At 66.1% G+C, this 446430-nt stretch carries 466 protein-coding genes, 5 tRNA genes and 1 other RNA gene (2 of these 472 running past the window's edge); 217 read left to right on the top strand and 255 right to left on the bottom strand.

Annotated features, from left to right (window positions below; genetic code table 11):
* Positions 1–1146, bottom strand: partial view of a phosphoribosylformylglycinamidine synthase subunit PurL gene (gene purL, locus LT970_RS05445; protein ID WP_232688452.1) — the 5' portion only. It extends 966 nt beyond the left edge of the window; 1146 of the gene's 2112 nt are visible here — the first part of the coding sequence; its start codon is at positions 1144–1146; its stop codon lies beyond the left edge, outside the window.
* A 167-nt stretch (positions 1147–1313) separates the two neighbouring features.
* Here purL and LT970_RS05440 point away from each other — a divergent pair, with 167 nt between their 5' ends.
* Both LT970_RS05440 and LT970_RS05435 read left to right on the top strand, forming a co-directional pair.
* Positions 1314–1997 carry a PHP domain-containing protein gene (locus tag LT970_RS05440; RefSeq protein WP_232688451.1) on the top strand — a complete coding sequence of 228 codons (684 nt, stop codon included), beginning with the start codon at positions 1314–1316 and terminating at the stop codon, positions 1995–1997.
* Entirely contained in the window at positions 1997–3085 is a 1089-nt protein-coding gene (locus LT970_RS05435) for an asparagine synthase C-terminal domain-containing protein (protein ID WP_232688450.1), read from the top strand. The genes LT970_RS05440 and LT970_RS05435 overlap by 1 nt, the downstream gene beginning before the upstream one ends.
* Positions 3086–3109: 24 nt before the next feature.
* On the opposite strand, the gene LT970_RS05430 is transcribed toward LT970_RS05435, so the two are convergent.
* Together LT970_RS05430 and LT970_RS05425 are read right to left on the bottom strand one after the other, a co-directional pair.
* Positions 3110–3574, bottom strand: a complete 465-nt coding sequence (locus LT970_RS05430; RefSeq protein ID WP_232688449.1) for an NUDIX hydrolase — start codon at positions 3572–3574, stop codon at positions 3110–3112.
* 71 nt (positions 3575–3645) lie between these two features.
* Complete coding sequence (locus tag LT970_RS05425; RefSeq protein ID WP_232688448.1) at positions 3646–4623, bottom strand: transcription initiation factor IIB; 978 nt, start codon at positions 4621–4623, stop codon at positions 3646–3648.
* Positions 4624–4806: 183 nt separating this feature from the next.
* On the opposite strand from LT970_RS05425, the gene gatC reads away from it, so the two are divergent.
* Positions 4807–5082 carry an Asp-tRNA(Asn)/Glu-tRNA(Gln) amidotransferase subunit GatC gene (gatC, locus tag LT970_RS05420; protein WP_232688447.1) on the top strand — a complete coding sequence of 92 codons (276 nt, stop codon included), beginning with the start codon at positions 4807–4809 and terminating at the stop codon, positions 5080–5082.
* Complete coding sequence (gatA, locus tag LT970_RS05415) at positions 5083–6354, top strand: Asp-tRNA(Asn)/Glu-tRNA(Gln) amidotransferase subunit GatA (protein ID WP_232688446.1); 1272 nt, start codon at positions 5083–5085, stop codon at positions 6352–6354.
* A 27-nt stretch (positions 6355–6381) separates the two neighbouring features.
* Here the strand turns inward: gatA and LT970_RS05410 are convergent, their stop codons facing one another.
* From LT970_RS05410 to LT970_RS05395, 4 genes are read right to left on the bottom strand one after another with little or no spacing between them, the layout of a single operon-like run.
* Positions 6382–6666, bottom strand: a complete 285-nt coding sequence (locus LT970_RS05410) for a DUF7967 family protein (RefSeq protein ID WP_232688445.1) — start codon at positions 6664–6666, stop codon at positions 6382–6384.
* Positions 6667–6720: 54 nt separating this feature from the next.
* Positions 6721–7170 carry a DUF7992 family protein gene (locus LT970_RS05405; protein ID WP_232688444.1) on the bottom strand — a complete coding sequence of 150 codons (450 nt, stop codon included), beginning with the start codon at positions 7168–7170 and terminating at the stop codon, positions 6721–6723.
* Positions 7171–7206: 36 nt separating this feature from the next.
* On the bottom strand, positions 7207–7452 hold the full coding sequence (locus tag LT970_RS05400; protein WP_232688443.1) for a DUF2061 domain-containing protein: 246 nt from the start codon (positions 7450–7452) through the stop codon (positions 7207–7209).
* 39 nt (positions 7453–7491) lie between these two features.
* Positions 7492–7950, bottom strand: a complete 459-nt coding sequence (locus LT970_RS05395; protein ID WP_232688442.1) for an acyl-CoA thioesterase — start codon at positions 7948–7950, stop codon at positions 7492–7494.
* A 141-nt stretch (positions 7951–8091) separates the two neighbouring features.
* Between LT970_RS05395 and LT970_RS05390 the strand changes: the two genes are divergently transcribed.
* The 4 genes from LT970_RS05390 (at position 8092) to purM (ending at position 11700) form a co-directional block, all read left to right on the top strand.
* Positions 8092–8373 (top strand): hypothetical protein, encoded by a 282-nt coding sequence (locus tag LT970_RS05390; protein WP_232688441.1) that lies wholly within the window; start codon positions 8092–8094, stop codon positions 8371–8373.
* Between the two features lie 95 nt (positions 8374–8468).
* Positions 8469–9983 carry a TraB/GumN family protein gene (locus tag LT970_RS05385; RefSeq protein WP_232688440.1) on the top strand — a complete coding sequence of 505 codons (1515 nt, stop codon included), beginning with the start codon at positions 8469–8471 and terminating at the stop codon, positions 9981–9983.
* Positions 9984–10002: 19 nt separating this feature from the next.
* Positions 10003–10599 (top strand): zinc metalloprotease, encoded by a 597-nt coding sequence (locus LT970_RS05380; protein ID WP_232688439.1) that lies wholly within the window; start codon positions 10003–10005, stop codon positions 10597–10599.
* A 39-nt stretch (positions 10600–10638) separates the two neighbouring features.
* Positions 10639–11700, top strand: a complete 1062-nt coding sequence (gene purM / locus LT970_RS05375) for a phosphoribosylformylglycinamidine cyclo-ligase (RefSeq protein ID WP_232688438.1) — start codon at positions 10639–10641, stop codon at positions 11698–11700.
* Between the two features lie 18 nt (positions 11701–11718).
* Here the strand turns inward: purM and LT970_RS05370 are convergent, their stop codons facing one another.
* Positions 11719–12333: a hypothetical protein gene (locus LT970_RS05370; protein ID WP_232688437.1), complete on the bottom strand. Its 615-nt coding sequence runs from the start codon at positions 12331–12333 to the stop codon at positions 11719–11721.
* Between the two features lie 64 nt (positions 12334–12397).
* Positions 12398–12937 (bottom strand): CBS domain-containing protein, encoded by a 540-nt coding sequence (locus LT970_RS05365; RefSeq protein WP_232688436.1) that lies wholly within the window; start codon positions 12935–12937, stop codon positions 12398–12400.
* A gap of 110 nt (positions 12938–13047) precedes the next feature.
* Here LT970_RS05365 and LT970_RS05360 point away from each other — a divergent pair, with 110 nt between their 5' ends.
* Positions 13048–14142: a dipeptidase gene (locus tag LT970_RS05360; RefSeq protein ID WP_232688435.1), complete on the top strand. Its 1095-nt coding sequence runs from the start codon at positions 13048–13050 to the stop codon at positions 14140–14142.
* A 62-nt stretch (positions 14143–14204) separates the two neighbouring features.
* Here the strand turns inward: LT970_RS05360 and LT970_RS05355 are convergent, their stop codons facing one another.
* Positions 14205–14564 carry a DUF555 domain-containing protein gene (locus LT970_RS05355; RefSeq protein WP_232688434.1) on the bottom strand — a complete coding sequence of 120 codons (360 nt, stop codon included), beginning with the start codon at positions 14562–14564 and terminating at the stop codon, positions 14205–14207.
* A gap of 259 nt (positions 14565–14823) precedes the next feature.
* Between LT970_RS05355 and LT970_RS05350 the strand changes: the two genes are divergently transcribed.
* Positions 14824–14991: a hypothetical protein gene (locus LT970_RS05350; RefSeq protein WP_232688433.1), complete on the top strand. Its 168-nt coding sequence runs from the start codon at positions 14824–14826 to the stop codon at positions 14989–14991.
* Between the two features lie 142 nt (positions 14992–15133).
* A complete protein-coding gene (psmB, locus tag LT970_RS05345) occupies positions 15134–15865 on the top strand; it encodes an archaeal proteasome endopeptidase complex subunit beta (protein ID WP_232688432.1) in 732 nt (243 codons plus the stop codon).
* A gap of 49 nt (positions 15866–15914) precedes the next feature.
* Here psmB and LT970_RS05340 read toward each other — a convergent pair whose 3' ends face one another.
* Positions 15915–17444, bottom strand: coding sequence for a glutamate-cysteine ligase family protein (locus LT970_RS05340; RefSeq protein ID WP_232688431.1), 1530 nt, complete (start codon positions 17442–17444; stop codon positions 15915–15917).
* Positions 17445–17685: 241 nt separating this feature from the next.
* Positions 17686–17787 carry a C2H2-type zinc finger protein gene (locus LT970_RS14690; RefSeq protein ID WP_432419605.1) on the bottom strand — a complete coding sequence of 34 codons (102 nt, stop codon included), beginning with the start codon at positions 17785–17787 and terminating at the stop codon, positions 17686–17688.
* 212 nt (positions 17788–17999) lie between these two features.
* On the opposite strand from LT970_RS14690, the gene ligA reads away from it, so the two are divergent.
* The gene (gene ligA / locus LT970_RS05335) at positions 18000–19757 is read left to right on the top strand and encodes an ATP-dependent DNA ligase LigA (RefSeq protein ID WP_232688430.1); all 1758 of its coding nucleotides are present in this window, start codon (positions 18000–18002) and stop codon (positions 19755–19757) included.
* Between the two features lie 35 nt (positions 19758–19792).
* On the opposite strand, the gene LT970_RS05330 is transcribed toward ligA, so the two are convergent.
* Together LT970_RS05330 and LT970_RS05325 are read right to left on the bottom strand one after the other, a co-directional pair.
* Positions 19793–21130 carry an alkaline phosphatase family protein gene (locus LT970_RS05330; RefSeq protein ID WP_232688429.1) on the bottom strand — a complete coding sequence of 446 codons (1338 nt, stop codon included), beginning with the start codon at positions 21128–21130 and terminating at the stop codon, positions 19793–19795.
* On the bottom strand, positions 21127–22365 hold the full coding sequence (locus LT970_RS05325; protein ID WP_232688428.1) for an inositol-3-phosphate synthase: 1239 nt from the start codon (positions 22363–22365) through the stop codon (positions 21127–21129). The genes LT970_RS05330 and LT970_RS05325 overlap by 4 nt, the downstream gene beginning before the upstream one ends.
* Before the next feature lie 182 nt (positions 22366–22547).
* Between LT970_RS05325 and LT970_RS05320 the strand changes: the two genes are divergently transcribed.
* The 4 genes from LT970_RS05320 (at position 22548) to LT970_RS05305 (ending at position 26162) form a co-directional block, all read left to right on the top strand.
* The gene (locus LT970_RS05320; protein ID WP_232688427.1) at positions 22548–23348 is read left to right on the top strand and encodes a TatD family hydrolase; all 801 of its coding nucleotides are present in this window, start codon (positions 22548–22550) and stop codon (positions 23346–23348) included.
* Between the two features lie 49 nt (positions 23349–23397).
* Positions 23398–24228: a sugar phosphate isomerase/epimerase family protein gene (locus LT970_RS05315; RefSeq protein WP_232688426.1), complete on the top strand. Its 831-nt coding sequence runs from the start codon at positions 23398–23400 to the stop codon at positions 24226–24228.
* Positions 24229–24305: 77 nt separating this feature from the next.
* Positions 24306–25271, top strand: coding sequence for a UbiA family prenyltransferase (locus LT970_RS05310; RefSeq protein ID WP_232688425.1), 966 nt, complete (start codon positions 24306–24308; stop codon positions 25269–25271).
* Positions 25272–25313: 42 nt separating this feature from the next.
* The gene (locus tag LT970_RS05305; protein WP_232688424.1) at positions 25314–26162 is read left to right on the top strand and encodes a sugar phosphate isomerase/epimerase family protein; all 849 of its coding nucleotides are present in this window, start codon (positions 25314–25316) and stop codon (positions 26160–26162) included.
* Positions 26163–26408: 246 nt separating this feature from the next.
* Here LT970_RS05305 and LT970_RS05300 read toward each other — a convergent pair whose 3' ends face one another.
* Both LT970_RS05300 and LT970_RS05295 read right to left on the bottom strand, forming a co-directional pair.
* Positions 26409–27506, bottom strand: a complete 1098-nt coding sequence (locus LT970_RS05300; RefSeq protein WP_232688423.1) for a DNA topoisomerase IV subunit A — start codon at positions 27504–27506, stop codon at positions 26409–26411.
* On the bottom strand, positions 27499–29931 hold the full coding sequence (locus LT970_RS05295; protein ID WP_232688422.1) for a DNA topoisomerase VI subunit B: 2433 nt from the start codon (positions 29929–29931) through the stop codon (positions 27499–27501). The genes LT970_RS05300 and LT970_RS05295 overlap by 8 nt, the downstream gene beginning before the upstream one ends.
* 202 nt (positions 29932–30133) lie before the next feature.
* On the opposite strand from LT970_RS05295, the gene gyrB reads away from it, so the two are divergent.
* Both gyrB and gyrA read left to right on the top strand, forming a co-directional pair.
* Positions 30134–32053, top strand: a complete 1920-nt coding sequence (gyrB, locus tag LT970_RS05290; protein ID WP_232688421.1) for a DNA topoisomerase (ATP-hydrolyzing) subunit B — start codon at positions 30134–30136, stop codon at positions 32051–32053.
* Position 32054: 1 nt separating this feature from the next.
* Positions 32055–34589 (top strand): DNA gyrase subunit A, encoded by a 2535-nt coding sequence (gyrA, locus tag LT970_RS05285; protein ID WP_232688420.1) that lies wholly within the window; start codon positions 32055–32057, stop codon positions 34587–34589.
* A 197-nt stretch (positions 34590–34786) separates the two neighbouring features.
* Here gyrA and rocF read toward each other — a convergent pair whose 3' ends face one another.
* Positions 34787–35692 carry an arginase gene (gene rocF / locus LT970_RS05280; RefSeq protein ID WP_232688419.1) on the bottom strand — a complete coding sequence of 302 codons (906 nt, stop codon included), beginning with the start codon at positions 35690–35692 and terminating at the stop codon, positions 34787–34789.
* 92 nt (positions 35693–35784) lie between these two features.
* Between rocF and LT970_RS05275 the strand changes: the two genes are divergently transcribed.
* Entirely contained in the window at positions 35785–36102 is a 318-nt protein-coding gene (locus tag LT970_RS05275) for a hypothetical protein (RefSeq protein WP_232688418.1), read from the top strand.
* Positions 36103–36195: 93 nt separating this feature from the next.
* Here LT970_RS05275 and LT970_RS05270 read toward each other — a convergent pair whose 3' ends face one another.
* Positions 36196–37113, bottom strand: coding sequence for an NAD-dependent epimerase/dehydratase family protein (locus LT970_RS05270; RefSeq protein WP_232688417.1), 918 nt, complete (start codon positions 37111–37113; stop codon positions 36196–36198).
* A gap of 117 nt (positions 37114–37230) precedes the next feature.
* Here LT970_RS05270 and LT970_RS05265 point away from each other — a divergent pair, with 117 nt between their 5' ends.
* From LT970_RS05265 to LT970_RS05250, 4 genes are all read left to right on the top strand, one after another.
* Positions 37231–37764 (top strand): Rrf2 family transcriptional regulator, encoded by a 534-nt coding sequence (locus LT970_RS05265; protein ID WP_232688416.1) that lies wholly within the window; start codon positions 37231–37233, stop codon positions 37762–37764.
* Between the two features lie 93 nt (positions 37765–37857).
* The gene (locus LT970_RS05260) at positions 37858–39027 is read left to right on the top strand and encodes an NAD(P)/FAD-dependent oxidoreductase (RefSeq protein ID WP_232688415.1); all 1170 of its coding nucleotides are present in this window, start codon (positions 37858–37860) and stop codon (positions 39025–39027) included.
* Positions 39028–39094: 67 nt separating this feature from the next.
* On the top strand, positions 39095–39253 hold the full coding sequence (locus tag LT970_RS05255; RefSeq protein ID WP_232688414.1) for a hypothetical protein: 159 nt from the start codon (positions 39095–39097) through the stop codon (positions 39251–39253).
* A gap of 3 nt (positions 39254–39256) precedes the next feature.
* Positions 39257–39775, top strand: a complete 519-nt coding sequence (locus LT970_RS05250) for a GrpB family protein (RefSeq protein ID WP_232688413.1) — start codon at positions 39257–39259, stop codon at positions 39773–39775.
* Positions 39776–39954: 179 nt separating this feature from the next.
* Here LT970_RS05250 and LT970_RS05245 read toward each other — a convergent pair whose 3' ends face one another.
* The 8 genes from LT970_RS05245 to LT970_RS05210 form a co-directional block, all read right to left on the bottom strand.
* Positions 39955–40776, bottom strand: coding sequence for a nucleoside phosphorylase (locus tag LT970_RS05245; protein ID WP_232688412.1), 822 nt, complete (start codon positions 40774–40776; stop codon positions 39955–39957).
* An 81-nt stretch (positions 40777–40857) separates the two neighbouring features.
* Positions 40858–41325 (bottom strand): cytidine deaminase, encoded by a 468-nt coding sequence (cdd, locus tag LT970_RS05240; RefSeq protein WP_232688411.1) that lies wholly within the window; start codon positions 41323–41325, stop codon positions 40858–40860.
* Positions 41326–41393: 68 nt separating this feature from the next.
* Positions 41394–42479, bottom strand: a complete 1086-nt coding sequence (locus tag LT970_RS05235; RefSeq protein ID WP_232688410.1) for an ABC transporter permease — start codon at positions 42477–42479, stop codon at positions 41394–41396.
* The gene (locus tag LT970_RS05230; RefSeq protein WP_232688409.1) at positions 42472–43704 is read right to left on the bottom strand and encodes an ABC transporter permease; all 1233 of its coding nucleotides are present in this window, start codon (positions 43702–43704) and stop codon (positions 42472–42474) included. The genes LT970_RS05235 and LT970_RS05230 overlap by 8 nt, the downstream gene beginning before the upstream one ends.
* On the bottom strand, positions 43701–45221 hold the full coding sequence (locus LT970_RS05225; protein ID WP_232688408.1) for an ABC transporter ATP-binding protein: 1521 nt from the start codon (positions 45219–45221) through the stop codon (positions 43701–43703). The genes LT970_RS05230 and LT970_RS05225 overlap by 4 nt, the downstream gene beginning before the upstream one ends.
* Positions 45222–45242: 21 nt before the next feature.
* Positions 45243–46295, bottom strand: coding sequence for a BMP family lipoprotein (locus tag LT970_RS05220; RefSeq protein WP_232688407.1), 1053 nt, complete (start codon positions 46293–46295; stop codon positions 45243–45245).
* Between the two features lie 262 nt (positions 46296–46557).
* Positions 46558–47919, bottom strand: a complete 1362-nt coding sequence (locus LT970_RS05215; protein WP_232688406.1) for a phosphopentomutase/phosphoglucosamine mutase — start codon at positions 47917–47919, stop codon at positions 46558–46560.
* Positions 47920–48012: 93 nt separating this feature from the next.
* A complete protein-coding gene (locus LT970_RS05210) occupies positions 48013–48486 on the bottom strand; it encodes a DUF5793 family protein (protein ID WP_232688405.1) in 474 nt (157 codons plus the stop codon).
* Between the two features lie 142 nt (positions 48487–48628).
* Here LT970_RS05210 and LT970_RS05205 point away from each other — a divergent pair, with 142 nt between their 5' ends.
* The 9 genes from LT970_RS05205 to LT970_RS05165 all read left to right on the top strand — a co-directional run bounded on the left by LT970_RS05205 (position 48629) and on the right by LT970_RS05165 (position 59680).
* Positions 48629–48790 (top strand): hypothetical protein, encoded by a 162-nt coding sequence (locus LT970_RS05205; protein WP_232688404.1) that lies wholly within the window; start codon positions 48629–48631, stop codon positions 48788–48790.
* Complete coding sequence (locus LT970_RS05200; RefSeq protein WP_232688403.1) at positions 48783–50453, top strand: sodium/proline symporter; 1671 nt, start codon at positions 48783–48785, stop codon at positions 50451–50453. The genes LT970_RS05205 and LT970_RS05200 overlap by 8 nt, the downstream gene beginning before the upstream one ends.
* Positions 50450–50983, top strand: coding sequence for a hypothetical protein (locus LT970_RS05195; RefSeq protein ID WP_232688402.1), 534 nt, complete (start codon positions 50450–50452; stop codon positions 50981–50983). Before LT970_RS05200 ends, LT970_RS05195 begins: the two co-directional genes overlap by 4 nt.
* A 50-nt stretch (positions 50984–51033) precedes the next feature.
* Entirely contained in the window at positions 51034–52683 is a 1650-nt protein-coding gene (locus tag LT970_RS05190; protein WP_232688401.1) for a type II/IV secretion system ATPase subunit, read from the top strand.
* Position 52684: 1 nt separating this feature from the next.
* Positions 52685–54805: a type II secretion system F family protein gene (locus LT970_RS05185; RefSeq protein WP_232688400.1), complete on the top strand. Its 2121-nt coding sequence runs from the start codon at positions 52685–52687 to the stop codon at positions 54803–54805.
* Complete coding sequence (locus LT970_RS05180) at positions 54802–55515, top strand: class I SAM-dependent methyltransferase (protein WP_232688399.1); 714 nt, start codon at positions 54802–54804, stop codon at positions 55513–55515. Before LT970_RS05185 ends, LT970_RS05180 begins: the two co-directional genes overlap by 4 nt.
* A 220-nt stretch (positions 55516–55735) precedes the next feature.
* Positions 55736–55806, top strand: a tRNA-Gly gene (locus tag LT970_RS05175).
* A gap of 504 nt (positions 55807–56310) precedes the next feature.
* Positions 56311–57129, top strand: a complete 819-nt coding sequence (locus LT970_RS05170; RefSeq protein ID WP_232688398.1) for a CAP domain-containing protein — start codon at positions 56311–56313, stop codon at positions 57127–57129.
* A gap of 133 nt (positions 57130–57262) precedes the next feature.
* Positions 57263–59680: a methyl-accepting chemotaxis protein gene (locus tag LT970_RS05165; protein WP_232688397.1), complete on the top strand. Its 2418-nt coding sequence runs from the start codon at positions 57263–57265 to the stop codon at positions 59678–59680.
* Positions 59681–59721: 41 nt separating this feature from the next.
* Here LT970_RS05165 and LT970_RS05160 read toward each other — a convergent pair whose 3' ends face one another.
* Positions 59722–61014: an MFS transporter gene (locus LT970_RS05160; RefSeq protein ID WP_232688396.1), complete on the bottom strand. Its 1293-nt coding sequence runs from the start codon at positions 61012–61014 to the stop codon at positions 59722–59724.
* Between the two features lie 153 nt (positions 61015–61167).
* Between LT970_RS05160 and LT970_RS05155 the strand changes: the two genes are divergently transcribed.
* Positions 61168–62259, top strand: a complete 1092-nt coding sequence (locus LT970_RS05155; RefSeq protein ID WP_232688395.1) for an aminopeptidase — start codon at positions 61168–61170, stop codon at positions 62257–62259.
* A 214-nt stretch (positions 62260–62473) separates the two neighbouring features.
* Here LT970_RS05155 and LT970_RS05150 read toward each other — a convergent pair whose 3' ends face one another.
* Positions 62474–63289: an HD domain-containing protein gene (locus LT970_RS05150; RefSeq protein WP_232688394.1), complete on the bottom strand. Its 816-nt coding sequence runs from the start codon at positions 63287–63289 to the stop codon at positions 62474–62476.
* A gap of 196 nt (positions 63290–63485) precedes the next feature.
* Here LT970_RS05150 and LT970_RS05145 point away from each other — a divergent pair, with 196 nt between their 5' ends.
* From LT970_RS05145 to LT970_RS05130, 4 genes are all read left to right on the top strand, one after another.
* Positions 63486–64097: a DUF1405 domain-containing protein gene (locus tag LT970_RS05145; protein WP_232688393.1), complete on the top strand. Its 612-nt coding sequence runs from the start codon at positions 63486–63488 to the stop codon at positions 64095–64097.
* An 85-nt stretch (positions 64098–64182) separates the two neighbouring features.
* Positions 64183–64467: a Sec-independent protein translocase subunit TatA/TatB gene (locus LT970_RS05140; RefSeq protein WP_232688392.1), complete on the top strand. Its 285-nt coding sequence runs from the start codon at positions 64183–64185 to the stop codon at positions 64465–64467.
* Positions 64468–64507: 40 nt separating this feature from the next.
* Positions 64508–64580 (top strand) — tRNA-Arg (locus LT970_RS05135).
* Positions 64581–65033: 453 nt separating this feature from the next.
* Complete coding sequence (locus tag LT970_RS05130) at positions 65034–66368, top strand: DUF7289 family protein (RefSeq protein WP_232688391.1); 1335 nt, start codon at positions 65034–65036, stop codon at positions 66366–66368.
* 24 nt (positions 66369–66392) lie between these two features.
* On the opposite strand, the gene LT970_RS05125 is transcribed toward LT970_RS05130, so the two are convergent.
* The 12 genes from LT970_RS05125 to LT970_RS05070 form a co-directional block, all read right to left on the bottom strand.
* Entirely contained in the window at positions 66393–67193 is an 801-nt protein-coding gene (locus tag LT970_RS05125) for a DUF7289 family protein (RefSeq protein WP_232688390.1), read from the bottom strand.
* Positions 67186–67680, bottom strand: coding sequence for a DUF7266 family protein (locus tag LT970_RS05120; RefSeq protein WP_232688389.1), 495 nt, complete (start codon positions 67678–67680; stop codon positions 67186–67188). Before LT970_RS05120 ends, LT970_RS05125 begins: the two co-directional genes overlap by 8 nt.
* Complete coding sequence (locus tag LT970_RS05115; RefSeq protein ID WP_232688388.1) at positions 67668–68249, bottom strand: DUF7288 family protein; 582 nt, start codon at positions 68247–68249, stop codon at positions 67668–67670. Before LT970_RS05115 ends, LT970_RS05120 begins: the two co-directional genes overlap by 13 nt.
* Position 68250: 1 nt before the next feature.
* Positions 68251–68715 (bottom strand): DUF7287 family protein, encoded by a 465-nt coding sequence (locus tag LT970_RS05110; RefSeq protein ID WP_232688387.1) that lies wholly within the window; start codon positions 68713–68715, stop codon positions 68251–68253.
* Positions 68716–68717: 2 nt separating this feature from the next.
* On the bottom strand, positions 68718–70730 hold the full coding sequence (locus tag LT970_RS05105) for a type II secretion system F family protein (protein ID WP_232688386.1): 2013 nt from the start codon (positions 70728–70730) through the stop codon (positions 68718–68720).
* The gene (locus tag LT970_RS05100) at positions 70727–73738 is read right to left on the bottom strand and encodes an ATPase, T2SS/T4P/T4SS family (protein ID WP_349292242.1); all 3012 of its coding nucleotides are present in this window, start codon (positions 73736–73738) and stop codon (positions 70727–70729) included. Before LT970_RS05100 ends, LT970_RS05105 begins: the two co-directional genes overlap by 4 nt.
* Before the next feature lie 76 nt (positions 73739–73814).
* Positions 73815–75062, bottom strand: coding sequence for an ABC transporter permease (locus LT970_RS05095; protein WP_232688385.1), 1248 nt, complete (start codon positions 75060–75062; stop codon positions 73815–73817).
* A 40-nt stretch (positions 75063–75102) separates the two neighbouring features.
* Entirely contained in the window at positions 75103–75825 is a 723-nt protein-coding gene (locus LT970_RS05090; protein ID WP_232688384.1) for an ABC transporter ATP-binding protein, read from the bottom strand.
* A 202-nt stretch (positions 75826–76027) separates the two neighbouring features.
* Positions 76028–76594, bottom strand: coding sequence for a hypoxanthine/guanine phosphoribosyltransferase (hpt, locus tag LT970_RS05085; protein ID WP_232688383.1), 567 nt, complete (start codon positions 76592–76594; stop codon positions 76028–76030).
* A gap of 256 nt (positions 76595–76850) precedes the next feature.
* On the bottom strand, positions 76851–77216 hold the full coding sequence (locus LT970_RS05080) for a VOC family protein (RefSeq protein WP_232688382.1): 366 nt from the start codon (positions 77214–77216) through the stop codon (positions 76851–76853).
* Positions 77217–77346: 130 nt separating this feature from the next.
* A complete protein-coding gene (locus tag LT970_RS05075; RefSeq protein WP_232688381.1) occupies positions 77347–78399 on the bottom strand; it encodes a DUF7350 domain-containing protein in 1053 nt (350 codons plus the stop codon).
* Positions 78392–79663: a DUF7405 family protein gene (locus LT970_RS05070; RefSeq protein WP_232688380.1), complete on the bottom strand. Its 1272-nt coding sequence runs from the start codon at positions 79661–79663 to the stop codon at positions 78392–78394. Before LT970_RS05070 ends, LT970_RS05075 begins: the two co-directional genes overlap by 8 nt.
* Positions 79664–79765: 102 nt before the next feature.
* Between LT970_RS05070 and LT970_RS05065 the strand changes: the two genes are divergently transcribed.
* On the top strand, positions 79766–80905 hold the full coding sequence (locus LT970_RS05065; RefSeq protein WP_232688379.1) for a hypothetical protein: 1140 nt from the start codon (positions 79766–79768) through the stop codon (positions 80903–80905).
* On the opposite strand, the gene LT970_RS05060 is transcribed toward LT970_RS05065, so the two are convergent.
* The 3 genes from LT970_RS05060 to LT970_RS05050 form a co-directional block, all read right to left on the bottom strand.
* Positions 80894–81403, bottom strand: coding sequence for a winged helix-turn-helix transcriptional regulator (locus LT970_RS05060; RefSeq protein ID WP_232688378.1), 510 nt, complete (start codon positions 81401–81403; stop codon positions 80894–80896). The two genes, LT970_RS05065 and LT970_RS05060, sit on opposite strands and share 12 nt — an antisense overlap.
* Positions 81403–81735, bottom strand: a complete 333-nt coding sequence (locus LT970_RS05055; RefSeq protein WP_232688377.1) for a DUF7471 family protein — start codon at positions 81733–81735, stop codon at positions 81403–81405. Before LT970_RS05055 ends, LT970_RS05060 begins: the two co-directional genes overlap by 1 nt.
* 100 nt (positions 81736–81835) lie before the next feature.
* Positions 81836–83050: a trans-sulfuration enzyme family protein gene (locus LT970_RS05050; RefSeq protein WP_232688376.1), complete on the bottom strand. Its 1215-nt coding sequence runs from the start codon at positions 83048–83050 to the stop codon at positions 81836–81838.
* A 180-nt stretch (positions 83051–83230) separates the two neighbouring features.
* On the opposite strand from LT970_RS05050, the gene LT970_RS05045 reads away from it, so the two are divergent.
* The 3 genes from LT970_RS05045 to LT970_RS05035 all read left to right on the top strand — a co-directional run bounded on the left by LT970_RS05045 (position 83231) and on the right by LT970_RS05035 (position 84432).
* The gene (locus LT970_RS05045) at positions 83231–83599 is read left to right on the top strand and encodes a hypothetical protein (RefSeq protein WP_232688375.1); all 369 of its coding nucleotides are present in this window, start codon (positions 83231–83233) and stop codon (positions 83597–83599) included.
* Between the two features lie 99 nt (positions 83600–83698).
* A complete protein-coding gene (locus tag LT970_RS05040; protein ID WP_232688374.1) occupies positions 83699–84160 on the top strand; it encodes a hypothetical protein in 462 nt (153 codons plus the stop codon).
* Positions 84161–84186: 26 nt separating this feature from the next.
* Entirely contained in the window at positions 84187–84432 is a 246-nt protein-coding gene (locus LT970_RS05035; RefSeq protein ID WP_232688373.1) for a PD-(D/E)XK family putative nuclease, read from the top strand.
* 135 nt (positions 84433–84567) lie between these two features.
* Here LT970_RS05035 and LT970_RS05030 read toward each other — a convergent pair whose 3' ends face one another.
* The gene (locus LT970_RS05030; RefSeq protein ID WP_232688372.1) at positions 84568–84936 is read right to left on the bottom strand and encodes a hypothetical protein; all 369 of its coding nucleotides are present in this window, start codon (positions 84934–84936) and stop codon (positions 84568–84570) included.
* 494 nt (positions 84937–85430) lie between these two features.
* Here LT970_RS05030 and LT970_RS05025 point away from each other — a divergent pair, with 494 nt between their 5' ends.
* Entirely contained in the window at positions 85431–85790 is a 360-nt protein-coding gene (locus LT970_RS05025) for a hypothetical protein (RefSeq protein WP_232688371.1), read from the top strand.
* A gap of 217 nt (positions 85791–86007) precedes the next feature.
* Here the strand turns inward: LT970_RS05025 and LT970_RS05020 are convergent.
* Positions 86008–86079 (bottom strand) — tRNA-Ala (locus LT970_RS05020).
* A 242-nt stretch (positions 86080–86321) separates the two neighbouring features.
* Here LT970_RS05020 and LT970_RS05015 point away from each other — a divergent pair.
* The 4 genes from LT970_RS05015 to LT970_RS05000 are packed head-to-tail and all read left to right on the top strand — an operon-like array spanning position 86322 to position 88776.
* A complete protein-coding gene (locus tag LT970_RS05015) occupies positions 86322–86786 on the top strand; it encodes a 30S ribosomal protein S15 (RefSeq protein ID WP_232688370.1) in 465 nt (154 codons plus the stop codon).
* On the top strand, positions 86787–87917 hold the full coding sequence (locus tag LT970_RS05010) for a hypothetical protein (RefSeq protein WP_232688369.1): 1131 nt from the start codon (positions 86787–86789) through the stop codon (positions 87915–87917).
* Positions 87914–88153 carry a KEOPS complex subunit Pcc1 gene (locus tag LT970_RS05005; protein ID WP_232688368.1) on the top strand — a complete coding sequence of 80 codons (240 nt, stop codon included), beginning with the start codon at positions 87914–87916 and terminating at the stop codon, positions 88151–88153. The genes LT970_RS05010 and LT970_RS05005 overlap by 4 nt, the downstream gene beginning before the upstream one ends.
* Positions 88150–88776 (top strand): 30S ribosomal protein S3ae, encoded by a 627-nt coding sequence (locus LT970_RS05000; RefSeq protein ID WP_232688367.1) that lies wholly within the window; start codon positions 88150–88152, stop codon positions 88774–88776. Before LT970_RS05005 ends, LT970_RS05000 begins: the two co-directional genes overlap by 4 nt.
* Before the next feature lie 203 nt (positions 88777–88979).
* Here LT970_RS05000 and LT970_RS04995 read toward each other — a convergent pair whose 3' ends face one another.
* A complete protein-coding gene (locus LT970_RS04995; protein ID WP_232688366.1) occupies positions 88980–89429 on the bottom strand; it encodes a plastocyanin/azurin family copper-binding protein in 450 nt (149 codons plus the stop codon).
* Positions 89430–89622: 193 nt separating this feature from the next.
* Between LT970_RS04995 and LT970_RS04990 the strand changes: the two genes are divergently transcribed.
* From LT970_RS04990 to LT970_RS04980, 3 genes are all read left to right on the top strand, one after another.
* Entirely contained in the window at positions 89623–90312 is a 690-nt protein-coding gene (locus LT970_RS04990) for a protein sorting system archaetidylserine synthase (protein ID WP_232688365.1), read from the top strand.
* Between the two features lie 23 nt (positions 90313–90335).
* On the top strand, positions 90336–91649 hold the full coding sequence (locus LT970_RS04985; protein ID WP_232688364.1) for a HEAT repeat domain-containing protein: 1314 nt from the start codon (positions 90336–90338) through the stop codon (positions 91647–91649).
* A gap of 106 nt (positions 91650–91755) precedes the next feature.
* Positions 91756–93315, top strand: coding sequence for a phospholipase D-like domain-containing protein (locus LT970_RS04980; RefSeq protein ID WP_232688363.1), 1560 nt, complete (start codon positions 91756–91758; stop codon positions 93313–93315).
* 13 nt (positions 93316–93328) lie between these two features.
* Here LT970_RS04980 and han read toward each other — a convergent pair whose 3' ends face one another.
* Positions 93329–95224 (bottom strand): Hef-associated nuclease, encoded by a 1896-nt coding sequence (han, locus tag LT970_RS04975; protein ID WP_232688362.1) that lies wholly within the window; start codon positions 95222–95224, stop codon positions 93329–93331.
* 193 nt (positions 95225–95417) lie between these two features.
* Between han and LT970_RS04970 the strand changes: the two genes are divergently transcribed.
* Together LT970_RS04970 and LT970_RS04965 are read left to right on the top strand one after the other, a co-directional pair.
* On the top strand, positions 95418–95900 hold the full coding sequence (locus LT970_RS04970; protein ID WP_232688361.1) for a JAB/MPN domain protein-containing protein: 483 nt from the start codon (positions 95418–95420) through the stop codon (positions 95898–95900).
* Positions 95897–96349 carry an FAD synthase family protein gene (locus LT970_RS04965; RefSeq protein WP_232688360.1) on the top strand — a complete coding sequence of 151 codons (453 nt, stop codon included), beginning with the start codon at positions 95897–95899 and terminating at the stop codon, positions 96347–96349. The genes LT970_RS04970 and LT970_RS04965 overlap by 4 nt, the downstream gene beginning before the upstream one ends.
* Before the next feature lie 91 nt (positions 96350–96440).
* On the opposite strand, the gene LT970_RS04960 is transcribed toward LT970_RS04965, so the two are convergent.
* Together LT970_RS04960 and LT970_RS04955 are read right to left on the bottom strand one after the other, a co-directional pair.
* The gene (locus LT970_RS04960) at positions 96441–96617 is read right to left on the bottom strand and encodes a hypothetical protein (protein ID WP_232688359.1); all 177 of its coding nucleotides are present in this window, start codon (positions 96615–96617) and stop codon (positions 96441–96443) included.
* Between the two features lie 82 nt (positions 96618–96699).
* Positions 96700–97842, bottom strand: a complete 1143-nt coding sequence (locus LT970_RS04955) for an acyl-CoA dehydrogenase family protein (RefSeq protein ID WP_232688358.1) — start codon at positions 97840–97842, stop codon at positions 96700–96702.
* 168 nt (positions 97843–98010) lie between these two features.
* Here LT970_RS04955 and LT970_RS04950 point away from each other — a divergent pair, with 168 nt between their 5' ends.
* Both LT970_RS04950 and LT970_RS04945 read left to right on the top strand, forming a co-directional pair.
* The gene (locus LT970_RS04950; protein WP_232688357.1) at positions 98011–98865 is read left to right on the top strand and encodes an RIO1 family regulatory kinase/ATPase domain-containing protein; all 855 of its coding nucleotides are present in this window, start codon (positions 98011–98013) and stop codon (positions 98863–98865) included.
* A gap of 114 nt (positions 98866–98979) precedes the next feature.
* Complete coding sequence (locus LT970_RS04945) at positions 98980–100497, top strand: aldehyde dehydrogenase family protein (protein WP_232688356.1); 1518 nt, start codon at positions 98980–98982, stop codon at positions 100495–100497.
* A 30-nt stretch (positions 100498–100527) separates the two neighbouring features.
* Here the strand turns inward: LT970_RS04945 and LT970_RS04940 are convergent, their stop codons facing one another.
* The 5 genes from LT970_RS04940 to LT970_RS04920 form a co-directional block, all read right to left on the bottom strand.
* Positions 100528–101118, bottom strand: a complete 591-nt coding sequence (locus LT970_RS04940; RefSeq protein WP_232688355.1) for an NUDIX domain-containing protein — start codon at positions 101116–101118, stop codon at positions 100528–100530.
* A 357-nt stretch (positions 101119–101475) separates the two neighbouring features.
* Positions 101476–102300, bottom strand: coding sequence for a nitrilase-related carbon-nitrogen hydrolase (locus LT970_RS04935; RefSeq protein WP_232688354.1), 825 nt, complete (start codon positions 102298–102300; stop codon positions 101476–101478).
* Entirely contained in the window at positions 102301–102732 is a 432-nt protein-coding gene (locus LT970_RS04930) for an SRPBCC family protein (RefSeq protein ID WP_232688353.1), read from the bottom strand.
* A 71-nt stretch (positions 102733–102803) separates the two neighbouring features.
* Positions 102804–103028 (bottom strand): DUF7123 family protein, encoded by a 225-nt coding sequence (locus tag LT970_RS04925; protein WP_232688352.1) that lies wholly within the window; start codon positions 103026–103028, stop codon positions 102804–102806.
* Between the two features lie 39 nt (positions 103029–103067).
* Entirely contained in the window at positions 103068–103253 is a 186-nt protein-coding gene (locus tag LT970_RS04920; RefSeq protein WP_232688351.1) for a DUF7525 family protein, read from the bottom strand.
* Between the two features lie 122 nt (positions 103254–103375).
* Between LT970_RS04920 and LT970_RS04915 the strand changes: the two genes are divergently transcribed.
* Positions 103376–104542: an LEA/WHy family protein gene (locus tag LT970_RS04915; RefSeq protein WP_232688350.1), complete on the top strand. Its 1167-nt coding sequence runs from the start codon at positions 103376–103378 to the stop codon at positions 104540–104542.
* A gap of 157 nt (positions 104543–104699) precedes the next feature.
* Here the strand turns inward: LT970_RS04915 and LT970_RS04910 are convergent, their stop codons facing one another.
* Positions 104700–104960 carry a hypothetical protein gene (locus LT970_RS04910; RefSeq protein ID WP_232688349.1) on the bottom strand — a complete coding sequence of 87 codons (261 nt, stop codon included), beginning with the start codon at positions 104958–104960 and terminating at the stop codon, positions 104700–104702.
* Here LT970_RS04910 and LT970_RS14665 point away from each other — a divergent pair.
* Positions 104871–105224 carry a DUF7528 family protein gene (locus LT970_RS14665; protein ID WP_349292253.1) on the top strand — a complete coding sequence of 118 codons (354 nt, stop codon included), beginning with the start codon at positions 104871–104873 and terminating at the stop codon, positions 105222–105224. The two genes, LT970_RS04910 and LT970_RS14665, sit on opposite strands and share 90 nt — an antisense overlap.
* 127 nt (positions 105225–105351) lie before the next feature.
* Here LT970_RS14665 and LT970_RS04905 read toward each other — a convergent pair whose 3' ends face one another.
* The gene (locus LT970_RS04905) at positions 105352–105612 is read right to left on the bottom strand and encodes an antibiotic biosynthesis monooxygenase (RefSeq protein WP_232688348.1); all 261 of its coding nucleotides are present in this window, start codon (positions 105610–105612) and stop codon (positions 105352–105354) included.
* A 125-nt stretch (positions 105613–105737) separates the two neighbouring features.
* Positions 105738–106766: a phosphate uptake regulator PhoU gene (locus LT970_RS04900; RefSeq protein ID WP_232688347.1), complete on the bottom strand. Its 1029-nt coding sequence runs from the start codon at positions 106764–106766 to the stop codon at positions 105738–105740.
* Between the two features lie 166 nt (positions 106767–106932).
* On the opposite strand from LT970_RS04900, the gene LT970_RS04895 reads away from it, so the two are divergent.
* Entirely contained in the window at positions 106933–107106 is a 174-nt protein-coding gene (locus tag LT970_RS04895; RefSeq protein ID WP_232688346.1) for a DUF5786 family protein, read from the top strand.
* 86 nt (positions 107107–107192) lie between these two features.
* Here the strand turns inward: LT970_RS04895 and LT970_RS04890 are convergent, their stop codons facing one another.
* A complete protein-coding gene (locus LT970_RS04890) occupies positions 107193–108272 on the bottom strand; it encodes an ATP-NAD kinase family protein (protein ID WP_232688345.1) in 1080 nt (359 codons plus the stop codon).
* A gap of 80 nt (positions 108273–108352) precedes the next feature.
* On the opposite strand from LT970_RS04890, the gene LT970_RS04885 reads away from it, so the two are divergent.
* Entirely contained in the window at positions 108353–108721 is a 369-nt protein-coding gene (locus tag LT970_RS04885) for a DUF7522 family protein (RefSeq protein ID WP_232688344.1), read from the top strand.
* Between the two features lie 313 nt (positions 108722–109034).
* Here the strand turns inward: LT970_RS04885 and LT970_RS04880 are convergent, their stop codons facing one another.
* The 6 genes from LT970_RS04880 to LT970_RS04855 all read right to left on the bottom strand — a co-directional run bounded on the left by LT970_RS04880 (position 109035) and on the right by LT970_RS04855 (position 113167).
* Positions 109035–109715 carry a competence/damage-inducible protein A gene (locus LT970_RS04880; RefSeq protein ID WP_232688343.1) on the bottom strand — a complete coding sequence of 227 codons (681 nt, stop codon included), beginning with the start codon at positions 109713–109715 and terminating at the stop codon, positions 109035–109037.
* 117 nt (positions 109716–109832) lie between these two features.
* On the bottom strand, positions 109833–110528 hold the full coding sequence (locus LT970_RS04875; RefSeq protein WP_232688342.1) for a DUF5803 family protein: 696 nt from the start codon (positions 110526–110528) through the stop codon (positions 109833–109835).
* Positions 110529–110568: 40 nt separating this feature from the next.
* Positions 110569–111234, bottom strand: a complete 666-nt coding sequence (locus tag LT970_RS04870) for a DUF2110 family protein (RefSeq protein WP_232688341.1) — start codon at positions 111232–111234, stop codon at positions 110569–110571.
* Positions 111234–111752: a transcription factor gene (locus tag LT970_RS04865; protein ID WP_232688340.1), complete on the bottom strand. Its 519-nt coding sequence runs from the start codon at positions 111750–111752 to the stop codon at positions 111234–111236. The genes LT970_RS04870 and LT970_RS04865 overlap by 1 nt, the downstream gene beginning before the upstream one ends.
* 285 nt (positions 111753–112037) lie before the next feature.
* Positions 112038–112574 (bottom strand): tRNA (cytidine(56)-2'-O)-methyltransferase, encoded by a 537-nt coding sequence (locus LT970_RS04860; protein ID WP_232688339.1) that lies wholly within the window; start codon positions 112572–112574, stop codon positions 112038–112040.
* A 74-nt stretch (positions 112575–112648) separates the two neighbouring features.
* On the bottom strand, positions 112649–113167 hold the full coding sequence (locus LT970_RS04855) for a hypothetical protein (protein WP_232688338.1): 519 nt from the start codon (positions 113165–113167) through the stop codon (positions 112649–112651).
* Positions 113168–113314: 147 nt separating this feature from the next.
* Here LT970_RS04855 and LT970_RS04850 point away from each other — a divergent pair, with 147 nt between their 5' ends.
* The gene (locus LT970_RS04850) at positions 113315–114214 is read left to right on the top strand and encodes an SDR family NAD(P)-dependent oxidoreductase (protein ID WP_232688337.1); all 900 of its coding nucleotides are present in this window, start codon (positions 113315–113317) and stop codon (positions 114212–114214) included.
* Positions 114215–114280: 66 nt separating this feature from the next.
* On the top strand, positions 114281–115219 hold the full coding sequence (locus LT970_RS04845; RefSeq protein WP_232688336.1) for an NAD-dependent epimerase/dehydratase family protein: 939 nt from the start codon (positions 114281–114283) through the stop codon (positions 115217–115219).
* A 96-nt stretch (positions 115220–115315) separates the two neighbouring features.
* Here the strand turns inward: LT970_RS04845 and LT970_RS04840 are convergent, their stop codons facing one another.
* Positions 115316–115618: a PadR family transcriptional regulator gene (locus LT970_RS04840; RefSeq protein ID WP_232688335.1), complete on the bottom strand. Its 303-nt coding sequence runs from the start codon at positions 115616–115618 to the stop codon at positions 115316–115318.
* Between the two features lie 160 nt (positions 115619–115778).
* Complete coding sequence (locus LT970_RS04835; protein ID WP_232688334.1) at positions 115779–116495, bottom strand: GAF domain-containing protein; 717 nt, start codon at positions 116493–116495, stop codon at positions 115779–115781.
* A gap of 399 nt (positions 116496–116894) precedes the next feature.
* Here LT970_RS04835 and LT970_RS04830 point away from each other — a divergent pair, with 399 nt between their 5' ends.
* From LT970_RS04830 to LT970_RS04815, 4 genes are read left to right on the top strand one after another with little or no spacing between them, the layout of a single operon-like run.
* The gene (locus LT970_RS04830) at positions 116895–118952 is read left to right on the top strand and encodes a PrkA family serine protein kinase (RefSeq protein ID WP_232688333.1); all 2058 of its coding nucleotides are present in this window, start codon (positions 116895–116897) and stop codon (positions 118950–118952) included.
* Positions 118953–119005: 53 nt separating this feature from the next.
* Positions 119006–121219, top strand: a complete 2214-nt coding sequence (locus tag LT970_RS04825) for a PrkA family serine protein kinase (RefSeq protein ID WP_232688686.1) — start codon at positions 119006–119008, stop codon at positions 121217–121219.
* Positions 121210–122499 carry a YeaH/YhbH family protein gene (locus LT970_RS04820; RefSeq protein ID WP_232688332.1) on the top strand — a complete coding sequence of 430 codons (1290 nt, stop codon included), beginning with the start codon at positions 121210–121212 and terminating at the stop codon, positions 122497–122499. The genes LT970_RS04825 and LT970_RS04820 overlap by 10 nt, the downstream gene beginning before the upstream one ends.
* The gene (locus tag LT970_RS04815) at positions 122489–124465 is read left to right on the top strand and encodes a SpoVR family protein (protein WP_232688331.1); all 1977 of its coding nucleotides are present in this window, start codon (positions 122489–122491) and stop codon (positions 124463–124465) included. The genes LT970_RS04820 and LT970_RS04815 overlap by 11 nt, the downstream gene beginning before the upstream one ends.
* 219 nt (positions 124466–124684) lie before the next feature.
* Here LT970_RS04815 and LT970_RS04810 read toward each other — a convergent pair whose 3' ends face one another.
* Entirely contained in the window at positions 124685–125131 is a 447-nt protein-coding gene (locus LT970_RS04810) for a universal stress protein (protein ID WP_232688330.1), read from the bottom strand.
* A gap of 135 nt (positions 125132–125266) precedes the next feature.
* Here LT970_RS04810 and LT970_RS04805 point away from each other — a divergent pair, with 135 nt between their 5' ends.
* Complete coding sequence (locus LT970_RS04805; RefSeq protein WP_232688329.1) at positions 125267–125617, top strand: YrdB family protein; 351 nt, start codon at positions 125267–125269, stop codon at positions 125615–125617.
* Positions 125618–125691: 74 nt separating this feature from the next.
* Positions 125692–126339 carry a cyclase family protein gene (locus tag LT970_RS04800; RefSeq protein ID WP_232688328.1) on the top strand — a complete coding sequence of 216 codons (648 nt, stop codon included), beginning with the start codon at positions 125692–125694 and terminating at the stop codon, positions 126337–126339.
* Positions 126340–126393: 54 nt separating this feature from the next.
* On the opposite strand, the gene LT970_RS04795 is transcribed toward LT970_RS04800, so the two are convergent.
* Positions 126394–126603: a DUF8142 family protein gene (locus LT970_RS04795; RefSeq protein WP_232688327.1), complete on the bottom strand. Its 210-nt coding sequence runs from the start codon at positions 126601–126603 to the stop codon at positions 126394–126396.
* A gap of 76 nt (positions 126604–126679) precedes the next feature.
* The gene (locus LT970_RS04790; protein ID WP_232688326.1) at positions 126680–127384 is read right to left on the bottom strand and encodes a helix-turn-helix domain-containing protein; all 705 of its coding nucleotides are present in this window, start codon (positions 127382–127384) and stop codon (positions 126680–126682) included.
* A 244-nt stretch (positions 127385–127628) separates the two neighbouring features.
* Here LT970_RS04790 and LT970_RS04785 point away from each other — a divergent pair, with 244 nt between their 5' ends.
* Together LT970_RS04785 and LT970_RS04780 are read left to right on the top strand one after the other, a co-directional pair.
* On the top strand, positions 127629–127922 hold the full coding sequence (locus tag LT970_RS04785) for a hypothetical protein (RefSeq protein WP_232688325.1): 294 nt from the start codon (positions 127629–127631) through the stop codon (positions 127920–127922).
* 76 nt (positions 127923–127998) lie between these two features.
* Positions 127999–128433: a DUF7112 family protein gene (locus tag LT970_RS04780; protein WP_232688324.1), complete on the top strand. Its 435-nt coding sequence runs from the start codon at positions 127999–128001 to the stop codon at positions 128431–128433.
* 79 nt (positions 128434–128512) lie between these two features.
* Here the strand turns inward: LT970_RS04780 and LT970_RS04775 are convergent, their stop codons facing one another.
* Positions 128513–130639 (bottom strand): PAS domain S-box protein, encoded by a 2127-nt coding sequence (locus LT970_RS04775; RefSeq protein WP_232688323.1) that lies wholly within the window; start codon positions 130637–130639, stop codon positions 128513–128515.
* A 4-nt stretch (positions 130640–130643) separates the two neighbouring features.
* Positions 130644–131228, bottom strand: a complete 585-nt coding sequence (locus LT970_RS04770; protein ID WP_232688322.1) for a response regulator — start codon at positions 131226–131228, stop codon at positions 130644–130646.
* A 380-nt stretch (positions 131229–131608) separates the two neighbouring features.
* Here LT970_RS04770 and LT970_RS04765 point away from each other — a divergent pair, with 380 nt between their 5' ends.
* Both LT970_RS04765 and LT970_RS04760 read left to right on the top strand, forming a co-directional pair.
* Positions 131609–132583, top strand: a complete 975-nt coding sequence (locus LT970_RS04765; RefSeq protein WP_232688321.1) for a transcription initiation factor IIB — start codon at positions 131609–131611, stop codon at positions 132581–132583.
* A 202-nt stretch (positions 132584–132785) separates the two neighbouring features.
* Positions 132786–133490, top strand: a complete 705-nt coding sequence (locus LT970_RS04760; protein WP_232688320.1) for an SOS response-associated peptidase — start codon at positions 132786–132788, stop codon at positions 133488–133490.
* A gap of 39 nt (positions 133491–133529) precedes the next feature.
* Here the strand turns inward: LT970_RS04760 and LT970_RS04755 are convergent, their stop codons facing one another.
* Complete coding sequence (locus LT970_RS04755) at positions 133530–134072, bottom strand: DUF1684 domain-containing protein (RefSeq protein WP_232688319.1); 543 nt, start codon at positions 134070–134072, stop codon at positions 133530–133532.
* Between the two features lie 97 nt (positions 134073–134169).
* On the opposite strand from LT970_RS04755, the gene rtcA reads away from it, so the two are divergent.
* Entirely contained in the window at positions 134170–135174 is a 1005-nt protein-coding gene (rtcA, locus tag LT970_RS04750) for an RNA 3'-terminal phosphate cyclase (protein WP_232688318.1), read from the top strand.
* On the opposite strand, the gene LT970_RS04745 is transcribed toward rtcA, so the two are convergent.
* The 4 genes from LT970_RS04745 to LT970_RS04730 all read right to left on the bottom strand — a co-directional run bounded on the left by LT970_RS04745 (position 135166) and on the right by LT970_RS04730 (position 138406).
* The gene (locus tag LT970_RS04745) at positions 135166–135639 is read right to left on the bottom strand and encodes a carotenoid biosynthesis protein (RefSeq protein ID WP_232688317.1); all 474 of its coding nucleotides are present in this window, start codon (positions 135637–135639) and stop codon (positions 135166–135168) included. The two genes, rtcA and LT970_RS04745, sit on opposite strands and share 9 nt — an antisense overlap.
* A gap of 52 nt (positions 135640–135691) precedes the next feature.
* Complete coding sequence (locus LT970_RS04740) at positions 135692–136462, bottom strand: ABC transporter permease (RefSeq protein WP_232688316.1); 771 nt, start codon at positions 136460–136462, stop codon at positions 135692–135694.
* Positions 136459–137424, bottom strand: coding sequence for an ABC transporter ATP-binding protein (locus tag LT970_RS04735; RefSeq protein ID WP_232688315.1), 966 nt, complete (start codon positions 137422–137424; stop codon positions 136459–136461). Before LT970_RS04735 ends, LT970_RS04740 begins: the two co-directional genes overlap by 4 nt.
* A gap of 85 nt (positions 137425–137509) precedes the next feature.
* A complete protein-coding gene (locus tag LT970_RS04730) occupies positions 137510–138406 on the bottom strand; it encodes a DUF7261 family protein (RefSeq protein WP_232688314.1) in 897 nt (298 codons plus the stop codon).
* Between the two features lie 125 nt (positions 138407–138531).
* On the opposite strand from LT970_RS04730, the gene LT970_RS04725 reads away from it, so the two are divergent.
* Positions 138532–139467 (top strand): ketopantoate reductase family protein, encoded by a 936-nt coding sequence (locus LT970_RS04725; protein WP_232688313.1) that lies wholly within the window; start codon positions 138532–138534, stop codon positions 139465–139467.
* Here LT970_RS04725 and LT970_RS04720 read toward each other — a convergent pair whose 3' ends face one another.
* The 3 genes from LT970_RS04720 to LT970_RS04710 all read right to left on the bottom strand — a co-directional run bounded on the left by LT970_RS04720 (position 139468) and on the right by LT970_RS04710 (position 141712).
* Positions 139468–140136 carry a DUF6663 family protein gene (locus tag LT970_RS04720; protein WP_232688312.1) on the bottom strand — a complete coding sequence of 223 codons (669 nt, stop codon included), beginning with the start codon at positions 140134–140136 and terminating at the stop codon, positions 139468–139470. It lies immediately after the preceding gene.
* 231 nt (positions 140137–140367) lie between these two features.
* Entirely contained in the window at positions 140368–140634 is a 267-nt protein-coding gene (locus tag LT970_RS04715) for a hypothetical protein (protein ID WP_232688311.1), read from the bottom strand.
* 148 nt (positions 140635–140782) lie between these two features.
* Positions 140783–141712, bottom strand: coding sequence for a winged helix-turn-helix domain-containing protein (locus LT970_RS04710; RefSeq protein WP_232688310.1), 930 nt, complete (start codon positions 141710–141712; stop codon positions 140783–140785).
* Positions 141713–141883: 171 nt separating this feature from the next.
* Between LT970_RS04710 and LT970_RS04705 the strand changes: the two genes are divergently transcribed.
* Positions 141884–142990, top strand: coding sequence for a M24 family metallopeptidase (locus LT970_RS04705; RefSeq protein ID WP_232688309.1), 1107 nt, complete (start codon positions 141884–141886; stop codon positions 142988–142990).
* 258 nt (positions 142991–143248) lie between these two features.
* A complete protein-coding gene (locus tag LT970_RS04700) occupies positions 143249–143917 on the top strand; it encodes a phosphoglycolate phosphatase (protein ID WP_232688308.1) in 669 nt (222 codons plus the stop codon).
* 35 nt (positions 143918–143952) lie between these two features.
* Here LT970_RS04700 and LT970_RS04695 read toward each other — a convergent pair whose 3' ends face one another.
* The 9 genes from LT970_RS04695 to LT970_RS04655 all read right to left on the bottom strand — a co-directional run bounded on the left by LT970_RS04695 (position 143953) and on the right by LT970_RS04655 (position 152829).
* Complete coding sequence (locus LT970_RS04695) at positions 143953–144273, bottom strand: hypothetical protein (protein ID WP_232688307.1); 321 nt, start codon at positions 144271–144273, stop codon at positions 143953–143955.
* A gap of 43 nt (positions 144274–144316) precedes the next feature.
* Positions 144317–145798, bottom strand: coding sequence for a lipopolysaccharide biosynthesis protein (locus tag LT970_RS04690; RefSeq protein ID WP_232688306.1), 1482 nt, complete (start codon positions 145796–145798; stop codon positions 144317–144319).
* 293 nt (positions 145799–146091) lie between these two features.
* Positions 146092–147009: a diacylglycerol/lipid kinase family protein gene (locus tag LT970_RS04685; protein WP_232688305.1), complete on the bottom strand. Its 918-nt coding sequence runs from the start codon at positions 147007–147009 to the stop codon at positions 146092–146094.
* 75 nt (positions 147010–147084) lie between these two features.
* Positions 147085–147747: a DUF4396 domain-containing protein gene (locus LT970_RS04680; RefSeq protein ID WP_232688304.1), complete on the bottom strand. Its 663-nt coding sequence runs from the start codon at positions 147745–147747 to the stop codon at positions 147085–147087.
* Between the two features lie 79 nt (positions 147748–147826).
* Positions 147827–148477, bottom strand: a complete 651-nt coding sequence (locus LT970_RS04675; RefSeq protein WP_232688303.1) for a DUF7546 family protein — start codon at positions 148475–148477, stop codon at positions 147827–147829.
* 6 nt (positions 148478–148483) lie between these two features.
* Positions 148484–149305 carry a cytochrome c oxidase subunit 3 gene (locus tag LT970_RS04670; RefSeq protein ID WP_232688302.1) on the bottom strand — a complete coding sequence of 274 codons (822 nt, stop codon included), beginning with the start codon at positions 149303–149305 and terminating at the stop codon, positions 148484–148486.
* Complete coding sequence (coxB, locus tag LT970_RS04665; RefSeq protein WP_232688301.1) at positions 149295–150278, bottom strand: cytochrome c oxidase subunit II; 984 nt, start codon at positions 150276–150278, stop codon at positions 149295–149297. The genes LT970_RS04670 and coxB (LT970_RS04665) overlap by 11 nt, the downstream gene beginning before the upstream one ends.
* Positions 150275–152128, bottom strand: a complete 1854-nt coding sequence (locus LT970_RS04660) for a cytochrome c oxidase subunit I (RefSeq protein WP_232688300.1) — start codon at positions 152126–152128, stop codon at positions 150275–150277. The genes coxB (LT970_RS04665) and LT970_RS04660 overlap by 4 nt, the downstream gene beginning before the upstream one ends.
* Positions 152125–152829 (bottom strand): plastocyanin/azurin family copper-binding protein, encoded by a 705-nt coding sequence (locus LT970_RS04655; RefSeq protein ID WP_232688299.1) that lies wholly within the window; start codon positions 152827–152829, stop codon positions 152125–152127. Before LT970_RS04655 ends, LT970_RS04660 begins: the two co-directional genes overlap by 4 nt.
* A gap of 393 nt (positions 152830–153222) precedes the next feature.
* Between LT970_RS04655 and LT970_RS04650 the strand changes: the two genes are divergently transcribed.
* The 4 genes from LT970_RS04650 (at position 153223) to LT970_RS04635 (ending at position 156085) form a co-directional block, all read left to right on the top strand.
* On the top strand, positions 153223–153534 hold the full coding sequence (locus LT970_RS04650; RefSeq protein ID WP_232688298.1) for a hypothetical protein: 312 nt from the start codon (positions 153223–153225) through the stop codon (positions 153532–153534).
* On the top strand, positions 153531–153923 hold the full coding sequence (locus LT970_RS04645; RefSeq protein ID WP_232688297.1) for a hypothetical protein: 393 nt from the start codon (positions 153531–153533) through the stop codon (positions 153921–153923). The genes LT970_RS04650 and LT970_RS04645 overlap by 4 nt, the downstream gene beginning before the upstream one ends.
* Positions 153924–154104: 181 nt before the next feature.
* Complete coding sequence (gene aceA, locus LT970_RS04640; protein WP_232688296.1) at positions 154105–155181, top strand: isocitrate lyase; 1077 nt, start codon at positions 154105–154107, stop codon at positions 155179–155181.
* Complete coding sequence (locus LT970_RS04635) at positions 155174–156085, top strand: HpcH/HpaI aldolase/citrate lyase family protein (RefSeq protein WP_232688295.1); 912 nt, start codon at positions 155174–155176, stop codon at positions 156083–156085. Before aceA ends, LT970_RS04635 begins: the two co-directional genes overlap by 8 nt.
* A 39-nt stretch (positions 156086–156124) precedes the next feature.
* Here the strand turns inward: LT970_RS04635 and LT970_RS04630 are convergent, their stop codons facing one another.
* Positions 156125–157486: an NAD-dependent succinate-semialdehyde dehydrogenase gene (locus tag LT970_RS04630; RefSeq protein WP_232688294.1), complete on the bottom strand. Its 1362-nt coding sequence runs from the start codon at positions 157484–157486 to the stop codon at positions 156125–156127.
* Positions 157487–157680: 194 nt separating this feature from the next.
* On the opposite strand from LT970_RS04630, the gene LT970_RS04625 reads away from it, so the two are divergent.
* A complete protein-coding gene (locus tag LT970_RS04625) occupies positions 157681–159282 on the top strand; it encodes an acetolactate synthase large subunit (protein WP_232688293.1) in 1602 nt (533 codons plus the stop codon).
* 489 nt (positions 159283–159771) lie between these two features.
* On the opposite strand, the gene LT970_RS04620 is transcribed toward LT970_RS04625, so the two are convergent.
* The 3 genes from LT970_RS04620 to LT970_RS04610 all read right to left on the bottom strand — a co-directional run bounded on the left by LT970_RS04620 (position 159772) and on the right by LT970_RS04610 (position 163118).
* The gene (locus tag LT970_RS04620) at positions 159772–160518 is read right to left on the bottom strand and encodes a ribonuclease H-like domain-containing protein (RefSeq protein ID WP_232688292.1); all 747 of its coding nucleotides are present in this window, start codon (positions 160516–160518) and stop codon (positions 159772–159774) included.
* A gap of 81 nt (positions 160519–160599) precedes the next feature.
* On the bottom strand, positions 160600–162267 hold the full coding sequence (locus tag LT970_RS04615; RefSeq protein ID WP_232688291.1) for a helix-turn-helix transcriptional regulator: 1668 nt from the start codon (positions 162265–162267) through the stop codon (positions 160600–160602).
* A 212-nt stretch (positions 162268–162479) separates the two neighbouring features.
* Complete coding sequence (locus LT970_RS04610) at positions 162480–163118, bottom strand: DUF7344 domain-containing protein (RefSeq protein WP_232688290.1); 639 nt, start codon at positions 163116–163118, stop codon at positions 162480–162482.
* Positions 163119–163309: 191 nt separating this feature from the next.
* On the opposite strand from LT970_RS04610, the gene LT970_RS04605 reads away from it, so the two are divergent.
* Positions 163310–163627 (top strand): EthD family reductase, encoded by a 318-nt coding sequence (locus tag LT970_RS04605; RefSeq protein WP_232688289.1) that lies wholly within the window; start codon positions 163310–163312, stop codon positions 163625–163627.
* Between the two features lie 387 nt (positions 163628–164014).
* Here LT970_RS04605 and paaE read toward each other — a convergent pair whose 3' ends face one another.
* The 5 genes from paaE to LT970_RS04580 are packed head-to-tail and all read right to left on the bottom strand — an operon-like array spanning position 164015 to position 166738.
* Positions 164015–164179: a 1,2-phenylacetyl-CoA epoxidase subunit PaaE gene (gene paaE, locus LT970_RS04600; RefSeq protein ID WP_232688288.1), complete on the bottom strand. Its 165-nt coding sequence runs from the start codon at positions 164177–164179 to the stop codon at positions 164015–164017.
* A gap of 43 nt (positions 164180–164222) precedes the next feature.
* Entirely contained in the window at positions 164223–164663 is a 441-nt protein-coding gene (paaD, locus tag LT970_RS04595) for a 1,2-phenylacetyl-CoA epoxidase subunit PaaD (RefSeq protein WP_232688287.1), read from the bottom strand.
* The gene (gene paaC / locus LT970_RS04590) at positions 164660–165478 is read right to left on the bottom strand and encodes a 1,2-phenylacetyl-CoA epoxidase subunit PaaC (RefSeq protein ID WP_232688286.1); all 819 of its coding nucleotides are present in this window, start codon (positions 165476–165478) and stop codon (positions 164660–164662) included. The genes paaD and paaC overlap by 4 nt, the downstream gene beginning before the upstream one ends.
* Complete coding sequence (gene paaB / locus LT970_RS04585; RefSeq protein ID WP_232688285.1) at positions 165478–165798, bottom strand: 1,2-phenylacetyl-CoA epoxidase subunit PaaB; 321 nt, start codon at positions 165796–165798, stop codon at positions 165478–165480. Before paaB ends, paaC begins: the two co-directional genes overlap by 1 nt.
* Position 165799: 1 nt before the next feature.
* The gene (locus tag LT970_RS04580; RefSeq protein ID WP_232688284.1) at positions 165800–166738 is read right to left on the bottom strand and encodes a Phenylacetic acid catabolic protein; all 939 of its coding nucleotides are present in this window, start codon (positions 166736–166738) and stop codon (positions 165800–165802) included.
* An 82-nt stretch (positions 166739–166820) separates the two neighbouring features.
* Between LT970_RS04580 and LT970_RS04575 the strand changes: the two genes are divergently transcribed.
* On the top strand, positions 166821–167456 hold the full coding sequence (locus LT970_RS04575) for a helix-turn-helix domain-containing protein (protein ID WP_232688283.1): 636 nt from the start codon (positions 166821–166823) through the stop codon (positions 167454–167456).
* An 18-nt stretch (positions 167457–167474) separates the two neighbouring features.
* Here the strand turns inward: LT970_RS04575 and LT970_RS04570 are convergent, their stop codons facing one another.
* Positions 167475–168632 carry an outer membrane protein assembly factor BamB family protein gene (locus LT970_RS04570; protein ID WP_232688282.1) on the bottom strand — a complete coding sequence of 386 codons (1158 nt, stop codon included), beginning with the start codon at positions 168630–168632 and terminating at the stop codon, positions 167475–167477.
* An 83-nt stretch (positions 168633–168715) separates the two neighbouring features.
* Between LT970_RS04570 and LT970_RS04565 the strand changes: the two genes are divergently transcribed.
* The 3 genes from LT970_RS04565 to LT970_RS04555 all read left to right on the top strand — a co-directional run bounded on the left by LT970_RS04565 (position 168716) and on the right by LT970_RS04555 (position 170949).
* Positions 168716–169483, top strand: a complete 768-nt coding sequence (locus LT970_RS04565) for an enoyl-CoA hydratase/isomerase family protein (protein ID WP_232688281.1) — start codon at positions 168716–168718, stop codon at positions 169481–169483.
* Between the two features lie 106 nt (positions 169484–169589).
* The gene (locus LT970_RS04560; protein WP_232688280.1) at positions 169590–169814 is read left to right on the top strand and encodes a DUF7972 family membrane protein; all 225 of its coding nucleotides are present in this window, start codon (positions 169590–169592) and stop codon (positions 169812–169814) included.
* Positions 169815–169917: 103 nt separating this feature from the next.
* Positions 169918–170949, top strand: coding sequence for a DUF7972 family membrane protein (locus LT970_RS04555; protein WP_232688279.1), 1032 nt, complete (start codon positions 169918–169920; stop codon positions 170947–170949).
* A 118-nt stretch (positions 170950–171067) separates the two neighbouring features.
* Here the strand turns inward: LT970_RS04555 and LT970_RS04550 are convergent, their stop codons facing one another.
* The 5 genes from LT970_RS04550 to hutU all read right to left on the bottom strand — a co-directional run bounded on the left by LT970_RS04550 (position 171068) and on the right by hutU (position 177269).
* Positions 171068–171634, bottom strand: a complete 567-nt coding sequence (locus LT970_RS04550; protein ID WP_232688278.1) for a GNAT family N-acetyltransferase — start codon at positions 171632–171634, stop codon at positions 171068–171070.
* 71 nt (positions 171635–171705) lie between these two features.
* Entirely contained in the window at positions 171706–173286 is a 1581-nt protein-coding gene (gene hutH / locus LT970_RS04545; protein ID WP_232688277.1) for a histidine ammonia-lyase, read from the bottom strand.
* Positions 173273–174550: an imidazolonepropionase gene (gene hutI / locus LT970_RS04540; RefSeq protein ID WP_232688276.1), complete on the bottom strand. Its 1278-nt coding sequence runs from the start codon at positions 174548–174550 to the stop codon at positions 173273–173275. Before hutI ends, hutH begins: the two co-directional genes overlap by 14 nt.
* Before the next feature lie 17 nt (positions 174551–174567).
* Positions 174568–175485, bottom strand: a complete 918-nt coding sequence (gene hutG / locus LT970_RS04535) for a formimidoylglutamase (RefSeq protein WP_232688275.1) — start codon at positions 175483–175485, stop codon at positions 174568–174570.
* Entirely contained in the window at positions 175482–177269 is a 1788-nt protein-coding gene (hutU, locus tag LT970_RS04530) for a urocanate hydratase (RefSeq protein WP_232688274.1), read from the bottom strand. Before hutU ends, hutG begins: the two co-directional genes overlap by 4 nt.
* An 86-nt stretch (positions 177270–177355) precedes the next feature.
* Here hutU and LT970_RS04525 point away from each other — a divergent pair, with 86 nt between their 5' ends.
* Complete coding sequence (locus tag LT970_RS04525; RefSeq protein ID WP_232688273.1) at positions 177356–178000, top strand: helix-turn-helix domain-containing protein; 645 nt, start codon at positions 177356–177358, stop codon at positions 177998–178000.
* Here the strand turns inward: LT970_RS04525 and LT970_RS04520 are convergent.
* The 4 genes from LT970_RS04520 to LT970_RS04505 form a co-directional block, all read right to left on the bottom strand.
* Positions 177997–179427, bottom strand: a complete 1431-nt coding sequence (locus tag LT970_RS04520; protein ID WP_232688272.1) for a YjiH family protein — start codon at positions 179425–179427, stop codon at positions 177997–177999. The genes LT970_RS04525 and LT970_RS04520 overlap by 4 nt on opposite strands.
* Before the next feature lie 164 nt (positions 179428–179591).
* Entirely contained in the window at positions 179592–180461 is an 870-nt protein-coding gene (locus LT970_RS04515; RefSeq protein WP_232688271.1) for an amidohydrolase family protein, read from the bottom strand.
* Between the two features lie 184 nt (positions 180462–180645).
* Positions 180646–183570: a hypothetical protein gene (locus LT970_RS04510; RefSeq protein ID WP_232688270.1), complete on the bottom strand. Its 2925-nt coding sequence runs from the start codon at positions 183568–183570 to the stop codon at positions 180646–180648.
* A 255-nt stretch (positions 183571–183825) separates the two neighbouring features.
* Positions 183826–184293 carry a MaoC/PaaZ C-terminal domain-containing protein gene (locus tag LT970_RS04505; RefSeq protein ID WP_232688269.1) on the bottom strand — a complete coding sequence of 156 codons (468 nt, stop codon included), beginning with the start codon at positions 184291–184293 and terminating at the stop codon, positions 183826–183828.
* 125 nt (positions 184294–184418) lie between these two features.
* Between LT970_RS04505 and LT970_RS04500 the strand changes: the two genes are divergently transcribed.
* From LT970_RS04500 to LT970_RS04450, 11 genes are all read left to right on the top strand, one after another.
* The gene (locus LT970_RS04500; protein ID WP_232688268.1) at positions 184419–185579 is read left to right on the top strand and encodes a thiolase C-terminal domain-containing protein; all 1161 of its coding nucleotides are present in this window, start codon (positions 184419–184421) and stop codon (positions 185577–185579) included.
* On the top strand, positions 185576–187081 hold the full coding sequence (locus LT970_RS04495) for a zinc ribbon domain-containing protein (protein WP_232688267.1): 1506 nt from the start codon (positions 185576–185578) through the stop codon (positions 187079–187081). The genes LT970_RS04500 and LT970_RS04495 overlap by 4 nt, the downstream gene beginning before the upstream one ends.
* 72 nt (positions 187082–187153) lie before the next feature.
* The gene (locus LT970_RS04490) at positions 187154–188449 is read left to right on the top strand and encodes a 5'-deoxyadenosine deaminase (protein ID WP_232688266.1); all 1296 of its coding nucleotides are present in this window, start codon (positions 187154–187156) and stop codon (positions 188447–188449) included.
* Between the two features lie 78 nt (positions 188450–188527).
* Positions 188528–189415 carry a 3-hydroxyacyl-CoA dehydrogenase family protein gene (locus LT970_RS04485; protein ID WP_232688265.1) on the top strand — a complete coding sequence of 296 codons (888 nt, stop codon included), beginning with the start codon at positions 188528–188530 and terminating at the stop codon, positions 189413–189415.
* Positions 189412–190239 carry an enoyl-CoA hydratase/isomerase family protein gene (locus LT970_RS04480; protein WP_232688264.1) on the top strand — a complete coding sequence of 276 codons (828 nt, stop codon included), beginning with the start codon at positions 189412–189414 and terminating at the stop codon, positions 190237–190239. The genes LT970_RS04485 and LT970_RS04480 overlap by 4 nt, the downstream gene beginning before the upstream one ends.
* Before the next feature lie 117 nt (positions 190240–190356).
* Positions 190357–191469 carry a helix-turn-helix transcriptional regulator gene (locus LT970_RS04475; RefSeq protein WP_232688263.1) on the top strand — a complete coding sequence of 371 codons (1113 nt, stop codon included), beginning with the start codon at positions 190357–190359 and terminating at the stop codon, positions 191467–191469.
* A gap of 109 nt (positions 191470–191578) precedes the next feature.
* Positions 191579–192832, top strand: coding sequence for a Glu/Leu/Phe/Val family dehydrogenase (locus tag LT970_RS04470; protein WP_232688262.1), 1254 nt, complete (start codon positions 191579–191581; stop codon positions 192830–192832).
* Between the two features lie 169 nt (positions 192833–193001).
* The gene (locus LT970_RS04465; protein ID WP_232688261.1) at positions 193002–193700 is read left to right on the top strand and encodes a ribulose-1,5-bisphosphate 5-phosphatase; all 699 of its coding nucleotides are present in this window, start codon (positions 193002–193004) and stop codon (positions 193698–193700) included.
* Positions 193700–194326: a ribulose-1-phosphate aldolase gene (locus LT970_RS04460; protein WP_232688260.1), complete on the top strand. Its 627-nt coding sequence runs from the start codon at positions 193700–193702 to the stop codon at positions 194324–194326. The genes LT970_RS04465 and LT970_RS04460 overlap by 1 nt, the downstream gene beginning before the upstream one ends.
* Before the next feature lie 95 nt (positions 194327–194421).
* Positions 194422–196887, top strand: coding sequence for a penicillin acylase family protein (locus tag LT970_RS04455; RefSeq protein WP_232688259.1), 2466 nt, complete (start codon positions 194422–194424; stop codon positions 196885–196887).
* Positions 196887–197225, top strand: a complete 339-nt coding sequence (locus LT970_RS04450; RefSeq protein WP_232688258.1) for a DUF1440 domain-containing protein — start codon at positions 196887–196889, stop codon at positions 197223–197225. The genes LT970_RS04455 and LT970_RS04450 overlap by 1 nt, the downstream gene beginning before the upstream one ends.
* Here LT970_RS04450 and LT970_RS04445 read toward each other — a convergent pair.
* Positions 197203–197403 carry a hypothetical protein gene (locus LT970_RS04445; RefSeq protein WP_232688257.1) on the bottom strand — a complete coding sequence of 67 codons (201 nt, stop codon included), beginning with the start codon at positions 197401–197403 and terminating at the stop codon, positions 197203–197205. The genes LT970_RS04450 and LT970_RS04445 overlap by 23 nt on opposite strands.
* A 105-nt stretch (positions 197404–197508) precedes the next feature.
* On the opposite strand from LT970_RS04445, the gene LT970_RS04440 reads away from it, so the two are divergent.
* Both LT970_RS04440 and LT970_RS04435 read left to right on the top strand, forming a co-directional pair.
* Positions 197509–198186, top strand: a complete 678-nt coding sequence (locus LT970_RS04440) for a class I SAM-dependent methyltransferase (protein WP_232688256.1) — start codon at positions 197509–197511, stop codon at positions 198184–198186.
* Positions 198187–198243: 57 nt separating this feature from the next.
* Entirely contained in the window at positions 198244–198798 is a 555-nt protein-coding gene (locus LT970_RS04435; RefSeq protein WP_232688255.1) for a DoxX family protein, read from the top strand.
* Between the two features lie 33 nt (positions 198799–198831).
* Here LT970_RS04435 and LT970_RS04430 read toward each other — a convergent pair whose 3' ends face one another.
* Positions 198832–200136 (bottom strand): oxidoreductase, encoded by a 1305-nt coding sequence (locus tag LT970_RS04430; protein ID WP_232688254.1) that lies wholly within the window; start codon positions 200134–200136, stop codon positions 198832–198834.
* An 87-nt stretch (positions 200137–200223) separates the two neighbouring features.
* On the opposite strand from LT970_RS04430, the gene LT970_RS04425 reads away from it, so the two are divergent.
* The 6 genes from LT970_RS04425 (at position 200224) to LT970_RS04400 (ending at position 203988) form a co-directional block, all read left to right on the top strand.
* Entirely contained in the window at positions 200224–201612 is a 1389-nt protein-coding gene (locus tag LT970_RS04425) for an NAD(P)/FAD-dependent oxidoreductase (protein ID WP_232688253.1), read from the top strand.
* Between the two features lie 80 nt (positions 201613–201692).
* Positions 201693–202379, top strand: coding sequence for an AzlC family ABC transporter permease (locus LT970_RS04420; RefSeq protein WP_232688252.1), 687 nt, complete (start codon positions 201693–201695; stop codon positions 202377–202379).
* A gap of 67 nt (positions 202380–202446) precedes the next feature.
* Positions 202447–202764, top strand: a complete 318-nt coding sequence (locus tag LT970_RS04415; protein WP_232688251.1) for an AzlD domain-containing protein — start codon at positions 202447–202449, stop codon at positions 202762–202764.
* 31 nt (positions 202765–202795) lie between these two features.
* Positions 202796–203251, top strand: a complete 456-nt coding sequence (gene bcp / locus LT970_RS04410) for a thioredoxin-dependent thiol peroxidase (RefSeq protein WP_232688250.1) — start codon at positions 202796–202798, stop codon at positions 203249–203251.
* A gap of 90 nt (positions 203252–203341) precedes the next feature.
* Positions 203342–203719: a nucleoside triphosphate pyrophosphohydrolase gene (locus tag LT970_RS04405; protein WP_232688249.1), complete on the top strand. Its 378-nt coding sequence runs from the start codon at positions 203342–203344 to the stop codon at positions 203717–203719.
* Between the two features lie 59 nt (positions 203720–203778).
* Complete coding sequence (locus LT970_RS04400) at positions 203779–203988, top strand: DUF7543 family protein (protein WP_232688248.1); 210 nt, start codon at positions 203779–203781, stop codon at positions 203986–203988.
* Between the two features lie 45 nt (positions 203989–204033).
* On the opposite strand, the gene LT970_RS04395 is transcribed toward LT970_RS04400, so the two are convergent.
* From LT970_RS04395 to LT970_RS04380, 4 genes are all read right to left on the bottom strand, one after another.
* Positions 204034–204693: an O-methyltransferase gene (locus LT970_RS04395; RefSeq protein ID WP_232688247.1), complete on the bottom strand. Its 660-nt coding sequence runs from the start codon at positions 204691–204693 to the stop codon at positions 204034–204036.
* A 64-nt stretch (positions 204694–204757) separates the two neighbouring features.
* Positions 204758–205327 carry a thioredoxin family protein gene (locus tag LT970_RS04390; RefSeq protein WP_232688246.1) on the bottom strand — a complete coding sequence of 190 codons (570 nt, stop codon included), beginning with the start codon at positions 205325–205327 and terminating at the stop codon, positions 204758–204760.
* Positions 205328–205413: 86 nt separating this feature from the next.
* Complete coding sequence (locus LT970_RS04385; protein ID WP_432419612.1) at positions 205414–206361, bottom strand: MBL fold metallo-hydrolase; 948 nt, start codon at positions 206359–206361, stop codon at positions 205414–205416.
* A gap of 31 nt (positions 206362–206392) precedes the next feature.
* Positions 206393–207037, bottom strand: a complete 645-nt coding sequence (locus tag LT970_RS04380) for a uracil-DNA glycosylase family protein (RefSeq protein ID WP_232688244.1) — start codon at positions 207035–207037, stop codon at positions 206393–206395.
* Between the two features lie 159 nt (positions 207038–207196).
* Here LT970_RS04380 and LT970_RS04375 point away from each other — a divergent pair, with 159 nt between their 5' ends.
* Together LT970_RS04375 and LT970_RS04370 are read left to right on the top strand one after the other, a co-directional pair.
* Complete coding sequence (locus LT970_RS04375; RefSeq protein ID WP_232688243.1) at positions 207197–207499, top strand: hypothetical protein; 303 nt, start codon at positions 207197–207199, stop codon at positions 207497–207499.
* 86 nt (positions 207500–207585) lie between these two features.
* Positions 207586–207957 (top strand): winged helix-turn-helix transcriptional regulator, encoded by a 372-nt coding sequence (locus tag LT970_RS04370; RefSeq protein ID WP_232688242.1) that lies wholly within the window; start codon positions 207586–207588, stop codon positions 207955–207957.
* Between the two features lie 48 nt (positions 207958–208005).
* On the opposite strand, the gene LT970_RS04365 is transcribed toward LT970_RS04370, so the two are convergent.
* From LT970_RS04365 to LT970_RS04340, 6 genes are all read right to left on the bottom strand, one after another.
* Entirely contained in the window at positions 208006–208290 is a 285-nt protein-coding gene (locus LT970_RS04365; protein ID WP_232688241.1) for a MarR family transcriptional regulator, read from the bottom strand.
* A gap of 124 nt (positions 208291–208414) precedes the next feature.
* A complete protein-coding gene (locus LT970_RS04360) occupies positions 208415–208708 on the bottom strand; it encodes an archaellum operon transcriptional activator EarA family protein (protein WP_232688240.1) in 294 nt (97 codons plus the stop codon).
* 142 nt (positions 208709–208850) lie between these two features.
* Positions 208851–209828 carry an aldo/keto reductase gene (locus LT970_RS04355; RefSeq protein WP_232688239.1) on the bottom strand — a complete coding sequence of 326 codons (978 nt, stop codon included), beginning with the start codon at positions 209826–209828 and terminating at the stop codon, positions 208851–208853.
* Between the two features lie 39 nt (positions 209829–209867).
* Complete coding sequence (locus LT970_RS04350; RefSeq protein ID WP_232688238.1) at positions 209868–211130, bottom strand: M61 metallopeptidase family protein; 1263 nt, start codon at positions 211128–211130, stop codon at positions 209868–209870.
* 100 nt (positions 211131–211230) lie between these two features.
* The gene (locus LT970_RS04345; RefSeq protein WP_232688237.1) at positions 211231–211641 is read right to left on the bottom strand and encodes a DoxX family protein; all 411 of its coding nucleotides are present in this window, start codon (positions 211639–211641) and stop codon (positions 211231–211233) included.
* Positions 211642–211781: 140 nt separating this feature from the next.
* On the bottom strand, positions 211782–212558 hold the full coding sequence (locus tag LT970_RS04340) for a helix-turn-helix transcriptional regulator (RefSeq protein ID WP_232688236.1): 777 nt from the start codon (positions 212556–212558) through the stop codon (positions 211782–211784).
* 393 nt (positions 212559–212951) lie between these two features.
* Here LT970_RS04340 and LT970_RS04335 point away from each other — a divergent pair, with 393 nt between their 5' ends.
* The gene (locus LT970_RS04335) at positions 212952–213221 is read left to right on the top strand and encodes a hypothetical protein (protein WP_232688235.1); all 270 of its coding nucleotides are present in this window, start codon (positions 212952–212954) and stop codon (positions 213219–213221) included.
* Between the two features lie 130 nt (positions 213222–213351).
* Here the strand turns inward: LT970_RS04335 and LT970_RS04330 are convergent, their stop codons facing one another.
* From LT970_RS04330 to LT970_RS04320, 3 genes are all read right to left on the bottom strand, one after another.
* A complete protein-coding gene (locus LT970_RS04330) occupies positions 213352–214197 on the bottom strand; it encodes a class 1 fructose-bisphosphatase (protein WP_232688234.1) in 846 nt (281 codons plus the stop codon).
* The gene (locus LT970_RS04325) at positions 214198–214989 is read right to left on the bottom strand and encodes a class I fructose-bisphosphate aldolase (protein WP_232688233.1); all 792 of its coding nucleotides are present in this window, start codon (positions 214987–214989) and stop codon (positions 214198–214200) included.
* 73 nt (positions 214990–215062) lie between these two features.
* Positions 215063–215737, bottom strand: coding sequence for a DUF7409 domain-containing protein (locus tag LT970_RS04320; RefSeq protein WP_232688232.1), 675 nt, complete (start codon positions 215735–215737; stop codon positions 215063–215065).
* A gap of 111 nt (positions 215738–215848) precedes the next feature.
* Here LT970_RS04320 and LT970_RS04315 point away from each other — a divergent pair, with 111 nt between their 5' ends.
* Entirely contained in the window at positions 215849–216709 is an 861-nt protein-coding gene (locus LT970_RS04315; RefSeq protein ID WP_232688231.1) for a 3-hydroxyacyl-CoA dehydrogenase family protein, read from the top strand.
* Positions 216710–217181: 472 nt separating this feature from the next.
* Here the strand turns inward: LT970_RS04315 and LT970_RS04310 are convergent, their stop codons facing one another.
* The gene (locus LT970_RS04310) at positions 217182–218555 is read right to left on the bottom strand and encodes a uracil-xanthine permease family protein (protein ID WP_232688230.1); all 1374 of its coding nucleotides are present in this window, start codon (positions 218553–218555) and stop codon (positions 217182–217184) included.
* 170 nt (positions 218556–218725) lie between these two features.
* The gene (locus LT970_RS04305) at positions 218726–219769 is read right to left on the bottom strand and encodes a phytoene/squalene synthase family protein (RefSeq protein ID WP_232688229.1); all 1044 of its coding nucleotides are present in this window, start codon (positions 219767–219769) and stop codon (positions 218726–218728) included.
* Positions 219770–219860: 91 nt separating this feature from the next.
* Between LT970_RS04305 and LT970_RS04300 the strand changes: the two genes are divergently transcribed.
* The gene (locus LT970_RS04300) at positions 219861–221003 is read left to right on the top strand and encodes an acyl-CoA dehydrogenase (RefSeq protein WP_232688228.1); all 1143 of its coding nucleotides are present in this window, start codon (positions 219861–219863) and stop codon (positions 221001–221003) included.
* An 85-nt stretch (positions 221004–221088) separates the two neighbouring features.
* Positions 221089–222117, top strand: a complete 1029-nt coding sequence (locus LT970_RS04295; protein ID WP_232688227.1) for a hypothetical protein — start codon at positions 221089–221091, stop codon at positions 222115–222117.
* A gap of 23 nt (positions 222118–222140) precedes the next feature.
* Here the strand turns inward: LT970_RS04295 and LT970_RS04290 are convergent, their stop codons facing one another.
* A complete protein-coding gene (locus LT970_RS04290; protein ID WP_232688226.1) occupies positions 222141–222455 on the bottom strand; it encodes an AzlD family protein in 315 nt (104 codons plus the stop codon).
* Positions 222448–223260, bottom strand: coding sequence for an AzlC family ABC transporter permease (locus LT970_RS04285; protein WP_432419604.1), 813 nt, complete (start codon positions 223258–223260; stop codon positions 222448–222450). The genes LT970_RS04290 and LT970_RS04285 overlap by 8 nt, the downstream gene beginning before the upstream one ends.
* 134 nt (positions 223261–223394) lie before the next feature.
* Between LT970_RS04285 and LT970_RS04280 the strand changes: the two genes are divergently transcribed.
* The 3 genes from LT970_RS04280 (at position 223395) to LT970_RS04270 (ending at position 225289) form a co-directional block, all read left to right on the top strand.
* Positions 223395–223670, top strand: coding sequence for a DUF7111 family protein (locus LT970_RS04280; RefSeq protein WP_232688225.1), 276 nt, complete (start codon positions 223395–223397; stop codon positions 223668–223670).
* A 75-nt stretch (positions 223671–223745) separates the two neighbouring features.
* Positions 223746–224912 carry a thiolase domain-containing protein gene (locus tag LT970_RS04275; RefSeq protein ID WP_232688224.1) on the top strand — a complete coding sequence of 389 codons (1167 nt, stop codon included), beginning with the start codon at positions 223746–223748 and terminating at the stop codon, positions 224910–224912.
* Complete coding sequence (locus tag LT970_RS04270) at positions 224909–225289, top strand: Zn-ribbon domain-containing OB-fold protein (RefSeq protein ID WP_232688223.1); 381 nt, start codon at positions 224909–224911, stop codon at positions 225287–225289. The genes LT970_RS04275 and LT970_RS04270 overlap by 4 nt, the downstream gene beginning before the upstream one ends.
* A 39-nt stretch (positions 225290–225328) precedes the next feature.
* Here the strand turns inward: LT970_RS04270 and LT970_RS04265 are convergent, their stop codons facing one another.
* From LT970_RS04265 to LT970_RS04245, 5 genes are all read right to left on the bottom strand, one after another.
* Entirely contained in the window at positions 225329–226270 is a 942-nt protein-coding gene (locus LT970_RS04265; protein ID WP_232688222.1) for an alpha/beta fold hydrolase, read from the bottom strand.
* 25 nt (positions 226271–226295) lie between these two features.
* On the bottom strand, positions 226296–227054 hold the full coding sequence (locus LT970_RS04260) for a hypothetical protein (RefSeq protein WP_232688221.1): 759 nt from the start codon (positions 227052–227054) through the stop codon (positions 226296–226298).
* A complete protein-coding gene (locus LT970_RS04255; RefSeq protein WP_232688220.1) occupies positions 227044–227829 on the bottom strand; it encodes a hypothetical protein in 786 nt (261 codons plus the stop codon). Before LT970_RS04255 ends, LT970_RS04260 begins: the two co-directional genes overlap by 11 nt.
* A gap of 111 nt (positions 227830–227940) precedes the next feature.
* Positions 227941–228918: a methylmalonyl Co-A mutase-associated GTPase MeaB gene (gene meaB / locus LT970_RS04250; protein WP_232688219.1), complete on the bottom strand. Its 978-nt coding sequence runs from the start codon at positions 228916–228918 to the stop codon at positions 227941–227943.
* A 1-nt stretch (position 228919) separates the two neighbouring features.
* Complete coding sequence (locus LT970_RS04245) at positions 228920–229336, bottom strand: cobalamin B12-binding domain-containing protein (protein WP_232688218.1); 417 nt, start codon at positions 229334–229336, stop codon at positions 228920–228922.
* Positions 229337–229456: 120 nt separating this feature from the next.
* Between LT970_RS04245 and LT970_RS04240 the strand changes: the two genes are divergently transcribed.
* On the top strand, positions 229457–230065 hold the full coding sequence (locus tag LT970_RS04240) for a DUF420 domain-containing protein (RefSeq protein WP_232688217.1): 609 nt from the start codon (positions 229457–229459) through the stop codon (positions 230063–230065).
* Between the two features lie 116 nt (positions 230066–230181).
* Here LT970_RS04240 and LT970_RS04235 read toward each other — a convergent pair whose 3' ends face one another.
* From LT970_RS04235 to LT970_RS04220, 4 genes are all read right to left on the bottom strand, one after another.
* A complete protein-coding gene (locus tag LT970_RS04235) occupies positions 230182–230928 on the bottom strand; it encodes an ABC transporter permease (protein WP_232688216.1) in 747 nt (248 codons plus the stop codon).
* Positions 230925–231881 carry an ABC transporter ATP-binding protein gene (locus LT970_RS04230; protein ID WP_232688215.1) on the bottom strand — a complete coding sequence of 319 codons (957 nt, stop codon included), beginning with the start codon at positions 231879–231881 and terminating at the stop codon, positions 230925–230927. Before LT970_RS04230 ends, LT970_RS04235 begins: the two co-directional genes overlap by 4 nt.
* A gap of 71 nt (positions 231882–231952) precedes the next feature.
* Positions 231953–232603 (bottom strand): DUF7546 family protein, encoded by a 651-nt coding sequence (locus LT970_RS04225; protein WP_232688214.1) that lies wholly within the window; start codon positions 232601–232603, stop codon positions 231953–231955.
* 1 nt (position 232604) lies between these two features.
* Positions 232605–233948 (bottom strand): heme o synthase, encoded by a 1344-nt coding sequence (locus tag LT970_RS04220; protein WP_232688684.1) that lies wholly within the window; start codon positions 233946–233948, stop codon positions 232605–232607.
* Positions 233949–234108: 160 nt separating this feature from the next.
* Between LT970_RS04220 and coxB (LT970_RS04215) the strand changes: the two genes are divergently transcribed.
* Positions 234109–234834, top strand: coding sequence for a cytochrome c oxidase subunit II (coxB, locus tag LT970_RS04215; RefSeq protein WP_232688213.1), 726 nt, complete (start codon positions 234109–234111; stop codon positions 234832–234834).
* Positions 234835–235582: 748 nt separating this feature from the next.
* On the opposite strand, the gene LT970_RS04210 is transcribed toward coxB (LT970_RS04215), so the two are convergent.
* Positions 235583–236446, bottom strand: a complete 864-nt coding sequence (locus tag LT970_RS04210; RefSeq protein WP_232688212.1) for a cytochrome c oxidase subunit 3 — start codon at positions 236444–236446, stop codon at positions 235583–235585.
* Between the two features lie 177 nt (positions 236447–236623).
* Between LT970_RS04210 and LT970_RS04205 the strand changes: the two genes are divergently transcribed.
* The 7 genes from LT970_RS04205 to LT970_RS04175 all read left to right on the top strand — a co-directional run bounded on the left by LT970_RS04205 (position 236624) and on the right by LT970_RS04175 (position 242352).
* Positions 236624–238057, top strand: coding sequence for a hypothetical protein (locus tag LT970_RS04205; RefSeq protein ID WP_232688211.1), 1434 nt, complete (start codon positions 236624–236626; stop codon positions 238055–238057).
* Positions 238054–238320 carry a DUF7410 domain-containing protein gene (locus tag LT970_RS04200; RefSeq protein WP_232688210.1) on the top strand — a complete coding sequence of 89 codons (267 nt, stop codon included), beginning with the start codon at positions 238054–238056 and terminating at the stop codon, positions 238318–238320. The genes LT970_RS04205 and LT970_RS04200 overlap by 4 nt, the downstream gene beginning before the upstream one ends.
* Positions 238321–238437: 117 nt before the next feature.
* Positions 238438–238794, top strand: a complete 357-nt coding sequence (locus LT970_RS04195; protein WP_232688209.1) for a DUF7541 family protein — start codon at positions 238438–238440, stop codon at positions 238792–238794.
* Between the two features lie 41 nt (positions 238795–238835).
* A complete protein-coding gene (locus LT970_RS04190) occupies positions 238836–239075 on the top strand; it encodes a DUF6684 family protein (RefSeq protein WP_232688208.1) in 240 nt (79 codons plus the stop codon).
* A gap of 145 nt (positions 239076–239220) precedes the next feature.
* Complete coding sequence (gene ctaD / locus LT970_RS04185; RefSeq protein WP_232688683.1) at positions 239221–240984, top strand: cytochrome c oxidase subunit I; 1764 nt, start codon at positions 239221–239223, stop codon at positions 240982–240984.
* A gap of 230 nt (positions 240985–241214) precedes the next feature.
* Positions 241215–241511, top strand: coding sequence for a DUF7520 family protein (locus LT970_RS04180; protein ID WP_232688207.1), 297 nt, complete (start codon positions 241215–241217; stop codon positions 241509–241511).
* Between the two features lie 94 nt (positions 241512–241605).
* The gene (locus tag LT970_RS04175; RefSeq protein WP_232688206.1) at positions 241606–242352 is read left to right on the top strand and encodes a GNAT family N-acetyltransferase; all 747 of its coding nucleotides are present in this window, start codon (positions 241606–241608) and stop codon (positions 242350–242352) included.
* 55 nt (positions 242353–242407) lie between these two features.
* Here the strand turns inward: LT970_RS04175 and acs are convergent, their stop codons facing one another.
* The 20 genes from acs to LT970_RS04075 all read right to left on the bottom strand — a co-directional run bounded on the left by acs (position 242408) and on the right by LT970_RS04075 (position 265408).
* Positions 242408–244402 carry an acetate--CoA ligase gene (acs, locus tag LT970_RS04170; protein ID WP_232688205.1) on the bottom strand — a complete coding sequence of 665 codons (1995 nt, stop codon included), beginning with the start codon at positions 244400–244402 and terminating at the stop codon, positions 242408–242410.
* A gap of 100 nt (positions 244403–244502) precedes the next feature.
* Entirely contained in the window at positions 244503–246206 is a 1704-nt protein-coding gene (locus LT970_RS04165) for an acyl-CoA mutase large subunit family protein (protein WP_232688204.1), read from the bottom strand.
* Positions 246207–246464: 258 nt separating this feature from the next.
* Positions 246465–247277, bottom strand: a complete 813-nt coding sequence (locus LT970_RS04160; RefSeq protein WP_232688203.1) for an ABC transporter permease — start codon at positions 247275–247277, stop codon at positions 246465–246467.
* Positions 247274–248356 carry an ABC transporter ATP-binding protein gene (locus LT970_RS04155; RefSeq protein ID WP_232688202.1) on the bottom strand — a complete coding sequence of 361 codons (1083 nt, stop codon included), beginning with the start codon at positions 248354–248356 and terminating at the stop codon, positions 247274–247276. The genes LT970_RS04160 and LT970_RS04155 overlap by 4 nt, the downstream gene beginning before the upstream one ends.
* A gap of 326 nt (positions 248357–248682) precedes the next feature.
* Positions 248683–249501, bottom strand: a complete 819-nt coding sequence (locus LT970_RS04150; RefSeq protein WP_232688201.1) for a CBS pair associated ParBc domain-containing protein — start codon at positions 249499–249501, stop codon at positions 248683–248685.
* An 86-nt stretch (positions 249502–249587) separates the two neighbouring features.
* Positions 249588–250997, bottom strand: coding sequence for a DHH family phosphoesterase (locus LT970_RS04145; protein ID WP_232688200.1), 1410 nt, complete (start codon positions 250995–250997; stop codon positions 249588–249590).
* A gap of 151 nt (positions 250998–251148) precedes the next feature.
* Positions 251149–252630 carry an NADH-quinone oxidoreductase subunit N gene (locus tag LT970_RS04140; RefSeq protein WP_232688199.1) on the bottom strand — a complete coding sequence of 494 codons (1482 nt, stop codon included), beginning with the start codon at positions 252628–252630 and terminating at the stop codon, positions 251149–251151.
* A complete protein-coding gene (locus LT970_RS04135) occupies positions 252630–254183 on the bottom strand; it encodes a complex I subunit 4 family protein (RefSeq protein ID WP_232688198.1) in 1554 nt (517 codons plus the stop codon). Before LT970_RS04135 ends, LT970_RS04140 begins: the two co-directional genes overlap by 1 nt.
* Entirely contained in the window at positions 254184–256259 is a 2076-nt protein-coding gene (gene nuoL / locus LT970_RS04130; RefSeq protein WP_232688197.1) for an NADH-quinone oxidoreductase subunit L, read from the bottom strand.
* A 1-nt stretch (position 256260) separates the two neighbouring features.
* Positions 256261–256563 (bottom strand): NADH-quinone oxidoreductase subunit NuoK, encoded by a 303-nt coding sequence (gene nuoK / locus LT970_RS04125; protein WP_232688196.1) that lies wholly within the window; start codon positions 256561–256563, stop codon positions 256261–256263.
* The gene (locus LT970_RS04120; RefSeq protein WP_232688195.1) at positions 256563–256895 is read right to left on the bottom strand and encodes an NADH-quinone oxidoreductase subunit F; all 333 of its coding nucleotides are present in this window, start codon (positions 256893–256895) and stop codon (positions 256563–256565) included. Before LT970_RS04120 ends, nuoK begins: the two co-directional genes overlap by 1 nt.
* Entirely contained in the window at positions 256892–257146 is a 255-nt protein-coding gene (locus tag LT970_RS04115) for an NADH-quinone oxidoreductase subunit J (RefSeq protein WP_232688682.1), read from the bottom strand. The genes LT970_RS04120 and LT970_RS04115 overlap by 4 nt, the downstream gene beginning before the upstream one ends.
* Before the next feature lie 54 nt (positions 257147–257200).
* Positions 257201–257662 (bottom strand): NuoI/complex I 23 kDa subunit family protein, encoded by a 462-nt coding sequence (locus LT970_RS04110; RefSeq protein WP_232688194.1) that lies wholly within the window; start codon positions 257660–257662, stop codon positions 257201–257203.
* On the bottom strand, positions 257659–258714 hold the full coding sequence (locus LT970_RS04105) for a complex I subunit 1/NuoH family protein (RefSeq protein ID WP_349292236.1): 1056 nt from the start codon (positions 258712–258714) through the stop codon (positions 257659–257661). Before LT970_RS04105 ends, LT970_RS04110 begins: the two co-directional genes overlap by 4 nt.
* Entirely contained in the window at positions 258715–260382 is a 1668-nt protein-coding gene (locus tag LT970_RS04100; RefSeq protein ID WP_232688193.1) for an NADH-quinone oxidoreductase subunit D, read from the bottom strand. It lies immediately after the preceding gene.
* Positions 260379–261086: an NADH-quinone oxidoreductase subunit B gene (locus LT970_RS04095; protein ID WP_232688192.1), complete on the bottom strand. Its 708-nt coding sequence runs from the start codon at positions 261084–261086 to the stop codon at positions 260379–260381. Before LT970_RS04095 ends, LT970_RS04100 begins: the two co-directional genes overlap by 4 nt.
* Positions 261076–261483, bottom strand: coding sequence for an NADH-quinone oxidoreductase subunit A (locus tag LT970_RS04090; protein WP_232688191.1), 408 nt, complete (start codon positions 261481–261483; stop codon positions 261076–261078). The genes LT970_RS04095 and LT970_RS04090 overlap by 11 nt, the downstream gene beginning before the upstream one ends.
* A gap of 309 nt (positions 261484–261792) precedes the next feature.
* Positions 261793–262422, bottom strand: a complete 630-nt coding sequence (gene purE, locus LT970_RS04085; RefSeq protein ID WP_232688190.1) for a 5-(carboxyamino)imidazole ribonucleotide mutase — start codon at positions 262420–262422, stop codon at positions 261793–261795.
* Positions 262423–262435: 13 nt separating this feature from the next.
* On the bottom strand, positions 262436–263653 hold the full coding sequence (locus tag LT970_RS04080; RefSeq protein ID WP_349292235.1) for a 5-(carboxyamino)imidazole ribonucleotide synthase: 1218 nt from the start codon (positions 263651–263653) through the stop codon (positions 262436–262438).
* 57 nt (positions 263654–263710) lie between these two features.
* Positions 263711–265408: a flippase activity-associated protein Agl23 gene (locus LT970_RS04075; RefSeq protein WP_232688188.1), complete on the bottom strand. Its 1698-nt coding sequence runs from the start codon at positions 265406–265408 to the stop codon at positions 263711–263713.
* 149 nt (positions 265409–265557) lie between these two features.
* Here LT970_RS04075 and ribH point away from each other — a divergent pair, with 149 nt between their 5' ends.
* Complete coding sequence (ribH, locus tag LT970_RS04070; RefSeq protein ID WP_232688187.1) at positions 265558–265959, top strand: 6,7-dimethyl-8-ribityllumazine synthase; 402 nt, start codon at positions 265558–265560, stop codon at positions 265957–265959.
* Position 265960: 1 nt separating this feature from the next.
* Positions 265961–267103, top strand: coding sequence for a pyridoxal phosphate-dependent aminotransferase (locus tag LT970_RS04065; RefSeq protein WP_232688186.1), 1143 nt, complete (start codon positions 265961–265963; stop codon positions 267101–267103).
* 23 nt (positions 267104–267126) lie between these two features.
* Here the strand turns inward: LT970_RS04065 and LT970_RS04060 are convergent, their stop codons facing one another.
* Both LT970_RS04060 and LT970_RS04055 read right to left on the bottom strand, forming a co-directional pair.
* Complete coding sequence (locus LT970_RS04060; protein WP_232688185.1) at positions 267127–268380, bottom strand: Glu/Leu/Phe/Val family dehydrogenase; 1254 nt, start codon at positions 268378–268380, stop codon at positions 267127–267129.
* Positions 268381–268494: 114 nt separating this feature from the next.
* On the bottom strand, positions 268495–269379 hold the full coding sequence (locus LT970_RS04055; RefSeq protein WP_232688184.1) for an HpcH/HpaI aldolase/citrate lyase family protein: 885 nt from the start codon (positions 269377–269379) through the stop codon (positions 268495–268497).
* Between the two features lie 528 nt (positions 269380–269907).
* On the opposite strand from LT970_RS04055, the gene LT970_RS04050 reads away from it, so the two are divergent.
* Entirely contained in the window at positions 269908–270372 is a 465-nt protein-coding gene (locus LT970_RS04050; protein WP_232688176.1) for a MaoC family dehydratase, read from the top strand.
* Positions 270373–270374: 2 nt separating this feature from the next.
* A complete protein-coding gene (locus LT970_RS04045) occupies positions 270375–270815 on the top strand; it encodes a DoxX family membrane protein (protein ID WP_232688156.1) in 441 nt (146 codons plus the stop codon).
* Between the two features lie 225 nt (positions 270816–271040).
* Here LT970_RS04045 and LT970_RS04040 read toward each other — a convergent pair whose 3' ends face one another.
* The 3 genes from LT970_RS04040 to LT970_RS04030 all read right to left on the bottom strand — a co-directional run bounded on the left by LT970_RS04040 (position 271041) and on the right by LT970_RS04030 (position 274514).
* Positions 271041–271385 (bottom strand): DUF5658 family protein, encoded by a 345-nt coding sequence (locus tag LT970_RS04040; protein ID WP_232688152.1) that lies wholly within the window; start codon positions 271383–271385, stop codon positions 271041–271043.
* A gap of 204 nt (positions 271386–271589) precedes the next feature.
* Positions 271590–273422 carry an acyl-CoA carboxylase subunit beta gene (locus LT970_RS04035; RefSeq protein WP_232688149.1) on the bottom strand — a complete coding sequence of 611 codons (1833 nt, stop codon included), beginning with the start codon at positions 273420–273422 and terminating at the stop codon, positions 271590–271592.
* 396 nt (positions 273423–273818) lie between these two features.
* Positions 273819–274514 (bottom strand): DUF7282 domain-containing protein, encoded by a 696-nt coding sequence (locus LT970_RS04030; RefSeq protein ID WP_232688141.1) that lies wholly within the window; start codon positions 274512–274514, stop codon positions 273819–273821.
* A gap of 272 nt (positions 274515–274786) precedes the next feature.
* Here LT970_RS04030 and LT970_RS04025 point away from each other — a divergent pair, with 272 nt between their 5' ends.
* From LT970_RS04025 to LT970_RS04005, 5 genes are all read left to right on the top strand, one after another.
* Positions 274787–275338, top strand: coding sequence for a peroxidase-related enzyme (locus tag LT970_RS04025; RefSeq protein WP_232688680.1), 552 nt, complete (start codon positions 274787–274789; stop codon positions 275336–275338).
* 125 nt (positions 275339–275463) lie between these two features.
* Positions 275464–276219: a DUF2797 domain-containing protein gene (locus LT970_RS04020; protein ID WP_232688139.1), complete on the top strand. Its 756-nt coding sequence runs from the start codon at positions 275464–275466 to the stop codon at positions 276217–276219.
* Between the two features lie 73 nt (positions 276220–276292).
* The gene (locus tag LT970_RS04015) at positions 276293–276727 is read left to right on the top strand and encodes a hypothetical protein (protein WP_232688130.1); all 435 of its coding nucleotides are present in this window, start codon (positions 276293–276295) and stop codon (positions 276725–276727) included.
* A gap of 227 nt (positions 276728–276954) precedes the next feature.
* Entirely contained in the window at positions 276955–277728 is a 774-nt protein-coding gene (locus tag LT970_RS04010) for an NAD(+)/NADH kinase (RefSeq protein ID WP_232688117.1), read from the top strand.
* 45 nt (positions 277729–277773) lie between these two features.
* The gene (locus tag LT970_RS04005) at positions 277774–278211 is read left to right on the top strand and encodes a DUF7313 family protein (protein WP_232688115.1); all 438 of its coding nucleotides are present in this window, start codon (positions 277774–277776) and stop codon (positions 278209–278211) included.
* 522 nt (positions 278212–278733) lie between these two features.
* Here LT970_RS04005 and LT970_RS04000 read toward each other — a convergent pair.
* The 8 genes from LT970_RS04000 to LT970_RS03965 all read right to left on the bottom strand — a co-directional run bounded on the left by LT970_RS04000 (position 278734) and on the right by LT970_RS03965 (position 283929).
* Positions 278734–278994 (bottom strand): DUF7314 family protein, encoded by a 261-nt coding sequence (locus LT970_RS04000; protein WP_232688108.1) that lies wholly within the window; start codon positions 278992–278994, stop codon positions 278734–278736.
* Positions 278987–279280, bottom strand: coding sequence for a DUF7315 family membrane protein (locus LT970_RS03995; protein ID WP_232688106.1), 294 nt, complete (start codon positions 279278–279280; stop codon positions 278987–278989). The genes LT970_RS04000 and LT970_RS03995 overlap by 8 nt, the downstream gene beginning before the upstream one ends.
* Before the next feature lie 129 nt (positions 279281–279409).
* Positions 279410–280171 (bottom strand): cytochrome b family protein, encoded by a 762-nt coding sequence (locus tag LT970_RS03990; RefSeq protein WP_232688103.1) that lies wholly within the window; start codon positions 280169–280171, stop codon positions 279410–279412.
* A 5-nt stretch (positions 280172–280176) separates the two neighbouring features.
* Positions 280177–280989: a cytochrome b gene (locus tag LT970_RS03985; protein ID WP_232688101.1), complete on the bottom strand. Its 813-nt coding sequence runs from the start codon at positions 280987–280989 to the stop codon at positions 280177–280179.
* A gap of 1 nt (position 280990) precedes the next feature.
* Positions 280991–281830 (bottom strand): ubiquinol-cytochrome c reductase iron-sulfur subunit, encoded by an 840-nt coding sequence (locus LT970_RS03980; RefSeq protein WP_232688100.1) that lies wholly within the window; start codon positions 281828–281830, stop codon positions 280991–280993.
* Between the two features lie 2 nt (positions 281831–281832).
* Positions 281833–282219 (bottom strand): DUF7318 family protein, encoded by a 387-nt coding sequence (locus LT970_RS03975; RefSeq protein ID WP_232688098.1) that lies wholly within the window; start codon positions 282217–282219, stop codon positions 281833–281835.
* Entirely contained in the window at positions 282219–282908 is a 690-nt protein-coding gene (locus LT970_RS03970) for a plastocyanin/azurin family copper-binding protein (protein WP_232688096.1), read from the bottom strand. The genes LT970_RS03975 and LT970_RS03970 overlap by 1 nt, the downstream gene beginning before the upstream one ends.
* 103 nt (positions 282909–283011) lie before the next feature.
* Positions 283012–283929, bottom strand: coding sequence for a DUF7319 domain-containing protein (locus tag LT970_RS03965; RefSeq protein WP_232688077.1), 918 nt, complete (start codon positions 283927–283929; stop codon positions 283012–283014).
* Positions 283930–284056: 127 nt separating this feature from the next.
* Here LT970_RS03965 and LT970_RS03960 point away from each other — a divergent pair, with 127 nt between their 5' ends.
* Positions 284057–284539: a DUF7321 family protein gene (locus LT970_RS03960; RefSeq protein ID WP_232688075.1), complete on the top strand. Its 483-nt coding sequence runs from the start codon at positions 284057–284059 to the stop codon at positions 284537–284539.
* Between the two features lie 36 nt (positions 284540–284575).
* Here the strand turns inward: LT970_RS03960 and LT970_RS03955 are convergent, their stop codons facing one another.
* Together LT970_RS03955 and nth are read right to left on the bottom strand one after the other, a co-directional pair.
* The gene (locus LT970_RS03955; RefSeq protein ID WP_232688066.1) at positions 284576–285220 is read right to left on the bottom strand and encodes an ArsR/SmtB family transcription factor; all 645 of its coding nucleotides are present in this window, start codon (positions 285218–285220) and stop codon (positions 284576–284578) included.
* Positions 285221–285339: 119 nt separating this feature from the next.
* The gene (nth, locus tag LT970_RS03950) at positions 285340–286023 is read right to left on the bottom strand and encodes an endonuclease III (RefSeq protein WP_232688064.1); all 684 of its coding nucleotides are present in this window, start codon (positions 286021–286023) and stop codon (positions 285340–285342) included.
* Positions 286024–286295: 272 nt separating this feature from the next.
* Here nth and mvaD point away from each other — a divergent pair, with 272 nt between their 5' ends.
* From mvaD to LT970_RS03915, 7 genes are all read left to right on the top strand, one after another.
* A complete protein-coding gene (gene mvaD, locus LT970_RS03945; protein WP_232688060.1) occupies positions 286296–287276 on the top strand; it encodes a phosphomevalonate decarboxylase MvaD in 981 nt (326 codons plus the stop codon).
* 72 nt (positions 287277–287348) lie between these two features.
* Positions 287349–288509, top strand: a complete 1161-nt coding sequence (locus LT970_RS03940; RefSeq protein ID WP_232688058.1) for an NAD(P)/FAD-dependent oxidoreductase — start codon at positions 287349–287351, stop codon at positions 288507–288509.
* A 391-nt stretch (positions 288510–288900) separates the two neighbouring features.
* Positions 288901–293682, top strand: a complete 4782-nt coding sequence (locus tag LT970_RS03935) for a CAP domain-containing protein (protein WP_232688055.1) — start codon at positions 288901–288903, stop codon at positions 293680–293682.
* 450 nt (positions 293683–294132) lie between these two features.
* Positions 294133–294690, top strand: coding sequence for a DUF1801 domain-containing protein (locus tag LT970_RS03930; RefSeq protein WP_232688044.1), 558 nt, complete (start codon positions 294133–294135; stop codon positions 294688–294690).
* 189 nt (positions 294691–294879) lie between these two features.
* Positions 294880–295677, top strand: coding sequence for an alpha/beta fold hydrolase (locus tag LT970_RS03925; protein ID WP_232688043.1), 798 nt, complete (start codon positions 294880–294882; stop codon positions 295675–295677).
* A 383-nt stretch (positions 295678–296060) separates the two neighbouring features.
* Positions 296061–296246 (top strand): hypothetical protein, encoded by a 186-nt coding sequence (locus LT970_RS03920; RefSeq protein WP_232688038.1) that lies wholly within the window; start codon positions 296061–296063, stop codon positions 296244–296246.
* 361 nt (positions 296247–296607) lie between these two features.
* A complete protein-coding gene (locus LT970_RS03915) occupies positions 296608–297096 on the top strand; it encodes a PH domain-containing protein (RefSeq protein ID WP_232688032.1) in 489 nt (162 codons plus the stop codon).
* 522 nt (positions 297097–297618) lie between these two features.
* On the opposite strand, the gene LT970_RS03910 is transcribed toward LT970_RS03915, so the two are convergent.
* Genes LT970_RS03910 through LT970_RS03885 form a run of 6 tightly spaced genes read right to left on the bottom strand, consistent with a single transcriptional unit; the run spans position 297619 to position 300473 of the window.
* Positions 297619–298659 carry a tyrosine-type recombinase/integrase gene (locus LT970_RS03910; RefSeq protein ID WP_232688031.1) on the bottom strand — a complete coding sequence of 347 codons (1041 nt, stop codon included), beginning with the start codon at positions 298657–298659 and terminating at the stop codon, positions 297619–297621.
* Positions 298652–299242, bottom strand: a complete 591-nt coding sequence (locus LT970_RS03905) for a J domain-containing protein (RefSeq protein WP_232688028.1) — start codon at positions 299240–299242, stop codon at positions 298652–298654. The genes LT970_RS03910 and LT970_RS03905 overlap by 8 nt, the downstream gene beginning before the upstream one ends.
* On the bottom strand, positions 299239–299484 hold the full coding sequence (locus LT970_RS03900; RefSeq protein ID WP_232688025.1) for a hypothetical protein: 246 nt from the start codon (positions 299482–299484) through the stop codon (positions 299239–299241). Before LT970_RS03900 ends, LT970_RS03905 begins: the two co-directional genes overlap by 4 nt.
* Positions 299477–299674 (bottom strand): hypothetical protein, encoded by a 198-nt coding sequence (locus tag LT970_RS03895; RefSeq protein WP_232688023.1) that lies wholly within the window; start codon positions 299672–299674, stop codon positions 299477–299479. The genes LT970_RS03900 and LT970_RS03895 overlap by 8 nt, the downstream gene beginning before the upstream one ends.
* Entirely contained in the window at positions 299674–299970 is a 297-nt protein-coding gene (locus tag LT970_RS03890) for a MarR family winged helix-turn-helix transcriptional regulator (protein WP_232688021.1), read from the bottom strand. Before LT970_RS03890 ends, LT970_RS03895 begins: the two co-directional genes overlap by 1 nt.
* Positions 299970–300473 carry a hypothetical protein gene (locus tag LT970_RS03885; protein ID WP_232688019.1) on the bottom strand — a complete coding sequence of 168 codons (504 nt, stop codon included), beginning with the start codon at positions 300471–300473 and terminating at the stop codon, positions 299970–299972. Before LT970_RS03885 ends, LT970_RS03890 begins: the two co-directional genes overlap by 1 nt.
* A gap of 236 nt (positions 300474–300709) precedes the next feature.
* Here LT970_RS03885 and LT970_RS03880 point away from each other — a divergent pair, with 236 nt between their 5' ends.
* The 3 genes from LT970_RS03880 to LT970_RS03870 all read left to right on the top strand — a co-directional run bounded on the left by LT970_RS03880 (position 300710) and on the right by LT970_RS03870 (position 303933).
* Positions 300710–300985 (top strand): ArsR family transcriptional regulator, encoded by a 276-nt coding sequence (locus tag LT970_RS03880; RefSeq protein WP_232688017.1) that lies wholly within the window; start codon positions 300710–300712, stop codon positions 300983–300985.
* A 222-nt stretch (positions 300986–301207) separates the two neighbouring features.
* Entirely contained in the window at positions 301208–302674 is a 1467-nt protein-coding gene (locus LT970_RS03875; protein WP_232688015.1) for an SIR2 family protein, read from the top strand.
* Positions 302675–302799: 125 nt separating this feature from the next.
* Entirely contained in the window at positions 302800–303933 is a 1134-nt protein-coding gene (locus LT970_RS03870) for a DNA cytosine methyltransferase (RefSeq protein ID WP_232688011.1), read from the top strand.
* A 14-nt stretch (positions 303934–303947) separates the two neighbouring features.
* Here LT970_RS03870 and LT970_RS03865 read toward each other — a convergent pair whose 3' ends face one another.
* Positions 303948–306836, bottom strand: coding sequence for an ATP-dependent helicase (locus LT970_RS03865; protein ID WP_232688004.1), 2889 nt, complete (start codon positions 306834–306836; stop codon positions 303948–303950).
* A 479-nt stretch (positions 306837–307315) separates the two neighbouring features.
* On the opposite strand from LT970_RS03865, the gene LT970_RS03860 reads away from it, so the two are divergent.
* The gene (locus tag LT970_RS03860; protein WP_232687994.1) at positions 307316–307693 is read left to right on the top strand and encodes a homing endonuclease associated repeat-containing protein; all 378 of its coding nucleotides are present in this window, start codon (positions 307316–307318) and stop codon (positions 307691–307693) included.
* 152 nt (positions 307694–307845) lie between these two features.
* On the top strand, positions 307846–308391 hold the full coding sequence (locus tag LT970_RS03855) for an HhH-GPD family protein (RefSeq protein ID WP_232687992.1): 546 nt from the start codon (positions 307846–307848) through the stop codon (positions 308389–308391).
* Here LT970_RS03855 and LT970_RS03850 read toward each other — a convergent pair.
* Positions 308388–309509, bottom strand: a complete 1122-nt coding sequence (locus LT970_RS03850) for a hypothetical protein (protein WP_232687990.1) — start codon at positions 309507–309509, stop codon at positions 308388–308390. The genes LT970_RS03855 and LT970_RS03850 overlap by 4 nt on opposite strands.
* 235 nt (positions 309510–309744) lie before the next feature.
* On the opposite strand from LT970_RS03850, the gene LT970_RS03845 reads away from it, so the two are divergent.
* Positions 309745–310953, top strand: a complete 1209-nt coding sequence (locus LT970_RS03845) for a DNA cytosine methyltransferase (protein WP_232687988.1) — start codon at positions 309745–309747, stop codon at positions 310951–310953.
* A 28-nt stretch (positions 310954–310981) separates the two neighbouring features.
* Here the strand turns inward: LT970_RS03845 and LT970_RS03840 are convergent, their stop codons facing one another.
* The 5 genes from LT970_RS03840 to LT970_RS03820 all read right to left on the bottom strand — a co-directional run bounded on the left by LT970_RS03840 (position 310982) and on the right by LT970_RS03820 (position 315300).
* Positions 310982–311290 (bottom strand): DNA adenine methylase, encoded by a 309-nt coding sequence (locus tag LT970_RS03840; protein WP_232687980.1) that lies wholly within the window; start codon positions 311288–311290, stop codon positions 310982–310984.
* Positions 311287–311751, bottom strand: a complete 465-nt coding sequence (locus LT970_RS03835) for a DNA adenine methylase (protein ID WP_232687978.1) — start codon at positions 311749–311751, stop codon at positions 311287–311289. The genes LT970_RS03840 and LT970_RS03835 overlap by 4 nt, the downstream gene beginning before the upstream one ends.
* Positions 311752–311973: 222 nt before the next feature.
* Positions 311974–312996, bottom strand: a complete 1023-nt coding sequence (locus LT970_RS03830; RefSeq protein ID WP_232687973.1) for a Cdc6/Cdc18 family protein — start codon at positions 312994–312996, stop codon at positions 311974–311976.
* 41 nt (positions 312997–313037) lie between these two features.
* The gene (locus LT970_RS03825; protein ID WP_232687964.1) at positions 313038–313811 is read right to left on the bottom strand and encodes an HNH endonuclease; all 774 of its coding nucleotides are present in this window, start codon (positions 313809–313811) and stop codon (positions 313038–313040) included.
* 91 nt (positions 313812–313902) lie between these two features.
* Positions 313903–315300, bottom strand: coding sequence for a ParB N-terminal domain-containing protein (locus tag LT970_RS03820; RefSeq protein ID WP_232687958.1), 1398 nt, complete (start codon positions 315298–315300; stop codon positions 313903–313905).
* 199 nt (positions 315301–315499) lie between these two features.
* On the opposite strand from LT970_RS03820, the gene LT970_RS03815 reads away from it, so the two are divergent.
* From LT970_RS03815 to LT970_RS03805, 3 genes are all read left to right on the top strand, one after another.
* Complete coding sequence (locus tag LT970_RS03815) at positions 315500–317566, top strand: ATP-binding protein (RefSeq protein WP_232687956.1); 2067 nt, start codon at positions 315500–315502, stop codon at positions 317564–317566.
* Between the two features lie 223 nt (positions 317567–317789).
* Positions 317790–318047 (top strand): DUF7692 domain-containing protein, encoded by a 258-nt coding sequence (locus LT970_RS03810; RefSeq protein WP_232687948.1) that lies wholly within the window; start codon positions 317790–317792, stop codon positions 318045–318047.
* Between the two features lie 43 nt (positions 318048–318090).
* On the top strand, positions 318091–318801 hold the full coding sequence (locus LT970_RS03805; protein ID WP_232687943.1) for a hypothetical protein: 711 nt from the start codon (positions 318091–318093) through the stop codon (positions 318799–318801).
* Positions 318802–319672: 871 nt separating this feature from the next.
* On the opposite strand, the gene LT970_RS03800 is transcribed toward LT970_RS03805, so the two are convergent.
* From LT970_RS03800 to LT970_RS03775, 6 genes are all read right to left on the bottom strand, one after another.
* Positions 319673–320464 carry a winged helix-turn-helix domain-containing protein gene (locus LT970_RS03800; RefSeq protein WP_232687941.1) on the bottom strand — a complete coding sequence of 264 codons (792 nt, stop codon included), beginning with the start codon at positions 320462–320464 and terminating at the stop codon, positions 319673–319675.
* The gene (locus LT970_RS03795; RefSeq protein ID WP_232687939.1) at positions 320461–321432 is read right to left on the bottom strand and encodes a hypothetical protein; all 972 of its coding nucleotides are present in this window, start codon (positions 321430–321432) and stop codon (positions 320461–320463) included. Before LT970_RS03795 ends, LT970_RS03800 begins: the two co-directional genes overlap by 4 nt.
* Positions 321429–321773: a hypothetical protein gene (locus LT970_RS03790; protein WP_232687937.1), complete on the bottom strand. Its 345-nt coding sequence runs from the start codon at positions 321771–321773 to the stop codon at positions 321429–321431. Before LT970_RS03790 ends, LT970_RS03795 begins: the two co-directional genes overlap by 4 nt.
* Positions 321770–321970 carry a hypothetical protein gene (locus LT970_RS03785; RefSeq protein WP_232687935.1) on the bottom strand — a complete coding sequence of 67 codons (201 nt, stop codon included), beginning with the start codon at positions 321968–321970 and terminating at the stop codon, positions 321770–321772. Before LT970_RS03785 ends, LT970_RS03790 begins: the two co-directional genes overlap by 4 nt.
* Entirely contained in the window at positions 321967–322170 is a 204-nt protein-coding gene (locus tag LT970_RS03780; protein WP_232687928.1) for a hypothetical protein, read from the bottom strand. Before LT970_RS03780 ends, LT970_RS03785 begins: the two co-directional genes overlap by 4 nt.
* 182 nt (positions 322171–322352) lie before the next feature.
* Positions 322353–322427 (bottom strand) — tRNA-Arg (locus LT970_RS03775).
* Between the two features lie 125 nt (positions 322428–322552).
* Between LT970_RS03775 and LT970_RS03770 the strand changes: the two genes are divergently transcribed.
* From LT970_RS03770 to LT970_RS03760, 3 genes are all read left to right on the top strand, one after another.
* On the top strand, positions 322553–323401 hold the full coding sequence (locus LT970_RS03770; protein ID WP_232687925.1) for a geranylgeranylglycerol-phosphate geranylgeranyltransferase: 849 nt from the start codon (positions 322553–322555) through the stop codon (positions 323399–323401).
* Positions 323402–323510: 109 nt separating this feature from the next.
* On the top strand, positions 323511–324155 hold the full coding sequence (locus tag LT970_RS03765) for an RAD55 family ATPase (protein ID WP_232687914.1): 645 nt from the start codon (positions 323511–323513) through the stop codon (positions 324153–324155).
* A 69-nt stretch (positions 324156–324224) separates the two neighbouring features.
* Positions 324225–324635 carry a CoA-binding protein gene (locus LT970_RS03760; RefSeq protein ID WP_232687912.1) on the top strand — a complete coding sequence of 137 codons (411 nt, stop codon included), beginning with the start codon at positions 324225–324227 and terminating at the stop codon, positions 324633–324635.
* 61 nt (positions 324636–324696) lie between these two features.
* Here the strand turns inward: LT970_RS03760 and LT970_RS03755 are convergent, their stop codons facing one another.
* Genes LT970_RS03755 through LT970_RS03745 form a run of 3 tightly spaced genes read right to left on the bottom strand, consistent with a single transcriptional unit; the run spans position 324697 to position 327131 of the window.
* Positions 324697–325677: a PLP-dependent cysteine synthase family protein gene (locus tag LT970_RS03755; protein ID WP_232687910.1), complete on the bottom strand. Its 981-nt coding sequence runs from the start codon at positions 325675–325677 to the stop codon at positions 324697–324699.
* A 27-nt stretch (positions 325678–325704) separates the two neighbouring features.
* Positions 325705–326001, bottom strand: a complete 297-nt coding sequence (locus LT970_RS03750) for a DUF5798 family protein (protein WP_232687908.1) — start codon at positions 325999–326001, stop codon at positions 325705–325707.
* 56 nt (positions 326002–326057) lie between these two features.
* Positions 326058–327131, bottom strand: a complete 1074-nt coding sequence (locus LT970_RS03745; RefSeq protein ID WP_232687906.1) for a nucleotidyl transferase family protein — start codon at positions 327129–327131, stop codon at positions 326058–326060.
* 103 nt (positions 327132–327234) lie between these two features.
* Here LT970_RS03745 and ffs point away from each other — a divergent pair.
* Positions 327235–327548: signal recognition particle sRNA (gene ffs, locus LT970_RS03740), an RNA gene on the top strand.
* 281 nt (positions 327549–327829) lie between these two features.
* Here ffs and LT970_RS03735 read toward each other — a convergent pair.
* The 3 genes from LT970_RS03735 to LT970_RS03725 all read right to left on the bottom strand — a co-directional run bounded on the left by LT970_RS03735 (position 327830) and on the right by LT970_RS03725 (position 329302).
* Positions 327830–328702, bottom strand: a complete 873-nt coding sequence (locus tag LT970_RS03735; protein ID WP_432419611.1) for a mechanosensitive ion channel family protein — start codon at positions 328700–328702, stop codon at positions 327830–327832.
* On the bottom strand, positions 328699–328941 hold the full coding sequence (locus tag LT970_RS03730; protein WP_232687902.1) for a YhbY family RNA-binding protein: 243 nt from the start codon (positions 328939–328941) through the stop codon (positions 328699–328701). The genes LT970_RS03735 and LT970_RS03730 overlap by 4 nt, the downstream gene beginning before the upstream one ends.
* Before the next feature lie 85 nt (positions 328942–329026).
* Positions 329027–329302 carry a ribonuclease P protein component 4 gene (locus tag LT970_RS03725; protein ID WP_232687900.1) on the bottom strand — a complete coding sequence of 92 codons (276 nt, stop codon included), beginning with the start codon at positions 329300–329302 and terminating at the stop codon, positions 329027–329029.
* A 71-nt stretch (positions 329303–329373) separates the two neighbouring features.
* Between LT970_RS03725 and LT970_RS03720 the strand changes: the two genes are divergently transcribed.
* Positions 329374–330423, top strand: coding sequence for a glycosyltransferase family 4 protein (locus LT970_RS03720; RefSeq protein WP_232687898.1), 1050 nt, complete (start codon positions 329374–329376; stop codon positions 330421–330423).
* 1 nt (position 330424) lies between these two features.
* A complete protein-coding gene (locus tag LT970_RS03715; protein WP_232687895.1) occupies positions 330425–331606 on the top strand; it encodes a glycosyltransferase in 1182 nt (393 codons plus the stop codon).
* Positions 331607–331711: 105 nt separating this feature from the next.
* Here the strand turns inward: LT970_RS03715 and LT970_RS03710 are convergent, their stop codons facing one another.
* Positions 331712–333013 carry a M28 family peptidase gene (locus LT970_RS03710; RefSeq protein ID WP_232687886.1) on the bottom strand — a complete coding sequence of 434 codons (1302 nt, stop codon included), beginning with the start codon at positions 333011–333013 and terminating at the stop codon, positions 331712–331714.
* A gap of 482 nt (positions 333014–333495) precedes the next feature.
* Positions 333496–334176, bottom strand: a complete 681-nt coding sequence (locus LT970_RS03705) for a hypothetical protein (RefSeq protein ID WP_232687884.1) — start codon at positions 334174–334176, stop codon at positions 333496–333498.
* A gap of 45 nt (positions 334177–334221) precedes the next feature.
* Between LT970_RS03705 and LT970_RS03700 the strand changes: the two genes are divergently transcribed.
* Together LT970_RS03700 and LT970_RS03695 are read left to right on the top strand one after the other, a co-directional pair.
* Complete coding sequence (locus tag LT970_RS03700) at positions 334222–334458, top strand: DUF8593 domain-containing protein (protein WP_232687877.1); 237 nt, start codon at positions 334222–334224, stop codon at positions 334456–334458.
* A gap of 212 nt (positions 334459–334670) precedes the next feature.
* A complete protein-coding gene (locus LT970_RS03695; RefSeq protein WP_232687875.1) occupies positions 334671–335105 on the top strand; it encodes a four-helix bundle copper-binding protein in 435 nt (144 codons plus the stop codon).
* A gap of 82 nt (positions 335106–335187) precedes the next feature.
* On the opposite strand, the gene LT970_RS03690 is transcribed toward LT970_RS03695, so the two are convergent.
* Positions 335188–335445 carry an MTH865 family protein gene (locus LT970_RS03690; protein WP_232687874.1) on the bottom strand — a complete coding sequence of 86 codons (258 nt, stop codon included), beginning with the start codon at positions 335443–335445 and terminating at the stop codon, positions 335188–335190.
* Between the two features lie 142 nt (positions 335446–335587).
* Between LT970_RS03690 and LT970_RS03685 the strand changes: the two genes are divergently transcribed.
* Positions 335588–336136 carry a plastocyanin/azurin family copper-binding protein gene (locus LT970_RS03685; protein WP_232687872.1) on the top strand — a complete coding sequence of 183 codons (549 nt, stop codon included), beginning with the start codon at positions 335588–335590 and terminating at the stop codon, positions 336134–336136.
* 9 nt (positions 336137–336145) lie between these two features.
* On the opposite strand, the gene LT970_RS03680 is transcribed toward LT970_RS03685, so the two are convergent.
* Positions 336146–336742: an SRPBCC family protein gene (locus LT970_RS03680; RefSeq protein WP_232687861.1), complete on the bottom strand. Its 597-nt coding sequence runs from the start codon at positions 336740–336742 to the stop codon at positions 336146–336148.
* 243 nt (positions 336743–336985) lie between these two features.
* Here LT970_RS03680 and coaBC point away from each other — a divergent pair, with 243 nt between their 5' ends.
* From coaBC to LT970_RS03660, 4 genes are all read left to right on the top strand, one after another.
* Positions 336986–338143 (top strand): bifunctional phosphopantothenoylcysteine decarboxylase/phosphopantothenate--cysteine ligase CoaBC, encoded by a 1158-nt coding sequence (coaBC, locus tag LT970_RS03675; protein ID WP_232687860.1) that lies wholly within the window; start codon positions 336986–336988, stop codon positions 338141–338143.
* A 232-nt stretch (positions 338144–338375) separates the two neighbouring features.
* Positions 338376–339608, top strand: coding sequence for a digeranylgeranylglycerophospholipid reductase (locus LT970_RS03670; protein WP_232687850.1), 1233 nt, complete (start codon positions 338376–338378; stop codon positions 339606–339608).
* 41 nt (positions 339609–339649) lie between these two features.
* Positions 339650–339817 (top strand): hypothetical protein, encoded by a 168-nt coding sequence (locus LT970_RS03665; RefSeq protein WP_232687845.1) that lies wholly within the window; start codon positions 339650–339652, stop codon positions 339815–339817.
* 67 nt (positions 339818–339884) lie between these two features.
* Positions 339885–340712, top strand: coding sequence for an aldo/keto reductase (locus LT970_RS03660; RefSeq protein WP_232687843.1), 828 nt, complete (start codon positions 339885–339887; stop codon positions 340710–340712).
* A 538-nt stretch (positions 340713–341250) separates the two neighbouring features.
* Here the strand turns inward: LT970_RS03660 and phoU are convergent.
* Genes phoU through LT970_RS03635 form a run of 5 tightly spaced genes read right to left on the bottom strand, consistent with a single transcriptional unit; the run spans position 341251 to position 346543 of the window.
* Complete coding sequence (gene phoU, locus LT970_RS03655; protein WP_232687834.1) at positions 341251–341931, bottom strand: phosphate signaling complex protein PhoU; 681 nt, start codon at positions 341929–341931, stop codon at positions 341251–341253.
* Positions 341932–341936: 5 nt separating this feature from the next.
* On the bottom strand, positions 341937–342791 hold the full coding sequence (pstB, locus tag LT970_RS03650) for a phosphate ABC transporter ATP-binding protein PstB (RefSeq protein ID WP_432419610.1): 855 nt from the start codon (positions 342789–342791) through the stop codon (positions 341937–341939).
* A gap of 11 nt (positions 342792–342802) precedes the next feature.
* The gene (gene pstA / locus LT970_RS03645; protein WP_232687821.1) at positions 342803–344446 is read right to left on the bottom strand and encodes a phosphate ABC transporter permease PstA; all 1644 of its coding nucleotides are present in this window, start codon (positions 344444–344446) and stop codon (positions 342803–342805) included.
* The gene (pstC, locus tag LT970_RS03640) at positions 344447–345457 is read right to left on the bottom strand and encodes a phosphate ABC transporter permease subunit PstC (RefSeq protein WP_232687804.1); all 1011 of its coding nucleotides are present in this window, start codon (positions 345455–345457) and stop codon (positions 344447–344449) included. It lies immediately after the preceding gene.
* A gap of 54 nt (positions 345458–345511) precedes the next feature.
* Positions 345512–346543, bottom strand: a complete 1032-nt coding sequence (locus LT970_RS03635) for a PstS family phosphate ABC transporter substrate-binding protein (RefSeq protein ID WP_232687796.1) — start codon at positions 346541–346543, stop codon at positions 345512–345514.
* Between the two features lie 214 nt (positions 346544–346757).
* On the opposite strand from LT970_RS03635, the gene LT970_RS03630 reads away from it, so the two are divergent.
* On the top strand, positions 346758–347762 hold the full coding sequence (locus tag LT970_RS03630) for a phosphate signaling complex PhoU family protein (protein ID WP_232687794.1): 1005 nt from the start codon (positions 346758–346760) through the stop codon (positions 347760–347762).
* 48 nt (positions 347763–347810) lie between these two features.
* A complete protein-coding gene (locus LT970_RS03625) occupies positions 347811–348782 on the top strand; it encodes a phosphoadenosine phosphosulfate reductase family protein (RefSeq protein ID WP_232687779.1) in 972 nt (323 codons plus the stop codon).
* A gap of 248 nt (positions 348783–349030) precedes the next feature.
* Here LT970_RS03625 and LT970_RS03620 read toward each other — a convergent pair whose 3' ends face one another.
* Positions 349031–349438: a glutaredoxin family protein gene (locus LT970_RS03620; protein ID WP_232687773.1), complete on the bottom strand. Its 408-nt coding sequence runs from the start codon at positions 349436–349438 to the stop codon at positions 349031–349033.
* A gap of 72 nt (positions 349439–349510) precedes the next feature.
* Positions 349511–350146 (bottom strand): transcriptional regulator GfcR, encoded by a 636-nt coding sequence (gfcR, locus tag LT970_RS03615; RefSeq protein ID WP_232687771.1) that lies wholly within the window; start codon positions 350144–350146, stop codon positions 349511–349513.
* Positions 350147–350276: 130 nt separating this feature from the next.
* Here gfcR and LT970_RS03610 point away from each other — a divergent pair, with 130 nt between their 5' ends.
* The gene (locus tag LT970_RS03610) at positions 350277–351494 is read left to right on the top strand and encodes an HAD family hydrolase (protein WP_232687761.1); all 1218 of its coding nucleotides are present in this window, start codon (positions 350277–350279) and stop codon (positions 351492–351494) included.
* Positions 351495–351654: 160 nt separating this feature from the next.
* Here the strand turns inward: LT970_RS03610 and LT970_RS03605 are convergent, their stop codons facing one another.
* The gene (locus LT970_RS03605; protein ID WP_232687757.1) at positions 351655–351948 is read right to left on the bottom strand and encodes a ubiquitin family protein; all 294 of its coding nucleotides are present in this window, start codon (positions 351946–351948) and stop codon (positions 351655–351657) included.
* Between the two features lie 99 nt (positions 351949–352047).
* Between LT970_RS03605 and LT970_RS03600 the strand changes: the two genes are divergently transcribed.
* Together LT970_RS03600 and LT970_RS03595 are read left to right on the top strand one after the other, a co-directional pair.
* Positions 352048–352962: a dihydrodipicolinate synthase family protein gene (locus tag LT970_RS03600; RefSeq protein WP_232687755.1), complete on the top strand. Its 915-nt coding sequence runs from the start codon at positions 352048–352050 to the stop codon at positions 352960–352962.
* Positions 352963–352999: 37 nt separating this feature from the next.
* Positions 353000–354235 carry a mandelate racemase/muconate lactonizing enzyme family protein gene (locus tag LT970_RS03595; RefSeq protein WP_232687746.1) on the top strand — a complete coding sequence of 412 codons (1236 nt, stop codon included), beginning with the start codon at positions 353000–353002 and terminating at the stop codon, positions 354233–354235.
* Positions 354236–354337: 102 nt separating this feature from the next.
* Here the strand turns inward: LT970_RS03595 and LT970_RS03590 are convergent, their stop codons facing one another.
* Positions 354338–354667: a 2Fe-2S iron-sulfur cluster-binding protein gene (locus tag LT970_RS03590; RefSeq protein WP_232687734.1), complete on the bottom strand. Its 330-nt coding sequence runs from the start codon at positions 354665–354667 to the stop codon at positions 354338–354340.
* 108 nt (positions 354668–354775) lie between these two features.
* Between LT970_RS03590 and LT970_RS03585 the strand changes: the two genes are divergently transcribed.
* A complete protein-coding gene (locus tag LT970_RS03585; protein ID WP_232687729.1) occupies positions 354776–356146 on the top strand; it encodes a geranylgeranyl reductase family protein in 1371 nt (456 codons plus the stop codon).
* Positions 356147–356307: 161 nt separating this feature from the next.
* Here LT970_RS03585 and LT970_RS03580 read toward each other — a convergent pair whose 3' ends face one another.
* Complete coding sequence (locus tag LT970_RS03580) at positions 356308–356886, bottom strand: plastocyanin/azurin family copper-binding protein (RefSeq protein WP_232687723.1); 579 nt, start codon at positions 356884–356886, stop codon at positions 356308–356310.
* Between the two features lie 102 nt (positions 356887–356988).
* Positions 356989–358269, bottom strand: a complete 1281-nt coding sequence (locus LT970_RS03575) for an amidohydrolase (protein ID WP_232687716.1) — start codon at positions 358267–358269, stop codon at positions 356989–356991.
* 144 nt (positions 358270–358413) lie between these two features.
* On the opposite strand from LT970_RS03575, the gene LT970_RS03570 reads away from it, so the two are divergent.
* Both LT970_RS03570 and LT970_RS03565 read left to right on the top strand, forming a co-directional pair.
* Positions 358414–359985 (top strand): Na+/H+ antiporter NhaC family protein, encoded by a 1572-nt coding sequence (locus LT970_RS03570; protein WP_232687706.1) that lies wholly within the window; start codon positions 358414–358416, stop codon positions 359983–359985.
* Positions 359982–360248, top strand: coding sequence for a DUF7513 family protein (locus LT970_RS03565; RefSeq protein ID WP_232687704.1), 267 nt, complete (start codon positions 359982–359984; stop codon positions 360246–360248). Before LT970_RS03570 ends, LT970_RS03565 begins: the two co-directional genes overlap by 4 nt.
* A 358-nt stretch (positions 360249–360606) precedes the next feature.
* On the opposite strand, the gene LT970_RS03560 is transcribed toward LT970_RS03565, so the two are convergent.
* Complete coding sequence (locus LT970_RS03560; protein WP_232687702.1) at positions 360607–360942, bottom strand: uS10/mL48 family ribosomal protein; 336 nt, start codon at positions 360940–360942, stop codon at positions 360607–360609.
* Positions 360943–361067: 125 nt separating this feature from the next.
* On the opposite strand from LT970_RS03560, the gene LT970_RS03555 reads away from it, so the two are divergent.
* Both LT970_RS03555 and LT970_RS03550 read left to right on the top strand, forming a co-directional pair.
* Complete coding sequence (locus tag LT970_RS03555) at positions 361068–361496, top strand: bis(5'-nucleosyl)-tetraphosphatase (RefSeq protein WP_232687684.1); 429 nt, start codon at positions 361068–361070, stop codon at positions 361494–361496.
* A gap of 85 nt (positions 361497–361581) precedes the next feature.
* Entirely contained in the window at positions 361582–362610 is a 1029-nt protein-coding gene (locus LT970_RS03550; RefSeq protein WP_232688679.1) for a DUF5787 family protein, read from the top strand.
* A 54-nt stretch (positions 362611–362664) separates the two neighbouring features.
* Here LT970_RS03550 and LT970_RS03545 read toward each other — a convergent pair whose 3' ends face one another.
* Positions 362665–363156 carry a DUF5797 family protein gene (locus tag LT970_RS03545; RefSeq protein ID WP_232687676.1) on the bottom strand — a complete coding sequence of 164 codons (492 nt, stop codon included), beginning with the start codon at positions 363154–363156 and terminating at the stop codon, positions 362665–362667.
* An 82-nt stretch (positions 363157–363238) separates the two neighbouring features.
* On the opposite strand from LT970_RS03545, the gene LT970_RS03540 reads away from it, so the two are divergent.
* The gene (locus LT970_RS03540) at positions 363239–364009 is read left to right on the top strand and encodes an enoyl-CoA hydratase/isomerase family protein (protein WP_232687667.1); all 771 of its coding nucleotides are present in this window, start codon (positions 363239–363241) and stop codon (positions 364007–364009) included.
* Between the two features lie 48 nt (positions 364010–364057).
* Here the strand turns inward: LT970_RS03540 and LT970_RS03535 are convergent, their stop codons facing one another.
* Positions 364058–365323: an MFS transporter gene (locus LT970_RS03535; RefSeq protein ID WP_232687652.1), complete on the bottom strand. Its 1266-nt coding sequence runs from the start codon at positions 365321–365323 to the stop codon at positions 364058–364060.
* A 118-nt stretch (positions 365324–365441) separates the two neighbouring features.
* Between LT970_RS03535 and LT970_RS03530 the strand changes: the two genes are divergently transcribed.
* A complete protein-coding gene (locus LT970_RS03530; RefSeq protein ID WP_232687648.1) occupies positions 365442–365699 on the top strand; it encodes a DUF5789 family protein in 258 nt (85 codons plus the stop codon).
* A gap of 124 nt (positions 365700–365823) precedes the next feature.
* The gene (locus LT970_RS03525) at positions 365824–366138 is read left to right on the top strand and encodes a transcription factor S (RefSeq protein WP_232687639.1); all 315 of its coding nucleotides are present in this window, start codon (positions 365824–365826) and stop codon (positions 366136–366138) included.
* Between the two features lie 84 nt (positions 366139–366222).
* Here LT970_RS03525 and LT970_RS03520 read toward each other — a convergent pair whose 3' ends face one another.
* The 3 genes from LT970_RS03520 to LT970_RS03510 form a co-directional block, all read right to left on the bottom strand.
* On the bottom strand, positions 366223–366942 hold the full coding sequence (locus LT970_RS03520; protein ID WP_349292234.1) for a methyltransferase domain-containing protein: 720 nt from the start codon (positions 366940–366942) through the stop codon (positions 366223–366225).
* Positions 366939–367349 (bottom strand): nascent polypeptide-associated complex protein, encoded by a 411-nt coding sequence (locus LT970_RS03515; protein WP_232687624.1) that lies wholly within the window; start codon positions 367347–367349, stop codon positions 366939–366941. Before LT970_RS03515 ends, LT970_RS03520 begins: the two co-directional genes overlap by 4 nt.
* Positions 367350–367460: 111 nt before the next feature.
* Positions 367461–367934 carry a PUA domain-containing protein gene (locus LT970_RS03510; RefSeq protein ID WP_232687614.1) on the bottom strand — a complete coding sequence of 158 codons (474 nt, stop codon included), beginning with the start codon at positions 367932–367934 and terminating at the stop codon, positions 367461–367463.
* 89 nt (positions 367935–368023) lie between these two features.
* Here LT970_RS03510 and LT970_RS03505 point away from each other — a divergent pair, with 89 nt between their 5' ends.
* Positions 368024–368212, top strand: coding sequence for a hypothetical protein (locus LT970_RS03505; protein WP_232687612.1), 189 nt, complete (start codon positions 368024–368026; stop codon positions 368210–368212).
* 26 nt (positions 368213–368238) lie between these two features.
* Here the strand turns inward: LT970_RS03505 and LT970_RS03500 are convergent, their stop codons facing one another.
* Together LT970_RS03500 and LT970_RS03495 are read right to left on the bottom strand one after the other, a co-directional pair.
* The gene (locus LT970_RS03500; protein WP_232687594.1) at positions 368239–368736 is read right to left on the bottom strand and encodes a LabA-like NYN domain-containing protein; all 498 of its coding nucleotides are present in this window, start codon (positions 368734–368736) and stop codon (positions 368239–368241) included.
* Positions 368737–368841: 105 nt separating this feature from the next.
* The gene (locus tag LT970_RS03495; protein WP_232687593.1) at positions 368842–369483 is read right to left on the bottom strand and encodes a metallophosphoesterase family protein; all 642 of its coding nucleotides are present in this window, start codon (positions 369481–369483) and stop codon (positions 368842–368844) included.
* 253 nt (positions 369484–369736) lie between these two features.
* Here LT970_RS03495 and dapA point away from each other — a divergent pair, with 253 nt between their 5' ends.
* The 7 genes from dapA to LT970_RS03460 are packed head-to-tail and all read left to right on the top strand — an operon-like array spanning position 369737 to position 376051.
* Entirely contained in the window at positions 369737–370651 is a 915-nt protein-coding gene (dapA, locus tag LT970_RS03490) for a 4-hydroxy-tetrahydrodipicolinate synthase (protein WP_232687581.1), read from the top strand.
* A gap of 29 nt (positions 370652–370680) precedes the next feature.
* Positions 370681–371439 carry a 4-hydroxy-tetrahydrodipicolinate reductase gene (dapB, locus tag LT970_RS03485; protein ID WP_349292250.1) on the top strand — a complete coding sequence of 253 codons (759 nt, stop codon included), beginning with the start codon at positions 370681–370683 and terminating at the stop codon, positions 371437–371439.
* On the top strand, positions 371436–372269 hold the full coding sequence (locus LT970_RS03480; protein ID WP_232687576.1) for a 2,3,4,5-tetrahydropyridine-2,6-dicarboxylate N-succinyltransferase: 834 nt from the start codon (positions 371436–371438) through the stop codon (positions 372267–372269). Before dapB ends, LT970_RS03480 begins: the two co-directional genes overlap by 4 nt.
* Complete coding sequence (gene lysA / locus LT970_RS03475) at positions 372266–373561, top strand: diaminopimelate decarboxylase (RefSeq protein WP_232687575.1); 1296 nt, start codon at positions 372266–372268, stop codon at positions 373559–373561. Before LT970_RS03480 ends, lysA begins: the two co-directional genes overlap by 4 nt.
* A gap of 25 nt (positions 373562–373586) precedes the next feature.
* The gene (gene dapF / locus LT970_RS03470) at positions 373587–374405 is read left to right on the top strand and encodes a diaminopimelate epimerase (RefSeq protein WP_232687574.1); all 819 of its coding nucleotides are present in this window, start codon (positions 373587–373589) and stop codon (positions 374403–374405) included.
* Positions 374398–375489 (top strand): M20/M25/M40 family metallo-hydrolase, encoded by a 1092-nt coding sequence (locus LT970_RS03465; RefSeq protein WP_232687573.1) that lies wholly within the window; start codon positions 374398–374400, stop codon positions 375487–375489. The genes dapF and LT970_RS03465 overlap by 8 nt, the downstream gene beginning before the upstream one ends.
* A 31-nt stretch (positions 375490–375520) precedes the next feature.
* Positions 375521–376051, top strand: coding sequence for a VIT1/CCC1 transporter family protein (locus tag LT970_RS03460; RefSeq protein ID WP_232687572.1), 531 nt, complete (start codon positions 375521–375523; stop codon positions 376049–376051).
* A gap of 27 nt (positions 376052–376078) precedes the next feature.
* Here LT970_RS03460 and purB read toward each other — a convergent pair whose 3' ends face one another.
* Positions 376079–377455, bottom strand: coding sequence for an adenylosuccinate lyase (purB, locus tag LT970_RS03455; protein ID WP_232687571.1), 1377 nt, complete (start codon positions 377453–377455; stop codon positions 376079–376081).
* Positions 377456–377623: 168 nt separating this feature from the next.
* Between purB and LT970_RS03450 the strand changes: the two genes are divergently transcribed.
* On the top strand, positions 377624–379285 hold the full coding sequence (locus LT970_RS03450) for a formyltransferase family protein (protein WP_232687570.1): 1662 nt from the start codon (positions 377624–377626) through the stop codon (positions 379283–379285).
* A gap of 139 nt (positions 379286–379424) precedes the next feature.
* On the opposite strand, the gene LT970_RS03445 is transcribed toward LT970_RS03450, so the two are convergent.
* Positions 379425–380258 carry a hypothetical protein gene (locus tag LT970_RS03445; RefSeq protein WP_232687569.1) on the bottom strand — a complete coding sequence of 278 codons (834 nt, stop codon included), beginning with the start codon at positions 380256–380258 and terminating at the stop codon, positions 379425–379427.
* Positions 380259–380532: 274 nt separating this feature from the next.
* Between LT970_RS03445 and folP the strand changes: the two genes are divergently transcribed.
* Positions 380533–382968 (top strand): dihydropteroate synthase, encoded by a 2436-nt coding sequence (gene folP, locus LT970_RS03440; protein ID WP_232687568.1) that lies wholly within the window; start codon positions 380533–380535, stop codon positions 382966–382968.
* A gap of 16 nt (positions 382969–382984) precedes the next feature.
* Here folP and LT970_RS03435 read toward each other — a convergent pair whose 3' ends face one another.
* Positions 382985–384052: a glycosyltransferase family 4 protein gene (locus tag LT970_RS03435; RefSeq protein ID WP_232687567.1), complete on the bottom strand. Its 1068-nt coding sequence runs from the start codon at positions 384050–384052 to the stop codon at positions 382985–382987.
* 394 nt (positions 384053–384446) lie between these two features.
* On the opposite strand from LT970_RS03435, the gene LT970_RS03430 reads away from it, so the two are divergent.
* The 3 genes from LT970_RS03430 (at position 384447) to LT970_RS03420 (ending at position 388210) form a co-directional block, all read left to right on the top strand.
* Positions 384447–386291, top strand: a complete 1845-nt coding sequence (locus LT970_RS03430; protein ID WP_232687566.1) for a S9 family peptidase — start codon at positions 384447–384449, stop codon at positions 386289–386291.
* Between the two features lie 161 nt (positions 386292–386452).
* Positions 386453–387580 (top strand): M48 family metallopeptidase, encoded by a 1128-nt coding sequence (locus LT970_RS03425; RefSeq protein ID WP_232687565.1) that lies wholly within the window; start codon positions 386453–386455, stop codon positions 387578–387580.
* A gap of 144 nt (positions 387581–387724) precedes the next feature.
* Positions 387725–388210: a DoxX family membrane protein gene (locus LT970_RS03420; protein WP_349292232.1), complete on the top strand. Its 486-nt coding sequence runs from the start codon at positions 387725–387727 to the stop codon at positions 388208–388210.
* Between the two features lie 27 nt (positions 388211–388237).
* Here the strand turns inward: LT970_RS03420 and LT970_RS03415 are convergent, their stop codons facing one another.
* The 5 genes from LT970_RS03415 to proS form a co-directional block, all read right to left on the bottom strand.
* Positions 388238–389296, bottom strand: a complete 1059-nt coding sequence (locus LT970_RS03415; RefSeq protein WP_232687564.1) for an NAD(P)-dependent glycerol-1-phosphate dehydrogenase — start codon at positions 389294–389296, stop codon at positions 388238–388240.
* A 31-nt stretch (positions 389297–389327) separates the two neighbouring features.
* Positions 389328–389798, bottom strand: coding sequence for a GNAT family N-acetyltransferase (locus LT970_RS03410; RefSeq protein ID WP_232687563.1), 471 nt, complete (start codon positions 389796–389798; stop codon positions 389328–389330).
* A gap of 166 nt (positions 389799–389964) precedes the next feature.
* Positions 389965–390954 (bottom strand): SDR family oxidoreductase, encoded by a 990-nt coding sequence (locus LT970_RS03405; RefSeq protein ID WP_232687562.1) that lies wholly within the window; start codon positions 390952–390954, stop codon positions 389965–389967.
* A 107-nt stretch (positions 390955–391061) separates the two neighbouring features.
* On the bottom strand, positions 391062–391577 hold the full coding sequence (locus LT970_RS03400) for a hypothetical protein (protein ID WP_232687561.1): 516 nt from the start codon (positions 391575–391577) through the stop codon (positions 391062–391064).
* An 89-nt stretch (positions 391578–391666) separates the two neighbouring features.
* Positions 391667–393169, bottom strand: coding sequence for a proline--tRNA ligase (proS, locus tag LT970_RS03395; RefSeq protein WP_232687560.1), 1503 nt, complete (start codon positions 393167–393169; stop codon positions 391667–391669).
* A gap of 769 nt (positions 393170–393938) precedes the next feature.
* Here proS and LT970_RS03390 point away from each other — a divergent pair.
* Positions 393939–395126 (top strand): acyl-CoA dehydrogenase family protein, encoded by a 1188-nt coding sequence (locus tag LT970_RS03390; RefSeq protein WP_232688676.1) that lies wholly within the window; start codon positions 393939–393941, stop codon positions 395124–395126.
* Between the two features lie 245 nt (positions 395127–395371).
* Here the strand turns inward: LT970_RS03390 and LT970_RS03385 are convergent.
* The 3 genes from LT970_RS03385 to hpt (LT970_RS03375) form a co-directional block, all read right to left on the bottom strand.
* Positions 395372–395446: transfer RNA gene (locus tag LT970_RS03385), tRNA-Met, on the bottom strand.
* A gap of 68 nt (positions 395447–395514) precedes the next feature.
* Complete coding sequence (locus LT970_RS03380; protein WP_232687559.1) at positions 395515–396195, bottom strand: type 1 glutamine amidotransferase domain-containing protein; 681 nt, start codon at positions 396193–396195, stop codon at positions 395515–395517.
* Positions 396196–396357: 162 nt separating this feature from the next.
* A complete protein-coding gene (gene hpt, locus LT970_RS03375; RefSeq protein ID WP_232687558.1) occupies positions 396358–396924 on the bottom strand; it encodes a hypoxanthine/guanine phosphoribosyltransferase in 567 nt (188 codons plus the stop codon).
* Between the two features lie 107 nt (positions 396925–397031).
* Between hpt (LT970_RS03375) and mbhE the strand changes: the two genes are divergently transcribed.
* The 7 genes from mbhE to mnhG are packed head-to-tail and all read left to right on the top strand — an operon-like array spanning position 397032 to position 403075.
* Entirely contained in the window at positions 397032–399392 is a 2361-nt protein-coding gene (gene mbhE / locus LT970_RS03370) for a hydrogen gas-evolving membrane-bound hydrogenase subunit E (RefSeq protein ID WP_232687557.1), read from the top strand.
* A 14-nt stretch (positions 399393–399406) separates the two neighbouring features.
* Entirely contained in the window at positions 399407–399874 is a 468-nt protein-coding gene (locus tag LT970_RS03365; protein WP_232688675.1) for an MnhB domain-containing protein, read from the top strand.
* A complete protein-coding gene (locus tag LT970_RS03360; RefSeq protein ID WP_232687556.1) occupies positions 399871–400296 on the top strand; it encodes a sodium:proton antiporter in 426 nt (141 codons plus the stop codon). Before LT970_RS03365 ends, LT970_RS03360 begins: the two co-directional genes overlap by 4 nt.
* On the top strand, positions 400293–401897 hold the full coding sequence (locus LT970_RS03355; RefSeq protein ID WP_232687555.1) for a complex I subunit 5 family protein: 1605 nt from the start codon (positions 400293–400295) through the stop codon (positions 401895–401897). The genes LT970_RS03360 and LT970_RS03355 overlap by 4 nt, the downstream gene beginning before the upstream one ends.
* Positions 401898–401899: 2 nt before the next feature.
* A complete protein-coding gene (locus LT970_RS03350) occupies positions 401900–402478 on the top strand; it encodes a Na+/H+ antiporter subunit E (RefSeq protein ID WP_232688674.1) in 579 nt (192 codons plus the stop codon).
* Positions 402471–402749 (top strand): MrpF/PhaF family protein, encoded by a 279-nt coding sequence (locus LT970_RS03345; protein WP_232687554.1) that lies wholly within the window; start codon positions 402471–402473, stop codon positions 402747–402749. The genes LT970_RS03350 and LT970_RS03345 overlap by 8 nt, the downstream gene beginning before the upstream one ends.
* On the top strand, positions 402746–403075 hold the full coding sequence (gene mnhG / locus LT970_RS03340) for a monovalent cation/H(+) antiporter subunit G (protein WP_232687553.1): 330 nt from the start codon (positions 402746–402748) through the stop codon (positions 403073–403075). Before LT970_RS03345 ends, mnhG begins: the two co-directional genes overlap by 4 nt.
* Positions 403076–403183: 108 nt before the next feature.
* Here mnhG and LT970_RS03335 read toward each other — a convergent pair whose 3' ends face one another.
* The 3 genes from LT970_RS03335 to LT970_RS03325 form a co-directional block, all read right to left on the bottom strand.
* Positions 403184–403822, bottom strand: a complete 639-nt coding sequence (locus LT970_RS03335) for a 2'-5' RNA ligase family protein (RefSeq protein ID WP_232687552.1) — start codon at positions 403820–403822, stop codon at positions 403184–403186.
* Between the two features lie 212 nt (positions 403823–404034).
* A complete protein-coding gene (locus tag LT970_RS03330) occupies positions 404035–404904 on the bottom strand; it encodes a 2-oxoacid:ferredoxin oxidoreductase subunit beta (RefSeq protein WP_232687551.1) in 870 nt (289 codons plus the stop codon).
* Positions 404901–406646, bottom strand: coding sequence for a 2-oxoacid:acceptor oxidoreductase subunit alpha (locus LT970_RS03325; protein ID WP_232687550.1), 1746 nt, complete (start codon positions 406644–406646; stop codon positions 404901–404903). The genes LT970_RS03330 and LT970_RS03325 overlap by 4 nt, the downstream gene beginning before the upstream one ends.
* Before the next feature lie 258 nt (positions 406647–406904).
* Between LT970_RS03325 and LT970_RS03320 the strand changes: the two genes are divergently transcribed.
* The 3 genes from LT970_RS03320 (at position 406905) to LT970_RS03310 (ending at position 408775) form a co-directional block, all read left to right on the top strand.
* Positions 406905–407546 (top strand): FAD-dependent oxidoreductase, encoded by a 642-nt coding sequence (locus tag LT970_RS03320; RefSeq protein ID WP_232687549.1) that lies wholly within the window; start codon positions 406905–406907, stop codon positions 407544–407546.
* 65 nt (positions 407547–407611) lie between these two features.
* Entirely contained in the window at positions 407612–408178 is a 567-nt protein-coding gene (locus tag LT970_RS03315; RefSeq protein ID WP_232687548.1) for an NUDIX domain-containing protein, read from the top strand.
* Between the two features lie 60 nt (positions 408179–408238).
* Positions 408239–408775: an NUDIX hydrolase gene (locus LT970_RS03310; RefSeq protein ID WP_232687547.1), complete on the top strand. Its 537-nt coding sequence runs from the start codon at positions 408239–408241 to the stop codon at positions 408773–408775.
* Between the two features lie 39 nt (positions 408776–408814).
* Here the strand turns inward: LT970_RS03310 and mce are convergent, their stop codons facing one another.
* Complete coding sequence (gene mce / locus LT970_RS03305; RefSeq protein WP_232688673.1) at positions 408815–409204, bottom strand: methylmalonyl-CoA epimerase; 390 nt, start codon at positions 409202–409204, stop codon at positions 408815–408817.
* 83 nt (positions 409205–409287) lie between these two features.
* On the opposite strand from mce, the gene LT970_RS03300 reads away from it, so the two are divergent.
* Positions 409288–409437 (top strand): hypothetical protein, encoded by a 150-nt coding sequence (locus tag LT970_RS03300; protein WP_232687546.1) that lies wholly within the window; start codon positions 409288–409290, stop codon positions 409435–409437.
* Positions 409438–409489: 52 nt separating this feature from the next.
* On the opposite strand, the gene LT970_RS03295 is transcribed toward LT970_RS03300, so the two are convergent.
* Positions 409490–411172: an acyl-CoA mutase large subunit family protein gene (locus LT970_RS03295; protein WP_232687545.1), complete on the bottom strand. Its 1683-nt coding sequence runs from the start codon at positions 411170–411172 to the stop codon at positions 409490–409492.
* Positions 411173–411285: 113 nt separating this feature from the next.
* Positions 411286–411861, bottom strand: a complete 576-nt coding sequence (locus LT970_RS03290) for a GNAT family N-acetyltransferase (RefSeq protein ID WP_232687544.1) — start codon at positions 411859–411861, stop codon at positions 411286–411288.
* Between the two features lie 146 nt (positions 411862–412007).
* On the opposite strand from LT970_RS03290, the gene LT970_RS03285 reads away from it, so the two are divergent.
* Positions 412008–412250, top strand: coding sequence for a DUF7127 family protein (locus tag LT970_RS03285; protein WP_232687543.1), 243 nt, complete (start codon positions 412008–412010; stop codon positions 412248–412250).
* A gap of 91 nt (positions 412251–412341) precedes the next feature.
* Entirely contained in the window at positions 412342–414351 is a 2010-nt protein-coding gene (locus LT970_RS03280) for an AMP-binding protein (RefSeq protein ID WP_232687542.1), read from the top strand.
* Between the two features lie 29 nt (positions 414352–414380).
* On the opposite strand, the gene LT970_RS03275 is transcribed toward LT970_RS03280, so the two are convergent.
* From LT970_RS03275 to LT970_RS03230, 10 genes are all read right to left on the bottom strand, one after another.
* Complete coding sequence (locus LT970_RS03275; RefSeq protein WP_232687541.1) at positions 414381–414794, bottom strand: NUDIX hydrolase; 414 nt, start codon at positions 414792–414794, stop codon at positions 414381–414383.
* 79 nt (positions 414795–414873) lie between these two features.
* Positions 414874–415254, bottom strand: coding sequence for an NUDIX hydrolase (locus LT970_RS03270; RefSeq protein ID WP_232687540.1), 381 nt, complete (start codon positions 415252–415254; stop codon positions 414874–414876).
* Positions 415255–415293: 39 nt separating this feature from the next.
* The gene (locus LT970_RS03265; RefSeq protein ID WP_232687539.1) at positions 415294–415857 is read right to left on the bottom strand and encodes a GNAT family N-acetyltransferase; all 564 of its coding nucleotides are present in this window, start codon (positions 415855–415857) and stop codon (positions 415294–415296) included.
* A complete protein-coding gene (locus LT970_RS03260; RefSeq protein ID WP_232687538.1) occupies positions 415857–416423 on the bottom strand; it encodes a GNAT family N-acetyltransferase in 567 nt (188 codons plus the stop codon). The genes LT970_RS03265 and LT970_RS03260 overlap by 1 nt, the downstream gene beginning before the upstream one ends.
* Positions 416423–416989 (bottom strand): GNAT family N-acetyltransferase, encoded by a 567-nt coding sequence (locus tag LT970_RS03255; RefSeq protein ID WP_232687537.1) that lies wholly within the window; start codon positions 416987–416989, stop codon positions 416423–416425. The genes LT970_RS03260 and LT970_RS03255 overlap by 1 nt, the downstream gene beginning before the upstream one ends.
* Positions 416989–417528, bottom strand: coding sequence for a GNAT family N-acetyltransferase (locus LT970_RS03250; RefSeq protein WP_232687536.1), 540 nt, complete (start codon positions 417526–417528; stop codon positions 416989–416991). Before LT970_RS03250 ends, LT970_RS03255 begins: the two co-directional genes overlap by 1 nt.
* A gap of 57 nt (positions 417529–417585) precedes the next feature.
* A complete protein-coding gene (locus LT970_RS03245) occupies positions 417586–418269 on the bottom strand; it encodes an acyl-CoA synthetase family protein (RefSeq protein ID WP_232687535.1) in 684 nt (227 codons plus the stop codon).
* Between the two features lie 398 nt (positions 418270–418667).
* Positions 418668–419843, bottom strand: coding sequence for a molecular chaperone DnaJ (gene dnaJ / locus LT970_RS03240; RefSeq protein WP_232687534.1), 1176 nt, complete (start codon positions 419841–419843; stop codon positions 418668–418670).
* Positions 419844–419934: 91 nt separating this feature from the next.
* Positions 419935–421878, bottom strand: coding sequence for a molecular chaperone DnaK (gene dnaK, locus LT970_RS03235; RefSeq protein ID WP_232687533.1), 1944 nt, complete (start codon positions 421876–421878; stop codon positions 419935–419937).
* 200 nt (positions 421879–422078) lie between these two features.
* Entirely contained in the window at positions 422079–422759 is a 681-nt protein-coding gene (locus LT970_RS03230) for a nucleotide exchange factor GrpE (protein ID WP_232687532.1), read from the bottom strand.
* Between the two features lie 194 nt (positions 422760–422953).
* On the opposite strand from LT970_RS03230, the gene LT970_RS03225 reads away from it, so the two are divergent.
* The gene (locus LT970_RS03225; RefSeq protein WP_232687531.1) at positions 422954–423136 is read left to right on the top strand and encodes a glycine zipper domain-containing protein; all 183 of its coding nucleotides are present in this window, start codon (positions 422954–422956) and stop codon (positions 423134–423136) included.
* A gap of 252 nt (positions 423137–423388) precedes the next feature.
* Positions 423389–424723, top strand: a complete 1335-nt coding sequence (locus tag LT970_RS03220) for a DEAD/DEAH box helicase (RefSeq protein WP_232688672.1) — start codon at positions 423389–423391, stop codon at positions 424721–424723.
* Positions 424724–424805: 82 nt separating this feature from the next.
* Here the strand turns inward: LT970_RS03220 and LT970_RS03215 are convergent, their stop codons facing one another.
* Complete coding sequence (locus LT970_RS03215) at positions 424806–425153, bottom strand: hypothetical protein (protein ID WP_232687530.1); 348 nt, start codon at positions 425151–425153, stop codon at positions 424806–424808.
* 517 nt (positions 425154–425670) lie between these two features.
* Between LT970_RS03215 and LT970_RS03210 the strand changes: the two genes are divergently transcribed.
* Genes LT970_RS03210 through LT970_RS03200 form a run of 3 tightly spaced genes read left to right on the top strand, consistent with a single transcriptional unit; the run spans position 425671 to position 428252 of the window.
* Positions 425671–427188, top strand: a complete 1518-nt coding sequence (locus tag LT970_RS03210; RefSeq protein ID WP_232687529.1) for a DUF790 family protein — start codon at positions 425671–425673, stop codon at positions 427186–427188.
* A 60-nt stretch (positions 427189–427248) separates the two neighbouring features.
* The gene (locus LT970_RS03205; protein ID WP_232687528.1) at positions 427249–427875 is read left to right on the top strand and encodes a SatD family protein; all 627 of its coding nucleotides are present in this window, start codon (positions 427249–427251) and stop codon (positions 427873–427875) included.
* The gene (locus tag LT970_RS03200; RefSeq protein WP_232687527.1) at positions 427872–428252 is read left to right on the top strand and encodes a hypothetical protein; all 381 of its coding nucleotides are present in this window, start codon (positions 427872–427874) and stop codon (positions 428250–428252) included. The genes LT970_RS03205 and LT970_RS03200 overlap by 4 nt, the downstream gene beginning before the upstream one ends.
* A 65-nt stretch (positions 428253–428317) precedes the next feature.
* Here the strand turns inward: LT970_RS03200 and LT970_RS03195 are convergent, their stop codons facing one another.
* Together LT970_RS03195 and LT970_RS03190 are read right to left on the bottom strand one after the other, a co-directional pair.
* Positions 428318–428821: a DUF7122 family protein gene (locus LT970_RS03195; protein ID WP_232687526.1), complete on the bottom strand. Its 504-nt coding sequence runs from the start codon at positions 428819–428821 to the stop codon at positions 428318–428320.
* A complete protein-coding gene (locus LT970_RS03190; protein WP_232687525.1) occupies positions 428818–429729 on the bottom strand; it encodes an RsmB/NOP family class I SAM-dependent RNA methyltransferase in 912 nt (303 codons plus the stop codon). Before LT970_RS03190 ends, LT970_RS03195 begins: the two co-directional genes overlap by 4 nt.
* 93 nt (positions 429730–429822) lie before the next feature.
* Between LT970_RS03190 and LT970_RS03185 the strand changes: the two genes are divergently transcribed.
* The 5 genes from LT970_RS03185 (at position 429823) to LT970_RS03165 (ending at position 434190) form a co-directional block, all read left to right on the top strand.
* Positions 429823–430569: a proteasome assembly chaperone family protein gene (locus LT970_RS03185; protein WP_232687524.1), complete on the top strand. Its 747-nt coding sequence runs from the start codon at positions 429823–429825 to the stop codon at positions 430567–430569.
* A 257-nt stretch (positions 430570–430826) separates the two neighbouring features.
* On the top strand, positions 430827–431162 hold the full coding sequence (locus LT970_RS03180; protein WP_232687523.1) for a DsrE family protein: 336 nt from the start codon (positions 430827–430829) through the stop codon (positions 431160–431162).
* A gap of 62 nt (positions 431163–431224) precedes the next feature.
* Positions 431225–432346 (top strand): pyridoxal phosphate-dependent aminotransferase, encoded by a 1122-nt coding sequence (locus LT970_RS03175; RefSeq protein ID WP_232687522.1) that lies wholly within the window; start codon positions 431225–431227, stop codon positions 432344–432346.
* Positions 432347–432456: 110 nt separating this feature from the next.
* Positions 432457–433308 (top strand): UbiA family prenyltransferase, encoded by an 852-nt coding sequence (locus LT970_RS03170; protein WP_232687521.1) that lies wholly within the window; start codon positions 432457–432459, stop codon positions 433306–433308.
* 93 nt (positions 433309–433401) lie between these two features.
* On the top strand, positions 433402–434190 hold the full coding sequence (locus LT970_RS03165; protein ID WP_232687520.1) for a class I SAM-dependent methyltransferase: 789 nt from the start codon (positions 433402–433404) through the stop codon (positions 434188–434190).
* A 98-nt stretch (positions 434191–434288) separates the two neighbouring features.
* Here LT970_RS03165 and LT970_RS03160 read toward each other — a convergent pair whose 3' ends face one another.
* Complete coding sequence (locus LT970_RS03160) at positions 434289–435470, bottom strand: redox-regulated ATPase YchF (protein WP_232687519.1); 1182 nt, start codon at positions 435468–435470, stop codon at positions 434289–434291.
* 102 nt (positions 435471–435572) lie between these two features.
* On the opposite strand from LT970_RS03160, the gene LT970_RS03155 reads away from it, so the two are divergent.
* Positions 435573–436637: a CNNM domain-containing protein gene (locus LT970_RS03155; protein ID WP_232687518.1), complete on the top strand. Its 1065-nt coding sequence runs from the start codon at positions 435573–435575 to the stop codon at positions 436635–436637.
* Between the two features lie 74 nt (positions 436638–436711).
* On the opposite strand, the gene LT970_RS03150 is transcribed toward LT970_RS03155, so the two are convergent.
* Positions 436712–437557 carry a polymer-forming cytoskeletal protein gene (locus tag LT970_RS03150; protein WP_232687517.1) on the bottom strand — a complete coding sequence of 282 codons (846 nt, stop codon included), beginning with the start codon at positions 437555–437557 and terminating at the stop codon, positions 436712–436714.
* 281 nt (positions 437558–437838) lie between these two features.
* On the opposite strand from LT970_RS03150, the gene LT970_RS03145 reads away from it, so the two are divergent.
* Positions 437839–438033 carry a DUF5800 family protein gene (locus tag LT970_RS03145; RefSeq protein ID WP_232687516.1) on the top strand — a complete coding sequence of 65 codons (195 nt, stop codon included), beginning with the start codon at positions 437839–437841 and terminating at the stop codon, positions 438031–438033.
* Positions 438034–438169: 136 nt separating this feature from the next.
* Positions 438170–438307, top strand: coding sequence for a hypothetical protein (locus LT970_RS03140; RefSeq protein WP_232687515.1), 138 nt, complete (start codon positions 438170–438172; stop codon positions 438305–438307).
* A 186-nt stretch (positions 438308–438493) separates the two neighbouring features.
* Here LT970_RS03140 and pan1 read toward each other — a convergent pair whose 3' ends face one another.
* Positions 438494–439708 (bottom strand): proteasome-activating nucleotidase Pan1, encoded by a 1215-nt coding sequence (pan1, locus tag LT970_RS03135; protein ID WP_232687514.1) that lies wholly within the window; start codon positions 439706–439708, stop codon positions 438494–438496.
* A 119-nt stretch (positions 439709–439827) separates the two neighbouring features.
* Here pan1 and LT970_RS03130 point away from each other — a divergent pair, with 119 nt between their 5' ends.
* From LT970_RS03130 to rad50, 3 genes are all read left to right on the top strand, one after another.
* Complete coding sequence (locus LT970_RS03130) at positions 439828–440070, top strand: MarR family transcriptional regulator (protein ID WP_232687513.1); 243 nt, start codon at positions 439828–439830, stop codon at positions 440068–440070.
* A gap of 128 nt (positions 440071–440198) precedes the next feature.
* Positions 440199–441485 (top strand): DNA double-strand break repair protein Mre11, encoded by a 1287-nt coding sequence (gene mre11, locus LT970_RS03125; RefSeq protein ID WP_232687512.1) that lies wholly within the window; start codon positions 440199–440201, stop codon positions 441483–441485.
* Positions 441482–444160, top strand: a complete 2679-nt coding sequence (gene rad50, locus LT970_RS03120) for a DNA double-strand break repair ATPase Rad50 (RefSeq protein ID WP_232687511.1) — start codon at positions 441482–441484, stop codon at positions 444158–444160. The genes mre11 and rad50 overlap by 4 nt, the downstream gene beginning before the upstream one ends.
* 39 nt (positions 444161–444199) lie before the next feature.
* On the opposite strand, the gene LT970_RS03115 is transcribed toward rad50, so the two are convergent.
* From LT970_RS03115 to LT970_RS03105, 3 genes are read right to left on the bottom strand one after another with little or no spacing between them, the layout of a single operon-like run.
* Entirely contained in the window at positions 444200–444619 is a 420-nt protein-coding gene (locus LT970_RS03115) for a DUF7346 family protein (RefSeq protein ID WP_232687510.1), read from the bottom strand.
* A 53-nt stretch (positions 444620–444672) separates the two neighbouring features.
* Positions 444673–444963, bottom strand: a complete 291-nt coding sequence (locus LT970_RS03110) for a DUF7322 domain-containing protein (protein ID WP_232687509.1) — start codon at positions 444961–444963, stop codon at positions 444673–444675.
* 39 nt (positions 444964–445002) lie between these two features.
* The gene (locus LT970_RS03105; protein ID WP_232687508.1) at positions 445003–445197 is read right to left on the bottom strand and encodes a DUF7331 family protein; all 195 of its coding nucleotides are present in this window, start codon (positions 445195–445197) and stop codon (positions 445003–445005) included.
* Between the two features lie 348 nt (positions 445198–445545).
* On the opposite strand from LT970_RS03105, the gene LT970_RS03100 reads away from it, so the two are divergent.
* Positions 445546–446430, top strand: the 5' end (the start) of a protein-coding gene (locus tag LT970_RS03100) for a DNA-directed DNA polymerase (RefSeq protein WP_432419603.1). 1848 nt of this gene lie beyond the right edge of the window; 885 of the gene's 2733 nt are visible here — the first part of the coding sequence; the start codon lies at positions 445546–445548; the stop codon falls past the right edge of the window.

Here is a 446430-nt window from a genome sequence, read left to right as displayed (position 1 = left end):
CTCGTCGAGCGAGACGTCTGGAAGGTCGGTTGCGGGCGGTTCTGGTTCCTCCCGGTCGAGGTCGTTCATCGGCGCGCCGTCCGCGAGGAATTCCGGCGGGGCGTCGACGACCGTCTCGCCGCCCAGTTCGCAGACGTAGTTCCCCGCCGTGACTTCCCCGATGACGGAACAGCCGAGGTCGAAGCGGTCTGCGACGTCGCGCACTGCGTCCACGTCCTCTGGACGGACCTCGTAGCACATGCGCTCCTGGGACTCTGCGAGCAGGATTTCGGGCGCGTTCATGTTCGGTTCGCGCTGGTGGACGGCGTCGAGGTCGATGCGCGCGCCGAGTCCGCCCTTCGCCACCATCTCGGAGGACGTGCCGCCGAGGCCCGCGGCGCCGAGGTCACGCGCGGCGAGCACGAGGTCGCGGTCGACGAGTACCTCGTTCGCCTCCACGAGCAACTTCTCGGTGTACGGGTCGCCGACCTGCACGGCGGGTCGGTCCTCGGTTTCGGCGTCCTCGGCGAGGTCCTCGCTGGCGAAACTCGCGCCGCCCAGGCCGTCGCGTCCGGTGGCGTTTCCGACGAGCACGAGTTTGTTTCCGGCTTCTTTCGCGTCCGCGGTGACGAGTCGGTTCTCGGGGAGTAGACCGACGCACGCGACGTTCACGAGTGGGTTGCCCTCGTACCCCTCGTGGAACTGCGTACTCCCGGCGACAGTCGGGACGCCAATGGCGTTCCCGTAGTCGCTGATACCCTCCACGACGCCCTCGAGGAGGTACCGGGAGTGTTCGTTCGCGAACTCCCCGAAGTAGAGGGAGTCCGCGAGCGCGATGGGGTACGCCCCCATCGAGAGGGTGTCTCGGACGATGCCGCCGACGCCCGTCGCGGCGCCGTCGTAGGGGTCGACGTAGCTCGGGTGGTTGTGGCTCTCGACGCCGAACGTCACGAACAGTCCATCGGCCACCTCGACGACTGCTGCGTCGTCGCCCGGGCCGACGACGACGTCCGCACCATCCGTGTCGAATGCACCCAGGAGGGGTTGTGAGGATCGGTACGCGCAGTGTTCGCTCCAGAGGTTCTCGAACAGCGCGGCCTCAGCGGGCGTCGGGTCGCGGCCGAGTTCCGCCGTCACGAGTCGGCGGTCCGGGTCGTCGAGACTCATTCACTAACTTGGTTCTTCTTCGGGTGTTTAGTCGTTTCTATGCACACGTTCGTGCATCTACAACGGCAGAGGGCGAGTTATCGGCCCGGCACACGGTGAGACCGAATTTTTGTGACACCTGTCCGTCGACCGATTCGTTTTTGGCGCGTCCACCGAAACTGACGGTCGTGCTGTCCGTCGAGTTCCACACCCACTCGTCCGCGTCCCACGACGGCCGTGATTCCGTCGAGATGCTGCTCGAGCAAGCCCAGGCCGTCGGTCTCGACGCGATCGCCGTCACGGACCACGACGAGTTCGAGGCGAGTGAACGAGCCGCCGACCTCGCGTCGGAGTACGATCTCGTCGGCATCCCCGGGATGGAGGTGACGAGTGCGGCCGGTCACGTGCTCGCAATCGGCATCGACGAAGCCGTCCCATCGGGTCGCTCTTTCGCCGAGACGATTGACGCCATCCGGAAACGCGGCGGCGTCGCCATCGTTCCACACCCGTTCCAGTCCTCGCGGAGCGGCGTCGCGGCGAACATCTCGCGTGGCGAACTCGCGGACGCGGACGCCATCGAGGTGTACAACTCCCGCCTCCTGACCGGGCGCGCGAACCGCCGCGCCGAGGAGTTCGCGCGCGACAACGGTCTCCCGATGACCGCGGGAAGCGACGCCCACATCGCGGAGATGGTGGGGCAGGCGGTGACCCGCGTGAACGCCGAAGAGGCCTCCCTGTCCGCCATCCTGGACGCCGTGCGCGCGGGCGAGACGACCGTCGAAGGGAAGCGCACGCCGTGGCGGATCAGTTTCCGGCAGGCCGCCGGTGGCGCGAAGCGTCGCGTGAAGAACCGCCTCGGGCAGTTCTTCTGATGGACGACGGGGTCGCGGAGGTCGCCCGTGACGCGCTCGCGAGCGGCGACCCGCTTCCCGGAACGTGCGGGTTCGCGGGTGAACTCGACGGGCGACTCGTGCGGGACGTTCTGGGCCGAGACCTCTGTTACGTCGAGGCGGACGCCGCTGAACTAACGAGCGACGCGTGGAGTCACGACCCCGACGACCTCGAGTCGCCGACGCTCATTCCCGCTGGACACGTCTGGCAGAACGGCGAGACGCGCCGCGCGTGGTCACTGCCCGACCCGCCAGCGAACCGCGAGCGAGTTGTCGAACGCGTTCGAGACGCCATCCTGGACGCGGTGACCCGCTCCCTCGACGACACCGCCAACCTCGCCGTCGCGTTCTCGGGCGGCGTGGACTCCGCATTGCTCGCCGCCCACGCCGACGCACCCCTGTACGTGGCGGGCTACGGCGACGCGACCGACGTCGAGTCAGCGCGGGAGTCGGCGGACGCAATGCGGCGACGCGACGACCTCCGGGTCTGTGACCTCTCGCTCGACGACATCGAGGCCGCGGTGCCCGAGGTGGCGCGAGCCATTGGACGCACGAACGCGATGGACGTCCAGATAGCGCTGCCGCTGTACCTCGTCGCGACGCGGGTCGCCGCGGACGGCCACGACCACCTGGCGCTCGGCCAGGGCGCCGACGAACTGTTCGGCGGGTACGCGAAGGTGGCGAACGCGCCAGACGACGACCGCGTCGAGGCCGACACCGTGCGTGGCGCGCGCCGGGAGGTGCTCGCGACGCTCCCCGACCAACTGGAGCGTGACGTACGCGCAATCCGCACGGCGGGGGTCGAACCTGTGACGCCGCTGCTCTGCGACGACGTCGTTCGCGCGGCGCTAACGCTGCCCGGCGAGTGGCTGGTCGAGAACGGCGTGCGGAAGCGCGCGCTCCGCGAGGCCGCCAACGAGTGGCTGCCAGACTGCGTGGCGAACCGTGAGAAGAAAGCGGTCCAGTACGGCAGTCTGGTCGCCCGTGAGGTCGACCGACTCGCGCGGCAGGCAGGATTCAAGCGTCGGATGGACGACCACGTCACGAAGTACGTGGAGAGTAGACTGTAGCGCGGCGCCGCGTGTTGAGCCGGGTCAGTCCACGGCCTCGATGGCTTCGATGGCGATGCGGGTAGTGTCGGCGTCGACGTCGCTTTCGCGTAGCTCTGCGGGTGTGTACCAGTTCCACGCGTCCGGCGGTTCCTCCCCCGGAGCGGGGTCGATGTCGCGGGTCGGCGCGCGAGCGAAGTAGACGTGGTCGACGTGCTGGTGGCCGACCTCGCCGTTCTCGTGGACGTTGATGTCGTACAGCATCTGGTAGCGCGGCGTCGGCAGCGCCTTTCCGTCGGGCGCCGGCACGTCGGGCGCGCTCCCGAGTAGCGTCGCGTCCAGGCCGGTCTCCTCGCGGACCTCGCGAAGACCGGCCTCGTGGGGAAGTTCGTCGCGGTCGACGTGGCCGCCCGGCGGAATGCGGATGCCGAGACGGGCGTGCTCGTGGAGCGCCGCGGCGCCGTCGTTGACGACGTAGACGGTCGCGGTGAAGTGGCGGGTCGTCTCCATGACGGCGACTCTGGCGAGTCGGCGGAAAGCGGTTACGGAACGGCCAGGACAGTGCTCTGACTCTCGTCGCGTTACGCCTCGACGGAGACGTCGTTCTCGGCTTCGAGGAGTTCGTGGTAGCGGTTCCGGATGGTAACCTCGGAGATGCTCGCCACGTCGCTCACGGCGCTCTGCGTGACGCGCTCGTTCGTGAGGAGGCTGGCCGCGTAGACGGCCGCCGCGGCGAGGCCGACGGGGCTCTTCCCGGACGTGATGCCGGCCTGTTGGGCGCTGCCGAGGAGCGAACGGGCGCGGCGCTCGCACTCCTCGCTCAGCCCCAGGTCCGAGCAGAACCGCGGGACGTACTGCGCGGGGTCGGCGGGCGCGACCTCGAGGCCGAGTTCGCGGGCGACGTAGCGGTACGTGCGCGCGATCTCGTCTCGCTCGACGCGAGAAACGTTGGCCACCTCGTCGAGACTCCGTGGCGTGTTCGCCTGCCGCGCGGCGGCGTAGAGGGCGCTGGTGGCGACGCCCTCGATGGAGCGGCCGGGCAGCAGATTCTCGCTCAGAGCGCGGCGGTAGATGACCGACGCGGTCTCCCGGACGTTCTTGGGGAGGCCGAGCGCGCTCGACATCCGCTCGATCTCGCCGAGGGCCTGCTTGAGGTTGCGCTCCTTGGAGTTGCGCGTGCGGAATCGCTCGTTCCACTTCCGGAGCCGCTGCATCTTCTGGCGCTGTTTCGAGGACAGGGAGTTGCCGTAGGCGTCTTTGTCCTGCCAGCCGATGTTCGTGGACAGCCCCTTGTCGTGCATCATGTTCGTGGTGGGTGCGCCGACGCGGGACTTCTGGTCCTGCTCGCTCGCGTTGAACGCGCGCCATTCGGGGCCGCGGTCGATCTCGTCTTCCTCGACGACGAGGCCACAGTCAGCACAGACGGTCTCGCCGCGCTCCTCGTCGGCGACGAGGTCACCGCCGCACTCCGGGCAGCGTTGTTGCTCGTCGCGCTCCTGTTGCTCCCCACCCCTGGTCTCCTCCTCGTCGGCTTCCCGTCTCGTTCTGGTGTTGCTCATGCTGGAGAACCGGCCACAATTCTGTGGCCAGCAAAGCGTCTAATAGCAGTGAAAACGGGCCGGCGGCACAAAAGCGCTTTGGCCTCGACGGCCGTCTACGGCCCAGAACGACGGTAAATCGGGGCGTACCCTCGAAACCGAGGCATCGAAACCCTTACCGAGGCCACGCGCGTTCCGCCGGACATGAGCGATTCCGTGGACCGGGAGGACGTCCAGCACGTCGCAGACCTCGCTCGCGTCGATCTGGACGACGAGGAGGTCGACGCGTTCGTGGGCCAGTTCGCCGACATCCTCGAGCACTTCGAGGCGCTCGAGGACGTGCCCGAGGTCGAGGCCGAACCCGACCTCGTGAACGTGATGCGACCCGACGAGGAACGCGACTGTCTGAGCCAGGAGGAAGCCCTCCAGAACGCGACCGAGACCGAGGACGGCCAGTTCAAGGGCCCGAAGGTGTCGTAGATGGGGCTGAACGCGTTCATCACCGAGGAGACCATCGAGAGCGACGAAGACGGCATCCTCGACGGCCGAACGGTCGCCGTCAAGGACAACATCTCGACCGAGGGCGTGCGGACCACCTGCGGGTCACGGATGCTCGAGGAGTACGTCCCTCCGTACGACGCGACCGTCGTCGACCGCCTGAAGGACGCGGGCGCGACCATCGCCGGGAAGGCGAACATGGACGAGTTCGGGATGGGTACGACCACGGAGACGTCGTACTTCGGGGCGACGAAGAATCCCGTCGACGAGAACCGGGTTCCCGGCGGTTCCTCCGGTGGCTCCGCGGCCGCCGTCGCCGCCAACGAGGTCGACCTCGCGCTCGGTTCGGACACTGGCGGCTCCATCCGCTGCCCGGCGGCCTACTGCGGCGTCGTCGGCATCAAGCCCACCTACGGCCTGGTCTCGCGGTACGGCCTCGTCGCGTACGCGAACAGCCTCGAGCAGATCGGCCCGATCGCACCGACCGTCGAGGAAGCCGCCGAACTGCTCGACGTCGTCGCCGGACCGGACGAGAACGACGGTACGACGCGCGAAAAGGCCGAGGACAGCGACTACGCCGGCGCGGCGAACGGCGACGTCGACGGCCTGACTGTCGGCGTACCCACGGAACTGGTCGAGGGAGCGGACGACCGCGTCGTCGAACGCTTCGAGGCGACCCTCGACGACCTGCGCGACCAGGGCGCGAGCGTCGAGCAGGTCAGTCTGCCCTCCGTCGAGTACGCCGTGGCCGCGTACTACGTCATCGCGATGAGCGAGGCGTCCTCGAACCTCGCGCGCTTCGACGGCGTGCGCTACGGCCACAGCGGCGGGTACGACGGCAACTGGAACGAGTCGTTCTCGGACGCGCGCGCCGAGGGCTTCGGCGACGAGGTCAAACGCCGCGTGCTGCTCGGGACCTACGCGCTCTCGGCGGGCTACCACGACAAGTACTACAAGCAGGCCCAGGAGGCCCGGTCGTGGGTGAAACAGGACTTCGACGAGGCGTTCGAGTCCGTGGACGTGCTGGCGTCCCCGACGATGCCGATGCTCCCGCCGGAACTCGGCGAGAGCCTCGACGACCCCCTCCAGATGTACCTCGCGGACGCGAACACGGTCCCCGTGAACCTCGCGAACCTCCCCGCCATCTCCGTGCCGGCGGGCGAGGCGGACGGCCTGCCGGTGGGTTTCCAGCTGGTCGGCCCGGCGTTCGGCGAGGAGACCATCATCGACGCGGCCGCCGCGGTAGAGAACTGAACGCCGCAGCGCGTCTGTCGGTTCTCCTCAGATGACGTCGTCGGGGTCGTGTTCGTCCCGCATCCGCGTTGCCTCGGTGGCGTACTGCTCCCGGAGGTCGGAGTCCTCGACGTCGCCGAGGTTGTGGGGCTCAGCGTCGACGGCCGCTGTGGTGTCCCGGACGTCCGAGAACGAGGTGAGCGCGCGCTCCTTCCGGAAGTACTGGCGTCCGTCGGGCGTCGCGTACGTGAGGATGATGAGGTTCTGCTCGTCGTCGGAGTACGTGCGTTCGACCAGCCACACACGGACGACGTCGCTCCCTGAGTCGGTCATGCGCGCACCCACGTAGACGAGAAACTTCAATCCAGTCGGTGGGAGCGACCGCGCTCAGAAGTCCGGCAGGTCGTCGGGCGCGTCGTATTCGGCCTCCCAGTCGACGTAGTCGGCTTTCAGCACGCGCGCGACCTCTGAACCGAGTTCCGCGAGCGACGCGTTGATGGCCGACACCGTCTCCCACGAGTCCAGGTCGGGATGGATGTCGCGTTCCTTCCAGGTCTCCGGGAGTCCGGGCGCGTGGTAGCCGACGCGGTCCGCGAAGTCGTCCCAGAAGAAGTCGAACTCCTCGAACAGGCCGAGATCGACCGCGATGTCGAATGCCTCGCGGTCGAGGTCGGTGTCCGTAGTCCACGAGTCGAAGGCGTCCCGCCACGCGCCCTCGCGGAGGAACCGCTCTAGGTCGTCGCGGTGGTAGTCGGTCCCCTGTACAGTAACGTCCTCGTACTCGTCGGGGTCACCCGCGAGACTCGGCGGGTCGGGAAGCGGCGCGTCTAGGGGCACACTCGACGTAGGTCGGGGGCGATGAAAAGCGTAGTCCTACTCCCCGGTCGACGCCTCGACGCCCCACGAGACGTGGTCCCAGGCGCGCTCGTAGACGTAGTAGGTCCCGGTCTTGAGGAGGTTCGTCGCGACGCCGATGTTGACGGCCTGACTCAGGTCGTGCGTGAACGCGAGCGCAACGCCGAACGTGATTGCGACCATGAACAACCGGTACACGACGGTCTTCGTGACGGCCCGCGTCCGTTCCTGAAGCGGCGAGCGCGTGAACGTGTCCCCGAGCATCTGCCTTCCCTACGTCTACAGTGGGCTTAAAATTCGACGTCAGTCGCGCTGCTTCACACGGTCCTCGAGGGCAGCGTTCCGCAGGCTCTCTTCGGCCTCGCTCTCGCACTCGAGGCGCGGCACCTCCGTGGGCTTTCCGTCGTCGTCGAGCGCGACGAACGTGAAGTACGACGTCGTGGTCTTTCGCTCGGTGCCCTCCCGGGGGTCCTCGGCGTGCACGTCCACCTTCACGTCGACGCTCGACGTGCCAACGTCGAAGACGTACGCCTCGACGACCGCGACCTCCCCCATCTCGATGGGGCTGATGAAGTCGACGTGGTCCATCGACGCGGTGACACACTGGTTGCCGGCGAACCGCATCGACGCGATGGCCGCACAGATGTCCATCCAGTGGAGCACCGCACCCCCGAGGGCGCGCCCGAGGTTGTTCGTGTCGTTGGGCAACAGCAACTCGGTCATCTCCGTGTACGAGTCCATCAGTCGCGCGGAGTCAGCCATAGGCGGGCCAACGAGTCGCGCCCTATGAAACCTTGCGAGTGACGACCCACGTCTCCCCGTCGTCCAATCAGATCCACCCCCACCCACCAAACCTACATAAATTCTATGTGGTTTCGAGTGGAACTGTTGGATAGAACATCGATGACTGGTCTTCGACGCGCTCTCGTCGGGAAGACGACGGTCGCAACGTTCGTTATCCTGGGCGCGGCGATGGCCACGATACCCGGATTCGTCCTCACCTATTACCCCATCGCGCTGGCGACGTTCGTCCGCAACAGCTACGCGCCGGGGATCGAGATGGGGCCGGCCTTCTATCTCATCGCCCTCCTCGGTGTGTACGTCGAAGCGGTCGTTCTTGCCGCGCTGTTCCGTGTCGGACACCGCGGATACGAGATGGTAAACGAACGGTCCAAAGCAGCGTAAGCATGCGTACGCCTCGAACGGTGTGGTCAAACGTTAGCGTTTGATACCACACCCTTCCGACAAGCGTAAGGGCCGCCCGCCGAATTTCGAAGGCAATGAGTGAGGAGCACGCGGCGACCCACGAGGGTTCTGTTCGGGTCGTCGGCACCGCTCACGTCTCCTCGGACAGCGTCGAGGAGGTCGAGCGCGTCGTCGAGGAGGAACAACCGGACACGGTCGCCGTGGAACTCGACGAGGGGCGCTTCCGCCAGATGCAGGGCGAGGCGCCCGAGGACCTCGACGCGAGCGACGTCCTGAAGGGGAGCATGGCAGTCCAGTTCCTCGCGTACTGGCTGCTCTCGTACGTCCAGAAGCGCCTCGGGGACCGCTTCGGCATCGAACCCGGCGCGGACATGAAGGCGGGCATCGACGCCGCTGATGCGGCCGGCGCGGACGTCGCGCTGGTCGACCGCGACATCCAGATGACCATCCAGCGCTTCTGGGCGCGGATGACGAGCACGGAGAAACTCCGCCTCGTCGGGGAACTCGCGCTCGGCGTCACCGACAGTCGAACGCTCGGGCTCGCGGTGGGTGGCGTCGTCGGCTTCCTCGTCGGCGTCGTCGCAGAACTCGTCGCCGGCCCGTTCGTCCTCCCCGCAGCAGCGAGCGCGCCGGCGGGAATCGGCGTGCTCGGCATCGTCGTCGCGGTCCTGACTGGACTCTCCGAGGCAATCGGCTTCGCGTTCGTCGGCGCACTCGCCGTTGGAACCCTGTTCGCGGTGCTGTTCGCGCGCACAGAACCCGAGGACGTCGAAGAGTTCTCCATGGAGGAGTTGACTGACGCGGACGTCGTGTCCGCGATGATGGAGGAGTTCCGGCGGTTCAGCCCGGAGGGCGCGAACGCGCTCATCGACGAGCGGGACGCCTTCATCGCGCACAACCTCGTTGGCCTGCGAGAGCAGGGCAAGCACGTGGTGGCTATCGTCGGCGCGGGCCACCGCGAGGGCATCGAGCACTACCTCGCCCATCCCGAGGAGTTGCCGCCGATGGAGAGCCTGGTCGGCGTCGAGGAGCGACGGTTCTCCCTGTTCAAGGCGCTCGGACTGCTGATCACGCTCGGCTTCCTCGTCTTCTTCGCGCTGCTCGTGATGGCGGGCGTGAGCAACACGGTGCTGCTGAAGGTGTTCGGCGCGTGGTTTCTGTTCAACGGCGTGATCTCGGCGGGCGCGGCGAAACTCGGCGGCGCACACTGGACGAGCGCGGGCGTCGGCGGCGCGGTGGCGTGGATGACGAGCATCAACCCCCTGCTCGCTCCCGGGTGGTTCGCTGGCTACGTGGAGATGCGCTACCTGGACGTGAACGTCTCGGACATCTCGACGCTGAACGAACTCTTGGACGACGAGGAGACACCGATTCAGGACCTCGTCGAGCAGATGCTCGACGTGCCGTTGTTCCGACTCATCGCCGTCGTGGCGCTGACGAACGTCGGGAGTTTCGTCGCGAGCGTGCTGTTCCCGTTCGTCGTGCTGCCGCTGATCGGCGGCCCCTTCGACAGCCTCGCGGCGGTCACCGACGCGATGGTGCGGGGAGCACAGAACAGCGCGGACGCCATCTGGGGGCTGGTGCAGTGAGCGCCCGGAGGCCGGACCGATGAACGTCAGCAGACGAGAGGTGCGGGACCTCACGGTGGCGTGGCTGGCCCTCGGTCTCGCGTTCGCGTTCTTCGAGAGCCGCGTGTCGGCGGCGACCATCGCGGACGTGGTCACCACGACGGCGTTCGTCGAGGAGATACTGTTGAGCCTCGCGACGGTTGGCGTGGCGTTCCTGCTCCACGAACTCGCGCACAAGGTCGTCGCGCTCCGCTTCGGCCAGCACGCGGAGTTCCGCGCGGACTACGGAATGCTCGCGCTCGCAGTGGCCGGCGGCCTCGCCGGCTTCCTGTTCGCCGCGCCGGGCGCGGTCCACCACCGCGGGTACATCACGCCGCGGGAGCACGGCCTCATCGCGCTTGCCGGCCCCGCGACGAACGTCGGCCTCGCGGTCGTCTCGCTGGGGCTCTTCCCGTTCGCGCCGAGCATCGCGGCCCGCGGCCTGTTCATCAACGTCCTGCTCGCGGGATTCAACATGATCCCCTTCGGCCCGCTCGACGGCGCGACGGTTCTGGAGTGGAGCACTGCGGCGTACGCTGTCGCGGCGGTGTTCACCATCGGCCCCGCGCTGTGGTTCTTCTTCGGCGTCGGTGTATAGACCGGCACGCTTTTCGCCCAGAACTACACACGACCGTGTATGAGCGAGGGCGGGGAGCGATCTGACGAGCGAGACGAGGAGCAGACGAACGAACGGGACGACGAGCAGACGAACGAGCAGAACGACGAGGGACTGACCTACGCCGACGCTGGCGTGGACGTCGACGCGAGCGAGGCCGCGACGGCCGCGCTCGTCGGCGCGGTGTCGGACCTCGGAAACACGACCAACTACGCGGGGTTCGTCGACGTCGGCGACCGCCTGCTGGCGCTGGCGACCGACGGCGTCGGCACGAAACTCCTTGTCGCGGAGGCGATGGACGACTTCTCCACCATCGGCATCGACTGCGTCGCGATGAACGTCAACGACCTCGTCGCGGCGGGCGTGCCGCCAGTCGCGTTCGTGGATTATCTCGCTGTGGACGAACCCAGCGAAGCGCGTTCCGAGCAGGTCGGTGAAGGACTTGCGGCCGGCGCAGAAGAGGCAGGGATGGCGCTCGTCGGCGGCGAGACAGCGGTGATGCCAGAGGTCGTGAAGGGCTTCGACCTGGCCGGCACTGTCGCCGGTCTCGCGCCGAAGAACGCCGTCTTCCCGGGCGAAGCGGAGGGCGGCGATGCGCTCGTCGGCTTTCCGTCCTCGGGCATCCACTCGAACGGTCTGACGCTCGCCCGCGAGGCAGCACAGCGCGCGGGCGGGTTCGACGAGCCGTTCCCCGGTGACGGCTACGAGACGGTGGGCGACGCGCTGCTCGAACCGACGCGCATCTACACCTACTTGCTCGACGCGCTGGGCGAGCACGACGTACACGCCGCCGCGCACGTCACGGGCGGCGGGTGGACGAACCTCGAACGCATGGGTGAGTTCCGCTACGACGTGACCGACCCGCTTCCCGCGCAGGACGTCTTCGCGTTCGTGCAGGACGCCGGCGACGTGAGCGACGAGGAGATGCACCGGACGTTCAACGTGGGCACCGGGTTCGTCGTCGCGCTCCCCGAGGACGAGGCGGCATCGCTCGCGGGCGAGACGGACGGAGAAATCATCGGGCGCGTCGAGGACGTGGCAGAAGGGAGCGAGGAAGTGGCGATTCGCGGCCTGTCGCTCTGAGGAATCGGGCTCGCTGGCTCACTCGCTGTCGTTTTCTTCTCGGACGGCGAGCGGGACGTGGGCGTCCCAGACGACGAACGCCGGATGGGTTCGCGTCGCCGTCTGTCCGGAAAACCCGACTGTGGCAGTGATACTGCTGGGAGTGGCTTCGACGAGACGCGAGACAGAAACATCGGGCTTTCCGATTACGTCTCCCGACTCGTCAAGTAGGGTCCGGTGACTGACAGAGACCTGGAGTGGTTCCCCCTCGGGATTGCTGATGCCGGCGGACACGAATCTCGTGTTCTCGAAGCGTTGTGCGAAGCGATTCCGGACGGCTTGCGCTGCGACGGACAGTGTCTCCACGTCCGCCCACTTCTCGAAAGGGGCGTATCCGTAGTTGTCGACTTCACCGCCGGACATCGTCGCCGGATATCTGACAGTGTCGTTCGAGGGGAGGTACTCATAGTCGGCATCCGTTACGGTTCGCTCGACGGATATCGGGTCAGCTTCGCCGCGCGTCTTCCCGTCCTGAGGGCGCGTCGCGTGGACGTCTGCGACGGGTGCGCCGCCGGAAACCGGCGCGGCAACACAGCCGGACGTGGTCGTGAGTGCGGCGGCGGCGAGACCGAGCACGCGTCGTCTGGAGGGCATCACCAGAGACGTGCGCGTCGAAGCGAGAAATGTCTTGTGCGGGTGTGAGAGCGAGAACAGTCGTTCAACTGACGCGGGCGGCGACGTCCGCCTGCGTGATGATGCCGACTGTATCGCCGTCGTCGGTCACCATCACGGCCTTGTAGTGGTCGAGCAGGCTCGAAATCTCTTCCAGAGAGGCGTCCTCGGAGACGGTCGGGAAGCTCTCGCTCATCACCTCGCGGACCGGGTGGTCGCCGACGTCCTCGCCGGCGTGGACGACGTCGCTATCGCTGATGGAGCCAACCGGGACGCCGTTCGTGATGACCGGAAGCTGGGAGTAGCCCGCCTGTTGCATGCGCTCGACGGCGTCGCTGACGGCGTCGTCCGGCGCGACGCTGATGACCTCGCGGTGCATGAGCGTCTGCGCGCGGACCACGTCGCCCTCGGCCTCGTCGAGGGCTTCGACGATGCGCCGGAGCGTGGAGAGTCGCGGGTCGACGTCGCCGCCCTCGATGCGGGCGATGAGCGGCTGTGAAACCTCCGCGCGTTCGGCGAGCTCGCTCTGCGTGAGTTCGAGCGAGGTCCGACGCTCGCGGAGGTCCTGTGGCGTCGGCAAGTGCATACCCGCCGATAACCAGGGGTTATCAATAAAGGTTCCCACGTCAGCGCTCCGACGGGATGGCGCACTGCCGGGAGCAAACAGTTAGGAAGACGGCGTGAAAACGCCGAGTCGTGCCCGATACGCCACACGTCTTCGACGGCCACAACGACACGCTGCTCGACCTCCACCGACGCACGGCAGGCGAGGACGTGGCCAGCGACGAGGACGGGTCCCGCGAGCGCTCGCTGTTCGAGTCGACCGAGCGCGGTCACCTTGACCTCCCGCGCGCCCGAGAGGCGAACTTCGGCGGCGGACTGTTCGCCATCTTCGCTCCGAACGACCACGACCCAGTGGTCGAGGAGACAGAGGACGGCTACGAGGTGACGTACGCGTCCGCCGTCGACCACGAGTACGCGAAGTCGTTCACGTACGACCTGCTCGCCGACCTGCACCGACTCGAACGCGAATCCGGCGAGCGAGACGACTGCGTCGACTTCCGGGTGGCGCGCTCCGCCGAGGACGTCCGTGCGTGTCTCGACGGGGACGCCGTCGCCGCCGTCCCACACCTCGAGGGCGCGGCGGCGGTCGCACCCGACCTGTCGAATCTCGACTTCCTCTACGCCGCGGGCGTGCGCTCCATCGGGCTGACGTGGAGTCGCCCGAACGAGTTCGGTCGAGGCGTCCCCTTCCAGTATCCGCGTTCGCCCGACACCGGATCCGGACTCACGGACGCCGGCCACGCGCTCGTCGACGCTTGCAACGAGCGTGGCATCCTCGTGGACCTCGCGCACCTCAACGAGGCCGGTTTCTGGGACGTCGCCGAGCGCTCGACCGACCCGCTGGTCGTCAGCCACGCTGCCGTCCACGATATCTGTGCGTCGACGCGGAACCTCACCGACGAACAACTCGACGCTGTCGCCGCGTCCGGCGGCATCGTAGGCATCACGTTCAGCGCCTCCGACCTCCGCCCCGATGGTGGACGAGCCACGGACGTGCCGCTGTCGGTCGTCGCGGACCACGTCGAGTACGTCGCCGACCGCGTCGGCGTCGACCACGTTGCGCTCGGCTCTGACTTCGATGGGACGGCGATCGTGGACTCTGTCGGCGACGTGACCGGCCTCCCCCGTCTGTTCGACGCGCTCCGGGAACGCGGGTTCGGTGAAGACGGTCTGGAAGCGGTCGCACGAGAGAACTGGCTCCGCGTCCTCGAATCGACGTGGGGGTGACTCCGGCAGGAAGAAGGCGGACTCCGCAGTGCCGGTGGACGCGACCGTTCAGAGGGGTGGTGTCACTCGTCTTCGTCTTCGTCCTCCTCGATGACCTCGATGACCTCCAGGGGGACGTCACGGAGCGCGCCGCCGACCTCGCTCTTGGCGATGCGCTCGGCGTGCTCCTCACCCTCCGCGTTGAACACGGTGAGTTCCAAGACGAGGCCGACGAGCGCGGTGTTCGCGGCGAGGAACGCGGCGTCCAGCGGTTCGTTACACGCCGGACACGCCGTGAGCCCCGCCTCCACCTCGACGTAGTCCAGGTCCTGATCGTTCAGTCGCTTACCAGCCTCGCTCACGGCGACGCCGATGGCGTCGTCGGAGTTCTCGACGTCACGGACCAGCCACGCGGCCTCCATCGCAACGACGTAGTTGCTCATACTCACCAATACAGACGCGGCAAGTCGTTCTTTGTGGTTCGCGCGTCCGACGACGCCGGCGGACGTGACTGAAACCATCGTCATAACTTACAGGTTAGCGTCGGCTCGCCCACACCACGCCTACACCGGAGTGTCTCTCTCCCGGCCAGGGGTTGGAGTTTCGTCCAACACTCGAGAAATCACCCGACTGCGCCCGATTCCCCCACCATCCCCACCCGAAACCTATTTATACTGGCTACGTATTTCCCGTGAGCACCCGATGTTCGACCGCATCACCCGACTCGGACTGTTCGCGCTGTACCAGTCCAGCCTCGCGCTCGGCCTCCTGTTGCTGCCAGTCGCACTCGTCGCCCGGCAGGCAGGTATCACGCTACCGTTCGGCCGACTCGTAGAGCGCACCGAACGAGCGTACCGGGCGGCACACTGAGCGCCGTCTCCAGCGACGGCCCGCACAGCCGTTCCACACACCTGCATTACGCAGCGTTAGACACTCGTTGTTCTGCGTTCAGAGGAGTTCGTAATCCCCGGAAAAGATGGTTTTATCAGTGGCGGGGCGGTATCCACAGGTAATGTTCAACCCGAACGACGGCTCCGAGTTCGCTCGCAACCGGGCGAAATTCGACGGCGTCCAGAACCCGTACGAGCCGGAACTCGGCTCGCTGCCCGACAACGACGTATCCCGGGGCGACTCGGACAACATCAACAAGACCGGAACCACCATCGTCGGCCTCGCCACCGAGGACGGCGTCGTGATGGCCTCGGACCAGCGCGCGAGCCTCGGCGGCCGCGTCATCTCCAACAAGAACGTCCAGAAGGTCGAGGAGATCCAGCCGAACGCCGCGCTCTCCATTTCCGGGTCCGTCGGCGGCTCCCAGTCCTTCGTCCGCTCGCTGCGCGCGGAGGCGAACCTCTACGAGGCGCGCCGCGGCGAGTACATGTCCATCAACGCGCTCGCGACGATGGCGTCGAACCTCCTGCGGGGCGGCCCCTTCTTCCTCGTCGTCCCCATCCTCGGCGGCGTCGACGAGGACGGCGCGCACGTCTACAGCCTCGACCCCGGCGGCAGCGCGATGACCGACAAGTACACCGCGCAGGGCTCCGGGATGCCGTACGCGCTCGGTGTGCTCGAACAAGAGTACGACGAGGAGATGTCGATGGACGAGGCCGTCACCGCCGCCGCGCACGCCATCCAGTCCGCCAGCGAACGCGACACGGCCTCGGGCAACGGCATCCACATCACGAAGATCACCGAGGACGACGTCGAGATCGTCGGCTACAAGACCTTCGACGAGCTGCTGTAGTCGGGTTCTCAGCTGCTGTAGTCGCTTCTTCGAACGTTCTTCCGGCCAGTTATTCCAGTTCGCCGCCGCGTCCCACCCAGTCCGCGAAACTCCCCGAGAGCAGGGTCTCGCGCTGGTTCTCGATGTACTCGAACTGCATCGAGTACACGGCGTTCTCGAACCCACTGCCCTCGTCGAGCGCGTCCCGGACGCGCTCGCGTTTCCACGCTGCGGGCGTGACCGCGTGCCGGGCGCGCTGTCGGAGCGGCCAGAGGTACTTCGCGGCTTCGTCACTGGAGAGGCCGCGGCGCTGGAGTCCCGCGTTGGCCTGCTCGAAGAGGTCGGCGTACAGTTCCTTCGTGTCGGTGACGCGGTCGCCGTCGGCGTCGACCCACTCGAGGTCGGCGTCCAGGCCGTTCCGCGCGGCGTCGTAGAACGAGTCGCGGGCGTCTGCCCACTCGAGTTCGTACAGCGGGTGTTCGGTCCGCGGCAGGTTCTCGAGTAGTCCGGCGAACGCCGCCTGGAACGAGATAGTGTCCCTGACCGTCGGCTGGCCGGGAATGGGGCGGAACTCGATTCGGGCGTTGGCCTCCTCGCGCGAGGCGCCGCCGAACACCGGTCGAATCCACCGCCAGTACGTGCCGTGCTTGCGCCGCCAGTGCGCGAACTCGTCGTCGAACCGGCCGCCCTCGGAGACCGGCATCGGGACGATGGTGTTGTCCTCGGCGACGCGGTCGACGGCCTCCGAGACGGATTCGAGGTCCTCCGGAAACGCGACCTTCTCCTGTATGCCGGGCACGTTCAACACCGTCTCGAAGACGTCGATGCGGCCCTCCTGCCAGCCGTCGGTGAGAATCTCCTCGGCGGTGGCGTCCTCGTCGTAGAGGTCCGGCGGGAACAGTGGGGCGTTCACCCCGAGCGCGAGCAGCGGCGCAGCGAACCGAAGCGCGTACCGGAAGTACGTCGGCAGGTCGACGGCCTGGGGGACCTGGTAGTGGGGCTGGATGGACGTGATGAGTGCCTCGGGCATCACCGTGTCAGCCTGCATGTCGACGTGGGGGGCGTCGAGTCGCATCCCCGCCGGCTGACCGGTGTTCGCCATCGCGTGGTAGCGCCGGGACGCGCTCATGTTCGTCGCGACCTGGATGCCGTCCTGTTCGACGCTGTCCGTGAGGTACTCCCGGGCAGTCTCGCCCTCCGGGGGTATCGTCCACATGCCGTCACTGACGAGGTGGAGGCCCTCGGCGTCCATCGGGGAGAGCGCGGCGTCGAGACGCGCCTGCACCTCGGCTTCCTGAGCCCGCAGTCCGTACTGGTTGAGGGGCTGGGGGCTCGTCGACATCTCCGCGTTGTGGAGGCCGAGTTCCTTCTCGAAGCCCACAAACTCGAGGACGCGTCGAGGGACGCGCGCGAGCGACCCGTCGTCGCTCACCGCGTAGAACTCGTACTCGAGGCCGACGATGGCCTGCGGATTGTCGAAGGTGCCCCCCGCTATCTCCTCTTTGATGACCTCGGCGTCAGCTCGAACCTGCTCCTCGAAGGCGTCCACGTCGACAGCCAGTACGTCTTCAACGTCGTCGACGAGGTCCGAACTTGTCATGGCCTGCCGTTCGTCCCCCCGTGCCTAATAAGCGACGGCACGCCGGGAAGCGCTGATGGCGTGTGGACGACGGCCCACCACAGTCGGACTGCACGCTCGAGTCACTCCTCTCGTGGACGCACTCGGCCGAACAACGAGAATCTGGCGGGTTCGAGCGGTGAACACTCGGGCTGGTCCGGGTCAGGTCACGACGTGGCAAGCGGTCCGGCGGCCGCCGCTCGGCGCGCCGCCGTTCCGCCGGCTACATCTGGTCGCTGTGTTGTTCCTCGTTGTGCTCCTGAAGTTGCTCCTCGGTGTCGAACGTCGCGCCACACATGTCACACTCGTGCTGGTCAGATGACATACGATATCTAACACGACGGGCGAAGGCATAAAACTCCGTTCTCGGCGGGGTAACGTGGTGTCATCTGGTAGCCACACGTTGGCTTCGGGCCAGCAAGGAGTAAATTCACCGGCGCAATCGGTTCTGCTCTCCTGCTCGATTCTGACCACCATTCGCGTGGACACGGGACCGGTCCGCTCGTTTTAACTGCGGCAGGGGGCAACCCTCGAACGATGAACTTCGGGTCGTTCGCCGCGCACGCCGCCGACGTCGAGGCGGAGTCCGCGGACCTCGACGTCGTCGCGCTGGTCACCGACCTGTTCCTCGAAGCCGACGACGACCTCGCGGTCGTCGCGCGGTTCGTCCAGGGGCGGGTGTTCCCGGCGCACGCGGAGACCAAACTCGACATCGGGCCGCGCCTCTGCTACGAGGCGCTGGCGAGGGCGGCAGGCACGAACGTCACCGCCGACGACGTCGAGGGCCGACTTGCGGAGACCGGCGACGTCGGTGAGGTTGCTGCGTCCCTCGACCTCGGAGGGCAGGCCGGACTCGCTGCGTTCGGAAACAACGGAAACGACGGCAGTGGAGCGTCTGGCCTGTCAGTTCGGGCGGTGTACGAGAAGTTGACGGCGCTCGCGAACGCGACGGGCGACGGCAGCCAGGACGAGAAGGTGACCCTGCTGTTCGGCCTGTTCAATCAGTGTTCGAGCGAGGAGGCTCGGTACCTCGCGCGACTCGTGCTCGGGGAGATGCGCATCGGCGTCGGCGAGGGAACCGTCCGGGACGCCATCGCAGAAGCCTTCGATGTGCCCGTGGAGGCCGTCGAACGCGCGCTCCAGGTGTCCAACGACTACGGCCTCGTAGCGGCGACGGCCCGCGAGGAGGGCGTCGAGGGCATCGACGCGATGCACCTGGAAGTCGGCCGGCCGGTACAGGCGATGCTCGCGCAAGCGGGCACCGTCACGTCGGCGCTCGACGACTGGGGCGAGGCGGCCGTGGAGACGAAGTTCGACGGGGCTCGCGTCCAGGTCCACTGGGACGGCGAGGACGTCGCGCTGTACTCCCGGAACATGGAGGACGTAACGGCTGCGCTCCCAGAACTCGTGGAGTTCGTCGAGAACAACGTCGAACCGCCGGTCATCCTCGACGGGGAGGCGGTGGCGGTGGCCGACGACGGCACGCCGCTGCCGTTCCAGGAGATACTCACGCGGTTCCGCCGCAAGCACGACGTCGAGGCGATGCGCGAGGAGGTCGCGGTAGAACTGAACGCCTTCGACTGCCTGCACGCGGGGGTTCCGACCTCTCACGAGGACTCGAGTGCTCGACAGACTCCGGCTGACGGTGGCGAGGACCTCCTCGACGAACCGTTCCGCGAGCGCCACGCGCGCCTCGAGTCGGTCGTCGACGACGAGTCAGCGGTCTCGGACGTGTTGTTCTCCGAGGACCCCGACGAGATCGCGGCGTTCGACGAGCGAGCGCTCGAATCCGGCCACGAGGGCATCATGCTGAAAGACCCGGATGCCGCATACACCCCCGGAAATCGCGGGAAGAACTGGTTGAAGCGCAAGCCGGACGTGGAGACCCTGGACCTCGTGGTGACGGGCGCGGAGTGGGGCGAGGGTCGGCGCGCTTCCTTCCTCGGGACGTTCCTGCTGTCGGCGCGCGCCGCTGACGGCGAGACCGGCGACGCGTCCGGGAGCACCGAACGCTTCAAGACCATCGGGAAGGTTGCGACCGGCATCACGGACGAGGAACTCGCGGAACTCACGGAACTGCTCGAACCCTACGTCCGTACGGAGGACGGCCAGGAGGTCGACATCGAACCGGCGGTCGTCTTCGAGGTGGGCTACGAGGAGATACAGGCGTCCCCGACGTACTCCTCGGGGTACGCGCTCCGATTCCCGCGGTTCGTCACCGTACGCGAGGATAAGGAACCCGGGGATGCGGACACGCTGAATCGCGTCGAGCGACTCGCCGACAGCCAGCGCTGACCACGCCAGTCGGCGCTCCTGCGACAGTCAGGTTCTCAGTCCTCGAGCAGACTCGGCGCTTCGAACGCGATGTCGACGGCCTCGTGGACGCCGAGCAGTTCTGCGACCGTCGGGGCGACGCTGCGCGCGTCCACTGCGTCATCGAGGTCGATCTCGGGTGCTGCGGGACCGCCGAGGCCGAAGAACGCGGGGACGTCGGTTCGTCCATGTGACCCGCCGACCTTCGATGCGTCCGTCGAGACGTCGCCGTTCTCGTCGAGGAACAACTCACAGGGGTCGAAGCCGGGTTTCGCGTGGATGTCCATCTCGGTTGCGTACGGCGGCGCGTCCGCGGGGTCGCGCCACCAGTAGTACTGGAACCACGCGTCGGGGTCCGCCACCAGCACCAGGTCGCCCGCGTTCGGGTGGTCGATGTCGCGCTCGCGCTTCCCCTCGTCGTCAAGTACGTCGTCGATGTCCGGGAGGGATTCGAGCACGTCGCGGGCGGCCTCCAGTTCGTCCGCGTCGGCGTACACGTGCGCCACCTGATGGTCGACCATCGCGAACGCCGCCGACGCCGGGATGTCGACGTCGCCGTCCGCGTCCGTCTCCAGGAGGCCGGCCTCCCGGAGCGCGCGGTTCGGGAACGTCACCTCGTCCACGTCGTGGAACCCGTACTCGCTGACGACTGCGAGCGCCGTCTCCTCCCAGCGGTCGTCCTCGCGCAGGTCATCGAGGAAAGCGCCGACCATGTCGTCGACCTCCGGAACGTCCACCCGTGCGCCGTTGGGTCCGTCCTCGAGACCGGCGTAGTCGAGATGGGGGACGTACACCCAGAGCATGTCGAGGTCGAAGCGCTCGGTGACGATGGACGCGGCGTCGAGTATCCACTCGGTCCCCTGCTCGTTGGCCGCCGGGCCCCAGTAGTTGAACAGCGGGAAATCGCCGAGTTCGTCGCTGAGGTCGTCGTAGAGGTCGTCGGGGTTCGTCCAGCAGTCCATCTCCAGGAAGTTGTTCTCCTCGTCCTCGATGGGCGACGGCGTGACGACGACGTCAGCGGTCGACCCGATGAGGTGCTGGAAGTTCAGCACGCCCGTGGTGAGGCCGGCGTCGCTCGCGGCCTCCCAGAGCCGGGTCCGGTCGCCACGGTCGCGCTCCCAGAACACGGCCTCGTCCCGCTCCCGGTCGAACTCGCCGCTGGCCACGTCGCCGTGCGTTCCCGGCCCCTGTCCTGACGCGAGCGTGGTCTGCATCGGTACCGTTAGCGCCGGAAACGCCGGTTCGAGCGGCCCGGACGCGTCGAGCGCGTCAGCGATGTGTGGCGCGTCGGGGAGGAACGACGGCTGGAACCCGACGACGTCGAGCACGACGACGCGGTCGGCGGCGCCGGTCATCGGTCCACCTCCCGCTCTGCCTCGTCTCGCGCAGTGACCCCGTCAGCCTCCAGATGCCGTCGAGCGTACGCCTCGAGGCTGTCGAACTGTCGTGAGAGGTCGTGTTCGTCGACGCCGAGCGGGGCCTTGAAGAAGGAGGCGAGGTGTGGCTGGAGGCCGCCTTCGCCGTGGGCGTCGGCGTGGGCGACCAGGCGCACAAGGTCTAACACGAGTGGGGCAGCGAGCGCGGAGTCCGAGCCTTCCCAGGTGAACTGCATGGTCATCTCGGTTTCGAGGAATCCTCCGAAGTGGATGTAGTCCCACGCCGTCTTCCAGTCCCCCAGCGACGGCGTGTAATCGATTCGGACGCGGTTGTGCGGGTCGCCGGGGAGCAGTCGGTCGAGGATGTCGCCTTTGGTGTCGAGTTTCCCCTGTTTGTTGGCGTCGTCCTCGAGGACCTCCCCGTCGGTGTTCCCCAGGATGTTGTGCCCCTCCCAGGACAACACTCGGAGATTCCGTCCCGCGAACATCGGCGCAAGCGCGGATTTCACGAGCGTCTCCCCAGTTTTGGCGTCCTGTCCGGCGTGCGGTACGTCGTTTGCCTCGGCGAGTTCCCTGAGACCGCCGAGGGAGGCGCCGGTGCTCGGCGTGAAATTCACGTACGGGCATCTCTCCTGGAGCGCGGCGTACGCGTACAGCGAACTCGCCGGCAGATCTGCGTCGTCGCGCTGGAGCGCCGCCTCGAACGCCTCGAGGTCGTCGTAGCGCTCCGCGTCCGGAATCGGCGCCTCCGTCGAAGCGACGTTCACGACGACGACGCGCTCTACGTCCTGTTCCCGACGGAACGCCGCCAGGTCGTCGCGTATCTGGTCGACCACGTCCGTGAGTGACCGGTCGGCGTCGAGCGTGTCGTCCGCGAGCGCGTCGACCGTCCGCCCGCAGTTCCTCGCCGTACCCGTCCGGACCCGCGAATCGATCTCCTGGAGGTCCTCGGCCACCGCGTCGAGCGTGTCCTGGTCCGGCGGCCCGCGCTCTGCCATCTCGCGGGCCGTCTCCAGAATTCTCGTTTCCTGGACGTCGTGACCGCCGAAGACGAGCGAATCGACGCCGGGAAGGTCGAGTTGCGAGACTGGCGGTCGCGCGGTGACCATTCCCGTCGTGTTCGTCTCCCCGCGAGCGACCGCCCGCGCTCCCACCATCGCCGTCGTGGCGACGTTCCCGCGCGCTCCGACGAGCCAGACACCCGTGTCTTCCATGCAGGCAACAGAGCGAACTCGCGCGTTTTGTTATAGGGGGCTTGGCCGGATAGCCCACGCACACCTACCTCGCGCGGACAACCATCACTCGGGGACCGGTTCGAAGTAAGACCGGTGTACTGGTGGTAGACGCGGATGTAACCGTGTTATAACAAGCCGTCCGTGGTGCGTGGTCCGAGGTGATGCGCGTCATCGACCCGCACATGCACATGGTCTCTCGCTCGGCGAACGACTACCGACGGGCGCGTCGGGCAGGCGTCGAGTGCTGTATCGAACCCGCGTTCTGGAGCGGCACGGACAAACAACACGCCGGGTCGTTCTTCGATTACTTCGAACAGATCACGGAGTTCGAGACGGAGCGCGCGGACCGCGCCGCCGGCATGGACCACTACGTCACCATCGGCCTCGAACCGAAGGAGGCGAACTACCCGGAGATGGCCGAGAAGGTCCTCGACCGGATTCCCGAGTATCTCGAGCGCGAGAACGTCGTCGGCGTCGGCGAAATCGGCTTCGACCAGGTCACCCCCGAGGAGGAGGAGGCGTTCCGTCGACAACTCCGCATGGGCGAGGAACACGAACTCCCCGTCCTGATCCACACGCCACACGAGGACAAGCCCGCGGGAACCGAGCGGATCGTCGAGATCATCCAGGACGAGGACCTCACCGAGGAGCGGATCGTCATCGACCACAACACCGAGGACACCATCGACGTCAGCCTGCGAACCGACTGCTGGCTCGGGTTCACGCTCTACCCGGGGAAGATCGAGGACGAGGCGGCCATCGACCTCTTGGAGGAGTACGGCACCGACAAGATGCTGTTCAACAGCGCCGCCGACTGGGACCCCTCGGACCCGCTGGCGGTCCCGAAGGCCCGGGACAAGATGATCGACCGGGGCTGGGACCGCGAGGAGGTCCGGAAAGTGGTGTTCGAGAACCCCCTCGAGTTCTTCAGTCAGTCACCGAACTTCGACTACGAGCCATGACCACGGAAAGCGCACTCCGGAGACGATTCTCGACCGGTGAGGACGAGGCATGAATCTCGGCTTCTCCGCGAACGCGTTCCGGGAGTACGGCGTCCTGGACGCCATCGACGTGCTCGCTGACGCGGGATACGACGGCGTCGAACTCCTCTTCGACCAGCCACACCTCTACCCACCAGACACCGACGAGAACGACGCGCGAGCGGTCCTCGACCACCTCGATAGCCGGAACATGGAAATCAGCAACTGCAACGCGTTCATGCTGACCGCCATCGAGGGGTTCCACCACCCTTCCTACATCGAGGAGGACGCCGAGTACCGCCAGAAGCGCATCGACTACACCCGCGGCGCCCTGGAGTTGGCCGACGAACTCGACGCGGACTACATCTCCGTCGAACCGGGTGGCCCGGTCCCCGAGGGGCGGTCCCACCGGTGGGGGATGGAGACGTTCTCCCAGAGTCTCCGGGAGGTCGTCCCGACCGCCGAGCGCCTCGGCGTCGACCTGCTCGTGGAACCCGAACCCGACCTGCTCATCGAGACGACCGACCAGTTCCTCGACTTCATGGACCGCATCGATTCGGACGCGGTCGGCTGTAACTTCGACGCTGGCCACCTGTTCTGCGTCGGCGAGGACCCCGCCGAGCAGGTCGAGACGCTCGCGGAGTACACCGAGCACTACCACCTGGAGGACATCCCCGCCGACCACAGCCACGAGCACACCCAACTCGGCGAGGGCGCGATGGACATCGACGGCTTCCTCCAGGCGGTCGAGGACACCGACTACGACGGCTTCGTCACGGTCGAACTCTACCCCTACGAGGAGACGGCCGCCGACACTGCGCGCGGCGCGATGGCGTACCTCGAGGAGCACGGCTGGACCTGAGGAGATGACACCATACGAGGGGCTGAGCGGAACGAAGGAGATGACACGGAATCGAGGGGCAGAGCGGAACTGAGACGATGGCCCAGGACACACAGAACGCGCAGACCGCACCGAACCCCGGAATCTCGGGCACGCTCGCGGCGTACGCCGAACTCGTCCGCGTTCCGAACCTGTTCACTGCGCTCCCGGACGTGTTGCTCGGCGCGGCGCTGGTCGCTGCCGCGGGTGGCGACCTCACCGCGTCCACCGTCGCCGGCCTGTCCGTCGCGTCGGCGCTCGTCTACGCCGCCGGGACGACCCTGAACGACTACTTCGACGCGTCCCGGGACGCCCGCGAGCGTCCGGAACGACCGATTCCATCCGGACGAGTGTCCCGGCGCGCGGCGGCGACACTCGGCGCGGCGCTGCTGGTGACCGGCGTCGCCGTCGCGTTCGCCGCCGCCGGCCTGGCCGCGACCGCCGTCGCGAGCACCCTCGTGGCGGCCGTCCTGCTGTACGACAGCGTCCTGAAGGGGAGCGCGGTCGGCTTCCTCACGATGGGGGCTACTCGCACGCTCAACGTGGTCCTCGGCATCACGGCGGCGCAGTCGTTGTCGGCACCGCCGTTCCGGTTCGACGCGTTCCCACCCGAGGTTCTCGTCGTCCCCCTGATCGTCGGCGGCTACATCGCGTCGGTGACGTACATGGCCGCCGAGGAAGCGACCGGAACGGAACGCCGGGCGGTGCTGACCGCGGGCGCTGGAACCACCGTCGCGGGGCTAGCGGCGCTCGCGTCGCTGTGGCTGACCAACCCCGGTCCGCTGGCGCTCGCCGCAGGCGTGGCGCTCGTCGGCGCGTTCCTCGCGTGGACCGGCCGGGCGCTACGGTCTGCGTACGCCGACCCCGCGCCGGACACCGTCGGACCGGCGGTCGGCACCTGCATCCTCGCGCTGGTCGTCCTCGACGCGGCGTTCGCGGCGGTCGCCGGTGTCGCGTGGACCGTCGTCACGGTCGCGTTCCTCGTTCCGGCGGTCGGTCTCTCCCGCGCGTTCGATGTCTCGTGATAAGCGCTCGCTAACAAACCGGTTCTCCGGCGAATCGCCTGCATGGCCGAGTTGGCCTTCTCCACGAACGCGTACACCCGCCACTCGCTCCCGGAGGCCGTCGGGCGCGTCGCTGACCACGGCTACGCAGGCGTCGAAGTTCTCGCCGACGAACCGCACGCCTACGTCCCGGAGTTCGGGGACGAGGACCGCGACGCCCTCTCCGAAGCGCTCGAGGAGACGGGGCTCGCCGTCGCGAACGTCAACGCGAACACCGCGATGGGGTACTACGACGACGCGCCACCGGAGGCGTTCTTCGAACCGAGCGTCGCCACCGCGGACGACGACGCCCGCGAGTGGCGCGTCGAGTACACGAAGCAGGCCATCGACCTCGCCGACGCCGTCGACTCGCCGGCGGTCTGTCTCGCGAGCGGTCGACCGCTCCCCGCCAATCCCCCGGAGCAAGCCTACGAACACCTGCTCGGCTCGCTCCACGAGATTCTCGACCACGCAGAGGCCCGCGGGGTGGACGTCGGCATCGAGTTCGAACCGGGGTTGCTCGTCGAGTGCACGGACGAAGTGCTCTCGCTCATCGACGACGTCGGCCGCGACTCCCTCGGCGTGAATCTCGACGTCGGGCACGCCGCCGTCTACGGCGAGAACATAGCGGAGTCGATTCACCGGAGCGCTGGGCACATCACGGGCGTCCACCTGGAGGACATCGTCGGCGGCACTCGAGGAAAGCACTACCACCGCATCCCTGGCGAGGGCGACATCGACTTCCGGGCCGTCTTCGACGCGCTGGACGACGCCGGCTACGACGGCTTCGCCACCCTCGAACTGTACACGTACCCCGACGAACCTGACCGCGCCGCCCGCGAGGCGTACGAGGCGCTTGCCGAGTACGTGTAGCTTAGAACACCAAGAGGCGACGAGCATCCGCCGACCGAGCGGGCCGAAGTCCTCGTTCGTTTCACTCACGAGGACTTGCGAGAGCGAAGCTCTCGCAGCGGCCCCGGAAGGTCGGCGGTTCACTGCGCGAACGAGTGTGGCGAGTGAGCGCAGGCCGACGAGCGAGGGACGAACGGACCGAGCGAGGAGTGCTTTTGGCCGAGCTTTTACCGAGCGAGCGAAGCGAGCGCAGAGTAAAAGGTCGTTTTAGATGACGCCCATCTCGTCGAGTCGGTCCGGGAGGTAGGTGTCGGTGACGAAGTCGAGGCCGCGGGACGCGAGCGCCTGCTGTTCTGCCTTCTTCTCGATGTCGAGTTGGAGTTCGATCTGTTCGGTCCAGAAGTCGCTCTGGAAGCGCGGGTCCTCGAGTTCGGATTCGAGGGCGTTGACGTCCGAGTCGCTCAGTGGGTCGGTCGGGAGGTCGTAGTCGACGATGTCCTGGGGCGTGATGCCGAGGTACCGGGCGTCGGGGGTGGCGAGGTATTCCGAGAGGTGTGCGGACTTGATGGAGCCGTAGGAGACGGAGCCGAAGATGCGGTAACTCCACGGGTCAGCGTCAGTGAACACCATCACGGGGAGGCCAACTTCGTCGTGGAGGCGCTTGGTCAGTCGGCGCGTCGCTCGCGCTGGCTGGCCGCCGAGGTGGACGACGAGGGCGTCGTGTTCCTCGTCGAAGCCGTTCTCCACGAGGCGGTCGCGCATACCACCGGTCTCCACGCACATCACGAACTCGGCGTCGCACTCCACGAACTCGATAGTGTCCGGGTTGTTCGGAATCTGGTAGCCGCCCTGCCCGACGTCGTGCTGGCAGTGGATCTCCCGGTCGCCGCGATTGGTCTGCTCGCGGAGGAGCAGTGGCCCCATGACCTTCGCGCCGGACTCCTCGGGGCGCATGTGGAAGTCCTCGCGTTTCACGCCGGAGACGATCTCTAAGTCCTCGATGAGTTTGTCGGACTCGCTTTGCTCGTTGAACTTGGCTTCCTTCTCGTCCCAGGACTCCGAGAGGTAGTACAACTCACGCAGCGTCGACGAGCGGTCGTCGTCCAGTTGGTGAGCGAGGAAGTCGATGGTGTAGACGGCTTTCAGTAGTTTTCGAGCGCCGCGCACGGAGTTCGCGGAACGGGTGCTTTCGCCGTCGCCGTACACCCAGACGCCCGCGTCCTCGTCGAAGACGATGTTGGATTTCGAGCGCGTCGGCAGGCTCATGCGGGGAATCTCCCCGTCGTCGAACTGGTCGTAGAACTCTGCGGCCATGTCGATGAGGCGCTCGCGGGCGTCCGCGTCGCCGGATTCTGCGTCACTCATTGGTGTTGGTTCCGTTGTTCACGGTGAGTCGAGCGTCCTCGACCCCCTGTACGGAGAGGTCGAACGTTGCGTCCTCGCCCACCTCGTAGGTGAGCGTCTCGTCGTCGTCGCCGGAGACGGAGGGAGACCACTTCACGAACCACTCGCCGTCCATCTCGACGACGTTCGCGTCCTCGGCGTCGACGCTCGTCGGTTCCGCGGAGACGATGTCGGTGACCTCGAGGTCCGCGGATTTGCTGCCGTGGTTCTCCACGCACAGCGACACCGTCCCGTTCTCCGTCTCGCGCTCGACGAGCACGTTGTTCATGATGCGTGCGAGGGAGTCCTCGACGGCGAGTTCCTCGCGGTCGGTCATCTCGCTGACCTTCGTCGCCATCTTTGGGAGGATGTCCATGATGACGTTCTGTTTCTGCTGGCGCTTGCGCATCGAGCGGCGCTGCTTGAGGAACGACTTGAGGTCGCGGGCGGCCTCCCGTACCGCGAGTTCGATTTCGTCCTCGATTTCGGGGACGTTCGCGACAGCGTCCTTCGACTCGCTGGTGAACGGCACGTTCGTGGACGCGACGTGTATCATGATGACACAGGGGCCGTTCGGGACGCCGGAGCCACCTGGCTGGTCGAGGTTGTAGTTCCGCCAGCCGATGTTCCGGATGACGTCCGTGGTGGCACACGCGCCGCGCTGGTAGACCAGTGGAACGCGGTTCGCAAAGCGCATCAGGTCCACCTTCCCCTCGGCCTCGAGTTCGCCGCCGTACGCGATGCCGGCTTCGACGACGAACGGGTCGCCGCCGTGGACGTCGGCGTCGCGGGTGGCGGCGGCGTAGAACTCGGCGTCGAACTCCTTCTTGAGACCGGCCTCGATGAGGCTGTCGTCGATGGGTGAGAGACACGACGTCGGCGGCGCCATCACGTCGACGGTTTCCATCGCGTCGAGCAGGTCACTGGCGGCGTCTCGGTCGCCAGCCAGTTCTCGCGTGAGCGGCGGGTCGTCGGCGACGCCAGCCATGTCCGCCCAGAGCTCTCGAATGACGTTCTCGCGAGCGGTTTCACCGATGGTCACGTCGTCGTACTCCTCGGTTTTCTCCGCCGAACGGTAGACGTACTCTTCCAGGTCTGCACGCGTCGCGCGGTCCCTGTCGTCGCCGTCCTCGAACTTGTTCGCGATGCGTTCGGCGAGTCCTCGCACCGTCGCGTCGTCTTTCTTGTTCGTCGTCGCGGCGTCCACGGCGACGAACACGTCCCCTGCTCGGTCCTCTGTGATGGTGTTCCAGACGGCGTCGACGACGTTCTCTTGAACGGTGTCACCGAACGTCGTGCCGGTGTTCGATTCCACGTCCTCGGCGACGTCCGCGACGGTGTCCTCGACTTCCGTGTACGACACTCGTTCGGCGTCGTCCACGCTGTCGACGACCTGCTCGGCGAACATCTTCGTGTGCGTCGCGTCCTTGTTCGAGACGGCTGCCACGACCGCCGTTTCGAGGTCGGTCTCGGACTCGATGCCGGGCGGCCGCCACCGCATCTCGCGGCCGTAATACTGGTCGCGGAACGCGTTCTCGATGTTCTCGGCCGTCTTCTTCCCGACGCGAGTGAACTCGGCCTGCAGGAACCCCGAGATGGAGTGGGAGTCCGTGTCCGAGAGCATCTTGATGAGCGTCCCCAGTTCGACGCCGTGGGGGTGTGGCCGAATCTCCTCGGTTTCGGCGGGGAGACCGGCGTTGTCCGCGCGTTCGGCCTTGATTTCGCCGTTTGGCTCCTGCAGTTCGATGCGCGCGTGGGGGTTCACGACCGCGGTGTGCTTGATGTAGTCGTGGAGTTGGCCGCGGGCGCGCATGTTCGCTTCCATGTCCATCTCGATGCGCGTTCCGTGGGTCCCGCGAAGGTCGCTCTCGGCGGCGGAGAGTTTCTTCTCCACGTCGATCTCGGGTTCGTTGGTGTCCGTGTCGATGATGAGTTCGTAGTAGTGAGAGACGTCGTTGCCCTGGGTCCGGCTCTCGATGCGAACCGGCTTCCCCGAGGTCAACTGGGAGTACAGCACGGCCGCCGAGATGCCGATTCCCTGCTGCCCGCGTGACTGCTCGCGGGCGTGGAACCGCGACCCGTACAGCAGTTTCCCGAAGATCTTCGGGATCTGTTCTTTGGTGATGCCGGGGCCGTTGTCCTCCACGGTGAGCGTGTAGTAACTCCCCGTGTCCTCGATGTCGACGAGGAGGTCCGGGAGGATGCCAGCTTCTTCGGTGGCGTCGAGGGCGTTGTCGACGGCCTCCTTGACGGCCGTGACGAGCCCTCGCGCCCCGCTGTCGAAGCCGAGCATGTGCTTGTTCTTCTCGAAGAACTCGGCGATGGAGATCTGGCGCTGGCTCGCGGCGAGTTCTTCCGCGATTCCCTCGCCGTCCCCCTCGCTGAGGGTAGACTGGAAGGACGTCATTCGGTGTCTCCTCTTGTCCGGCGTCTCATAAAGGCCTCTCGATACCGGGGTGAAAGTGAAACGAGCTAGTAGTCCGAGCGTATCCATCAGTAGTTCGCTCGCTACCACCCTGGCTGAAATATAATCGACATTTGTCTGACACACGCGTGCGCGCGTGCGAGCCTTTTTTACGGCCCGGTCGTCTACTACGTAGCAACCCATTATGTCCGAGCAAAGCGAGTACAGCGCAGGCCAGATCCAGGTCCTCGAGGGCCTGGAGGCGGTGCGGAAACGGCCCGCGATGTACATCGGCTCTACTGACTCTCGAGGCCTCCACCATCTGGTCTACGAGGTCGTCGACAACTCCATCGACGAGGCACTGGCCGGCTACTGCGACCACATCGAGGTGACCCTCCACGAAGACGGGTCCGTCAGCGTCTCCGACGACGGCCGAGGAATCCCCATCGACACCCACGAGGAGTACGACCGCCCGGCGGTCGAAGTCATCCTCACCGTCCTCCACGCGGGCGGAAAGTTCGACAACAAGTCCTACCAGGTGTCCGGCGGCCTCCACGGCGTCGGGGTCTCCGTGGTGAACGCCCTCTCCGAGAACCTTGAGGTCGTCGTCGACCGCGACGGCGGAGAGTACCGCGAGAAGTTCGAGGGCGGCGAACCCGTCACCGACCTCGACCGCATCGGCGACAGCGAGGGATCCGGGACGACGATTCGATTCAGCCCGGACAGCGACATCTTCGAGACTCTGGAGTTCGACTTCTCCACGCTCGAGACCCGTCTCCGGGAACTCGCGTTCCTGAACTCCGGCGTCGAGATCACGCTCCGCGACGAGCGCGGCGAGGGCGACGAGGACCGGATTGCCTCGTTCATGTACGAGGGCGGCATTCGGGAGTTCGTCGAGTACCTCAACGAGACGCGACAGGCGCTCCACGACGACATCATCTATTTCGAGGACGAGGAAGACGACATCCACGTCGAAATCGCGATGCAGGCTTCCGACGACCTGCAGTCCTCGACCCACGCGTTCGCCAACAACATCAACACCCGCGAGGGCGGCACCCACCTCACCGGGTTCAAAACTGCGCTCACGCGCATCGTCAACGACTACGCGAACGACCGCGACATGCTCTCGGAACTCGACGGCGAGAACCTCACAGGCGAGGACATCCGGGAGGGTCTCACCGCGGTCATCTCCATCAAACACCCCGACCCCCAGTTCGAGGGGCAGACGAAGACGAAACTCGGCAACAGCGAGGTCCGAGGCATCGTCGAGTCGACGGTCCACGAGGGTCTGGGGACCTACTTCGAGGAGAACCCTGACACCGCACGAGCAGTCATTCGGAAGGCTGTCGAGGCCGCGAAGGCCCGGAAGGCCGCCAAGAAGGCTGAGGAGTTGACGCGCCGGAAGAGCGCGCTCTCATCGACGAGTCTTCCCGGAAAACTCGCGGACTGCCAGTCCAAGGATCCCGACGATTCGGAGTTGTTCATCGTGGAGGGCGACTCCGCGGGCGGGTCCGCCAAGCAGGGCCGGAACCCCGAGTTCCAGGCCATCCTGCCCCTCGGCGGGAAGATCCTGAACGTCGAGAAACACCGGCTCGACCGGATTCTCGAACACGACGAGATTCGACACATCATCACTGCACTCGGCACGGGCGTCGGCGACGAGTTCGACATCGAGGACCTCCGCTACAAGAAGATCGTGATGATGACGGACGCCGACGTCGACGGCGCGCACATCCGTACCCTCCTGCTCACGTTCCTCTACCGGCACATGAAGCCGCTCATCGAAGCGGGGTACGTGTACGCCGCGCAACCGCCGCTCTACCGCATCCGGTACCGCGGCGAGACGTACGACGCGATGACCGAGGAAGAACGCGAGGAGATCATCGAGGAGAAGTGCAACGGCAACCCGACGCAGGTCCAGCGATTCAAGGGTCTCGGGGAGATGAACCCCCAGCAGCTCTGGGACACCACGATGGACCCCGAGAACCGCATCCTCAAGCGCATCACCGTGGAGGACGCCGCCGCGGCGGACAAGATGTTCTCCGTGCTGATGGGGGACGCCGTCGAACCGCGCAAGCGATTCATCCAGGACCACGCCCAGGACGCAGAGTGGGTGGACATCTAACATGAGTTCGGAATCACCAGACGTACCAGACGACGTCGCAGACCGTGTGAAGAACGTGCGCGTCGACGAGGAGATGGAGCAGTCGTACATCGACTACGCGATGAGCGTCATCGCGGGTCGCGCGCTGCCCGACGTGCGGGACGGCCTCAAGCCGGTTCACCGCCGCATCCTCTACGCGATGCACGAGGCAAACATCACGAGCGGGTCGAGCCACCGGAAGTCCTCGAACATCGTCGGGGACACGATGGGTGACTACCACCCGCACGGCGACTCCCCCATCTACGACGCGCTCGTGCGGATGGCCCAGGACTTCTCGATGCGCTATCCGCTCGTCGACGGGCAGGGGAACTTCGGCAGCGTCGACGGTGACCCGGCGGCGGCGATGCGGTACACGGAGGCCCGCATGTCGCCCATCTCGGAGGAACTGCTGACGGACATCGAGAAGGACACGGTCGACTACCAGTCGAACTACGACGACCGTCTGATGGAGCCGACCGTGCTGCCGTCGGCGTTCCCGAACCTCCTCGTCAACGGATCCTCTGGCATCGCCGTCGGGATGTCGACGAACATCCCGCCGCACAACCTCGGCGAGGTCATCGACGCGACCATCGAACTCATCGACAACCCCGAGTGTACGGTCGTCGACCTGATGGAACACGTGAAGGGGCCGGACTTCCCGACGGCCGCGAACATCGTCGGGCGCTCGGACGTCAAAGAGGCCTACCAGACCGGTCGCGGGCGACTCCGCGTTCGCGCGGAGTACCACATCGAGGAGGGGTCGAACGGTGACAGCATCGTCATCACGGAACTCCCCTACCAGCAGAACAAGTCCCGACTCGTCGAGCGCATCGCGGACGACGTCCGGGACGGAAAACTGGAGGGCATCACCGACCTCCGCGACGAATCCGACCGAAACGGCGTGCGCGTCGTCGTCGAGTTGAAGCGCGGCGCGAACACGGACGTCGTGGAGAACCAGCTCCTCGAATCCCGCCTCGAGCGCACGTTCAGCGTCATCAACCTCGCGCTCGTGGACGGCCAGCCGAAGGTGCTGACGCTGAAGGAGACCCTCGAGGAGTACGTCTCTCACCGCCGCGAAGTGGTGCGGCGGCGCTCCGAGCACGACCTCGCGGAGGCCGAGGACCGCGCGCACATCCTCGAAGGCCGCCTGAAGGCCCTCGACCACGTCGACGAGGTCGTCGACACTATCCAGAACTCCGAGGACCGAGACGCCGCGAAGGCGGCGCTCCGTGAGACGTTCGACTTCACCCAGGAGCAGGCCGAGCACATCGTCCGGATGCAACTCGGCAGCCTCACCTCCATGGAGTCCGCGGAGATCGAAGAGGAGTACGAGGACGTCACCGCGACCATCGAGCGCCTGGAGGAGATCCTCGCCAGCGAGGACGAACTGATGAGCGTCATCAAGGACGAACTCCGCGAAGTTAAGGACGAGTACGCGGACGAGCGCCGCACATCGTTCGTCGAGGACACGGGCAACGTCACCGACGAGGACCTCATCCCCGAGGAGGACGTCGTGGTCGTGCTCTCCGAGGGCGACTACATCAAGCGCGTGCCCGCCGAGACGTTCAAACCCCAGCACCGCGGCGGGAAGGGCATCATCGGCACCGACCTCAAGGACGAGGACAGGGTGTCGACGGTGTTCACCGCGAGCACCCACGACTACCTGCTCTGCTTCACGAATCAGGGCCGCGTCTACCGCCTGAAGGTCTACCAGGTGCCGGAGATGTCCCGGACTGCTCGCGGAACGTCCGCCGTGAACATCCTCAACCTCGACGACGACGAGGAGATATCCGCCGTCGTCACCGCCGACGACCTCGACATCGACGGCATCGCCGACGACGATGCCGCGGACCCCGACAGTGACTCCGCCGAGGAGGACGAGTTCCTGACGATGGCGACCCGGGACGGCTACGTGAAGCGCACGGACGTCACCGAGTTCTCGAACATCCTCTCGACGGGTATCATCGCCATCTCGCTGGAGGACGGTGACGAACTCGCAGACGTCGTGGTGACGGACGGCGAGAGCGACGTCGTGCTCGGCAGCGAGAACGGGATGGCCATCCGCTTCGACGAGAACGACGTGCGCCCGATGGGCCGCAACGCGCGCGGCGTCCGCGGCATGGACCTGGAGGGCGAGGACCGCGTCGCCGGCATCGCGCCCGCCCGCCCGGACGACGACCGCTCGCTCCTGACGGTGACCGAGTACGGCTACGGGAAACGCACGCCACTCTCCGAGTACCGACCGCAGTCACGGAACGGCAAGGGCCTCGTGGACATCAAGACCGGCGACCGAAATGGCGACGTCGTCTCCCTGGACACCGTCGAGTCCGGCGACCACGTCGTCGCGATGAGCGAGTCCGGCCAGATCATCCGCATGCCCGTCGACGAGGTGTCCTCGGTCGGTCGGAACACGAAGGGCGTGAAGGTGATGGGCGTAGAGGAGGGCGACGAACTCGCCGCTGTCAGCGTGTTCACGCCCAAGGAGAACGAAGACGACGAAGCGGAAGACGACGAGTAGCGCTACGTCACCCAACCAATTTTCTGGCGGCTCCCAGCGTCGGCGAGCGAGCGGTTCGAAGAACCCGAGCGACGCCGTTCACCGCGCCGTAGGCGCGGGCCGACGACCGAGCGGAGTGAAACGAAGCGAGGGAGGAGTGCTTTTAGTGCAGGTTTTGCCAGAGCGCGCCGGAGGCGCGCTCGCAGCAAAACGTGCGTTTACAGGATCCGTTTCCCCATGGCGCTCGCCGCGAGTTCGGCGGCGATGTCGGCGGTGCGGTTGGTGTCGTCGAGGATGGGGTTGACTTCGACGAGTTCCATCGAACGGAGGACGCCGTCGCTGCGGTGGCGTTCGGCGACGGCTTCGAGGGCGGCGTGGGCTTCGCGGTAGGTGGCGCCGCCGCGGACTGGGGTGCCGACGCCGGGGGCTTCGTCGGGGTCGAGCCAGTCGACGTCGAATGAGACGTGGACGCCGTCGGTGCCGGCGCTGGCGACGTCGAGGGCGTCCTCGGTGACGGCGGTGATGCCGCGTTCGTCGATCTCGCTCATGGGGAACGCGGTCATGTCGCTGTCGCGGATGGCGCGTCGTTCGTGGTCGTCGAGTTTCCGGAGGCCGACGAGCGCGACGTTCTCCTCGCTGAGGCCGGGGGCGTTCGCCCACGGCATCTCCGCGAAGTCGCCCTGGCCGAGCGCGGCGGCGAGTGGCATGCCGTGGACGTTCCCGCTGGGGCTGGATTCGGGGGTGTTGAAGTCGCCGTGGGCGTCGAACCAGACGACGCCGACGTCGGCGTCGCGCGCGCTGCCGGCGATGGAGCCGATGGCGACCGCGTGGTCGCCACCGAGGACTAGCGGGAGGTTATCCTCGGCGATGGCGCCAGCGACTTCGTCCGCAAGGCGACTACAGACGTCCTCGATCTCGGGGAGGAACTTGGCGGCTTCGTCGCCGGGGTCGCGTTCTTCTGCGCGCGGGACGAGCAGGTCGCCGGAGTCGGACGGATCGACGCCGGCTGAGCGGAGTTTTTGGGCAAGGTCGGCGTAGCGGATGGCTGAGGGTCCCATGTCGACGCCGCGTCGGTCGGCGCCGTAGTCCATCGGCGCGCCGATGATCTGGACTGGTCTGGTCATGGACGTTGGTAGGGCGAGCAGCCCTTAGTAGGCCCGGAAGTCGCCGTGGTTACCATCAAGTTTTATGGTAATAGTTGACGCATACCGAGTGTATGCCCTCCAAACGAAGAGAGTTCACAAACCTCGCGCAGTACGTGTTTGCGCGGTTCGTATGGCTCTTTCTGGCGAGGAATCCCAGGGGCGGAGCGTACGCCGAACTGAAGCGGCTTCGCATCACGGAGTGGGTGGTGTTACTGATCCCGTTCGGGATGTTGGTCTCGGCCGGAGTCTGGCTGCACCTCTTCTTACCCCGGAAACTGGTCCCGCTCGCCGGGGCAGTGATGGGTCTCAGCCTCCTGGTCGGGGTGGCGCTTGCTGCGTCGACAGTAGTGCTCGCTTGGCTGGTGGACTGGCACCACTACTACCTCTGACGCCCTCCCGAACCACGCAGCCCCGGCCTGCCGTCGCTTCGCAGCATCTACTGAGCCTGACGGAGAGAAACACGACGTAAGCGACTTCAGCCGCTACTCCTCTCGGTACGGCGCGACGACCTGTTCGACGCCGTCCTCGAAGTCGACGGTCGGCTCCCAGCCGGTCGCCTCGTGCATCTTCGAGGGGTCGGCACAGGTGTGGAAGACGTAGTTGTCGAGAGGAACGGGTTCGTACTCGGGTTCGACGTCCGTCCCGAGGGCGTCGTTGATCAACTCGACCATCTCGTTGAACGAGTACGTGTCGCCGGTGCCGAGGTTGTAGACGCCGTCGAGTTCGTGTTCGGCGGCGAGTTCGAGGCCGCGCACGATGTCCGAGACGTGCGTGAAGTCCCGGGTCTGGGAACCATCGCCCCAGAGTACGGGGGCTTCACCACTCGCGATCTCGTCGGTGAACTGCGAGAGCGTGTTCGCGAACTCGCCCTTGTGTTCCTCGTTGCCGCCGTACCCCTGATAGACGGAGAAAAAGCGCATGCCGGCGAGCGTGAGGTCGTGGAAGTCAGCGAAGTACTCGGCGTAGCGTTCGCGGCCGAGCATCGAGGCGTCGTAGCCCGTGGACGCCTCGACGGCCATGTCCTCCGAGCACGGGTCGCGCTGGCTGCCGTAGATGGAGGACGTGGAGGCGTAGACGAAGGTGTCACAGCCGTCGTCGCGGGCCTGCTCGACGACGTTCACGAACCCCTCGATGTTGACGCGAGCACCCTCCCGAGGGTTCTCCTCGAGCATCTGCCGAGAAGAGAGCGCGGCGAGATGGAAGACGACGTCGACGTCTGTCGGCAGGTCGTCGTCGAGCACGTCAGCCTCGACGAACTCCACATCGTCCGAGAGGTTCTCGGCGGTGCCGAGGTAGCCGTTGTCGAGGGCGACGACGTCGTTCTCCGCGGCGAGATGGTTCGACAGGTTCGATCCGATGAATCCAGCCCCGCCCGTGACGAGCACACGGTTGCCGTTCATACCCGGTGGTTGACGCTCTCCCGGTAAAGCCTACCGCTTCCGGACCTCCTGGGAAGTGAACCCGCAAACACCGTACCCATCGGGGGATTTAAGAAATTCAGTTGCGAACAAACATGCATGTCATCGATTGAATTGACCTCCAGCCAGAAGACTATCCTGCGCTCACTGGTAGATCTGTATACGCAGCAAGAGCAGGCAGTCAAGGGGGAGGACATCGCCGAGGAGGTAGACCGGAACGCGGGAACCATCAGGAATCAGATGCAGAGCCTGAAAGCACTCCAGTTGGTCGAGGGTGTGCCGGGACCGAAGGGCGGGTACAAGCCCACGACGAACGCCTTCGAAGCCCTCGAGATACAGCAACTCGACAGCGCCGCCGAGATTCCGATTCTCCACGAGGGCGAGGAGGTCGCGGACGTGAACGTCCAGGAGATAGACCTCACGAGCGTCCACCACCCCGACCTCTGCCGCGCCGAGATCCACCTCCGGGGATCGATCAAGGACTTCCACGAGGGCGACCGGGTGACCGTCGGCCCGACACCGCTGTCGAAGCTCGTCATCGAGGGCACGCTCGACGGGAAGGACGACACCAGCAACGTCCTGATCTTGAAGATCGTCTCGATGGAGGCCCCCGCCGAGGAACCGGCGCACTGACCGGCGGCGATGTTGACGGCGATCGGACAGGAACCCTGATTCTGGCGGGGTCGTTTCAAAGGCTTTGTATCACCGGAATGCCCACCCGTAGATATGACTACGAGAGTCGTCGTTCTCGGTGCTGGCTACGCGGGCGCCGGCGCGATACCAAAACTCGAATCCGAACTCGGCGCCGACGCCGAGCTCACCTGGATTTCGGACACTGACTACCACCTCGTCCTCCACGAGGCTCACCGCGTCATTCGAGACCCCGGCGTGGCTGAGAAGATTACGGTGCCCACAGAGGACATCAAGTCCCCGAGCACGACGTTCGTTCAGGGCAGTGTCGAGAACGTCGACGTCGAAGAACGCGTCGTCGAACTCGCAGACGGCGAGGACGTCGAGTACGACTACGCGCTCGTCGGCATCGGGTCGGACACCGCCACCTACGGCATCGACGGGATGGGCGAGCACCCGCTCACGCTGAAGAGCCTCGAGGACGCCCGAGAGATCCACGACAAGGTCAAGGAGGCCGCGCGCGAGGCGACCCGCGAGGACCCCGCGACGGTCGTCGTGGGCGGCGCCGGCCTGTCGGGCATCCAGAGCACGGGCGAGATCGCCGAGTTCCGCGACCGCCACAACGCGCCCATCGACATCTACCTGGTAGAGGCGCTGCCGGAGATCTTCCCGCCGGGCGACAGCGAGATCCAGGGCGCGCTCCGTCACCGTCTCGAAGACCGCGACATCGAGATTCTGACTGACGACCCCATCACGGCCGCGAACGAAGACAGCATCGAGTTCGACGAGCGCGACGTGCTCGACTACGACGTGTTCCTGTGGACGGGCGGCGTCACCGGGCCGAGCGAACTCGGCGAGGTCGACGTGGACAAAGAGCACAACCGCCTGAACGCGGAGTCGAACCTCCAGACGGCGGACGACCGCGTGTTCGCTGTCGGTGACTGCGCGATGGTCGAGCAGGCCGACGACGAGGTCGCGCCGCCGACCGCACAGGCAGCGTGGCAGGCCGCCGACGTCGCCGCGGAGAACATCGCGCGAGCGATCGAGGGCCGCCGGCTGAAGACGTGGACGTACGAGGACCAGGGAACGCTCATCTCCGTCGGCGAGACCGCGCTCGCCCACGAAGTCCAGATGAACGGGTTCTCCTCGCCGGTTCGCACGTTCAACGGCACGCCCGCGAAGGTGCTGAAGAAGGGCGCGGCGGCGCGCTGGATCGCAAAGATCACGTCGTGGCCGACGGCGTTGCAGTCCTGGGACGCGCTGTAGGCCGACTGGGCTCCCGACTCGGTCTCGCGATAACAGATTTGAATAGCGAGTGCGCCAGTGTACCGGTATGGTCGCCGAACTAGTCGGTATCGCCGTTATGACCCTCGTCGGAATCACGTTCATCGCGATCGGCGCGTACATCGGCGCGCTTCGCGCACTCGACACCTTCTACTCCGGGGAGGACAGCATCTTCCTCTCTGACGATGCCGGTCCCCGAGGCCAGTAGACGATGGTCGGACTCGAGCGCGGCACGGTCGAACTCGAGCCCTACGACCCGGCGTGGCGTGAGGCGTACGAAACAGAAGTCGAGTGTCTTCGCACCATCGTTGGTGGCCGCGTCCGCTCGTTCGAACACGTCGGTAGTACTGCGGTCGAAGGACTGCCCGCGAAACCAGTTGTCGACCTGCTAGCGGTCGTCGACGACCCCGACGAGACCGACACTCTCGTCGACGTGCTCGAGTCGAACGGCTACGAACACCGACCGAACGACGACGTCCCCGACCGCGTGTTCCTCGCGAAAGGACCGCCCGAGAATCGCACGCACTACCTCTCGCTCGTGGAACGTGACAGCGACTGCTACCGGGAGCAGGTCGCGTTCCGCGACCACCTCCGCGAGCATCCGAACGTCGCCGAAGAGTACGCCGGACTCAAACGGGAGTTGGCAGCCGAACACGGCGACGATAGGGCGGCGTACACCGCCAAGAAAAGCGCGTTCGTGGAGCAGATACTGGACGACGCGACGGAGTGAGTCGCCCAAACGCGATGCCGAATCTCAGTCCAGGCTCAACCCCGCGTGCCACCGATCCACGCCCGCTTCGCGCTTCTTTTCGTCGGCATGCACCTTTTTCCGGTTCGGGTGTGCTGCGCACACCACTCAGCGCAAAAATCTGCACCAAAAAACTCGCGAACGCGAAGCGTTCGCGTAAATTACTCCAGGCTCAGCCCCGCGTGCCACCGATCCACGCCCGCTTCGCGCTTCTTTTCGTCCATCTTCGCGAGCAGTTTCACCGCGAGGCTCGCCGTCTCGACGGCGCGGTTCTCGCCCTCGGTGAGGAACTCCCCGGTCTCGCGGTTCGCGAACACCGAGCAGACGGCGCCCGCGCGCAGGCCGTAGATGTTCGCGAGCGTCAGGATGGCGGCGGCCTCCATCTCGATGTTCTTCACGTTCGTGTCCCGGAGTTCGTCGAGCATCCCCTCCGCATCGCGCGCCTCGAACCCATCGAAGCCGGGGCGACCCTGCCCCGCGTAGAAGCTGTCCGAACTCATCGTGAGGCCGACGTGGTAGTCGTGACCGAGGCGTTCGGCGGCGGCGACGAGCGCGGAGACGACCTCGTGGTCCGCGACCGCAGGGTAGTCCTCGCGGACGTACTCGTCGCTCGTTCCCTCCTGACGGACGGCGCCGGACGTGATGACGAGGTCCCCCGGTTCCATGTTGGCCTGGAGCGCGCCACACGAACCTACGCGGATGAAGGTGTCAGCGCCGACGCGCGCGAGTTCCTCCACGGCGATGGCGGCCGACGGCGACCCGATGCCGGTCGACGTGACCGAGATGGGGGTTCCATCGTACTCGCCGGTGACGGTGCGGTACTCGCGGTGGTACGCCTTCTCCTCGTGGTCGTCCCAGACAGGCGTCACCTTCTCGATGCGCTCGGGGTTCCCGGGGAGCAAGACGGCGTTCGCCACGTCGCCCTCCCCGACTTCGATGTGGTACTGGACCTCGTCGTTCGGGTCCTCGCTGTTACCGGGCATACCCTGGAATTCTCCGCCGGGGGCTAAATGCCTCCGCATTGCCCGCGGGCGACTCCGCGCAGCGTCCACCAGCGAACGGGTTCAGCGCTCGACCATCTCCCGCGTGATGGTGTTCGGGAGCAGTTCCCCGAGCGTGTACTCCACGAGGTCGCCGTCCTCGTCACAGAGCACCGGGAACGTCTCGGTGCAGAACTCAGCGAGCGTCTGCCGGCACATCCCACAGGGCGTGACGCCGTCGCGTTCGCCGGACGCGACGACGAGTTTCGAGAACTCCGTGTGGCCCTCGGCGACCGCCCGGGAGAGCGCGACCTCCTCGGCGTGGAGGCTGTTCGAGTAGTTCGCGTTCTCGATGTTACACCCGGTGTACACGTCGCCGTCGGCGGTGACCAGCGCCGCGCCGACCGTGTACTCGGAGTACGGCACGTAGGCGTCCGCGAGAGCGCCGCGAGCAGCGTCCAGCAGTTCGTCGTTCGTCGGCCCGTCGGCCGCCACGTCGCTAGTCGAACCGCCGTCTGCGGGATTGCCACTCGAGGAGTCAGCGTCGTCCATGCACGTTGGTTCGTGGACGCGCGTGAAAAAGTCGCCGTCCGCGGCCGCGGACGACACACTGCGGCCAGCTAGCTGTCCTCGCCGGTGTCGTAATGCTCGCCCGCCGAGTCCGGCGTGCGAGTCCGGCCGACGAGCACGAGTACGAGCACGACCGTCACGTACGGGATGCTCTGGATGAGCTGGGACGGGATGTCGTACGGCGTGAACTGCTGGATGCCGATCTGGAGGGAGTCCAGACCGGAGAACAGCATCGCTGCGGCGAACGTCCCGAGCGGGTTGTAGTTCCCGAACAGGTACGTCGCGATGGCGATGAACCCCTTGCCGTCGATCATCGTCGTGCCGTTCCCGACGAACGACCCGACGTGGCCGACGGAGAGGGATGCGCCGCCGATGCCGGCGAGCACGCCGGAGATGAGGACGCCCGCGTACCGCACGTGGTGGACGCTCACCCCCGCGGTGTCCAGGGCTTTCGGGTTCTCCCCGGCTGCCTCGATCCACCGCCCGAACGCGGTGTACTCGAGGACGTACCAGGACGCCGCGACCGCCGCGAACATCAGGTAGACGATGGGGTTCGCGCGGAGCAACACCTGTCCGACGTACTCCAGTGGCGCAACCCCCGAGTTCACGAACAGGTCGTGGAGAACGGGCACCGTCCACTCGCTGAACCGGCTGATGGAAGCCGTGTTCTTGCTCCCGAACACGACCGTGGACGCGAACGGTGCGAGACCCAGCGCGACCAGCCACACCGCGAGGCCCGCGATGATCTGGTCGGCCTCGTACTCGATGCAGACGACCGCGAACAGGCCGGCGAGCAGGACGCTCGCCAGCACGCCGACGAGGAACCCGACCCAGAGGTCGACGGACGTGTCCCCGCCGAGCGCCCACGCGGCGAGCACCGCGGTGAACGCGGAGATGATGAGCAGGCCCTCGAGGCCGATGTTGATGACGCCGGACTTCTCCGCGAAGATGCCTCCGAGCGCCGCGAGCGTGATGGGGACCGCGAGTCGGAGCGCGATCTCGGCCATGATGGGCCGGGACGCGATGTCCACGAGTTCGCCCGCCGCGCTGCGCGGGAACAACACGCCGAGTACGACGACCGCGACGGCGAACGCGACGAGGGCGCTCGCGATGGTAGAGCGCTCGGGTTTACGCATCGACGTCACCCCCGACGCCGAGGCTGGCGCCGATCATCCTGAAGAACTCCGGCATCGCCACGAACAGGATGACGAGGCCACGCAGGACGTCCACGAGCGACGGCGGGACGTCCGTGCCGAACCCGATGGCCGCAGAGCCACTCTTGAGCACGCCGAACAGGAGCGCGGCGAATCCGACGCCGAGCGGGTTGTTGCCCGCGAGGATGGAGACGGTGATGCCGTCGAACCCGAGTTGCGGGAGGTTCGCGAGCCACCGGCCCTGCACCATCATCACGAGCACGGCGCCACCGACGCCGCCGAGTGCGCCCGAGAGCGTCATGCTCGCGACCATCGTCTGCTTCTCGCTGACGCCGCCGTAGGCCGCGGCCTCGGGTTGTTCGCCGCTCGCGCGGAGGTCGTATCCGAACACGGTGCGCGCGAGCAGGTACGCCACGCCGACCACGAGCGCGACGGCGAACAGGAGACCGAGCAGACTGAAACTGTCCCGTGGCTGGAACGCGAACGGGACGGTCGGGATGTACGCTGCCGTCGGGATGTTCGCGGTCTGCACGAGCGAACTGTCCGGCGGCGTGAACCACGACGAGACGACGACGTACGCGAAGTTCGCGGCGACGAAGTTCAGCATGATAGTGGTGATGACCTCGTTCGCGTCGGCGTACGCCTTCAGCGCGCCGGGAAGCGCGCCCCAGAGACCGCCCGCCACCGCACCAGCGAGAACGCCGACGGGGACGAGCACGAGCGTGCCGAGCACGCCGCTGGGCGCGACGCCGCCGAGGTGGATGGTCGCGAGGGCTGCCGCAAGCGCGCCAAGCACCATCTGGCCCTGCACGCCGATGTTGAACATGCCGGCGCGGAACGACACCGCGACCGCGAGGCCGGTGAACACCAGCAGGGTGGCGTTCTGGAGGGTCACCGCCATCCGGAAGTGCAGCGGCGTCCAGTTGCCGCTCAACGGGTGGCCGATGGCGCCCAGGAACAGTTCGTGGTACACCGCGACCGGGTCGTAGCACAGCGGCGTCGGCACGCCGAGGACGGTCGCCTTCGTCGCGCACGTTGCGGCGAGCCCCGCGAGCACGACGATGACGAATCCGACGGCGACGGCGAGCACGAGCGCCGCGACGCTGATGACCATGCGTTCTTTCGCCGACGCGTCGACGAGACGCGACAGCGTCCGCCGCCACCGGGGTTGGGATTCGGTCGTCGCCCGCGGCGAATCGTCGTTCATCGGGCCTCCGGCCGCTGGCCGGCCATCAGGAGTCCGAGTTCCTCTTCGGTCACGTCGTCCGGGTCCACTTCGTCCATGAATTCGCCCTCGTACATCACTGCGAGTCGGTCGGAGAGACTCGTCACCTCGTCGAGTTTCGAGGAGACGAGCAGCACCGCCGTACCGTCGTCGCGCAGTTCGAGCAACCGCTCACGAATGAACTCCGTCGACCCGATGTCGACGCCCCGCGTCGGGTGCGTGACGACGACCAGGTCTGGGTCGCGTTCGAACTCGCGGCCGACGATGAACTTCTGCTGGTTGCCGCCGGAGAGGGAGACGGAGTCGGCGTCCACGTCCCCCGGTCGGACGTCGTAGGTGTCCACGACGTGCTCTGCGTGGTCGCGTGCGCGCTGCCAGTCGATGCGGCCGTCGTCGGCGAACGCGGGGGCGTGCTGGCTGCCGAGGATGCCGTTTGCCACGAGGTCGAAGTCCATCACGAGACCGCGTTCGTGGCGGTCCTCGGGGACGTAGGACATGCCGGCGTCGATGTGTTCTCGGCGGGACGCGTCCGTCACGTCCTCACCGTCGAACTCGACGGAGCCCTCGTCGGGAACCTGGAGGCCGGTGATGGCTTCGACGAGTTCCGACTGACCGTTCCCGTCGACGCCCGCGATGCCGTACACTTCGCCCGCCCGCACGTCGAGTGAGACGTCTTCGACGCGGTCGATGCCGTCCGAGTCCGTGACGGTGAGGTTCGAGACGCCGAGAACCGTCTCACTTGGGTCGCCGGCCGACGGTTCGATGTCGAGGAGCACCTCCCGCCCGACCATCAGTTCCGCGAGTTGCTCGCGGGTCGCGTCGGCAGCGGGCAGCGACCCGACGTTCTTCCCGTCTCGGAGCACGGTGACGTCGTCGGCGGCGTGCAGCGCTTCGCCGAGTTTGTGCGTGATGAAGATTATCGTCTTCCCCTCCGCGGTGAGCTCCGAGAGCACGTCGAAGAGGTCCTCGACCTCCTGGGGCGTGAGCACCGCCGTCGGCTCGTCGAGGATGAGCACGTCTGCGCCGCGGTACAGCGCCTTCAGAATCTCGACGCGCTGCTGGACGCCCACGCTCACGTCCTCGACGCGGGCGTCCGGGTCGACATCGAAGCCGTACCTGTCACAGAGGTCCTGGACGGCGTCCCGGGCAGCGTCCCGGTCGACCCTGAGCCCGCCCCACTTCCGGGGTTCGTTGCCGAGCACGACGTTCTCCGCGACCGTCATCGGGTCCACGAGCATGAAGTGCTGGTGGATCATCCCGATGCCGGCGTTGATGGCGTCCCGCGGCGAATCGAACGTCCGGGGCTGACCGTCGACCTCGATGGTCCCCTCGTCGGCCTCGTAGAGACCGTACAGGACGTTCATCAGCGTCGTCTTTCCCGCGCCGTTCTCGCCGAGCAGGGCGTGGACAGTTCCCTCCTCGACGGTGATCGATACGTCATCGTTCGCGACAACGCCGGGAAACCGCTTGGTGATTCCCGACAGGGAAATCGAAGTCATCAGTTCGGTCGTCGAGCGGTGCTACTGGGGCTGGGTGGGAACGCTGATGTCTCCCGCGATGATGGATTCTCGCGCCTGGGAGAGCGCGTCCTTGACGTCCTGGGGGATTTCGGAGCCGAGCTGGTCGCCGTACGCGACCTCGACGCCGTTGTCGTTCAGGCCGAGGCGGGTCGTGGTACCGCCCTTGAAGTTGTCGTCAACGACCGCCTTGATGGAGTTGAAGATGGCCGTGTCGACGCGCTTGACCATGCTCGCGAGGATGACGTCCGCGAAGTCCGGCTGCGTGACGGACTGCGCGCGGTCGACGCCGATGGCGAACTTGCCCAAGTCCTGTGCCGCGCGGAAGACGCCGACGCCGGTCGCGCCGGACGCGTGGTAGATGATGTCGGCGCCCGAGTTGTACATCGAGCGTGCCTGGGACTGGCCCGCGGCCGGATCGTTGAAGCTGCCGACGTACGAGGACAGCATCTCGATGCTGTCGTCAACGCTCTTCACGCCGGCCTGGAAGCCAGCCTCGAACTTCTTGATGAGTGGGGATTCGATGCCGCCGACGAAGCCGACGGTGTTGGTTCCCTGCGTGGTCGCACCGGCGCCCGCGCTGAAGTCACGCTGCGTGAGCATTCCGGCCATCTTCCCGACGAGGTACGATCCGGTCTCCTCGCGGAAGCGGTAGCTCGCGACGTTGTCCTGGTCGACCGACTCGTCGATGATGGTCCACTTCTGCTCGGGGAACTCCTTGGCGTTGGCCTGGAGGGCTTCCTTCTGCGCGAAGCCGATGCAGTTCACCAGGTCGAAACTCCCGTTCTGGGCGTACTGCTGTTGCATCGACGCGAACTCGGAGTTGTTCTCGGGCTGGGACTCCTCGTACGCAATGCCGAGTTCCTCCTTGGCCTTGATGAGTCCCTGCTGGGCCTGGTCGTTGAACGACCCGTCACCGAGGCCGCCCGTGGCGTACACCATTCCGACCTTCGTGCCGTCGCTGCCACTACTGTTCCCGGTACAGCCCGCGAGTAGTGACGCCCCAACTGTGCCCCCAGTCGCCTTCAGGAAGTCGCGCCGGTCGAAGTCCACCATACTTGCCAGTAAGGCAGTCCCTGAGTGTGATAAACGTGCCGTTTCCGAGAACTGTCGGCGGTCGGATATCCAGGTATTCGAACATCCTGACGGTCGAACGCCCTCGGCAGTTCCCACCATCCTGCCAACTCGCAATCCCTCGAACTACTGACTCGCAGCCCCCCGGACACCGGCTCACAGTCCCCCGGACCACCGGCTTGCAGCCTCTCGGTTCGCGACCGCCTGGTCGCGCCCAGCCGAACGGGCGTCCGGCCGGAGACTTTCAGCTCTCCGCGACTGCGTCCTCGACGACGCCGGCGACCGCCTCGACGAGCTCGTCGACGTCGTCGCTCTCGGCGTACACGCGAACGTAGGGCTCGGTCCCGCTTGGTCGGACGAGCGTCCACGACGAGTCGTCGAACTCGAGGCGGACGCCGTACTCCGTCTCCACGGCGGCGTCCGGGAACCGCTCCGGGAGACGTCGTTCGAGACGTTCCATCACCGCTGCCTTCGCGTCGTCCGGACAGGACACGCTCACCTTCCGGTACGGGCGCTCGGTCACGGGGTCTCGCAGCGGGCCGAGTCCGCCCGCGTCGGCGACGAGTCGGGACAACACTGCGGCCGAGGCCACGCCGTCAATCCACCCGCCGAACGCGGTGTGGATGTGCTTCCACGGTTCCGCCGCGAACACCACGTCACCGCCGTCCTTCCGGGCCGCCGCGATTCCCTCGTGGAGCGCGCCGAGCCGAACACGCTCCACGCGCCCGCCGGCTTCCCGGACGCGTTCGTCGATGCGCGCCGACGCGTTCGGCGTCGTGACGACAACCGGGTCCCCGGATTCGCTCTCCCGCGCGTAGTGCTCTGCGAGTATCGCCAGCACGGTGTCCTCGTGGACGACCTCGCCGGCCCTGTCCACGAGCACGATTCGGTCAGCGTCGCCGTCGTGTGCGATGCCGAACGCCGCGTCCCCACCAGCCACGAACTCGCGGAGGTCGGTCACCGTCTCGGGCGTCGGCTTGCTCGGTCGTCCGGGGAAGTGGCCGTCGACGTTGGCGTTCAGCGTCACGACGTGCGCGCCCAGTTCTCGCAGTACGTAAGGAGTCGCGATGCCCGCCATCCCGTTCCCGCAGTCGACAGCCACCGTCAGTCCGTCTAGGGGCGCGCCGTGGTCGCTCGCGTACGCGGTGACCGCCTCCCGGTAGTCGGCAAGCACGTCCACGTTCTCGCTGTCACCCCACGCAGACCAGGTCGCGTGGTCAGCGCCTTCGTCCACACGAGCTTCGACAGCACGCTCCTGCTCGCGGTCGTACTCCGAGCCGTCCACGAACAGTTTGATGCCGTTGTCCTCAGATGGGTTGTGGCTCGCCGTCAACTGCACGCCGCGTCGGCCCCGAGAAGCGTACGCGAGCGCTGGCGTCGGGAGCATTCCCGCGCGGTAGACGGTGACGCCCGCGGCCTCGAGTCCGGCCTCCATCGCCGCGGCGAGCGCCGGCCCCGTCTCGCGCCCGTCGCGCGCCACCACGAACTCGGTGTCGCCGCCTTCGCGCGCGATGGCGCCCGCCGCCGCGCCGACCGAGAGCGCGAGCTCCGGATTCACGAGGTCGGCGGCGTCACCCCGGATCCCTGCCGTGCCGAAGAGGTCCATGCAGAGAGCGAGCGAACGCGTTCACTTAGCTTCCGCGTTTCCGATAGTGGGAAAGAGCGTCGGACTGGCCGGAGTTCCACGCCGTCCGACCCGTCAGAGTTCCACGCCGCTCGGAATCAAAGACTGCGAACGAAGCAGGTCGCCGTCCGCGCTGTACACGAGGAACGTCGACTTCTCGTAGACAACGAGTTCGTCGCCGTCGACGCGCAACTCCACGCGGTAGCGTCCGTCGCCGTCGTCCGTTGCTTCGCCGTAGCGGCGCGCCGCCTGGATGAACTGCAGGACGTCCTCGGCGTCCTGATTCAGTTCCAGAACGAAGTCGCCGGTGAGGCGGTTGGTGACCGCGACGACGCCGCCGGCGTTCGATTCCGCCGAGTCGTCCGTGAGGCGGAAGGTGACGTCGGTGTCGTCGGCGTCGAGCAGGTTGTCGTCGTGGTCGGTCAGCCTGTCCCGAAGGTCCACCGTCGGACCGGTGAACTCGATGACCACGTTCGGCTTGCTCGGATCGCCGTCCTCGTCGACCCAGTCGATGTTCGACACGTCCAGTTCGAAGTAGTCCCGACGCATTCCGTGCGAGTGACTACGACAGAGGGGGAAATGAACGTAACGCTGATTTCGGCCTCCGGACTACCCGCGGACCCACTGAACCGCTCCGGGGATGGGTCATTCCACACCGTTATTTGATTGTAGTTCACTGCTGGAGACACAGATGGTAGTCAACACGCTCGACTGGGTCGCACTCGTCGTCCCGTTCGTCGTGTACTTCCTCATGCTGATCGTGTACTACGTCTGGGAAGGACGGCGCGAGCAACGCCTCCGTGAACAGTACGACGAAACGAACACTGACGAGACGGGGGAGGCCCATGGCTAACGGCATCGCGGGCGGCGCCGGCGCCTGGGTCATCGGCACGTTCGCCGCGTACCTCCTGGTTCTCGTCGGAATCGGCGTGTGGGCGACCCAGTTCATGGACTCCGTCGGGGACTACGTCATCGGCGGGCGCGAAATCGGACCGGTCGTCACCGGGTTCTCCGAGCGCGCCTCCGAGATGAGCGGGTGGCTCACGCTCGGCGTCCCGGCCGACGCGTACAGCACCGGCGTGATGGCGTTCTACAACGGCCTGGGGATGATTCCGGCCGACCTGTTCGCGTGGGCCGCCCTTGCCAAGCGCCTCCGGAAGTACTCCGAAATCGTGCGCGCGGTGACGCTGCCGACGTTCTTCGCTACCCGACTGCGCGACGACACGGGAATCGTCAAGGGCGTCTCCTCGGTGGTGCTCATCCTCTTCGAGGGCGGCTACGTCGGCGCCCAGATCGTCGCCGCCGGCACCCTATTGCGCGTGCTCACCGGCGTCGAGATGTGGATCGGCATCGTCGCCGGCGGCGTCATCGTCGTCGGGTACACGATGCTCGGCGGCTACGTCGCGGTGGCGTGGTCGGACTACTTCCAGGGCGCCATCATCCTCGCGGCGTTCATGGTGCTGCCGATTCTCGCGTACACTACCTGGGGTCTTCCATTCGACGAGGTCGCGGCGAGTCAGGGCGGCGCCGCGCTCACGAGCATCACCGCCGGCGCGACCGGGTGGGCGGCGCTGTTCGGCATCATCTCGTACGCCGCGATCGGTCTCGGCGTCCCGGGGAACCCCCACATCATGGTGCGGTTCATGGGCATCGACCGCGTGAAGAACGTCCGGAAGGCCGCGCTCGTCGCCCAGCTGTTCATGTTCGCCGCGTACATCGGCGCGGCGTTCGTCGGCCTCTACGCCATCACGCAGTTCGGCGGTCTCGAGAACACGGACAACGCGATGCCGCTGGTGACCCTCGAGTTGCTGCCGAGTGTCATCGCCGGGGTCGTGCTCGCCGCCGCGCTCGCCGCGATGATGTCGAGTGCGGACTCCCAGTTGCTCGTCGCGACCAGTGCCGTCGTGGAGGACGTCTACCACGGCTTCCTGAACCAGCAGGCTTCCGAGGAGAGACTCGTCGCGTACTCCCGGTACGTCACGCTCGGCATCGGGTTTGCGTCCATCGGCTTCGCGTACCTCGCGCGCGAGACGCCCATCTACACGCTCGTCCTCGACTACGCGTGGGGCGGCCTCGGCGCCGCACTCGGCCCGCTGCTCATCGCGACGCTCTGGTGGAAGCGCGTCACCGCAGAGGGCGCCGTCGCGAGCATGGTTACGGGCGCCCTGACGATGGTTCTCTGGACCCAGTGGTCGACCATCCTCGGCCCGGCGTTCATCGAGCAACTCCACCCCGCCGTCTCCGGACTGCTCACCGTCTATGGCCTGTTCCCGGCGTTCGTGCTGTCGGCGGCCGTGCTCGTCGCGGTGTCGCTGTCGACGAAACCCCCCGACCAGGACGAACTCGAAGACGACTTCTCGGTGATGCACAAGCCCCTCTCGGCTGTCACCGGCGACGGTGACGAGCGGTCCTCCGGGCCGGTCGCCGACGGCGGTCGCCCCGAACCACGAGCGGTCACCGAGATGGACAACGTCCGCGCCCAGGTCGCTGACAGCGACTACTGGACCGAAGAATGACCGGAGCCGAATCCGCCGAAAATCCGGCCACGCCTGGCGAACACGGTCGTGAACACGACGACGAACGCGTTCGCGGCACAGAAACCATCGACGTCGTCGAACCGGCCGTCGAACGCGAGGACGTCGACGCCACCGGCCGCGTCGGCGCCGTCGCGTACCCCTACCTCGTCTATCAGGCGTCCGTCTCCATCCCCCGACGGTTCGGGGGCGACCGCGAAACGGAGTACGTCGTCAGCCTCGATTGCTCTCGGCGGATGGCGCTTCGCGCCGACCAGCGTCCGGAGACGGAGACGCGCACCGTCGAGGACGTCCTCGTGTTGCCCGCCGAGATAGACGAGACGCAGGCCCACGAGATGGCCCGGCGGTCGGCGTTCGACTGGACGCTGCGGACCGTCTCGCTGTCGAGTTCCCCGGAGATCGAACTCGGGGAACCGGTCGCGGCGTACAAACTGTTCTGGCTGGCGTCCAGACCCGACGGCGATGTCGTCGTGGACAGCGTCCGCGGAACCGAGCGACCGCTCGCCGAGTGACGAGCGGGCAGTCTTTAAGGGGCCGGGTGAGAACCACCGGATAGCAATCGATGTCGACGGAACTCCTCGCGGACCTCGAACGACGACTCGACGACGTCCGACAGCGCGCCGCGCGCGTCGCCGAGGTGCTCCGCGGGGCCGACATCGACATCGACGAGTACGACCCCGACGCCCACGGCCCCCTGGTCACGTTCGACGGACTGGAGGGGTACGAGGAAGTCGACCGATACTGGGTGAACGCCCCGTACGCGTTCGTCTACGTCGGCCACGACCCCCAGGAGAACGAACACCGCTACCACGTCGTCGAACCCGAACTCGACGAGTTCGAACGGGAGCTACTCGACACCCTCTACGACGACATCCGGGACTCGCTCATCTACGACGCCGAGTACGACCCGGAGAACCCCGAATCCGTGCTGAAGACGCAGATCCGACGGCTGCTCGAAGAGTACGGCGTCGTCCTCGACGAGAACGCCTTCTACCGGTTGTTCTACTACCTCCACCGCACGTTCGAGGGGTACGAGAAACTCGACCCCGTGATGGCCGACCCTCGCATCGAGGACGTGTCGTGTGACGGCTACGGAGTCCCGCTGTTCGTCTACCACCAGGAGTACGGCGACGTCGAGACGAACATCTCCTACGAGAAAGCGGAACTCGACAGTTTCGTCGTTCGACTCGCCCAGCAGTCCGGGCGCCACATCTCCATCGGCAACCCCGTGACCGAGACGACGCTCCCGGACGGGTCGCGCGCCGAACTCGCGCTGGGCGAGGAAGTCACCCCGCGAGGGTCGGCGTTCACCATCAGGAAGTACGCAGAAGACCCGTTCACGCCCGCCCACCTCGTCGACCTGAACACGTTCGACCTCGACCAGATGGCGTACCTCTGGCTTGCCATCGAATCCAACAAGAGCCTGCTGTTTGCGGGCGGTACGGCCTCGGGGAAGACCACGTCGATGAACGCTATCTCGATGTTCATTCCGCCGCGCTCGAAGGTGCTCAGCATCGAGGACACGCGCGAGTTGACGCTCTACCACGACAACTGGCTGTCCTCCGTGACGCGGGACGCCACCGGCGAGAACGACGACATCACGATGTACGATCTGCTGCGGTCGGCGCTCCGCCACCGCCCCGAGTACATCGTCGTCGGCGAGGTGCGCGGCGACGAAGCGATGACGCTGTTCCAGGCGATGAACACCGGCCACACGACGTACTCCACGATGCACGCGGACAGCGTCCAGACGGTCATCAACCGCCTCGAGAACGACCCGATCAACGTGCCGCGCGCGATGATCCAGAGCCTCGACATCCTCTGCGTGCAGACGCTCACGTACGTCGGCGACGAACGCGTCCGCCGGAACCGCGTCGTCGCGGAGATCGAAGGAATCGACCAGCGCACGGGCGACCTCGACTACTCGACGGCCTTCGAGTGGCAGGCCGAGAGCGACGAGTTCGCCCAGCGCGACTCCCACGTCCTCGAGGAGATTCGCGAGGAACGCGGGTGGTCGCGCGCCGAACTCCTCCGGGAACTCCGGAACCGGAAACGCGTCCTCCAGTACATGTGCGACCAGGGCGTCACGGACTACCGGCGGTTCACTGCGCTCGTCAACGAGTACTACGCGCACCCCGAGCGCGTCGTCGACCGCGTCACCGACGAACTGACCGACGACGTCGCCGTCGACGCGCCGGGTGTCGGAAAGTAGTATGGCGCTCGCGTATCTGCCACTCGTGCTCGTCTTCGCGGTGGTCACAGTGGTCGCACTCACACCGTTCGTGGACCAACTCGACCGCCTGCTGAGTCGGGTCGCGCTCGCCACGTTCGGTCGGTTCGCCCGGGACCGCGAGTCCGCGAATCCACAGCAAGTGCGCTCGCTCCACGGCGCGCACGTCGGCACGACCTACCGCGTGTACGCCGCCAGAACCTACCTCTACGCCACGGTCGCGGCGCTCGCCGGGAGCATCCTCGGGGTCTATCTCGTCGCGGGCGCGCTCGTCTTCCTCGGGACGGTGACCCCCGAGTTCGCGGCGCAACTGCCCGCGCCCCTGGGACCCCTCGTCGCCGGTGGCCGACCGGGGTTCGACCTCCTCGAACTGTTCGGCTTGTTCCTCCTGTCGAGTGCGACCCTCGGCGTCACGTCGGCGTTCGCCACCCACCAGGTCCGGTGGCTGCTTCCGAAGTACGAGGCCGCCGAGCGCGCGCGCCGCATCAACGCGTCGATGGAGCGAACGGTCGCGTTCATGTACGCGCTCTCACGGAGCGGCATGGCGCTCCCCGAGGTGCTTCGAATTCTCGCCCGGAACCGCGAGGTGTACGGCGAGAGCGCGCGCGAGATGGCGGTCGCCGTGAAGGACGTCGACGTGTTCGGCGCGGACATCCTGCGCGCGCTCGAGCGACTCGGCGACCGAACGCCCAGCGATGAACTCGCGGAGTTCACGGAGAACCTCACGAGCGTCCTCCAGAGCGGCCAGAACCTCCCGTCGTTCCTCCACAACGAGTACGAGTACTACGCCGAGGAGGCAGAAGCCAGGCAGTCCCAGTTCCTCGAACTGCTGGCGACGCTCGCGGAGGCGTACGTCACTGTGCTCGTCGCCGGCCCGCTGTTCCTCATCACGATCCTCGTCGTCATCGGGTTGACCCTCGGCGGAACCCTCGGCTTCCTCCGGCTCACGGGCTACCTCCTCGTCCCGCTGGCAACTGCAGGGTTCGTCGTCTACCTCGACAGCATCACGGAGACGGCGATCGCGAACACGACGAACGATGACGAACGCGAGGCGTCAATGGTCAGGTTCGTCGACGTGCCGACTGCTGATGGGGTAGCTCGCAGTGACGGCGGGGCGACAGATCTCGGCGGGAAGTCGGCTTCGGGCGTCCCACGGGAGACGAATCGCGAACGCTTCGACACCCACGAGTGGCTGCGGCCCATCCTCTATCGACTCCGCCATCCGTTCGCTGTCGTTCTGGAGTCACCGAGCGTGGTGTTCTGGGTGACCACGCCGCTCACGCTGGGCTACCTCGTCGTGCGCTGGTGGCCACTCGCGTCGAACGGCGTCACCGACGTGAGCGCCTACGACGACCCGCTCGTCCACGCCGCGTTATTCGTTCTCGGGACGTTCGCGCTGGCGTACGAACTCCACCGCCGACGCCTCGGGGCCATCGAAGCCGGGGTTCCGGACTTCCTCGACCGGTTCGCTAGCACGAACGAAGCGGGGATGGCTGCCGTTCCGAGTTTCGGTCGCGTCGTCGACAGCGATCTCGGTGCGCTCACACGGGAGTTAGAGCGCACCTGGGCGGACATCCAGTGGGGCGCGCGCATCGAGAACGCACTCCACCGCTTCGGGCAGCGCGCACAGACACCCGCCATCTCCCGCGTGGTGGCGCTCACGACGAACGCGATGCGCGCGAGCGGCGACCTCGGCCCCGTCCTGCGGATCGCTGCGGACGAAGCGAAGGCGACGCGGCGACTGGAGCGCGATCGTCGGAACGAACTGCTCACCTATCTGGTCGTCATCTACGTCTCCTTCTTCGTGTTCCTCGCCATCATCGTGGCCCTCGACACCGTCTTCATCCCGAATCTGCCGTCCGGCGGCCTCGGCGGCGCGGCCGCCGGGTCCAGTGTCCCGACCGGTCCGTTCTCGCGCGCCGCACAGCTGACCGAGGCGAAGAAGGACGCGTACAGCCTCGTGTTCTTCCATACAGGACTGGTGCAGGCCATCTGCTCGGGGCTCGTGGCCGGACAGATGGGTGAGAACAGCGTGAAGGCGGGCGCGAAACACGCCACGGTTATGCTCCTCGCGTCGTACGGCACGTTCGTGCTCATCGGATGACTCGCCGAGACGTCCGCCGGACCTACGACCGCATCGCGGAGCACTTCGCCCAGACTCGCGAGTACGCGTGGCCGGAGGTCGAGGAGTTCCTCGACGACTGGGCCCACTCCACCAGGAGTCCCAGCGCTGGCGGTGACGCCGCCGTCGCGCTCGACGTCGGCTGTGGGAACGGCCGCCACAGCGAGGTGCTCGCCGCGCACGCCGACCGAGTACTCGCGCTCGACGCAAGCCGCGGCCTCCTCGGAACTGCACGCGACCGCGCAACCGACCACGGATTCGACGCCGACCTACTGCAAGGTGACGCCTCTCGTCTTCCTCTCTGTGACGGCGTCGTCGACGTCGCGGTGTACGTCGCAACGCTCCACCACCTGCCGAGTCGTGAGTCGCGAGTCGCCAGTCTCGACGAACTGGCGCGCGTGCTCGCGAAGGGAGCTACAGCGCTGGTCAGCGCGTGGAGCACCGAACACGACAGATTCGAGAGCGAGGCGCATAGCGCTTCGGACAGTCGAACGGCCGAAGGCTGTGAGACGGAAAGCGAGGGCTTCGACACCACGGTCGACTGGACGCTCCCCGGCGGCGACACCGTCGACCGGTTCTACCACATCTACGCCCCCGACGAGTTCCGCGCAGACCTCCAGACCAGTTCACTCGCCGTGCGCGAGGTCTTCGTCTCGAGCGGTAACTGTTACGCCGTCGTCGCGTCCGAATAGGGCTTACAGACGGGCCTCCTCTCGGTCACGCGGCACGCCCGCCGTTTTCGCTCCGCCGCGTGACCCGACAGTCAGGACACGCCCCGGGTTGGTTCCTCCCTGACACTTGAACTCTCGGGCGAAGGGAAACGCCCATAAATACCGACCGGGAAAGTGGTATCAAGCACCGGTGGTGAGCCGAACGGAGTTCGGCGATGCACGGTGTGAGCGGACGAAGTGAGCACCGGTGGTCTAGTGGCAGGACCTGAGCCTTCCAAGCTCATGGCCCGGGTTCAAATCCCGGTCGGTGCACTCCTTCCGGTCGTTTCCGACCGACGTCTCGTTCGCTTCGCTCACGAGACTCCCGGTCGGTGCACTTTCAACATCCTTCGTGGTGGTTCTCCGAGCCTTCCAAGCTCATGGAAGCAAAACTGAGCGAAGCGAAGTTTTGCGACCTCGGAAGACCGAGCGAAGCGACGGTCTTCCGGTGGCCCGGGTTCAAATCCCGGAAGACGCGTCGCGTCTTCCGACGTTCGCAGTCCGCCGGACTGCTCACTCCCGGTCGGTGCACTCCCTCCGGTCGTTTCCGACCGACGCCAGTCCTGGTCGACTAGGGCTGTCGTTCAGTCGACAGTGACGACTCCCACTCACGCTCCGCCGGCGTTCCCGTTCGCAGTTCTCAGCGGTGAAACCGCCACCCCGACGTTTATGTGTGCGTTCGTCTCGAACTCCGTCAATGCTGATTTGGTGTACTCTCCGTGGACCGGCGGCGAGAACGTCGGAACCAGCCAGGAGAGAACGGGAGGGCGCCCGAAATTGAGCCGACGTTGTCCCGCGTGCGACGCAGCAGTCGCCGATCAGGAGCGGTGCCCCGCGTGCGACACGCCTGTTCCCGTTCCGTCGGGGACCGAGACCGCGGTCGAGGAACCCATCGACGTCGAGTGGGATTGCTCTGAGTGCGGGCGGACCCACGTCAAGAACAGTCCGCCGTGTTCCAGGTGCGGGCACACAGTACTGGAAAAGCGACCTGTCTACCCCTCGGACGTAGCGTTCGACAGCGACAGCGAGACGTCACCGTCCCGCCGCGGGTACCTCAAGTACGTAGCGGGCATCGGCCTGGCAGTGCTCGGCGGTGGGTTCCTCTACGTCGATGGGACGAGCACGCCCGCGATGCCCGACGCGTCGGGCCACGCCGACAGCGCGAAGGGTATCGAGTTCGCGGCGGCCGAGACGCGACTTCGCAAGCGAGTGAACGACGAACGCTCGAGCGACGGGGTTTCGCCCCTGCAGCACGCCGACGCCCTCGACAGCGGCGCGACCTACAACACGCGGTACATGGTCGCCAACGGATTCGGTGACACGCCGGACATGACCGAGATCCTCCGGGAGTTCGGCGCGACGAACTACGACGAGGCGGTGCTCGCTGTCGACCAACTCGGGAGCAACGCCGTGCCGTCCGACCCGCTTGCCTCCGTCGAGTCAGCGACGGAACTGGGCGACCGGTTCGCGTCGCGGTGGCTGGACAGCGCGGGGTATCGTGGGTCGCTCCTTAGCCCTCGGTACGCAAGCATCGGCCTCGACATACACGTCGACGTGGACGGGTTTGTCTACCTCACCGGCATCCTGACGGACTAACTCCCTGTCCGGACTGCCGCCCCGGACCGACTGCCTCCACACAGCGCGTCCACCATCGACAGCCTGCCGCGGTTCTCAGCACTGAAATCTCCGACCGTACCTTTATGTGTGCGTTCCTCCCGGTACTGATTCAATGTCGATTCGTTCTCTCTTTGCTCGCGTCGGCCGGCGCCTGACGCCAGGGCCGGTCCGGCGGAGCTACCTCGCGAAGTTCGGGGGTGCGTTGCTCGTGGTGATGCTCTGCATCGGTGCCGTTGGCGCGTACACGTACGTCGAGACGTCCGACCAGCTCGAATCCCAGGCCCGGGCCGAGTACACCACGGCCGCGGAGTTGAGCGCGTCGGCCATCTCGGAGTGGCGCGTCGAGCGGACGAACAACGCCCGGATGCTCGCCCAGTACGACGTGCTCGTCGGGGGGAACTACACCCGCATCCAGTCGTTCCTCGAGACAGAACTCGCGCGGATGCCCGGCGACCTCCAGGACCTCCACTACGTGAATCTGCTCGACCGGTCCGTCGCCGCGAGCACGAACAGCAACATGCAGAGCCAGCAGCTCTCCGCAGAGAACGCGCCGTGGTCCACGCAGGACATCACGTACGGCGACGACGGCGTGTTCGTCTCGGAGCCCTACGTGAAAGACGGCTCGACGCGACTCGCGTACGTGGCCCGGATCCCCTCCGAGTACGGGTCGCGGAAGGTAGTCGTGATGACGACGAATCTCGGCGCGGTGACGTCGAGTTTCCGGCGCCCGACGGCCGACAGTTTCACGCAGGTCGTGAGCGCGTCCGGGAACGTCGTGGCGGACGACCACGCCGTCGCGCGATTGGACGCGTACGCACCGAACGCGACCGACACCTCAGTCGTCGCCGCGGCGAGCGGCGGGTCGGCTGGCTTCCGGAGCGAGACCGCGGTCGAGCAGTCCCTCGAGACCGACCACGTGGTGGCGTACGCGCCAGTTTCGGGGACCGACTGGGCGGTCGCACTACACGTCCCGACGAACGAGGCGTACGCGTTGCGCTCTACGGTGACGACCCAACTGCTCGTGATGCTCGCAGTGGCGTTCGCGGGCCTCGGATTCATCGCGCTGACGCTCGGCCGAGGGACCGTGGTGTCGCTGAACGTGCTGAGTCGGAAGGCGGAAGCGCTCGAACGCGGCGAGTACGACACCGACCTGTCGGTGTCACGCAAAGACGAGATCGGGGGGTTGTTCGCGTCGTTCGCGAGTCTCCGTGACACCGTCCAGAGCCGGATTCGAGAGGCAGAGCAGGAGCGCCAGTCTGCCGAGGCGGCGAAGGCGGAGGCCGAAACCGCGCAGGCCGAGGCGGAGCAGGCCCAGGAGCGCGCGGAGGAGGCCAGACGCGAGTCCGAGGAGCAGGCGCGCCGCTTAGAGCGGACGGCAGCGGACTACTCGGCGGCGATGGAGGCGTACGCGGACGGCGACCTGACGGTCCGCCTCGACGAGGACGCCGCGGACGACGCGATGACGGACGTCGCGGCGGCGTTCAACGACATGGCGAGCGACATGGAGGAAACGGTCGCCGGCGTCGCGTCGTTCGCCGACGAGGTGGCGGACGCGAGCGACGAGGTGACCGCGCGCGCCGAGGCCGTCGAGCAGGCGGGCCGCGAGGTGTCCACGTCGGTCGACCGCATCAGCGAGGGGACCGCAGAGCAGCGCGACCGCCTGGAGTCCGTGGCGGTGGAGACCGACGACATGTCCGCGACCATCGAGGAGGTCGCGGCGTCCGCCGACCAGGTGGCGGACACGTCCCGCTCGGCGGCGTCGCTCGGCGACGATGGCCGGGACGCGGCAGCGGACGCGGTCGATGAACTGCGGGAGATCGAGACGGAGACCGAACGCACCGCGACCGCGGTCGAGGAACTCGAGTCCCAGATGGCGGAGATAGACGACATCGTGGACGTCATCTCGGGCATCGCCGAGCAAACTCACATCCTGGCGTTGAACGCGAGCATCGAGGCGGCGCGCGCCGGCGAGGCGGGCGACGGCTTCGAAGTCGTCGCCGAGGAAGTGAAGGGGCTCGCGGCGGAGACAAAGGAGTCCGCGGGCGACATCGAGGCGCTCATCGAGGACGTGCGCGCGCAGACCGACGAGAGCGTCGACGCGATGGACGACATCCAGGAGCGCGTGACCGACGGCGTGGAGACCGTCGAGGAGACCCACGACGCGCTCGAATCCATCGTGCAGCGCGTCGAGGAGGCGGACAGCGGCGTTCAGGAGATCAGTCGCGCGATGGACGAGCAGGCGGGTTCGGTCGCGGAGGTTGCTGGCGCCGTCGACGACGTGGTGCAGAACGGCGAGGAGACCGCCAGCGAGGCGGAGACGGTGGCGTCGGCGGCCGAGGAGCAGGCGTCGACGCTGTCGGACGTCACCGAGCAGGCGCGGTCGCTGTCCGAGCGCGCGACCGCGCTCAGCGAGCGCGTGGACGCCTTCGAGGTGGACGCTGACGGCGAGACGTTCGAGGCGGCGGTCGAGGACGACGCGAGCGAGCGGCGCGCTCGAACGGACGGCTTCGAGTGGCCGAACGCGGAGTAGCCGGCCCTTCTGGATGATGTTCTGTGGTCCGCTCGATAGTGTCAGTTACTCGGTGTGGACTGTGGTTCGACGGCGAGCGCGCGCGAACGGACGACCACGAACACGCCCGTTGCCACGACGATGAACGCGGCGGCCGTGAAGAACGCTATCTCGGGGGTGGTGAAGTCCTTGATGGCGCCGACCGACAGCGGGCCCGCTATCTGGCCGGCCTTCCAGGAGATCGAGCGCAGACTCATACTGGAGGCGACGGAGTCGAATCGTTCGCCCTCCTTGACGAACAGCGACATGCTCGCGGGGAGGCGGACGGAGTCTGCCACACCCAGAATCAGGTACGCCACGAACAGCGTGACGGCCGGACCCGTGACGGTGTACGCGCGACCGAAGCCGGCGACGGTGAATGGAGCGATGGCGTCCTCGGCGACGGCGGCGAACGGAACGAACGCGACGCCGAACGCGTACAGGACCGCGCCGGCGAGCACGAACCGGTGTTCGCCGCCGAGTCGGTCGGTGAGGTCGCCCATGTACCCCTGGAGGATGGTCTTCGCGAGTTTGCCGCCGGCGAGGATGATTCCGATGGCGAACGCGTTCACGCCGAATCGGGTGCTCGCGTAGATGGGGAGGAAGATGATGATAGACATCTTCCCGACGCTGAACGCGACGCGGAACACGACGAGCGAGCGGACCATCGGCCGCTCGAGGAGGCGACGAAGCGTCTCGGCGCCGGTGCGCTTTTCGGCGTCGGCGCTGCCGCCGGGGTTGTCCCGGAGCGCGACGAACAGGAGTACCGTCGCGGCGATGGTGATGCCCGCGAGGAAGACGTACGTGAACGTGAAACCACGAGTGAACAACAGATACCCACCGACGAGGTCGCCGAGGAACGAGGAGAACGCGGCGACCTGGTTGTAGACGCCGAGCCATCGGCCGCGAGCGCCGGTCTCCGCGATTTCGCCGACGACCGTCGACCCGGTTATCCAGAGGATGCTCGCGCTCACGCCCTGCACGATCCGCACGAGCACGACGTGGACGGGGTTCGAGACGAAGATGAATCCGGCGAACACGACCACGTTGACGAGCAGCCCGGCGAGCAGCCAGCGTTTCGCGTTCCCGGTGTCGATGGCCCGCCCGAGCGGCAACACGATGAGCGCCTGCACGACCGCAAAGCCCGTCACCCACAGTCCTTCGACGACGCCGGTGGTGTCGAACGCCTTCGCGTAGAGGGAGAGGGCGATGATGACCGTCGAGTACGCCTGCGCTCGGGCGAACGCGGTGCCCGAGAGCGCGAGGAACTCGACGTTCCGGAACAGAGAGACGGGACTACTGGATTCGGACGACACTGTTACGAACCGAAATACCCGAGGGCGCTTCTTAACTCACTCGACACGCGGAAAGATTGCCGGGACTTCGTCGAGCGGCCGAGCGCGTTGCGAGAGATCCGGCAAGGCACACGTTCCCACAGGCTTTTGCCCGTGCGCTCGACCGTCTCCTCCATGGACGAACGAGTTCGACGGCACGCCGAGGTGCTCGTCGACAAGTGCGCGGAGGTCGAGCAGGGAGATATGGTGGAGGTATCGGCGTCGCCCGTCGCCGAGGAGTTGGTCGAGGCAATCTACGAGCGACTCGGCGAGATCGGCGCGCGACCCTCCCTCTCGTGGCAGAGTTCTCGAGCGAGTCGAGCGTACGCACGAGCTATGGACGAGGACGACTACTCGCTCCTCGAGCATCGACTCGCGGCGGTCGAGTCGACGGACGCGTACATCGGCATCCGTGGGTCGCGCAACATCGCAGAGATGAACGACGTTCCGCCGGAGAACACGACCGCTGCTCGCAACGCCAACGAGGAACTGCAGCAGGCGTTCGACGACCTGAACTGGGTCGGCACGCAGTACCCGGCTGCCGGCAACGCACAGAAGGCAGGGATGAGCATCGAGGCGTACGAGGACTTCGTCTATCAGGCGGTAGACCGCGACTGGGACGAACAACGCGAGTTCCAGGCCCAGATGGTAGAGATTCTCGACGACGCGAGCGAGGTCCGAATCGTCTCTGGCGACGAGACGGATCTCAAGATGTCGGTGGATGGGATGATCGCGGAGAACGACGCCGACGACGCGAACATGCCGGGCGGCGAAGCGTTCACCGCGCCCGTGCCGGACAGCGTCGAGGGGACCGTCCTGTTCGACCAGCCGCGGATGTGGCGCGGCGAGGAGATTCTGGACGCTCGCCTGGAGTTCGAAAACGGCGAGGTCGTGGAGTACACCGCCAACCAGAACGAGGACGCACTCGACGAGATTCTGGAGACAGACGACGGTGCAAAGCGCATCGGCGAACTCGGCATCGGGATGAATCGGGGAATCGACCGATTCACGTACAACATGCTGTTCGACGAGAAGATGGGCGACACCGTCCACCTCGCACTCGGCCGCGCCTACGAGGAGAGCGTCGGCTCTGACTGCGAGCGAAACGTTTCGAGCATCCACGTCGACATGATCACGGACATGAGCGAGGACTCGTTCATCGAGGTCGACGGCGAGGTCGTGCAGCGGAACGGGATGTTCGTATTCGAAGACGGGTTCGAGGAATAGCTGTCGCTGTCACGGAAGCGGTCGGCGGAGGCAGTCTGTCGTAGCGGTCGGACAAACGTACTCGGCAGAGCGTAGAGACGCCGAGTTTCGCTCCGCGAACGTAGTGAGCGGAGGCGCCGAGGACCCCCGCAGGGGGGTCCGACGGCGCTTTTTCCGCAAGTTTTTGCCGAATGGGGCGCGCGAAGCGCGCCCCATGCAGAGCAAAAAGTGCGTCTTAGAGCTCGATGCGTTCGACGAGTTGGCTGTCGTCGCCGCTGGTGTTGAGCGCGACGATGCGGACGTCGTCCTCGAGGCCGGAGCGGTGAAGTTTGTCCTTGAGGAGTTCGTCGACCTGGTAGACGCCTGCGGCGTTGTGCATCTTGATTTCGACGAGCACAGGAGTGCCGTCTCCCTCGTGGAGGGAGACGGATTCAATTGCCTGACTGGAGATGGTGTTGATGCCGCGGCCGCCGCGCTCGTACGGGAGCCGTGAGCGTCCGCGTTCCATGTCGAGGCCGTCCGCGATGCGGATGACGCCGGCTTCCGTGGTGAGGGGGTCTTCCTCGGTGTGGTGACAGAGGATGGCGTGGAGGACTTCGCCCTTGACGCGCACGCGAGTGCCGACGTCGTCGTAGAACTCGGGGAGGAGTCGGTCGAGGAGGTCGGCGGCGAGCGGGATGGAGTAGTAGGCGTGGTCGTCGCGATGGACGACGTGCCCGATGTCGTGGATGGTGGCGGCGAGGGCAATGATGACGGATTCGTCGGCTTCGTCGAGGCCCTGGTCGCCCGCACCGTTGAATTCGACGTCGCCTCGTTTGAGGAGTTCGTAGAGGCGGAGCGCGCGGTTCCGAACGATCTCGATGTGCTTCGTGCCGTGGTCGTTGTACCCCTTTCGCGCGACGGGGTTGACGTTCTGGGCTTCGAGGTAGGTCGTAATCTCGGGGTCGTTCTCGATGTACTCAAGTACGGCGTTCAGGCGGTGGTCTGGGAACGCGTGGTCGGCGTCCGGGTCGTACTCGTAACTACTGCTCGACGCTTCAGCTTCACTCATAGGTGATAGTCGTCGCTCAAGAGGAAAAACTGTGTGGCCACGGTAGGGTTCGCGGCAGGTGGCCACTTCCTGACAGTCTGCCGGCCCGCCACCAGTCAGTCGACGGTGTGTCTCTCCATGACCGGGCGCGAATCTGCTGTTGGTGTGGCGATTCACCTGGAAAGGTCTATGCGTCTCGCTTTCCCTCTTCCGGATAATGCGGACACTCATTCCGGAGTCGGTAGCGACTCCTTACCTCGAGGAGGACGCGTCGCGGGCGCTGCTCATCCTCGCGAACTGCGTCGTCGTGCTCGTCGGCATCGACTTCTACCTCCCGCAACTCCTCGAACACCGGAACGTGTTCCTCTGGCCGGTCATCTTCGATAGCCCGCTGGCGGCTGCGTGGGTGACGTTCAGCCTGCTCACGCTATCCGGCGCGGGGAGCATCGCCGCCTACCGGAACTCCCGGGTGCACGTCCTCCTGAACACCATCGCGTTCGTCAGCGTGCTCAAGTACGGCGTCTGGACGCTGTTCACGCTCAACTACTTCTTCACCGCGTACTACCCGGACCCCGTGTCGTACTTCGGGAGTCTGTTCGTCCACGCCGTCATGGCCCTGGAGGCGTTCCTCCTGCCGTACTACGCGAAAACCACCATGTGGGCGCTCGGCGTCGCGCTCGTCTGGCTCCTCGTCGGGGACGTCGTCGATTACGGGTTCGGGCTGTACCCCCATCTTCGCGTGGAGCAACTCGGCGTCCTTCCAGGGGTCACGGCGTTCTTATCGTTTGCGTCGGTCGCCACCGCGTGGTACTGCCTCGACACCGAGTGAGCGCCATCCCGCTCGGCGACCTACCAGACGCCAGGTAGAAAGAGCATAAAGCCTATAATTGCGAGTAGACAAGGAACGATTAGCGATGTTCACCATAACCCCACTGTTCGGCGCGCTCCCCGGCGGCATGGAGTGGGCAGTCATCCTGCTCATCGCCGTGTTGCTGTTCGGCGCGAACAAGATCCCGAAGCTCGCCCGATCCACCGGTCAGGCGATGGGTGAGTTCCAGCGCGGCCGTGAGGAGATCGAGGACGAACTTCAGGACATGCGCGGCGAGGAGACGGAGTCCACCGAAACGGACACTGCCTCGACCACCTCCGAGGCCGAAACCTCGAGCGAGTCCACGTCCGACTCCAAGTCGACCAACTAACGCAACGGTTTTTCTGCCCGCGCCCAGTTCTTCGATAGCGGGGCGTGTGGCCAAGCGGATACGGCGAGAGGTTCCTAACCTCTAGATCGCGGGTTCGAGTCCCGCCACGCCCGCTCACTCGCGTTGCTCGTTCGCGGGCGTGGCGACCTTCGCAAACGCAAGCGTTTGCTCAGTCCCGCCACGCCCGTCGAGAGACGGACCGAATGGAGCGTCTCCGAATGTGCGAGCGGTGAACGGAGTGAGCCGCGAGCATGCAAGGAGGAGCGAAGCGACGACTGAACCGGCATGGCGGGACTCTAATCAGGGAGGGCGTGCGCAGCGAAGCGAGCACGTCCGACCGTGGTTCGAGTCCCGTCACAGCCGCTCACTCGCTACGCTCGTTCGCGGACGTGACGACGTTCGCAGACCTTCGGTCTGCTCACTCCCGTCACGCCCTGGTTTACACGTTAGTCGGGTCACGCCGCGCCCGTTTTTGCCGAGTGAAACAGAACCGGCATCTTCTGACGGTTCGGTTACCAGTTGTCCGTCAGATTCTTGCCCGAGTGGTTCGTACGAATATAGAATCAATGGCGCGCGGACAATCGGAAGTGCTGGGGATGGTGCTGTTACTCGGCATGACAGTCGCGGGGGCCAGCGTCGTCGTCGTCACCGCGAGCTCCGCGATGGACGGCGCCCAGCAGACTTCCGCAGTGCAGCGCGCCGAACACTCGATGAGTCTCCTCGACGCTCGGGGCGCGCTCGTCGCACTCGGCCAGACCACCGGCCAGACCGTCTCGCTCGCGAACTCGGGGGACGGCAGCTACAAGGTCCGTCCGAACAGCGGACGCATCGTGGTTTCACAGCAGAAGAACAACAACACGACCGAGTACGTGAACACGACGCTGGGGGCCGTGGTGTACGAGAACGGCGACACGAGCGTCGCGTACCAGGGCGGCGGCGTCTGGAAGTCACAGGGAGCGGGCGCGACGATGATCTCCCCGCCGGAGTTCAACTACCGCGGCGCGACGCTGACGTTCCCGATAATCCGCATCGTGGGCGGTCGGTCCTCGGCGACCGGCGGCGCGACGGTGCACCTCTCCCCGGACGAGGTCGACGAGTCCGTGTTCCCGACGCAGAACCAGTCGAACCCCCTCCAGGGCGGGAACGTCACCGTGACGGTGCACAGCGACTACTACCTCGGATGGGCGTCGTTCTTCGAGGATCGCACCACGGGGAACGTGACCGTCTACCCCGAGCAGTCGAAGGTCAGCCTTCGGCTCATCGCCCGCGGAACGGGCGGCACGTTCAGTCTCGACAACATGCCACGGCAGATCCGCGGACTCTCTGACGGGGACGACGACGCGGTCCAGTCCCTGGAGTTCACGCTCGAATCGAGCAAGAGTTCCGACTTCAGCGACCTCGACTGGGCACTCGTCGCCGAGGAGGGGCCACAGCGAATCGAGATGCACATCGGCAGCGGCAATCCGTGCAAAGATAACGGAAAGTCCCCCACAGTAACAGTCACCTACGCGAACGGCGACACCACTCACCGGTGGGAGAATACGTCGGCGTTCAAAAAGTCCAACTCGGCGTTCACCTACGAGTGCCCTGGGGACAACGATAAGGACCCGGTCCTACACTTCAACTTCGCCGGCGATACGAACCTCACGTACATGGGCGAAAGCGATAGTTCTCCGCTCTCGAACCGGTCTACGGGGTACATCACGAACCACTACCTCACGAAGATGGGGCCGAACGTGGAACTCTTCGTGGAGACGAAGGGCAGTCAGGAATCGCACGGGAACTCCGGCAGCGTCGCCCTCGAACAGTCGACCGGGTCGGTCGAATACTCGGCGTCGAGCGCGAACGTCGTCACCTATCTCCACATCACGAAGAACACGGTGAACGCGACGGTTACGTGACGACGCCGCCTGGATGGCCAGTAGCTACGTGAACGAGACTGCCACGCTCACGTCCTGGATGTAGACGTCACCCGGGGGCAGACGGCAGGTCACTTCGCCGCTGACTCCGTCCTCCGGCCCAGTACAGGTGAGTCCGACGTCGTCCTCGAGGTAGCGCTCCCACGCGCTCGCTCGCGGCGACGTGATGGTGAGGTTCGCTTTCGCGTTCTCGAACCGGGCGACGTTCCGACCGCTTACCTGCGTTCGAACGAGCAAGCGGCGGGTGTCGAGCGCGCTGACCCCGCTGCTCGCGTCGTCGGTCGCCACGAGCGGAATCAGCGTCCGATTGCCAGTGATGATCCGCGGCGGGTCGAACATGACCGCGCGGTCGCCGTACTGCCGGAACAGCGCGCCGTTCGCGTAGACGAGTTCGCTGCCGTCGTCGGTGCGGTAGACAATCGGTCGTATCGAGCGCTGGTACCACCTGCCGGACTCGGTGGTGACGTTGAACGACACCGGCGGCCCGAACCCGATGGAGGCATCGGCGAGGCGGATCTCGGTCGCGCGACTCGGCGCGCCGCGCAGCGCGAGGTCCTCGACGTTCGCGTCGAGCACGTCGAATGCGCGCTCGGCGTTGTCGAAGCGCTGCACGTCCCGGGCTTCGGTGAGCGCGTCGAACCCGCCGACGTAGACGACCGCGACGGTCGACACGACGATGCCGAAGATGAGCACGAACCCGAGGACGTCGCTGAGCGCTCGCCCCAGCCGCGAGGCGTCGTCCGCGCTCCGCGGTCCTGAGGCGGCGTCCACGCGACGCGCGCTCGGGGCGTCGCCCGTGCTACGCATCCTCGATCACCAGTTTCGTGTCGTTGTAGACGATGACGAAGGCGCCACTGGGCTGGATCGTGGCGGGCACCGTCGTCTCGCTGTCGAAGGGAACAGTCACCCGCACGTCGGGGTCGCTCGCGACGAGCACCACGCGCTCGTCGCCGGTCTGGTTCACCCGTATCTCGTAGGTCGACCCGACGACGCGCTCGGGAACCCGAACGACGAGGCGGACGGTCCCGCCGTCGCTGGCGCGCGCGAGCTGGTCGGCGGTGGCGAGGTCCGAGGCGACGCGCTCGCCGACCACGCTGAGTTCGGTCCGCGCGGCCGCCTGGCGCTGGTTCTCGACGAGCGTGCCCGCGGAGAGCAGCAGCGTCGTCACGAGGATGGTAGCGACGCCGAGGTTCAGGACGTAGCCGACCGTCGTGGAGACGGCTCGACTGTCGCCCGCGCCGGGGACGGGAACGCTGGGGGCGCTCGCCGTCAACCGGTCGATCACATCCGCCATACGACCACCTCCACCTCGACGACGCTGTACACGGGCCCGGGAACAGTCGGCGCCTGGGGTTCGAGGTACGACGCGTTCTCGACCGCGATGGTGCGGCCGTTCTGGTTCGTGAACGTCTGGTCGTCGAACAGCGTGACGACGCGAGTGGCGGCGACGGCGTCGGAACTCGGTGCGCCGTGGTAGACCACTCGGCGGGTCTGGCGGTTGCCGTTCGGGCCGACGTAGTAGATGTTCACGTTGTACGCGACCGCGGAGTCGTCGAAGGCCTCCTCGAGCGTGTTCCCGAAGGTGGTGTTGGGTGGGTCGCCGACATAGTATCCCTCGTCGTCCGCGTGCTGGAAGGTCGCAGAGGAGTTGTTCCAGTACAGCAGCGTCTCCGTGAGTTCGCCGTCCTCGCGAGCAGTCTCGAGCAGGCCGTTGAGGGCGCGCTCGTGCTGGGTTTCGATGTGCTGGCTCGCTGTACTTGCGGTGAGCGGCGTCACCGCCGTGGACTGGAGCGCGAACACCACGGCGAGCACGACGACGAGCGACGCGGCGACTCCCTCGAGGGTGTGGGCTTGCGCGCGCATCTCACCACACCCTCACGATCAGGTCGGCGCGTTCTCCCCGGTAGGACACCGTCCGCCACGCGGTTGTGACGCTGGCGTCGTCGGGAACCTGGTCACCCGCCGCTGCGACGACCGCGGGGCCGTCCATCGTGGTGTTGTTCTCGAGGACGACGCGCACGGAGTCCCGGTCCTGCACGGCGAGTTTCTCCTCGATTGACGGCGGCTCGTCGAAGAACGTCTCGACGGCAGTCTCGTTCAGCGCGTACGGGTTGTCCGGGCTCGCGAGTCGGTCGGACGCGAGTTCGTCGGCGAGGCGGTTCGCGGTGACGGGGTTCGCGACGTCGCCGCCGTCGAACGGTTCGACGATTCCGGGGACGAACGCGAACGCGAACGCCACGGTGACGAGGAAGATGCTGATGCCCGCGGCGAAGTCCATGGTGGTCTGCCCCCGGGGTACGCCGTCAGGGGTGGGTTGTGTCCGTCGCATGGTCACGTGAACGCGAAGGCGAACAGCGCGACGGTCGGCAACACGACGGCGAACTTCACGCCCGAGAGCAGACTCGCGTCACGGATGTAGCCCGCGATGAACCCCGAGAGGACGCCCTGGACGGTGACCGCGTGGAAGAACAGCGCGCCGAGCAATTCGACGTTCAGGTTCGCGCCGAGGCTCATACTGCTCGGACCGCTCGATCCGCCTGCGGCGCCCGCGGACCCCGACAGGCCGCCAATCGTCCCGAGGAACTTCACCTTCAGGATGACCATCACCGCGAGCAGCGTGAAGTACGTCATCAGGATGATGACGACCTGCATCCGCGCCCGGGAACGCCGCTCGCGCTCGATGTCGTCCTGGTTCTCGCTGGCCTGGGCGGCGGTCGTGAGCACGGACGTGATCTGGCTCGACGCCTCCTGGGCCTTCGTGATGAGCTTCACCGTGCGCGCGAGCCGCGGCATGTGGTACTTGTTGTTGAACTCGACGAGCGCGCTCCGCAGACTCGTGCCGTAGTTCACCTTCGCGTGCATCACCTCGAACTCCCGGCCGAGTTTCCCCGAGGACGTCTCCGAGACCATCTTGATCGACTCCAGGAGCGTCATCCCGGTGTCGTTCGCCGACGACAACTTCCGGAGGTTGTCCGAGAGCTTGTTCGTGATGCGCCGCCGCGAGCGCACGTTCCACTCGCGGAACACCGCGAGGGGAACGCCGACGAGGTACAGCGGGAAGTACGCGTAGATGAACGTCCCCCAGATGGGGCGCGCGATCATCCCGTCTGGCGTGGTCGGGGCGACGCCGCCGAGTACCGCGCTGACGATGGCGACGAGCGCCACTGGCACCGTGAACGCGAGTGTGAACAGCGGGTTGTCCCGGAAGAACATCGCGGGGTGGCGGAACAACTCCTTTGTCTCGTGGGTCCCTTCGCGACTCTTCACGCGGTCGAAGACGGCGTGTTCACCGGTGAACCGCTCGACGAGGCCGAGGTTCAGCAGGCCGGGTTCCCGCCGCCCCTCGCCGCTCCTGTCGAGGTAGCCGTCGCCGGGGTCGTCCTGTTTGACCGTGGAGACGAGCACGAGAAAGCCCACGCCAACGATGGGGATGAGCAGGTAGACGGTGACGTAGAGCAAGAGCAGTTGGGCCTGCCCGAGCATCCGCATGATGACGAGGATGATGATGAGGAGGAGCGGGAACAGCGAGAGGGTCATGTACATCTCGCCGAACAGTTCGAGGGTCTCGAGGGTGAGTTCCTGTTGTTGCTTGGCGGTGCGCATGTGCTTGTCCTTCTTGTCCGAGAGGAACTCCGTCATGTCCCCGCCGGAGTTGACGATGGAGAGCATGTCCGTCAGGAACTGCGCGAGTTCGTCACTCGGGGTCTCCAGGGAGCGGTTCCGCATCGCCGTCCGGTAGTCGGTGTCGAAGTACTCGGTCTCCTGGACGATGCTCCGGAACTCCATGGACACCTCGCCGTAGGTGTCGTCGGCCTTCGCCATCGCCTCGAGGATCTCGAGTTGGTTCAGGCCGCCGATGGACAGCGCGTACATGAACGAGACGGCGTCCGGGAGCAGCATGTTTATCTCCCGCTCGCGTCCGCTCGAGCGCATGTACGGCACGCTGACGAGCGCGCCGAAGCCGGTGGCGAACCCGACGACTCCGGAGACGAGTCCGGTGACGATGACGAGCGCGGGCACCTTCACGACCTGGATGAAACGCAACACCGCCTGGTTCGGGACGGGCACGCCGATGATCGTCTCCGTGGCGATCACACCCGTGTAGAACAGCACGTACCCGACGAGGAGCCCGAGCACCCAGAGGACGACACCGAGGAGCGCCCCGACGCCCATGGCCCGTGAGAGGAACAGCTCCACGGGGTCGTCCATGCGAGCTTCCGCGAGTTTGATCTCCACGTCCGCGACGAAGTCGCTGCGCTCGGAGAACGCCCACTTGTACAGCGGGAAGAACGCGTCGGCGAGCGCGTCCGCGCCCTCGCCGAACGAGCGGGACCCCGTGCTCACGGCTCATCGCCCCCGTCGACGGCGTCGTCGCCGGACTCGTCTCTCTCGGTCTGGGCGTCCGCTTCGGTCCCGTCCGACTCGGTCACGTCGTCCGAAGGCCCGTCAGTGTCGTCGTCGGTCGACGACTCGACGGCAGGGTCGAAGCCGAGTTCCTGGAGGTCTGTTGCCTCGGAGACGACGACGTCCTCGTTGCCGTCGTCGTCCGGCTGGAGCGCCACCGCCAGCGAGTCCGGCGTGCGGCCCTCGTACTCCGCGAGCAGACCGCCGTCGCGGGCGTTCGCGAGGATGGACTCGGCCTCCTCGCGGACGGAGTCGGTGGGGTCCGGGCGCGGCACGAGTTCCTCCTTGTCCTCGTCGACGTCGATGAGCACGCTCTCCATCCCGCGGAGGTCCGCGAGCGCGTCGGAGAGGGTGCCGTTGGCGACGAGCGTGAGGATGGTCTCCGAGTCGTTGATGTACGCCTGCGCGGTCGCCGCGACCTCCGCGTACTCGTTGAGTCCCTCCGTGATGAGGTACGCGAGGATGACGCGGCGCTCGTCGATCTGTCGCTCGAGTTCCGCCTGGGACCACCCGCGGTCGAACTTGATCTGGTCGAGCGTCGAGGAGTCCGAGGCCCGCCGGTAGGTGTCGTCCTCGGGCTCCCACTGGAACACGTCGTTGACGTTGATCTCGTCGTTCTCCGCGTCGTAGCGGTTGATCTCCGTGATGGAGCGGTTGCGTCGGACCTTCCGCCCGCGGACCCTGGTCTGGGTCTGGATGGAGACCAGGTCGAGGGCGGTGAACAGCGTCTTCGAGACGTTGATGGGCTCCGTGGTGAAGCGCTTGAGCACCTCGCCGACGTTGTCCGCGTGGAACGTCGTGTACGTGGTGTGTCCCGTGCTCATCACCTGGAACAGCGTTCGCCCCTCCTCGCCGCGCACCTCGCCCATCACGATGTAGTCCGGGCGCTGGCGGAGCGCGGCCTCCAGCAGGTCGAACTCGTCGATGTCACCGGACTCGTCCTCGCCGAAACTCGGACGCGTGACGGAGGCGATCCAGTTGCGCTGCGGGAGTTCGACCTCCCGGGTGTCCTCGATGGAGACGATCTTCGTGTTGCTCGGGATGAACAGCGAGACGGCGTTCAGGCTCGTCGTCTTCCCTGACGCGGTCCCGCCAGCGAACACGATGCTCTTGTGGGATTCGATGGCGAGCCAGAGGAACGCCATCTCGTCGAGCGAGAACGTCTGCCAGTTCACGAGGTCAACAGGAGTAAACGGCACGTCCTTGAACTGGCGGATGGTGTAGTTCGTGCCGTGGTCCGACACCTCCTTCCCGAGCGTGAGTTGGGCGCGCGACCCGTCCGGGAGCGTGGCGTCGACCTGAGGCTGGCGTTTCGAGATGCCCTTCCCGGAGCGCTGGGCGAGTTTCACGACGAAGTCGTCGAGACTCTCCTTGCCGTGGTGGACGTTCGTGATGATGTTCTCGTAGTCCGTGTGGTAGACGAACACCGGGGAGTCGTAGCCGTCACACGAGATGTCCTCGACGTTGATGTCGTGTTTCACGCCATCGATGCGTTCGTAGCCGACGAAGTTCCGCTGGAGGACGTACAACAGCGTCTCGACCTGGTACTCGGTGAGTGTCTCGGCGTCCTCGGCGAGCACGGCGGGTTCGGGGCGGGCCATGATGCCGTCGAGGCCCGACGATACGTCCGTCTCGAGGGGGCCGCGCTGGCCGATGGCGACCAACAGGCGGTCGAGCAGTGTCGCGTCCGCGTCCTCCGGGTCGTCGTAGAGGTCGTACCTGTCGAGGAGTTTGCGCGCCTCGCGCTCGATGACGGTGCGGCGCTCTGACTCGTCGCCGTCGGTCAACACCTCGTCGCTGGCGTACTTGATGGCGGTGCGGAGTTTGTCCGTGAGGAACGCCTGGAGGTCCTCCTCGATGGCGTTGCGGTACGGTTCGACCAGGTAGTACTTCTTCTCGTTTTCCTGCTCAGAGTGGTAGATGACGACGAACGAGTAGGGCTCGTTGACCCAGTAGCGCTCGACCTCCCGGAAGTGGCGCTTTTTCTCCATCGGCACCGCCTTCTCGAGGTCGTAGCGGTTCGCGATGGTGGTCTCGCCGTCGAGCGTCGAGAAAAAGGCCTCCTCGTCAATCTCCGGGTTGACGTTCACGGTGCGCTCGTCCTCGAGGTCGAGCATCTCGTCGGCTGCGTCGTCTTTCACGGAGAGCCACGCCTCGAGGTTCTCGGGGTGGAAGCCGAGGTGTTCCGCCTGATCGAACCGGATTATCTCGCCGTCGTCGTCGCGCGGCCGCGACCCGTCCTCGTCGTAGTAGTAGATGCGCTTGTAATGCTCCCACAGCCACTCGTCCTTCTCGACGGGCGTGGTCTCGGGGTTGCAGAACTCCTCGAAGTACGCCTGGAAGTTCACCGCGTCCGTGATGGCGTCTTCGAGGACGTCGTCGCGCTCCTCGGGGTGGAAGCCGAGCGCGTCGCTGGGGTCGGCGTCGACGTCGTCCCAGTCTGGCTGGGGCGGGTCCGCGGCGAGTTCGTCCCAGTCGGGGTACGGCGGTTCGGGGTCGCTCCAGCCGGACTCCTCGTGGGCCTGCTCCTCGCGTTCGCGGTCGCGTGCCTGGCGAACGCGGTCGGCGTCGCGCTCGCCGTGGTACTCCTCGAGATACTCGACCCAGGTGTAGTCGCCGACGGTCGCGCCGGAGTCCTCCTCCGTCGCCGTCTCGGACTCCGTGTGCTCGCCTGCTGTCTCGGACTCGGCATCCTCCTCTTCCGGCGGGGTATCGGGCTCGGCGTGCTCGTCCGCCGCTGACTCGTCGGCGTTCGACTCTGCGTCGGCGTTCGCCTCGTCGTCGCTCGACTCGCCCGCGGGGGCGTCGCTACTCCCGAACGCCACGTCGGACTGCTCGGTAGCGCTCGTCGCGTCCTCCGACGACGGCTCGGTCGCGCCACCGTCGGGCGATGTCTCGTCCGCTCGTTCACCGGCGTCCCCCTCGTCGCCGGACGTGTCCCTGACCATTACCACGTACTGGCCACCCTGCAAGAAAAAGCCTTGCGACGAATTACCATGCAGTTGTGGCGCTGATACGTTCCCGCTACTCGTATCGGAGCGCGTCGATCGGGTCGGTGCTAGCGGCGTCCCACGCCGGGTAGAGGCCCGCTGCAACGCCGACGACCACCCCCACGACGACGGCGACGCCGGCCCACACGATCGGGAATGTCATCGGCAGTCCGACGTACCGCGTGGCCGCGTATCCACCCAGCACGCCGACGACCACGCCCGCTATCGAACCAACGAAGCCGAGAATCACAGCCTCCGCGAGGAACAACTCGAGGACGTCGCGGTTCTGCGCGCCGACGGCTTTCATGATGCCGATCTCGCGGGTGCGCTCGGTGACGCTGACGAGCATGATGTTCGCGATGCCGATGGCGCCGACGACCAGCGATATGACCGCGACGCCCGTGATGAACGCCGTGAACGTGTCCAAGATGGAGAGCACCTGGTCGACGACGTCCTGGGCCGTTATCGCCGAGAACTCGTACGCCGACGGCGTGAGGCGACGCGCATCCGATTCCGTGCGGAGGTACTCGAGCACTCGCTCCTGGGTGGGTTGGATGATGCCGAAGTCGGAAGCGATGACCGTCAGTGTCGGGTAGACGCGCTGTCGTTCACCCGTCGTCGGACTCTGCAGTCGCGTGTCGTAGAACGGATCGACCGGCCCGTACACCTGGGGCGCCGCGAAGTCGTCGAACGGACCGGTGGCGGCCTCCACGACTCCAGCCACGGTCGCGTTCACGGTGTCGCCGTTCGGGCGGACGATGGTGACGGTGTCTCCCGCCGTGACGTTGCGCTCGAACAGGGTGGCCGCCGGTTCGTTCAACACGAGTTCGCGCTCACCCATCGTGAAGGGCTCCCCGCTCGAGAACACGGCCGTCGTCTGGTACCGGAAGTACGGCGGCGTCGTGGCCGTGAACCGGTTGTACGCGAGCGTCTGATTCCCGTATCGTATCCCCGAGATGGCGACGCCACCGCTCGGAATGACCTCGGCGACACCCTGCACGTCGTGGAGTTCGCGGACGTCGTGTTCGGTGAACACCGCCTGGCCGCTGCCGCCGAAGGACATCCCCGGGCCGTCCGAGGCCGGGCCCGAGACCACCTGCATCGCGGGTGACTGTTCGCCGGTGATCTCCCCGACGACCTCCGTCTGCAGGCTCGCGCCGAGCGTGACGAACGTGATGACGGCGGCGACCCCGATGACGATGCCGAGCGTCGTCAACACCGCGCGGAGTCGGTGGCCGCGGATAGCGCGAAGGCTCATCCGCAGACTCTCCGAGGCGTTCACTCCCACTCACCCCGAAGCGCGGACAGCTGGCCGCGCAGCGTCACGCCACGTCCCCCGTGGTTCGGCGCGGTCGTTCGACGACTTCCTCGCGTTCGAGTTCGCCGTCGAGAAGGTGGACGATTCGGTCGGCGTGCTCCGCGATGTGACGCTCGTGGGTGACGAGCAACACCGTGTTCCCGGCGGCGTTGAGTTCCGCGAACGCGTCCATGATGGTCCCGCCGGTGTCGGTGTCGAGGTTGCCGGTGGGTTCGTCGGCGAGCAGGAGCGTGGGGTCGTTCGCGAGCGCGCGGGCGATGGCGACGCGCTGGCGTTGCCCGCCCGAGAGTTCGTTCGGCCGGTGGTCCGCCCGTCCCTCGATGCCTACGCGCTTGAGCAGCACGCGCGCTCGCGCCACGCGCTCGTCACGGGGGACGCCCCGGAACACCATCGGGAGCGCGACGTTCTCCGCGGCGGTGAGGCGCGGCATCAGGTTGAACGTCTGGAACACGAATCCGATTTCGCGCCCGCGGAGCGACGTTCGCTCCCGCTCGGAGAGACCCGACACCTCCTCGTCGTCCACGAAGATCTCTCCCGATGTCGGCGTGTCGAGGCAGCCGACGAGGTTCATCAGCGTGCTCTTTCCGGAGCCACTCGGCCCCATGACGGCGGTGTAGGACCCACGCGGGAGCGACAGCGAGACGTCTCGGAGCGCGTGTACGGGTTGGCCGACGTGGTACGTCTTCGTCACTGCCGAAAGTTCGACGGCGTTCGACGGTCCGGTCATGGCTCCCAGAAGTTGTCGGTGCGGTCGCTGGTCACGTACGCCAGTACGACGCGCTGCCAAGTAACGCTAGGGCAGCAGTACAGGCCGTTTACTTCCCACAAACGGGCACCTTACCGATTCGGAGGTGACTCACCGGTTCGGCGTTAACTCACCAGTCCAGCAGTGACTCACCAGTTCGACGATGACTCACTCCGCGATGCCGTCACCGGTACTCGTCGACGACCGTGACCGCTCCGTCCGCGACCTCGATATCGACGAGCGACGTGACGTTGTGGGGGGAGTCCGCCATCGCGCTCTCGGAACCCACCTTCCGGATGACGACGACGACGTCCGCGACGTCCGCGCCGATGTCGTCGAGGCTGTCGGTGAGCGCTCGCAGCGTGCCACCCGTCGACAACAGGTCGTCGAGGACGAGCACGCGGTCGCCCTCGTTGACGTCGTTGATGTACATCTCGCCCTCCGAGTACCCAGTCTCCTGGTGAAGAGACACCTCGCCGGGGAGGCCGTACTCCCGCTTGCGGACGACCGTGAGCGGGATGTCGGTCTGGAGGCTGACAGCCGTCGAAATGTGGATGCCCATCGCTTCCGGGGTGACGATCTTGTCGACGTCCGCGAGTTCCGCGACACGCGTGACGCCGACCACGACCTCGCGCAGCAGTTCGGGTTCGAGCATCGGCACGCCGTTGCTGATGGGGAGCACGACGTACTCGTAGCCGCCTTCTTTCTCGATGACGGGCGCCTCCTGGAAGGACTCGCGAAGTCGCTCCATACTGTGTATTCAAGAACGCAGACTAAAGAGTAGCGGAACGCAGGCGGATGGGCACGTTCGTGGCAAGCCGCCTCGTCAAGGGAAGACTCGCTCGCCCTCGGCCACCAGCCATTCGCCGGTCTCCTAGTCAGTCTCGACGTCCTCGAAGTAGAGGTGGAACGTCACCGAGAAACCAGCCCAGGGGTGGACGACAGTCACGATTCGGAAGACATCTTCCAATCCCGGGGGCGAGAATCCAGAGGGGCTGGGAGTCGTCTCACTCGAGGTCCATAATCTCGAACTCGTGACCCCACGAGTTCTGGACTGTCGCAACCGTCCCGACCCCGATGTCGATTGGTCCGTGGACGACCTCGTAGTCGTGGTCGGCGTAGTACTCGATGGCACGTTCGGCGTCCTCGACGAGGTAATGCACCAGGCCGTCGGGGACGTCTGTGTCCGTCGAGAGCACGATTTCACCGACGCCGTCCGCGTGCTGTTCGAGTTTGTAGCCGACCTGCCCGTCTCGTTCCCAGACCCGGTCCAGCCCGAGAACAGTCTCGAACTCCTCTTTCGCCGCGTCCAGTTCAGCGTCCGGAACAGTGTACAGAATGCAGTCGATCGCCTGGAGATCTGGGGCGTCCATCACCCTGCCCGACGGAGAAGTGGTACTTATGAAACGCGTTTGAAATTCAGCGGCCTCGGCCACCGGCGTCGCTCAGCGGCCGCGACAATCAGCGTCGCCGCTCGCTCGACGTCCGCGACGACTGGATCGCTCAGACCGTCACCGAGTCCATCCCGAAGAACGCCGTCTCGTACCCCTCGTGGCGCGTGAGTTGGGGCGGCGCGTCCACGGTGACTGTCACCTCATCGGCGTCGCCCAGCGACGGCACCGCGGCAGCGTAGTGGTAGCCGAGTTCGCTGTCGAGGGTTGCGACGAGCGGTCCCGAGTGCCGCGTCTCTCCGTTCCGCGTCACGGTCGCGGAGAGCGACGCGGCGGGGAGCGCAAAGCGGTTGTACGGCGTGCGGAGCGACGCGACGAGGTACGACTCGTCGCTCCCGGTGGCGAGTTCGCCGCGTTCGTCCGCGCTCGCCACGACGACGTCGGCGTCACCCGTTGTTCCGGTGCCGCGAACGGACATCGGGAACGAGGCGGCTGCGGGGACCTGGGACAACTGGACCGGCTTCATCCCCATCGGGTCGACCGCTCCCTTCGTCCCCTCCCGGTTCGACGGCACGTCAGTGAACGACAGTTCCTCGAGTGCGCTCCGACGGTAGTCCATGGAGAAGGAGAACTCGATGGGGCCGCCCGAGGCCGCGGACGCGGTCGTGCGGCGCGTCGAGGACGGCGCAGCCTTGACCGTCACGTCGTACGTTCCCTCCGGGCCGAGGCCGACGTTGTCGCCGTGGTGGACGCCCATCGGCTGGGAGAGCATCTGCCACGGGACGAACGACCGCGGTTTGTCGTCCGGACCCACGAGTTCGATCTGCGGGCTCGCGTCCGGGACGAGCGCGCCGGCCTCGGCGTCCCACACGGACGTCATCAGGTGGAGGTCGCCAGCCACGTCCACGCGCTGGGTCTCCTCCCTGGTCACCAGCCAGAATCGATGCGGGAAGGTGTACGAGAGCGCACACCGGTACCGGCCCTTCGACTGCGTGCCGACCATCTTCATCCCCTCGGTGTGGGACGGCAGGTAGACCGCGTTCGGGCGGTTCGCGGGAAGCGGGGGTTCGACGTTCGCGCGCTGGGTCTCCAGCAGTCCAGCACACCCTGCGCTCGCAGCGAGTCCAGTCACGCCCGTTGCGGCGAGGAATTCGCGTCTACGCATCGACACCACCGGGAGACGGGAGCGCACGCGCAGAGCGCGGCGGCAGCAGGTAGTTTCCGCGGTGAGTCACCGAGAGATACTGGCGGATGCCGTTGTTGCGGCGGCGCCCGACCGCCGACCGCTCGGTGACGTCCCCGCCGTTCATCGCCTCGCGGGTGTCCACGAAGTCCGAGATGCTGCGCTGGAGCGAGACGAAGTGGACGCCCGCGTGGCCACCGTCCGTCGAATCGAAGTCCCGGCGCAGAATTATCGGTCGGTCGTTTTCCCGAACCGACTCGAGTTTCTGGGAGTGCCCGACGACGCCCTTCTCCCGCGCCGCGTCTTCGGCGTCCGCGCAGTCGTCGAGTTGGGGGCTATCGCCGAGGTTCTCGCCAACTCCCTCCACCGCGCCGGACTCCGCGTGCGCTGGACAGAACATCTTCGCGACGCGCTCCTCGCGGCCGTCCTGCTCGTACCACTGCTGGAGGTTCAGGTCGATGTGGGAGGCGTGCTGGGTGGTTCCCCCCTCGAACGGTCCGGACTGGATGGTGACGCGGTCCTCGGTTGCCTGGCTCTTCTCGAAGGTCGATTTGAACCCCATGTACAGCGGCGCGTCCTCGGGTACCGGGTCGGAGTCGGGGACGCCGCCGGTGTCCTGGTGGTCGGCGGGGAGACCAGCGCCGACGAACCCCGTCCGCCGGTCAGCCACCGTGAACGCGTCGGTCAACGCCGCCTCCATCGGTTCGCCGTTCAGCGCGTCGTTCTCGCCGCGGAGCCCTTGGCCCGCCCGCAGGACGACCTTCGCGCGGTCGCTCGCGAGGTGGACGACGGCGTCCGGGGTGTCGAGTTCCGGGTCCTCGAGGTCCGAGAGCGCGCGCGGCGCGGGGAGGTCGACGCCTACCGGCGACCCGCCCAGCGTTTCGAAGTACGACGGCGAGTAGCCGAGCGTGAACACGAGGCCCTCGTTCGAGAACTCGTAGGCGCGTTCGAGGCTCCGGAGGGCGTCTTCGACCGTCTGGCGCTCGCGCTCGGTCGGCGAGTCGCCGTCGTACTCGAGGTGGAGGAGGACGTGGTGGCGGGGCGGAATCGTGTTCCCGGCGTCGTCCTGCGCGAGGAACTGCTGCCACGCGTGCTGGCGCTCGGGCAGCGAGGACGGGTTCTCGGTACCCGCCGGCACGGGTTCGGGGTCGCGTTCCGCGCAGGCGGCGAGCGCGCTCGCGCCCCCGATGGCGACAGCCGATTTGAGGAACGCGCGGCGCGGAATGCCGCGGTCGTCCGAGTGCATGGACCGTGGTACGGCGGTCCCGTGAAAAGGGGTTCTGGTGCGGCCGTCGAATTCGACGCGCGAACCAGAACCCGAAAGAGGACGTAATCGAAACACTCGACCATGCAGACGATTCGAGGGGTCGCGCGGGCCGGCGGCGTCGCGCTCGCGCTCGCCGGACTCGCCACCCCCGCGGCGGCCCACTCCGGGACCACGCACGCCGGCACCCCCCACTGGCTGTTGTTCGTGCTCGCGCTCGTCGGCGGCGCGCTCGTCGCCGGGAGCGCCACCGCGTACCGCCGCGGCAGCCTCGGCGGGACCCTCGGCGCGTCCATCGCTTTCGCGGGCGTCGTCGTCGGCGCGTTCGGCCTCGTCGGCCTCGTCGAACTCCAGGTCGTCGCGGACGCCGCGCCGGAACTCACAGCAATCTACCCGACGCTGAGCCTCGCCGTCGGTGCGGTGATGGCGACCGGGAGCCTCGTCGTCGGCCGCGTGAAGTGGCCCGAACGCCCACGCTACGCCGCGCTCGGCATCCTGCTCGCCGCGTGGGTCGTCTACCCCGTCGTGATGACGAACGGCGGGACGTATCACCCCGCAGGGTACGCGCTCGTGTTCGCCGTGCTCGCCGCCATCGCGTACGTCCTCCGGCGTGACGCGTGGGGCGTCGTCCAGAGTCTCCGCCTCGACCGGCGGCCGCTCGCGGCGGGCCTGCTCTCTGGCGTCCTGTTCTCCGTGTTCTTCGCGTTCTCGTCCGGAACGGTGACGCTCAACCCCGACAACGGCGTCGGCCTCCCGACGGACCCGCTGGTCGTCGTCATGCCCGTCTCGGACCCGCTCGTCGCGTGGCCGGCCGTCGAGTTCGTCTTCCCGTCGATTCCGCTCGCAGGCTACGTCTCCGTTGGAACGCTCCTCTTGATGGTGATCCTCGGCGGTCTCGTCGCGCTCAACGTCGGCGTACTCGCCCAGCAGTGGCGGGCCACCGCGGCGCGCCGAGCGAGCGAGGCCGACGGCACACGGACCTCCGCACTCGGGATGCTCGCCACCACGGGAGCGACCGCGTGCTGTTGTTGTGCGCCGGCGTTCTACGGCGTGCTCTCCGTGCTCCTTGGCGCGTCGGCGACCCCGGTCTACTGGGCGTTCCTCGACCCCTCATCTCCCGTCGGGGGGACGTTCTTCGCGGCGAGCGTGCTGTTGTTGCTCGGGAGCATTGTGCGCGCGACCGGCGGCCGCAGCGAGTCGGGCGCCAGTTCGTCACTCCAGTAGGCCGTCGACGAGTCGCTCGAAGCGGTCGACGAACCGCTCGGGCGCGGACGGCTGCACAACCTCGAGTGCGCGCACCGTCTCCTCGGGTCTCGTGAGCGCGAGCGTCACGCGATTCCGCTGGTCGCGGCGCTTCTCCACGACGCCACACTCCACGAGGTGACCGAGGTGGTGTTCGAGCGTGCTGCGAGCGACACCGACGCGCTCGGCGACGTCGTCGGGACGTGACGGCCCCTCGTCGAGCAGGCAGTAGAGCGCGTCCCGTGCGGTCTCACGACGGGCGAGCGCGAGCGCGCCGCGCTCCCACTCCCCGCACTCGGGCGGGAAGTAGTGCGTGCGGCCGTAGTACTCCTCTGCGTCGAGTGCTTCGTTCCGGCGGAGTCGCCGGACGTGGTACTGCACCTGCCCGGGCGCGAGGTCGAGGTCGCGCGCGACGGCGCTGAAGTGGACGCCGGGCTGCTCGGCGACGTGGTCGGCGATGCGCTCCCTGACTGCGGACATCATCGCTCACCCCCGGTGGGACTGCCCGACACCGAGCGCGCGTAGTACACCGCTGCGACGACGAGCGCGGCCATCACGACGTCGAGGCCGTGCTCGAGGACGTGGTGGACGTCGCCGGCGAGCAAGCCCGTGAGACTCGCGCTGGCGACGACGGTTCGTGCGAGCAGCGCCGCGAGCGCGAGCGCGACGAGCAGGTACGAACGGGAGCGCCGCCGCAGGAAGACAGCGAGCGCGGTGCCGGTGAGCACCGCGGACCCGAGCGCCGCGAGCGACAACGCGACCACGAGCGGCCACGCGAGCGCGGCTGACTGGACGTGCGCGACGGGCGACATATCGGGCGGTTGTGGCCGAGCGACCCTGAAGGGACCGGTTCGTTGCGGGTTCACGCCACCACGCCGTTAGTGTAGCAGTGCAGGTCTCCCCGGGAGGCGATTACCGATTCGCCGGCGCGCGCTGCATCGCGTCGAACCCGCGTTCGAGGTCCCGCACGAGGTCGTCGACGTGCTCGATGCCCACCGACATCCGGACCAGCGTGTCGGTGATTCCCTGGGCCTCGCGTTCGGCCTTCGGAATCGGTTCGTGGGTCATCGCCGCCGGGAGTTCGACGAGGGACTCGACGCCGCCGACGCTCACCGCGAGACTGAACTCCTCTAAGGCCTCGAGGAAGCGCTTTGCGTCCTGCAGGTCGCCCGCGAGTTCGAACGAGAAGATGCCGCCGTAGCCGGACTGCTGGATCCTCGCGAGGTCGTGTTGCGGGTGGGATTCGAGACCCGGATAGTGGACGGCCTCGACCTCGTCACGTGATTCCAGGTGCTCCGCGATGGCGAGCGCGTTCGCCTCGTGGTCGCGCATCCGCGGCGCGAGCGTCTTCGTCCCCCGGAGCACGAGGTAGGCGTCGAACGGCGCGAGCACGTTCCCGAGGCCGACCTGCTGGAGGAAGCCGACCTCCTCGGCGAACGCGTCGTCGCTGGTGACGAGCGCGCCGCCCACGGAGTCCGAGTGGCCGTTGAGGTACTTCGTCGTGGAGTGCGCGACGACGTCCGCGCCGAGTTCGAGGGGGCGCTGGAAGTACGGGCTGAGGAACGTGTTGTCGACGCCGAGGCGCGCGCCGGCGTCGTGCGCGAGGTCGGCGATGGCTTCGACGTCACAGAGTTTCAGCAGCGGATTCGTCGGCGTCTCCATCCAGACGAGCGTGGTCTCCGGGCGGAGCGCGTCCGCGACGTTCTCGGGGTCGGTGGCGTCCACGAACGAGACGTCGACGTCGAAGCGGTCGCGCAGGAGCGTCTCGAACATCCGTCGAGTGCCGGCGTAGAGGTCGTCGAACGCGACGACGTGGTCGCCGGGTTCGACGCAGGCCATCGCCGCCGTAGCGATGGCGGAGGTGCCGGACGCGAACGCGAACCCGTGGTCGCCGCCCTCGAGCGCGGCGAGTCGCTGTTCGAGCGCGTGTCGTGTCGGATTGTTGAGTCGGGAGTAGAGAAACTGGCCGTCTGCAGGGTCGACGTCCTCGAGACTGAGGTCGGCGTCGAGTTCGGGGAGCGCGAACGTCGACGCGAGGTGGATCGGCGAAACCACGTCGCCGCGGTGTGTTTCCCCGGGGTCCTCGCCGTGCCCGACCGCGAGCGTCTCGATGCGCGAATCGTCCATGATTGTACATTGCGGTTGGCCGTGAAATACGTTCTGTTCGTTTGATAATTTTCCCGGCCGGAGAGATTATCCTGGCGAATATTGCTGGTTGATGGTGGTGGTGACGCGACGTTACCGGCTGCTGGCCACTCCCACCCAGGAGCGAAATGTTCACTACTGGTCCCACGCGAGTCACCGCCGATGCCCGACGAACCGCACCCACGAAGACTCGTCGCCACGCTCTCCCTTCTCACGCCCGGACTCGGACACGTCTTCCTCGGTGCGTGGCGCCGCGTCTGCCTCTGGCTCCCCGTCGGCGTCCTCACGACGGCCTTCGTGCTTCCCGGCTGGGGGTTCCGGGCCGGCGTGCTCGCGATGCTCCCCGCTCCCGTCTCCGAACTCCAGGTCGTCGTGGCGCTCGCCGGCGTCGCGCTCGCGCTCCGACTCGCCGCAACTGTCGACACCGTTGCCTCGCTCGCCGACCGGTCGAACCGCGTCTGCGACGCGTGCACGCGAGAGACCATCGACGGCGTCGACTTCTGTCACTGGTGTCTCGAAGAGCGGAAGTGACACACACGGTCTCCCGCGCTCAGCGCCCGACGCCCGCTTGCGCTCGTTCTATCTTCACGCCAAAGAACTAAGTTATAGTTCTCGAACAAGAGTGCAACGATGGTGCCGAATCCAACGCGGCGGAACGTCCTCCAGAGCGGTAGCGTTCTCGCGACGACGGCGCTCGCGGGCTGCAGCGGCCTTCTCGGCGGTGGTTCGAGCGATCCGGATGCCGGGAACGACTCCTACGGAATTTTGCTCCTGAACGAGATGGACCAGACGCATACGGTGACGGTGAAAGCGAGTCCGCTGGGCGGCAGCGAACTGATTTTCGAGAAAACGGCGGAAATCGAACCGGGCAAAGAGAAGGAGTGGGAAGAGGTGTTTACCGGCGACCGGAAGCAGTACCGCGTCACCGCCACGCTCGGCGTCGACAACTTCTACACGAACCAACAGCAGAATCAGGCGACGGTGAGCGTCGGCACCGAAACCGCGCCGGACATCGAGAACATCATCGTGAAAGTCGCGCCGTACTTCGACACGCTGACCGTGTGGGTCAATCAGTCGGCGGAACAGCCCTGAAGTGAGCGACGCCTCACGAGTACGAGATGGCGGTGCACGGATGCGCCGACGGCCAGCCAGGGACGTTCAAAATCTACCGCCAGTACCACGAGAAGCTACAGCGAGAAGGCGGGTACTACGTGTTCGCGGTGTACTGGATTCGCGGGAGAGGCGTGCAGGTGCTCACACATGGGCGGCATCAAGCGTCCCGACTGCCGACGGTTCGAGGGCACGGTGGCGGCGACCATCTCGGGCCGCAACGGGCTAAGATTCCCATTTCTGCAGTTCTCTGACAGCGGTTGCTAGCGCGAGTTCTTCATTTGCCGTTGGAATGGAATGCCAGGTTGCGACGTGCAGATCGACTGGCCGCTGTTCCTCCGTGCAGATCGCCAGACAGTGCGACAAAAACCGTATCTGAACAGTGCTCTCTATAGGTTCCCAACCGTCAGGCCAGTCAGTGCCACCATGAGACCGAGAGTGAACAACACCAGTTTGACCAGAGCCGTGTTCCCCCACCGCTCCACGCGGTCAGCCCGGAAATCTGGGTCTGAGACCGACGGGTCGTCCATGAGGGCGGCGACATCGCCAACGGAGTCCGCAACCATCGAGGGGCCGCTACTGGCCGCCCCGAATCCAGTGAGGATGGCGGCCCCTGCGAACACGTAGAACAGCACCGTGCCGAACGTGGCCCCGACCTGCGTACTCACGGCGTACGCCCCCGCTACTGCAAGGCCGGGATAGAGAACTCCGTACCGGCCCACGATTGCACCGAGAACTCGGACTCGCTGCTGGGCCATGACGATAGCTGCAACTCCGGGGTAGAAAAATCTTAGTCAGGCTGACAGCCGTCAGGCTGCTCTTCGAACTGCTCTACTTAGCCGGAGGACAGGTCGTCTGAGCACGACATTACTCGTAGTCGCCTCGGTTTCGGCGACCGCGAAACGACGATGAGCGTCGTCATCGGTGACGCGAGATGTGTGCGCGACCGAGCGCGTCTCGTGTGCATATTCAGGAATGGATTCTCGGCGTGCGTAACCTCGTGCGATGGTTGTAAACTCAGGTCAAACCGGGCTCTGCAAATAGGTTAAAGTGGACAGTATGTATCCACAGAAGCGATGACAGATGAAGACCAACTTAGTCTGATTTTAACAGAGTATGAACAGGCGGGTGAAGAATACCGAACTCGACACCAACTCCTCCATAACTCATACTATCTATTTGTTATTTTTCCCCCAGTATTTGGTGGTGCAGCAATCAACGTTCTCGACGACCCACTCAAATTAGGCCTAATATGCCTACTTGGGGGATAGCGTCGTTTGTCCTCGGATTTGCAATACTAACCCACTACGTTGAACGGCAATCAGCTGGAGTGCTTCGAACAAGAGCAGAGAGAGCAATCGAGAATATCAGTAACGAGGGGATAAACCACGATCTAAACATCCAACGCCCCATTTCTATCCAATACTATATGGTCGGACAGAACGCGAAAATGGACGAGTCAGGTGAGGCAGCTCTTCGAGACGGAAATTTTAGTGTAATATGGACAAGTCCAGACTTTTCGGCTAAAGGTCTTGGCCAGGGTGTTCTTTTTCTCTCTATGGCGCAGGCCCTTGCTGGGGCGTATCTTCTCGGAAACGCGGCATTTTTCTAGCGCTTTACCCCGAGGGACAGCATCGAACCTCCGTAGCTTGTACCCGGTGTGTCCGCTGTTCTGGCGGACAGCGGTGCGGAGTGTTTTGAATTTTGGTGGCCTTAGCCACACCCCTTACTCATGAATGCCCTAGACTCGTCGGGACTGAGCGAACGCGGAGCGTTCGCGAAGGTCGACGAGTCCATTGACTGGAGCGAACGAAGTGAGCGAAAGGAAATGGACTCGTCGGGATTTGAACCCGAGGCCTTCCCCGTGCCAGGGGGATGATCTACCACTGATCTACGAGCCCTCGTCTGCATCCGTTCGTACCCGTGGGTGAATGATAAACCCCGCGATTGAGAGCGCGACGCAGATGGAAACCCTTTACGTGCCGGCGCGACTTGCTGGCCGTAGGGAGCCACACGGCCGCAGATCTGACGTGCCGCGCGACTCGCCTGGTTCGCTTCGAATCGGGCTGGCGTGGCTTGGGACTGCGGTAGTGTCGCGGCGCGAGAGCGCCGTACAGCGTTTCGTGTAGTTCCAATCCGAACAATGGCACGAATGCACACACGCCGTCGCGGGTCGTCCGGTTCGGACCGCCCGACGGCAGACGAACCACCGGAGTGGAGCGACGTCGACGCGGACGCCATCGAGGACCGCGTCGTGGAACTGGCCGAGGAGGGGTACGACCCCGCACAGATCGGTCTGAAACTGCGCGACGAGGGCGTTCAGGGCACGGCAGTTCCCGACGTCAAACTCGCGACCGGGAAGAAGGTCACCGAGATCCTGGAGGAGAACGACGCAGACGGTGACCTGCCCGAGGACCTCCGCAACCTCATGGAGAAGGCTGTCCGCCTGAACGAGCACATGGAGGACAACGGCCAGGACCACCAGAACCGTCGCGCGCTTCAGAACACCGAGTCGAAGATCCGTCGCCTCGCGGAGTACTACCGCGGCGACAAGATCGATTCGGAGTTCGAGTACTCCTACGAGGACGCGGCCGAACGACTCGAATAGATGGCGACGACGGGCCGCACTGCCGAACCGACCGACGCCGATGCCGCGTCGGTGCTGTCGAGCGCGACGTTCGTTCGCGTGACGGCGGCGCCGACCGGCGGGAGCCTCGCGGCCGCCGCGATGCTCGCGACGGCGTGCGCGGAGCGCGACGTACCCTACCAGGTGCGCGTCTCCCGGACGCCAGCGTCGGACGGACCGGATGCGACCCACGTTGCGATCGGATTCGAGGCGTCCACCACGAAGTCCACAGACGGCGCGTTCGACGCCGACGCGGTGCTCGGCTCGGACGCGCCGAACACGGCGTTCGAGACGGCCCGCGAACTCGGCGGGTCGCCGGACCCGGTGCTCGCGTTCGCTGGCGCGCTTGCCGACGGCGTCGAGCCGTCGAGTGCGGTGCGCGACGCGGCGAACGTGGAGCGCCGTCCCGGCGTCGGAATCCCGACCGCGGACCTCGCGACGGGGCTCGCGCACTCGACGCGCGTGGTCGCGTCGTTCTCGGGGGACGAGCAGGCGGCGGGCGCGACGCTCGCCGAACTCGACCTGCCGGCGGAACTCGACGAGTCGGCGCGCCGCCGACTCGCGTCCGCCGTCGCGCTCGACGCTGTCGACGACGCGACGGCCGGAACGCCGGGGAAGGCGACCGAGCACGCGGCCGACGCGGTGTCGGCCGTCCTTCGCCCGCACGTCACTTCCGACGGCCCGTTCGAGACGGCCGAGGGGTACGCCGACGTGCTCGCCGCGCTGGCCTGGGACGCCCCGGGTCTCGGAACGGCGTTCGCGCTCGGCAACCTCGGTCGCTCGGCGGCCCTCGACGCGTGGCGCGACCACGCGGTGGCGGCCCATCGAGCAGTTCGCTCGGCAGACCTGTCCCGGCACCGGGGCGTGGTCACCGCGCGCGTCGAGGACGCACAGCCGACCGTCGCGCGCCTCCTACGTGACTACCGATCGCCGGAGTCGGCGGCGCTCGTCGTCGGGGACCGAATTGCCGCACTCGCGACGACGGACGCGAACGCGCGAGACGTACTCGGGAGCGCCGATGAATCGCCGGGTGGCGCGGGCACGCGAACGCTCGCCGTCACCGAATACGACGACGAGGACGCGCTCGTATCGGGCGTCCGGGAGGCGCTATGACGCGCACAGCGACCGTCCGCACGGACGTGGAGAATCCCGAACTCGTCGCCGCGGCGGTTCGTCCGGACAACACGTCCGAGATGGAGACGCGAGTGGAGACCGGCTCAGTCGTTACGCGCATCGAGCGCGAGGACACGAGCGGCCTGCACTCGACCGTCGACGACTACGTGGTGAACCTCACGGTGGCAGTCGAAGTTGCACAGCACGCCAACCGACACACGACACACGAACCATGAGCGAACGTTCAGTATCCAAGCAGAACCAGGAGAAGCGGTGGTACACGGTGCTCGCGCCGGAGCAGTTCGACCGGCAGGAGCTCGGTGAAACCCCCGCTGACGAACCCGAACAGGTGTACAACCGAACCATCGAGACGACGCTCGGCGACCTCACGGAGGGCGGCGAGAACAACGTCAAACTCAAATTCCAGGTGAACGACGTCGGCGGTGACTCCGCGCACACGGAGTTCCAGAAGGCCGAACTCACCCGGGATTACAAGCGCAGTCTGGTGCGCCGCGGGTCCTCGAAGATCTCCGCGACCATTGTGCTCCTCACGACGGACGACTACCGCGTGAAGGTACAGCCGGTCGCGTACACGACCCAGCAGGCCGACCAGAGCCAGCAGAAGGCCATCCGCCGCACGATGATCGACCTCGTGGAGGAGGCCGCAGAGGACCGCACGTTCGAGGGCCTCATCGACTCCATCGTCGAGGGCCGTCTCTCGTCGGCGATCTACAGCGAGGCCAAGACAATCTACCCGGTCCGCCGCGTCGAGGTCCAGAAGACGACCCTCGAGGCACACCCCGAGGAGGTCCACGAAGAGGAGGAGACCTCCGTGGACGTCGAGGACGACGAAGAGTAACCTCTTCGACGAACCCATTTTCTCGCGCTTGTAGTCAGAACCACCGTACCGGAGCGACTGCTATCGGAGCGACGGGTATCGGAACGACGGCTATCGAGGCGACGGGTATCGGAACGACGGCTATCGAGGCGACGGGTATCGGAACGACGGCTATCGAGGCGACGGGTATCGGAACGACGGCTATCGGAGCGGCGGAGGCGGCGTCACTCGGTGACGACGACCTTCCCGATCATCCCCGCCGACTCGTGGGGGATGCAGAAGTAGTGGTAGTCGCCCGGCACCTCGAAGGTGTGTTCGTACGTCTCGCCGGGGCTGACGTTGCCAGCGTCGGCGATGTGTTCGCTCCACGCGTCGCGGGCGGCCTGCTCGGAGTCGAAACCGCCTGACGCGAAGTACGCCGCGTCGTCTGGAATACCACTTCCGTAGGCAGTGACGGTGTGGTTCCGTGAACCCGTGTTCGCCCAGATGACGGTGTCCCCCACGGCGGCTTCGAACGTCGGGCGGTCGGCACCCGCTACGGGGTCGTCGGGCAGGAAGGCGTTGGACTGCATCCCGATGTCGTACTCCGATTCCGCGAACGACGGCCCGATGCAGCCGGCGACCGCTGCGAGCGCGGTCGCGGACCCTGTGGCGAGGAACGTCCGGCGGTGCATGCGTGAGTCTCCGAACGGCGTCCATTTAGGCGGCTTGGTACGGCGGTCGAATGTTCGCTCAGAGGAGGGTCGGCGCGGCGAACGAGCGACAGTCGGTACAGTGGACGAGCGACAGTCGACCAGTAGCGACACCGTCGCGGTGCGCCGAGTCCGGGATGTAAACACGTAAGGACGCCTGCAGTCATGTGCGGATATGCGCCCCCGATTCGCCGGACGCCTTGGCATCGCGGACGCCGTCACAGCGGCGAACGCGGGGGTTGGATTCGTGGCGGTGGTCGCGGCGACGGTCGACCCCGAACTGGCCGCGCGACTGGTTCTGCTGGCGGCCATCGCGGACGGACTCGACGGCCTGCTCGCGCGCCGATACGGCGGCACGGCGGCGGGCGAGCACCTGGACTCGCTGGCCGACGTCGCGTCGTTCAGCGTCGCGCCAGCGTTCGTCGTCGTGACGCTAGCGACGAACGAGTGGGGGTACGACGGCGTCCGTTCGACGGTCGCCGTGGGCGTCGGCGCGCTGTTCGTCGCCGCGGGCGTGGTGCGCCTCGGGATGTACACCGCCTACGACACCGGGAACGATCACACCGAGGGCGTCCCGACCACGCTCGCCGCGACGCTACTTGCCGCAGGCGTTCTCGCGGGCGTCACGGGCCCGACGGTCGTCGTCGCGTCGGCGGCCGTGCTCTGCCTGCTAATGGTCTCAACCGTGACGTACCCTGACCTCTACCCGAGGGACGCGCTGGCGATGGGTACAGTGCAGGCGGGCGCGGTGCTCGTCCCCGTGGTGTTCTCCCGGGTCTTCCCACGCGCGTTGCTGGCGTGGGCGGTCGCGTACCTCGCACTCGCGCCGCAGTTCTACTGGCGGACCGAAGGGAAACGCTCATAGGCGCGCTGGCGGAACAATCTCGTATGAGCGACGGGGACGAGGAACCCGATGAGACAGCCGAGGAATCGGCCACCGAATCGGCGGACGTGCCGGCGAAGAAACTCGACGAGGAGACGCTTTCGGCCCGACTCGACGACGCCGAAGCCGACCTCGAGAGCGCCGAGACCGAGAGCGACCTCGACGACGTAGAGGCCCAACTCGACGACGTCGAGAGCGACATCGAGGCCGCCGACCTCCCGGAGGCCGAGGACGACGACGAGGACGACCCTCAGGAGACACTCGAGTCCCGCCTCTCGGACCTCCGCGACGACCTCGAAGCCCAGCGCGGGCCGTACGCCGAGGACGTCGTTGCGGACGTCGAGGACGCCCAATCCACGATGCGGGATACGCGCTGGACCGAGCAGGGCGAACGCGACCTGCAGGACGCGGTGAGCGCGTACCTCGACGACGTGAGCGAGATTCTCGACGAGTCGCTCGGGGGCGGGGATGAGCCAGACACGGACGCGCTCGCAGACGACCTCGACGCGGCCGTCGACGCCATCCAGAGCGCGAACCTCGACCCGGACGAGGACGCCGACACCGTCGAGGCGCTGGTCGAGGCGACGGACGAGTTCACCACCGACGTCGAGGACGCCCAGGGCTGGGACGACCTCTCCGTCCGACAGAAACTCGAAGCGGAGGGGTACTACGACGTCATCAACCAGAAGCACAAGGACTTCCCGCCGGAGTGGACCGCGCTCAAGGAGTGGGAGCAGCGCGAGAACATCGAGATGATCCTCCTGGTGCTCGACCTCATGGGCGGCACGGAGTTCATGGAGCGCCACTGCCTCGAGGCGCTCCGCCGCATCGGCAGCGAGGAGGCCCTGGAGGAGGTCGGCCAGCGCGCCGCGCGCCGCGACGAGATGGCCATCGAGATCGTCGGGAAGACCGGCAGCGAGGACGGTGTCGAGCACGTCGAGGACTACGTGGACTCGGACAGCAACCCCTCGCTCCAGAAGACCGCCATCAAGGCGCTCGGCGAGATCGGTAGCGAGGACACCACCCAGGCCGTCGCGGACCAACTGGTCGCGGAGAACGACGGCGTGCGCAGTCAGGCCGCGCGCTCGCTCGGCCTCATCGGTGACGCGCGCGCCATCGACCCGCTCGCGGACGTGCTCGCTGACGACGACTCGGAGACGGTGCGCACGTCGGCCGCGTGGGCGCTCGTCCAGATCGGCACGGAGCGTGCCCTCGAGGCCGCCGCCGAGTACGCCGACGCGCGCTCGTACATCATCCAGCAGGAGGCTGAGAAGGCCGTCGACGCACTCGACGACGATACCGCGGAAGCCACAGCGTAACGACCGACGCAGCCACAGTCGCAGTCTGTTCTCTCCTACACTCTCGATTCGCTTGGCAGTGTACTGAGCCGAAAGTTCAAATACGAGAGCGGGACCAACCCGGTGCGTGCTGGTCCGTCTCGCGCTCGTCGCGCTCCTCGCGTCCACCTCCATCGTCGGCGTCGCGCCCAATCCAGCGACCGACGGCGATGTCGGGGAGTTCGTCACCGTCCAGTTCTCGGAGCCGACGAACACGACGGGGTGGGCGCTCGACGACGGAGAGTCCGCCGCATCCCTTCCGAATCGAACGCTCTCGGGAACGGTCGCTCTTTCGACGGACCCGGTGACCGCGCGCAACCGTACCGACAGACGCGTGGTCGGTCTCCAGGGGTCGCTGTCGCTCTCGAACGCCGGCGAGTGGGTGGCGCTCCGGGCTGACGGCCGAACCGTCGCGAACGTCACGTACACGAGCGCGCCGACCGCCGAACGGTGGACGAACGAGTCGTGGACGCCGCTCGGCGCGACCGACTTCCCACCGTTCACCGCCGAGAACGTCAGCGTATCGGCGTTCACGCTCCCAGACGACCCTGGGCGGCCGCTGGCTGCCGTTCGCGGGGCAGAGACGCGACTCTACCTCGCAGGGTACACGCTCACGTCAGAACGCGTCACGCGAGCGCTCGTGCGGGCTGCCCGCCGCGGCGTCGACGTGCGCGTGCTCGTGGAAGGCGGCGTCGCTGGCGGCGTCCCGGCACCCGAGGCCGCACGCCTCACGTCGCTCGCGGACGCCGGCGTCGACGTGCGCGTCATCGACGGCGAACGCGCCCGCTACAGTTTCCACCATCCGAAGTACGCCGTCGCGGACGACCGCGTCGTGGTGCTCTCCGAGAACTGGAAGCCGTCAGGGACTGGCGGGCACGCGAACCGCGGCTGGGGCGTGACCGTCCGTGACGGCCGCGTCGCCGACCACCTCGCGCGCGTGTTCCGCGCGGACACTGGCTGGGCGGACGCGGAGTCGTGGCGCGAGGTCCGCCCGGACGTCACGCTCGTCGGGTCGGACCCAGCGACCGAGACGTATCCGATGCGGTTCCCGCCCGTGCACGCGAACGCCGAGCGCGTCCGCGTGCTGCTCGCGCCTGACAACGCACGGCGCGGCGTCCGGAAACTCGTCGCGTCCGCGGACGAGTCGCTGCTCGTCGAGCAAGTGAGCATGGACGAGCACAGCGCGTTCGTGAACTGGACCATCGACGCGGCGCGACGCGGCGTCCGCGTTCGCGTGCTGCTCTCGGGGACGTGGTACACCGAAGCGTCGAACCGGAACACGACCCAGCGCCTCAACCGGGTCGCCGCTGAGGAGAACCTCGACCTGCGGGCGGCCCTCGTCGACCCGCGCTCGCGCTTCGAGAAAATCCACGTCAAGGGCGCCGTCGTCGACGGCGAACGCGCGCTCGTCGGGAGCCTCAACTGGAACGAGCACGCCGCGACGGAGAACCGCGAGGTCGTCGTCCTGGTCGAGGACAAGCGGGTCGCCACCTACTACGAGCGGGCGTTCCGCGCGGACTGGCGCGGCGGTGCGTGGCGACTCCCGATCGGACTGAGCGGCGTGGTGGCTTCGGTCGTCGTTACTGCCGGCGTCTGTGCGTCGAGAATCGAGTTCCGCGGTACGGACGCTGGGGGGACCCAGCGTTGAGCCACAACCGGAACTACCGCTTGGGTGCGCTGTGAAGTTCTTCGTCGAGTTCCGCGTCCGCCATCTTCTCGATGAGCGCGTCGAGGACCTCCTCGCGCATCCCCGGGACGAAGCGGATGGAACCGACGACGAGGTGGCCGCCGCCGGAGACGCCGGCGCCGGGCAGTTCCTCGTTCAGGTCCTCGACCATCGTCGGGATGTCGAGGCGCACGCCGTCGGAACGCAGCACCGCGAAGTCCGGGCCGTAGCCGATGGTGATGACGGGTTCGCCGGTCTCCTCGACTTTGCGGTCGTGGATCTCGCCGGTCGTCTTGCCGGGCGCCGGGTACGTGAATCGGTGGGCGTGGTTCTCCACGTCGATGCGGTAGAGGTTCGCACCGTTCGCGACGCGCTCGTGTTCGACGTGGGGCATCGCGGCGTCGAGTTGCTCCTCGACGTCGGCTTCCGCACGGTCGGCCAGGAACGGCACGAGGTTTCGGTGGCGGTCCCCGTCGCCGTCGACGTTCAACACGTCGTTGATCAGGTGCGTCCCGGGGTCGTAGCGGAGCATGTACGCCTCGTAGTCGAGAGCTTCGCTGATCTCCTGGAGGAACGACTCGTCGTAGCCAGCGTCGCGGGCGAGGTCGAGGTAGTCCTCCATCTCGTCGGCCTTCGAGCGGTCCGAGAGGCCAGCGACGGCGGGAACGTGTTCGAGTTCCTCGGTGAGTCCCGGGTAGATCATCCGGGCGAGTTCGACACAGAGCATCCCCGTGGTGATGCGGTAGTCCTCGCCGTGGAGGTAGGGGTTGACGTGTTCGTCGACGAACGGCTCGACCGCCTCGGGGTCGGGGTGGTGGTGGTCGACGACCACGATGGGGATGTCGTAGTGGTCGAGCGTCTCGTAGGCAGGCGTGTCCTCCTCCGTGCTGCCGTTGTCCAACATCAGGACGAGCGGGAGTTTCTGTCCGTGGCGGGCCTCGTCCTCGAGCGCGAAGTTGAGGTCGCGCGTGGCGTCCTCCATCTCGTAGTACGGTGCCTTCGAGGGGAGGCGCCGGAGCAGGTGCCGGGGCGCGTCGACGTCCTGGTGGGCGTCCTCGATGAACTTCTCGAGGGCGTACTGGACCGGCACACTCGCGCACATGCCGTCGCCGTCGGCGTGGTGGCGCATTCGGATCGGGCGTCCCTCGAGGACGGCGCGACGGAGTTCCCGGGCGACCGATTCGAGACCCGGCATCATCTCTGCGAGCGCCGGCCAGTCGACGAGCGGGTCGACGTCGATTGGCTCCGAGCGCTCCGCGAGCGCAGCATCGAGGCGGTCGGAGACGGTAGCGGCGGCCTCGCCGTCCAGGACGTCGAGCGTCGACACTTCGACCTGGTAGGTTCCGTCGCGCTCTTCGACCTCACCCTCGACGTGGACTACGTCGCCGATCTCGACTTCGGGGTAGGCGCGAACGCCGGCCTCCTCGAAGGCAGTACAGGGGACGGCGATGGTCTCGTCGCGCACCTGGAAGATTGTGGGGCCGCTTGTCTGCTTGATTTGTACGACTTCGCCCTCGACGTGGACGGTGTCGCCGACGCGTTCGTCGACGGTGCCGGCGGCGACCCGCTCGTAGTCGTGGGCGCGCTCCTCGGTCTCGTACTCCTCGGGTTCTGCGAGTTCGAAACTCAGGTCGCCGTTCTCCCGGATCTCGGTGAGGTGGACGACGACGTCGTCGTCGACTTCGAGGTCACGGTCGCCGTCGAACGTGGACTCGTGGACGAGCCCGGAGACGTTCTCGGAGACGTCGACGAAGACCCCGTACTCGACGACGCCGTTCACGGTCGCGTGGTAGTGTTCGCCGGCGGAAACGTCCTGCGCGGTGCAGGCAGAGTGGAGACGAACGACGACGGGCCGGTCCTCGGTCCCGTCGGCAGCGTCAGTAGCAGTCATCTTGCACTGAAATTTGGCTTCGGCGTTTTTAACTCTTTACAGGCGCGCACGGGTAGCGTCCCGGAACCGGGTGGGCGACGTGCCGGAGTCCAAGTAGATGGCGTCCGGAAAAGACCGAGTGGACAGCGCCGAAAGAGTCCGAGTGGACGGCGTTCCGGAAGCCTCAACACACGCGAACGACGATGCACGTCGTATGGTGTTCGGTGGGAAACCCTCGGTGCTCGGCATCGCCGCCGAGGCGCTCGAGTTCGCCACGGAGGCCGCAGAGGACACCCACCCGAACGAGTACCTCGGACTGCTGCGAGCGACGCCAGCGTCCGACCTCGGCGTCGCCGAGAGGGGGTACGTCATCACGGACGTGCTGGTGGTTCCCGGCACGGAGACGAACCCGGTGAGCGCGACGTTCGGGTCGAGTCAGGTCCCGAACGACATGCGCACGGTCGGAAGCATTCACTCGCACCCGAACGGGGTGCTCGCACCGTCTGACGCCGACCGCGCGATGTTCGGGAAGGGCGAGGTCCACGTCATCCTCGGCGCGCCCTACGGCCCGGACCGCTGGCGGGCGTTCGACCACGAGGGGGAGCCCCGGAGCCTCGACGTCCTGGACGTCGAACTGCCGGACGACGAAGCGTTTTTCGACTTCACGCAGGAAGACATCGACGAGGAACTGGAATGACACGCGCGACAGCGGAGGACACGAGTCGCGTCGTCGCGCAGGGGACCTTCGACCTCATCCACCCGGGGCACGTCCACTACCTCGAGGACGCTGCCGAGATGGGCGAGGAGTTACACGTCATCGTGGCGCGACGCGAGAACGTCACGCACAAGCAACCGCCGCTGCTGCCGGACCGCCAGCGGCGGGACGTGGTCGCCGCCCTCGACGTGGTGGACGAGGCGCGCGTCGGCCACCCCTCCGACATCTTCGCGCCCATCGAGGAGATAGAGCCGTCGGTCATCGCGCTGGGCTACGACCAGCACCACGACGCCGACGCCATCGAGGACGCGCTCGCGGAGCGCGGCGTCGACTGCGAGGTGCGGCGGGCGTCGTCCCGCGAGAAGAACTACGAGGGCGAACTGCTTTCGACGGGGAACATCATCGACCGGATTCTCGACGAACGCTGCTAAAATGGCGCGTAGCGCGGCCGGAACGCTCGAACGGCGCGACTGAATCCTCGAACGGCGCGGCTGACGGCGTTCGCGGCGGCCGGTACTGACGCTACGTCCGCTTCTTCAGCGAATCCTCGGCCTTGTCGAGGTACTCCTGGGCCGTCTCGATGGCCTGTTCTTTCTTCCCGGACGCATCGCGTTTTGCTTCCTGGAGTTCCTCGCGCAGGGTGTCGGTAGCGTTCTGGACGGCGTCTGTCCCCCAACTATCGTCGTCACTATCGGACATTTCTCGGGACATTGTGGTCGGTAGTGTCGGACGGAAACGACAAGAATCTGATGGCGGCCGGGGGTCGAGGGCTACACGGCCGTCAGAGTCCGAGTTCGCGGCCGATGACGAGGTGCTGGATCTCGCTGGTACCCTCGCCGATTTCCATGAGTTTCGCGTCCCGGAAGAACCGCTGAGGCGCGAAGTCCGTGGTGTAGCCGTAGCCGCCGAGCGTCTGGACGGCGTCCTCGGCGACCTCGCGGGCGGCCTCGCTGGCGTCGAGTTTGGCGAGCGCGGACTCTCGGGCGACGCTCTCGCCGTCGTCGTACTTCGACGCAGCCCTGTGGGTGAGGAGGCGGGCGCGCTCGGTCTTCCGATGCATCGAGACGAGTTTGTTCCGGATGGCGTCGAACTTCGCGATGGGCTGGCCGAACTGCTCGCGTTCGAGCGCGTAGTCGTGGGCGGCCTCGTAGGCGCCCTGCGCGAGACCGGTGGAGAGCGCGGCGATCGAGATGCGGCCGCCGTCGAGGGTCTTCTTCGTCTGCTCCCAGCCCTCTCCCTCCTCGCCGAGCAGTCGGTCCTCGGGAATCCGGCAGTCCGAGAACTGGATCTCGCAGGTCGGGGAGGCGTTCAGCCCCATCTTGTCCCACTCCGTGGTGACCTCGAAGCCGTCGTCGTTCCGTGGGTCGACGATGAACGTCGAGATGCCGTCGTATCCCGCGTCGGGGTCTGTGACGGCTTTCACGAGCACGCTGCCGGCGACCGATGCGTTCGTGATGAACTGCTTGGTGCCGTTGAGCACGTACTCGTCGCCTTCCTTCTCGGCGGTGGTGTCCATGTCGCTGGCGTCGCTCCCGCTGCCGGGTTCGGTGAGCGCCCACGACCCGAGATACTCGCCCTCCGCGAGCGGGCGGAGCCACTTCTCTTTTTGCTCTTCGGTGCCGAACAGCTCGATCGGTTTCGACGCGAGCGAGATGTGCGCGGCGTACGAGAGGCCGATGGATCCGGAGACGCGGCCGAGTTCCTCTGTGACGAGCGCGTACATCAGTTGGTCGCCGCCGAGGCCGCCGTACTCTTCGCTGATGGGGACGCCCATCACGTCGAGGTCAGCGAGTTCGTCGAAGATTTCCTCGGGGAAGCGGTGTTCCTCCTCGATGTCCCACGCGATGGGTTCGATCTCCGCCTCGCTGAACTCCCTGACGGTGTCCCGAATCATCCGGTGTTCGTCGGGAAGGTCGAAGTCCATACGTGCAAATCTTCCAGCGGTCGCATAAACACACCGGAACGACCGTGTAGAACGCTACCAGAACGCGCCCGGACTGGCGAGCGTCGTCCAGTTCTCGGCCGTCGTCGTCTATTGAATCTGACGCGTCGGCCGCCACGCTTTATAGTAGCCGCTCCCGTCAGTGGGTTCGTGAGCATCCGTCGGTTCGTCCGCGGGACAGTTCCCTGGGACCAACTCGAGGCCGTCGCCAGCGAGGTCGGAGAGCGCTACGGCCAGGAGGCGGTCCGTGTGGAGTTCCTCGACGCGGACAACTGGCTGTCGACGCCGTGCGTGATGAACGAACGGTGGTTCGTGAAGGTCGTCACCGGGCAGAACGCGCTCGTCCACGCGCTGTTCACGGGCGCCCGAAACCTCGGCGCGTTCTCCAGTGGCACCGAGGGCTTCTTCGAGCCATTCGACGGCCCCGTGGAGATGGCCGAGCACGAACTCGAAGCAACCCGAAAACTCCGTGCTCTCGGCCTGAACGCGCCCCGCCCCGTGGAGGCATTCGAGGTCGACGGGCTCGGCGTGCTCGTCCTGGAGTATCTGCCGGAGTTCGAACCGCTCGACGCGCTCCCCCCAGACGAGGTCGAATCCCACCTCCCGGAACTGTTCGAGGCGCTCGCCGTGATGCACGCGAACGGCGTGGCCCACGGCGACCTGCGCGGCGAGAACGTCCTCGTCTACGAGGGAGACCTCTACTTCATCGACGCGACGAACGTCGCCGAGGACGGCCTCGCCGGGGCGCGAGCGTACGACCTCGCGTCCGCGCTCGCGGCACTCGAACCGCTCGTCGGCGAGAAGGCCGTCGTGGAGGCCGCTCTGGAGCACTACGACCCCGGGGGCGAGCAGTCGCGGACGCGCTCGGAGAACGCGACCGCGCTCCTCGAGGCCGAGGACTTCCTGAGTTTCGTCCAGGTTCGCCCGGACCACACGTTCGACGCCACCGCGTTGAACGGCGAGATAGAGAAGGCGGCGAGCGCCGACGAGCACGCCTCCCGGTAGTTCGCTGGCCAGTCAGGCAACGCCTCGAACTCAGTCGGCGCCTTCTGGGACCCCCACACTCGGTGGCGTACCGGCGGGCTTTTTTACCCCTCGAGCCGCAGTTTTTGCCGAACGATGACCACCTACGAACACTACATCGACGGCGAGTGGGTCGAGGGTGACGGCAGCGAGACCTTCGAGTCGAAGAACCCCGCGACCGGCGAGACGCTGGGTGAATTCCACCGCGGCACCGAGTCGGACGTCCGTGAAGCGACGGCGGTCGCCGACGAAGCCGAGGAAGAGTGGCAGGCGCTCTCACACATCGACCGCGCCGAGTATCTCTGGGACATCTACCAGGAACTCAAGGACCGCCACCAGGAGCTCGGCGAGATCGTCACCAAGGAGTGTGGCAAGGAGATCAGCGAGGGGAAGGCCGACGTCGCGGAGGCCTGGCACATGGTCGAGTGGGCGGCCGGCGACGCCCGCCACCCGAAGGGCGACGTCGTCCCCTCGGAGATCCCGAGCAAGGACGCCTACATGCGCCGCAAACCCCGCGGCGTCGTGGGCTGTATCACGCCGTGGAACTTCCCGGTCGCCATCCCGTTCTGGCACATGGCGGTCGCGCTCGTCGAGGGCAACACGGTCGTCTGGAAGCCCGCCGAGCAGACGCCGTGGTGTGGCCAGATCATCGCGGAGATGTTCGAGGACGCCGACATCCCGGACGGCGTCTTCAACATGGTGCAGGGCTTCGGTGACGCGGGCGCGGCCATCGTGGACGACGAGCGCGTCGACACCGTGCTGTTCACGGGGTCCGCGGAGGTCGGCCAGGAAGTCGCCCAGGAGGTTGCCCAGCAGCCGGGCAAACTCGCGGCCTGCGAGATGGGCGGGAAGAACGGCATCGTCGTCACGGAGGAGGCGGACCTCGACATCGCCGTCCACTCCGCCGTGATGAGTTCGTTCAAGACGACCGGACAGCGCTGTGTCTCCAGTGAGCGCCTCATCGTCCACGAGGACGTCTACGACGAGTTCAAGGAGCGCTTCGTCGACGTCGCACAGGACGTCGCGGTCGGCGACCCGCTCGACGAGGGCACGTTCATGGGTCCCGCCATCGAGCCAGAGCACGTCGACAAGATATCGAACTACAACGACCTCGCGCGCGAGGAGGGCGTGAACGTGCTCGTCGACCGCACGGAACTCGACGACAGTGAGATTCCCGAGGGCCACGAGGACGGCAACTGGGTCGGCCCGTTCGTCTACGAGGCCGACTACTCGCCCGACCTGCGCTGCATCAAGGAGGAGGTGTTCGGCCCACACGTCGCGCTCATCGAGTACTCCGGTGACATCGAGCGCGCGGTCGACATCCACAACGACACGCCGTACGGTCTCGCCGGCGCCGTCATCAGCGAGAACTACCGCCAGATCAACTACTTCCGCGACAACGCGGAGGTCGGCCTCGCCTACGGCAACCTGCCGTGTATCGGCGCTGAGGTTCACCTGCCGTTCGGCGGCGTGAAGAAGTCCGGAAACGGCTACCCGAGCGCCCGCGAGGTCATCGAGGCCGTCACGGAGCGCACCGCGTGGACGCTGAACAACTCAAAGGACATCGAGATGGCTCAGGGGCTGTCGGCGGACATCAAGACCCAGGACGAGTAACGAACTGCGTCGGTTGCGTAACGGACCGCCTCAGTTCCGCTGTTCGTCCATCTTCTCGCGCAGTTCGATGGCGCGTTTCGACTCCTCGAGTAGCCACGGCAGACTGTCCTCGCCGAACCGGTCGACGTGCGTCTCTTTTATCGAGTGGTCGGACGCTGCGAACTCCTCGGGCGTGAAGAATCGGGCGTCCGTCGCGTCCGAGGCGGCTTCGACGGTGCCGGTCGTCTTCGAGCGCGAGACTGCGTAGTCGATGCCGACCATGTACTGCTCGGGCACCGGTTCCCCGGCCTCGTCGTAGAAGCAGGTGAGGTCCTCGGCGTCGACGGCGAGACCGGTCTCCTCCTCGAGTTCGCGCGCGACACCCTCCCGTGGGCTCTCGCCAAGGTTCATCCGACCGGACGGGAGTTTCCACTCGCCCGACGTGCGGAAGTCCTCCACGAGGAGTAGGCTGTCGCCGTCCACCACGACGGCGCTGCCACCGGGTGTGGGGTTGTAGAACACGTAGTCGTCACACGATTCACACCGGTAGATCATCGGGGTGTCGACGACGCCGGACTCGGCACCCTCGACGGGGCCGACCGGGTCGCCGCAGTACGGACAGTGCTCGGGTGGCTGGTTCATCGCTACCGGCCACCACGGACCCCCGTGTAGTAACGCTGCCGTCGAATCGTTCGTGACAGAAAGCGGTGTTCGTAGCAGAAACCGGGGTCAGAACGAACGCGAGGGTAGGCGGTGCTGGGTGGCGTGGAAACGAGGGATGGACGAGGTGGGTGTGGACCCTTCCGGGAGAGGGTCCGCTCCGGTGTTGGCGACCGGAGATTGGTGGCGGATGCGGAGTCGAGGTGCGGGCGTTGTTGGTTCGCCAACGCGACACGAGAAAAGCGTCTCGCGTCGGCAACTGAATGTATTCACGCGTGGTGTTTAACCCTTTCTACACCGGCATCGTCTCTGATGGGGAACGACCCGCGTCGTTCGGTGTCAGCGACGATCCCCGAGCGCGGGGAACTCCTCGCGGACGCTGTCGACGCGGTCCGGATCGACGTCGGCGAACACCAGGTCAGGGCGGTCGTCGGTGCTGGCGAGGACGTTCCCCCACGGGTCGTACACCGTCGAGCGCCCGAGCAGTTCCGCATCCTCGAACTCGCCGCTGCCGTTCACCGCGGCGACGTACGCGAGATTCTCGATGGCGCGGGCGCGTGGCAGCACCTGCCAGTGCTCGACGCGGGGATAGGGCCACGCGGAGGGGACGAGCACGAGGTCGACACCCGAGTCGATGAGGTCTCGGTAGAGTTCCGGGAAGCGCAGGTCGTAGCACGTCGTGACGCCGACGGTGAACCCGAGGAGGTCCGCAGTGGGCAGCGTTTCGCCCGACGTTAGCAGTCTCGCTTCAGCGGACTCGTACCCGAACAGGTGGTGTTTTCGGTAGACGAGGCGGCGTTCGCCGTCGGCGTCGAACAGCACGCTCGTGTTCGCGAGTCCGCTGTCGGCGGGCTTGCTGATGTCGGCTGTCCCGCCAGACGGTTCTTCCATAGACGCACCCAGGTCCTCGACGATGCTTCCCGCGAGCACCGCGACGTCGTGTTCGACGGCCGCGTCGCTGACGGCAGTGAGCGTCGACCCGTGGAGCGCTTCGGCGGAGCGCTGGTAGGCGTCGAACGCGAAGAAGCCGACGTTGAACAGTTCCGGGAGACAGACCAGGTCCGCGCCGCGGTCGGCGGCCGCCGCGATGGCGTCGAGGGCGCGCTCCGTGTTCGCGTCCACGCTAGCTTCCTCGACGTAGAGTTGGGCGAGCGCGAGGCGCACTCACTCCTCACCCGCGGACTCGTCTTCGGTCTCCAGGGCACGCTCTAAGTTGTCGAGTTCGTCGTCGAGGTTGCGCTCGAAGAAGGATTCGACGCCCGGAACGGCGCCCTCCACGACGAACTCGTTGACGAGTCGCGACCCGGAGTCCGTCTCCTCGATGGTGTGCTCGCCGGTGACGTGAAAGACTCTCGACTTCCCGACGAACTTGACGTGCGTCGGCGGGTCGCGTTCGACCTCCCGGGTTTCTACGGAGACGGTGCTCCGGACGACTGGAATCGGGAGGCGGACGTGCCACGTCGTCACGTCGCCGTCGCGTTCGTAGCTATCGACGACGCTGATGGCGCTCGCGCGCTTCTCCGGGTCCGAGATGAACGCCCAGACGTCCTCGGGGGGAGTGGACAACTCGAACGCTCGCTCGACCCGAACGGTCATACAGAGCGTTGCCCGTCCGACAGCAAAAAATCGCCGGTTGTGTCGGCCGTCACGGTCTCGACAGTCGCCGGTTACGTCGGTTCGACGCGCCACGTCGTGGACTTCGACCGACTCCACTTCTCGATATCCACGTCTTCCGTCTTCTCCGCGAGTTCCGGCAGTCGTACACCGACTTGCTTGGAGGAGAGTCCGAGGTGCTTCGCGATGTTCTTCGCGCGGAAGTAGCGCTCACCGCGCTCTACGCTCTCGCGCAAGTGGTCGAGGATGCGTCGTTCCTCGTCGGTGTAGTCGCTCATCGAAGAGGAGTAGGGACTCGTCGCGTTTAACGGTTTCCGCTACGACCAGACGTGGATCGCGCCGACGCAGAGTACCGCGAGCGTCACCGCCGCCCCGAATCCGAGCGCCGTCTCGAACTGGCCTTGCGCGACGAACGCGTAGACGCCCGCCGCAACCGTCAGTAGTCCGAGTGCGAGACCGATGCCGACGCCCATGTCCGTCTCCTGTGCGGAGCCAGTCGCCATGCCCGGGGTTTGCCGGGGCCGTCCCTTAACTCGTTCTACTCGTCGCCGGATGCTGTCGGCGAACCGACCTCTGTGCGCGGGGAGACGACAGATTTTCCTCCCGCCGGCGTCCGCAGGCGAGTATGGACGTGCGCGCACTCCTGCTCGGTAGCACTCTTCGCGTCGCCGTGACGTCGATACTCGGCGTCGGCCTCGTCGTCAGTGGCGCGTTCTTCGCGGGCATCCTCGGCGTGCCGAGCGTCGCGACCATCGACAACGAATTCGGCGCGGTGAACGAGAGCCGGACCGCCATCCAGACAGACCTCGTGGTCCACAACCCGAACCCAATCGGGGTTCGGCTGGGTGACCTCACCGTCGAGTACGCGGTGGCGATGAACGGCATCGAGATGGCATCCGGAGCGAAACACGGCATCGGCATCGGCACCGGGAACTCGACGGTGAACCTCACCACCGACCTCCAGAACGAACGAATCCCGGACTGGTGGGCGAGCCACGTGAAAAACGGTGAGCGAACGAACCTCACCATCACGGCGACGGCGCACTCCGGACTGCTCGGTCGCTCGGCGACGTTCCAGCCCGCACCGAAAACAATCCGGACGGACGTCATCAGCCAGTTCAATTCGAGCGAGGACCGTCCGGTGAACGCGGGTGTCCCGCTCGTCGAGGACCCCATAATGGTCATCGAGGAGACCAACGCCTCGTGGGGCACCGTGACCAAAAGCGAGACGCCCATCCAGATGGAGTTCGACGTCTACAACCCGAAGACGGCGCCGGTTGCGGTCACGAACGTCGGCTACAACATCACGATGAACGGCGTGCTCGTCGGCCAGGGAGAGGTCTCCCAGACGGAGTCGATTCCGGGCCACACCAGGCGGACCATCGAGACGCCGACAGTCATCGACAACGAACGCCTCGACGAGTGGTGGGTAAGCCACCTCCGGAACAACCAGACGACGGAGTTGCGCATCGACTTCTACGCGGAGGTGGAACCCCCCGGGACGACCGAACCCGTTCGCGTGCCGCTTCGCGAGTTGACGTACACGCGCACCATCGAAACAGACATCTTCGGGTCGAAGGCGGCGGGCGACGCGTCGAGCGACGGCACCGAGAACTCGACCGGCGACGGCCAGTCGACGACCACGGACGAATCGACGACTACAGCCGAAGAAACCACGACTAGCGACACGACCACCCAGGAGACCACGACTAGCGACACGACCACCCAGGAGACAACGACCAGCGACACGACAACGACGACCGACGACGGCGTCCTCGCGAGACGAAGTTGAGCGAGGGCTCGATGAGCGAAGCTCATCGGCGTCCTCCGGAGTGGTAGCGACGGAGGGCTCGCTGGAACTTGTTCCAGCGGCGTCCTCGTGAGCTTGCGAACGAGGACTTGTGGAGCCGTGCTCCACAAGGCCTCGCGAGACGAAGTTGAGCGAGTAGTCACCGCAACGGCCGACACACCAGATACCTTTTTAGGGGCGCGTCCACTCCGCTGGCGTATGCAGCGGAGTACTCAGGCTCCTGATCGAGTTCTCGGACTGTGAACAGTCCATCACTGCCAGCGTAGACGACGGCGAGATTCGCGTCACTGTCGACGGCGAAACCCTCTCGCTGTCCCGCGAACACGCCGCGGAACTCCGCGACGTAGTCGGGGACGCCCTGGCGCGTCGGGAGGAGTTCTTCCGCACCGCCTGCGAGCACCGCGAAGATGGTAGTTTCGTCGTCGAACGGCGCGGTGCGGACTCCACGGGCAACTCGACGGTTTTCGACAGCTTCGCCGAAGCGCAGCAACTGTTTGACCGCCTGCCCGCGTCGTTCGACGCCGACGCCCTGTCGTCGTCGGGCATCACGGGGTCACGTCGCCACATGCTGGTGCGACACTTCGCCGAGCATCCGGCGTTTCCGTGTACGCTGGCGTCACGAAATCCACTGCAGGCCGAGAAGGCCAGCACGGACGGAAGCTGACCGGCGACTCGCTGGAGTATCCGGTTTCCGGAGGCGTCCCGACTCCCGTAACCATCCCCAATCCGGTAGCCATCCCGACTCCCGTAGCCGTTCCGTTCACGCTCCGGCAGTGGGTTCCCGGGACAGCCTAGCTGACCTGCTCGAAGTAGGACAGTTCTGGTTGCCCCTCCACGCCCGCGTCCGCCAGTCGTCCGCGCATCTCGTCAGACTCGAACAGCTTCCGGGCGTTCTCACGGTCGTCCCACTCGAAGAGGACGACCACGTCCTCGGGGTCGTCCGACGACCGGAAAATCTGGTAGCCTCGCTGTCCGTGTTCCGTTCGGAGGGAGTCGTTTTGGTCGAAGTTCTCTCTCCACGCGTCGAAGTCCGCTACGTGTGTTTTGCCCATAACGTGAACCATGTTGTACACCAGACGAGAGGACGCACTCCGGAAGCAAAGCCCTATTTGCTCGATTAGAACGGGCAGGTCGCGGAGTGAGGACGCTATTCGTACGCTTCGAAACCGAGACGTGGTCAGTTCAGCGTGGTGTGGTCGGACTGCTCGTTGAGCGCCAGATTCGCCGCGATTTCGGCGTTCCGCATGGCGTACTGGGCGGTCTGCTGGAGGCTGACGAGGACCTCACGAACCTCGAGCAGGTCCTCGTTCTCGAGTTCCGGGAGGTCCGCGAGGATGTCGCCCTCGCGGTCGCCGATCTCCGCGAACAACTCGCGGGCCTCGATGGTGGCGTCGTAGTTCCGGGTGACGACGGCCTCGACGGCTTTCGCGGTGATCTCGTCGACCTGGTCGGTGAACTCGCGGATGCGGCGCATCGTCGCCTGCTCGACGTCCAGCGAGTGGCCGTCGGTCTCCAAGACGATCTCGGCGATGTCCTCGGCGTTGTCCGCGGTGAGTTCGAGGTTCTTCGCGACGCTCCGGTAACCCACCAGCGGGAAGCCGTCGTCGAGACCGACGGCGCGCGCGAGCGTCGGGTTCTGGAACGCCGTGAAGATGAGGCGCAGGCAGAGCACGAATATCTTGTTCGCCTGCCGCTCGCGGTTGAGCGCGCGCTGGGCGAGGTCGGCGTTGCCGTGCGCGAGCGCCTTGACCGCCTCGCCGCGCATCGTCGATCCTGTGTTCTCGAGGCGCTCCAGCAGGTTGTCCAGGTCGAAGTCCTCGGGGTCGACGCTGCACCGGATGGTGATGCGCTCGGGCGTCTCCTCGACGACGCCGAGTCCCATGAGCTGGGTCTCGGCCTGGTAGACCGCGTTGATGTGCTGGGAGTCGAGTGCGTCCTCGCTCTCGACGTGGATGATGCGTCGACCGAGCACGTACTGCCCGACGATGGCGCGTTCGACGGCGTCAGCACCGAAGTTTTCTGCGTGGATGGTCGCCTCCGAGTCCTCGCCGTGTGCGGACTCCGGAGTGACCGTCAGTGGCCCCTTCCCGCTCTCGCGGACGGTGACCTCGTCGCCCTTCTCGACGTTCTGTTCTCGCGCCCACTCCGCGGGCAGCGTCATCGCCAGCGTCGACGGACCGAGGCGCTGGACCTTTCGCGTCTCCATGCGAGTACCACTCGTCCGAACGACCTTAGTATTGCGCCGCTATCCTAATACGTACCCTAGGCCGTTTGACGCGTTCCGCGTCGCGGAACTCGCAATCGGGTCGTCCGAACGCACCTATCGGGAACACCGGTACACTTTTTCCCGGGCCGCCCCTACGCTGTTTCCCATGGGTTTTGGTAGCTACGACGAGTCCGAGCAGGAGGACCAGAACACCGAGATCGACGAAGACGCCGCCGTCAACGTCCACGAGAACGACCACGACGGCGACGCCAACTTCGAACCGGGCGCGAGCAGCGACGAACTCATCGACCAGCTCGAGTCGATGAAATCCGACGAGTAACCGAGCGATACGCGCCGAATCCTTCCAGTCGACGATTCATCGTCCGGTCCTCACAATCGGACGTTCTCCGTCGTCCGTTCTTCGATTCAGACGACCTTCATCATCCGTTCTTCGAAACGGCCAGTCTTGACGCGCGTCCACCCGCGCAGTGACTCGTCGACCGCCTGGTCGCCGGTGTCGACTCGCAGCGCGCCGACGTCGTCGAGTTTACTGGCCGAGGCGACAACCCGGACGTCGCTTCGCTCGATGACCGCGGGCGATATCTGGTGGTTACCGCGGCCGAACACGAACCCCTGTCCGCCGATGGGGGAGACGAACACGACGTTCTCGTCGCCGAGCGCCGACAGAATCTCGTCCTCGCTGCCGTCCTGGACGACGAGTTCTCCGTCCCGGTAGACGTCGACGCCGAGCGGTGACCCGTCGACTCCGAGCGCGTCCGTGATTGCGCCGAGCGTTCCGCCCGGCCCGAGTACGTACGTCACGCCCGTTTCGATGTCGTCGACGACCCCCGCGGCGAGTCCCTCCACGCTCCCGGCGTGGGTCTGTTTCGCGGACTGAAGGTCCGACGCCACCGGTACCTCGACGACGCCGCGGAGGGTGGTCCGCACTTCCCCGCCACGGTAGGCGTCCTCGTCGATGTCGCTGACCTCGCGCGCCTCGGTCGCGTCGAAGTCCGCGGCGACCCGACCCGCGGCTTCCGGGGTCACCGCGAACACCGCAGAGTACACCTTCACACCCGCGGGGACACCGAGAACAGGGATGTCCGTCGCCCGCTCGGTTTCCGCCGCGTCGAGGGCCTCGGCGACGTCCGTCGCGGTGCCGTCGCCGCCGACGAACAGAATCAGGTTGACGCCACGGTCCGCGAACTCGCGGACCGCGCGCCGGGTGTCCGCCGCGGACGTGTCGTCCCCCGAGGGCTGTCCGATGACCTCGGGGTCGAATCCGGCTTCCCTGGCCTCGTCTGCCCCCATCACACCGCCGTACGCGAGCAGTTCCGTCTCCGGCGCTCGCTCCCGGAGCGCGGTGAGCGCTGCCGTTGCGCGCTCCGGAGCGCGGGGTTCTGCTCCTCGCTCCCTGGCTTCGGCGGCCTTCCCATCGGTTCCCTTCAGGCCGACCCGCCCGCCCATGCCCGCGATAGGGTTCACGACGACGCCGACGGTTCGCATACCCGCCGTTGGGTTGGCGTCCCAAAAAGTCGAGCGGTCGCGTCGAAAAGATGAATACGGCATACCGTCACGGCCAGTGTATGCCCCGAACCGACGACGAACTCGTCGACGCCCTCCAGGAGCACGTCGGAGACAAGTTGCGTGTGGTCGGACGCCACGACGCCGACTCGTGGGCGGTCTCGTTCATGCGCGACGACGTACAGGCCAACTACAGAAGCGACGAGGTGGACGAAATCGCTGGTGACCTCGCGCTCTCCGAGATGGGCGCGACGCGACAGGAGGACCTCTACGAACTCGGGTCGCTGCGCGCGACGGTTCGACTGTTCGAGGATGGGTTCGTCGTCCACGTCTCGACCGGCGAACGGTCTGGCCGCCTCATCTCCATCGACGACGACGCCACCGTGATGGGACGGGACGTCGTCCAGATCGTTCGGCGAGTGGTGGAGTGAGCATCGCAACGGTGCGCGACCACGCCGGAACACCGGTGCGTGAATCAAGAGTTAAGAGCGCGCCCCGGGAAGGCCGATGCATGTTCGCGCTGCTCGCCGCCTCGGAGGGTGTATCGCTGCCGATGAACGCGGTCGGCTGGACCGTCACGGTGCTCGGACTGCTCGCCGCCGGCGTGTGGACGGCGTACCTCTACCGGTGACTCGAGCCGAGTCACTCTTCTCTCGGCGACTCGAGTCGCTGGTTCTCCCGTAGTGACTCGAACCCGACTGATTCACTCGCAGTGACTCGAATTCGGTCTGTTCTCCCTCGTCGTCACGCCACTCTGTCAGTGAGCCAGTCGGCTGCCGCCCGCGCTGTCTCCGGGTTCTCGTGTCGGATCTTCACCCGGACGTCGTCGCCGGGATAGCTGCCGACCTCGACGTCGTAGCGCTCGCGAAGTTCCGCGATTACGTCAACCAACGAACTCTCCGGTCGGTCGACGCGGACCGTCTCGACGTGCAGTTTCGTCCCGCCGAACTCCCCCGCGACCGCGTCGAACATCGCCTCCATCTCCGTCGGGACGCCCGGTAACACGTAGACGTTCTCGACGACCGCACCCGGCGCGACACCGACCTCGTTTTCGAGCACTCGCGCGTCCGCGGGCAACTCCGTCGTGCCGTCCGCGAGGTCGCTCCGCTGGTACTGCTCGTGTTCCTCGAAGTACGCCACAGCGTCCGGGTGCTCGATCATCTCGCGGTCGAACGCCGCAGCGACGCCCGCCATCGTGAGGTCGTCGTGGGTCGGTCCGAGGCCGCCCGTGACCAGTACAGCGTCGTACACGTCCGCGAACGCCGCTACTTCGCTCGCGATGACGTCGACGTCGTCGGGCACGACGAGTACGCGTTCGACGGTCGCGCCGCGCTCCGTGAGCCGCGCGGCGAGCCACGTCGCGTTCGTGTTCTCGGTGTCGCCCGCGAGCAACTCGTCGCCGACGGTCACCAGCGCAACCTGCATAGAGTGTCGTACGAACCCGCGTGGCAAAAGTAGCCTCCCTGCGGGCCGCGAGCGTTCGAGTCGCCCGACAACTCCGGCCTGCGGCCGAGAGTCGCTACTCGCGTTCAGGTCGAGGCCTTACTCGCGCTCCAGGTCGAGGCCCGCCTGCTCGCGGTTGCGTTCGAGCTGTCGAATCTGCAGTCGGAAGTAGACGACGCCCAGGAGCGCCAGCACCACAAGCACGCCGACGATACCGCCGAAGATGTAGAGGTCACGCTGGAGGTAGAACTCCGCGTTCACCGCGTCGGCGGACACCGACCCCCAGCGCAGGTGGACGCGGTCGGCGGCGACGCGCTTCTCGTAGCCACCCGGTGACACCGCGCCGAACACCGGGAATGCGGTGCGCATCCCCTCGGGCAACACGACCTCGTAGGAGCCGTCGAACGCTGTCGGGACGGTGACCGACCGACTACCCGCGCTCGCGGTGAACGCGAACGTGCCGTTACTCGCCGGGAACTCCACGGTGGTCTGCGTGTTGCTCGTGCTGACCGAGATTGCGTCCGCACCGACGACGGTGCCGTTCGGGTACCGGAACTCGACGGCGGAGAGGCGGACCGGATGGCGTCCACCGAGCGCGCTCGTCGACGACAGCGTCACCGAATCCCGGCCGGAGACGTCCGCGACTGCCTGGTACTCGCTCCCGTTGACCGTGACGGTGACGTTCGCGTCGGTCGTCCAGTCGTAGTCGGCGTCTCGAGAGAGCTCCTCCTGGCTGGGTCCGGACGAACCGACGCACCCGGCGCTGACGGCGAGCGCGACCACCGCCAGTGTCACCAGCAACTTCCTCATGACGCGATATAGAGCAGATCCGTTCTCATGGTACGACGCAGAGCAGTTCCGCGGGGAGGTACTCGCCGACCGCCGAGAGCAGGCCGGGCGGATCTGTCCCCTCCTTGCAGATGACGCTCTGCTCGAGCAGGCCGAGGCGCTCGACGGTGACGATGTCACGAGCGTGGCCGGCGCGGTTGACCGTCGCGCGCACCTCGCCGCGGGTCGCACTGTTCACGTTCAGCCGACCGTTGCCCCGAGTCCACTCGTAGAGCCGGTCTTGCTCCTCGTCCGCGAGCTGCGATGGTTCGCCGTACGTGAACTCGAGGGGGATGTGCTGCACGAGGCCGAAGCGATTCCGAATCTGCTCGGGCGTCCCCGGGCCGAGACCGATCTGGTCGGCGGGAATCTGTACGTTTTCGCCCGCGTCGAGCACGAAGCCGTCGTCGTCCCAGGATTCGAGCGTCCCAGTGTAGGTTTCGCCGTCCTCGAACACTTCGGTGATTTCGCCCCACGTCTCCGCGAGCACGTTGCGCGCGGCCACTTCGTCTGGCCCGTCGAGTGTCACGGACGGGAAGTCGTCGCGGCGCACGCCGATCTCGTATTCGACGTCGAGTTCGCCGACGTCGTTGTCCACGAGCGACCGCAGACCGTCGAGTGATCGCTCGCGAGCATCGCCCTCTACGTACAATTTCGTGGCGAGAACGACCATTATGCCTTCACACCGAGGTCCGAGCGGAGGTTCCCGATGCGTTCCTCCATCGCGTCGACGAGGTCCGTGTTCTCCATCGCCTCGACCGGCGACCCGCACTCCGGACACTCGAAGCCCAGGTCCATCGCTTCGCCGAACTCGAAGCGGATCGAACACACCTCACAGAGGTAGAACTCGTTCTCGAGTTCGTACTCCCGTCGGTCCTCTAAGGCGTCGAGCAGGCGGTCCATCTCCTCGTGGAGGTTCTCCGGGATGTTGTCGTAGTCGAACGTCCAGAGGTACGTGAGCCACCCCGAGTCCTCGTCTCGGACCCGGCGGTAGGTCGCGAGGTCGTTCTCGTAGAGGATGAACAGCGCGCGTCGCACGTCGTTCAACTCCAGGTCGAGGCGCTCGGCTAACTCCTCGTCTGTCACCTCTCCGTCCGGGGGTGACACTGCCACCGGCATCCCCTTCGGGCCGACCAACTCGTGGAGGTACTTCTGGACCACGGGTGCCTCCAGCAGATCCTCAAAAGCCATTGTCCAAAAGGCGGGTCGGAGCGCCATTAAGTCTTGTCACTCCGGCGGAGGAACGGTCCGAACTGGCTGATTCCACCGAGGTCGGTTCGTCCAGTCACGTTTCGAGGGTTCAGGGGCAGACGCCCAAAACGACGTCTGAGAGGGGTCCGAGTACCACCACCACCACGTCGGAAACCATCGAACTGGCAAAATGGTAAGTACAATCGGGTCATTCTTCCGGTATGAACCGGCGTCGAAACACTACGGCACGCCGATAGCGACCCTGATCCGGCGCTCTGATAGCGGCTACTCCAGTTCCTCGACGCGTTTCCCGCACTCCTGAGGAATCACGCGACTCCGGGCGTCCTCGTACTCCTGGCTCAGTTCTCGGCCCTCGAACAGGCTATCGAGGAACACCGCGAGGCCGGCGACCTCTGAGTGGGGCTGATTCGTCACGGCGACGTTCCAGTCGGCCTCCTCGTACACCTCACCAGGGACCTTCTCACCACCCACGACGACGAGCAGCGGGTCGGACTCGCGGGCGTCCTGAACGTCCCCGATCACGTCCTGGACGGGTTCGCCGTACATCGTGAGGTGGACGACGACGCCCTCCCAGTCGCGCACGGTGGCGGGGAGTTCCTCGGTCGACTCGACCTCGAACGGCCCGCCGAACCGGTCCGTGATGTCCGCGACCGTCTCCTCGGACTGACTCGCGTTCCCCGGAAGGATGGCGCGGTCCGCGCCGAGCGCGCGCGCCGTCAGGCCGACGTGCGTCGTCATGCGGTCGTCGCGCCCCGGCCGGTGGCCGTACCGGAGCACCGCGACCTCGGGTTCGCCCTGCATATGTGTGGGGAGACGCTTGCCCGTGGTACGCGTTTCGGAAGCTAGGCGTCTCCGCGTCGAGGTGGTAGAGGAGGCTAGAACTCTGCAGTGAATCGCGTGGCGTAGTTTCGGACTGGGCCATCACCGACGCTTCCCGGGAAGAAGAACACGTACTCGGTTCTGGATTCGTCAGGGGGAACGATAGTGTAGGGGGACGACCCAGAATCGTCTGTCGAGAACGCGAATGTCAACTGGGTCGACTGGCTGGGCTGGAGCACAACGGCGTCCAGCGAGCGTTCTTCGGGACCAACTCGCTTCCACTCTCCAGACTCGGTGTGTCTGCGGAGTTGCCAGGGGCCGACCTGTAGAAACGTCTTGTCCGTCCGGTTGTAAAGAGTGAGCCTGATTGTCTCCGATTCCGGTGTTACGGTCGAACGAGAAGGAAGGACAACCACTGAATCCACGACATTCTCCGTGCATCGTATCTCTCGATCCCCGAATACGGGGCAGTCATCCTGCGAGTCAGTGTTCTCAGAAAGTAGCGTCGTGCAGCCCGCAATACCCCCGAGGAAAGTCGTTCCGGACAGGCCGAGGAATTTTCGTCGGGAGACCATTGAGTAACTTCCACAGAGCAGAATAATATATCGGTTTTCATTTTTGTCGTGCAACAAACTAGCGCTTCGGAAGACGAAGTATCGCTGAGCATGTAGAGACGACCACCCCGGACACCACTTATGCGGCAAGCAGACGAACCCCAGACCATGACACTCCCGGAAGCCAGGGCAGGCGTACAAGACGTCGACCTCTCAGAGTCCACCGTGTTCGTCACGGGCGCGACCAGCGGTATCGGGCGCGAGACGGCGCTGGCGCTCGCTCGCCTGGGCGCGACCGTCCACATCCACGGTCGAGACGAGGAGGACGGCCTCTCGGTGCGCGACGACCTCCGAGACCTCGGGAGCGAGAGCGTGTTCTACCGGGCGGACTTCGCCTCTCGGTCGGCGGTCCGGGACCTCGCGGCGGACGTCGCTGGGCGGGTGGACGAACTCGACGTGCTGGTGAACAACGCCGGCGCGCACTTCGACGAGGGACATCTCGTCTGGGACGGCGCCGAGGCGACGTTCGCGGTAAACCACCTCGCACCGTTCGTGCTCACACACGACCTGCGGGAGGTGCTGGCAGCTGATGGCCGGGTCGTCACGACGGCGTCGGAGGTCCACCGGCGCGCGAGCGCGAGCGAGTTCGAGAACGTGCAGTCCGTCGAGGACTACGACGGCTTCGACGCCTACGCCCGGTCGAAACTCGCGAACGTGATGTTCACGGCGGGGCTGGCGCGGCGACTCGACGACCAGACGGCGAACTGCTTCCACCCTGGGTTCGTCCCGGGGAGCGGCCTCTGGCGGAACGCCCCGCTGCTGGTGCGGGCGGGCACCCGCCTCGCGTACGTGCTCCCGGCGGCGCTCACCGGCGGCGTGACCGACACCTCGCGCAGCGCCGCACGGAACGCCGTCTACCTCGCGGCGTCCCCGGACGTCGCGGACGTGACGGGCGCGTACTTCGACGACTGCGAGCGCACGCCGCCGTCGTCGGCGGCCAGCGACGTGCTCGCCCAGCGCGACCTCTGGGCGAAAAGCGAGGAACTGGCTGGCGTTCGCTGGAGTTGAGGCCGGATTCTGGACTGTTGCAACCCAGACCAGAACGCACTTGCCGAATCCCGGAAACCACCCTGTATGGAACTCTCCGACTCTCGCGTCGTGGTCACCGGCGCGGCGGGCCTGGTCGGGTCGCATCTCGCCGCGCGACTCAGCGAGGACAACGACGTGGTCGCGGTGGACAACCTCTCGAAGGGGACCCGCGAGCGCGTCCCCGACGGCGTGGAATTCGTGCAAGCAGACATGTGCGATGCCGTCGACGTGGCCGAAGTGATTACCGAGGACGTGGACGTCGTCTTCCACTTCGCGGCGTACACGGACACGAACTACGAGAACCCCCGCGTGTTGTTCGAGGAGAACGGCGAGATGACGTACAACGTCCTCGAGCGCATGGACGAGGTGGGCGTCGACAAACTCGCGTTCACCTCCTCCTCGACGGTGTACGGCGAGGCGCCGATGCCGACGCCCGAGGACTACGCGCCTCTCGAACCCATCTCCATCTACGGCGCGAGCAAACTCGCGGACGAGGGCCTCGTCTCGACGTACGCGCACTCCCACGGCATCCAGACGTGGATGTACCGCTTCGCGAACATCGTCGGCCCGAAACAGCGCGGGAACGTGATTCCGGACTTCATCGAGAAACTCCTCGAGGACCCGGAGACGCTCACCATTCTCGGGAACGGCCGCCAGGAGAAGTCCTACCTTCACGTCGAGGAGTGCATCGACGCGATGATCCACGTCGTGGAGCACGCAGACAACGACCTCAACACGTACAATCTCGGCACGCGGACGACGACGTCAGTGAACGCCATCGCGGACATCGTCGCCGACGAGATGGGCCTCGACCCCGAGTACGAGTACACGGGCGGTGACCGAGGGTGGACCGGCGACGTGCCGAAGATGCGCCTCTCCATCGAGAAACTCTCCGCGCTCGGGTGGGAGCCGTCGCAGTCCAGCGACGAGTCGGTGCGGAAGGCGGCACGGGGCCTGATAGCGGAACTGCGCGACGAGCAGTAGGGAAACGGGTGGCCAGGCCGCGAAGGTAGTCAGGGCGCAAAAGTGTCCAAGACGCGATAGTGGTCAGGCCGCGAACTGTCGGCACGTCGCGGGTCGTCACTCGACGACCGCCGTCGTCTCGTCGTCGGCGTCGAGGTACTGGTCCTCCCAGTCGCGTCGGGCGTCGAGTTCGCGGCGGCCGCGGCCGGTGACCGTGTAGTAGTTGGTGCGCTGGTCGGCCTCACCCTTGTCGACGAGGCCCTTCTCGACGAGCGTGTCGAGGTTCGGGTAGAGCCGTCCGTGATTGACCTCGGACTCGTAGTAGCCCTCGAGTTCGTCTTTCACGTCGAGTCCGTTCGGGTCGTCCATCCCCGCGATGACCACGAGCAGGTCACGCTGGAAGCCAGTGAGGTCGTCCATGTCTGGTTTCGTACAGACAGCCGTCTGGGATAAGTGCAGCGAACGTAAGTCGGTTGATACGTTGGCGCTGGTCCAGCCTTACTGCGTGGTACGCACCGGGCGCCGCGCCACAATCAGCACAGAGCGTGGATTCAGGCCTCGATAGATTATTGCAGGGGAGTCACGCCTCGACGCGCGGCGGGGAGAGCAGACGCGAGTCGGCGAGTTCGGCGCACGCGCCGACGATGGCGAGCGTGCGGTCGTCGTCGAAGAAGTCGGGTTCGTGGGCCTCGGCGTCGACGATGCCGACGACCTCACCGTCGGAGCGGATGGGACAACAGAACTCGCTCGCGACGCGGTCGTCGCACTCGTAGTACGGGCCGTCGTGGTCGGTGACGTCGTTCACGAGCACCGCTTCGCCAGTGAGTCCGACCGTCGAGTTGTTCGAGCGCTCGGCGAACGACTCCGTGAGTGGGAACTCCGCGCGCGAGTGGTCGCCGACGTAGGCCTCCTTCACGAGCACTTCCTCGCCGTCCGGGTTGGTGGCGCGGCGGTAGACGCCGAGCCAGTCGGCGTCGGTCTCCGCCACGAGGTTCTCGACGGTCTCGTGGAGCGCGACGAGTCGGGCCGTGTTCGGGTGGTCCCGGAGTTGTTCCTGGTCGTACTCCAGCCCACAGATCGGCGCGAGATTGTAGGGGTCGTCCGCGAGGCCGACGCCGCACGCGCCGTCCTCCCCGAGTTCGGGGACGAGGTACTCGTAGCGGTCCGCAACCGTCTCCGCGTCCACAGTAGCGTGGGGTGGGTGGGCGACGAGCGAGGCGCCACGCTGGAGAGCGTCCGAGTCGTCGTCTCCGAGGTCCGACAGTCCCACAGAGCGCAGGTAGGCTTCGTGACTCATGTTGTGGCGTGATTAGCTCTGCGGACGTAAAGAATCGTTCACTCCGGCAGGTCTGCCAGGGCGGCGTCGGCGCCGACCTCGTCGCACACGCTATCCGGGAGACCAGTTCCAGTGGCTGGGCGCCGGCCACCGTGACCCTTAAAGTAGTTGGCGAACCACTCTGAACAATGCCAACACATACCAATACATTACCAGTTCGTTGTCCGTCGATTTTTGGGATTGTTGGCCAGTCGGAGGCCGCTTCCATGCGACAATCGCCGGAATGCTTATAGTCAACCGAACCGGAAACTGAAAGTAGTGCCGGTGTGACGCCGGACCACCGTCAGTCCTCGCCGCCAGAGAAGAGCGACACCCAGTAGCACCCCGGCGTGGCATCTGGCCACAATAACCACGAACAACATGACGGAAACCCTCGAACGCCTCAGCGACCAGTACAAGGCATCGGTCCCGTCCGACCTGCGGGACGCCCGCGGGTTCGACTGGTACCTCGAAACGCTGTACGACGACCCGAAGGTCGCGCGAAACGCCCACCAGCGTCTCGCCGACATGTTCGATTTCTACGGGTCAACCACCGACGACGACGGCGTCGTCGAGTACGAACTGGCATCCGAGGACCCACTCGGCGAGGGTGCAAACACCTTCTTCGGCCGCGAAGTCCACGAATCCATCCACGAGTTCGTGAACAAGGTGAAAAGCGGCTCCCGTGGCCTCGGACCTGAGAAACGCATCATCCTGTTGCTCGGCCCCGTCGGCTCCGGGAAATCCGACGTCGACCGACAGATACGCCGCTACTACGAGGACTACACCGCCCAGGAGGAGGGACGACTGTACACGTTCCGGTGGACGAACCTCTGTTCGGTCATCGACGACCAGGACCCGAACGACGACACGGTCACGTCCCCGATGCACCAGGACCCTCTCGTGTTGCTCCCGCAGGAACAACGCAAGGAGGTCATCGCGGAACTGAACGAGCGCCTCGACGCGCCGTACACGCTCAGAAACGAGCAGTCACTCGACCCCGAGAGCGAGTTCTACATGGACGAACTGCTCGCGCACTACGACGACGATCTCAAGAGCGTGCTCACGAACCACGTCGAAGTCGTCCGACTCGTCGCGAGCGAGAACCGGCGCGACTGCATCGAGACGTTCGAACCCAAGGACAAGAAAAACCAGGACGAGACGGAGTTGACGGGTGACGTCAACTACTCGAAACTCGCGGTGTACGGCGAAAGCGACCCGCGGGCGTTCGACTTCGCCGGCGCGTTCTGTAACGCCAACCGCGGCATCTTCTCCGGCGAGGAACTCCTCAAACTCCAGCGCGAGTTCCTCTACGACTTCCTTCACGCCACGCAGGAACAGACCATCAAACCGAAGAACAACCCACGGATCGACATAGACCAGGTCATCGTCGGGCGGACGAACATGCCCGAGTACCGGGACAAGCGCGCAGACGAGAAGATGGAGGCGTTCAACGACCGCACCAAGCGCGTCGACTTCCCGTACGTCCTCGAGTACGAGGAGGAAGCCAACATCTACGAGAAACTCCTCCAGAACGCCGACGTGCCGGACATCCACGTGGAACCCCACACGCTCACAATGGCGGGTCTGTTCGGCGTGCTGACCCGCATCCGTGACCCGGACAACGACACCGTCGACCTGCTCGAGAAGGCCAAGGCGTACAACGGCGAACTCGACGAGACCGAAGACGTCGACGCCGAGAAACTCCGCGAGGAGGCCGAAGAGACCGGCGAACGCGAAGGGATGGCGGGCGTCAGCCCGCGATTCGTCGGCGACGAGATCGCCGCCGCCATCATGCAGTCGATGGACCGTGACCGCGAGTTCCTCTCGCCGCTCACGGTGTTCAACCGCCTCGAGGACCACGTCGGCCAGCACGGATCGATCGCCGAGGAGGACGTCGAGGAGTACCGCCGGCACCTCGAACTCGTCCGCGAGGAGTACAGGGAACGCGCCATCGAAGACGTGCGCCACGCGCTCGCCTACGACCTGGACGAGATCCAGCGCCAGGGCGAGAAGTACATGGACCACGTGATGGCGTACATCGACGACGACACCGTCGCGGACACACTCACCGGCCGCGAGCAGGAACCAGACGAGACGTTCCTGCGCGCCATCGAAGAGCAACTCGGCGTCCCCGAGGACCGCAAGGACGACTTCCGCCAGGAGGTGTCGAACTGGGTGAGCCGGCGCGCCCGCGAGGGCGAGCCGTTCGACCCCCAGGACAACGACCGACTGCGTCGCGCGCTCGAACGCAAACTCTGGGAGGACAAGAAACACAACATCAACTTCTCGGCACTCGTGTCGAACGCGGAGTTCGACGAAGACGAGGGCAACGACTGGGTGACCGCGCTCGTCGAGCGCGGCTACTCGGAGGAAGGCGCTCGGGAAGTACTGGAGTTCGCGGGTGCCGAGGTGGCGAAAGCGGAACTGGAATCGTGACAGACTTCGTCTCCCGGGCGGACCGCGCGCTCCGGGACGCCTACGACGAGCCGATGAGCCTCGAGGAGTACGTCGAGTTCGTCTTCGAGAACCCGCTCGCGGCCGCCCACGCCAGCCGGTACCTGCTTGCCGCCATCGAGGACGCGGGCACGCGCCCGGTCGTCGAGGCGGGCGAGGAGCTCCAGCGCTACCGCTTCTTCGACGACCCCCACAACGACGGCGAGCACGCGGTGCTCGGGAACACGAGCATGCTGAACGCGTTCGTCGACGACCTGCGCGCGGTCGCCGCCGGGCGCGGGAAGGCAGAGACCATCCTCTGGTTCGCCGGCCCCACCGCGACCGGGAAGTCCGAGTTGAAGCGGTGCCTCATAAACGGCCTCCGGGAGTTCTCGAAGACCCCGCAGGGCCGCCGGTACACCGTGGAGTGGAACGTCGCCGGGGCGGAGGACTCCCCGGGACTGACGTACGGCGACGGCCGCGTGGAGAGCGAGGACGACTGGCACCAGAGCCCCGTGCAGACGAGTCCGCTCTCGGTGTTCCCGACCGACGTCCGGCAGGAACTGCTCTCGGAGTTGAACGACGAGCGCGACGAGACCGACCAGTTGCGCGCGGACGCCGACCTCGACCCGTTCAGCCGCGAAGCCTACGACTACCTCGAGGAGGCCTACCGCCGCGACGGCCGGACTGACCTGTTCGCCGCGGTCACGAACGAGAAACACCTGCGCGTGAAGAACTACGTCGTAGACCGCGGCCGGGGCGTCGGCGTGCTCCACTCCGAGGACACCGGCAGTCCGAAAGAGCGTCTCGTCGGGTCGTGGGTCGCGCCGCTGCTCGCGCAACTCGACTCGAAGGGCCGAAAGAACCCCCAGGCGTTCAGCTACGACGGCGTGCTCTCCCAGGGCAACGGCGGTCTCACCGTCGTCGAGGACGCAAGCCAGCACGCCGACCTGCTCCAGAAACTCCTGAACGTCCCCGACGAGCGCAGCGTGAAACTCGACAAGGGCATCGGGATGGACCTCGACACCCAGCTGGTCGTCATCTCGAACCTCGACCTCGAGGCACAACTGAACAAGCACGACGACCGGCAGGGGTTCGACCCGCTAAAGGCGCTCAAGCGCCGGCTCTCAAAACACGAGTTCGGCTACCTCACGAGCGTCAGCCTCGAAACACAGCTCCTGCGCCGAGAACTCACGGACGACAGGAGTGTGTGGACCGAAACCGACCCCGGGGCGCTCGCGGACCGCACCCGGGAGGCCGTGACGGTCCCCGTCCGCGACCGCGAGGGCGTCGAGGAGCGCGAACTCGCCCCGCACGCACTCGAAGCGGCGGCGCTGTACAGCGTCGTGACGCGCCTCGACGCGGGCGACCTGCCGGAGCCGTTGAGTCTCGTGGAGAAGGCACTGCTGTTCGACCGAGGGTACGTCGGCACCGGGGAGGACCGCCGGGAGGCCGACGAGTTCGACTTCGACGACGACGCCGAGGACGGCGGGAACGGCATCCCGGTGACGTACACCCGAGACGTGCTCGCGGACCTCCTGCACGCCGATAGCGACCGCTCGCACCCCGACCTACCGGTGGAGTGTGTCATCACCCCCGGAGACATCCTCGACGCGATGGTCGACGGACTCGCCGACGCCCCCGTGTTCTCCAGCGCCGAGCGGGCCGAGTTCGAGGATCGCCTCGTCCACGTCAAGGACTACGTCCACGACCAACAGGAAGAAGACGTTCTCGACGCGCTGCTCTCCGGCGAAGGCGCCGACGAGTCGGACGTCGAGACGTACGTCGAACAGGTCCACGCGTGGGCGACCGACGGCACCGTGACGAACGACCGCGGCGAGGCGGCGCAACCGGACCCGCTCGCGATGAAGGTGTTCGAGACAGAGACCCTCGGCAGGTTCGACGACGCCGACTACCGCGGCAACGACCCGCGACAGACCGTCCGCGAGTTCCGCGAGGACACCGTGATGACCGCCGTCACGCGCCACGCGTGGGAGCACCGCGACGAGACGTTCCGCGCTGGCGACGTCGACCTGTCCTCGATTCCCGTGCTCCGGGACGTGCTCGCCGGCCACGACTGGGACGACGTTCGGCGCGTCCACCCGGACCTCGACCCCCACCAGTGGTCCGACCCACCCGAGAACACCGCCACCGCCGAACTGAAAGCACAGACCATCGAGTTCCTGACGGACGAACGCGGCTACTCGCCCGCGAGCGCCGAACTCGCGAGTCGCAGCGTCCTCGACGAGGTGGCCCACCGATGGGACTGAGAGACGACCTCGAGCGGTTCCGCGAGGTCGGCGAGGCGCGCAGGCAGGACCTCGCGGAGTTCATCCAGTACGGCGACCTCTCCGGGAGCGAACCAGACGCCGTGAACGTCCCCGTGAAACTCGTCGACCTCCCGGAGTTCCAGTACGACAAACTCGACATGGGGGGCGTCGGACAGGGCGACGCCGACCCCGGCGACCAGGTCGGCGAACCCCAGGAAGGTGATGGGGACGGCGACGCGGGCGAAGACCCCGGGGAGCACGAGTACTACCAGATGGACCCCGAGGAGTTCGCCCAGGAACTCGACGAGCGACTCGGCCTCGACCTGGAGCCGAAGGGCAAGCGCGTCGCCACCGAGACCGAGGGCGCGTTCAACGACACCGCGCGCCGCGGCCCGCGCAGCACGCTCGACTTCGACCACCTCTACAAGCAGGGCATCAAGCGCCAACTCGCGGTGGACTTCGACGAACAGTACGTCACCGAGGCGTTGCGCGTCGAGGGGTGGGGGCCGGACGAGGCCTTCGAGTGGGCGCGCGAGAACAACGTCCCCGTTTCGAAGGCGTGGCTCGCAGAGCGTTACCGCGACGTCGAGGAACGCGACCGCTGGTCGTCCATCCACGCGATGGAGCGCGAGGTCGAACGCGAACCGACCCGCGACCGCATGCGACGCGGCGACGTCGGGAAGGTGCCGCTTCGCCGCGAAGACGAACAGTTCCGCCACCCGGAGATCGTCGAGGAGCGCGAGCGCAACGTCGTCGTCGTGAACATCCGGGACGTCTCCGGGTCGATGCGTGAATCCAAGCGTGAACTCGTCGAGCGCACGTTCACACCCCTCGACTGGTATCTCACCGGGAAGTACGACCGCGCGGAGTTCATCTACGTCGCCCACGACGCCGACGCGTGGACGGTCGAACGAACGGAGTTCTTCGGCATCCGATCGGGCGGCGGCACCCGCATCTCCAGTGCGTACGACCTCACGGAGACCCTGCTAGAGGACTACCCGTTCAGCGAGTGGAACCGCTACGTGTTCGCCGCCGGCGACGGCGAGAACAGCCACAACGACACCGAGGAGAACGTCATCCCGTTGATGCGGAAGATCGACGCGAATCTCCACGCGTACGTCGAAACCAGGCCCAGCGAGAGCCTGCGGACCGGAACGCACGCCTCGGAGCTACGCGACGCCTTCGGGGACAGCGACGGCGTGGCCGTCGCCACGGTCACCGGCGAGGACGACGTTCTCGACGCTATCGAAACCATCCTCAGCACCGAAGATGACGACTGAACCCGAGAAACAGCGGAAAGCCCAGGAGCTGACCGAGCCGGCGCGAGAAGCCACCGCGCTCGCGCAGAAACTCGGCCTCGACCCCTACGATGTCCAGTACTGGGTCGTCGACCACGACGAGATGAATGAACTCATCGCGTACGACGGCTTCCAGACGCGGTACCCGCACTGGCGGTGGGGGATGAAGTACGAGCGACAGCGCAAGCAGCGCCAGTTCCTCGGCGGGAAGGCCTTCGAGATCGTGAACAACGACGACCCGTCGAACGCGTTCCTCCAGCAGTCGAACTCCCTGGCCGACCAGAAAGCCGTCATCACGCACGTCGAAGCCCACGCCGACTTCTTCGCGAACAACCGCTGGTTCGGACTGTTCCGCGAGGACGGCCCGAACGCCGCCGCGATGCTCGAACGCCACGCGCGACGGGTCGAGGACGTCCTCTCGGACCCGGACGTCGACCGCGAAGCCGTCGAGGCGTTCATCGACACCGTGCTCTCCATCGAGGACAACGTCGAGTACCGGCGCGCGTTCGACCGGTCGACCGAGGGCGGCGAACCCGACGAAGTCGACGACACGCTCGACGAACTCGGCGTCAGCGACGAGGTGAGATCCGAGGTGTTCGACGACGACTGGCTCGCAGACCTCGACGCGGACGCCGACGACGCGTCGGTCCCAGACGAACCCGTCTACGACCTGCTCGCGTTCCTCAGGGAGCACGGACAGTCATACGACGAGGACGCCGAGAAGGCCGTCGAGTTCGAGGACTGGCAGCGCGATGTCCTCGAGTTGCTGCGCCGCGAAGCGTACTACTTCGCACCCCAGCGCACCACGAAAGTGATGAACGAGGGGTGGGCGGCGTACTGGGAGTCGATGATGATGGGCGAGGAGGCGTTCGCCGGCGTCGAGGAGTTCCTCGACTACGCCGACCACCAGGCGAAGGTGCTCAACAGCCCCGGCTTCAACCCGTACAAACTCGGCAAACAGCTCTGGGAGTACGTGGAGAACACCACGAACCGACGGGAGCTCCTGGAGCGCTTGCTCCGCGTGCGGGGCGTGACGTGGCGGAACTTCCACGACTCCATCGATTTCGAGGCGGTGACCGAGGCGCTCGAACCGCCGGACGCGCTCGACCGAATCTCGAGTGACACGCTCGAGGCCGTCGCAGCGCTCCCGGACGAGTACGTCGACGAAGACGCGCTCGCGGCGGCCCGAGACGGGGACGTCGACGTCGACCGCTACCCCTGGAAGGTGCTCACCTACGAAGGGCTGGCGCGCCGCCACTTCTCGCTCGCCAAACCCCAGTTCCGGGGGTTCCTGGGCCGCGTCTCCCGGGAGGAACTCGAGCGTGTGAGCCGGTATCTGTTCGAGGACGAGCAGTACGCGTCCGTGAGTGACGCACTCGAGGACGTGGAGTTCACGGCGGGGTGGGACCGCATGCGGTCGGTGCGCGAGAGCCACAACGACGTGACGTTCATCGACGAGTTCCTCTCCCAGGAGTTCGTCGACGCCAACGACTACTTCACGTACGAGTTCAGCCGTGCTCGCGGCGACTACCGCGCCACCAGCACGGACGCCGCGGACGTGAAGAAGAAACTCCTGCTCCGCTTCACGAACCTCGGGAAGCCGACGGTCGGCGTCTACGACGCGAACCACGAGAATCGCGGCGAGTTGCTGCTGTGCCACGAGTACAACGGCGTGATGATGGACCTGGAGGACGCCGAGGAGACGCTCAAGCGCGTGTTCGAGTTGTGGGGCCGGCCGGTGGTCCTCCACACAATCACGAAACGCGTGTCCGAGCGCGAGCAGGAGCGAGCCCGGCGCCGCAACCGCGAACCGGAACCCGAGGAGGTGGGGGTGGAAATGCGGTACAACGGCGAGGAGTTCGAAGTCGAGGAGTTGTCCTGGCAGGCGGTCGCAGAACTGTCCGCCGACGAACTCGACTACGACACGAAGCCCGACGACTGGCTGTGACCGCTCGGGGAGGGCTGACAGGCGGCGTTCGGTTGCCGGCGTGCTGTGCCGCGCTATCGAATCCGGGCACGCCGGGCGAGACTCAGGTCACGGCCGGGGATGGTCGCGTTCTCCTACTTGAACCTGTGCGGGGTCCCGTAGCGCGGCAAACAGCGCGGCTGCTACGTGCTAGAGGGTTGCTAAACGAGAAGTCGCCGAGAGAATCCAGTGGTCGACCGGTCAGCTCGTGACGACAGTGACCGCGCCGTCGAACTCGAGGATGACGCGCTGCGTGACGTCGCCGAAGATGGCCTTGCCCGTCGGCGAGCGCTTGCGGCCGGCCATGAAGATGTGGTCGGCGTCGCGTTCGTCGGCGACGGCGAGAACTTCGTCGCCCTTCTCGCCGAGTCGGGCGACGGCCTCGTAGTCCACGTCGACGTCTGAGAGGACCTCGCGGCCGATGTCCGCGGCGAACTTCCTGGCGCCGTCGACGGCCTCGTCGACGGTGTAGTTCACGTCGAAGTCTGTGATGGTGGACATCGACTCGCGGCTCTCGGCGTACTCGTTCTCGGTGATTCCGTACACGAGGAGGAGTTCGGCGTCGACGCCGGCGGCGAGTTCGCCGGCCTCCCTGACGAGGTCCTTGGCGGCGTCCGTGGCTTCGACGACTGCGATGGCGCGCTCCATGTGCCACGAGGGTCGGGCAGACAGCATAAAGGTAGGGGCTGGCGACTGAACGGACTCGTCGCCCTCGCGGCGGGAGAACTGACGTTCCACACCCCACGAACAATTTTGCCGCCGGGCGTGGTGAGTTCACAGAACGTGAGCACGGCCTCGACGCCGCTCGGGTGGGTCGTCGTCGGCGTTCGCTTTCTCCTGGAGATGTGCGTGTTGCTGGCGCTCGGATACTGGGGGTACGAGACGGGGACGGGTGGACTACGGTACGTTCTCGCGGTCGCTGCGCCGCTCGCGGCGGCGGTCGTCTGGGGCGCGGTTGTCGCGCCGAAAGCCGCGTTCTCCGTTCCGCCGGCCGTTCGACTCGTCGTGTCGCTCGTCGTCTTCGCCGCGGCCGCGGGTGCGCTGTACGCCGTCGACCGTCCCGTGCTCGCGGTCGCGTTCGCCGCGGTGGTCGTCGTCGACACCGCGCTGGTGTACGTGCTCGGACTCGACTGAGCGCTCTGGGCTGTAGGGGACGTCGTGTGGTTTTCGGCGGAAACGTTCAGGGCACTCCGGCGTGCACGTCCGGTATGCAACTCCGAGACTGCTCGCACGACCTCGAATCCGGGCGCCCGTACCCCGGCGACCCGCCGGTCTCCGTCACGCCACACGCGAGTTTCGAGGCGGACGGCTACCGCGTCGCGGACATCTCGTGTAGCACGCACTCCGGAACGCACGTCGACGCGCCGAGCCACATGCTCGCCGACGGGAAGTTCCTCGACGAGTTCAGCGTCGAGGAGTTCCAGTTCGACGCGCACCTCGTGGACTGCACGGACCACGGGGAGCGCGAGGCCGTCGGCGCCGACGCGATTCCCGGGGCCGCCGGGAGCACGGACGTCGACCTGCTTGTCTTCCACACGGGGTGGAGCGAGCGGTGGGGACGGCGGGAGTACTTCGACCACCCATACCTGACCGAGCGCGCCGCGGAACGCTGCGTCGACCTCGACTGCGACGTTGGCCTGGACACCGCGAGCGTCGACCCGACCCCCACGCGGAACGCGAGCGACGACGAGCCCAGCGGCTATCCGGCCCACGCCGCGCTCCTGGGCGCGGACAGCCTCGTCGTGGAGAACCTCACGAATCTCGCGGGATTGCCCGAGCGGTTCACGCTGCACGCGTATCCGATTCCGGTCGCCGCGGACGGCGCGCCCGTGCGAGCGGTCGCGGCGTTCGAGTAATTGAGGGGAGTTCGGCGTTCGAGACGGTGTTCCGTCGGGTGACGTTCGGGCGTGTTACTGGTCGACGAACCCGGTCGTGAACGCGATCCATCCGATGACGCTGATGAACAGGATGGGCGGCAGAATGACGAACCCCCATAGCGGGTTCAGCCCCCAGAACAGCAGTAGGACGACGTCCGCGAGGCCGAGCAGGACGAACGGCAGAATCGCGACGAACGCCTCTCTCCGGTTCCCGCGGTCGACGTCCGGGGTGGGAACGGCCATGCGTGACGGTTCGACCCGGACGTCCTAAAGCCACTCGTTCGACGGCGGTGCAAGCAGAACCGTGCAGCCAAACCGCTCACCGGACGGGCCGGCCACCGGTCGCGGCGAGGTGCTCGCCGAGCTCGGTCATCACCTTCCGCTCCGCTCTCGCCAGATGCTCCCAGGCCGTCGTGGACGCCACGCCGACGGAGTCCGCCACCGTCTCGATGGCGGTGTCCGAATCGGGGCCGTAGTACCCCATCGCGATAGCGGTGGCGAGCACCTCCGCCTGGCGTTCGGTGAGCGCGTCGATCATGCGGCCGAGTGCGAACTGCTCCGGCCCGTCCACGGTGTCCGTTCTCACGTCGCGCACGAGATCGACCTCACTCCCAGACGCCTCTAGGGACCTGACGAGCGCGCCGAGGTCGTCGCCGTCGTCCAGGTAGAGCGTCCAGTGTTCCCAGCCCGCCTGCATCGTGAACTCCCCTCGAAAGTGGACACCGAACTGGCGGAACCGGTCGACGAGGCCGCGCCAGTCGGCGGGGTACGTGAGCGCGACGTGAGCACCGCTGTCGTCCAAATCACCGAGAGGCTTCACGTTCTGCACGTCAGCGTCGTCCCCGAGTTCGCGGACGAACGAGCGGACGTTCTCGGTTGGGCCAGTGAGTTCGACGATGCGCTTCCGACGCCGCGCCGAACCAGTGACGGAGGTGACCGACTGCACGACGACGTCGGGGTGAGCGGCGCTGGTGTCGCTCTCGGGTTCGCCGTACTGCCGGATGCGTAGCGTCACCTCGCGCATTGATAGGTGGCACACTCCCCCGACGGTTATCCTATTCGGTCGGGGGTAGCAGTGATGTCAAACTCGTTATCACGTGGTCTCCACGACCTCGCGTGGCGCCGCCGTTGACAGCGGTCTCTCCCGGTGGAAGCGCGGACTGACAGCGGCCTGGATTTGCGGCGAATTCGTTTCCAGTTTGGGAGACTCTTCGGGCGGACAACTCACCCAAAGGGGTTTACGTACGTCCCCCAATGCCCCGAACGTAATGAGCCCGTACGACTCCGACAACACGGCGGTCTCGAATCAGGCCGACACGGAGTTGGGGGACGCCTACGAGGGTGCAGACAGGATTACCCAGAAGTACAGATTCCCGCTGAAGATCGGCGCGCTGTACACGAGCATGCTCGTGGTTGGGTACCTCCTTCATCTGGTGGCGCCCAATCAGTTCGTGAACACGATCGGTGCGCTGCTGGTGTACTTCACGTTCATCTTCGCCGCCGTCACGGTGTTCGTCGGCGTGCTGTTCAAACTGACCGAAGTGGTACGGTCGGACTGGTGACGAGCGGACGCGTTTCGCCGAGCAGCACTCCGATGTGACCGCCTCGCTTTTGTGACCGACCGCCGATAGTCGGCGTATGGCCGAATTCGTTTCCAGCGAGACCGTCCCCTCAGTGGTCGGGACGCTCGTGCGCCGTGGTGGCACGCAGCGCCCAGCGATAGCGCTCCCCGCGGAATCCACCGACCGGTTCCCCAGCGACGACGTCGTTCGCCTCGTTCTCGACGGAAGTGAGCACCGGACGAGACTCGTACACGACGCGGACGGTGCGCCCGCGATCCGGGGCGCCTACGAGACGAACGAACTCGCGCGGAGTCCCGGCGACGGTGAGAACGCGCTCCCCGAGTGGGTCGACGCGCACGGACTCGACATCGGTCGCTCAGTCCACGTCGACGTCGTCGTGCCAGAGTTCAAGTACGGCGTCAGGGCGCCCGGGGAGACGACGACCTACGAGGCGACCGAACCCCCGAAGTCGAGTCTCGCGGACATCGCCGAGTCCATCGACGGCAAGTAGACCGGGCCAGCGACGGCTGGGAGACCGGAATCGTCGACAGACAGTAGTCCGTACCTCGTTGGCGACCGATGCGGGCGTTCTATTCGACCCGCCGGCATCCCGTCACGTCGAAGCACGCACCCGACTCAGCGGGGACGGCCTCGATGGCCCACCCGTGCGCCTCGGCGATGTCCTCCACGATAGCGAGTCCGAACCCCGTCCCGTTCTCGCTCGTGGTGAACCCACGCTCGAAGACCCGTTCGAGTTCGTTGTCCGGAATCCCCGGTCCGTCGTCGGCGACGCGGAACCCATCCGGGAGCAGGTCGACGGTGACCGTGACCGTACTTCGGGCGTCCTCCGGAGCGGTAGCGACGGAGGGCTCGCTGGAACTTGTTCCAGCGGCGTCCTCGTGAGCTTGCGAGCGAGGGCTTGTGGAGCCGTGCTCCACAGCGTCCTCGGGAGCGTCAGCGACCGAGGGCTCGGCGGACGCGGGTTGTCCGCCGGCGTCCTCGCGAGGCGGAGCCGAGCGAGGACTCGTCGAACTGTGTTCGACGGCGTCCTGCCGAGCCTGCGAGGCAGGGTTCGTGGAGCCGTGCTCCACTGAGTTCCGGAACAGATTCTCGAGCAGTTCTCGGAGTCGCATCGGGTCGGCGGAGACGACCGCCGTGTCGAACGACGCGTCGAGTGTCGCGTCCGGTGCGTCGACCGTGTTCCACGCGTCCGCAACCGCCTCGCCGAGCTCGACCTGCTCCGTGTCGTCGACGAGTTTCCCCTGTCGGGCGAGGTCGAGGATGTCCTCGACGAGCGTCTCCATCCGGTCGAGGGCGGCGTCCGCTCGCTCGAAGTGCTCGTCGTCGCCGGTCTCCCGCGCGAGGTCGACGCTCCCCCGGACTACGTTGATGGGGCTGCGGAGGTCGTGGCTGACGACGCTGGCGAACTCCTCTAAGCGTTCGTTCTGGCGCTCGAGTTCCCGCTCGTGTTCCTTTCGTTCGGTGATGTCCCGTATCGAGGAGAGCAACGCCGTGTCGTCCTCGTAGGTGATGCTCGTGGTGCTGAACTCGCAGTACCGCACTTCGCCGTCGGGGCGGCGGATGCGGGCCTCGAAGGTCCGGTGTCGGCCGAGCTCCGCGAGCAGTTCCTCGTCCACCCGCTCGACCGTCTCGTGGTCGTCCTCGTGGATGAGCTCCCAGGTCGCTGCGTCGAGCAGTTCCTCGCGCTCGCGGCCGTACAGTTCGCAGGCGCGCTGGTTCACGAACTCGTAGGCCGCGTCCCGAAGGATGGTGACTGCGTCGTGGCTCTGCTCTATGAGCGTCCGGTATTTCTGTTCGCTCTCCCGGAGCGCGGCGTCCGAGCGGAGGCGCTTGAGCGTCTCCGCGACGTGGGCCATCAGGAGTTCCGCGAGTTCGGCGTCGTCCTCGGAGAACGCCGCGAGTTCGACGGAGCCCGCCTGGAAGACGCCGAGGTCGCCGACGGGAACGCTGAGTACGGAGCGGTAGTCCGGGTTTGTCGGTTTGGCGTTCTCGTAGGATCGCACGTCGTCGACGATGATCGTCCGGGATTCCTGGAAGGTCTCCCCCGCCACCCCGCTGTCGTCGGCAGTGCGCTCGAAGTTCTCGGGGTTCATACTGGTCGACGTGGCCTTCGGCACGAGGAACTCGTCTTCCGCGATGTCGATGCCGCAGATGTCGAACTGGAGGATGTTCTCCGCCGCGTCGATGGCGAGTTCGTAGATGCTCGATTCGGACTCGCAACTCACCATGCGCGCAGCGACGCTGTGGAGTTTCTCGACCTGCCGTCGTTCCGTCCGGAGCGCTCCCTCGACGCGCTCTCGTTCCCGGGACTGCCGCATGCTGGCGATGCCGTGCCCGACGGCGTTGCCGACTGTCTCGAGGCGTTCTCGTTCCGCCTCGGCTGGCGCGTCTGCCACGCCGAGCGCGAGCGTGCCGTACCGTTCGCTGTCGTACGTCACTGGAACGAGGACGCGGTCGTCGCCGTTCGCGTCGGTTTCCACGGTGACTGTGTCGGGCGCGTCTCCCTCGAATGGATCCTCGGTGTTCGCCGCTGGTGGCTCCTCGGGTGTGCGAGAACCGGTGGCGACGGCGAACTTAGGGTCACGGTAGCCGGCGTCGGCGGCGGCAGCACACACCCGGATTCGGAGGGAAGACTGTCCCTCGGCGGCGTGGATGGCGTCGGTGACCGAGTGGAGCAGCGAACGCTCGGGGGCCATGCACTCAGTCGCCTCCGGTGTTCTCGTCGGGGAGGTCGCGGAACGCCACCCGGAAGTCGTCGAAGCCGAACTCGGTCACAGTGTCGTCGGTGCGCTCCCGGAGTTCCTGGATGCGGTTCACGAGATCCTGATAGGAGCCGTCGAGTTCAACGTCGCCGCGTTCGGCTTCGGTCTCGAGGAGCGCTCGCTTGGACGCGAGCGCGTACAGTTCCTGAAGGTCGTCGTCGTAGGTAGATCGGTCGACGAGGGTGTTCACGACGGTGTGGAGTTCGTCCCGGTCGACGGGTTTGATGAGGTACTCGTCGAATCCGAGATTGATGACGTCACGGGACGGGCGAACGCCCGTGACCATGGCGACCCGGCAGTCGTACTCGGCGCGGCGGATGCGCGTGAGCACCTCCTCCCCGGAGAGTCCGGGCATGCGCCGGTCGAGGAGGACGACGTCGACGGCGGCAGTGAGGTTGTTCAGCGCTGCTTCGCCGGTCGTCGCGGTTTCGACCGCGTACCGCTCGGACAGCCAGGCGGCATACACGTCGGTGAGTGCTTCGTCGTCGTCGACCACGAGTACGTGGGCCCCTTCGTCAGTCATGGAGAACCGGTGTTCGCGTTACATCGATATGCTGACCGGATAAAGGTTTCTCCGGTCGTTTGTCGTATGTGATTCGGGTGGTCGACCGGCGTCCGTAGTGATGCGGTCACGCTCATCCCGCCATCCGACTGACCTGGCCACCTCGCCATATCCCGAAAGGTATTTAATGTAGATTCTTGCCGCAATCAGACCAGAGCCCATTACTTAGGCCGGCCAAAAGCACGCGTTGTTGGGGCATATGAGCCCCATGAGGCGCGTTTCCTGTGTGTCAATACCCCACACAACCGCGAAACATTTAAGTGTCTGTCGCTCTTACCCATAGTCACCGTAAGCCGGGCGAGGGACGTTATTTCCTCCCCTTCGTCCGTCACAGCCCAACCATGAGCGATACAAGAATCCGAACCTACACCGGCGAGCACCAGCAGACCGAACAAGAGGATGAGACCACCGGACAGGAAGAGACCATCACGTGTCCGGAGTGTGGCGGACAAGTCCTGAGCGACGAGGAGCGCGGCGAATCCGTCTGTGCTGACTGTGGGCTCGTCGTCGAGGAAGACGAGATCGACCGCGGCCCCGAATGGCGCGCGTTCGACTCCGCCGAGAAAGACCAGAAGTCCCGCGTCGGTGCACCGACCACGAACATGATGCACGACAAGGGGCTGTCGACGAACATCGGCTGGCAGGACAAGGACGCCTACGGCAACTCCCTGTCCTCGAAACAGCGCCAGAAGATGCAGCGCCTGCGCACCTGGAACGAGCGATTCCGCACGCGCAACTCCAAGGAGCGCAACCTCAAGCAGGCCCTCGGCGAGATCGAACGCATGGCCAGCGCGCTCGGCCTCCCGAAGGACGTTCGAGAGACCGCGTCGGTCATCTACCGCCGCGCTCTGAGCGACGATCTGCTTCCCGGCCGCTCCATCGAGGGCGTCGCCACCAGCGCCCTCTACGCCGCGGCCCGGCAGATGGAGACGCCGCGCTCCATCACCGAGGTGGCCAACGTCAGCCGCATCGACGAGATGGAGTTCAAGCGCACGTACCGTTACATCGTGCGCGAACTCGGCCTCGAGGTCGCGCCCGCCGACCCCGCGAGCTACGTGCCGCGGTTCGCGTCGGACCTCGACCTTCCCGAGGAGGTCGAGCGCCGCGCCCGCGAACTCCTCTCGAGCGCCCAGCGCGAGGGCGTCACGAGCGGGAAGTCCCCGGTCGGCCTGGCCGCCGCGGCCATCTACGCCGGAAGCCTGCTCACCAACCACAAGGTGACCCAGAGCGACGTCAGCGACGTCAGCGACGTCAGCGAGGTCACCATCCGGAACCGCTACCAGGAACTGCTCGAGACGACCGACGTCCCGGCGTAAACTGACGGCTGGCGCACCGACGTCCCGGCCTGATGGGCCTGCACGCCGGTAGCTCGTTCGGTTCGGCGGTTCACTCGAGTCGCTCTTTTCTAACACGTCACTACGAGTCAGTAGCGGTGCTATCGGAACCGGGGGACCACAGGCCAGTGGCGACGCCGTGGTGACCGGGGAGTTGACCTTCCCCGGGCGCGAAGCATACCGTATGTGCGGTCGAACCAGTCTCGCCGTGCCCGTCGACGTCCTCTCGGAACGATTCGACGCCACAGCTACGGACGCCGTCGAGGCCTACCTCCCGAAGTACAACGTCGACCCAGGCGACGGTCTCGTGACCATCACGAACGAACAGCGCTCGGTCGCGGACGTCTTCGAGTGGGGGTTCGTCCCAGAGTGGGCGGACGACCCCGACGAGGGGCCGACACCGATCAACGCGCGCTCTGAGAGCGTGACCGAGTCGAATCTGTTCCGAGACGCGTTCGAGGAGCGGCGCTGTCTCGTGCTCGCCGACGGGTTCTACGAGTGGCAGGGCGAGCGCGGCAGCAAACAGCCCTACCGGGTGGTCCGTCGGGACCGCGGGCCGTTCGCGTTCGCGGGCCTCTGGAGCCACTGGGAGTCCGAAAGCGGGGCCGACCCGTCGCGCGATACGGTGACGATTCTGACGACAGAGCCGAACCACGTCGTCGAATCGATCCACGACCGAATGCCCGTCATGCTCGAACGCGACGAGGAGACGCCGTGGCTCGAGGGCGACGCCGCGGACGCGATGGACGTCCTCGACCCGTACCCGTCGAGTGACATCGAGGCGTACCCCGTCTCGAAGCAGGTGAACAACCCGGCGGCGGAGTCCCCCGCCCTGTTCGATGCCATCGACGTCGACGAGCAGAGCGGCCTCGACGACTTCGCGTCCTGACCGGCCTCACCAGTTCAGTGACGTCGACAGTAGGGAGGGTCAGACGCGCTCTCCGGCGCGCACCTCGACGTCGAGTTCGTTCTCCGCGGGTGGAACTGCACACGAGAAGTTGTCGTCGTACGCGCAGAACGGACTGTACGCGAGGTTGAAATCGAGTGCGACCGTCTCCCGGTCGTCCGCGCCGGCAGCGTCGACGTCCAGATAGCGACCCTGTCGGTACGTCTCGTCCCCGCTGGTCTCGTCGGTGAACGGCACGAACAGCGACTCGGCGCCCTCGACGCGGAACGCCGCGAGCGTGTGGTGGTCGCCGTCCAGTTCGAAGCCGAAGACGCCGACGCGCTCGTAGGACTGGGGCGGGCCGCGCGTCGACGCCAGTTTCTCCACGTCCGGCGAGTGCGCGCGCTCGAAGCGAGCGAGAACGCGGTACGCCGGGTCGAGGTCGAAGTACTCCAGCCCCGAGAACGCCTCGCGCTCCCCCTCTGGAATCGGAGACTGGGGGTGGCCGGCGAGGAAGTCGTCTTTGTCCTCGCGGTGAGTGCGGAGCCGGTCTCGCCACGCGCTCTCGTCGAAATCGCCATCCATACCCCGTCTTCTCCCGCCACAGTGGAGAATCTGACGGAGACGTTCGGGCTTCGACGGTGACGAACGGTTTTTCCCCTCAGACATTCTCGTAGTGGATATGCACTTGCTCGACGGCAGCGCCGGTGGCGGACAACTCGTCCGCACCGCGCTTACACTGTCTGCGGTTACTGACGAACCGTTCAGGATGCGTCACGTTCGTCGCGCGCGCTCGAACCCTGGACTCCAGGCCCAGCACTGTGCAGCCGTGGAGGCCGTCGCCGCCGCCTGCAACGCCGAGACGGACAACGTCGAGGTCGGGGCCGAGGAGTTCAGCTTCGAACCGAACGCGCTCGACGAGGAAGACGAACAACAACAGGTGTCGGTCGAGGTCGGCACCGCCGGGAGCGTTCCACTCGTCTTCGACGCGCTGCTCCCCATCGGTGTCGCGCTCGAGGAACCGTTCACCGCGCACCTCGAGGGCGGCACGGACGCGATGTGGGCCCCGCCGTTCGACTACTTCCAGCACGTCAAGTTCCCGCTACTGGAGGACCACGGCGTCGAGGCGTCTGCCTCGGTGAAGCGCCGCGGGTTCTACCCACGCGGCGGTGGCAAGGCCTCGCTCACGGTGAACCCGTTCTCCGCGTCGCCGCTCGAACTCACCGAGCGCGGCGAACGAACGTCGCTGACCGTTCACTCCGTCGCCGAGGAGTCACTCGAGGACGACGACGTCGCACAGCGCCAGGCCGACGCCGTCCTCGAACGCGTCGGAGACGCCGAGCAGTCGGTGTCGTACGCCGAGGCCGACTCGCCTGGCTCCGCGGTCGTCGTCGACGCGGAGTACGAGCACTCGCGGGCCGGGTTCGCGGTGCTCGGGGAGCGCGGCAAGCCGGCCGAAGAGGTCGGCGAGGAGGCCGCCGACGCGTTCGAGGCGTTCGAGACCGGGAACGCGGCGGTGGACGAACACCTCGCCGACCAGTTGATCCCGTACCTCGCGCTCGGCGGCGGCGAGGTTCGAATCCCGCGCGTGACGAACCACGTCGAGACGTGCGTGAACATCGTCGAGGAGTTCGGGTACGACGTGAGCGTCGAGGACGACGACGACACGGTCATTCTCTCAGGGTAAGTACTGGAGCGCGAGCGCAGCGGTGCTCGCGCTGACCGCGAGCCACCCTGCGTAGTTCCACCACGGGACGTCGCGGTGGCGCGGGCCGGGCAGGTCGTCGGTGTACGTCCAGTGGCCCTCCGCGACGCCGCGAGGGTCCGAGAGGACGTCGAGGGCCGTCGCGAGTACGGCAGCGAGCGCGACGGCAGCCCACCCCGGGGTCACCAGCAGAGCGACCCGGAACGACACGTACACGACGCCAGTCCAACCGAACAGTACGTACAGCGGAACGCCCAGCAGTTTCGGGCCGACGTGGTGGTCGAGCCACCCTAGCTGGACGACGACTGCTTCTGCGACGAACGCGACGAGTGCGCCACCACCGAACAGCGCAAGCGTGGCCTGGCGTGGCCACGTCCAGAGCGCGTGTGCGAGTGAGAGAAGACCGAGCGTGACGACAGACACAGCGTAGGCACGGCCGCGTTCCATGGTGGAGCGTCGAAATGCAGGGAGAAAAGCGAGGGGGTGGATTCGCGTTCAGTCAGTCCGTGAGCCCGTAGCCGCGCTGGAACAGCCACACGTCGATTCCGAGCACGACGATTGTCAGCCCCGAAAGCACGGCGAGCGCGGCAGTCGGGTCGATGTCCGAGACGCCGATGACGCCGTACCGAACGCCGTTGACCATGTACACCATCGGGTTCAGCAGGCTGAGCGTACGGAACGGTTCGCCGAGCGCGTCGAGGCTGTAGAACACGCCGCCGAAGAACACGAGCGGTCGGAGGATGAACTGGTTGAGCACCGTGAGGTGGTCGAAGTCCTCCGCGACGAGGCCGCCGATGACGCCGAACGCGGCGAACAGCGTCGTGATGACGAGCATGAACGCGACGGCGTACAGCGGGTTCGCGAGCGAGTGAACGGGCGTGAACACGGCGCCGATTGCGGCGATGAGGGTGCCGATGATGACCCCCCGGAGCGCGGAGGACGCGACGTACGCCACCACCATCTCCCAGTACGCGAGCGGACTCGTCAGCGCCTCGTGGATGTACATGTTCCATCTCCCGTGGAAGATGGAGAAGGAGGCGTTCTCGAAGGCGTTCGACACGGCGCCGAGCACGACGAGGCCCGGGAGGATGAACTGGATGTACGGGACGCCGCCGACGTCGTCGATGCGCGCGCCGAGGATGACGCCGAACACGCTGAAGTAGAGGACGTTCGTGATGAGCGGCGGGAGGAACGTGTTGTACGGGCGGCGCACGAAGCGCAGTATCTCGCGCTCGGTGAGCGCCTTCAGACCGTTGGAGAGCGCGCTCATACGGTCACCTCGACCGAATCCTCACCGCGCTCCTCGGTCGCTTCCTCCTCGCGGCGCGTCATGTCCACGAACACCTCCTCGAGGCTCGTCCGCGAGATGTCGACGTCGACGACGCGATGGCCGCCGGCCTCCAGTCGACGCACTGCGGTGGGGACCGCCTGGCTCCCGTTGCCAGCACGGAGTTCGACCGTGTCGCCGTCCACGTCGGCCTGTTCGATGCCGTCGCCGGTGACGTCGGGGATCGAACTGGTCGGCTCCTCGAGCGCGAGGCGGACCGTGTCGGTGCCGCGCTGGGTGAGTTCGTCGGGCGTCGCGACGGTGACCTTCCGCCCCGAGTCGACGATTGCCACCTCGTCGCAGAGGCGTTCTGCCTCCTCGATGTAGTGCGTGGTGAGGAGAATCGTGGTGCCGTCGTCGTTCAGGCGCGTGATGACGTCCCAGAGGTCGCGGCGCAACTCGACGTCCACGCCAGCCGTCGGTTCGTCGAGGATGAGCAGGTCGGGGTCGGTGACCATCGCGCGGGCGAGCATGAACCGCCGTTTCATCCCGCCGGAGAGCCAGTCGAACCGGGTTTCGGCCTTCCCGTCGAGGCCGACGAGTTCGAGCGCCTCGGCGGCGCGTTCGGCGGCCTCGTCCTCGGGCACGCCGTGGTAGCCCGCCTTGTGCATCAACACCTCCCGGATGGGGAAAAAGCGGTCGACGTTGAACTCCTGGGGCGCGAGGCCGATGGCGTCCCGCGCTTCGCGGTAGTCGTCTTCGACGTCGTGTCCGAACACTTCAGCGCTCCCGTTGGTCTTGCGCGCGAGGCCGACGAGCGTGTTGATGAACGTCGTCTTCCCCGCGCCGTTCGGCCCGAGCAGCCCGAAAAAGGAGCCCTCGGGAACGGTGAGCGAGAGCCCGTCGAGCGCGCGGACGTCCCCGTACTCCTTCACGAGGTTGTCGGTGCGTATCGCTGGCGGCATTTACACAGTAGAAGTCGACTGCCGCGGTTAAGGGTGCTGGAACCGGTCGATTCCACGCGTGGCGACCGACCGAAGACGGCCGATTCTACCCGTCGAGCGCGTACGTCTCGTTCCCCGGCGGGTCGCTGGGCGCGACCGACACGTTCGACTCGTAGGTGAGTGCGTCCGTCCGCACGGAGATGTCGACGTACGCGCGATAGATAGCTGGCGTCGCCGTTGGCGCGTCCGTCGTCAGGTCGCTCACTTGCTCGTCGACGAACAGGACGTACTTCCCGGTCGTCTCGCCGTCGCCCGTGACCGAAATCGTGTACGGCGCGTCCACGCCCCCAGCGAACGTCCAGTTGGCGACGCGCGTACCGTTCACGAGTCCCTCCGTCAGGTCGACCTCGACTGTGTTCGACTTCGTCGTGTTCTGCGCGACGACATCCCCGTTCTGGCTCACGACCACGTCCGTCCATGACGGGTTCTCCGTACTGTTCGAGACAGTAACGCTCCACAAGTCGTCGTCGCCCGCAACCTCGACAGTCACGCCCGTCGCCGACTCCGGCGTGACGAACAACTGGAAGCGCCGCGTCTCGCTCACGTCCACGGCGAGGTCCCCGGTAGCCAGTTTGCCGGTGCTCGGGCGCGCGAGTCGCGTTCCGTTCTCGACGCCCGCGAGCGACCCATTCCGGAGGCTCCCGCGGGCCGCCGAGAGCAACGTGGCGTTGTCACTCCACTGCGGTATCGACGCGTTGAGTTCGGCCTGAAGCGAGACGTAGGTGGCGCTCTCGTTGTCGTTCACTTCCGAAACTATCCCACCGACGCCCTGCTCGACGGCGCCCTCGAACGCCAGCGCTTCGTCCGTCCGGTCGTGGTTCCGCGTGGCGAGGTTCTCCGTGAACACGACGGTGTTCAACACGAGCGCGAGCGCGACGAACGCGACGGCGAGACCGAACCCCGCGACGAGGATGAGCTGGCCGCGCCCGTCTCGTGAGTCCATGTTTTCGGGCGTCGTAGCCCCACGGTAAAAGAATTGTCGCGCTCAGAAAACACGAACCGCCTGCATCGATCCGGGCCGGCGCCTCGACCCGCACGGCTTTACCGGGGCCGTTCGTACGGCAGACCATGCGCGTGGTGGTGCTGGGCGCCGGGTCGCTCGGGTCGCTCGTCGGCGGACTCCTCGCGATGACGGATGCGGACGTGACGATACTCGGCCGCGAAAGCGAGCACGTCGAGGCCGTTCGGGAGCGCGGTCTTCGAGTCGTCCATCCGGACGGGACCGACTCCACAGTCGACGTCCCCGTCGCGACGGACGCCGCGGCCGCGGCGGACGCCGACCTGCTCGTCGTCTGCGTGAAGAGTTACGACACCGACGAGGCGGTCTCCGGGGTCGCGAGCCACCTCGACGAGACGGACGTGCTGACGCTCCAGAACGGACTCGGGAACGCCGAGACCATCGCCGCCGCCGTCCCCGAGGAGCGCGTGATTGCGGGGACGACGACCCACGGCGCGGTCATCGAGTCGCCCGGCGTCGTGCGACACGCGGGTCGCGGTGACACGACCATCGGCCGGTGCTTCGCTGTGAACGACGACCGGGTCCAGGCCACTGCGACGCTGCTCTCCGACGCCGGGCTCTCGGCCACCGTCACGGACGACCCGAAGGCGGCAGTCTGGGAGAAGGTGCTCGTGAACGCGGGAATCAACGCTGCGACAGCGCTCGCGCGCGTCCCGAACGGCGCGCTCGTAGAGTCCGAACCGGGCGAAGGACTACTCGAACGAGCGGTCTGGGAGGGAGTTCGGGTCGCGCGAGCCGAGGGCGTCGACGTTCCGGAGGACTGCGTCGAGCGCACGCGCGAGGTGGCCGAGCGCACCGCGACGAATCACTCCTCGATGCGGCAGGACGTGGAAGCCGGAAAGCAGACCGAGATCGAGGCGCTGAACGGCGCTCTCGCCCGCCGCGCCGACGACCACGGCGTCGACGCGCCTGTGAACGAGACGCTGGCCGACCTCGTCCGGTTGACCGAACGGCCCTCCGAGAGCGACGACCAGCTACACGACTGACTACGCGTCCGACGGGCGCGGGCAGTCGTAGGTGTCGCGCACGGTGTCCGCGAGAACAGAATCCCGGTGGAGGACGAGGTAGACGACGACGAAGTCGTGCTCGACGGGCCGCATCACGAACACTTCGTGGGCGCAGTCCTCGTACTCGTCGAGGCGGTCGACGAGCGGTTCTAGCGGGAGCGAGCCGGTGCGAATCTCCTCGAAGACGTCGCGCTCACCCGCCTGCTCGGCGAACGCGTAGACGGCGCCGTTGGGTTCGTCGTCCGTGCTGAACGTCGGGCGGCCGTGGACGCCGACGCCCTCCTGGTGGGCTTGTTCCATGACGTCGAGGGCTGCCTCGAACATGCCGGAGGCAGCCCCGACGTACGTGAACAACGTCCGTTTCTGAATCTCACACGCCTCGAATCGAGCGTCGCCGTCGCTCCAAGAGAGCGTCGCGGTCACGAGATAGCCCGGGGAGAGCGCGTCGACCGACTCCGCGAGCGCGCCGTCGTACCCGCCGCCGTCGACGCGTACGGGCTCCTGGTCTGCGCGGTCGAGCAACAGCAGGTCACCGTCGAACTCGCTTCGCTCGCTCGACGAGCTCCCAGTCACTTCACTCCCGGGAACCCCCTCGCGCCCCGGTGCCTTTCCGAGCACGCGAAACGCCCCCTCCGTGGTGGTCTCCATGAGAGTGAGTTGGAATCGAGCGGACAAAAGGCCGTCCGTATCGCTCGGCTCGTCGGTGGCCGTGCCTCTGAAAGCCGGCGTGGTTGGTTCGCACTCCGCGCGGTTAACAGCGAGTGAGACGGCATCCGACGCCGGTATTACCACTGAGTTCGACAACGAGGTGGCAGGGGCGGATTTCCGGGTGACGCGAATGCGTCGTCGGTCCAGAGTGGAGCCCAGGACCGATGACGCTCAGAGGCGACCTGCAAGTTCGGCGCCGGCGCGGGCGACGCCGAAGGCGAGTGCCACACCGAACGCGACTGCCGCGGGCACGCCGAGCAAGACGAACGCGAGCGTCGGGCTGGCGAGACTGAACAGGATCAGCCCCAGTACCGCGAGTGCTGGTAAGAGCGCAGCGAGCGTCTCGGCGACGGAGACGAGGTTCGCGCGCGCTGCCGCGGTGGCCGTCGTTTGTTCCCGTGACCGTGCACCGAGTCGGCTGCGAGTGTTGGTTGGCATCTCTGTCCTCGTCTGTACGGACATACCCCACCCAGATAGTTGATTCCTGAATTACATTTCTGTCCGGCTCCGGACTGAAATCCAATTCTGTCGACATCTAGACAACAGTGTGGGCTCGAGATGCCGAGACCCCGAGAGAAACGTCGAGTCAGTCCGCCGCCATCCGCGCGTCGTCGCTACTCGCGTTGGCACAGCGGCGCTCGGTGCTCACGACCTGCAGATCGCCGTCGAGAGTCACGTCCATCGCCTCGCCATCGAGTACGATGGTGACGGCCACGCGGACCGGGTCCGCCTCGTACTCCGTGGTCTCGTCGGTGACACACCAGCGAAGCGTCCAGTGCGCCCGCTCGTTGAGGTCGACGTCGTGCTCCGCGTGGAACGCCACGACGCGAGAATCGTCCAACAGGGAGAGACCGACGGGCGACGAAATGGTGTGACGGCACTGCTCGCACGTGTGGTCGACGCGCACCTCCAACCCCAGCGCGTCCTCGTCGTCCGGGACGACGTCGGTGCTCATCCGACCGCCACACTCCGGACAGACACCGTCCGCGGCGAGACAGTGGAGGTGGCGCACGCGCTGGTCGAACGCCGACTCCACTTCGGTCGTGGTGCGGTCGCGCAGTCCACCCGGCGGGAAGCCGTACCGCCCGAACGTCTCCCCGCAGTCAGTGCAGTGGACGCCGAGTCGCTCGTCCGCGTATCGGCCCTCCAGTGACCCGCCACACGAGAAGCACGCGCCCTCGACCGGGAAGTCGAGCGCTACCTGGTCCGTGAACGTCCCCGCGAGAATCGCCCTGACGACCTTCTCGCCGGCGTACCGGAACTCGTACCCCTCGTCTGTGCGGCGCACGAACTGGTCCGTGAGCTTCGAGAGGTGGTAGTTGAACTGCGCGCTGTCCCGCATCTCGACGCGCTTGCGCAGGTCCGAGAAGGACACGGGGTGCTCGGGCGCGCGCCACAACTCCTGGAGGATTGTGATGCGCGTCTCGTTGCCGAGCAGCGCGAACGCCTCCGCCGGCGGCAACCCGTCCTCGGGGAGTCCGTCGGCGCCGTCGAACGCCTGGTTCGAACCGCTCATACGAGCAGGTAGAACGAACGCAGGGATAAGTGTTCACGCAAACACGTTTTTGTACTCGATCTGTTACTTCTGGCACTCGGTCGTGCGTTCGACGAACGAGAACGGTGCGGAGACGTGACAGTCGCCGACGCGTCGCAGGGAGTTAAGGGAATCCACAGAGTCCACCCGGATATGACCGTCTTCGAGGAGCGAACGCGTCGCTGCCAGGCGCTGCTCCGCGACCGAGACGCGGCTGGCGCCGTGTTGTTCCCGAGTCCGAACTGCTACTACCTCACCGGATTCCAGGAGACGCCGAGCGAACGCCACCTCCTGTTGTTCGTCCCAGCCGACGGTAATCCGGCGTTCGTCGCGCCTGAGATGTACGACGAGCAGTTGCGGGAAGCGTCCTGGGTGTCCGACGTTCGGCTGTGGGCCGACGGCGACGACCCGGTCGAACTGGTCCGCGAGGTGGGGTCGGACCTCGGCGTGGCGTCGGGAGAGCTGTTGCTCGACCCGACGATGTGGGCGCAGTTCACTCAGGACCTCCGTGACGCCTTCCCGGATGCAGGGTGGGGTCTCGCAGACGAGGTGATCGGCCCGCTCCGGGTGCGGAAGGACGACACCGAGCTGGCCGCGCTGCGTCGCGCTGCGGACGCCGCGGACGCCGCAGTCCGGGACGTCAGGGCGCTCGGAGAGGACGCTATCGGCATGACGGAGACGGAACTCGCCGACCACGTCGAGGACCGACTCGAAGCCAACGGCGGAACCGGAACGTCCTTCGAGACCATCGTCGGGAGCGGACCGAACGGCGCGAAGCCACACCACCACCGGACCGACCGCGAGATACAGCGTGGAGAGCCGGTGGTGCTGGACTTCGGGACGCGCGTCGACGAGTACCCGAGCGACCAGACGCGAACGGTCGTGTTCGCGGGCGACCCACCCGAGGAGTACGAGGCGGTCCACGAAACCGTCCGAGAAGCACAGCAGGCAGCCGTCGACACAGTCGAACCAGGCGTCGCCGCCGAGGACGTGGACGCCGCTGCGCGCGACGTCATCGAACGCGCGGGCTACGGGGAGCAGTTCACTCACCGCACCGGCCACGGCGTCGGACTCGACGTCCACGAGGAACCGTACGTCGTCGAGGGCAACGAGCGGGAACTGGAACCAGGGATGGTGTTCTCCGTGGAGCCCGGCGTCTACCTGTCCGGGGAGTTCGGCGTGCGAATCGAGGACCTCGTCATCGTCACCGAGGACGGCTGCGAGCGCCTGAACGACACCGACCGCGGGTGGCAGGCATAACGCTGCGGGAGTTCGGCGTCACTACTCAGGCAGGAGTTTGACGTCGTTGGCGGGATAGAAGACGGTGTCGCTCCGGCGACATTCGTCGCTCCGAGAGCAGGGGCGTGCAGGCGGCGAACCTCGTTCCAGTGCGCTGTGCCGCCGTTCCGAATCCGGGCGCACTGGACGGGTTTCAGGTCACGGTTCGGGGTGGTCCTGCTCTGGTACTTGAACGTTCGGCGTCGCAGGCCATTTATCGGGGCCGGGGCTACTCGGGGTATGGTTCCACCGCTCGCCGTCGACATCGACGGCACACTGAGTCGCCCGGACGGGTCCATCGATTCCAGAGTCATGGACGTGCTCCGGGAGTGGGACGCGCCGGTGGTGATTGCGACCGGGAAGGCGCTCCCGTATCCGGTGGCGCTCTGCCGGTTCGTCGGCATCGAGACGCGCGTCATCGCGGAGAACGGCGGCGTCGCGTTCGCGAACGACGATATCTTCTACTTCGGCAGTCGCGAGGTTGCGGACGACGTGACCCGGGAGTTCGAGGCCGCAGGCCACGAGCTCGGCTGGGGCGACGCCGACCTCGTGAACCGGTGGCGGGAGACCGAGGTCGCGGTGAACCGGAACCAGCCACTCGACGCGCTCACCGAACTCGCCGCGGAACACGGCCAGGAGGTCGTCGACACCGGGTACGCGTACCACGTCAAGGCCCCGGAGATGAGCAAGGGCGCGGCGCTGCGAACCGTCGCTGCGGAACTGGACCTCGACCCGGAGGCGTTCACCGCGGTGGGGGACTCGGAGAACGACGTGGAGTTGTTCGGCGTCGCGGGCGAGTCGTTCGCGGTGGCGAACGCGGACGACGCGGCGCGGGCGGCCGCCAACGAGGTCGTGGCGGAGTCCTACGCGGATGGCTTTCTGGCGGCCGTCGAGCGCATCAGCGAGTGATCACCGACAGCGAGAAGCAGGGCTTCCGAGTGTGGCTACGACACGAGCGACCGGAGCCACGCGACCACGCCGCCGCCGGTCCGGCGTTCCTGTTCGAAGGCGTCGTGGAGTTCGTCGAGTAGGTCGCGCCGCGAGTCGAACCGGACGCGTCCCGTTCGGTCGAGGACGGTCGAGAGCGCGATGTCGTGGGCGTTCGGACCGCACGCAACGTCCGGGTCGTCGAGCGCGGTAGACACGTCCTCCGGCGTCGCGGGATACGAGATGTCTGCGGCCGAGAGGTAGTCGTCGACGGCCGCGATGCCGAACACGGCCGGCTCACGCGGTTCGTCGTCGGACTGCGGTGGGCGCGCCGCCATGGACGCGGGTTGTGGCTGTTCGCCCAAAAATCCCCGCATCGAATCAGACGTCCCCGCTGCGAACTGAGGTGGCGCTGCCGAGGAACCGAGCGACGTCACGGACCGTTCGGATCGACCCGTTCCGGAAGTGCTCGCTCGTCAGCGCGAAGAGGCCGTAGTGAACGGCCGCGCCGACCGCGAGCACGAACCCGAGCGTCGACGCGTTCGCCACGTCGAAAGTGTTGCTCGCGGCCCAGACGAACGCGCCGGCGACCGCCGCCGCGCCGAACTGGAGGTGGAGCGTGTTCGGGACGACGAACCGGTCGAACGCGTGGTACGCGGCTATCTCGGAGAACACGACACCGCCCAGTTCCATCGCGACGAGCACGAGAACGACGCTCGCCAGACCGCCTCCGGCGGCAGCGAGGGCGACCGCGGGGGCGCCGACAAGGAGCGTCGCGACGGTGACGTAGAACACGTACTGGGGTTCGTCGACGCCGCGGATCGCCGCCGATATCGGCGTCATCATCCCGGAGAGGACGTGGATCGCGGCGACGCCGACGAGCACCAGGCCGCCGGTGGCGTACTCCGGGCCCGCGATGACTGTGAGCAACTCGGTGGTGACGGGCGCCATCAGGAACACGACGGGGATGGCGACGCTGGGCGTGTAGTCGAGGGCGAGTTCGACGTAATGCATCACCTCTTCGTCCGCGGAGCCGATGGCGCTCGCCTTCACCAACAGCGGGTCGTTGATGCAGGTCGCGAGGTACGCGCCGACCATCGTCACGCGCTTTGCCGTCTCGTACAGCGCGACCGCCGCGCCGCCGAGGAGCACGCCCATCAGCAGCGGCGGGGCTTGCTCCCAGAGGTAGCTCGCGACGCCGTTCGGGAAACTCCACTTCCCGAACTCGAACCCGCTCGTGAGCGAGTCCCGCGAGGGGACGCGCGGGACCACGCCGACGACGAGGTAGATGACGAGCGCGGTCAGGAGGTGGATGCCGGCCGCCGTGAACAGCACCGACTGCGGCGTGGCGACGCCCTGCCAGACGAGCCCGGCGACGCCGCCGAGGAACACGGTCTCGCGGACCGACTGCACGATCATAGACGCCCCGGGGCTCCCGACGGCGTCGTAGAGCCGCGTCGACATCGCGGACTGCGTGAGAACGGCCGTGTAGACGCCGAAGGCGACCACCGTTGCGTGGGAGAGCGGTGTGTACGTTACGATCACGGGAGCGGCGAGCGCGAGCGCGCCGGCGAAGCCGAGCAGATAGAAGAGGGTGCCGGCCTGCGCGAGGCCGAAGAACTCGCCCGTGTCGGAGTCGCTCTCGCTCGCGCGCTTCCGCATGATGTTGCTTAGCTCCCGAGAGGGGATGATCGCTATCAGCGCCGCCGACAGCACGTAGAAGTAAGCGCCCAGGCCCGAGGGGTTCAGGGCTCGCGTGAGAAGCCCCAGAGTGCTCAGGTGGACGACGACGAGGACCACGTTCGACGCGGCCGAGAGCAGCGATTCGCGTCTGATGTTCAGTTCTGCCGTGCTTGCAGCCATCGAGTAGGACGGCGTTACCACCTGAAACATTTAGTTACTCTGGATGGAGCGCCCAATTTATCAGAATATTACAGAAAGGTTTTGCGTCGCAGTACCCTGATTTCCCCATCTCTAATCGTTCCCAAATAGGTTCATCTGGGCACCAGATGTGAGCCATTCCAGTTGGTCGGACGCCGGGGTCAGTAACGCAGTCGTACTGACGACGGTCTGGTCGGTGGTTCCCGAGACGCCCGGTTCTCGCTTCGCTTACCGGACGGTAACTGCGGATTACAGGGTCTCGTAGCCGCCATCTATCACTCGGTCGGAGTCTGCTCGTAGTTGTCGCCCACGCAGACGGTGACCGCACGCGGCCGGTTGTACAACACGAGTCGGTCGTGCGCGCTGAGTTCGCCGTCGATGCTGAAGTCGATCGGTTCGTCGTGGAGTCCGTCAATTTCCAACTGACTCGCCTGGACGTGAACGACGTGCTCGGTGTCCTGTCCGAACAGTCGCTGCGCGACGGCTTCGGTGACGATGTTGGTCGCGGGCATCTGCTCGATGAGCACTACGTCGAAGAGACCGTCCTCGACGTTCGCCTGCCCGCCCTCGTTCACGAACCGGCGGACGTTCCCGACGAGCGCACACAGTACGTCGCCCGACCACGTCGTCTCCTCGCCGTTCGACACCGCGGTGAGTTCGATGTAGAGGCCGTCGAACCCCGCGGCCGCCTCGACGCCCGCGATGACGAACGCGATCGCTCCGAATCGCTCCTTTCGTTCGTCGGAGGTCGCCACGCTCGCGTCGGCGGGAAGCCCCGCGATACAGGACATCACGAACGGTTCGTCGCCCGCGAATCCGACGTCGAGATTTCGTCGGCGCCCGTTCTCTGCGACGTCGAACCCGCCCTCGATGGTCTCGACGCCGACGTTCGTCGCGAAGAGGTTCTGGGTCCCCGCCGGAATCACGGCGAGTGGCACGGCTCCGAGCGCGTCAGCGTCCGCGAGCCCCTGGAGGACCTCGTGGAGCGTCCCGTCGCCGCCGGCGACTGCGAGCAGTTCAGCGTCGTTCGCAACCGCTTGCTCCGCAATGTCGGCGGCGTGACCGGCTGCCTCGGTCTCCTCGACGCGGTACTCGCGCTCTGCGGCGAGTTCGCGCACCTGCTCGACGTGGTCGGCGGTGCCGCTCGTCGGGTTCACGACGAGCCAACGCCCGCTCTCGGGGCTGTCGTCCATGGAGTCAGTTGGACGCGGAGCTACTACAATCACGCTGCCGACCCAGAGGGTCGTCGAGTCGGTCGCTGGCTTCCGTCATCCCATCTCCGCGGGATTCATCATCCCTTCCTTGACGCCGAACTCGATGAGGAGGACGTTCACGGGGTACGCGGCGACGAGACCTAGCGTGAGCGAGAACACGAGCGCGGTCCAGAACAGCACGTCGCTCATCGCCGCCTCACCGGCCAACCAGATGTCCGTGCCGATGGCGACGACTTCCATCACGGTGATGCTCGCGGTCTCCGAGTAGAAGGCGTCCTTCACTGCTTCACCGAAGGGAACGCCGTCCTCCATCAGCGGGCCGACGGTCAGGGCGTAGCCGAGAATGTACGCGAACGTGAACGTCACCACGGCTACCCAGAGCGTCTCGAGCGCGAGCAGGCCGACGGCGATGACGACGCCGGTCACCTCGCCGGAGCCACACCCCGAGTAGCAATGAGAGACGGAACGGAACCCCTTCCGCCAGAGCGAATCGTGTGCGATCTGCGTGCGCCCCGACCACCAGTAGCCCGCGAGTCCGAGCGGGCCCGAGTACAGCACCGTGAACCCCCAGACGAACTTCATCAGGCGGCCCAGTTCCTCGTTGTTCTTCCACAGGTCCCAGACGAGAATACTCAGCGAGATAGCTACGAGCACGCCCCAGATGGTGAGGTACGTCGGGTTCGTGAGGAAACTCTGTAACGTCGACTGGATGCTCATGTCGGACGCAGACGGGTTCGCGTCGTATCTGCGTTTGGGCCTCGACAGTCGGACCGTGGGCGCGCCCCACGCGAGAGGTTCACTGCCGGTCGAGCGCTCGCACGAGGAGTGCCACGGTGAGCACGAAGACCACCGTCGTGAGGTCGTACGACCAGTTGTAGAGGACCGCGCCGACGGCGGACCCGCCAGCGATGAACGGCGCGACGAGCGTCCACGCGCAACCGACACAGGAGACCAGTCCGAGCGTGCCGGAGACCGCGGCCCGCGTCGCGTCGAGGATCGTGGCGTACAGCAGGTACGAGAGCGCGGCGTACCCGATGACCTGGAAGGGGACGACGTAGAGGCGTATCCATGCGTTCTGGTAGGCGACCATCGGCCCCCATCCGGGCGCCGCGGAGACGACGCGGAGGCCGGTCATCGACGCGTGGCCGTGCCCGAGGAATCCCGCGACGTACAACAGGACGGCGAAGTACGTCGTTCCGACGAACGCCGCCAGTACGCGAGTGCGTAGAGGTCCCGACCGGGGAGCGACGCGTAACACCGCCCACGCGGCCACGTTCATCCAGACGAACGGGTAGACGAGGTACCGGACGGACGTGATGTCGGTCCCGGAGAGGCTGGCGTACGCGGCCAGCGTCAGGGCCTGCACGGCGAACACCGCGAACCACCTGGTGTCGATCTCCGAGACGAGTTCGGCAGGCGACGCGCCACGGGAGTGTGTCCGACTCATGGGTGTTCAGAAGTAGATGAAGACCATGATGAGCAGCCAGATGGCGTCCACGAAGTGCCAGTAGTACGACGCGGTCTTCACGAAGAGGTGTCTGTTCTCGTCGAAGTGGCCGCGGAGCCACGCCCGCGCGCCGACGACGCCGAGCAGCACGAGGCCGAGGACGACGTGCGCCCCGTGGGTCCCGGTGACGAGGTAGAACGTCGACCCGTACGCGCCGGCCCACGGCGTCAGCCCCTCGCTGACCATCTGGCTGTACTCGTAGGCCTGCCCGGCGAGGAACAGCAGCCCCAGGATGATGGTGGCCGCCAGCCCGTAGTTGAACGTCTGCCTGTTCCCGCGCTCGAGGCCGCGCCGCGCGATGTATAGCGTGACCCCACTGGAGATGAGAATGGCGGTCAAGCCGAGCGCGTACACGAAGTCCAGGTGCGGAAGGCCCCGGGGCGGCCACGGGCCGTGGTCCGCCTCGAGGTAGAAGTACGAGAGGAAGAGGCCGGCGAACAACAGCCCCTCGGTCACGATGAACAGCCAGGTCGCAATCGTCCCGCTCTCCATCCCGAGGAGCTGGCGCTTTTGTTCGGGAATCACGTCGTCCTCGTAGTCGCCGACCGCGTACTCGAGTGTCCAGCCACCGACGCCCCACAGCGTGACAGGGGCGCCGACGAGAACCGTGAACAGCGGCGACGGCCACGCGAGACCGAAGCCGAGGAGCGTGAGGCCGAGCGTGACCACCAGGGGGTACTTGCTCTCGTGGGGGAACCCCTCGGTCTTCTCGCCGACGGTGACCTCTTCGGGCACCTCGGAGTACACTTCGTCGTCCTCACCGAGCACGCGCGCTCACCCCGCTGGCCGTGGCGCGACGAACCACGTCGAGTTCCGAACGAATGACTGTGTCGGGACCCGGACGGGCAGCTGTGCCGAGCTCCGAACGGGCGACCGTGTCGGCGTCCGGGCGGGCGATGCTCGCGTTACCGGTCGTCGTGTTCGCGGTCGTGGTGTTTCGGGTCACGTTGATGCTCTCGAACGGGTTGGTACCGCCGTGCTCGACGACCCACTCGGCGTACTCCTCGCGGGGCATCACGACGAGCGTCGGCGTCATCTTCGAGTGGCCGGCGCCACAGAGTTCCGCGCAGTTGATCTGGTAGCGGCCCGTCTCCTTGGCGACGAACCAGTAGTCGTTCGTCTGGCCGGGGACGGCGTCCTTCTTCACGCCGAAGGCCTGGATGGCGAAGCTGTGGATGACGTCCTTCGACGTGATCTCTAAGTGTATCGTGGTGTTCGCCGGGACGCGGATGACGCGGCGCATCGCGAACCCGAGGAAGTTCGGGTTGACCGGCTTGACCATCCACGTCCACTGGACGCCGACGACCTTGTAGGTGAGTGACCCCGCGGTGTTCAGTTGGTTCCCCTGGGAACTCGTGGGAGCGGGGCCGCTGTCGACTGTCATCAGGGTGGTCGCTCCGACGGTGGCTGTCACGAGCAGGACGCCGATGACGATTGCTAGCCACGCGACGAACGACCGCTGGCGCCACTTCACCGGCATCCGCTCGGGCGCACGCACGAAGCTATCGGAGTACCGGATTGCGGCGTAGATGAACGCCAGAAGCGTCCCGCCGCCGAGGACGATGACGAGCGAGAACATCGCGACGTCGAGTCGGTGGATGAACGCGATCGGGAGGTTCCCCGACACCGGAAGAGTGTGGAGGATGCTCGTTCCGAACTCCCAGACCAGACCGATGGGGCCGACGAGCAACACGAGCGCCATCACTGCGGTTTCGAGTCGGCTCTGCCCGTCGTCAGTCATCGGCCGTCACCCCCGTCTACAGCGCCACCGTCCTGCTCCGCGTTGTCCGGCTCTACATTGTCGTCCGACTCCACGCCTCCGTCCGACTCCACGTCGTCGTTCGTCACGCCGTCGTTCGTCACGCCGTCGCTGCGGCCGTCGGCGTCGCGGTGGTCGCTCTGTTCGACGAACTGGCCGCCGTCGGACGTGGCGCGGTCGTCGTCACCCGGTCCGCCTGCGGTGCCGTCCGCCTGTCCGCCGGGGGACGTGGCCTCCGGGTTGACGACGTTGCCGGGCGTCGGTGGCTCGTACGGGAACCCGTCCCACTCCGGCGAGGGCATGTCCTGACCCGCGAACAGGTCATCCCACGGATTCTCCACCCGGTCGCCGTTGTAGAGGCTCCACAGCAGGTTTCCGGCGAACACGAGCTGGGCCGCGCCGAGGATGAACGCGGCGGCGGTGCCCAGTATCTGGAGGTTCTGGAGCGACGGCATGTACGTGTACGTCGCGTACCGCCGGATCATCCCGAGTTCCCCGAGTTTCCCCATGATGAAGAAGAGGCTCGTCGCGAACACGAACGTGAACGCGAAGTGGACCTTGCCGAGGAACTCGTTGTACATCCGTCCGGTCATCCGCGGGTACCAGTAGTAGAGCCCGGCGAACAGGCCGAGGATGCTCGAGAAGAGCGTGAAGTGGAAGTGCCCGACGACGAACCAGGTGTCGTGCATCACGATGTTGTTCGGCACGATGCCGAGCAGGATGCCGTCGAGGCCGGAGATGATGAGCATCATGAAAAAGCCCATCGCGAACAGCATCGGCGTCTTCAGGCGGATGCGGCCGCGCCACATCGTCGCCGCCACCGAGAAGATGATGACGGCGAAGCCGACGACGATGCCGAGTGACGTGAACATGAACGCGAAGCGTCCGCCGCCGGTCCCGATGGTGAACATGTGGTGGAGCCAGACCAGGTTCGAGAGGAACGTGATCCAGAGGATTCCCCCGAGGACGAGATTCCGGCCCCAGAGCGGGCGACCGGTGAACCGCGGAAGCATCATCAACACCGCTGTGAACCCCGGGAGCAGGACGAGGTACACCTCGGGGTGTCCGAACAGCCAGAACAACTGGGCGTACAGCGTCGGTGAACCGCCCAGCGCGGGGTTGAAGAACGCAAGGCCGTGGGCCATCTCGAGGTACGCGAGTCCCATCGCCGCGGTGAGCCACGGGAGTCCGTAGAGCGCCAGCAGGCCGGTGACGAAGATGCCCCAGACGAACAGCGGCATGTCGAGGAGGTCGAGGCTCGGGCGGCGCTCGTTCAGTAGCGTCACGATGAAGTTGATGAACGTTCCCGTCGAGCCGATCGTCAGCATGATGATTGCGAGTGGCCACGTACGCGCGCCGACCGTCGTGAGCGTCGTCGACATCGGCGCGTAGCCGAACCACCCGCCGTAGAACGGGAGTCCGGTGAGGCTGAGGCCGTACGTGGTGACCGGCCACCACAGGAGGATACCGCCACCCCACACGATCCACGCGCCGAGCGCGTTCAGCCGTGGGTACGCCATCTCGTCGGCGCCGACCAGCAGGGGGAGCATGAAGTTCCCGAACGCGCCGCCGAGCACCTGCAACACGAGGAATATCATCGTCAGGCCGTGGAGCGTGACGAGCGCGTTGTACTCGTTCATGCTGAAGAAGTTCGTCGGCGGCATCACCAGCTCAGCCCGGAACAGCATCGCGGCGAACCCGGCGAGGAAGAAGAAGAAAAGCCCCGCCCACAGGTAGATGACGCCGATCCGCTTGTGGTTGGTCGTGTACGCCCACTTCCGCCACCCGGATGGCTCGTGTTCGGTCGCGATAGGATTGCTGGTTTCTGTCACGACGAACCCCCTTCCTGCTGTCGGTTGGACTGGCCTGTCTCCTGTTTCCGGTTAGACTGGTCTATCTCCTGCTGTTGTTCGGACTGACCTGTCGTTTCGTACTGCTTCTCGACCATGCCTCTGAGTTCGGGTATCTTCTGTGTCATCTCGGGCGAGAGCGGAGAGTCGGAACGGATCGGTTCGGTCATGCCGGGACTCCACCCAGGGTCGTCCGGGCCGACGTCGCCGACGACGATGATGCCCGCCATGCCGAAGTTCTTGTGCGGCATGCAGTAGTACACGTAGACGCCGGGCGTCTCGAACGTGTGCTGGTACGGGTCCTTCTTGGCCGCGAACGGCCCCGAATTCCACCCCTTCGCGTCGGTGGGAATCAACCGCGGGTCACTGCTCGTCCCACCGAACGCCGTCGAGGAGTGCAGAACGCTCTCGTTGCCGGCGTGCGTCCACGTGACAGTCGTTCCCTGTTCGACGAACCCGACCATCGGTCGGAACATGAAGGGAATTCCCTGGTTCCCGGCTTCCCCGCCGTTGTCCGGCGCGTACATGTACACCGTCAGTTCCGACTGGAGGTCGTCAGGGCCGCCGACGAGCTTGCTCGAAGGCATGTTGAGCGCGACCGGTTGCGTGCAACCGGCGACAGTCGCAGCGGCGGTGACGCCAGCGACGTTCTTCAGGAACGACCGCCTGACCAGTTCGACCATCTCATCGCGTCACCTCCTCTCCGCTACAGAACATCACGGTAGTAGCCAATGGGATTGATCTGGTTAAGAGTGGTGGGCAACGGCACCGGCCCTGTGAGCGCTGTTACTGGGAGGAGACGGGCTCGGTACAGACTGGCACGTAGACGTGACGAGTCGGGTGCTGTTCTTCGACGCCGTTACCCACGGCCGGGCAACGGCCAGCGGACGGGTGCGGTCACGAGATAAGACGGTGGCGTCACGCGATAAGGCGCGATAAGATATATCCAGCGTGCGGACGACAGTCAGTACGAACGTGCGGGCTACCGGCGAAGGATAACAACGGAACGTAGACGGTACTGCTAGACGCGACTGAACAACCGTTCGTCGCAACCGACGACACCACTCGACCGATCGATGACACCACTTCCACTGCACGCTGGAACGACGGGAAGCGCGCTCCCGCTGGCTGGACTGCTCGTGCTGGGAACCCTCACGGTGGCGGTAGCTGTCTGGCTGTCGGCCCGGTTCGAGTTGAGTCGTGCCACAGACGCCCTCGAGGACCGGCGGAGCACGGTTCTCGTCTCGGCGCTCGCCGTCGCGATGGCGCTCAAGATAGCGCTCGTCGGCGTCGGGTTCTTCGTCACGGGTTACGTCACGCCGGCCATCCTGCTCCTCGGCGTCGTCGGCGGCGCCGTCATCTGGGGGGTCGTCGTTCCACAAATGTGACCGCCGCGACCGGACGCGCCCGCGACCCAGTCGTCGACTCCCAGTGGTGGTACTGGGTCGCGCTGACGCCGCTGTACGCGGGGTCGGTACTGGTTTTCGCGCTCGGCATCGCGTCGGTGGTCCTGCTCGGCGAGACGGCCGACTACGCGATGTTCCTCCCGGCAGCGCTCGCGCTCACACTGCTCGGTTTCGTCTTCGGGGTGGCGTTCCCCGTCGCCCTCTACCGGGACGCGGACGCCGTGGGCGACGCGGCCCCGGACTGGCAACCGAACGGTCGCCGGTACGCGCTCGCCGCCGTCGTCGCCGTGGTCGGAAGTTGCTTCCTCGGCACGGTTCCGCTGGCCGCGTACTACCTGTACCGGCGCCACACCTGCCTCGGCGTCCCATGAACCCTCCCGTCCCGACGCGACTGTGGTAACTCCTGACATTCTAGGTGTATCAGGCCCCTTCGTCGCATTTATAATTATAGTTCATTAACTTTATCTGGGTCCTCGTGGTTTCCTCGACTGCGATGGTACGGTAACCACCGATTCCGCCAGTATCGGCACGCAAACGCCCGGCACAACCCCAATGACGACGCCAACCCACCCCGACCAGCGACGCATCGACAACCCGAACGCCCGCGAGTTCCGCGACCTGCTCGAGGACGACGACCCGTTCGTCTTCGCGCCCGGCATCTACCACGCCCTCGACGCCCGCCTCGCCCAGATGGCGGGCCACGACGCCGTCTACATGAGCGGCTACTCCACCGTCCTCGGCCAGTTCGGCTTCCCCGACCTGGAGATGGTGACGATGACCGAGATGGTCGAGAACGCGAAACGAATCGTCGAAGCCACCGACCTCCCCGTCGTCGCAGACTGCGACACCGGCTACGGCGGTACGCACAACGTTCGACGCGCCGTCCGCGAGTACGAGAAGGCGGGCGTCGCCGCCGTCCACATCGAGGACCAGACCAGCCCGAAGCGGTGTGGCCACATCGCCGGCAAGCAGATCGTCTCCCGAGAAGAGGCCGTCGCGCGCTACGAGGCCGCCGTCGACGCAAAACTCTGTGACGACACGGTCGTCATCGCGAGAACGGACGCCTACGGTTCCGCGAACGGCGACTGGGAGGAACACCTCGAGCGCGGTCGCCTCTACGCCGACGCCGGCGCGGATCTCGTGTGGCCCGAGATGCCCGATCCATCACGCGAAGACGCCGTCGAGTACGCCGAAACGTTCCACGAAACCCACCCCGACGTCCCGCTCGCGTTCAACTACTCGTCGTCGTTCGCGTGGAGCGAGGAAGAAGACCCGCTGACCTTCGAGGAGCTCGGTGACCTAGGCTACGAGTACATCTTCATCACGCTGTTCGGCCTGCACTCCGGCGCCCACAGCGTCTACGAGGACCTCGACCGACTCGCCGAGGAGGACGAACGCGCGCAGTTCGATCTCGAGGAGCGGTACCTCGGTCACGAGACCGAGTCCCACCACGAACTCTCGAACGTCCCGCACTTCCAGGCGGTAGAGGGCCGGTTCGACCCGGCGGCCCGCGAGCGGATCGAGAACTCCGAGGGGTTCACCGAGGACGAGGACCCCCTCGGCGAAGGCGAGCAGTCAGGCGAACCACGAGTCGAAGATGGTGACGAGGCGACTGTTACCGATGACTGACGTCACGCTCCGCCGCACCCAACTCGCCACGCCCGGTAGCGATCCCGAGATGGTGCGGAAGGCACCCGACTCGGGCGCCGACGAGGCGTTCCTCGACCTCGAGGACTCGGTCGCGCCGAACGAGAAGGCCGACGCCCGCGAAACCGTCGTTGCGGGTCTGCAGGACGGCGACTGGTCGGAGACGCGCCCGTGCTTCCGGATGAACGGCGTGGACACGCGCTGGTGGTACGACGACGTCATCGACGTCGTCGGGCGCGCTGGCGACAGCCTGGACACCATCATGGTTCCCATGGTCCACGACGCCGCGACACTCCGGACCGTGGACAACTTGCTCACGCAGGTCGAGGGAAACAGCGGTCTCCCCACGGGCGGTATCGGACTGCAGGCACAGATCGAGAGCGCGAAAGGCATGTCGAACGCGCCCGAGATTGCCGGCGCGAGCGACCGCCTCGAGTCGCTCGTGTTCGGCCCCGGCGACTACACTGCGAGCGTCGGCGCGGCGGGCCTCACCATCGGGTCCGGCGAGGGGTACCCCGGCCACTACTGGGGCTACCAACTCGCTCGACTCGCGCACGCCGCGAAGGCCGAGGGCCTACAGGTCATCGACGGTCCGTACGCCGACATCGAGGACACCGACGGGTTCCGGGATTCGTGCCGTCACGCGAGCCTGCTCGGCTGTGACGGCAAGTGGGCGATCCACCCGAGCCAGATTCCCGTCGCCAACGACGTGTTCGCGCCAGACGAGGACGCGGTCGACCGCGCCACCCGTATCGTGGACGCGTACGAGCAGGCCCAGGCAAGCGGCGCGGGCGCGGTGTCCGTCGACGGCGAGATGGTCGACGAGGCGACGAACAAGATGGCCCAGGGGGTGATAGCGCGCGCCGACGCCGCTGGCCGGCTGTAGGCGAGGTAACTCACCCCATCGTTCTCCGCCAAACCGGCGTCACTCGACGTGGACAGTCTTCCGGTTGACGAACTCCCGGATGCCGTGTTCGGAGAGTTCGCGACCGTACCCGGAGGCTTTGATGCCGCCGAACGGGAGTCGCGGGTCGGAGCCGACGTAGGAGTTGACGAACACGGAGCCTGCACGGAGTTCGTCGGCGAGTCGGTCGGCGCGTTCGCGGTCCTCCGTCCAGAGGTTCGCGCCGAGGCCGTACTTCGTGTCGTTCGCGATCTCCACGGCGTGGTCCTCGTCGCGGGCCCTGAACACGGCGGCGGCGGGACCGAACACTTCCTCGGTCGCGGCCCGCGAGTCCCGCGGGACGTCCGTGAGCACGGTCGGCGGGTAGTATGGACCGTCCCAATCGAGTGGTTCACCACCAGTCTGGACCGTCGCTCCGTCCTCGACGGACTGGCGGACCTGCTCGTGCATGTCCTCCAGCAGGTCCTCGCGGGCCTGCGGGCCGACGTCGGTGTCGGCGTCCTTCGGGTCGCCGACCTCGAAGTCGTCCATCTCGTCGACGAACGCGTCCACGAACTCGTCGTAGACGTCCGCGTGGACGATGAACCGCTTCGCGGCGATGCACGACTGCCCCGAGTTCTGGACGCGCGCCCACGCCCCGGTCTCTGCGGCCTGCTGCACGTCGGCGTCGTCGAGCACGACGAACGGGTCACTCCCGCCGAGTTCCAGGACCGTCTTCTTGAGTTCGTTGCCCGCGGTTTCGCCGACCGAGCGACCCGCGCGCTCGCTCCCGGTGAGCGTCGCGGCGACGACGCGGTCGTCCCGAATCACGTCCTCCACGAGATCAGAGCCGATGAGCAGCGACTGGAAGGCGTCCTCCGGGAAGCCGGCCTCCTCGAACACCTCCTCGATGGCGAGCGCACACCCCGGGACGTTCGAGGCGTGCTTCAGGAGGCCGACGTTCCCCGCCGCGAGGTTCGGCGCGGCGAAGCGGAACACCTGCCAGAACGGGAAGTTCCACGGCATCACCGCGAGCACGGGACCGAGCGGTTCGTAGCGAACTTCCGCTCGCTCCCCGGCGTCGCTGGCCATCCGCTCGGTCTGGAGTTGTTCCGGGGCGTGTTCGGCGTAGTACTCGCACACCCACGCGCACTTTTCGACCTCGCTACGGGCCTGGTCGATGGGCTTCCCCATCTCCTCGGTCATCAGTTCGGCGTACGTTTCGGTCTTCTCGCGGAGGACGTCCGCGGCGTCGTCGAGCAGGTCACAGCGCTCCTCTACGTTTCGGTCAGCCCACGACTCGAAGGCGTTCGTCGCGGCCCCGAGCGCGGCGTCCACGTCGTCGCCGTCGTGGTCCTCGTAGTTCGCCAGTTCCTCGCCCGTAGCGGGGTTCACACTTCTCATACGTCGACTGACGGGCGCCTGCTCAATGAACGTACGGGCGGCGAAACCCGAACGGCGTCTCGTGACCGTGAATGCGTGGGTCGCCGTCCCGATGGACGGAGACGTAACTGCAGATGCGGTGGGCCGCCGTCTCGACGGCCGGAGACGAGTATCTGGTCCAAACCCATTTCCGGAGGTCGGCCGTCCACTCGAACATGAACACCGCGGAGTGTCTGGTCGCGAGCCTCGAGGCCGAGGGCGTAGAGCGCGTATTCGGTCTGCCGGGCGAGGAGACCGAGGATATGCTGTTCGCGCTCCGTGACAGCGACGTCGAGTACGTTCCCGTTCGACACGAGCAGGGCGCTGCGTTCATGGCGAACGTCCACGGGCGACTGACTGGCGACGCCGGCGTCTGCCTCTCGACGCTCGGGCCGGGCGCGACGAACCTCCTGACGGGGGTCGCTGACGCGTTCCTCGACAGGGCGCCGCTCGTCGCTATCACGGGGCAGACGGACCGCGAGGCGCTCCACCGAGAGAGCCACCAGACCCTCGACATCGTGTCGATGTTCGACGCGGTGACGAAGTGGAACGCGCAGGTTGGCGACCCGGAGACCGTCCACGAGTCCGCGCGGAAGGCGTTCAAGGTCGCGGAGTACGAGAAACCGGGACCGACGCACATCGAACTGCCGGAGGACGTCGCGGGCGTGGAGACCAGCGTCCGTCCGCTACCCCAGCGCGAGCGCGTGCGGCGCCCGAACCCCGACCGGGAATCTGCTCGCGAACTGGCGAGCATGGTCGCGTCCGCGGAGCGTCCGCTCGTCATCGCGGGGAACGGCGCGGTTCGGACCGACGCGAGTGACGCGCTGTGTTCGTTCGTGGAGGCGACGAACGCGCCCGTGGCGAGCACGTTCATGGGAAAGGGCGCACTCCCGGACGACGACGAGCGCTCGCTGTTCACGCTCGACTCGGGCACACACGGCGAGGCGAAGCAGGCCATCTCGCGGGCGGACCTCGTGGTCACCGTCGGTTTCGACATCGCGGAGCACGACCCCGCAGCGTGGAACCTCGAGGACACGAGGCTGGTCCACGTCGACAGCATCCCCGCGGAGGTGTACGAGCAGTACGACCCCGACCTGGAGGTCGTTGCGGACGTGGGGGCGACGCTGCGTGCGGTGAACGAGGAAATCAGGGACGGCGACAGTGACGGCGGTACGGGTGCGGTCACGGACGACGACTGGTACGCCGACTTGCGCGAGCACATCGTCTCGGACGCGCTCGCGCCGCCGGACGAGGAATCGTTCTCGGTGCGGGGTGCCCTTCCGACCCTCCGGGACGTGCTCGCCGACGAGGACGTTCTGGTCTCGGACGTGGGCAGCCACAAGATGGCCATCGCGCGCCACTACCCGGCGTACGCGCCGAACACCTGCGTCATCTCGAACGGCCTCGCGTCGATGGGCATCGCCGTTCCGGGCGCACTCGGCGCGGACCTCGCCGTCGACGCGAACGTCGTCGCGGCCACCGGCGACGGCGGGTTCCTGATGAACGCCGCGGAACTCGAGACCGCGAGCCGACTCGACTGCTCGTTCACGGTGCTCGTGTTCCGGGACGACGACTACGGCCTCATCTCCGAGCAGCAAGTGGAGAACCGCGGGACGCACTTCGGCACGGGCATCGGCAACCCGGACTTCGTCGCGTTCGCCGAGAGTTTCGGCGTGGACGCCGTCCGTCCGGAGTCCTGGGAGGAACTGGAGGACGCACTCGAGGACGCGGTCGCGTCGGACTCACTGACGCTGGTGGAAGTGCCGCTCGGGGAATGACTGGGAAACCGCCATTTCCGCTTCGAACGCAGAGTAACTGGTAAAACTCCGGGCTTTGAACGGAACGTATGACCGGAGTGACGAGACGGAGCGTAGTTCGTTCGTCTGGCGTTCTCCTCGGTGGACTTCCCGGCGGTTGCCTCTCGGGTCGAACTGAATCGAGTTCGCTCCAACTCTGGGTCGTGAACCACACCGACGACCAGCACACGGTCGACGCAGTTCTTCGAGACGAAGACGAGACAGTGATGGTCGACGCCACGTACTCGATTTCCGCTCGTCACCCAGAGGAACCGCCCACAGTGACGAAGTTGGACGGTCTGGGCCCAGTTCCGCTTGCCTCTGTACTGCACCTCTCCGCCAGTCTCGACGGCGGAGTCACGCGGTACTACGATTACGAGATGTCGTGTGACCCAAACGCAGAGATCCAGAACCGAATAATCGTCCGGATACAGGACCGAGAACTAGATATCGGCGGCAACGAGTGCTGACTCAGAGGTGGCACGCGAACACGTCGTCGTGCAATCGCGTAGACACGGTGTCGAGGAGCGTTTCGAGGTTCTGGGCGTCGTAGCGGTTGTACTCCACGAGGCGGTCGAGGGCGGCCTCGTCGCCGCGCTCGTACTGGTGCCAGAGGCGGACCGCCTCGCGGCCGTCGACGTCCATTCCGCCGCGGTCGATGCCGAGGTCCCGCTCGACGGCCTTCAGACCGCCCGAGAGGTCGAGGCGCTTGCAGAGGTACATGAGGTCGAGGTGCGGGGCGTCCAGGCCGCAGTCGAAGTTGTGCTCGAGGAACGGCGCGTCGAAGCGCTTCCCGTTGAACGAGACGAGCAGCGAGGCGTCGAGGACGTCCGCGAGGCGTTCGCTCGTGAGGTCGTCGCCCCGCACGAGCGTCGTCGTATCACCGTCGCGGTGGACGCTCACCGTCGTCACGTCGCCCGTTCGCTTGTCGAGTCCCGTCGTCTCGATGTCGAAAAACGCGACGTCGCCGGCGACGTTCTCGTACAGCCGCCAGAGCGCGTTGTTCGGCAGCATGTCGCCGAAGAAGCGCGTGTCGCCGTCGTCGAGGGCGGTTCGAGCGTCCGCGATGAAGCGCCGGACGTTCTCGGCGGTGGCGTCCCCGATGCCGCGTCCGGTGCCGTCGAAGTCGTCCCAGTGCGTGACGCCGTCCTGCCAGAGGCGGCGTTCAGTCGTCTCGCCGACCCCGCGGGCGGCGATGAAGGAGTTCTGGACGCGCATAGGTGGGAGTGGTCGTCGGTGAATAAAATCTCGACGGAACGCGCTCGCGTCCCAGCGCGTCGGGTTCGGTCCGGTCGTTCGTCACTCGTCGTCGAGCGCCGACCGCACCGCGTCCGGTTCCTCGCCCGGCAGGACGATGACGTTCTCGCGCCCGAGACTGATCTTCCGGATCTCGTCGTCGTCTTCCATCTGGGAGAGCAGGCGACTCACCTTCGACTTCGACCACCCGGTCTCCTGGACGATGTCCTGCTGCCGGCAGTTCCCGCCCGCGGCTTCGACGAATCTCTGTACGCGGTCGGTGTCCGTGAGGAACGCCTCGTTCGGGAGGTCCGAATCGGTGTTGCCGGTGGACTGTCCACGCTGCGAGCGGTCGAGGCTCGCGCTGGCCTGACCGTCAGTTGGTCCACTGCCGCCGGAACTCGTCGCTTCACTCGCTTCACCTCCGAACTGACCGCCGGTGTTCGTGCCAGTGGACCGAGCACCCCCGGCGTCGGTTCGCCCGCCTGGCCTTGAGGACGAGAGCGCAGTCGAGTTGCTGCTCTCGTCCGCTACCGTCACGGTCGGCAGGCGAACGCGGCGTCCGCCAACCTCCCGATACCGACGGCCGACCCGCCAGCCCGCTCGGTAGAGTTGCGTTACCACGACCGCGCCAGCGGCCACGACCACCACGACGTACCCCCAGGGCGAGAACAGGCTTCCGGGGTCCGTTCCGATGTCGAGTTCGAGTTCGTCGGACAGCAGGTCGCCGTCGCTGTCCGCGCCCGCGAGCCGCGGGTTCGTCCCGAGCTGGCGGACCTCGCGGCTGTCAGAGACGCCGTCACCGTCAGTGTCCGCGTCCAGCGGGTTCGTGTCGTACTGCGTGTGTTCGACGCCGTCGGTGAGTCCGTCGTCGTCCGTGTCGGGGTCGGCCGGGTCCGTCCCGAGTTCGAGTTCCGTCGCGTCGTCGAGACTGTCGGCGTCGGTGGCGGCCGCACTCGGCGAGGAGTTGAGTTCGTGGACTTCGCGCCCGTCTGAGAGGCTATCGCCGTCGCTGTCGGCGTCGAGCGGGTCCGTGGCGTACTTGTTGATCTCCGCGTCGTCCGAGAGCCCGTCGCCGTCGGTATCGTCGAGCGACGCGTTCGTGCCGTAGTTCACCTCGACGGCGTCCCGAACGCCGTCGCCGTCTGTGTCCTTCGCGAGCGGCGACGACCCCGCACTGTGCACCTCCTGACCGTCCCAGAGTCCGTCACCGTCGGTGTCCTGAGCGGATATCCGGGTGCCGAGTTCGACCTCGCGCTGGTTCGTCAACTGGTCGCCGTCGAAGTGACCGTCCTTCGATATCACCGTGACCGAGGCGTTCGTCTCACTCACGACGGTGTCGCTGAGCGCCTTCCGTAGCGTGGCCTCTAGGGGGAGCGAACTGCCGGCCACGGACTCCGGCCACCCGGAGACGGGGACCGACACCGTGGTGGTGGTGTTGCTCTCGAGTCGCTTGTGTGTACATCCGAGTTTCCGTTCTCCGGTCTCGAGCGACGGGGCGCGCACGCACACTTCGTGGTTGGGGTCGGAGATCTGGCCGGTCGTCACGGTGACCTCGACTGTCGCGTTCTCGCTCTGCCAGACGAACGTCGTGTTCCCCTCGACGGCAACGAAGCCCATTCCCCCGAACTCGACCGCTTCGATGGTCGTCTCGCCGGGGGCACCGACCGCCGACCCGGCCGTGACGAGGAGAAGACACGCGAGCAGGACGCCGACTGGTCGTGAGTGCATGACAGTGAGTGAGCGTCGGGAGGAACCCTCCCGGGTTCAGTTCGCTTAGGTTCAACCGGCCGACTAAGATAGTTCTTTTGCTATCGTTACTACCAGAATTAATTTATATTAAATAATATGTTACGTTTAGATGGCCACTGGCACACGAGTTACGACCCATTAACCGAATATCTCGTACAGTCTATATACCAATACATCTGCCACGTTTTCGGTCACTCGTCGTCCAGAGCAGAGTGAGCAAGAGCCTGCCAGAGGGAGACTGCGACGAACAGACAGACGACAAGCGCGCTCGCGACAACGTCGGGGACAGACGCAAACACGGACACGTCCAGGGTCACACCGCCGAACAGGCCAGCACCCACGCCGGCGGCGACGAGCGACCATCGTGAACGATTCGACCTCTCGCTCCTGTCGGTGGTCAGAGTGCTCTCGGAGTCGGTCGTCGACGGCCAGAGGTGGCGTTCGAGTTGGGCAGCCGCCGGTCTACGCTCCACGAACCCGCGGTCCTGCTCGTAGTCTAGAACGCCCTCTGCGTCGAGTTTCGGCAGGTGGTTCTGGTACAACGGCACGTACACGCGCTGGCGCTGCTTCGAGGAGAGCGCGTCGACGGACGTGCCGTGTTCTGCCGCCGCGATGGCCTCGGCGACGTCCCGCATCCGAACCCGGTCAGTCGCGGCGTTCTCGAGGTACCGGAGCACCCCACGGCGGCGCTGGTTCTGGAGCAGGTGGAACACCTGGTCGCGGGAGAGCGCCTCGTTCTCCGGTCGTTCTCCGTCTGCCTCACTGCCGTGTGCGTCCGTGTTCGGCGTTGCCAGTGCGTCGGGACGGGGTGAGGGGTCTTTGACGGACATCTACCCGAACCATACCAGAGCGATATAATAAAACGAGAACTCCGTCCCAGGTTGTTCCGACTGTCCCATGCCGTTGGAAACGCTTCCGAGGATTGCTAACGGTTAATTTCGGCGACGTGAACAGTTTCGAACTGTTCGCGTTCCGACCGCCGACCGGTAGAACGATGTCTGGCGAGCGAACACCCAGGAGCATGGTCAAGATGGTGCAGTTGCTCGTCCGCGCAGAGGAGTACACGCACGAAGAGTTCGTGGAGCGGTGGCGGGGCGACCACGCAGAACTCGCGAAAGAACTCCCCGGTCTCCAGAAGTACACCACTGCGGTCCCGAGCGACCCCGAGCGAGCAAACCACGACGGCGTCGTGGAACTCTACTTCGATGACATGGCCGCACTCGAGGCCGCGTTCGATTCGGACGTTGGGGAGACAGTGATGGCCGACGCCGCGGAGTTCGTCGACCTCGACGCTGCGCCGACGCTGTACCTCGAGGAGACAATCGAATTCGAGGCGTAAACACTCCTCTCGAGCAGATCCGTCGCTACGACCGAGTCGCCACTACAGGTGATACGTCGGTCAGATACCAGTCGTCTTCAGAAACGGCGCCGGGAGGCGCCGTGTCGGTGTCAGAGGCACGTCCACCGATGGACGCGTTACGCGTCATCGGCGAACATCAGTACTGTGTACGCGAACACCCCTGAATCTAACCCTTTACTAGTAATGCTCGGACGGGGAAATCGACGTATCTGTTCATCGATGTCGGACTCCGGCCACCAGAACCTACCGAACACACATACTGTAGTGAGGGTGTTCAATCGGACTGTATCGAGATGTGACGGCAAGTACACAATTGTGTAGAGACAAATACTCGTTCAGTTCTCCGGAACAGACACTGGTTCGAGCTCACTCGAACCGCTCGAAGGGCTGCTCGCACGACCTACAGAAGTGAATCGAGCGACAGAGCCCCGGCCCCTTCGGGTGCTCGCGCTCCGTCTCCGTTGACCCGCAGTACGGGCAGTCGGCGGGCCCGTCCTCGCTGGTCGTCGTGCTCGGATCGAACCCCCTCATGTGCTCGAATCCCTCCTCCTCGATGCGGTCGGTCGAACCCCAGTCATACGCTCAGTCCGAACTCTCTCAGTTGGTCTTTCCCTCGCTCGGTCACCATGTCTACGGACCACGGCGGCGAGTACTTGATAGAGACGTCCGCCTCGTGCACGCCGCTGGCCGTCAACGCCGCACACCGAACGTCGTTCGTGAGCATGTCCTTGGCCGGACAACCGGTGTACGTCAACGTCATCTCCACCTCGGCGCGCTCACCCTCGACGTCGACGTCGTAGATGAGTCCCAGGTCCACGATGGACACCGGCATCTCGGGGTCCTCGACCTCCGAGAGGGCGTCCCAGACCTCGGCCTCCGTGCCCGTCGCTCCCTCCCCCGTCTTCGGGTACTCCGCGGGGGCGTCACCCGACTCGTAGTCAGTGTACGCACACGCCGCTGACTCCGACCCCGATGCGTCGGTCCCCGGCGACGACCCGGTCGGCGGCGAACTCACTCGCCTTCACCCCGCAAGCGGACCGGATTCTCGAAGTCGAGTTCCCGGTAGGTCGCCGTGAACGCCTCGTAGAGGTCGACCCACGCGTCCGTGTGCGAGCCGTCTCGCCCGACCACATCTGGGCGGCCGGTGTCGTCCGGGTCGGGGACGTCCAGGTCGAGGGACTCCAGATACGACACCACCTCGTCCAGCCAGTCCTCGCGCAGCTCGTCGAGAGACCGCGTGCGGACCCCGGTTTCGACGATGTCGTCCTCGTGAGCCCCGGCTTCGAACAGCGTCAACGCGTACGGGAACAGGCGGTCGAGGGCGTCCTGCACACGTTCGTGGGACTCCCCGCTGCCAGTCATGCGGTCGAGCCACGACTGGGCGTGCTCGCGGTGGTACTCCTCCTCCTCTACGACCTTCGGGACGCGCTCCGCGATGGGGCCGTACGAGGAGTCGGCGAGCGCGTCGAGACGCAGGCGCTCTGCGACGTCGTAGAGGTAACTCCGCACGATGGTGTCCGCCCAGTCGCCCTCGGGCGTCTCCAGTTCGACGAGCGGACTGTGGACGAAGTCCGCAGGGTCGCGCTCCCAGAGGAGGTCGCGTTCCTCGTAACCGAACTCATCCTGAAGTAGGTCGTACCAGAGGCGCGCGTGACCGAACTCGTCCTGTGCGATGTTCGCGAGCGCGAGGTCCGACTCCACGGTCGGCGCGTAGATCTGCCACTCCGTGTAGCGCTCCGCGAGCACGAACTCGTCGTCCGCGAGTCGACGGAGTTCGGCCTCCACAGCGTCTTGCTGGACCGCCGTCTGGTCGGTGGTCGCGTCCGCCATCAGACCTCACCCCGCTTTTCGGCGGCCTCCTCCTGTTCGGCCTCGCTCTCGGCGACCTCCTCGGCGAAGCTCGCGTCGATGTCGTTGTACGTGATCGCCCACCGGTAGGCTTTGTCCGTCGTCCCGCCGAACGACGTGTCGTCGGCGTCCACCTCGCCGATCTCCTCGCGCGGCGCGACCCACAGCGAGTTCGTCTGCATCCGTCGGCCGTGCTGTATCTGCGCGAACATCAGCGCCATCTCGCGGTCGGGCGCGTGGACGTTCCCGCAGTGCTCGTGCTTGTCGCCGGGTTCCTCCTGTCGGAACACTTCCCAGATCATCTTAGTCGGCGGCCTGCGGGCTTCCCGCAGCACCTGATTCCCAGTCGTTCATCGATTCGCGCACCCACGCGACGGCCTCCTGCCGCTGTCGCCGGGAGCCGATCTGTTCCTCGCTTCCCTCGTAGTCGTTCTTCGCGATGGTCCAGAACTCGTCCCAGTCGAGGTCGTCCTCGCGGACCGCCATCGTGCCGTCGTCGCGCTCGAAGATGCGCGGATACTCCGGAATCTCGAGCCCGTACTTCTCGGCCTTCGGGACGTACATGTTCAGGAAGGAGTTCCGGAGTTCGTCGTTCGAGACGGTCTTCAGGCCGACCTGCTGGGCGAAGTCGTCGTGGACGCTCTCGTCGTTCGTCGGGCCGAAGAACTGGAGGATTCGGGGCCACCACTTCTCGAAGGTCTCCTGCGTGCGCTCCTGGTTCGCCTTCGAGGAGGTCATCAGTTCGCGGAGAATGTCCTCGCCGTGCTTGACGTGGAACCCCTCCTCGAAACACACTTTGTCCATGGCGTGGGCGTAGGGCTCCCAGCTCGTGGATTTGAGCGTGGCCTGCCGCCGCATCGCACCGCCGTCGACGAAGAAGTCGATCATCGGCGCCTCGTACCACGAGTCGACGGGGTAGTGAAAGCAGTTGAGGAACTTCCCGGTGCCCTCCTCGAGTTCGGTCCACATCTGCTCGCGGCTCTTCACACCGAGCGTCTCGGCGGCCCGGTAGAGCAGTTGGGCGTGCCCGATTTCGTCCTGGACCTTCGCCGTGTTGGCGAGTTTCCGGTCCAGAGAGGGAGCCATTCTGGTGAACTGTTTGTCGAGGTAACCGCCCATCACCTCGCTGTTCGCGTGGAACTGGATCATGCGCGTCGCGGCCTTCCGGTACTCCTCCGGGAGGTCGTCACTCGGGCTGAACTCCCGGGGGCCCGCGCGCTCTTTCGTCTGGTCTACGTCCATGTTGAATCGTGAGGGATACACCGAAGTAGTCGTTGACCCGTCTATACGCGGGGTTGAAGTATGGAGGCGGCGTACACCGCGTATGATCGAGGAGTGTCTCGCCGTCGAGTTCAGCGTCAGCGGCGACGACTGCCCCCTCGCGGAGGCCACGCGCACCACTGGAACGAGCGCCGACGCCCAGCCGCCACAGCTCCGCGAGGATGGCTACGCGCTCGTCCACTTCTCGTCGGCGAACGGCGACGCGCTCGCGGACGCCCTCGACGGCGACGACCGCGTCCGCTACCTCCACGTCGCTCGCAGTGACGGCCGGTACAACTACCGCTGCCTCTCCAAGCACCCGTGTGTCGTCCACGAACTCGTGAGCGCCGGCTTCCTCGTGGACGGCCTCCACTACGACGCCGGCGACGCGCGGTACACGGGTGCCGTCGTCGGCCACGACGTTCTCAAGGGCGTCCTCGACACCGCGGGCGACACCGTCGGCGTCACGCTCGAACGGGTTTTCCCGCTCGCGGGCGAGGACGACGCCCCCGTCGCGGACCGCTGGGGCGTCACGCCCGCGCAGGCCGACGCCCTCCTTACGGCCCGCGAGATGGGCTACTTCGAAGTGCCGCGAGGGGCGGACGCGACCGACGTCGCCGACGAACTCGGCGTCTCGAAGTCCGCGTTCCTCGAACGACTGCGCCGTGGGCAGAATCGACTCCTCGGAGAAGCGCTGTAAGCCGACTGGAACCGCCGGCTACGCCGGGTCCACGGCAGCGAGCGTGCGGCCGTCGTGGACGTACACCCGGTCGCCGACGACCATCGGCTGACTGGTGCCGACGCCGTCGTCAGTCTGCACCTCGACGCGCCACCGCTCGTCACCCGACGCACTGTCCAGTGCGACGAGCGTTCCGTTCGTCTGCATCACGTACGCCGTTTCGCCGCCAACTGCGACGCCGCGGGGCGAGTCGAGCGTCGTCGTCCACCGTTCGTCGCCACTCTCCGAGTCGAGTCCGACGACGGTACTACCGAATGCCCAGACGAGAGTCTCGTCGCCGAGCGCCGGGTTGACGACGCCGGAGAGGCCACAGTCCACGTCTGTCCTGTGCGTCCACGCCGACTCCCCGGAAGCAGGGTCGAACACGACGAGACGCTCGCGGTCACCGCAGGCAGCGGTGTACACGAGGCCGTCACCGACGACGGGGTAGCTAGCGGACGTCCCCGGCAGTTCGATTCGGGACGCGACGTCGCCGTCCCGGAGCGCCAGCAGACCATCGTTACCCCGGACGTAGAGCGCGTCTTCGCCCGCGGCGAGCGCGTGGCCCGTTTCGGTCTGAATCGTCTGCACGCGCTCCCGTGAGTCGAGGTCGAACGCGACGACGCCACGACCGGGCTGAACCGCGTACAGCGTCCCGTCGACGACGGTGGGCGAGGCGTACACTCCGTCACCACCGACGTTCCACTGCTCCTCACCAGACGTCGGGTCGACCACCGTGATTCCGTTTTCGTCGTTCGGGACGTAGAGCGAGCCGGCCGCGAACGTCGGCGTGTTCGCCAACGACCAGCCGTCTGTCTTCCATCGCTGTGAGCCGTCGGCCGCCGCGTACGCCACAACGGTCCCCTCCTGTGCGTGGAAGACGGTGTTCCCGGCGACGACTGAGCCGTAGATCGCCATGTCGCCGACGTCCGCCGTCCACGCCACAGAACCGCCGTCTTCCGGGCCGGTGCCTGCGTTCGCGCGACCACGCCGCCCCGGCCCGCCGCCGAACTGCCGCCACGAGGGGCCGTCGAACGACGGGGGTTGGGGCGTCGCCGCACCGCCGTCGTCTCGGCCAGAGAGAACACCAGTACACCCCGCAAGTCCAGTCACGGCCGCCGTACCGAGAGCGGCGAGTGCGTCGCGTCGTCCTACCATCCCGCTGAGATGCCGAACTCGGGCAGTTGAGTGTTCCGGAGTTCGGCGATAGAGGTAACTTCCCCGACCAGAAACGCCGCTCCATGCACACCGAAACCACCGACGGCGTCCTGCGCGTCACCTTCGACCGGCCCGAGGTCAAGAACGCATTCACGACCGACCTCGCCGCCGAGCTCGCGGACACCATCGAGTCAGCCGACCCGGACACCCACGACGCGATTCTCCTCACCGGTGAAGGCGACGCGTTCAGCGCGGGCGGCGACATCCAGTCGATGGCCGAACGCGAGGAGGACGTTCGCGAGGCCTACGAGCGCGTGGAGGAGACGTTCGGCAGACTCGCCGAGGCCGCGATGGACTCACGCGTGCCCATCGTCGCGCGAGTGAACGGCGACGCCGTCGGCGCGGGTCTGGCCGTCGTTGCGCTCTCGGACTTCGCGTACGCCGTCCCCGACGCCCGGTTCTCGTGTGCGTTCGTCAGGGTGGGCCTCGTCCCGGATACCGGCGGGAGCTTCCTGCTACCGCGACTCGTCGGCCTCCGGGAGGCCAAGCGCCTCGCGTTCACCGCGAAGTTCGTGGACGCGTCGGAAGCAGCCGAACTGGGTCTCGTGAACGAGAGCATTCCCGAGGACGAACTGGACGACGCCGTCGAGGACCTGCTCGACACGCTCCGGGCGCGACCGACGCGCACCATCGGCGTCATTCGGCAGGCGCTTCACGACAACCTCGGGCGGGAGTGGGGGGACGCACTGGACCACGAGAATCTGCTCCAGAGTCAGGCCTACGACACGGAGGAACACGAGGAGGGAGTGGCAGCGTTCCTCGAAGGACGGGAGCCGGAGTTCCAGTCGTAGCAGTAGTTGCTAGCGAGGGTTCTTCGGTCCAGCCCGCGAACACTTCAAGACACTCTACGTTCAGTGAGAGATCATCAATATTTCACGCGGAGTGCTGTACGGGGCGATGCCGACCCTCGCACTCGCCGGTTATATGATACTCGAGTTCGACGCTGCGAAAGTCACCGGCGCAGTGTTCGGGGTCAGCACTGTCCACCTCATCGTCAGCGCCCTTTACGTACTCACGCTCATACCGTTCGCCGTATTGTTCGCCTACCTTCTTCGCGTACTCACGGTTATGAAGCGGACGCCCTCGATGGGCCGTTCATCCTCGGAGAGACCGAGCAGTTAGTAGGGATTCGTAACGAGAGTCAAGCGAAATACAAGCGGAAACATGATCCGAGACAAGGGTGCAGTAGCACGATTATTTCCCATAACACCCTGTAGTAGTCACTGTGTCTGAATCAGAGAACACCTCGCCGGTGGGTCCGGTGACCGGCCGCCTGATTCGGTGGATACTGCTTACCGGTGATCGATTCCGAATCACCGCCGCTATCACCGGGTTGGTTTTCGCCATTTTTCTTCTGTTCGGGTTCGCCGGATTCATTTCGCTATCCGTCTCGGAACGGGCTGTCTGGTTTCTCAGCGGGACGATGAGCGGTCTCCTCACGCTCATCGCCATCTCCGTTGGTCTCAATCAGATCGTTCTCTCGCAGGAATTGGGCTCGCTCGATGATCTGTACGACCGGACGAAGGAAACGTTCGATGTCCATCAGCAGATCGGGGACACCACGAACGTCGCCGTGAGTTCACCACAGGCGTCGGGGTTTTTCCTGCAATTTTCAAACGCCATCAACGACCGAGCGGGGGAGCTCGAAGCAGCGGGTGAGAAAGCCACCAACGAACAACTGCAAGAGGAGATCAGAGACTACACCGAAACACTCACCGAGCAGACCGACAACATCAGCGCCGATCTCGAAGACCTCGGTTTCGAGCTGACCGATACACTGATCGTCCTGCTTGATTATCACGATTCGTGGCAACTCCACACGGCGCGTCGTCTCGGTGCCACGTACGAAGACGAGCTTTCGGAGACCGCGACTGAGGCGCTCGACGAATTAGAGGATCTCTTCTTGGAGCTCGACGCCGCGCGCGATTATATCAAATCGTTGTGGATACAGCGAGAACTCGCAGAGCTGTCGCGAATGATGCTGTACACCGGACTTCCGGCGGTCATCGTCACCGCACTCGGCATCTTTATCGCCCCAGAAATACCCGGTTTCACGATTGCACGCCCGATCATTGTCGTCCTCCTCAGCGCGACCATCGCTGTCTCGCTCGTACCGCTTTCAGTCCTTCTCGCGTACGTCGTGCGTATTGCACTCATCGCCCAGCGAACGGCAGCGTTCGGCCCCTTCATCCCGAAAGACGAACAGCAGCGAATCAGCGGTCAGGTCACGACGGAATCACAGAAATCGGACGAGTAATGCCCGTGAGATGTGAACAGCGAGCACTACAGTGGCTCAGAGTCGGCAGGTACGTCCACTGTATCAAGCGGCTGTTTCGACCTCGACTCTGGATGAAGAACCGCATTGGTGACTCCTGTTAGAGGTGCGTCTCCATGATGTAGATGGCGTCGGGGTCACCGAACGCTCCGCGGACCGCCTCGACGCGCTCGGGGTCGTGGCCGCCCGGCGCGACGTAGAATTTCTGCGTCCCGTCGTCCATCCGCTCCCGGAGAATCTCGAACCCCAGGTCGCGGTGGTCCTCGGAGACATCGTCCGGGTGGAGGCGGACGAGGATGCTCTCCGGTTCGTAGCCGTTCGCGAGGTAGAACTCGTCGACGTAGCCGCCCGCAGAGCCGAGGCTCACGCGCTCGTAGCCGAGGTCCACGGCGGCGGCTTCGAACGCGTCGAGGAGTCGGGAGCCTATTCCCTGCCGGGTGTGGGAGTCGTCCACGGCGATGCCGGCGAGTTCGACCGAGGCGTCGTCCCGTTCCCGGCCAGCCGCGAACCCCACGAGGTCGCCGTCGTCGTACGCGCCGACGAACAGTTCGGGGTGGTCGTCGTACCACTCGCGGACAGTAGCTTCGTCGCGGTCGCCGACGCGCTCGCAGAGCAGTCGGTAGACGGCGTCGAAATCCGCAGGCGGCACGCGGCGTACGTCGACCATGTTCGAGAACGGTGGACAGTCGACCAAGTGCCTTCCGGGGGTACGCGGACAAATCCAGCGCGGCCGGCGAGCTACTCCAGTGGCTTCCCGAGCGCGTGCTCGACCGCTTCGTCCACGAGTCCCTCCCGAACGAGGTCCGCGATGGCGTCCATCTCCGCCGAAAGCGATCGGTCCTGCTCGACCGGCGGCGACACGTCCCGAACCAGGTCGTACACCGCTCGCGTGCCGGCGGCGTGGTCGAGGTCGTCGTCGAGGAACTCGCTGGCCTGCGCGCCACAGAGCAACTCGACGCCGACCACGCTCGCGGTCTTCGCGGCGGCCTCGCGGAACCCGTACGCGGACCCCGCGCTCATGCTGACGTGGTCTTCCTGTCCGCCCGAGACGGGCGTGTTGTCGGTCGCGGGGGTGCCAAGCGAGCGCAGGTCGTTGACGAGCGACGCGGCAGTGTACTGGGGAATCATCAGCCCCGAGTGGAGGCCGCTCTCGGGCGCGAGGAACGGCGGCAGGTATTCCTCTTGGATGTTCGGGTTGAGCATGCGGTCGGTGCGGCGCTCGCTGATGGCGGCGAGTTCGGTGAGCGCACTCGTGGCGTAGTCGAGGCGGAGCGCGAGCGGTTCGCCGTGGAAGTTCCCGCCCGACAGCACCGCGGCGTTCTCTGTGCCGCTGGCGCGTGGGTCTGCGCTCTCCGCGTCGAAGACCAGCGGGTTGTCCGTCGCGCTGTTCAACTCCGTCTCCACGGCCTCGCGGAGATGTGTGAGCGCGTCGCGGACCGCGCCGTGGACCTGGGGCAGACAGCGAATCGAGTACGCGTCCTGCACGCGGTCGCAGTTCCGGTGAGACTCCACGATTCCCGAATCCTCGGTGAGCGCGTTGACGTTCCGCGCGCTCGCCGCCTGCCCGTCGTGCGGGCGAACGCGGTGGATAGACGGGTCGCAGTTCGCGGTCGTGGACATCGTCACCTCCGTCGTGAGCGCACCGGCGGCGTCGGCGGCGCGGAGCGCGCGTTCGCCGTCGAGAAGCGCGAGCGCCGCCATCCCGGTCGTCAACTGGGTGCCGTTGATGAGCGCGAGTCCCTCCTTCGGCACGAGCGTCACGGGTTCGAGACCAGCGCGCGAGAGCGCCTCGTCGCCCGGCAATCGCTCACCTCCGACGTCGGCCGCTCCCTCCCCCAGCAGCACGAGGCTCATGTGCGCCAGCGGTGCGAGGTCGCCGCTCGCGCCGAGGCTCCCCCGGGACCTGACAACCGGGTGGACGCCCTCGTTCAGCAGGTCTCGGAGCAGGTCCACGACAGTCTCCCGAATCCCCGAGTATCCCTTGACGAGTGCGTTGAGGCGAGTGAGGACGAGTGCTCGAACTTCCTCACGTTCGAGTTCGCGGCCCTGGCCCGCCGCGTGACTCCGGATCAAGTTCGTCTGCAGGGCTTCGAGGTCCTCGCGAGAAATCTGCTGGTCGACCAACTGGCCGAACCCGGTGTTCACGCCGTACACCGCTTCGCCGGAGTCCAGCACGTCCTCGACGCGCTCGCGGGACCGCCGCACGTCCTCGCGGGCATCCTCGGCAATTTCGACTGGTACGTCCCGGCGTGCGACCGCTTCGACGCCTTCGGGCGTCAGCGTCTGGCCATCGACGACGACCGCCTCAGTCACGTACATCACCTCCGTCGGCGACAGTGTCCTCGTCCGCGACGGCGCCGCCGCGTGCGACGACCGCTCCGTCCTTGAGCACGGTGTCGACGCTGTTCACGCCGAAATTGTACGGAACGTGGACGTGGCTCGGGCCGTCTACGATCGCGAGGTCTGCGGAAGAACCTTCGACGAGCGTGCCGGTGCCGTCGTCGCGGTCGAGTGCGAGCGCGGCGTTGCGCGTCGCCCCGAGGAGTGCGTCCGCTGGGGCCATCCGCATGCCGTTGCACGCGAGCGCGACGGCGAATCCCATGCTCTGACTGTAGCAGTTCGGGTTCAGGTCCGTTGCGAGCGCGACCGGCGCCCCTGCGTTCTGGAACTGCTGTGGGTCCGCGTAGGACTCCCCCAGCGAGAACGCGGTTCCCGGAAGCAGAACGGGCACGACGCCAGCATCCGCCATGGCCTCGGCGTCCTCGCTCGTTGCGTGCAGGAGGTGGTCAGCGCTCACTGCGTCGAGGTCGGCGGCGAGTTGGGCGCTTCCGAGTCGCGTGAACTCCTCGGCGTGAATCTTGGGCGTGAGACCGTACTCCTCACCGGCCTCCAGAATCCGTCGGGACTGCTCGACGGTGAACACGCCCTCCTCGCAAAACACGTCGCAGAACTCCGCGACGCCGCGGTCCGCCGCCGCGGGCAACTGCTCCTCGACAACCTCGTCGACGTAGTCCTCGGTCTCGCGGCCGTCAGGCACGGCGTGCGCGCCCATGAACGTCGCCACCACGTCGACCGGGTGGTCGTCCGCCGCCTGCGCGATGGCGTCGAGCATCCGGAGTTCGGTCTCCGTGTCGAGTCCGTAGCCCGTTTTCACCTCGGCAGTCGTCGTGCCGTGTGCGAGCATCAGGTCGAGTTGGCGCGTGAGGTTCGCGACGAGTTCCTCGTCGCTGGCCTCCCGGACGGCCTCGACCGTCCGGAGGATGCCGCCGCCCTCCTCGAGAATCTCCTGGTAGGGCTTCCCGCGGAGTTTCGCGGCGAACTCGTCCGATCGGTCGCCGGCGAACAGGGCGTGGGTGTGGGGGTCGACGAATCCCGGAATCACTGTCTTCCCGGACGCGTCGACCGTCGTTTTGGCGGTGTCGAACGGATATTCGCGGCGCACGTCCTCGGTCGGCCCGACCATCGCGACGTCACCATCGACGACGGCGATTGCGGCGCTCTCGTACGTCCGGAGCGTTTCGTCGGCGGCGGGGCCGACGACCAGTTCTGCTGCGTCGTGAACGACTGTCTGGAGCGTGCTCATCGTAGATTGTGGGAAGGTCACTCGCTGTACCCCGCGAGGAAGTGGGCAATCGTTCGCGCGGCGGCCGCGACAGTCCGTCCGTTCGAGTCGAGTGGCGGTGCGGTCTCGACTATCTCGAAGCCGACGACCCTGTCGTCACCGGCGAGGTGGCGCACCAGCCGGAACAGTTCTCTGGGCTGAAGACCACCCGGCGTCGGTGCGCTCGACCCCGGATACGCGGCGTCGAGAACGTCGATGTCCACGCTCACGTACAGCTGGTCGACGTCGTCCAGCACCGCCGTCGCGTCAGCGAGTGCACCGTCTGGGTCTCGGCCGACCGACTCCGCGGTGACGACCGTCCCGCCCTGCTCGTCGAGGTAGTCCGCGTACGCAGTCGACGTTTCGAAGTCGCGCGCGCCGACGACGGCGAGCGAGTCGAGTCCCGCTTCGAACAACTGGCGGTACGGCGTCCCGCTCGAGGGGTCACCGCGGACTTCCCGGCAGTCGAGGTGCGCGTCGAAGCTGACGACGCCGAGCGTCCCGCGCTCGAGGAGCGGGCTGGCGTTCGCGTACGACAGCGAGTTGTCGCCGCCGACGAACACCGGCAGCGCGCCGAGGTCGTGAACACGCTCCGCGACCTCCTGAAACATCGACTGTGCGTCGGACACACTGTCGGCGTCCGCGGCCCCCGCCACGTTGCCGAGGTCGCCGACCGACGTGACCGGGCCCTCGTCGAAGTGGTGGGTTTTCAGACCGGCGAGCGACTCCCGGATTTCGTCCGGGCCCTCGGCGGCGCCTTTCCGGCCGATGACGGCGCCGTCGTACGGTTCGCCGACGAGCACCGCGTCGTAGTCCGACGCAGTTTCGAGCACGGCTTCCTCCACCTGGTCACCGAACTGGTCGTCGTTCGGGTCGGCGGACGTGCCCGTCCACTCGGGCGCCGGTGTCAGATTCATCGGTTCTCCGCCCCCGTGTCTCGGTTCGACTCCGCCATCGGGACGGTGACGCCCGACTCCGCGGCCTCCTCGATAGCTTCCTCGTAGCCCGCGTCGGCGTGCCGAATCACGCCCATTCCGGGGTCCGTCGTGAACACGCGTCGGGCCTTCTCCGCCGCGAGGTCGCTCCCGTCGAGGACCACGTGGTTGTTCGCGTGCAGCGCGTTCCCGATGCCGACGCCGCCGCCGTCGTGGACACTCACGATGTCCGCGCCCGCCGCGCAGTTCAGCAGTGCGTTCAGAATCGGCCAGTCTGCGACGGCGTCCGAGCCGTCCTTCATCGCTTCCGTCTCTCGGTTCGGACTGGCGACCGACCCGGCGTCGAGGTGGTCGCGGGTGACGACCACGGGCGCGCCGATTTCGCCTTCTGCGACGAGTTCGTTGATGCGGAGCGCGAAGCGGGCGCGCTCGGTGAGCGCGTCTTCATCGTCTCCCGCGTGGTAGCCGAGCCAGCACACCCGAGAGGGGAGGCCCTGGAACTGCACCTGTTCCTGCGCGAGGTCGATCCAGCGATGGAGCGCCTCTTTCTCCGGGAACAGTTCCTTCACGGCCTCGTCCGTCCGGTGGATGTCGTCGGGGTCACCGGAGAGCGCGACCCAGCGGAAGGGACCCTTCCCGCGGCAGAACAGCGGACGGATGAACGCCGGAACGAACCCCGGGTAGTCGAAGGCGTCGTGGGTCTCGCCCGCTGTCGTCGTGACGTCGCCGCGGTGGTCCTGCACCTGCCCGCGGATGTTGTTGCCGTACTCGAACGCGACCGCGCCCTCGTCCTGCAGGCCGAGGATGCCAGCGACGTGGCGCTCCATCGTGTCGAGGCTCTCCTCGACGTACGTCTCGGGGTCCTCCTCGCGGAGTTCGTCGGCTTCCTGGACAGTGTACCCGCTCGGGTAGTAACCCTCGAGTTCGTCGTGTGCGCTCGTCTGGTCCGTCACCACGTCCGGCACGAACCCACGCTCCAGCATCCCCTCTAGCATGTCCGCGGCGTTGACGTGGACGCCGATGGAGTACGGTTCACCGGCCTCGGCGGCCTCCTTTGCCTTCCGGATGGCCTCGTCCAGGTCGTCGGTTTTCTCCATGCAGTAGCCGGTCTCGATGCGCCGGTCGATGCGGTCCTCGTCGACCTCGGCAGCGATGCAGACGCCGTGGTTCATCGTCACCGCGAGCGGTTGCGCGCCGCCCATCCCGCCGAGACCGCCGGTGGAGACGATCTTCCCGCGCAAGCCGTCGTTCTCCGGGTAGTGCTGTTCGGCGAGTTCTGCCAGCGTCTCGAACGTGCCCTGAATGATGCCCTGCGTGCCGATGTACGCCCACGACCCCGCGGTCATCTGGCCGTACATGATGAGGCCCTCCGCTTCGAGTTCGTGGAAGTGCTCCCAGTTGTCCCACTTCCCGACGAGATTCGAGTTCGCGATGAGTACCCGGGGCGCCTGCTCGTGCGTCTCGAAGACTCCCACGGGTTTGCCCGACTGTACGAGCAGCGTCTCCTCGCCGCCCAGTTCCCGGAGTTGCTCGAGGATGCCGTCGTACGCGTCCCACGAGCGTGCCGCGCGCCCCGTGCCACCGTACACGACGAGGTCCTCGGGTTTCTCCGCCACCTCTGGGTCGAGGTTGTTGTTGAGCATGCGGAGCGCGGCCTCCTGTCGCCACCCCTCGCACTCGATGTCGGTGCCCGTGGGCGCACCCTGATAATCGCGCCACTGCGCTGATGGCTCGCCCACCTCGAAGTCGGCTTCGGTGTCGTCCATACTCCTCCTTCGTCGCGAACCACAAAGGAAGGTAGGCCAGCGTACGGAGGAGTGTTTATAAGTTAGCGAGGGGGAGATGCCGGGGAATGCACGAGGCGACGCTCCGCATCGAAGACCACGGGCCGTATGCAGCCAGCACCAGAGACGCCGACACCCGCATCGAACTGTGGTGTAACGATCACTGCGACCTCCTGCACGTCACAGGGTCCAGCGACCGCGCGCTCGACCGCGTGGAGGACGCGGTCGGCATCCGGGACGGGCTCGCAGAGGGGGACGACCGCGTCGTCATCACCGGCGACTGCCTGCAGCGCCACGAGGAGACCGTCGAGCAGTATCTCGAACGGCACAATTGCCTACTGTTGCCGCCACTCACGTACGCGAACGGCGCGAAACACTGCCGAGTACTTGCTCTCGATCCAGCGAACCTCACAGCCGTCTATCGGGACCTCGCGGCCGACCACGACGTCACGGTGGCAGAGAAACACGAGTTCACGACGCTCACTCGCGACGCCCCCATTCTCTCACTGGACGGCGTAGTGCCGTCACTGACGGCGCGCCAGCGTGACGTGTTGCGGGCTGCACACCGCGCGGGCTACTACCGAATTCCCCGAGAGACGACGACCGAGGAACTCGCGGAGACGTTCGGACTGGACCGCCGCACCGTCGAAGAGCACTTGCGGCGCGCCGAGAACAAAATCCTCGGTGCGCTCGTCGACCACGGCGTGGTTTAGAGCAGGCCGAGCGCGGCGACGACGTGGGTCATCCCGGCGATGACGGGGACGAGGATGATGGTCCGCATCACGAACAGGAGCACGAGGTCGCGGAACCTGATGGGGACGTCGCTGAACATGTCCATCGCCATCGGGCCGACGCTGGAGAAGAAGATGAGCTGGGAGACCGACAGCACCGCGACGAAGAATTTGGCCTTCACAGCCGCCCCGGTGACGAGCAGTACGGGCACGTACATCTCCGTGATGCCGACAATGGTGGCGGGTGCGACTGTCTCCGCGTTCGGAATGCCGAGCGCGCGAACGACCGGGACGAGTGGCGCACCGAGGTAGTCGAATACCGGCGTGTGCGCGGAGAGCAGCGTCGCCGCGAGACCGACCGCGAGGATGGTGCCGAGGATGAGGCTCGTGAGTTTCAGGCCGTCTACGAACCCGCGCCACGCTGCCTCGAGGAACGTCTCGCCCTCTTCGGCCTTCTCGACGGCCTCACTGACGGCGAACCGAAGGTAATCGAATCCGGACCCCTCGAAGGGGTGTTCGGGGTCGGGTTCGTCGATGTACTCCTTCGGCACGTCACTGATGGGCGGAATTCGGACGAGGATGACGCCGCAGATACCGACACAGAGGAAGTACGCCAGGAAGATGATGGGGAACAACTCGAGCATGTTCAGGGTCGCGGCGACGACGCCGACGAACCCGATGCTCACCGTGGAGAAACACGTCGCGATGGTGAACACGTCACGCTTGTGGTAGCCGCCGCGCTCGAAGACGTTCCGGGTGACGTACAGGCCGACGCTGTACGACCCGACCCAGGACGCGAGGCTGTCGAGCGCGGCACGCCCGGGGAGGTTGAACAGTGGGCGCATGAGTGGTCGAGCGAGCGTGCCGACGAACTCCAGGCCGCCGAGTTCCACGAAGATGGTGATGAAGACGGCGCCGATGGGGATGATGACGCCGACGCTGTAGACGAGCGTCGACCACATGAACTGGCCGGTGCTGGCGGTGTGAAGCCAGCCCGGACCGAGTTTGAAGAACATCACGGGTGCGAGCAGCAGGCCGGCGATGCGGAGGGCCCAGAACGCCACGGAACTCTCCCAGTACGAGAAGTCGACACCGACGTCGAGGACGTCCCTGGTGTCGAGTTCGGCGAGCGTCGTGAGGAGACCACCGGCGACGATGATTGCCAGCGCGTAGACGCCGACGGCGTTCGGGAACGATGCCGTGATCCTGCTGACGACGATGTCGAACGGTACCGTGATCTCGCCCTGCCAGGGCACCGGCAACAGGAAGAAGAACGCGCCGATGCCGAACGCGACGACGAACTTCAGTACGTGTCTGGCGTCGAACTCGCTCAACTCGACTTCGTCGAGTGTGCGCGCTTCCGGTTCTACGTCTACCGTCCGCGTCGGTTGCTCTGACTGCGTGCTCATACCATGCCATTGTTTACCATGTACGTTATAGCAAGTGCCCCCGAACGCTGGTGTGTTTAAGTGAAAACCACTGAAATTGAATCAGATGAATCCACAAAGGAGCCCTCCCGGGTTCAACGCGCCGACTGTGGATTCGTGGCGTGCTTGACGACTAGCGTGTGGGTCTACAGTCCCAGGAACTCCTCGGCGTTCTCCCAGAGGAGTTTCCGGTAGACGTCGTCCGAATAATCCGTACTCTCTTCGAGGGACTCGAGCCACTCCCCGGGGTGGATCATCGGGTAGTCCGTGCCGAACATCACCTTGTCCTGGAGGATGGTTCCCGCGTAGTGGAGTACCTGGTCGTCGATGTACTTCGGAATCCACCCGGAGAGGTCCATGTAGACGTTGCCCTTCTGCTGGCAGATGGCGAGTTGCTCTTTCTCCCACGGGAACGCCGGGTGTGCGATGAGAATCTGGAGGTCGGGATGCTCGGCGGCGACGTCGTCGAGGAGCATCGGGTTCCCGTGCTTGATTTTCAGTCCGCGACCGCCGGGTGAGCCTGCGCCGAGTGTGGAGTTCCCACCGTGGAAGACACAGGGCACACCCAGGTCCTCGATGGTGTTCCAGAGTTCCTCGTGTTCGGGGTCGCTCGGGTCGAAGCCCTGCGCGATCTGCTGGAACTTGAACCCGGAGAGGTCGAGGTCTTCGACCGCCCGGCGCGCCTCCTCGACGCAGTCCTCTTTCAGCGGGTCGACGGACGCGAATCCGACGAAGAAATCGGGGTGCTCGTCCCGGATTTCGGCGACGTAGTCGTTCGGCACGGCGGGGTTCCCGGTGTTCGTCTCGGCGTCCCACCCGAGCAGAATCGAACGCCCGACGCCCGCCTTGTGGTACTCCTCGATCATCGCCTCGTAGTCCCACGTCTCCATCTCGGTGCCGAACTTGTTCGCGGCGTCCTCCATCATCTGGCCGCCGGCGTCCTCGAGGAACTCCGCGGTCGGCTGGTGGGCGTGTGTGTCGATGGCGCGCGGTTCGTCAAGCAGGTCGTCGAGCATGCCCTGGGATGAGTTGGCAGGCGGCAAAATAACAGTGGGTTTCCGTTGGTTGTGACGGGTCGAGCAGTGCTCACTGGCGCGGCGTCTCACAGCTACCGGAGGAGCAACTCACTGCGACGTTCGCCGAAAATAGAGAGGTGCTGGTGTTCCTGAAGCCGGTGAACCGGCCCGTTGGCTCCGACTATCAGTTCGACTCTTCGTCGCGACGGCGGACGACGAGGCCTGCGGCCGCGACGAGGCCGACGTACAGCGGCAGACCGACGGAGTCCATGAACGGAATTCCGATTCCGCTGGATGCGTCAGCGACCGGTTCTCCGGATATCGCGCTCTGTCCCGGCGGCGGCCCGCACGAGTACACCGTGCCGTTCGTTCCACCGGGGTACTCGCATTCCTCGGTGCTGGACTTGACGACGACGGTGCTAATCGTATCTTCCGACGTCCAATTCGCCGCGATTGGTTCGCCCTCGCCGTTAGTCACGACGTCCGTGATGTTGACCCCCATGCTGTCACCGCCTTCCGGTTCGAAGGAGCTATCGTTCCACTCGAACTTCACGAGGAGGCTTTCTCCCGCCGGGCACGGATCGCTCCCGGTCTGGTTACCGCCCTCGACGCAGAAGGCGATGTAGCTGATACCTGCTACGTTGTTGGTGGTCGTCGTAGTCGGCTGCGTGGTCGTTGCCGTCGTCGTCGTGGTTGTCGTCGTGGTCGTGGTCGGCGTCGTAGTCGTCGTGGTCGGCGTCGTAGTCGTCGTGGTCGGCGTCGTGGTCGTCGTGGTCGGCGTCGTGGTCGTCGTGGTTGGCGTCGTGGTCGTCGTGGTTGGCGTCGTAGTCGTCGTGGTTGGCGTCGTAGTTGTGGTCGTTGTCGGCTGTTCAGTCGTCGGTTCCTCAGTCGTCTTCGGTGCCTTCGTCGTCGGTTCCTCAGTCGTCTTCGGTGCCTTCGTCGTCGGTTCCTCAGTCGTCTTCGGTGCCTTCGTCGTCGGTTCCTCAGTCGTCTTCGGTGCCTTCGTCGTCGGTTCCTCAGTCGTCTTCGGTGCCTTCGTCGTCGGTTCCTCAGTCGTCTTCGGTGCCTTCGTCGTCGGTTCCTCAGTCGTCTTCGGTGCCTTCGTCGTCGGTTCCTCAGTCGTCTTCGGTGCCTTCGTCGTCGGTTCCTCAGTCGTCTTCGGTGCCTTCGTCGTCGGCTGTTCAGTCGTCGGTTCCTCAGTCGTCTTCGGTGCCTTCGTGGTCGGCTGTTCAGTCGTCGGTTCCTCAGTCGTCTTCGGTGCCTTCGTCGTCGGTTCCTCAGTCGTCTTCGGTGCCTTCGTGGTCGGCTGTTCAGTCGTCGGTTCCTCAGTCGTCTTCGGTGCCTTCGTCGTCTTTGGTTCCTTCGTCGTCGGCTGTTCAGTCGTCGGTTCCTCGGTCGTCGGTTCCTCAGTCGTTGGCTGCTCGGTCGTCGGTTCCTCAGTCGTCGGTTGCTCAGTCGTCGGCTGCTCGGTCGTTGGCTGTGCCGTCGTCGGCGGCGCCTGCTCCGGCGGGCACTCGCTGTTGACGATGTACGCTGCGCCGGCGTTCTCGCCGTTGGCGTCGTTGAACGGCGCGCCGACCGCGACGTCCTCGAGGCCGTCACCGCTCGTGTCGTTCACGTCGGCCACTGCGTAGCCCGCGCTGTCGTTTGCGGACTCGCCGTAGAGCTTCTCGTCCGCGTCCGCGAGCGACGTGACGCCGGAGATGTTCTCGGCACCGTGGACGAGGTACGCCGCACCGGAGTCCTGACCCGTGACGCTGTCGTTGCCGGGCGCGCCGACGATGATGTCGGCGAGGCCGTCACAGGTGATGTCGCCGGACCCGGCGGAGGAGACCGCCCAGCCAGCGTAGTCACCGGCACCGGCACCTGTGAGCTTCAGCGCCGCGTTCGCGAGCGACTGGTTGCTCGGCAGGCTCTGCCCCCCGAGTACCAGGTACACCGCGCCAGCGTTGTCGCCCGCGGTGTCCTCGAACGGCGCGCCAACGAGCATGTCAGCGTAGCCGTCGCCGTTCACGTCGCCCGCCGTGGAGACCGCGATTCCGGCGTTGTCGCCCGCGGACTCACCCGTGAGCGTCATCGTCGCGTTCCCGAGACTCGTACTCCCGGACCAGTCCGCGAGGTTCGCGCCGCTCACGACGTAGGCCGCGCCGGACTCGACGTTCACGACGTTCGTGTCGAACGTTGAGTTGTTGCCGGGTGCACCGACGAGCACGTCACCCGCGCCGTCGCCGTTCACGTCCTCCGCGGACCCGACGGCGTAGCCGGCCAGTGCGTGTGGCACCTGACCGGTCAGTTTCACGTCCGCGCTGGACAGCGATACGTTCGACCCGAGGGAGTCGCTCCCGAGGACGTAGACTGCTCCGGAGTTGTTCCCCTCGGCGTCGTGGTACGGCGCGCCGACGAGCAGGCGTGACGTGTCGGCCCCGCCCGCGTCGACGACTGCGAGCGAGAAGCCCGCGGCGTCGTTGGCGGACTCCCCGACGATCTTTGCGTCGCTGTCGGCGAGACTCACCATCCCGCTCAGGCTCTCGTTTCCGTAGACGACGTACGCCGCGCCTTCGTTCGTGTCGTTGGTCTTCGCCGGGTCGCCGACCGAGTGGTTCGGCGCGCCGATGACGACGTCGCTGACGTTGTCGCCGTTCAGGTCGCCGGCGGCGATCGAAGCCCCAACGTTGTCCCCCGCGGCTTCGCCGGTGAAGACGACGTCAGCCGAACTGGCGTTGTACTCGCCGCCTTCCACGGGACCGTAGAACAGGTAGACTGCTCCGGAGTTGTTCCCCGAGACGTCGGCGTTCGGCGCGCTGACGAGCACGTCCGGTGTGCCGTCGTTGTTGACGTCTCCGGCGCCGACAATCTCAGCACCGAGCGTGTCGTTGGCCTCGTTTCCGCGTATCGTGACGTTCGCGTCCGCGAGGTTCGTTTGACTTGCCCCGTCTGTGTCCTCTTGAATGCTCCCTTGAGAGCTGTTCGCGTGGTTCGGCATCGCGCTGGCGGCCCCGGGTTCGTCCGCGATAGTCCCCCCAACCATCGGTGCGACGAACACGGAACCGATCATCAGCACTGCGAGCGTTACTGCTACCGCTGACTTCCCACCTTTTCCACCCAACATACCTGTAAATTTGCACGATAAACCCCCCCTTAGTTATTATACAGTGATGACATGAGTAACCTGCTCATTTATCAACCCGGTTCGAAACAGTTGCCGGCCAGACGCTCGGTATGGACGCGAGAAGGCAGCCAGAAGGCTCCAAAGAACAGTTCGTTCAGTAAGGTCGATGGACGTTACCGACGAAGCAGCATACCTGAATATATGACACTATCGACAATCCCGAACTGAACGCAGGGAACCGACGCGGGGATTCGGTTACGCCGACGCCTCGGTTTTCACCATGAACTTCATATCACCAGAGAAAACTTCCTCGCCGTCTTGGTTCGTCATCTCCGTGTCGATGACGACCATGCCCGCGTCGTCGCGAGAGGAGAACTCCTTGGTGTCCGTGACCTCCATATCCAGAGAAATAGTGTCGCCCATCGCCACGGGTGCCGGGATGTCCATGTAGTTCATCCCGAGGAAGGCCTTCACGCGGCGCTCCAGGAACCCACAGCGATAGACGAACCCGGTGGCGAGGATGAACGTCATCGGGCCGTGGGCGACCCGTTCCCCGAACATGGAGTCCTCGGCGTACTCTGCGTTCGTGTGGAGTTCCGTCCAGTCGCCGGAGAACGCCGAGTGCATCACGAAGTCCGACTCCGTGACGGTTCGCCCGACGCTCTCGAAGGTCTGCCCTTCCTCGAACTCCTCGAAGTACTGTGGCTCGTAGCTGTAGGCCATACCGGAAGGCGATTCCCGAGTGACAAATAGTTATGCCGAGGCTGTGTCCTCACAGGCGAGTTCCCACCGCCGACTGCGCACCGCGTCGGCGAGAGATTATGAGGGAGGGTCGAGAATCACCGCGTATGCGTGACGCCTACATCGTCGGGGCGGGGCAGACGGCCTTCGGGTCGTTCCCCGAGGAGTCCTATCGCTCCCTGTTCGCCACCGCGTTCGACCGCGCGATGGCGAGCGCCGACGCCCTCTCCCCGGAGGACATCGACGAGGCAGTGGTCGGAACCCTCGGCGTGGGAGGGCGACAGATCGGGCTCTCCGGGCCGGCGGTCACCGAGCACGTCGGACTCTCCGTGCCGACGACGCGTGTCGAGAACGCCTGCGCGGCGAGCGGCTACGCCGTCCGGAACGCCGTACAAGCCGTGAAAAGCGGGATGGCGGACGTCGTCCTCGCTGGCGGCTACGAGGTGATGACGGACGCAAGCGGTGACGCCACGAAGTACTGGCTCGGCGTGAGCGGCGAGACGGAGTGGGAGCGACTCACTGGAACCACGTTCGCCGGCACGTACGCCCAGATGGCTGACGCCTACCTGCACGAGTACGATGCCACTGTCGACGACCTCTCACGGGCGGCAGTGAAGAACCACGCGAACGGCGCGAAGAACCCCCACGCGCACCTCGCGTTCGAGTGCTCGTTGGAGGACGCCAGCGAGGGGACCGTGGTCGCGGACCCGCTGACGCTCTATCACTGCTGTCCGACGAGCGACGGCGCGGCCGCCGTCGTCGTTGCGAGCGAGGACGTGGTCGACGACGCGGACTTCGACGCGGCAAGGGTCGCGGGCGTCGGCGCGGCGAGCGACCGCGTCGGCCTGTTCGAGCGCGACACCTACACGTCGATTCCGGCGAGCGAGCGCGCCGCCGAGGCGGCCTACGAGATGGCCGACCGCAACCCCGGCGACGTCGACCTCGCGGAGGTCCACGACTGCTTCGCCATCGCGGAACTGCTCGCGTACGAGGACCTCGGATTCTGTGGGCGCGGCGAGGCACCCGAGTTGCTCCGCGAGGGCGCGACTGACCCGGACGGCGACCTCCCGGTGAACGTCTCCGGCGGTCTCAAATCGAAGGGGCACCCCATCGGCGCGACCGGCGCGGGGCAGGTCGTCGAACTGTGGAAGCAACTCACCGGTCGCGCGGGCGACCGGCAGGTCGCGGACGCGAACCTCGCGCTCGCGCACAACGTCGGTGGGAGCGGCGGCGCGGCCGTCGTCACCCTGCTGGAGGGAGACCAATGAGCGGGCACGAGCGGGGCGGTGGCGGGGAGCAGCGACAACCCGGAATCGCCGCCGTCGGCGCGTACATCCCCCGATTCAGGCTCTCTGCAGACGCAGTACGGAACGCTCTGGGGGCGTTCCACGCGCGCGGCGTCGAGTCGGTCGCGGTTCCGGACGCGGACGAAGACGCGCTCACCATGGCGGCGGAAGCGGGACGCCGCGCGCTCGCAGCCAGCGACTACGACGCGGGCGACGTGGACTCGCTGTTCCTCGCGTCCACGACGTTACCGTACGACGAGGAGGCGGGGACGGGGCGCCTCGCGAGTCTGCTCGGCGTCGAGAACGACGCTCGAACGGCGCAGTTCTCGGGCAGCACCGCCGCCGGCGGCGAAGCGCTCGCGGCGTCGCTGGACGGTGCCAGCGTACCCGGCGAGGGTGACGGCGACACCAGCGGCGTCGCACTCGTCGTCGCGTCCGACTGCCCGCAGGGAGCAACGGACGAGTCGGTCGGCCACGCAGCGGGCGCGGGCGCCGCGGCAGTGGTCCTGGCGCCGGGCGGCGCTGGCGAGGTTACCGAACGCGGGTCGTACAATGCGGCGTACCCCGGAACCCGGTTCCGGGAGCGCGGGAACGAAGAGACGACGGGACTCGATGTGACGTCCTACGACCGGCAGGCGTACCGCGAGACGGTCGCGGGCGCTGTAGAAGACCTCGGCCTGGAGGACGATGTGGCCGGACCGGAGGCCGCGGCGCTCCAGGCGCCGGACGGTGACCTGCCGTATCGCGCGGGCCGCTCGCTCGATATCGACGCGGAGACGGTGGCTGCGGGCACCGCGGTCAGCGAGATCGGAGATACTGGCGCGGCGAGCGCGCTACTCGGGTTCGCGGACGCCGTCGACACCGGATACGAGAACGTGCTCGTGGTTTCGTACGGAAGCGGTGGCGCGGCCCACGCGTTCCGCGTGACAATCGACGGCCGCGTCCCGGCGCGGGTCACGCTGTCTGGCGACAGAGACCTCGACTTCGCGGGCGCGCAGCGACGGCGGGGCGCGTTCGACTCTGGCGTACCGGAAGGCGGCGGCGCGTACGTCAGCGTGCCGTCCTACCACCGCACGCTCCCCCAGCGTCACCGCCTCGTCGCGGGACGCTGCCGGAACTGCGGGGCGCTCCGGTTCCCGCCAGAGGGCGCGTGCGTCGAATGCGGCAAGCGTCCGGGCTACGACGACGCGCAACTCTCGGAGACGGGCACGGTGGAGGTGGTGACGACCATCTCGCAGGGCGGCGCACCGCCGGAGTTCGTCCCCCAGCAGGCCCGCGCCGGCGACTACGCGAGCGCAGTCGTCGCGTTCGAGGGGCGCGAGGGCGGCGGCGAGGTGAGCGTTCCCGTGCAGGTCGTGCTAGTGGGCGATGACGCGCCGGAGATCGGTGACAAAGTCGTGGCTCGGCCGCGCCTGCTGTACGAACAGGAGGGCGTGCGGCGGTACGGTGTGAAAGGCGTTCCGGCGAGCGACCGACGAGAGTAGCCGACGCGACTCCCGTTTCGGGCTTCCGAATCGGAACCGGTTAGGGGCGTGGGCGTCGTACGACGCGAGGGAATGACGCTCCTCCACGCCGACACGCTGGTCTGTGACGCCGACACCGTCCTCGCGGAGGGCGCGCTGGTCGTCGAGGGCGACACCATCGCCGCCGTCGGAGGCCGCGACGACCTGCTTTCTGCCTACCCCGACCACGAGCGCATCGCGTGCGACGTGCTCGCCCCGGGTCTCGTCGGTGGACACGTCCACTCCGTGCAGAGTCTGGGGCGCGGGATGGCCGACGACACTGAACTACTGGACTGGCTGTTCGACCACGTCCTCCCGATGGAGGCGTCGATGAGCGCCGAGGAGATGCGCGCAGCGGCGGAGTTGGGCTATCTCGAGTTACTGGAGTCCGGAACCACGACAGCCATCGACCACCTCTCCGTCGCGCACGCCGACGAGGCGTTCGAGGCCGCGGGCGAGTCGGGCGTTCGCGCGCTGATGGGGAAGGTCCTGATGGACAAGGACTCGCCCGAGGGGCTGATAGAGGACACCGACGACGCGCTGGCGGAGACCGAGGAGTTGATCCGGGAGTACGACGGCGCGTGGAACGACCGGGTTCGATACGCCGTCACGCCGCGCTTCGCGGTGTCCTGCACGGAGGAGTGCTTGCGCGGCTGTCGCGACCTTGCGGACGAGTACGGCGTTCGCATTCACACGCACGCGAGCGAGAACAAGGGCGAGATAGAGAGCGTCGAGGAGAACACCGGGAAGCGAAACATCCACTGGCTCGACGAGGTGGGGTTGACCGGCGAGGACGTCGTGCTCGCGCACTGCGTGTGGACGGACGAGACGGAACGCGAGGTGCTCGCGGAGACGGGCACGCACGTCACCCACTGCCCGTCCTCGAACATGAAACTCGCGTCCGGAATCGCGCCGGTCCGGGACTACCTCGACCGCGGCGTCAACGTCGCGTTGGGGAACGACGGTCCGCCGTGTAACAACACGCTCGACGAGTTCACGGAGATGCGCCAGGCCAGCCTCCTCGGGAAGGTGTCGGACCTCGACCCGACTGCGCTCCCCGCGCGCACGGTGTTCGAGATGGCGACGCGGAACGGCGCGAAGGCCGCCGGGTTCGAGACCGTCGGCAAACTCCGCGAGGGGTGGAAGGCCGACGTCGTCGGTCTGCGGACGGACAACGCGCGCTCGACGCCCATCCACGACCCGTTCTCCCATCTCGCGTTTGCCGCCCACGGCGACGACGTGACGCTCACGATGGTCGACGGCGACGTACTGTACCGTGACGGCGAGCACGTCCGGATGGACGCGAAGCGTGTGCGGCGACAGGCGCGGGAGTTCGCGAAGGCGTACTGAAAATTCGCTGCGTTCCTCGCCACCGCAGTCGCCCCCGTCCTACGTAGCTTTTTCACGCATACCGAGCAATCCACTCACATGAAGGTAGCCGTACTCGGCGCTGGCACGATGGGCCACGGCATCGCCCAGGTTTCGGCGATGGCGGGCCACGACGTGTGGCTCCGCGACGTGGAAGACGACATCGTGCGAGATGGGTTGAACAGCATCGAGTCGAACCTCGAGGGCGGCGTCGAGCGCGAGAAGGTGACCCCGGGCGAACGTGACGCCACGCTCGACCGGCTGACCGGGACCACGGACCTCGACGAGGCGGCGGGCGACGCCGACCTCGTCGTGGAGGCCGTGCCCGAAGACACCGACCTCAAGCAGAGCGTGCTGTCCGAGGCCGCGGACGCCGCGCCCGCCGACGCGGTGCTCGCGTCGAACACGTCCAGTCTCCCCGTCACCGAACTCGCATCGGTGCTCGAGAATCCCGAGCGGTTCGTCGGTCTGCACTTCTTCAACCCCGTACACATCATGGCGCTCGTGGAAGTCGTCGTCGCGGAGCAAACGAGCGACGAGACGCTCGCGTTCGCCAGCGATTTCGTCGAGGACGTGGGGAAGACGGCCGTCGAAGTCACCGATTCGCCCGGGTTCGCGTCCTCCCGACTCGGCGTCGCGCTGGGCGTCGAGGCGATGCGGATGGTCGAGGAAGGCGTCGCCGACCCCCGGGACGTGGACGCCGCGATGGAACTCGGCTACAACCACCCGATGGGACCCATCGAACTCGGTGACGTCGTGGGGCTGGATGTTCGCCTGGACATCCTCGAACACCTCCGGGAGGAGCTCGGCGAGCGGTTCCGCCCGCCCCAGAGTCTCAAGCGGAAGGTGCGCGCCGGGAAACTCGGGAAGAAGACCGGCGAGGGGTTCTACATCTGGGAGGACGGCGAAATCGTCGGCACGAGCGGCGAACGGGGTGGGGAGCAATGACCGCGGGCGACGACGTGCCGACCGTCGAGGACGCCGTGGCGGACTACGAGTTCGTTCGCGTGCGCGAAGACGACCCCGAGTACGTCACGACGGTCACCATCGACCGCCCGGACGCGCGGAACGCGCTGAACGCGCAGGTTCGGCGGGAACTGAAGTCGGTGCTCGCGGCGGTCGAGGACAGCGACGCGCGCGTCGTCGTTCTCACGGGCAGCGACGACGCGAAGGCGTTCGTCGCGGGCGCGGACGTCGGCGAGTTACGGGAACGCGACGCCATCGAGCAGCGCCGTGCGAGCGAGCGACCTCGGGTTTACGAGGTCGTCGACGACCTCCGCCAGCCAGTCATCGCGCGACTGAACGGGCACGCGCTCGGGGGCGGCCTCGAACTCGCACTCGCCTGCGACGTCCGGCTGGCCCACGAGCGCGCGAAACTCGGGAGTCCCGAGATCAACCTCGGAATCATTCCGGGCGGCGGCGCGACCCAGCGCTTGCCGCGCCTCGTCGGCGAGGGCCAGGCGATGAAACTCGTGCTGTCGGGCGAACCGGTCGACGCCGAGGAAGCAGCGGACATCGGACTCGTCGAGGACGTGTACGACGACGGCGAGTTCGACGACGCGGTCACGGAACTGGCGGCGTCGATGGCCGCGCACAGTCCGGTCGCCCTGGAGTTCGTGAAGGACGCGGTGAAGGCGGGGTCGAGAACAAGTCTGGAGGAGGGAATCGAGTACGAGGCCGAACTGTTCGCGCAACTGTTCGCCACCGCGGACAAGAACGAGGGCATCGACGCGTTCTTCGAGGACCGCGAACCCGAGTGGCAGGGGCGGTAGCCGGCCAGTACCCCGGGTTCGGTGCGTAGACTGGGACCCGAATCGGACCCGCCGAATAGTTATAGGTGTGACAGAAGCGATAATAACGCTTTCAACGCTCGCCGTTCGACGGGGGATATGAACCGCGGAGTGGTGTGTGTCCTGCTCGCTCTGGTGGTCGTCGCGGGCGTTCCCGTCGGCGCGGCGACGCCGAGCGAAGCCACCGGAATGCCCGAGGAGTTCGACCCCGACAGCGTGTCGCTCTCTGCGAACCTGCACGAGAACGGCAGCGCGACGTGGACGTTCACCTACCGGATGCGACTGTCGAACGACTCCGAGGTGGCGGCCTTCGAATCCCTCCAGGCGGACATCCAGAACGACAGTTCCGCGTACACGGAGACGTTCCGGAAGCGCATCGCGGAGACCGTCGCCGCCGCGGCGGACACGACGAACCGCGACATGAGCGTGTCGAACGTCGCGATATCGACGCGAGTGAACACGTTCAACGAGGAGACACTCGGCGTCGTCACGTACTCGTTCAAGTGGTCGAACTTCGCCGCCGTGAACGGCGACCGACTGGTCGCGGGGGACGCCCTCGAGGGGTTCTACCTCGACAACGAGACGTCGCTCAGAATCTCGTGGCCCGAGTCCTACGGACTGGTCGACGTCGACCCGGACGCCCAGCGCCCGAACGAGAACGCGGTCGAGTGGGCCGGCCCGAAGGAGTTCTCGACGGGCGAGCCCCGGGTCGTGGTGTCGCCGGGTGCCGACGACGCGACAGACTCCGAGGACGCCAACACGCCGCCGCCGGACGACGGTAGTGGGAACGCGGGCCTGAGCGAACTTCTGGTTCCGGCGGTCGTCGGGGCACTTGCGGCGGCGGGCGTGCTCGGCGCCGCTGGCTGGTACTACCGTGAGCAGTACGGGGACGACCGCACGCCGGGCGGCGGGTCGGACGACGCCGCTGCTGGGGGCGGTGACGGTGCAGCGACCACCGGCGCGGACGAGTCCGCGGCGGGCGAGTCGACCGACGACGAACCGCCGGCGGAACTCCTGAGCAACGAGGAGCGCGTGAAGCGGTTCCTCGACCGCGAGGGCGGGCGCGCGAAACAGCAGGCGCTCGTCGACGAGATGGACTGGACTGAGGCCAAGACCAGCCAGGTGGTCAAACAGATGCGCGAGAACGACGAGGTCGAGTCGTTCCGCATCGGCCGCGAGAACGTCCTGAAGTTGCCTGACGACGAGGAGTAACGTCGCGGTCGGCACTCGACGTGGACCCCGAGCCGGCCGGTCGTGGTTGCGATTGGCACACCGGGTTCGATGCGACGTTTCCTTATACGGTACGCAAATATTGCGACGCATGGCCGACAGCAGCCCGCTGGATAATATGCTCGCGCAGATGGAACGCGCGAGAGAGTACGTGGACATCGACGACGGCATCTTCGAACGCCTGAAGACGCCGGAACGAACGCTCACCGTGAGCCTGCCCGTCCGCATGGACGACGGCTCCGTCGAGGTGTTCGAGGCGTACCGGTGCCAGTTCGACAGCGCGCGCGGCCCGTTCAAGGGCGGCATCCGCTACCACCCAACCGTCTCGAAGGACGAAGTGTCCGCGCTCGCGGGCTGGATGACGTGGAAGACCGCGCTCGTCGACCTGCCGTTCGGCGGCGCGAAAGGCGGCATCATCTGCGAACCGAAGGACCTCTCCGAGGGCGAGATCGAACAGCTCACCCGTCGGTACACGGAGGGCATCCGCCGGATGATCGGGCCGGACATCGACATCCCCGCGCCGGACGTGAACACGAACCCGCGCACCATGGCGTGGATCATGGACACGTACTCGATGTACCAGGGGCACGCCGTCCCCGAGGTCGTCACCGGAAAACCGCCCGAGATCGGCGGGACCGACGGCCGCGTGGAGGCGACGGGTCGCGGCGTCTCCATCGTCACCGAGGAGATATTCGACTACCTCGGCACGCACGTCGGCGACGCCGACGTCGCGATCCAGGGCTTCGGGAACGTCGGCAGCGTCACCGCACAACTGCTCGACGAACGCGGCGCGAACGTCGTCGCCGTCTCCGACGTCGGCGGCGCCATCTACGACCCCGACGGCCTCGACATCACGGACGTTCTCGACTACGTCGACGACAACGACGGCCGACTGGACGGCTACGAGCCGGCCGAGGAGATATCGAACGACGAGTTGCTGACCGCAGACGTGGACGCGCTCATCCCCGCGGCCATCGAGAACGTCATCACAGTCGACGTCGCCGAGCGCATGCAGGCCGACGTCGTCGTCGAGGCCGCGAACGGCCCGACGACGTTCGACGCGGCGAGCGTGCTCGTCGACCGCGAGATTCCGGTCGTTCCGGACATCCTCGCGAACGCGGGCGGCGTCATCGTCTCGTATCTGGAGTGGGTGCAGAACAGCCAGCAGTACTCCTGGGAGGTCGGTGAGGTCAACCGCGACCTCGAGGACCGCCTGACGATGGCGTTCGACGAGATGCTCGCCGCGTACGAGGAAAAGGAGATCCCCGACCTGCGGACGGCCGCCTACACAATCGCTCTCGAGCGCACGGCCAACGCACACAACCTGCGCGGTCTGTTCCCGTAAGTCCGAGTCGCAGTATTCGGACGGCAGTTTGGTGTCGGAACTCGACTTGCTTCTGTGACCACTCTGAGGCCCCGTTGGAACAGTCTGTCCAGTCGCGATAGCTAGCTATCGCTGTCACGCAAGCCAACCAAAACCAAGAGCTAACACGACGCCCACAGAAGGCGAGGGCATGAGCTACGAGGCGGTGTTCGTCGACCTCGACGACACGCTGTACTCCTACCCGGAGTGCAACGAGGCGGGGAAACAGTCGGCCTTCGAGCGGGCACTCGAACTCGGCTACGACCTGGACAGGGAGTCCTTCGACGACCTCTACGCGGAGGCGCGACACGAGGTGAAACGCGAACTCGCGGGAACGGCGTCGGCCCACGAGCGGTTCCTCTACTTCAAGCGCGCCATCCAGATCCACACGGGCACGCACAGCGCGCGGGAGGCGCTGGCGCTCGGCGAGGCGTACTGGGGGACGTACGTCGAGGAGATGGAGTTGTTCGACGGCGTCGAGGAGACCCTGGCGACCCTGCAGGACGCTGGCGTCGAGGTGGCGGTCGTCTCGAACCTGACGACGCGCATCCAGTTGAAGAAGATCGAGGAACTGGGCATCGAAGAGCACGTCGACCTCGTGTTGACCTCCGAGGAGACCGGCCGGGAGAAGCCGGGGAGCGTGATGTTCACGCTGCCGCTCGCGCAACTGGATCTGCGAGCGAGCGAGGTGTTGATGGTCGGAGATTCCATCGAATCTGACGTGGTCGGCGGGAACGCGGTCGGCCTCACCACGGTGCTGTTCAACGAGGACGCCGAGGGTCTGGAGGGGCGGCAGCGCCCCGACCACCAGATTCAGGAGTTCGCCGACCTAACGGAGTTAGTACTGTAATGCTCGCGCCAGAACGCGTCGCCGTCGTCGACCACGCACCGCAGTTGAGCGACCTGACGCCCGGACGAACCGGGAATCTGAGTGTCCGACGGGACGACCGCTTCGCAGCGACTCCGACCGGCGTTCCCTACGACGGGTTCGACGAGGAGGACGTGCCCGTCGTCACGCTCGACGGTGACGTGGTCGCGGGGGAGATGGCGCCGACGAGCGAGGTGCCGATGCACACGGGCATCTACCGTCGCCTCGACGCGGGCGCTATCGTCCACACGCACTCGACGTGGGCGACGACGCTCGCGGTGCTCGGCGAGGAACTGCCGCCGATCCACTACATGATTACGGCGGTCGGGAAGCGCGTGCCGGTGGCGGGGTACGCGCCCTACGGCACCGACGACCTTGCGGAACTCGTGGTTTCGGAGATGGAGGCCGCGGACTCGAGGGCCTGCCTGCTCGCCCACCACGGCCTCGTCGTCGTGGGGGAGGACCTGCCGTCGGCCGTCGAGAACACGATGCACGTCGAGAATCTCGCCCGCGTCTACCTGCAGGCGCGCCAGCACGGCGAACCCGCGGAACTCACCGACGAGCAACTGGGCGTCGTCCAGGAGAAGTTCGAATCCTACGGACAGTAGCGACGCGTCTGCGTTTCGGGAGTCGATAGGCCGCGACCGATACGTGTCTGAGAACTGTCCTGTACAGTTATGGTGCACCGGCCGAACTCCGGAGCATGGACGACGTGGACAAGGTGCGGCGCGGACTCGTCGCCGCGGTTCTCGGCGGGGTCGCGGCCGGCGGCCTGTTCTCGCCGGCGGCGAGTTACCTCGAGCGGTTCGCGCCGCTGTCGGGAGACGTCTGGCGCGCGACGACCGACGACCTGCCGGGCAGCGTGTCGAGTCCGTACGGCGACGCCACGCTCTCGTACGACGACCACCGGGTGCCCCGGGTTTCCGCTGACGACGAGCGCGCGCTGTACTACGCGGTGGGGTTCGCGCAGGGCACCGACCGGCTGTTTCAGATGGACATCCAGCGCCGGCAGATGCGCGGGCAGATAGCCGAGATAGTGGGCGAAGCGGCGGTGTCCTCGGACGAGTTCCACGCGAGGATGGATTTCGCGCGCGCCGCCGACACCAACTGGTCGGCGCTCCAGAATCGGAATCCGACGGTCGCCGGCCTCACCGAGGCGTTCGCGGAGGGCGTGAACGCCGCCCGCGAGCAGAACCGTCTGCCGCCGGAGTTCGAGTTGCTGGACTACGAACCGGCGCCGTGGACGCCCGCGGACACGATGCTGATGCAACTCCAGATCTCGTGGACGCTCACCGGGAGTTTCGAGACGCTGCGGCGCGCCCGCCTCCGGGACGCCCTCGGCGGGGGCCACGAGGAGTTGTTCCCGCGGCGCTACGACCACGACAGCCCGATTCTGGGGGGCGGGCTGGACGGCGGTTCGAGTGCGGCGAGCGAGCGGCGGGGGGAACGGAAGCGCGGGCGAGCGCGCACCGCGGACCCGACGCCAGACGCTGCGCTCACCGGCTGGCTCTCGGGATTCGAGTCTCCAAACGGCGTCGGGTCGAACAGCTGGGTGGTGGGCGGCGAGCACACGGAAAGCGGGAAACCCATCGTCGCCAACGACCCCCACCTCTCGCTGATGGCGCCGCCCGTCTGGTACCAGCAGCATCTCGCGGCGGGCGACTACGACGTCCGCGGAGTGACGTTCCCGGGTGTTCCGTTCGTCATCATCGGCGAGAACCAGTCGGGGGCGTGGGGGTTCACGAACGTCGGCGCGGACGTACTCGACTGCTACACGTACGAGATAGACCGGGAGCGCTACCGGTACGACGGCGAGTGGCGGGAGTTCGACACGGAGGACCACACCATCGCCGTGCGCGGCGCCGATGACGTCACCGTGACGAAGCGCAAGACCGTCCACGGCCCGCTGCTGGAGCGCGAGGCGGTGGTCGGCGGCAGTGGGAGCGACGACGGTAGCGGGAACAGCCCGGGCGGTGATAGCCAGCGCGTGGGTGTGGCGTGGACGGGGCTGTCGGCGACGGCAACGACCGACGCCATCTACGCCTTCGCGCGGAGCAGCGGTCTCGACGACGTGCGGGCGGCGACCCGTGACTTCGAGTTGCCGACGCAGAACCTCGTGTACGCGGACCGCGAGGGCAACACGTACTACAAGGCGACCGGCCGCATCCCGATTCGGCGCGTGGACGGCGAGGAGGTCCCGGGGTGGCGGGTGTTCGACGGCTCCGCCGGCGAGGGCGAGTGGGCGGGGTTCGAGCCCTACGGCGAGTCGTCGTGGGAGGGCTTCGTCCCCTTCGAGGAGAAACCCGGCGCGGTGAACCCGGGGTACGTCGCCACCGCGAACCAGCGCGTCGTCGACGACCCCGAACACTATTTCGCGGAGTCCTACAGCCCACCGTTCCGGGGCGAGCGCATCTACGAACTGCTCGACGAGTGGACCGGCCGAGGGCGGGGGGACGGCGACGGAACCGTGACGCCCGCGGACATGCGCGATCTCCAGCGGGACGCACTCGACACGCGTGCCCGGCGCCTCGTCCCCCGTCTGCTCGACGCCGTCGACGTGGAGAGCGCCGGCGCACCGTTCGCGGCGCTCGCCAACTGGGACTACCGGATGGTCCAGGACAGCGAAGGGGCACTCGCGTTCGCCGTCTTCCTCGACGCCTACCGCAGGGAACTGTACGCGAGTGGGTTCGATGCCGCGGGACTCGACGAGGGCTACTGGCCGGGCGACTGGGTGACCGTCCATCTCGAAGACGGCGACGACTGGTTCGACCGCGGAGAGACGCCCGCGAGCGCGACGGCGGCGATGCGGTCAGCACTCGACGCCGCCAGCGAACGCGTGGCGTCGACGCGCTGGGAGACGTACGGCGACTACAACGTCGTCGCGCTCGAACACCCCTTCGACCAGTCGTTCCTGAACTACCCCGAGATGCCGACGGACGGGTCGCCCGCGACGGTGAACAACTACCGCCGGGACAGCGACGTCGGGAGCAGTTGGCGGATGGTCGTGCCGATGGCCGGCGAGTCGCAGGTCGTGCTTCCGGGCGGGAACGCCGGCGACCCCTTCAGCGAGCAGTACCACGACCAGCTGGCGGCGTGGGCGGCCGACGAGTACCTCCCGTTCGACCGCGAGTTCGACGAGCGAACCGTGCAGTTCCGGGGTGAGCGCTGATGCGGCGCGTCCCACTGTTCGCGGTAGCACTCGCCGCGCTGGCGCTGTCTGCGGTCCACTGGCTCGGCCTGCTCGTCGGCGGCATCGCAGTCGGCCTGCTCGCCAGAACGTGGCCGCGAGCGCTCGCGGGCGGCGCGGCTTTCGGCCTGCTGGCGTGGGTCGCGTTCCTCGTGGTGCTGTGGAACGTGGCCCGTCTCGGCGCGTACTGGCAGTCGGGGCAACTGCTGTACGTGAGCCTCGGCACCCCTATCGTTCTGGGCACGCTCGGCGCGCTCTCCCACGCGTTCAGGCCGGCGTCACTCGGAGCGCCCTCAACTACCGGCGAGCGGCGTGCGTGAGACCGAACGTCAGCAGGACGATTCCCCCGAATCCGGCGACCACGGCCCAGACGCTCGCCACCTTCGGTTGTTCTGCAAGCCTGGGGCTGGCGACCCAGAGCGCAGTGACGACTGTGGCGAGCACGAGCGAGTACACGTACGCCCGAACCAGGTCGTAAGCGACGTGTACGCGGTCCATACGAACGCACGGCAGTCGGTTCCCTTGTATCCCTGGGATGACCGAATTTGGTTGTCTGCCGGCCGCCGCCAGCGCGTTTTTCTCCGGCGAGCGCGAACACCGACCATGAGCGTGGCGGAGACCCAGGCGTTCTACGGCCGGTGGGCGCGCGCCTACGACTGGCTCTGCCGCCTGCTCCCGGGGCTCGGGGGACTCCGGGGAGCGGCCGCGGACGCGCTCGCGCTCTCGCCCGGCGACACCGTCGTCGACCTCGGCTGTGGAACCGGCGCGAACCTCCCACACCTCCGCGAGCGCGTCGGCAGCGGCGGTCGCGTCGTCGGCGTCGACCTCACGCCGGGAATGCTCGCGGAGGCAGAGCGCCGCGTCGAGCGCGAGGGCTGGGAGAACGTCCATCTGGTCCGTGGCGACGCCGCGAATCCGCCCGTCGACGACGTCGACGCCGTCCTGGGGTCGTTCGTCGTCGGGATGCTCGACGACCCCGCGTCTGCGGTCGAGCGCTGGACGGACTGTCTGAACCCGGACGGCCGCGTCGCCGTGCTCGAGGCCGGACGGTCGAACCACGGCGTCGCGAGCGGCCTGAACCGGGCGTTCGACGCGTTCGTCGCGGCGGGCGCACCCGGCGACCGGGGGGACGCGTCCGGGCGCGACGACTCCCCGTCGCGGCGACTCGACGCGAACATCGACGCTGCCCGTGACGCGCTCGCCGCCAACACGGAGTTGACGCGCGACGAACGCCGCGTCGGCGGGTTCGTCCGCGTCGTCGCTGGTCGCTCGACGGTGTAATCGGGTCAGTCCCGGCCACCACGCAGGTTTATCAGCACCCCGTGTTTTCTCAATTACATGTCGTCTGAAGAGGTGACACTCCAGAGCACGGTCGGCGGATTCACAGCCGAAGGAAGACTCCACACGCTGAGCGTGTGGTTCATCCTCGCGCTCAGGCTCATGATGGGGCTGGCGTTCCTCCAGAGTGGACTCGACAAGGTCGTCTCGGGCGGTTTCTCGGCGAGTGGCTACCTGCTGAACGCGCCGGCGGCGAACGGCAGTCCCGCCGCCGACCTGTTCGCCGCGATGGGGAACACGCAGTGGTTCGTTGCGTTCGTCGACGTCGCCGTGCCGTGGGGCGAACTCCTCATCGGACTCGGACTCCTGTTCGGAGCGCTCACGCGTCTCGCGGCGTTCTGGGGCGCGTTCATGATGCTCCTGTTCTACCTCGGCAACTGGGACGTCGCCCACGGCTACATCAACGGCGACTTCGCGTACATGCTCGTGTTCCTCTCGGTCGCTGCGTTCGGAGCCGGGCGAATCCTCGGCCTCGACCAGTACATCGAACAGTACGACGTCGACGGAGAACCGCTCGTCGAGCGGTATCCGTGGACTCGATACGTACTCGGGTGACCGGAGCCACCGCTGCTGTGGTCTCGCGTTCGCTCAATCCCGCTCGTACGCATCCTCCTGCTCGTGGCGGCCGCGTTCGGCGAGCACCGAGGGCGTACGACAGACCCCGGGCGCGCCAGTGACCTGGGGCACCGTACAGTTGTTGCAGTTCTCGCAGGCGACGTCGGCATCGGGGTCGTCGAGGATGCGGGCGGGCAGCCGTGGTTCGGCGTAGAACGGCCGGCCCATCCCGACGAGGTCGCAGGCGTCGCCGAGCAGGCGGTCGATGCGCTCGCGCTCGCGGACGCCGCCCTCTAGCATCACCGGGACGTCCACGCGCTCCCGGACGCGTCGACAGAGGTCGGCGTTCCACGCTGGTTCGAACGTCGCTGCTCTGGCCTGGAACTGATTCGCGAGAGAGACGAGGCGGGCGCGCCACCCGCTCCCGAAGGCCGCCTCATAGCCGGCCTGGAACTCGTCGGCCTGCCACGCCCGCTCGGGGTACTCGCCCCGGATGATATGCATGTCCCAGAACACGTTCACGGCGACCGGGGTGACCGCGTCGAACCCCGTGTCGGCGGCGCGCTCGCAGAGTCGCACGCAGTCGTCGTCCGAGAGGTGGCTTCGAACGCCGGGCGGCGAGCGGGTCTCGGCGGGCACCTTCGTGATCAGGGGGAGGTCCGTGCGCGCCCGGACCTCGTCGTGGACGAGTTCGAGGAAGCGAAAGCCGTCGCCGAACTCGTCCTCGCGGCGGTTGTAGAACGGGGAGAGAAACTGCTGGACGATGCCCATGTTCGCGCCGGCGACGTGGATGCCGTGGTAGCCCGCGTCCGCGAGGCGTTCGGCGGCGCGCCCGAAGTCCGCCGCGAGGTCGTACACCTCGTCGGTCGTGAGCACGTCCGGTGAGAGGTCGAGAAGTCCGACGCGGTCGGCCAGTCGCATCGGGAGCGGCGGGCGTGAGACGGCGAGTTGGTCGAGGTTGGGGTGGGCGTTCCGGAACTCCTCGTGCCACGTCTCCATCGAACGCAGGCCGCCGTGCTCTAGCTGTGCGAACACCGTGCCGCCGTGGTTCTCGATGGCCTCGGGGACGGGAGCGAGCGAGGCGACGAACGTGTCGTCGTGGACGCGCGTCATGTTCGGCGCGGCACACCCCCCGTCGCTGCGCACGATGGTCGCGCCCTGGCAGATGAGGCCCGCGCCCGACGCTGCCGCGGGTTCGAGTTCGCTGCGTAACACCCCGGCCGTGTCCTCGTCTGTGCCCGCACACTCCAGCACCGGCGAACGGTAGAGCCGGTTGCGGAGCGTCACGGAACCCACGTCCACAGGGTCGTCGAGGGTGGGAGCCGCACGATCAGACATAGTCGAAGTGACGTGAGCGAGTCGCTTGAGCGTGGTGGCGACGTGAAAACTCGAAGCACTTTAACGCCGGCGTGCAGATTCCCGACTATGAAGCACGTAGACGTGGCCATCGTGGGTGGCGGACCGGCTGGGTCGGCCGCCGCCTACGCGGCCGCCGACCGGGGCGCGGACGCCGTCGTCTACGAGAAGGGCGTGCCGCGCGCGGACCGCGATCGACTCGGACCGGACTCGACGGACGCCGCCGGCTTCCTCGACTACTGGCTGGAGGTCGCGGACCTCGAGTTCGAGAACATCCCCGAGGACGTCGTCGAGCAGGAACTCGCGGACACCGAGTTCGCCGGCCCGAGCGAGTCGGTAACCCTCGACCGCACCGGCGTCGACTCGGACTACGGGAACTTCGGGTTCACGTTCCACCGCGCGAAGTTCGACGACTGGCTCCGGGAGCGCGCAGAGGACGCCGGCGCGGAGTACGTCGCCGGGACGTCGGTGAAGTCCGTGGACTCGGACCGCTCGAACGCGGACCGCGCGGCCGGCCACTCCCACACGCTCACACTGGGGGACGGCGAGGAAGTCGAGACGGAGTACCTGATTCTCGCAGACGGCCCGCAGCGACAGGTGACGATGTCCGTCCTCGACCCGCTGCTCCCGGAGGGGAAGCAAGCGAGCGAGGTGCTCAGTCCGCCGACCGCGAACCACATCGCCTACCAGGAGTACCGGCGGATTCCCGAGGAACTGTTCGACGCGGACTCGCTGAAGTTCTGGTGGGGATGGATGCCTGGCAAGACGGCGTACCCGTGGATCTTCCCGAATCGGGACAACGTCGCTCGCGTCGGCCTCACGATGCCCATCGGGATGGACGTCGACGACTTCGACGCCTCGGAGTGGCGGTTGCTCCGCGAGGACGACGAGCGGATCCCCTCCGGCGGGGAGTACGTCCGCCGCCTCCTCGAGGAACTGTACGGCGACGAGTACGACGTCGAGTCTGACTTCCCGCGCGTCGAGGGACACGGCAAGTCCGACAGCACGGAGACCTACCCCATCTCCTCGACTCGGCCCATCGAATCCCCGACGAAGGCGGGCATCGCCGTGGCGGGCGGCGCGATGGGGACGACGTCTGCGTTCCACGAGGGCGGCGACCACGTCGCACACCGCACCGGCCTGCTCGCGGGAAAACTCGCCGCAGAGGGTCGCCTAACAGAGTACAACGACGCGTGGCACGACGCCATCGGGGACGAACTCCGCCGGAACGTCGCGATGGCGGACGTGGTCAGCGACTTCGGCCCCGACGACTGGGACGAGACGATCCGGATCACTCGGCAGATGCTCGCATCCAACGACAGCGGGAAGATTATCACGAAGTCGAACGCGCGCCACGCCGGCGGCGGCCTGAAACTGTACGCGAAGTACAAGCGCGCGAAGTTCCGCTACCGGAAGGGCAAGTACGCCCAGATTCGGGAAAGCGACTACCGACTCTGAGCGCGACGCAGCCAGTCACCCCCAGCGGTTCGGCTGCCGGAACGCGAACCTTCTTCTCCGCCCCGGCGACTACACCGTCCATGACCGAGCGCGCGGACTTCCGCTCCGGGGTGTGGGATTCGCTGCCGACGCTCCCCGCGAACATCCCCTTTGGATTCGTCGCGGGCGCGGCAGCGGTGCAGGCCGGGTTCACCGACCTGCAGGCGGTGGCGATGTCCGCGCTGGTGTTCGGCGGCGCGTCCCAGCTAGCGGCCATCGAGTTGCTGAACGCGAACGCGCCCCTCGCCGTCGTGTTGCTCACGGCGGTCGTGGTGAACCTGCGGTACGTGATGTACAGCGCCGCGCTCGCGCCCCACTTCCGTCGGCTCGCGGAGCGCTGGCGGGTCGCGCTCAGCCAGTTCATCGTGGACACGACGTTCGCCATCGCGGTCACCGAGTACGAGCAAGCGCCGGAGACGGACCGCCGGGCGTACTTCCTCGGCGTCGTCGCGGCGATATACGGCGGATGGATGGCCGGGACGGTGGCAGGCGTCGCGCTCGGCGACCGCGTGCCCGAAGGCCTCCAGTTGGACTTCGCGATTCCGCTGTTGTTCCTGGCGCTGCTCGTCCCCTCGATCTCGGACGAACCGACCGCGATTGCGGCCGCTGTCGGCGGGTTCGCGGCGGTCGTCGCCGTCGGGCTACCGATGAACCTCGGCCTCGTCGCGGCGGCGCTCGTGGGCGTGCTGGCTGGGTCGTTCGTGGACGCGACGGGGGTGGCCGGATGAGCGATACCGACGAGGAGAGAGCCGCTGTCGGGGTGACGCGGCCGTCGGCCGCCACGGGGGGAGGGCGTTGAATCTCTGGCTTGTCGTGCTCGGCGCGGCGGCCGGGTCGTACCTGCTCCGCGTGTCGTTCGTCGCGCTGTTCGGCCGGATGGAGGAGGTACCGCCACGCGTCGAGCGAACGCTCGCGCTCGTGCCACCCGCCGTGCTCGCGGCGCTCGTGGTTCCGGAACTCCTGTTGCAGGGGGGCGCGCTCGCCGTCTCGCTCGACAACCACCGACTGCTCGCCGGCGCGCTCGCGGCCGTCGTCGCGTGGCGCACGGAGGACATGCTCGCCACCGTCGCCGTGGGGATGGGTGCGCTGTACGCGCTCTCGCTGGTTCCGTAACGACTTCGGTGGGGGCGCCCCGACGACTAGTATGCTCGCAGAAGGCGATACCGCGCCCGACTTCGAACTGCCGAATCAGGACGGCGAGACGGTGGCGCTCTCGGACTACGACGACCAGTACGTCGTCGTCTACTTCTACCCGCGCGCCGACACGCCCGGGTGCACCACCGAGGCGTGCAGTTTCCGGGACCGCTGGGGCGAGTACGAGGACCGCGGTGTCGCCGTGCTCGGCATCAGCGACGACCCCGTCTCCGACCTCGCGGACTTCGCCGCGGAGTACAACCTCCCGTTCGAGTTGCTCAGCGACGAGGACGGCAGCATCGCCACCCAGTACGACTCCTACGGCGAGAAGAACATGTTCGGGGACACGTTCGACGGGACGTTCCGGAACACGTACGTCGTCGGCCCGGACGGCACCATCGTCGCTGCGTTCGAGGGTGTCGACCCCGAGGAGCACGCCGACGAGGTCCTCGCGGCACTGGACTGACCACCGAAGTGGGTGGTGGTCTCCGGCGCGAGTGTCCCGGTGACTCGCCGCGGCGCGAACCTTCTTCTCTGTGGCGTCCCTCCTGTCGGTATGGCGCGCGAGTACGACAAACTGGTTCGTGACCGGATTCCGGAGGTCGTGCGCGAGGACGGGGAGACGCCGGTCGTCCGCGAGGTGTCCGGCGAGGAGTACCGCGACTACCTCGCCGCGAAGCTCGTCGAGGAGGCCGAGGAGTACGCTGAGAGCCGGGACGTCGACGAACTCGCGGACGTCCTCGAGGTGGTGGACGCCATCGCGGCGACCCACGACGTTGGGGCTGGTGAACTCCCACAGCGCCAGGCCGCGAAGGCGAGCAAGCGCGGGCGCTTCGAGGACGGCGTCGTGCTCGAGCGAGTCGAGGAGGACAGCGAAGACACGGAAACGAGCGGGCAGGACGCCGACACGGAGCGCCAGCGACTCGAGGAGTGAACCGCGGCGGCCGGAGTCCGGGTCGCGGGATTAACGTGCTGTCGCGCCAACGTCGGCGCATGGAGTGGACAGAGATCGACCGCCCGGACGGACGGGAGTGGGAGCGCGAGGACGGCTACGCGGTGATCCGACTGCGACAGACCGCGCGCGGCGACTGGGCGGTGATTTTCGACCGCCTCGAGCAGGCCCCGGAAGGCCAGCGCTACGAGCGAGTCGAGGAGGACAACGAGGACGCCGCGCTGTCCCGCGTCGAGGCGTTCAAGCAGTGAGCAGCGACTGCAGACGGCGTCGGTTCCGCGTCGAGTCGACCCGAGTCAGTCAGTTTTCACGCTGACCGCGACGCCCTCGCCGAGCGGGACGAACGCCGTCTCGAACTCCGGGTCGTCCCGGACGTGCTCGATGTACGACGCGATGGCGTCCGTGTGTTCGTCCACGGGGTCCTCGCCGCGGAGCGCCGCAGTGACGTGCTCGGGTTCGACGGGACCCGCCATCATGTTGTCCGCGACGACCACGCCGCCCGGCGCAAGGTCCTCACGTGCGTCCTCGAACGCGTCGACGTACATCGACTTGTTGTGGTCGATCAGGATGATATCGAACGGGCCGTCGTGGCGCTCGAACGTCTCCATGGCGTCCCCAGCCTCGTAATGAATCCGAGTGTCGTGGCCCGCACGCGAGAGGAACCCGCGTGCGTCCGCGAGGTTGCCCTCGTCGTAGTCCGTGAGCACGATGTCGCCGTCCGCCGGGAGCGCACCGAGGAACCACGCCGCTGAGTAGCCGAATCCCGACCCGAACTCGAAGACGCGCTTCGCGCCAGCGAGTCGCGCGGTCACGCGAAGGAACTGGCCGACGTCCGGGCCGACGATTGGGAACCCCTGTTCGTTCCCGTACTCGGTCATCTCCGCGAGCAGCGGCGACTGTTCGGGGTTCGCCGCCGTGAGGAACGCCTCCGCGGTGTCGTCGAGAATCAGACTCATGTGAGAGGCATCGAAGCGAGCGGGCTTAGGGGTTTGGTGGTCCGCGGCGGCAGTACAGCGCGGCTTACGCCTCCCGCCATTTGATGGAGCAACCCCGGGAGGGCTCGAACGCCTGGTCGACGGACTCGCCCGCGAGCACGCTGTCGATGGCGTCCCGCATCTCGCCGGCCGGCCGCGTCGGTTCGTCGTCGGGGTTCGTGGCGTCGTCGAGTCGTCCGTGGTACGCCACCTCGAAGCTGTCGCCAGCGTTCCGCAGGAGGAACGGGTCGGGCGTGCAGACCGCGCCGTACGCGCGAGCGACGTCCTGGGACTCGTCACGGAGGTAAGCGTCGTACTGGATGGTGCCATCTTCGACGAGTTCCCGCATGCGCTCTACGGAGTCGTCGGGGTACTGCTCGGCGTCGTTCGGGTTGATGCCGACGACGGCGACGTCGTCGTAGTCCGCGGCGATGTCGTTCAGCACGTCGAACTTGGCCTGCGCGTACGGACAGTGGTTGCAAGTGAACACGACGAGCACGGCGTCGTTGTCGGCGAAGTCGCCGAGCGCGTGCGTCTCGCCGTCCGTCCCCTGCAGTTCGAAGTCGGGTGCGTCGTCGCCGGCCTCGAGTTCCGTGGATGACTCTGCTGCGACCATACGTGTGGATAGGCGCCCACCGTCAAAATCAATTGGGGGAGCGGGAATCCGAGTGGCCCAGCGCGCAGTCACGTCCCCACGCTCGGTTACGCCGACACGTAGCCGTCGTCGGTCTGTTCGAGTTCGCCCTCGCGGACCAGGTGGTCGAGGTGGGCGTACGCCTCGCCCGGACCGTGGAGGATGTGGATGGTCGACAGCGTTCCGAACAGTTCCGCGCTGACTTCCCACGCGGTGGCGGGCGCGTGCTCCTCGACGACTGTCCGGACGCGCTCGGTGCGCTCGTCGTGGTGGGCGGCGATGTCGCGGGCGCGCTCGGTCGGCGCGAAGATGGGGCCACGGTGGCCCGGCCACGCCCGGTCGAGGGCCAGGGACTCTACGCGCTCGAGGCTGTCGAGGTACTGTTGGAGCGGTCGGTCGACGCGCACGTCCGCGCCGCCGACATTCGGCGTGTACTTCGGGAGGACGGCGTCGCCGACGAACGCCTCGCGGCGGCCGTCCCGTTCAAACGAGTACGCGAGCAGGCCAGCGGCGTGACCGGGGAGGTGAACGGCCTCCAGGTCGAGCGCGCCGACGGAGACGGTGTCACCGTCCGACAGCGGCGTGACGTCTGCCGGTTCGCCGCGGAGGCCGTCGTGCGTGCCGACGAAGTCGAGGAGTTCACGCTGCTTGTCCGCGGGCATCCCCCACTGGTCGAGATACTCGCGCTGGCGTTCGTGGAGCGCGTCGACAGCGTCGGGTTCCTGAGCGACGAGCGGCGCGTCCGCCTCGTGGACGTAGACGGTCGCGTCGCTCTCAGCCTGAATAGCGCCCGCGAGGCCGGCGTGGTCGTGATGCCAGTGAGTGAGCAGGATCTTATCGACGTCCGCGAACGACGCGCCGCGGGCGGCGAGCGCGTCCCGCAACTCCGCGCGCACGTCCGGCGTCGCGATGCCGGTGTCCACGAGCGTCGTGGGCGCGGCGTCGTCGGCCGCCCCGAGGAGGTAGACGCTGTTCCGCCCCTCGAAGGCGGCGTTCGTCAACTGGATGTGGTGCACGCCGCGGGATTCACAGTGGGCAGACATGTGACTATCGAACCACGTAGGGCTCCGGGCCGACGAGGAACCGACCGAGGTCTGACTCCCGGCGGTAGTCGGTCTCCCGAAGCGCACGGAGCGCGTCGACGTACGCCTCGGCGTCGCCCTCGCTCCACTCCCGGGGGTCGAGTGCGGGCACGACGAGCCAGCCACTGCCGCGAAGTTCATCGGCGTGCACGTCCTCGAGGGTCACGTCGTCGGGGTCGATGGCGGTGTACGTTTCGAGGACGTGGCGGGTCGCGCGCTCGCCCACCGGCAGGAGGACGTGGGCGGTGATGGCCCGCAGTTCCGCGTCGAAGAACGGTTCGAGTTCGACGTAGTCCGCCTCGCTCGGCTCTGACGGGACGTCTTTCGAATCGTCGCTCGGGTCGCCTGGCACGCACATGTGGAGGTACGAGAAGAACGCGTTCGAGGGTTCGCCCTCCACGAGCAGGCCGGCGTCCGCGAGCGCGCGCCGGAGGCGGGTCGCTGCCTCAGTCCCGGTGAAGGGGACGCCGGACTCCACACCACCGTGGACGCCGGGGTGGTCGCCGACGACGTGGAAGTCGGCGTTCGCGTCGCCGTATCCGGGAACGGCGGTTTCGCACGGCGGGCGCATGTCGAAGGGGTTGCTCGTTCGGTCCGTGACGTTCTGCACGCGCCTTCGTACTCCCCACTCGGATTTAAGCGCCCCGCGACGGACCGAGCCACAGACCGAACGGGTGATTGATTGGGCACAGACTGAGCGGGAAACGGATCGGACCACAGACCCGAACGGGGAACGAATCAGGTCCAGGCCCGGACGGCCACCGCTACTTTGGACGTGGTCGACCAACAACGAGTCATGGTCGGAACGAACCCAGACACGCCGACGAACGCGTTCGACGACATCCCAGGGGAAGTCGACGGGTCGCGCCTCGTCGGCGTGGACTCGGCCGGCGCGCCAATCTACTACGACGAGACCGCCGAGACCGCCTACGTCGGCAGTGAAGGCGCTGAGGGCTGGACAACCGGCGAAGAACGAGGGTCCGGGCCTATCTCGGACGTGATCGCCCGGATCGAAGAGCTGACCGGGTGGGACGCGCTCTCGGAGTACGGCGAAGACGGCAGAAACTCGTAGCGGGCGGAGACGACCGAACCACGTAGCGGGCGAGCATCGTGCCTGGGTGGGTAGCCTTAACTGGCGCAGTTGCGTAGCGGGGTCGTATGGACGACATCGAGCAGTTGCCCGCCTGGTGTCCGGGAGAGGGATGGTGTTCGATCACGGCGACAGCGTCCCTCGTCGGGAAGAAGTGGCATCCCGTCATCATCCACCGCCTCCTCGAGCACGGCGAACTCGGGTTCAACGCGCTCCAGTCCGAAATCGAGGGCGTCTCGAGCAAGGTGCTCTCCGAGAGCCTCGATGACCTGGAGGAAAAGCGAATCGTCTCCCGGGACATCGTGAGCGAGAAGCCGGTCCGCGTGGAGTACGCGCTCACCGAACTCGGGCAGTCACTCGAGCCGGTCGTGACGTCGATGGTCGAGTGGGGCGACCGACACCTCGAACCCGTCGACGAGGAGACCGCGTCGGTCGTGTAGGTGGACGAGGAAAGGAGAAAGCGGAGAACCGGCGGACGAGCGGAGTAGTTACTCGGCGAGCGCCTCCGAGACGGCCTCCTCGGTCTCGGACTCCGTGTCGTCGTCCTCCAGGGAGAGTCGGTAGAGGTTCTGGCGCGCGTCCGGGATGTAGATGTCCTTCTCGACGACGTCTACCTCCTGGAGGCGGTCGAGCGCGTCGCGGACGGTGCGCTGGGACAGCCGGGAGTTCTCGACGATCTGTTTCTGCGTCAGGCCGCCGTTGTACTCCAGCACCTTGAGGACGAGTTTCGCGCTCGGCGGGAGGTCCTGAACGGATTCGTCGGTGGCAGTCATGTATTAGTTCGGAGGGACGCCACGCCCTTAGGCACTCGGTAACCGTGGTGTGAGCGGGTTACGTACTGGTAACCGTGGTAGTGTGAGGGTCAATCTGTCCGCTCACGAACAGTCATCCGCGGGGTCAGTCCGCGTCTACCGGTGACGCGTCGAGATACTGGCGCTTCCACTCGATGCGTTCCGCGAGGACGCGCCGGCCGTCGTCCGTGACGCGGTAGAAGTTCGTCCGGGAGTCCTGCTCGCCTTTCTCGACGAGTCCGCTCTCGACCAGCGAGTCGAGGTTCTGGTAGACGCGGGCGTGCAACACTTCCGATCCGTAGTACTCCGTGAGTTCCTCCTGAACGGTCATCCCCTTCGGTTCGTCGAGGCCACACAGCACGCAGATCAGGTCCCACTGGAATCCCGTTAGCTCCTCCATGGACCAATCGTAGCACCCCCAAATTATAGTGGTTTCGGCGTCGAAATATATAGCCGACGACGGGCTCTAGTCGACCCGACCAGCGGGCAGCCACAGATAGCAGTCCGGCCAGTCGTCTTCTACGCCCCAAAGCGCGTTTCTATCAGTCGTGTCCGGACACCGGAACCGGCTGGTAGGGCTCTTCGAGATACTCGATGTCGGAGTCCGAGAGGTCGATGTCGAGTGCCTCGACAGCGTCCTCCAGGTGCTCGACGCTCGTGGTGCCGACGATGGGGGCGTCCACCCAGTTCTTGTGGAACAGCCACGCGAGGGCTATCTGGGCCATCTTCACGTCCTTCCGGGCGGCGAGTTCCTGCACGCGCTCGTTAATCTCGGGGCCGCCGCCCTCCCGGTAGGGGTGTTCGTACATGTGCTCCTCCGTGGACCCGCGCGTCGTCGCGTCGACGTCCTCGTGGGGGCGCGTGAGGTAGCCTCGGGCGAGCGGTGACCACGGCATCACGCCGACGCCCTCGCGCTCGCACAGTGGCAGCATCTCGCGTTCCTCCTCGCGGTACGCGAGGTTGTAGTGGTTCTGCATCGTGACGAACCGCTCGTAGTCCTCGCGCTCGCTGGTGTGCAGGGCTTCGGCGAACTGGTGGGCCCACATCGAGGACGCGCCGACGTACCGCGTCTTGCCCCGCCGGACGGCGTCGTCGAGGGCCGCGAGCGTCTGCTCGACGGGTGTGTCGTCGTCCCACCGGTGGGTCTGGTAGAGGTCGACGGTGTCCATCCCGAGGCGGTCGAGGGAAGCCTCGAGTTGGTGGTCGATGGCCTTCCGGGAGAGACCGCCGGAGTTCGGGTCGGCGTCGTCCATCTGGAAGTACCCCTTGGTGGCGACGACCTGGGCGTCCCGTTCGTACCCCGCGAGGACGTCCCCGAGAACGCGCTCCGACTCGCCGTTCGAGTACATGTTCGCGGTGTCGAAGAAGTTGACCCCGAGTTCGATGGCGCGCTCGATGATGGGCGCGGCGTCGTCCTCGTCGAGCACCCACGGGCGCCACTCCGAGGAGCCGAAACTCATACACCCCAGGCAGATGCGACTCACCTTCATCCCGGTGTCGCCGAGCGTCGTGTACTCCATGTACGTGCTCTCGCGGGGAACCACCAAAACGGTTGGCGGTCACGTCAAACCGGACGCGTCGGTCGACGCGTTGCCTGGAGCCGGACCCAGCGACTCGTTCGTGGGAATCGACGCGTAGGCGACCGGCTTCGTCGGCATCGTCGGCAGCGCGGTGCCGTTCACGTAGCGCTCGAACCAGTCGTCGAAGGACCTGCCAGCGGCCTCCTCGACGAGGCGCCTGAAGTCCGCGACTGTCACCGCCCCCTCGTGGTCGTTCATCCGGGCGATGACCCACTGGAGCGAGCGCTCGCCGTCCGACGCCAGGCGGATGCGGGCGTCGAGTGCGGCCGCGACCATCGCGCCCTTCTCGTAGGGAACGTCGGTCGTCCGCCAGGTGGCAGGCGCGTCGATGGTCGCGTTACCGGTCGGGCCGACGTTCCGGAGGTACGTCTGGAACGAGTCGAAGGACACCCGGCCCTGCCGGTACGCGAACAGCGCGCCGTAGTACTCCGCGCTGGCCTCGCGGAACCACGCCATCCGGTTGGTGGCGGTCCAGTTCTGTCGCGTGTGGACGTACTCGTGGACCCAGACGTCGTTGGCGGTGGACAGCGAGGACATCCCGTGCACCCAGAGGTCCTGCGCGTGCTCGGTCTCCCACCCGGACGTCAGCCCGCCGCGCCGAATCGGGTCCGGCGCGACGAACACGGTGACGTGGTCGTCGCGCGCGCCGACGCGGAGACCGGTGGCGCTCGCCTCGAGCGCGTCGAGAATCCGGTCCGGGGAGACCTCCACGGCCTCCGGAACGACGAGGGTGATTCGCTGACCGGCGACCCGCCGGTCGTAGCGCTCGTGTGGCCCCCAGTACGCGATGTCCGCGCCGGCGACGCCCGACCAGCCGTCGGCGTACCGCTCGGTGACCGACCAGTCCTCGCTGGTGGTGGCGTACTCGGGTTCGACGCGGTGCCGGCGGAACATCGCCCACGAGTCCGTCACCGCCACGTTCTGCCCCGCGTACGACGAGCGCGGGTCGTGGACCGAGACGGTGTACACGAGCGTGGCGATCGACGGACCGTCGAGTCGGTAGTCGAACTTCCCATCGGCGTCCTCGAGGTTCCTCGCGGAGAGTACCGTCGCGTTGCTCGGGAGGCGAACGCGGACCGTCGCGTTCGGGACGTGGAACGTCGCGGTCACGCGGACGGTGTCCCCCTCCTCGCCGCGAACTTGGTAGGTGACGCCGAGGTCACCGTCCGTGCTCAATCCCGGGACGATGGCGACGGCAGCGAGCGCCACAACCACGAACAACGCGATGCCGTGCCAGCGCACGGACGTATCGACGTGAGCGAATCCCGAAAACGTGTTTACCAGATAACATTATCGGGCGGAGTTGCGGAACGTCACTGCGGAGTGGGCACGTGGTGTCGCCCTAGAACAGTCCGACGCCGAGCGCGTACTGCCACTCCACGGTGCTGATGGCGAGGACCACGAGCGCAGCGCCGAGCAGTTCGAGGTTCTTCAGGAAGTGAGTCATCTCCCCCTCCGCCTGGTCCTCCGGGACCGCCCAGAAATCGTGCATCAGCGGTGTCGCGACCAGCAGGAACACCGCTATCGCGGCCGCGCCGAGCGTCGCGTACGCGCCCGCCGCGACGGCGAGTCCGCCGAGGACGAGCATCACACCAGACACGACGGTCAGCAGTCGCGCCGCCGGGATGCCCTTGGACTCCGCGTACCCGGACATGTAGTCGACGTTCTGGAAGTGGTTCACCCCCTGGAACACGAACACCAGTCCGAACAACAACCGACCCACGAGCAGGCCGGCCGCTGCGGTTCCAGTCACTACCACGCCAGATCACCGCTGGTTACGTGATACATACCACTGCCGAGGAACCACGACCGGAAAGGTGTTGTAGGCGTCTGCGTCACCCGGTAACAGCGGTGTTATCCAGCGATCTGACTGGTTCGCCGGCCTGCCGTCGCTCACATTGGAACGCGGTCCGCGTTCGAACGGAGTTCGTCGAGTAGGTCAGTAGCCCACTCCACCGCCCGGTCGTCGTCGTTCTCTAGGACACCGAAGACGCCCTGCTCGTCGTACACGAGCGCACCGACCACCGTTTGCCGTCCGATATCCACGACGAGGAGACTGTACTCGAGTGTGCGGTTCGCACACAGGAGGTCGAGACACTCCGTCTCGAGTGTCTGGTCGAGCGTGTCGCGATAGTTCGCCACTAACTCCTCCAACACGTCCGGTGTGACCACGAGGTCGACCGGGACGTCGTGGTTCAGAATGTTCTCCCGGAACACGTCCACGTACGACGGCAAAACGACGTTCGTGAATCCCCGGACGCTCGTCGCGTTCTGGAGGTGCTCGAGCAGCGCGCCCGCTGGCCGATTGGGCGTCACTCGGTCCGGTTCGACGACGTCGGCGTTCCGAAGCATGGAGACGTCCATCCTCGACGATGCCCCCATCCGCTCTAGCACCGCTCCCGCGGCGTCGAGACTAGACACGTCGGCCGCGAACGACTCGAACGCCGTGAGCGCGAGACGCCCTTTCAGCGTGATCTCGACGGCCCCCTCGCACCGCGCGACGAAGCCGTGAGACTCGAGGCGCCGGATCGCCCGGTCGACGGTCGAACGCGACACCGACAACGCGTCGACGAGGTCGCGTTTCGACTCGGCGCCCGCGCGAAGGGATCGCAACAGCTCTGCCCGCCGCGCGAGAAGTTCGACCGTGCTAGCCACGTCACCGTCCACCATCGTGGTTCGGTCTATCAGTCAAACGTAAATTTCTGTGGGTAGGCGTATAAATGACCAGTAGACTTAGGTGAGTTCGCCAGATTTCGACAACACGGCCAGTAGATGAAGTAAAGACACTCGAGAAGAGACCATTCGACGCTGGTGTTTCGACACCGGCTGTGCCTCTGACACGCTCCGCGCCGCCGGCACAGCAGTCGGCGGCCCACGGAGCACTAGCGCGTGTTCTGTAGAGTCCTCGTAGACGTCGACAGTCGACTTGATGGCCGTTCCGCCGGACCGTATTACCGTGTCGGTGGCGTGTACGCCGTTACCCGGGGAAATCGCTTGACCAGAACAGTGAGGAGACGCCACTTCCGCGGTAACTTCATCTCGTTACCGCACCCAGATGTAATCATGGAAACAGTTACTCCACGCGAGGCGCTCGCGTACGCCCTGAGTCGGGAGATGGCCGTCCTGTACGTCGTCGTTCTTGGCGGCTACGTGGCGATGCTTCTCGGCGGCTGGTTCGCTGCCGACTGGGCGGTTCGCGGCGGCGGTGGCGGACTCGTCGGCCAACTCCTCGCGGCGGTCTTCTTCCTCGCCGGGTTCACGGCAGTCCTCGGTGGTCTCATCGGATTCGTGTACAAGGTAATCGCGGACGCCAACGACGTGGCCCGGACCTGATGGCGCCCGGCATTCCCAGACTCGATTCACGGCCTCGACCGGCCCCACCCGGTCGTTCGACGGGTCGTTGACAGCCGTCGACAAGTGGGATGACTCCGAGGAGAGGGGTAAGGAACTGGAGAACCGAAAACTAGTCCGAAAGCGCGGCCTCCAGGTCCTCGATGACCGACTCGTTCCCGACGAATGTCGGCGTCCGCTCGTGGAGGCCATCGGGGTCGAGGTCGAGCAGCGACCGCGTGCCGTCACTCGACGCGCCACCCGCCGTCTCGACGATGTACGCGATGGGCATCGACTCGAAGCACGCGCGTAGTTTCCCCTCGGCCTGGGACTGCAAGCCCGGATAGCCGAAGACGCCGCCGTACTCCAGCACCTGATTCACGTCCGCGATCATCGCGCCACCGTACCGGAGTTTGAGTTCCTGCTCGACGTCGCGCACGTACGCCTCGAAGGCCTCGGTCCAGTCAGGTACGCGCCCACCGAACCCGTACACGACGGGGTTCTCTGGCAGTTCTACGCCACCGAGGTCGGTACGCTCGCCTCCCTCCAGGAGGTACTCCGTGACGTCACCGTCGCGGGCCACTGTCATCGTCGTGATCGGTCCGTACAGCACGAACGCCGCCGCGACGAGACTCGACCCCGGCGCCGGCAGCGGTTCGTCGTACACGCCGACGACCGTCCCACAGGGGTTGTTCGACTTCACGTTCGAGGAACCGTCGAGCGGGTCGACGGCGACCGCGACGCCGTCCTCGGCGTCCCCCACGGTCAGCGGATCGGCTCGCTCCTCGCTGCCGTACCAGTTCACGCCGTCCACGTCGGCGAGACGGTCGTACAACAGGTCGTCCGCCCACAGGTCCGCCTCGAGTTGCGCCTCGCCGCTCTCGTTTTCCGTCTCCGCCTTCGTGCGGCGCTCGGGCAACCCTGCTCGGATCTCGGGGGCCGCGTCGGCCACGACGTCGAGTACACGCGATACCGACATTTAGATCCGGGAGAGCGCCTCGTCGACGGTCGTCTCCTCGTAGATGACCGCCTCCAGGCCGTCGAGGAACCCCGCCGCGTTCTCGCGCTGCCAGACGTTCCGACCGACCGCCAACCCGGCCGCGCCCGCGTCGATGGCGTCTTTCACGGTCGAGAGGAACTCGCGGTCACTCGTCTTCGACCCGCCCGACATCACGACTTTCGTCGGGCCCGCCGCGTTCACCGCGTGGGACATCGAGTCCGGATTACCGGGGTACTTTACCTTCGCAATGTCCGCGCCAAGTTCCAGCGCCTGCCGCGCCGCGTACGCGATGGTGCCCGGCTTCTTGTCGTTCTTGAGACCCTGGCCGCGCGGGTACGACCACATCACCACGGGCAGGTCGTGCTCGCGGGCGGCTTCCTGGGCCTTCCGGAACTCCTCGGCCATCTCGATCTCGTTGTTCGACCCACCGTACATCGTGAACCCGATGGCGTCCGCGCCGACCTCTGCGGCGTAGTCCACCGACCAGTTCACGGACGAATCGGGCTCTCCCATCCAGAGGTTCGACGTGCCGTTGAGTTTCGCGAGGAGGTTCACGTCGTCCTCGTAGGAGGGGTAGTACGCCTCGGCGACTCCCTTCTGGACGGCGAGCGAGGACACCGCGTCGTGGGTCGCGACGTCCCACACCGTCTCCGGGTCCATCGTCTCGGGCACGTCCTCGAAGTCCACCGGGCCGTGTTCGAGTCCGTGGTCGTACGCGAGAATCAGTACTTTCCCGTCGCGCGCAATCGGGGAGTCCTCGAACGAGAGCATCAAGCAAACGTGCGGCAAGGACGTATAAGTGTCTAACTGTCCGAACGGAGCGTCGTCGGCCGTTCTGACGGCGTTATTTACTCGAATCCGAGTACGAGTCGAGTTCGCGGGCCGCGCACTGCCACGCCTCGACGAGGTCGGCAGGAATATCCAGTGAGTCCGCTGTCCGTTCCACGTTCGCGGTTTCGAGGCTACGGACCGACGTGATGCCGGCACGCGCGAGCAGTTTGGCGTCGCCGTCGGCGACGCCCTCGAGTGCGGTCACCGGCGTGGGTTTCGACCGCTCCCGCCACGAGATTTCGCTGCGATCCGCGTTCTCGTCCTCGTTCGGCCACGACTGCCGTTGCCACTCGGCCTCCGCGTCGGATTCCGGGTCGCTCGCCGATATCGGTCTGTCCCGCCACGCGGCCTCCTCCGCGGCGGCGTCGCCGCTCCCGTCGGCGGACGCGTTCGCGTCGTCGCCGTAGCTCGCGGCCACCCACTCGCGTTCGTCGTCGTGCAGGCCGCGAACCTGTTCGGCGCGCCGGCCGAGATCCTGGCCGCCCTCGAAGGACCACTGAAGGGAATGTTCTCGGCGAATCCGAGCGGCGACTCCAGGGTTCACGCCCGCCGCCACGAGGTCCGCGTGCGACACCGTCTTCGACTCGATGGCGCTCGCTTCGACGTCTGCGTCCGTCAGCGCGTCCGCTGTCGCCGGACCGACGTGTCGAAGTGCGAGTAGCGCATCGCGGGTGTCGCTCTGTGCCACGGTTGCCAGATGGATACCACCGGAGGTGCTTGAGTGTTTCCACGTTTCACCCGTCTCGCGTGGTTTCCGCGTTCCGGCATCCTTAGGTGGAGTCGTCGTGCAGGTACGCGCATGCGCGACCTCGAAGACATCGAGACCGTCGGCGTCGTCGGCGCGGGAACGATGGGCGCGGGCATCGCTCAGGTGAGCGCGATGGCCGGGTACTCCGTCGTGATGCGCGACGTCGAGACGGAGTACGTCCAGCGTGGCTTCGACAGCATCGAGGACTCACTCGACCGGTTCGTCGAGAAGGAGGAACTCGACGAAGGGGAGAAACTCGACGTGCTCGAACGCATCCAGGGCACGACCGAGCTCTCCGAGCTCTCGGACTGCGACGTCGTCGTAGAGGCCGCCGTGGAGAACATGGACGTCAAGCAGGACATCTTCGCGGACCTCGACGAGGAACTCCCCGAAGACGTCGTACTCGCCACGAACACGTCCACGCTCTCGATCACCACCATCGCGTCGGTCACCGACCGCCCCGAGGACGTGGTCGGCCTCCACTTCATGAACCCCGTCCCAGTCATGACGGGTGTCGAGGTCGTAGTCGGTGAGAAGACCGACGATGACGTTGTCGAGTTCGCCCACCAGTTCGCGGAGGCGCTCGACAAGGAGACCTGGGAGTCCGACGACAAACCCGGATTCGTCACGAACCGCATCCTGATGCCGTGGCTCAACGAGGGCATCCGCGCGTTCGACGAGGGCGTCGCGTCGAAGGAGGACATCGACAAGGGGATGAAACTCGGCACGAACGTGCCGATGGGTCCCCTCGAACTCGCCGACCACATCGGTCTCGACATCTGTCTCGACGCGAGCGAGACGCTCCACGAGGAACTGGGCGACCGCTACAAGCCCGCCTACCTCCTCAAGCGCAAGGTCGACGCCGGCGACCTCGGCAAGAAGACCGGGACGGGCTTCTACGACTACGAGTAGCGCCGAGTATCTCGAACAGGGCTTGCAGGCGGCGAACTGTCTCCGATGCGCTCTGCCGCCGTTCTACATCCGGGCGCATCGGGCGGTTTCTACGTCACGCCCCGGGTTGGTCCCGGCTTCTTACTTGAATCTACGCAGCCGGCAGATATCGGCAGTCGAACCAGCCGGTAGTTGTTAGCATCCGCGAGCGAGGGCTTGAAAAGCCTGAGCGAAGCGGTTCACTCCGCGAACGAAGTGAGCGGAGGCCGACGACTGAGCGGAGCGTTAGCGAAGTCGTTCGAGAGAGCGAAGCTCTCTCGTGATAACGAGAGACGCCTCCGGCGTCTCTCGGACCACGAAGGAGGAGTGCTTTTGGCCGAGCTTTTGCCGAGTTGAGCGGGACCTCCGGTCCCGCTAACCATGGGAACGGCGCTGTGCGCCGTGAGCAGATGAGGCTCGCGGAGCGCGCCTCACGCAGCGCAAAAGGTCGAGCTTAGTCGTCCGCAGAGACGGTCGTATCAGCGGGCGAGCGGTCGCCGAAGGGGGCGTCTTCGGGGAGAACGACGTTGAGGATGAGTGCGGCGAAGCCGCCGGTGATGAGGCCGGAGCCGAAGAACAACTGGGCGTCCTGTGGAAGCTGGGCGAGGGCTTCGGGGCGGAGTTTGACCGCGAGGCCGAGACCGATGGAGGCGGCGACGATGGTCATGTTGCGGTGGGTGAACGCGACGTCGTCGTAGAGGATGCGCACGCCACTGGAGAAGATCATGGAGAAGACGAGGAGCGCGCCGCCGCCGAGAACTGGCGCGGGCATCGCGGAGACGATGGCGCCGACCTTGGGGACGAAACCGAGGACGAGTAGGAACGCGCCGCCGATAGCGACGACGTGTCGGCTGGCGACCCCGGTGAGGTTGATGAGGCCGACGTTCTGGCTGAAGGAGGTGTTGGGAAGGGAGCCGACGAGCGCGCCGAGCGCGCTCATGAGACCGTCGGCGACGAGACCACCCTCGAGTTCGTCCTGGGTGGCGTCGCGCCCGACGGCGCTGGTGGTTCCGGAGATGTCGCCGATGGTCTCCATGGCGGTGGTGACGTAGAGGAACGCGATGGTGACGATGGCGCCGGGTTCGAAGGCGACGCCGTACGGGAGGAGTTCGGGGGCGGCGAACCAGGCGGCGTTTGCGACGCCCGCGAAGTCGACCATGCCGAGGGGGATGGCGACGAGGTAGCCGGCGAGGATGCCGACGAAGACGCTGGCGATGCGGACGAAACCCTCGAACAGCTGGTTCAGGCCGAGCGTGACCACGAGGACGAGGCCAGCGAGCGCGAGGTTCTCGAGCGCGCCGTAGTCGGCCGCGCCGGCGCCGCCGGCGGCGTAGTCCATACCGACGGGGATGAGCGTGAGGCCGATGAGCATCACGACGATGGCGTTGACGAGCGGCGGGAAGAACTGCTTGATGTGGCCGAAGGAAAAGCCGAGGACCGTCTGGAAGAGGCCGCCGACGAGGCAGGCGCCGAAGACGGCGGCGATCCCGTACGTGTTCCCGATGCCGATGATGGCGGCGACGAACGGGAAACTGGTCCCCATGACGATGGGGAGGCGCGCGCCGACGGGCCCGATGGGGTACGCCTGAACGATGGTGGCGACGCCGGCGACGATGAGCGCTACCTGGACGAGGTAGGACATCTGTCCAGTGAGCGCGCCGATGCCGCCGGCGACGATGATGGCGGGCGCGACGTTCCCCAGGAACATTGCAAGAACGTGCTGTAATCCGAGTAGAACTGCCTCCGGAAGCGGTGGCTCCTCTTCGATTCCGTACGTTATATTTGGACCCGCTTCCGCCGAATCTGTCGTTGAATCCCCGGTTGCCATATCGTGGCTGTGTACGCCACCCATTTGAACATTGTGGATACATGCACCAAAACCGACCTATGCAGTGAATTTTATGCAGCTTCTTGCATTCCTGGGTGGGTGGTTCGCTTCGCCGTGGTGAATCGTCGCGAACGAGAGGAGGTGGCTGCTGAACGAAACGTGATCGCTGTTTACCGCAACGGCGCGCCCGCAATCTGCTCGCGGAGCCCCGCGAGCGAAGACTGGTCGAACTCGCCATACACCTGCTCGAGGACCGCCTGAACCTCCGCGCGCGAGACCTTCACGTCGCCTTCCACGACGACGTCTGCCGGCCGCCGTTTCAGCTCTCGAATCGTACCGACAGCGAGCAGGAACGGCACTGCCCACGCGGCCAGCGTGTTGCCCTGGGTCGTGGGCATCACCTCCAGCCAGCGCTGGGCGCCGTCCGCGTAACCGCGGGCGCGGTCAGTGACGCGATCGACGACGGAGCCGACGGCCTCCGCGTTCGACGGGTCGGCGACCGCTTCCGGGTCGACGCCCTCGTCGTCGAGCCACGTATCCGGGAGATAGACGTTGTTCTCCTCCCGGTAATCGTCGCTCACGTCCTTCGCGACGTTCACGAGCTGGAGAAGCAACGCGAAGGACTGGGCGTGGGTGCGCATCGCCTCGGCGTCCTCGGTGTCCGCGACGTCCGCGAGGAGTTCCGTCACGAGTTCCCCCACCGTGCCCGCGACGTACCAGCAGTACTCCTCGAGTTCGCTCGGGGACTGGATGCGGAGGCCGCCCTCGTCCTCGTAGCGCTCGACGAACGCCGCCATCCCCGTCGCCATCTCCCGAACGGTCGGGCGGATAGCCTCCTGTGCGTCGGCATCGAGGGATTCGAACACGCGGACGATTTCCGCTGTCTCCGAGACGACAGTCCAGTCGGCATCCGGGTCGGCGGGAATCCACTCGTCGACCGCCGACAGGAACGCCGCCGGTGTCGTCTCCGAGTCGGGGTCGAGCGCTTCGTCGTACGTCCGCAGAAGATTCGCCTGCTCGGCTGGGGGTATCGAACCTGCGTCCTCAATGGTGTCAGCTACTCGGCAGAGAAGGTACCCGACGCAGATTCGCGTGGCCATTGGCTCCTCGAGCGCGTCGATCGTCAGCGCGAACGTGCGCGAAACGTCCTGAACCACCGAGTGGCACCACTCTCGACCTATTTTCACTTGTTTCGGGGGGTGACCTCCAGCCATCGCTGTCGTCTGCTAAGAGAAGGAAGCGCAAAAAGGGACGGGCCGCGGCAGCGATGAGAACAGTAAAGGAACGAGACGGCAACCCCTATTTATGGACTTCAGCCTCACTGCCGAGCAACGGCAGATACGGGACATGGTCGCGGAGTTCGTCGACGAGGAAGTGAAGCCGCGGGCCGCAGAGATCGACGAGACCGACGAGTTCCCCGCGGACCTCGTCGACCAGATGGCCGAACTGGGCCTGATGGGGATGCCGTTCCCCGAGGAGTACGACGGCGCGGGCCTCGATTATCACTCCTACGCCATCGGCCTCGAGGAGATCGCGCGCGGTAGTGGCGGCCTCGGCACCATCGTTGCCGCGCACACGAGTCTCGCGGGCAACATGCTCTACGAGTACGGCGACGAGGACCAGAAACAAGAGTATCTCGCGGCGCTCAACCGGGGCGACGACATCGGCGCGTTCGCGCTCTCTGAACCCGGCGCCGGCTCCGACGTCCCCGCGATGGAGACGACCGCCGAGAAGGACGGAGATGCCTACGTGCTGAACGGCGGCAAGCTCTGGATTTCGAACGGCAGCGTCGCGGACACCGTCACGGTGTTCGCGAAGACCGACGAGGACGCCGGCCCGAAGGGGGTCTCGTCGTTCGTCGTGCGCCCGGAGGACGACGACGGGTTCCACGTCGAGGGCACCGAGCACAAACTCGGCGACAAGGGCTGTCCGACCGCCGAGTTGCGCTTCGACGACATGCGGATTCCCGAGGATCGCATCCTCGGTGAGGAGGGTGACGGCTTCCGGCACGCCCTGGAGACGCTGAACGGCGGGCGCATCACCATCGCCGCGCGGTCCATCGGCCTCGCGCGCGCCGCCCTCGAGGACAGCCTGGAGTACGCCCAGGACCGCGAGCAGTTCGACCAGCCCATCAGCGAGTTCCAGACCATCCAGCACAAACTCGCGGACATGGACACGAAGATCCAGTCCGCGAAGCTCCTGATGCACGACGCGGCGGACAAGAAGATCCGCGGCGAGGACTTCATCAAGACCGCCGCGCAAGCGAAACTCCACGCTTCCGAGATATCCCGGGAGGTCACGAACGAGGGCATCCAGATCCACGGCGGCTACGGCTACACCACGGACTTCGAGGTGGAGCGGTACTACCGCGACGCGAAACTCAACGAGATCTACGAGGGCACCAGCGAGGTGCTCCGGAACACCATCGCGCAGCGACTGTTGGAGTAAAGAGGACGCCAGCAACGGGCCACCGAGCGAGAGGGTCCCACGCCACCCCGAACTATTTGTCCCCCACCCGAGAAGTCGGGTTTCGATGCCACCCGCGCAGACCTTCGACGGAGCGGACGCCGCGTTCCGCGTCCACGGCCTCGTTTGCCACCGGTACGAGGCACCGAGCGGGGACGCCGTCCTCGACGTGGAACTCGAGGACGGCACGCTGCTGTCCGTCCGTGACCCCGAGGAGCGCTACCCGCCGGCGCTGGTCGGCGAGTCGCGCACGCTGTCTGTGGCGATAACCGGCTACCAGCGTGTGCGCCCGGCAGACCGGGAGGTCACTGGACTGTGGACGTCGGACGAGGGGTGCGCCGGCGTCGTCGGGCGGCGAACGGCCCACTGCTCGTGGGACGGTCGCCGAGTTGCAGTGCCACTCGACATCGCCGGGACGCCTGTGGGCGTGCCGCTCCGGCAGACCACGCGGCCCGCCCGCGAGGCCGGCGCGGCGGACGAAGTCGTCGCGGACGCGGGAATCGACGAGTGCGCGTACGTCGCCGTGGACGACGCCCGACTGGTGGTGTGTGACATCGACGAGGACGTCGACACGGACCCGTACGCGGATACCGTCCACGAGGACGTGGCCGTCAGGTTCGACCTGAACGACGAGCGGTTCCGGTCGAAACTCGCGGAAGGAAACAGATTGGCGATGGTCGGTTTCCGCGTTCGCCTCGACGGCCGGTGGTTCCTCGGCGACGAGGAGCGAGCCAATGCCGTCGACTTCCTCGGAATCATCACGCAGTTCGCTATCGCCACGCGTACCGTCCTCGAGGGCGGGTCAAGGGAGATCCAGTGCATGGACTCCCCGACCAGGTTCCGGTTCGAGGCGGTCGACGACGAGACGATGCGACTCGTCCACACTGACCACAGGGGGAAGCCGCTTCACTTCGACTTCCCGCCGGAGGGGCCACGAATCGACACCCAAGCGTTCGCCCGCGCGCTCCTCGAGGAGATTCGGGAACTTCTCCGGGTGGCATGGGAGGTCGGTCAGGTCGACCTCGAGGAGGTGGAGGGTATCCGTCAGGCGTCCATCGACCTCAGGCATTCCCTCGAATCGCGGACCGACGAGTGAACGCAGGCGCGTTCACCCGGATATCAGACAACTGCCCTGAGCGCGAGCACCGAGGCGGCCCCGACAATCAGCGACAGCAGGAGGTTCCCCGTCCGCTTTGCCACCACGGCGGTCACGGCCGCCGCGCCCCACTCCGCCGGCCCGCCGTTCACGAGAGCGGGCGCGACGAACGCCACCATGACGGCGCCGGGGAGCGCGTCGAACCCGGCCTGCACGCGCTCGGAGATCTCGACCCGGCCGAGCGCCCAGAGGCCGCTGGCCTTCGTGGCGTACGTGACGACGGCCATCGCGAGAATCACCGCGACGACGTTCGAGCGGAGGACGAGCGCGTCACTCATCGTAGAACAACACCTCCACGCCGGCGCCGGCGAGCGCCCCCGCGAGAATGTACCACTGGCCGGGGACCACGGCGTTCACGGTGACCGCCACGGCAGCGGCGGCGGCCCACGGTCGGAGCGACTCGCGGCCCTCCCAGAAGCCGACGGCGAGCGTGACGAACAGCGCGGTGACGACGAAGTCGAGACCGAAGCGCGCGGGGTCGCCGACGAGACCGCCGGCCGTCGCGCCGAGAACCGTCGAACCCACCCAGAGCAACCAGAGGACGAGGCCGCTGCCGAGCAGGAACGCACCGCGCGTGCTGCCCGCGCGGAACTCCGCCATCGAGAGCGCCCAGTTCTCGTCCGCGAAGAAGAACACGCTGCCGTACGCTTCCAGCGGCGAGAGGTGACGGAACCACGGGCGGAGCGCCGCCCCCATCAGCACGTACCGGAGGTTCACGATGGCGGTCGTGGTGACGACAGCGACGGCGGGAATCGGGTTGGCCCACAGTTCGACGGCGACGAGTTGTGCCGCGCCGGCGAGGACGGTGGCGCTCATCAGCGCAGCTTCGGCGACGCTCAGGCCGTACTGGCGGGCGACGACGCCGAACACGACTCCGTAGCCGGCGACGCCGACCGCGACCGGGAACCCGGTGACGAAGCCCTCGCGGACGCCCGCCAGCGTGAACGACAGCGACTGGCCGGTGGCCGCGTTCCGTCGCTGGTCGTCGACGGCGTCCGCCGGTGCGTCAGCGCCGTCGGGTTCGTCGGAACTCGTTCCGACGGCGTTCTCGCCCGGTTCGCCACTGGGACCGGATTCAGTCACTACTGCTCCCCCGAATGACAGCGCGCATACCGTACGGCGTGCGCGCCGCGGACATAAGTTCGTCCGAATCGGCAGCGTTTCACGCACCGACGCGACCCGACTCGTTTTTCCCGCACCCCGCCGAACCACCGACAATGACCGAGGAGACCGCCGAGGCGAACGGCGTCACCGCGCGCTACCACGAGACGGAGGCCGAGCGCGTCCTGGCGTTCGAGCGGAACGAACAGACGGCGGCAGTCGCGCAGAACGTCGATGGGTACGCGATGTTGAAGGTGCGGCCGAGCGCGGACGGCGACGAACTGGAACGCTACTACGGATTCGACATGGCCCTCGACCACGCGGCCGAGTTGCTCGGCGTCCCGCCGAACGACCTGCCGATTCCCGACGCGGCCGTTGACATGGGAATGTAGTAACAGGCAGTAACTGCGGGAGCAGTCCCCCCCGGTTCCGCACACCTTTTGAACCGGCCTGAACTATTGTGAGGTATGACGAACGCGCGAGTCGCCGGGGTTGGTCTCACCCACTTCGGGAACCACCCCGAGCGCACGAGCCGCGACCTGTTCGCGGAAGCCGGCCTCGCCGCCCTCGACGACGCCAGCGTCGACCCTGCGGACGTGGAAGCAGTCCACTACGGGAACTTCATGGGCGAACTGAGCGAGCACCAGGGTCACCAGGGCCCGCTCGCGGCAGAATCACTCGGCGTACACGCACCCGCAACGCGGTACGAGAGCGCGTGTGCGTCCAGCGGCGTGGCGCTCCGGCAGGCGGTGCGGGACGTGCGCAACGGCGAAGCCGACGTGCTCGTCGTCGGCGGCGCCGAGCGCATGAACAACCTCGACACCGCGCGGACGACGGAGGCGCTCGCAATCGCGGCGGACGAACTGTACGAGGTGCGCGCCGGGATGACGTTCCCCGGAGCGTACGCGCTGATGGCGAACGCGTACTTCGAGCAGTTCGGCGGGACGCGCGAGGACCTCGCGCACATTGCGGTGAAGAACCACGAGAACGCGGTGGGCAACGACCACGCGCAGTACCAGAGCGAGATCACCGTCGAGGAAGCGATGGACAGTCCGCCCGTGGCGTCGCCGCTCCACCTCTACGACGCCTGCCCAATCACGGACGGGGCGAGCGCCGTCGTGCTCGTGAGCGAGGACTACGCCGAGCGAAACGATCTCGACGCGTCCATCGCCATCACGGGAACCGGGCAGGGCGGCGACATGATGGCGCTCCAGGACCGCGAGAACGTGGCGACGTCGCCCGCCGCGACGGACGCCGCGGACGAGGCCTACGCGGACGCCGGCGTCACCGCAGGCGACGTCGACGTGGCCGAGGTCCACGACTGTTTCACCATCGCGGAGGTGCTCGCGACGGAGTCTCTCGGCTTCTTCGAGACAGGTGAGGGAGTGGCCGCGGCGCGCGACGGCGTGACCACGCGCGAGGGCGATCTGCCGGTGAACCTCTCGGGCGGCCTGAAAGCGAAGGGCCATCCGGTCGGTGCGACCGGCACCAGCCAGGTCGCGGAACTGACGCGGGTGTTGCGCGGGGACCACCACAACAGCGAGTACGTGCCGGACGCCCGGGTCGGCGTCGCGCACAACGCGGGTGGCACGGTCGCGAGTGCTGTCGTACACGTCTTGGAGGTACAAGAATGACGGAGACCAGAGACGCGGGCTACGACGACTGGCTCGACGCCCTCGAATCGGGCGACGGCTACTACCTGGAGTGCGCGAACGGCCACGGGAGTCTGCCGCCGCGGCGCGTCTGCCCGCACTGCGCGAGTCGAGAACTCACCGAGGAACCGCTCCCCGAGACGGGAACGGTCGAGACGCACACGACGATTCACGTCGCGACGCCGTCGTTCGTGGACGACGCGCCGTACGTCACGGCGGTCGTGGACTTCGGTCCGGTTCGACTGACGGGTCAGGTGCTCGCGGACGAGGCGGACGCCGAGAACGGCCTCGAAGTCACGCCACGGGTCGGCGAGAGCGAGACGACGGGCGAACGGTTGCTCTGCTTCGAACCGCGGTAGTCGGGCCGCGCGCCGCCTCGGTCCCCGCGGTCGGCGTGGTCACTCCGCTTCGAGACGAGGCAGGTCCTTGCGGACGGCTTCGAGGAACGCGTCGGGTTGTTCTGCGTGTGGGAGCAAGCGAGTGTCGTCGACAACGACCAGTCGCGCGTCCGCTTCGTCCGCGAGTACGCGGCCGTCGGCGAGCGGCGTGATGGTGGCTTCCCGGCCCCAGACGAGCGTGACGGGACAGTCGGCCGCCGCGAGTTCCCGGCCGAGGTTCACGGTCGGGTCGAGGTAGCCGCTGACGAACGACGCCGGCGCGAACCGCGCGTTCGGCTGGTGGGCGGTCCGCCACTGGTGGTCCAGGAGTTCGTCGGGGACGTTCGCGGCGCGGTAGAAGGCGTCGCGCTCGTCGAACGCGCGCAGCGAGGGCTTGCTCACGAGCGCGTTGAACAGTCCGGTTCCGAGAACGGGCGACCGAAACAGTCGGCGCACCCACGGGCGGAGCGGCCCGGTGTCCGCCGTCGGACAGACGAGCACGAGGCGGGAGGCGTCGACGCCGTCCGCGCCGAGGGCGGCCGCCGCCCACCCGCCGGCGAGCGAACTCCCGAGCACGACCGGGTCGTCGGCGGTGTCAGCGAGGAAGTCCGCCAGGAACGACTCGTACAGCGTCGACGTGTACGCCACCGGTGGTCGGTCGCTACAGCCGAATCCCGGCAGGTCCGGCGCGAGGACGTGGTGGTCGGCCGCGAGCGCGTCGAGAATCGCGTCGAATTCAGCGGTCGACGCCGCGGCGTGCACGCCGTGCAGGCAGACGACGTCCGGGTCTTCGGGGTCGCCGGCCTCCGTGTACGCCACGTCGAACCCCCGCCATCGGTAGGTTCCCTGGTCGCCGGCGAGCGCGGGCGGTAACGGGTCCGACCGGGCGGCGAGGACGCGGTTCGCGGCTTCGACGGCGACGAGCCCCCCGACCGCTCCCGCCAGGATTCTTCGGAGTCGCATAGGTCAGAGTTCTACGCCAGAGTGGTTAGGCGTTGTGTCGGTCGCAGTCGGTCGCGTCGCACACTGCAAGGCAGCCGTAGTTCCGGACCTCGAGTCGCGGGGTGACGGTCATCGCGTCCGCTTGCTCGTAGCCGGGAACGTGTTCGGCGGGTATCTTCCGGTCGTCGAGGCGGACCGTCGTGGCGTCGTCGCGTGGAACTGCTACAGTCTGGTCCGCGACCTGGACGGCGACGGTTCCGGGTTCGGCAGTCTCGTCGGTTCCGCCTTCGGCAGCCCCGGCGTTTCTGTCCCCGGCAGTCCTGACTCGGTACGACGGCGCTCCGTCCCACGCGTCTAGCCTGATGAATCTGGTTCGGTGCGGCGTTGCGGACCCGGCAACCGGAAGCACGTCCTCGGTTCCCCGGGTAAACACCGCGGGCGCGGATCGGAACGATTCGAGTCCGAAGACCACCGCGTCGGCGTCGAGCAGGGCGCGGTGTGCCGATTGCGCGAGCGTTGCGTGAACGAGCAGACGCCGCTCGGACCGCGTCGCGGTGTACGGGCGCGGGCCACTCCTTCGGGCGGGGGTTATCGTCTCGTCGCGCAGTTCGAACTCGAGCGTGGCTTCCGTGAAGTGCGTCGAGTCCGCGTCGTCGACCGACCGAGAGCCGGCTGTGGACGACCCCGCGGCGACTGACTGGAGCGCTTGTCCGGCGGCCGATGCGCCACCGACGGCAGCCAGGAAGCGCCGTCGGCCGACTGGTGGGCCTGCACACTTACGCGTCCGGGGTTCGTCACCGGCCACCGGTAGACCCTCCGACGTCGGGCGCGTTCGCCGCCGCGAGTTCCACTGCCTCCCGGGTGCACTCGGTGAGTTCCATGGTGTGAGTGCCGTCCCACGCGTGGTCGCTCTGGCAGCGCCCCCTGCTCGCTTCACCGTAGTACCAGTCGTCACCGCCAGCGTGACCGGTCAGCATCGGCGTCGCGCTGCCGTCGCTTCGCACCACGCCGAGCTGGTGCTCGTCGGGCTCTTCGGGGTCCAGCAGCGTCGTCTGCTCGGCCAGGTAGGTCTCCGGGATGAACGTGTGGAGTGGCTCCTGGATGGCGAAATTCCGGTGTTTCCCGCGGTTGGCTTCCGGTTCAGCCACCCCGAGTATCATTGCCTGTGCGGTGTTGAACGCGCAGTCGGCGAGGCGGTTGACGCGCAGGTCGCGGTGGTAGTCGAGGCTCGCGGGGCCGCCCGAATCCCGGTACTCCGAGGTGACGAGCATGTGGCAGCCGTTCATCGAGGGATACCACTCGGAGTGCTCCGTGAGCCAGTCGATCCACGCCGGCGCTAACTGCTCGTAGGGAGTTTCCGTGGCGTCGAAGCCGGGGTACGTCGTGGGCGCGTACTTGTACGTGTTGTACTGACCGAGATGTCCGTTGTCGGTCAGAATTCCGAACCCCGCGTCGATGGCGCCGGCAACGTATGTGGTGCAGGCGTCGTCGTCAGCCCCTGATTCGTTGGGGTAGAGGACGACGTTCGCCGTGTTCGGTCCGTCCGACGACCCCTCGCCGACCAGTCGCACACTCCCCATGAGCACGTACTGTCGACTCCCAGTAACGTATGCGTTGTAACACGTTTGGGGAGGTTGGTAACCCGACAGTTGTGAGAAGAAGACGAGTGCTGGCCGAACGGGGAACCTGGCTCAGTGCTCGTCGCCGAGACACTCCGCGACCGGGTCGAGGACGTCGTCAGCGAGTTCGTACGGCGTCGTCTCGCCGGCCTCGATGCGGTCGACGAGGGCGTCGACGCCGCCGCGAGCGTCGAGTTCGTCCTCGATGAGCGCGCTCGCGTCCTCGCGAAGGAGCGTCCGGAGTTCCTCCGCGTGGCGCGTGCGGCGCTGTTCTTCTCTTCGCCCCGACTCGTCGAGCCACGCCGCGTGCTCGTCGAGCGTGTCGAGGAACTCCTCGACGCCCTCTCCCGATTTTGCGACGGTTTCGAGGACCTGTGGGTCCCAGTCGTCGGGGTCGCCCTCCCGGTAGTCGAGCATGTTCAGGAGCTCCGTGACCGTTTCGTCCGCGCCCGAGAGGTCGGCCTTGTTCACGACGAACACGTCCCCGATCTCGAGGATGCCGGCCTTCAGCATCTGCACGTCGTCACCCGACGACGGCGGGACGAGCACGGCGACGGTGTCCGCGGTCTTCACGATGTCCACCTCGCTCTGGCCCGCGCCAACCGTCTCGACGATGACCTTGTCCTTGCCGAACGCGTCGAGGGCCTTCACGGCGTCCGCGGTGGCCGTCGAGAGTCCGCCGAGGTTGCCCCGGGCAGACATCGACCGAAAGAACGTGTCCATGTCGCCGGTCGTCGAGGCCATGCGGATGCGGTCGCCGAGCACCGCGCCACCTGTGAACGGCGACGACGGGTCGACTGCGATGACGCCCACCGTGAGGCCAGCGTCGCGGTACGCCTTCGCCATCTTGTCCACGAGCGTCGACTTCCCCGCGCCGGGACTGCCCGTGATGCCGATGACGTCCGCGTCGCCCGTGTGTTCGTACAGCGCGGAGACGATGTCGCGGTAGCCCGGCGAGCGGTTCTCTATCTTCGAGATGACGCGGGCGAGCGCTCGGTGCTTGCCCGCCAGGAGTTCCTGGACGAGTTCGGGTGCGTCCGTGGTCGCCATCTCAGTCACGCCGCTCGACGTTCTCCCGGATGAACTCGATGGTCTCTTCCATCGGCGTCCCCGGCCCGAAGATGGCCGACACGCCCTCCTCGCGGAGGCCCTCGCGGTCCTCGTCGGGGATGATACCGCCGACGATGATGAGCGTGTCCTCGAAGGCGTCGTACTCCTTGAGACCCTCGATGACCTTCGGGACGAGCGTGTTGTGCGCACCCGAGAGGATGGAGATGCCGAGGACGTCGACGTCCTCCTGAACGGTCGCCTGCACCAGTTCGTCGGGCGCCTTGTGGAGGCCGGAGTAGACGACCTCGAAGCCGGCGTCGCGAAACGCCCGCGTAATGACGTGTGCGCCCCGGTCGTGGCCGTCGAGACCAACCTTCGCCACGAGACACCGGATATTGCGCTGGGGTTCCTCGCTCATGTCCAGGAATTTGCTGCATGACGGTTTCACTCTAACGGACTCCTATTTCGCTTTCGGTTGGAGTACTCCAAGCAGGGTTGAAGCGAAAACGGATTGACCCCCGGATTCCAACCATCGGGCATGGCCACAGCGGACGTTCGCGGCTACGCGAGAACCAACCCCGCGCGAGTCACCGCCGTCCTCTCCGTCGTCGGATACGCGCTCGTAATCGGCGCGTTCGCCGGAGTCATCCCTCTCTTTCCGGAACTCGGTCGGGGCGCGGTCGTCCTGTTCTCAGACCTCATCGCCGTCGTGAACACGCTGGCGCTCACCAGTCTGCTCATCGGGTGGCGGCTCATTCGGCGCGGCGAGGTCGAGAAACACCGCGTGGCGATGCTCACGGCGTTCACGCTCATCTGCGTCTTCCTCGTGCTCTACCTCTGGAAGGTCGGCGGCGGCTTCGAGAAGTCCATCGAGATCCAGCAGGGGCAGTTCCTCTACGCGTACGCTGGGGCGGTCGAACTCGTCTACTTCGCGATGCTCGCTATCCACATCTTCCTCTCCGTCGTCGCGGTTCCCGTCGTCCTCTACGCCGTGATTCTCGGTCTCACGCACACCCCGAGTGAACTCCGCGACACAGCGCACGCGAAGTACGGCCGCATCGCCGTCGCGTCGTGGTCACTCAGTCTGTTTCTCGGCGTCGTCACGTACTGGCTGCTGAACCACGTCTACGCGTGGACGCCGCGCTGAGTGTTTTCCTGCGTTTACTCGTCAACCGTCTCGCTTCAGGAATTCGTGGCTTTCTCGCTCAGACCGTAGCCGCACTGACCGCGGCTACTCGTGGATACGACGCCTCGAAAGTCCCCTCATTCCGTCCAGGGAATCACGACCGCACCGACCGCGAACGCGACGACGGCGAGGACGACCACGACAGCGGCGTTCGTGACCACGTCACCGTTCGACGAATACGTCGCTGCGCGTACGCCGCGCGCGAAGTACGCGAGCGGGGAGAGGTCGACAACTGGCCGGAACCAGGCGGGGAACAGATCGGGCTGAATGAACGTCTCCGAGAGGAAGAGCAACGGGAGCGCGATGCCGTTGCTCATGGCGATTGCGCCGTCCTGGCCCTCCGCGACACTCCCGAGCACCGCGCCGACGCCACAGAACAGCACCGAGCCGCCGAGCACGAACACGACGAGCCACGGCGACAGCGCGAACGACGCGCCGGTGAGAAGTAGTGCGACGAGGAGGACGGCGGACGCGGCGGCGATGAGCGCGGCGTTCACCAGGGTGTGAGCGGCCAGCCACTCGCCGCGGGTGAGCGGCGTGGTGGCGAGTTTCTCGAAGCGATTACCCTCACGGAACCGCGCGACGGTGCTTCCGATCCGGGACAGCGGCGTGAACAGGACGACCGTCGCGAGGTAGGCGGGCACGTAGTACGCCGTCGGCTCCGAGAACAGGCCGCCGCCGCCGGTCTGGGTGCGGACGAGGCCGGCGAAGATGACGATGAGCAACACCGGGAAGAAGAACGTGAAAAACACCGCCGTTCGCCGCCGCAGAAACGTCCGGTAGGCCGCGACCGCTTCCGACGTGACGCGCTCGACGCGGCTCATCGCGTCACCCCCGCGTCCGAGGCGTCGCGGCGCGTCGTCGCGCCACCCGCGGCGTCGACGTCCCGAACAACCTCTACACCCCCCGCGAGTTCGAGGTACGCGTCCTCGAGCGTCGGTTCGCGCCACGACAGCGCTTCGAACTCGACGCCCGCGTCGTCGAGCGCGGCGACCACGCCCCCGATGTCCTCGGGCGCGACGTCGCGGAAGACGAGCCCTTCGTCGGTCCGCTCCGCGCGGAACTCACTCGACACGTCGTCTGCGCCGGCGTCCGTCTCCACGACGAGTCGCGTCGGCCCCCCGTGCTGCGCGACGAGTTCGGCCGGCGACCCCGACGCTGTCACGCGACCGTCCGCGAGCAGTGCGACGTCGTCCGCGAGGCGCTCGGCCTCCGCCATGTCGTGGGTGGTGAGCACGATGGTGGTGCCGGCCGCGGCGAGGGACTCGAACACCGACCAGAGCGCGCGCCGACCCGCCGGGTCGACGGCAGTCGTGGGTTCGTCGAGGAACAGTACGTCCGGGTCGTTCACGAGCGCGGCGGCGACGCACGCGCGGCGCTTCTGGCCGCCCGAGAGATCGCCGAACCAGGTGTCGTCGTCAGGGTCGAGGCCGACCTCCGCGAGCACCTCGCTCTGGTCGCGTGCGTCGTCGTAGAGGCCCGCGTAGTAGCCGACGAGTTCCCCCGCTGTAAGCCGGTCCGTCGGCGAGAAGTCCTGGGGGAGCAAGCCGACGCGCTGCTTGCCGGCGTCGGCGGGCGGTTCACCGAGCAGTCGGACCGCTCCCTCGTCGGGCGTCGTCGTCCCTGTGAGACAGCGAACGAGCGTCGTCTTCCCCGCGCCGTTCGGGCCGACCAGCGCGAACACCTCGCCCTCGTCGACGGACAGCGAGACGCCGTCCAGCGCAGCAGTGTCGCCGTAGAACTTCCGCACGTCCTCGGCGGCGAGCACAGATTCCATGCGTGTGGCTCCGTAGTCCCCGCGCTAAAGCACTGCGACTCCGGGACGAGTCTGGTTTCCCAGGCCCGTGGCTACTGCGTCGGGCGCCACACCAGGAGGAGAATCGAAGAGACGAACACGACCGTCGAGAGGGCGTACGGCTGGTTCGTGGCGAGACTCGCCGCCGCCGACGCGCCGCCGAACACGCTGGCGAACACGGTCGCGGCGACCGGCCACGTGCAACTCACGCAGGAGAACAGTCCGAGCAGTCCGGCGATACCGGTGTTCGCCGCATCGATGACGGTGGCGACGACCAGATACGACAGCGCCGCGTAGCCCACTACCTTGAACGGGAACAGGCTGACGGTGAACGCGGTGGTGCTGTACACGAGCGTCGGCCCCCAGCCTGGCGGCAGCCACGAGATGCGAGCGCCGAGCCCCTCGCCGTGGAGCATGAACAACCCTCCGACGCCGCCGAGGAGCAGGAAGTAACCGACGCCGACACCGTACGCGAGCCACCGGCGGCGAGGCGACGAAGCGGGGAGGTTCACTCGCGAGACGCCCCAGATGGCGGCGTTGATCCACACGAACGGGTACGCGAGGAAGACGAGGTCTGTGGGGGTTACCCCGACGACCGCGTAGTAGAACAGCACTGCGGCGAGTTCGGCGTTCACGAGCAATGCGCCGTACAGCAGTGTGCTCCGAGCGGGCGCGAATCGCCGAGCAGAGACAGTCACCGACATCTCAGACCACCATCGCATCGAGGACGACGGCGACCAACAAGCAGCCGAGGTAGGCGTTCGACGCGTGGAACGACCGCATCGCGGCGGCCCGGTCGCGCTCCCGGTGGAGGCGCACCGCGAAGTAGAGGAACACCGACCCGAACACGACCGTCGTGCCGGCGTACAGCGCGCCGAGACCCGTCACCGCGGCGAGCGCTAGCGCCGAGACGAGCGTCGCACCGAGGTAGTAGAGGATGTGCTTGCGCGTCGTCGCCTCGCCGCTCACCACCGGCATCAGCGGGAAGCCGCCGCGCTCGTAGTCGTCCTTGTACGCGAGCGCGAGGTTGTAGAAGTGCGCGGGCGTCCACAGGAAGATGACCGCGGCGAGGCCGAGGCCGGCGATACCGGTCGGTCCCGGCCCCACGACGTCGCCCGTCACCGCCGCCCAGCCGATGAGCGCGGGGAGCGCGCCGGCGGCCCCGCCAATGACCGTGCTCTGTCGGGTATTCGGCTTCAACACGAGCGTGTAGATGACAGAGTAGAACACGATGGCGGTGAGACCGAGCGCGGCGGTGAGGACGTTCACGCTGAGGAACGCCACCATCGACGCAGCGGCGAGCACGAACGCGAACGCCACAGCATTCCGGAGCGGAATGCGGTCGTTCGCGAGCGGTCGGTCGTCCGTGCGCGACATCCGTTCGTCCTTCTCGCGCTCGAGAACGTGGTTGAACGTGCCGCTCGCACCGATGGCGAGAACGCCGCCGCCGAGCGTGGCGAGGACGGTCCCTACTTCGAGGTCGGGGCCGGCGGCGAGCGCCATGCCCGCCGACGCGACCAGACAGAGCAGCCACATCAGCCGCGGCTTCATCAGTCGGAAGTACGCGTACGCGGTGGCGACAGGGCCCGAGCCGGGTGTGGGTTCGCCGTCGTCAGCACCCTTCGCGGAGCCCTCCCACTCCGTCGAGGGCAGGTCGCCGGTCTGGGTTTCGAGCGTCCACGCGAGCGCGGCGACGAGCGCTGCGAAGATGACGACGCCGAGCGCGAGGTGTGCGCCGGCGACCGCCGCCGAGACGCCAGAGGTAGCGGCGACAGCGCCGACCCATATCTGGACGGGGTACGACGCGAGTGCGAGCGCCGTCGCTGCTCGCACGCGCAGTGATTCGTCGCGCCGCCACGCGAGCGCGGCGACGGCGACGACGAGAATCCCGGTCACGGCGGCGGCAGTACGGTGCCCCCAGACGATTGCGAGCGACGCGGAATCGAGGGCGAACCACCGCCCACCGCAGGCGGGCCACGAGCGACACGCGCTGGCCGCGTCGGTGAGCGCAGATGTCGCCCCGACGACGAGCAGAACGTAGACGCCCATCGCCGCAGCAGCGAGCAGTGCGGTGAACCGGTCTGGAGCGTCGCGGGTCACGAAAGAACCTCTCGTCCGGTGGTTGTGTCCGGCACCACTTAGCCTATCCGGCTTGCGGACGGGGCGTTTCAGCATCTATTTATGGATACGCTCCAAATCCCCACCTAACATGAGAGGAAAGCGGCTCGCAGTCGTTCTCGTCGCCGCCGTCGGCTTCCTCGTCGCGTTCGTGGACCCGGTCGCCGCAGCGCAGTACGACTCGGTGACCGAGCAGTTGATCCAGGACCTCGACTCGAAGCTCCTGGCCGCCGCGCTTCCCATCACCCTGCTCGTCGAGGGCATCCTCGTCTACACGGTGTGGAAGTTCCGGAAGAACGAGGAGCCACAGCCGACGAAGGAGAATCGTCGACTCGAGATTACGTGGACCGTCGCGACTGCCGTCGTGCTCCTGTTCGTCGGCGTCGCCGCCTACGGCGTGATGGCGCACCCGACGGTCACCGCGACTCAGGACGACGCCCAGCGCGTGATGGGCCAGGAGGACACCGTCGTCGTGGACGCCGTCGGCATCCAGTGGTACTGGCAGTTCGAGTACCCCGAGGAGAACGTCACCGTGCGGAACACGATGGTGGTCCCCGAGGACACCAAGTTGCTGATACGGACGGAAGCGGAGAACGTGATACACGCGTTCCACGCACCCGGTGTCGGCCTGAAGGCGGACGCGTTCCCCGGTCAGAAGAACTACATCATCACGAACATCACGGAGAAGGGGACGTACCAGATCTACTGCGCCGAGTTCTGCGGCGCGGGCCACTCCCAGATGCTCGCCAAACTCGAGGTCGTCGAGGAGCAGAAGTACCAGGAGTGGAAGGAAGATCCGCAGAACGTCTCGGTCTGAAGTTCCGACTCGCTTCGTTCTCAGCAGTCGCCTGATTCGTTTCTCGTTCTCGCGTGGTTCCCTCAACCCCTGGTTCTAGCAGTCGCCGACAGCGTCCGTCGCGACGCCGCTGGTCGCTATTCACGCCCGTTCGACCCGACGGTCAGTGCCGTCCATAACGTCGACACGCTGGCTGCCATCCCCATCGAGACGCCGACCACTTCGACCTCGGTCGCCTCGAGACTGTCTTTCCGCGCCGGTCCCGTTTCGCATCGAGAACGACAGCAGTCCGACCACGCACAGCCCTGGTGTGACGAAGTCCGGACGTCACTGCATTACGTGTCACCCACCGGTGCGGCGTTCGCTCACGCCTCCGCCACGGTAGTACATGGAGACGTTCTCAGTGTGTCTTCGGCCGGGCGCGTGCGGTGTCTACAACAGCGAACCGGAGCCATCCCATGGTCGGACAGCAACAGATTGCCCTCGGTCAACTGGTCGAGGCGCCTCGTGAGCGGTCCGCCGGCCGAGACCGACACGTCACTTGCGACGCCGCCAGCCAGCAGGCCTCGGTTCTAGCGACCACGGAAATCACCTGCTGCCGCCTACCGGCACCGCCGTCCCGGGTGACGCTGGTCCAGGTCGTTCGTCCGCAAAGTAGACCGCAGATCAGCGACGCGTCGTAGCGCGGGGACACGGCGTCGAATCAATCACGGGGCGCTGAGCAGACGCTACGCGTGCAGCGTCACGAAAACGAAGAAGCGACTCGGCCTCAGAACGTCAGGTCAACGACCGCGCCGGCGTACAGCACGACGACGAGGAAGACCCAGACGATGTCGACGAAGTGCCAGTACATCGAGACGGTGCTGATGGACGTGTGGCGCTCCGGGGAGTACTGTCCGTTCAGCGCGCGCACCGTCAGGATACCCAGGAGCACCGCGCCGAGGGAGACGTGGAGCCCGTGGAGACCGGTGAGCCCGAAGAACGCGCTCTCGAAGACGCCGCCAGACAGCGAGAGCCCCTCGTGGACGATGAATTCGTAGTACTCGTAGATCTGGCCGGCGATGAACACCAGGCCGAGCACGAGCGTCGTCACGAGCAGACTGATGAACCGCGACCGGTTGCCCTTCCGGAGCGCGGTGTGCGCGAAGTGCAGCGTGATACTCGACACGACCAGAATCGCCGTGTTCCCGAGGACGAGTGCGCCGAGGAACCCCTCGGGGACGTGGGCGTCGACCCACGACGCGCCGACGCGCACGAAGAAGTAGTAGACGAAGCCCGCGCCGAACGTCGCGACCTCCGTGCCGAGGAACAGTATCATCCCCCAGCGGAGCCCGCTGTTCTCGTGCCCGTCGCCGCTCCAGAAGTGCTTCACGAAGGCGTGGTACACCCAGCCGTAGAGCCCGGCGAGGAAGACGAGGGCGCCGCCCACGAACACTGCCGGGCCGGCCGTCTCGCCGATGAGCGGTGTGTCGCCTCGCGAGAGTACGAACAGCGCAGCGCCGACGTAGAGTCCAACGGCGCCGAGTGCAGTGACGAACGGCCACCAGCTGGCCTCACCGAAGCCCTTCGGCCAGTCCTCCACGGCCGGAAGGTGGTGGCCGTGGTCCTCGGTCGAATCGTCCGCGACTGTCATACGCGAACGTTGCGTGGCGAGTATTAAAAACCCATCCAACTGCGTTCGCGACGGTTCCGTGGTGAACCCCACACACGACTGGCGTCGACAGTTCGTCTGACGCGGTCTGCTCGACCGACGCGTCCCACGCGACGATGCATCGTAATCCTCAGGTGGCGCGCGTCGGTAGTCACGCGCATGCACCGTTCCTGGGCAAGAGCGGTCGGGGCGCTGGCCGGTCTTGTCGCCGTCTGCGGGGTCGCACTCGCACACGGCGGAAGCCTCCGAACCGCGTCGACCCAGGAACTCGCCGTTCCGACGTGGCTGTTCCTGGCGACCGGCGGCGCGGTCGTCGGGGCGTCGTTCCTGCTCGCGAGTTTCGTCACCGACCGCGCGTTCGTCGAATCGGTCCACGACCGCACGCGCACACTCCCTGCTCCCCGCAGCGTGCTCGCGTGGACGGGCCGCCTCGCCGGAGTCGCCGGGTTGGCACTCGTGGTGTGGATGGGCTTTTTCGGCCCGAACGCCCGTGTCACCGAACTCCAGAACGTCGCCATCCTGCTCGTGTGGGTCGGATGGTGGGCGGGATTCACAATGTCCGTCTACGTCGTCGGGAACTCGTGGCCGGCCGTCGACCCATTCCGGACGCTGACGCGTCCCCTCGCGCTCCTCACGACCGGCGAACGCGACGTGTCGGCGGACCGCGCCGCGTGGGCGAGTGCGTTGCTCCTGCTCGCACTCGTGTGGGTGGAGGTCGTCAGCCCGCTCGCGGACGAACCGCGACTGCTCGCGACCACCGCGCTTGGCTACCTCGCAATGACCGCCGTGGGCGTGTTCGCCGTCGGCCACCGAACGTGGTTCACGGCGGTCGACCCGCTCGCCCGCCTGTTCCGAATGTACGGCTCGGTCGCACCCGTCCAGCGCACTGAGGACGGGCTCCGTCTGCGGATTCCCGGCGCACGCCTCACCGACAAAGTGGTGGCCACCGACGGCGGCGTGGGGTTCGTGGTCGCGCTCCTCTGGGGGACGACGTACGACGGACTCGTCGGCACTCCCGCGTGGGCGGCGTTCGCGCGCGCGGTCGTCGAAACACGAGTCGAACTGCCAGCGCTGTACGCGGGCGCCCCGACGCCGACCGTCTACCCGGGCGTGCCACCGGCGCTCCTCTACCCGGTCGCGTTGCTCGTCGGCTTCGCCGTCTTCTACTGGTTGTTCCGACGCGCCGCCGCGCTCGCGCGGCGCACAGGCCCGACGTACACGGACGCCGCGACGCTCGCACGCCGGTTCGCGCCGTCGCTGCTCGCCATCGCTGCGGGTTACCACCTCGCGCACTACCTCGTCTACTTCCTCTCGCTGTCCCCGGCGCTCCTCGGCGCGCTCCTCTCGCCGGTGAACCCGCCGGTCGCGCGCACGCTCGTCCTGCCGGCGTGGCTCTCCGGCGTCGGCATCGTCGCCGTCCTGCTCGGCCACCTGCTCGCCATCTGGGCGGCCCACGGCGTCGCCTTCGACGAACTCCCTGGACGCCTGCAGGCGGTCAGGAGCCAGTACCCGCTCACCGTCGTGATGGTGTTCTACACGATGCTGAGCCTCTGGATCGTCGGCCAACCCACCACCAGCCCGCCCTATCTATGACACGCACACGACAGAACGACCAGCCGGCCGACGCGCCGCGGTGCTCGCACTGCGGGGAAGCGTTCCCGACTGACCAACTGCGCGACCTCCACCGTGGCCTCGAGCACTACGACGCCCTCGCAGACGACGAACGCGAAGCGTTCGACGAAGCCTACATCGCGGAGACGGAGGGACTCCGTTCGTTCCGCCTGCGCGCGCTCGCGGCGCTCGTGCTCGTCTACTTCGGGTTCCTGTTCGCGTACGCCGTCATGGCCGTCGGATGACGAAACGACCACCCCGCCGAGTGACGGAACGACCACTCGAGAGTGTCGACGGACCCGGCGGCGGCCGAAACTCCCTCGAAGCGATGCATTTCTAACGCTCCCATCCCAACTCCGAGTATGGCTCAAGAACCGGGGTTGAGCGACCAGTATCCGCGCGCCAGTCCGTGGCCGATTCCGCTGGTGCTCGGTCTCGTCATCTCCGAACTCGGCCTCCTGATCGACGGCATCCTGCCGGTCGCCGTCGGCGGTCTGTTGCTGTTCGCCGCGAGCATCGTCGGCATCCTCCGGGAGTCGAGGTACACGGAGTCGATGTGGCGAACCACGCTCGCGCTCGGTGCCGTGTTCGCAGTGCTCGGCGGCGTTGTCTACACACAGACGGGCGCAGACCAGCGCGGCCTCGCGCTCGCCGTCACCGCAGTCATCGTGGCCGGCGGCGGCGTCGCGTTGTTCCTCCTCGAGACAGAGCGACTCTGAATCCTCAACCTATATCAGTCCGCCCGACGGAACCCGAGACAATGAACTCGAACGTCTTCGACAAGGACACCATCCTCGACCTCACGGTCAACATCATCCCGCTGGTGATCCTCGCGTTCTTCGCCGTCGTGTACTTCGTCGTCGCCCCGTGGGGGATGGACCAGATCCTCGTCGCCGTCATCGCACACGCCATCCTCCTGTTCACGTTCCTCAGTCTCGCCGTGCTGACGTACGTCGCGGCGACGTACATCGAGCGAGACGAGACCGGACTCGAGGAATAACTCACGGTCTGATGTGCCGGCCACTCCGCTCTCGAGTGTGCCGACCGCCTTCGCGTCGACGCGGCAGAACGTGTCGGCGCGTGAATCGGTGACAGGACGACGTCGCGGCCAATCCTAAGCTTTCTTTACGGTCCGGAACTGAAGTCTGTTCATGGCCACGTCATCACTGGTGCTCACTGTGCTGATGGGGGTTTTCCTCGTCGCGGTGGCCGCCTTCCTCACCCGCATCGAGGACTGGCGGTCCTACACTCCCCTCACAGACGTCGGCGGTGCACTCGGGGGGAGCACCGACTACGGGCACGAAGAGAAGCCAGCAGGGATTATTCGCTGGTTCACGACGGTAGACCACAAGGACATCGGGATTCTCTACGGCGTCTTCGCGACTATCACGTTCGCGTGGGGCGGCATCATGGCCGTGCTCATGCGCGTGGAACTCGCCGCACCCCAGATCAACATCATCAACGCCCAGCTCTACAACGGCTTTCTGACGAGTCACGGCATCACGATGCTGTTCCTGTTCGCGACACCGATGATCTCGGCGTTCGGGAACTACTTCATCCCGCTACTCATCGGCGCCGACGACATGGCGTTCCCGCGCATCAACGCCATCGCGTTCTGGCTGCTGCCGGCGGCCACGCTGCTCATCTGGTCCGGATTCTTCCTCAAACCGCTTGCCGGAATCGGCCCCGCACAGACGGCGTGGACGATGTACACGCCGCTGTCCGCTGGCGCGGGTGCGGGGACGTACGGCGGTGCGGGCATCGACATGATGCTGCTCGGCCTCCATCTCAGCGGCGTCTCCGCGACGATGGGCGCCATCAACTTCATCGCCACCATCTTCACGGAACGAGGGGAGAGCGTCGACTGGGCGAACCTCGACATCTTCAGCTGGACGATGCTCACGCAGTCCGGACTCATCCTGTTCGCGTTCCCGCTGCTCGGCAGCGCGCTCGTGATGTTGCTCCTCGACCGCAACTTCGGCACGGCGTTCTTCGCGGTGAGCGGCGGTGACCCCATCCTCTGGCAACACCTCTTCTGGTTCTTCGGCCACCCCGAGGTGTACATCATCGTCCTGCCGCCGATGGGGCTCGTGAGTCTCATCCTGCCGAAGTTCTCCGGCCGCAAACTCTTCGGGTTCAAGTTCGTCGTCTACTCTACGCTCGCTATCGGTGTGCTCTCCTTCGGCGTCTGGGCACACCACATGTTCACCACCGGCATCGACCCGCGTCTGCGAGCGAGTTTCATGGCGGTGTCACTCGCCATCGCGATACCATCCGCGGTGAAGGTGTTCAACTGGATCACGACGATGTGGAACGGCAGTCTTCGGCTCACGGCGCCGATGCTGTTCTCCATCGGCTTCATCCAGAACTTCATCATCGGCGGCGTCACGGGCGTCTTCCTGGCCGCCATCCCCATCGACCTCATCCTCCACGACACCTACTACGTCGTGGGGCACTTCCACTTCATCGTGATGGGCGCCATCGCGTTCGCGCTGTTCGCCGGCGGCTACTACTGGTTCCCGATGTTCACCGGACGGATGTACCAGAAGAAACTCGCGCACGCCCACTTCTGGCTCTCACTCGTGGGGTCGAACCTGACGTTCTTCGCGATGTTGTGGCTCGGCTACGGCGGCATGCCGCGGCGGTATGCCACCTACCTCGCGCAGTTCACGACGGCCCACCAGCTCGCAACCGTCGGCGCGCTCATCCTCGGTGTCGGCCAGCTCATCTGGGTGTGGAACATGATCGTCTCCTGGAAGGAGGGGAAGCGCGTGGAGTCCGGGGACCCCTGGGACCTCGAAGAGACGAACCAGCGCACGAACGAGTGGGACTGGTTCGAGCGTCAGCGCGAGACGGCGCTCGCCGACGGCGGCGACGAGGACGAGGACACCACGCAGACCGCAGACTGAACCCGCCTCGTTCGCCCGTCTGCACGCGGTAGACGTACTGTCGCACCGACCATCGACGCACTGAAGCGAGTTCTCCGCGGGTTTCTACGCGAGAACCAGTACGAATCCTGTGAGGAACATCAGCACCGCGATGCCGGCGAGAATCAACAACAGCAGTTCGTTGTCCTCCATGATTCGTGGTTGGAAGTGAGACCGCAAAAGGCTACTCACTCCCGGTGGTACGCATACGGGTGAGCGAACGAGAGCGAACGCGGGGTCGTCGCGTCGTGGCGTGGATGTACGCCGGGTCGGTGGTCATCGCTGGCGTGTTCGGGTACGTGCTCGGGGTCATCGTCTACGGGAACGGTGGCGGGCCGAGCGGACCACTCGCCGACGGCCCCCAGCCACAGTACGGGAGTGTCGGCCCCATCACGTTCCAGTTGAACGGGCCGAATCTCGCCGTCTTCGGGATGGTGGCGGTGGGTCTCATGCTCGGCATCGGGCTGGCAGGAATCATCTACGTCTCTAACCGGGAGAACATCGCCTGAGCGCCCCGAATAACGAAGTCCGTGAATTCGGCGTCGAGACGCCTGCTTTTTTCGGTCGCGTAGCTTTTAGTGGGAGAACGCCGTGGCAGTGCACATGGACGTCCGAACAGCCACCACGGGCGACGGCGACGCAATCAGGGCGATAGCGAACGCTTCCCTCCACGAAACGTACGCTGACGCGCTCGGCGAACAGACGGTGAGCGGCGCGGTCGACAAGTGGTACAACGAGCAGCGACTCACCGACCGCCTCTCCGACGAGGGCACCCTCTACCTCGTGGTCGCGGACGGCGACGACGTGGTGGCGTTCTCGGAGAGCGATCTGAGCGGGGAGGGCGCGGCAACCATCGAGTGGCTCCACGTCCACCCGGACCATCGCAACCGCGGCCTCGGCAAGAGACTACTCGAACACACCGAGACCGAACTCCGCGAGCGCGGCGCAAACCGCGTCGAGGGGCGCGTGCTCGCCGCGAACGACGGCGGGAACGCGTTCTACCAGGAACACGGCTACGTTCAGCGGGGTGAACGCACGCTCGACCTCGGGGGGGAGGAGCAGACCGAACGCGTGTACGTGAAGCTTCCAGAGGGCGAGGAATCCCCGGACCTGACCGAGGAGCGCGAGACCGAGGACGGGACCCTCTATGTAGCGTACGACGAGCGCGAACGCGGGTCGCTCGCGCCGTTCTACGCGACGTACCGCTCGAAGGACCGCACCGAGCGCTATGGCTACTACTGTGCGAACTGCGAGTCGATGGACGCCGCGATGGACTCGATGGGGCGCGTATCCTGTGGGAACTGCGGGAACGAACGGAAGGCCACCCGCTGGGACGCCGCCTACCTCTGAGCCACCCGCTGGACGCGCCTGCCGCTGAGAATCGAAGACGGGGAGGAACTGGCGCTCAGTTCTGGACGTTCGCGCGGATGTCCTCGACGACGTCCGGGTTGCGGAGCGTCGACGTGTCCCCGAGTTCGTCGTCGTTCGCGACGTCCTCCAGGAGACGGCGCATGATTTTCCCGGAGCGGGTTTTCGGCAACTCGGGCGTGAATACGATGCTCTCCGGGCGCGCGATGGGGCCGATAGCGTCCTCCACGCCAGCTACGATCTGGTCGCGCAGGTCTTCGTCGCCATCGTGGCCGTCCTCCGTGATGACGTACGCGTAGACGGCTTCGCCCTTGATGTCGTGGTCGCCACCGACGACCGCGGCCTCCGCGACACCCTCGACGCCGACGATGGCGGATTCGATTTCCATAGTGCCGAGTCGATGTCCGGAGACGTTGAGAACGTCGTCGACGCGGCCGAGCACCGTGATGTAGCCGTCGTCGTCGATTTTCGCGCCGTCCTCGGGGAAGTACACCCAGTCCTCGGGGTCGTCGCTGTCGGTGTCCGAGTACTCCGCCCAATATTCGTCGATGAATCGCTCGTCGTTGCGGTAGAGCGTGCGCAACATCCCCGGCCACGGTTTGTCGATGGTGAGGTAGCCCGCCCGTCCAGGTTCGACCTGCTCGCCGCTCGGGTCGACGACGTTGGCGTCGACGCCGGGCAACGGTCGGCCGGCGGACCCGGGTTTCATCGTGGAGACCCCGGGAAGGCCGGTGACCATCATGCCGCCGGTCTCGGTCTGCCACCAGGTGTCGACGATGGGGCAGTTCTCGTCCCCGATGTGCTTGTAGTACCACTTCCAGGCCTTCGGGTTGATGGGCTCGCCGACAGTGCCCAGCAGGCGGAGACTCGAGAGGTCGTGGTCCTCTAGGTGCTCTGCGCCCCACTTCATGAACGCGCGGATGGCCGTCGGCGCGGTGTAAAACTGGTTTGCCTCGTACTCCTCGACGATCTCCCACATTCGGTCGCGCTCGGGGTAGTCCGGCGTGCCCTCGTACATCATCGTGGTCGTGCCGAGCGCGAGCGGGCCGTAGACGATGTAGGAGTGGCCCGTAATCCAGCCGATGTCCGCGGGACAGAAGTACGTGTCATCAGGTTTCACGTCGAGGACGGCCTGACTCGTCCACGACACCCAGGAGAGATAGCCGCCCGTGGTGTGCTTGACACCCTTCGGTTCGCCCGTGGTCCCCGACGTGTACATGAGGAAGAGCATGTCCTCGGCGTCGCGTTCGACGGGGTCGACCGTGGCGCCCGCGTGCTCGGCGACGAGTTCGTCGTAGTCGCGCTGGCTGTCCGAGAGGCCGTGGCCGAAGCCGTCGTCGTTCGCGCCGAGGCGGTCCACGACGACAGTTTCAGTCTCGTGTTCGACGCCGTCGAGGCCCTCGTTAGCCTTCTCGAGGTGGTCGAGTGCGTCGCCGCGCCGGTAGTAGCCGTCGCAGGTGACGAGGAAGTGGGAGTCCGCGGCGTTCATCCGCGTGGCGAGCGCGTCCGCCGAGAACCCCGCAAAGACGACGGAGTGGGGCGCGCCGATGCGGGCGCACGCCAGCATCGCGATGGGCAACTCGGGAATCATCGGCATGTACATCGTGACGACGTCGTCCTCCTCGACGCCGATGTCGCGGAGCGCTGCCGCGAACTCGTTGACTTCCGCGTGGAGGTCCTCGTACGTGTACGTCAGGTTGTCTTCTTCGGGCGGTTCGCCGACCCACTCGATGGCGGCCTCGTCGCCACGCTCCTCGAGATGGCGGTCCAGGCAGTTGTGCGAGGCGTTCAGGCTGCCGCCCGTGAACCACTCGTAGAACGGCGGATTCGAGTCGTCGAGCGTCTCCTCGTACTCCTCGCTCCAGTCGAGCAGGTCGGCGGCCTGCTCCCAGCACTGGGGCCAGTTCTCGTCGAACGCTTCGTAGATGCTCGAGTCCGAGACGTTCGCCTGCTCGACGAATGACTCGGGGGGTTCGAAGGCGTCCTGTTCCTCGAGACGCGCTTCGAGTCCGGTCTCGTCTGAGTTGGACATGCTTACTGTGAACAACTCACAGGAACGAGTTAAGTCTAGGCCGCCTAACTACACAGTACCCTTCGACTTCGAAAGAGTACGGGTCAAAAACTGGAGCGAATCAGGCGACTGCGGCCGTCTCCTGGTAGCCGCCGTACTCGTCCTCGAAGACCTGCATTATCTCACCCATCGTCGCGTACGCCTTCACCGCGTCGACGATGTACGGCATCGCGTTCTCGTCGGTCTGGATGACGTCACGGAGTTCGTCGAGTGCGGCCTCGACGGCGTCGTCGTCGCGCTCGTCCTTGACCGACTCGAGGCGGGATAGCTGGCGTTCGCGGGTTTCGTCCTCGTCGACGTGCAGGAGGTCGGGGCTGGTGTCCTCGTCCATCTCGTAGGCGTTGACGCCGACGACCGTCTCCTCGTCGTCGTCCACGCGAGACTGGTACTCGTAGGCGGACTCCTGGATTTCGCGGTGGAAGTACCCCTCCTCGATTCCCTTGAGAACGCCGTCGCGCACGGAACCGTCGCCCATCTCCCGGATCTCCTCGATGTACGCCATCGCCTCCTCCTCGACCTCGTCGGTGAGGGATTCGACGGCGAAACTGCCGCCCAGAGGGTCGACGATGTCCGCCGCGCCGGACTCCTCGGCGATAATCTGCTGGGAGCGCAGGGCGACGCGAACTGCCTCCTCGGACGGGAGCGCGAGCGCCTCGTCGTAGGAGTTCGTGTGGATGCTCTGGCTCCCGCCGAGGACCGCCGCGAGCGCCTGCAGCGTGACGCGTGCGACGTTGTTCAGGGGCTGCTGGGCAGTGAGGCTCTGTCCCGCGGTCTGGGTGTGGAACTTCAGGGCCTTCGAGCCCTCGGCCTCCGCGTCGTACCACTCGTCCATCACGCGAGCGTAGATGCGCCGCGCGGCGCGGAACTTCGCGACCTCCTCGAAGACGGAGTTGTGCGAATTGAAGAAAAAGGACAACTGCGGGGCGAACTCGTCGACGTCCATGCCGCGCTCGACGGCGTCCTCGACGTACGCAAAGCCGTCAGCGAGCGTGAACGCGAGTTCCTGCACTGCCGTCGACCCGGCCTCCCGGATGTGGTAGCCCGAGATGGAGATGGGGTGGAACTTCGGCGTCTCGGTGGCGCAGAACTCCACGACGTCCGTGACGAGATCGAGGGACGGCTCCGGCGGAACGACCCACTCCTTCTGCGCGATGAACTCCTTGAGCATGTCGTTCTGGAGGGTGCCCCGGATCTCCTCGCGCGGGACGCCCTGCTGGTCGGCGAGCGCGAGGTACATCGCGTAGATGACGGGCGCGCTCGGATTGATGGTGAACGACGTCGAGACCTCGCTGAGGTCGATGCCGTCGAAGAGAATCTCCATGTCCGCGAGCGTGTCTACCGCGACGCCTTCCTTCCCGACTTCGCCGAGACTCATCGGGTCGTCGGAGTCCAGACCCATCAGCGAGGGCATGTCGAAGGCCGTCGAGAGGCCGGTCTGGCCCTCGTCGATGAGGTAGTGAAAGCGCTCGTTGGTCTCCTCGGCGGTGCCGAAGCCGGCGAACTGGCGCATCGTCCACGTGCGGCCTCGGTAGCCCGTGGTGTAGACGCCGCGTGTGTACGGGAACTCGCCGGGGAACCCGAGGTCCTCCTCGTAGTCGGTGTCCGCGACGTCATCTGGGGTGTAGAGGCGGTCGACTTCCATGTTCGAGACGGTAGCGAAGCGGTCCTTTCGCTCGCCGTAGGCGTCGAGTACGGGGTCGAGGGTGTCCTCCTCCCACTCCTCACGTGCCTCGCGGATGTCAGCGAGGTCGTCCTCGTCGTACATGGGTGTAAAATCTGCCGGAGGATTCATTAAGGAATCGGTCGGGAGAGCGCTACGCGCTCTCCGAATGCGCGAACGCGGAGCGAAGCGATGCGTGAGCAGCGTGGCCGAGCGAAGCGAGGCCACGGTAACGCGAACGGCGGCTGAAAGGAGCCGTGAGCAACGGTCGCGGAGCGACCGCCGAACGAGCGAACGGCGAGTGTGCGGCCGACCAGCGGGAGGCCGCAGAATGGCGAACGGTGACCGCAGGGAACCGTGAAGTCAGTAGTGCCCCATCACGCCCTCACGACGCGCCCACTGCTCGCAGTAGTGGAACGCGGCGTAGCCGACGGCAAGGTAGACGACCGCAGTGACCACGAGTACGCCGAGTTCCGCGGCGGGGAACTCCCAGAGCGCGACGCCGTCGCTCATCGCGGACTGGAGCATCTGGCTCCCCTGCGCGAGCGGGAGCCACTGCATCCAGGGGTACTGGCCCACCGGCGCGGCGATGAGCGCGACGAACACGAACTGCACGAGCTGGAACGCGTTCTCGATGCGTTTGAATCGGATGGCGAGACCGCCGAAGACGAAGCCGATGCCGACCGCCGGGGCGAGTGCGAGGGCGGCGAGCGGAATCACGGTCAGCGGGTCGACGGTGAGCCAGCGGCCCGTGACGGCCATCATGAACAGTAGCGTGACGGTTCCCCAGAGGAACGTCTCGAGGATGCTGACGAGCGTTCGCGCGACCATGACGGGTCCGAAGCCGAACGGGGACATGAACAACTGTTCGAGGGTTCCCCACTGGGCTTCGCGCGTGATTCCCCACGATAGACCGCTGTACGCCGCGATAGAGAGCGTCCAGAGGAAGAACCCGACGATGAGGCCGGAAAGCGTGTTCGACATGGCCGTCGGTGCGACGGCCCGCCCGCCGTAGAACAGGACGAGGAAGAACAGGAGGATCGACCCGAACTGCGAGATGGTGTTGACTGGGTAGCGAACCAGCAGGATGAGCATCTTCTTGAAGGACGCTCGGAGGAATCGTAGATACCCCCGGAATCCGGTGTCCATGCCGGCGCGTTCGGTCGGCGCACTCATCGGTCATCCTCCACGTTGGCGGCGCGTCCAGTGCGTTCTGCGTCATCGCCACGGTCAGCGCCGGATGCGTCGTCCGCGCGTCCGGTGACCTCCAGGAACACGTCCTCGAGGTCGGGGTCGAGACCGTCTACGTCCACGAGCGAGAGACCGGCGTCGCGGAGCACGTCCAACGCGCCGTACAGCGCGTTGCCGTCCGAGAGGGTCACGTCGAAGCGCGTACGGTCGCTGGTTTCCGTCCAGTTCTCGACGGTGAACTCGCGGTCGAGTCGGTCCCTGACCGCCGACGGCACCTCGCCTTCGACGGCGATGCGGTAGGCCTGCGTCTCGAAGACGCCGACGAGTTCCTCGACGGGGTCGTCCGCGATGACGCTGCCCTCCGAGAGGATGACGACGCGGTCACACACTTGCTCGACGACGTCCATGTCGTGACTGGAGAGGACGATGGTGATGTCCTCCTCGTCCGCGAGTCGCCGGAGTTCGCGGCGAAGTTCGAGGGACGCCTCGACGTCGAGACCGAGGGTGGGTTCGTCGAGGAACACGACGTCCGTGCCGCGGGCGAGCGTCGCGGCCAGGGAGACCTTCTGCTTCTGGCCGCGGGAGAGGTCGTTCACCGTCTCGTCGGCCTTCTTCGCGAGGCCGAACTGCTTCAGCAGTCTGTCGTGGTGGTCCCGCGCAGCCTTCGGATTCTGGCCGCCGAGCGCGGCGAAAAAGTCGAGGTTTTCTCGAACGGTGAGTCGCCAGTAGACGTTGCGCGCGCCCTCCAGCATCGCGCCGACGTGCTGGTACACACCTCGCGGGTTTCCGTGTGCGTCGACGCCCGCGACTTCGACCGTTCCGGCGGAGGGGACGACGAGACCGAGGATGGATTTGATGGTGGTCGTCTTCCCGGCGCCGTTCGGTCCGAGTACGCCGACGACTTCGCCCCGCTCCACCGAGAAGGAGACGCCGTCGACGGCGCGCACGGCGTCCTCGCCGTCGCCGTAGGTCTTCGTGAGGCCCTCAACAGCGAGCACTTCCTCACTGATTGTGTCGTCGCTGGGCGGGTCTACCGGCCGCTCTCGTTCCGTCGTCTGGCTCATACCCGGAACTCAGCACACCAGCGGGGATAATGGTTTCCAGAATGACGTTTCTGTTCGTTCGCTTTCACGAACACGTCCGTCTGAACTGTCGGGGGACGGGCGCGCCCAGACCCCCACGAATACTCTGACCAACGACTGCCCTGTTCGACCGACTACCCTGCCCGACGATTGGCCTGTTCGACCGACTACCCTGCCCGACGATTGGCCTGTTCGACCGACTACCCTGCCCGACGATTGGCCTGTTCGACCGACTACCCTGCCCGACGATTGGCCTGTTCGACCGACTACGGCAGTCGAGCGACTGACTACTGCAATCGCTCGACCGACTACTGCAGTCGCTCGATGGTCTCCACGAGCGGGTGGCGGGCGTAGTCCACCACGTCGATGTCCGATATCGAATCGAGGTCCTCGGAGTCCGCAGTGCGCGCCATCCCGAGATCGACGCGGCGGCCGAGCACGATGACGTACGCGTCCATCTCCTCGATGTTCGACCGCTCGGCGGCCATCACGCGGTGGTGGCCGTCCGCGAGCAGGAGGTCGCTGTTCGGTTCTCCCGCCCCGCCGTTGTCGATGACGACGAGGGGTTCCGCGAGTCCGTTCTCGAGTTCGTACTTCCTACCCTGGAGTTCGTCCGCGTACACCTTCCCCTGGGTCGGCACAATCTCCGCCAGGTCCACCGTGCGGCGCTCCTGGGTCGCCTCCACGCCGTGGATCTGTTCGAGGGTGCGCTCGAGTTTCCCGACTTTCTCCGGCGTGGCACGCTCGATCTGCGAGCGGATGACGTCCGCGTTCGAGATGATGCCGACGAGTTTCCCCGCGTCGTCGACCACCGGGAGTTTCTGGATGCCCGAGCGAAGGATGACGCGGGCCGCGTCGGTCACCTTCATGTCAGGGTGTGCGACGACCAGATCCTCGGTCATCACTGTGAAGATGAGCGCGTCCGGACCGGCGAGCAGCAGGTCCCGGGCGCTCACGAACCCCTCCACGCGCCGACCGTCACAGACCGGGAAGCCGTTGTGGTCGCTCTCCGCGATGCGCTGGGCGACGTCCTCGACGGTGTCGTCCGGGGAGACGGTCGCCACCTCGCGGGTCATGTAGTCCTCGACGACCGGCTTCCCACCGTCGGACTCGAACACCTCGTCCATCACGCGACGGTACGCGCGCGCCAGTGAAAAGACTCACTCCCGGAGCCATCCGCGGACGACTCATCGCTCCCGGAGCCGTCGGCAGCTCACTCGCCGCGGATCGCGTCGAAGAATCGCGCGCTCACCACGTCCTCGACCATCTCCGTGAGCGTCTCCTCGGCCTCGTCGCCCACCTGGTCGAACAGGCCGAGTGGGAGCTGAGCCCCCGCCATGTCCGCGTGCCCGCCCGCGCTCCCCATCTCCCCGAACGCCTCGCGCAGCACCTCGCCGAGGTCGACGTCGCTCCCCCGCGAGCGCGCCGACGCGTAGATAGTGCCCTCGATGTACCCGTAGACGAACGTCACCGTGACGCCCTGCATCGTGAGCAAGCGGTCTGCCGCCTGCGCGAGCGTGTCGCGGTCGGCTATCGAACCGACGCAGGACGCCAGCACCGACCCGTCGAGTTCCCGGTTGTCGACCGCGCGGGCGATAGTGTCCAGGGTATCCGCGCTCATCGACGGGGATTCGACGCGTTCCAGAACGTCGATGTCCGCGCGCGGCAACAGCCACGCACCCGCCTCGAAGTCGTCGGTCGTTATCTCCCGCGCGAAGTCCTTCGTGTCCACGCGGATGCCGTACAGCAACCCGGTCGCGACCTCGCTGCCGGCGTCGATGCCGAACCCGCGGATGTACTCCACCATGATGGTGCTCGTCGACCCCATCCCCGGGCGGATGTCCACGAACGTCGCGTCGACGTCCTGTTTCGGCGGGTGGTGGTCGACGACGACGTCGACGTCAGTCTCCGGGTCCAACTGGTCGTTGACGCCCGGCGCGGAGTGGTCGACGAGCGCGACCGCGTCGTACTCCAGGTCGTCCTCGGCGTCCACGTTCCGCAGGTCGAGTTCCAGGAGATTCACGAACGCGCGGTTCTCCTGATGGGAGATCTCTCCGTAGTAACACACCTCGGCGTCGACGCCGAACCGCTCGGCGATGCGCGCAAGCGCGACCGCCGCCGCGATGGCGTCCGGGTCGGGGTTGTCGTGCGTGAAGACGCCGAGCGTTCCCGTTATCCCTTCGAGGGTCTCGCGGAGCGCTCGAAGTCGCGTCTGTCCGCCCGACGCAACCACCGCCTCGAGGTGTTCGACGATGGCCTTCCCGGGGTCGACGACGTCGTCTGCGATGTCCGCGAGCGCGTCGCGGTCGGACGCCGTCGCTTCGAATCCGAGGTACACGACGAGTTGCGCGTCCGGATACACTTCGCGGGCGGCCGCCGCAGTGCGACGATTCGTCCCCGCGTCGTCGCCGGCGACCACGACAACGTCGACCGGCCGGTTGAGGTCGCGGAGCGCCTCGGCGTCCGTCGTGTCTCGCGTCTCCGCGGCTATCTTCTCGTTCCGGAGCGACTCGACGCGGCTCTCGTCGGGGTCGAGTACGAGCACGTCACCCCGCCGTTCCGCGAGTTCGTCGACGACGGCGCGACCCGTCGTGCCACAGCCGAGCACGAGCCGAGACACCATTCTCTTGCCCGATTTATCAACCCTGACCGCTAAAAGGTACCGTTGCTGTCTGGTTCGGACACCGTCGGCTGCTGGTTCGACGCGAGCGAACGCGCGGCGCGTCTGCGTGGAACGAGACCACGCCGCCGAACGGACGGCGGTGGTGCCCTCGTCAGGAGAACAGGACTTCTGCGGCGTGCGTCGCGGTCTGGGCGACCGGATCGAACACCACGAGCAGGCCGACGGTGACGACCGCCGCCGCCACGATGGCGGCGTACAGGCCGGTCGGCGTGCCGCGCAGGTCGAGGTCGCGGTCCGGTTCCTCGATCCACAGCGCCTTCACGACGCGCGAGTAGTAGAACAGCGACAACGCGCTGTTCAGCGCCGCGAGGGCGGCAAGCCACGCGAGACCGGACTGCACCGCGCCCGCGAACAGGATGTACTTCGAGAGGAAGCCAGCACCCACCGGGAGGCCGGCGAGGCTGAACATGAACACGGTCATCGCGACGCTCGCTATCGGCGCGCGCTTCGCGAGACCGTTGTAGTCCTCGAAGGTCCGGCCGACGCCCCACTGTTCGGCGAGCGCGACGAACAGGAACGCGCCGGTGTTCATGAAGCCGTAGACGAGCAGGTGCATCAGGGCCGCGCCGAGCACGAATGAGTTCTGCGCGGTCGCCCCGCTCTGGATCGCCGCGAGACCGATGAGCACGTAGCCCGCGTGCCCGATGGAAGAGTACGCGAGCATGCGCTTCACGTGGTCCTGTGTCGCCGCGGCGAAGTTGCCGAGCGTCATCGTGACGGCGGCGAGCACCGCGAACACCAGCGACCAGTCGACCACCGTTGCCGAGACGGCCGACAGCGGGAACGCCGTCACGAACACGCGGAACGCGATGGCGAATCCGGCGGCCTTCGACGCCGAGGAGAGGAACGCGCTGATGGGTGCGGGCGCGCCCTCGTAGGCCTCCGGTGCCCAGAAGTGGAACGGAACGGAGGCGGTCTTGAACGCGACGCCGCCGACGATCATCACGACGCCGACGCCGAGCACGCCAGCGAACTGGGTCCCCGCGACCGCGTTCGCGACCTCACCGAGCAGCATCGTGCCGGTGGCGGCGTACACCAGACTGATGCCGTACACCATCACTGCGGAGGACAGCGCGCCGACGAGGAAGTACTTCAGGCCGGCCTCGACGCTGCCCTCGTTTTTCTTCAGGAACGCCACCAGCCCGTAGGACGGGAAACTCGCGAGTTCGAGGCTCACGAACACCGTCACGAGGCTGTTCGCGGACGCCATCAGGCTCATCCCGGTCGCTGCGAGCAACACGAGCGTGTAGTACTCGCCGAGATAGTCCTCCTCGGCGATGTAGTCGTAGCTCGCGACCACGACGAGCGTGGCGACGCTGCCGACGATGAACGCGAAGAACAGGCTCATCGCGTCCACGACGAGTGCGCCGTCGAACTGCACGAACCGGTAGTTGCCCGTGCCCGCCGCGAGGAACCACGCCGCCGTGCCGGCGGCGAGCGCGGTGCCGATACCGCTGATAGTGGCGAGCAGGCTGTTGTTACGTGAGTTCGGCGCGATAGTGTCGACGCCGAGCACGACCAGCGCCGTCAGCCCAAGGATCAACTGTGGGGTCAGCGGCGGGAGTTCCGCCATCAGAGCCCACCTCCGAAGGAGACAAGTTCAGTCGACTGCGCCGCCACGTCGGCAACCGGATTGACTGCGTCCTTGATCATGGTCCAGAACACCTCGGGCACGGTGCCCAGGAGGATGACGAGTAACACGAGCACGACGATGGCCGCGACGTCGTGGAACGACGCCGGCACGATGTCGTACTCCGTGTCCGCGCTGAACGGCCCGAACAGCACCCGCTGCATCGCGAACAGCAGGTAGCCCGCGACGATGACGATGCCGAACATCGCGAGCGCCGTGAGCAACTGGGCGTACGCGAACGTCGCCTGGAACCCACCGAGGAAGATGAACAGTTCCCCGGCGAATCCGGCCATCAGCGGCAGGCCCATGTAGCCGAAGGCCGCGGCGACGAACACCGCAGCGGTGACGGGCATCTTGTCCGCGATGCCCGAGAGGTCGCCGACCATGCGCGTGTGCGCCGTGTTGTAGATGACGCCGACGCACATGAACATCAGCCCCGAGATGAGGCCGTGGGCGACCATCTGGAACGTCGCGCCGCCGAGGCCGAACGTGTTGTACGCGACGAGACCCAGGAGGACGTACCCCATCGAAGACACCGAGGAGTACGCCACGATGCGCTTGAGGTCCTGCTGGGCGAGCGCGAGCATCGCGCCGTAGATGACCGACACCACCGCGAGTATCGCGATGGGCACCGCGAGGTCCTGGGCGACGCCCGAGAGCATCGTGAAGTTGAACCGCAGCAGTGCGTACGTCCCCATCTTCAGGAGGACGCCCGCCAGCATCACGGACGCCGGCGTCGGCGCCTCGACGTGGGCGTCCGGCAGCCAGGTGTGAAGTGGCACCGTCGGCACCTTCACCGCGAACCCGAGGAACATGGCAAGGAACGCCAGCGTCTTCAGGCCGTTTTCGCCGAGGCCGTAGGTCGTCTGGAACTCACCCGCCTGGAGCGCTGCCGCGATGGTCGGCAGGTCCCACGTCGTCACCGGGAGCGCGAACACGAGCGCCGCGAACCCGATGAACATCACCAGCGAGGCGACGTTCGTGTAGACGAAGAACTTGATAGCGGCGTACTTCCGGCGCGGGCCGCCCCAGATTCCGATGAGGAAGTACATCGGCACCAGCACGAACTCCCAGAAGACGAACCAGAGGAAGAAGTCCAGCGCGGTGAACACGCCGAGCAGGCTCGCCTCCATAAACAGCATGAGGCCGTAGAACTGGCTCTGCCGTTCGTCGATTGGCGTCCACGCGCTCAGGATGGCGAGGGACGTGAGGATCGTCGTGAGCGCCACCAGCGGCATGCTGATGCCGTCCAGGCCGACGTGCCAGTTGAGCGTGTACGGGCCGACCGTGATCCACTTCGCGGTCGTCTCGAACGCGAGGCTCCCGCCCTGAACGAGGGCGTTGCCGGTCGCGTCGAACTGTGCGTACATCCAGAGGCTCCCGACGATGGGGAGCAGGCTCAGCCCGAACGCCAGTTTGCCCGCGACCCTGTCGGGGGCGAGCATGACGCCGACAGCCGAGAGCAGCGTGACAGCGATGAGTATCTCGATGATCATTCAGAACCACCCCCCGAGGAGGCCGAAGGCCACCAGGAGCGCGACCAGTCCGAACGTGAGCAGCGCGGCGTAGTTCGTCACGACGCCGCTCTGGATCCGCTTCATGCGACTGCCCGCGAACAGACTCAGACTGCTGATGCCGTTCACGACGCCGTCGACGATGGCCTGGTCGAACACGTCGGCGACGCGCGCGAGCGGGTACGTGAGTCCGCTGGCGAGCCACACCTGGTATTCGTCCTGGTAGTAGTTGTTGTACAGTACGGTCTTGACGCCACCGAGGCGCTCGGTGTGCTCCTCGGGGTCGGGCGTGTTGTACAGCGTCCACGCGAGGCCCGCGCCGGCGAGCGCGAGCGCGAGCGAGACGACCGCTGGCAGGTACGGCGCGATGTCCGCGGCGCCGTAGCCGGCGAACTCCGTGAGCAGGTGGTGGTAGTGGTCGTAGCCGAGCGCCGCGAAGTTACTCGACTCCGGAATCACCAGCCACTCGTGGAGGAACTCGATGTGTGCGCCCGTGAACTCCGCGACGGGCGTCATGTTCACGAGACCGACCGTGGCCGCGAGCACGCCGAGCACGACCAGCGGGAGTTTCACGTTCCAGCCGACGCCGTGCGGGTCTCGTGCGGTGTCCGAACGGGGTTCGCCGTGGAAGGTCAGGAACACCATCCGGAACGTGTAGAACCCGGTGAAGAACACCGCGAGCAGGCCCATCGCGTACGCGGCGAGGAGAATCGGGCTCTCGCCGGCGCCGTAGATGAGCGCCTCGTAGAGGATCTCGTCTTTCGACCAGAAGCCCGCGAACGGCACGATGCCGGCGAGCGCGAGACTGCCCGAGAGGAACGTGTAGTAGGTCACGGGCATCTTCTCTTTGAGGCCGCCCATGTCCCACATGTCCTCGTTGTGGTGCATCGCGATGATGACCGACCCGGCGCCCAGGAACAGCAGCGCCTTGAAGAACGCGTGGGTCATCAGGTGGAAGGTCGCGGCGACGTAGCCGCCCGCGCCCAGCCCGAGCATCATGTAGCCGTACTGGGAGATGGTGGAGTACGCGAGCACCTGCTTGAGTTCGTCCTTCACGACGCCCATCGACGCGGCGAACAGCGCGGTGAACCCGCCGACCAGCGCGATGAGCGCGAGCACGGTCGGGAGCAGCGCGTAGAAGCCGTACATGCGCGCGACGAGGTACACACCGGCTGCGACCATCGTCGCTGCGTGGATGAGCGCGGAGACGGGCGTCGGGCCTTCCATCGCGTCCGGCAGCCACGTGTGCAGCGGGAACTGCGCGGACTTCCCGATGACGCCGCCGAGCACGAGCAGGCCGAGAACCGCGAACCACGTCTCGGGGCTCATGCCGACCACGTCGAGGAAGTGCCCGACGTGCTCGGGCATCGACCCCTCACCGCCAGCTGCGGCGAGGGCTTGCTCCGCCATGTGCGGGAAGCTATGGACGCCCTCGCTGGCGGCGACGAACCGCGACGTGCCGAACGTCGCGAGCACGCCGACGACGCCGATGAGGAAGAAGTAGTCCCCGAAGCGCGTGACGAGGAACGCCTTCTTCGCGGCGCTCGGCGGGCCGGGTTCGCGGAACCAGAACCCGATGAGCAGGTAGGAACAGAGTCCCACCAGTTCGAAGAACATGAACGCCATCAGGAGGTTGTCCGCGACGACGAACGCCAGCATCGAGAACGTGAACAGGCCGAGGCCGGCGTAGTACCGGGGGAGGCCCGTCTCGCCCTCGTCGTTCATGTAGCCGAGACTGAAGACGTGCACGAGGGTGGCGACCAGGGAGACGATGACCAGCATCATCGCGGACAGCGGGTCCACGAGGATACCGAAGTGCAGACTAAACGTCTCCGTGGCGACCCACGTGTACAGCGACTCGGCGTAGTACGATCCACCACTCACTGTGACGAACAGCCACAGCGACAGCACAAGTGAACCCGCGGTCGCGAGGATGCCAGGAATCGCACCGCCCTTGGGCAGCGTGCGCGGGGCGAAGTAGCCCACGAGCAACGCGATCAGGAACGACGCGAACGGCAGCAGCGGAATCGCGGGCGCGAAGTCGAATGCACCTACCATGTTACCACCTCATCGTCGTGGCGTTCGTCACGTCCACGCCGTCGAAGTTTCGGTACAGCACGAGAATGATGCCGATACCGATGGCGACCTCCGCAGCGGCGAGCGCCATCGTGAACAGGCTGAACGCCTGCCCGGAGAGATTGCTGTGGTACCACGAGAACGCCACGAGGTTTATGTTCGCGGCGTTCAGCATGAGTTCGACCGACATCAGGAACAGCAGCGCGTTCCGGCGAGTCAGCACGCCGAACACGCCGATGCAGAAGATGGCGGCCGACAGCACCAGGTAGTACTCCATGGGCACCATCAGTCGTCACCCCTCCCGGACAGCGGCCTGCCGCTCTCGCTTTCGTCCTCGCGGCGCGCGAGCATCACGCCGACGACGAGCGCTGCGACCAGCACCACGTCGATGATCTCGAACGCGGCGAGGAAGCCAGCGGTGTCGGCGGCGAGTTGCGTGCCGCCGAGGTCGAACAGCACGTACCCGAGGCCCGCAGTGATGGACTCGTCGGGGAATCCGCCCTGTGACGGGTCGAAGTTCGCACCGACGAAGACGACCGCCATCACGGCGAACAGCGCAACGGCCGCGAGGCCGGGCAGTAGATTGGTATCTCGTGCGAAGCGCGGCCGGGTCGTCATTGTGCGACCCCCCGCTCGGACGTGAGCATGACGGCGAACGTGATCAGCACGAGCACGCCGCCGACGTACACAAGGATCTGCATGGCCGCGAGGAACTCGGCCTGCAGCATGACGTAGTGAATCGCCACGCTGAGGAGTGCTGCACCGAGCAGCAGCGCCGAGTGCCACACGTCCCGCACGAGGACGACACCGAGACTGCTCGCTATCGTTACGAGTGCGAACAGCGCGAACGCGATGGTCTCGTATGGCATATTGGTCACCTATTGGATTGATTGAGCGCCCTTTGTAGGTTTCGAGACGCTCTGTTACTGATAGTCGACCTCACCCTCGCCCTCGCTGATCCACGCGCCGCGGTCTGGTTCGCGGGACGCGAGTGGGTCGATGTCGTTGTACCACGGTACGTTCTTCAGCTGCTCTTTGTTGAACACGAGGTCGTGTTTCGTGTCCCCCGTGAACTCGAAGTTCTGCGTGAGCAGGATGGCGTCGACAGGACAGACCTCCTCGCAGAGCCGGCAGTAGATGCACTGACCGACGTGGAGGTTGTACTGCTCGCCGTTTCGCTGCTCGTCCATCACGATCTGGATGGTGTCGTTCGGACAGACGTTCTCACACTGGCGACACCAGATGCAGCGCTCCTGACTGAACTTGTGAATGCCCCGGAAGCGCGGACTCACTTCGGGCGCTTCGTCGGGGTACTCGACGGTGAACGTCTCGCCGTCGAGTGCGTGTTTCATCGTCGTTGCCATCGATTTGAGTAGTCCGATCATAGGCCAGTCACCCCGAGGATAACCGCGGTGAGGATGAGATTCGCGAAGGAGAGCACGAGCATGCCCTTCCAGCCGATCTCGATGAGTTGGTCGATGCGCACGCGCGGAATCGCCGAGCGCGCCCACTGCGTGAACAGGAACACCGCCCAGATCTTGATGACGAACCAGACGAACCCGGGCAGGAACGGTCCGCCGGGGCCGCCGAGGAACAGCGTCGCGATGATGGCGCCACCGAGGAAGATGTGGAGGAACTCGCCGAGGTAGAACAGGACGAAGTAGACACTGGAGTACTCCGTCTGGTATCCCGCGACGATTTCGGTCGGCGCCTCCGGCGTGTCGAACGGGTTGCGGCCGATCTCCGCCAGGTTCGCCACGACGAACAGCACGAACGCGAACGGGTTGACGAACGCGAACCACGCCGGAATCCGGAGTCCGGCGACGGTGAGCAGCGTCGTGTTCTGCTGGACGGCGACAATCTCGCTCAACTGGAGCGTGCCCGTGAACAGCACCACGGACGCCGCAGTGACGACGAGCGGGATCTCGTACGCGATGTTCTGTGCGACGGCGCGCAGGCCGCCGAGCAGGCTAAACTTGTTGTTCGACGCGTACCCGCCCATCAGCAGCCCGATGCTGGCGATGGACGCGATGGCGAACACGAACACGAGGCCGGTCTCGGGGTCCGCGAGCTGGATGCCGCTCCCCATCGGTATGACGGCGAAGCCGAGCATCGCGGACGACGCCAGAACGATCGGTGCCAGGTCGAACGCGGGGCGGTCCGCCTTCTCCGGAATGATGAGTTCCTTCGAGAGCAGGCGCACCGCGTCCGCGACGATGATGAGCAGGCCGAACGGACCGACGCGGTTGACCGCGATGCGGTCGGTGAACGCGGCGGTGATCTTCCGTTTCGCCCACGGCCCCGCGACGCCCGTCATCGCCAGCATGATGTTCCCAATGAGGAACGCCGCGAGGAACATCGAGACGAGTTCCCCGAGGAACCCGCCGATGCCGAGCATTCGCGCGATGGTGTCGGGGAGCGGTGTCGGCGTCGCCATCTATCGGTCCACCTCCCCGAGGATCACGTCGAGGCTGCCCAGTGTGGCGATGAGGTCCGGGACGTACTCGCCATTGGACATCTCGTGGAGCGCCGACAGGTTCGAGAAGCACGGACTCCGGATCTTGAAGCGTCCGGGCTTGTCCGTGCCGTCCGAGCGAATGTAGATGCCGAGTTCGCCCTTCGCGCCCTCCACGGAGCGATACGTCTCTGCGCCCTCGTCGGGCTTGAGGGTTCGCGGGACGTTCGACTGGATGTTCCGCTCGTCCTCCGGCCAGTCCTCGAGCAGGTCGATGCACTGCTCGATGATGCGCGCGGACTGCTCGACCTCGCGCATGCGAACGAGGAGCCGCGAGTAGTTGTCGCCGCCGTCGTCGGTGATGACGTCCCAGTCGAGTTCGTCGTAGTAGCCGTAGGGGTCGTCGCGGCGCAGGTCGTAGTCGACGCCGGAGGCGCGAGCGACCGGGCCGGTGACGCCGTAGTCCTTCACGGTCTCGGCGTCGATGGCGCCCGTGTCGACACAGCGCGACTGGAAGATCTCGTTGCCCGTGATGAGGTCGTGGTATTCGTCGAGGGCCTCCGGGAGGTCGTCGAGGAAGTCCCGGGTCTTCTCGAAGAACTCCTCGCGGGGTTCCGGGATGTCCCAGACGACCCCGCCGAGGCGGAAGTAGTTGAACATCATGCGCTGACCGGTGAGGTCCTCGAGGATGTTCTGGACGATCTCCCGGTCGCGCATCGCGTACATGAAGATCGCCGTGAAGTCACCGTAGATGTCGAGACAGAACGTCCCGAGCGCGAGCATGTGCGCGGCGATGCGACACAGTTCCGCGCCCATCGTACGGATGACCTGCGCGTACTCCGGGACCTCGATGTCCGCGAGGTCCTCTGCAGCGCGCGCGTACGCCCACTCGTTCAGGAGGCCGGCGGACGAGTAGTCCCACCGGTCCGGGTAGGGCATGATCTGGTAGCGGTACGTGCCCTTCTGTGCCATCTGCTCCTCGCAGCGGTGGAGGTAGCCGATGTCGGGTTCGACGTCGGCGACCTGCTCACCGTCGAGGACGGTCTCGATGTGGAGGACGCCGTGGGTCGCGGGGTGGTGGGGACCGATGTTGAGGAACATCGTGTCCGAGTCACCGTCCCCGCGCTCGTGGCCCTCCAGGGGGTTGGCGTGTTCGTCGAACTCGACGATCTGTGGCTTGTTCTGGTTGTAGTCGAGTCCGAGCGGGTGGCCCTGCCAGGTCTCGGGCAGCAGGATGCGCCGGAGGTCCGGGTGTCCCTCGTAGTTAACGCCGACGAGGTCGTAGGCCTCTCGCTCGTGCCAGTCGGCGCCCCGGAACACGGGTTCAGCGCTCTCGCTGACCGGGTCCGAGCGGGAGGTCGGCACGACGACGCTGACCTCGTCGGTCGGGTCGTCGAACTTCTTCAGGTGGTAGATGCTCTCGAAGCGGTCCTCGCGTTCCTCGGCGGTGACACACGAGAGGTGGTCGTAGCCCGCTTCGTCTTTCAGCGTCGAGAGAACGTCCTGGACGGCGTCTGCGCGGACGACGAATCCGGGCGCGTTCATGTGGTCGTCGCGTGCGACGACGTCGTCGCCGAGGAGCGTCTCTATGTCCTCGCCGTCGAGGTCCTGGGTCGCCGGCACCGCGTCGCGTTCTCGCTGCGAACTCATGGCGAATCAGCCCAGTTGTATCGCATGACCAGGGAGTCGTCCTCGATCTCGCCTGCGAGTTTGTCGACGATCTCGTCGCGGTCGAGGTCGCCGAACTCCTCGAGTTCGTAGGGCTTGACCGTCACCGGCGAAGATTCGCCGTTGGCGATGCGTTCCTGGAGTTTCACGACGCCGTAGACGAGGGCCTCGGGTCGCGGTGGGCATCCCGGGATGTGGATGTCCACGGGGATGACCTCCTCGGCGCCCTTCACGACGTTGTATCCTTCCTGAAAGGGACCGCCGGAGGCGGTGCAGTTGCCCATGCCGACGACGAACTTCGGTTCGGGCATCTGGTCGTAGACGCGTTTCATGCGCGGCGCGAACTTCGAGACGATCGTCCCGGGAACGATCATCACGTCCGCCTGCCGCGGCGAGGCGCGCGGAACGCCGGATCCGAATCGGTCGAGGTCGTGTTTCACCGCGTACGTGTGCATCATTTCGATGCTGCAGCACGCGATACCGAACTGCAGCATGAACATGCTCGACCCCCGAACCCAGTTCATGAACTTGTCGAACTTCGTGAGGATGAACGGCGTGGAGCCGAACGCCTCCCGAAGTTTGGAGTTGAACCGGTTGTCGACGCCGTCTCCCATTCGGGCGTCGCGGGTGGCCGTAAGCGGGTCGCTGCTCTCGAGTATCGTGTCGCGGGGCTTGTCACTGCTCATGTGGATTCCTCCGTTCGTGCCGCGGATTGCGCACCCACCGGACGGCGCCATTGCGCCACGCCCACGCGAGGCCGACGACGAGCACGCCAATGAAGACGAGCATCGGCGCGAGCGCTGCCATCAGGCCGGCGGATTCGACGGCGTCAGTGTAGATGACGGTCCACGGGAAGATGAGAACGGTCTCGATGTCGAAGACGAGAAACAGCAGCGCAACCATGTAGTACTGGATGTTGAACCGGATGCGCGCGTCCCCCGTCGGAATCTCACCACTTTCGTAAGTGGCTCGCTTCCCTTGTTCCGGTACGCTGGGACGGATAAGCGCCGAGACGGCCATCATCCCGACGGGGATGAGGACGCCCACCAGCGCCAGCATACCGATGGCGATCCATGAATTCATAGGATTATCTCCGTAACGTGCGGAGGTTTGAACCCCACGCCCATAAGCGTTGATTTATGCGCGCACGCGCGGAGACGGCCGAAATCCCCGTTTTGAGGGCGTCATTCGCGTTCCGGGTCTCGACTGGTAGTCGAGTGCAGTCGGGACCCGAGACACCGCTACCGTCGCTGAAATTTCGGACAGACAGGCGTGTTATCTGTCACTTCGGCCGGCGGACGCGACTCGTCGTTCGGCCAAGTGGACGTGTCGTCAGTAACTCAGTCGGCTGAACGCGTCGTCACTCACACGGTTGGCCGGACGCGTCGTCGGTCACTCCCCGTTCTCGCGGAACTGTTCCGTTCCCTGCTCGTGGAGTCCGAGAGAGACGTCCGCGACGCCGCCCCGTCGTTCCTCGTGGAGGTCGTGGAGGCGCTCGCGGAGTTCCGCGTCGTCGGTGGCGAGCATCTGCACCGCGGAGAGCGCCGCGTTGTACGATTTGCCGGCGTCGACGGCGGTGAGCGGTGCGCCCGTGGGCATCCCGATGACAGAGTCGACGGACTTCTCCTGGACGGGGACGCCGACGACGGGAGTCGGGTACGCGATGGAGGCCGTCATGTTCGGGAGGTCCGCCGATTTCCCGCCAGCACCAGCGATAATCACGTCGACGCCACGTTCGGGTGCGGTCTCGGCGTACGCGTACAGCAACTGGGGCGTCCGGTGCGCGGACACCACCCACGTCTCGAAGGAGTAGTCCGCCGGGGCGTCGTCGTAGTCCGTGACTTCCGCGAATCCGAGGTCCGTAAGCGCGTGGTGCGCGCCGGGGTCGTCCTCGGTCCCCATCATCACGTCGAGGTCCGAGTCGCTGCCCATGATGACGCCAACGTCGGGCGTCTCCTTGCTGGGGCGGTCGCGCTCTGCTTCTGCTTCGAACAGGTCGACGAGGTCGGTGACTGTGGTCATGGTTGCGGGTTCGTCATTCGAAGGCGAGTTCGTCGCGCGCACTCCGGGCACAGTCGAGGAGCGCGTCACGGTCCGTTCCGTCGACGCCCCGCGTGTCCGGGGCGACAGCAGTAACGTGTCCCATCTTTCGGAGCGGGCGGACCTCCCGTTTGCCGTACCAGTGGAACGCAACGCCGGGTTCGGCGAGCGCGCCGGGAACCCCCTCGAGTTCGGCGGGCCGGGACGGTCGGTCGTCGCCCAGCAGGTTCGCCATGGCAGTTGGCGCTCGTAGCAAAATTTCGCCGAGTGGCAGTCCGAGAACGCCCCGGACGTGTTGCTCGAACTGCGAGATGTGACACCCCTCGATGGTGTAGTGTCCGGAGTTGTGCGGTCGGGGAGCGATCTCGTTGACGAGAATTTGGGCATCCGCGCGCTCGCGGTTTCCACCGCTCGCAGATTCCGCGTCGCTACGCGACGCGCGCTCGAACAGCTCGATGCCGAACACGCCTCGGCCATCGAGGACGCCGAGGACGTCGCGGGCGACCTCGTCCGCTCGCTCGTGGACAGCGTCCGAGGTTCTCGCGGGCACGACGGATTCGCGCAGGATCTCGTCCTCGTGGACGTTCTCCGCGACCGGGTACGTCGCCGTCTCGCCGTCGCCGCGAGCGCCGATGACCGAGAGTTCGCGCTCGAAGTCGACGAGTTCCTCGGCGACGAGGCCGTCGAGGCCGTCGAAGGTCTCGCGGGCGTCACCGACGGAGTCGACGGGCGCGTTCCCGCGGCCGTCGTAGCCGCCTGTACGGGCCTTCAGCATGAGTGGCGAGCCGAGTTCGTCGAACGCGGCGGCGAGGTCCTCGGCGGTGTCGACCGCGCGGAACGGCGCTACTGGAACGCCGGCGTCGGCGAGCGCGCGGTTCTGGACGAGTTTGTCCTGGATGGTGCGCAGCGTGCCGGGCGACGGGTGGACCGGCACGCCGGCGTCGCTCGCGACGCGTTCGAGGACGTCGGGGTCCGCGAGTTCGATTTCGAAGGTGAGCGCGTCGACGTCCGCGGCGAGGTCCCGGAGACCGGTCTCGTCGTCGAAGTCGGCCGTGACCTGGTCGGCCGCGGGCGGAGCGGCAGGGCAGTCCGGCGTCGGGTCGAGCACGTGCACCTCCGCGCCGAGCGGACTCGCGGCCTCCGCGAGCATGCGCCCGAGTTGGCCGCCGCCCACGACGCCAAGGGTCGCGCCCGGAACTGGCACCGTCATCACCCCGACGTTACGCCTACTCCTGCATAAGAATTGCCGAACGCCGCCATCGAATGCCCACTATCCTGTATACCCTTGCGCGCTCCGGTCGACGAAGACGACGATGACGGTGTTCGAACTCGTGAGCTCGTACGTCCAGCTCTCGTACCCATCGAGGGTGGGCTCGACCGTCCGGTAGTGTTTCGCCCTGGTGATGACGACGGGAGCGTCGACCCCCGCGAGTTCCCGGCGCGTGGCCGCCGAATCGGTCTCCGCGCTGGCGCGCTCCAGATACCAGTTCAGCGGCAACCGCCAGAACCAGTGCTGGGGAATGCCCTGATGTGGGTACGCCGCGACCGACTCGTTCCGGATGTTGAAATGCGACCCGTAGAAGAACACGTCGGTGCCCTCGTTCGCCCGCGCGACCGACCGAACGGTCGCGAGCGTCTCACCCATCTGGCTGCCCGGTTGGCCGTGCTGGACGAGCGCGTTGTCCTCGTCCTGTGGCATCGTGTAGGAGGTTTCAGCGGTCACGACGGCGGCCTGCGCGCCCGCCGCGAGCAACACGACCACGGCGAGTGTGGCACCGACGCGGTCCCCCGACGCGAACGACGAACGGCCGCGGTCGACGACGAGGCGGACGCCGACAGCGGCCGGAATCGTGAGTGGAACGACCGCGTGCACCACCGACCAGTGGCCCGGAATGTCCGTGATGATGGGGTAGAGCACGACACTGGCGAGCGCCCAGTACCCAGCGAACTGGACGAGGTCACGGGGGTCGTCGGCCAGGTAACGGTCCGCGAGGAAGCCGACGGCGCCGGCCACGGTGACGACCAGTGAGACCGCACCGAGCGTCTTCAGCGCCGCCATCAGGTACTCGATGTAGCTCTGCTTCCGGGAGACGCTGCTGTCGAGTCCCCAGGTCCCCCAGAACTCGCTCCACGCGCCCAACGTCGCGTCACCGAGCACCGCGGGTGCGAGCGACGGGTCGCCGAACATCCGGTAGAGTTCGGGGCGGGGCGCGTAGAAGACGACCACGACGAGCGCGAACGCGAGCACACCGCCCGCGATAGCGCGCCACCACGCGCCCACTTCTCTGCCGGCCCACTGGACGCGGTCGCCCGCGACCGACGCCCACGACTCACCGCGGGCGCGGGCAGTGAACAGGCGGCCGTCGAGGAGGAGCGCGCCCGCCCCGACGAAGATGCCGGCGTAGACGAGCGCGTTCTCCTTCGCGGTGAATGCGAGGCCCAGCGCCGCGCCCGCCGCGACCAGGTAGCCACCGCGCCCCGTGTCGATGGCGTGCACCGCGAACCCGACAGCGAACAGCGCGAACGCACCGACGAGCACGTCGTTGCGCATGAATCGGGAGTAGTAGACGAGCACGGGGTTGAGCGCGAGGAAGACCGCGAGCGCGGCCACCTCGACGTCGTCGAGGCGGGTCCGGAACAGCCACGCGGCCAGCGGCAGGAGGCCGCCGACGAGCGCGACGGCGTAGCGCGCGATGGCGTCGGAGGCGCCGAACACGCCGAACAGGAGTTCGTTGACGTGGAAGAGGAAGGGGCCGTGGACGATGGCGCGGTAGTGCCACTCGCCCGTGGCCTGGTAGCGCAAGATCCAGTAGCCGACGCGCGCCTCGTCCCAGTGGAAGACGCGGTCGCCCAGCGCGACGAATCGGAGGACGAGCGCGACCAGCGTGGCAGCGACCACGGCGATGGCGACGCGACGGCGTCGCGACGTGCCGGCGTCGGACGCGGAGACAGTAGACGCAGAGACCATGCTTCGTTCAATCAACGGAACCGGGTGCTTAGAAGTTTTCCGTGTATCGTCCAGTCGGAACGTGCTGGCGCCCGCTGTGTCGGCCAAACCGGCCGGGGGTGCCTGCCAGTTGCGGTAGGATTTTACCCGCTCCGGGCGACGAACCACGCATGGTAGCCCTCGGACTCGTCGTTGCGGAGTTCAACCGCAGCGTCACGGAACAGATGGAGGACGCAGCCCTCGAAGCGGCCGCCGACGCAGACGCCGAGGTGGTCGAGACGGCGCGTGTGCCGGGCGTGTACGACGCACCGCTGGCCGCAGACCGTCTCGCGCGCCGCGAGAGCGTGGATTGTGTGGCGGTCGTCGGCGCCATCGTCACCGGCGACACGGACCACGACCAGGTCATCGCGCACTCGACTGCGCAGAAACTCACCGACGTGAGCCTGGACCGCGACACACCGGTCGCGTACGGCGTCACCGGTCCCGGGATGTCGGGAGCGGAAGCCCGCGAACGGGTCGAGAAAGGCGCAGAGGCCGTGGACAGCGCGGTCCACCTCGCGGAGGCGCTCTGAGATGCGTTTCGCCGACCGCGTCACCCGGGTGGAGCCGAGCGCGACGCTCGCGGTGAGCAACCTCGCCAGCGAACTCGAGGCCGACGGCGTCGACGTTGTCGACCTCTCGGTGGGCGAACCGGACTTCGACACCCCGGAGAACGTCAAGCAGGCGGGCAAGGACGCGCTCGACGCCGGGGAGACGAAGTACGCGCCGTCGAACGGGATTCCACGCCTGCGTGAGGAGGTCGCGGCGAAGCTCCGGAGTGATGGCCTCGATTACGAGGCGGGCAACGTCGTGGTCACGCCAGGCGCGAAGCAGGCGCTGTTCGAGTCGTTCCAGGCGCTCGTCGACGAGGGTGACGGCGTCACGTTGCTCGACCCCGCGTGGGTGTCCTACGAGGCGATGGCGAAGATGGCCGGCGCGGACCCCTCCCGGGTCGACCTCGCGCCCCACGACTTCCAGTTGGAGCCAGCGCTCGACGACCTCGCGGACGCGGTGACCGACGACACCGCAGTGCTCGTGGTGAACTCCCCGAGCAACCCCACCGGTGCGGTGTACTCGCGGGCCGCGATGGAGGGCGTGCGCGACCTCGCGGTCGAGCACGACGTCACCGTGATCTCTGACGAGATCTACCAGCACATCAACTACGGCCCCGAGCACGTCAGCCTCGCGAGCCTCGACGGGATGTTCGAGCGCACCGTCACCATCAACGGCTTCTCGAAGGCGTACTCGATGACGGGATGGCGACTCGGCTATCTCGCCGCGCCCGAGAACGTGGTCTCGCAGGTCGGCAAAGTGCAATCCCACTCCGTCTCGTCGGCGGCGACGTTCGTCCAGCACGCGGGCGTCGAAGCGATGACGAACACCGACGACGCCGTCGACGAGATGGTCGAGGCCTTCGAGGAGCGCCGCGACTTCTTGCTGGAGTTGTTCGCCGACCACGGCATCGACATGCCGACGCCTGAAGGCGCGTTCTACGCGATGATACCCGTCGAGGAGGACGACGAGCAGTGGTGTCAGAACGCGCTGAAGGAGGCCCACGTCGCGACGGTTCCGGGGAGCGCGTTCGGCGCGCCGGGGTACGCGCGGCTTTCGTACGCGGCCAGTAAGGAGCGACTGGAGGAGGGTGTCGAGCGGCTCGCAGACGCCGGCTTCCTGTAGATTCGGGATTTCGCGGTTCCGGACTACGGCCAACTCCCGCTGCCCTCGTAGGCGTCGACGACGCGCTGCACTGCAACGACGTACGCGGCGGTCCGGAAGTTCGGCAGGTCGTTTTTCTCGTAGGCGTCGGTCATCGCGTCGAAGGCGTCAGTGATGAGCGCCTCGAGTTCGTCGTTCACGCGCGCCTCGGTCCACTGGAAGCGCTGGCGGTTCTGCACCCACTCGAAGTACGAGACGGTGACGCCGCCGGCGTTCGCGAGGATGTCCGGCACGACGTGGACGCCGCGCTCGGTGAGCACGTCGTCGGCGTCCGGTGTGAGCGGGCCGTTGGCGGCCTCGACGACCACGTCGGCTTGCACGTCTCTGGCGAGGTCACCGTTTACGGCGTTCTCCAGGGCGGCGGGGACGAGGAGGTCGACGTCTAGCGTGAGCAGGTCACGATTCGACAACTCGTCCGTCGCCGCGCCGTAGCCCGTGACGGAGCCGGTTTCGGCCTTGTACTGCTTGACCTTCCGCGTGTCGAACCCGTCGGAGTTGTAGATGGCGCCCGAGGAGTCCGAGACGGCGACGACGTCCGCGCCCAGGTCGTCGATGAGGGACGCCGCGACGGAGCCAGCGTTGCCGTACCCCTGTACGGCGACGCTCGCGCCCTCGATGTCCTTCCCGAGGTAGTCGAACACCTCGCGGGCGGCGAACATCGTGGAGCGACCGGTCGCCTCGACGCGGCCCGCGCTCCCGCCGTTCTCGGGTGCCTTCCCGGTGATGACGCCGGGTTCGGTGGTGTTCTCGAGTGTCTCGTAGGTGTCTTTGATCCAGTTCATCTCCCGCTGGCCGGTGTTCACGTCGGGCGCGGGAACGTCCTTGTCGACGCCGATGAACGGACGGAGTTCCGTCGCGAACGCGCGAGTGACGCGCTCGAGTTCGCCGTCGCTGTACTCGTCGGGGTCGATGACGATGCCGCCCTTCCCGCCGCCGTACGGGATGTCGGCGACTGCGGTCTTGTACACCATCCATCCGGAGAGCGCTTTCACCTCGTCCCGGGAGACGTCGGGGTGGTATCGGATGCCACCCTTGTACGGGCCGCGGTCGCCATTGAACTGCGAACGGAACGCCTTGAACGTCTCGAGGGACCCGTCGTCCATCTCGACCGAGAGCGTCGTTTCGAGCACGCGCTCGGGGTGCTTGAGACGTTCGAGAACGTCCTCGCCCACGTCGAGGTACTGGGCGGCGTCGTCGAGTTGTTCCTGCAGATTCTCGAACGGATTGGAGCCCGACATCGTGTGAATCGATTCCACCCCTCACGTTAAGCGTGACGGAACGAGATGACAGAATAGTATATACTCCGTCGGTCAGTACCGGTGACGGAGCAGCCGAATCGTCGACCGGTGGCGTCAGTTGCCTCCGTCGGCGTCAGCATCGTCGGCTGCCTCGGCCCGCGCGACAATGCGCTCGGCCTGTGCGACGAGGGGCGCGTCGACCATCTCACCGTCGACGCGGAACACGCCCCTGCCCTCGGCGTCCGCTTCGCGCTTCGCGTTCAGCACGCGCTCGGCCCACTCCACGTCCTCGGGGTCGGGCGTGAACGCGTCGTTGATAGGCGTGACCTGCGCGGGGTGGATGGCCATCTTCCCGTCGTAGCCCAACTGCGCGGCGAAGCGCGTCTCGTCGGCGAGTCCGTCGGTGTCCTCGATGTCCGTGTAGACGGTGTCGATGGCGTCCACGTCCGCCGCACTCGCCGCCAGCACGACGTGCTCGCGGGCGTGGAGGACTTCCGTCCCCTCGTCCGTCCTCGTCGCGCCGATGTCCGCCGACAGGTCCTCCGCGCCGAACACGAGCGCGTCGGTCGCCTCGACGTTCGCGATCTCGGCGGCGTTCAACACACCCCGCGCGGACTCCACGAGCGCGAGCACCGGAGCGTTAAGGTCCTGCTCCGCGAGCAATCGCGCGAGCGTGTTCACGTCGTCGCCTGCCGACGCCTTCGGCAGCATCACGGAATCGACACGGACACCGCCACCGTCGCCCGCGCCCGCCAACGCACTCTCCACGTCGTCGCCCGCCCCGGAGCCGACGGGGTTGACGCGCACGCACACCTCACAGTCCGGGTCGAAATCGGGGTCCGAAACGACCTCCCGGACGCTCTGCCGCGCCTCGTCCTTTCGCTCGGGTGCGACGGCGTCTTCCAGGTCGAACACCACGACGTCAGCGCCCGTCCCGGGCGCCTTCCGCAGCATCTCCGGGCGGTCCCCCGGCGAAAACAACACGCTTCGTCTGGCCATATCGGAAGCGTGTGTGCCAGTCGCCTTGTAGGTTTCCGGATGGAAGTGTATGTATCGACGAGTTCTGGGAAGCGGTCTTCGAGAACACCCAGAAAGCCTCTGCTGGAGGATATCGAACCACCTCTATTACCACCCAGAAAGCCCCGGGGCGCTCGCGTCCGCTCGCTCGTTGCGCTCCTCACTACGTTGCGGTGCTTACGTCGCGAGCGAACAGGCAAGCGCGAGCGCCCCGCCCCTTTCAGTCCCACCCGATGCCGGTTGGTCAACCAGCAGGATGGGACTGAAAGGGGCGGTCGTCTCGACGAAGGCAGGTGAAGCAAGCACCGCAGGCCGAAGGCCGAGGAGCACAGCGAACCTCCCGAGTCGAGACGACCGGGGCTTTCTGGATGTTGGTGGGAGTGACTATGTCGTCTACAGCCAGTGCGGCCCGGGTGGCCTCGAACCCCCAGGGAACGTATCTCACTCAACCAAACACCACCAACACGGAGTACCGGAGCCATTTTGGCGAACCCAGCCAACGCCACGAACATGACCGGGCTGTACTACGAGGAGTTCAAGGTCGGGGAGACCATCGAGCACGGGAAGCGTCGCACCGTCAGTGAGTCCGACAACCAGGCGTTCTGCGACATGACGATGAACCAGCAGCCACTCCACCTGGACGCGGAGTTCGCCGCCGACACCCAGTTCGGGGAGCGCCTCGTCAACGGTCTCTACACGCTGAGTCTCGCTGTCGGACTCACCATTCCGGATACGACGGACGGCACCATCGTCGCGAACCTCTCCTACGACGACGTCGAGCACCCTGCTCCAGTGTTCCACGGCGACACCATCCGCGCGCAGTCCACCGTCACCGACAAGCGCGAGACGAGCGACGGCGAGCGCGGCGTCGTCACGATGCGCGTCGAGGCCTTTGCCGTCAACCGCGAGGACGAACTGGTCTGTGAGTTCGAGCGCACGATTCTCTCGCTGAAGCGCGAACACGCCGAGGACTGACAGTGCCACTCCGGGACCGCATCGACACCACCGGCGTCGAGGCGGGCAGGGTCGCAGCGAGCGGCCCCAGGCCAGCCACGCTCGCGCGCTGGGCACTCGGCGCGATGCTGGTCGCCGCTGGCGCGCACAAACTCCTCGACCCGGGCGCGTGGACGGTGTACGTCACGGACTGGCTCGCGCCGTGGCTCGTCGTGTCGCCCACCGTGTTCATGCTCGCGAACGGCTACCTCGAACTCGCATTTGGCGCGGCGCTGCTCGCGGACCGGTACACAGTATTCGCGTCGTTCGTCGCCGCCGTGTCGCTGACAGCGACGGTTGGCTACCTCGCAGTCGTCTGGGCGACCGGGGGAGCGTTCGGCGATGTGCTGGCGCGCGACGTCGGACTCGCGGGTCTCGCGTGGGCCGTACTCGCCGCCGAACTGCGGCCCGACCCCGGCGAGTAGTCGCACACGCGCGATGCTTTTTGTCCGCCTGCGGTGACCCTCACTCGTGCTCGACTGAGTCGTCGCGTTCTGTTCGACCCGCCCACCAACCACCGACCAGTCACCAGACCACCGGATGGTCACACATGCACGACACACGCTACGACATCGACCCCCAGTATCGCTTCGACCCGGCCCGCGTTTTCCCTACGCGCGAGGCGTGGGCCAACGAGTGCGTCGCACTCGCTACATCGTGCCGGCGATGAGCACCGCGTTCACGGCGACGGCGAGCAGCCACGGCACCGCAAGACAACACGGTGCGACCCACCGGTAAGCGGGAGGCACGATCTGTCGACCCGCGACGCCGACACCGAACGCCACCAGTTTCACGGCGGCGAGACCCGCGTATCCGTGGCCAGCGAGCACCGACGCCGCGATAGGGTTCCCTTCCTGGAGGCCGATGTGGGCGATGCCGTAGTACGTGAGGACGAGATCCCCGAGAAGCGCCGCGAAAGCAACCGCCCAGAGTCTCGCCTCCCTCGGGGAGACGTCGAGCGTCGGTCGGTGGGTGCGTTGCGTTCGAGAAGCCACGAGCAACCCGACGACTGCCGGTGGATTTGTTACAGGCCGGCTACGCCACGGAAGGACAGTTATTACGCGCCGTAGGGTCGGCTTACGAGGTCGGCGACAGTTACGAGGTCGGCGACAGTTACGAACTGCGTGGAGAACAGTCACCGACAAGAAGCGGACGCGGCTTCCGTTCCCTGCTGGCTCAGCGGATGGTGACCCGCCGCATCAGAGAATGGTGCCGTGTTTCTTCGACGGCCGGTCCTTCTCGACGTCCTCGTAGAACGCAAAGCGGTTCGATAGTTCGCCCCGGAGGTCCGAGGGCGCCACAATCTCGTCGACGACGACCTCACTCGCCATCCGATGGATGTCGATGTCCTCGCGGTACTCCTCGCGGAGTTCCTGTTCGCGTTCCTCGCGTTCCTCGGGGTCCTCGATGTCGTTGAGTTTGTTCGCGTACACCGCGTTGATGGCGGCCTCTGGGCCCATGATGCCGATTTCACCGGAGGGAAGCCCGATGACGGACTCGGGGTCGTAGGCCGGGCCGGACATCGCGTAGATGCCCGCGCCGTAGGCCTTCCGCACGACCACGGACTGCTTCGGAACGGTGGCCTCGCTCGTCGCGTAGATCATCTTCTTGCCCTTCTCCAGGATGGCGTCCTTCTCCACCTGGCTGCCGGCCATGAATCCGGGCGTGTCGCAGAGATAGAGGAGGGGGATGTTGTAGGCGTCCGACTTCCAGACGAACTCCGCGGCCTTCTCCGCGGCGTCCGGGAAGATAGCACCAGCGCGCTGTGCGGGCTGGTTGGCGACGATGCCGACCGTGCGCCCGTCGATGCGCGCGTATCCGGTGATGATCTCCTTCCCGTACTCGGGCTGGAGTTCGAAGAAGGAGTCGGCGTCGACCACGCGGTCGATCAGGTCGTGCATGTCGTAGGCGCGATTCGGAGCCTCCGGAATCAGACCGTCGATGCCCTCAGGTGACTTCGCGGGCGGTTTCGACGGCTGGCTCGGGGGCTTCTCGTCGCTGTTGTCTGGGAGGTACTCGACGAGGTTCGCGACGAGTTCGCGGGCGTGCTCTTCGTCGCGCGCCACGAGGTCGGCGCTCCCAGACTCTCGGGCGTGCACTTCGGGGCCGCCGAGGTCCTGCATCTCGATCTCCTCGCCGGTCACCATCTTCACCATGCGCGGGGACGCGATGGCCATCGCGCTCATCCCCTCGACCATCACGGTGAAGTCCGCGAACACCGGCGTGTACGCCGCACCAGCGATACAGGGGCCGTACAGCACGCAGATCTGTGGGACGCGGCCGGAGAGGCGGGAGTGGTTGAAGTAGTACTTCCCGATGCCCTCGCGGTTCGCGAAGAAGCCGGTCTGCTGGTCGATGCGACCCCCGGAGGAGTCCATCAGGTAGAGCACGGGTTTCCCGGTCTTGAGCGCGCGCTGTTGCATCCGAAGGAACTTCTCGACGCCGTGTTCGGCCATCGACCCCGCCTTCACGGTGAAGTCGTTCGCCATGAAGTGGACGTCTCGACCGTCGAACTCCGCCGCGCCCGTGATGAGACCGTCGGCAGGCAGGCGATTGTTCTCGTCCGACTCCTCGACGTCGGGGCTGTTCGGGTGCCACGAGTCGAAGTGCGCGAACTTCCCGTCCTCGAACAGGAGCGGGTCGTCGGTGTCCGAGTCCGTCTCCTCGACACCGTCAGCCTCCGATTCGGCGTCCGTCGCCGCGGATTCGTCGTCACCGAACCAGAGGTCGATGCGGTCGCGGACGAACAGTTTATCCTGGTCGGGCAGTCGGTCCTTGTACTTCTCCGGGCCGCCGGAGAGGATGTCCTGGATCTCCTCGCGGAGTCGCTCCTCGCGTTCCGTCGGCCCGAGTTCGGACTCCGGCTCCTCGGCCGATTCCGGGGCCGCGTCCTCGGGCGCGTCGTGGACCGCCGCCGGTTCCGCCGCCTCCCCGAGATACACCTCGACGTCGTCTGCGACGTGCTCTGCCAGTGCGGCGGCGACCGCTTCCGCCTCCTCGACTGACGCGCCACCACCGATGCGCACTTTCATGGTTCGGAGTGCCTCGGGCGATTGCAAACAACTTTCCCTTTGTTCCGGGGGGGACACGTGCTGTCAGCGCTCCCTCACGCCGGGACAACACTTACCGTCAGCACCGCGTACCAGCGTTCGTGTTCGCGCTCGCTCAGTTGTCGGCGTTCGTGGCGCTGCTCTCGGCACTCCTGCTGGCCGTCGGCGTCGCGCTCGCGTACCTGCTGTGGCGCGTCTACCGGACAGTTCGGGGCAACTGAAAGAAGAGACTACCCGCAGACGCACGGCTCGACACCGGCCGCATCGAGTGTGCGGCCCGGACGTGCGTGCCCGCTACCACTGGTTCGTCCGCGCTATCATTCGTTCGTCCGCACTATCGCTCGTTCGTCCGCGTGCCGGCTGTCGCTGAGTCCGGCGCTAACTCGAAGTCGTCTCGGTGGTGTTTCCGGTCGTCGTCCCGGTCGTCGTCCCGTTGGTGGTCGCCGAGACGGTCACCGTCGCGTTCGCAACCACGGGCTCACCATCAACCATGTACAGACTGTCGGCGTCGGGGTAGTCCAGCATCTGGTTGTTGTTGGTGTCCTGGTACAGCATCACCGCGAAGGTGGTTTCGTTCGAGATGGTGTAGTTCGTGAACGTCACAGTGACGTTCTCGTGCATGCCAGCCTCGAGATAGGTGGTGTTCGCGACGACGTCACGAACCTGCCCACTCTCGGAGACGTTGTGGACAGCGACGAACCCGCCGCTCGGGAGCGTCACGTTCGCCACGACGACTGCCGACCCGTTCGAGGTCTGGTTCATGAACGTAACGTTCGCGGCCGAGGCGTTGCCCGCGCCACCCGTCGTGTTCCCTTCACCGGTCGTCATGTTCTCCTCGCCGGTGGTCATGTTCCCTTCATCGGTAGTCATGTTGCCACCGACGCCAGCCTCGGTCGTCTCCTCTCCAGCCGTGGTCTCTTCCGCGGTCGTCGTCTCCTCACCAGCCGTCGTATCACCGTCGACAGCGCCGCCATCCGTAGGTTCGGTCACGTTCTCGGGGTTCGTTCCTCCACAGCCTGCGAAGGCGACGAGTAGTACGACGCCGACCACCGCAAGCATCTTCGTTCGTGTCATAGTTGTCTACCCCCGATTGGGGTGGTAGACGATACTGTCGAGAAGTAGAAAAGGGACCGAGACGTTTTCGGACGTTTCACGCCTCGAGCGCCGAGTAATACCGAGTTATCCGATTGTATACGGAGCGTACCTGTGGACGACACGAAGGCCACGAACATCGCTAACGAGTGACACGAACGGTAGTGAACTGACGGATTGTCGACACAACGGACTTGAAGTCGGGCGTCGAGCACTGGAACGTGACCGACGACACAACCATCCGGGACGACGCAATGGGGCGATTTCCAGTCCCAGACGTCGAGGACGTTCCGGACGACCTTCAGGACAGAATCACAGAGGAGACCGAGCGCGCCGGCTTCACGCCGAACGTCTTCAGCGCGTACGCGTACAAGCCGAGTCACTTCCGGGCGTTCTTCGCGTACTACGACGCGCTCGTCGAGGACACCCCGCTCGCACGCGAGGAGGTCGAGATGCTCGTCGTGGCGACGAGCGGCGTAAACGACTGCCTCTACTGCGTGGTCGCCCACGGCGCACTCTGTCGCATCTACGCCGAAGCGCCGAAACTCGCCGACCAGCTCGCCACCAACCACCGCCAGGCCGACGTCTCTGCCGAACACCGGGCGATGCTCGACTTCGCGGTGAAACTCACGGAGTCGCCCGAGCGGATCACCGACGACGACTTAGAGCAACTCCGGGACGCCGGATTCTCGGAGGAGGAGATCTGGGACGTCGGCGCCGTCACCGCCTTCTTCAACCTCTCGAACCGGATGGCGGCGCTCGCGGACATGCGCCCGAACGACGAGTTCTACGAGATGGGGCGGTAGGCAGACAGCGTCCATCTCGGAGACGGGACTCGGTCAATCGTCCTCGAACACGACTCGACCAATCGCCCCTGAACACCACTCGGTCAAACGCCACCGCTTTACCGGGGAGGGGCGTACCCGTCTGCGTGCAAGTCGTCGGGTACGAAACGACACCGGGCGACGGCCCGGCCGCGCTCAGAGTCGCCACCGACGGGACCGTCGAGCGCGTCGAACTCACGCCCGGAGCCGAGGTGACGTACGCACTCGGCGACCGCCACTGCGCGGGGACGACGGACGACCGCGCCCACGAACCGTGCCTGAACGAGAAGGCGCCGTACTGCCGGGAACACACGTCGGTGTGGCCGTGTGCGCGCTGCACTGGAAGCTGTACGATGCCACTGGAGACGTGCCACGAGGAACACGCCGTCTACCTCGCGGCGTTCGCCCCGGACGTGTTCAAGGTCGGCGTCACGCGGTCGTGGCGCCTCGACACCCGACTCCGGGAACAGGGCGCTGACCGCGCGGCCCACCTCCGGACCGTCGAGAACGGGCGGAAAGCCCGGCAAATCGAGGCCGACATCGCGGAGAAACTCACCGACCGCGTGCGCGTGCCGACGAAGATTCGTGGCCTGAACGACGGCGTCGACGACGCAGCGTGGGAGGAACTCCTCGAGGAGTTCGACCCCATCGAGACGTTCGACTTCGACTACGGACTCGACTTCGACCGCCGACCTGTCGCGGAGACGATGGCTACCGGAACAGTGCTCGGGACGAAGGGGCGCGTTCTCCTGCTCGAACGCCGCGGGACGGCGTACGCCGTCGACATGCGCGACCTCGTCGGCCACGACGTGCGCGAGGAGGCCAGCGAGCGGGACGTGCAGTCGAGTCTCGGCGCGTTCTGAGCGAGTCCGCTGACCGCCCGCTGTCGGTGAGCGAAGAGCCGGTTTTTTCAGTGCGGGCGGCCAACCTGAGGGCATGGCAGACGACGAACCCGAGACCGACGAGTCCGCGGAGCCGGAGGAGACAGCGTCGACAGACACGGAAGGGGAGAACGGCGAGGAGAAGTCCTTCCGAGAGCGCGTCAAGGAGATCCGCGAGGAGCGCGCGCAGGAACGAGAGGAAGGCGAGGGCCAGGACCCCCGGGAGCGCATGAAGGAGATGGGCGGCGGCGGTGGCGGCCCAGGCGGCATGGGCGGCGGCGGTGGCGGCAATCCGTTCGCGCAGATGATGGGCGGCATGATGGGCGGCGGCGGTGGCGGCCCCGGCGGCATGGGCGGCGGTCCCGGCGGCCGCGACGAATCGGGGGGTACCAGCGAGAAGGTCGAACGCGAACTCGAACAGCTCCGGAAAGAAGTCGAGCGCACGAACAACAAACTCGACCGCATCGCGGAAGCGCTGGAAGACAAGTAGCGAACGAGATTCTCTGCTTTGTTTCCCAGGACGGGACTCGTAGCACTCGAGACTCGTCAGGAAGTCCCGTCTGGAGCACACTGCCACGCTTCTGTGAACACCCAGAACAGAGCGGTCGGAAAGTCTGTTCCCGACGGTACACCGACCCGCTCCTGTCGTAGCCCGTAGCCTTTTTGCGACTGCCCGTCCGCTGTCGTGACGATGAGTGAGACGCCCTTCCGGTGGTGGTGGCGCTGACGCGCGTCGGCGTACTCGGACCCGGCGCGGAAGACGCCGCCGGCATCCTGCGCGAGTTCGACGCCGACCCCGTCGTCGGCGACGAGGCACTCGAGGGCAAAGCGACCGGCGACACTCCGACCGACGCGGACGACGAGGGTGTCGACGTTCTCGTCGCACTCGGTGAGGACGCGCTACTCGACGTCGTCGCCGCCCGCGTCGACGCCCCCGTACTCCCCGTCGCTGCTGGCGAGGAGTACGGCGGTGTCCTCCGTGAGGGGCTCCGCCGCGCGCTCGCCGCGCTCGCGGGCGGTGAGTACGAGATCCGTGACCGACCGACGCTCGCAGTCAGTGCGCCGACCGGCGAGCACCGTGCGCTCGCTGACGCGACGCTCGTGACCACACACCCGGGGAAGATCTCGGAGTTCGCGGTCCGAGGGGATGGCGAGCACGTCGACCAGGTTCGGGCGGACGGCGTGGTCGCGGCGACGCCCGCGGGAAGCCACGGCTACGCGGCCGCCGCGGGCGGACCGCTCCTGCAGGGCGGGGCCGACTCGGTCGCCGTCGTGCCAATCGCGCCGTTTCGCGTGGAGCAAACGTCCTGGGTGCTCGACCTGCCCGTGGAGTGTACGGTCACGCGGAACGTATCCGACGTCAGCCTGTTCGTGGACGGACGGGAGTGTGGTGCCGTTCCAGCGCGCGAACCACTCGAACTGGAGTGGGGAGCACCGACCTCCATCGCTGTGGTGCCCGACTCGCGGAGTGCTCCATCGTTCGAGAGCTGAGCGCATTGGAAAAGACATAATACCGCGACACACCCACCAACGGACATGGCAGACCTATCGGTCACGCTCTTCGGGCCAGTCGACACGCTGCTCGCCCCGTACGTCGAGTACGCGCTACTCGCGCTGGTCGTGCTGAACTTCGTCAGCCGGTACGTCGCACACCGCGCCCACAGGCGACAGGCCGAGAACGACGAGGAACTCACCCGGCACTTCTTCCACTCGTTCACGTCGTGGGGGCTGGTGTTGCTGAGTTTCTACTACCTCACGCTCCACCACCACGCCGGCATCGTGGTCTCGATTCTCGCGCTCTCGACGTTCCTCGCCGACTTCTTCGAGTTCGAGGCGCGCAAGGTCGAGATCCGCGAGGGGGAGCCCCTCGAATCGCCGAAGGGCGCCATCGTCGCGGCGACGTTCATGCTCCTCTACGTCGGCTATCTGAGCGTGTTCTTCCTCCTCAAGCCGTACTGGTCTCAGGTCGTCTGAGGCTCCTCGCGTCGGTCCGTCGTCGCACTCGATACGATTCTCGTCACGTCGCTTCTGTCGCCGTCGCTCTCCGCTGCGTTCTTCTGCTGCCCGCGCTCTCCGCTACGTTCTTCTGTCGCCCGCACTCTCCGCCACGGCTCTATCGGCCAGCGCCCGGCGACTTCTCCGTCACGCTCCCGCCGTCCAGACGCACCTGCTACGTGTTCGAGCACTCGCTCGGCTTACTGGCAACGCGTAGCCGTACTCGAATGTGGTGTCCCAATCGATTCCGTCAGTCACGCGCCGTAGCGAAGTTGCCGGGACCTTCGGGAATCTCTGGAAGGCCACAGTGAACAGCGCTCCGTGACAGCCACCGGCGATAGCGCGCCATCGACGCCGTGAGGTCGCAGCCACCTGTGACTCGAGACCGAGAGACAGCCCGTCACGAACGAGTGGGCGACTGTCGGAAGCCAGGCTGTCGACTGTTTCGACGACTACGTCGACACCCGTTCGCGAAAACCAGGATTCGCGTCGATACTGGAGTTACTCGCCGGCGGCCCGCGCGTACAGTTCTCGGCCCACCGGAACGACGACCCAGAAGAACAGCGCGCCGAATAGCGCGAGCCAGAACATCGTGTACATCAACTGCACTGCGAGTTGGTCGTACATCGTGAGGTTACTCGGAACCGGCGCGATCAGTTGCTTGCCGCTGAACGAGGGCGTCCGATACCAGCCCGCGAGCACCATCCAGATCAGACCTGCGCCGGTGAGGAGGCCAAGCCCTTTTGCGAACTCGTCAGCCATTGTCCGTGGATTCGTCGTCGCTGTCTTTATCCTTTACCATTCCGCGAGCGCGGAACCGGGACGCGAACGCGTACACCAGTCCGCCGGCGGCGATGAACCCGACCCCGAGCACGGCGAGCGGGACGCTCACCTCGCTCGCGGCGGCGCGCCCGGAGTTCGTGGCCTGGTCGAGCGAGACGAACCCGAGCACCACCGTCACCACAGCGAACAGCGTGGAGAACACCGTGACGGACTTGTAGAGGCGTTCGGGCACGACGACCTCGCGGCCGCGCTCGTCGTCACTCATCGTCTACGAGAACGCCCGGCCGGTACTTGACTTCCGCGGTCGGCGCGTGCGAGACAGCGAGTGCGCTGCTGTGAGCGCGTTTGGACGTGGAGAAGAACTGAGAACGTTGGTCGAAGTCGGCGGGAGACGCTACCTCGGCGGGCGGAGTTTGTAGTACCGACGGTTGAGGTCGTACATGTAGCCCTCGCGCATGGTTTTGAAGACGGCGTACGCGACGGCGCCCGCGACCGGTGGCACGAGGAACGTCATGTCGAACAGCAGGTGGGGGTCGACGGGGGTGAGGTTCTTGATGGACAGCGCGCTGATGAAGAGCGCGAACACGACACCCATGACGCCGATGGACGCCCAGAAGGGCTGTTCGACGGGGCGGCGTGCGCTCCCCTTGTTGAGGAACGGCACGATCGCGATGAATCCGACGACCACGACGTTGGCGAGCACGCCGTACGTGCGGTCGGCCATCAGCTTCTCGCCGCCGAGGATGGCGATATTCGGGTTCAGCGGGCCGAGTTTCAGCAGGCCGAACGACCAGTACAGATACCAGTCCGGCAGGATGATCGCCGGCGTCTGACTGGAGTTGGCGGCCGCCGCGAGGTGTGGCGGGAGCGTCGCCGCCAGGAAGAACGTCATCCCGACGAAGAAACACGTCAGCGCGAGGTTCCGGATGAGTTCGTGGGGCCAGGTGGGGAACGCGAGCACGTCGCGTTCGACGTAGTCGGACTCCTCGCGGAGGTCCTGATCTTCGCGCCGGGAGCGCTCGAAGTACTCGTAGGTCAGCCGGGAGAGCCCCGTCGTGCGTTCCTTGCGCTCGCGCCACGTCGGCGTCTCGTCGTCCGGCGGCACGATACCCGTCCCGTCCGTCTGAACGTCGTCGTTGTTTGGTTCGTCTGGCATTGTTCTCAGTGGGGTTCAGCGATGCCCTGCATCCAGACCAGTCCGAGGTGGACGGCGATGACCGTCGTCACCACGAACGGGAGCAGGAACACGTGAAGGATGTACATGCGTTGCAGCGTCGCCTGTCCGAGCGAGAAGCCGCCGAACACGAGTTGTGCGACCCACTCGCCGACGAGCGGAATCGAGAGACTCATCTCGACGCCGATCTGGCCCGCCCAGAACGAGAGCTGGTCCCAGGGGAGCAGGTAGCCCGTGTACCCGAACACCATCGTGAGGCTAAGCAGGATGATGCCGATGAGCCAGTTGACCTCCCGGGGCTCCTTGTACGCGCCGGTGAAGTAGACGCGGAGCATGTGCAGGAAGACGGCGGCCGTCATGACCTGTGCGGACCACCGGTGTATCGACCGGAGCATGTACCCGAAGTTCAGGTCGGTCATGATGCTGGCGACCGAACAGTACGCCACCGTCGCGTTCTCGATACCACACGCGCCTGCCGCACTCGACGGCGCGTAGTAGAACCCGAGGAGTGCGCCGGATATCGCGGCGACGACGTACGCGAGCGTCGAGAAGAACCCGAGCGAGTACAGCGGATACCAGTACCAGAACTTGTTGTCGAGGTTGTACTGTTCGGTGTGGCTCTTGGGCATCTGGAGGTTGACCCGGTAGTAGAGGGTCTCTAGGAGCTCCAGATAGTCCACGATGCGGAGGCGCTTGTCGAACCAGACGAGCACCGTGAGGAACGCCGACTCCACGGGCGTCAGGTCCTTCTCCTCGATCCAGGCCTCGTGGTCGTGTTCGTCCTTTCGTTCGATGCTCATACTAGCTGTCCTCCGGGCGTGGGAACGCCGTGAACCGTCGCTTCACGATGCTGAACGGGTTGTAAATCGACTGGTGGCACGGACAGTAGATGCGGTTGCCCGCGTCCCCGTAGGTGGAACTCCGGAAGCCCGGAACGCAACAGAAGTGCGTGCACTTGTTCAGGATGGCCATGAACCCGTCCTGGGTCGCGGCCTTCAGCCAGTCGATGGCGGGCCCGGTCTCGGTCTCCAGTTTCTCCTGAATCCGCGTGCTCCGAATGATCTGAACCGGGATCGTGTCGTTCGTGTCCTGGGAGCGCCACGATGCCATCGCGGGCTTCCCGATGCCGGACGGCCCGATGCCGTTCGTCCACGTCTCGTAGTTCTCGAAGTCGCTGACGTTTACGCGGCCCGACGACGGTTGCCAGTCGTAGGAACTCGGACCGCCCGTGTATCGGAAGTAGTTGTCGCCCTCGTAGTCCGGGTCGAGGCCCTGGTAGTCCTGAACGCCGCAGTACTGGAACCAGTCGACCTCGTAGGTGATGCCGCCGAGATCCATTCGGGCGACGGTCACCGTCTGTCCCTGCCGCTGAATCTCCTTGGTCTCCGGGTAGCGCCCCTTGATGTATCCCTGGTCGTCGATCTCGATGGGGATCATCGGCATCGCGCGAGGCGCGGGCCCGTCGGTGTTCTCGACACCGAAGTACGTCGTCTGTCCGCCACCCTGTCCGGTCGGATTCGTGAGCCCGGATACGGAAACGGCACCGGCCGCGCCGATGCCCGCCATGCCGGCGCTTCCGACGACGCCCTTCACGAACCTGCGCCGTCCCGAACTCTCCGGGTATTTGTCGTCTTCAGCCATTGTTATCGTTTGTAGTACGGGTACACTGCCTTCTTCATCTGTTCGAACGTGTCACCGAACGCGGAGACGCCATCGGCCTCGTCCTCGCGGACGTAGAGGTCCTCCCACTTCCGACGACGCTTTTTCACGATCATCACGTCCGGGAGGAACTCCTTGCGGTAGAGCAGGAGGATGAACGAGAGGTCGATGAACACCGCCGCGAGCAGGAAGCCGAGGTACATGTTGCCGATCGGGTCGTACCCCCATCCCGCCACGAGACCGTACGCGAACAGCGCGACGAACACGACCTCGATGAGCGTGAGCAACACGATGGCGATGGCGGCCGCCGTGCTCTCCCTGGCCGGTTCGTATCGGTGGATGTCGCCGTAGTTGCTGCCAGTCGATGACATTATCGTTTGTTGGGTGCGCTCGCGTGTTGTGATTCACCGTACTTCACGACGAAGAACGTGTAGACGAGCGAGACGAGCAGCATCAGAATCGTCGCGATACCGACGTAGTGGGCCTGGAACGCGACGCCCATCTCGTGTGGCGAGAGCGAGGACTCCCCGCCGCCACCGCCACCGGGCGCTTCTCCGGAGTCGTTGACGACGACAGTCCCGACCATCCCCATGCCTGCGTGGGGGTCACACTGGTACGTGTACTCGCCCTTCGGACCGTCGAAGGTGTACGAGTAGGTGAAATCCGCTGTCTCGGTGATCTTCGTCTGGACGTCCCAGCTGGCACCGTCGGGAACCTTCTGGGCGTGGACGTTGTGACCCGGGGACTTCCACACCCACTTCACGGTCGCCCCGGGCCGGATGTACACCGTCTCGGGTGCGAACGTGTTGGTGTTGTTCGGTCCGACCTCGACGGTCTTCGTCGTTCCCGCACCCGGGAGACCACCGCCTCCCGACTGCGTCCCGTTACCGGCCGTGCCGTTACCGGCCGCTCCCGTCGTGCCGTTGCCGGAGGTGGTGTTGTTCCCGTCTCCCTCCTGCAGGACGGCGGACGCCGAGGACGACCGCGCGCCGACTGCGCCGACGGCGGCGGCTCCGCCGGCCGAACCGGTCGCGATCTTCAGAAAGTCCCGCCTCTTCATACAGTCCCAAATCAGGATGGCATCCGCATAAACCCACCGATGGCATCCCGCCGGAGGAAGCGCCGTATTCGGGTTCTTCGGGGGCTGACACTGTGCTGTGCTCTCACTCGTCCCCGTCAGTTTCGGGGACGAACGCCGGCCGCTCGTCGCTGTCGACGCCCGCCGCACGGAGACGCTCCCGGAACTGCTCGGAGCGGAACCGGTCCGAGAGGCGGGCGTTGGCGACGATGAGCAGTATCAGTGCGCCGAACAGCACGAAGCCGACGCCCGCCAGCGCGGCGATGACCGCGGACTGTCCGAGCGGATGGAGGCGGAGCGTCGTTCCGGCGATGGTACACGCGTGTGCGGGCGACCCCGGAACCGGGGGACAGGACCGCACCAGTGGGTCGTAGGTGAACGGCGAGAGGAACAGGAACACGCCTGCGGCGACCTGTGCGATGCCGACGTACTGGAGGACTGTCGTTCCGAACCCACCGCTCCCCTCGGGCACCTCCGCGGGGTCCGGCAGTCCGGCTTCCTCGGGAGGTTCGGGAGTGTCGTAGTCGTCCATCGAGCAGAGCGCGACTGTCGGCTTGACGTCCCGCAGGACGGTTCCCCGTCCCTCGACGCTCCCGTCCGGGTAGACGACCGCGTACCCCTCGTCGGAGTACGCCAACACGACGGGTTCACTGTCGATTGTCGTCCGCTCGACGACGGCGAACACGTCCCGCGTCGCCACGCGGTGCCGCAGATCCGCTTCCACGCGGTCGAGGAGGTCTTCGCCGATGATCCACGTGTCGGGGTCGAAGGCGGCCTCCCACTCCGCCGCCGACATCTCGTCCATCTCGCGCGGGCCGAACTCCTCGAAGTCGTAGGCCTCCTCCACCTCTTCCCGGAGGTCCTCGGCGGACTGCGATTCCGACTCCGCGTCGGCCTCGGGCATCGTCGAATCGTCCTCGACGCCGTTCGCGGGGTCCGCCTCGTCGTGCTCCGGTTCCTCCGACGCGGACGCGGCGTCCTCGTCGGGGCTGGAGTCCGTCATTGGGCGAGGGTAGCGGGCCGAGTGGGTAAGTTCTTCCGACCGACCGCGACCGACCCGACGAGTCTGGCCGACGCGAGCGCGAACGGAAAGCCGAACCAGTTTAGTCGTGCCGTTCCAAGCCGGGGTCATGGTCGAAGACGTGGCCGTCGCGACAGTCGCCGCTGCGATGGTCACCGCGAGCTTTCCGTTCTACATCTACGGCGCGTGGGTCGTCATCGACACCGAGACGGTCACCTGGGGCGTACTCACGCACCACCTCAAGTTCATCTTCACCGGACTCGCGCTGAACACGATTCCGGTCGTCGCGTGGATGCTCCCCCGGCTGTTCGACCAGCTCGGCGGGTTCGCCGTCCTCCACGCGTTCTTCGGCGTGCAGGCGTACGCGCTGCTGGTGTTCGCGCTCACCGGGATCGTGCCGATTCTCCGCGCGAAACGCGAGTACAACCTCTACCACGACCCCGACCCGTCCGTCGACATCGACGACCTCCACGAGAACATGAGCGCGTGGCGTCTCCGTCTCCGCGCTGGCGTCGCCGGCTACGTCGTCTGCTGGCTCGTCGCGTGGGTTCTCGGACTCGCACGGTACGTCCTGCGATACCAGTTCGTCTAAACGAGTGTTGGCGCACGTGTGGTGATTGGTGTGGGCCTACCGCGAGCGCCACCACGCGTACCCAAGCACCAGTGTGAGCACGAGCAGGCCGCCGGCGAAGAACACCGCTCCCGGCGGCACGCCCACGCCCGACGCCGCGGCGTCCGTGGCGCCCGAGGCGGCTCCGTCGGTGGTCATCTGGAACGTATCACCGCTGGCCGATGGCTGCGCCGTCTCCCCCGATTGGGACGCTCTTCCGAGTTGGCCTACGAGGAGACGCTGCACGACGATACTCACCAGACCGAGCACGCCGACCGCACCCAGCACGCGGAGCAGTCGGTCCTTCAACGAAGCCTTCGACGCCTCGTCCGACGCGAACAGGACGAGGGACTCGTTCGCCGGCGCGTACACCTTCATCTCGCGGCCCTGTTCGGAGTACCACGTGTCCGCCACCTCCACGAGTTCCGCGTCGACCAGTTTCTCGAGGTGGTACGTCGCGTTCTGGAGGGACGTGTCGACGACGTCGGCGACGCCCGACGCTGTGTCCGGTTCCTGGTACAGCGCCATGAGTATCTCGCGCGCGGTCGACGCGGACAGCGCTTCGAAGACGTCGTCCGCAGCGTCCTCCCGGATTCCCACCACGTTCGCCCCCTCCCCTCTGTCGACGGACGAACGCAGCGGCAACAGCCGATTCGCTGGCATCGAGTTCCCATTGGCGACCGACCACAAAAGCCCTCCCCAAGAGTGAAACGTCGACTTTACTCTCAGGGAGCGGGGCAAAACGGCGATTTACCACAATGTTCCGTCGCAGCCGACCGACGTCACCACTCGCTGCCGTCGGCCAGGTCGACGTCGTGGTCGAGTTTCGAGGACGGACAGACGTCCTCGAGCACGCAGTCCGAGCAGTCCGGATTGCGCGCCGTACAGGTGTTCCGGCCGTGGGCGATGAGCCAGTGCGTGTAGTTCTTCCAGTGCTCACGCGGCACGACCGGCATCAGGTCCTCCTCGATGGCGGATGGGCGTTTCTCCTCGGTGATGCCGAGTCGTCGCGAGATGCGCTGGACGTGCGTATCGACGACGATGCCCTCCGTGACGTCGTGGCCGTGCTGGAGCACGACGTTCGCCGTCTTTCGACCAACGCCCTGGAGGTCGGTCAACTCGTCCATCGTGTCCGGCACCTCACCGTCGTGTTCCTCCACGATGGTCCTCGCGGAGTTCTTGATGTACCCCGCTTTGCTGTTGTGGTACGTGATGGAGCCGATGTCCTCCGAGAGTTCGTCCTCGTCGGCGTTCGCGTAGTCCTCCACCGACTGGTACTTCTCGAAGAGGTCCGCCGTCTCCTTGTTCACGCGTTCGTCGGTGCACTGCGCGGAGAGCATCACCGCGATGAGTAGTTCGAGCCGATTCGAGAAGTTCAGCGAGATCTCCGGTTCCGGATACGTCTCGCTCAACCGGTCGATGACCTCACGGACCTGTTCTTCGCGTGACTCCAGCGGCGTGCCCATGAACCGAGCGTCACTCGCGCCGCCCTTCGCTCTACCGGAACCGGGCGACCATTCAAGTACCAGAACGCGACCACCCTCCGCTGTGACCTGACTACGACCGCGGGGCGTCACACTCCGGTCAGCGCGACGCACCGCCCCGCGACAACTGCACTGACGCGCTCTGCGTCGCCTGTCAGCCCACTCTGGTCCACTCACGCAGTTCGCGTCACAGACCGACCAGCTACCAGCACGTATTCGGGACGTTTAAGCGCGCGACAGTCACCCATCGTGGTATGAAAGCGACCGCGAGGGCCCACCCCATCCAGGGCCTCGTCAAGTACCACGGGATGCGGGACGCGGAGCTCCGGCTCCCGTACCACGACTCCATCAGCGTCTGCACCGCGCCGAGTGCCACCACCACCACGGCCGAGTTCGACCCCGAACTCGACGTCGACGTCTACCGGATCGGCGGCGAAGAGGAGACTGGTCGCGGCGCAGAACGCATCCGCGGCGTCGTCGACGAGGTCCGCCGCCGCGCCGGCATCGACCACCGCGTCCGCCTCGAGAGCGAGAACAACTTCCCGTCGAACATCGGCCTGGGGTCTTCCTCCTCCGGCTTTGCGGCCGCCGCGCTCGCGTGCGTCGAAGCCGCCGGCCTCGCCCTGACACTCCCCGAGGTGTCGGCCATCGCCAGGCGTGGCTCTTCCTCGGCGGCGCGCGCCGTCACCGGCGGTTTTTCGGACCTCTACGCCGGACTGAACGACGAGGACTGTCGGAGCGAACGGCTCCCGGTCGACGACGACGTCGCCGAGGACCTCCGTATCGTCATCGGGAAAGTCCCTGCGTACAAGGAGACCGAACAGGCCCACGCGGAAGCCGAGGACAGCCACATGTTCGAAGCCCGCCTGGCCCACATCCACGACCAACTCGCCGAGATGAAGGACGCGCTCCGCGCGGGCGACTTCGACCGCGCGTTCGAGACCGCCGAACACGACTCTCTCTCGCTCGCCGCGACCACCATGACCGGACCCGCCGGCTGGGTGTACTGGAAGCCCGACACGCTCGAGATCTTCAATGCAGTACGTGCGCTCCGCGAGGATAACGGCACTCCCGCGTACTTCTCCACTGACACCGGCGCGACCGTCTACGTCAACACGCGCGCCGAACACGTCGACGAGGTCGAACAGGCGGTCGCCGACTGCGGCGTCGAAACCAGCGTGTGGGAGGTCGGCGGCCCCGCCCACGTGCTCGACGAGAGCGAGTCACTGTTCTGACCCGGCGCTCCCGGACTACGGACCGCGCTCCGAGCGCATACGGTTTTCAGGCTCCCGCCCGTATCCTCGGTCATGCGAGTCGTGGTACTCGGAGCGGGATACGCCGGCGTCGTGCTCGTGCGCCGACTCGAGCGCCGACTACCCGACGACGTCGAACTGATCGTCGTCGACGACACCGGCACCCACCTCGTCCAGCACGAACTCCACCGGGTCGTTCGCAAACCCGAATTCGCCGACGACATCACGATTCGGATCGACGACCTCTTCGACAGAGCAAAGACGTACAGGTCCACGGTCAAGTCGATCGACCGAGACGAACGCGTCGTTCACTTCGAGGACGGCGACGACCTGGCGTACGACGTCGCCGCTGTCTGCCTCGGCACCGAAACGGCTGACTACGACCTTCCAGGCGTCGAGGAGCACGGAACGCCGCTGAAGCGCCTCCCACACGCCGCCACCATCCGTCGTGACTTCCTCGACGTGGTCGACGACGGCGGCGGAACGGTCGTCGTCGGCGGCGCAGGACTCTCCGGCGTACAGACTGCCGGGGAACTCGCCGCGCTCGCACGGGAGAATGGCATCGAATCGGACGTCGACGTCCTGCTCGTCGAGCAACGGCCGGACGTCGCGTCGTCGTTCCCTCAGAACTTCCGGACCGCCGTCCGCGACGAACTCGACCGGGAGGGCGTATGGGTTCACACCGACGCCGAAATCACACGCGTCACCAACTCCGAGATCCATCTCGAACGACGCGACCCTATCGCCTACGACCAGTTCGTCTGGACGGGCGGCATCCGCGGCACCGACGCGCTCGAGGGGGAACGCCCGGACGTGCGCGCTGACCTCGCGCTCGACGAGCGAACGTTCGCACTGGGTGACGCTGCCCGAGTGCTAGACGCCGAAGGGACGATGGTGCCTGCAAGCGCGCAGACCGCGATTCGCGAAGCGAAGGTCGCTGCCAGAAACATCGAAACTGTCGTCGCGGACCACCGAGATTCCGCGAATGGATTCCGACCTCGACTCGACCGCTACACGTTCGAATCGCCAGGCTGGGCAGTGAGCATCGGCGACAGCGCCGTCGCTCAGGTCGGCTCGAAAGTGGTTCGTGGCAGCGCCGCGAACGCGTTGAAGAGCGCAATCGGGATGCGGTATCTCGCGTCCGCCGGTGGAATCCGGGACGTGGTTCGGCTGTTGGGTGACGAGTTCGACGTCGACGTGGAACGCCGTCAGTGACAGGGCCGTACTCGAGTGGTCACACAGGACGCCGTCGGCGCGTCGATACCTCCCGCTGAAATCTGGGTTTGGTGTTCGAAAACGCGGTGGTCCTACAGGTTCTACCGACTCGCGTTCACGGTTTCGGAAGCCGACCAACCGCGCGTTCGTCGAAACTTCGAGCAAACCGCCACCAGATCGGTTCCATGCGACAGGCAGGACGGACGGACGAGGCAACCTCCTACGGCAATCGGGTGGTAGCTGATACAGACGACGAAAATACAGTCAAGTCCGTTCCTGTGGTGCGAGCTAGCGATTGTCATGATAGACGCTGCCGCCCAGACGGTTCTCTCTGGTTCCGTGGTCGCTGCGAACGCGGCGCCGGAGACAGCACCCGGACACGGACCAGCCGATGCCCGGACGAACGGAGGTCGAGGCACACGAGTCGTCGAAGACGAGCGGACGCCTCCGCGAACGTCTCGCGGGCCACACGGAGGAGGTACGCGTGGCTGAACGCGGGCGTTCACAGTGGCTGACTGCGGGGCAACTGCTGGTCGCGCTGACGGTCGCCGGAAGCGCGATGATCGCTGGCAGCAGCGCTACAGTGGCCCAGAACTCTGCCAGCGCCGAGGTGGCTGCGTCTCCGACCGCGCCACCGGGCGCGCAGGCGACGCTGTCCCCGGCTTCGCAACCGGACGCGCAGGCAGCCACGGACACCGACGGTCACGACGAACTCGCCACCGCCAAGCAGTCGCGGGAAACCGCCGCGGAGTGGGGCGTCGAGGAGGGCGCCTGGCTGGCCCAACTGCAAGGTGCGACGGTCACGCAGGCACAGATACAGGCCGCGAAGGCGGCGGCCGTCGGCGTGGTGCACCAGCATCAAGACGCGGACATTCAGCAGATCCAGCGCGCAGCGCGCGGCGCTGCACACGGCGCGCTGGTGCAGTCCCAGTCCGTGAACGTGACCCAGTTACAGGCGTCCGTCTCCGGGAGCGTCGGCGGCTCACTGAGTCAGTCCCAGTCCGCGAACGTGACCCAGATACAGGGGGCAGCGTACGGTGCGGCTCACGGGTCGCTCGCGCAGGCCCAGCGAGTTTCGGTGACGCAGGTGCAACAGGCAGCGGCGGGAGCCGCGTCCGGCGCGGCGAAGGGCGCGGCCAAGCGGAAGGTCGCGGACGTCTCGAAGATCCAGGAGGCCGCCCAGGGCGGGGCGTACGGAGCGCTCGAACGGAAGGCCAAGCCCGAGAAGACCCACGGCGCTGCCAAGGGAGGCGCCGAGGGCGCCCTCGAGCAGACCCAGCATGCGAACGTGAAGCAGGTGCAGGTGGCGGCGCTCGGCGGCGCGAAGGGCGCCGTCTCCCAGAGCCAGCGGGCGACGGTCAGGCAGGTGCAAGCGGCGGGCCACGGGGCCGCGGCCGGCGCCATCTCACAGAGCCAGACGGTCAACATCGTGCAGATACAGGTCGCCGCGATGGGCGCGGCGTCGGGCGCGCTCTCCCAGAGCCAGTCGGCGAGCGTCACGCAGATACAGTCGGCGGCCCGGGGCGCCTGCCGAGGGGTTCTCGGCCAGGTGACGCAGGTGCAGGTCGTCAACATCGTGCAGATACAGATCATCGTTCAGGTCGCGGCCGCCGAAACCACGAAGAAGGCAGTCCGAGAGAAGGAAACTCGCCCGACGAAGATCTTCCACGACGGGAAGCAGAAGGGCAAGGACAAGTACCGCGCGCCCGGTGACAGCGACCGCGACGGGCTTTCGGACGACCAGGAGCGCCTCATCAGCACCGACCCGGATGACGTCGACACAGACGGCGACAATCTGAACGACGGAACGGAGGTCCTCGTCGAACAGACCGACCCGCGCAATCAGGACACTGACGGCGACGGTCTCGACGACGGGGAGGAGGTCAACCACGGGACCAATCCGACGCTAGCGGACACGGACCGCGACGGCATCGACGACGGCGAGGAAGTCGATCAGGGGTCGAATCCGCTGGACCCGAACGACCCGACGGAGACAGATGCGGACGAGGACGGCCTGACGCTCCGTGAGGAGCGCGACCGCGGGACCGATCCGAACGACGACGACACCGACGGTGATGGCGTGGGCGACGGCGAGGAGGTCGACTCCTACGACTCGAACCCGCTCGCCTACGACACCGACAGCGACGGACTGAGCGACGGTACGGAGGCCGAGCTCGGGACTGACCCGACCGCAGCAGACACTGACGGCGACGGTCTCACCGACTCGGCGGAGGTCGAGCGCGGGACCGATCCGACCGACCCCGACGACCCTGCACCCCCGGACCCCGACGGGGACGGACTGGGGACCGCCCAGGAGCGACAGATCGGGACCGATCCGCAGGACTCCGACACCGACGACGACGGACTGGACGACGGTCGAGAGGTGACCGTCGTGTTCACCGACCCGACCGACCCCGACACGGACAACGACACCCTCACCGACGGCGACGAGGTTCAGAACGACTCTGACCCGCTCGACGTCAACGACCCGAACCCGATAGACGCCGACGACGACGGCCTCCCCGACGAGGTCGAGGCGGAAGTCGGGACCAACGTGACCAATCCCGATACCGACGGGGACGGATTCCTCGACGGGACGGAGGTCGACGACGGCACGGACCCGCTCGACCCCGACGACCCGCCGCGGATACGGTCGCTCGGCGTCGCCACGGACTGCGCGAACGTCACCGCCACCAACACGAACGACGTGCCCGTATCACTGACCGTCGCCGGGCCGAACGGCACCGAACAGGTAGGTCTCGCGGCGGGAGAGACCCGGCAGGTGGTGGAGTCGGCTGGCGACTACACTCTGACGGCGAGCACCGGCGACGGCACGACGGTGCCGCTGGGCGAGCAGAACGAGTCCGAATTCGCCGTCACCGTCGAGGAGTGCCCGACGGTCGCTGAAAGCCTCACCGTGGTCGAGCGCGAGCGCAACGTCTCGGTCACCAACCCGAACGACGCATCCGTCACGGTCACTGCGACCGGTGAGGCAGGTGCGGTCCAGAACGAGACAGTGCCCGCGAACGAGACCACGACGCTCCCGCTCGCGCCCGGCAACTACACCCTCACGGCCAGCATCGAGGCGGGCGAACCGGTCTCCCTCAACGGCGAGCAGACGCTGAACGTCTCCATCGAGACCACCGCGCCAACCCTGCCGCCGGTCGGCCAGGCGAACCTCACTGCGTCGGTCGAGAACGCCACGCTCACGGTCACGAACCCCTCCGGCGTGGACGCGACGGCAAACCTGACCAACGAGACTGGAACCGTCGAGTTGTTCGCCGTCCCCCCGGGCGAGACAGAGACCATCTCAAACCTGCCGGCGGGTAACTACACGCTAGCCGCGACCAGCGAGGGGAACGCGACGGCCCAGGTCAACGGGAACGAGAGCTTCGCATTCTCGGTGCAGGCAGCAGAGCCGACGACCCCGGAGCCGACGACGGCAGAGCCGACGACAGTCGAGTCAACGACGGTCGAACCAACGACGGTCGAGCCGACGACGGCAGAGCCAACAACATCGGAACCAACGACGGCTGAACCAACAATGGTCGAACCGACGACTCCGGAGCCAACGACCCCCGATCCGACGACTCCCGAGCCCCAAGCACTCGATTCGCTGACCGCGACCGTCGAGATCCAGTCGTTGACCGTCGAGAATCCGAACGACCTCGCCGTCACAGTCAACGCCACGAACGAGACCGGCGCCAACCGGACGCTGTCCGTGTTGGCCACGTCGAACGAGACGCTGGCCGGTCTCGCGCCCGGTAACTGGACCGCGACGGCCACCGCCGAGGACGGGCGGGCGGTTCCAATCAACGGCAGCGAGACGTACAACTTCACCGTTACCGCGCCCGTGACGCCACTCGAGTCGCTTGCCGTCGTCGTCGGTAACGAGACGTTCAGCGTCGAGAACCCGAACGAGCTGGGCGTCTCCGTGACGGTCACCAACGAATCCGGAACGGTCGGGACGACGCCGGTCGGTCCCGGCGAAAACGTGACCGCCACTGGGCTTGCGCCCGGGAACTACACGCTGAACGCGACGAGCGAGGACGGTCGGGTGGTCCCGCTGAACGGCAACGAGACGCTGTCGGTCGAACTTGTCGGTTCGCCGGTCGACACGGACAGCGACGGGTTGGTCGACGAACGAGAGGCGGACCTCGGGACGAACGCGACGAGAGCGGACACCGACGGCGACGGCCTCAGCGACGGCGAGGAGGCCGACGGCGAAACGGACCCGCTCCTGCCGGACACCGACATGGACGCCGTGACCGACGGAGCCGAAGTCGCCAACGGGACGGACCCCCTGAACCAGTCCGACCCCGGGTTCGTCGACCCGGCCCGCTACGGGTTCGACCCTGCCGACCCCGGGCGGTCGATATTCTGGGTCAACCCCGCGATTCCTGCTCACCAGGTCGAGGAACCCCGACTCATCGACTCCGAGGAGATAGAGCGACTGATTCACGAGCGCGTCAACGAGATTCGCCAGCAGAACGGGCTCGACCCCCTGAGATTCAACGACACCCTGGCATCGGTCGCCCGAGCACACAGCGAGGACATGGCCGAGCGGAACTTCTTCGAGAACGTCAACCCCGACGGCGAAGGACCGCTCGACCGGTACCAGAGCGTGGTAGCCACTGACGGCTGTAGTGCCTATGGGGAGAACATTCAGGGAGTGAGTGGGCCCGTTACGAACGAGCAGTTCGCCGACGCAGTGGTCTCATCGTGGATGAACTCCTCCGATCAGCGTGCGAACATCCTCGACCCCGACTGGGACAGCGAGGGCATCGGCGTCTACTTCACGCAGGACAGCATCAACGACACGTTCGTTGACGGTGAGGCCGAGGGTCTTCTCGGCCGCTCCCAGGCTTCGCTGCTCGTGACGCAGAACTTCTGTGACCAGACGGTCCAGCCGAGCGGGACGCCAACGTCGACACCCACCGAGGCGCCAACGTCGACACCCACCGAGACGTCGATCTCGACAACCACCTCGATATCCACCGAGGTGTCTACCTCGACAACCACGCCGACGTCCATCGAGGTGCCAACCTCGACAATCACCCCGGCGTCCACCGAGACGCCAACCGCCTCGACGTCCACCTCGACACCTAACGCAACCGCTGTCGACCTGACTCCTCTTGGGGATTTGGTGCCCCTCCGCGCTCCACACGGGTGAATCCCGGTTGCGACGTGATCTGGCGTGACGTGTCGCAACCAGATTTCGAAACCAGGCCCGACACGATGTGACTGAGCGCGGAACTAGATTCTGTGGCGGGTACGAGTGCTGCAGGCCCGACTCGACCGTCGAACGAGCCGTCCTGCTCGACGTCGACCAACCGACTATTGATAAGCCGATACGACATCCTGGTGAGTGAGAATGAGCTCGTCCAGTCCGATCACGGTCCAGCGGGTCTCTGAACTCGTGACGGCGAACCGAGCGATCAGAGCACCCTACTACCAGGCCGACCACGACGAAGGCGTTCGATTCACGGATCTGGAACGGGGGCTCCAGTGGGGCGCCGACGCCATTCCCGCCTTGCTGGGTCTGTTCCGAGTCGAGCGAGACACTCGGGACGACCATCCCGACGGATGGGTGGGTTTCGCCCGCCACTGGCGGGAGGGGACGTTGCGGCTGGACTTCGACCTGTTCTCCGGGCCCGACGAGTCAGACCCGGTTCTGGTTGTGACCGCAATCACAGGCCGATCGGGAGAGAAAACCATCGTGGACGAGGAGTTGGGGGAAATCGAACTGCCGGACCAGACTCCGACAGAAGAAGAGTGGGAACGACGGCAAAAACAGTACCAGGCGGCGCGAAGGAAGGACGATACCGATGGGTCAACAGCGGTGAAAGCGTACATCGCAGCGCTGCCGGGTTGGAAGCGCGAGGCCGCGACACGATTCGACGAGTTCATCGAACGCGAAGTGCCTGGTGTGCGCCGCGCCGTGAAGTATCACCAGCCGTTCTATGGCATCGAGGGTCAGGGATGGTTTGCGTCGTTCAGTGCGTTCTCGAAACACGTGAAACTGACATTCGTGTGTGAATCGTACCTCGAACCGAAGCCACCCAGTGGGACGGCTCCGGATAGACAGGCCCTGGACCTGGAGGAGACCGATACGCTGGACGAGGAGCAGGTCGGCCCCTGGGTCCGTCAGGCTGCCGACGACCCGGGGATGGGTTGGTGATGCTCCGGGACGAGCTGGTGACGTCCCGTTCGACCGTCGAACGAATCGATTTCTGAGGCGTGAGACGACCAAACCCAGCCGTCTCGAAACCACCGTTTTAGACAACGTACGTGTAGGCATGTGCTTATCGTGCAGTGATACAGCGCATGTCGTCTGAAAGGTAATGGTGCGCAAAGCCTACTGTAGAGTATGCCAGTCGCCCAGTGCAACGGAGCCGACCTGTATTACGAGGAACAGGGAGCGGGGCCACCGATCGTGTTCCTTCACGGAGCGTTTGCCGGTCTGAGATTCTTCGAACCGCAGTTGGTCGGACTCAGTGAGGAGTTCCACACGGTCGCGCTCGATTTCAGAGGACACGGGCGGTCGGAGAAGACGGAGACAGGCCACACGCTTCCGCAACACGCCCGCGATCTTCAGGTCTTCCTCGAACAGCTCAACCTGACAGACGTCGCGGTGGTGGGTTGGTCGATGGGAGCGCTCGTTTCGTGGGAGTACGTCAACCAGTTCGGTACCGAGCGGATACGCGCGCTGGTCGACGTCGATATGGAACCCTCGCCGTTCCAACGAGAGGACTACGAGTTCGGGACGTACATGGTCGAGGGTTTGCGGGACGCTCTCGACGGAATCCAGTCGAACCCGCTGGAACTCACCGACGATTCGATCGAGGCACTACTCAAAGACCCGCCGTCGAGGGAACGCAGAAACATGATGTTCGACGAACAAACGCGAACGCCGCCGTCAGTGCAGGGCTCGATGCTCCTCGACGCGATGCGGGATTACCGGGACGTGCTTCCCGAGATCGACGTTCCGACCCTCGTCTGTGCGGGAGCGGACGAGAAATGGCGAGGCGTAGCCAACGTGAGATACGCGGCCGAACTCATCCCGGACGTACAGTTCGAACTGTTCGAACAGAGCGGACACTGTCTCACCATCGAGGAACCCGAGCGGTTCAATCGAGTCCTCGCCAAATTTCTCGACTCGGATTGACCACCGCTCACGATTCCTCGAACGGCATCACTTGATTGCTTCTGAGGGGAGGAGGGTCTGGGGCTGCGTTCACCTATCCAACGGAAACAGTGACCGGACATCGATGATCGATTCCTTCGATTACGACCAGTTTGGCTGTACGCGAATATCGTTGATAACCATTCGCGCGTCCGCTGTCGAACGAACGTGGAATGGTGGACGTTCGACCACTAATCGCTGTGCTATTGGACGGTTATAGTGGGTGACAAATGCATGGGTGCTGCAGGATTTTAACCAATGCAAGATGGAATGAAACAACGTTTCAGGGCCTCTTCCCTGACTCGCGGTTCGCTCGCGCCCCTCGGGCGCTCCCTGCACCGCCCACCCACGACATCGCCGTGCGGATGGCGTTCAACCGGGGGCCGTTCGCCGGCGGGTCGTCGGTGGCGATTGCGGGGCTCGCGCTCGTCGTCGGCATCACGCGTGGGCGCGGCTACGAGACGGGCCTGGCCATCGTCGAGCGGGTCGCAGCCGCCACGGCGCCCGGTGACGATGACCGGTGGCGGGCCACAGCCAGCGACGAGCAGTAGCGGAGAGGCGGCTGGTGGCACGAGCCATGCGTTCGGCTTGGCGGCCACTTCACGGTGGCCGCGGACGTCCTCACGATACTCGTGGGGTGGGTGGAGCGTGGGCCGGCCGGTCGGGTGGCGCTCTCCGGGAGCGTTATCGCGGTCGACTGGCCCACCGGCGGGGCCCCCTGATGTGACCGGCGGCGACCAGTCGACCCGGTCGAAGCAGCCGTCCCACCGTAAAATTCGCGCGCGCTCTTGCCACCCTGGTAGGCCGGTGAGGGGGGACGGGCCGCGACGATTCTGGGGTCGACTACGCGCCACCGAGACGAACACGTATCCTGTATATACAGTTTAGTGAATTTACACCAACTCTTCTCGTATGGCCAGTGACCAGACTGCTGCCGATGGACGCATCGAAATTTTCGACGATGAAGAACTGCTGCACGACATCCAACCCTCGTTCGTGGGGGCCATGTCCGCGCTGGATTGGATACTGGTCCCCGTCTCCTTTGGCGCGTGGCTGCTGGTGCCGTACCTCAGATGGAAGCACACGAGGTACATCATCACCAGCAACCGGCTGATAGACATGCAGGGGAGTGTGACCGGGAGCACGACGGTGGAAACCCGATACGACGACGTGTCCGGGGATATTCGAACCAGCCAGGGGCTGCTCGAGAAGTTGGTGGACAAGGGCACCGTCGAGTTCGAGATTGAGCGGGTGCGGGGGGAGTCCGCCACGGAACGGGAGTTCGGTGAGCGAGACGGGTCCCAGCGCGAGATGGCCATCGACCGCGAGTCAATCGAACTGAACGGTATCCGGGAGTACCAGGCCGTGTCGAACACGGTTCGGCGATTACGGAACGCGTGAGTGGTGTTCCAGTGGAAAGCGGCCGGCCCCCGCCGTGGAGAGCCAGGCCCCGACGATGGCCGACAATTGGAGCGTGGAGTATGTGGGGGTGGCCGACCTCATCAGGATGTCGGGGATGGACTACGGCGTGGCGTGGGTCTTCGACAACTGCGGCGAGGCCCACCACGACACCCTTGCCGCCGACGAATAGACCGAGGATAGTTCGGACTTGACACGTAGACGCGCGGTGACTGGTTTTTGCCACCTCTCCTTCGGGGCTACGAGTAGAGGCAGGCGGCGCCACGGCGGTTTACGGAGTGGGGTCTCCGTGACCTGTTCTGGACTGGTTCTTCGTCCCACTAACACTGTTCGTCTGGGTGACGACCCGACTCACCAGGTCGCTCGTCGGCCGAGCACGAACACACGCGAGAATGGGCGCTGCAGGGGTTGCGCGACCGGGTACCCGCGGTCTCGCCGCCTGCAACATTGTTCTGCGTTCGGTACTGTTGTGTCGGAGCGCTGTCTGGGGAGTGAGTCATGGTGCTATCGCTGAATTTCTCGCCAGCGCCGCTCGGCGCGCTTGCGCTTCGAGGCGCGGTCGTAGTGCTTGTCCAAAACGTCCTCTGAGGCGTTGAGCTGGTCAGAGACGATGCTCCGAGGGATGCCGTCGTACCGGTACTTCGTCACGCGAGCTTTCCGCCAGTCGTGCGGGCTCCGCGACGACGGGCACTTACTCGCCTGCTTGTAGTACATCGCCTCGCACTCGTCAGGGTCGCGATCGTGTGGGCACCCCTCGCCGATGAAGCACGGACGCGTCCACTTGTAGATCGTCTCGCGAATCGTCGTCGGCGAGGCGCGGCCGTGAGTAGTCGTGATCAGTGGGTCGCGGTGGAACTCGTCGGTCGAGTCGGTGCGCGGGCCGTCGATGTAGTCCCGAAGAACGCGAGCCACCTCGCTGCTGACTCGGTTGAACCGCTCGCTGTCCTCGTCGTTCTTCAGGGGCGTGTCCTGCTCGGGCCGGTGGACGTACTCGACGCCCGGGTTGCTATCGTCGAGGTCGCAGTCCTGGAGGTCGAGCGAACGGACGCCGCCGAGGCGAGCGCCCGTGTGCCACATGAGCAGGACGATCACGTGGTCGCGGCTGGCGTACTCGTAGCGCTCGAGGTACTTCAGAATCGGCGGGGCGCGCTCGGGCACCATCTTCGAGTCCGAGACCTCGTCGGCGTTCGAGAGCGCCGGAATCGGGACCTTCTCGAAGAGGTCCTCGTGGACGGCCTCGATGTTCCCACAGAACCGCAAGAACGCGCGAAGCGTGGTGAGCGCGCTTTTCAGGGTCGCCGGGGCGAGTTCCTCGACGTCGGCACCACTGTACTCGCCGTCGCGTCGCCAGACGCGGTACTGGTAGAGGTCGCGTCCGGTAAGGCCGTTCAGATTGTCGATGTCCTCGGTCTGGCACCACTCCACGAACGGGCGGAGTCGCGCTTCGTGCGAGGTCACCGTCCACGCGGCGGCGTCGTCACGCCGCGAGTCGAGATACAGGTCGACTGCGTTTGCCGGAGAGACGGGCTGCAACTCCTTACTCACCGAGCATCGCCTCCTTGGCGTCACGGACTCGCTGGAACTCGCGGTCACTGCCACCGTTGTCCGGGTGTGCGTCTTTCACCCGCTCGCGGTAGGCTGCCCGGACCTCGTCGTCGCTCGCATCCGGGGCGACGTTGAGCACGTCGTGGGCGCCACGAACAGAATTGGCTACGACGATGTCCTTGTCAGCGGGCGGGAGGCGAGCGTTCGCGAACTCGCTTTCGCCGGTCTCGACGGGTCGCTTCTCCATCTTCCGCTTCTCACGGAGATAGAGGCCGATGGCGCGCACGTTGTCGCGCAGCGCCGTGTAGGCGTCACAAGCGACAGCGTATTGTGCGCCGTCCATCTTCCAGCGGAGCGCGAATCCCGGGTCGTCGGGGTTCGCTCGCGCGTACGGCCGCTGGTCGGTCTGGCGCTGCTGGGCGTCGAAGCTGTACCGGTAGCCGTCCTCGTCGACGCCGAGGCGGTTGAGTTCCGTCTCGAGGTCGTCGAACGCCGTTGCGAGCGAGACGCGGAAGCTGTTGTTCCGTTCGCGGTCGCCGGCGCCGGTGCGGGGGAAGCCCCGCGGCCAGTCGACTCGCGTCACGCTGCCCACCACCGTTCGTCGAGGTTGACCTTCTCGATGCCGTGGGGTCGAGACTCGAAGACCTCCGCGGTCGTCCACGCGCCCTCGGTCTCGCGGCGCACCTCGTGTTGTACGTCGACGCCGACGCCGTCGTGGGCGACAACTCGGATGCGGTGGTGAACCGTCTCTCGACGCCGCTCGGTGTCCGAGAACGGGCGCTCTCTCCAGTCCGCAACGACGCGTTCGTTCGCGTCGTCACTCACGCCCATCACCGTCCGTGACAGCGTGGTCGCGGAGCTCCTTCACGGCGGCCTCGTAGCCTGCGCATTTCCCCTCGAAGTACTCCGGGCCGTGCTCGGTATCCTCCGGCGCGTCGTCCGCGAGGTCGTCGGCGATCATGCTGCACTGGCGGGCACGGCGGTCGAGCGTGTCGGCGAGTTCGCTCGGGGACATCAGATGTCCACCTCGTCGGTCTGCTCGGCGAGTGTCGCGCCGGCGTCGGTGAGCCCGTAGACGCGGCCCTTCGAGCGCTCCTCGGGGACGAGGAGTTTCACGATGTCGCGCTCGCGGAGTTCCGAGAGCGTACGCGAGACGTGCGTGAGGTCCAGGTCGGTGCGCTGGCCGATGGTCGTCGGAATCGCGGGGCCCTTGACGTCGAGCGCGGCGACGACCGCACACCGGTAGTCGCTGGCCGCGACGTAACTGAGCGCGTCCCAGTCGACGCGGTCCGCAGAGGCGTCGGTGGACATCAGTTGTTCACCTCCTCGTCGACGGCAGCCGATGAATCTCCTCCCGTGGGGTGGAACGTCGCGGTGAACTGCATCGATGCGGCCGGGAACACGTTGCGGAGATGGAGTCCACACTCGGTTTTGAGGCGACTGAGAACTCTGTCCGTCAAACCAGTACCCGGCGGTGGTGTGATGGATACGGATTCGCCGTTCGTCGTGTTGTTGACTGAGACGTCGAACTCACCACTCACTTCGGGGATGTCGAGCAGGTCACGAGCTGCGTCCGCGGCGGCCTCTGTCGTCGGAGGTGTACCACCGTCCGCGCGCAGGCCGTCGTCTGCTCGCGGGAAGTTCCGCGCGAGCACTTGCGAGATGCGGTGCCCGCAGGGCTGTACACGAACGTCACCGGGGCCGCGCGTCTCCACGTACTGAATCGGGCCGCCGCACTTCGGGCAGCCATCGTCGTCGTTCTCGCGGTGCTGTGCAACAGAACACTCTTGTCCGCTGTCGTTGGAATCGAACATGGCTTCTGTACTCTGGGTACAGGAGCCCGCGCGGGTCTGCTGTTCCAGCAGCGAGGCCCGCACTTTCCTGAGACAACGAGTAGGATTGTTGCCCACAGGGAGACTCCTGTCAACCACAAGGCTGTGTCCAACTGACTTAATACTTACCCACTGGACTGTGTATCTACAACGTTGTATGGTTCTTCTACAGTCTCGTGCGTAAATTGTAAGATGGCACCGACCACCTGATTTAGTGAATGGCCCGGATTGAACTGGCGTCGTGGATGACTCCGGTAGACAGAGACATCCTCGAACGCCTCCAAAATTCGGGAAACCGAGAACTCGTTTTGACCCCTCGCTTGATTGCTGAGAACTCTGATTGGAGCAGAGACGCGGTTCGTAGTCATGTGCTTCATCTCCGGGAGAACTCTTTAATCGAGTACTACGACGAAGAGGCCGGAATCTACCGGCTCTCCGAGCGCGGTCGTGCGTGGCTTCAGGGCGATCTCCCAACCGAGGACCTCGAGGACTAATCAGGCGATTCTGGTCTGATTGTTTTCCAGCTGTGACCAGCATGCCTAGGCCGAGGACTGTTCGGGTTAAAGCGAGAGTGTGGGCATGAACGGAAGCACGCTAATACAGAGAGCTTGCAATTTTACAGGCTGGAATTCATCTCACCACGGTGAACGGAGGCTGAACGAATCCATTATCCGTACCATCGATAGCATTTTGTTGGTAAATACATGATACTATTTATGGACAGTTTTGGCGAATACCAAGAGCGGGTAACTAACGACATCAAGGAGGTTGTAGGTTCACGGCCAGTTCAGCCAATACTTTTCGCTGGCTCAGGTCTTTCTAAGCGGTATTTCTCAGCACCTGGCTGGGACAATCTGTTGAAACAGATGGCATCAGATTGCCCAAAATTGGATCACAATTACGGATACTACCGACAGGACAGAGATCCTCCGGAGATGGGGTCCCTCCTAGCAGACTACTATGCACAATGGGCTTGGGATCGAAACGAGTCCAAGTTTTCTGAAATGCAACTGAAGTTTGATGACAACTCGGATACGTACTTGAAGACAGAGATTGCAGACTACTTCAGTAATTTAACCCCGGAATCGCCGGAAGATCTGTCTCAAGATGATGTTGACGAGGGATTTGAGGTGGAGAATTTAACTGAAGAGATTAGAGCCTTACGAGAGATTCAACCACACGCTATCATCACCACAAACTATGACCAATTCATCGGGAATATATTTAACCATAATGAGGAGGAAGAGGAACCAAAATACGACGTAATTGTCGGAGAGAAAATCCTTCGGACCCCTCACCGAAGCGTCGGAGAGATTCTCAAAATCCATGGTTCCTCTACAAATCCTGACTCCCTCATTTTAACCTCGGAAGATTATAAAGAGTTCGTCAGTAGAAAACGATATCTCAGCTCCAAAATGTTGACGTACTTTGCCGAACATCCACTATTGATTGTTGGATACAGTGCTTCAGACACTAACATCCGTTCTATCCTCTCTTGGGTGAATCAGTTGCTTCCAGATGACCAGATTATTGCTGACGACATCTATTTCCTACAGTTTGACCGCGATGTTGAATCACGTGAGTCGTATCCTCGGCATAAACGAATTCAGCTTAACGAAGACCAATCGATTGCTGTAAAATGTATCGTTGCGAGGGATTTCAAGTGGGTATTCGAGGCGTTTGCCAGTGGAGAGGGTTTCGAAGTTGATGTCCGGTATCTTCGTAAATTGCTTGCGAATACCTACGAGGTTGTTCGGTCAAAGTCATCTGGCGAAAGGGTTGTAGACCATCAGCGAATTGAGGAAGCAGCTGAGAGCCAAGATGAGCTAGAAACGGTTCTTGGAATTTCTGCCGATGGGACTAACGCGGGATTTCTTTTCGACCACCACCTCTCTCCGGAGGAACTCTATGAGGAACTCGAACTGTCAGGGAGGGCCCACGAATTCAAACAGGAAGTGCTAGCCCCAATATATGAGGAATCAGAAATGAACTTAACTGGGTTCAATAACAAGTTCCATGTTGCCTTTTTCAATGATTCTGTTACGTATAGACGATACTCAAGTGCCGGCGTCGACTTGTTTAGAAAGGTGAAGGAGGGTGAAGACTTCGAAATCCGTATTCCAGAATCTAGGGTTCCTGAGGATCATGAAGACCGTGGACTCCAAATAAGTAGTTTCATTTGAGTTATCAATTGAGGGAATTTTCGGTGTCTCTGTTCGATTGTTGGCGAGACTTCTCTGCTCCCCACGTGCCGTGAGGCGATATTTTATAGGGATGTGATTTGTATCGGTAGATATCTAGAAGGTATATGGGAGACGAAAACTATAAAATAGTTGACTTGTTCTGCGGCGCAGGTGGGTTTTCGTTCGGGTTTGACCATCCAGAGCAACTAAACGGGCTCGGCAAACTCGGATACGAGGAATTGGGCTGGGAAACTGAGGGCTTCAAAACCATCTATGCCCTTGACGATTACGAGGCAGCAACAGAAACGATTGAGAAGAACTTCGACTGTGCTGTAGAGAACTCGAAAATACAGGATATAGATACTTTCTCAACTTGGGATGATGCTGATGTTGTCCTAGGGGGGCCTCCATGCCAAGGATTTTCTCAGTTGAACAGTACGAAAACAGAGGACCTCGACGACGAGCGAAACCATCTTTGGAAGGAATACTTTCGCGCAGTTGAGGATATTAACCCAGAAGTCTTCGTCGTTGAGAATGTGCCACGGTTCCTAGATTCACCGGCTGGAAAAGGGCTCGTGGAATTGGCGGAAGAACATGATTATACGACCGTAGTCGGAAAGCTCGATGCAGCAGACTATGGTGTTCCCCAACATCGTAAGCGGGCATTCGTAATTGGCAGCAAGCAGGGGACGCCGTTTCTCCCAACTCCCACCCGGGAGCCAACTAAGACTGTTAGGCAAGCCATCGGTGATCTGCCGATGTATGCGACTGACGAGAATCTCCATAACTCCCGGAACTTCAGTGAGTTGACCAAGGAACGAATGAAGAAGGTACCGAGGGGAGGGAACAGGCACGATATTCCACGTTATCTATTACCGAACTGCTGGAAGGATTACGAAGACGGGGGAACAGACTTGTTTGGAAGACTTCGCTGGAATGAACCTTCAGTAACAATCCGGACCTCCTTCCACAAACCGATGAAAGGCAGGCATCTCCATCCTGAAGCAGGTCTAGAGCGAACGATAACCCTTCGAGAGGGAGCGAGACTCCAGACGTTCCCCGACGATTTCGAGTTCGGGACACCGTATCAGGTTCACACTGCACGACTCATCGGGAATGCAGTCCCTCCAAAACTCGCCTATCATATTGCAAAGGCAGTGAAGTCCCACCTCCAAGGGGAGGAGGGAAAATTAGTGAAGAGCCAGGATTTCGACCACGGGGAGTTCCTCGAAGCGGAACGCCAACCTGTTCTCGAATAGCGGTCAGTTGAGAGTTAGTCTTCTGAGTGAGGGCAGATATCTTGGAAGTCGCAAGTAGAGCAAATTTCTGAGTCTGGAGTGGCGAAGAAATCCCGGTCCATGATGCTATCAACGTCGCTCTCTACGTCTTGTTCAACCTGTTCTAGTCGCGAGTCAGAGAGGTCAACGGTCCTCCGGTTCCCCTCACTGAGATAGTGAATGTATCCGTCAACCGCCGAGAGGTCCAGTTCGGACTGGGTTGCAGCCGCATAGAGCCTAACTTGGAACTCTGACGCTACCAGTTTGGGATCGTGGACAGAGTCTGGCTCTTTCTCGGTTTTAAAGTCGATGACGTTGACCTCCTCCACTTCTCCAGTCTCTGGGTCACGTCGTTCAAGTAAGTCTATCTCACCGGAGATTAGAGCTTCTCCACTGCTATCCGCCCCCTCAATCAAGTACTCGAAGGGCTCCTCGGCTTTGTACGTGAGTGCGACGTCATCACCGTATTCTCGCACATAGTCCTTGAGAACCCGAGCGGCTTCCTCGCGAAGGTTATCTTCCACCTCGCCGCTTGCATAACGGAGATAGAACCGCTCTGGATTCTCTACCATTCTCTCGACTTCTCCAGGACTGGGAAGCAATGCTTGTTGATTGTCCTCGAATCTCTGGTGAACCTCTCTCAGGACATCGTGGACAGCAAACCCGTATCCGAATGCTGAGTCAATGGTCGGTGCGAAGTTGTAGATGTTCCTGAGTTTGTAGTCGAAGGGGCACTTCTTGAAGTAGCGAAGATCGGTAAAGGAGGTTGGATAGACGACATTGGCCAGTTCTTCGTCTGGCTCCACATCTTGCCGGGGGGTGGGATCTGCCCGAAGTTCTTGCATCACGCTCGGATGATCATCATCTCTGACTTCAGTGTAGAAGTCATTTGGAGAGAGGGAGAAGTCGTATCCGCGGTTTTCTTCAGCCCCAGTCAAGAACAAGAACTTCTTAGCCCTCGTAACGCCAACATGGAACAGTCGACGGAGGTTCTCGGTATCTTCGAAGTAAATCTCCGCGTCGAAAACATCGTCTGGGAGCCAAGAATCGCGGGCAGAACCCGACGGACTACTGCCGAATTTGAACGTACTGAGACAGGGCATGAACACCGCGGGATATTCAGTACCCTTAGCGGAATGAATGGTCATCAGGTTGACCGCGTTAACTAGGGTGGGATCGTCGATTTGGGGATTTGCATTCTCGAGGGCGTAATCTAAGAATCGAACCAGGTTGGCAATCTGGTCGGGGAAAATCATCTCGTAGACGGTTTCGAAATCTTTGAACAGTTCGCTTACTTGCCCCAAATCGTACATTAGCGATTCCGGGAACGCCTCGTCATCTGTACTTTCGACTGCCTCTTCGTCGCCCAGACCCATCGCAGAAAGTACATCTTGGAGTTCGTCTTGGGGATGGATTCGACGGCTTGTGGGGTCTTCGTACCAAGCTCGTTTCTCAATGAGGGTAGTCATTATCTCGTCTTCTCGATCCTCTAAACGTGGATTGGAACGGATGGCATTCCGAAGGTCATCCTCTGATACAGACATATACTCAGTGTCACCCCAGGCAGATAAATCAGAATCCTCGGCATCAATAACCTGAAGATCATCGTCATATCCTCTGGCGATGTACCCGAACGCCAGCCTGAGGAACTCGGTTTCCGGGCGTCCAAACAGGTTGTCTCTCCCCCGGACAGTATATGGAATGCCGCGTTCCTCGAGTTCCTCCTGAATTAAATCCATATCTCTCTTCCGACGGAATAGAATCGCGAAGTCGCCGTAGGTAAGAGCGCGTTCCTCCCTAGTGGTAGGGTCTTCGAACCGCGTGTGATGGTGGTGTTCAATCTTGTCCGCGATGAATTCTACCTCTTCTTGGTCTCGGTCGAAGAAGTACTGGTAGATATCTCCCACGTCATAGTTGCTATCTGAACGCATCTGTTTCGGGAGGCGTCTGGTGTTACGCTGAATACTGGAGTGAGCAATGTCAACAATTGCTTCAGTAGATCTGTGGTTTTCCTCTAGCCGGATGACATCTGCCTCGTATCGATCTTCAAACGAGAGGAAGTTATCTACCTGAGCACCCCTCCAGCGGAAGATCGCCTGATCATCGTCGCCGACCACACAGACATTCTTCTCTTCGCCTGCGATGAGCTGGATAAGTTCCTCTTGTGCGGTGTTTACGTCCTGATACTCGTCAACTATGATGTACTCGTATTGACTTTGTACTTTCTCAAGTAGTTCTTCATCCTGTTGTAGACGCTGGACTGTCTCGTAGATTATCTCCTGATAGTCGTAGAAGTGAGAGTCCTCCATTTCCTCTTGGAAAGCATCATAGACTTCCAAGAACTCCTGAGTAAGTCCATCTCCGGACGCTCGGACATCTTCCTCAATCAATTCTCGGCGAAGTGCGTCTATGTCCTTCTTGAAGCGATTAATCTGCTGGGCTTTGGTGTAGGGATATTCATCCTCTTCACCAATTTCGTAGAGACCAAGGTGAGGATAATTGTTCGCAAGGAATGCAGACAGCTGATTATCATTGAGAACGTCGTAACTGAGTGTATCAGGATCAAACTCGTGAAGAACCCTGTCTAAGCAAAATCCGTGAATCGTACCTACGTACATGTTCCCCAAAATGGGGTTGTTTGGATTTGCCTCTTGCATCATCTCTCGAATTCGGACTTGGAGTTCCTCAGCAGCGTTTTCGGTGAAAGTAAATGCAAGTATTTGGTCTCGGTCCACGCCGTCGTGGACCATCTGAGCAATCCGGGCAGAAATTGTATGTGTCTTGCCAGATCCTGCACAAGCAATTACCTGCAGCGGGCCTTCCTGATGGTTGATTACTTCTTTCTGTGGGCCAGTCCAAAAGTCATCCTCCGTAAGGTCAGGCATTAGGCACTTATCCAAATAGTAAAGTGATAAATCTTGCCTAGGAAAGTGAGTGAATCAAGGTAACAGCGATAGAGTTTGCGTTACCACTTCAACTCCATCCGCCCCACCTACTCCAGCCCTAACTGTCTCCGACTCGGTATGGCGCAGAACTTTCAACTCTACTAGGACAGGTACCCGGGTTTGACTAGGGCTGGCAACCGCTATGCTGGCTCCTTGTGGTTAACGAGCAGCCGAACTAAGACATCCTCTCCTACGCTACCTTCTGAGCGGCCACATCTCAGCCGTATACAGAACAATGACGAGGCGAAGTAGCCGATTTTCTTCTCAATGCCCGTCGAGCAGTAAGAAGAGATTGTCAAACTTTGCGGCGAAATCATCAGACTCAACCCGCAGCGGGGGTGGTCTCTTTCTAAGTCGGAAGCGCCCGGTTAGACCGGCAACTACTCAGTTGGGTTTCGGTAATGTTTGGCCGACTCGGAATGGTGTATACAAAAGAAGAATGCCTCGAAGCCCTCCAGGACGCCGTCGACGAGCTCGGCCATCCGCCGACCGTCGACGAGTACAAGGGCCTCGACATCTCGCCGTCCTACAACACCATCATCGCGCGCTGCGGCGGCTGGATCGCCGCGAAGGAGGCACTCGGCCTCGAGCACAAGCGTGGCCGCCAGTATTCGGAAGCTGACTGCCTCGAGGCGATTCAGGAGGCCGCCGAGATACTCGGTGAGGAACCGAGCTACGACGCGTACGAGCGCCTCGATATCAGTCCCTCTGCTGGTACGAGTCTAGCGATCTGTGGGACGTGGGTCGAAGCGAAGGAGAAAGAGGCGTGGTTGACTCGTCGTAGAGTAGATTGTTGACTGAGACGAGAGAAGATACAAAGCGCTGAGTGAGTTATTCGAGCGTGATGGGCGGTTCTAGTCGAAAGGAAACATTCCAGCGTCAACTCCTGGATTGGAGTGAGGGGAACCTCCGAGACTTTCCCTGGCGAGATAAGGCCACTACGTACGAAGTGTTGGTCGCGGAGATCCTCCTGAGCGCGACGCTAGCGACGAAGGTGGAACCGGTCTATGAGGAACTTCTTCGACGATACCCCGATTTCGAGTCATTGGCGAACGCAGAGGCAGACGAGTTGGCTGCTCTCATTGAACCGCTGGGACTCCATAACCGCCGAGCAAATGCTCTGGTCAAGCTTGGCGAACGCCTGTCGGGGAAACCAATCCCGGAGGACGTCGACGATATCCGAGAGCTTCCTTGGGTGGATTACTACGTCGCGAACGCCGTCCGTTGCTTCGGTGCTGGAGAACGCCGCCCAATCGTTGACACGAACGTTACTCGCGTCTACAATCGCGTCTTCGACCGGGACTTCACGGATAGTGAAGACCAGGAGGCCTGGAACTACGCAGAACGAATGCTCCCGGACGAGGAATTTCGTCGCTTCAACCTCGCGCTGCTCGATCTTGGCGCGGCCATCTGCACGTCTACGAACCCGAACTGCGAGGAATGCCCGATGGCGAACATTTGCTCGTACTACCAAACCGAGCGCGTTGAGAACTAGTCGTTCAAGTGCGCCAGCGCCGTGTTCTCCGGGTCGACTTCCTCGATGAATCGGAGGAGTCGCTGGACGGCACGGGGGTTTTCCTCGATGTGATAGAAGTAGTGGACCATTCCTTGCGTCGCCCGATCCTGCTGGTGGTAGTCCCACGATTTTATCTCTTGCTCGAGGTCAGCGTCGGTGATCACGGTGACGCCCTCCGACTCGAGCAATTCCTGAGCGTCCGGAGAGACCGACCGGCAGAGTGCGATGACCATTGCAGTCGTGTCATTCGCAAGCTGCATCATCACGCCAAGCTCGTCTTTGACGTTGCCCTGGGTGATGTCCCGGTCTTTTACTTCCACGGATAGCATCAGGTCAGGACCGACGTACCCGTCGATGTCCCCATATCGGTTCTGCCGAGAGGAACCCGTCCGGACTTTACTCGCCGTGAGCGAAAGATGCGTCCACTTCGCTTTGACGTACCCATACGCGAACGCCTGATACGCGGCGCCCCCATTTTCGTCGGGGTGCGACCGCTCGTAATGCTGGAGAATCTCGTGAAACGGATTCGAGAACGGCGGTTCCCTCGTGGGGAGACTCTGCTGTTCTAGGCGGTCGAGCCCCACGTCGATGAGTCGCTGAGTTGCTTCGTAGCGGCCAGGGCGGGACAACTGGAAGGCTACCTCCAGCATGTCGTCGTAGCGCTTCCACTCACCGGTGTGGTGCCCGGGCGAACTGGGGAAGTTCGTCCGATTCAACTCCTCTCGAAAGAGGGTGATGACCTCGTTATGGACCGGACGGATGCCATATCTCTCGCCGTCGAGTTCGAGCGTGAGCGTGGACTTCGCAACCTGATCGTACTGGTCCAACACGTCGTCGACTTTGACGGACGAGTCGTAACCGTTGACTGCGTCGTCTGTTTGGGAGATCTGCTCACCAACTATGACGAAGTCGAGTGCTAGCCCAAGCGTTCCTTTCGACCCATCGAAGTAGCTCTCCGCGAGTTCAACCAGTTCGTCGATGGTCTCCTGCTCGGCTGCCGAAACCGCCGACTTGTCATGCTGATACTCGTCACGGAAATGGCTGTAGATGAACTGTTCGACGGCTTCCTCTTCCAACTCTGAGCGGTCCACAGACATGTTAGCGACTCCTCCGTGAGGTTGGTGTCAGCGTCTGCGATTCGAACCCAACCGGATGGGAGCACTTCGTACGCAAATCCTCGCCGTCGATCTGATCCGTTGTCAATGTCATCAGTTCTGAGGTAGCAAGTTGGTAACGTCTGAGTAACAAGCAAAAACCACCACTAGGTTACCAATCTGGCGGTCTTCGTGGGAGACGAATGATTAAGTACGAGCCAGATTGTAATGCAGTGCAATGAGTGAGGAGCTGACGTACGTCGATCTCTTCGCCGGTGCCGGCGGTCTTTCAACTGGCCTCGAAAAAGCCGGTTTCACCCTCACCCACGCCGTCGAAGTCGACGCTGACGCCCGTACCTCCTTCGCGAACAACAGAGACGGATGGGACCCGAACGACCTCTCTGAAGACATTCGAGACATCGAACGAGGGGAGATCTCGGACCTCGTCGGTAGCGACACGGTCGACCTCGTCGCAGGTGGGCCTCCATGCCAGGGATTTTCGGAGGTCGTGAGTCCGGACGGCTCTGACGATCGCAACCACCTCTTCACGTACTTCATCGAGTGGGTGGACGAACTTCGCCCGGAGGCCGCGCTCTTCGAGAACGTCCGTGGCATGCAGAACACTGCCGACGGGAAGTTCCTCGACGCCGTCGAGAAGTCTTTCGACAAGATGGGGTACAGTGTCACGTATCGCGTCGTGACCTCCTCAGATTTCGGAGTCCCCCAACACCGGCGTCGCCTCGTCGTGCTCGCGTTCAAGAACGGCCGTCCAGAGTACCCGCTAGATGGATTCGAATTAGAACCGGTCGAGACGCCCGGCGTGATCGACGCAATTGGTGACCTTCCAGAGGTCTCTGCAGGTGAGCAGGTCGAGCAGTACGCCGAACCCCCTAAGACGATTCTTCAACAAGATCTTCGGGGGGACAATGACGACCTCACGTCGCACCAAGCGGCCAATCACACGGCCGACATGGTCGAGATGATCTCTCACATCCCGGACGGTGGGAACCGAACGGCCATTCCCGACGAGTTGCAGCCCTCCTCTGGATACCACAATTCGTACTCCCGCCTGCAGTCAGACGCTCCCGCAGTCGCAATTACCTCGAACATGTCTAAGCCGTCGAGTGCACGCTGTATTCACCCCTTCCAGGACCGAGGACTCACTCCTCGTGAAGGTGCGCGACTCCAGACGTTCCCGGATTCGTATCAGTTCGAGGGAGGCCTTGTCTCGCGTCGGAAACAGATTGGGAATGCCGTCCCCCCTTACCTCGGTGAGGCTCTCGGCTACTACCTCAAGGAAGCAGTCTACAACTGTGGATTCTCCGAAGCCGATCAGGAACGGATTTACACACTCCGATGTGGCTCTCTTTCACCGGACGAGTTCGAACAAAAACGCCCTGACTTGGAGGGCTTCGCTCAACAGGCGACGTTTGACGTGGCGGACTGATTCTCGGCGTCGAATCACTTCCAGGCCGCTATGGTTTAAAATTCATGAGTAAGTGTTCTCGGCAGTCCTTTGCTTCCCCGCTCTGTCCGGCGTTCATCACGAAGTTCGAGTCCTTCCCGACGATCCAATAGTCCTCTGCCCCATCTGGAACGTCCGCGTATGATATCACGGCGTCACCTTCGACCTCGAGAAGCGTCTCCAAGAGATCGTCGTGAACGACGTCACTCTCGGGATAGTACTCCTCGAGGTCGAGATAGGGCGGGTCGGCGTAGAACACCGTATCCGGGCTGTCGTACGTCTCGACGGCGTCCTGCCAGTCGAGATTCTCGACAATCACCCCCTCGAAGCGGTCGGCGAATCCCCGAGTTTCTCGATCTTGTTCGCGAACGTCACGGCCTGGTTCCGCGTCTTTCCAGTCCCGAACCCGGATGGTCCCTGGTACTTCGCGCCCCACTGGCTATACCGTAAGTAGAAGAACCGGCCAGCGCATGCGTAGTCGTCTTTCGGCCGGTAGCCCTGGTAAAACTGTTCGACCCAGCGCTCGTGGAGCTCGCGGGCGTAGGGCACGGCGTCGATCCAGTCGACGAGGCCTTCGGGGTCGTCGCGGAGCACGCGAAAGAAGTGGATGAGGTCGCCGTCCTTGTCGTTGTAGATCTCCGAACTCGCAGGTTCCTTGTTCACGAGGACGCTCGCGGCGCCGCCGAACAGTTCTACGTAACACTCGTGCTCGGGCAGATGGTTGATCACCCACGAGGAGAGCCGAGCTTTCCCACCTGGGAATGGGAAGACGGCCGGCATTACGCTCCCCTCCCCGCCCCTTCGCCACTAGTCGTCGACGCCAGCGTCGCACGTCGGTGCGTTGTCTGAGACATCCACTCGAAACGCGGTGTCGCCGCCACTTGGCTAGCCGGTGCGTGCGGACGAATTGCGCGCAGATTCAGTAGCGCGCCGGAAACCTGACGTGTAACGTGACGAACGACGGTTCGTGAATCATGGACGAAAGAGCGAGCAATCGTTTAGCTACTTCTGTCGATAGACGGCGTCGCGGGTCGCACCCTCTTTTTCGACGAGGTCGTAGTTTTCCAGGACGTGCAGATACCGGCGCCGCGAACTCCGGGCTCGAGGGTCCTGTGCGCGTTCCTCGTAGGTCGCATGGAGGTCCCCTGCGCTGATCTCGCCGTGTTCCTCGATGATGTCGTAGAGCAGGCGGTGGTGCGTAGAGAGTCCGTTGACCTTCTGCTCCCGACGCTCGCGGTACGCGTCTCCGGTGACTTCCTCGATGAGCGACGGCGTGATGCGGTCGACACCTTCGGTCGTGGCCTCCCGGGCTGCACGGCGGAGCAACGCGATCGCGTAGTGAGCGTCGCCAGCGGCGAGGTCACCGATTTTGTCGGCGCTCGCCTGGGAGAACGTCCCGGCGTGCAATCCAGCGTTTGCGCGAGCCATCACGATGTCCGCGAGTTGCCCGCGGGAGTACGGCTCAAGGGTGACGCTCGCGGCAGTCCAAAGTCGAGACTGGACACGTGGCTCGGCGTCTGCGAGTAGCACGTCGCCGTCGATGCACACCATGAGCATCGTGACGTGAGGAATCTCGTAAAGCGTCGCGAGAATACTTCGATCGGCGAGTTGGTCGACCTCGTCGACGACGAGCACGAGTTGGTCGTCGGCCTCTCGAATCCGGTCGAGTAGCAGACTCGTCGACGCGGACGTCCGCGGAATTGGTTTCCCAATACCGAGGTCGCGCACGAGCGCGTAGAGGGCTTCGGTCTTGCTCGAATCACTCGTACACGTCACACACCCCGTCCGGACATCGAGGGTCGCCTGTTCTAGTTCCTGCGTGACGAACCGTGCGAGCGTGCTCTTCCCCGTCCCCGAGGGGCCGGTGAGGAGGACGTCGTCGCCGGCGAGACCGTTCTCAATTGGGCGGAGGTGACTCGATACAGCGTCGACATCGCCCTCGCGGTGCCGCAGTTCCGCTGGCACGAACATCTGCCGGAGGGCACGTGCATCCTGAATCATCGCGCTCATCTGGTCGATGGACACCCCGGATAAAGGACGTGATACGGTGTATCTGAAGCAGGATGTCAGTCACCATCCGATTCCTCGGTGGCGTTGAGCCAACCGAGACACGAGACACAGACCGGTTCCAAGTTCGACCGGACGTAGGGGCCATTTGCGTGTATCGGCCGAATGGTGAGTTCATGCCCGCGCTCACCGCAGCGTGCACATTTGCGATTGCCCTGATTAATGACGTGATACACTACCCGTGCGCGGTAGAACGCCGGCACGTCGTTAATCGCGCTTGCAGCATGCTCGAATTCCGTCTCGGAGGGGATTGTGAGGTCGTTGTTTTTCGCGCGATTACAAAGTTGGCACGTCGCTTGGAGGTTCTCGAGGTCGTCGTTGCCGAACATCGAGGCGGCCTTGATGTGGTCAACCTCGGTGCGGTGACCGATTCCGCTCCCGTACGGCTTGTACGGGTCGTTGTTGGTCAGGGTCACTGGCACGTCATCCAGCGGTGCATGACAGTGTGCGCACCGACACTCCTGTTCGCGAAGCAACTCGTCTTTCTGCCAGTCCGTTCCGCCGGAACTACCGCTCTCCCACTGGTCGAGCAGCGTCGCGACACGCTGGGCGATCGAGTGCACGTCGGGGTGGTCTGCGTCGAATTCTAACGTGTCGGTCATGTACTCTTCGATGAGGCTCGCACGGGAGCGCCGCCCCATTGGGTCGTACTCGATGGCCGACGGCGGCGAAAGGTGGAGTGTCAGTCGGAGTTGTAGTTCCGTCCGATACCGCTCAGTCAGTTCCGCGTTTGCGTCCACCGCTTGCTCTACGTGTGCCTGCGCCTGCGGCATGTGAGCGTCTTCAGTGGTCGCCGCGTCGCTCCTGGGGTCGAGAAAGAGACGGTAGCAGGCTAATTCAAGAGACTCGAGGCTCATGAGGCTGTTACTTCGTTTTCTTGAACAGCTTCATCGAGCCGATCTGCCGGTCGTTGGAGGCCTTTTCCATCTGCTCGCGGAAGAACTCTCGGCCCTGGTGTGTGTTGAGACTCGATTCGGTCCACTCGCGAGTGAAGAACTCCTCGGGCAGGTCTGCTAGAACCATGCGGACCCCCTCATCGATCGCGTCGAGATCCCCGAACATAGTGTCGGCGCTACGACCGCCCATCACCGGCGTGCTGAGGAGTTTGAGACGGTCGAGCAGGAACTCCTGGAGAGTGTCGAGCGCGATCTTTTGGGTGATTTGTCGTTCGACGTCGGTGGCGTCGGGCTCGCGGGCCGTCTCCCATGCGTCCGAGTATTCGTCAGTGACGGCGTTCCAGAACGTGAGGAACACCTTCAACCGGTAGTCGTAGTCCGGGTCCTGCTCCCAGTCGTTGACCCCGCCGTACAGTCGCTTGTACGAGGCGTTGGGCTTGACGAACGACTTCACGAGGTTGAAGGCGATGCTCTCTTTGATGATTCCCTGGCTGTTAGGCAGGCCGAAGTCCACCATGCGCTGGAAGGGGGAATCGTCGCGACGGTGGAGTCGGTACGAGAGCTTAGCCTCACGAGCGTGGATGCCGGTCTGCTTGAAGCGCTCGAATAGGACCTCCAGTTCGCCGTTCGACAGCGACGTGCTGATGACTGCGTGCAGTTGGTCGCGGCTGAGTGGCGACGCAGTGCTGTTGAGGACGTAAAACTGGAAGACTTCCTCGGGGTCCGTTAGGCCGGGGATGATGACGGCGGGAAAGTCGACGTCGAACTCCGTGACCTCCTTCGCACCCCAGAGACGGTGCTGCCCGTCGATGATGTTGCCCGGAACGGAGAGGCCCTTGACATAATCGGAGACGGCCTTCTGCCGGTCGTCGCTGAGGCTGTCCCAGTCCTCTGCGGCCTGTTTGAGCTCCTTCGTGAGCTCGGCGAGGTGTGAAGCAGGGATACTCCCGTTCTCATGTTCGGCGGGATCGTTGCTGATTTCCCCGTCGACGAACTTCTGCTCCTCGTCACTGAGGCGCTCGTAAAATTCCTCGTACTGCGCCTGGATTAATCCGTCCGGGTTGTGCTGGTCGTGGTCGATGGTGAGCGTCGTGATACCGTCGTCCTCATCGATCTTAACCGCGTCTTCGTCGACACCGATGAGCACAGCCCCGGGGATGATGTTCTGGTCGTCCGTAGTGAGGTATTCCTTGATGTCGTCGTAGCGCTCGTTGAGGTCGCGCTGGTAGCCCGCCATGAAGTCGTCCTTTTTCCGGGGGACATCGGCCCACTCGAGGGTCTCCGCGGCGTCAATCACCGTGGAGTACATTGTGGGTGCGTCTGGCTTCTGCTGTATCTTGAGCGCTTGTAGTTTTGTTTTCGCCATGTTGCAACTGCACTGTCGAGACCCACAGACATAAGTCTTTCTCGCTTAGCATACAGAAACACGCCGAAATGCGCTTAGATGAATGGGGTTCCGTCTGTATAGTACAGAAACCTAGCTCCAACACTCTGATTGGATTTGTACGGTACACTTCTGGGAGGGTTTATACTGGCGGAGACCAAAAGGGAGTGTATAATACAGCATGACTGACCCCACGACGAACGACGGGGACGCTTCTGGACCTCTAGCGGGTTTGCGTTCAAAGGTTGGTGAAATTCCGGGCGCGCCGGAAAAAACGGCACTACTGAGTCTCTCAACACTGGATCCGGATCGGGCCGTTCTCGAATTGTGCGACAACAGTATTGACGCAGCCCGAGTCAATGAACTCTCAGGCACTGACATTGAGCTCGTCCTCGGCGAGGACTACCTCGAAATACGCGACAGTTCTGGTGGGATTCCCGAAGACTCGTTAGATGTCTGGCTTACACTCGGCGCGTCGCGCCAAACGGACGCAGATGGATATTCACTCTCCGATAGCATTGGATGGGCGGGCGTCGGCGCAATCGAGGCATCACTGTCCATCGGGCAGAGCGTTATGTTGGCTAGTCGTGCCGCTGGAGCCGATCAGGGATACGCCTACTACATCGACGAGGAATATCTCGAGACCGATGACTGGAGTCTAGATTACTACGAATACGACGGACTTGACCCAGGGCAGACGATTGTCCGTATCGAAGACCTCACCATCGGCCACGAAGACCTCTACGGCGACTACGATACTCTCCCCGATCTCCTTTCGACTACATACGAACTATATCTTGCCGACACGACGACGATCCCGTGGGCAGATAACACGCCGGTACTTGACGTCGACCTTACGGTCGTTGATGAGGTCAACAACCGCAGTAAATCTGTGATGGCAGATGTCTCAGTGGACTGGTCGTATCTCAACTTCGATAGCGCCCATCCACGTGCATACCAGTCGTTCGAGTTGGCGAACGAAACGACAACAGGGCGCGTTCGGTTGGACATCATCTGCGGTCTTTCGCGTACGAAACATCCCAAGTCAGGAGTTCATCTATACGCAAACGGCCGGAAGATATTCGACGGCGAAACTAGCTACGAGGCTGGATTTGGGTTTCAGAATGGTCTTAACCAGTTCCGGTCTGAACGCCACGGCCGACTCGTTATTCTTGTATTAGTGCGCTCCTTGGATTCCCCCCGTGATATCCCCACGGAGAACAACAAAACGACGTTGCGGGACGGAAGCGATACGACGAAGGCGATCAAGAAGCGCGTCGGCCGAACGGGGCTTATGTATATGCATCTGGCAGACGTCCACCGCGTTCCGACTCCGATGAGTGAGGCGTATCCTGGCGAGCAGACGTTCGCCAGTAATGGCGGACAAATCGAACTGCTAGACTACAGTGAGAATCAAGATGTCCGCGATCATCCTGGCGGCAAACGCTCGGGGCGCTACTACGAGCTCGAAGAACTTGAAACGTTTAAGCAGATAACGAAGCGGCACGCGAAATTGTGTCTCTCGTGTCCGGATGTACTAAAGCCTCGCCACCGGCCTGCGTATCACGGACTCCGGCACGAGGACCTCGAAACGGAGGCGGCCGTTCAACTGTACGACGAAACAAAGGGGTTCCTTCACGACCGATTCGACGCCTTCTACGATGCTGATAAACGGTACTGGGCCGAGCCGGTTCTAGTCGAACAGGATGAACTCCCTCCGATGGATGTCGACGTGAACGCGCGCCTAGAAACGTTAGAACAACTCGCCCGGCGGCACGCACAAGCGGACGAGCCATTCCGATATCTCGGTATGAAGCCGTGGGAGCGACCCTACTACCTGGAACAGTTGTATCAGTTTGCAGGTCTCGACCCGGAGGAGTTGCCAGCACACGAACACCTCCCCCCAGAGGACAAATACCTATACGAACACGGAGTGCTACCTGAGGAGACGACTGAAGAGGACGATGTAAGCAGTGCAGATGTAGCCCCGAAACCCTCATCAACAGACGATACCAGCGACCTGTCCTTTCCTGAGTACATTGCAGCAAACCAGAGTGCAATCGCAGCGGTGGCTCGCGAGAACGAGTCCGAATATGAGACCGTCACTCGGATGGTTGAGGGGTACGCATCGCTGGCGTCGATGGAGGAACTAGACGACATCCCGATCGAAGCCAAGACGCCGGAAGAGAAACTCCGTCGCATCGTTGCCCGCTACAGGGAGATTGTGGGGCTGACCAAGGACAACTAACCTACTTCTAGTCTCACCACCATGGGGTTTCGCGTCCGGAGAAGCGGTTTCCCGAATATGCACACGAGACCGCGCCTGCTCGTGTGCATATTCGCGCTTGGTCGTACGTACGCGCCCGCTCACTTACCGCGCGTGTGATAGGAAATCGGGGGATTCCCCCGAAATTGGGGTTCCAGTGAGGCAAATTCATTCGGTTTTCAGGGTTCGTGTGTACGAGTCGGATATGCGAATTCGGACTGACGGCGATTACGAGCACCGGAAGGACACGATAGAAGCGGCCGCGAACCGTTTGGACTGCAACAAGACGAAGGCTGTGCTCGTCTCGTGTGACGTTGTGGGTTCTCTCTTGGACAATTTGGAAGATGCATTGGAGCATGAGGAAATCTCTCCTCGAGTAAAGCGAGAGATCGCCGCAGAAATTAGCACGAGAAAAATAGAAATCGACCTGTCCAATGTCGAAGCCTCGGTAGCAATTGATTAGAATCTATTCAGGGGTTTTATTTAATCGGTGGTAAGGTTATCACGTGAATAAGATGTGTTTAGATCTGAATCTGAAGAAAATCGGGAAAACACTGCTCATGGGGATTACTGTGATCGCGTTGGGAGCAGGAGGATTAGCGGCCACGGCTTGGATGTCAAAATGGACGTTCTTCGAGAGCACCGATCCCCAAGTTATGGGGGTACTCGTGAATGCGGTGTTGACTACTTTATTGATGTTTCTCTATTGGCGAATGTCGGAAGATACAGCCACTCAGGCGGAACACCAGAAATCACAGACGCGGTTGATGGAACTACAATCCAAGCCGGTCTTGGAGTTCAGTCGCAAAGACACAGACGGGGACGAGGTCATTTATGAAATCGAGAATACCGGCCCAGGCATTGCTCTGGACGTTGATATGGAGGTTGAGAATCATGACACAGGGCAGAGCAAACTGTTTCTAGCCGATTCCACTGAGGAATACCCCGATTCCAGCCCGAGTGTATTCCGCCCTGGTGACCTGAAAACGGTGAAAATAGAAATGAGGGTTCCAATGGAGAATGGCGAGTATGAGAACGTCAGCAAACTTCTGAATGAGAGAGACGGTGACGAATATCCAATTGTACAATTTGGTCCTCATGCGAAATTCGGGACCGGCCGGAAAGTTACTGACGACAGATGGACTCGAGGACTGAATTCAGAGATGGGAAGCATAGAGGAGACCTTTCGAGACGAATTCAGGCTTAACCCGACCTGATTTTTCGCGCGCCCCTTCGGGACTGGTTGCAGGTGCAGCTGCGGGACGGCAGGGAGTGTTTTGGAATTGTGGCCATAGCCACACGATAGCGAAATATATCGTTTGAATGGGCTGAGACGACTGTTTATGTCGACTACTACTCCTCCGGTTAGAAAGAAGAGGAAGAGAATAGCTCTTTCAGGTGAAGGAGGTCCCGCACTCCCAGCAGTGCAGAAATCGTAATCCAAGTCCCCCAGAGAAAGCTGTTCCAACCGCTGTCTAGCCCAAGTGCCGAGATTTGTGACAACACAAACCAAAGCGTGAGTGTGACGATCACCCAGCTAACGTAACCCCAGAGAATCTGTTTTGCCGACTCGAAAGAGTGGAGCATAGTCGTGGTGTTGCGTGGGATTTCATAAAATGAATGCCCCATAAGAATTCCTGGCAAGCCGTATTGCCGGGTTCCCGATTGGTGTAATTAGCCGATTACCAGGAGTTTACGCTTCTAATGCATCCGGTAGGCGGTTGTGGGTGTGGTTACGGTAAGCGGCGCGCGTTTGCGCGCCGCGCATTTGGCCCGCCCCCTTAGGGCACTACCGTAGCGGTATGTGGCAACCCGGGCGGACGGCGCGGGCGGCGAACGGCCCGGTTCGCGGGGGCGTCTGGGCGTCACGCAGGCGTACTCGGGGCGCGTCGAGACGGCGAACCCGGCGAAAAACAGGCGCGAATCCGCCGTTAACACCCGGGCGAAAGTGAAACGAGCGCGAACGTGTTGCGCGAGTGTCGTGTTTCGACGAGTCGGGCGCGGGAGTGAGTGGATGGGCGGCGAAAAAAGCGCGCGCTGGGCGGCGTCGTCACTATCCGGCGGGCGAACGAACGGGGCGAGACGTCGCTACGTGGGTGGCGGGCCGTCGTCGGCGTCCTCCAGAACGCGAACGCGGACGTCTCGCTCCGTGCGTTCGTCGCGGACTATCTCGTCAATCAGCATTTGGGGCGTCCCGCTCCAGTCGTCCAGGTAGCGCCAGGTGCTCCGCTCGTCGGCGTCTTGGGCGGCGGCGTCGTCGTCGGCGTCTTGGGCGGCGGCGTCGTCGTCGGCGTCTTGGGCGGCGGCGTCGTCGTCGGCGGCGTCCGGGTCGGCGTCGGCCTGGCGGTCGCGCTCGCGGCGCTCGCGGCGCTCGTCGGCGCGCTCGTCGCGGTCCTCCGGGGTGTCGTCGGGGTTGACTTTCCGGAGGACGTCGCGGGCTTTGTCGTGGAGGGCTTCGCTATCGTAGACGACGAGCACGGGGTTCCCGATTCGCTCCAGGACGCCCGCGTCCGCGAGCCGGGCGACGTGGTAGCGGACCGTGGAGCGCGCGAGTCCGGTCTTTCGCTCCAGGAGGTCATACGTCGCGCCGTGCTCCTGGGCGACGACGTCCAGGAGGTCGTAGACAGCGGTGGTGGACTCTTTGAGGGCTTCGCGGTAGACGTCGGTGGCGCGGTCCTCGTACTCCTGGCGGAGCATTTTGCGGCGACCCGTGGGGCGCTCGTACTCGTAGGCGTCCGCGCCGGGTCCCTCGAAAAAGTCGTCCGCGACGAGGTCGGCGCGTTCGACGCCGGCCCAATGCGCGTGCGTGGCGACGACGTCCCGGAGGTGGTCCAGGACGTCGTCCCACTCGGTGACGTGGGGGAGCCGGCCCTGGTTCACTCCGCTAAAGGAGGCTTCGAGTTTCGGATGCGCGAAACAGTCCGATAACGGGCGTTTGTGCCAGTCCTGGGCTGATAGACCTTCAACTCGGTACTGTATGGCTGGGCGTCGAACCCCAGGAGTTTCCAGCGGTCGGATTCAACGCGGGCCTCTTGCCACCCGGCTTGTACGCGGTTCTGATACGCGTCTATCTCGGACTGGCCGCCGTAGTCTATGAGTCGCTGGGACTGTTCGACGGCGTCCACGACGGCGTTTTTCTCGGGCTGGGCAAACCGGATGTGTGCCTCGGCTTTCTGGATCCGACGGGCGTCGTCGTTCCGGTCGCGGGCGACGTCCAGGGCGTCGGCTCCGTAGACGGCGCGGATAGCGTCGTAGGCGCGCGTTTCGACGGCCTCCCCGGAGTCGGCCCAGGTGGTCCACGCGACGACGCGGGTTCCCTCCCCGTACTCGTCGGGATACTGGAGCGGGTCCCCGGAGGCGTAAACCAGGTCGGCGTACTGGGGCATTATCTCGACGTGGAGGGCGAGCGGGCCTTTCGACAGCTCGCGCTCCCCGTCGTCGTCCTCCTGGACCCGGCGGAGCATCAAGTGCTGTTCGTAGAACGCCGTATAGTCGTCTCCGTGGCCGACGCCGGCTTTCCAGCGGGAGGACTTGGTGACGAGCGCGTACTGTTTTCCGTCGTCGGGGAGCCACGACGCCGAGAAGTCGGGGACGGCTATGTAGGGTTCGGCGTCGGCGTCCTGGACGTGGTTCATCCAGTAATCCACGGCGGTTTGATACAGCGTGCTCCGGTCCTGGGGGGCGTTCGCGCGTTCGCTGGGCGCGAGGTCGTTCAGGACGTTGCCGACGGCGGCCCCGTGTGCGCGGGGGCGCGGATAGGTGGCCTGGACGGTCCCGGTGACGGTGTCCTGGGCGTCCTGGAGGTCGGCGGCGTCGGACGGCGTCGCGGGCGCGTCGTCGGCGCTCATTGGCGCGTCACCTGGGATTTGGGGACGGCGACGGGGCGGACGCGTTGGTCCGCGAGCCGGACGCGGACGGTGGTCCAGGAGCGGCCCAGGGACGGCGCGCCACGGCGGACGCGGACGGGTAGAAGGACGTCGTAGGCGTGCCGGTCGCATTTGCGCGCTCGCGTGACGAGGGTGTCAATCTCGACGTCGTCCACGACGTCGGGCGCGTCGAGTTTCAGGGTGTTCGGCTCCCCGACGACGGTCCCGCACTCGGGACACGCTTTCAGGTCGGTGTCGTGGCGGTCGTCGGCGGGTTCGCGGACGACGTCGGGCGTCTCGACGCCGTAGGCTTCGAGGCTCACGCGGATCCCTCCGCGTCGGCGTCGTCCTGAACGAGCGCCTGGACGTCGTCGGCGGCGTCGCGGAGCGCGTCGGCGTGCTCTTGGACGGCCTGGGCATCGCGCCGCGCGGCGGCGGTGGCAAGGCCCAAAAGGTGCGTGTGCGCGTCTTTCGCGCGTTCGACGGCGTCCACGGCGGGCGTCTCGGCGTCGTCAGTCACGCCGTCTCACCCCGGTATAGCGGGCGGTCGTGGCCGTCGGGAATCTCCCCGAGCGGACTCAAACCGAAGTCCTCCGGCTTGTGTTCGTCGAGAAGGTGCTTCCAGCGCGGTTCACTGGCGGAGAAGATGAATCCGCATGGACACGCGGTGAGGGTGTGGACGCGACGCCCACGGGCGTAGGTGTCCGTCGTCAGGCTCACGCCGACCACCTCGATTCGGTGGGTTGGCGCGGAGAACGACCCGACGGCGCGGGTCCGCGGGTGGTGGCCCGTTTGTACCCGGAGATAAGGAGCAAATCCGGATTAGCGATTACGGCGTTTTGGGGGGAAACAGCGCCGTTACCGGTCAATCCGTGGTTGCCCCGATTCGTGGGGGGACCGTATGGGCGCTGCAGGATTTGAACCCGCGACAGCCTGGTCCGAAGCCAGGTACTCTGTCCAAGCTGAGCTAAGCGCCCGCATTTGTTCGTACACGCAGGTTGGCTTTAAACTCCGTGGTTTCCGAGCAGTCACTGAAACGTCACGAGTACGCCGTGGTCGGCGTTCCGCCTCCTTTATGGGCGGCGACTCGCGTACTCGGTCCATGAACGTCGTCGCGTCGGCGCGTGGGATGGTCGAACTCACGCGTCCGGTCAACACGCTCGCTGCGGGCGGTCTCACGTTCATCGGTGCGTTCGTCGCTGGTGGGGCGTTCGACCACGCGACGGCCACGGTGGCGGCGGTAGGGGCGACGTGGTTCGCGACGGCTGCTGGGATGGCGATAAACGATTACTTCGACCGGGAGATAGACCGCATCAACGATCCGGAGCGCCCGATCCCCCGTGGAGCCGTGTCCGCTCGAGGTTCGCTCGCGTTCAGCGCGGTGCTGTTCGCCGGGGCGGTCGTCCTCTCGGTCCTGTTACCGCCGCTCGCGCTCGCCATCGCGGCGGTGAACCTGACCGGACTGGTCGCGTACACGAACTACTTCAAGGGCCTGCCGGGCGCCGGCAACGCGCTGGTCGCGTACTTGGGCGGGAGTACGTTCCTGTTCGGGGCTGCGGCGGTCGGTCGCCCCGTCGCTGGCGGCGTGCTCGCTGCGCTCGCTGCGCTCTCGACGTTCACGCGCGAAGTGATCAAGGACGTCGAGGACGTGGCGGGCGACCGTGCGGAGGGGTTGAACACCCTCCCGATCGCAGTCGGGGAGCAACGCGCGCTATGGGTCGGGACCGTGTCTCTCGTCGTTGCGGTTGGGGCGAGCCCACTTCCGTACGCACTCGGGACGTTCGGCGTCTGGTATCTCGTGGCGGTCGTACCGGCGGATGCGGTGATGATCGTGGCAGCGTACCGGAGTTTCGAGAACCCGGCGTCCGGCCAGCGACTGCTCAAACTGGGGATGTTTCTGGCTGCTCTCGCGTTCCTGGTGGGCCGGGTCGTGCCGAACGCAAAGCTGTAATCAAAAGGAATATAAGTAATTCAGCATATCTTCCGGGCAGATGAGCGCGGGGGACGACGGGACGTGAACGAAGGGGCCGCGCCGCGAAAGGGAGGTGTAGGCTAGGGATATGTACGAACTCGGAGCGACCTTCTCGGACGTGGCGGTCGACGCGGGGACGAACGTCCTCGTGGAAGGGCCGCCGATGAGCGGGAAGCGACAGCTAGGGTTCGACATCCTCGGTTCGGGCGTTCGGAACGGGGAGGGCGCCATCGTGGTGTCGACGAAGGATGGAGCCGACCGCGTGCTCGAGGAGTTCGAGCGCGTCGAGGGGGCGGACTCCGCGGTCGGCGTCGTGGACTGCGTGACGAAACAGCAGGGGATGGGGAGCAGTATCGACGCCGACCTGGTCCGGTACGCGTCCTCGCCCGTGGACCTTACGGGAATCGGGATCGAGCTGTCGGAGCTCCTGCGCGTGCTGTACAAGGAGCGCGGATTCACGAAGAACCGGATTCTCCTGCATTCGCTGTCGACGTTGTTGATGTACTCGGACCTCCAGACGGTGTTCCGGTTCCTCCACGTGTTCACGGGTCGCGTGCAGAGTTCGGACGCACTGGGTACGTTCGTCGTCGACGCGAGCGCCCACGACGAGCAGACCGTGAGCACGCTCAAGCAACTGTTCGACGGCGTCGTTCGAGTTCGCGAGCGCGACGATGACGGGTTCGAGGCTCGCGTGGTCGGCGTGGGCGGCGGCACGCAGTGGCGTGATCTGTAACTCGGCGGTGGTCGTAAGGGCTGTGTGAGGACCTGTGGACTTTTCGACGCGCACGACGTAGGTGGTGGTATGACAGTCGAGTCAGACGAGGCGATTACGGAGGTCCTGGAGCACGACCGCATCGCCGTCGTCGGGTGTTCGACGACGGCCGGGAAGGACGCCCACGAGATTCCAGCGTATCTCCGCGAACACGGCTACGAGGTGATCCCCGTGAACCCGTACGCTGAGGAGATATTCGGCCAGACGGCCTACGATTCGCTCGCCGACGTCGAGGAGCAGGTCGACGTCGTGGACGTGTTCCGCCCGAGCGAGGAGGTCGCGGGCATCGTCGACCAGGCCGTCGAGCGCGACGACGTGCAGGTGGTCTGGACGCAACTCGGCATCCGCGACGACAACGCGGCGAAGAAAGCGACGGACGCGGGGTTGCGCGTCGTTCAGGACAAGTGCATGAAGGTCGAACACGGCCGGCTGAAAGCGTAGTTCGTAGAGTGCAACCGGCTGAAGGCGCGGTTCGTCGAACGCGGCCGCCAGACGGCGTCGTTCAGCCCTCCCACTCCTCGTAGTCGCCGTAGATGCCCTTCGACAGGTAGCGCTCGCTGGAGTCCGGGAACACGGTGACGACGGAGTCGTGGGGCGCGTCGACCTCGCCGGCGGCGATGGCTTCCGCGACGTCGATGGCGGCGAGGCTGTTGGCGGCGGAACTGGAGCCGACGAGGTGTCCCTCCTCGCGGGCGAGTCGCTGGAGTTCGGCGTGCGTGTCGCGGTCGGATATCTGTACGACGTCGTCGACGAACTCGGGGTCGAACAGTTCGTTCGTCGAGGGGTCGTGCGTACCGATGCCCTCGGTCTTGTACTCGGCTTCATCGACGTCCCGTCCCTTCGTGGTGGCGTACAGCGACCCCGTGGGTTCGACGGCGACGACGTGGGTGTCGGGGTTGTGCTCACGGAGGTAGCCGGCGGTACCCATCAGCGTCCCGGCGGTGCCACACCCCGCGACCATCGCGCCGACCTCGCCGTCGAGTGCGTCGTGAATCTCGGGGCCGGTGAGTTCGTAGTGGGCCTCCGTGTTCAGCGGATTGGAGAACTGCTGGGGGACGACGGCGTCGTCGAGTTCCTCGGCGAGTTCGTGGGCGCGCTCGATGGCGCCGCCCATGCCGTCCTCTGTGGGCGTGTTGATGACGTCCGCGCCGAGTGCGTCCATCAGCGTCTGCTTCTCGACGCTGAATCGCTCGGGGACCACGAACACCGCGTCGACGTCGAGTTGGCCGGCGGCGACGGCGAATCCGATGCCGGTGTTGCCCGCCGTCGGTTCGATGACGGTGCCGCCCTCGGGGAGTTCCCCGGAGTCGAGCATCGCTTCGAGCATGTACGCGCCGATGCGGTCTTTCACGCTCGCGCCGGGGTTGAACGACTCCAGTTTCGCGTACACGGGGACGTCCTCGGGGGCGCCGTGGACGCGAACGAGCGGCGTCTCGCCGACGGTGTCGAGCACCGAGTCGAGTGGCTCGCGGTGGGTGGTCATCTGGCCGGTAATTCTTGCCAGCGTTCTTTAGTCGTTACCATCCCCCGATTCGGCGGTGGGGGTGGTGCCCGTAGCGGTGTCTCCGTCGCCGGTGTCGTCAGAGACGACGCTCTCGACGTCGACGTCCTCTGACTCCGCGATGGCCTCGAGGAGTTGCCGCTGTTCGGCGAGTTTCGACTCCATCCCCTCGACTCGCTCGCTGGTGTCCTCGACGGTGTCGGAAAGTTCGTTCACCTGCTCTCGCAGGCGCTCGAAGCGGTCCTGAAGCGTGTCCGCGACGTCGGTGATCTTCTGGAGTTTCTTCGCAGTCGAACCGAATCCCATGTGCGCTCGTTGTGGCCGCACCCGGTTGACCGTTTCCCTCAAACCTCCGCCGGTCGTCACGTGTCTCCCTCACTCCTCGGGCGGTCCGCGTCGTCATCGTTCCCCGGCCACTTCGCAGCGAGACCCGCGAGGTACTCTGCGTACTCCGCGCAGGCGGCGTCCCACGCCGCTCCGCCCTTCCGGCACGCGGTCTCCAGTTCCTCGAGCCGGCCGGCGTCGTACTCCGAAACGAGGCTCATCATCTGATAGACGGCCGATTCCGACGTGGACGCCGTGCCGTCCGTGTTCGCAGTTCTCCGGACCAGTCGACGAACCTCCTCCGGGGGCATGTCCATCTTGATGGCAGACCCAGGGATGGTCTTGGACATCTTCGGATAGCCGTCCAGTCCGGGAACCATCCGCGTGAACAGCCCCTCGAACGCCGGTTCGAACGGCGTTTTGCCGAGGTAGTGTCGGTTGAAGATGTCGAGTGCGTGCTCGTCGATGCCCAGGACGAACACCGCCTGGTCGTACCCTTCCGCGAGTGTCGGATGCACGAAGTCCGCGAGACAGAGCAGACCCGTCATCCTGCGAGCGAACTGGGTGCTCCCGGACGCGTCCTCGTGTTCGATCTGGTCTGCCTCGTACGCCTGGTCGAGTTCCGCCTCCCACGGAGTCAGTTCGTGGTCGATCTCGAGGTCGTTCTCGAACTCGAACCACGGCGCCAGCCGGAACGCCGTATGCATCACGCCCTCGGCGTCGTACTGTGTCCGAACATCTCCCTCGTACCCGATGCGGTCGAGGAACGTCGCGTAGTCATCGGCGAGTTCTCGGACGACGTCGAGGTCGCGGCCGCTTCCCGCGTACTTCTCGTAGTCCGCGACGAGGAACTCCGTGTCGAACCCCGCCTCGTTCAGGCGCTTCACCGCGAACATCTGCGCGACCGTGCCGACGTGTGGTGTCCCCGTCAGCCCCGCGCTCGCGATGAACTTCGTGTCGCAGTCACCGGCCTCCCGGAGGGCCTCGGCGTCCGTCGTCGCGGAGAACGCCCGGTCAACGAGCGGTGCGAGAAGCGACCCGACGTCGACGTCGGGTCGGTCGTAGTCGAACTCGTCCCGGACCGACGCGTAGTGCTCTCCAAGTTCGGCCATGTCCGGCGGTTTTCCGCGCGAAGACAAAGTGTTAACGCGTTCCGTGGCAACGTACAACAAATAGGCAACCCGAAAGGCCCTTATGAGGGACCCGTCTACGACAAATCGGACTAGGCCGGGCGGTTTGGCCCCGCCCCACGCCCGCGAGATAGTCATCAGCGGGGGCCGAACACCGGGGAAGTCCGGACTGACCGATTCGGACCCCGGGAGCCGACATGGAAGCCTCGTCCTTCGGGGACGCCGGTCCGCGTCGCGCGCCTGCAGGGGCGTCGTCGACGCGGTTCGTCGGAGCGAACCCACCAGGCACGGAAGTGAGCAGTGGAGCACCGAACGTGCGTCGCTCGAAGGGTCGCGGGGTGGAGGAGGCGACCGGGACTATCCGAATCGGAACGCCGGGCAACTCCGATTCGTCCACATTCATGACGTACCTTTTGCCACCAAAGGAGCGAAGCGACTGAGCGCAGCAAAAGCTACGCTAAAAGCACTCCTCCCTCCTTCCGTCAGAGCAATCTCTGACGACGTCACGTTCGCTCAGTCGCCGGCCTACGGCCGGCTTCCAGCGGGACCTTCGGTCCCGCCCGGCTCGCGTTAGTCGGTCGTCGGCCAACGCGCTTCGCGCGCTGAGAACCACGACCCTCCCGGGCCCTCCGGACCACTCGGGTCGCGGACGCTCGTACTGAGCGTGAAAACAGGAGGAGCTACTCCAGCGACGCTTCGTCCACGTCCTTGCCCTCGATAGTGACACCGCCCTCCAGGGTTCGCGTCGGGTACGGCATGTCGATGCCCGCATCGTCGAAGCGCTCCTTGACGGCCTGGACGTACTCGCCGCGGGTCTTCACGAAGTCCGCACGCGACGGGTTTGCGATCCAGAACCGCGACTTGAGGCCGACGTAGGAGTCGGCGAGTTCCGTCAGTCGCACGCTCACACCAGGGTCGTCCATGATATCGTCATGATTCTCTGCCTCCCCGATGATGATCTCGGTGGCCTCGTCGACGTCGTCGTCGTAGCCGATGCCGAAGAGGAACTGGAGGCGGAGTTTGTCCTTCGCCACAGGGTTCTTGATGACGCCACTCGTGAGCACGGAGTTCGGCACCGTCAGAAGTTCGTTGTCGAACGTGCGCACGCGCGTCACCCTCAGGTCGATGTCCTCGACGATGCCCTCGTTCCCGTTCCACTCGATCCAGTCGCCGATGCGGAACGGCTCGTCCGTGTAGATGAACACGCCCGCGACGAAGTTCGCGATGACGTCCTGCATGGCGAAGCCGATAGCGAGCGTCGCGGCGGCGGCGACCGTCGCGAGCGCGGTCAGGAAGTTCCCGTAGCCCGCGAACCCGAACGCGACGCCGACTGCGACGATCAGGATGGCGACGCTCACCACTCGCCGCAGTGGCTGGCGCGCGTGCCGCCCTATATCTCGGCGGTCGAGCAACCGGCTGAACAGCGGTCGAACGATGAACCGACCGAGCAGGTACACCCCGAGAAACGCCACGACGAAGTAGAGCAACTGCGTAATAGCGAGGGCGTACTGCGGGACGATGTCCTCGAAGAACGGCAGCGGCTCTACCATCAGTGGTACACCGCAGTGTTGCCCCGCACGTCCACGACATCGCTGCCCGTGAGGTCAGCGAGGTCGTCGGCGAGATCCTCGGTTTCGTCACCGCCGCGTGCCGACCGCAGGAACTTCACCTTCACCACGTCGCGGTCCTCGAGTTGGTCGCGCAGTTCTTCGGCGACGGCGTCGACGCCGGCTTTCCCCACCCAGACCGTCACGTCGGCCTCGTGGGCCTTCTTCGCCAAGTCGTCAGTCATTATCTATCTCATCGTTCAAACCGAGAGGCATTGAAACTTGTTGCACGCGCCTGACCAGCAGTGCTTCGGGTGTGCGACTGCGTCGTCACTCGTAGGGATAACGCGCTTGCTCGCCGCAGTCACAGGTCACGACGACGTGCCCGTCGCGGGTTCGGACGCGTGCATTCCGACCGGGAATCAGGTAGCTATCGCAGGCGTCACAGGTGAACCGTCGGAACTCGCGGGGGAGACGCACGCGATTTCGCTCCGAGAGCCGTCGAGCGAGTCGTACGTATTCGCGGGCACGGTCGGCCTCGCCGCCGCGCGCCGCGTCGCGAGCGAGGGCGTGCAGTCGCTCGATCCGTTCCTCCGCGAAACGCATACCGACGCTCGGCGCGTCCCGCACAAGACAGTTCCGGTAGGGTTATTCGCCGGCGTCGGCATCCCCCGACAATGCGCGCGTTGAACTACCTCGAGTTCGAGGACCGCGTCCGCGGGGGGATGGTCACCGCGACCCGCCAGCAACGGAAGGCCCTCGAGACGACGGACGTCGAGGTGGTGGAGTCACCGTGGCGCGCCGGCAACCCGGTGCAGTCACTCGGCACGCTGTTCGCGGGCGAGGGGTACTTCGCGGAGTACGACGTCGCCCACTGCAATCTCGTGGGGCCGGGCAGCGTCGCCGTCGCCCGACACGCGAAGCGAAACAACATCCCGCTCGTCCTCCACGCCCACGTCACGAAGGAGGACTTCGCCGAGTCGTTCCGCGGGTCGAGCCAGCTCGCGCCCGCGCTCGAACCGTACCTGCGGTGGTTCTACTCGCAGGCCGACCTCGTGCTCTGCCCGAGCGAGTACACGAAGAGTGTCCTCGAATCCTACCCGGTGGACGCTCCGATTCGCCCGATGTCGAACGGCGTGGACACCGAGAGCATGGAGGGCTACGAACAGTTCCGCGAGGACACACGTGAGCGGTTCGACCTCGATGGGATGGTGGTCTACGCCGTCGGTGAGGTGTTCGAGCGCAAGGGCCTCACGACGTTCTGCGAACTCGCCAAAGCGACCGACTACGACTTCGCGTGGTTCGGCCCGTACGACGAAGGCCCGCAAGCGGGGAAGGCCACCCGGAAGTGGGTGAACGACCCGCCGGAGAACGTCACGTTCACGGGGTTCATGGAGGACAAACGCGCCGCGTTCGGCGCCGGCGACGTCTACCTCTTCCCCGCGAAAGTCGAGAACCAGGGAATCGCCGTCCTGGAAGCGATGGCCTGTGGGAAACCCGTCGTCCTCCGCGACATCGACGTGTTCCGGGAGTTCTTCGAGGACGGCGAGGACTGTCTGATGTGCTCGACGTTCGAGGAGTTCGAGGACGCCCTCGAGCGCCTCGCGGACGACCCCGACCTCCGGAAGCGACTCGGGGAGAACGCCCGGGAGACGGCCGAAGCGCACAGCCTCGAGCGGGTCGGCGAACGACTCACGGAGACGTACCACGAACTCGTGGAGGAGTGAGGTGACGGGGGAACTACCGACCGTCGCGGCGTTCACGGACTCGTACCTGCCGACGGTCAACGGGGTGACGTACACCGTGTCGACGTGGGCCGACCACTGGAGCGCCCGCGGCGGACGGATGCCGATCGTTTACCCGCGCTCGACGCACGACCCCACGGGCGACGAACACCCGGTTCCGAGCCTCTCGTTCCCGTTCTACTCGGGGTACCGGATGGCGCTGCCGCGCGCGCCGACGGCAGTGCGGGACGCCGACATCGTTCACGCACACACGCCGTTCGGCCTGGGACTCGCGGCGTGGCGACTCGCGCGGCGCACCGACTGCCCGCTGGTCGCCACCTACCACACGCCCACCGCGGAGTACGCAGAGTACGTCGGCCCGGACGCACTCACGGACCCGATTCGGCGTGCGAGCGAACGCTGGGAACGGTGGTTTCTGGACCGCGCGGACCTCGTACTCACGCCAAGCGAGCGCACCCGCGAGCAGGTTACCGACCTCGGCGTCACAACCCGCGTCGAATCGATGCCCAACGGCGTCGACGTCGAGCGGTTCCGGCCAACCGGAGACGGCTCTGACTCGCTGGCCGACAGCGCTGCTGTCCCAGACAGTGAGGCCAACAGCCACGCCGCGGACGGCGACGCGGCGGGCTTTCGCGAGCGCCACGGCCTTCCCACGGACCGCCTGCTCGTCGGCTACACGGGTCGCCACGGCTACGAGAAGCGGCTTTCCGACCTGCTCGCTGCCGCCGAGGGGCTCGACGTGACAGTGGTGTTCGGTGGCGACGGCCCCGCCCGCGACGACCTCGAGGCGACCGCGACGGCCCGCAGCGTCGACGCCCGGTTCCTGGGCTTCCTCGACCGCGAGGAACTCCCGGCGTTCTACTCCGCGCTCGACGCGTTCGCGTTCCCCAGCCCCGTCGAGACGGAGGGACTGGTCGCGCTGGAGGCCAACGCCTGTGGCACCCCGGTCGCGGGCGTGAACGCGGGCGCGCTCTCCGAGACGGTCGTCGACGGGGAGACCGGCTACCACTACGAACCCGGGGACGTCGACGGGTTCCGGGACGCGATACGGCGGACACTCGACGAGCGCAAGCGCCTCTCGAAGAACTGTCTCGCGCGCCGCGACGAGATCAGCGTCGAGCGCGCAATCGACCGCCTCGAGGACTGCTATCGGTCGCTGTTGTAGGTTCCGCGGGCCATCAGAACGCGAAGCGTTTCTGAGGACGGCCGGGCTTTCTGAGGGGTCGTAGAATCAGGTTCGGAAGTTCCGGGATGACTGAGTGCGCCTGAGTCAGTACGGCCAGTCGCCCGTGATCTTCATTCCCTCTGCGAGGTCCTCGTCCTCGAGTTGCGCGGCGACGTCTGCCTCGCTCGCGTGAGCGACAGAGAAGTTGTCGCTCGCGAGGTGGACGGCGAGTTCGGTGAGCAGGATGGCTTGCTCTCGGAGGTCGCGGACGTCGAGTTTGTCGAGGGTGTCGGCGTGTGTGTGCCCCCAGCCGCGGCCCGCGCCCTCGGTCTCGCTGGCGACGTGGTAGCCGGGAACGCCGTACTCGACGTACGGCCAGTGGTCGGAGTGGGGGCCCATTTCGGGAGTGACCGACACCGGGTGGTCGAAGCGGTCGCCGACCTCGGTTGCGGCGTCGCCGAGCACGTCGAAACCGTGGGTCAGGAATCGGAGCGTGCGCCCGCGGACGACGCCGTCGAAGTTGAGAACGGTGCGGATCGCATCCCGGTCGCGATTCGCGGCGTCGTACTCGGAGCCGGTAAGCCCCACTTCCTCGGCGCCGAAGCAGACGAAGTGGACGCGGGTGTCGAGGTCGGCTTCGCGGGCGGCCAGCGCGCGTGCGACCTCCACGACCATCGCGGTGCCCGCGCCGTTGTCCATCGCGCCCTCCGCGATGTCGTGGGCGTCGACGTGACTCGTGACGAGGACTTCCTCGTCGGTGTCGGGGCCGAGCACGGCGTGGACGTTCTGGCTCCTGGCGTCACCGATGTCGGCGCTCACGGAGAGCGCGAGTTCCTCGCCGTCCCACCGCCGCGCGAGTCGAGCGCCGACCTCCTTCGAGACGCCGATCGCGGGGACGTCACCGATTGGGTCGTCGCTCGTGCCGACGCTCCCCGTCGGTGGGAGACAGCCCTCGACGTGGTTCCGGTAGACGAAGCCGGCCGCGCCGGCCTCGACGGCGTGGTAGTACTTCTCTCGCCGGTGCAGATAGCGGTCGTACCAGTTTGGGACGTCCGAGGCCACCATCACGACCTTCCCCTCGACGTCGGTCTCCTCGAAGTCCGATGGCAGACCGTAGCCGAGGTCGACGAACGGCGCGGTCACGCTGCCACTCGGCGAACGCGGGAGCGCGATGCAGTTCTCGTCGCCGGCCGGTGTCTCGACGGCGCTATCCCCGCGCTCCCAGCCCTGGATGTCGAACTCGTCGAGCCACGCGTCCTCGCAGTGGGAAGCGAGTGCGTCCCGCGTGGCCTCCGCGGCCTCTCGTTCGCCGGGCGTGCCAGCCATCCGGTTGCGCACGTCCACGAGCGTTTCGAGGTGCGTCCAGCCGGTGTCGCTGGTGAACGTCGTCCCGATCCAGTCGTTCATGGCAGTAGTGGGACCGACCAACACGTAAGGCGTTTCGGATGCGGAACCGAGAACGACCAGCACCGACCCTCCTGGCGGTAACTCCGCTCGGCGATGGTTGCCGGTCGGTTGCTGTAAGGTAGACTTTCTGACTACGAGGGAGGTCTTCGGACCGCAGGCGGCGAACTGTCGGAACGAGTGGTGGTAACTCGGGGTTGTCGGTGCTAACTGAGCCGTACTCTGCAACAGTCGGGAGGGTCGAACAATAGCATCTCAATTACAAAGCCGACGACGGGCGATTGGGGTTGCTGGCAGTCGGGCCATCAATCATGAGACGAAACCAGCGACGTGGAAACCGACGGCGGGGAACGGAACGACAGGGCCAGGGTGAACAGTACACGCAGAAGCGCGGCCAGCAGGAACGCGGACAGGAGATGGAACAGGAGCGCGGACACGGGCGCTCCAGCCAGCGTGGTCGGACAGGCCAGTCCGAGCACCAGCAGTCAGGCGATCGCCAGCAGTCCGGTCACCCACAACAGAGACAGCGCGGCCAACGAGGACAGCAGAACCGGGAAGGTGGACAACACCAGCAGGAACAGCACGAAAGTCAGTTCGGCCAGCCAGCGCGGCGTGGCCAGGACCGCCAGCAAGGTCGCGGCAACCAACACCAGCGGGGTCAGGAACAGACTAGACGCCACCAGTCTGGCCACCAGGGAAGCCAACAGGGCCAACAGAGTGGCCAACACCACCAGGAAAACCGACAGAGTGGGCAGCACCGACAGGGCCAGCAACGCGGCCAACAACACCGACAGGGCCAGCACGAAAGTCGGTCCGGACAGCACGGACAACAGAGCGGGGGTCGACACGAGGGTCGGAAGTCGGGTCAGCGTCAGGAGAACGTCCGGCACCAGCAACAACACGGCGAGCAGGGCCATCGGCAACAGGGCCGACGCAGCCAGGAGCACCAGCAGTCCGGCCAGCACCAGCAGTCTGGCCAGCACCAGCAGTCCGGCCAGCGCGGTGAACAACACCAGCAGGGTCGCGGCAACCGACACCAGCAGGGGCGACAGTCGGAGCAACATCGACGGTCGGAGCAACATCGACGGTCGGAGCAACATCGACAGTCGGAGCAACATCGACAGTCGGAGCAGCAGTCGGGCCGCGAGCAGGGCGGTGGACAGCACTCACAGAACCGTAGGCGGTCGATGCGACGGCGGCGGTGAGGGTGGATGTCACGAAACGAGATTACGAACGCGGCGGCGGGGAAGCGAGTGGTAGACAGCAACGGCAACGACATCGGGGTCGTGTCCAGAGTCAGGGACGGCACTCCGTACGTTCAACCGGAACCAGGTCTCAGTGACGCGATGCGCTCGAAACTCGGGTGGGGACACGTCGAGAAGGACGCCTACCCTCTCGCCAGTTCCGAGGTCCAGACTGTCACGTCCGACGAAATCAGAATTACATAGCGACAATGACCCAGCAATCACACCAGCAGAACGTTCGACAGACAGGCCAGTACAGCCACACTGCGGGAGGAGCCGGTGGATTCGAGCAACAGGGACAGCAGCCTCAATCAGGGAGGAAGTCGATGCAGGGTGGACAATCCATGCAAGGTGGGCAGTCGATGCACGAGGGGCAGTCCATGCAGGGTGGACAGTCCATGCAAGGGGGTCAGTCGATGCAAGGTGGAAGGATGGAGCAGGGAACGTCGACGCAGCCGAGAACGCTCGAGGACGACCTGACGGAGGGGATGCGGATCACGCTCTACGACGCCACGGAGGCAGCGAACACCAGTGAGTGGTGCGCCGACGAGTGCATCAGCGAGGGGTCGCCAGAGATGTCCGAGTGCATCAGGCTCTGTCGGGATGTCGCGGACCTCGCGTCGCTGACGGCCAGGTTCATCTCGCGTGGCTCCCTGTTCGGCCCCGACATCGCGGAGACGTTCGCCGTCGCGGCCGAAGAGTGCGCCAGAGAGTGCTCGCGGCACTCGCATGCACACTGCCAGGAGACGGCGTACGTTCTGCAGCGGGCGGCCGACTCGACGTGGGCGCTCCTCGACGAGATGGCCGGCCAGCAGGTCGAACAACAACACGTCGCGTCCGGCAGCCTCTGAGTGGACGGGACGCCAAGAGATCCGTCGACCGTCCATCGGCCTCCCGGTTTTCTTCCGAGAAGGAACTTCGGAGTTGGTTAGTCTACAGGTCGTCTTCGGCTTTCAGGCCGGCGATGATGTCGTCGACGAGGCTGTCGACGTCGTCGTACGGGAACTCCGCGTGCCCCGAGAGTTTCGTGGCGAGTTCCATCGCGCTGAACGTCTTGTCGCCAGCCTCGAAGGACGTCGCCGGGCCGTTGGGGAGCGCCGGGACGAGCCCCATCTGGTTCTCCACGGGGTAGTCGGCGTCGGCGAATGCGTCCATGAGCTGCTCGCGGAGTTCGGCTTCCGTGTCAGACATACACGTACGTGTACCGCCCGTGGGCAAAAGGATTCTGGAACGGGGAACTCCGGAACTCGAGTTTCTCCACCCGAACCGGCCGGCGGGACGGAGCTCCATCCAAACCAAAGTATTCAGTAGCCGTGACTCCCAACGTCCGACTATGAACTCGGATGCAGACGAGTCGGTGAGCCGACGAGGATTCCTGCGCGCGGGCGTCGGTGCGGCGACCGCTGGGTTCGCTGCGACCGGGACCGCGGCGGCGAGCGGTGGCGGAGGGTCCGGGAGCGGCACGAAGACCATCAAGGTCGGGCCGGGCGGCAACCCAACGTTCTCTCCGGAGACGGCATACGTGAAACCCGGGACGACGGTGAAGTGGGTGTGGAAGAGCAACGGCCACAACGTCAAACCGACGTCGACCCCGGACGGCGCGTCCTGGAAAGGGCACCCGGAGATTGTCGACTCGGGAACCACGTACGAGCACACGTTCGAGAAGAAGGGAACCTACGAGTACATCTGTGTCCCCCACGAGAGTATGGGGATGACAGGCTCGGTCAAAGTGACGGACAACCCGCCGAAGAAGGAGGGGTACGAGACGATTCTCCCGGACAGCGCGAAGACGGCCAGCGTCGCCGCCCTCGGGTCGATGACGTCCGTGCTCGGCATCTCCTACGTGTTCATGAAGTACGGCGGCGACTACAGCGAGAAGTAGCACCCACAGCTACGCGGAAGACCGCTCTTCGACGCGGAGTTCGACCGGCCGGCGTTCTCCCTCAAGATCTTCGACGACGCGCTCGACAACTCGTCGTCCCTCTTCGACGGCGATGTCCGCCGCTCTATCGACGACCCAGTCCATCGAAACCAGCACCGGCAGGTCCAGCAGGCCGTCGTCGGCGCTGTCCGCGTCGTAGGTCACGACGAGTGAGACCCGCGACCCTTCGTCCGTCGGTTCGACGACCCATCGGCCGCGCGCGTCGAGCGCGCCGAGCAACTCCCACCGTATCTCGTTCGGGGGGTCGACGGACGTGACCCGCGAGCGGACCGTGTGCGTGAGTTTCCACCAGGCGAAGGTGAGCGCGTACGTCGCGTTAGCGTCGCCGTCGAGTCCGCCGTCCCCGTCGAGTCCACCGTCACTGTCAATACCGCTATCGCTATCGGCGCTGTCGTCGGCGCTATCGCTGTCGTCAGCACTGCGCCCGCACAGACGCACCTCCTGGAGGTGCTTCGAGTACTGTGCGTACCCCGGGAAGTCGAGGAGGAACTCGTACGCGTCCTCGGGCGGTACGCGGACGTCCGTACTGACTTCGATGGAGTCCACGAACACGGTTGGCAGGCCGCGCTGAAAGGGGTATCGGGGCCACCAGTCGGATGAACCCTCTTGTACGAGGACGGGACCAAACCCCAGCGTGACGTGACGTTCGCCGCCCGGCACGCAGCGGGAGTGCGACCGACGCCGGGCGTGAGACTTCGAGAGTCGAAGCACCGAGGTCGCCTGTCAGCCATCCTGGCAGCCGCGTCTATCGCCGCGATTTAAGTCGCGTCCGGTCCGACAGGTGGACGAATGCTCTCAGGAGTGAACGTCGCGCTCGGCGTCTCGGGTAGCATTGCGGCGGTGAAAGTCGTGGAGTTGGCCCACGAGCTACGCCGCCGCGGGGCGAACGTGCGAGCGGTGCTGACCGAGAGCGCCCAGGGGATTGTACACCCGTGGGCCGTCGAGTTCGCCACGGACAACCCCGTCGTCACCGAGATTACCGGCGGAGTCGAACACGTCGAGTTGTGCGGCGTCGACGGCTGGGCGGACGTCCTCCTGCTCGCACCGGCAACCGCGAACACGGTCGGGAAGGTCGCCGCCGCCGTCGACGACACCCCCGTGACGACGTGCGCGACGACAGCGCTCGGCGCCGGCGTGCCGGTCGTCGTCGCGCCCGCGATGCACGAACCGATGTACGACCACCCCGGCGTGCTGGACGCCATCGAGCGCGTCGAATCGTGGGGCGTCGACTTCGTCGACCCGCGCGTCGAGGAGGGGAAGGCCAAGATCGCCACGGAGGAAGCCATCGTGCTCGCGGCGGCGCGCGCCGCAGGCGACCGCCCACTCGACGGCGAGCACGTGGTCGTGACGAGCGGCGCGACCAGCGAACCCATCGACCCGGTTCGCGTGCTCACGAATCGCGCGTCGGGCCGCACCGGGCGAGCAGTCGCTGCTGCGTGCTACGCGCGCGGCGCCGATGTCACGCTCGTCCACGACGGACCCAGCGTCCCCTACGCCGAGACCACGCGCGTCGAGACCGCTGCCGACATGCTCGCAGCAACGCTCGAGGCCTGCGAGGACGCGAGCGCCCTCGTCTCCGCGGCCGCCGTCAGTGATTACACCGTGGAGCCGAGCGAGGAGAAGATCCGGTCCGGACAGGACCTCACCCTCTCGCTCGAACCGACGCCGAAACTCGTCGACGAAGTCCGGGAGTCGTTCCCCGACCTCCCCGTCGTCGGGTTCAAGGCCGAAACGCCGGATAGCGACGACGAGATGGTCGCGGCCGCGCGGGAACTGCTCGAACGCGTCGACATGTCGTTCGTCGTGGCGAACGACGCCGACGTGATGGGCGAGGACGAGACGCGAGCGCTCGTCGTCACTACAGATAGTGCAAGCGAGTACGCTGGGGACAAGCAAGGACTCGGTCTGCGGGTCGCAGACGAACTCGCCGGCGTGCTCTCCGACTAGCGCTATAGCTCCTGCCTCATCGATTCCGCCCTCTCGCGGGCGTCAGGAACGTTCCCGCGTGTTTTTTATCTCCGTCCCGGTTTGCTTCAGGTAACGATGACCACGGGACGGATCGGAACGCGACTCCGTGGGCCGACCGGCGGCGGACCAACCGGTGAGCGCGCCGACCAGCTGACTGTGTGCTCGCCGCTGACGCCGCATCACTGCGACACCGAACGCGAGGAAGTACGCCATGTCTGACCACTACGACGTCGTCGTCGCCGGTGCAGGACCGGCCGGAGCACAGTGCGCGAGAGACCTCGCCCAGCGAGGGTACGAAGTCGTCGTCCTCGAGGCGGAAGCCGAGGACGAGTTCCCGCGGCAGTCGAACAAGTCCACTGCAGGCACGTTCGCGTCGATGATGGGCGCGTTCGGGATTCCCGACGACGTAGTGATGAACTACACCGACGAGGTCGTCCTCGAGTCCCCGAACAACTACTTCACACAGAACCAACCCGGCGCAGTCCTCGAATTCGCGGACTTCAAGCGCTACCTCGTGAAGGACAGCCGGGACGACGGCGCGGAGTATCGGTTCGGCGCGCGGGTGAACAACCCAATTACGGAGAACGGCGAGATCGTCGGCGTGCAGTACGCCGGCAACGAGGAGGTGTACGGCGACATCGTCGTGGACGCGACGGGGCCCGCTGCGCCGCTCGCGAAGAAACTCGGTGTCTGCGATCTCAAACGCGGGAACCAGGCGATCGGCATCGAGTGGGAGATGGAGGGCATCGACGTCGACCACGAGGGGTACGCGGACCTCCGTGACGCGATGATGCTCCGCCTCGACCACGAGTACGCGCCCGGTGGTTACTCCTGGATCTTCCACACGGGCGAAGACACCGCGAAGGTCGGCCTCTGTTACATCAAGAACGAGAGTTTCCGCCAGTTCGGTGACGACAGTATGAGCATCGACGACTACCTCGACCACTGGCTGGACACCGACCCGCGCTTCGAGAACGCCGAACGCCTCGAGGGCAAACAACATCGTGGGTCGGCCCACATCCAGATGCCAGCGAGTCTCAGCACGGACAACTTCATGGCTATCGGCGACACGGTGCCGACCATCGACCCGCTCTGGGGCGAGGGCATCCAGAAGTGCATGGAGTCCGCTCGCGCCGCCGCCATCACCGCCGACCGGTGCCTGATGGCGAGCGAACCCGACACGTCGGCCTCGGAGATGTCAATCTACGACGACCTCTGGCACAGTCGCGTCGCGCCGGACGCCCGAACCCGCCTCGCGATGACCCAGTTGCTCTACCTCGCGTCGAACGACCGCTACGACACGCTGATGCGCGACCTGAACAGCGCGGGCGAGGACATGCTCTCGAAGGCAAATGTCGGGAGCAAGCGCGCGCTCGCCAAACTGTTCCACGTCGGCGACCTGCCGCTGCTCGCTCGCTTCGCGAAAGAACGCCTGGCCGAGTAGCACCACAAACTGTTTTCGGCGAGCGGTGGCACGCGAGTGAGATGTCCGTCCTCCCATCCCCCGGGTTCGGCACGTGCAAGTTGCCCGGCGAGGACGTCTTCCTGGCGACGAAGGTCTGTCACGACAGTCTCGCCTACGAGGATGTGAAGGCCGGCATTCGGAAGAGCCGCCAGCGCCTCGGCGACCCCGACTTCGCGCCCGACTGGTAGCGACGCACAAGGGAAGGGATTCGCCGCGGCCCAAACCACTAACCTCGCGCCGGTCGTTCTACCGAGTATGTCTCAGAACGAGGAGCTACGCGCGCCGCTCGCCAGTGGCATGCCGATGCTGGGGCTCGGAACGTGGCAGAACAAGGAACCGGCGCAATGCACGGAGAGCGTGCAGACCGCCCTGGAGATGGGGTACCGGCACGTCGACACCGCACAGGCGTACGGCAACGAGGAGGCCGTCGGACGCGGCATCGCGAACGCGGACGTGGACCGCGAGGACCTCTTCCTGGCGACGAAGGTCTGGAAGGATAACCTCGCGCACGACGACGTCCTCGAGACCGGGCGCGCGAGCGTCGAGCGCCTCGACGTGGACGCCCTCGACCTGTTGTACGTTCACTGGCCGTCGGGCGAGTACGACGCGACCGGGACGCTGACCGCACTCCAGGAACTGCACGACGAGGGACTCGTCGAGCGCATCGGCGTGAGCAATTTCGAGCCGCGACACCTCGACGAGGCCCAGGAGGTCCTCGACGTCCCGGTGTTCGCGAACCAGGTGGAGTGCCATCCGCTACTCCCCCAGCAGAAACTTCGGGAGTACACCGACGAGCACGACATCGAACTCGTGGGCTACTCGCCGCTCGCGCGCGGCGAGGTGTTCGGCGTCCCCGAGATTCAGGACGTCGCCGACAAGCACGACGCGAGTGAGGCCCAGGTGAGTCTGGCGTGGCTCCGCGAGAAGGGCGTCACCGCGATTCCGAAGGCGACGGGCGAGGAGCACATCCGGGACAACTGGGAGAGTCTCGGCGTCGAACTCGACGACGAGGACGTGGAGAAGATAGACGGCATTTCGCGCCGCGAACGCCAGGTCGACCCGAGTTTCGGCCCCTGGAACTAGTATAGGAGACGGCCGTGCAGTGGCGTTCCCCGAGCGCGAATGGGGTGACCCTTCGGACCGCCGACCGACTAAACAGTGCAGGTAGGGCTTGCAGGCGGCAGGCCGCTCCGGCGCGCTGTGCCACCGTGCCAATTCCTGGCGCGCCGGACGAATCTCACGTCACGCCCCGGGTTGGTTCCGTCCCCCTATTTGAATGTACGCCACTGGTAGGTGTCGGCAGTCGACCCAGCCGGTAACTGCTGGCATTCGCTGACTGAGCGTTCACAAGAGCGAAGCTCTTGTGCAGCCCATCAGAACGCGAAGCGTTCTGAGGACGGCTCGAAGAGCCCGAAGGAGGCGATTCACCGCGAGCCGGAGGCTCGCGGGCCGACGACTGAGGAGAGTGAGCGTAGCGAACGAACTGAAGGAGGAGTGCTCTTAGTGCAGGTTTTGCCGAGTTGAGCGGGACCTTCGGTCCCGCTAACCATGCGAACGGCGGCTTCGCCGCCGTGAGCAGACGAGCGGCGCTCTGCGCCGCGAGCGCAGCGCAAAACGTGCGTCAGTAGATCAGTTCGTCGTCGTTCTCGACCATGTAGAGGGTTCGCGCGCAGATGTTGACGGCGTGGTCGCCGATGCGTTCGAGGTCCCGGATGGTGAGGAGGAGGCGGGAGACGTCCTGCATGAGCGCCTCGACCTCGGCTTCGCTGGTGTCGTCCTCGACTTCGGTTTCGATGAGGTCGCGCATGACGGCCGTGGAGGCGCGGTGACAGCGGTCGTCGAGGTCGTCGTCGCGGCCCGCGATCTCGAAGCAGGCGTCGACGTCCGCGTTCGCGTACGCGTCCATCGCGTCCGATATCATCTCGATGGTGGTGTCACCGATGGCCTGGATGTCGACCTCGGGGAACATGTCGCGTTCGGCGTCGAGTGTGTACTCGGCGAGGTTCGCGGCGAGGTCGGCGACGCGTTCGAGGTCCGTGAGGATCTTGAACGAGGACGCGATGAGTCGGAGGTCGCCGGCGACCGGCTGCTGGAGCGCGAGCAGGTCGATGCAGTCCTGTTCGAGGTCGAGGTAGAGTTCGTTGATCTCGTCGTCGCCCTCGATGACGTCCCAGGCGGTGTCGTCGTCTTTCTGTTCCATCGCTTCGAGCGCGAGCTGGAGGCGGTCCGTGACGACCTCGCTCATGTAGAGGACGTCGCCCTGGAGAGATTCCAGCTTCTCCTGGTAGCTCTCTCGTGCCATACTGATTACCCGAACTTGCCCGTAATGTAATCTTCGACGCGCTGGCTCTCGGGGTTCTCGAAGATCTGGTCAGTGTCGCCGTACTCGACAAGTTCCCCGCCCGTCAGGAAGACGGCGGTTCGGTCGCTGATGCGGGCGGCCTGCTGCATGTTGTGCGTAACGATGACGACCGTGTAGTCCTCCGCGAGCTCCTCGATGAGGTCCTCGATCTGTGAAGTCGCAATCGGATCGAGCGCGGACGCGGGCTCGTCCATCAGGAGGACGTCCGGGTCGACGGCGATGGCGCGCGCGATACAGAGGCGCTGTTGTTGGCCGCCGGAGAGGTCGAGTGCGTTTCGGTCGAGCCGGTCACTGACCTCGTCCCAGAGCGCGGCGCGACGCAACGCCTCTTCTACTTTCTCGTCCAGGTTCTCGGTCTTCTCCTGGATGCGGAGGCCGTACGCGACGTTGTCGTAGATGCTCTTCGGGAACGGGTTCGGGTGCTGAAACACCATCCCGATGCGGCGACGGAGCGCGACGGAGTCGACGTCCTCGTCGTAGACGTTCTTGCCCTCGAAGAGCAGTTCACCCTCCACGCGAGCGGATTCGATGAGGTCGTTCATTCGATTGATGCACCGAAGGAACGTCGACTTCCCACACCCAGACGGACCGATCATCGCCGTGACGTTCTTCTCCGGAATCTTCAGGGAGACGTCATCGAGAGCCTGTGTCTCCCCGTAGTACACGTTGATGTTACGTGCCTCAATAACCGTCGGGACGTTCTTGACCGCCCCGCGGTCGGCGTTCTCCGCAAGGCCACCGCCGCCGGGGTCGGTCTCGATGAGCGACCCGTCCTGTTCGTTCGCCGTATCGCTGTTCATGTGGTCTGCCATTAGTTGCTCTCCTGTTGGTATTTGTTCCGTAGAAGTATTGCGACCGAGTTCATCGTCACGAGGACGATGAGAAGTGTGACGACGCCCGCGGCGACGACCCCGTGCCGGAACGCTTCGTCGGGCTGGAACGCCCACGCGTAGATCTGCATCGGCATCGCGGTCAGCATGCTGAACAGTCCATCTGGGGGCGTGAACTTCGTCGTCGCAGCACCGATCATGATGAGCGGTGCGGTCTCGCCGATAGCGCGTCCGAGCGCGATGATGGTTCCGGTCAGCGTTCCCGGGAGCGCTCTTGGAAGCACGACGTTCCGCGTCGTTTGCCAGCGCGTCGCGCCCATCCCGTAGGACGCCTTCCGCATGGATTCCGGGACGGATCGGAGGGCTTCCTGGGCGGAGATGACGACGATCGGGAGGATGAGCAGCGAGAGCGTGAGCGCCGCGGTCAACACCGTCCCGACGCCGAATCCGCTGTACTCGATTGGTCCCAGTTCGGCTTGGACGTTCACGAAGATGCCGAGACCGAGGAGGCCGTAGACGACTGACGGGACGCCAGCGAGGTTCGAGACGTTGATGTTGATGATTCGAGTGACGGTCCCGAGCAGGCCGGACTGCGGGGCGTACTCCTCCAAGTAGACTGCCGTCCCGAATCCGAAGACGAACGTGAACACGCTCACGAGCACGATCAGAAAGATAGACCCGATGATGGCGGGATAGAGGCCGGCTTGCTCCGCGGAGAGGACTGACGGGCCACTCGTGAGGAACTGCCAGTCGAACCACGGGGACGGAGCGGTCGCATCGATGATGCCGACGACGAACTCACCGAGCAGGAATCCTCCGACGACGATGGCGGGGAGGGCGAACGCGGGCCGGCGATGGTGGTTGAGTGCGACGTTCGCGACGGCTACCCCGACGGGTATGCCGAACGTGACCAACACTATCAGCCAGACGGACCGACTCACGCTGGGGAGCGCATCGACGACTGGAACGCCCGCGAACGCGGCCACCAGAAGAGCGAGGCCCGCCAAGATTGCGGTCCGGGGGTCGGTACCGTACTGGTCGTTGGCGAGGAACGCAACCAAGCCGGCGGCGGGCACGACTAGCGTGAGGAAGTAAATCCCAGGGTCGCCGAGTAGCGCTCCAAGCGAGGTGAGCCACGGGAGTGCAAGTGTCCCGACAACCGGGCCGACGACGAATACAGCGAGCGCGACCAGCCCGACCCACGTCGCTTCCCTGTCGTACTGTCCGTACACGAGGACGGCAGTGGCGGGACCGATCACCGTCAGGAAGTACGCGAACCAGATCTCGGGCCCCGTGATTATTGAGAGGACGATCACTGTCGCGAACGTTCCCATGATGCCCGCGAGCGTCATCGTCAACAGTTCGAACGCTCCTTTGGCAACCGCGGGTCGAGTCCTGGCATACGCGATGAATCCGACGACCGGCAGTACGAGCGTCGCGGCGTACGTCGCGTACCAGCCGTTGCTCGCGGTCTCCAGTCCGAACGCATCCCAGGCGACGTAGGCGAGCAGGGCGCCAAGCGAGAGGATTCCGACGACCGACGCCACGAGCGTGACGTACTCGAAGACGACGCCTTTGATTTCACTCACTTCACCGAACTCCGTCTGTGACTCCGTGTTGGACATTTACTCGTAGACCTCCCTGTACCGGTCCGCGATGAGGTTACTGATGACGTTCATCGCCAGGGTGATGGTGAACAGCGTGATACCGATGGCGAACAGTGACTGGTACGCGATTGACCCCCCGGAGATGTCTCCACCCGCGATGTTGATCATCGCGACCGTCATCGTGGCCATGCTGTCCGCGTACAGGCCGAGCAGGTCGCCTGGCGCGAAGTAGGGGAGGCCGAAGATGGTGTGAACGGGCGGGAATTCGGGCGGGTTGGTCCCTGCGGCGAGGGTGACGGCCATCGTCTCGCCGATGGCACGCGAGATGGCGAGGATGAACGACGAGGTGATTCCGGAGATAGCCGCCGGGACGACGATTGTCGTCGAGACGTTGAATTTTGTCGCGCCGAGGCCGTATCCAGCCTGCCGGAGCGAGTCGGGGACAGCACTCATCGCGTCTTCACTGATGGAGGACACCATCGGGATGATCATGATGCCGACGACGATGGACGCGGACAGTCCATTGAAGAGGCCGAGGCGGGGGAGTGCGAGTCCCAGGATGTCGTTCAGTCCACTGAGGAAGGCGTTGAGCGCCGGGGTGACGTAGACGAGTGCGAAGTACCCGTAGACGACCGTGGGAACGCCCGCGAGGATCTCCAAGAGTGGTTTGAGTATCGAGCGGGCTCTTGGAGTGGCGTACTCGCTCAGGTAGATGGCGGTCAGCAATCCAAGTGGGAGCGCAATCACCGCCGCGCCGAGGGTGATCATGAGCGTCCCCAGTATGAGCGGCAGGATACCGAACTGGACCGGCTGGAGGTTCGGACTCCATCGAGTTCCCGTCAGGAACTGGAGTAACGGCACCTCCTGGAAGAACTGCGCGGCGTCCACGATGAGGACGCCGATGATGCTCACGGTGGTGAGGACGGACAGCACGGCGCATCCCAGCAAGGCGTACTTGTACATTGATTCACGCACCGCTCGGAACCCCCGGCCACCACTCAAATCGGGGGATTGTCCCTCGCTGGTCATCGTCTCAAGACCAGAATAGCAGAGCTCATTCTAAAAAACCTCGAAACGGCTCGACTACTCCTGGACCTTCGCGATGTAGTCGTTGAGTGCCGACAGTTCCTCCTGCATCGCCTCCTGGGTCTGGGGCACGTACCCGATTTCCTCCGCGACGAGTTTGGTGTTCGCACTCTGCTTGGTGAAGTACCGTGCGAACTCGGCGACTTGGTCCTCTTTCAGCGACTCTTTTGCGGGGTACGTGAAGAGCGGGCGGGAAAGTGGGTACTCCCCGGCTTTCGCGTTCTGGAGCGTCGGTTTTACGCAGCTCCCGCTCTCGTTGAGGGCGAGCGCCTTGACCTTGCTCTCGTTGCCCTGGTAGTATGCGAACCCGAAGTAGCCGATTGCGTACTTGTTCTGCTGGACGCCCTGGAGGATGAGGTTGTCCTTCTCGGTGGCCTGGTACTCACTCGTGTGGTTCATCTCCTCGCCGAGGACCGCCTCCTTGAAGTAGTCGAAGGTCCCCGAGGTGTCCGCCGCACCGAAACGCTTGATTTCCTTGTCCGGCCACTCGGAGTTCACGTCGGACCACTTGTTCGCTCCGTCGGCACTCCATATCTGGGCGAGTTCGTCCAGCGTCATGCAGTCGACCCAGTCGTTCTGGTTGTTCACGATGACCGTGAGCGCGTCCGTGGCGACCGTGATCTCGTGCCACTGGACGTCGTTCTGCTGACAGAGCTGTTTTTCCTGTTTCGTGATGGGGCGAGAGGCGTTGTTGAAGTCGGACTTCCCCGTACAGAAGTAATTCGAGAACCCGCCACCCGACCCGGTCGGCGTTACGCTGATGTTGACTTCGGGGTGTTTCTTCATAAACTTCTCCGCGACGGCGGCTGCAAGCGGGTAGACGGTGCTCGAGCCGGTGATGTTGATGTCCCCGGAGAGAGTCTTCTGGGTCGTGGACCCATCTCCGTCGTCACCATTGGAAGGGGTCTCTCCGCTGTTTCCACCGGGCCCGCTCGTGCAACCGGCCAGAGCGGCGAGGCTCGCGCCTCCCGTTGCCGCGATAAATCCGCGCCGAGTCTGCTTGCTGAACCGTTCGGAGTGTTCGGGCATCGACTGAACGAAAACGAGTCCGAGATAAATACCCTGCTATTATTTCTATATAGCATTCAATATCCTGCAAGAGGCGGGGGCAAATATGTAGGTAGTAAATGAGTTATGGTCGAAATATTCGCAACAAGAGCCCGTTACGGCCAGAATCTGCTCCCAGGAGCCAGTTAGTATATAGACCAAAGGTAATTTATTGTGAGGTGCTCGTAGTGGAGGTATGGAACGCAGAAAGGTCCAGGTGACGGGTGGGTCGACGTTCACCGTCTCCATCCCCAAGGACTGGGCGCGCGAACACGACGTCGAAGCCGGCGACGAGGTCGGCTTCCACCCCGACAGCGGGTCACTCCTGTTGACGCCAGTGAGCGGCGGCGACGACCAGCGTGGCTCGCTCGACATCTCCGGGATGACCGGTGACGAACTCACGCGCGCCGTGATGACCATGTACGTCAGCGGATTCGACGTGCTCGACCTCGAAGCCGACCGAATCACCGCTGACCAGCGCCGCACCGTCCGCAACGCCACACAGGGACTCGTCGGTCTCGAAGTGCTCGAGGAGACGAGCGACCGCGTCGTCATCCAGGACCTGCTGGACTCCTCGGAGCTCTCTATCCACAACGCCGTCCGGCGCATGCGCCTCATCTCCGTCTCCATGCTCGAGGACGCCCTGCACGCCCTCTCCGAACGCGACGCCGACGTCGCCCAGGACGTCATCGAACGCGACGACGACGTCGACCGCCTCTGGTACGTCGTCTCCCGCATCTTCCGGGGGGCACTCCGCTCCCCCAAGGTCGCCCAGGAGATCGGCATGAGCCGCGAAGTCGCCTTCGACTACCACTCCAGCGCCCGGCAACTCGAGCGCGTCGCCGACCACGCCGCGAAGATCAGTCGCATCACGCTCGAACTCGACGACACCGTCCCGGAGGACGTCATCGACGCGCTCGGCGACCTGCGGGCGGACGCCGCCGACGTCATCGAGACGGCCATGGAGGCGCTGTTCACGGACGACGCCGACGAGGCGACCCGCCTCGCGAACGAAGCACGCGCGCAGGTCCGGGACATCGACGAACACACCCGCCGGATCGACGACCTCCTGCGCGACCTCGAACCCCGGCAGGCCCAGCATCTCGGCCTCGTCGTCGACTCGCTCTCGCGGAGCGCCGACTACGGCGGCAACATCGCCGAAACCGCCCTCCAGAAGGCCGCTCCGACCCCCGGCCCATAACTGTTCGTCTCCGTACCACCTTTATACTTCGACGGCAATCAGCGTGGTATGAGCGAGGAGTTCCCCGACTACCTCGATGTCGACTACGACGCGGGCGACGGACAATCCCCCGAGGACTACCCGACGCTCCAGGACAAGCTAGAGCAAGCCATCGAGGTCACCCGGAAGGGCCTCGAGGAGTACGAGAACCCCGCCATCATGTGGACCGGCGGCAAGGACTCGACGCTCACCCTCTACTTCGTCAAGGAGGTCGCCGAACAGTTCGACCTCGAGGTGCCGCCGACCATCTTCATCGACCACTTCCAGCACTTCGACGGACTCCACGACTTCGTCGACAAGTGGGCCGACGAGTGGGACCTCGACGTCGTCTACGCCCAGAACACGGACGTCGGCGACTACGTCGACGAACACGGTCTGACGCCGGGCGACGACATCCCCATCGACGAACTGAACGAACAGAACCAGCACCACGTCCGCGACCTCCTCGAGTACGAAGAGGACACGTTCCCGTTCCTGCTGGACACCTACGTCGGCAACCACCTCCTCAAGACCGTCGCACTGAACAACGCACTCGAGGAACACGACGTCGACGGTATCCTCAGCGGCATCCGCTGGGACGAACAGGACGCGCGTGCCGACGAGACGTTCTTCAGCCCCCGCCACGACCCCGACATCTACCCGCCCCACGACCGCATCCAGCCGATTCTCCAGTTCGACGAAGCCGCCGTCTGGGACGCCTTCTGGTACTACGTCGTCCCCGAGACTGTCGACGAGTATCCGGACGACGGCCACGTCCCGCAGAGCTACGAGGACTTGCCGAACGACCTCACCCACGAGGACATCCCGGTCTCCCCCAAGTACTTCAAGGGCTTCCGGAGCCTCGGGTCGGAGGTCAGCACCGAGAAGGCCGACGACGAGCCAGCGTGGCTCCAGGACCTTGAGAACACCACCGAGCGCGCGGGCCGCGCCCAGGACAAAGAAGACCTGATGGAGCGCCTGCGTGACCTCGGGTATATGTAGTACCTTTTTGCTGCGCTCACTCGGGCGCTAGCGCGCCCTCGTTCGCTGGCAAAAAGCTACGCTAAAAAGCCTTCGTCGGGGGTGGTTCGAAAGGCCGCGAGCGGCCTTTCGTCATCACGAGAGAGCGGAGCTCTCTCGGACGACTTCGCCCCCTCCTTGGCCCGCGCCTTCGGCGCGGCAGAATCGCCCGGCTTCGCCGGGCGAATGCGTTCTGCTACCGCAGTTCTGCACCGCACAGCGACCGCAGATTAGAACGGCGACTGCACGGCGTCGTCCGCGTCGTCCGCTGTGTTCTCGCTCACCGCGTCCGCGTCTTCGGCGTTCAGTTCGTCCGCGAGTTCGCCGCGCTCGTCGAGTTCCGCGAGGATGTCGCTCCCGCCGACGAACTCGCCCTCGACGTACGTCTGGGGCGTGGTCTCCCATCCGCTGTGGTCCTCTAAGGCGACGCGGAACTCGTCGATGCTCTGGAGGACGTCCACGGTGTGAACGTTCGGCCGGTACTGCGTGACGAGGTCGAGTGCCTTCTGGGAGTAGCCACACTGTGGCATCTGTGGGGTCCCTTTCATGAACAGAACAACGTCGTTGTTCTCGATGGCGGCGTCCACGATGTCGGTCACCGCGTCCTGCTCCATCGAGTCCATCGGGTCGAAGGCCATAGGCACGATAGTGGTAGCGCAGAGAAATGCCTTGCGCCGCCAACTGCACGGGCTGTCGACGCGTCCTCGATGTCAGTCGCTCGTGCCGACTCGGATGACCTGCAGCAGCGACTCGAGGGGCACGTCGTCGACGTCCTCGAGACCCTGCTTGTCGACGAGCACGCCGCAGGCGACCGGCGTCCCGCCGTCGTTGCGGACACCCTCGACAGTCTCCTGCATCGTCGTGCCGGACGTTACGGTGTCGTCGACGATGAAGCAGTCACGGCCTTCGACCTGCGCGAAGTTCCGAGAGAAACTCCCGCCGAGGTCTTCGATGTCGCCTTCCTCCCACTGGTGCTTGCGGGGCGTGTACGTCGCCAGGTCGGTCTCGAGTTCCCGGGAGACGGCGGTGGCGAGCGGGACGCCCGCCTTCTCGACGCCGACCACCAGGTCGACGTCGTGGCTGTGTTCGCGCAGCGAGTCCGCGAGCGCGACGCCGATCGCCGAAAGGCGCGCGCCCGCCTCGCCGATACTGCTCCAGTCGACGTGCACGTCCTGGGGCCCACCTTCGGGTTCGTTCTCGACGGACGGCGCAGGACCGCTCGCGCGTTCCACGAGCCAGCTCGCGGTCTCCCGGGAGACGTTCAGTTCGTCCGCAATTTCGCCGCGGGAGAGTCCCCGCTCGGCGAGTTCGGACGCGCTCTCGATGAGGTCGTCGACGTTCTTCATACGCGGGAGATTGTGGCGCGGTTTTAAGGTCGTTTCGTCGAGTGGGCCGGCGGGTCACACGCGCACCGCACACGTCGAGAATGTCGCCGGCGTGTCCACGATTTAAGCACGACCAGCAACCTCTACCACCATGGAGCGGTACGACCGGCTGTACGCCCTGTACGACGAGTTCGACACACAGACACTCCGCGCCCAGCAGGACTTCGTGAACCTGTTCCCACCGGTCGACTCCCGCGTCGCACTCGAACACTGGGAGACTGCCAGCGACAACCTCACCGAACTGAAAGACGACATCCGTGCGGCGTTCCCCGAGGGCGACGCGTACGCGGACGTTGCCGCGCACGCCACCCGCGAACAGGCGTTCGGCGCGCTCGACCTGTACGCGGACTACGGCCGGGCGGTGAACGTGCTGGTGCTCGACGTCGACGAGACGCTCCGCTCCGCCGGCGGGACGGACAACGAGATCCCCCGCGAGACGCTCCACCTGCTGACGGAGTTCCACGACGCCGGCGTCCCCATCGTCATCTGCACGGGCCAGACCCTGGAGAACGTCAAAGGATTTCTCATCCAGGGCCTCGGCAACGAACTCGTCTACTCCGGCGGCCTCTCGATCGTCTACGAGGCCGGCACCGGCGTGTTCACACCCGGCCACGGCCCCGACACGAAGCGACTCCTCTACGAGGAGTTAGACGAGGACGTCCGCTCGGTGTTCGACGGCGTGCGCTCGAAGGTGCTCCCGGACGCCCCGGAGGACGTCCGCAGTGGCTGTCACCTGCAGGGCAACGAGTTCAACGTGACCCTCAAACCGAACTACGAGACGGGCAGCGAGCGCGCGGTCGAACTCATCGACGCGGGTCTCCGGTACCTCCTGGCGTTGCTCGCGGACTGTCTGGACGCGGACGCCGACGCGGTGCGCGCGTACTACGCCGACGCCGACCCCGAGATCGCGGGCGTACTGGAAGACGCCGGGGAACGGCCTGGCAGCGTCGACGTTCCCGACGAACTGGTCGACGTGCTGGACCGCGTGGACGTGGCGTACTACGAGGGCGACGCCGCGGAGATCGCCTCTCGGGAGTTGAACAAGGTCGTCGGCGTACAGTCGGCCTTCGACGTGCTGGGCGTCGAGGACCCGTTCGCACTCGTGATGGGCGATTCGAAGAGCGACCTGCGCGTCATGGAGTGGGTGGCGTCGGCGGACGCGGGCATCTCGGCGGCGCCCGAGCACGCGTCCGGCCGCGTGCTGGAGCACGTCCGCGGCACGGACGACCTGGTGTTCGACCGCGGCGCGGCGGGCGACGTGCTGCGGACTGTGTGGGCGCTGAATCGGCTGACAGAACTGGACAACTAACCGACGCAACTGACCGAAGCGGACGACTGGTCGCTGGCGGAAGGAGCGTCGAACGGGAAGAACAGCGGTGTCGGAGAGGGAGCGGAGAACAGGGGTGACGAGGAGGTGGCGAAGAACGGCAGTAGCGGAAAACAGCAGTTGGTCGGGGAAAGCGCGTTCGTCAGCCCGTGATACGGAACTGCACGCTGTCTCCGGCGTGGACTTCGCTCCCGGCCGAGAGGCGTTCGTGACGCCCCGCGGAGGGCGACTCCTGATTCGGGGCGTCCCGGACGGCGACGATGTCGCTGCGGAGACGCGACCCCTCGAGCACTCCGGCGCGGACCTGCGAACCGAACTTCGTGGCGAGTGTGTCTACGACGTCTGCGACCGTCGCGTCGTCAGCAACGCCGATGCGGGCGCGATGAGTGCCGGTGCGGGCAGCAAGCGTGCCGGTGAGCGTTACTTCGACGTCCATACGTACTCCATTCTACCCCAGGTGCAAAAAGTTTACTCGGGACCGAAAGAGGATCCAGTTCCCCCGGTGCTTATACAGGGGGCCGAAGTCACTCCACCCATGCCGGACAACGCGCCCGCACCCGGCGACGCCGACCCGCTCGGCGTCCACGGCGTGGTCCCGCCGACCGTGACGGCGTTCCACGAGGACGAATCGCTAGACGTCGAAACGACCGCGGAGCACGCGCGGTTCGTCGTCGAGGGGGGAGCCGACGCCGTCTTCCCGCTCGGAACGAACGGCGAATTTCCGCTACTCACGGGCGAGGAACGCGACCGCGTCGTCACCGCCGTCGTCGAAGAGGTCGGCGGCGATGTGCCCGTCATCGCCGGCGTCGGCGCGCCGAGCACGCGAGAGACCATCGCGCGCGCCCAGCACGCCCAGCGGGTCGGCGCGGACGGCGTCGTCGTCGTCACGCCGTACTACTACCCGCTCGACCACGAGGCCGCCGTCGGGCACTACCAGGACGTCTGTGCCGCCGTCGACCTCCCGGTGTACGTCTACCACATCCCCTCGAAGACGGGGAACAAGCTGAAACTGGAGACGCTCTCGGAACTCGCGACCATCGAAAACCTCGCAGGCGTGAAGGACTCCTCGAAGGACGTGCCGTGGCTCGGCCAGGCCATCGACGCGAACCCCGAACTGACGTTTCTTGCGGGCTCGGATTCGCTTCTGTTCCCCGGTCTCGAGGTCGGCTGTACGGGGCTGGTATCGGCCGTCGCGAACGCCTTCCCCGAGCTCGTCGCCGACCTCTACGAGGCGTACGACGCCGGTGACGAGGCCCGCGCCCGCGAGTTGCAGAGCACGGTCTACGACGTACGGCGCGCGTTCAAGCAGGGCCCCTACATGGCCGGCGTGAAGACCGCCCTCTCCCTGCGCGGCTTCGACGCTGGGCCGCTACGCTCGCCGCTGCGAACGATGGACGACGAGACGCGAACCGCACTCGAAGACGACCTCGACGCGCTCGGCGTGCTGTGAGCGCACAGACCGACACGCCACCCACCGAACACAGACAATGAAGAACTACGACGAACTCCACGACCCGAACGCAGAGTACACGATGCGGGAACTCTCCGGCGAGACGATGGGCGTCACCACCGACCGGCCCGCGCCCCGCGACCTCGAGATCACCGACGTGCAGACGACGATGGTGGACGGGAACTTCCCGTGGACGCTCGTCCGCGTCTACACGGACGCCGGCGTCGTCGGCACCGGCGAGGCGTACTGGGGCGCCGGCGTTCCGGAGCTGATCGAGCGCATGCGGCCATTCCTCGTCGGCGAGAATCCCCTCGACATCGACCGTCTGTTCGAACACCTCGTCCAAAAGATGAGCGGCGAGGGAAGCGTCGAGGGCGTCACCGTCACCGCGATCTCCGGCATCGAGATCGCGCTCCACGACCTCGCCGGGAAGGTCCTGGACGTGCCGGCGTACCAGCTCCTCGGCGGGAAGTACCGCGACGAGGTGCGCGTCTACTGTGACTGCCACACCGCCGACGAAGCCGACCCGGAGGCGTGCGCGGACGAGGCCGAGCGCGTCGTCGAAGAACTCGGCTACGACGCGCTCAAGTTCGACCTCGACGTACCCTCTGGGCTGGAGAAAGACCGCGCGAACCGCCACCTCCGGCCGGGCGAGATACGCCACAAGGTCGACATCGTGGAGGCGGTCACGGAGCGCGTGAAGGACCGCGCAGACGTCGCCTTCGACTGCCACTGGACGTTCTCCGGCGGGAGCGCGAAGCGCCTCGCCGCCGAACTCGAGGAGTACGACGTCTGGTGGCTCGAGGACCCCGTACCCCCGGAGAATCTCGAGGTCCAGGAGGAGGTCACGAAGTCCACGACCACGCCCATCGCGGTGGGCGAGAACCGGTACCGGGTGACCGAGGAGCGCCGTCTCATCGAGAACCAGGCCGTTGACATCGTCGCACCCGACCTCCCGAAGGTCGGCGGGATGCGCGAAACCCGGAAGATAGCGGACGTGGCGAACCAGTACTACGTTCCGGTGGCGATGCACAACGTCTCCAGTCCGGTGGCTACCATGGCGAGCGCGCACGTCGGTGCCGCCATCCCGAACAGCCTCGCCGTCGAGTACCACTCCTACGAACTCGGCTGGTGGAGCGACCTGGTCGAGGAGGACGTCATCCAGAACGGCGCTATCGAGGTGCCCGAGAAGCCAGGGCTCGGTGTCACACTCGACATGGACGCCGTCGAGAAGCACATGGTCGACGGCGAGGAACTCTTCGACGAGGCGTAGTCCGGAAATCGCGTCTTCGACGAGGCGCCGGCCGAAGTCGCTTCTTCGACGAGAAGCAGTCCGAAATCGCTTCTTCGACGAGAAGCAGTCCGAAAATCGCGGTCAGTCGTCGTCGGCGGTCGCGGCGTCGGGGCTGGCGGCGTCCTGTTCGATGCTCGGCGGGTACTTTCCGCGGTCGAGTTTCAGATCCGACTGCGGGCGGGCCATGCAGGTCAGGGCGTACTCCTCGGCCTCCTCGTCAGTGAGGGCGCGAGCAGCGGGCTGGACCACTTCGCCGACCTCGATCTTCGCGGAGCACGCGAGACACATACCGACGCGGCAGGAATACTCCTGGGCGATGCCCTCCCGGAGACACGCCTTCAGGATGGTCTCGGTGTCGGAGACCTCGATCTCCTCGCCGGTGCCGAGGAACTCCACTGTGTATTCGGTCATTGTCGGGCCTTCGCGGACTGCCGGTAAAACTCTTTATTCAGGGCTGTCCTCGGGGAGAGGACGGATTGGTGCATAAAGAGTTTTCTCTGCGGGTTCCAACTCGTTCGTATGACTACCCACGAGTACGACGTGGTCGTCGTCGGTGCGGGCACCTCGGGTTGCTACACCGCCGCGACGGTCGCACGCGAGGGCTACGACGTCGCAGTCGTCGAGCGGAAGACCGAACAGGAGGCGGGCCACATCGCCTGCGGCGACGCGCTGAAGGGCGCGGACGCGTTCCCGGAGGCCATCCCGAAGTCGAAACTCGAGTCCGCGTTCACGAACACGGGCGTCGACCACGGGCGCTTCGAAATCCCGAACGAGGACACCGTCCTCGACATCCCCGTGCCGGGCGAACTCGCGGTCGTCGACCGCTGGGAGTACGGGCGCTGTGTCATCGACGGCGCCGTGGAGGCGGGCGCGGACTTCCACTACAACGTCGTCGTACAGGACGTCGAACAGGACCGCTCCGGGAAGGTCACGGGCGTCCGCGGGAAACACCGCGGGGACGTCGTGCAGTTCGACGCCGACGTCGTGGTCGACGGCGCTGGCTCGCTCTCGCTGCTCCAGGACAAGGTCGACTTCTCGGGGACGACCTTCGACACGAACGTCTCGTACTCCCAGTTCTGCTCGGCGTACCGCGAGATCGTGGAGGTCGAGGAGGAGGTCGAGTGGGACGACGCGCTCGTGTTCAAGCCGACCGAGCGCGCCGCCGGCTACCTCTGGTACTTCCCGCGCACCAGCACGGAGATCAACGCCGGCCTCGGCTTCCAGATGACCGAGGAGCCGATGAACCTCGTCGACGACCTGAAACGCGACCTCCGGAACCGACCGGAGTTCCAGAACGCCACGGTCACCGACAAACTCGGCGCGGCGCTTCCGACGCGCCGCCCGTACGACTCGGCGACAGCGCCGGGGTTCATCGCGGTCGGTGACGCCGCGGGCCACGTCAATCCGACGACCGGTGGCGGCATCGCGGGCGCCGCGTACGCGGGCAAGTACGCCGGCGAGCAGGCCATCAAGGCCATCGAGACTGGCGACCTCTCGGAGGAGGCGCTCTGGGCGTACAACGAGCGCGTGATGGACCACTTCGGCGCGCGGTACGCCGGCCTCGACGTGTACAACATCCTCTCGACCGCCGTGGACGTGAACGACCTGATGGGTCTGCTCGCCTCGCTCCCCGGCGAGAAACTCGCGGAGGCGCTGTACGCCGGCAGCGCGGACTTCAGCCTCCGGCTCAAACTCGCCACCACGCTCAAGTCCTTCGGCTACTGGGGCCAGATCTGGAACTTCTACAAGGTGAAACAGCAGGCCGACCGCCTCCTGGAGCACTACGAGGACTACCCCTCGAGTCCCGACGGGATGGACGCCTGGCAGTCCCGCCGCGACGACATCATGGCGGACGTCTACGACGTCACGGGTGCCGACCCCAAGTACTGACTGTCGAACCCGCCTCTACCGGCCGAAGGTTCAAATACCGGGACGGGGGCAGACCGTCTCGTGACCTGAGAACTGCCGCGAGGCGGCCACTTCGGAACGGCGATGCCCCGCCTCGCGCTCCGCACTTGCGTCGCCTGCTCGCCACATTCGTCTCGAACCGTTCATTCGTCCCCGTAGTCGCCGCCGTACTTCACGAACGCCCACGCGAACCCGAGCACCACGACGAGCACCGACGTCGCGACGACACCCAGCGTCTTCGCGCTGTTCGGGAGAATAGACCCGCCGCCGCCACCGCCGCCGGCACCCGGATTCTCGGTCACCTCCACGGTCCCGATCATCCCCGCGCTCTCGTGGGGAATACAGAAGTAGCCGAACGAACCCGTCGTCTCGAACGTGTGCTCGTAGGTCTCGCCGCCGGGGATGACGCCCTGGTCCGGGTAGGCGGCGCGGGCCGCCTGCTCGGAGTCGAAGGGCCCCCCGGACGCGAAGTACGGCGCGTTCTCGGGAATCTCCTCGCTGTACGCGGTCACCGTGTGAGCGATGTTCCCGACGTTCTCCCAGACGACGGTCGTTCCCGGAGCCACGGTCACCGTTTCCGGCTGGTAGACGAGGTCGTCGGTCATCGCGACGGTGGCCGTCGACTGTTCGTCCTGTGCCGCCGCCGCGCTCGTTGTGGCCGCGAGGCCGCCGGCGCCGCCCAGCGACCGCAGGAACTGCCGTCGGCTGACGTGCTCTCCCATGGGGACGTATAGCTCAGCTAACTACAAAGCGGTTGGTGCCGTTCGGTGTGGCTGCCGTCACGGCAGGCGGCGGACAGCCGACGGTGTCCGTGGTGGCGCTGGCTACGGGCGGTCGGCCGCGACCGAGCAGATCGCCCGCGACAGCGAGTCGATGCCGACGTCGAGTGAGGTCTCGTCGACGTCGAACGTCGACGTGTGGTGGCCGCCGGGGTGGTCGGTGCCGATGCAGACGAAACACGCCAGGCCGCCGGTCTGCTGAACGCGCCGCATCAGGTACGTCGCGTCCTCGCTCCCGCCGAGGGCGTCCCGTTCGACCACGTTCTCGACGCCCTCGACCGACCCGGCGTCCTCAGCGAACACGTCGACGAGCGCCTGGTCGCTCTCGGCGCTCGGCGCCTCCCCCTCGGTGGAGATGGTCACGTCGCACTCGTGCATCTCCGCGGCCGAGCGAAGCACGCGGTCTGCCTTCTCCTTCATGTACTCCATCAGTTCGGTCGTCTCGCCGCGCACCTCGCCCTCGACGAACGCCTCCTCGGGGATGACGTTCGTCGCGGACCCGCCGCCTACGTGCCCCGCGTTCACGCGCGTCGCGCCGTCGTCGTGGCGCGGAATCGCGTACAGGTTCTGGACAGCGGTGGCCATCGCCTGCACCGCGTTCCGGCCCTGCTCGGGGTGTGCACCGGCGTGCGAGGGTTCGCCCTCGAACTCCGCGAGCATGTGGCTCACCGCGAGGAACCCGCCGACGCCCGCGACCACTTCGCCGGTCGGGTGGTCGAGTCCGAGGTGGACGGCGTAGAAGTAGTCCACGTCGTCGAGATGCCCGCTCTCGGCCATCGCCTGTCCGCCGCCGACGCGCTCCTCGGCTGGCTGGAAGAGTACCTTCAGCGTCCCCTCGAAGTCGCTGTCTGCGACGGCTTCGAGGACGCCCACGCCGATGGTGGCGTGGCCGTCGTGCCCGCAGGCGTGCATATACCCCTCGTGTTCGGAACGGAACCCCGCACTCGCGGGGTGGTGGTCGTCGTCGGTCGACTCCGTAATGTGGAGCGCGTCGATGTCCACTCGAAGCCCGACTGTCGGGCCGTCGCCGCACTCGAGCACGGCGATGGCGCCGGTCTTCCCACCCTCGAGTCGCGAGACGATAGATTCGTCTGCGCCCTCGTCGAGGGCCCTGTCCCGCCACTCGGCGAGCGTGTCGTCGTCGGGGACCGCCATCCGGTCGTCGGTGGCGAGGGCGTCCGGCCCGACGTGGAGTTCGTCGACACCGACTCGCTCGCACGCCTCGACGACGCGGGCGGTCGTGTAGAACTCGCACCACGCGGGTTCGGGGTGACGGTGCAGGTCTCGTCGGAGCGCGACGAGGCGCTCGCGCGTCGCTGCGTCCATGTCCAAAATCAGACGTGGCCGCCACATAAACTGTGCCGTCGGCGCGCATTCTGGCGAAGCGACGTCGATGCGTGAGTGTCTGTAGCACGTCGCACTGTTGGGAGTAACTTTTGTACCGCGAGTTCGTCGGGCCGAGTATCACAAATGCCGCCAGACACTGAGCAAACGGCCGACGAACTACACGACGACGGCAACGACATCGAGTTCTACGGCGGTCGACTGGTCAGTGCACTGCCGCTCGCGCTGTTCGTCGCGTGGGCCATCTTCCAGAGCGGCGTCCTCCAGGTCAGCGACACCAGCGGCCTCGTCGTCGGCATGCTCGGCGCGCTCATCGTCGGCATGTTCTTCACGAAGGGGTCGTGGGCGTCGTACGCGAACACCATCTTCGAGGGGATGACCCAGCGCGTCGCCGCCACCGCCATCGTCGCGTGGCTCTGGGCCGGCATGTTCGCCCAGCTGCTCCAAGACGGCGGGTTCGTACAGGGCCTCGTCTGGGCCGCGGACGTCGCGAACGTCACCGGGTCGCTGTTCCCCGCGGCGACGTTCCTGCTCGCCGCGCTGTTCGCCACCGGCATCGGCACCGGGTACGGCACCACCATCGCGTTCACGGGGCTGTTCTACCCCGCCGGCCTGCTGCTCGGCGCGAACCCCGTGTTGTTGTTCGGTTCGATCCTCTCCGGTGCGGTGTTCGGTGACAACCTCGCGCCCGTCAGTGACACCACCATCGTCTCCGCGGTCACCCAGGACGCCGACATCGGCGGCGTCGTCGCGTCCCGCTTCAAGTACGCGCTGGTCGCCGCCGTCCCCGCGCTCCTCGCGTACCTCATCGCCGGGCAACTGATGCCGGGCGCCACCGTGAGCGCTGGCGCTGGCGGCGGACTCGACGGCAACGCCCTCGGCCTCATCCACGTCCTCTCGATGGCGACGGTCATCGCGCTCGCCGTCTCCGGCAGACACATCGTGGAAGCCATCTCGTGGGGCATCGTCGTCGCGCTCGCGTTCAACGTCGGCAGCGAACTGCTCGCCGAGTACACCACGCTGCTCGCTGACGGCCTCCAACGTAGTCCCGCGCTCCTCTTCCAGGCGCCGGAGAGCGCCGGCCTCGCGCGTGAGTTCGCGTGGCTGCCGTTCGTCGCACTGACCGACGGCACCGCCACAGTCTCCGGGAGTCTCTACGATGGTGCGCTCGGCTTCTTCCCGCTCATCGTGCTCACGCTCCTCATCGTCGCCGGGGCGCGCATCATGATTCGCGGCGGGGGCTTCCAGGCAATTCAGGACGTTCTGCTCACCCGGGTCGCCACGAACGTTCGGCGCGCGGAGGCGACGATGGTGTTCGGCACGGCGCTCGTCAACGCCATGATCACCATCAACACCGCCGCCGAGATCGCCATCGCGCCGTACGTCGCTCGGGTCGGCGAACGGTTCAACATCAACGGCTACCGGCGCGCGAACATCCTGGACGCGAACACGAGCGCGCTCGGCTACATCTTCCCGTGGGCTGGCGGCGTGCTCGTCGGGTTCGCGACGATGCAGGGGCTCGTCGAGAGCTCCAGCTACGAGTGGTTTACGCAGTCGCTGGTCGTGAGCCCCATCCAGGTGTGGCCGTTCGTGTTCCACGGCTGGCTGCTGTTCGCGACGTTCGTTGTCGCCGCGTTCTCGGGGTACGGGCTCGAGTACATCACTGACCGCGAATCAGAGGAGGTGGCGCGCGTATGAGCCGCCTCTCCGCGTTCTTCACCGGCATCGGCTTCCGAACGAACAGGCCGACCTTCGAACCCGGCGAAGAGGTCGTCGCGTTCGTCACCGGCGTCGAGGACGGGCGAGCAGTCGTGCGCGTCGGCGACACGAAACTCTACCTCGAAGACCCGCCCGAGAACCCGGTCGACCTGCAGGTCCGACTGCGGATCGATGAGTTCGACGGAAACGACCACGACGGGACGGCGACCTACCTCGAAACCGTCGGACAGAGTTCCTACTGACGACGCGGCCCACCCGACTCGCGGAACGGGCCGAGCGCGTCTTTTCTGCGGGCGAACGTTCAAGTGCGAGAGCGCGGCCACCCACGCCCGTGAACTGAGTTCGTGCGGGGCGGTGGACGCGGAACGACGCCGTGCCGTCCCCGAAACAGAGGCGTCTGCAAGCCCACATTAGAGACACCTGCAAGTCCAACATTGGAGGCATCTGGAAGCCCAACGCTGTCGGTGTCTACAGGGCCAACGCTGGCGGCATCTGCTGGCCCGGGGCCGCGCGACCAGGTCTGTTGGTTGGCTCACCACCTGCGAGGGAGAGAAACGCGACGAGTACCGACTGCAAGGGGAGAACTACCTGAAGAGAGTTCTACGCGGACGAACCCAGTGGCTTGACCTGTTCGAGTTCGGCCTCGACGTGGACGCTTTCAGGGAAGTCTCGCTCCATGACGGAGCGTGCGAGATCGTCGTGGCCGTGGATCTCGATTCGTCGGCGGTACACCGTGTAGTGCCAGGTGCTGTTCGCCGGATCCGCTCGCCCGTCGAGGCGCGCGTAGATGGGGACGCGTTCCTCGAGGGGGGAGTCCGAGTGCGGACCCTTCATCTCGGCGCCCTTTCGAGTGCACGTCTGCTTGATGTCGGAGACGACACCGTCGAGCGCTGCCCGGTCCCCACTCTTGAGGGAGAGTTTGGTCACGAAGGTCATAGCTGGGAGGTGCTGTTGGAGACGAAAGGCGTCCACTGCCAAAAAGCGTGCGCTTGCCAGCGGCGCGTGGCACACTGTCACCCGGTCCGATATTCTCTTAACTGGTGGCCGAGTAACGACTGGTAATGACGGTCGAAGCGACCAGCGCCGGAGCGATCCTGTTCCGCGACACGCGGGACCGGCGTGAATACCTCCTCCTCAAGAGCCGGCCCGGGGACTGGGAGTTCCCGAAGGGTGGCGTGGAGGGGAGCGAAGAGCTCCAACAGACGGCGATTCGAGAGGTACAGGAGGAAGCCGGCATCGAGGATTTCCGCCTCGTTGATGGCTTCCGAGACGAGTACGAGTACGTGTTCGAGGCCAACGGCAAGCGGATCCACAAGACGGTCCACCTGTTCATCGCGAAGTCCTTCGAGGCGAGCGCTGAACTGTCGAACGAACACTCGGACCTGCAGTGGCGCGACTACGACCAGGCCATCAACACCATCACGCAGGACGGGCCCCGCGACATCCTCCGGGACGCCCACGAGTTCCTGAAACAGGAGGCCAAGGCCTGACTGTCGGAACGACGGCCGACGGAGCGGCGAACGCGGTCGGGCTGGCGCGAGCGACGCCGAAAGACGTAGGTGCGTGGCCCGCCCGCTGTCGGTCGTGTCCGAGTTCGCGTTCGAACTCCGCGTCTGCGCGTGGGCGGAGCGACACTGGCACCCAGAGGCCGAACAGCGACGGCCGTGTTTCGTCGCGCGGCAACTCGGAACCCGGGACCGACGATGGGACACTGTCATCGTGGAAGTCGACCCGGAGAGGTTGGCCGCACGCGCGAACTTCGGAACCGAACGACTGGACTCGGACCTCCTGCACGTCGTCCGGAACGCGCCCGCGGACTGGGCGTTCTACCGGGACGCGCTCCCGCATCCAGGCTACCCGTGGCGGTACGTCCGCGAGGCGGTACACCGCGCGGCCGACCGCGGCGTCGTAGAGAAACGCCGGAACGGGAACCGCATCGAGTTGCGGCGGAAGTGGCAGTACCCCGACTGGGTAGAGCGCATCGTCGCCGTGGAGAACAAACCCGACCTCGACGCGTCCGCGGCGGACGTGCTCGCGGATCAGTTGGAACGCGACGTCGCGCTGTCCCTCGCCGACGAGGTGTGGCTGGCGACCGAAGCGACCGACGAGGACGTCGAACCAGCGTTGCTCCGCGAGATGCCCGTCGAGGCGGGAATTCTCGCGTTCGACGCGGCGGATGGCGAAGCGTCAGTGGCGTGGCACCCGCGGTCGCTCGACGCCGACGCGGTCGGCACGCGCATCACCGACCGACCGTCGGGCGGCGAATTCGACCAGTCGCCGGCCGCCTTCGAGTACGCCGACGCCGAGTGGAAGGCCGAGAAGCGCCTCGAAATAGCGGAGCGAGCGTACGAGCGGGGCTGGCGGTCGTACGTCGACACGATGCGCCCGGACTGCCGGCACTTCGGAGTGCGCCGGGCCGAACACGGCTACGTGCCGTACTGCGGGGCCAAAGAATGCGAGCCGACGGCGTCGGAGTGCTCGTCGTCGTGTTCGTCGCTCTCACCGGAACCGCCTGCGTGGCGCCAAAAGAACTGGCCACTCGATGGCGGCCCCGGGAAGACCATCCAGCGCGTGCTCGAGGAGCGGCGACAGCGACAGCGATAGAACGCTCGTTTCTGCCGCCGAGGCCGGCAATGCTGTTCGCCCTGTTCGACGGTACTAGTCCGTCTGCTCGTCCTCCTCGATGTTGACGTCCTCGCGCGCGACGGCGAGTTTGTACGTCGGAACGGTCCGGTGAACGACCTCGACGATGCCCTTGCGCTTGAGCGTCTGGAGCGCGCGCCGGACATCGCTGGCCTCGGTGTCGGCGTCGAACTCGCTGCGGACCGAGTGGAGGACGGAGACGACGCTCTCCGCGCGCTCGTCGGGGCCGGCGATGACCGCGAACACGCGACGCTCGTTCTCGGACATGTGGACCGCGGGCGCCTCGCCGTCCTCGGGCGCCTCACCGACGAGTTCGGCGGCCTCCGCGGTGGCACGCACGAGGCTGTTCTCGTCCCGGTAGTAGTAGTCCCGGAGTTCGGACTCGAGGAACTGGTGGACGTCGCTCCCGCTTTCCATCTCCCAGCGCTCCTGTAGCTCCTTGTTCTTCGTCGGCTGGAGTTCCACGACGTCCGCCAGGCGCTCGCGGGCGTCCTCCGAGAGGGTCATGTGCGTGGATTTGCCGGGGTAGTATTTCGACCTTGCGGACGGACCCCGGAGCCTTATGCTGGCGTCGTCCGTGCACTCGACCATGGCGGACACCGTTCGTCTCGACGTCGAGGACGACGTGGCAACAATCACGATCGACCGGCCCGACCAGTTGAACGCGCTCAACGTGCCGACGCTCGAATCACTGGGCGACGCGCTCGAGGAAGCCGAGGCCGCCGACGCTCGCGCGCTCGTGCTGACCGGCGCGGGCGAGAAGGCGTTCGTCGCCGGTGCTGACATCTCCCACATGGCGGAGATGGACCCGGAGGAGGCAAACGAGTACGCGCAACTCGGACACGACGTGGCGAACGCCATCGAGGAGTTCCCGGCGCCCGCCATCGCGGGCATCAACGGGTACGCGTTCGGCGGCGGGATGGAACTCGCGCTCGCCTGCGACCTCCGGGTGGCCTCCGAGCGCGCGGTGCTAGGACAGACGGAGATCGATCTCGGCATCGTCCCGGGATGGGGTGGGACGCAACGACTGCCGCGCCTCGTCGGCGACGAGACGGCGCGTCGCCTCATCTACTTCGGGGAGCGGGTCGACGCAACCGACGCGCTCGAGGAAGGGCTCGTTGGTGAGGTCGTCGCGCACGACGAACTCCGGGAGCACGTCTCGGAGCTCGCGGACGACCTCGCCGCGCAACCGGCGACGGCGCTCCGCGCAGCGAAGGAAACCATCAATCAGAGCCACGAGACGTCTCTCGAGGCGGGCCTCGAGTTCGAGCGGCGGACGTGGGCGGGACTGTTCGGGAGCGACGACCAGCGCGAGGGAATGACCGCGTTCCTGGAGGACCGCGAACCCGAGTTCGAGTAAGTCGGCGCGTCGGACTCGCGGTCAGGCGCTGTAGGACAGTTCGAGTAGTCAGTCCCCGGGCGTGGCCCGCATCGGCTGTGGGTCGCTGAGCGTCTCTTCGACCTGCGTGTAGACGAGTACGAGTGCGATAACCGCGAGGGCTGACCCGACCGCGAACGGCGTCGAGAAGCCGAATCGGACGAGGAACCCCGACGCGAGCGGGCCGATGGCCGTCCCGAGCCCGAACCCCATCGTGAGCACCGAGAGCGTGCTCCCGGACTCCCCTTCTCGTGCGAGGTCGCCGGCGACAGCGAGCGACGGCGCGAACACGGCGGCGACAGCGACCCCCTGTACGAAGCGCGCGGCGATCATCGAGACGGGCGTGTAGGCGTACCCCTGTGCGAGCGTCGCGGGGATCAGCAGGGCGAACCCGGCGACGATGAACGGGCGTCGACCGTACCGGTCGCTCGCGCGCCCGATAGGCACCTGGAAGACGACGTTCGCGATGACGACCGCGCCGAACTCCAGGCCGAACAGGACGTTCGTCTGGTCGAGGCGGGCGTTGATGGTCGATTCGAGCGTGGCGAACAGCGCGATGCAGACGCCCATGCAGACGGTGGCGACGCCGAGCGTGAACACGGGGTCGAGGAGGCGGCGGTCGCCGCGGACGGCTATCGAGACGTCCTCGCCCGCTGCGGCCTGGGTCTGTTCGGGGTCCGAGACGAGCACCGCCACGAGCAGGAAACTCACGAACGCGCCCAGGACGGCGACGCCGAACGCCGCGTCGAACCCCCACCGCGTCAGCACGAGTCCGGCGATGACCGGGCCGAAGCCGAACCCGATGAGTCGGAACGTGTTGAACACGCCGAAGTTGTTGCCGCGCGTCGCGTCCGTGGCGAGTTCGTTCACGAGCGCGACCGTACAGGGGATGGTGAGCGCCGCGCCGACGCCCTGAAGCATGCGGAGTGCGAGCACCAACTGGTAGTCGTCGACGAACGCGTACGCGCCGGAGGCGCCGCCGAGCAGGGCGAGTCCGGCGAGGATGAACACCTTGCGCTTGCCGGCGCGGTCGGACCACCTGCCCGTGAACGGTTGCATGAAACTGTTCAGGAAGCCGAACAGGGAGAGCGCGAGACCGACGAGCAGTGAGTCCGTCACCCGCAACACGTCGACGCCGAGGATGGAGAGCGGCCCCGTGAACGCAGACACGTCGACAGGACCGTGCGCGCCGATGTACGCGGGGAGCACGATAATGAGAAACGAGTTCCCGACTGCGTCGGCCATCCGGGCCAGCGCCAGCACGAGGACACGCCGGTCAGTGTCGAAAAAACTCATTGGACGGCGGTACGCGCGCCCCTCGTTTCACAGTTCTGGAACGCGAAGTCCACGTCACGACCCCGTCCCTGTGCGGGGTCGGGAAACAGTTAGGGCGATAGACGTGGTTCTCGATGTCATGGAACACGAAGTGAAGCTGAGCGACCTCCGGCGCGAACTGGAGACGCTCTCGTATCCGGTGACCCAGGAGGAAGTCGTCGCCGCGTTCGACGACGTGGTGTTGCTGTACGCGGACGGTGAGGAACCGCTCGCTGACGTTCTCGGGCGCGCGAACGACGACACGTTCGACGACGCCGAGGACCTCCAGACGGTCGTGTACAACCACCTGCCGACGGAGGCTGTCGGCGAACCGGGGCAGTCAGAAGGCGAAGGGTAGTCGAGTAGGCAGTCCGAAGGCGAGGGACAGTCGAGTACGCGAGGGTGAGTCCGCGGGCCCGGGACGCAACCGACGAAGAGCGAATCCGGGCGCTTAACTGCGCCGCGTGTCCTACGAACATGGCATGGAGTTCTGCGACGAGTGCGGTTCGATGATGAAAGCCGAGGACGGCCTGTGGGTCTGTGGGAGCTGCGGGAACAAACAACCCAAGGACCCCGACGCCTCCTACGTCGTCACCGAGGGCCAGGAGGACACCGAAATCGTCGACGTTAGCGGGGCCGAGGACAAGGGCCTCCCGAAGACGACAGTCGTCTGCCCCAACTGCGAGAACGACGAGGCGTACTGGTACATGCAGCAGATTCGCTCGGCGGACGAATCCGAGACGCGCTTTTTCATCTGCACAGAGTGCGAGCACCGGTGGCGGGAGGACGACAACTGAACCGATAGCCGCGTCGATGTTCTGAACGCACGCGGGCGGCGGATGCAGAAGGACGACGAGTCGCCCCCGAATCGGAGTTGTCGGTCAGTTGTTCCGTGCGAACAGCAGGTAGCCGGTGTGGCCGACGCCGCTCGTCGACGGCCGGGAGCCACGCTCGTCGAAGTCCATGCGGCGCTGCATGGTTTCCAGCGTCTGCACGTCCGCGAGGCCCGCCTCCCGAGCGGCCTCGCTCGCCGCCCGCGCGTTCTCCACGAACGGCGAGTACACCGCGACGTAGCCGCCGGAGACGAGCAGTTCGGGCGCGCGAGCGACGACGTCCGGGGCGTTCTGTGTGTCGAGCGTGAGGAGGTCGAATCCGGAGAGGTCATCGAGGGATTCGGTGACGTCACCCGTGCGGACGTCGACGCGGTCCGCGACCTCAGCGAGGTCCATGTTCTCCCGCGCGACGTCTGCGAACTCCGGGTCACGCTCGTAGGTCACCACGTCGGCGCCGAGTCGGCCGAGGTACGCCGAGAGCACGCCGGTTCCGGTCCCGGCGTCGAGCACGCGGTCGCCGGCCGCTGCACCCGTGTGCCCGACGACGAGGCCGATGTCCTTGGGCATCATCGGCGCGCCGGTGCGTTCGAGGTGGTTGAACAGGTCCGGTCCGCGGAGCGAGCGCACCGTGAACTCCTCGCCGAGATGCGTCTCGACCGTCTCGCCGGGTTCGACGTCCTCCGGGACGTCGAGCACGCCGAGGTCGGAGTGCACCTCGTCACCGGGCGCACAGAGGAACTCCCGGTCGTCGCAGACGACGAGGATCACTCGAGTCGCTCGATGGCAGCGGCGAGGTCGCCGTCGGTCGCTTCGAGCGCGTCGCGGGCCTCGTCCTCGCTCGCTCCCGTGCGCTGGGCGACGATCTCGACGTCGCCGTCCGGAATACCGCCCTCGTCGCCACCGCTCTCGTCGCCGCTACTCTCGTCACTGCCGCTCTCGTCGATTGCAGCCGCGCTGTCACCGCTCCCCTCGCGCTCCTCGGGTTCGCCGATGACCTGGTAGGTCTCCTGGCCGCGGGCGTCCATCTTTGTGACGTCCGGGTCTCCGAACACGAGCTGCGAACCGTCTTCGAGCTTGATGACGACCTCCGTGGCGTCGATCTCGTCCACGTCGATCCCCATCTGTTCCATCATCTGTTTCATCTTCCGCGGATTCATGCCGCCTCCTCCAAACATACCGAGACGGTCGGACCGAGAGATGAAAAGCATGGCGAACCCGAAACAGGCGGTCTAACGGTGTTCACGCGCGGACAACGCGGCGGAGCGGTCAATGCGAGCCGGTTCGGTTCACTCGTCGGGCACGCCCGAGCGAACCATCACCGCGACGCCGGAGTCGAAATCCAGCATCGACTCGGCGTCCAGTTCGGCGCGTCCGACCGCGACGACGTCGCCGCGTTCGTGGACGACCGCGAGTTCGTCGCCCGCACGGACGTCGGCATCGACGGCCTGCACGAACTTCGCGAAGACGTTCTTGCCGTCCCGCACGAACGGTTCGCTCTCGTCGCCGACGGTGACGCGAGCGCCGGGCGCGTCGAATTCGTCGACGAGTCGCTGGCCGCCCGCGACGCCGAGCGTGAACCGGCCGTCGAGGCCGACCGAGACGAGTCGCTGGCCGTCGTCGCGGGCGACCTGCTGGGGCCGGCCAGTGCTCGACCGGTCGATCTCGAGGGGTTCTCCGGACGGGAACAGCGCCGCGCCCGCGCCCGCCCCGAACTGGTAGTCGGCGACCGTCCGAAGCGAGGCCATCTCACCGTCCTGCATAGGGAATCGGTCTGCGGTGAGCGCGTAAAGCCGCTTCGGAGCGCGAACGAGTGAATGCGCTTAAATACAATCAGGAGTAAGCCACAGGTATGAGTGACTCGTCAAAGATCGGCGCTGCGGTCGTGTTACTGCTCGCGAGCAGCGCTCTCCTCTTCTGGACAGGACTCCCGACGTCGAACACCCTGCTGTTGCTGGTCGCCGCGGCGCTCGCGACGACCGGTCTCGCCGCCGGGTCGCTCCTGATGGGGAGCACCGGCACGGACGGCAGGACCGTATAATCGATTCGGCCCTCTGAACGACGGGCTCAGAGCAGGAACGTATCTTCCCGCTCGGCGAGGTCGACGAAGGAGTCAGCGGCGGCGACGAGTTCGTCGGCCGTCGAAGATTCGAAGGCCATCACTTCGACGCGGACGCCCTCGTGGCGGAGGTGATTACAGAGCCGCGAGAAGTCGCCGTCACCCGTACACAGCACCACGGTGTCGACGTGGTTGGCGAGCGTGACGGCGTCCAGGCTCATGCCGACGTCCCAGTCGGCCTTCTTCGACCCGTCGCCGAACGTCTTGATGTCCTTGATCTTGGTCTCGAAGCCGATGTCGTGGAGGGCCTCGAAGAAGCTGTCCTCGTCCTCGGACTGCGCGCGGATGACGTACGCGATGGCTCGCGTGAGTTCGCGGTTCTGCACTGCCTTTTCGAGGAGCGATGCGTAGTCGAGATTCCGCGAGTAGACGCTCTGAGCGGAGTGGTAGAGGTTCTGAGAGTCCGCGAGGACAGCGACGCGCTGTCCCGACTGAATCGGAGCCATACGTCACTCTGAGTGTCGCTGCGTTATGAAAGTACGCGACCGACCACAGTGAATGGCAAACGACTGACGTGGGCGGTTGACGGCCGCGCGTACGGAACAGCTACGTCACGCGGTGGGCGTGTCGTGGCGCGTGAGCGACAGCGTGTCCGGGTCGAGCGTGTAGTACGACTCCCAGGTCGGAGCGAGCGAGACGACGCGCGTCGACTCGAACTCCCCCTCGGCGTGTTCGTGGTGGTGGCCGACGAGGCAGAGGTCGGGTTCGAGCGCGCGAAGGATGGCGTCGACGTGCAGATTGCCGACGTCGTACTGCTCGGTGACCGGAACGCCGTGCGGGGCCTCGTGTGCGATGAAGACGTCCACGTCGTCGAGTTGTTTCGCGCGTTCGACGTCCTCGTGGACGAAGTGCCGCCGCCGGTCCTCGTGGAGCTGGGCGCGCGGTTTCTCGAACTGCGTCGGCGCGAAGTTCCCGGAGAGTCCGCCGACGCGGAGGCCGTCGACGTCGGCCGCAGTCGAGTGGAGGAGGTGTGCGTTCGAGACGTCGTCGCTCCGGAGTCGGCCGTGGCGCAGCGATTCGATAACGTCGAAGTCCTCGTTGTTGCCGCTGACGAAGTAGGTGGGGACGGGGAGGTCGTAGTACATGAGGTCGCCGGCCTGGAGCGCGACGTCGGCGTCCGCCGCGCGGTAAGCGGCGAACAGCGCCCGGCGGCGGTCGGGCGTGGTGGCGTGGGCGTCCCCGAGGACGAGCATACTGTAGAGTGGACATAGCTGGAGCAAAAAAGCCCCGATGGAGGGAGTTGCGGGAGGCGGTAGAGTTTTATCGATTGGGTTCCGACGAAGGCGTATGTCAGGCGCTCCCCACACTGCGTTCGTCGCCGGGAGCGTCCGCTCTTTCTCGGGTAAACGCTTCACAGCCGAGCCGAATGGCTCGCTGCGGGCGTAGCAACCTCGTGTCGGGCCGCCGTGGGACGTAGCGTTCGAACACCACACCCGACACACCTAGATGGAACATCCAGACCTCGTGAACGGCGTCTTCCCGGCGATGCCGACGCCGTTCACATCCGACGAACGAATCGATTTCGACCGACTGCGGGCCGACGCGCGACGACTCGTCGACGCGGGCGTCGACGGACTCGTCCCGATGGGGACGACCGGCGAGAGCGCGACCGTGACCCACGACGAGCACGTTGCCGTTGTGGAAGCGGTGGCAACCGTAGCAGACGGCGAGGTCCCCGTGATTGCGGGCGCGGGCAGCAACTCGACCAGAGAAGCCGTCTCGCTCGCGGAGCGCTCGCTCGACGCGGGCGCGGACGCGCTCCTCCTCATCTCGCCGTACTACAACCGCCCCGAGCCCGAGGGCATGGAGGCCCACTTCCGGACGCTCGCGGACCGCGTGGATGCGCCACAGGTGCTCTACAACGTGCCCTCGCGCACCGGCCGGAACGTCGCCGTGGAGACGGTGGCGTCGCTCGCGTCCCACGAGAACGTCGTGGGGTACAAGGCCGCGAGCGGCGACGTGGCGCGCGTCAGCGAGGTCGTCGAGCGGACCCGGGACGAGACGTTCGCGGTACTCTCGGGCGACGATGGACTGACGCTCCCTATTCTCTCGGTGGGCGGGCGGGGCGCCATCAGCGTCACCGCGAACGTCGAACCGGAGCGCGTGAGCGAACTCGTGTGGGCGGCCCTGGAGGGCGACTACGAGCGCGCCCGGGAGCGACACGCGGAACTCGCGTCGCTGACGCGCGCGCTGTTCACCGAGACGAACCCGATTCCGGTGAAGGCCGCACTCGAGATGCGGGGCCGGGGGCCCGCGAACTACCGGTCGCCGCTCTCCGCGCTGTCGCCGGAGGGTCGCGAGACGCTTCGCGCTGAACTCGACGCGATCGGTTCGCCCGACACGCGGGAGGTGTCGGCGTGAGGGTCGGCGTGACGGGTTCGACCGGTCGGATGGGCCGGGCGGTCCGCGAGGCAGTCCGAGGTCGAGGCGCCCACGAAGTGGCGTTCGCGGCGGCGCGCGACCCACCGTCGAACGACGCGGTCAGCGAACTCGACGACGAGTCCCGGTTCGGCGCGTTGCTCGGCGACCGCGCACCCGACGTCGTCGTCGACTTCACTACGCCCGAGGCGACCGCTCGCTACGCTCGCGCGTGTGCCGAGGCGGACGTCCCAATCGTCACCGGCACCACCGGACTCGGGGACGAGCAGTGGGCGGCGCTCCACGACGCTGGCGAGTCGGTGCCGGTGCTCCACGGCGCGAACTTCTCCCGGGGCGTGCAGGCGCTGTTCTCGGCGGTCGAGTCCGCTGTGCGCGCGCTCCCGGAGTACGACGTGGAGGTCACAGAAACCCACCACAGCGGGAAGCGCGACGCGCCCTCGGGCACCGCAAACGTCCTGCTGGAGCGGATCGAGGACGCGCGGGAGAGCGGAGGCAGCGCCGACGAGGACAGCGGACAGAACGAACGCGTCCACGGACGCGTCGGCGACCAACCGCGGCAGGACGGCGAGGTCGGCGTCCACGCGCGACGGGCCGGCGACGTGACGGGCGAACACGAGGTACTGCTCGCGGGGAACGACGAAGTGCTGGAACTGACCCACCGCGCTGGCGACCGCGGCGTGTTCGCGGCGGGCGCGCTCGACGCGGCGTCGTGGCTCGTCGAACAGTCGCCGGGATGTTACCGATTCGCGGAGGTCGCTGACGAACTATGAGCCTGGAAGCAGACGTACGAGACCTGTGGCACCGACACGAAGACGGCGACGTGGACGCGGCGAGCGCGAGCGCGGACGACGCAGACACCCTGGAGGCGTTCCTCGACGCACTGGAGGACGGTGATATCAGGGCCGCCGAGAAGCGCGACGGCGAATGGGAGGCCGTCGAGTGGGTGAAGCGCGGCGTTCTGCTGAACTTCGCGCTCCGCGAGACCGAACCGCGCGAGTACGGCGGCGTGACCTACCACGACGTCCTGCCGCTTCGTCGCACGGACGATCTGGCGGCGCGTGGCACGCGGAACACGCCGGACGGGACCGTGCTCCGGCGCGGTTCGCACGTCGGCGCGGACTGCATCGTGATGTCGCCGTCGTTCGTGAACGTCGGCGCGCGCGTCGGCGACGGGACGCTCGTGGATTCGTGTGACACCGTCGGCTCCTGCGCGCAGGTCGGCGAGAACGTGAAGTTGGGCGCAAACACGCTGCTCGGCGGCGTGCTCGAACCCGTCGAAGACGCGCCGGTGGTCGTAGAATCCGGGGTCTCGCTGGGCGCCGGTTGTCGGGTCACCTCGGGGTTCGTCGTCGGACGCGACTCCGTCGTGGCGGAGAACACGCTGCTGACGCCGCGCGTCCCGGTCTACGACCTCGTATCGGAGGAAATCCTGTACGGTGAACTACCGCCCGAGCGCCGCGCTTTCACGCGGTTCGTGGAGTCCTCGGTGGGTGAACACGACCTCTTCGACGGCGGCGCGTACAAGCCCGCGGTCGTCGCGATGGACCTGGAGGCGGAGACGCTCGACGCGACGCAGCGCGAGGAGGTGTTGCGGTCGTGAGTCGAGGAAATTCCTCCGTCGCGAGCGAGTCGAATCCGGACGTGCGGCGACTCGCAGACTGGTCCGCCGGCGCGCTCCGCGAACTCGCGGCGGAGTACGGCACGCCGCTGTACGTGCAGGACCTCGACCGCGTGCGCGAGAACCACGAGCGCCTCGCCGCGGCGTTCCCGGACGCCGGCGTTCACTACGCGGTGAAGGCGAACGCGGGCCGCGCGGTCCTCGAGACGCTCCGTGAGGCCGGGGCTGGTGCGGAGAGCGTGCCTGCCGGCACGAAGAATGCGCCCGTTGGCGCAGAATGCGCCTCTGCGGGCGAGGTGTACCGCGCGCTCGAAGCAGGATTCGCTCCCGCGGGTATCCACTACACTGCCGTCAACCCGCCCGCTCGCGATCTGGCGTTCGTGCTCGAGGAGGCGCCGGAGGTGACCGTCGTGGCGGGCGCACGCGACACCATCACCCGCCTCGACGAGCGCGGGTTCTCGGGCCGACTCGCGCTCCGCGTCCACCCGGGCGTCGGCGCGGGCCACAGCGAGGCGGTGGCGACCGGTGCCGACGCGAAGTTCGGCGTGCCAGTCGACCGCGCCCCGGGACTCCTCGACGCGGCGGCCGCCCGCGACTTCGACGTGGTCGGCGTGCACGCCCACGCCGGCAGCGGGATGCTCTCCGACGCGGACGTGGCGACCCACCGTGAGGTCGTCGAACGCGTCGCGAGCGTCGCTCGCGAGACCACGGTCGACCTTGAGTTCGTGGACGTCGGCGGCGGGTTCGGCGTTCCGTACCGTCCGGACGAGGCGCCACTCGACCTCGACGCGGTGGCGGACGCGACCCGCGACGCGCTCGCGAGCGTGGACGCGAAACTCGTCGTCGAACCGGGGCGCTACCTCGTCGCGGACGCCAGCGTGCTGTTGGCGACGGTGAACACCGTGAAGCAGACCGCCGGGGCGACGCTCGCCGGGGTCGACGCGGGAATGACGACGCTACTCCGCCCTGCGCTCTACGACGCCCGTCACGAGGTCCGGTCGCTCGCCGCGGACGCGAACGACCGGCCGGAGCGCCGGGCGAGCGTCGTCGGCCCAGTCTGCGAGAGCACCGACGTGCTCGCCGAAGACCGCTCGCTCCCCCGGCCGGAGCGCGGCGACCTGCTCGCGGTCGGCAACGCCGGCGCGTACGGCGTCGAGATGGCGAATCAGTACAACTCCCGGCCGCGACCCGCGGTGGTCGCGCTCGCGGACGGCGACCACCGACTCGTCCGCGAGCGCGACTCGCTCTCGGACCTCACCGCTTCCGAACGATGACGTCGAACCCAACCCACCGAAACCGATGATCCCTTACGACATCTACCACGGCACCGGCAACGACTTCGCTGTCGTCGACGCGGCGAACCACGTCCCCGACCGGGGCGCGTTCGCACAGGACCGCTGTGCGGACCTCGGCGTGGACGGCGTGTTGTTCCTCGCGCTCGAGGAGCGGTTCACGCCGCCGCGAGCGGTGATGACACTCGTCCAGCCCGACGGCTCGACGGCGTCGATGTGCGGAAACGGCGCGCGGTGTGCCGCCCGCTGGGTTGCAGAGCGAACGGGTGCCGACAGCGTCATGCTCGACACGCAAGCGGGCACTCGGCGCGCGGACGTCGACGACGCCGAGGTGGCCGTCGAGATGGGCGCGCCGTCGTTCGCGCCAGAAACAGTACCCGTCGCCCGCGACACGCCGGTCGAGCGCGAGGAACTCGCCGGCTACGAGGTGACCGCCGTGAACACAGGCGTTCCGCACGCCGTGGCGTTCGTCGACGACGTGGACAGCGTCGACGTGGCCGCCGACGCACCGGCCATCCGGCACCACGACGCGTTCCCGGAGGGAGCGAACGTCACGTTCGCGTCGGCTGATGACGAGCGCGGGTTCCGCCAGCGCACGTTCGAGCGTGGCGTAGAGGCGGAGACGGAGTCCTGTGGCACAGGCGCCGTCGCGGTTGCGGCGGTCGCCCGGCGCGAGGGGCGCTGCGGGGACAGCGTACGCGTCCGGCCACCGGGCGGAGACCTACGGGTCGACTTCTCGGGTGGCCACGCGACGCTCACCGGGCCGACGGTCCGGGAACAGACCGGTGAAGCAGAACGCGTCTCTGTTCGCGTACTCGATGTCTGAATCTGACTCGCTTCCGTCCGCGTTCGACCCGCTGGCGTTCCACGAGCGCGCGGTCCAGACACCCTCCCACGAGAACGTCGACGCGATGCGCGACCTGCTGTGCGAGACGCTCCGCGAACACGGCCAGGCACCAGACGTCGACGACGCGGGGAACGTACTCGAGTCACGCGGTTCCGGCCACCCGCACGTCGTGTTGAACACCCACGTAGACACTGTAGCACCCCACGTCCCGTACTCGCGCGACGGCGACGTCGTCTGCGGCCGGGGCGCGTGCGACGCGAAGGGGCCACTCGCCGCGCTGGTCGCGGCGTTCCTCGCGGTGGAACCAAACGATGGACGCGTGACGCTCGCGGTGACGCCCGACGAAGAGACAGATTCAGCGGGCGCTGCGGCACTGGACCTGGATGCGGACGCCTACATCGTCGGCGAACCGACGGATCTCGCCGCCTGCACGAGCGCGCGCGGCCGCTTCCAGGCGACTGTCGAACTCTCGGGGACGGCAGCACACGCCGCCGACCCCGAGACGGGCGCGAACGCGGTCGCTGGCGTGGAACGGGTGCTCGCCGCAATCCGGTCGTTCGACGAGGCGCGCGGCCCGGACGACCACCCCGACCTTGGGCCGCCGACGCTCACGCCGACACGCATCGAGGGCGGCGAAGCGACGAACCGCGTGCCCGCCAACTGTCGAATCGTCGTGGACCGCCGCACGGTCCCGCCGGAAACCCAGGACGGGTTCTTCGCGGCGTTCGAGGAGTACGTCCACGAGGCGGTCACCGGTGACGGCGTCGACGCGGCAGTTCGACCCGCTGAGCGCAAGACGCCGTTCCTCGAAGCGTTCTCGACGCCCGACGACGCCGACGTGGTCGGAGCGCTCGTCGACGCGGGGGTGGACGACCCGCGGCCGTTCGGCGCGGCGACGGAGGCGTCGTACTTCGCGGCGGACGCGCCAACAGTGGTGTTCGGGCCGGGTGTGCTTGCGGACGACGAGGGACCGGTCGCCCACGCCGAACGAGAGTACGTACACCGGTCGGACGTGACTCGGGCCGCCGAGGTTCTGACTGCGGCGCTCGGATCGCTGGTGTAGCTTTTTCTCGGCTGGCGCCGTCGCTTCGGGCATGTTCACTCGGTGGTTGGACAGCCACGAGTCGGGCGGGGAGTACGTCGCGGAGGTCGTCTACGGGGCGAACGACGGCATCGTGACGACGTTCGCGGTGGTGTCTGGGGCGACCGGCGCGGCGCTCGAGCCCCGGGTCGTGGTCATCCTCGGTGCGGCGAACCTGCTCGCTGACGGGTTCTCGATGGGGATGAGCAACTTCCTGTCGCGGCGCTCCGAACTCGACTACCTCGAGGAACGGGGAGAGGCGGCCGACGACGCCGGGAAGCCACCTGCGCGCACGGCACTCGTGACGTTCGTCGCGTTCGTGATAGCGGGGTGGACACCGCTGGTGCCGTACGTCTTCGGACTCGACGCGACGTTCATCGTCTCGCTGGCCGCCGCAGCGGCCGCGTTCTTCGCGGTCGGGGCGAGTCGGAGTGTCGTTACCGAACGCGTGTGGTGGCTGGCGGGCGCCGAGATGCTCGTCGTCGGGCTGCTGGCGGCCGCCGTCGCGTTCGGCGTCGGGGAACTGCTCGAGGGCGTCGCGTAGGGAAGCGACGAGAGCGCGTAACTGAGATCAGGCGTCTCGAGCGATGTCGCCCGCGAGTCCCGTGTACGTCTCCGGGGTGAGCGCGAGCAGTTCGTCGCGCACCTCGTCGCTCACGTCGAGCGAGGCGAACAGGTCCTGGAAGTCATCGAGCGTGACGCGCTCGCCCCGGCTGAGTTCTTTCACGCGCTCGTAGGCGTCGTCGTGGCCCTCGCGACGGAGGATGGTCTGGACGGCCTCCCCGATGACCTCGGGGTTCGCGCGCAGGTCCTCGCGCATCACCGACTCGTTCGGGACGACCTTCGCGAGGCCGTCGTTCAGTTTCGAGTACGCGAGCAGGCAGTACGCAAACGCCGCGCCGACGTTGCGCTTGACCGTCGAGTCCGAGAGGTCGCGCTGGAGGCGACTCGTGGTGAGGTAGTCGCCGAGGAAGGAGAGGTCCGAGTTCGCCTTCGAGAGGTTTCCTTCGGCGTTCTCGAAGTCGATGGGGTTGACCTTGTGGGGCATCGTCGAGGACCCGGTCTCGCTCTTCTCGGTCTGCTGGCCGAGGTAGCGCTGGGAGACGTAGAGCCAGACGTCCCGCGAGAGGTCGAGACAGACGTTATTCGCGCCGGCGAGCGCGTCGAAGAGGACGGCGAGGTCGTCCGAGGGGTTGACCTGCGTGGTGGGTTCGACGTAGTCGAGGCCGAGGCTCTCGACGAACTCCCGGGAGAACGCGCGCCAGTCGACGTTCGGGAACGCGACGTGGTGAGCGGCCCACGTGCCCGACGCGCCAGCGAGTTTTCCCGCGAGGTCGTCCGTCGCGGCCTCGATGCGCGCGACGGCCCGGCCGAGTCGCGCGGCGTAGACGGCCATCTCCTTGCCGAACGTCGTGGGGGTCGCTGGCTGGCCGTGCGTGCGCGCGAGCATCGGGAGGTCCGCGTGGTCGTGGGCGAACTCGACGAGTGCGTCCCGCACCTCCCGGAGTTCTGGGAGCACGACGTCATCGACCGCGGGTTTCGCGAGCAGGCGGTGTGCGAGGTTGTTCACGTCCTCGCTCGTGAGTCCGAAGTGGATCCAGGCGTGTGCGCGCTCCGGGGCGGCCTCCCGGACGAAGTACTCGACGGCCTTCACGTCGTGATTGGTGGCGTCGTAGCCGCGAGCGCCATCGGTTTCGATTCGCTTGACGAGTTCGGCGTCCTCGGTGTCGAACGCTTCGTAGGCGCCCCAGAGTGTCTCGCGTTCGTCGTCCGTGAACTCGAGGGGGACGGCCTCGAGGTCCGCGAGTGCGAGCAGGTATTCGACTTCGACTCGCACGCGAGCGCGGACGAGCGCCGCTTCGCTCGCGTACTCCCGGAGGGGTGCGGTCCGCGAGGCGTAGCGGCCGTCCAGCGGCGTCACCGCGTAGAGCTCGTGGGCGTCGGTCATGCCCGAACGTGCCGTCGCTCCGGGCAAAAGCGTGTCGGTACCTATACTCCATTAACGTGGATACAATCCTCGAAACCCCAGCCCATCACCGCCATTTCTACGCTCGTTCGTGCATACTCCCTGGTCTGAACCACAACGGCTTTGCGGGACGCGGACACTGTCTGAGCCATGACGCAGATCGCGGGTCTCGCGAGCAATCGCGGTCGTAACCTCCTACACGTAGACGAACTCGAGCCCGGGGGCGCAGAAGTCGCCGTCGTGCTCTCGAATCACGCCGACGCACCCGTACTCGACGCCGCCGCCGAGCGCGGAATTCCCACGGAAGTCGTGGAGCGCTCGGGAGACGAGTCCCGCCGCGAGCACGAGCAGCGCGTCGTCGACGCGCTCGCCGAGTACGACGTCGACCTGGTCTGTCTCGATGGCTACATGCGCGTGCTCTCCGAGGCGTTCCTCGACGCCGCGCCGCTCACGCTGAACGTCCACCCGAGTCTCCTCCCCGCGTTCCCCGGAACGGACGCCCACGAGCAGGTACTCGACGCCGGCCTCTCGGTGACCGGCTGTACCGTCCACGTCGTCACGAACGCCGTCGCCGAGGATGGGAGCGTGCGCGAGGGAGACGTGGACGCCGGTCCCGTCGTCACCCAGGAACCCGTTCCCGTCTACGGCGACGACGACGCCGCGAGTCTCAAGGAGCGTGTGCTCTACGACGGCGAATTCAAGGCGTACCCGCGCTCCATCCGCTGGTTCGCGAACGGCGACCTCGCTGTCGACGAGGACGGCGTCACCGTCGACTCCGACGTTGGCGGGGATCTCCCGGCGCGTCGGCTCGCCGGCGAGAGTCGAGCGAGCGACCTCCGGTACGGCGAGAATCCCCACCAGGACGCCGCGCTGTACGCGGACGACGCCTGCGAGGACGCGAACGTCGTCCACGCCGACCAGTTGAACGAGGGCGCGAAGGCGCTCTCGTACAACAACTACAACGACGCGGACGCCGCGCTCGGCCTCGTCCGGGAGTTCGAGGACCCCGCGGCGGCGGTCATCAAGCACACGAACCCCGCGGGTGCGGCGACCGCTGACTCGCTCGCAGACGCGTACGCCGACGCGCTCGCCACCGACGCGAAGTCCGCGTTCGGTGGCATCGTCGCGCTCAACCGAACCTGCGACGCGGCGACCGCGGAACTCGTCACGGAGTCGTTCAAGGAGGTCGTGGTCGCGCCCGGCTACACCGACGACGCGCTCGCGGTGCTCCGGGAGTCGAAGAACCTGCGCGTGCTCGACGTCGGCCCGTTGGGCAACGTAGACGCGGACGGCGCTGACGCAGGCCACGAGTCACCCCGCGGCGAGTCGTCCGCCGAGCGGTTCCGGGAGAAGGACCTCGTCGGTGGCACGCTCGTCCAGGAGCGAGACCGGTGGGCGCCGACTCGCGAGGACCTGGAGGTCGTCACCGAGCGCGACCCCACCGAGGACGAACTCGAGACGATGCTGTTCGCGTGGCGCGTACTCAAGCACGCGAAGTCCAACGCCATCCTGTTCGCCGACGGCACGGAGACCGTGGGACTCGGCGTCGGGCAGGTGAGCCGCGTCGACGCCGTCGAACTGGCCGCGAAGAAGGCAGACCGGGACGCAAACGGAAAGAACGCCGACGGCGCGGTGATGGCCTCGGACGCGTTCTTCCCGTTCCCGGACGGCATCGAGGCCGCCGCGGACGCGGGCGTCGAGGCCGTCGTCCAGCCGGGGGGCTCCGTGAACGACGACGACGTCATCGAGGCCGCCGACGACCACGGGATGGCGATGGCGTTCACCGACCACCGGGCGTTCCGCCACGACTGAACGGACGCAAAACGACACGGAACCGAACGAACTCGAAATCGGACAAACGCGAGCCTGAACGAACCCGTTGGTGGCAGTCGGCGGAGCAAAAGAGAAGTGGATGACAACCCGTCGTCGGCGCCTCCCGCGTCGGGAGGCGTTAGTTCGAGGAACTGGACGAGTCGACCGCGATGGTCTTCGTCGTGCTGTCGACGCCCCAGTCGAGGGAGACGTCGAACTCCTCGGTGCCCTCCGCGACGGACGCGGTGACCGTCGTCGTGTTCGTCTTCGTCTCGCCCTGAGGCACCTCGAACTCGACGGTGGTCGGCGAGACGCCCGCGGGGTTCAGGCGCGCGAGGAAGCGCATCGCAGCGCTGCCGGCGTTCTCGACGGTAACGTCGACGTCGTAGCTGTCGCCGCGGGCGACGCTGTCGGGCACGGACACCGACGTCACGGAGTACGAGACGGCGTGTGCCATGTCCTCGAGCGTGCGCGCGTCGAGTTGCCAGGTGGCGGACGCGTCGCCGGTGTCGACGGTGACGTGGCCGGCCCACGGGGAGAGGTCAGCGGGCACCTCGTAGGCGGCGGTGAAGTCGTTCTGGCCGCCGCGGGCCACGAACGTCGGGTCCGTGTAGTCGGTCTCGTTGAGGGTGAGCGTCACGGAGTCCGAAACGAGCGTCTGGCGGTCGTCGACGGCGTCTGCGTCGAAGTTCAGGAGCGCCCACTTCTTGCCCTCGTTCGCGGCGACCTCGGGGCCGTCCTCGGTGCCGACGATGATCGAGGCGTGCGCGGTCCCGTCGAGGAGCGTGAGCGCCGTCTCGCCGGAGAGGTCGGCGGTCTCGCCGACCTTCATCGGTTCGGACGTGGTCGGCTCGTCCGTCGTCGGGGAGCCCGTGGAAGTCTGCTGGTCGTCGTCGTTGCCGTTTCCGAGACATCCTGCAACCGAAAGCGGGAGTGTCGCGGACACTGCTGTGAGGAACCGTCGTCGGTTCATGTCTCGGCGGAGGCACTGGGGTATCAAGTCGATTCGGTAAGCACAAACCGCAGTTTCACGATTCCCGGTGACGTGGTACAGGTGCTCACGAGACAGTGTGAGTGAGTGGCGTCGGCGTTCGGCGCCCCGAGCCGTCCGAGAGCCGCCCCGTGGATTCCCGGTGGCTGCGTCGTACTGTCCGCAGCCGCCCTGTAACCGCTGGTAGCCGGCACCGGACGGGAACGGGACGGACGCCTCCGACAGCCTAATGCGGACCGCCGCGTTCGGTCCGGGTATGCGCTACGACGAGGCGGCGAACTTCCTCCTCGACCTCCGCCGCTACCGGCCCAAGCCCGGGACCGACTCGACGGCGGACCTGCTGTCGTTCCTCGGAGACCCCCAGGACGGCCCGCGGTACGTGCAGGTCGCCGGGTCGAACGGGAAGGGGAGCACCGCCCGGATGCTGGAGTCGACGCTCCGAGAGGCGGGACTGGACGTCGGCCTGTACACGTCCCCGCACTTCGACGACGTGCGCGAACGAGTCACCGTGAACGGGCGGCAGCTGCCAAAGAGCGCGCTGACCGAGTTCGTGGAAGCCGTCAAACCCCGCGTGAACGAGCGCGCGGCGGACGGGAGCGCGCCGACGTTCTTCGAGGTGGTGACGGCGATGGGGCTCTGGCAGTTCGGCCGCGAGGACGTCGATGTGGCGGTCCTCGAGGTCGGCATCGGCGGAAAGTACGACGCGACGAGCGTCGTCGACCCGGTGGCGAGTGCGGTAACGTCGGTGACTCTCGAGCACACGAGCGTGCTCGGGGACACCGTCGAAGAGATAGCCCGGGACAAGGCCCACGTCGCGCCGGCGTCGAACCCGCTCGTGACCGCGACGTCGGGCGACGCGCTCGACGCAGTGCGCGAGCAGGCAGGCGACGTGGTGACGGTCGGCGGTGCGGAATGCGACGTCGAAGCGACCTACGAGGGCCGCACGAACCACACCGAAGCGGCGGTGACGGTCGCGGGCGAGGACTGGTCGGTCGAGGCGCGAATCCCGCTACTGGGGTCGTACCAGGCGGCGAACGCGGGCGTCGCGGCGGCGCTCGCGCGGCAGGTCGCGGACGTCGACAGTGAGACGCTGGCTCGGGGACTGCGGAAGGCGTACTGGCCGGGGCGCTTCGAGGTGATGGGCGCCGACCCCGTGGTCGCGCTGGACGGCGCGCACAACCCGGGCGCGTGCGAGGCGCTCGCGGAGACGGTGGCGGAGTTCGACTACGACCGGTTGCTCTACGTGTTCGGTGCAATGCACGACAAAGATCACCGAACAATGGCCGAGGCACTGCCGACCGCAGACCGCGTGTGGGCGTGCGAACCCGACACCGACCGCTCGGAGGACGCGGACGTGCTCGCCACCGTCTTCGAGGAGGCGGGTGCGGGCGACGTGACGGTGACGCGCGCGGTCGAGTCGGCGGTCGACAGCGCGCTCTCGGCGGCCACCGAGGACGACCTGGTGCTCGTCGCGGGGTCGCTGTTCACCGTCGCAGAGGCCCGGGCGCGCTGGACGCGGACGAACGTCCAGAAGCGCGTCCGAGACCTCGACGACGCCCGGGACGCGCTCGAGAGCGCGCACGTCACGCCGCCGGGTGTCTGGCGGATGCGCGGGAAGGGCGTCCACCGCGTCGTGAAGACCCGCGTCCAGAAACGCCAGGCGCAGTTCCTCAAGGAGGAACTGTTGAGTCTCGGCGGCGAGTGCTCGCTCTCGGGGCTGAACCGCCAGACGCGCGGGACGCTGGACGCCGTGTTGATGGGGACGCTCGCGCAGTTCAAGCGCCTGTGTACGAAACTCGACGGGCAGCCCTACGGCCTGAGCGCGTTCGCGGACGAACTCCGTGAGAGTCTCGGCATCCAGGCCGAGCGGCCCGAACACGGCTACCCGTGGGAGGACGGCACTGCGGTGATGGGCATCCTGAACGTCACGCCCGACTCGTTCCACGACGGCGGCGAGTACGAGACCGTCGAGGACGCGGTCGCTCGCGCCGAGGAGATGGTCGACGCGGGCGCAGACGTGATCGACGTGGGTGGCGAGTCCACGCGCCCCGGCGCCGACGAGGTGCCCGTCGAGGCGGAGATAGACCGCGTGGTTCCGGTGGTCGAACGCATCGCGGACCTCGACGCGCTGGTCTCTGTGGACACCCGAAAGGCCGAGGTGGCGCGGGCCGCCCTCGAAGCCGGCGCGGACGTCCTGAACGACGTGACCGGTCTCGAGGACCCCGAGATGCGGTTCGTCGCCGCGGAGTACGACGTCCCTATCGTCGTGATGCACGCCATCGACGCACCGGTCGTCCCGGACCGCGACGTCGAGTACGACGACGTCGTCGAGGACGTCCTAGAGTCGCTGACCGAGCGCGTGCTGCTCGCGGAGAAGGCCGGCGTGCCGCGCGAGAACATCATCGTCGACCCCGGGCTGGGCTTCGGGAAGTCGGCCGCGGAGAACTTCGAGTTGCTCGACCGCACGGACGAGTTCCACGCCCTGGGCTGTCCCGTCCTGGTCGGCCACAGCCACAAGTCGATGTGGAAGAAGGTGGACAGATATCCAGACGACGGCGGCTACGCGACGGCTGCCGGGTCGGCCATCGCCGCGGACCGCGGCGCAGACATCGTGCGCGTCCACGACGTCGAGGAGAACGTCGCCGCAGTTCGCGCGGCAGAAGCGACTCGGCGCGGCGTCGACGACGAGTAACGCAGGGAGCGTCGCGTCAGAACAGCGTACCCTCGGCCTGCGCCTCCCGGTAGACGTCGAGGTAGGACTCGAGGAACGCGTCGCGGTCGTTGGCGTCGAACTCGTCGTCGACGGCGAGACGCTCGATGTCGCCAGCGGCGACGAGACTGCGCACGAGTTCCTCCGCGCTCGTCGCGCGGAACCCGCGCTCTCTGGTCTCCACGAGTTCGTGCGCGCTCGACTCCGCGTGATACTCCACGATGCTCACGCAGCCGCAGGCGAGCGCCCGCTGAAGGTCGAGCGCGAACGACGTTCGCTCGGCGGTGTGGACGTAGACGTGGGCGTTCTTGAACAGCGCGACCCGGTCCTCGACGGACTGTTCGCCGACGAACTCCACGCGGTCCGCGATGCGGAGGTCCCTCGCCTGTCGCTCGTAGCGGTCGCGTGCTGGGCCGTCACCGATGACGGTGCAGTTCCAGTCGTACTCGCGGAACTCCGCGAGCGCGAGCAACAGCGTCTCCAGATTGGCGTCCTCGTCGAGTCGACGCGAGAACACGATGTCGCCGCCGTCGCCGGGCGTCGTGTGGCGGATTTGCTCCATGTCGATGCCCGTCGGGACGACCGAGACGTTCCCGCCGTTCGCGCCACACTCCCGGACGCTCGTCTTTACCGTCCGCGACGGCGCGACGACCTCGCTTGGCTTCCGCGCCGCGTACCGGTACGCCCGCCCGCGGAGCCCTTCCGTCGTTTCGTGTGGGTCGTACCAGTCACAGACCAGCGGCGCCCCCGCGAGCACGCCACCCCACCGGGCGCCGTAGACGTGACCGGGCGTCCGACTCGTCGTGTGCACGACGTCCGGATCGATGGCCCGGAGGAGCGGGGCGACCTTCGGCGCGAACCAGCGCTCGCCGCGCTCCTCGGTGACGGCGTGGTAGGTGACGCCCTCGTACTCGAACGTGTCCGGTTGGCCCTCCCACCACTGCGCACAGCAGACGTCGACCTCGTGGCCGCGCTCCGCGAGACAGGACGCGAGCACGTCCAGGCGCGCCAGGTCGTCGCCGTCCGCGTGGTGGGCGGTCGTCTCCGAGACGAACGCCACGCGCATACACTGCGGCACGCAGGACGCGAATAAAAACCGTTCCGTTCTCGTGTTCTGAAGGTGGTGTTCGCTCAGGAGCGCCAGCGGACCAGTCCGTTCGTTCGACGTGCTCCCGCGAATCCACCTCCCGCGTGGTTGACCGGCAGTAACAGCCACTTCCCGTGACCACCCAGAAAGGGGCGGCACGCTCGCACGTGCTTGGTCGTCTCGGTGGCCGCTATCCGCGAGCGACTGCGAGCGCGCCGGGGCTTCCTGGGTGTTGTCAGAGGTTACAGGGCCGATTCCAGCTGGGGCTTTCGAGGGATTGACCGCAGTTGCTTCGAAGAAAAGGGCACCAGACCAAACTCCTCGAACTACCGGGACCCGAAGCGCTATCCCGGATGGAATGTTCCTCGGTACCATGGCCTACGACATCGAGCGGTATCTGAACGTCCGGAGCGCGAGCGCGCCGTCGTTCGGGCCGAACGGCGAACTCGCGTTCCTGATGGAGACGACGGGGGAAAATCAGGTGTGGCGGGTGGACGAACCCGAAGCGTGGCCCGACCAGATCTCGTTCGGCGAGGAGCGCGTGACGTCGGCGTCGTTCTCGCCGACGCGCGAGGAGTTGATCTACGGGATGGACGAGGGCGGCGACGAGTTCGTGCAGTTGTTCCGGCTGTCGGCGGACGGCAGCGAGGACGTTCCGCTCACTGACCACCCGGACGCAATCCACCAGTTCGGCGGGTGGAGCCACGACGGTGACCGGTTCGCGTTCGCGGCGAACCGGCGAGACCAGGCGACCTTCGACGTGTACGTGCAGGGGCGCGACGAGACCGGAGCGGACGCCACGCTCGTCGCGGAGGGCGACGAGTACGACAACCTCTCGGTCGCCGGGTGGAGTCCGAGCGACGACCGACTGGTGCTCCACGAGTCCCACTCGAACTACGACCAGGACCTCCACGTCGTCGACGTGGCGTCGGGCGAGGTGACCCACGCTACCGAGTTCGCCGACGAGACCCGGTTCTCGTCGGTGTCCTGGGCGCCGGACGGGAACGGACTGTTCGTCTGCACGGACCACGGCGCAGACACGCTGTACCTCGGCGTTCTCGACCCCGACGGTGGGACCATTGAGCACGTCGTCGACGGCGGCGGATGGGAACTCGAGGCGGTGGGCGTCGACCCGGAGGCCGAGCGCCTCGTGTACGTCCGCAACGTCGACGGGTACAGCGAACTCACGCTGGCTGACGTCCACGGCGCGCCGCTCCACGCGCTCCGGCAGTCTAACGCGACGACCGGCGTCGACGAACTGCTCCTCGACCCGCTCCCGACGCCGGACATCCCGGAGGGCGTCGTGATGGGGTTGAGCTTCGACGACGCCGCCGAACGCGTCGCCATCGCCGTGTCAGCGCCGACCGAGAACACGAACGTCCACGTCGTGGACGTCGAGACGGGCGAGAGCGAGCGGTGGACGCGCGCCTCCACCGCCGGCATCCCACGGGAGACATTCCGCAGCCCCGAACTCGTCCACTTCGAGAGCTTCGACGGCCTCGACGTGCCCGGATTCCTCACGATGCCCGACGGCGACGGCCCCCACCCCGTGGTGGTCGACATCCACGGCGGCCCGGAGGTCCAGCGGCGCCCGTTCTTCATGGCGCTGCGCCAGTACTTCACCGACAACGGGTACGCGGTGTTCGAGCCGAACGTGCGCGGTTCCGCGGGCTACGGGACCGAGTACCTGAACCTCGACAACGTCCGCAACCGGATGGACTCCGTGAAGGACCTCCGGGCGGGCGTGGAGTGGCTCACAGCGAACCGCCCAATCGACCCGGAGCGCGTCGTCGCGTACGGCGGCTCCTACGGCGGGTTCATGGTGCTCGCGGCGCTCACCGAGTACCCCGACCTGTGGGCTGCGGGCGTCGACATCGTCGGCATCGCGAACTTCGTGACGTTCCTCGAGAACACGGGCGACTGGCGCCGCGAACGCCGCGAGGCCGAGTACGGCAGCCTCGCCGACGACCGCGAGTTCCTGGAGTCCATCAGCCCGGTGAACAATGCGGAGAAGATCCGCGCGCCGCTGCTCGTGCTCCACGGCGCGAACGACCCCCGCGTGCCCGTCGACGAGGCCGAACAGATCGCTTCCATCGCCAGTGAGCACGTCCCCGTCGAGAAAACCATCTTCGAGGACGAGGGCCACGGGTTCGCGAAACACGAGAACCAGATGACGGCGTACCGGCAGGTCGTCGACTTCCTCGAGAAGCACGTCTGACCCCTTGGAGAGCGCGTTCGACCGCCATCCGTCCACTGACTTCGGTGACGCCCGTCCGTCCGTCCCGCTCGTCAGCGCCCACCCGTCGGCGCCCGTCCGTCGGTCTGCCATCGAGCGGTCGGCCGTCACGCGTTTGTGACCGCGAACCGTATCCCGGTTCGATGGACGCGGTGCTCCTGGTCGTGCTCCCCGCAATCGCGTACGTAGCCGGCCGCATCGCAGGAGCACTCGCAGGACGCACCCAGAACCGCACGACCGCCGCGACCCGACTCCAGCGGTCGAATCGGGCGCTCCAGGCGGTCGCCGCCGCGGGCGGCCTCGGACTCGCCACGGCCTCGCGGTTCGACGACGCGGTCGCCGCGGCGACGCCCGGACCGCCCGGCGCCGGCGTGCTCGTCGCGCTCGCAGTAACGGTGCTGGGTTCGGGCGCGTTGCCGGCGCTCGCTGTCCACCTCGGGACGCGCCCGGCGTGGCAGGACGTCGTCTCCGACCGCCTCGACTACGCGGGCGTCCTCCGCCGGTACGCGGTGGGCGTGTTCCTCGTCGTCGGCCCCGCGTTCCTCGTGGTCGGGGCGTGGGTGCTCGCGCCGTCCGGGTTGCCGGGTGTCGCTACCGTCGTCGCCGCGGCGCTCCTGGTCGTCGCCACTCTCCCGCTGGCCGGGTCCCGCGTCGTGTCGACGCGCCGGCCAACACCCGCAGAAGCGACCGCGTTGCCGCCTTGCGCTCGCGGTGTGCGCGTTCGCGTCGTTGATACCGACAACCACCCCGTGGCGAACGCGCTGGCCGCCGGATTCCTGCCGGGTGCGCGGTACGTGTTCGTGACGGACGCACTGTTCGCCGTACTGGACCGGGAGGCCGCGGCCGCCGTCGTCGCACACGAGGTCGGGCACCACGAGCGAGCGCACATTCCGGTCCGGTTCGCGGCGATGGGCGTCGCACTCGTTCCGCTGTTCCTCGTGTCGGGCGGCGTCGTCGAGTCGTTTCCGCTGGCGGTCACTGCCGCCGGCACGTTGCTTCTCGCGGTCGGTCCGGTGGTCCGGTGGACGGAGTTCGACGCGGACGCGTACGCCGCCAGCCACGCCGACCCCGGAGCGATGCAGCGCGCGCTGGAGACACTCGCGGCACGCGGCCTGGTCGAAACGGACCGCTCCCGGGTCGTCGGCCTGGTGTCGCTCCACCCGTCAACCGCCCGCCGCATCGACCGACTCGAGGAGCGAGACGATACACAGGACAGGGAACACCCGATCGGGGAAACGCGGCGATTCGCTGGCGTCGAGAGCGACCGGTGACGGGTGCAGGCGGTGACGGAGCGAGAGTAGGGGATGGCGGGCCGGGAGTGAGAAAACCGTGTCCGGGTCCGCAGGGGGTTCCGCCGTACCGCTGAGCCCCACTCGGCGAGTAGAGGTAAGTCATTCGCCGTGCTATACACCCACATGTCGCTACTGGGGAGTGAATCCGAGGAGAAGCGCACCCGAACCGACTCGCGGCCGAAGACGCGCGAACGGTCCTGGAACGTCCAGTTCAGCGGCGAGCAGTCACCGAAGACGAACTCGACGTCGTTCAGGCTCGCCAGACTGCTGTACGGCGGCGTGCTGGCGTTCATGGCGGTGGACAACTTCCGCGACCTCGAGGGGACCATCGAGTACGCCAAGAGCAACGGCGCACCGGCAGCCGAGACTACGGTCCCGTTCGTCACCGGGGGTCTGCTGTTCGGCGGTCTCGGCATCGCCGCGTGGAAACTCCCACGACTCGCCGCTGGAGCGGTCGCCACCTTCTTCGTGAGCATCACGCCCGTCATGCACGACTTCTGGACCATCGAGGACGACCAGCAGCGCGAAGGGCAGATGATACACTTCCTGAAGAACATCGCCCTGCTCGGCGCAGCGCTGGCGTTCCTGCGGATCGGACAGGACGACTGACGTCGTCGGACAGAACACCTGTTCAGGTCAGATGACGTCGGTCCGCGTGGCGGCCTCGCGGGCGGCGTCCTCGCTGATGCCCGAACCCAGAATCGTGTAGCGGTCCCGGATCTCGTGGGCGGACGTGAGCGCCTCGAGCACCTCGTCGTCACTGACGCCGAGGTCGTCGGCGGTCGTCGGCGCGTCGAGGCTGGCGAGCGCGTCCCGCACGGAGCGCCACTCACCCTGCTCGCCCGAGTGGAGATACTCCGCGAGGATGGCGCCGACGCCGACCTGGTGGCCGTGCAGCGCCTTCCCCGGCGCGATGCGGTCGAGTTGGTGGCTGAAGAGGTGCTCGCTCCCCGAGGCGGGCCGCGAAGACCCCGCGATGCTCATCGCGACGCCCGAGGAGACCAGCGCCTTCACCACGATCCACGCGGACTCCTCGAGTTCGGGCTTGATGGAGTCCGCGCTGTCCACGAGCATCTCCGCGGTCATCTGGCTGAGCGCGCCCGCGTACTCGCTGTACGGCACGTTCTGGAGGCGCTCGGCGAGGCGCCAGTCCTTCACCGCGGTGTAGTTCGAGATGATGTCCGCGCAGCCCGCGGTGGTGAGTTCCCACGGCGCGTCCGCGATAATGCCCGTGTCCGCGATCACGGCGATTGGCGGGTCCGCGGCCACCGAGTGCCGGGTGTCGCCTTCCGGGACGGAGCCGCGCCCGGAGACGATGCCGTCGTGGCTCGCGGCCGTCGGCACCGACACGAACCCGACGCCGATGTGGTCACTCGCCATCTTCGCGATGTCGATGGCCTTCCCGCCGCCGACGCCCACGAGGTAGCCCGGCTCGGTGCCGCGCGCGACCTCGAGGACGTCCTCGACGGCGTCGAACGACGCCTCCTCGACGACCACGAGTTCCGGGTCGGCGCCCGCGTCCTCGAACTGCGCGACGATGCGCTCTGCGGCGACCTCGCGGGGGGTAGGACTCGTCACGACGAGCGGCGACCCCACGAGGTGCGTATCCGTGATGACCTCCTGGGCCTGATCGAGCACGTCGTGCCCCACCACGACGTTCCGCGGGAGACGAATCCACGTCGACTTCTCGAACATGGGGGAACGTCGCTGGGGCGCGAGTAAAAGTCTACTCGTCCCCGACCTGCCGCCGGTAACTGACGTACTTCCGCTCGAAGGCGTCGTCGTACATCTCCACGGCAGCAGCGTTGTCGACGTGCGCGGAGACGCCCATGTACTCACAGCCTCGCTCGCGGGCCCACTCCTCGATGCGGTCGAACAGGGCGGACGCGACGCCTTCCAGACGATAGTCGGGTTTCACGTACAGGCCGTCGACGTGTGTTCGAGGCCCTCTCGTGTAGATTGGTGGGCTGTCGTGTCGACCACCGGAGATGTGGCCGACGAGGTCGCCGTCGCACTCGGCGACGAACAGCACGCGGTCGTCCTCGTCCAGCCAGTAGTCGATGCTGGCATCCGCGACACCGTCCTCGTCGAGTTCGCTGAACTCGGGGTCGGCGGCAGTGGTCTCACGGAACCCCGGGACGAGGAGTTCCGATTTCACGGTCGGTGCGTCGTCTGGTGTGGCATCTCGTATTTGCATGCGTGGTCGTGTATCTGGTTGCGTTCGAACGCGGTGCGGAACGGGGACGGCTTGCGCGACGCAGCGCGTGCCGTCACGTGACGAGAAGCCAGGTCATCGGTCGCTCGAACGGTGGTTCACGGATGCAGGGGATAAGTGTTCAGGAGGTTCGTCAACGACTCTCGCGTCAGATGGTACCGAGCACGTCGAGCAGTCGCTCCTCGTCCTCGCGGCTCGGGCCTTCGTCCTCACCAGTGAGCCCGTTCTCCAGATGCGAGTCCACGGTTCGCTGCATCGCCTCGTCGAGAGGCGTCGACTCGTAGCCGAGGTCTGCTATCTTCGACGTGTCGAGCAGGTGGGGGTAGCCGCGGTACAGCGGGAAGTCTGAGGGGTCGAGGTCAACGATGGAGAGTTCGCGGGGACTGGTGTACGAGCGCTCCGGGTCGCGGCCAACCGCGTCGGCGATCAGGTCGACCATGCGGTCGAGCGTGACCGCGTTCTGGTCGCCGACGTTGTAGGCCTCGCCGGGCGTGCCGTTCTCGGCGACCAGACGCATCCCGCGGGCGACGTCCTCCACGTAGACGCGCTGCCAGAGATTCGTGCCGTCGCCCGGCACGACGACATCGTCGTACTCGGCGACACGGTCGACCCAGTACGCGAGGCGCTCGGTGTAATCGTGCGGGCCGTAGACGATGGGCGGACGGACCGACATCGCGTTCACTCCACGGTCGGCGGCCTCGAAGACGACGCGGTCGCCCGCGGCCTTCCGCGCGCCGTACGTCTCCATGGAGTCGTCGGTGGCTTCCTCCGCGGAACAGGATTCGAGTTCCGTCTCACCCTCGCGCTTGGGAACGTCGTCACCGGCGTACGCCGCGCCGCTGGAGATGTAGACGTACGCGTCGACGTCCGCGAAAATCTCGGTCGCGCTCTCGACCTCGCGGGGCTTGTACGCCACGTTGTCGAAGACGACGTCGGGTTCGACCTCGCGCTTCGCGGTGAGCAACGCCTTCTGGTCGGTGCGGTCGCCCTCCACGCGGTCGACGCGGTCGTCGTCCGCGAACGGGTCGTCGTGGTTGCCGCGGTTGAACGTCGTGACGCGGTAGTCGTGGTCGAGCAGTTCCGAGACGAGGTGGCGGCCGATGAACCGCGTGCCGCCGACGACGAGTGCGGAGTCCATACCGGAACGTCGTCGGCGCGGGCCAAAACGGTGGTCCTTCCGGAGCGTCGAGCCAGCACGTCTTCCTTGCGGAGCGTCGAGCCACACGTCCGCCACTCCTGGCTCGGCTACTCCACGGCGAACTGCGTGCCCGCTTCGAACCGCGCGCCGTCGACGCGCCCCGAGACGACGAACGCGTGTGGTCCGCGCGACAGTGAGACGGGACCGACGTACCGCGTCGTAGACGACGCAGTCGTCGCGTCGGTCGTCGACACCGTGTAACCGTTATTCTCAGCGCGCACGAGGAGTGCCCACGCCGTCTGTTCGTCGGGCGCGAGTCGCGCCGACACGCCCCCGGACTGGTCACTGGCGACCGACTTCCAGTCCCGGCCGCGCTGGTACACCGTCCACGTCGCGTCCGTCACTCGGGCCGCGTCGTCGGTCTGGTTCTCGAGAACGAACCGGGGGTCCGTGGCGTCCGCCGCCAGCGCCACTGCGTCGGGTCCCGTCAGCGACAGCGCGGACCCGCAGTCGGCGCCACCGAGCAGTCCCAGGCAGTCTCGCGGCGCGAGCGCACCGGTCAGGCCCGCGAGCCCCGCACCGACGACGGTGAGCGTCGCCCGGCGACTGTACTGACGAGTCACGAGTTACCCGACGAACCAGGGTGGGAAGGCAGTTCGGCGGACTCAAAGACGCGTTTCAGCCTCGCGTAAAAACAGCCACGTCGCCGGCGTCAGTACGACTTCGCGAAGAACGCCGTCTGTTCGGCGTCCTCGCCACAGATTGCGCAGTCCTCGCCCTCGTGGTCGGGTTCGGGGACGTTCTCGCCGCCGTACTCCGAGGCCGTGCGCGCGATGGCGTCCTCCCCGAAGGGCACCATCACAATCTCGGCGTGGATCTGCTCTTTGATCTCGGCTTCACAGTCCTCGTCGCCGCACCACGGCGCCTTCACGTAGCCCTTGTGCTGGCCGATGGTGCCCAGGATCTCCTCGCGGGAGTCGGCCTCCCGGACGTTCTCCTCTAAGCGCTCGGCGGCCGCGTCGTAGAGCTTGTCGTACACCTCGTCGAGGTGCTCCTCGGTCGCGTCGACGACGCCCTCGCGAGACTCGACGTGAGTCTCGCCGTCGGGCCGGTGGACGAGCGTGACCTCCTCGTCCTCGACCTCGTTGGGGCCGATCTCGAAGCGCACGGGCACGCCCTTGAGCTCCCACTCGTTGAACTTGAATCCGGGATTGCGCTCGTCGCGGTCGTCGAGGTGGACGCGCACGCCCGCGGCCTCGAGTTCCGCCGCGAGTTCCGCGCTGTACTGGAGCACCTCCTTCTTCGTGTCCTCCTGCCAGATGGGGACGATGACGACCTGCTCGGGCGCGACGGTCGGCGGTAGCACGAGGCCCTGGTCGTCGCTGTGGCTCATCACGAGACCGCCGATTGCGCGCCACGACAGCCCCCACGAGGTGGTGTGTGCGGTGCGCTCCTCTTCGTCTTCGTCCGCGAACGTGAGGTCGTACGCCTCCGCGAACGACTGTCCGAGGTGGTGACTGGTCGCGCCCTGTAGGCTCTTCCCGTCGGGCATCAGCGCCTCCACCGTCGTCGTCACCTTCCCACCGGGGAACTTGTCGTGGTCGGGCTTGCGGCCGCGCAGGACGGGCATCGCCAGCACGTCCTCGTAGAGTCGCTGGTACTGGTCGAGGCGCAGTGTCGTCTCCGCCCACGCGCCCTCGTCGTCCTCGTGGGCCGTGTGCCCCTCCTGCCAGAGGAACTCCTTCGTGCGGAAGAACGGCTTCGTGTCCGTCGCCTCCCACCGAACCACGCTACACCACTGGTTCAGGCGCAGGGGCAGATCGCGGTGGCTCCGCGTCCAGTTCGCCATGTACGGCGTGATGATGGATTCGGAGGTGGGGCGGACTGCGAGGCGCTCCTCCAGTTCCTCGTTGCCGCCGTGGGTCACCCACGCCACCTCGGGGTCGAAGCCCTCGACGAACTCCGCCTCCTTGTCGAGGTAGGACTCCGGGATGAACATCGGGAAGTAGGCGTTGTCCACGCCCGTCTCGTCGTACCAGCCGTCGAGGTTCTCCTGGATGGACTCCCACAGCGAGTAGCCGCGGGGCATCGCCACGATGAACCCGCCCATCGGCGCGTAGTCCGCGAGGCCCGCCTTCTGGACGACCTCGGCGTACCACTCGCCGGGGCTGTGCTCCTTGGACTCGGTGATGCCGAGTTCCTGCTCGTCGCTCATTGCTAGTACAACGGCCTGACCCGCTCTTAAATCCCGTGAAGGTCTGCTAGTGATTCTCGGTTCGGGGTTAACTGTTGGTCGTCACTTCAGGAACGATCACAGAGACCCCACTAACACGAACTATCTCTCCCCTGTGACCACTCAGAAAGCCCCGACTGGCTGAACTCCCGGGACTTGCTGTCGCCGGAAATCTTCGATTTCCGAGATGACGAAAGACGGCGAAGCCGTCTTTCGAACCACGCGCGCTCCCGCTGGTCGCGTGCTTGCGGCGTCCTCGGAAATCTCCGATTTCCGATGGGCTGCGGAAGACGCGCAGCGTCTTCCGAACGTCCGGGTTCGTTCAGCCAGTCGCCCCTTTCAGTCCTGGAAGACTCGCTGCGCTCGTCTTCCAACCGTCGCGGGCGCAAGCGCCCGCTCAGTCCCACCCTGCCGGTTGGTCAACTGGCATTGGCTGGGACTGAAAGGGGCGGTCGGCTACGGGAATCCCGCGAGTGGAGCGAGCGGGATGTCGAAGGACGAGCAACGCGAGTCCTTCGGAAAGCCCGGCGACGTAAGCACCACAGCCGAAGGCGAGGAGCGCAGCGAGCCGCGCGACCGCAGCCGACCGGGGCTTTCTGGGTGTCCGGAAAAGTGATTCAGTTCGCTCCGGGCAAGACATTTACTCCAGTCGAGACGACGAACAGGAACACCAGCAAACACAAACGACGTTCACGGCGCGTCTAGTTCTGCCGCGATTTATGGTCGCGCGAACCCAAATCCACACATGGAACTGGAGTTGCTCTCGGAGGACATCGTCCCGGAGTACGCGCGTGACGTGAAACAGGAGGCCCGCGAGTTCGCTCGCGAGCACATCGAGCCGAACGCCGAGGAGTGCTTCCGGGCGGGTGAGTACCCCTGGGAGATTCTGGAGGCGGGGATGGACGCCGGCCTCGTGGCCCAGGACATCGGCGAGGAGTACGGCGGGCGCGGCCTCGACGTCGTCCAGATGCTCGCGATCGCGGAGGAGTTCTACCGCGCGGACGCCGGCATCGCGCTGACGCTCCAGCTCGCGAGTTTCGGCGCGGAGATGATGGAGCAGTACGGCACCGACGAGCAGAAAGAACGATTCCTCCGGCCGGTCGCGGAAAACGACCAGATCACGGGGCTCGCGGTCTCCGAACCCGACGTCGGCTCCGACCTCGCGGGGATGGAGACCACTGCAGAGAAAGTCGACGCAGAGGACGGAGATGACGGGAGCGACGGGGACGGCGACTACGTCCTGAACGGTGAGAAGTACTGGATCGGGAACGGCGTCGAGGCGGACTGGGTGACGGTGTACGCGAAGACCGGGGACACCGACGACCGCTACATGAACTACTCGCTGTTCGCGGTGCCGACGGACACCGACGGCTATCACGCCGAGCACATCCCGGAGAAGATGGGCATGCGGGCGTCCAAGCAGGCACACATCGTCTTCGACGACTGCCGGGTCCCCGCGGAGAACCTCATCGGGACAGAGGGGGGCGGGTTCATGATGCTCGCCGACTTCTTCAACCACGGCCGCATCGTCGTGGGCGGGCACGGCCTCGGCCTCGCCAGCGCCGCCATCGAGGAGGCCTGGGAGTTCGTCCACGGGCGCGAGGAGTTCGGCCGCCACGTCGCGGACTTCCAGGCCGTCCAGCACGGCCTCGCGGACATGCGCACGGAGTTCGAGGCCGCCAGGTCGCTGAACTACCGCGCCGCCGAGCACGTCCGCGACCGCGAGAACCCGGGACTGTGGGCGGCGATGGCGAAGGTCAAATCCACGGAGACCGCCGTCGACTGCGCCGAGCGCGGGATGCAGTTCCACGGCGGCCGCTCGATCCTCGCAGACCGACGCATCGCGCGCGTCTACCGGGACGTCCGCATCCCGGTCATCTACGAGGGCGCGAACGAGATTCAGCGCAACCTCATCTACAGGCAAAGCGGCGAGCAGTAGCGAGGCGCTTGTCGGAAGACGCCTCGCGTCTTCCGGAAATCAGGCGACCAGTCGTGAGCCGGACGCCAGAAATCTCCGGTTTCCGGAAATCAAGTGAATGATAACGAACCTGACGCCACGAATAGCCGATTTTCGGGAGTTTAGAGAGTAGCGAGCGCTCGTCGAAATTTGCCGTTGGGCGGTAGATTACTACGGATGGAAACGACTGCACAGACGAGACTGCACAGTCGGTTTCGCTCAGGAAGTAGCGGGAGGTAGATTTGAACTACCGATCTCCGGGTTATGAGCCCGGCGGAATCTCCTGGCTATCCCATCCCGCTACCACATCGTAACCCGGTCCTTCAGTTAAGGGTTCTGATTCGGGCGCCGTGTGGTAATTCTCGGCTCGCTATCCCTCGAGTTCCTCGAGCAGTGTGTCGGCTGCAGCGGCGGACGATTCCGGGCCGCGACCCGTGATCAGGTCCCCGTCGACAGTGACGCTCGTGTCACTGTCGAGTTCCGCGTCCCAGTTCCCGCCCGCTTCGATGACCTCGTCCTCGACCAGGTACGGGAGCTTTCGACCGTTGGGCATCCGGTCGTCGTCGTCGACGATCTCGGCCTCCCACTCGTTCGGGAACCCGGTGGCGTCGCGGCCGGCGATCAGTGCGTCCCCGCTCTCGTCGCGCGTGAACGCGAGTATCCCGGCGGCGTGACACACCACGAGCGCTTTCCCGTCATCGCCCGCGACGGTGTTGCGGAGCAGTCGACGCGCGTCAGCGTCCTGGTTTATGTCCCACGCGGTACCGTGGCCGCCCGGGAACACCACCGCGTCGAACTCCTCGGCGTCGACGCGTGCGATGGGTTCCGGGTCGTTCAGTCGGTCGTCGGATTCGTGGACCTCACGAACGCGCGCTGCGGTCTCCTCGCCGACCTCGTCGGGGTCGATCGAGACATCGTCAATGACCGGCGGGCTGCCACTCGGCGTCGCCACGGTCACGTCGTACCCCTCGCTGTCGAGGGTCGTCAGTGGTTCGACGCACTCTTCTCCCCAGTAGCCTTCCTCGCTCACGACAAATAGTGCGGACGGCATACCCACTGATTGGACCGCCAGCCGGAAAAACAACGCACCGTCCGCGAGTTCCGCCGGCAATTCTCCCCGGGGTTCGCTACCACACCTCAGCGGGCGTCGCCGTGCTCGGCCCGCTCGGCGATGGCGCCCTATCTGTTGGCGCGCTCGCGGGCGATGGCAACCCTATCCGTCGCCGTGCTCGTCGACGATGACGACTTCGCCGTCCACGACGTCGACGTTGATGAGCGTCTTCACGTCCACGTCGCTGTCGTCGAGTTCGTTCGCGCCGGTCTTCTTGATGACCGCGACGACGTCCGCGACGTCCGCGCCGATGTGCTCGAGCGCGTCCGTGATGGCTCGCAGCGTGCCACCCGTCGACAGCACGTCGTCGAGGACGAGCACGCGGTCGCCCTCGTGGACGTCGTTGATGTACATCTCGTTCTCGGAGTAGCCAGTCTGCTGGCTGAGCGACACCTCGCCCTCGAGGCCGTACTCGCGCTTCCGGATGACGACCAGCGGAACGTCGGTCATCAGCGAGATGGCGGTGGAGATGTGGATGCCCATCGCGGCAGGCGTGACGATCTTGTCCACGTCCTCGAGTTCCGCCTTCCGAATGATGCGGATCGCTATCTCGCGGAGGAGCGCGGGTTCGAGTGTGGGGACACCGTCGCTGACGGGATGCACGAAGTAGTGGTAGCCGTCCTTCTCGATGATCGGCGCGTCGAGCAGGGACTGCTTGAGCCTATCCATGCCGGAAATACTCTCGCCGCGAATAAAAGGTGACGGAACGCGGGCGCTGCTCGAGCGAACGAGTGCGATTTGAGAACTGTTAAGCGCCGCCCGTGGCAGAACAAACTGTGCAACCGAATCCGGACTCCGTGGCAGTGGTGACGCTTGTCGCCCTGCCATTTCTCGCCGCCGCCGCCACGCCACTGGTGTTCCGGTGGCTCGGCGAACGGACGGCGTACTACGCCGCCACCGTGGCGCTCGCGTGCTTCGGGCTGACCGCGAGCCAGTACGGCGCCACCGGCACCGTCTCGTACGCGTGGGTGCCCGCGATGGACGTCTCGGTGCGGTTCTACGTCGACGGCCTCGCGCTTCTCGTCGGCTTCCTCGCGAGCGGCATCGGCGTCCTCGTGTTCACGTACTCCGCGGGCTACATGCACGGCGAACCAGGACAGGCGAAGTACTACACGACGCTGCTCGCGTTCCTCGGGTCGATGCTCGGCGTCGCGTTCGCCGCCGACCTGCTCGCGCTGTACGTGTTCTGGGAACTCACGAGTATCGCGTCGTTCATCCTCATCGGCCACTACACCGGCGAGCGCTCCTCGCGGTACGCCGCGCGAAAGTCGATGCTCATCACCGTCGGCGGTGGCCTGTTCATGCTCGCCGGCTTCCTGCTCGTGTGGAGTGCGACGGGCACCTTCGACCTCCACGCGCTCGTCACGCAACCCGAGCAGTACCGGGCGATGCTGCGGGACGCCGGCCTCCTGTTGCCCGCCGTCGCGCTCATCGGCGTCGGCGCAGCGGCCAAGTCCGCCCAGGTCCCACTCCACATCTGGCTGCCGAACGCGATGGAGGCGCCGACACCTGTCTCCGCGTTCCTCCACTCCGCGACGATGGTGAAAGCTGGCGTCTACCTCGTGGGGCGCTTCCGCCCGTTCCTGCTCACCGACGAGTGGACGCTGCTGTTCACTGTTCTCGGCCTGCTGACGATGACCGTCGCCGCCGTCCTCGCGGTGGCCTCGACGGACATCAAGGAACTGCTCGCGTACTCCACGGCGAGCCACCTCGGCCTCATCGTCGCCGGGTTCGGCTTCGCCTCCATCTACGGCGCCGAAACCGGCGCGTTCCACATCCTGAACCACGCGCTGTTCAAGGCGCCGCTGTTCCTGGTCGCCGGCATCATCGCCCACGAGGCCGGCACCAGGCGCATCGCAGACCTCGGCGGACTCGCTGACGACCTGCCCATCACCGCCGCGGTCGCCGTCGTCGCCAGCCTCGGAATGGCGGGCGTGCCGCCGTTCAACGGCTTCTACTCGAAGGAACTACTGTTCGAATCGGCGTGGCACGCCGCCGAACACGCGGGCGGTCTCGCGTGGCTCTACCCCGTCGTCGCGGTGCTCGGGAGCGTGTTCACGTTCCTCTACTCGATCCGCTTCCTGATGCTGTTCTTCGGCGAGAAACCCGACGCGCTCTCCCACGTCCACCGCCCGCCCGCGTCGATGTGGGCGCCAGCCGCGTTACTCGGGGCTCTCGCCGGCCTCGTCGGCCTCGGCGGCGTGCTCGCGACGCTCGGCGTCGCGCCCGCTCCCATCGACCACTTCGTCGCCACCGTCGTCGGCAGCGTCGCCGCCGAGTCGGTCCACGGCTTCCACTACTACGTGCCGACGCACCTCACGCCGGCGTTCGCGATGAGCCTCGTCACCATCGCGCTCGGCGTCGTCGCGTACCCGTTCTACGGCGCCATCCACGACGGCGTGAACGCGCTCCTCGCGGCCGTCCCGCCGCTGCGCGCGAACTGGTGGTACGACAGTGCAGTGTTCGGCGCGAACCCCGCGAGCGTGACCGTCACCGACACCGTCCAGAACGGGCTGCTCCGGACGTACGCCACCTGGACGCTGGGCGCGGCGGTCGCGCTCACGCTCGGCGGCTACGTGCTCGCGAACGTCGCGCCCGCCGTCGACACGGTGACGCTCGTCTCCGCCCCCATCGTGCTGGTGTTGCTGGTCGCCGTCGTCGCGGCGTTCGCGGTGAGCATCGCGCCCTCCCACATCGCTGGCGTGCTCACGCTCTCCATCCTCGGATTCATGGTCGCCATCTTCTACATTCTCGCGAGCGCGCCCGACCTCGCACTCACACAACTGGTGGTGGAGACGCTCACGCTCGTCATCTTCGTGCTCGTGCTCGACCGCCTGCCCGCGTTCTACGGCGAGATCAAGCGCTCGCGGGCGCTCAGGGACGGCGTGCTCTCCGTGCTCGTCGGTGCGACGGTGACACTCACCGTCCTCGTGACGACGCGGGCCACACCGGACAAATCCATCATGGAGTACTACGTCAGCGAATCCATCCCCCAGGGCGGCGGCGGAAACATCGTGAACGTCATCCTCGTCGACTTCCGTGGCTTCGACACGCTCGGCGAGATCTCGGTCATCGCGATGGCCGCGCTCTCCGTGTTGACACTCATCGGGATGCGCGAACGGGGTGAGGCGTCGTGACGACCACGGTCATCATGCGGACCGTGACCCGCGTGACCGTCCCCATCATCATCCTGGTCTCCGTGGCGCTGTTCCTGCAGGGCCACAACCAGCCGGGTGGCGGATTCATCGCGGGCGTGCTCACGTCGACTGCGTTCGCGCTGGTCTACATCGCGTACGGCCCCGAGTTCCTCGAGAACGACATCCTCGGCCGCGACGTCGACACCGCCATCGAGCACCTCCGGCACGGCGTCGTCGCCGACTACCGGCGGTTGTACGCCGCCGGCCTCACGCTCGCGGCGGGCAGCGGTCTCGCCGCGGTACTGTACGGCTACCTCTACACCGACTCCGGAATCCCGTTCATGTCCCAGAGCTACACCTTCGTCCACCTGCCGCTGTACGGCGAACTGGAAGTGGCGAGCGCGCTCGCCTTCGACCTCGGCGTCTACGCCGTGGTCGTCGGCGCGGTGCTCACGATCCTCTCGGTGGTGGGGGTCGAATGACGGCCGCTCAGTCGGCCGCCTGGACTGCAGCCACCGCCATCGCGCAGTCCGCTGCCGCGGGTCCCGAACTCGTACTCGCCGTGACACTCGGCGTGCTGTTCGCGCTCGGCACGTTCCTCGTGTTGCGCCGCGACGTCGTGCGCGTCGTCTGGGGAATCACCATCATCAGTCAGTCAGCGAACGTCTACCTCGTCACGATGGGCGACATCACGGGCGGCGTTCCGATTCTCGAGAAGGCCGGCCACCACGCCGCCCCGCACGGCCCCATCACGGACCCACTCCCGCAGGCGCTCGTGCTCACCGCCATCGTCATCGGCTTCGCGTCGACGGCGTTCGCGCTCGTGCTCACGTACCGCGTCTACGAGGAACACGGCACCATCGACGCCGACGAACTCGCCGACGCTGGAGAGGTGGTCCGATGACCCAGCACGTCGTCGTCGCACCGCTCCTGATCGCGCTCTCGACGGCCATCATCTGCCTGCTCGCGCGCCGCAGCCTCCGCGTGCAGCGGGCAGTGAGCGTCGTCGGCGTCTTCGCGTACGCCGGCGCAGTCGGCCTGCTCGTGCTCCGCGTGCTCCCCGACGCCACGCTCACGTACAACGTCGGCGGGTGGCCCGCGCCGTTCGCCATCGTCGCCGTCGCCGACGCGCTCTCAGTGTTCATGCTGTGTCTCGCCGCCGTGCTCGCCGTCCCGTCGCTGCTGTTCAGTCTCAGGTACGTCGGCGACTTCGGCGAGCAACTCACCTACCACCCGCTGTTCCACTTCATGCTCGCGGGCGTCACCGGCGCGTTCCTCACCAGCGACATCTTCAACCTGTTCGTCTGGTTCGAGGTGCTGTTGATGGCGAGTTACGTGCTCGTCGTGTTCTACGGGAACGCCGAGCAGACCCGCGTGACGCTGCGCTACCTCGTGCTCAACCTCGTCGGGAGCGCGGTGATGTTGCTCGCCATCGGCGGCATCTACGCCACCACGGGCACGCTCAACATGGCCGACCTGGCGGTGCGCATCGCCAACCCCGCCGAGTACGGCGTCTCGCTCGCGCCCGTCCTGGGCCTCTCGATGCTCCTGTTCACCGTGTTCGCGGTGAAGGCCGGCATCGCGCCGTTCCAGTGGTGGGTGCCCGCCACGTATCGCGCCGCCCCCGCGCCCGTCACGGCGATGCTCGCGGGCGTCGTGAAGAAGGTCGGCGTCTACGCGCTGATACGGCTCTACTTCACGGTGTTCGCCGCGGCGGAGTTCGACGCGCTCGCCGGACTCCCGTGGGGTGACGGCTCCGCGCTCGCGTACTTCGGTCCCGTCGTTCTCGCGATGGCCGCGCTCAGCATCGGCTTCGGCGGCCTCGGCGCCATCGGCCAGGACACCATCGAGGGGCTGCTGGCGTACTCCTCCATCGGCCAGGTCGGGTTCATCGTGTTGCCCCTCGCGGTCGGCGCGCTCGTCACTCCCGAACTCGTTCCCGGCGTCCGCCACCTCGCCATCGTCGCGTCGCTCGTGTACGCGCTGAACCACACGCTCTCGAAGGGACTGCTGTTCCTGGTCGCTGGCACCATCCGGGACGCCACGGGAACCACCCGATTCAGCGAACTCGGCGGTGTGGCCCGCGAACAACCCGTCGTCGCGGGCGCGTTCCTCGTCGGCGGCCTCGGCCTCGTCGGCGTCCCGCCGCTCTCCGGGTTCTTCGGGAAACTGCTGGTCTTCCAGTCCGCGGTCAACGCGAACGCCTGGCTCCCGCTCGCGCTCGCACTCGGCGGCGCGATTCTCACCGTCGCGTACGTCTCCCGCGCGTGGAACCGCGGCTTCTGGGGTGACCCCTCCCCCGCCGTCGAGACCGCGGCGCCGACCGACCGCGTGCAGGTCGGTCTCGTCGTGGCGCTCGCGCTCGCGGTGATACTCGTCGGTGTCGGCTTCCAGCCCGTCTTCGAGTTCGCCGGGCACGCCGCCGACGCCGCACTCGACCGCGGGCAGTACGTCGACGCCGTCCTCCCGGACGGCGGCGCGGCGAGCGGAGGTGGGCACGCGTGAACGTGCGCCGCTGGCCGCTGGTCGCGCTCACGCTCGCGGTGCTGTGGCTGTTCGTGCGCGGCGTCGATCTGACGCTCCGGAACGTCGCCCAGGAACTGCTCATCGGCCTCGTGCTCGGGTTCGCCGTCGCCGCGCTGTTCCGGCGGCTGTTCTCCGGCCGAATGGACCTCGGGCGCGCGCTCCGCGCGACCCCGTACGTGGCGCTGTACTTCGTGGTGTTCGTCTGGGACCTCGTCACCGCGAACGTCGACGTCGCCGCGCGCGTGCTCGCGCCGAGCATGCCCATCGACCCCGACGTCGTGGAGATTCCGCTTCGCGTCGAGACGCCCTTTGCCATCACCACCATCGCCAACAGCATCACGCTCACGCCAGGCACGCTCACCATGGACTACGACGACGACACCAACACGCTGTTCGTGCACGCCATGAACGCCCCCGACCGCGACGCCATCATCGACCCGATCCGTCGCTGGGAGGAGTACGCGCTCGTCATCTTCGACGAAGAGCGCAAACCCGGCGACCCCGTTCCCGAACCGAGAAGCGATGGGGATCCGGAGTCCGGGGGTGAGAGCGATGAGTAACGTCCTCGACCTCGTCACCATGGGCGGCCTCGTGCTCGCGAGTTTCCTCACGCTGCTGTGTGGCTACCGCGTCATCCGCGGGCCGACGGTGCCCGACCGCGTGGTCGCACTCGACACCATCGCGACGAACGTGGTCGCCATCGCCATCCTGTTCGCCATCAGTACTGGCGAGAGCCTCTACATCACCGTGGCGCTAGTGCTCGCCATCATCGGATTCATCAGCACCGTCACCGTCGCCAAGTACGTCGTGGAGGGGGACATCATCCAATGACGCCGACCGAACTGCTCACCGCCGGACTCGTCGTCGTCGGGAGTTTCTTCCTGCTCGTCGGCACGGTGGGACTGCTCCGCCTGCCGGACGTGTACAACCGCATGCACGCTACGTCGAAAGCGACGACGCTCGGCGCGGCCTCGATGTTCCTCGCGGGCTACGTCCGCTTCGGCCCCGGAAACATGGGACTGCCGTCGCTCGTCGGTATCGTCTTCCTGTTCCTCACGGCGCCGACCGGCGCACACATGATCTCGCGGTCGGCGCACAAGATGGGCATCGACTTCTACGGCAGCGCGACCTGGCCGGCCGAAGACGACGAGGAGTGACTCTCGGTCTGCTCACCGTCCGTCCACCCACGTTCTTCACCGTCCACTCGCGCCCACTCACCGTCCATTCGCGCTCGTTCACCATCTGTTCGCGCTCGTTCGCCGCGTTCACTCCGCGAGCGGGTAGCGCTCAACCGTCTCGAAGCGCGGGAACCGCGAGTTTTTCGCAACTGCGATGAGTTCGACTTCGGTGACGCGCATCGACGGCGCCGACAGCGTTCGGTCGTCCTCCAGCCAACTGAGGAGTTCGTCGTATTCCTGGTCGCTCCGGAACTGCGCGAGCGTCGCGTGCGGGACGAACCCTTCGTCGCGGTCGTGGACCTCCACGCCGTCGATGCCACACGCCCGGTCGTTCAGGTCGGCGAACGCGCCGCCGTCGGCCACCGCCGCGAACACGACGCTCGGGAAGAGGTCGAGCCGCGGGAACGACACCTCGAAGGAGTCGACGCCCGCGAACGCCTCGCGTGCATCCGCGGCGATGCGCTCCTCGTCCGCGGGCGAGAACCGTCGGTCGCTCCCGACGTTCCCCGCGAGCGTCACTGTCACGTGGAGATATCGCTCGGGGACGGTTGCGAGACAGTCGAATCCCGAAAGGTCGTCGAGCGTCGGACGGAGCGACTCCTGGACCGCGTCGTCGGTGACGCGCGCGAGGAAGACGAGGTGACGGTCTACGTCTCGCTCCTCGACGTCCGCGTCCGTCGTCGTCTCCAGTGTCATCCCGTCGCGTTCTCTCCAGAACCCGGGCACGTCCCGACCAACGAGTGTCAGGATAGTAAATTTTCCTGCAAGCGTTCCCCAGGCGAGCGGTAGTACTGACAAGCATCGCCGCGCGTAGCGCGGCGTTTTCCGCGCGAACGCAGTGAGCGCGGGCCGACGACTGACCGGAGGGAAGGAGGAGTGCTTTTTCCGCAAGTTTTTGCCAGCGAGCGGCCGAAGGCCGCGAGCGCAGCAAAAAGTGCCTAGTAGAACTCTCGAACGAGGTCCGTCGCCCCGTCGGGGGCGCCGTCCGGGATGTCGGCCATGTTCTCGGTGACGCCGTGGGCTTCGTGGTAGGGCACGGAGTCGTCGTTCTGGTAGAGGACGCCCATGTACTCCTTGTCGGCGTCGAGGATGGCGTCCTTGGCCTGGTCGTAGTCGTGGCGGTCGTAGTCGTCGTCCTCGGAGAGGTCGACGAGGCTGTCCCGGAAGTAGTCGTAGGTGTCGACGTCGTTGAACGTGACACACGGGCTGAACGTGTTCACGAGGCTGAAGCCGTCGTGTTCGATGGCTTCCTGGACGATTTCCGTGTGGCGCATCGCGTCCGAGGAGAAACTCTGTGCGATGAACGACCCGCCTGCGGCGAGCGAGAGCGCGAGCGGGTTGACGGGCTGTTGCTTGGACCCTTCGGGCGTCGTGGACGTCTCGAAGTCGGGCCGACTGGTCGGGGAGGCCTGCCCCTTGGTGAGGCCGTAGATGCGGTTGTCCATGACGACGTACGTGATGTCGACGTTCCGGCGAACGGCGTGGATGAAGTGGCCGGCGCCGATGGAGTAGCCGTCGCCGTCGCCGCCAGCGACCATCACTTCGAGGTCGGGGTTGGCGAGTTTGACGCCGGTGCCGACCGGGAGCGCGCGACCGTGGACGCCGTGGAGCGCGTACGAGCGCATGTACGTCCCGATCTTCCCGGAGCAACCGATGCCCGCGACGACGAACGTGTCGTCCGGGGAGTTGCCGGTTTGGGCGAGTGCTTTCATCATGCCGTTCATCGTGCCGAAGTCCCCACAGCCGGGACACCACGTGGGTTGTTTGTCGGACTTGAAGTCGGTGAATCGGACGTTCTCTGAGCTCATGCTAGGGTCTCCTTGATGTCGGCGGCGAGTTCGTCCGCCTTGAAGTCGACGCCGTCGTACTTGTTCACGCGTTTGACGCGGTCGAGGACGTCGTGTTCGACGACGTCCGCGAACTGGCCGGTGGCGTTAGCCTCGACGACGAGCACGTCGTCGGCGGCCTCCACGTCATCCGAGAGGTCGGGACGTGGGAAGATGTACGGCACCGAGAGGACGCGCACGTCGACGCCGTCGTCTTCGAGATAGTCGAGGGCTTCGACGAGCGTTCCCTCGTTCGACCCCCACGAGATGACGAGGTTGTCGGCCTCGGGGTCACCGAACTCGCGGTAGTCGAAGTCCTCCTGTTCTTCCGCGGTGTCGACCTTCTGGTAGCGCTTGTCGACCTGTTCGACGCGGACGTCCGTGTCCTCGGTGCGGCGGCCGAGTTCGTCGTGCTCGAGGCCGGTGGACATGTGGACGCCGCCCTCGGTGCCGGGGAGCGCGCGCGGACTCACGCCGTCGGCGGTGACGGCGTGGGGTTTGAACTGGTCTTTCTCGTTCTGCCACGCGGAGATGTCGCCTTCGTCGACGATCTTCCCGCGGTCGACCTCGACCTCGTCCATGTCGAACTCGCCGGGTTCGTAGGTCTGCTCGGTGACCGCGAGCGAGAGGTCGGCGGTGAGGTAGACGGGTAGCTGGTACTTCTCGGCGAGGTTGAACGCCTCGACGGTCTTGTGGAAGCACTCCGCGACCGTCGTGGGCGCGACGATGAACCGCGGAATCTCGCCGTGGCCGCCGTACAGCATCATGTTCAGGTCGCCCTGCTCCTGTTTCGTCGGCATCCCCGTGGAGGGACCCGAGCGCATCACGTTCGCGACGACCAGGGGCGTCTCGCTGGTGGCGACGAGGCCGAACGTCTCGGACATCAGGTCGATGCCGGGGCCGGACGTCGCGGTCATCGCGCGAGCGCCGGCGCGGGCGGCGCCGAGCGCCAGGTTGATGGCGGCGAGTTCGTCCTCGGCCTGGACGACGTGTCCGCCGAACTGCTCGATGCGGCCGGTGAGGTACTCCATCACGTCGGTCGCGGGCGTGATGGGGTAGCCGGCGTAGAACCGACAGCCGGCGGCGATGGCGCCCATGCCGATGGCTTCGTCGCCGTTCAACAGGACGTAGTCCTCGTCGGTCGTCTCGAGTTCGTACTGCTGGGTGACGTCGGTGTACTCGTCTTCGACGTACTCCTCGCCGAGGCGCGCGGCCTCCTTGTTGTTGTTGACGATGCTCTCACCCTTCCCACCGAAGCGCTTCTCGAGTGACTCGTCGAGATTCTCGATGGGGAAGTCGGCGACGGCACAGACGGCGCCCAGCGCAACGATGTTGCGCATGATGGCGCCGCCGGCGTCCTCGGCCAGCGACTTGAGCGGGACGTCGAGGGCCGTCACGTTTTCGGGCGCCTCGAAGTCAGAGAACTCCGTGCGGTCACCATCGTAGATGATGATGGAGCCCTCGTGGAGTTCGTCGAGGTTCTCGTCGACAGTGCGCTCGGTGAGCGCGATGAGGATGTCGAGTCGGTCGACCACGCTCTGGACGCGGTCGACGGACGTTCGGACCTTGTAGGCCGTGTAGCCACCCCGGATGCGGGACGCGAAGTCCTTCGAGGTGAAGACGTGCCTGCCGGCGCGCGAGAGCGCCTGTGCGAAGATCTTGCCGGTCGAGGCGATTCCATCGCCGGCCTCCCCGCCGATGGCCCAGTTCAGGTCGTCGTGCATGTGTCCGGGAGTAGCCGCGCCCCCAGCAAAAAGGCTTCTGAAGCGGGGTATTCCGTCGAAACTCGATGTCTGGTCGCACATCGCCATGGAATTTGACGTTCGGTCAGTTCGTCGATGAACTCCGCCGTTGGAAGTCGGTTCCTCCGCCTACTACCGCCCGTACGTCTATTCGTAACGGTAGCGGGACGCGGGCGGCAGTCCATTCGTAGCGGGACGCGGGAGGCAACCCATTTGAACGCCGGTCGTGAACCCACCGGTATGGACGAGACACCCGTGGTGGTGCGAGCGGTTCGGAACGTCGGCCCGGAAACGGTCGCCGTGGAGTTCGAAACGCCCGAGGGCTTTGCCGCCGAACCGGGACAGTTCGTGCAGGTGCTCGGCGAGTTCGAAGGCGAGGAGGAAGGACGATTCTACACGCTCTCGTCGCCCACCACCGAGAGAACCTTCGAGATAACGGTGGGCGTCGACCCGGAGGGGACCCTCGGACCGTGGCTCGCCGACCGTGAACCCGGCGACGAGGTGCGCGTGTCGGGACCGTTCGGCGACGACTACTACGAGGGCGAGGACGCCGTCCTCCTGCTCGCCGGCGGTCCAGGCGTCGGCCCGGCGGTCGGCATCGCGGAGCGCGCGCTCGGCGAGGGAAAGGACGTCGCGCTCGTCTACCAGGACGACGACCCAGTCCACGAGGACCGCCTCGGCGCGCTCGCGGCAGGCGGCGCCCGCGTGGTCGTCGTCACCGGCAACCTCCGGGACGCCATCGAGGCCGTCGCCGGTCACAGCCCGGGGCTGCCGTTCGTCTACGGGTTCGCTGGCTTCTGCGAGGACGCCGTGGCCGCCCTGGAAGGACTCGGCTACGACGCGGGCGAGGCGAAAGTCGAGAGTTTCGGCCCCGCGCCCTGACCGACACACGGGCTCCGAGCCCGCGACCAAAACCGACTTGCTCGCCGGCGTTTTGCGTGTACCTCGTGCCCATCAGCGTCCGCTCCCGGCGCGCAGTTGACCGGCGAATCGAGAAGTTGCGCGAGCGTTACGGCGAGTTCCCCCTCCACGAGGTGACCGTCGAGAACGACCCCGAATTCTTCGAGCACGGCCGCGAGTTCTTCGAGGTGGGCGGCCGCGGCGGCGCGGGTGCTCGCGTGACGGACGACGAACGCGTGCTTCTCATACGTCACCCGAACGCTCCCGACACGTGGACGTTTCCGGGCGGCGGACACGAACCCGGCGAGACGTTCGCGGAGACTGCACGCCGCGAAGTGTGGGAGGAGACGGGCGTCGACTGCGATATCTCGGGCGTCTGGCAGGTCGTCCGCAAGCGGTTCGTCCACGCAGAGGACCCGGAGCGCCGGGGTTACCTCCTCTCCGTGTTCTTCAGAGCCGAATACGCCGGCGGTCGGGCGGGCCGCTACCCGGAGCGCTGGGACGACGACGCCGACGAGGAGATTCTCGGTGTCTCGTGGTTCGACGACCCGCCCGAGAACGCGTGGTCGTTCGTCACTGACCCCGACACCGCTGAGTCGAACCCTGACGAGTGAGACCTGTGTCGTGCGTCGTCGGCCAAACGAACTAAATCGAATGCCTGTATTGCCAAAAGCGTGTTCCGCGGTGGGGATACAGACCGCGTCGATGACCAACTCGACCGGTTACGGCGTGAGTACGGGGAGTTCGACGTCGTCGCCGAGGAGACGGTGGTCCCTCGGGCGATGTACACTGACTGCCTGCGAGAGGCGTCGTCCGAAGCGCTGGGTGGCGCTCGCGCGTTCGTCCGGAGCGCGAACGACGGTGCCGTCGCGTTCCTACGGTACGCACACGACGCCGAGGTCTGGGATTTCCCCGGCGGTTCGACCGAGCGCGACGAGACGCTCGCGGAGACGGCGGTCCGCCACGCCCGCGTGGATGCCGGCGTGAACTGTGAGATTACGGGCATCTCCCGCGTGCTCCGCGAGACGTTCGTACTCGTCGCCGGGGGTGACGGCGTCACCGGCCTCTGGGTGTTCTTCGACGCGGAAACAGACGACGACCTCTCGCCGGGCGGGGACGTACTGGAGGCCGCGTGGTTCGAACCGGGAAGCGCCCCCGAGGCGGTCGACCCACACGTCGCCTCGCAACTCGGCGGAAAATCATCAGAGTAGTGAAGGCGGCGTCGGTCCGAGCACCAGGGCAGCTATCGGTCAGTGCTCTACGAACTCCACGAGCGCGCCGCCAGTCGACTTCGGGTGGAGGAACGCCACGTCGTGGCCCCACGCGCCGCCCCTCGGCTCCTCGTCGATGAGTTCGACACCGGCTCCTCGGGCCGTCTCGAGTGCCACCTCGATGTCCTCGGTGGCGAGCGCGACGTGGTGGATGCCGCCGCCCGACTCCTCGAGGTAGCGGCCGATCGTCGTCCCGTCGTCGACGGGTTCGAGTAGTTCGAAGTAGCTTCCCTCGCCGAGTTCGAGGAACACGACGCGGAGGCCGTCGAACGTCTCCTCGTGGGCGACCGGGGCGTCGAACAGTTCGGTGTACAGGTCCGCGAGTTCCGCGGCGTCTGTCGTGGCGACGCCGACGTGGTCCACGCGCATACCCGACCCGTCGGCGTCTGCGGTCATAGTTCCACGGGAACTGGTCAGTACGCCTACCCGGGTGGCGGGAGTACGTTCCACGCATGCCCGACGACAAGCGCGGCCGCGAGGAGAGTGGGAAGAACAAGCGCGAGTGGGAACAGCGGAAGGACCAGGAGCGGGACCGCGAATCACAGGACGAGGCGGAACCGCCTGCGGAGGCGGACAACGAGGAAGAGGACGAGGAGGACTAGAAGAGCCAGCCGAACGAAGCAGAAGAGCGAGGGCGCTGGCAGCGAGTCGTAGTCAGAGCGCCGCGCCGGGTTCGTACTCGCCGTACACGTCCCGGAGCGTGTTGCATATCTCGCCGACCGTGGCGTACGCCTTCACGGCGTCCACGATGTACGGCAGCAGGTTCTCGTCGGTGGTCGCGGCGTCCTCGAGGGCCGCCAGGGCGGCTTCGACTGCCTCGTCGTCGCGGTCTGCCTTCACGTCCTCGAGGCCGCGAATCTTCCGGCGTTCGTCCTCCTCGGTGACCTCCTCGATGTCCACCTCGCTCTCCTCGTCGACCTCGAACTCGTTCACGCCGACGATGACGCGGTCGCCGGACTCGACCTCCTGCTGGCGCTCGAAGGCGGTGTCCTGGATCTGGCGCTGTACCCACTGATTCTCGACGGCTTCCCGCATCCCGCCTTTCTCCGCGACGTCGTCCAGGAGGTCCTGGGCCTCCGCTTCGATCTCGTCCGTGAGCGACTCCACGTAGTAGCTACCGGCCAGCGGGTCGATGGTGTCGGCCGCACCGGACTCGTGGGCGAGAATCTGCTGGGTGCGCAGGGCGGTGCGAACGGAGTCCTCCGTGGGGATCGAGAGCGCCTCGTCTTTCCCGTTCGTGTGGAGGCTCTGGGTGCCACCGAGCACCGCGGCGAGGGCCTGGTACGCGACGCGGACGATGTTGTTGTCTATCTGCTGGGCGGTGAGCGTCGACCCCGCGGTCTGGGTGTGGAACTTCAACTGCTTGGACTTCGGGTTCTCGGCGTCGAAGCGTTCCTCCATTATCTGAGTCCACATGCGGCGGGCGGCGCGGAACTTCGCGACCTCCTCGAAGATGTTGTTGTGGGCGTTGAAGAAGAAGGACAACTGGGGCGCGAACTCGTCCACGTCGAGGCCCGCGTCGAGTGCGGTCTCCACGTACTCGATGCCGTCGCCGAGCGTGAACGCGACTTCCTGGGCAGCCGTCGAGCCGGCCTCCCGGATGTGGTAGCCCGAGATGGAGATGGTGTTGAACTTCGGCGTCTCCTCGGCGCAGAACTCGAAAATGTCCGTGATGATGCGCATCGAGGGCTCGGGCGGGAAGATGTACGTGTTCCGCGCGATGTACTCCTTCAGGATGTCGTTCTGGATGGTCCCCCGGAGTTCTTCGCGGTCGACGCCCTGCTTGTCGCCGACTGCGATGTACATCGCGAGCAGCACCGACGCGGGCGCGTTGATGGTCATCGAAGTCGATACCTCGTCCAGTGGGATGCCGCCGAAGACGGTCTCCATGTCCGCGAGCGTGTCGATAGCGACCCCGGACTTCCCGACCTCGCCGGCGGCCATCGCGGCGTCCGAATCGTACCCCATCTGGGTGGGCAGGTCGAACGCCATAGAGAGGCCGGTCTGGCCCTGGTCGAGCAGGTAGTGGAAGCGCTCGTTGGTCTCGTCGGGGTTCCCGAAGCCCGCGTACTGTCGCATCGTCCACAGCCGACCGCGATACATCGTCGGGTAGACGCCGCGCGTGTACGGGTTTTCGCCGGGGAATCCGAGGTCTTCGTCGTAGTCGGTGTCCGCGACGTCCTCGGGCGTGTACAGACGGTCGACGGTCTGCCCGCCGGTGTCCGTCGTGAACTCCTCCTTGCGCTCCCCGAAGCGGTCGAGTGTAGGCGAGAGCGACTCCTCCTCCCACTCCTCGCGCGCCTCGCGAATCTCCGCGAGGTCCTCGTCGTCGTACATGCCTCAACCGAGGCAGTTGTTCGCCTTAAGGATTGTACGTTCCGCAGTGACCGACCGCTCCGGCGAGGGCGCTCGCGCGCGAGTTACCCACACTCCGGTCGGCGCGGCGCCGGTCAGCGGCGCCCGGTATCGTACTTGTACGTCGCGCTATCCGGGTCGATGCCGAAGTCCTCGGCGCTTTCCTCGGGTTCGCTGCCGTTCTCGTCGTCGGCGTCGGCGAACCGCTGGCGGAGTCTGTCGGGGACCTCGAACGCCGAGAAGTCGAGGCGGAACGGAACCGCATCCGGGCGGTTCTCGCGCACGGCGTCGAGTCGCTCGGGAAGCGGGTCGGGGAGGTCGCTCTCCTCGACGCGCTCGAAGCCGAGTTGGTGGAGGTAGTCACCCTCCTCGGCGAGCGCGTACCCTGTCTCGAACTCCTGGTCGCGCGCGAGTTCGACGAGTCGCTCGAGGATGTGCGCGCCGACGCCCTGGTCGCGCCACCCGCCGAACACCCCGACGTTCGCGAACTCGCAGACCGGCGGGTCGCTCGTGTGGACGCGGAGGCGCCCGAATCCGGCGCGCTTTCTGGACTGCTCGTCGACGGCAAAGACGTAGTCTCGCGACCGGAACGACGGGTCCTCGAACTGGAACTCCTCGAGGCGATCCAACAACCACACCTCCTCGTGTTTCTTCGCGCCCCGGACGTACATGACGAGTGAACCTACGCCCCCGCACGGAAAAGCATTTGCGGGGGTTCGACGACCGACGGGTTACCGATGGCCGGCACCCCCACGAAACAGGGGAACGGCGTTCTACCGGGCAGAGAACTTAGGTGCGTTGCAGGCCAACGTTGCGTATGGACGCTCCACGGCAACTCCAGTCCGCCGCGAACGAACACGACGACGTCACGATCACACGCCGCGACTACGACGACGAGAACGTCATCGTCGTCGACTTCGGTCCCGACGTCCACGCGTCGGTCGACGTCGTCGGGGACACCGTCATCGTCGTCGCGGGCGACCAGCAGTACGAGTTCGAGCGCCCCCCGGAGGCGACCGATATCACCACCAACGACGGGATGCTGGAGATCAGGGAGTAGTTCCGACTGGCCTGCCCGCAGGAACGGTCCGCGAATCTCGCCCGCCGACCGCTGCGAAACTACTTTGTCCCGCACGCAAGAGGTGCCACGTATGGATTCCCTCGACGAGGTGGACGAACTCGTCCACCGACCGAGCCAGGAGTTCGTCGAGTCCACGAACGTCTGGCAGTTCATGCAGGCGTACGGTATCGACGACTACGACGAACTCATCGAACGAACGACGAGCGAAATGGCCGACATCGACGCGTCCGGCGTGGACTGGTTCTGGCGCGAACTCCCGGACTACCTCGGCCTCGAGTTCTACGAGGACCCGGACGCCGTCCGCGACAACTCCGAGGGGCCACAGTTCACGGACTGGTACCCCGGCGGCACGCTGAACGTCGCGCACAACACCGTCGACCGGCACGCCCGCGTCGACGCGGGAACCCGGAACCACGTCGCGTGCATCTGGGAGGGCGAGGACGGCGAGGTCCGCCAGCAGACCTACCACGACCTCCACCGCCAGTCCAACCAGGTTGCCAACGCCCTCGCGGAGCGCGGCATCGGGAAGGGCGACACCGTCGGCCTCTACATGCCGATGGTGCCCGAGGTCCAGAGCATCCTCTACGGCGTCTTCAAGGCCGGCGCAATCGCCGTCCCCATCTTCTCCGGGTTCGGCGTGGACGCCACCGCCACCCGCATCGAGGACAGCGAGTGTTCGGTGCTGTTCACGGGCGACGGCTTCTACCGGCGCGGCAGCGAGGTCACACTCAAAGAGACCGCCGACGAGGCCATCGAGCAGGCCGGCCACGTCGAGCACACCATCGTCTTCGACCGGCTAGGTGCCAGCGACCCCGACGCAGACCTCGACATCCCGTGGGACGACGGCCGCGACGAGTGGTGGGCCGACGCCGTCGAATCCCAGGACGACGAGTTCGAGACCCTGGAGATGGACGCCAGCGACCCCTGTATGCTGCTGTACTCCTCGGGGACCACGGGGAAGCCCAAGGGCATCGTACACACGCACGCCGGCACGCTCGTCCAGCCAGCCAAGGAAATCCACTTCGGGTTCGACCAGAAACCCGGCGACCGCTTCTTCTGGGTGAGCGACATCGGGTGGATGATGGGTCCGTGGACGCTCGTCGGCAACCACGCGTTCGGCGGCACCATCGTGATGTACGAGGGCGCCCCCGACCACCCCGAACCCGACCGCTTCTGGGAGATGATCGACCGCCACGGCGTCACCCAGTTCGGCATCTCACCGACCGCCATCCGAGCACTCCGGAAGTACGGCGACGAGTGGCTGGAGGGCCACGACCTCTCCAGCCTTCGCCTGCTCGGTTCGACGGGTGAACCCTGGGACCCCGAGTCCTGGCAGTGGTTCTACGAGCACGTCGGCAACTCCGAAGCCCCCATCATCAACATCAGTGGGGGCACCGAGGTGTTCGGCTGCTTCCTCATGCCGATGCCCATCCAGTCGCTCAAACCCTGCACGCTCGGCGGCCCCGGCCTCGGCATGGACATCGACATCGTCGACGAGGACGGCCAGTCCATCAAAGACGAACACGAGCGCGGCTATCTGGTCGCGCGGGACTCCTGCCCGTCGATGACCCGAAGCCTCTGGAGCGGCGACGAGCGCTACCTCGAGGAGTACTGGTCGCGCTTCGAGGACACCTGGAACCACGGCGACTGGGCGCAGATGGACGACGATGGCTTCTGGTTCCTCCACGGCCGCGCCGACGACGCCATCAACGTCGCCGGCCGGAAGGTCGGCCCCGCCGAAGTCGAGGGCGCGCTCATCGACCACGAGGCCGTCAACCAGGCCGCCGCGGTCGGCGTCCCCGACGACACCACGGGCGAAGCCGTCGTCACCTACGTCATTCTCGGCGACAGTCACGCTCCCTCGGACGCGCTCAGGGAGGCACTCCGCGAGCACGTCGGCGCAGAACTCGGAAAGCCGTTCCGCCCGCGAGAAATCCTGTTCGTCGACGAGTTCCCGAAGACCCAGTCCGGGAAGATCATCCGCCGCGCCATCGAGGGCGCGTACACCGGCGAGGACATCGGCGACCTCTCCAGCATCGAGAACCCGGACGCGCTCGCGAGGCTGAAGGAAGCCCGGTAGCCCGCCGCCCGGACACGGAAAAAGACCGACTACAGCAACGCGGGGAGGCGCTCGGGGTAGATCGACGCTCCCGACTCGAACGCCGAAACCGGCTTCCACACCGCTCGACTCGTTCCCGACTCGCGCTGTAACTCGAACGCGTCGAGTTCGTACGGCCACTGTTCGACGAACTGCGTCTCGTAGCAGAACGCGATCTCGTGGTGCGGGTCGCCGTCGTATTCGAACGCCCGCTCGAGCACCGCGAGGCGGTCGCCGACGTCGACGCCGATGGTGAGTTGTTCGTCGAACTCTCGACGGAGCGCGTCGCGGCTGTACTCTCCGAATCCGACCTTCGCCGCGAACGGCCGGAACGACGTTCCGTCGTCGCACTCCGTGACGAGCACCTCCTCGTCGCGTCGAACCACCCCGAGTGCGACCTCCCGGATGGCGCGCTGCTCGGTCATCGTCTCGAAGCACGTCGAACGAGAACCTAAGTATGCAGACGCTAACGGCCCGAACAGCCCCACCCGCGACTCGACCAGGTCACGCCAGCGCGTCGAGTAGGCCAGTGGGCCGGAGCGTCTCCCCGTACTTCCGGAAGTCGTCGAGATGCAACCAGGCGACACGCGTCGACTCACCCGTCGCTGGGTCGTAGACCGTGAACCCGGACTCCCGGTGGAGCCAGCGCCCCGTGGTCTCCGCGTCGAACACGCGCTCGCCGTCGAACGTCCCCAGCAGCGCCACGTCCGCGAGTTCGACGTCGAGTCTGTCGCGGAACACGCGAAACACCGCTTCCCGTGCGTCCTCGCTCGACCGGACTGTCGTGCCAAACGGGCGGAACACCCGCTCGCCAGCGTCTGCGTCGAACGACTCCTCGACTAGCACTTCGTCGTCACGACGAACCACGGCGCTGGCGAGCGGCATAGATGCCGACTGACCCGCGTCGGCGGAAAAAACGTTGCGTTAGGACTCCCACTCTCGGCGCAACAGACCGTAGTCCACGAAGTCACGGTACTCACCGTCGACGTACTCCGCCTCGCGCTTCCGGTACTCCAGCGTGAACCCCAGGGACTCGAGCAGGCCACGCGACGCGTCGTTGTGCTCGAACGCACCGGCACCGACGCTACGAACCGGTGCCGTCCGGAATACGGTGTCGACAAGCAGCTCCGCGGCCTCTCTGCCGTACCCCTCGCCGTGGAATTCGGGAAGCAGCCAGTACGCCAGGTAGGCTCGCTCACTGTCGACGCCGAACGCGTGCACCATTCCCACTGGTGTCGGTTCGCGCTCGTCGACGTGGCCCGCATCGGCGCCCTCCCCGTCCAGGCAGACCAGGAAACTCCACACGTTGTCACGCTCGCTGCGGTTCTCGATGAGGGCTTCGGACTCTTCGGCGTTCTTCGACTCGGGCATCCCGAGCACGTACCGGAACCGCGGGTCGGTGGCCGCGCGCTGCTGGAACTCCGCGTCCGAGCGCTCGAGGGTCCGGAACGTCACGCGGTCACCCCGCTGTACGACCGGTCCCGGCATCAGTCGTCTTCCCACTCCCGGCGGAGTAGGTCGTACTGGACCTCGTCGTAGTAGTCCCCGTCGATGTACCGCGACTCGCGCCGGCGAGCCACCTGGGTGAACCCCAGGGACTCGAGCAGGCCCCGCGACGCGTCGTTGAACTCGTACGCACCGGCGCTGATCCCGTGGACGTCGTGGTTCCGGAACACGTAGTCGATGCCGAGTTCCGCCATCTCCCTGCCGTACCCCTCGCCGTGGAATTCGGGAAGCAACCAGTACGCCAGCCACGGACGCACGCCGTCGACGTGGCGGGCGCTGAAGCTGCCGACCGGCGTCGTTCGTTCGTCGCCCGAGTAATCGCCCGGCGGGTCTTCGCCGTCGACGCACGCGACGAACACGGCGTTGCCGTCGTCCTCCGCCCAGTGTTCGAGTCCCTCCTCCTGCTGAGCGAGCGACCGGTGGTGGATCGACCCCAGCAAGTAGCGAATGCGGGGGTCCGTCGAGGAGCGCTGGAGGAACTCGGCGTCCTCGCGTTCGACCGTCCGGAGCGCGACCGTCTCGCCGGAGACGACGACCGGTCCCGGCATCACTCGTCCTCCCACTCCTCGCGGAGCAGTCCGTACTGGGTCGCATCCCGGTACTCGCCGTCGACGAACGCCAGCTCGCGACCGCTCCCCTCGTCGGTGAATCCGGCGTTCTCGAACGCGGCGCGAGTGGGGTCGTCGCCGTCCAGCACCTCGGCGCCGACGCTATGCGCGTCGTACGTCCGGAACAGCCCCTTCAGCGCGAGTTCGAGGGCCGCCGCGCCGTGTCCCTCGCCGCGGTGCTCGGGCGGCACCCAGAGCACGAGGCGCGGCCGGTCGCGGTCGACGTGGCTCGCGAACACGAACGAGACCGGTGTCGTGTCGTCCTCGTCGGGGTGTTCCCAGGGCGCGTCCGCCTCGTCCACGCACGCGAGGTAGGCGGCGTTACCGTCGCCCTCCACCTCTTCCTCGATGAACTCCTCGAGTTCGTTCTCGCTCTTGTGGCTGTGCTCGTGGAACCCGAGGCGCGCGTACGGGTCCGTGAACAGTCGCTGGAGGAACTCGGCGTCCTCGCGTTCGACGGTCCGGAGCACGAGATCGTCGGCGGTCTCGAGAATCGGCCCCGGCATTATTCACTCTCCCACTCCTCGCGGAGCAATCCATACCACACCACGTCGACGTACTCTCCTCCGCGGAAGCGCGCGTCCCGCAGCGTCCCCTCGTGCGTGAACCCGAGGGTCTCGAGTACGCCGACAGACCCCTCGTTCGGCGCGAACGCCTGGGCCTGCAGGCCACGGATCTCGTGGGCCTCGAACGCGTACTCCACGAGTACCTCGACGGCTTCCGTACCGTACCCCTCTCCCTGGTACTCGGGGAGTATCCAGTACGAGAGTTCGGGGCGCGTGTGGTGGAGACTCATCAGGGAGAGTTTCCCGATGGGCGTCGGTTCGTCCTCGTTCTCCAGACAGACCACGAGGCCGACGTTCAGTGGGTCGTCCTCGTTGCCCTCGATGCTGGATTGGGCTTCCGTTTCGCTCTCCGGTCGGTTCAGTCCCAGCGAGACCCCGACGTCGGGGTGGTTGTGGCCGCGCTGGAGGAATTCCGCGTCCTCGTGTTCGACCGTGCGGAGGGTGACACGGTCGCCACGACGGAACACTGCTCCGGGCATGGCTGGAGCATTGCGGTGCCGTGGTTTAGTGGTTCCGAGAGAATGATTCGCAGTCTCTTACAGGGTGGTTTCGGTCGGGTCGACGACGCGAGCCTCCGGGGCGCCTCCTTCCGAAACGGCGACTGTTCCGACGTCGTCGCTCTCCGGGAACAGTATCGACGCGCCTGCGAGCAGCGGTGCGACGACGCCAGCGACGACCGTGCCGGAGGTCGAGAGCGGGGCGCGGAGCGCGACGACGTCGTCCTCGTCGAGGCGGTCCGCGGTCGACCTGGCCGCCGCGAGCGCGTCGCCGTGCGTCACGTCCGGCAGTAGACCGTCGCCCGCCGAGACCGTCGGCTCCGGGAACGCCGGATTCTCGCTCCAGACGTCGCGTTCGAAGTGCATCCACGACGGGTTATCGGGAGGGGCACCCCAGCCGACTCGCTGTCCACCAGTCGGCAGGTCGTACTCACCGAGGTCTCCGGTCGGCCCGGCGAGCACGCGCGCCTCGGCCGATTCCGCTGGGTCAAATCGAACGCGCGCGCCGAGTAGCGCCGCTCCGAGCAGGCAGAACAGCGGATTTTCGCTTCGGTCGTCGACAACCGCGACAGTCGAACCGGCTCGAACGCCGCGGTGGCGGAGCGCGTTCCCGGTCTTGTACGCTCGCGACCGGACCTCCCGGGCATCGTACACCCGACTCACACGAAGTACGGGCTGCTCGGGGTCGTCCAGAGCCGTCACGACGTCCGCGAGCGTCTCCATGCTCGGGCGTCAGTCCGGCGCCGCCAAACGCCTTCCGGGTTAGGGCTGACAGACGGCACTCTCGCTCGCGGGACGGCGTGCCGTGCTACCGAGGGCGGCGCTCGCGGTTTCCCGGTCATCGACCGCGCCTGGCGCCCCGCGCCAGTCGTCAGATCACGGGGCGAGTTGGTCCCGGCCTCCTATTTGAATGTACGCAGCCGGCAGGTATCGGCAGTCGAACCATCCGGTAGCCGCTAGCGTTCGCGGCGCGAACGGCTCGAAGAGCCTGAGCGCCGTGATTCACAGCGCGCGGAGCGCGCTGGCCGACGACTGAAGGACGCGAAGCGGACTGAAGGAGGAGTGCTTTTGGTGTCGCTTTTGCCGAGCGCACCGAAGGTGCGCGCAGCGCAAAAGCGCCTTCAGAAGCTGTTCTTGAGCTTCTCGAAGAAGCCCTGTTCGACGTCGACTTCTTCGCCGCCGGCTTCGGCGAACTGCTCGAGGGCTTCGCGCTGTTCGTCGTTGAGGGAGTCAGGGGTGACGACCTGAACGGTGACGTAGAGGTCACCGTGGCCGCGACGTCGGAGCCGCGGCATCCCCTTTCCCCTGAGGCGGAACGTCTCGCCGCTCTGCGTTCCGGCCTCCAGGTCGAACGCGGACGCGCCGTCGAGCGTCGGAACTTCGATGTCCGCGCCGAAGACGGCCTGTGGGAAGGAGACCGCGTGGCGGTGGTGGAGGTCATCGCCGTCGCGCTCGAAGTCGGGGTGGTCGTCGACGTCGACTTCGATGAGGAGGTCGCCGTTCGGGGCGCCGCTGTCGCCGGGCGCGCCCTCGCGCTCCATGCGGAGGGTCTGTCCGGAGCGGATGCCGGCGGGGACGTCGACGGTGAGCGTGGCCTGCTGACTAATCTGGCCCTGTCCGCTGCACGTCGAGCACGTCTCCGAGTGGAGTTCGCCGTCGCCGCCGCAGCGCGAACACTCCTGGGTCTGCTGAACCCGGCCGAGCGGGGTCTGGCGGACCTGGGTTACCTGTCCCTGGCCGTCGCAGTCCGGGCAGGTTCGGGAGTCGGCGTCCGGGGGGTGGCCGGCGCCGTCGCAGTCGGGACAGCGCTCCGGGCGGCGCACCGTGACCTGTTTCTCGACGCCGTCGTGGGCGTCCTGCAGGTCGATGGTGAGTCGGGTGCGGAGGTCACGGCCGGCCTGGGGACCCTGCCGGCCACGGCCGCCACCGGCGCCGCCACCGAAGAACTGCTCGAAGATGTCACCCATGCCGCCAGCGCCGCCGGCGCCGCCGAACGGGTTGCCTCCGCCCATGCCGCCAGCACCGCCCATGCCACCGGCGCCGCCGTTGTCGCCCGTAGCGCCGCGTTTCTCCGCCTGTTCGTAGCGCTCGTGGCCGAGCTGGTCGTACTGCTGGCGCTTCTGGTCGTCCGTGAGGACGTCCTTGGCCTTCTGTATCTGTTTGAACTTCTCCTCGGCGTTCGGTTCGTCGCTGACGTCGGGGTGGTACTCGGAGACCTTCTCCCGGTACGCCTCCGTTATCTCCTCCTCGCTGGCGTCCCGTGAAACCCCGAGTGCGTCGTAGAAGTCCTCGCTCATTCGTTACCTGGTACGTATCCCGTTGAGACACTTGAAAAGACCGCTTGCGGGCGTCGTCGACCAGTCGGACGACGCGACCCGGGTCGTCGCCTCAGTTCTGGTCGTCGTTCGCGCCGTCGTCGCCGTCCGTCGATTCCTGTTCGTCAACGTCTTCGAAGTCGGCGTCGACGAAGTCCTCGCCGTCGCCGCCCTCGCCTGCGCCGGGACCGGCACCGCCCATGCCGCCCGGGCCGGCGCCGCCCATGCCGCCCGGACCAGCGCCGCCCGCACCGCCAGCGCCGGCCTGCTGGGCCTGTTGCTGGTAGGCCTGCTTCCCGATCTCCTGAAGCGTCTTGCTCAGGCTCTCGGTCGCGGCTTCGAGTTCGTCCGCGTCCGCGTCTTCGTCGTCGAGGACCTCCTGGACGTCCTCGATCTCGCTGCGGACGTCGCTCTCGAGGTCGTCGTCGACCATCTCCTCGTTCTCCTCGAGGAGATTCTCCGCGCGCTGGATGGAGGATTCGGCCTCGTTGCGCGCTTCGATGCGCTCGCGGCGTTCCTCGTCCTCCTCGGCGTGCTGTTCGGCTTCGTCCTGCATCTGCTCGATCTCGTCGTCCGAGAGGCCGGCGCCACCCTCGATGGTGATGGACTCGGCGTTGCCCGAGCCCTGGTCCTCGGCCTCGACGTTGACGATGCCGTCGGCGTCGATTTCGAAGGACACCTCGATTTCGGGAACGCCCGCGGGGGACGGCGGGATGCCCGAGAGGTGGAAGTCACCCAGGAACTCGTTCTCGTCGGCGATTTCGCGCTCGCCCTGGAACACGCGGACCTGCACGCTCGTCTGGTTGTCCGCGGCCGTGGTGAACACCTTCGAGGCGGTGGTCGGGATGGAGGTGTTCTTCTCGATGAGGCGCTCGAAGAGGCCGCCCTTCACCTCGATGCCGAGGCTGAGCGGGGTGACGTCGACGAGCACGATGTCGTCGACTTCGCCGGAGAGCACGCCGCCCTGGACGGCCGCGCCGAGGCCGACGGCCTCGTCGGGGTTGACGTTCTTCTTGGGTTCCTGGCCGACGAGTTCCTCGACCTGCTCCTGGACCTGGGGCATCCGCGTGGACCCGCCGACGAGGAGCACCTCGTCGACGTCGCCCTTCGAGAGGCCGGCGTCCTCGAGTGCTTGCTCCGTCGGGCCGACGGTGCGCTCGATGAGGCCCTCGGTGAGGTTCTCGAATGTGGCGCGCGTGACGTCCTGCTCGAGGTGGACGGGGCCGGAGTCCGTCGCCGTGACGAACGGGAGGTTGACCGTCGTCTCCTTCCGACTGGAGAGTTCGATCTTGGCCTCCTCGGCGGCGTCCTTCAGCCGCTGGAGGGCCTGGCGGTCCTCGCGCAGGTCGATGCCGTGTTCGTTCTCGAACTCGTCAGCGAGGTGGTCGATGAGCGCCTCGTCCCAGTCGTCGCCGCCGAGGTCGTTGTCGCCGTTCGTGGCGACGACCTCGTAGACGCCCGCACCGAGGTCGAGGATGGAGACGTCGAAGGTTCCGCCGCCGAGGTCGTAGACGAGAACTGTCTGGTCCTGGTCCTCGTCAAGGCCGTACGCCATCGACGCGGCGGTGGGTTCGTTGACGATGCGTTCGACCTCGAAGCCCGCGATTTCGCCGGCGTCTTTGGTGGCCTGACGCTGGCGGTCGTTGAAGTACGCGGGGACGGTGATGACGGCCTTCTCGACGTCCTGACCGAGGTACTCTTCGGCGTCGCGCTTGATCTTCTGGAGGATCATCGCCGATATCTGCTCGGGCGTGTACTCCTCGCCGTCGAGTTCGACCGTGTAGTCCTCCTCGCCCATGTGGCGCTTGATGGACGCGACGGTCTCGTCCGGGTTCTGGACGGCCTGGTTCTTCGCGGGTTTCCCGATGAGTCGCTCGCCGTCGTCGAACGCGACGACGGACGGCGTGGTTCGGTCGCCCTCTCCGTTCACGATGATTTCGGGGTCGCCACCCTCCATCACTGCGAACGCGCTGTTCGTGGTGCCAAGGTCGATTCCGAGAATCTTCTCGCTCGCCATCTTGCCCCATGCTAAGCCGCGTTTTCCCTTTAAACCTTGCTAGTGGTACCGAGTGCCACGTTTCGGTATCGCGCCTCAGTGACGCGTTTTCCGGCGTCCGAGTCCGGGGTAGTCGGCGGATTTATGATGAACCGATGGACAGCCGGCTCTCGGTTCTCGGGAGTTCGACGGTGGCGCTCGACCACCGTCGTCTCCCCACCTCACTCGCCGTCCTCGCTGACCGTCACCTGAGCCGCCTGCAACACCTTCCCACCCATCTCGTACCCCGGGCGGTACACAGACGCCACGGTGCCCGCTGGCTGGTCGCTCTCGACGCGCATCATCACCTCGTGGCGCTGGGCGTCCACGTCCTCGCCTGGCTCCGGGGAGATCTCGTCGACCCCCTCGGCGTCCAGCACGCGGTCGAACTCCTTGCGGGTGAGCTTCACGCCTTCGCGCAGGCTCTCGACGTCGTCAGAATCGTCCTCAAGCGCGCGCCCGAGGTTGTCCCGAACGTCGAGCAAGCGCTCCACGAGGTCCTCGGTGGCGCGCTCTCGGATGTCCTCCTGGCGTTGCTTCGCGCGCTGTTTGTAGTTCTGGAAGTCGGCCTGCTTCGTCTGTAGGCGCTCGGTGAGGTCCTCGACGTCCGCTCGGGCCTCAGCGAGTTCCGCCTCGCGCTCGTCGAGTTCACCCTCCAGTTCCTCGACCCGGGCCTCGAGGTCGGCCACCTCGTCGGCCAGTTCGTCGTCCACCTCTCGCACGCGGGCCGAAAGCGACGGGTCGTCGTCTGTCGCCTCCGTAGCCGTCGATTCCTCCGCAGTCTGGTCCGACTCCGCCGCCGCTTCGGTCTCCTCGCCGTCCGCGACGTTCGACTCAGCGGTCGGCTCTGCGTCCTCGCTCATGTTCGAGGAGAGCGTCCGCTCGGCTTTACAGATTTCGGGACGGCGCGTCGACCCCATCGAACCAGGACCGATCACTCGACGTTCGGGGCCATCGTTCTGAGCAGTCGACCCTGAAGATGCGTCACCAGTCGGAAAATTCAACCCGTCGTTCAGATGGCGAAAAATCTACTATCGTGGGGTGAAGTCACAACCGCATGTACGAACTCACTAGTGGGGGGCTCGCACTCGGATTCGGCTGCGGTGTCTCGCTTGGAGCAGTGCTCGGCGCGGTCAACGGTGCGCTCGCGTACTGGCTTCCGATAGCGCTCGGCGTCGGGCTGACCCTCGGCGTGGCGGCGAGCGTGTTCGCCGACGAGTGGAACCCCGACCCCTCGTAGCGGTTCTCGTCGAGCGCAGGCAGACGACTGATTACGCGCCGGTTCCTACGGGCGGACGTGACGGTCCGTCTGTCGTTCGAGGACGGGACGCTCCGGGTCGAGAGCGACGGCGTCCCCGCAAGTGGAACGAGCGGGGTCTCCGAAGATCGAAGATCTTCGGGATGTGGCGAATCTTCGATTCGCAACAGCTCGTCGCGCGAGCGGAGTGAGAGCGACGGCGACAACGACGACTCCGGCCGACCAACTGACGAACTGGCCACTCTTCCCAGCGTCGAGTACGACGAGCGTACGGACACTGGGCGCGCGCCAGCCCACCAGTACGCCGACCTGCTTTCGTACCTCGACAGCGAGCGCATCCCGTACGAGGACGATGTCCTCCGCTCGGACACGCTTGACGTCGAATCTGACTACGAGCTTCGGGACTACCAGCGCGAGGCACTCGACGCGTGGGACGCGAACAACCGCCGGGGAGTTCCCGGGAGTGACACGACCGGGGGCTCGCAGCGACGCAGTCGCTGGGGGGTTCTCGAACTGCCGACCGGGTCCGGGAAGACGGTCATCGGCCTGAAGGCCATCGAGGCGGTGGGCGAGAGCGCGCTCGTCGTCGTGCCCACTATCGACCTCCTGGAGCAGTGGCGCGCGGAACTCGAAACCGAGTTCGACGCCGAGATCGGGCAGTTGGGCGGCGGCGAACAGCGCGTCGAACCCATCTCGGTCGCAACCTACGACTCGGCGTACCTCCGTGCGGACGACCTCGGAGACCGCTTCTCGCTGGTGGTCTTCGACGAGGTCCACCACCTCGGCGGCGAGGGCTATCGCGACATCGCTCGGTTGTTCGCCGCGCCCGCGCGCCTCGGCCTCACCGCGACGTTCGAGCGCCCGGACGACGCCCACGAGGTGGTCGCGGACCTCGTCGGCGACGTCGTCTACCGGCTCTCGGCCGACGACCTGGCGGGCGAGCATCTCGCGGAGTACGACGTCAAGCGAGTCTCCGTCCCGCTCACCGACGACGAACGCGAGCGCTACGAGGACGCCCAGGGCACGTTCACGGAGTACCTCCAGCAGTCCAACATCCGGTTCCGCTCGGGCAGCGACTACCAGAAACTCGTGAAGCGCTCGGGCACCGACCCAGAGGCCCGCCGAGCGCTACTCGCCAAACAGCGCGCCCGCCGAATCGTCCGCGAGAGCGACGCCAAATCCGAGGAACTCGCGGAGATTCTGGACCGCCATCGGGACGACCGCGTCATCGTGTTCACGGCCTCGACGGACCTCGTCTATCGCCTCTCGGAGCGCTTCCTCCTGCCCGCGGTCACTCACGAGACGGGCGCTGCGGAGCGCCGCGAGATTATCGAGCGCTTCCGCGACGGAACGTACTCGCGGGTGGTCACCGCGAACGTCCTCGACGAGGGCGTGGACGTGCCCGACGCGAACGTCGCCGTGGTGTTTGCGGGCAGCGGCAGCGAGCGCGAGTTCACCCAGCGCCTGGGCCGCGTCCTCCGCCCGAAGGAGGGCGGAACGCGCGCGTTGCTGTACGAACTCGTCAGCGAGGACACCGCGGAGGAACGAGTCGCCGCTCGACGCCGGTGACGAGCGCGGGAATGCCGTCGCTGGATCACGGCTGACAGGCGGGACCATGGCGTAGAGGCGAAATCACAGCGTGCAGAAGGAGTTACTCCTCGACCAGGTCGGTGGTCGGCTGGAAGTTCGTGACGTCCTCGAACTTCACGTCGTACGTGACGCGCACCGTCGTTGTCGTGTACGCGTCGATGGTCACCTTCCGGACTCTCGTTCGCGGCGTCTCCTGCATGCTACTGTTCACGTACAGCGTCCCCGACACCGCGCGGTCGGCGATGTTCGAGACGGTGACGGCGAGCGAGAGATAGCCGTCGTCGGTCTCCTCGATGGCCGTGTTCTGGATGCGGAGCGCGTCCTCCTCGTAGCCTCGCCGGAGACACCCGGCGACCGCGAGCGTGCTCCCTGCCGCCGTCAACCCCCGCAGCAGCGTCCGCCGGTGCATGGTTCCGGGTTTCCCTTCGAGGGCAAGTATCTTCTGTATCCTTCTGTGGGCGAGTAGAGTCCGTTTTTGTTGCGGAGGAGCCTGTTGACACTCGGAAAGCCCCGGGCGTCTCGGGTCGGGCGGCTCGCTGCGGTCCTCACTCACTGCGTTCGTTGCGGTCCTTGTGTCGCCGGCCTTCCCCGAGACGCCCGCCCCTTTCAGCCCCACCCTACCGGCTGGGGAACCGGCACACGGTGGGGCTGAAAGGGGCGGCGGGCTCGCGGGCGAAACCTGAGTCCGTCTCAGCGACCCCTATCCGCGAGCGCAGCGAGCGGGTATGTCGTCCTCAGAAACGCGGAGCGTTTCTGATGTGCGAACGAGACGCCCTCGGCGTCTCGTTAACGCTGAGCGGGCGCGAGCCCGCCGGGGCTTTCTGGGTGGGAATGAAATGACCCTAGCCTGAGTCTGCCAGAGCCTTCAATATCATTACCTCTGCTAATCACCACGCCTTTTGCCCGCTCGCTCCCTACGAACGCGCGTGCTGACGAAGGACCTCCTCCGGGTGTCCCGCGCGGGCGGCGGCTACCACCCGCAGTTCACGGACGACGTCGCGCTCGCGGCGCGCGTACTCGGCACCTTTCAGGGCCACGTCGGGGAGGCGCGTTCGGCGCTCCGGGACGCGCTCGAGGACGTCGAGGCCGACGCGGCGGACTTCAAACTCGCGCGGGGGTTCGCCCACCTCGTGGAGCGCGACGCGACATTCGAGGTCGAGGCCGCCGTCGACCCGGGGAGCGCGCGCCGTGCGGCCTTCAACGCCGCCGAGGACGTCGGCGTCGTCGACGGCGAGGAGCGCGAGCGAGCGCTCGATGCGGCCGCAGACCGGTTTCCCGGCGACGTCACCGCCGACGAACTCGCGGCGTCGCTGTACGCCGACCGAGAGCGCCGCGAGGTGCTCGTCGGCGTGGACGCGCGCTGGACGCCCGAGGAACTCGTCGCGCAGTACAACCTCTCGCTCGCCCAGACCGCGCTGTTCGACGCGACGGAGGTTCGCGTTCGCTCGGCCGACCCGCGCTCGCTCGTCGCCGCCGTGAAGCGACTCGGCCTCCTCTACGAAGTGGTGCCGGTCGACGCTGGACGAGAAGTCGTGCTCACCGGACCGGACGCCCTGTTCCGGAACACCCGGCGGTACGGCACGCGGTTCGCTCGCGTCCTCCGTGCGGCCGCCCGCACCGACGACTGGCGTCTCGAAGCGACCGTCGACGACCGCGGTACCGAACGCTCGCTGGAACTCGCCGCCGGCGACTTCGACGTCCCAGACACCGAACCCGTCGCGGAGGCGAACTTCGACAGCGGCGTGGAGCGGAAGTTCGCCGCTCGGTTCGAGGCACTCGGCCTGAACTGGGACCTCGTTCGCGAACCCGACGTGCTCGCGGCGGGCGACCGCCTGATGGTCCCGGACTTCGCGTTCGAGTACCGGCCAGCGGGCTCGAACTCCTCGGGCGGGACCGCTCGCGTCTACTTCGAGATTATGGGGTTCTGGACGCCAGAGTACGTCGAGAAGAAACTCGACCAGCTCGACCAGACCGACGAGCGACTGCTCGTCGCCGTCGACGCCGACCTCGGGGTTGGCGAGGACATCTCGGCCCGTGACCACCGGGTCGTGGAGTACTCGGGGTCGGTGCGCCCGAAGGACGTGGTCCACGCGCTCCGCGACCTGGAGGCGGACCTCGTGGCCGAGAACGCCGCAGACGTCCCCGACGAACTCGTCCCGGAGGCGGACGTCGTGTCGCTCGCAGACCTCGCGGCCGAGCACGGCGTCAGCGAGGCCGCGATCGAGGACAAGGCGTTCCCCGAGCACGACGTCGTGGGCCGGACGCTCGTTCGTCCCGGTGTTCTCGACGACGTTGCCGAGGACATCGAGGCCGGAATGTCGCTCTCGGCAGTCGAGTCTGCCCTCGACAACCACGGACTCGACGACGCGAGCGCGGTTCTCTCTCGGCTCGGCTACCGCGTCGAGTGGGAAGGGCTCGACGGCGGGACGCTCCGCGATGTATAATCACCCCCCATTATTCTCCCTATCATAACCTTCAAGAGTTATCGTATCGTTCGTCGGGACGTGCCGACCCACTACGTCCTCCTGGGCGACGTCGTCGCCTCACGGGACATCGACGAGCGGGGCGACTTCGGCGCGACGCTCACAGACGCGTGCGCCACGGTCAGCGACCAGCACGCCGACGCGTTCCTTGCACCGCTCGAACCACTGAAAGGCGTCGACGAGGTCGGCGGCGTACTGACCGACCCGGCACCGCTGTACGACGTGCTCGACGGCCTCCGCGAGCGCCTCCACCCGCAGGAACTCCGCGTCGCAGTAGCCGCCGGCGGTGTGGATGTCGGCGTCGGGACTGGAAACGTCTCGCGGATGGACGGTCCCGCGTTCCACCGCGCCGACGAACTCCTCTCGGACCTCGACGCGTCGACGCTCCGCGTCGCCTTCGACTTCGAGCGCGCGCCACTCGACGCGACACTCGCGGACGAGGTGAACCTCCTGTTCCTCCTGAAACGTCGCTGGACCGACCGCCAGCGGGACGTCGTCCGCGCGTACCGCGAGACGGAATCGCAGGACGCCGTCGCCGAAAACCTCGGCGTCTCCCAACCGGCCGTCTCCCAAGCGCTCTCCCGCGCGTCGTGGCCGGCCGTCCGGGAGATTGAAGAGCGCCTGCGCTCCACGTTCGAGGCAGTATGACAGCGCTCCCGTTCGACGCAACGGTCAGCAACCTCGCCCTCGCCGTCGGCAGCTACGCGGTCCTGCTCGCCACCAGCGGCGTCGTCGTCACGCGCGCCCTCGACTTCGTCCCCTCCGACGAGGACGGCGAGACCCCACTGAGCGAGCGCGACAGGGACGTCGGCGTGCTCGTCGGGAAGTGCGAGAACGTGCTCACGCTCACGTTCGTGCTCGCCGGCGCGTACACGGCGCTCGCCGTCGTGTTCGCCGCGAAGGGCATCGTTCGGAGGGACGACATCGAGAAGAACACGCTGTTCTACCTCGCCGGGACGCTCGTGAACCTCACGTACTCCGTGCTCGTCGGCGTTGCGGTGACTGTCGCGCTGGCGACAGTCTGACCGATTACGTCGCGGTGACTGTCGCGCTGGCGACAGTCTGACCGTTCGACGACTGACCCAGACCCTCAGAGGTCGCGCTGGTGGCCCTTGGGCACCATCGACGTGAGTTCACCGTGCGTGAACAGGCCGACGCCGATGGGTTCGACGCCGCCCGCGAGTTCGTGGGCGACGGCGAGGTAGCCCCAGTCGCCGTCCCACTCGAGTTCCTGGGTCTCACCGGCGAGGAACCGCTTTGCGCGAGCCTCGTCGAGTTCGAGGACGTTCTTCGTCGCGGCCCTTCCGAATCGCTGGACGGCGTCGGTCGTCGGCTTCCAGTGCTCCTGGCGCGTACGCAGGAGTTTCAGGCCGAGCGCCTCCACGGGCACCGGGCCCCCGAGGTCGTACGGGAGCGCCCACACCTTCCCTTTGCCCTTCTCCCAGAGCGTGTAGCCGTCGAAGGTGTCCTCGGGGACGCCGAATCGGTCGACCCACCAGTCCACGACCGCCTCGCGCGTCGGGCGGCCCTCGACCTCGCGGTCGGCGTCCGTCTCGGGGAGCCGAGAGAACTGGTAACTGACGTTCTCTTTCATCCTGTGACCTCCAGTTTCGCGGCGAAGAACCCGCCCGTGTCGTTCTGGTGGGGGTAGTACCGTCGCGTCTTCGCCAGGCTCTCGTCGTAGGACTTGCCGTCCCACTCCGTGATACCCGGCGAGGACGCCAGGCCCGCGTCGAACTCGACCAGACGGCAGTCGCCCGCGTCGAGTACGGCGTCGACCACAGCCTCGTTCTCCTCTGGCGCGAACGTGCACGTCGAGTAAACCACCGCGCCGCCCTCACGCGTGAGTCGGACCGCCCGTTGAAGGATGTCCGTCTGGAGCGCCGCGAGGTTCCGGCTCGCCCCCGGGCTCGCGCCCTCCAGGGCGTCCGCGTTCTTCCGCAGCGTCCCCTCGCAGGTGCAGGGCGCGTCCACGAGCGCGCTGTCGAACGCCTCGACCCCGGGGAACGCGTCGAACGTGAACCGGCGCGCGTCCTCGTTGGTCACCGCCGCCGACGTCACGCCGAGACGGTCGCAGTTCCCGCGCAGCGCCGACAGCCGACCGAGATTGTCGTCGTTCGCCACGACCAGCCCCCGGTCCTCGACCTCCGCGGCGAGTTGCGTCGTCTTGCTCCCCGGCGCGGCGCACGCGTCCCACACCACTTCGCCGGGCTCAGGGTCGAGCACTGCGGGCGGCACCGCCGACACCTCCTCCTGGCCGGTCACCCAGCCGTGTACGTACGGCCACGTGTTCCCCGGTTTGTCAGTGTCGACCTCGAGCACGCCCAGGTGCCACTCCCGTCGCTCCACCGCAACGCCCTCGGCCTCCATGGCCTCGACGGCTCGCTCCGGCGTCGCCTTCAACGGATTCACGCGCACCGTCGTCGGGAGCGGGCGTTCGCAGGCGTCGAGGAACGCCTCGAAGTCGTCGATTATCGGTTCGTACCGCGACAGCGCGTCCATTGCCTCCCGGTAGCGGGGGAGCGCGCTTGTGGCTTCCGCTCTGGATCATCCCCCGCCCTCGGTTTTATGCAGTCTCCTTTCGTGCGTTTTCGCATGGCAAACGTGAGGGTCACGACGGACCTCGACCTCGACTCCCCAACGCTCGTCGAAGGCCTCCCAGGCGTCGGCCTCGTCGGCAAGATCGCCACCGACCACCTCGTCGAGACGTTCGACATGCAACGCGTCGCCGCCATCGACTGCGACGGCATCCCCCAGGTCGCCATCTACGACGCCGACGAACGCGGCGTCCTCCCGCCGGTGCGCATCTACGCCGACGAAGAACGCGACCTGCTCGCACTCCAGAGCGACGTCCCCGTCTCCCGGACCGCCAGCGCCGACTTCGCCGACAGCCTCACCGAGTGGCTCCGGGACAACACCGCCACCCCGCTCTACCTCAGCGGCCTCCCCCGCGAGGACGACAACCCCGCGAACGTCCCCGACGTCTTCGGCATCGCCACCGGCGACGCCGCCCGCACCCTCGACGACCACGGCATCGACTCGCCCCCAGAACGCGGTGTCGTCGGCGGCCCCACCGGCGCGCTCGTCAACCGCGCCGAAGCCGAATCCCTCGACGCCCTCGGCCTCGTCGTCGAATCCGACCCCCAGTTCCCCGACCCCGCCGCCGCCAAACAACTCGTCGACAACGCAATCGCCCCCATCACGGGCGTCGACATCCCCACCGACGACCTCGTCGAACACGCCGAAGAAATCCGCGACCAGAAAGAACAGTTCGCCCAGCGCATGCAGAACGCCGACGAAGACGAGAGCACGCAAGCCACACCCATGCGGATGTTCCAATAGTACCTTTTTACTTCGGCGGGTGCGCTTCGCGCACCCGCCTCGCAAAAAGCTACGCTAAAAACTTCCTCGCACTCACTACGTTCGTGCGAGTGAATCGCGCGGCTTCGCCGCGCGAATGCTGGTTGCTTTCCGCTTTCGCACTCCGCCTCTGCTTCCGCCTCCGCACTCCGCCTCCGCACTCCGCATCCCGCCCCGCTACCGCCACTCCACCCATCTGGTAACCTCGTTTTTTCGACGTGGGCGTCGTCGGTCACGGTATGCAGACCGTGTTCCATCACGCGCGACGCGAGGAAGCCGACGCCGTCCTGTCGAACGTCGAGAACCTCCTCGACGACGACTCCGTGGACGTCGACGCGGTGGCCGTCGTAGCGAACGCCCACGGCGTCTACACGCTCACCGAGGAGTCCAGACACCCCGAACGCGTCCGGGAGTTGGCGGAGGGCGAGGGCGTCGAGTTTCTGGCGTGCGCGAACTCGCTCGCTAGCCGCGACGCCTCCGAGGACGACCTGCTCGAGGGCGTCGAGACGGTGCCGGCGGGCGTCGGCGCGCTCACCCGCCTCCAGTCCGACGGGTACGCCTACGTGAAGGATTGATCGACGTGCGAACACGGTGATGTTCGCCAAGAGTTATCAGGGACCGCGTTCCCCTCTGTTGCATGACGGAGTTCTCGGAGCGAGTCGAGCAGGTCTCCATCAGCGGCATTCGGGAAGTATTCGAGGCGGCGGGCGAGGACGCCATCAACCTCGGCCTCGGCCAACCCGACTTCCCCACGCCGGAGCACGCGCGCCAGGCCGCCATCGACGCCATCGAGGCCGGAAAGGCGGACGGCTACACGTCCAACCGCGGGACGCCCGAACTCGTGGACGCCATCGTCGAGAAGCACGCGCGCGACAACGACCTCGACGTCTCCCCGAACGGCGTCATCGCCACGGCGGGCGGGAGCGAGGCGCTCCACCTCGCGCTCGAGGCCCACGTCGACCCCGGCGAGGAAGTACTGATTCCGGACCCGGGGTTCGTCTCCTACGACGCGCTGACGCGCATCGCCAGTGGCACGCCCGTCGGCCTGCCGCTCCGCGAGGACCTCACGCTCGACCCCGCGACCGTCGAGGAGCACGTCACCGAGGACACCGCAGCGTTCATCGTGAACAGCCCCTCGAACCCGACGGGTGCGGTGCAGTCCCCCGAGGATATGCGGGAGTTCGCGCGCATCGCGGACGAACACGACGTGCTCTGCATCTCCGACGAAGTGTACGAGCACATCGTCTTCGAGGGCGAGCACCGCTCCCCCATGGAGTTCGCTGAGACGGACAACGTCGTCGTGGTGAACGCGTGCTCGAAGACGTACTCCATGACCGGATGGCGACTCGGCTGGGTGGCCGCGAGCGAGCGCCGGGTGGAACGGATGCTCCGCGTCCACCAGTACGTGCAGGCGTGCGCCAGTGCGCCCGCCCAGTACGCCGCGGAGGCCGCGCTCACCGGCCCACAGGACGTCGTCGGTGAGATGACCGCGTCCTTCGAGGAGCGCCGCGACGTCCTGCTCGATGGCCTGCGCGACATGGGCTTGAGCGTGCCCGAACCCCGGGGCGCATTCTACGCGATGCCGGAGGTCCCCGAGGGCTGGGTCGAGGAGGTCATCGACCGGGGCGTCGTCGTGGTGCCGGGCGAGGCGTTCGGCAGCCACGGCGAGGGGTACGCGCGCATCTCGTACGCGACGGACGTCGAGGATCTCCGGGCCGCGCTGGACGTGATGCGGGAGGCAACGCGCGCGGTCCGGTAGCAGGTCGGCGTTCGCCTCGCGGCCATCGTAACCGACTGGTCGTCGCTCTGTCGCCCACCAGACTGTTTTCGGCCCTGACAGTTATGCGGTCGTCTATCCTTGGGACACACATGCACGTCGCGCGGCACGGGAGCGGACTGCAGAGCGACCTCGCCGCGCTCGCCTCGCAGATACACCCCGTGTTCATGCTGCCGCCGCTGGCCGCCTCGGCGTTCGGCGCAGTGCTTGCCCGGGAGTTCGCGCTCCCGCTCGCCGGCATCCACCTCGCAGCCGTCTTCCTCGCCGTCTACACCGCCCACGTCAAGGACGGCTACGTCGACTTCCACGTCCGCGGCGAGGACGACGACCATCCCCTCACCGAGTCCGGGTGCCGCGCCGCGATCGCCGCCGCCACCGCCGGCTTCTTCGCCTGCACTGTCGCTCTCTGGTGGTTCGTCGGCCTCGGCGCCGCCGCAATCACCGTCCCGACGTGGCTCATCGCGTACCACCACGCCCCCCAACTGGACACCAACCCAGTCACCACCACCACCGGCTACCCGCTCGGCATCTCGCTCGCGCTCCTCGGCGGCTACTACGCACAGACGAGCGCGCTCGCCGTGCGCCCGGTCGCGTTCGCCGCCGTCCTGCTCGTCTTGCTCTCCGGCGTGAAAGTCATCGACGACGCGACGGACTTCGACTACGACCGATCCATCGGCAAGCGAACCGCCGCCGTCGCCATCGGTCGGCCCGCCGCGCGCCGGCTCGCGTTCGGACTCATGGCCGCCGCGATGGTCGGCGTCGTCGCGTTCGCCGCGCTCGCCGTCTTCCCGCCGAGTTCCGTCGCCGCCGTCGCCGCGTTCGCTGTCGTCGCGTCGTTTGCCGCGCGCGCCGACCCCGCGCTCGCGACGATGCTGCTCGTCCGAGGCTGCTACGTCTTCCTCGCCGTCCTCGTCGCCGCCGCCTGGTTCCGACCCCTCGCCTGAAACGTGTGTTCACCGCCGAACGGGTCAGTCGCGCGACCGCGTCTCGGGAGCGCTAGACGGTGCCCTCAAGGCGGCGCGACCCCACGTCCAGGTATGGCTGACTGGCAGGACGACGGCGCGCTCGCCGCGCAGTACGCGGACGCCTCGAATCTCGCCGCCCGGCAGGTGCTGTTCGCCCGCTTCTCGACCGCCGAGCGGTCCCGCCGTGAGTGGCTGTTCGACCAGATGGAGTCCGACCAGCCGGCCCTCCCCGCGGACGCGGACGTGCTCTCGCTGGGCGCGGGCCACGGCGTGCTCTGGGCGGCCAACTGCGAGCGCATCCCCGACGGCTGGGACGTCACCGTGACCGACGCCTTCCAGGGGATGGTGATGGACGCCATGGAGACCTTAGAGGAGTGCCAGCGGGAGTTCAACTTCGACGTGGTGGACGCCCGCGACATCCCCTACCCCAACGACTCCTTCGACGTAATCACCGCCAACCACGTCCTCCAACACCTCGACGCGGAGGGCCGCGAGCGCGCGATTGCGGAGGTCCGCCGCGTCCTGAAGCCGGACGGCACACTGTACGCCGCGACCACCGGCGAGTCACATCTCGCGGAACTCCACGACGTGCTCTCCGGGTTCGGTTCCGTCCCCCACGAGAACGGGTTCTCCCTGGAGAACGGCACCGACCAGTTGCGCGCGCAGTTCGGCGACGTAGACCTGCGGCGCTTCGAGAACTCGCTGTCGGTCACCTCGGCCGCGCCGCTCGTCGCGTACGCGCTCTCGCTCCCCGGCTTCGACGACGAGGACGGGCGCGAGATGGAGACCGCGTTCCGCGAGCGTATCGGGGACGACGGCTTCGACGTTGCCATGGACGTCGGCGTGTTCGTCGCGCGGTAGAGACGTCAGCGTATTCGTCGCGCAGTAGGGACGCCGGCGTGTTCGTCGGGCGTCTCGACGAGGAGAATTCTGGAGGATTGTTCGTCTCGCGAGCGTCGCTACTTCGCCGTCGAGACGATCTTCACCGTGTCGCCCTCCTCGAGTTCGTACCCTTCGCCGATTTCGCGGCTGGTCTTCGCGTTCACCGCGTGGAGGTAGCCGTCGCCGATGTCCGAGTGGACGGCGTACGCCAGGTCGACAGGCGTCGACCCGCGCGCCAGGAGGAACGCGTCCGGGAGCACGTTCCCCGTGCCATCCGTCCACTTCGAGGCGTCCTGCACGGGGTACGCGGTCACCATATCGAGCAGGTCGTACACCGCGTAATCGAGGGCCTGCTGGACGCCCGTACCGCCGTACTCGGCCATCGTCTCCTGGAGGTCTGTGAGCACGCGACGCTGGTCGTCGCTCACCTCCTCGACGACGTCGAAGTCCTCGTCGCCCGGGTCGTAGTCGACGAAGCCGGCGTCCGCGCCACGGCGGAGCGCGAGTTCGCCCTGCGCCGTCGCCGGAATCACGGGCTTGTCGAGTTCGAGCAGCCGCTCGACGTTCTCCTCGGGCGCGACGTCGATCTTGTTCGCCACCACAACGATGGGTTTCGTGCGCTCCCGGACGCCCCGGGCCAACGCCTCGCGGTCGTCGTCGGTCCACTGCACGGGGTCCTCCGGATACTCGATGTTCCGCAGCACGCCCGCGACGTCGTACTCCGAGGCGCCGAACCCCGTCATCAGGTCGGTGACCGCCTCCTCGATGTCGAACCCCGGCGAGCGCGACTGGCGCTCGACTGACTCCCAGTTGTCCTCGACGATGCCCGCCAGCCAGAGGTCCATCTCCTCCTCAACGAAGTCGACGTCCTCTATGGGGTCGTGTTCCCCGACCTCGACGGGTTCACCCTCCTCGTTCGTCGCGCCGGAGGCGTCCACGACGTTCACGATGACGTCGGCGTTCGTGAGTTCGTCGAGGAACTGATTGCCGAGGCCGCGCCCCTCGTGTGCGCCAGGCACCAGACCGGCGACGTCGAGCAGTTCGACGGGGACGTAGCGTTTCCCGTCCCGGCAGTTGTCGTTCCCGCAGCGCGAATCGAGTTCGAGGCACGGGCACTCCGTGCGAACGTGCGTGACGCCCCGGTTCGCGTCGATGGTGGTGAACGGATAGTTCGCCACGTCCACCTCCGAGTTCGTCGCCGCCGTGTAGAACGTCGACTTGCCCGCGTTCGGCTTCCCGGCGAGCGCGATAGAGAGCATACCCCTATCTACTGGGACGCCTGAAGAAGGGATTTCGGTTGTGACCGCTCGGGCGTTCCGCTCCCAAAAAGGATTTGCGACTGCTGACGAAACGGTGACCTAATGAATACAGTGGAGATTGTCGTTCGCCTGCTGGCTGGAATCGCCCTCATCCTGACGAACGGCTTCTTCGTCGCCATCGAGTTCGCGCTCACGAGGGCGCGACAGTTCACCGAGGACGAGTTCGTCGGCGGCGACCCCGCACTGGAGCGTGCGTGGGAGATGACGCAGAACCTCGAAATCTATCTGACGACGTGCCAGGTCGGTATCACGGCGTCCAGTATCGCCGTCGGTATCGTCGCGGAACCCGCGCTCGCGGCTATCTTCGAGCCGTTCTTCGCGAACACCGCGCTCGCGTCCATCGGCGCCGGCGCGCTCATCGCGTTCCTCATCATCAACCTCGTGCACCTCACGCACGGCGAGCAGACCCCGACGTATCTCGGCGTCGAGCGCTCCCGGATGGTCTCACGGTACGGCGCGTCGACGCTGTACTGGTTCCACTACGCCATCTCGCCGCTCATCACGCTCGGCGACACCGTGGCGAAGTGGACGCTGGGGCTGTTCGGCATCGAGATGACGGGGGCGTGGCTGGAGACCGAGGAAGACGTCATCGAGTCGCGAGCACAGCTCCGTAACCGCGTGGAGGACGTGCTCGAACGCGGCGAACTCAGCGACGAGCGACTCACCGAAGTCGTAAGCGCCCTTGACGCCGGCACGACGACCGTCGAGCAGGTGATGGTCGATTCTGACGACATCGTCTACCTCTCGACTCACCTGTCCACCGAGGAGAACATCGACAAGATGGTGGAGTTCCCGCACACTCGCTACCCGCTCGTCGGCGAGAACGCGGATGACTTTCGGGGAATCGTCTACGTGCCAGCGTTCGTCAACCGCATGGACGAACTGCGCTCGGGCGACGTGGCCTTCGAGGAGATAGCGGCACCGCCGATGACGCTCTCTCCGGAAACCTCCGTCAGCGACGCCATCGACCAGTTCCAGGCCGAACGCCAGGAACTCGCGCTGGTGGTCAGCGAGGGGAACGTCGTCGGTCTCCTCACTGGCACGGACGCCTTCGAGGAGGTGATGGGTGAGATGGAGGACCCGCTCGACGCCGAACACGAAACCTGACGTGAACTAGACGTATCTGTCACCGTTCGTCATCGACTGGCCCACCGCTGAGTGTCGCCGACCGTCCGTAGAATCTACTCCGCTTCTCGTTCGGGCTTGCTGCCGAGGCGCATCTCGCCGCGAGCGCGGATGACGCCATCGACCTCGGCGTCCGGGTGAATCTCGACGTTCTTCCCGGAGACGTCGCCGAGCACGAGGGCGTCCGCGGCGACCGTCACGTCGCCGTTCCGGGTGGTGACGTCGCCGTGGATCTTCGTCCCCGAGCCGACAGTGATGTCCTCCTGTGCGCGAAGACTCCCGAACAGGTTGTCGTCTTCACCGACGTCGATGGCCGTCGCGCGGATGTTGCCGTGGAGTCGGCAGTCGTCCCCGATGGTCGCGGGCGTCGAGACGCGCCACGCGTCGTCTGAGACGTGGCCCGACCGGGGAATCATCAGCGGGTCGAACTCGCCACCGGCAGTGAGTTCGTCGACGAGCGACTGGGCTTCTTCCTCCTCGCCGATGCGCAGCAGGTGCGAGAGGTAGACGACGAAGAAGGTGATGGTGGGCATCGGGTTCCGGATGACGATCCATCCGGAGGCCTCGAACCCCTCCTCGATGTCGACGTCGTCGCCGATGTCGAGGTCGCCGCCGACGACTAGGCGGCCCTGGATGTGGACGCGCTCTCCGAGATAGGCGTCCTCGCCGGCGAGCACGTTACCGTCGACGTCGCTCCACATGTCGAGTCGGCAGTCGCCCTCCGCTTCGATAGCGCCGCCGAAGGAGACGCGCTCCCCGGCGACGACGTTGGTTCCGCGAACCCCGAGTTCGATGGTGGACTGTCCGCCGACGAGCACGTCGCCGTCGGTCACCACGTCGTGTTCCTCGACGGTCGTGCCGTCGGGGACGACGAGTTCGTCGATTGGGTTCGCGCCGAGCACACGCCGGTGGAAACACCCCACGGCAATAAACCCCGCGAGAATGCACGCCGCGGGTCAGACGCTCGACGAAGCGGCGCGTCGACAGAATGGAGAGCCGACGAAACGCCACACCGTCGGAACGCCGAGCATCGCGCTCGCGGAGTGATGAACGCCGCACCGAACACCCTCGATTGACGGCCCTTCGACCGTCCGCCGAATACTCCCGACCGACGGCCTCTCGACCGCCCGCCGAACGCCCGCCAGACGGCGGGTTTTTGGCCGTGCGCGAGATACGAGAGAGCATGACTACGCTCTCGTTCGAGGACGACGGCGTCGACGTGGTGTACGAGGGGACGGAGTTCCGGATGGAGCGGGAACTCATCGAGGACGCGACGGGGAAGACGTACCACGACGTCACCGACCACGAGGTGCTCAAACTCGTCGAGAAGAACCCCGCGCTGTCGGGGGAGCCAAAACGCATCGGCGACATCATCTGACACCGTCGAGGGGAAACCTCGTTCGAGAACAGCCGAAACAGACGCCTCGTCCGAGAACGGCCGGAAACGGACCGCAGGCGCCCGTTGATGACGGGTCGATGACAAGGCTTACGTGCCGGGCCAGTAATGTCTCTGTATGAATGTGGCATCCGGCGACTTCAGCCACCCCGCGTGGACGACGGCCTTCGGCACGTTCGTGAGTTACGCGCTCGTCCTGGTGGCGATGTTCGTCCTGCTGTTCGTCGTGCCGTTCGGCCTGTTCCGCTTCCTCTGAGCCGCCCGCGTTCCAACCGCACCGTCGACGTTTCTCGCCGAATCAATACCATAGCTCGCCGAATCGAGCCGACATCTCACCGGACCGACTTGGCAGTCACGTCTGGGTCAGAATTAAATACGAGAACGCTGCCGAAACGGGGAGAATGCAGCCGAGAGCCGACAGTTCCGGGACTGTGCGCCGCCGTCAGGCGAACGCCCGCGGGGTGTCGTCGCTGGTCTCCGTGTCCTGCTCGAGTTTCTCCCTCGCGGCGCGGAAGTCGTCCATCGTGATCTCCGTGCGGTCGTCGCGGATGGCGAACATGCCTGCCTCGGTGCAGATGGCCTTCACGTCCGCGCCAGAGAGGTCCGCGGACTCCGCGGCGAGTTCGCCGTAGTCCACGTCGTCGGCGACGTTCATCGAGCGGGTGTGGATGCGGAAGATCTTCTCGCGGCCCGTCACGTCCGGGTTCGGCACCTCGATGAGGCGGTCGAACCGGCCCGGGCGCAGGATCGCGCGGTCGAGCATGTCGAAGCGGTTGGTGGCGGCGATGATGCGCACCTCGCCGCGCTCGTCGAAGCCGTCCATCTCCGAGAGCAACTGCATCATCGTGCGCTGGACCTCCGCGTCACCCGACGTCTTCGAGTCCGTGCGCTTCGAGGCGATGGCGTCGATCTCGTCGATGAAGACGACCGCGGGTTCGTGGTCGCGAGCGACCTGGAAGAGGTCGCGGACGAGTTTCGCGCCCTCGCCGATGAACTTGTGGACGAGTTCGCTGCCCGCCATCTTGATGAACGTCGCGTCGGTCTGGTTCGCGACCGCCTTCGCCATGAGCGTCTTCCCGGTGCCCGGCGGGCCGTGGAGGAGCACGCCGCTGGGTGGGTCGATGCCGACGGTGTCGAACAGCTCGGGGTCCTTCATCGGGAGTTCGACCGTCTCGCGGACCTCCCGCAACTGGTCGTCGAGGCCGCCGACGTCCTCGTAGCCGACGTCCGGGGAGTGTTCGACCTCCATCACGCGAGCGCGCACGTCGGCCTCGTCGTCGAGGCGGCGCACGATAGAAAGCGAATTGTTGACGGCGACGCGAGCGCCCGCTTCCAGGTCCTCGCGGAGTTCGTCGGTGACCTCCGTGAGCGCCTCCTGGTTGTTCCCGTGTTGCTTGATGATGGCGCCCTCGTCGTTGAGTTCCTGAACCGTCGCGACGAACAGCGGCGACTGCTTGAGTTTCTTGTTCTCGTGAGAGAGTCGTTCGAGTTTCTGCTGGTACTTGTTGTTCTCCGCGTTCGCGTCGAGCAGCCGGTCGCGCATCTCCTCGTTTTCGTCCTCGAGCGAGGAGAGCCGGTCCTCTAGCGCCTCGATTTTCTCCTGCTGTGAGGCGCTATCCTCGTAGGGTAGCTCGACGTCGTCGGCGGTCTCGGTCATCAGGCATCGGTAAGGCGCTGCTTCATAAGAGGCTTCGGGTGGTCGAAGACCGCCCCGGGATTACCGACAAGAATAATCTACACCACAACAATTATCTTCTCGCATCGTAATCGGGGAGTATGAGCGCGACTGCCATCGAAGGTGAGACGGTCGAAGCGCTGCGGGACCTGCCGCCGAGCGCGAAACTCGTCGCGAAGGTACTGGAGTACAACGAGACCCTCACGCAGAGCGAGCTCGCGGAGGAAACGCTGCTCCCCTCACGGACCGTTCGCTACGCACTCACGCGCCTCGAAGAACAGGACGTCGTCGAATCCCGGTTCTCGTTCACCGACGCGCGAAAGCGTCTCTACACGCTCTCCTGAGCCGAATCCTCGCGCCGCTCCCGGACTCTCTTCCCGTTCTCGCGTCGCCACGGCTCTTCGCCCTCTCCCGCGTCACTCCCCCCGAAGCGCCGAACCTTTATCCGCCGTGCCGCTACCAATTCGTAGCAATGGCTCGCGTCATCCATACGGGGGACACCCATCTCGGCTACCGCCAGTACCACTCCTCCGTGCGCCGTCAGGACTTCCTCGAGGCGTTCCGCAGCGTCGTCGAGGATGCCATCGAGGCGGACGTGGACGCCGTCGTTCACGCGGGCGACCTCTACCACGACCGCCGCCCCGGCCTCCGCGACATCCTCGGCACCATCGACGTGCTCGAACCCCTCCGAGACGCCGACATCCCCTTCCTCGCTATCGTCGGCAATCACGAGGGGACACGGGACGCACAGTGGCTCGACCTCTTCGAGACCCTCGATCTCGCCGAACGCCTGGATTTCTCGGGTCGCCGCGTCGAGGACACCGTCTTCTACGGACTCGACTACGTGCCCGAATCGAAGCGCCCCGAACTCGACTACGAGTTCGACCCACCCGGAGCGAACAGCGCCGACGACGCCGACCACGCAGCACTCGTCTCCCACGGCCTGTTCACGCCGTTCGCGCACGCCAACTGGGACCTGGACGCGGTACTCCAGGAGTCGAACGTCGACTTCGACGCCGTGCTGCTCGGTGACAACCACGCCGCCGACACTGCACAGGTCGAGGACACGTGGGTGACGTACTGCGGGTCGACAGAACGCGCGAGCGCGAGCGAACGGGACGCTCGCGGCTACAACATCGTGGAGTTTACGAACGACGTTGGCATCTCCCGAAAGGGCCTGGACACCCGTGAGTTCGTCTTCGTTGACGTCGAACTCGGGCCGGAGGACGGCGCCGGGTTCGTGCGCGAACGCATCCGCGAGCACGACGTCGAGGACGCCGTCGTCATCGTCACTGTCGAGGGCGAGGGCGAGAACGTTACGCCCGCGGACGTGGAAACGTTCGGGGACGAGCAGGGCGCGCTCATCACGCGCGTCAACGACCGCCGGGACGTCGACACCGAGACGGACGTCGAGGTGTCCTTCGCCGACCCCGACGACGCAGTGCGCGAACGCGTCCGCGAGATGGGGTTGAGCGGGGCGGGCCTCGACGTCGACGACACGGTGCGTGACCTCGATGTTGCGGACTCGAACGTCCGAGAACGCGTGAAACAGCGCGTCGAGGCCGTCGTCGACGGTGACGACGGTGTAAGCGAGGACGACCAAGCAGTTACTGCCGAAGACGAGACGAACGACGAAGCAGCTACTGCCGAGGCTGGGACAGACGAGGCCGGAGCGGATGCAGGCGACGGGTCGGCTACGGACCAGGACGGACACGAGACGGAATCCGCGCAGACGACAACCATGGAGGAGTTCCAGTGAGATTCACCAGAGTCGACATACGCAACTTCAAATGCTTCGAGGACGCCGACCTGCGCCTCGACAGCGGCGTCACGGTCATCCACGGCCTCAACGGCAGCGGCAAGTCGAGCCTGCTCGAGGCGTGTTTCTTCGCGCTGTACGGCGCGACGGCCCTCGACCGAACGCTCGAGGACGTGGTGACCATCGGCGCCGAAGAGGCCGAGATCGACCTCTGGTTCAGCCACGCGGGCGGCGACTACCACGTCCACCGGCGCGTGCGGAACACGGGCGACCGGCCGACGACGGCTGATTGCACCCTGGAGACGCCGACCGGGACCATCGACGGCGTGAACGACGTGGAGGCCCACGTCGTCGAACTGCTCCGGATGGACGCGGAGGCGTTCGTGAACTGCGCGTACGTCAGGCAGGGCGAGGTGAACAAGCTCATCAACGCCTCCCCGAGCACCCGCCAGGACATGCTCGACGACCTCCTGCAGCTCGGGAAACTAGAGGACTATCGACAGCGCGCGGGCGAGGCCCGACTCGGCGTGGAGGACGTGAAGGGGAGCATCGAGGGGCGACTCGACCAGCTCGAGGACCAGATCGAGGCGAAGGAAGCCGAGGACCCCCACGAGACGCTGGCCGCGCTCGAATCCCAGTTGAACGGCGTCGCCGACGACATCGAGAACTACGAGGACCAACGCGAGAACGCGAAGGAGACCCTGGACGCCGCCGAGGACGTGCTCGAACGCCACGAGGAGAAACGCGAGGAACTCGAGTCGGTGACCGAGACCATCGCGGACGTCCGCGAGGCCATCGCGGAGGCCGAGTCCCAGCGCGAGACGCTCGCGGAGCGGGCGTCCGAGCGCCGGGAGCGAGCGGGCGAACTCGGGGAGCGCGCCGCGGAACTGCTCGCCGAAACGGAACTCGAGGCGGCCGATGCGGACGCTGTCGACCAGGACGCGGTGGACGCGAAACGCGACGAACTGGCCGACGAGCGCGAGGACGTGACCGAACGCGTCTCCGACGTCGCCCCCGAGGTGTCGAGGCTCTCGACGGAGGCCGAGAACGCGGCCGACCGCGCCGAGGAACTCGAGGCGCGCGCGGACGCGCTCCGCGAAGAGGCCGACGAACTCGAGGGGACGGCGAACGACGCCGAATCCGAGCGTGAGGAAGCGGTCGAGCGCATCGAGGAACTGGACGCAGCCATCGAGGACGCGAAGGCCACCTTCGAGGACGCTCCGGTCGCGTTCGGGAACGCGGAGGGCCACGTCGAAGCCCTCGAGGACGACCTCGAGGACGCCCGCGAGCGGAAGAGCGAGGTGCGGGCGGACCTCCAGTCCGCGACGGACCGCGTCGAGGAGGCCGAGGAGCTGCTCGACGCCGGGAAGTGCCCGGAATGCGGACAACCCGTGGACGGGTCGCCCCACGTCGACGGGGTCGAGGAGTACCGCGAGCGCGTAGCGGACCTGGAGGACGACCTCGAGGACGCCGAGGAGAACGTCGAGGAACTCGCCGAGCGCGTCGAGGAGGCGGAGGAACTCGAGGACGCCGAGCGGGAGGTCGCGGACCTCGAACGAAAGCGGGAGTTGGCCGCAGAGCGCCGGGATGACCGCGAGCAGGCCGCCGCTGACGCGCGCGAGGATGCCGACGAGAAGCGCGAGGACGCCGACGAACTCGAGGACGACGCCGAGGACGCGCGCGAAGATGCCGACGAGAAGCGCGAGGACGCCGACGAAAAGCGCGAGGAACTCGGCGAGTTGAACGCCCGGCAGGGCGACCTGAAGGAGCGGATCGATCGACTCGCAGATCTCGCTGACGTGCTCGACGAGCGCGACGAAGAGGATTCGGAGGCCGAGCGCCTCACCGAGAAGCGCGCGGACCTCGCGGACCGAAACGACGAGCGCCGCGAGCGCCTCACCGACCTCAGGGAGCGAAAGCAGGGCCTCGAGTCCGAGTTCGACGAGGACCGGGTCGAGCAGGCCCGCGACGAGAAGGAGCGCGCCGAGGACTACCTCGAACAGGTCGAACCGGCACTCGAGGAACTCCGCGAGGAGCGCGACGACCTGCAGAGCCGGATCGGCGCGGCCGAGAACACCATCGAGGCCCTCGAGGAACTGCGCGAGGACCGCGACGCGGTCGCGGCGAAACTCGAGGACCTGGAGGCCGTCCACGAGGAGGTCACGGACCTCGAGTCGATGTACGGCGACCTGCGCGCGGAGTTGCGCCAGCAGAACGTGGCGAAACTCGAGCGACTACTGAACGAGACGTTCGACCTGGTGTACCAGAATGACTCGTACGCGCGCATCGAGCTCTCCGGCGAGTACGAGTTGACGGTGTACCAGAAGGACGGCGAGGCCCTGGAACCCGACCAGCTCTCGGGCGGCGAGCGCGCGCTGTTCAACCTCAGCCTGCGGTGTGCCATCTACCGTCTGCTCGCGGAGGGTATCGAGGGCGACGCGCCGATGCCGCCGCTCATCCTCGACGAGCCGACGGTGTTCCTGGACTCCGGCCACGTCTCCCAGCTGGTGGAGCTGGTGGATTCGATGCGCCGGATGGGCGTCGAGCAGATTGTCGTGGTGAGCCACGACGAGGAGCTGGTGGACGCCGCCGACGAGCTGGTGCGCGTGGAGAAGGACGCGACGTCGAACCGGTCGCGTGTCGTACAGGACGCGGCGGAAGTGCTCGCAGACTGACGCGGCCTGTTCGCAAGTGGTGTTGCCCTGTCCACCTCGTCAGTCCCGGAGCGCGCCGATGCCCGACTCGCCGGCGTCGGTGAGCCGGTAGCCGCGTTCGCCGTGGACGTCGGTCTCCTCGACGAGTTCCGCCGCCCGGAACTCCGTGAGCGCGCCCACCAGATCGCTCTCGCAGGTCTCGAACCGGGCGACGAGTGAGCGCGCGGGGAGCGGGCCGTCGTCGGCGAGCGCGACGAGCACGCCGAGGTGCCAGTCGGCGTGACACGCGCGGACGACCGCGCGGGCGTCTTCCGGGATGGCGGTCGCGAGCGCGTCGAGCGGTGCCGTGCCGCCGGCGGGTTCGAGGGAGTCGGTCGGTAGGTGGCGCTCCTCACCGGTGGCGGGGTCGCGGACGAGCGTACTGTCGGCGCTCTCCTTCAGGACGACGTAGACGGTGTCGTCGTCGCGGACGGTGCGCATGTGTGCGTGCAGTTGGTGCGCGGCGTTAGGCCTTCCGGGAGCACAGTGATTGGTCAGTCCCGAGTGATGGTACGGTAGCGGTAGTAGCCGTAGCCGAAGAGGATCACGCCGGCAGCGACGCCGGTCAGACCGTCGTTCCACCGGCCACGGAACGCAGCGAGCATCAGACCGACGCTGAGTGCGAGCAGGGCGACGTTGAACACGACGACGAGAAACCAGAACTGGCGTCTGAGCTGTGGGTCGGCGTTCGAGCCGTCGGGGACGTCGACCGACGGCGCGAGCGCTTGCTCCGCGTCGGTCTGTTCGTCCTCGAACAGCGTCTCCTCTAACGGGTCGTCGTCCACTGGTGAGAATCGGCGGGGGTGGTGGAAAAGCGTTCCTTCTCAGAGGGCGTCGCCCAGCGACATCGCGTTCGTCGCCTTGAGCCACGCGAGCGGATTCTGGGCGTCGTACAGTACGACGCCATCCGCTGTCTCGTAGGACTCCACGTCGTCTCGGGCGTCGTCGCCCTCGGGGAGCTGTGGGACGTCGTTCCGGCTGTGCTCGTCTCCCGCTGCGTGGTCTGTCACGTCTGTCACCTCGAAATGTGCTACGGAGTAACAAGGTAAAAGCCTTCTCCCCCTGGCAGGATTCGAGGGCTGGCATGCTGTTCCGTCGGGGAGTCGCGTGTAGAACGCCTCGAAAGCACCGGCTGTCTCGACGCTGGCGGACGACGTAAGCACCGCAGCCGAAGGCGAGGAGCGCAGCGAGGCCCCCGAATCGAGACGGCCGCCCCTTTCAGTCCTCCCGTGGGCTGGTTGCCAAGCCGGCAGGAGGTGGGACTGAAAGGGGCTTTCGAGGTACTGATATTCTCGACACCTTCGAAACCCACTCTGGTCGAGACGTGGACAAGCAGTTTTTAGGCAGACGGCGCGAAATCATCGGCAATGGAAGACACGGACCTCTCCCAGTTCATGCACGACGGCGAGGGGGCGTCCGGCGAGGGCGAACCCGGTGGGGACACCGTGCGCGCCGAGGCCGCGGCGGTCGCCGGCGACGCCGACCCCGTCGTGAACGAGATCGTGAACGCGGAGGCCGACGCGCTCCCGGACGTCGACGGCGAAGCCGAACTGATGGTGACGCAGGTCGACTACACCGTCGAGGGGAGCGGCGACCGGGAGCGCCCGGTGCTACACGTGTTCGGTCGCACCCCCGACAACGAAGCAGAGCACGTTCGCGTCCACGGCTTCAGGCCATATTTCTACGCGCCGACCGCGACGCTCTCCGAGGACGACCTCGCGGACGACGTCATCACCGGCAGCGAGGAGACCGACGACGACGGCGAGCGCTACGAATCCATCCGGGGCGAACCGCTCACGAAGATCTTCGGGCGGACGCCGCGGGACGTCGGGAACATCCGCGACCAGTTCGACCACTACGAGGCGGACATCCTGTTCCCGAACCGCCTGCTCATCGACAAGGACATCACGAGCGGCGTCGCCGTTCCCGAGCGCCGCGCCGAGGACGGTGCGCTGTACGTCCACCACGACGAAGTCGAGGCCCGCGACGTGCCCGCGAACCTCCGCGTGAACACGTTCGACATCGAGGTCGACGACCGCTCCGGGTTCCCCGAGGAGGGCGAGGAGCCGGTCATCTGTCTCACGAGCCACGACTCCTACCGCGACGAGTACCTCGCGTGGCTGTACGAGGCGCCCGAAGCGACCACTGGAAGCCCGGACGCCCTCGACGACTACGACTTCCTCGACGAGAGCGCCGACGTGGACGTGCGGACGTTCGAGACCGAGGAGGCGATGCACGCGGCGTTCCTCGAC

It is taken from the genome of Halobacterium zhouii (assembly GCF_021249405.1).
Classification (GTDB): Archaea; Halobacteriota; Halobacteria; order Halobacteriales; family Halobacteriaceae; genus Halobacterium; species Halobacterium zhouii.
The sequence above is the reverse complement of the archived record's forward strand: the minus strand, read 5'-3'. Positions and strand labels throughout refer to the sequence as shown.

Bases quoted from the DNA above. Each gene is read 5' to 3' on its own strand.
- LT970_RS03755 (WP_232687910.1), bottom strand. From the start codon at position 325,677: ATGACCACCCACCGCGAGCCACTCGACTCGGTGCTCGACACCGTCGGC.
- proS (WP_232687560.1), bottom strand. From the start codon at position 393,169: ATGAGCGACGAGCAGGAACTCGGCATCACCGAGTCCAAGGAGCACAGC.
- LT970_RS03660 (WP_232687843.1), top strand. From the start codon at position 339,885: ATGTCTCAGAACGAGGAGCTACGCGCGCCGCTCGCCAGTGGCATGCCG.
- LT970_RS05015 (WP_232688370.1), top strand. From the start codon at position 86,322: ATGGCACGAATGCACACACGCCGTCGCGGGTCGTCCGGTTCGGACCGC.
- LT970_RS05225 (WP_232688408.1), bottom strand. From the start codon at position 45,221: ATGACTTCGATTTCCCTGTCGGGAATCACCAAGCGGTTTCCCGGCGTT.
- LT970_RS05040 (WP_232688374.1), top strand. From the start codon at position 83,699: ATGGTGCCGAATCCAACGCGGCGGAACGTCCTCCAGAGCGGTAGCGTT.
- LT970_RS03300 (WP_232687546.1), top strand. From the start codon at position 409,288: ATGCCCGACGACAAGCGCGGCCGCGAGGAGAGTGGGAAGAACAAGCGC.
- LT970_RS04785 (WP_232688325.1), top strand. From the start codon at position 127,629: ATGAGCCCGTACGACTCCGACAACACGGCGGTCTCGAATCAGGCCGAC.
- LT970_RS03925 (WP_232688043.1), top strand. From the start codon at position 294,880: ATGCCAGTCGCCCAGTGCAACGGAGCCGACCTGTATTACGAGGAACAG.
- LT970_RS03965 (WP_232688077.1), bottom strand. From the start codon at position 283,929: ATGACGGACTCCAGCCCCGACGAGGACGCCGCGTCCGCGTCGGAGGAA.
- LT970_RS03625 (WP_232687779.1), top strand. From the start codon at position 347,811: ATGAGCGAGGAGTTCCCCGACTACCTCGATGTCGACTACGACGCGGGC.
- LT970_RS03535 (WP_232687652.1), bottom strand. From the start codon at position 365,323: ATGAGTTTTTTCGACACTGACCGGCGTGTCCTCGTGCTGGCGCTGGCC.
- LT970_RS05400 (WP_232688443.1), bottom strand. From the start codon at position 7,452: ATGCTCGGGGACACGTTCACGCGCTCGCCGCTTCAGGAACGGACGCGG.
- folP (WP_232687568.1), top strand. From the start codon at position 380,533: ATGCGCTACGACGAGGCGGCGAACTTCCTCCTCGACCTCCGCCGCTAC.
- LT970_RS05390 (WP_232688441.1), top strand. From the start codon at position 8,092: ATGACTGGTCTTCGACGCGCTCTCGTCGGGAAGACGACGGTCGCAACG.
- dnaJ (WP_232687534.1), bottom strand. From the start codon at position 419,843: ATGAGCGAGGACTTCTACGACGCACTCGGGGTTTCACGGGACGCCAGC.
- psmB (WP_232688432.1), top strand. From the start codon at position 15,134: ATGTTCAACCCGAACGACGGCTCCGAGTTCGCTCGCAACCGGGCGAAA.
- LT970_RS03815 (WP_232687956.1), top strand. From the start codon at position 315,500: ATGACTGACCCCACGACGAACGACGGGGACGCTTCTGGACCTCTAGCG.
- LT970_RS03180 (WP_232687523.1), top strand. From the start codon at position 430,827: ATGCAGACCGTGTTCCATCACGCGCGACGCGAGGAAGCCGACGCCGTC.
- LT970_RS04835 (WP_232688334.1), bottom strand. From the start codon at position 116,495: ATGAGTCACGAAGCCTACCTGCGCTCTGTGGGACTGTCGGACCTCGGA.
- dapF (WP_232687574.1), top strand. From the start codon at position 373,587: ATGATCCCTTACGACATCTACCACGGCACCGGCAACGACTTCGCTGTC.
- LT970_RS03195 (WP_232687526.1), bottom strand. From the start codon at position 428,821: ATGAAAGAGAACGTCAGTTACCAGTTCTCTCGGCTCCCCGAGACGGAC.
- LT970_RS03920 (WP_232688038.1), top strand. From the start codon at position 296,061: ATGGCGTTCAACCGGGGGCCGTTCGCCGGCGGGTCGTCGGTGGCGATT.
- LT970_RS03270 (WP_232687540.1), bottom strand. From the start codon at position 415,254: ATGCCGCTCGCCAGCGCCGTGGTTCGTCGTGACGACGAAGTGCTAGTC.
- LT970_RS04885 (WP_232688344.1), top strand. From the start codon at position 108,353: ATGCCCCGAACCGACGACGAACTCGTCGACGCCCTCCAGGAGCACGTC.
- ribH (WP_232688187.1), top strand. From the start codon at position 265,558: ATGGTAGCCCTCGGACTCGTCGTTGCGGAGTTCAACCGCAGCGTCACG.
- LT970_RS04190 (WP_232688208.1), top strand. From the start codon at position 238,836: ATGAACTCGAACGTCTTCGACAAGGACACCATCCTCGACCTCACGGTC.
- LT970_RS04705 (WP_232688309.1), top strand. From the start codon at position 141,884: ATGACCGTCTTCGAGGAGCGAACGCGTCGCTGCCAGGCGCTGCTCCGC.
- LT970_RS04400 (WP_232688248.1), top strand. From the start codon at position 203,779: ATGGAGTGGACAGAGATCGACCGCCCGGACGGACGGGAGTGGGAGCGC.
- LT970_RS03585 (WP_232687729.1), top strand. From the start codon at position 354,776: ATGACTACCCACGAGTACGACGTGGTCGTCGTCGGTGCGGGCACCTCG.
- LT970_RS04635 (WP_232688295.1), top strand. From the start codon at position 155,174: ATGACTGACGTCACGCTCCGCCGCACCCAACTCGCCACGCCCGGTAGC.
- LT970_RS03895 (WP_232688023.1), bottom strand. From the start codon at position 299,674: ATGTCCCCGAGCGAACTCGCCGACACGCTCGACCGCCGTGCCCGCCAG.
- LT970_RS04900 (WP_232688347.1), bottom strand. From the start codon at position 106,766: ATGGAGACGCGAAAGGTCCAGCGCCTCGGTCCGTCGACGCTGGCGATG.
- LT970_RS03140 (WP_232687515.1), top strand. From the start codon at position 438,170: ATGAATGTGGCATCCGGCGACTTCAGCCACCCCGCGTGGACGACGGCC.
- LT970_RS03330 (WP_232687551.1), bottom strand. From the start codon at position 404,904: ATGAGCTCAGAGAACGTCCGATTCACCGACTTCAAGTCCGACAAACAA.
- LT970_RS05110 (WP_232688387.1), bottom strand. From the start codon at position 68,715: ATGCGACGGACACAACCCACCCCTGACGGCGTACCCCGGGGGCAGACC.
- rocF (WP_232688419.1), bottom strand. From the start codon at position 35,692: ATGACCAGACCAGTCCAGATCATCGGCGCGCCGATGGACTACGGCGCC.
- LT970_RS04330 (WP_232688234.1), bottom strand. From the start codon at position 214,197: ATGTCGGTATCGCGTGTACTCGACGTCGTGGCCGACGCGGCCCCCGAG.
- LT970_RS03630 (WP_232687794.1), top strand. From the start codon at position 346,758: ATGGAACGCAGAAAGGTCCAGGTGACGGGTGGGTCGACGTTCACCGTC.
- LT970_RS03720 (WP_232687898.1), top strand. From the start codon at position 329,374: ATGCGCGCGTTGAACTACCTCGAGTTCGAGGACCGCGTCCGCGGGGGG.
- LT970_RS04550 (WP_232688278.1), bottom strand. From the start codon at position 171,634: ATGGTCGACGTACGCCGCGTGCCGCCTGCGGATTTCGACGCCGTCTAC.
- LT970_RS03355 (WP_232687555.1), top strand. From the start codon at position 400,293: ATGACCCAGCACGTCGTCGTCGCACCGCTCCTGATCGCGCTCTCGACG.
- LT970_RS03435 (WP_232687567.1), bottom strand. From the start codon at position 384,052: ATGCGCGTGGCGTTCGTCTCGGAGACGACCGCCCACCACGCGGACGGC.
- LT970_RS03465 (WP_232687573.1), top strand. From the start codon at position 374,398: ATGTCTGAATCTGACTCGCTTCCGTCCGCGTTCGACCCGCTGGCGTTC.
- LT970_RS03175 (WP_232687522.1), top strand. From the start codon at position 431,225: ATGACGGAGTTCTCGGAGCGAGTCGAGCAGGTCTCCATCAGCGGCATT.
- LT970_RS04690 (WP_232688306.1), bottom strand. From the start codon at position 145,798: ATGGCTGCAAGCACGGCAGAACTGAACATCAGACGCGAATCGCTGCTC.
- LT970_RS04140 (WP_232688199.1), bottom strand. From the start codon at position 252,630: ATGGCGGAACTCCCGCCGCTGACCCCACAGTTGATCCTTGGGCTGACG.
- LT970_RS05385 (WP_232688440.1), top strand. From the start codon at position 8,469: ATGAGTGAGGAGCACGCGGCGACCCACGAGGGTTCTGTTCGGGTCGTC.
- LT970_RS05080 (WP_232688382.1), bottom strand. From the start codon at position 77,216: ATGGACGCCCCAGATCTCCAGGCGATCGACTGCATTCTGTACACTGTT.
- LT970_RS04710 (WP_232688310.1), bottom strand. From the start codon at position 141,712: ATGAGCGGTTCGAACCAGGCGTTCGACGGCGCCGACGGACTCCCCGAG.
- LT970_RS05395 (WP_232688442.1), bottom strand. From the start codon at position 7,950: ATGGCTGACTCCGCGCGACTGATGGACTCGTACACGGAGATGACCGAG.
- LT970_RS04735 (WP_232688315.1), bottom strand. From the start codon at position 137,424: ATGCCGCCAGCGATACGCACCGACAACCTCGTGAAGGAGTACGGGGAC.
- mce (WP_232688673.1), bottom strand. From the start codon at position 409,204: ATGCGCGTGGACCACGTCGGCGTCGCCACGACAGACGCCGCGGAACTC.
- LT970_RS03185 (WP_232687524.1), top strand. From the start codon at position 429,823: ATGGCAAACGTGAGGGTCACGACGGACCTCGACCTCGACTCCCCAACG.
- LT970_RS04985 (WP_232688364.1), top strand. From the start codon at position 90,336: ATGAGCGACGGGGACGAGGAACCCGATGAGACAGCCGAGGAATCGGCC.
- LT970_RS03415 (WP_232687564.1), bottom strand. From the start codon at position 389,296: ATGTTCGAGAAGTCGACGTGGATTCGTCTCCCGCGGAACGTCGTGGTG.
- LT970_RS03525 (WP_232687639.1), top strand. From the start codon at position 365,824: ATGGAGTTCTGCGACGAGTGCGGTTCGATGATGAAAGCCGAGGACGGC.
- LT970_RS03570 (WP_232687706.1), top strand. From the start codon at position 358,414: ATGCCGCCAGACACTGAGCAAACGGCCGACGAACTACACGACGACGGC.
- LT970_RS03250 (WP_232687536.1), bottom strand. From the start codon at position 417,528: ATGCCCGGAGCAGTGTTCCGTCGTGGCGACCGTGTCACCCTCCGCACG.
- LT970_RS04105 (WP_349292236.1), bottom strand. From the start codon at position 258,714: ATGGCGACGCCGACACCGCTCCCCGACACCATCGCGCGAATGCTCGGC.
- LT970_RS04945 (WP_232688356.1), top strand. From the start codon at position 98,980: ATGACCACCTACGAACACTACATCGACGGCGAGTGGGTCGAGGGTGAC.
- coxB (WP_232688301.1), bottom strand. From the start codon at position 150,278: ATGACTGACGACGGGCAGAGCCGACTCGAAACCGCAGTGATGGCGCTC.
- LT970_RS04810 (WP_232688330.1), bottom strand. From the start codon at position 125,131: ATGGAGCGCGCCATCGCAGTCGTCGAAGCCACGGACGCCGCCAAGGAC.
- LT970_RS04715 (WP_232688311.1), bottom strand. From the start codon at position 140,634: ATGCCAACCAACACTCGCAGCCGACTCGGTGCACGGTCACGGGAACAA.
- LT970_RS05055 (WP_232688377.1), bottom strand. From the start codon at position 81,735: ATGTCGCCCGTCGCGCACGTCCAGTCAGCCGCGCTCGCGTGGCCGCTC.
- mnhG (WP_232687553.1), top strand. From the start codon at position 402,746: ATGACGCCGACCGAACTGCTCACCGCCGGACTCGTCGTCGTCGGGAGT.
- LT970_RS03445 (WP_232687569.1), bottom strand. From the start codon at position 380,258: ATGAACCGACGACGGTTCCTCACAGCAGTGTCCGCGACACTCCCGCTT.
- LT970_RS04940 (WP_232688355.1), bottom strand. From the start codon at position 101,118: ATGAACCAGCCACCCGAGCACTGTCCGTACTGCGGCGACCCGGTCGGC.
- gyrB (WP_232688421.1), top strand. From the start codon at position 30,134: ATGTCCGAGCAAAGCGAGTACAGCGCAGGCCAGATCCAGGTCCTCGAG.
- LT970_RS03935 (WP_232688055.1), top strand. From the start codon at position 288,901: ATGCCCGGACGAACGGAGGTCGAGGCACACGAGTCGTCGAAGACGAGC.
- LT970_RS04370 (WP_232688242.1), top strand. From the start codon at position 207,586: ATGGACGACATCGAGCAGTTGCCCGCCTGGTGTCCGGGAGAGGGATGG.
- LT970_RS04265 (WP_232688222.1), bottom strand. From the start codon at position 226,270: ATGCGACTCCGAAGAATCCTGGCGGGAGCGGTCGGGGGGCTCGTCGCC.
- LT970_RS03665 (WP_232687845.1), top strand. From the start codon at position 339,650: ATGTCCGTCCTCCCATCCCCCGGGTTCGGCACGTGCAAGTTGCCCGGC.
- LT970_RS04790 (WP_232688326.1), bottom strand. From the start codon at position 127,384: ATGCGCGAGGTGACGCTACGCATCCGGCAGTACGGCGAACCCGAGAGC.
- LT970_RS03695 (WP_232687875.1), top strand. From the start codon at position 334,671: ATGCAAGGTGGAAGGATGGAGCAGGGAACGTCGACGCAGCCGAGAACG.
- LT970_RS14690 (WP_432419605.1), bottom strand. From the start codon at position 17,787: ATGTCATCTGACCAGCACGAGTGTGACATGTGTGGCGCGACGTTCGAC.
- LT970_RS04135 (WP_232688198.1), bottom strand. From the start codon at position 254,183: ATGATCATCGAGATACTCATCGCTGTCACGCTGCTCTCGGCTGTCGGC.
- LT970_RS03500 (WP_232687594.1), bottom strand. From the start codon at position 368,736: ATGGCTCCGATTCAGTCGGGACAGCGCGTCGCTGTCCTCGCGGACTCT.
- LT970_RS03770 (WP_232687925.1), top strand. From the start codon at position 322,553: ATGAACGTCGTCGCGTCGGCGCGTGGGATGGTCGAACTCACGCGTCCG.
- purE (WP_232688190.1), bottom strand. From the start codon at position 262,422: ATGACCACAGTCACCGACCTCGTCGACCTGTTCGAAGCAGAAGCAGAG.
- LT970_RS04030 (WP_232688141.1), bottom strand. From the start codon at position 274,514: ATGACACGAACGAAGATGCTTGCGGTGGTCGGCGTCGTACTACTCGTC.
- LT970_RS04740 (WP_232688316.1), bottom strand. From the start codon at position 136,462: ATGAGCGCGCTCTCCAACGGTCTGAAGGCGCTCACCGAGCGCGAGATA.
- LT970_RS03745 (WP_232687906.1), bottom strand. From the start codon at position 327,131: ATGGCCGAACTTGGAGAGCACTACGCGTCGGTCCGGGACGAGTTCGAC.
- LT970_RS03255 (WP_232687537.1), bottom strand. From the start codon at position 416,989: ATGCCGGGGCCGATTCTCGAGACCGCCGACGATCTCGTGCTCCGGACC.
- gyrA (WP_232688420.1), top strand. From the start codon at position 32,055: ATGAGTTCGGAATCACCAGACGTACCAGACGACGTCGCAGACCGTGTG.
- LT970_RS03725 (WP_232687900.1), bottom strand. From the start codon at position 329,302: ATGCGTTTCGCGGAGGAACGGATCGAGCGACTGCACGCCCTCGCTCGC.
- LT970_RS03280 (WP_232687542.1), top strand. From the start codon at position 412,342: ATGGATTCCCTCGACGAGGTGGACGAACTCGTCCACCGACCGAGCCAG.
- LT970_RS04115 (WP_232688682.1), bottom strand. From the start codon at position 257,146: ATGCCATACGAGACCATCGCGTTCGCGCTGTTCGCACTCGTAACGATA.
- LT970_RS03295 (WP_232687545.1), bottom strand. From the start codon at position 411,172: ATGTACGACGACGAGGACCTCGCGGAGATTCGCGAGGCGCGCGAGGAG.
- LT970_RS03765 (WP_232687914.1), top strand. From the start codon at position 323,511: ATGTACGAACTCGGAGCGACCTTCTCGGACGTGGCGGTCGACGCGGGG.
- LT970_RS05325 (WP_232688428.1), bottom strand. From the start codon at position 22,365: ATGGAAGACACGGGTGTCTGGCTCGTCGGAGCGCGCGGGAACGTCGCC.
- LT970_RS03380 (WP_232687559.1), bottom strand. From the start codon at position 396,195: ATGCCGTCCGCACTATTTGTCGTGAGCGAGGAAGGCTACTGGGGAGAA.
- LT970_RS04440 (WP_232688256.1), top strand. From the start codon at position 197,509: ATGAGCGTGGCGGAGACCCAGGCGTTCTACGGCCGGTGGGCGCGCGCC.
- LT970_RS03420 (WP_349292232.1), top strand. From the start codon at position 387,725: ATGTCGCTACTGGGGAGTGAATCCGAGGAGAAGCGCACCCGAACCGAC.
- LT970_RS05100 (WP_349292242.1), bottom strand. From the start codon at position 73,738: ATGGTCAGGGACACGTCCGGCGACGAGGGGGACGCCGGTGAACGAGCG.
- LT970_RS05065 (WP_232688379.1), top strand. From the start codon at position 79,766: ATGCAGACGATTCGAGGGGTCGCGCGGGCCGGCGGCGTCGCGCTCGCG.
- paaC (WP_232688286.1), bottom strand. From the start codon at position 165,478: ATGGCGGACGCGACCACCGACCAGACGGCGGTCCAGCAAGACGCTGTG.
- LT970_RS03995 (WP_232688106.1), bottom strand. From the start codon at position 279,280: ATGAGTGACGACGAGCGCGGCCGCGAGGTCGTCGTGCCCGAACGCCTC.
- aceA (WP_232688296.1), top strand. From the start codon at position 154,105: ATGACGACGCCAACCCACCCCGACCAGCGACGCATCGACAACCCGAAC.
- LT970_RS04430 (WP_232688254.1), bottom strand. From the start codon at position 200,136: ATGTCTGATCGTGCGGCTCCCACCCTCGACGACCCTGTGGACGTGGGT.
- LT970_RS04235 (WP_232688216.1), bottom strand. From the start codon at position 230,928: ATGAGCCGCGTCGAGCGCGTCACGTCGGAAGCGGTCGCGGCCTACCGG.
- LT970_RS03890 (WP_232688021.1), bottom strand. From the start codon at position 299,970: ATGTCCACCGACGCCTCTGCGGACCGCGTCGACTGGGACGCGCTCAGT.
- LT970_RS05295 (WP_232688422.1), bottom strand. From the start codon at position 29,931: ATGACGTCCTTCCAGTCTACCCTCAGCGAGGGGGACGGCGAGGGAATC.
- LT970_RS05195 (WP_232688402.1), top strand. From the start codon at position 50,450: ATGACCGGAGCCGAATCCGCCGAAAATCCGGCCACGCCTGGCGAACAC.
- LT970_RS04850 (WP_232688337.1), top strand. From the start codon at position 113,315: ATGACACTCCCGGAAGCCAGGGCAGGCGTACAAGACGTCGACCTCTCA.
- LT970_RS03320 (WP_232687549.1), top strand. From the start codon at position 406,905: ATGGACGAGACACCCGTGGTGGTGCGAGCGGTTCGGAACGTCGGCCCG.
- LT970_RS04425 (WP_232688253.1), top strand. From the start codon at position 200,224: ATGAAGCACGTAGACGTGGCCATCGTGGGTGGCGGACCGGCTGGGTCG.
- LT970_RS04210 (WP_232688212.1), bottom strand. From the start codon at position 236,446: ATGACAGTCGCGGACGATTCGACCGAGGACCACGGCCACCACCTTCCG.
- LT970_RS04855 (WP_232688338.1), bottom strand. From the start codon at position 113,167: ATGGTCTCCCGACGAAAATTCCTCGGCCTGTCCGGAACGACTTTCCTC.
- LT970_RS04480 (WP_232688264.1), top strand. From the start codon at position 189,412: ATGACCGCGGGCGACGACGTGCCGACCGTCGAGGACGCCGTGGCGGAC.
- LT970_RS04230 (WP_232688215.1), bottom strand. From the start codon at position 231,881: ATGGAATCTGTGCTCGCCGCCGAGGACGTGCGGAAGTTCTACGGCGAC.
- LT970_RS04575 (WP_232688283.1), top strand. From the start codon at position 166,821: ATGATCGAGGAGTGTCTCGCCGTCGAGTTCAGCGTCAGCGGCGACGAC.
- LT970_RS04455 (WP_232688259.1), top strand. From the start codon at position 194,422: ATGGACGACGTGGACAAGGTGCGGCGCGGACTCGTCGCCGCGGTTCTC.
- LT970_RS05060 (WP_232688378.1), bottom strand. From the start codon at position 81,403: ATGTCCGCAGTCAGGGAGCGCATCGCCGACCACGTCGCCGAGCAGCCC.
- dapB (WP_349292250.1), top strand. From the start codon at position 370,681: ATGGGCCGGGCGGTCCGCGAGGCAGTCCGAGGTCGAGGCGCCCACGAA.
- LT970_RS04895 (WP_232688346.1), top strand. From the start codon at position 106,933: ATGGGTTTTGGTAGCTACGACGAGTCCGAGCAGGAGGACCAGAACACC.
- LT970_RS04405 (WP_232688249.1), top strand. From the start codon at position 203,342: ATGGCGCGCGAGTACGACAAACTGGTTCGTGACCGGATTCCGGAGGTC.
- LT970_RS05310 (WP_232688425.1), top strand. From the start codon at position 24,306: ATGGCCCAGGACACACAGAACGCGCAGACCGCACCGAACCCCGGAATC.
- LT970_RS04505 (WP_232688269.1), bottom strand. From the start codon at position 184,293: ATGGCCTACAGCTACGAGCCACAGTACTTCGAGGAGTTCGAGGAAGGG.
- hutU (WP_232688274.1), bottom strand. From the start codon at position 177,269: ATGGACGACACCGAAGCCGACTTCGAGGTGGGCGAGCCATCAGCGCAG.
- cdd (WP_232688411.1), bottom strand. From the start codon at position 41,325: ATGGACGACGCTGACTCCTCGAGTGGCAATCCCGCAGACGGCGGTTCG.
- LT970_RS04355 (WP_232688239.1), bottom strand. From the start codon at position 209,828: ATGGAGTACACGACGCTCGGCGACACCGGGATGAAGGTGAGTCGCATC.
- LT970_RS04755 (WP_232688319.1), bottom strand. From the start codon at position 134,072: ATGGATGGCGATTTCGACGAGAGCGCGTGGCGAGACCGGCTCCGCACT.
- LT970_RS05270 (WP_232688417.1), bottom strand. From the start codon at position 37,113: ATGAACGGCAACCGTGTGCTCGTCACGGGCGGGGCTGGATTCATCGGA.
- LT970_RS05190 (WP_232688401.1), top strand. From the start codon at position 51,034: ATGTCGACGGAACTCCTCGCGGACCTCGAACGACGACTCGACGACGTC.
- LT970_RS03165 (WP_232687520.1), top strand. From the start codon at position 433,402: ATGGCTGACTGGCAGGACGACGGCGCGCTCGCCGCGCAGTACGCGGAC.
- LT970_RS04795 (WP_232688327.1), bottom strand. From the start codon at position 126,603: ATGGCCGTTCCCACCCCGGACGTCGACCGCGGGAACCGGAGAGAGGCG.
- LT970_RS05315 (WP_232688426.1), top strand. From the start codon at position 23,398: ATGAATCTCGGCTTCTCCGCGAACGCGTTCCGGGAGTACGGCGTCCTG.
- LT970_RS04280 (WP_232688225.1), top strand. From the start codon at position 223,395: ATGACCGAGGAGACCGCCGAGGCGAACGGCGTCACCGCGCGCTACCAC.
- LT970_RS03700 (WP_232687877.1), top strand. From the start codon at position 334,222: ATGTCACGAAACGAGATTACGAACGCGGCGGCGGGGAAGCGAGTGGTA.
- LT970_RS03915 (WP_232688032.1), top strand. From the start codon at position 296,608: ATGGCCAGTGACCAGACTGCTGCCGATGGACGCATCGAAATTTTCGAC.
- LT970_RS04025 (WP_232688680.1), top strand. From the start codon at position 274,787: ATGGGGCGATTTCCAGTCCCAGACGTCGAGGACGTTCCGGACGACCTT.
- LT970_RS04990 (WP_232688365.1), top strand. From the start codon at position 89,623: ATGCGCCCCCGATTCGCCGGACGCCTTGGCATCGCGGACGCCGTCACA.
- LT970_RS04495 (WP_232688267.1), top strand. From the start codon at position 185,576: ATGAGCGGGCACGAGCGGGGCGGTGGCGGGGAGCAGCGACAACCCGGA.
- bcp (WP_232688250.1), top strand. From the start codon at position 202,796: ATGCTCGCAGAAGGCGATACCGCGCCCGACTTCGAACTGCCGAATCAG.
- LT970_RS04310 (WP_232688230.1), bottom strand. From the start codon at position 218,555: ATGGCAACCGGGGATTCAACGACAGATTCGGCGGAAGCGGGTCCAAAT.
- LT970_RS05235 (WP_232688410.1), bottom strand. From the start codon at position 42,479: ATGCGTAAACCCGAGCGCTCTACCATCGCGAGCGCCCTCGTCGCGTTC.
- LT970_RS04315 (WP_232688231.1), top strand. From the start codon at position 215,849: ATGCGCGACCTCGAAGACATCGAGACCGTCGGCGTCGTCGGCGCGGGA.
- LT970_RS04725 (WP_232688313.1), top strand. From the start codon at position 138,532: ATGCGCGTGGTGGTGCTGGGCGCCGGGTCGCTCGGGTCGCTCGTCGGC.
- LT970_RS04055 (WP_232688184.1), bottom strand. From the start codon at position 269,379: ATGGCCAGACGAAGCGTGTTGTTTTCGCCGGGGGACCGCCCGGAGATG.
- LT970_RS03215 (WP_232687530.1), bottom strand. From the start codon at position 425,153: ATGCACCGGCGGACGCTGCTGCGGGGGTTGACGGCGGCAGGGAGCACG.
- LT970_RS04245 (WP_232688218.1), bottom strand. From the start codon at position 229,336: ATGAGCGAGGAACCCCAGCGCAATATCCGGTGTCTCGTGGCGAAGGTT.
- LT970_RS05320 (WP_232688427.1), top strand. From the start codon at position 22,548: ATGCGCGTCATCGACCCGCACATGCACATGGTCTCTCGCTCGGCGAAC.
- LT970_RS04675 (WP_232688303.1), bottom strand. From the start codon at position 148,477: ATGAGTCGGACACACTCCCGTGGCGCGTCGCCTGCCGAACTCGTCTCG.
- LT970_RS04485 (WP_232688265.1), top strand. From the start codon at position 188,528: ATGAAGGTAGCCGTACTCGGCGCTGGCACGATGGGCCACGGCATCGCC.
- LT970_RS04570 (WP_232688282.1), bottom strand. From the start codon at position 168,632: ATGGTAGGACGACGCGACGCACTCGCCGCTCTCGGTACGGCGGCCGTG.
- LT970_RS05330 (WP_232688429.1), bottom strand. From the start codon at position 21,130: ATGACCGGCGCCGCCGACCGCGTCGTCGTGCTCGACGTCGTCGGGTTC.
- LT970_RS03730 (WP_232687902.1), bottom strand. From the start codon at position 328,941: ATGACTGACGACTTGGCGAAGAAGGCCCACGAGGCCGACGTGACGGTC.
- LT970_RS04095 (WP_232688192.1), bottom strand. From the start codon at position 261,086: ATGAGCAGTGACAAGCCCCGCGACACGATACTCGAGAGCAGCGACCCG.
- ligA (WP_232688430.1), top strand. From the start codon at position 18,000: ATGAACTTCGGGTCGTTCGCCGCGCACGCCGCCGACGTCGAGGCGGAG.
- LT970_RS04915 (WP_232688350.1), top strand. From the start codon at position 103,376: ATGGACGTGCGCGCACTCCTGCTCGGTAGCACTCTTCGCGTCGCCGTG.
- LT970_RS05120 (WP_232688389.1), bottom strand. From the start codon at position 67,680: ATGGCGGATGTGATCGACCGGTTGACGGCGAGCGCCCCCAGCGTTCCC.
- LT970_RS04395 (WP_232688247.1), bottom strand. From the start codon at position 204,693: ATGAGTCTGATTCTCGACGACACCGCGGAGGCGTTCCTCACGGCGGCG.
- LT970_RS03860 (WP_232687994.1), top strand. From the start codon at position 307,316: ATGGTGTATACAAAAGAAGAATGCCTCGAAGCCCTCCAGGACGCCGTC.
- LT970_RS03560 (WP_232687702.1), bottom strand. From the start codon at position 360,942: ATGACCTTCGTGACCAAACTCTCCCTCAAGAGTGGGGACCGGGCAGCG.
- LT970_RS04015 (WP_232688130.1), top strand. From the start codon at position 276,293: ATGGCAGACGACGAACCCGAGACCGACGAGTCCGCGGAGCCGGAGGAG.
- LT970_RS05230 (WP_232688409.1), bottom strand. From the start codon at position 43,704: ATGAACGACGATTCGCCGCGGGCGACGACCGAATCCCAACCCCGGTGG.
- LT970_RS04630 (WP_232688294.1), bottom strand. From the start codon at position 157,486: ATGAGAAGTGTGAACCCCGCTACGGGCGAGGAACTGGCGAACTACGAG.
- LT970_RS03670 (WP_232687850.1), top strand. From the start codon at position 338,376: ATGTCTGACCACTACGACGTCGTCGTCGCCGGTGCAGGACCGGCCGGA.
- LT970_RS05220 (WP_232688407.1), bottom strand. From the start codon at position 46,295: ATGGTGGACTTCGACCGGCGCGACTTCCTGAAGGCGACTGGGGGCACA.
- LT970_RS04520 (WP_232688272.1), bottom strand. From the start codon at position 179,427: ATGAGCACGCAGTCAGAGCAACCGACGCGGACGGTAGACGTAGAACCG.
- LT970_RS04515 (WP_232688271.1), bottom strand. From the start codon at position 180,461: ATGCTCGACGACCTGCTTGACGAACCGCGCGCCATCGACACACACGCC.
- LT970_RS05300 (WP_232688423.1), bottom strand. From the start codon at position 27,506: ATGAGTGACGCAGAATCCGGCGACGCGGACGCCCGCGAGCGCCTCATC.
- LT970_RS05140 (WP_232688392.1), top strand. From the start codon at position 64,183: ATGTTCACCATAACCCCACTGTTCGGCGCGCTCCCCGGCGGCATGGAG.
- LT970_RS03795 (WP_232687939.1), bottom strand. From the start codon at position 321,432: ATGAGCGCCGACGACGCGCCCGCGACGCCGTCCGACGCCGCCGACCTC.
- nuoK (WP_232688196.1), bottom strand. From the start codon at position 256,563: ATGGTGCCCATGGAGTACTACCTGGTGCTGTCGGCCGCCATCTTCTGC.
- LT970_RS04270 (WP_232688223.1), top strand. From the start codon at position 224,909: ATGACGGAGACCAGAGACGCGGGCTACGACGACTGGCTCGACGCCCTC.
- LT970_RS05370 (WP_232688437.1), bottom strand. From the start codon at position 12,333: ATGCCCTCCAGACGACGCGTGCTCGGTCTCGCCGCCGCCGCACTCACG.
- LT970_RS04955 (WP_232688358.1), bottom strand. From the start codon at position 97,842: ATGGACTTCGACCTTCCCGACGAACACCGGATGATTCGGGACACCGTC.
- LT970_RS03325 (WP_232687550.1), bottom strand. From the start codon at position 406,646: ATGCACGACGACCTGAACTGGGCCATCGGCGGGGAGGCCGGCGATGGA.
- LT970_RS04155 (WP_232688202.1), bottom strand. From the start codon at position 248,356: ATGAGCCAGACGACGGAACGAGAGCGGCCGGTAGACCCGCCCAGCGAC.
- LT970_RS05115 (WP_232688388.1), bottom strand. From the start codon at position 68,249: ATGCGCGCGCAAGCCCACACCCTCGAGGGAGTCGCCGCGTCGCTCGTC.
- LT970_RS03450 (WP_232687570.1), top strand. From the start codon at position 377,624: ATGACGCAGATCGCGGGTCTCGCGAGCAATCGCGGTCGTAACCTCCTA.
- LT970_RS04760 (WP_232688320.1), top strand. From the start codon at position 132,786: ATGTGCGGTCGAACCAGTCTCGCCGTGCCCGTCGACGTCCTCTCGGAA.
- hutI (WP_232688276.1), bottom strand. From the start codon at position 174,550: ATGAGCACGCTCCAGACAGTCGTTCACGACGCAGCAGAACTGGTCGTC.
- LT970_RS05005 (WP_232688368.1), top strand. From the start codon at position 87,914: ATGACGCGCACAGCGACCGTCCGCACGGACGTGGAGAATCCCGAACTC.
- LT970_RS04720 (WP_232688312.1), bottom strand. From the start codon at position 140,136: ATGGAGACCACCACGGAGGGGGCGTTTCGCGTGCTCGGAAAGGCACCG.
- coaBC (WP_232687860.1), top strand. From the start codon at position 336,986: ATGCTCTCAGGAGTGAACGTCGCGCTCGGCGTCTCGGGTAGCATTGCG.
- LT970_RS04560 (WP_232688280.1), top strand. From the start codon at position 169,590: ATGCCGACCCTCGCACTCGCCGGTTATATGATACTCGAGTTCGACGCT.
- LT970_RS05265 (WP_232688416.1), top strand. From the start codon at position 37,231: ATGTCATCGATTGAATTGACCTCCAGCCAGAAGACTATCCTGCGCTCA.
- LT970_RS03985 (WP_232688101.1), bottom strand. From the start codon at position 280,989: ATGAGCATCGAACGAAAGGACGAACACGACCACGAGGCCTGGATCGAG.
- LT970_RS03260 (WP_232687538.1), bottom strand. From the start codon at position 416,423: ATGCCGGGACCGGTCGTCGTCTCCGGCGAGACGGTCGCGCTCCGGACG.
- LT970_RS04500 (WP_232688268.1), top strand. From the start codon at position 184,419: ATGCGTGACGCCTACATCGTCGGGGCGGGGCAGACGGCCTTCGGGTCG.
- LT970_RS05010 (WP_232688369.1), top strand. From the start codon at position 86,787: ATGGCGACGACGGGCCGCACTGCCGAACCGACCGACGCCGATGCCGCG.
- LT970_RS03885 (WP_232688019.1), bottom strand. From the start codon at position 300,473: ATGTTCGATTCCAACGACAGCGGACAAGAGTGTTCTGTTGCACAGCAC.
- hpt (WP_232688383.1), bottom strand. From the start codon at position 76,594: ATGGAGCGACTTCGCGAGTCCTTCCAGGAGGCGCCCGTCATCGAGAAA.
- LT970_RS04870 (WP_232688341.1), bottom strand. From the start codon at position 111,234: ATGGTCGTTCTCGCCACGAAATTGTACGTAGAGGGCGATGCTCGCGAG.
- LT970_RS04490 (WP_232688266.1), top strand. From the start codon at position 187,154: ATGACGCTCCTCCACGCCGACACGCTGGTCTGTGACGCCGACACCGTC.
- LT970_RS04745 (WP_232688317.1), bottom strand. From the start codon at position 135,639: ATGGAACGCGGCCGTGCCTACGCTGTGTCTGTCGTCACGCTCGGTCTT.
- LT970_RS05435 (WP_232688450.1), top strand. From the start codon at position 1,997: ATGGACGACGGGGTCGCGGAGGTCGCCCGTGACGCGCTCGCGAGCGGC.
- LT970_RS03565 (WP_232687704.1), top strand. From the start codon at position 359,982: ATGAGCCGCCTCTCCGCGTTCTTCACCGGCATCGGCTTCCGAACGAAC.
- LT970_RS03155 (WP_232687518.1), top strand. From the start codon at position 435,573: ATGAATACAGTGGAGATTGTCGTTCGCCTGCTGGCTGGAATCGCCCTC.
- LT970_RS03845 (WP_232687988.1), top strand. From the start codon at position 309,745: ATGAGTGAGGAGCTGACGTACGTCGATCTCTTCGCCGGTGCCGGCGGT.
- LT970_RS04775 (WP_232688323.1), bottom strand. From the start codon at position 130,639: ATGGCCCCCGAGCGTTCGCTGCTCCACTCGGTCACCGACGCCATCCAC.
- LT970_RS04700 (WP_232688308.1), top strand. From the start codon at position 143,249: ATGGTTCCACCGCTCGCCGTCGACATCGACGGCACACTGAGTCGCCCG.
- LT970_RS04035 (WP_232688149.1), bottom strand. From the start codon at position 273,422: ATGAAAGTGCGCATCGGTGGTGGCGCGTCAGTCGAGGAGGCGGAAGCG.
- LT970_RS04655 (WP_232688299.1), bottom strand. From the start codon at position 152,829: ATGGTCGAACTGGTCAGGCGGTCGTTCCTGAAGAACGTCGCTGGCGTC.
- LT970_RS04200 (WP_232688210.1), top strand. From the start codon at position 238,054: ATGACACGCACACGACAGAACGACCAGCCGGCCGACGCGCCGCGGTGC.
- LT970_RS04680 (WP_232688304.1), bottom strand. From the start codon at position 147,747: ATGAGCATCCAGTCGACGTTACAGAGTTTCCTCACGAACCCGACGTAC.
- hutH (WP_232688277.1), bottom strand. From the start codon at position 173,286: ATGTACGTGACTGAGGCGGTCGTCGTCGATGGCCAGACGCTGACGCCC.
- mvaD (WP_232688060.1), top strand. From the start codon at position 286,296: ATGAAAGCGACCGCGAGGGCCCACCCCATCCAGGGCCTCGTCAAGTAC.
- LT970_RS04970 (WP_232688361.1), top strand. From the start codon at position 95,418: ATGGTGTTCGGTGGGAAACCCTCGGTGCTCGGCATCGCCGCCGAGGCG.
- LT970_RS03230 (WP_232687532.1), bottom strand. From the start codon at position 422,759: ATGAGCGAGGACGCAGAGCCGACCGCTGAGTCGAACGTCGCGGACGGC.
- LT970_RS04930 (WP_232688353.1), bottom strand. From the start codon at position 102,732: ATGACCGTTCGGGTCGAGCGAGCGTTCGAGTTGTCCACTCCCCCCGAG.
- LT970_RS03870 (WP_232688011.1), top strand. From the start codon at position 302,800: ATGGGAGACGAAAACTATAAAATAGTTGACTTGTTCTGCGGCGCAGGT.
- phoU (WP_232687834.1), bottom strand. From the start codon at position 341,931: ATGGCACGAGAGAGCTACCAGGAGAAGCTGGAATCTCTCCAGGGCGAC.
- LT970_RS05365 (WP_232688436.1), bottom strand. From the start codon at position 12,937: ATGCACTTGCCGACGCCACAGGACCTCCGCGAGCGTCGGACCTCGCTC.
- LT970_RS05245 (WP_232688412.1), bottom strand. From the start codon at position 40,776: ATGCCCGGTAACAGCGAGGACCCGAACGACGAGGTCCAGTACCACATC.
- LT970_RS04365 (WP_232688241.1), bottom strand. From the start codon at position 208,290: ATGACTGCCACCGACGAATCCGTTCAGGACCTCCCGCCGAGCGCGAAA.
- LT970_RS04000 (WP_232688108.1), bottom strand. From the start codon at position 278,994: ATGGCTGACGAGTTCGCAAAAGGGCTTGGCCTCCTCACCGGCGCAGGT.
- coxB (WP_232688213.1), top strand. From the start codon at position 234,109: ATGAGAGGAAAGCGGCTCGCAGTCGTTCTCGTCGCCGCCGTCGGCTTC.
- LT970_RS04435 (WP_232688255.1), top strand. From the start codon at position 198,244: ATGTCGTCTGAAGAGGTGACACTCCAGAGCACGGTCGGCGGATTCACA.
- LT970_RS03685 (WP_232687872.1), top strand. From the start codon at position 335,588: ATGAACTCGGATGCAGACGAGTCGGTGAGCCGACGAGGATTCCTGCGC.
- LT970_RS05430 (WP_232688449.1), bottom strand. From the start codon at position 3,574: ATGGAGACGACCCGCCACTTCACCGCGACCGTCTACGTCGTCAACGAC.
- LT970_RS04845 (WP_232688336.1), top strand. From the start codon at position 114,281: ATGGAACTCTCCGACTCTCGCGTCGTGGTCACCGGCGCGGCGGGCCTG.
- mre11 (WP_232687512.1), top strand. From the start codon at position 440,199: ATGGCTCGCGTCATCCATACGGGGGACACCCATCTCGGCTACCGCCAG.
- LT970_RS05025 (WP_232688371.1), top strand. From the start codon at position 85,431: ATGCCTACTTGGGGGATAGCGTCGTTTGTCCTCGGATTTGCAATACTA.
- LT970_RS04175 (WP_232688206.1), top strand. From the start codon at position 241,606: ATGGACGTCCGAACAGCCACCACGGGCGACGGCGACGCAATCAGGGCG.
- LT970_RS04780 (WP_232688324.1), top strand. From the start codon at position 127,999: ATGGCCGAATTCGTTTCCAGCGAGACCGTCCCCTCAGTGGTCGGGACG.
- pstB (WP_432419610.1), bottom strand. From the start codon at position 342,791: ATGAACAGCGATACGGCGAACGAACAGGACGGGTCGCTCATCGAGACC.
- LT970_RS03580 (WP_232687723.1), bottom strand. From the start codon at position 356,886: ATGGGAGAGCACGTCAGCCGACGGCAGTTCCTGCGGTCGCTGGGCGGC.
- LT970_RS04840 (WP_232688335.1), bottom strand. From the start codon at position 115,618: ATGGACGACCTCACTGGCTTCCAGCGTGACCTGCTCGTGGTCATCGCG.
- LT970_RS05355 (WP_232688434.1), bottom strand. From the start codon at position 14,564: ATGAGCAACTACGTCGTTGCGATGGAGGCCGCGTGGCTGGTCCGTGAC.
- LT970_RS04305 (WP_232688229.1), bottom strand. From the start codon at position 219,769: ATGGCTGGAGGTCACCCCCCGAAACAAGTGAAAATAGGTCGAGAGTGG.
- LT970_RS05340 (WP_232688431.1), bottom strand. From the start codon at position 17,444: ATGACAAGTTCGGACCTCGTCGACGACGTTGAAGACGTACTGGCTGTC.
- LT970_RS05380 (WP_232688439.1), top strand. From the start codon at position 10,003: ATGAACGTCAGCAGACGAGAGGTGCGGGACCTCACGGTGGCGTGGCTG.
- LT970_RS04160 (WP_232688203.1), bottom strand. From the start codon at position 247,277: ATGAGTGCGCCGACCGAACGCGCCGGCATGGACACCGGATTCCGGGGG.
- gatA (WP_232688446.1), top strand. From the start codon at position 5,083: ATGGGGCTGAACGCGTTCATCACCGAGGAGACCATCGAGAGCGACGAA.
- LT970_RS04360 (WP_232688240.1), bottom strand. From the start codon at position 208,708: ATGGAGGAGCTAACGGGATTCCAGTGGGACCTGATCTGCGTGCTGTGT.
- LT970_RS03555 (WP_232687684.1), top strand. From the start codon at position 361,068: ATGACGGTCGAAGCGACCAGCGCCGGAGCGATCCTGTTCCGCGACACG.
- LT970_RS05205 (WP_232688404.1), top strand. From the start codon at position 48,629: ATGGTAGTCAACACGCTCGACTGGGTCGCACTCGTCGTCCCGTTCGTC.
- LT970_RS04450 (WP_232688258.1), top strand. From the start codon at position 196,887: ATGCGGCGCGTCCCACTGTTCGCGGTAGCACTCGCCGCGCTGGCGCTG.
- LT970_RS03825 (WP_232687964.1), bottom strand. From the start codon at position 313,811: ATGCCGCAGGCGCAGGCACACGTAGAGCAAGCGGTGGACGCAAACGCG.
- LT970_RS04880 (WP_232688343.1), bottom strand. From the start codon at position 109,715: ATGCAGGTTGCGCTGGTGACCGTCGGCGACGAGTTGCTCGCGGGCGAC.
- LT970_RS05150 (WP_232688394.1), bottom strand. From the start codon at position 63,289: ATGAGTGAAGCTGAAGCGTCGAGCAGTAGTTACGAGTACGACCCGGAC.
- LT970_RS03275 (WP_232687541.1), bottom strand. From the start codon at position 414,794: ATGACCGAGCAGCGCGCCATCCGGGAGGTCGCACTCGGGGTGGTTCGA.
- LT970_RS04830 (WP_232688333.1), top strand. From the start codon at position 116,895: ATGACGGAAACCCTCGAACGCCTCAGCGACCAGTACAAGGCATCGGTC.
- LT970_RS05000 (WP_232688367.1), top strand. From the start codon at position 88,150: ATGAGCGAACGTTCAGTATCCAAGCAGAACCAGGAGAAGCGGTGGTAC.
- LT970_RS04460 (WP_232688260.1), top strand. From the start codon at position 193,700: ATGCTCGCGCCAGAACGCGTCGCCGTCGTCGACCACGCACCGCAGTTG.
- LT970_RS03460 (WP_232687572.1), top strand. From the start codon at position 375,521: ATGTTCACTCGGTGGTTGGACAGCCACGAGTCGGGCGGGGAGTACGTC.
- LT970_RS05260 (WP_232688415.1), top strand. From the start codon at position 37,858: ATGACTACGAGAGTCGTCGTTCTCGGTGCTGGCTACGCGGGCGCCGGC.
- LT970_RS05350 (WP_232688433.1), top strand. From the start codon at position 14,824: ATGTTCGACCGCATCACCCGACTCGGACTGTTCGCGCTGTACCAGTCC.
- LT970_RS04650 (WP_232688298.1), top strand. From the start codon at position 153,223: ATGACACCACTTCCACTGCACGCTGGAACGACGGGAAGCGCGCTCCCG.
- LT970_RS05155 (WP_232688395.1), top strand. From the start codon at position 61,168: ATGGACGAACGAGTTCGACGGCACGCCGAGGTGCTCGTCGACAAGTGC.
- LT970_RS04865 (WP_232688340.1), bottom strand. From the start codon at position 111,752: ATGGCTTTTGAGGATCTGCTGGAGGCACCCGTGGTCCAGAAGTACCTC.
- LT970_RS03495 (WP_232687593.1), bottom strand. From the start codon at position 369,483: ATGCTCGTCCTCGGGGACGCCCACGCCACCACGCCCGACCGCCGCCGG.
- LT970_RS04290 (WP_232688226.1), bottom strand. From the start codon at position 222,455: ATGAGTGACGCGCTCGTCCTCCGCTCGAACGTCGTCGCGGTGATTCTC.
- LT970_RS03510 (WP_232687614.1), bottom strand. From the start codon at position 367,934: ATGCAGGACGGTGAGATGGCCTCGCTTCGGACGGTCGCCGACTACCAG.
- LT970_RS03360 (WP_232687556.1), top strand. From the start codon at position 399,871: ATGACGGCCGCTCAGTCGGCCGCCTGGACTGCAGCCACCGCCATCGCG.
- LT970_RS05180 (WP_232688399.1), top strand. From the start codon at position 54,802: ATGACTCGCCGAGACGTCCGCCGGACCTACGACCGCATCGCGGAGCAC.
- LT970_RS03850 (WP_232687990.1), bottom strand. From the start codon at position 309,509: ATGTCTGTGGACCGCTCAGAGTTGGAAGAGGAAGCCGTCGAACAGTTC.
- LT970_RS04050 (WP_232688176.1), top strand. From the start codon at position 269,908: ATGACCGGGCTGTACTACGAGGAGTTCAAGGTCGGGGAGACCATCGAG.
- LT970_RS03960 (WP_232688075.1), top strand. From the start codon at position 284,057: ATGGTCGAAGACGTGGCCGTCGCGACAGTCGCCGCTGCGATGGTCACC.
- LT970_RS05045 (WP_232688375.1), top strand. From the start codon at position 83,231: ATGCCCGACGAACCGCACCCACGAAGACTCGTCGCCACGCTCTCCCTT.
- LT970_RS04825 (WP_232688686.1), top strand. From the start codon at position 119,006: ATGAGCCTCGAGGAGTACGTCGAGTTCGTCTTCGAGAACCCGCTCGCG.
- LT970_RS03145 (WP_232687516.1), top strand. From the start codon at position 437,839: ATGACTACGCTCTCGTTCGAGGACGACGGCGTCGACGTGGTGTACGAG.
- LT970_RS03875 (WP_232688015.1), top strand. From the start codon at position 301,208: ATGGACAGTTTTGGCGAATACCAAGAGCGGGTAACTAACGACATCAAG.
- LT970_RS04065 (WP_232688186.1), top strand. From the start codon at position 265,961: ATGCGTTTCGCCGACCGCGTCACCCGGGTGGAGCCGAGCGCGACGCTC.
- LT970_RS03405 (WP_232687562.1), bottom strand. From the start codon at position 390,954: ATGGACTCCGCACTCGTCGTCGGCGGCACGCGGTTCATCGGCCGCCAC.
- LT970_RS04565 (WP_232688281.1), top strand. From the start codon at position 168,716: ATGCACACCGAAACCACCGACGGCGTCCTGCGCGTCACCTTCGACCGG.
- LT970_RS03835 (WP_232687978.1), bottom strand. From the start codon at position 311,751: ATGCCGGCCGTCTTCCCATTCCCAGGTGGGAAAGCTCGGCTCTCCTCG.
- LT970_RS05250 (WP_232688413.1), top strand. From the start codon at position 39,257: ATGGTCGGACTCGAGCGCGGCACGGTCGAACTCGAGCCCTACGACCCG.
- LT970_RS03190 (WP_232687525.1), bottom strand. From the start codon at position 429,729: ATGGACGCGCTGTCGCGGTACGAACCGATAATCGACGACTTCGAGGCG.
- paaB (WP_232688285.1), bottom strand. From the start codon at position 165,798: ATGATCTGGGAAGTGTTCCGACAGGAGGAACCCGGCGACAAGCACGAG.
- rtcA (WP_232688318.1), top strand. From the start codon at position 134,170: ATGCACTTGCTCGACGGCAGCGCCGGTGGCGGACAACTCGTCCGCACC.
- LT970_RS03365 (WP_232688675.1), top strand. From the start codon at position 399,407: ATGCGGACCGTGACCCGCGTGACCGTCCCCATCATCATCCTGGTCTCC.
- hutG (WP_232688275.1), bottom strand. From the start codon at position 175,485: ATGAATCTGACACCGGCGCCCGAGTGGACGGGCACGTCCGCCGACCCG.
- hpt (WP_232687558.1), bottom strand. From the start codon at position 396,924: ATGGATAGGCTCAAGCAGTCCCTGCTCGACGCGCCGATCATCGAGAAG.
- LT970_RS05130 (WP_232688391.1), top strand. From the start codon at position 65,034: ATGGCGCGCGGACAATCGGAAGTGCTGGGGATGGTGCTGTTACTCGGC.
- LT970_RS03975 (WP_232688098.1), bottom strand. From the start codon at position 282,219: ATGTCATCGACTGGCAGCAACTACGGCGACATCCACCGATACGAACCG.
- LT970_RS04620 (WP_232688292.1), bottom strand. From the start codon at position 160,518: ATGCGCGTCCAGAACTCCTTCATCGCCGCCCGCGGGGTCGGCGAGACG.
- LT970_RS05075 (WP_232688381.1), bottom strand. From the start codon at position 78,399: ATGCGTAGACGCGAATTCCTCGCCGCAACGGGCGTGACTGGACTCGCT.
- LT970_RS04205 (WP_232688211.1), top strand. From the start codon at position 236,624: ATGCACCGTTCCTGGGCAAGAGCGGTCGGGGCGCTGGCCGGTCTTGTC.
- LT970_RS03505 (WP_232687612.1), top strand. From the start codon at position 368,024: ATGAGTGACTCGTCAAAGATCGGCGCTGCGGTCGTGTTACTGCTCGCG.
- LT970_RS03515 (WP_232687624.1), bottom strand. From the start codon at position 367,349: ATGTTTGGAGGAGGCGGCATGAATCCGCGGAAGATGAAACAGATGATG.
- LT970_RS04120 (WP_232688195.1), bottom strand. From the start codon at position 256,895: ATGACGACCCGGCCGCGCTTCGCACGAGATACCAATCTACTGCCCGGC.
- pstA (WP_232687821.1), bottom strand. From the start codon at position 344,446: ATGTCCAACACGGAGTCACAGACGGAGTTCGGTGAAGTGAGTGAAATC.
- LT970_RS03610 (WP_232687761.1), top strand. From the start codon at position 350,277: ATGGAGCGGTACGACCGGCTGTACGCCCTGTACGACGAGTTCGACACA.
- LT970_RS03600 (WP_232687755.1), top strand. From the start codon at position 352,048: ATGCCGGACAACGCGCCCGCACCCGGCGACGCCGACCCGCTCGGCGTC.
- LT970_RS03530 (WP_232687648.1), top strand. From the start codon at position 365,442: ATGGAACACGAAGTGAAGCTGAGCGACCTCCGGCGCGAACTGGAGACG.
- LT970_RS04765 (WP_232688321.1), top strand. From the start codon at position 131,609: ATGAGCGATACAAGAATCCGAACCTACACCGGCGAGCACCAGCAGACC.
- LT970_RS03635 (WP_232687796.1), bottom strand. From the start codon at position 346,543: ATGCCCGAACACTCCGAACGGTTCAGCAAGCAGACTCGGCGCGGATTT.
- LT970_RS05305 (WP_232688424.1), top strand. From the start codon at position 25,314: ATGGCCGAGTTGGCCTTCTCCACGAACGCGTACACCCGCCACTCGCTC.
- LT970_RS03225 (WP_232687531.1), top strand. From the start codon at position 422,954: ATGTACGAACTCACTAGTGGGGGGCTCGCACTCGGATTCGGCTGCGGT.
- dapA (WP_232687581.1), top strand. From the start codon at position 369,737: ATGGAACATCCAGACCTCGTGAACGGCGTCTTCCCGGCGATGCCGACG.
- purM (WP_232688438.1), top strand. From the start codon at position 10,639: ATGAGCGAGGGCGGGGAGCGATCTGACGAGCGAGACGAGGAGCAGACG.
- LT970_RS04325 (WP_232688233.1), bottom strand. From the start codon at position 214,989: ATGCTCTCGTTCGAGGACTCCCCGATTGCGCGCGACGGGAAAGTACTG.
- LT970_RS05275 (WP_232688418.1), top strand. From the start codon at position 35,785: ATGCCCTCCAAACGAAGAGAGTTCACAAACCTCGCGCAGTACGTGTTT.
- LT970_RS04335 (WP_232688235.1), top strand. From the start codon at position 212,952: ATGGAAACAGTTACTCCACGCGAGGCGCTCGCGTACGCCCTGAGTCGG.
- LT970_RS04580 (WP_232688284.1), bottom strand. From the start codon at position 166,738: ATGGACGTAGACCAGACGAAAGAGCGCGCGGGCCCCCGGGAGTTCAGC.
- pan1 (WP_232687514.1), bottom strand. From the start codon at position 439,708: ATGACCGAGACCGCCGACGACGTCGAGCTACCCTACGAGGATAGCGCC.
- LT970_RS04695 (WP_232688307.1), bottom strand. From the start codon at position 144,273: ATGGCGGCGCGCCCACCGCAGTCCGACGACGAACCGCGTGAGCCGGCC.
- LT970_RS03425 (WP_232687565.1), top strand. From the start codon at position 386,453: ATGGACGCGGTGCTCCTGGTCGTGCTCCCCGCAATCGCGTACGTAGCC.
- LT970_RS04475 (WP_232688263.1), top strand. From the start codon at position 190,357: ATGAACCGCGGAGTGGTGTGTGTCCTGCTCGCTCTGGTGGTCGTCGCG.
- LT970_RS03290 (WP_232687544.1), bottom strand. From the start codon at position 411,861: ATGTACGTCCGGGGCGCGAAGAAACACGAGGAGGTGTGGTTGTTGGAT.
- LT970_RS05035 (WP_232688373.1), top strand. From the start codon at position 84,187: ATGGCGGTGCACGGATGCGCCGACGGCCAGCCAGGGACGTTCAAAATC.
- LT970_RS03605 (WP_232687757.1), bottom strand. From the start codon at position 351,948: ATGGACGTCGAAGTAACGCTCACCGGCACGCTTGCTGCCCGCACCGGC.
- gatC (WP_232688447.1), top strand. From the start codon at position 4,807: ATGAGCGATTCCGTGGACCGGGAGGACGTCCAGCACGTCGCAGACCTC.
- paaE (WP_232688288.1), bottom strand. From the start codon at position 164,179: ATGAGGGGGTTCGATCCGAGCACGACGACCAGCGAGGACGGGCCCGCC.
- dnaK (WP_232687533.1), bottom strand. From the start codon at position 421,878: ATGGCGAGCGAGAAGATTCTCGGAATCGACCTTGGCACCACGAACAGC.
- LT970_RS04960 (WP_232688359.1), bottom strand. From the start codon at position 96,617: ATGTCCGATAGTGACGACGATAGTTGGGGGACAGACGCCGTCCAGAAC.
- LT970_RS03750 (WP_232687908.1), bottom strand. From the start codon at position 326,001: ATGGGATTCGGTTCGACTGCGAAGAAACTCCAGAAGATCACCGACGTC.
- LT970_RS04240 (WP_232688217.1), top strand. From the start codon at position 229,457: ATGGCCACAGCGGACGTTCGCGGCTACGCGAGAACCAACCCCGCGCGA.
- LT970_RS04890 (WP_232688345.1), bottom strand. From the start codon at position 108,272: ATGCGAACCGTCGGCGTCGTCGTGAACCCTATCGCGGGCATGGGCGGG.
- LT970_RS04920 (WP_232688351.1), bottom strand. From the start codon at position 103,253: ATGGCGACTGGCTCCGCACAGGAGACGGACATGGGCGTCGGCATCGGT.
- LT970_RS05145 (WP_232688393.1), top strand. From the start codon at position 63,486: ATGCGGACACTCATTCCGGAGTCGGTAGCGACTCCTTACCTCGAGGAG.
- LT970_RS03990 (WP_232688103.1), bottom strand. From the start codon at position 280,171: ATGCCAGACGAACCAAACAACGACGACGTTCAGACGGACGGGACGGGT.
- LT970_RS05050 (WP_232688376.1), bottom strand. From the start codon at position 83,050: ATGGACGATTCGCGCATCGAGACGCTCGCGGTCGGGCACGGCGAGGAC.
- LT970_RS04820 (WP_232688332.1), top strand. From the start codon at position 121,210: ATGGGACTGAGAGACGACCTCGAGCGGTTCCGCGAGGTCGGCGAGGCG.
- LT970_RS04730 (WP_232688314.1), bottom strand. From the start codon at position 138,406: ATGGACTCACGAGACGGGCGCGGCCAGCTCATCCTCGTCGCGGGGTTC.
- LT970_RS04770 (WP_232688322.1), bottom strand. From the start codon at position 131,228: ATGACTGACGAAGGGGCCCACGTACTCGTGGTCGACGACGACGAAGCA.
- LT970_RS04625 (WP_232688293.1), top strand. From the start codon at position 157,681: ATGAACACCGCGGAGTGTCTGGTCGCGAGCCTCGAGGCCGAGGGCGTA.
- LT970_RS04275 (WP_232688224.1), top strand. From the start codon at position 223,746: ATGACGAACGCGCGAGTCGCCGGGGTTGGTCTCACCCACTTCGGGAAC.
- LT970_RS04225 (WP_232688214.1), bottom strand. From the start codon at position 232,603: ATGTCGGTGACTGTCTCTGCTCGGCGATTCGCGCCCGCTCGGAGCACA.
- LT970_RS04445 (WP_232688257.1), bottom strand. From the start codon at position 197,403: ATGGACCGCGTACACGTCGCTTACGACCTGGTTCGGGCGTACGTGTAC.
- LT970_RS04340 (WP_232688236.1), bottom strand. From the start codon at position 212,558: ATGGTGGACGGTGACGTGGCTAGCACGGTCGAACTTCTCGCGCGGCGG.
- LT970_RS03160 (WP_232687519.1), bottom strand. From the start codon at position 435,470: ATGCTCTCTATCGCGCTCGCCGGGAAGCCGAACGCGGGCAAGTCGACG.
- LT970_RS03980 (WP_232688100.1), bottom strand. From the start codon at position 281,830: ATGGCTGAAGACGACAAATACCCGGAGAGTTCGGGACGGCGCAGGTTC.
- LT970_RS03955 (WP_232688066.1), bottom strand. From the start codon at position 285,220: ATGCCAGCGAATCGGCTGTTGCCGCTGCGTTCGTCCGTCGACAGAGGG.
- LT970_RS03245 (WP_232687535.1), bottom strand. From the start codon at position 418,269: ATGGAGACGCTCGCGGACGTCGTGACGGCTCTGGACGACCCCGAGCAG.
- nuoL (WP_232688197.1), bottom strand. From the start codon at position 256,259: ATGGTAGGTGCATTCGACTTCGCGCCCGCGATTCCGCTGCTGCCGTTC.
- LT970_RS04610 (WP_232688290.1), bottom strand. From the start codon at position 163,118: ATGTCCGTCAAAGACCCCTCACCCCGTCCCGACGCACTGGCAACGCCG.
- LT970_RS04800 (WP_232688328.1), top strand. From the start codon at position 125,692: ATGCAACTCCGAGACTGCTCGCACGACCTCGAATCCGGGCGCCCGTAC.
- LT970_RS03200 (WP_232687527.1), top strand. From the start codon at position 427,872: ATGACAGCGCTCCCGTTCGACGCAACGGTCAGCAACCTCGCCCTCGCC.
- LT970_RS04510 (WP_232688270.1), bottom strand. From the start codon at position 183,570: ATGTTGGGTGGAAAAGGTGGGAAGTCAGCGGTAGCAGTAACGCTCGCA.
- LT970_RS04615 (WP_232688291.1), bottom strand. From the start codon at position 162,267: ATGCACTCACGACCAGTCGGCGTCCTGCTCGCGTGTCTTCTCCTCGTC.
- LT970_RS04390 (WP_232688246.1), bottom strand. From the start codon at position 205,327: ATGGTCGCAGCAGAGTCATCCACGGAACTCGAGGCCGGCGACGACGCA.
- LT970_RS03810 (WP_232687948.1), top strand. From the start codon at position 317,790: ATGCGAATTCGGACTGACGGCGATTACGAGCACCGGAAGGACACGATA.
- LT970_RS03940 (WP_232688058.1), top strand. From the start codon at position 287,349: ATGCGAGTCGTGGTACTCGGAGCGGGATACGCCGGCGTCGTGCTCGTG.
- LT970_RS03820 (WP_232687958.1), bottom strand. From the start codon at position 315,300: ATGGCGAAAACAAAACTACAAGCGCTCAAGATACAGCAGAAGCCAGAC.
- LT970_RS04090 (WP_232688191.1), bottom strand. From the start codon at position 261,483: ATGAATTCATGGATCGCCATCGGTATGCTGGCGCTGGTGGGCGTCCTC.
- LT970_RS04195 (WP_232688209.1), top strand. From the start codon at position 238,438: ATGGCTCAAGAACCGGGGTTGAGCGACCAGTATCCGCGCGCCAGTCCG.
- LT970_RS03345 (WP_232687554.1), top strand. From the start codon at position 402,471: ATGAGTAACGTCCTCGACCTCGTCACCATGGGCGGCCTCGTGCTCGCG.
- LT970_RS04295 (WP_232688227.1), top strand. From the start codon at position 221,089: ATGCCACCCGCGCAGACCTTCGACGGAGCGGACGCCGCGTTCCGCGTC.
- LT970_RS05030 (WP_232688372.1), bottom strand. From the start codon at position 84,936: ATGGCCCAGCAGCGAGTCCGAGTTCTCGGTGCAATCGTGGGCCGGTAC.
- LT970_RS03130 (WP_232687513.1), top strand. From the start codon at position 439,828: ATGAGCGCGACTGCCATCGAAGGTGAGACGGTCGAAGCGCTGCGGGAC.
- LT970_RS04005 (WP_232688115.1), top strand. From the start codon at position 277,774: ATGGCAGACCTATCGGTCACGCTCTTCGGGCCAGTCGACACGCTGCTC.
- LT970_RS04075 (WP_232688188.1), bottom strand. From the start codon at position 265,408: ATGGTCTCTGCGTCTACTGTCTCCGCGTCCGACGCCGGCACGTCGCGA.
- LT970_RS04300 (WP_232688228.1), top strand. From the start codon at position 219,861: ATGGACTTCAGCCTCACTGCCGAGCAACGGCAGATACGGGACATGGTC.
- LT970_RS05185 (WP_232688400.1), top strand. From the start codon at position 52,685: ATGGCGCTCGCGTATCTGCCACTCGTGCTCGTCTTCGCGGTGGTCACA.
- LT970_RS03575 (WP_232687716.1), bottom strand. From the start codon at position 358,269: ATGGACGCAGCGACGCGCGAGCGCCTCGTCGCGCTCCGACGAGACCTG.
- LT970_RS03620 (WP_232687773.1), bottom strand. From the start codon at position 349,438: ATGGCCTTCGACCCGATGGACTCGATGGAGCAGGACGCGGTGACCGAC.
- gfcR (WP_232687771.1), bottom strand. From the start codon at position 350,146: ATGAAGAACGTCGACGACCTCATCGAGAGCGCGTCCGAACTCGCCGAG.
- LT970_RS03115 (WP_232687510.1), bottom strand. From the start codon at position 444,619: ATGCGCACCGTCCGCGACGACGACACCGTCTACGTCGTCCTGAAGGAG.
- LT970_RS05125 (WP_232688390.1), bottom strand. From the start codon at position 67,193: ATGCGTAGCACGGGCGACGCCCCGAGCGCGCGTCGCGTGGACGCCGCC.
- LT970_RS03540 (WP_232687667.1), top strand. From the start codon at position 363,239: ATGGCGGACACCGTTCGTCTCGACGTCGAGGACGACGTGGCAACAATC.
- pstC (WP_232687804.1), bottom strand. From the start codon at position 345,457: ATGACCAGCGAGGGACAATCCCCCGATTTGAGTGGTGGCCGGGGGTTC.
- LT970_RS05090 (WP_232688384.1), bottom strand. From the start codon at position 75,825: ATGACCGGACCGTCGAACGCCGTCGAACTTTCGGCAGTGACGAAGACG.
- LT970_RS05425 (WP_232688448.1), bottom strand. From the start codon at position 4,623: ATGAGCAACACCAGAACGAGACGGGAAGCCGACGAGGAGGAGACCAGG.
- LT970_RS04605 (WP_232688289.1), top strand. From the start codon at position 163,310: ATGGTCAAGATGGTGCAGTTGCTCGTCCGCGCAGAGGAGTACACGCAC.
- purB (WP_232687571.1), bottom strand. From the start codon at position 377,455: ATGACCGACGCCCACGAGCTCTACGCGGTGACGCCGCTGGACGGCCGC.
- acs (WP_232688205.1), bottom strand. From the start codon at position 244,402: ATGTCCAACTCAGACGAGACCGGACTCGAAGCGCGTCTCGAGGAACAG.
- LT970_RS03880 (WP_232688017.1), top strand. From the start codon at position 300,710: ATGGCCCGGATTGAACTGGCGTCGTGGATGACTCCGGTAGACAGAGAC.
- LT970_RS04965 (WP_232688360.1), top strand. From the start codon at position 95,897: ATGACACGCGCGACAGCGGAGGACACGAGTCGCGTCGTCGCGCAGGGG.
- LT970_RS03970 (WP_232688096.1), bottom strand. From the start codon at position 282,908: ATGAAGAGGCGGGACTTTCTGAAGATCGCGACCGGTTCGGCCGGCGGA.
- LT970_RS03690 (WP_232687874.1), bottom strand. From the start codon at position 335,445: ATGTCTGACACGGAAGCCGAACTCCGCGAGCAGCTCATGGACGCATTC.
- LT970_RS04255 (WP_232688220.1), bottom strand. From the start codon at position 227,829: ATGGGGAGTGTGCGACTGGTCGGCGAGGGGTCGTCGGACGGACCGAAC.
- LT970_RS04525 (WP_232688273.1), top strand. From the start codon at position 177,356: ATGCACGAGGCGACGCTCCGCATCGAAGACCACGGGCCGTATGCAGCC.
- LT970_RS04815 (WP_232688331.1), top strand. From the start codon at position 122,489: ATGACGACTGAACCCGAGAAACAGCGGAAAGCCCAGGAGCTGACCGAG.
- LT970_RS04995 (WP_232688366.1), bottom strand. From the start codon at position 89,429: ATGCACCGCCGGACGTTCCTCGCCACAGGGTCCGCGACCGCGCTCGCA.
- LT970_RS03170 (WP_232687521.1), top strand. From the start codon at position 432,457: ATGCACGTCGCGCGGCACGGGAGCGGACTGCAGAGCGACCTCGCCGCG.
- nth (WP_232688064.1), bottom strand. From the start codon at position 286,023: ATGGGCACGCCGCTGGAGTCACGCGAAGAACAGGTCCGTGAGGTCATC.
- LT970_RS04685 (WP_232688305.1), bottom strand. From the start codon at position 147,009: ATGGACGACAGCCCCGAGAGCGGGCGTTGGCTCGTCGTGAACCCGACG.
- LT970_RS03480 (WP_232687576.1), top strand. From the start codon at position 371,436: ATGAGCCTGGAAGCAGACGTACGAGACCTGTGGCACCGACACGAAGAC.
- LT970_RS04465 (WP_232688261.1), top strand. From the start codon at position 193,002: ATGAGCTACGAGGCGGTGTTCGTCGACCTCGACGACACGCTGTACTCC.
- LT970_RS05165 (WP_232688397.1), top strand. From the start codon at position 57,263: ATGTCGATTCGTTCTCTCTTTGCTCGCGTCGGCCGGCGCCTGACGCCA.
- LT970_RS04420 (WP_232688252.1), top strand. From the start codon at position 201,693: ATGACCGAGCGCGCGGACTTCCGCTCCGGGGTGTGGGATTCGCTGCCG.
- LT970_RS03285 (WP_232687543.1), top strand. From the start codon at position 412,008: ATGGACGCTCCACGGCAACTCCAGTCCGCCGCGAACGAACACGACGAC.
- LT970_RS04470 (WP_232688262.1), top strand. From the start codon at position 191,579: ATGGCCGACAGCAGCCCGCTGGATAATATGCTCGCGCAGATGGAACGC.
- LT970_RS05200 (WP_232688403.1), top strand. From the start codon at position 48,783: ATGGCTAACGGCATCGCGGGCGGCGCCGGCGCCTGGGTCATCGGCACG.
- LT970_RS03595 (WP_232687746.1), top strand. From the start codon at position 353,000: ATGAAGAACTACGACGAACTCCACGACCCGAACGCAGAGTACACGATG.
- LT970_RS05070 (WP_232688380.1), bottom strand. From the start codon at position 79,663: ATGCACTCGGACGACCGCGGCATTCCGCGCCGCGCGTTCCTCAAATCG.
- LT970_RS04165 (WP_232688204.1), bottom strand. From the start codon at position 246,206: ATGTACGACGAGGACGACCTCGCTGACATCCGCGAGGCACGTGAGGAG.
- meaB (WP_232688219.1), bottom strand. From the start codon at position 228,918: ATGGCGACCACGGACGCACCCGAACTCGTCCAGGAACTCCTGGCGGGC.
- LT970_RS04905 (WP_232688348.1), bottom strand. From the start codon at position 105,612: ATGGGCAAAACACACGTAGCGGACTTCGACGCGTGGAGAGAGAACTTC.
- LT970_RS03265 (WP_232687539.1), bottom strand. From the start codon at position 415,857: ATGCCGGGACCGGTCGTACAGCGGGGTGACCGCGTGACGTTCCGGACC.
- LT970_RS04110 (WP_232688194.1), bottom strand. From the start codon at position 257,662: ATGATCGGACTACTCAAATCGATGGCAACGACGATGAAACACGCACTC.
- LT970_RS04060 (WP_232688185.1), bottom strand. From the start codon at position 268,380: ATGTCGGGCTCCAATCCGTTCGAGAATCTGCAGGAACAACTCGACGAC.
- LT970_RS05410 (WP_232688445.1), bottom strand. From the start codon at position 6,666: ATGACCGACTCAGGGAGCGACGTCGTCCGTGTGTGGCTGGTCGAACGC.
- LT970_RS04100 (WP_232688193.1), bottom strand. From the start codon at position 260,382: ATGAGTTCGCAGCGAGAACGCGACGCGGTGCCGGCGACCCAGGACCTC.
- LT970_RS04145 (WP_232688200.1), bottom strand. From the start codon at position 250,997: ATGGTGTCTCGGCTCGTGCTCGGCTGTGGCACGACGGGTCGCGCCGTC.
- LT970_RS04220 (WP_232688684.1), bottom strand. From the start codon at position 233,948: ATGGGCGTCTACGTTCTGCTCGTCGTCGGGGCGACATCTGCGCTCACC.
- LT970_RS04150 (WP_232688201.1), bottom strand. From the start codon at position 249,501: ATGGACGAGGTGTTCGAGTCCGACGGTGGGAAGCCGGTCGTCGAGGAC.
- LT970_RS03590 (WP_232687734.1), bottom strand. From the start codon at position 354,667: ATGACCGAATACACAGTGGAGTTCCTCGGCACCGGCGAGGAGATCGAG.
- LT970_RS03410 (WP_232687563.1), bottom strand. From the start codon at position 389,798: ATGCAAATACGAGATGCCACACCAGACGACGCACCGACCGTGAAATCG.
- LT970_RS03545 (WP_232687676.1), bottom strand. From the start codon at position 363,156: ATGACCCTCTCGGAGGACGCCCGCGAGCGCCTGGCGGACGTCGTGGAA.
- LT970_RS05215 (WP_232688406.1), bottom strand. From the start codon at position 47,919: ATGGACCTCTTCGGCACGGCAGGGATCCGGGGTGACGCCGCCGACCTC.
- LT970_RS04925 (WP_232688352.1), bottom strand. From the start codon at position 103,028: ATGAGCGACTACACCGACGAGGAACGACGCATCCTCGACCACTTGCGC.
- LT970_RS03760 (WP_232687912.1), top strand. From the start codon at position 324,225: ATGACAGTCGAGTCAGACGAGGCGATTACGGAGGTCCTGGAGCACGAC.
- LT970_RS04860 (WP_232688339.1), bottom strand. From the start codon at position 112,574: ATGCAGGGCGAACCCGAGGTCGCGGTGCTCCGGTACGGCCACCGGCCG.
- LT970_RS05255 (WP_232688414.1), top strand. From the start codon at position 39,095: ATGGTCGCCGAACTAGTCGGTATCGCCGTTATGACCCTCGTCGGAATC.
- LT970_RS05210 (WP_232688405.1), bottom strand. From the start codon at position 48,486: ATGCGTCGGGACTACTTCGAACTGGACGTGTCGAACATCGACTGGGTC.
- LT970_RS03710 (WP_232687886.1), bottom strand. From the start codon at position 333,013: ATGAACGACTGGATCGGGACGACGTTCACCAGCGACACCGGCTGGACG.
- han (WP_232688362.1), bottom strand. From the start codon at position 95,224: ATGACTGCTACTGACGCTGCCGACGGGACCGAGGACCGGCCCGTCGTC.
- LT970_RS03430 (WP_232687566.1), top strand. From the start codon at position 384,447: ATGGCCTACGACATCGAGCGGTATCTGAACGTCCGGAGCGCGAGCGCG.
- LT970_RS03865 (WP_232688004.1), bottom strand. From the start codon at position 306,836: ATGCCTGACCTTACGGAGGATGACTTTTGGACTGGCCCACAGAAAGAA.